This window comes from Streptococcus sp. 5905 (assembly GCF_013276505.1).
Classification (GTDB): domain Bacteria; phylum Bacillota; class Bacilli; order Lactobacillales; family Streptococcaceae; genus Streptococcus.
On sequence record NZ_VMLC01000001.1, the window covers coordinates 173,015 to 634,387 of the forward strand.

The 461,373-nt window shown below is 41.2% G+C and carries 459 protein-coding genes, 6 tRNA genes, 8 pseudogenes, 1 riboswitch and 1 other annotated feature (2 of these 475 only partly in view); of the genes and pseudogenes, 390 read left to right on the forward strand and 83 right to left on the reverse strand.

Going from position 1 to position 461,373, the window contains the following annotated elements; translation table 11 throughout:
* Positions 1 to 572 carry the 5' portion of a TVP38/TMEM64 family protein gene (locus tag HT680_RS00805; protein ID WP_061417446.1) on the reverse strand. It extends 46 nt beyond the left edge of the window, so 572 of the gene's 618 nt are visible here — the first part of the coding sequence; its start codon is at positions 570 to 572; the stop codon falls past the left edge of the window.
* Between the two features lie 135 nt (positions 573 to 707).
* Here HT680_RS00805 and HT680_RS00810 point away from each other — a divergent pair, with 135 nt between their 5' ends.
* The 23 genes from HT680_RS00810 (at position 708) to dtd (ending at position 30,641) form a co-directional block, all read left to right on the forward strand.
* Complete coding sequence (locus HT680_RS00810) at positions 708 to 3,341, forward strand: DEAD/DEAH box helicase family protein (RefSeq protein ID WP_173257521.1); 2,634 nt, start codon at positions 708 to 710, stop codon at positions 3,339 to 3,341.
* 426 nt (positions 3,342 to 3,767) lie between these two features.
* A complete protein-coding gene (locus HT680_RS00815) occupies positions 3,768 to 4,529 on the forward strand; it encodes a DUF6261 family protein (RefSeq protein ID WP_173257523.1) in 762 nt (253 codons plus the stop codon).
* Positions 4,530 to 4,635: 106 nt separating this feature from the next.
* A complete protein-coding gene (locus tag HT680_RS00820) occupies positions 4,636 to 6,480 on the forward strand; it encodes a P-loop NTPase fold protein (protein ID WP_173257526.1) in 1,845 nt (614 codons plus the stop codon).
* Positions 6,481 to 6,658: 178 nt separating this feature from the next.
* A complete protein-coding gene (locus HT680_RS00825) occupies positions 6,659 to 8,230 on the forward strand; it encodes a type I restriction-modification system subunit M (RefSeq protein ID WP_173257528.1) in 1,572 nt (523 codons plus the stop codon).
* Positions 8,220 to 9,227 (forward strand): virulence RhuM family protein, encoded by a 1,008-nt coding sequence (locus HT680_RS00830; protein WP_173257530.1) that lies wholly within the window; start codon positions 8,220 to 8,222, stop codon positions 9,225 to 9,227. Before HT680_RS00825 ends, HT680_RS00830 begins: the two co-directional genes overlap by 11 nt.
* Positions 9,227 to 10,468, forward strand: a complete 1,242-nt coding sequence (locus HT680_RS00835; RefSeq protein WP_173257532.1) for a restriction endonuclease subunit S — start codon at positions 9,227 to 9,229, stop codon at positions 10,466 to 10,468. Before HT680_RS00830 ends, HT680_RS00835 begins: the two co-directional genes overlap by 1 nt.
* 109 nt (positions 10,469 to 10,577) lie before the next feature.
* Positions 10,578 to 11,051, forward strand: coding sequence for a restriction endonuclease subunit S (locus HT680_RS00840; protein WP_345890210.1), 474 nt, complete (start codon positions 10,578 to 10,580; stop codon positions 11,049 to 11,051).
* Positions 11,052 to 11,107: 56 nt separating this feature from the next.
* Positions 11,108 to 14,152, forward strand: a complete 3,045-nt coding sequence (locus HT680_RS00845) for a type I restriction endonuclease subunit R (protein ID WP_173257536.1) — start codon at positions 11,108 to 11,110, stop codon at positions 14,150 to 14,152.
* A gap of 124 nt (positions 14,153 to 14,276) precedes the next feature.
* Positions 14,277 to 14,681, forward strand: coding sequence for a YbgA family protein (locus tag HT680_RS00850; RefSeq protein ID WP_173257538.1), 405 nt, complete (start codon positions 14,277 to 14,279; stop codon positions 14,679 to 14,681).
* Positions 14,665 to 15,027 carry a TIGR02328 family protein gene (locus HT680_RS00855; protein WP_173257540.1) on the forward strand — a complete coding sequence of 121 codons (363 nt, stop codon included), beginning with the start codon at positions 14,665 to 14,667 and terminating at the stop codon, positions 15,025 to 15,027. Before HT680_RS00850 ends, HT680_RS00855 begins: the two co-directional genes overlap by 17 nt.
* A 243-nt stretch (positions 15,028 to 15,270) precedes the next feature.
* On the forward strand, positions 15,271 to 17,520 hold the full coding sequence (gene metE / locus HT680_RS00860) for a 5-methyltetrahydropteroyltriglutamate--homocysteine S-methyltransferase (RefSeq protein ID WP_173257542.1): 2,250 nt from the start codon (positions 15,271 to 15,273) through the stop codon (positions 17,518 to 17,520).
* 92 nt (positions 17,521 to 17,612) lie between these two features.
* Positions 17,613 to 18,479: a methylenetetrahydrofolate reductase [NAD(P)H] gene (gene metF / locus HT680_RS00865; protein ID WP_173257544.1), complete on the forward strand. Its 867-nt coding sequence runs from the start codon at positions 17,613 to 17,615 to the stop codon at positions 18,477 to 18,479.
* Between the two features lie 460 nt (positions 18,480 to 18,939).
* Positions 18,940 to 21,153: a polyribonucleotide nucleotidyltransferase gene (pnp, locus tag HT680_RS00870; protein WP_173257546.1), complete on the forward strand. Its 2,214-nt coding sequence runs from the start codon at positions 18,940 to 18,942 to the stop codon at positions 21,151 to 21,153.
* Between the two features lie 15 nt (positions 21,154 to 21,168).
* Positions 21,169 to 21,786, forward strand: coding sequence for a serine O-acetyltransferase (gene cysE, locus HT680_RS00875; protein ID WP_173257548.1), 618 nt, complete (start codon positions 21,169 to 21,171; stop codon positions 21,784 to 21,786).
* An 11-nt stretch (positions 21,787 to 21,797) separates the two neighbouring features.
* Positions 21,798 to 22,664, forward strand: coding sequence for a GNAT family N-acetyltransferase (locus HT680_RS00880; protein ID WP_173257550.1), 867 nt, complete (start codon positions 21,798 to 21,800; stop codon positions 22,662 to 22,664).
* 4 nt (positions 22,665 to 22,668) lie between these two features.
* Positions 22,669 to 23,433 carry a nucleoside phosphorylase gene (locus HT680_RS00885; RefSeq protein WP_173258618.1) on the forward strand — a complete coding sequence of 255 codons (765 nt, stop codon included), beginning with the start codon at positions 22,669 to 22,671 and terminating at the stop codon, positions 23,431 to 23,433.
* Positions 23,434 to 23,441: 8 nt separating this feature from the next.
* The gene (locus HT680_RS00890) at positions 23,442 to 23,963 is read left to right on the forward strand and encodes a dihydrofolate reductase family protein (protein ID WP_048777338.1); all 522 of its coding nucleotides are present in this window, start codon (positions 23,442 to 23,444) and stop codon (positions 23,961 to 23,963) included.
* 17 nt (positions 23,964 to 23,980) lie between these two features.
* Entirely contained in the window at positions 23,981 to 25,324 is a 1,344-nt protein-coding gene (gene cysS / locus HT680_RS00895; RefSeq protein WP_173257552.1) for a cysteine--tRNA ligase, read from the forward strand.
* Complete coding sequence (locus tag HT680_RS00900) at positions 25,317 to 25,703, forward strand: Mini-ribonuclease 3 (RefSeq protein ID WP_084946389.1); 387 nt, start codon at positions 25,317 to 25,319, stop codon at positions 25,701 to 25,703. The genes cysS and HT680_RS00900 overlap by 8 nt, the downstream gene beginning before the upstream one ends.
* A gap of 3 nt (positions 25,704 to 25,706) precedes the next feature.
* Positions 25,707 to 26,576, forward strand: a complete 870-nt coding sequence (locus HT680_RS00905) for a PucR family transcriptional regulator (protein WP_173257554.1) — start codon at positions 25,707 to 25,709, stop codon at positions 26,574 to 26,576.
* Between the two features lie 113 nt (positions 26,577 to 26,689).
* Positions 26,690 to 27,820, forward strand: coding sequence for a sn-glycerol-3-phosphate ABC transporter ATP-binding protein UgpC (gene ugpC / locus HT680_RS00910; RefSeq protein WP_000229937.1), 1,131 nt, complete (start codon positions 26,690 to 26,692; stop codon positions 27,818 to 27,820).
* 143 nt (positions 27,821 to 27,963) lie between these two features.
* Positions 27,964 to 30,180 (forward strand): bifunctional (p)ppGpp synthetase/guanosine-3',5'-bis(diphosphate) 3'-pyrophosphohydrolase, encoded by a 2,217-nt coding sequence (locus HT680_RS00915; protein WP_173257556.1) that lies wholly within the window; start codon positions 27,964 to 27,966, stop codon positions 30,178 to 30,180.
* A gap of 17 nt (positions 30,181 to 30,197) precedes the next feature.
* On the forward strand, positions 30,198 to 30,641 hold the full coding sequence (gene dtd / locus HT680_RS00920) for a D-aminoacyl-tRNA deacylase (protein WP_173257558.1): 444 nt from the start codon (positions 30,198 to 30,200) through the stop codon (positions 30,639 to 30,641).
* Between the two features lie 30 nt (positions 30,642 to 30,671).
* On the opposite strand, the gene HT680_RS00925 is transcribed toward dtd, so the two are convergent.
* The 6 genes from HT680_RS00925 to HT680_RS00950 form a co-directional block, all read right to left on the reverse strand.
* A complete protein-coding gene (locus tag HT680_RS00925) occupies positions 30,672 to 31,085 on the reverse strand; it encodes a hypothetical protein (RefSeq protein ID WP_173257560.1) in 414 nt (137 codons plus the stop codon).
* A gap of 107 nt (positions 31,086 to 31,192) precedes the next feature.
* On the reverse strand, positions 31,193 to 31,843 hold the full coding sequence (locus HT680_RS00930; RefSeq protein ID WP_125394774.1) for a metal-dependent transcriptional regulator: 651 nt from the start codon (positions 31,841 to 31,843) through the stop codon (positions 31,193 to 31,195).
* An 83-nt stretch (positions 31,844 to 31,926) separates the two neighbouring features.
* On the reverse strand, positions 31,927 to 32,421 hold the full coding sequence (tpx, locus tag HT680_RS00935) for a thiol peroxidase (RefSeq protein ID WP_000206539.1): 495 nt from the start codon (positions 32,419 to 32,421) through the stop codon (positions 31,927 to 31,929).
* Between the two features lie 123 nt (positions 32,422 to 32,544).
* On the reverse strand, positions 32,545 to 33,477 hold the full coding sequence (locus HT680_RS00940) for a metal ABC transporter substrate-binding protein (RefSeq protein WP_173257562.1): 933 nt from the start codon (positions 33,475 to 33,477) through the stop codon (positions 32,545 to 32,547).
* A 26-nt stretch (positions 33,478 to 33,503) separates the two neighbouring features.
* Positions 33,504 to 34,352 carry a metal ABC transporter permease gene (locus HT680_RS00945; protein ID WP_173257564.1) on the reverse strand — a complete coding sequence of 283 codons (849 nt, stop codon included), beginning with the start codon at positions 34,350 to 34,352 and terminating at the stop codon, positions 33,504 to 33,506.
* Positions 34,349 to 35,071, reverse strand: coding sequence for a metal ABC transporter ATP-binding protein (locus HT680_RS00950; RefSeq protein ID WP_173257566.1), 723 nt, complete (start codon positions 35,069 to 35,071; stop codon positions 34,349 to 34,351). The genes HT680_RS00945 and HT680_RS00950 overlap by 4 nt, the downstream gene beginning before the upstream one ends.
* Before the next feature lie 179 nt (positions 35,072 to 35,250).
* Here HT680_RS00950 and HT680_RS00955 point away from each other — a divergent pair, with 179 nt between their 5' ends.
* The gene (locus HT680_RS00955) at positions 35,251 to 37,143 is read left to right on the forward strand and encodes a M13 family metallopeptidase (protein WP_173257568.1); all 1,893 of its coding nucleotides are present in this window, start codon (positions 35,251 to 35,253) and stop codon (positions 37,141 to 37,143) included.
* Between the two features lie 38 nt (positions 37,144 to 37,181).
* Here HT680_RS00955 and HT680_RS00960 read toward each other — a convergent pair whose 3' ends face one another.
* The 4 genes from HT680_RS00960 to HT680_RS00975 all read right to left on the reverse strand — a co-directional run bounded on the left by HT680_RS00960 (position 37,182) and on the right by HT680_RS00975 (position 40,512).
* Positions 37,182 to 37,811, reverse strand: coding sequence for an MBL fold metallo-hydrolase (locus HT680_RS00960; protein WP_000862866.1), 630 nt, complete (start codon positions 37,809 to 37,811; stop codon positions 37,182 to 37,184).
* Between the two features lie 63 nt (positions 37,812 to 37,874).
* Positions 37,875 to 38,969, reverse strand: a complete 1,095-nt coding sequence (locus tag HT680_RS00965) for a DUF2974 domain-containing protein (protein ID WP_173257570.1) — start codon at positions 38,967 to 38,969, stop codon at positions 37,875 to 37,877.
* Between the two features lie 111 nt (positions 38,970 to 39,080).
* Complete coding sequence (locus HT680_RS00970) at positions 39,081 to 39,857, reverse strand: ferredoxin reductase (RefSeq protein WP_173257572.1); 777 nt, start codon at positions 39,855 to 39,857, stop codon at positions 39,081 to 39,083.
* An 85-nt stretch (positions 39,858 to 39,942) separates the two neighbouring features.
* Positions 39,943 to 40,512 carry a TetR/AcrR family transcriptional regulator gene (locus HT680_RS00975; protein ID WP_345890215.1) on the reverse strand — a complete coding sequence of 190 codons (570 nt, stop codon included), beginning with the start codon at positions 40,510 to 40,512 and terminating at the stop codon, positions 39,943 to 39,945.
* A gap of 321 nt (positions 40,513 to 40,833) precedes the next feature.
* On the opposite strand from HT680_RS00975, the gene HT680_RS00980 reads away from it, so the two are divergent.
* The gene (locus HT680_RS00980) at positions 40,834 to 41,511 is read left to right on the forward strand and encodes a response regulator transcription factor (protein WP_173257576.1); all 678 of its coding nucleotides are present in this window, start codon (positions 40,834 to 40,836) and stop codon (positions 41,509 to 41,511) included.
* Positions 41,504 to 42,478 (forward strand): sensor histidine kinase, encoded by a 975-nt coding sequence (locus HT680_RS00985; protein WP_173257578.1) that lies wholly within the window; start codon positions 41,504 to 41,506, stop codon positions 42,476 to 42,478. The genes HT680_RS00980 and HT680_RS00985 overlap by 8 nt, the downstream gene beginning before the upstream one ends.
* Positions 42,479 to 42,525: 47 nt before the next feature.
* Here HT680_RS00985 and thrS read toward each other — a convergent pair whose 3' ends face one another.
* The 4 genes and pseudogenes from thrS to HT680_RS01000 form a co-directional block, all read right to left on the reverse strand.
* Positions 42,526 to 44,469, reverse strand: coding sequence for a threonine--tRNA ligase (gene thrS / locus HT680_RS00990; protein WP_173257580.1), 1,944 nt, complete (start codon positions 44,467 to 44,469; stop codon positions 42,526 to 42,528).
* Positions 44,462 to 45,106 carry an AAA family ATPase gene (locus HT680_RS00995; protein ID WP_173257582.1) on the reverse strand — a complete coding sequence of 215 codons (645 nt, stop codon included), beginning with the start codon at positions 45,104 to 45,106 and terminating at the stop codon, positions 44,462 to 44,464. Before HT680_RS00995 ends, thrS begins: the two co-directional genes overlap by 8 nt.
* Positions 45,103 to 45,290, reverse strand: a pseudogene (locus HT680_RS09265) (hypothetical protein). Before HT680_RS09265 ends, HT680_RS00995 begins: the two are co-directional and overlap by 4 nt.
* A gap of 73 nt (positions 45,291 to 45,363) precedes the next feature.
* Positions 45,364 to 45,738, reverse strand: coding sequence for a hypothetical protein (locus HT680_RS01000; RefSeq protein ID WP_061452873.1), 375 nt, complete (start codon positions 45,736 to 45,738; stop codon positions 45,364 to 45,366).
* Positions 45,739 to 45,934: 196 nt separating this feature from the next.
* On the opposite strand from HT680_RS01000, the gene HT680_RS01005 reads away from it, so the two are divergent.
* From HT680_RS01005 to HT680_RS01015, 3 genes are all read left to right on the forward strand, one after another.
* Positions 45,935 to 46,777 (forward strand): metallophosphoesterase family protein, encoded by an 843-nt coding sequence (locus tag HT680_RS01005; RefSeq protein WP_173257584.1) that lies wholly within the window; start codon positions 45,935 to 45,937, stop codon positions 46,775 to 46,777.
* Between the two features lie 56 nt (positions 46,778 to 46,833).
* On the forward strand, positions 46,834 to 47,271 hold the full coding sequence (locus HT680_RS01010) for an Rrf2 family transcriptional regulator (RefSeq protein ID WP_173257586.1): 438 nt from the start codon (positions 46,834 to 46,836) through the stop codon (positions 47,269 to 47,271).
* Between the two features lie 67 nt (positions 47,272 to 47,338).
* Positions 47,339 to 48,361: a YdcF family protein gene (locus HT680_RS01015; RefSeq protein ID WP_173257588.1), complete on the forward strand. Its 1,023-nt coding sequence runs from the start codon at positions 47,339 to 47,341 to the stop codon at positions 48,359 to 48,361.
* A 286-nt stretch (positions 48,362 to 48,647) separates the two neighbouring features.
* On the opposite strand, the gene HT680_RS01020 is transcribed toward HT680_RS01015, so the two are convergent.
* From HT680_RS01020 to HT680_RS01040, 4 genes are all read right to left on the reverse strand, one after another.
* Positions 48,648 to 49,430: a DUF4037 domain-containing protein gene (locus tag HT680_RS01020; protein ID WP_173257590.1), complete on the reverse strand. Its 783-nt coding sequence runs from the start codon at positions 49,428 to 49,430 to the stop codon at positions 48,648 to 48,650.
* 20 nt (positions 49,431 to 49,450) lie between these two features.
* Positions 49,451 to 49,846: a VOC family protein gene (locus HT680_RS01025; protein ID WP_084949145.1), complete on the reverse strand. Its 396-nt coding sequence runs from the start codon at positions 49,844 to 49,846 to the stop codon at positions 49,451 to 49,453.
* Between the two features lie 656 nt (positions 49,847 to 50,502).
* The gene (locus HT680_RS01035) at positions 50,503 to 51,651 is read right to left on the reverse strand and encodes an MFS transporter (protein ID WP_173257592.1); all 1,149 of its coding nucleotides are present in this window, start codon (positions 51,649 to 51,651) and stop codon (positions 50,503 to 50,505) included.
* 13 nt (positions 51,652 to 51,664) lie between these two features.
* Positions 51,665 to 52,648: an ROK family protein gene (locus HT680_RS01040; RefSeq protein WP_188110732.1), complete on the reverse strand. Its 984-nt coding sequence runs from the start codon at positions 52,646 to 52,648 to the stop codon at positions 51,665 to 51,667.
* Positions 52,649 to 52,965: 317 nt separating this feature from the next.
* Between HT680_RS01040 and HT680_RS01045 the strand changes: the two genes are divergently transcribed.
* The 10 genes and pseudogenes from HT680_RS01045 (at position 52,966) to HT680_RS01090 (ending at position 58,921) form a co-directional block, all read left to right on the forward strand.
* On the forward strand, positions 52,966 to 53,178 hold the full coding sequence (locus HT680_RS01045; protein ID WP_173257596.1) for an AbrB/MazE/SpoVT family DNA-binding domain-containing protein: 213 nt from the start codon (positions 52,966 to 52,968) through the stop codon (positions 53,176 to 53,178).
* Between the two features lies 1 nt (position 53,179).
* Positions 53,180 to 53,914: an ABC transporter ATP-binding protein gene (locus HT680_RS01050; RefSeq protein WP_205380467.1), complete on the forward strand. Its 735-nt coding sequence runs from the start codon at positions 53,180 to 53,182 to the stop codon at positions 53,912 to 53,914.
* A complete protein-coding gene (locus HT680_RS01055) occupies positions 53,914 to 54,564 on the forward strand; it encodes an ABC-2 transporter permease (protein ID WP_173257600.1) in 651 nt (216 codons plus the stop codon). Before HT680_RS01050 ends, HT680_RS01055 begins: the two co-directional genes overlap by 1 nt.
* 157 nt (positions 54,565 to 54,721) lie before the next feature.
* A complete protein-coding gene (locus HT680_RS01060) occupies positions 54,722 to 55,354 on the forward strand; it encodes a GyrI-like domain-containing protein (RefSeq protein ID WP_173257602.1) in 633 nt (210 codons plus the stop codon).
* 11 nt (positions 55,355 to 55,365) lie between these two features.
* A complete protein-coding gene (locus tag HT680_RS01065) occupies positions 55,366 to 55,893 on the forward strand; it encodes a PadR family transcriptional regulator (RefSeq protein WP_173257604.1) in 528 nt (175 codons plus the stop codon).
* A gap of 30 nt (positions 55,894 to 55,923) precedes the next feature.
* Positions 55,924 to 56,112: pseudogene (locus tag HT680_RS01070) on the forward strand (BtrH N-terminal domain-containing protein); the annotation flags it as partial.
* A 61-nt stretch (positions 56,113 to 56,173) separates the two neighbouring features.
* Positions 56,174 to 56,611, forward strand: a complete 438-nt coding sequence (locus HT680_RS01075; RefSeq protein WP_173257606.1) for a hypothetical protein — start codon at positions 56,174 to 56,176, stop codon at positions 56,609 to 56,611.
* 8 nt (positions 56,612 to 56,619) lie between these two features.
* Positions 56,620 to 57,234, forward strand: a complete 615-nt coding sequence (locus HT680_RS01080) for an alpha/beta hydrolase (protein ID WP_173257608.1) — start codon at positions 56,620 to 56,622, stop codon at positions 57,232 to 57,234.
* A 39-nt stretch (positions 57,235 to 57,273) separates the two neighbouring features.
* Complete coding sequence (locus HT680_RS01085; protein WP_173257610.1) at positions 57,274 to 58,056, forward strand: AAC(3) family N-acetyltransferase; 783 nt, start codon at positions 57,274 to 57,276, stop codon at positions 58,054 to 58,056.
* 115 nt (positions 58,057 to 58,171) lie between these two features.
* The gene (locus tag HT680_RS01090) at positions 58,172 to 58,921 is read left to right on the forward strand and encodes a class I SAM-dependent methyltransferase (protein ID WP_173257612.1); all 750 of its coding nucleotides are present in this window, start codon (positions 58,172 to 58,174) and stop codon (positions 58,919 to 58,921) included.
* A 123-nt stretch (positions 58,922 to 59,044) separates the two neighbouring features.
* Here HT680_RS01090 and HT680_RS01095 read toward each other — a convergent pair whose 3' ends face one another.
* Genes HT680_RS01095 through HT680_RS01110 form a run of 4 tightly spaced genes read right to left on the reverse strand, consistent with a single transcriptional unit; the run spans position 59,045 to position 61,967 of the window.
* Positions 59,045 to 59,704, reverse strand: coding sequence for an amino acid ABC transporter permease (locus HT680_RS01095; RefSeq protein WP_084875688.1), 660 nt, complete (start codon positions 59,702 to 59,704; stop codon positions 59,045 to 59,047).
* A gap of 9 nt (positions 59,705 to 59,713) precedes the next feature.
* Complete coding sequence (locus HT680_RS01100) at positions 59,714 to 60,391, reverse strand: amino acid ABC transporter permease (RefSeq protein WP_173257614.1); 678 nt, start codon at positions 60,389 to 60,391, stop codon at positions 59,714 to 59,716.
* Positions 60,392 to 60,403: 12 nt separating this feature from the next.
* Positions 60,404 to 61,198 (reverse strand): transporter substrate-binding domain-containing protein, encoded by a 795-nt coding sequence (locus HT680_RS01105; protein WP_173257616.1) that lies wholly within the window; start codon positions 61,196 to 61,198, stop codon positions 60,404 to 60,406.
* Between the two features lie 10 nt (positions 61,199 to 61,208).
* Positions 61,209 to 61,967, reverse strand: coding sequence for an amino acid ABC transporter ATP-binding protein (locus tag HT680_RS01110; RefSeq protein ID WP_173257618.1), 759 nt, complete (start codon positions 61,965 to 61,967; stop codon positions 61,209 to 61,211).
* A 177-nt stretch (positions 61,968 to 62,144) separates the two neighbouring features.
* Here HT680_RS01110 and recJ point away from each other — a divergent pair, with 177 nt between their 5' ends.
* From recJ to HT680_RS01280, 34 genes are all read left to right on the forward strand, one after another.
* Positions 62,145 to 64,367, forward strand: coding sequence for a single-stranded-DNA-specific exonuclease RecJ (gene recJ, locus HT680_RS01115; RefSeq protein ID WP_173258620.1), 2,223 nt, complete (start codon positions 62,145 to 62,147; stop codon positions 64,365 to 64,367).
* Positions 64,368 to 64,540: 173 nt separating this feature from the next.
* Positions 64,541 to 66,202, forward strand: coding sequence for a ribonuclease J (locus HT680_RS01120; protein WP_173257621.1), 1,662 nt, complete (start codon positions 64,541 to 64,543; stop codon positions 66,200 to 66,202).
* Positions 66,203 to 66,270: 68 nt separating this feature from the next.
* Positions 66,271 to 67,050 carry an alpha/beta hydrolase family protein gene (locus tag HT680_RS01125; protein WP_173257623.1) on the forward strand — a complete coding sequence of 260 codons (780 nt, stop codon included), beginning with the start codon at positions 66,271 to 66,273 and terminating at the stop codon, positions 67,048 to 67,050.
* A 115-nt stretch (positions 67,051 to 67,165) separates the two neighbouring features.
* Complete coding sequence (locus HT680_RS01130; protein ID WP_000286590.1) at positions 67,166 to 68,389, forward strand: aminoacyltransferase; 1,224 nt, start codon at positions 67,166 to 67,168, stop codon at positions 68,387 to 68,389.
* 4 nt (positions 68,390 to 68,393) lie between these two features.
* The gene (locus HT680_RS01135; RefSeq protein ID WP_173257625.1) at positions 68,394 to 69,626 is read left to right on the forward strand and encodes an aminoacyltransferase; all 1,233 of its coding nucleotides are present in this window, start codon (positions 68,394 to 68,396) and stop codon (positions 69,624 to 69,626) included.
* A 119-nt stretch (positions 69,627 to 69,745) separates the two neighbouring features.
* A complete protein-coding gene (locus HT680_RS01140; RefSeq protein WP_173257627.1) occupies positions 69,746 to 70,447 on the forward strand; it encodes a M57 family metalloprotease in 702 nt (233 codons plus the stop codon).
* A 101-nt stretch (positions 70,448 to 70,548) separates the two neighbouring features.
* Positions 70,549 to 72,396, forward strand: a complete 1,848-nt coding sequence (gene uvrC, locus HT680_RS01145) for an excinuclease ABC subunit UvrC (protein ID WP_173257629.1) — start codon at positions 70,549 to 70,551, stop codon at positions 72,394 to 72,396.
* Positions 72,386 to 73,231: a metallophosphoesterase family protein gene (locus HT680_RS01150; RefSeq protein ID WP_173257630.1), complete on the forward strand. Its 846-nt coding sequence runs from the start codon at positions 72,386 to 72,388 to the stop codon at positions 73,229 to 73,231. The genes uvrC and HT680_RS01150 overlap by 11 nt, the downstream gene beginning before the upstream one ends.
* 152 nt (positions 73,232 to 73,383) lie before the next feature.
* The gene (locus tag HT680_RS01155; protein WP_000720915.1) at positions 73,384 to 73,905 is read left to right on the forward strand and encodes a hypothetical protein; all 522 of its coding nucleotides are present in this window, start codon (positions 73,384 to 73,386) and stop codon (positions 73,903 to 73,905) included.
* Positions 73,906 to 74,090: 185 nt separating this feature from the next.
* On the forward strand, positions 74,091 to 74,696 hold the full coding sequence (locus HT680_RS01160; RefSeq protein ID WP_173257632.1) for a nitroreductase family protein: 606 nt from the start codon (positions 74,091 to 74,093) through the stop codon (positions 74,694 to 74,696).
* A gap of 12 nt (positions 74,697 to 74,708) precedes the next feature.
* Positions 74,709 to 76,109, forward strand: a complete 1,401-nt coding sequence (pepV, locus tag HT680_RS01165) for a dipeptidase PepV (protein WP_173257634.1) — start codon at positions 74,709 to 74,711, stop codon at positions 76,107 to 76,109.
* Between the two features lie 53 nt (positions 76,110 to 76,162).
* Positions 76,163 to 76,747 carry a uracil-DNA glycosylase family protein gene (locus HT680_RS01170; RefSeq protein ID WP_173257636.1) on the forward strand — a complete coding sequence of 195 codons (585 nt, stop codon included), beginning with the start codon at positions 76,163 to 76,165 and terminating at the stop codon, positions 76,745 to 76,747.
* A gap of 12 nt (positions 76,748 to 76,759) precedes the next feature.
* Entirely contained in the window at positions 76,760 to 77,251 is a 492-nt protein-coding gene (locus HT680_RS01175; protein ID WP_173257638.1) for a prolyl-tRNA synthetase associated domain-containing protein, read from the forward strand.
* A 20-nt stretch (positions 77,252 to 77,271) separates the two neighbouring features.
* A complete protein-coding gene (locus HT680_RS01180) occupies positions 77,272 to 77,559 on the forward strand; it encodes a rhodanese-like domain-containing protein (RefSeq protein WP_173257640.1) in 288 nt (95 codons plus the stop codon).
* A gap of 170 nt (positions 77,560 to 77,729) precedes the next feature.
* A complete protein-coding gene (gene brnQ / locus HT680_RS01185; RefSeq protein ID WP_173257642.1) occupies positions 77,730 to 79,055 on the forward strand; it encodes a branched-chain amino acid transport system II carrier protein in 1,326 nt (441 codons plus the stop codon).
* Between the two features lie 100 nt (positions 79,056 to 79,155).
* The gene (locus HT680_RS01190; RefSeq protein ID WP_173257644.1) at positions 79,156 to 80,193 is read left to right on the forward strand and encodes a M42 family metallopeptidase; all 1,038 of its coding nucleotides are present in this window, start codon (positions 79,156 to 79,158) and stop codon (positions 80,191 to 80,193) included.
* A 1-nt stretch (position 80,194) separates the two neighbouring features.
* Positions 80,195 to 80,656: an HIT family protein gene (locus tag HT680_RS01195; protein WP_173257646.1), complete on the forward strand. Its 462-nt coding sequence runs from the start codon at positions 80,195 to 80,197 to the stop codon at positions 80,654 to 80,656.
* 15 nt (positions 80,657 to 80,671) lie between these two features.
* Entirely contained in the window at positions 80,672 to 81,388 is a 717-nt protein-coding gene (ldcB, locus tag HT680_RS01200; protein WP_173257648.1) for an LD-carboxypeptidase LdcB/DacB, read from the forward strand.
* A gap of 122 nt (positions 81,389 to 81,510) precedes the next feature.
* A complete protein-coding gene (rplK, locus tag HT680_RS01205) occupies positions 81,511 to 81,936 on the forward strand; it encodes a 50S ribosomal protein L11 (RefSeq protein ID WP_173257650.1) in 426 nt (141 codons plus the stop codon).
* 96 nt (positions 81,937 to 82,032) lie between these two features.
* Positions 82,033 to 82,722: a 50S ribosomal protein L1 gene (rplA, locus tag HT680_RS01210; protein WP_001085675.1), complete on the forward strand. Its 690-nt coding sequence runs from the start codon at positions 82,033 to 82,035 to the stop codon at positions 82,720 to 82,722.
* Between the two features lie 73 nt (positions 82,723 to 82,795).
* Entirely contained in the window at positions 82,796 to 83,233 is a 438-nt protein-coding gene (locus tag HT680_RS01215) for a GNAT family N-acetyltransferase (RefSeq protein WP_173257652.1), read from the forward strand.
* 118 nt (positions 83,234 to 83,351) lie between these two features.
* Positions 83,352 to 83,864, forward strand: coding sequence for an adenine phosphoribosyltransferase (locus HT680_RS01220; protein WP_173257654.1), 513 nt, complete (start codon positions 83,352 to 83,354; stop codon positions 83,862 to 83,864).
* Between the two features lie 186 nt (positions 83,865 to 84,050).
* Positions 84,051 to 84,995 (forward strand): homoserine O-succinyltransferase, encoded by a 945-nt coding sequence (metA, locus tag HT680_RS01225; protein WP_173257656.1) that lies wholly within the window; start codon positions 84,051 to 84,053, stop codon positions 84,993 to 84,995.
* An 8-nt stretch (positions 84,996 to 85,003) separates the two neighbouring features.
* Entirely contained in the window at positions 85,004 to 85,681 is a 678-nt protein-coding gene (locus tag HT680_RS01230) for a DnaD domain-containing protein (RefSeq protein ID WP_173257658.1), read from the forward strand.
* A gap of 96 nt (positions 85,682 to 85,777) precedes the next feature.
* Entirely contained in the window at positions 85,778 to 86,536 is a 759-nt protein-coding gene (tpiA, locus tag HT680_RS01235) for a triose-phosphate isomerase (RefSeq protein ID WP_042901359.1), read from the forward strand.
* Positions 86,537 to 86,713: 177 nt separating this feature from the next.
* A complete protein-coding gene (locus HT680_RS01240) occupies positions 86,714 to 88,450 on the forward strand; it encodes an ABC transporter ATP-binding protein (RefSeq protein WP_173257660.1) in 1,737 nt (578 codons plus the stop codon).
* A gap of 8 nt (positions 88,451 to 88,458) precedes the next feature.
* Complete coding sequence (locus tag HT680_RS01245) at positions 88,459 to 90,240, forward strand: ABC transporter ATP-binding protein (protein ID WP_173257662.1); 1,782 nt, start codon at positions 88,459 to 88,461, stop codon at positions 90,238 to 90,240.
* A 150-nt stretch (positions 90,241 to 90,390) separates the two neighbouring features.
* Positions 90,391 to 90,909, forward strand: coding sequence for a Dps family protein (locus HT680_RS01250; RefSeq protein WP_096407969.1), 519 nt, complete (start codon positions 90,391 to 90,393; stop codon positions 90,907 to 90,909).
* A gap of 211 nt (positions 90,910 to 91,120) precedes the next feature.
* Positions 91,121 to 91,459: a zinc ribbon domain-containing protein YjdM gene (locus tag HT680_RS01255; protein ID WP_173257664.1), complete on the forward strand. Its 339-nt coding sequence runs from the start codon at positions 91,121 to 91,123 to the stop codon at positions 91,457 to 91,459.
* Between the two features lie 2 nt (positions 91,460 to 91,461).
* Positions 91,462 to 92,085: a Pr6Pr family membrane protein gene (locus tag HT680_RS01260; protein ID WP_173257667.1), complete on the forward strand. Its 624-nt coding sequence runs from the start codon at positions 91,462 to 91,464 to the stop codon at positions 92,083 to 92,085.
* Between the two features lie 112 nt (positions 92,086 to 92,197).
* Positions 92,198 to 93,349, forward strand: a complete 1,152-nt coding sequence (locus HT680_RS01265; protein WP_173257669.1) for an MFS transporter — start codon at positions 92,198 to 92,200, stop codon at positions 93,347 to 93,349.
* A gap of 96 nt (positions 93,350 to 93,445) precedes the next feature.
* On the forward strand, positions 93,446 to 94,195 hold the full coding sequence (truA, locus tag HT680_RS01270; RefSeq protein ID WP_084975808.1) for a tRNA pseudouridine(38-40) synthase TruA: 750 nt from the start codon (positions 93,446 to 93,448) through the stop codon (positions 94,193 to 94,195).
* Positions 94,185 to 94,958 (forward strand): bifunctional hydroxymethylpyrimidine kinase/phosphomethylpyrimidine kinase, encoded by a 774-nt coding sequence (locus tag HT680_RS01275; protein ID WP_173257671.1) that lies wholly within the window; start codon positions 94,185 to 94,187, stop codon positions 94,956 to 94,958. Before truA ends, HT680_RS01275 begins: the two co-directional genes overlap by 11 nt.
* Positions 94,936 to 95,397, forward strand: coding sequence for an ECF transporter S component (locus HT680_RS01280; RefSeq protein WP_084975810.1), 462 nt, complete (start codon positions 94,936 to 94,938; stop codon positions 95,395 to 95,397). Before HT680_RS01275 ends, HT680_RS01280 begins: the two co-directional genes overlap by 23 nt.
* Positions 95,398 to 95,499: 102 nt before the next feature.
* Here HT680_RS01280 and HT680_RS01285 read toward each other — a convergent pair whose 3' ends face one another.
* The 5 genes from HT680_RS01285 to HT680_RS01305 all read right to left on the reverse strand — a co-directional run bounded on the left by HT680_RS01285 (position 95,500) and on the right by HT680_RS01305 (position 101,808).
* Positions 95,500 to 96,582, reverse strand: coding sequence for a Xaa-Pro peptidase family protein (locus HT680_RS01285; protein ID WP_000040946.1), 1,083 nt, complete (start codon positions 96,580 to 96,582; stop codon positions 95,500 to 95,502).
* A gap of 128 nt (positions 96,583 to 96,710) precedes the next feature.
* A complete protein-coding gene (gatD, locus tag HT680_RS01290; protein ID WP_173257673.1) occupies positions 96,711 to 97,493 on the reverse strand; it encodes a lipid II isoglutaminyl synthase subunit GatD in 783 nt (260 codons plus the stop codon).
* A complete protein-coding gene (gene murT, locus HT680_RS01295) occupies positions 97,493 to 98,836 on the reverse strand; it encodes a lipid II isoglutaminyl synthase subunit MurT (protein ID WP_173257675.1) in 1,344 nt (447 codons plus the stop codon). The genes gatD and murT overlap by 1 nt, the downstream gene beginning before the upstream one ends.
* A gap of 296 nt (positions 98,837 to 99,132) precedes the next feature.
* Positions 99,133 to 99,888: a hypothetical protein gene (locus tag HT680_RS01300; protein ID WP_173257677.1), complete on the reverse strand. Its 756-nt coding sequence runs from the start codon at positions 99,886 to 99,888 to the stop codon at positions 99,133 to 99,135.
* 603 nt (positions 99,889 to 100,491) lie between these two features.
* Entirely contained in the window at positions 100,492 to 101,808 is a 1,317-nt protein-coding gene (locus HT680_RS01305; protein ID WP_173257679.1) for an FAD-containing oxidoreductase, read from the reverse strand.
* A gap of 348 nt (positions 101,809 to 102,156) precedes the next feature.
* Between HT680_RS01305 and HT680_RS01310 the strand changes: the two genes are divergently transcribed.
* The 22 genes and pseudogenes from HT680_RS01310 to HT680_RS01400 all read left to right on the forward strand — a co-directional run bounded on the left by HT680_RS01310 (position 102,157) and on the right by HT680_RS01400 (position 120,792).
* Positions 102,157 to 103,734, forward strand: a complete 1,578-nt coding sequence (locus HT680_RS01310) for a DEAD/DEAH box helicase (RefSeq protein ID WP_173257681.1) — start codon at positions 102,157 to 102,159, stop codon at positions 103,732 to 103,734.
* Positions 103,735 to 104,014: 280 nt separating this feature from the next.
* A complete protein-coding gene (gene codY / locus HT680_RS01315; protein ID WP_004243007.1) occupies positions 104,015 to 104,803 on the forward strand; it encodes a GTP-sensing pleiotropic transcriptional regulator CodY in 789 nt (262 codons plus the stop codon).
* A complete protein-coding gene (locus HT680_RS01320; protein WP_173257683.1) occupies positions 104,803 to 105,378 on the forward strand; it encodes an isochorismatase family cysteine hydrolase in 576 nt (191 codons plus the stop codon). Before codY ends, HT680_RS01320 begins: the two co-directional genes overlap by 1 nt.
* Positions 105,379 to 105,457: 79 nt before the next feature.
* Positions 105,458 to 105,543, forward strand: a tRNA-Leu gene (locus HT680_RS01325).
* A 268-nt stretch (positions 105,544 to 105,811) separates the two neighbouring features.
* On the forward strand, positions 105,812 to 107,089 hold the full coding sequence (locus tag HT680_RS01330) for an ABC transporter permease (RefSeq protein ID WP_173257685.1): 1,278 nt from the start codon (positions 105,812 to 105,814) through the stop codon (positions 107,087 to 107,089).
* Positions 107,090 to 107,216: 127 nt separating this feature from the next.
* On the forward strand, positions 107,217 to 107,864 hold the full coding sequence (gene vex2 / locus HT680_RS01335) for an ABC transporter ATP-binding subunit Vex2 (RefSeq protein ID WP_061417316.1): 648 nt from the start codon (positions 107,217 to 107,219) through the stop codon (positions 107,862 to 107,864).
* A 45-nt stretch (positions 107,865 to 107,909) separates the two neighbouring features.
* Complete coding sequence (gene vex3, locus HT680_RS01340; protein ID WP_000903005.1) at positions 107,910 to 109,289, forward strand: ABC transporter permease subunit Vex3; 1,380 nt, start codon at positions 107,910 to 107,912, stop codon at positions 109,287 to 109,289.
* Between the two features lie 142 nt (positions 109,290 to 109,431).
* Positions 109,432 to 110,088 (forward strand): response regulator transcription factor VncR, encoded by a 657-nt coding sequence (vncR, locus tag HT680_RS01345; protein ID WP_173257687.1) that lies wholly within the window; start codon positions 109,432 to 109,434, stop codon positions 110,086 to 110,088.
* The gene (gene vncS / locus HT680_RS01350; RefSeq protein ID WP_173257689.1) at positions 110,085 to 111,413 is read left to right on the forward strand and encodes a sensor histidine kinase VncS; all 1,329 of its coding nucleotides are present in this window, start codon (positions 110,085 to 110,087) and stop codon (positions 111,411 to 111,413) included. Before vncR ends, vncS begins: the two co-directional genes overlap by 4 nt.
* 139 nt (positions 111,414 to 111,552) lie before the next feature.
* Positions 111,553 to 112,434 carry a class II fructose-bisphosphate aldolase gene (locus tag HT680_RS01355; protein ID WP_001019005.1) on the forward strand — a complete coding sequence of 294 codons (882 nt, stop codon included), beginning with the start codon at positions 111,553 to 111,555 and terminating at the stop codon, positions 112,432 to 112,434.
* A gap of 899 nt (positions 112,435 to 113,333) precedes the next feature.
* Positions 113,334 to 113,639, forward strand: coding sequence for a helix-turn-helix transcriptional regulator (locus HT680_RS01360; protein ID WP_084857093.1), 306 nt, complete (start codon positions 113,334 to 113,336; stop codon positions 113,637 to 113,639).
* On the forward strand, positions 113,632 to 113,763 hold the full coding sequence (locus HT680_RS09220; protein WP_275690348.1) for a hypothetical protein: 132 nt from the start codon (positions 113,632 to 113,634) through the stop codon (positions 113,761 to 113,763). The genes HT680_RS01360 and HT680_RS09220 overlap by 8 nt, the downstream gene beginning before the upstream one ends.
* A 434-nt stretch (positions 113,764 to 114,197) precedes the next feature.
* Positions 114,198 to 114,821: a hypothetical protein gene (locus HT680_RS01365; RefSeq protein ID WP_173257691.1), complete on the forward strand. Its 624-nt coding sequence runs from the start codon at positions 114,198 to 114,200 to the stop codon at positions 114,819 to 114,821.
* Complete coding sequence (locus tag HT680_RS01370; RefSeq protein WP_173257693.1) at positions 114,814 to 115,392, forward strand: hypothetical protein; 579 nt, start codon at positions 114,814 to 114,816, stop codon at positions 115,390 to 115,392. The genes HT680_RS01365 and HT680_RS01370 overlap by 8 nt, the downstream gene beginning before the upstream one ends.
* 9 nt (positions 115,393 to 115,401) lie before the next feature.
* Positions 115,402 to 116,832 (forward strand): beta-carotene 15,15'-monooxygenase, encoded by a 1,431-nt coding sequence (locus HT680_RS01375; RefSeq protein ID WP_173257695.1) that lies wholly within the window; start codon positions 115,402 to 115,404, stop codon positions 116,830 to 116,832.
* A 189-nt stretch (positions 116,833 to 117,021) separates the two neighbouring features.
* Entirely contained in the window at positions 117,022 to 117,435 is a 414-nt protein-coding gene (locus HT680_RS09075; protein ID WP_240146439.1) for a hypothetical protein, read from the forward strand.
* A 6-nt stretch (positions 117,436 to 117,441) separates the two neighbouring features.
* Positions 117,442 to 117,542 (forward strand): annotated as a pseudogene (locus tag HT680_RS09225) (N-acetylmuramoyl-L-alanine amidase family protein); the annotation flags it as partial.
* Positions 117,541 to 117,723 carry a hypothetical protein gene (locus HT680_RS09085; RefSeq protein ID WP_240146440.1) on the forward strand — a complete coding sequence of 61 codons (183 nt, stop codon included), beginning with the start codon at positions 117,541 to 117,543 and terminating at the stop codon, positions 117,721 to 117,723. The pseudogene HT680_RS09225 and the gene HT680_RS09085, both read left to right, overlap by 2 nt.
* Before the next feature lie 295 nt (positions 117,724 to 118,018).
* A complete protein-coding gene (locus HT680_RS01385; protein ID WP_173257697.1) occupies positions 118,019 to 119,011 on the forward strand; it encodes an ATP-binding cassette domain-containing protein in 993 nt (330 codons plus the stop codon).
* Between the two features lies 1 nt (position 119,012).
* The gene (locus tag HT680_RS01390; RefSeq protein WP_173257699.1) at positions 119,013 to 119,831 is read left to right on the forward strand and encodes an ABC-2 family transporter protein; all 819 of its coding nucleotides are present in this window, start codon (positions 119,013 to 119,015) and stop codon (positions 119,829 to 119,831) included.
* Position 119,832: 1 nt separating this feature from the next.
* On the forward strand, positions 119,833 to 120,618 hold the full coding sequence (locus HT680_RS01395; protein WP_173257701.1) for an ABC transporter permease: 786 nt from the start codon (positions 119,833 to 119,835) through the stop codon (positions 120,616 to 120,618).
* A gap of 101 nt (positions 120,619 to 120,719) precedes the next feature.
* A tRNA-Thr gene (locus HT680_RS01400) sits at positions 120,720 to 120,792 on the forward strand.
* 83 nt (positions 120,793 to 120,875) lie between these two features.
* Here HT680_RS01400 and HT680_RS09270 read toward each other — a convergent pair.
* Positions 120,876 to 121,222 (reverse strand): annotated as a pseudogene (locus tag HT680_RS09270) (tyrosine-type recombinase/integrase); the annotation flags it as partial.
* A gap of 1,168 nt (positions 121,223 to 122,390) precedes the next feature.
* On the opposite strand from HT680_RS09270, the gene HT680_RS01410 reads away from it, so the two are divergent.
* The 5 genes and pseudogenes from HT680_RS01410 (at position 122,391) to HT680_RS01430 (ending at position 133,419) form a co-directional block, all read left to right on the forward strand.
* Positions 122,391 to 130,877, forward strand: a complete 8,487-nt coding sequence (locus HT680_RS01410) for a leucine-rich repeat protein (protein WP_173257703.1) — start codon at positions 122,391 to 122,393, stop codon at positions 130,875 to 130,877.
* Between the two features lie 1,039 nt (positions 130,878 to 131,916).
* Positions 131,917 to 132,105, forward strand: a complete 189-nt coding sequence (locus HT680_RS01415) for a type II toxin-antitoxin system HicA family toxin (RefSeq protein WP_001131504.1) — start codon at positions 131,917 to 131,919, stop codon at positions 132,103 to 132,105.
* 40 nt (positions 132,106 to 132,145) lie between these two features.
* Positions 132,146 to 132,523 carry a type II toxin-antitoxin system HicB family antitoxin gene (locus tag HT680_RS01420; protein ID WP_000921490.1) on the forward strand — a complete coding sequence of 126 codons (378 nt, stop codon included), beginning with the start codon at positions 132,146 to 132,148 and terminating at the stop codon, positions 132,521 to 132,523.
* A gap of 100 nt (positions 132,524 to 132,623) precedes the next feature.
* A pseudogene (locus HT680_RS09095) lies at positions 132,624 to 133,057 on the forward strand (type II toxin-antitoxin system RelB/DinJ family antitoxin).
* Between the two features lie 44 nt (positions 133,058 to 133,101).
* Positions 133,102 to 133,419, forward strand: coding sequence for a hypothetical protein (locus HT680_RS01430; RefSeq protein ID WP_173257705.1), 318 nt, complete (start codon positions 133,102 to 133,104; stop codon positions 133,417 to 133,419).
* Between the two features lie 31 nt (positions 133,420 to 133,450).
* On the opposite strand, the gene HT680_RS01435 is transcribed toward HT680_RS01430, so the two are convergent.
* Positions 133,451 to 135,250, reverse strand: coding sequence for an N-acetylmuramoyl-L-alanine amidase (locus HT680_RS01435; RefSeq protein WP_173257708.1), 1,800 nt, complete (start codon positions 135,248 to 135,250; stop codon positions 133,451 to 133,453).
* A gap of 57 nt (positions 135,251 to 135,307) precedes the next feature.
* A complete protein-coding gene (locus HT680_RS01440; protein WP_001222584.1) occupies positions 135,308 to 136,216 on the reverse strand; it encodes a LysR family transcriptional regulator in 909 nt (302 codons plus the stop codon).
* Positions 136,217 to 136,318: 102 nt separating this feature from the next.
* Between HT680_RS01440 and HT680_RS01445 the strand changes: the two genes are divergently transcribed.
* From HT680_RS01445 to HT680_RS01455, 3 genes are all read left to right on the forward strand, one after another.
* Positions 136,319 to 136,552: a YqgQ family protein gene (locus HT680_RS01445; protein ID WP_173258623.1), complete on the forward strand. Its 234-nt coding sequence runs from the start codon at positions 136,319 to 136,321 to the stop codon at positions 136,550 to 136,552.
* Complete coding sequence (locus HT680_RS01450) at positions 136,549 to 136,929, forward strand: rhodanese-like domain-containing protein (RefSeq protein WP_173257710.1); 381 nt, start codon at positions 136,549 to 136,551, stop codon at positions 136,927 to 136,929. Before HT680_RS01445 ends, HT680_RS01450 begins: the two co-directional genes overlap by 4 nt.
* Before the next feature lie 71 nt (positions 136,930 to 137,000).
* Positions 137,001 to 137,228, forward strand: a complete 228-nt coding sequence (locus tag HT680_RS01455) for a DUF4190 domain-containing protein (RefSeq protein WP_173257712.1) — start codon at positions 137,001 to 137,003, stop codon at positions 137,226 to 137,228.
* Between the two features lie 40 nt (positions 137,229 to 137,268).
* Here HT680_RS01455 and HT680_RS01460 read toward each other — a convergent pair whose 3' ends face one another.
* Positions 137,269 to 137,994, reverse strand: coding sequence for a 16S rRNA pseudouridine(516) synthase (locus tag HT680_RS01460; protein ID WP_173257714.1), 726 nt, complete (start codon positions 137,992 to 137,994; stop codon positions 137,269 to 137,271).
* Between the two features lie 158 nt (positions 137,995 to 138,152).
* Here HT680_RS01460 and typA point away from each other — a divergent pair, with 158 nt between their 5' ends.
* Positions 138,153 to 139,994 carry a translational GTPase TypA gene (gene typA, locus HT680_RS01465; protein ID WP_173257716.1) on the forward strand — a complete coding sequence of 614 codons (1,842 nt, stop codon included), beginning with the start codon at positions 138,153 to 138,155 and terminating at the stop codon, positions 139,992 to 139,994.
* 19 nt (positions 139,995 to 140,013) lie between these two features.
* Positions 140,014 to 140,268: a DUF3165 family protein gene (locus HT680_RS01470; protein WP_000262659.1), complete on the forward strand. Its 255-nt coding sequence runs from the start codon at positions 140,014 to 140,016 to the stop codon at positions 140,266 to 140,268.
* 320 nt (positions 140,269 to 140,588) lie between these two features.
* Here the strand turns inward: HT680_RS01470 and HT680_RS01475 are convergent, their stop codons facing one another.
* The 4 genes from HT680_RS01475 to HT680_RS01490 all read right to left on the reverse strand — a co-directional run bounded on the left by HT680_RS01475 (position 140,589) and on the right by HT680_RS01490 (position 144,006).
* Positions 140,589 to 141,851, reverse strand: a complete 1,263-nt coding sequence (locus HT680_RS01475) for a nucleobase:cation symporter-2 family protein (protein WP_173257718.1) — start codon at positions 141,849 to 141,851, stop codon at positions 140,589 to 140,591.
* Positions 141,851 to 142,432: a xanthine phosphoribosyltransferase gene (locus HT680_RS01480; protein WP_173257720.1), complete on the reverse strand. Its 582-nt coding sequence runs from the start codon at positions 142,430 to 142,432 to the stop codon at positions 141,851 to 141,853. The genes HT680_RS01475 and HT680_RS01480 overlap by 1 nt, the downstream gene beginning before the upstream one ends.
* A 120-nt stretch (positions 142,433 to 142,552) precedes the next feature.
* Positions 142,553 to 142,648: riboswitch (purine riboswitch) on the reverse strand.
* Positions 142,649 to 142,780: 132 nt separating this feature from the next.
* Positions 142,781 to 143,167 carry a VOC family protein gene (locus HT680_RS01485; RefSeq protein ID WP_173257722.1) on the reverse strand — a complete coding sequence of 129 codons (387 nt, stop codon included), beginning with the start codon at positions 143,165 to 143,167 and terminating at the stop codon, positions 142,781 to 142,783.
* An 11-nt stretch (positions 143,168 to 143,178) separates the two neighbouring features.
* Positions 143,179 to 144,006 (reverse strand): exodeoxyribonuclease III, encoded by an 828-nt coding sequence (locus HT680_RS01490; RefSeq protein WP_173257724.1) that lies wholly within the window; start codon positions 144,004 to 144,006, stop codon positions 143,179 to 143,181.
* Between the two features lie 133 nt (positions 144,007 to 144,139).
* Here HT680_RS01490 and HT680_RS01495 point away from each other — a divergent pair, with 133 nt between their 5' ends.
* The 14 genes from HT680_RS01495 to trpA all read left to right on the forward strand — a co-directional run bounded on the left by HT680_RS01495 (position 144,140) and on the right by trpA (position 158,880).
* Positions 144,140 to 144,595, forward strand: a complete 456-nt coding sequence (locus HT680_RS01495; RefSeq protein WP_173257726.1) for a DUF3290 family protein — start codon at positions 144,140 to 144,142, stop codon at positions 144,593 to 144,595.
* A complete protein-coding gene (locus HT680_RS01500; protein ID WP_000174434.1) occupies positions 144,592 to 145,227 on the forward strand; it encodes a DUF421 domain-containing protein in 636 nt (211 codons plus the stop codon). Before HT680_RS01495 ends, HT680_RS01500 begins: the two co-directional genes overlap by 4 nt.
* Positions 145,228 to 145,281: 54 nt before the next feature.
* Positions 145,282 to 147,027, forward strand: a complete 1,746-nt coding sequence (locus HT680_RS01505; RefSeq protein WP_173257728.1) for an ABC transporter transmembrane domain-containing protein — start codon at positions 145,282 to 145,284, stop codon at positions 147,025 to 147,027.
* On the forward strand, positions 147,017 to 148,759 hold the full coding sequence (locus HT680_RS01510; protein WP_173257730.1) for an ABC transporter ATP-binding protein: 1,743 nt from the start codon (positions 147,017 to 147,019) through the stop codon (positions 148,757 to 148,759). The genes HT680_RS01505 and HT680_RS01510 overlap by 11 nt, the downstream gene beginning before the upstream one ends.
* A 104-nt stretch (positions 148,760 to 148,863) precedes the next feature.
* The gene (locus tag HT680_RS01515) at positions 148,864 to 149,556 is read left to right on the forward strand and encodes a sugar transferase (RefSeq protein WP_084911476.1); all 693 of its coding nucleotides are present in this window, start codon (positions 148,864 to 148,866) and stop codon (positions 149,554 to 149,556) included.
* A 42-nt stretch (positions 149,557 to 149,598) separates the two neighbouring features.
* Positions 149,599 to 150,828, forward strand: coding sequence for a DegT/DnrJ/EryC1/StrS aminotransferase family protein (locus tag HT680_RS01520; RefSeq protein ID WP_173257733.1), 1,230 nt, complete (start codon positions 149,599 to 149,601; stop codon positions 150,826 to 150,828).
* 320 nt (positions 150,829 to 151,148) lie between these two features.
* Positions 151,149 to 152,327: a tryptophan synthase subunit beta gene (gene trpB, locus HT680_RS01525; protein WP_173257735.1), complete on the forward strand. Its 1,179-nt coding sequence runs from the start codon at positions 151,149 to 151,151 to the stop codon at positions 152,325 to 152,327.
* Between the two features lie 293 nt (positions 152,328 to 152,620).
* Positions 152,621 to 153,982 carry an anthranilate synthase component I gene (gene trpE / locus HT680_RS01530; protein ID WP_173257737.1) on the forward strand — a complete coding sequence of 454 codons (1,362 nt, stop codon included), beginning with the start codon at positions 152,621 to 152,623 and terminating at the stop codon, positions 153,980 to 153,982.
* A complete protein-coding gene (locus HT680_RS01535) occupies positions 153,979 to 154,545 on the forward strand; it encodes an aminodeoxychorismate/anthranilate synthase component II (RefSeq protein WP_138100691.1) in 567 nt (188 codons plus the stop codon). Before trpE ends, HT680_RS01535 begins: the two co-directional genes overlap by 4 nt.
* Before the next feature lie 10 nt (positions 154,546 to 154,555).
* Positions 154,556 to 155,560 (forward strand): anthranilate phosphoribosyltransferase, encoded by a 1,005-nt coding sequence (trpD, locus tag HT680_RS01540; RefSeq protein WP_138100690.1) that lies wholly within the window; start codon positions 154,556 to 154,558, stop codon positions 155,558 to 155,560.
* Positions 155,557 to 156,324: an indole-3-glycerol phosphate synthase TrpC gene (gene trpC, locus HT680_RS01545; protein WP_138100689.1), complete on the forward strand. Its 768-nt coding sequence runs from the start codon at positions 155,557 to 155,559 to the stop codon at positions 156,322 to 156,324. Before trpD ends, trpC begins: the two co-directional genes overlap by 4 nt.
* Positions 156,311 to 156,910, forward strand: coding sequence for a phosphoribosylanthranilate isomerase (locus HT680_RS01550; protein ID WP_173257739.1), 600 nt, complete (start codon positions 156,311 to 156,313; stop codon positions 156,908 to 156,910). Before trpC ends, HT680_RS01550 begins: the two co-directional genes overlap by 14 nt.
* Positions 156,888 to 158,111 (forward strand): tryptophan synthase subunit beta, encoded by a 1,224-nt coding sequence (trpB, locus tag HT680_RS01555; RefSeq protein WP_173257741.1) that lies wholly within the window; start codon positions 156,888 to 156,890, stop codon positions 158,109 to 158,111. Before HT680_RS01550 ends, trpB (HT680_RS01555) begins: the two co-directional genes overlap by 23 nt.
* Positions 158,104 to 158,880, forward strand: coding sequence for a tryptophan synthase subunit alpha (gene trpA, locus HT680_RS01560; RefSeq protein ID WP_173257743.1), 777 nt, complete (start codon positions 158,104 to 158,106; stop codon positions 158,878 to 158,880). The genes trpB (HT680_RS01555) and trpA overlap by 8 nt, the downstream gene beginning before the upstream one ends.
* On the opposite strand, the gene HT680_RS01565 is transcribed toward trpA, so the two are convergent.
* Entirely contained in the window at positions 158,852 to 159,511 is a 660-nt protein-coding gene (locus HT680_RS01565) for an A24 family peptidase (RefSeq protein WP_173257745.1), read from the reverse strand. The genes trpA and HT680_RS01565 overlap by 29 nt on opposite strands.
* Before the next feature lie 69 nt (positions 159,512 to 159,580).
* Here HT680_RS01565 and HT680_RS01570 point away from each other — a divergent pair, with 69 nt between their 5' ends.
* Positions 159,581 to 160,036, forward strand: a complete 456-nt coding sequence (locus HT680_RS01570) for a GNAT family N-acetyltransferase (RefSeq protein WP_173257748.1) — start codon at positions 159,581 to 159,583, stop codon at positions 160,034 to 160,036.
* A 48-nt stretch (positions 160,037 to 160,084) separates the two neighbouring features.
* Here HT680_RS01570 and HT680_RS01575 read toward each other — a convergent pair whose 3' ends face one another.
* Positions 160,085 to 161,230, reverse strand: a complete 1,146-nt coding sequence (locus tag HT680_RS01575) for a low temperature requirement protein A (RefSeq protein WP_173257749.1) — start codon at positions 161,228 to 161,230, stop codon at positions 160,085 to 160,087.
* A gap of 803 nt (positions 161,231 to 162,033) precedes the next feature.
* On the opposite strand from HT680_RS01575, the gene HT680_RS01580 reads away from it, so the two are divergent.
* Positions 162,034 to 163,323 (forward strand): DUF308 domain-containing protein, encoded by a 1,290-nt coding sequence (locus tag HT680_RS01580; RefSeq protein ID WP_173257751.1) that lies wholly within the window; start codon positions 162,034 to 162,036, stop codon positions 163,321 to 163,323.
* A gap of 9 nt (positions 163,324 to 163,332) precedes the next feature.
* A complete protein-coding gene (locus HT680_RS01585) occupies positions 163,333 to 164,421 on the forward strand; it encodes an AI-2E family transporter (protein WP_173257753.1) in 1,089 nt (362 codons plus the stop codon).
* Positions 164,422 to 164,561: 140 nt separating this feature from the next.
* On the opposite strand, the gene HT680_RS01590 is transcribed toward HT680_RS01585, so the two are convergent.
* From HT680_RS01590 to HT680_RS01605, 4 genes are all read right to left on the reverse strand, one after another.
* A tRNA-Lys gene (locus tag HT680_RS01590) sits at positions 164,562 to 164,634 on the reverse strand.
* 62 nt (positions 164,635 to 164,696) lie between these two features.
* On the reverse strand, positions 164,697 to 165,212 hold the full coding sequence (locus HT680_RS01595; RefSeq protein ID WP_000672739.1) for a DUF308 domain-containing protein: 516 nt from the start codon (positions 165,210 to 165,212) through the stop codon (positions 164,697 to 164,699).
* A 354-nt stretch (positions 165,213 to 165,566) separates the two neighbouring features.
* Positions 165,567 to 165,639 (reverse strand) — tRNA-Lys (locus HT680_RS01600).
* A 263-nt stretch (positions 165,640 to 165,902) separates the two neighbouring features.
* Positions 165,903 to 167,174, reverse strand: a complete 1,272-nt coding sequence (locus HT680_RS01605) for a replication-associated recombination protein A (protein ID WP_033684837.1) — start codon at positions 167,172 to 167,174, stop codon at positions 165,903 to 165,905.
* A gap of 115 nt (positions 167,175 to 167,289) precedes the next feature.
* On the opposite strand from HT680_RS01605, the gene HT680_RS01610 reads away from it, so the two are divergent.
* Genes HT680_RS01610 through pepF form a run of 6 tightly spaced genes read left to right on the forward strand, consistent with a single transcriptional unit; the run spans position 167,290 to position 172,611 of the window.
* The gene (locus tag HT680_RS01610; RefSeq protein ID WP_000257121.1) at positions 167,290 to 167,760 is read left to right on the forward strand and encodes a DUF3013 family protein; all 471 of its coding nucleotides are present in this window, start codon (positions 167,290 to 167,292) and stop codon (positions 167,758 to 167,760) included.
* Positions 167,761 to 167,769: 9 nt separating this feature from the next.
* Complete coding sequence (locus HT680_RS01615; protein ID WP_173257755.1) at positions 167,770 to 168,198, forward strand: NUDIX hydrolase; 429 nt, start codon at positions 167,770 to 167,772, stop codon at positions 168,196 to 168,198.
* Positions 168,199 to 169,098: a GIY-YIG nuclease family protein gene (locus HT680_RS01620; RefSeq protein WP_173257757.1), complete on the forward strand. Its 900-nt coding sequence runs from the start codon at positions 168,199 to 168,201 to the stop codon at positions 169,096 to 169,098.
* Positions 169,099 to 169,108: 10 nt separating this feature from the next.
* Positions 169,109 to 170,059 carry a 50S ribosomal protein L11 methyltransferase gene (prmA, locus tag HT680_RS01625; protein WP_173257759.1) on the forward strand — a complete coding sequence of 317 codons (951 nt, stop codon included), beginning with the start codon at positions 169,109 to 169,111 and terminating at the stop codon, positions 170,057 to 170,059.
* A 1-nt stretch (position 170,060) separates the two neighbouring features.
* Positions 170,061 to 170,804, forward strand: a complete 744-nt coding sequence (locus HT680_RS01630; protein WP_173257761.1) for a 16S rRNA (uracil(1498)-N(3))-methyltransferase — start codon at positions 170,061 to 170,063, stop codon at positions 170,802 to 170,804.
* A gap of 10 nt (positions 170,805 to 170,814) precedes the next feature.
* Complete coding sequence (pepF, locus tag HT680_RS01635; RefSeq protein ID WP_173257763.1) at positions 170,815 to 172,611, forward strand: oligoendopeptidase F; 1,797 nt, start codon at positions 170,815 to 170,817, stop codon at positions 172,609 to 172,611.
* 168 nt (positions 172,612 to 172,779) lie between these two features.
* On the opposite strand, the gene HT680_RS01640 is transcribed toward pepF, so the two are convergent.
* On the reverse strand, positions 172,780 to 173,169 hold the full coding sequence (locus tag HT680_RS01640) for a nuclear transport factor 2 family protein (protein ID WP_173257765.1): 390 nt from the start codon (positions 173,167 to 173,169) through the stop codon (positions 172,780 to 172,782).
* Positions 173,170 to 173,319: 150 nt separating this feature from the next.
* On the opposite strand from HT680_RS01640, the gene HT680_RS01645 reads away from it, so the two are divergent.
* Together HT680_RS01645 and HT680_RS01650 are read left to right on the forward strand one after the other, a co-directional pair.
* Complete coding sequence (locus tag HT680_RS01645) at positions 173,320 to 173,667, forward strand: helix-turn-helix domain-containing protein (RefSeq protein ID WP_125848464.1); 348 nt, start codon at positions 173,320 to 173,322, stop codon at positions 173,665 to 173,667.
* Between the two features lie 145 nt (positions 173,668 to 173,812).
* Positions 173,813 to 174,481 carry an aquaporin gene (locus HT680_RS01650; protein WP_173257767.1) on the forward strand — a complete coding sequence of 223 codons (669 nt, stop codon included), beginning with the start codon at positions 173,813 to 173,815 and terminating at the stop codon, positions 174,479 to 174,481.
* Between the two features lie 254 nt (positions 174,482 to 174,735).
* Here the strand turns inward: HT680_RS01650 and queF are convergent, their stop codons facing one another.
* The 7 genes from queF to HT680_RS01685 form a co-directional block, all read right to left on the reverse strand.
* Entirely contained in the window at positions 174,736 to 175,227 is a 492-nt protein-coding gene (gene queF / locus HT680_RS01655; RefSeq protein ID WP_000082582.1) for a preQ(1) synthase, read from the reverse strand.
* A 17-nt stretch (positions 175,228 to 175,244) separates the two neighbouring features.
* Positions 175,245 to 175,961: a 7-carboxy-7-deazaguanine synthase QueE gene (queE, locus tag HT680_RS01660; RefSeq protein ID WP_173257769.1), complete on the reverse strand. Its 717-nt coding sequence runs from the start codon at positions 175,959 to 175,961 to the stop codon at positions 175,245 to 175,247.
* A complete protein-coding gene (gene queD / locus HT680_RS01665) occupies positions 175,954 to 176,397 on the reverse strand; it encodes a 6-carboxytetrahydropterin synthase QueD (protein ID WP_173257771.1) in 444 nt (147 codons plus the stop codon). Before queD ends, queE begins: the two co-directional genes overlap by 8 nt.
* Positions 176,397 to 177,050 (reverse strand): 7-cyano-7-deazaguanine synthase QueC, encoded by a 654-nt coding sequence (gene queC / locus HT680_RS01670; RefSeq protein WP_173257773.1) that lies wholly within the window; start codon positions 177,048 to 177,050, stop codon positions 176,397 to 176,399. The genes queD and queC overlap by 1 nt, the downstream gene beginning before the upstream one ends.
* 203 nt (positions 177,051 to 177,253) lie before the next feature.
* Positions 177,254 to 177,568: a thioredoxin gene (trxA, locus tag HT680_RS01675; protein ID WP_001029581.1), complete on the reverse strand. Its 315-nt coding sequence runs from the start codon at positions 177,566 to 177,568 to the stop codon at positions 177,254 to 177,256.
* A gap of 15 nt (positions 177,569 to 177,583) precedes the next feature.
* The gene (locus HT680_RS01680; RefSeq protein WP_000570261.1) at positions 177,584 to 177,805 is read right to left on the reverse strand and encodes a DUF4649 family protein; all 222 of its coding nucleotides are present in this window, start codon (positions 177,803 to 177,805) and stop codon (positions 177,584 to 177,586) included.
* Between the two features lie 96 nt (positions 177,806 to 177,901).
* Positions 177,902 to 178,282: a MarR family transcriptional regulator gene (locus tag HT680_RS01685; protein ID WP_143989374.1), complete on the reverse strand. Its 381-nt coding sequence runs from the start codon at positions 178,280 to 178,282 to the stop codon at positions 177,902 to 177,904.
* 196 nt (positions 178,283 to 178,478) lie between these two features.
* On the opposite strand from HT680_RS01685, the gene HT680_RS01690 reads away from it, so the two are divergent.
* Together HT680_RS01690 and HT680_RS01695 are read left to right on the forward strand one after the other, a co-directional pair.
* Complete coding sequence (locus tag HT680_RS01690) at positions 178,479 to 178,853, forward strand: CidA/LrgA family protein (protein WP_000781325.1); 375 nt, start codon at positions 178,479 to 178,481, stop codon at positions 178,851 to 178,853.
* A complete protein-coding gene (locus HT680_RS01695; protein ID WP_001288937.1) occupies positions 178,850 to 179,545 on the forward strand; it encodes an LrgB family protein in 696 nt (231 codons plus the stop codon). Before HT680_RS01690 ends, HT680_RS01695 begins: the two co-directional genes overlap by 4 nt.
* Positions 179,546 to 179,576: 31 nt before the next feature.
* On the opposite strand, the gene HT680_RS01700 is transcribed toward HT680_RS01695, so the two are convergent.
* The 3 genes from HT680_RS01700 to HT680_RS01710 are packed head-to-tail and all read right to left on the reverse strand — an operon-like array spanning position 179,577 to position 181,392.
* The gene (locus tag HT680_RS01700; protein ID WP_173257775.1) at positions 179,577 to 180,311 is read right to left on the reverse strand and encodes a hypothetical protein; all 735 of its coding nucleotides are present in this window, start codon (positions 180,309 to 180,311) and stop codon (positions 179,577 to 179,579) included.
* A gap of 15 nt (positions 180,312 to 180,326) precedes the next feature.
* Positions 180,327 to 181,022 (reverse strand): ABC transporter ATP-binding protein, encoded by a 696-nt coding sequence (locus tag HT680_RS01705; RefSeq protein ID WP_084946298.1) that lies wholly within the window; start codon positions 181,020 to 181,022, stop codon positions 180,327 to 180,329.
* 4 nt (positions 181,023 to 181,026) lie between these two features.
* Positions 181,027 to 181,392 carry a GntR family transcriptional regulator gene (locus HT680_RS01710; protein WP_000119121.1) on the reverse strand — a complete coding sequence of 122 codons (366 nt, stop codon included), beginning with the start codon at positions 181,390 to 181,392 and terminating at the stop codon, positions 181,027 to 181,029.
* A 139-nt stretch (positions 181,393 to 181,531) separates the two neighbouring features.
* On the opposite strand from HT680_RS01710, the gene nrdR reads away from it, so the two are divergent.
* From nrdR to HT680_RS01830, 25 genes are all read left to right on the forward strand, one after another.
* Positions 181,532 to 182,005 (forward strand): transcriptional regulator NrdR, encoded by a 474-nt coding sequence (gene nrdR / locus HT680_RS01715; protein ID WP_001203677.1) that lies wholly within the window; start codon positions 181,532 to 181,534, stop codon positions 182,003 to 182,005.
* The gene (locus HT680_RS01720; protein WP_173257777.1) at positions 182,006 to 183,169 is read left to right on the forward strand and encodes a DnaD domain protein; all 1,164 of its coding nucleotides are present in this window, start codon (positions 182,006 to 182,008) and stop codon (positions 183,167 to 183,169) included. It abuts the gene before it with no gap.
* On the forward strand, positions 183,170 to 184,066 hold the full coding sequence (gene dnaI, locus HT680_RS01725) for a primosomal protein DnaI (protein ID WP_173257778.1): 897 nt from the start codon (positions 183,170 to 183,172) through the stop codon (positions 184,064 to 184,066).
* On the forward strand, positions 184,063 to 184,776 hold the full coding sequence (locus HT680_RS01730; RefSeq protein ID WP_173257780.1) for an NADPH-dependent oxidoreductase: 714 nt from the start codon (positions 184,063 to 184,065) through the stop codon (positions 184,774 to 184,776). The genes dnaI and HT680_RS01730 overlap by 4 nt, the downstream gene beginning before the upstream one ends.
* A gap of 13 nt (positions 184,777 to 184,789) precedes the next feature.
* A complete protein-coding gene (gene der, locus HT680_RS01735; protein WP_001207684.1) occupies positions 184,790 to 186,100 on the forward strand; it encodes a ribosome biogenesis GTPase Der in 1,311 nt (436 codons plus the stop codon).
* A 228-nt stretch (positions 186,101 to 186,328) separates the two neighbouring features.
* On the forward strand, positions 186,329 to 187,177 hold the full coding sequence (locus tag HT680_RS01740; RefSeq protein WP_173257782.1) for a TPM domain-containing protein: 849 nt from the start codon (positions 186,329 to 186,331) through the stop codon (positions 187,175 to 187,177).
* A 163-nt stretch (positions 187,178 to 187,340) separates the two neighbouring features.
* Positions 187,341 to 187,937 (forward strand): LemA family protein, encoded by a 597-nt coding sequence (locus HT680_RS01745; RefSeq protein ID WP_173257785.1) that lies wholly within the window; start codon positions 187,341 to 187,343, stop codon positions 187,935 to 187,937.
* Between the two features lie 123 nt (positions 187,938 to 188,060).
* The gene (locus HT680_RS09100) at positions 188,061 to 188,399 is read left to right on the forward strand and encodes a hypothetical protein (protein ID WP_240146441.1); all 339 of its coding nucleotides are present in this window, start codon (positions 188,061 to 188,063) and stop codon (positions 188,397 to 188,399) included.
* Between the two features lie 18 nt (positions 188,400 to 188,417).
* Positions 188,418 to 188,708: a hypothetical protein gene (locus HT680_RS01750; RefSeq protein ID WP_084926121.1), complete on the forward strand. Its 291-nt coding sequence runs from the start codon at positions 188,418 to 188,420 to the stop codon at positions 188,706 to 188,708.
* A 160-nt stretch (positions 188,709 to 188,868) separates the two neighbouring features.
* Positions 188,869 to 191,382 carry a preprotein translocase subunit SecA gene (secA, locus tag HT680_RS01755; RefSeq protein ID WP_173257787.1) on the forward strand — a complete coding sequence of 838 codons (2,514 nt, stop codon included), beginning with the start codon at positions 188,869 to 188,871 and terminating at the stop codon, positions 191,380 to 191,382.
* A 79-nt stretch (positions 191,383 to 191,461) separates the two neighbouring features.
* Positions 191,462 to 192,493 carry a 3-deoxy-7-phosphoheptulonate synthase gene (locus tag HT680_RS01760; RefSeq protein WP_173257789.1) on the forward strand — a complete coding sequence of 344 codons (1,032 nt, stop codon included), beginning with the start codon at positions 191,462 to 191,464 and terminating at the stop codon, positions 192,491 to 192,493.
* 1 nt (position 192,494) lies between these two features.
* Positions 192,495 to 193,526: a 3-deoxy-7-phosphoheptulonate synthase gene (locus HT680_RS01765; RefSeq protein ID WP_000864026.1), complete on the forward strand. Its 1,032-nt coding sequence runs from the start codon at positions 192,495 to 192,497 to the stop codon at positions 193,524 to 193,526.
* Between the two features lie 44 nt (positions 193,527 to 193,570).
* On the forward strand, positions 193,571 to 193,933 hold the full coding sequence (gene acpS / locus HT680_RS01770; RefSeq protein WP_173258625.1) for a holo-ACP synthase: 363 nt from the start codon (positions 193,571 to 193,573) through the stop codon (positions 193,931 to 193,933).
* Positions 193,923 to 195,026 carry an alanine racemase gene (gene alr / locus HT680_RS01775; RefSeq protein ID WP_173257791.1) on the forward strand — a complete coding sequence of 368 codons (1,104 nt, stop codon included), beginning with the start codon at positions 193,923 to 193,925 and terminating at the stop codon, positions 195,024 to 195,026. Before acpS ends, alr begins: the two co-directional genes overlap by 11 nt.
* Positions 195,017 to 197,062: an ATP-dependent DNA helicase RecG gene (recG, locus tag HT680_RS01780; protein ID WP_345890216.1), complete on the forward strand. Its 2,046-nt coding sequence runs from the start codon at positions 195,017 to 195,019 to the stop codon at positions 197,060 to 197,062. Before alr ends, recG begins: the two co-directional genes overlap by 10 nt.
* Positions 197,063 to 197,379: 317 nt before the next feature.
* Positions 197,380 to 198,363 (forward strand): acetylxylan esterase, encoded by a 984-nt coding sequence (locus tag HT680_RS01785; RefSeq protein WP_173257795.1) that lies wholly within the window; start codon positions 197,380 to 197,382, stop codon positions 198,361 to 198,363.
* 328 nt (positions 198,364 to 198,691) lie between these two features.
* Positions 198,692 to 202,060, forward strand: a complete 3,369-nt coding sequence (locus HT680_RS01790; protein WP_173257797.1) for an SIALI-17 repeat-containing surface protein — start codon at positions 198,692 to 198,694, stop codon at positions 202,058 to 202,060.
* Between the two features lie 245 nt (positions 202,061 to 202,305).
* Positions 202,306 to 203,004: an N-acetylmannosamine-6-phosphate 2-epimerase gene (locus HT680_RS01795; RefSeq protein ID WP_001135659.1), complete on the forward strand. Its 699-nt coding sequence runs from the start codon at positions 202,306 to 202,308 to the stop codon at positions 203,002 to 203,004.
* A 114-nt stretch (positions 203,005 to 203,118) separates the two neighbouring features.
* Positions 203,119 to 204,447, forward strand: coding sequence for an ABC transporter substrate-binding protein (locus HT680_RS01800; RefSeq protein ID WP_000672109.1), 1,329 nt, complete (start codon positions 203,119 to 203,121; stop codon positions 204,445 to 204,447).
* 218 nt (positions 204,448 to 204,665) lie between these two features.
* On the forward strand, positions 204,666 to 205,532 hold the full coding sequence (locus HT680_RS01805) for a sugar ABC transporter permease (protein WP_001209417.1): 867 nt from the start codon (positions 204,666 to 204,668) through the stop codon (positions 205,530 to 205,532).
* A gap of 15 nt (positions 205,533 to 205,547) precedes the next feature.
* Positions 205,548 to 206,387: a carbohydrate ABC transporter permease gene (locus tag HT680_RS01810; protein WP_001183243.1), complete on the forward strand. Its 840-nt coding sequence runs from the start codon at positions 205,548 to 205,550 to the stop codon at positions 206,385 to 206,387.
* 445 nt (positions 206,388 to 206,832) lie between these two features.
* Positions 206,833 to 207,285, forward strand: a complete 453-nt coding sequence (locus tag HT680_RS01815; RefSeq protein ID WP_173257799.1) for a YhcH/YjgK/YiaL family protein — start codon at positions 206,833 to 206,835, stop codon at positions 207,283 to 207,285.
* A gap of 20 nt (positions 207,286 to 207,305) precedes the next feature.
* The gene (locus tag HT680_RS01820) at positions 207,306 to 207,950 is read left to right on the forward strand and encodes a YesL family protein (protein WP_173257801.1); all 645 of its coding nucleotides are present in this window, start codon (positions 207,306 to 207,308) and stop codon (positions 207,948 to 207,950) included.
* 171 nt (positions 207,951 to 208,121) lie between these two features.
* Positions 208,122 to 209,039 (forward strand): dihydrodipicolinate synthase family protein, encoded by a 918-nt coding sequence (locus HT680_RS01825; protein ID WP_173257803.1) that lies wholly within the window; start codon positions 208,122 to 208,124, stop codon positions 209,037 to 209,039.
* Between the two features lie 17 nt (positions 209,040 to 209,056).
* Positions 209,057 to 209,941: an ROK family protein gene (locus HT680_RS01830; protein ID WP_173257805.1), complete on the forward strand. Its 885-nt coding sequence runs from the start codon at positions 209,057 to 209,059 to the stop codon at positions 209,939 to 209,941.
* A 15-nt stretch (positions 209,942 to 209,956) separates the two neighbouring features.
* Here HT680_RS01830 and HT680_RS01835 read toward each other — a convergent pair whose 3' ends face one another.
* A complete protein-coding gene (locus tag HT680_RS01835) occupies positions 209,957 to 210,808 on the reverse strand; it encodes a MurR/RpiR family transcriptional regulator (protein ID WP_173257807.1) in 852 nt (283 codons plus the stop codon).
* 256 nt (positions 210,809 to 211,064) lie between these two features.
* On the opposite strand from HT680_RS01835, the gene pbp2b reads away from it, so the two are divergent.
* The 23 genes from pbp2b (at position 211,065) to HT680_RS01950 (ending at position 236,463) form a co-directional block, all read left to right on the forward strand.
* On the forward strand, positions 211,065 to 213,107 hold the full coding sequence (pbp2b, locus tag HT680_RS01840; RefSeq protein ID WP_173257809.1) for a penicillin-binding protein PBP2B: 2,043 nt from the start codon (positions 211,065 to 211,067) through the stop codon (positions 213,105 to 213,107).
* A 10-nt stretch (positions 213,108 to 213,117) separates the two neighbouring features.
* The gene (gene recR / locus HT680_RS01845) at positions 213,118 to 213,714 is read left to right on the forward strand and encodes a recombination mediator RecR (RefSeq protein WP_000966754.1); all 597 of its coding nucleotides are present in this window, start codon (positions 213,118 to 213,120) and stop codon (positions 213,712 to 213,714) included.
* A gap of 173 nt (positions 213,715 to 213,887) precedes the next feature.
* Complete coding sequence (locus HT680_RS01850) at positions 213,888 to 214,931, forward strand: D-alanine--D-alanine ligase (RefSeq protein WP_173257810.1); 1,044 nt, start codon at positions 213,888 to 213,890, stop codon at positions 214,929 to 214,931.
* Positions 214,932 to 215,015: 84 nt separating this feature from the next.
* Positions 215,016 to 216,389 (forward strand): UDP-N-acetylmuramoyl-tripeptide--D-alanyl-D-alanine ligase, encoded by a 1,374-nt coding sequence (murF, locus tag HT680_RS01855; protein WP_173257812.1) that lies wholly within the window; start codon positions 215,016 to 215,018, stop codon positions 216,387 to 216,389.
* Positions 216,376 to 216,987, forward strand: a complete 612-nt coding sequence (locus HT680_RS01860) for an NUDIX hydrolase (protein ID WP_173257814.1) — start codon at positions 216,376 to 216,378, stop codon at positions 216,985 to 216,987. The genes murF and HT680_RS01860 overlap by 14 nt, the downstream gene beginning before the upstream one ends.
* Before the next feature lie 196 nt (positions 216,988 to 217,183).
* A complete protein-coding gene (locus HT680_RS01865) occupies positions 217,184 to 217,888 on the forward strand; it encodes a TIGR02206 family membrane protein (protein WP_173257816.1) in 705 nt (234 codons plus the stop codon).
* Between the two features lie 235 nt (positions 217,889 to 218,123).
* The gene (gene ftsA / locus HT680_RS01870) at positions 218,124 to 219,500 is read left to right on the forward strand and encodes a cell division protein FtsA (RefSeq protein ID WP_000196334.1); all 1,377 of its coding nucleotides are present in this window, start codon (positions 218,124 to 218,126) and stop codon (positions 219,498 to 219,500) included.
* A gap of 16 nt (positions 219,501 to 219,516) precedes the next feature.
* Positions 219,517 to 220,773: a cell division protein FtsZ gene (gene ftsZ / locus HT680_RS01875; protein ID WP_004243484.1), complete on the forward strand. Its 1,257-nt coding sequence runs from the start codon at positions 219,517 to 219,519 to the stop codon at positions 220,771 to 220,773.
* A 3-nt stretch (positions 220,774 to 220,776) separates the two neighbouring features.
* A complete protein-coding gene (locus tag HT680_RS01880; protein WP_173257818.1) occupies positions 220,777 to 221,448 on the forward strand; it encodes a YggS family pyridoxal phosphate-dependent enzyme in 672 nt (223 codons plus the stop codon).
* A 9-nt stretch (positions 221,449 to 221,457) separates the two neighbouring features.
* Positions 221,458 to 221,991 carry a cell division protein SepF gene (locus HT680_RS01885; RefSeq protein ID WP_000053360.1) on the forward strand — a complete coding sequence of 178 codons (534 nt, stop codon included), beginning with the start codon at positions 221,458 to 221,460 and terminating at the stop codon, positions 221,989 to 221,991.
* Positions 221,991 to 222,251, forward strand: a complete 261-nt coding sequence (locus HT680_RS01890; protein WP_000576497.1) for a YggT family protein — start codon at positions 221,991 to 221,993, stop codon at positions 222,249 to 222,251. The genes HT680_RS01885 and HT680_RS01890 overlap by 1 nt, the downstream gene beginning before the upstream one ends.
* Positions 222,248 to 223,039, forward strand: coding sequence for an RNA-binding protein (locus HT680_RS01895; RefSeq protein WP_173257820.1), 792 nt, complete (start codon positions 222,248 to 222,250; stop codon positions 223,037 to 223,039). The genes HT680_RS01890 and HT680_RS01895 overlap by 4 nt, the downstream gene beginning before the upstream one ends.
* Positions 223,040 to 223,047: 8 nt before the next feature.
* Entirely contained in the window at positions 223,048 to 223,932 is an 885-nt protein-coding gene (locus HT680_RS01900; protein WP_038805548.1) for a DivIVA domain-containing protein, read from the forward strand.
* A 254-nt stretch (positions 223,933 to 224,186) separates the two neighbouring features.
* Positions 224,187 to 226,979: an isoleucine--tRNA ligase gene (gene ileS, locus HT680_RS01905; protein ID WP_173257822.1), complete on the forward strand. Its 2,793-nt coding sequence runs from the start codon at positions 224,187 to 224,189 to the stop codon at positions 226,977 to 226,979.
* A gap of 327 nt (positions 226,980 to 227,306) precedes the next feature.
* Entirely contained in the window at positions 227,307 to 227,687 is a 381-nt protein-coding gene (locus HT680_RS01910; RefSeq protein ID WP_173257824.1) for a hypothetical protein, read from the forward strand.
* Positions 227,688 to 227,875: 188 nt separating this feature from the next.
* Complete coding sequence (locus tag HT680_RS01915) at positions 227,876 to 228,568, forward strand: phosphoglycerate mutase (protein WP_000240126.1); 693 nt, start codon at positions 227,876 to 227,878, stop codon at positions 228,566 to 228,568.
* Between the two features lie 123 nt (positions 228,569 to 228,691).
* Entirely contained in the window at positions 228,692 to 229,393 is a 702-nt protein-coding gene (locus HT680_RS01920) for an ABC transporter ATP-binding protein (RefSeq protein WP_173257826.1), read from the forward strand.
* Positions 229,389 to 232,094: an FtsX-like permease family protein gene (locus tag HT680_RS01925; RefSeq protein ID WP_173258627.1), complete on the forward strand. Its 2,706-nt coding sequence runs from the start codon at positions 229,389 to 229,391 to the stop codon at positions 232,092 to 232,094. The genes HT680_RS01920 and HT680_RS01925 overlap by 5 nt, the downstream gene beginning before the upstream one ends.
* 144 nt (positions 232,095 to 232,238) lie before the next feature.
* Positions 232,239 to 232,508: a 30S ribosomal protein S15 gene (rpsO, locus tag HT680_RS01930; protein ID WP_001018251.1), complete on the forward strand. Its 270-nt coding sequence runs from the start codon at positions 232,239 to 232,241 to the stop codon at positions 232,506 to 232,508.
* Positions 232,509 to 232,956: 448 nt separating this feature from the next.
* Positions 232,957 to 234,003 carry an iron ABC transporter permease gene (locus HT680_RS01935; protein ID WP_173257828.1) on the forward strand — a complete coding sequence of 349 codons (1,047 nt, stop codon included), beginning with the start codon at positions 232,957 to 232,959 and terminating at the stop codon, positions 234,001 to 234,003.
* A 1-nt stretch (position 234,004) separates the two neighbouring features.
* Positions 234,005 to 234,760, forward strand: a complete 756-nt coding sequence (locus HT680_RS01940) for an ABC transporter ATP-binding protein (protein ID WP_173257830.1) — start codon at positions 234,005 to 234,007, stop codon at positions 234,758 to 234,760.
* 19 nt (positions 234,761 to 234,779) lie between these two features.
* Positions 234,780 to 235,790, forward strand: a complete 1,011-nt coding sequence (locus tag HT680_RS01945; protein ID WP_173257833.1) for an ABC transporter substrate-binding protein — start codon at positions 234,780 to 234,782, stop codon at positions 235,788 to 235,790.
* On the forward strand, positions 235,771 to 236,463 hold the full coding sequence (locus HT680_RS01950) for an alpha/beta hydrolase-fold protein (protein WP_173257835.1): 693 nt from the start codon (positions 235,771 to 235,773) through the stop codon (positions 236,461 to 236,463). Before HT680_RS01945 ends, HT680_RS01950 begins: the two co-directional genes overlap by 20 nt.
* 42 nt (positions 236,464 to 236,505) lie before the next feature.
* Here HT680_RS01950 and HT680_RS01955 read toward each other — a convergent pair whose 3' ends face one another.
* Positions 236,506 to 237,255: a 1-acyl-sn-glycerol-3-phosphate acyltransferase gene (locus HT680_RS01955; protein ID WP_173257837.1), complete on the reverse strand. Its 750-nt coding sequence runs from the start codon at positions 237,253 to 237,255 to the stop codon at positions 236,506 to 236,508.
* A 132-nt stretch (positions 237,256 to 237,387) separates the two neighbouring features.
* Here HT680_RS01955 and HT680_RS01960 point away from each other — a divergent pair, with 132 nt between their 5' ends.
* The 6 genes from HT680_RS01960 to HT680_RS01985 all read left to right on the forward strand — a co-directional run bounded on the left by HT680_RS01960 (position 237,388) and on the right by HT680_RS01985 (position 244,495).
* The gene (locus HT680_RS01960; protein WP_173257839.1) at positions 237,388 to 239,724 is read left to right on the forward strand and encodes a cation-translocating P-type ATPase; all 2,337 of its coding nucleotides are present in this window, start codon (positions 237,388 to 237,390) and stop codon (positions 239,722 to 239,724) included.
* A 100-nt stretch (positions 239,725 to 239,824) separates the two neighbouring features.
* Positions 239,825 to 240,502: a tRNA (adenine(22)-N(1))-methyltransferase TrmK gene (locus tag HT680_RS01965; RefSeq protein WP_173257841.1), complete on the forward strand. Its 678-nt coding sequence runs from the start codon at positions 239,825 to 239,827 to the stop codon at positions 240,500 to 240,502.
* Positions 240,489 to 241,286: a Nif3-like dinuclear metal center hexameric protein gene (locus HT680_RS01970; protein WP_173257844.1), complete on the forward strand. Its 798-nt coding sequence runs from the start codon at positions 240,489 to 240,491 to the stop codon at positions 241,284 to 241,286. The genes HT680_RS01965 and HT680_RS01970 overlap by 14 nt, the downstream gene beginning before the upstream one ends.
* Positions 241,287 to 241,302: 16 nt before the next feature.
* The gene (locus tag HT680_RS01975; RefSeq protein ID WP_173257846.1) at positions 241,303 to 242,406 is read left to right on the forward strand and encodes an FAD-dependent oxidoreductase; all 1,104 of its coding nucleotides are present in this window, start codon (positions 241,303 to 241,305) and stop codon (positions 242,404 to 242,406) included.
* A gap of 102 nt (positions 242,407 to 242,508) precedes the next feature.
* Entirely contained in the window at positions 242,509 to 243,528 is a 1,020-nt protein-coding gene (galE, locus tag HT680_RS01980) for a UDP-glucose 4-epimerase GalE (protein WP_173257848.1), read from the forward strand.
* Position 243,529: 1 nt separating this feature from the next.
* Positions 243,530 to 244,495 (forward strand): glycosyltransferase family 2 protein, encoded by a 966-nt coding sequence (locus tag HT680_RS01985; protein WP_173257850.1) that lies wholly within the window; start codon positions 243,530 to 243,532, stop codon positions 244,493 to 244,495.
* Between the two features lie 82 nt (positions 244,496 to 244,577).
* On the opposite strand, the gene HT680_RS01990 is transcribed toward HT680_RS01985, so the two are convergent.
* Positions 244,578 to 244,781 carry a ferredoxin gene (locus HT680_RS01990; RefSeq protein WP_080566872.1) on the reverse strand — a complete coding sequence of 68 codons (204 nt, stop codon included), beginning with the start codon at positions 244,779 to 244,781 and terminating at the stop codon, positions 244,578 to 244,580.
* A gap of 45 nt (positions 244,782 to 244,826) precedes the next feature.
* Here HT680_RS01990 and HT680_RS01995 point away from each other — a divergent pair, with 45 nt between their 5' ends.
* The 10 genes from HT680_RS01995 to whiA all read left to right on the forward strand — a co-directional run bounded on the left by HT680_RS01995 (position 244,827) and on the right by whiA (position 251,874).
* Positions 244,827 to 245,321 (forward strand): SAG1386/EF1546 family surface-associated protein, encoded by a 495-nt coding sequence (locus HT680_RS01995; protein WP_173257852.1) that lies wholly within the window; start codon positions 244,827 to 244,829, stop codon positions 245,319 to 245,321.
* 9 nt (positions 245,322 to 245,330) lie between these two features.
* Positions 245,331 to 246,005, forward strand: a complete 675-nt coding sequence (gene cmk, locus HT680_RS02000; RefSeq protein ID WP_173257853.1) for a (d)CMP kinase — start codon at positions 245,331 to 245,333, stop codon at positions 246,003 to 246,005.
* Positions 246,006 to 246,123: 118 nt separating this feature from the next.
* A complete protein-coding gene (locus HT680_RS02005) occupies positions 246,124 to 246,630 on the forward strand; it encodes a dihydrofolate reductase (RefSeq protein ID WP_173257856.1) in 507 nt (168 codons plus the stop codon).
* Positions 246,630 to 246,800 carry a hypothetical protein gene (locus tag HT680_RS02010; protein WP_000442252.1) on the forward strand — a complete coding sequence of 57 codons (171 nt, stop codon included), beginning with the start codon at positions 246,630 to 246,632 and terminating at the stop codon, positions 246,798 to 246,800. The genes HT680_RS02005 and HT680_RS02010 overlap by 1 nt, the downstream gene beginning before the upstream one ends.
* A 31-nt stretch (positions 246,801 to 246,831) precedes the next feature.
* Entirely contained in the window at positions 246,832 to 248,064 is a 1,233-nt protein-coding gene (gene clpX, locus HT680_RS02015) for an ATP-dependent Clp protease ATP-binding subunit ClpX (RefSeq protein WP_002874765.1), read from the forward strand.
* A gap of 8 nt (positions 248,065 to 248,072) precedes the next feature.
* Positions 248,073 to 248,660, forward strand: a complete 588-nt coding sequence (yihA, locus tag HT680_RS02020) for a ribosome biogenesis GTP-binding protein YihA/YsxC (protein WP_000422595.1) — start codon at positions 248,073 to 248,075, stop codon at positions 248,658 to 248,660.
* 9 nt (positions 248,661 to 248,669) lie between these two features.
* The gene (locus HT680_RS02025) at positions 248,670 to 249,050 is read left to right on the forward strand and encodes a RidA family protein (RefSeq protein WP_001140420.1); all 381 of its coding nucleotides are present in this window, start codon (positions 248,670 to 248,672) and stop codon (positions 249,048 to 249,050) included.
* A gap of 51 nt (positions 249,051 to 249,101) precedes the next feature.
* Positions 249,102 to 249,992: an RNase adapter RapZ gene (gene rapZ, locus HT680_RS02030; RefSeq protein ID WP_000163039.1), complete on the forward strand. Its 891-nt coding sequence runs from the start codon at positions 249,102 to 249,104 to the stop codon at positions 249,990 to 249,992.
* The gene (locus HT680_RS02035) at positions 249,989 to 250,966 is read left to right on the forward strand and encodes a YvcK family protein (RefSeq protein WP_001231058.1); all 978 of its coding nucleotides are present in this window, start codon (positions 249,989 to 249,991) and stop codon (positions 250,964 to 250,966) included. The genes rapZ and HT680_RS02035 overlap by 4 nt, the downstream gene beginning before the upstream one ends.
* The gene (gene whiA / locus HT680_RS02040; RefSeq protein WP_173257858.1) at positions 250,963 to 251,874 is read left to right on the forward strand and encodes a DNA-binding protein WhiA; all 912 of its coding nucleotides are present in this window, start codon (positions 250,963 to 250,965) and stop codon (positions 251,872 to 251,874) included. Before HT680_RS02035 ends, whiA begins: the two co-directional genes overlap by 4 nt.
* A gap of 32 nt (positions 251,875 to 251,906) precedes the next feature.
* Here the strand turns inward: whiA and HT680_RS02045 are convergent, their stop codons facing one another.
* Positions 251,907 to 252,875 (reverse strand): NAD(P)/FAD-dependent oxidoreductase, encoded by a 969-nt coding sequence (locus HT680_RS02045; protein WP_173257861.1) that lies wholly within the window; start codon positions 252,873 to 252,875, stop codon positions 251,907 to 251,909.
* 136 nt (positions 252,876 to 253,011) lie between these two features.
* On the opposite strand from HT680_RS02045, the gene cdaA reads away from it, so the two are divergent.
* The 8 genes from cdaA (at position 253,012) to HT680_RS02085 (ending at position 261,414) form a co-directional block, all read left to right on the forward strand.
* A complete protein-coding gene (cdaA, locus tag HT680_RS02050) occupies positions 253,012 to 253,869 on the forward strand; it encodes a diadenylate cyclase CdaA (RefSeq protein ID WP_132973843.1) in 858 nt (285 codons plus the stop codon).
* Positions 253,856 to 254,638 (forward strand): CdaR family protein, encoded by a 783-nt coding sequence (locus HT680_RS02055; RefSeq protein WP_173257863.1) that lies wholly within the window; start codon positions 253,856 to 253,858, stop codon positions 254,636 to 254,638. Before cdaA ends, HT680_RS02055 begins: the two co-directional genes overlap by 14 nt.
* 28 nt (positions 254,639 to 254,666) lie before the next feature.
* Positions 254,667 to 256,019: a phosphoglucosamine mutase gene (gene glmM / locus HT680_RS02060; protein WP_173257865.1), complete on the forward strand. Its 1,353-nt coding sequence runs from the start codon at positions 254,667 to 254,669 to the stop codon at positions 256,017 to 256,019.
* Between the two features lie 73 nt (positions 256,020 to 256,092).
* Positions 256,093 to 256,467 (forward strand): DUF1149 family protein, encoded by a 375-nt coding sequence (locus tag HT680_RS02065; protein WP_173257867.1) that lies wholly within the window; start codon positions 256,093 to 256,095, stop codon positions 256,465 to 256,467.
* 2 nt (positions 256,468 to 256,469) lie between these two features.
* On the forward strand, positions 256,470 to 257,318 hold the full coding sequence (locus HT680_RS02070; RefSeq protein ID WP_173257869.1) for a DegV family protein: 849 nt from the start codon (positions 256,470 to 256,472) through the stop codon (positions 257,316 to 257,318).
* Between the two features lie 264 nt (positions 257,319 to 257,582).
* On the forward strand, positions 257,583 to 258,350 hold the full coding sequence (gene dapB / locus HT680_RS02075; RefSeq protein ID WP_173257872.1) for a 4-hydroxy-tetrahydrodipicolinate reductase: 768 nt from the start codon (positions 257,583 to 257,585) through the stop codon (positions 258,348 to 258,350).
* On the forward strand, positions 258,347 to 259,546 hold the full coding sequence (locus HT680_RS02080) for a CCA tRNA nucleotidyltransferase (protein ID WP_173257874.1): 1,200 nt from the start codon (positions 258,347 to 258,349) through the stop codon (positions 259,544 to 259,546). The genes dapB and HT680_RS02080 overlap by 4 nt, the downstream gene beginning before the upstream one ends.
* Complete coding sequence (locus HT680_RS02085) at positions 259,543 to 261,414, forward strand: ABC-F family ATP-binding cassette domain-containing protein (RefSeq protein WP_173257876.1); 1,872 nt, start codon at positions 259,543 to 259,545, stop codon at positions 261,412 to 261,414. The genes HT680_RS02080 and HT680_RS02085 overlap by 4 nt, the downstream gene beginning before the upstream one ends.
* A gap of 37 nt (positions 261,415 to 261,451) precedes the next feature.
* Here HT680_RS02085 and HT680_RS02090 read toward each other — a convergent pair whose 3' ends face one another.
* Positions 261,452 to 262,639: a cation diffusion facilitator family transporter gene (locus HT680_RS02090; protein ID WP_173257878.1), complete on the reverse strand. Its 1,188-nt coding sequence runs from the start codon at positions 262,637 to 262,639 to the stop codon at positions 261,452 to 261,454.
* A 307-nt stretch (positions 262,640 to 262,946) separates the two neighbouring features.
* On the opposite strand from HT680_RS02090, the gene HT680_RS02095 reads away from it, so the two are divergent.
* The 5 genes from HT680_RS02095 to yaaA all read left to right on the forward strand — a co-directional run bounded on the left by HT680_RS02095 (position 262,947) and on the right by yaaA (position 268,791).
* Positions 262,947 to 265,643 carry a cation-translocating P-type ATPase gene (locus HT680_RS02095; protein WP_173257880.1) on the forward strand — a complete coding sequence of 899 codons (2,697 nt, stop codon included), beginning with the start codon at positions 262,947 to 262,949 and terminating at the stop codon, positions 265,641 to 265,643.
* Between the two features lie 104 nt (positions 265,644 to 265,747).
* Entirely contained in the window at positions 265,748 to 266,158 is a 411-nt protein-coding gene (locus HT680_RS02100) for a peptide deformylase (protein WP_173257882.1), read from the forward strand.
* An 11-nt stretch (positions 266,159 to 266,169) separates the two neighbouring features.
* Positions 266,170 to 267,765, forward strand: coding sequence for a hypothetical protein (locus HT680_RS02105; protein ID WP_173257884.1), 1,596 nt, complete (start codon positions 266,170 to 266,172; stop codon positions 267,763 to 267,765).
* 86 nt (positions 267,766 to 267,851) lie between these two features.
* The gene (locus HT680_RS02110) at positions 267,852 to 267,983 is read left to right on the forward strand and encodes a DUF3953 domain-containing protein (RefSeq protein WP_240146444.1); all 132 of its coding nucleotides are present in this window, start codon (positions 267,852 to 267,854) and stop codon (positions 267,981 to 267,983) included.
* Between the two features lie 79 nt (positions 267,984 to 268,062).
* A complete protein-coding gene (gene yaaA / locus HT680_RS02115; protein WP_173257886.1) occupies positions 268,063 to 268,791 on the forward strand; it encodes a peroxide stress protein YaaA in 729 nt (242 codons plus the stop codon).
* Positions 268,792 to 268,822: 31 nt separating this feature from the next.
* Here the strand turns inward: yaaA and HT680_RS02120 are convergent, their stop codons facing one another.
* Entirely contained in the window at positions 268,823 to 269,371 is a 549-nt protein-coding gene (locus HT680_RS02120; protein WP_061417136.1) for an NADPH-dependent FMN reductase, read from the reverse strand.
* A 91-nt stretch (positions 269,372 to 269,462) separates the two neighbouring features.
* Positions 269,463 to 269,909, reverse strand: coding sequence for a MarR family transcriptional regulator (locus HT680_RS02125; RefSeq protein WP_000809184.1), 447 nt, complete (start codon positions 269,907 to 269,909; stop codon positions 269,463 to 269,465).
* Positions 269,910 to 270,027: 118 nt separating this feature from the next.
* On the opposite strand from HT680_RS02125, the gene HT680_RS02130 reads away from it, so the two are divergent.
* The 16 genes from HT680_RS02130 to HT680_RS02205 all read left to right on the forward strand — a co-directional run bounded on the left by HT680_RS02130 (position 270,028) and on the right by HT680_RS02205 (position 281,855).
* A complete protein-coding gene (locus tag HT680_RS02130; protein WP_057489463.1) occupies positions 270,028 to 270,504 on the forward strand; it encodes a DUF5590 domain-containing protein in 477 nt (158 codons plus the stop codon).
* A 9-nt stretch (positions 270,505 to 270,513) separates the two neighbouring features.
* A complete protein-coding gene (locus HT680_RS02135; protein WP_173257888.1) occupies positions 270,514 to 271,692 on the forward strand; it encodes a pyridoxal phosphate-dependent aminotransferase in 1,179 nt (392 codons plus the stop codon).
* A gap of 149 nt (positions 271,693 to 271,841) precedes the next feature.
* Positions 271,842 to 273,188, forward strand: coding sequence for an asparagine--tRNA ligase (gene asnS / locus HT680_RS02140; RefSeq protein WP_173258633.1), 1,347 nt, complete (start codon positions 271,842 to 271,844; stop codon positions 273,186 to 273,188).
* 134 nt (positions 273,189 to 273,322) lie between these two features.
* Positions 273,323 to 274,531 (forward strand): MFS transporter, encoded by a 1,209-nt coding sequence (locus HT680_RS02145; protein ID WP_173257890.1) that lies wholly within the window; start codon positions 273,323 to 273,325, stop codon positions 274,529 to 274,531.
* Between the two features lie 131 nt (positions 274,532 to 274,662).
* Positions 274,663 to 274,953, forward strand: a complete 291-nt coding sequence (gene rpsF, locus HT680_RS02150) for a 30S ribosomal protein S6 (RefSeq protein ID WP_001151782.1) — start codon at positions 274,663 to 274,665, stop codon at positions 274,951 to 274,953.
* A gap of 11 nt (positions 274,954 to 274,964) precedes the next feature.
* On the forward strand, positions 274,965 to 275,435 hold the full coding sequence (ssbA, locus tag HT680_RS02155; RefSeq protein ID WP_000609594.1) for a single-stranded DNA-binding protein SsbA: 471 nt from the start codon (positions 274,965 to 274,967) through the stop codon (positions 275,433 to 275,435).
* 31 nt (positions 275,436 to 275,466) lie between these two features.
* On the forward strand, positions 275,467 to 275,706 hold the full coding sequence (rpsR, locus tag HT680_RS02160) for a 30S ribosomal protein S18 (protein WP_000068664.1): 240 nt from the start codon (positions 275,467 to 275,469) through the stop codon (positions 275,704 to 275,706).
* 213 nt (positions 275,707 to 275,919) lie between these two features.
* A complete protein-coding gene (locus HT680_RS02165; protein ID WP_173257892.1) occupies positions 275,920 to 276,402 on the forward strand; it encodes a GNAT family N-acetyltransferase in 483 nt (160 codons plus the stop codon).
* A gap of 82 nt (positions 276,403 to 276,484) precedes the next feature.
* Complete coding sequence (locus tag HT680_RS02170) at positions 276,485 to 277,885, forward strand: Cof-type HAD-IIB family hydrolase (protein ID WP_173257894.1); 1,401 nt, start codon at positions 276,485 to 276,487, stop codon at positions 277,883 to 277,885.
* A 1-nt stretch (position 277,886) separates the two neighbouring features.
* Entirely contained in the window at positions 277,887 to 278,246 is a 360-nt protein-coding gene (locus HT680_RS02175; RefSeq protein WP_038805977.1) for a S1 RNA-binding domain-containing protein, read from the forward strand.
* Between the two features lie 33 nt (positions 278,247 to 278,279).
* A complete protein-coding gene (locus tag HT680_RS02180; RefSeq protein ID WP_173257896.1) occupies positions 278,280 to 279,026 on the forward strand; it encodes a tRNA1(Val) (adenine(37)-N6)-methyltransferase in 747 nt (248 codons plus the stop codon).
* Complete coding sequence (locus HT680_RS02185; RefSeq protein WP_173257897.1) at positions 279,016 to 279,300, forward strand: GIY-YIG nuclease family protein; 285 nt, start codon at positions 279,016 to 279,018, stop codon at positions 279,298 to 279,300. Before HT680_RS02180 ends, HT680_RS02185 begins: the two co-directional genes overlap by 11 nt.
* A gap of 85 nt (positions 279,301 to 279,385) precedes the next feature.
* Complete coding sequence (locus HT680_RS02190; protein ID WP_173257899.1) at positions 279,386 to 280,321, forward strand: manganese-dependent inorganic pyrophosphatase; 936 nt, start codon at positions 279,386 to 279,388, stop codon at positions 280,319 to 280,321.
* 85 nt (positions 280,322 to 280,406) lie between these two features.
* Complete coding sequence (locus tag HT680_RS02195; protein ID WP_173257901.1) at positions 280,407 to 280,919, forward strand: YiiX/YebB-like N1pC/P60 family cysteine hydrolase; 513 nt, start codon at positions 280,407 to 280,409, stop codon at positions 280,917 to 280,919.
* Complete coding sequence (locus tag HT680_RS02200; RefSeq protein WP_173257903.1) at positions 280,903 to 281,553, forward strand: DUF1803 domain-containing protein; 651 nt, start codon at positions 280,903 to 280,905, stop codon at positions 281,551 to 281,553. The genes HT680_RS02195 and HT680_RS02200 overlap by 17 nt, the downstream gene beginning before the upstream one ends.
* Before the next feature lie 101 nt (positions 281,554 to 281,654).
* Positions 281,655 to 281,855, forward strand: coding sequence for a CsbD family protein (locus HT680_RS02205; RefSeq protein ID WP_000051179.1), 201 nt, complete (start codon positions 281,655 to 281,657; stop codon positions 281,853 to 281,855).
* Positions 281,856 to 281,886: 31 nt separating this feature from the next.
* On the opposite strand, the gene HT680_RS02210 is transcribed toward HT680_RS02205, so the two are convergent.
* Positions 281,887 to 283,332: a UDP-N-acetylmuramoyl-L-alanyl-D-glutamate--L-lysine ligase gene (locus HT680_RS02210; RefSeq protein ID WP_173257905.1), complete on the reverse strand. Its 1,446-nt coding sequence runs from the start codon at positions 283,330 to 283,332 to the stop codon at positions 281,887 to 281,889.
* A 105-nt stretch (positions 283,333 to 283,437) separates the two neighbouring features.
* Here HT680_RS02210 and HT680_RS02215 point away from each other — a divergent pair, with 105 nt between their 5' ends.
* Positions 283,438 to 285,060, forward strand: coding sequence for a polysaccharide biosynthesis protein (locus HT680_RS02215; protein ID WP_173257907.1), 1,623 nt, complete (start codon positions 283,438 to 283,440; stop codon positions 285,058 to 285,060).
* A gap of 109 nt (positions 285,061 to 285,169) precedes the next feature.
* Here the strand turns inward: HT680_RS02215 and HT680_RS02220 are convergent, their stop codons facing one another.
* Complete coding sequence (locus tag HT680_RS02220; RefSeq protein ID WP_025168386.1) at positions 285,170 to 285,535, reverse strand: DUF3397 domain-containing protein; 366 nt, start codon at positions 285,533 to 285,535, stop codon at positions 285,170 to 285,172.
* A gap of 91 nt (positions 285,536 to 285,626) precedes the next feature.
* Here HT680_RS02220 and HT680_RS02225 point away from each other — a divergent pair, with 91 nt between their 5' ends.
* The 7 genes from HT680_RS02225 (at position 285,627) to HT680_RS02255 (ending at position 291,619) form a co-directional block, all read left to right on the forward strand.
* On the forward strand, positions 285,627 to 286,583 hold the full coding sequence (locus HT680_RS02225) for a TIGR01212 family radical SAM protein (protein WP_173257909.1): 957 nt from the start codon (positions 285,627 to 285,629) through the stop codon (positions 286,581 to 286,583).
* Complete coding sequence (locus tag HT680_RS02230; protein ID WP_173257911.1) at positions 286,567 to 287,124, forward strand: class I SAM-dependent methyltransferase; 558 nt, start codon at positions 286,567 to 286,569, stop codon at positions 287,122 to 287,124. Before HT680_RS02225 ends, HT680_RS02230 begins: the two co-directional genes overlap by 17 nt.
* Positions 287,117 to 287,371 carry a hypothetical protein gene (locus HT680_RS02235; protein ID WP_000361095.1) on the forward strand — a complete coding sequence of 85 codons (255 nt, stop codon included), beginning with the start codon at positions 287,117 to 287,119 and terminating at the stop codon, positions 287,369 to 287,371. The genes HT680_RS02230 and HT680_RS02235 overlap by 8 nt, the downstream gene beginning before the upstream one ends.
* Positions 287,372 to 287,382: 11 nt before the next feature.
* Positions 287,383 to 289,437 carry a cation:proton antiporter gene (locus tag HT680_RS02240; RefSeq protein ID WP_173257913.1) on the forward strand — a complete coding sequence of 685 codons (2,055 nt, stop codon included), beginning with the start codon at positions 287,383 to 287,385 and terminating at the stop codon, positions 289,435 to 289,437.
* A 35-nt stretch (positions 289,438 to 289,472) separates the two neighbouring features.
* Positions 289,473 to 290,357, forward strand: coding sequence for a YihY/virulence factor BrkB family protein (locus HT680_RS02245; protein ID WP_173257915.1), 885 nt, complete (start codon positions 289,473 to 289,475; stop codon positions 290,355 to 290,357).
* Positions 290,358 to 290,445: 88 nt separating this feature from the next.
* On the forward strand, positions 290,446 to 290,898 hold the full coding sequence (locus tag HT680_RS02250) for a MarR family transcriptional regulator (RefSeq protein WP_084945908.1): 453 nt from the start codon (positions 290,446 to 290,448) through the stop codon (positions 290,896 to 290,898).
* Between the two features lie 13 nt (positions 290,899 to 290,911).
* Positions 290,912 to 291,619 (forward strand): phenylalanine--tRNA ligase beta subunit-related protein, encoded by a 708-nt coding sequence (locus HT680_RS02255; RefSeq protein ID WP_131200300.1) that lies wholly within the window; start codon positions 290,912 to 290,914, stop codon positions 291,617 to 291,619.
* A 61-nt stretch (positions 291,620 to 291,680) separates the two neighbouring features.
* Here the strand turns inward: HT680_RS02255 and queA are convergent, their stop codons facing one another.
* Positions 291,681 to 292,709, reverse strand: coding sequence for a tRNA preQ1(34) S-adenosylmethionine ribosyltransferase-isomerase QueA (gene queA / locus HT680_RS02260; RefSeq protein ID WP_173257917.1), 1,029 nt, complete (start codon positions 292,707 to 292,709; stop codon positions 291,681 to 291,683).
* A gap of 145 nt (positions 292,710 to 292,854) precedes the next feature.
* Here queA and HT680_RS02265 point away from each other — a divergent pair, with 145 nt between their 5' ends.
* Positions 292,855 to 293,562, forward strand: a complete 708-nt coding sequence (locus HT680_RS02265; RefSeq protein WP_173257920.1) for a glucosamine-6-phosphate deaminase — start codon at positions 292,855 to 292,857, stop codon at positions 293,560 to 293,562.
* 179 nt (positions 293,563 to 293,741) lie between these two features.
* On the opposite strand, the gene HT680_RS02270 is transcribed toward HT680_RS02265, so the two are convergent.
* Entirely contained in the window at positions 293,742 to 294,341 is a 600-nt protein-coding gene (locus tag HT680_RS02270) for a rhomboid family intramembrane serine protease (protein ID WP_173257922.1), read from the reverse strand.
* A 201-nt stretch (positions 294,342 to 294,542) separates the two neighbouring features.
* Between HT680_RS02270 and rpsU the strand changes: the two genes are divergently transcribed.
* From rpsU to HT680_RS02370, 20 genes are all read left to right on the forward strand, one after another.
* Positions 294,543 to 294,719 carry a 30S ribosomal protein S21 gene (gene rpsU / locus HT680_RS02275; RefSeq protein WP_000048054.1) on the forward strand — a complete coding sequence of 59 codons (177 nt, stop codon included), beginning with the start codon at positions 294,543 to 294,545 and terminating at the stop codon, positions 294,717 to 294,719.
* A gap of 130 nt (positions 294,720 to 294,849) precedes the next feature.
* Complete coding sequence (gene hprK, locus HT680_RS02280) at positions 294,850 to 295,785, forward strand: HPr(Ser) kinase/phosphatase (protein WP_038805477.1); 936 nt, start codon at positions 294,850 to 294,852, stop codon at positions 295,783 to 295,785.
* Complete coding sequence (gene lgt, locus HT680_RS02285) at positions 295,778 to 296,566, forward strand: prolipoprotein diacylglyceryl transferase (protein ID WP_173257924.1); 789 nt, start codon at positions 295,778 to 295,780, stop codon at positions 296,564 to 296,566. Before hprK ends, lgt begins: the two co-directional genes overlap by 8 nt.
* A complete protein-coding gene (locus tag HT680_RS02290) occupies positions 296,567 to 296,950 on the forward strand; it encodes a DUF948 domain-containing protein (protein WP_000895027.1) in 384 nt (127 codons plus the stop codon).
* Between the two features lie 15 nt (positions 296,951 to 296,965).
* Positions 296,966 to 297,364, forward strand: coding sequence for a YtxH domain-containing protein (locus HT680_RS02295; RefSeq protein WP_173257926.1), 399 nt, complete (start codon positions 296,966 to 296,968; stop codon positions 297,362 to 297,364).
* A 73-nt stretch (positions 297,365 to 297,437) separates the two neighbouring features.
* A complete protein-coding gene (hemW, locus tag HT680_RS02300) occupies positions 297,438 to 298,568 on the forward strand; it encodes a radical SAM family heme chaperone HemW (RefSeq protein WP_173257929.1) in 1,131 nt (376 codons plus the stop codon).
* A 4-nt stretch (positions 298,569 to 298,572) separates the two neighbouring features.
* Positions 298,573 to 299,310, forward strand: a complete 738-nt coding sequence (locus tag HT680_RS02305) for an acyl-[acyl-carrier-protein] thioesterase (RefSeq protein WP_173257931.1) — start codon at positions 298,573 to 298,575, stop codon at positions 299,308 to 299,310.
* Positions 299,311 to 299,320: 10 nt separating this feature from the next.
* Entirely contained in the window at positions 299,321 to 300,094 is a 774-nt protein-coding gene (locus HT680_RS02310; protein WP_173257934.1) for a TIGR01457 family HAD-type hydrolase, read from the forward strand.
* Positions 300,084 to 300,710 carry a TIGR01906 family membrane protein gene (locus HT680_RS02315; RefSeq protein WP_173257936.1) on the forward strand — a complete coding sequence of 209 codons (627 nt, stop codon included), beginning with the start codon at positions 300,084 to 300,086 and terminating at the stop codon, positions 300,708 to 300,710. The genes HT680_RS02310 and HT680_RS02315 overlap by 11 nt, the downstream gene beginning before the upstream one ends.
* A gap of 196 nt (positions 300,711 to 300,906) precedes the next feature.
* Positions 300,907 to 301,308: a Spx/MgsR family RNA polymerase-binding regulatory protein gene (locus tag HT680_RS02320; protein ID WP_004246303.1), complete on the forward strand. Its 402-nt coding sequence runs from the start codon at positions 300,907 to 300,909 to the stop codon at positions 301,306 to 301,308.
* Complete coding sequence (locus HT680_RS02325; RefSeq protein WP_001041968.1) at positions 301,309 to 301,587, forward strand: UPF0223 family protein; 279 nt, start codon at positions 301,309 to 301,311, stop codon at positions 301,585 to 301,587.
* The gene (locus HT680_RS02330; protein ID WP_173257938.1) at positions 301,577 to 302,350 is read left to right on the forward strand and encodes an inositol monophosphatase family protein; all 774 of its coding nucleotides are present in this window, start codon (positions 301,577 to 301,579) and stop codon (positions 302,348 to 302,350) included. The genes HT680_RS02325 and HT680_RS02330 overlap by 11 nt, the downstream gene beginning before the upstream one ends.
* The gene (locus tag HT680_RS02335) at positions 302,351 to 303,655 is read left to right on the forward strand and encodes an RsmF rRNA methyltransferase first C-terminal domain-containing protein (protein WP_173257940.1); all 1,305 of its coding nucleotides are present in this window, start codon (positions 302,351 to 302,353) and stop codon (positions 303,653 to 303,655) included.
* Between the two features lie 213 nt (positions 303,656 to 303,868).
* Positions 303,869 to 304,747 (forward strand): phosphate ABC transporter substrate-binding protein PstS family protein, encoded by an 879-nt coding sequence (locus HT680_RS02340; RefSeq protein ID WP_173257942.1) that lies wholly within the window; start codon positions 303,869 to 303,871, stop codon positions 304,745 to 304,747.
* Positions 304,747 to 305,664, forward strand: coding sequence for a phosphate ABC transporter permease subunit PstC (pstC, locus tag HT680_RS02345; RefSeq protein ID WP_001070951.1), 918 nt, complete (start codon positions 304,747 to 304,749; stop codon positions 305,662 to 305,664). The genes HT680_RS02340 and pstC overlap by 1 nt, the downstream gene beginning before the upstream one ends.
* Complete coding sequence (pstA, locus tag HT680_RS02350) at positions 305,654 to 306,538, forward strand: phosphate ABC transporter permease PstA (RefSeq protein WP_000543055.1); 885 nt, start codon at positions 305,654 to 305,656, stop codon at positions 306,536 to 306,538. The genes pstC and pstA overlap by 11 nt, the downstream gene beginning before the upstream one ends.
* Positions 306,539 to 306,548: 10 nt before the next feature.
* Positions 306,549 to 307,352, forward strand: coding sequence for a phosphate ABC transporter ATP-binding protein PstB (gene pstB / locus HT680_RS02355; protein ID WP_000049851.1), 804 nt, complete (start codon positions 306,549 to 306,551; stop codon positions 307,350 to 307,352).
* A gap of 12 nt (positions 307,353 to 307,364) precedes the next feature.
* Entirely contained in the window at positions 307,365 to 308,123 is a 759-nt protein-coding gene (gene pstB, locus HT680_RS02360) for a phosphate ABC transporter ATP-binding protein PstB (RefSeq protein ID WP_125453401.1), read from the forward strand.
* Between the two features lie 11 nt (positions 308,124 to 308,134).
* Positions 308,135 to 308,788, forward strand: coding sequence for a phosphate signaling complex protein PhoU (gene phoU / locus HT680_RS02365; protein WP_125449458.1), 654 nt, complete (start codon positions 308,135 to 308,137; stop codon positions 308,786 to 308,788).
* Positions 308,789 to 308,946: 158 nt separating this feature from the next.
* The gene (locus tag HT680_RS02370) at positions 308,947 to 309,762 is read left to right on the forward strand and encodes an ABC transporter substrate-binding protein (RefSeq protein ID WP_173257944.1); all 816 of its coding nucleotides are present in this window, start codon (positions 308,947 to 308,949) and stop codon (positions 309,760 to 309,762) included.
* A gap of 21 nt (positions 309,763 to 309,783) precedes the next feature.
* On the opposite strand, the gene HT680_RS02375 is transcribed toward HT680_RS02370, so the two are convergent.
* Positions 309,784 to 311,055: a PLP-dependent aminotransferase family protein gene (locus HT680_RS02375; RefSeq protein ID WP_173257946.1), complete on the reverse strand. Its 1,272-nt coding sequence runs from the start codon at positions 311,053 to 311,055 to the stop codon at positions 309,784 to 309,786.
* Between the two features lie 145 nt (positions 311,056 to 311,200).
* Here HT680_RS02375 and budA point away from each other — a divergent pair, with 145 nt between their 5' ends.
* The 4 genes from budA to HT680_RS02395 all read left to right on the forward strand — a co-directional run bounded on the left by budA (position 311,201) and on the right by HT680_RS02395 (position 314,854).
* A complete protein-coding gene (gene budA, locus HT680_RS02380) occupies positions 311,201 to 311,932 on the forward strand; it encodes an acetolactate decarboxylase (RefSeq protein ID WP_173257948.1) in 732 nt (243 codons plus the stop codon).
* 9 nt (positions 311,933 to 311,941) lie between these two features.
* Positions 311,942 to 312,694, forward strand: coding sequence for a YhfC family glutamic-type intramembrane protease (locus tag HT680_RS02385; protein WP_000215868.1), 753 nt, complete (start codon positions 311,942 to 311,944; stop codon positions 312,692 to 312,694).
* Positions 312,695 to 313,065: 371 nt separating this feature from the next.
* A complete protein-coding gene (locus tag HT680_RS02390) occupies positions 313,066 to 313,878 on the forward strand; it encodes an HAD family hydrolase (RefSeq protein WP_000153221.1) in 813 nt (270 codons plus the stop codon).
* Positions 313,879 to 313,921: 43 nt separating this feature from the next.
* Positions 313,922 to 314,854: a LacI family DNA-binding transcriptional regulator gene (locus HT680_RS02395; protein ID WP_173257950.1), complete on the forward strand. Its 933-nt coding sequence runs from the start codon at positions 313,922 to 313,924 to the stop codon at positions 314,852 to 314,854.
* A 24-nt stretch (positions 314,855 to 314,878) separates the two neighbouring features.
* On the opposite strand, the gene HT680_RS02400 is transcribed toward HT680_RS02395, so the two are convergent.
* Positions 314,879 to 316,087, reverse strand: a complete 1,209-nt coding sequence (locus HT680_RS02400) for a hypothetical protein (protein ID WP_000750388.1) — start codon at positions 316,085 to 316,087, stop codon at positions 314,879 to 314,881.
* Positions 316,088 to 316,186: 99 nt separating this feature from the next.
* Between HT680_RS02400 and HT680_RS02405 the strand changes: the two genes are divergently transcribed.
* From HT680_RS02405 to alaS, 9 genes and pseudogenes are all read left to right on the forward strand, one after another.
* On the forward strand, positions 316,187 to 316,780 hold the full coding sequence (locus HT680_RS02405; protein WP_240146445.1) for an AraC family ligand binding domain-containing protein: 594 nt from the start codon (positions 316,187 to 316,189) through the stop codon (positions 316,778 to 316,780).
* A gap of 15 nt (positions 316,781 to 316,795) precedes the next feature.
* A pseudogene (locus HT680_RS09105) lies at positions 316,796 to 317,008 on the forward strand (AraC family transcriptional regulator); the annotation flags it as partial.
* Positions 317,009 to 317,277: 269 nt separating this feature from the next.
* On the forward strand, positions 317,278 to 318,183 hold the full coding sequence (murB, locus tag HT680_RS02410; protein WP_173257952.1) for a UDP-N-acetylmuramate dehydrogenase: 906 nt from the start codon (positions 317,278 to 317,280) through the stop codon (positions 318,181 to 318,183).
* 158 nt (positions 318,184 to 318,341) lie between these two features.
* A complete protein-coding gene (locus HT680_RS02415) occupies positions 318,342 to 319,499 on the forward strand; it encodes an ABC transporter ATP-binding protein (protein WP_000742901.1) in 1,158 nt (385 codons plus the stop codon).
* Positions 319,480 to 320,286: an ABC transporter permease gene (locus HT680_RS02420; RefSeq protein ID WP_000754115.1), complete on the forward strand. Its 807-nt coding sequence runs from the start codon at positions 319,480 to 319,482 to the stop codon at positions 320,284 to 320,286. Before HT680_RS02415 ends, HT680_RS02420 begins: the two co-directional genes overlap by 20 nt.
* Positions 320,283 to 321,056 (forward strand): ABC transporter permease, encoded by a 774-nt coding sequence (locus HT680_RS02425; RefSeq protein WP_000712719.1) that lies wholly within the window; start codon positions 320,283 to 320,285, stop codon positions 321,054 to 321,056. Before HT680_RS02420 ends, HT680_RS02425 begins: the two co-directional genes overlap by 4 nt.
* Positions 321,053 to 322,123: an ABC transporter substrate-binding protein gene (locus HT680_RS02430; RefSeq protein WP_173257954.1), complete on the forward strand. Its 1,071-nt coding sequence runs from the start codon at positions 321,053 to 321,055 to the stop codon at positions 322,121 to 322,123. The genes HT680_RS02425 and HT680_RS02430 overlap by 4 nt, the downstream gene beginning before the upstream one ends.
* 257 nt (positions 322,124 to 322,380) lie before the next feature.
* Entirely contained in the window at positions 322,381 to 322,866 is a 486-nt protein-coding gene (locus HT680_RS02435; protein ID WP_000847086.1) for an LURP-one-related family protein, read from the forward strand.
* A gap of 21 nt (positions 322,867 to 322,887) precedes the next feature.
* Positions 322,888 to 325,506 carry an alanine--tRNA ligase gene (gene alaS / locus HT680_RS02440; protein ID WP_173257956.1) on the forward strand — a complete coding sequence of 873 codons (2,619 nt, stop codon included), beginning with the start codon at positions 322,888 to 322,890 and terminating at the stop codon, positions 325,504 to 325,506.
* Between the two features lie 87 nt (positions 325,507 to 325,593).
* On the opposite strand, the gene HT680_RS02445 is transcribed toward alaS, so the two are convergent.
* On the reverse strand, positions 325,594 to 327,042 hold the full coding sequence (locus tag HT680_RS02445; RefSeq protein WP_173257958.1) for an alpha-amylase: 1,449 nt from the start codon (positions 327,040 to 327,042) through the stop codon (positions 325,594 to 325,596).
* A gap of 272 nt (positions 327,043 to 327,314) precedes the next feature.
* On the opposite strand from HT680_RS02445, the gene HT680_RS02450 reads away from it, so the two are divergent.
* The 16 genes from HT680_RS02450 to HT680_RS02525 all read left to right on the forward strand — a co-directional run bounded on the left by HT680_RS02450 (position 327,315) and on the right by HT680_RS02525 (position 345,244).
* Entirely contained in the window at positions 327,315 to 328,478 is a 1,164-nt protein-coding gene (locus HT680_RS02450; protein ID WP_173257960.1) for a class I SAM-dependent rRNA methyltransferase, read from the forward strand.
* Positions 328,475 to 329,152 (forward strand): type I 3-dehydroquinate dehydratase, encoded by a 678-nt coding sequence (gene aroD, locus HT680_RS02455; protein ID WP_173257962.1) that lies wholly within the window; start codon positions 328,475 to 328,477, stop codon positions 329,150 to 329,152. Before HT680_RS02450 ends, aroD begins: the two co-directional genes overlap by 4 nt.
* Positions 329,142 to 329,996, forward strand: coding sequence for a shikimate dehydrogenase (locus HT680_RS02460; protein ID WP_173257964.1), 855 nt, complete (start codon positions 329,142 to 329,144; stop codon positions 329,994 to 329,996). The genes aroD and HT680_RS02460 overlap by 11 nt, the downstream gene beginning before the upstream one ends.
* Positions 329,997 to 330,012: 16 nt before the next feature.
* Positions 330,013 to 331,080 (forward strand): 3-dehydroquinate synthase, encoded by a 1,068-nt coding sequence (gene aroB, locus HT680_RS02465; protein ID WP_173257966.1) that lies wholly within the window; start codon positions 330,013 to 330,015, stop codon positions 331,078 to 331,080.
* A gap of 9 nt (positions 331,081 to 331,089) precedes the next feature.
* Positions 331,090 to 332,256 (forward strand): chorismate synthase, encoded by a 1,167-nt coding sequence (gene aroC, locus HT680_RS02470; protein ID WP_173257968.1) that lies wholly within the window; start codon positions 331,090 to 331,092, stop codon positions 332,254 to 332,256.
* Positions 332,257 to 332,265: 9 nt separating this feature from the next.
* Positions 332,266 to 333,369, forward strand: coding sequence for a prephenate dehydrogenase (locus HT680_RS02475; protein ID WP_173257970.1), 1,104 nt, complete (start codon positions 332,266 to 332,268; stop codon positions 333,367 to 333,369).
* A 10-nt stretch (positions 333,370 to 333,379) separates the two neighbouring features.
* Positions 333,380 to 333,718: a YlbF/YmcA family competence regulator gene (locus HT680_RS02480; RefSeq protein ID WP_000065971.1), complete on the forward strand. Its 339-nt coding sequence runs from the start codon at positions 333,380 to 333,382 to the stop codon at positions 333,716 to 333,718.
* Between the two features lie 90 nt (positions 333,719 to 333,808).
* Positions 333,809 to 335,092 (forward strand): 3-phosphoshikimate 1-carboxyvinyltransferase, encoded by a 1,284-nt coding sequence (gene aroA, locus HT680_RS02485; protein WP_173257972.1) that lies wholly within the window; start codon positions 333,809 to 333,811, stop codon positions 335,090 to 335,092.
* Positions 335,085 to 335,561, forward strand: a complete 477-nt coding sequence (locus tag HT680_RS02490; protein ID WP_173257974.1) for a shikimate kinase — start codon at positions 335,085 to 335,087, stop codon at positions 335,559 to 335,561. Before aroA ends, HT680_RS02490 begins: the two co-directional genes overlap by 8 nt.
* The gene (gene pheA, locus HT680_RS02495) at positions 335,558 to 336,406 is read left to right on the forward strand and encodes a prephenate dehydratase (RefSeq protein ID WP_173257977.1); all 849 of its coding nucleotides are present in this window, start codon (positions 335,558 to 335,560) and stop codon (positions 336,404 to 336,406) included. The genes HT680_RS02490 and pheA overlap by 4 nt, the downstream gene beginning before the upstream one ends.
* Complete coding sequence (locus HT680_RS02500; protein WP_173257979.1) at positions 336,403 to 337,683, forward strand: LCP family protein; 1,281 nt, start codon at positions 336,403 to 336,405, stop codon at positions 337,681 to 337,683. The genes pheA and HT680_RS02500 overlap by 4 nt, the downstream gene beginning before the upstream one ends.
* Positions 337,684 to 337,829: 146 nt before the next feature.
* On the forward strand, positions 337,830 to 338,666 hold the full coding sequence (locus tag HT680_RS02505) for a phosphorylcholine transferase LicD (RefSeq protein WP_173257981.1): 837 nt from the start codon (positions 337,830 to 337,832) through the stop codon (positions 338,664 to 338,666).
* Entirely contained in the window at positions 338,663 to 339,631 is a 969-nt protein-coding gene (locus tag HT680_RS02510; RefSeq protein ID WP_173257984.1) for a glycosyltransferase family 2 protein, read from the forward strand. The genes HT680_RS02505 and HT680_RS02510 overlap by 4 nt, the downstream gene beginning before the upstream one ends.
* 21 nt (positions 339,632 to 339,652) lie before the next feature.
* Complete coding sequence (locus HT680_RS02515) at positions 339,653 to 341,812, forward strand: LicD family protein (protein ID WP_173257987.1); 2,160 nt, start codon at positions 339,653 to 339,655, stop codon at positions 341,810 to 341,812.
* Between the two features lie 57 nt (positions 341,813 to 341,869).
* Entirely contained in the window at positions 341,870 to 342,682 is an 813-nt protein-coding gene (locus HT680_RS02520) for a LicD family protein (protein ID WP_173257989.1), read from the forward strand.
* Positions 342,683 to 342,718: 36 nt separating this feature from the next.
* Positions 342,719 to 345,244, forward strand: coding sequence for an MBL fold metallo-hydrolase (locus HT680_RS02525; protein WP_173257992.1), 2,526 nt, complete (start codon positions 342,719 to 342,721; stop codon positions 345,242 to 345,244).
* Positions 345,245 to 345,293: 49 nt separating this feature from the next.
* On the opposite strand, the gene HT680_RS02530 is transcribed toward HT680_RS02525, so the two are convergent.
* Positions 345,294 to 346,772: an oligosaccharide flippase family protein gene (locus tag HT680_RS02530; protein WP_061417070.1), complete on the reverse strand. Its 1,479-nt coding sequence runs from the start codon at positions 346,770 to 346,772 to the stop codon at positions 345,294 to 345,296.
* 122 nt (positions 346,773 to 346,894) lie between these two features.
* On the opposite strand from HT680_RS02530, the gene mecA reads away from it, so the two are divergent.
* The 10 genes from mecA to HT680_RS02580 all read left to right on the forward strand — a co-directional run bounded on the left by mecA (position 346,895) and on the right by HT680_RS02580 (position 357,989).
* Positions 346,895 to 347,635 carry an adaptor protein MecA gene (gene mecA / locus HT680_RS02535; RefSeq protein WP_173257994.1) on the forward strand — a complete coding sequence of 247 codons (741 nt, stop codon included), beginning with the start codon at positions 346,895 to 346,897 and terminating at the stop codon, positions 347,633 to 347,635.
* Positions 347,636 to 347,782: 147 nt separating this feature from the next.
* Positions 347,783 to 349,069: a homoserine dehydrogenase gene (locus HT680_RS02540; RefSeq protein ID WP_173257996.1), complete on the forward strand. Its 1,287-nt coding sequence runs from the start codon at positions 347,783 to 347,785 to the stop codon at positions 349,067 to 349,069.
* A gap of 1 nt (position 349,070) precedes the next feature.
* Positions 349,071 to 349,940: a homoserine kinase gene (thrB, locus tag HT680_RS02545; RefSeq protein WP_173257998.1), complete on the forward strand. Its 870-nt coding sequence runs from the start codon at positions 349,071 to 349,073 to the stop codon at positions 349,938 to 349,940.
* A gap of 99 nt (positions 349,941 to 350,039) precedes the next feature.
* Positions 350,040 to 350,978, forward strand: a complete 939-nt coding sequence (gene msrB, locus HT680_RS02550; RefSeq protein ID WP_173258000.1) for a peptide-methionine (R)-S-oxide reductase MsrB — start codon at positions 350,040 to 350,042, stop codon at positions 350,976 to 350,978.
* 59 nt (positions 350,979 to 351,037) lie between these two features.
* A complete protein-coding gene (locus HT680_RS02555) occupies positions 351,038 to 352,762 on the forward strand; it encodes an ABC transporter ATP-binding protein (protein ID WP_173258002.1) in 1,725 nt (574 codons plus the stop codon).
* Position 352,763: 1 nt separating this feature from the next.
* Positions 352,764 to 354,512: an ABC transporter ATP-binding protein gene (locus HT680_RS02560; RefSeq protein ID WP_173258005.1), complete on the forward strand. Its 1,749-nt coding sequence runs from the start codon at positions 352,764 to 352,766 to the stop codon at positions 354,510 to 354,512.
* Between the two features lie 97 nt (positions 354,513 to 354,609).
* Positions 354,610 to 355,869: a TRZ/ATZ family protein gene (locus HT680_RS02565; RefSeq protein WP_173258007.1), complete on the forward strand. Its 1,260-nt coding sequence runs from the start codon at positions 354,610 to 354,612 to the stop codon at positions 355,867 to 355,869.
* 62 nt (positions 355,870 to 355,931) lie between these two features.
* Positions 355,932 to 356,067 (forward strand) — a sequence feature (ribosomal protein L10 leader region).
* A gap of 38 nt (positions 356,068 to 356,105) precedes the next feature.
* Positions 356,106 to 356,606 carry a 50S ribosomal protein L10 gene (gene rplJ / locus HT680_RS02570; RefSeq protein ID WP_125848708.1) on the forward strand — a complete coding sequence of 167 codons (501 nt, stop codon included), beginning with the start codon at positions 356,106 to 356,108 and terminating at the stop codon, positions 356,604 to 356,606.
* Between the two features lie 75 nt (positions 356,607 to 356,681).
* Positions 356,682 to 357,050, forward strand: a complete 369-nt coding sequence (gene rplL, locus HT680_RS02575) for a 50S ribosomal protein L7/L12 (protein ID WP_001196964.1) — start codon at positions 356,682 to 356,684, stop codon at positions 357,048 to 357,050.
* A 372-nt stretch (positions 357,051 to 357,422) separates the two neighbouring features.
* Positions 357,423 to 357,989: a hypothetical protein gene (locus HT680_RS02580; protein ID WP_000443020.1), complete on the forward strand. Its 567-nt coding sequence runs from the start codon at positions 357,423 to 357,425 to the stop codon at positions 357,987 to 357,989.
* Between the two features lie 21 nt (positions 357,990 to 358,010).
* Here HT680_RS02580 and HT680_RS02585 read toward each other — a convergent pair.
* A pseudogene (locus tag HT680_RS02585) lies at positions 358,011 to 358,331 on the reverse strand (NADP-specific glutamate dehydrogenase); the annotation flags it as partial.
* Here HT680_RS02585 and HT680_RS02590 point away from each other — a divergent pair.
* The 4 genes and pseudogenes from HT680_RS02590 to HT680_RS02605 all read left to right on the forward strand — a co-directional run.
* A pseudogene (locus HT680_RS02590) lies at positions 358,312 to 359,124 on the forward strand (DUF2268 domain-containing protein); the annotation flags it as partial. The pseudogenes HT680_RS02585 and HT680_RS02590 sit on opposite strands and share 20 nt — an antisense overlap.
* Positions 359,125 to 359,186: 62 nt before the next feature.
* Positions 359,187 to 359,555, forward strand: a complete 369-nt coding sequence (locus HT680_RS02595) for an EXLDI protein (RefSeq protein ID WP_084976376.1) — start codon at positions 359,187 to 359,189, stop codon at positions 359,553 to 359,555.
* 213 nt (positions 359,556 to 359,768) lie between these two features.
* Positions 359,769 to 360,773, forward strand: coding sequence for an NADP-dependent oxidoreductase (locus tag HT680_RS02600; protein WP_173258012.1), 1,005 nt, complete (start codon positions 359,769 to 359,771; stop codon positions 360,771 to 360,773).
* Between the two features lie 16 nt (positions 360,774 to 360,789).
* Entirely contained in the window at positions 360,790 to 361,434 is a 645-nt protein-coding gene (locus tag HT680_RS02605) for a TetR/AcrR family transcriptional regulator (RefSeq protein ID WP_173258014.1), read from the forward strand.
* Positions 361,435 to 361,456: 22 nt separating this feature from the next.
* Here the strand turns inward: HT680_RS02605 and HT680_RS09110 are convergent, their stop codons facing one another.
* The 3 genes from HT680_RS09110 to gdhA are packed head-to-tail and all read right to left on the reverse strand — an operon-like array spanning position 361,457 to position 363,503.
* Positions 361,457 to 361,639, reverse strand: a complete 183-nt coding sequence (locus HT680_RS09110) for a hypothetical protein (RefSeq protein WP_240146446.1) — start codon at positions 361,637 to 361,639, stop codon at positions 361,457 to 361,459.
* The gene (locus tag HT680_RS02615) at positions 361,640 to 362,125 is read right to left on the reverse strand and encodes a GNAT family N-acetyltransferase (RefSeq protein ID WP_173258635.1); all 486 of its coding nucleotides are present in this window, start codon (positions 362,123 to 362,125) and stop codon (positions 361,640 to 361,642) included.
* A gap of 31 nt (positions 362,126 to 362,156) precedes the next feature.
* Positions 362,157 to 363,503 carry an NADP-specific glutamate dehydrogenase gene (gene gdhA, locus HT680_RS02620; RefSeq protein ID WP_173258017.1) on the reverse strand — a complete coding sequence of 449 codons (1,347 nt, stop codon included), beginning with the start codon at positions 363,501 to 363,503 and terminating at the stop codon, positions 362,157 to 362,159.
* 228 nt (positions 363,504 to 363,731) lie between these two features.
* Here gdhA and HT680_RS02625 point away from each other — a divergent pair, with 228 nt between their 5' ends.
* From HT680_RS02625 to HT680_RS02655, 7 genes are all read left to right on the forward strand, one after another.
* Positions 363,732 to 364,667, forward strand: coding sequence for a dihydroorotate oxidase (locus HT680_RS02625; RefSeq protein WP_173258019.1), 936 nt, complete (start codon positions 363,732 to 363,734; stop codon positions 364,665 to 364,667).
* A 32-nt stretch (positions 364,668 to 364,699) separates the two neighbouring features.
* Entirely contained in the window at positions 364,700 to 365,737 is a 1,038-nt protein-coding gene (gene holA, locus HT680_RS02630) for a DNA polymerase III subunit delta (RefSeq protein WP_173258021.1), read from the forward strand.
* A 69-nt stretch (positions 365,738 to 365,806) separates the two neighbouring features.
* Positions 365,807 to 366,412 (forward strand): superoxide dismutase SodA, encoded by a 606-nt coding sequence (gene sodA / locus HT680_RS02635; RefSeq protein WP_000974728.1) that lies wholly within the window; start codon positions 365,807 to 365,809, stop codon positions 366,410 to 366,412.
* Positions 366,413 to 366,567: 155 nt separating this feature from the next.
* Positions 366,568 to 367,098 (forward strand): YutD family protein, encoded by a 531-nt coding sequence (locus HT680_RS02640; RefSeq protein WP_173258023.1) that lies wholly within the window; start codon positions 366,568 to 366,570, stop codon positions 367,096 to 367,098.
* 20 nt (positions 367,099 to 367,118) lie between these two features.
* On the forward strand, positions 367,119 to 368,204 hold the full coding sequence (gene rlmN / locus HT680_RS02645; RefSeq protein ID WP_173258025.1) for a 23S rRNA (adenine(2503)-C(2))-methyltransferase RlmN: 1,086 nt from the start codon (positions 367,119 to 367,121) through the stop codon (positions 368,202 to 368,204).
* A gap of 1 nt (position 368,205) precedes the next feature.
* Complete coding sequence (locus HT680_RS02650; RefSeq protein ID WP_173258027.1) at positions 368,206 to 368,685, forward strand: VanZ family protein; 480 nt, start codon at positions 368,206 to 368,208, stop codon at positions 368,683 to 368,685.
* Position 368,686: 1 nt separating this feature from the next.
* Positions 368,687 to 370,228, forward strand: coding sequence for an ABC-F family ATP-binding cassette domain-containing protein (locus HT680_RS02655; RefSeq protein ID WP_173258029.1), 1,542 nt, complete (start codon positions 368,687 to 368,689; stop codon positions 370,226 to 370,228).
* Between the two features lie 42 nt (positions 370,229 to 370,270).
* Here the strand turns inward: HT680_RS02655 and HT680_RS02660 are convergent, their stop codons facing one another.
* A complete protein-coding gene (locus HT680_RS02660) occupies positions 370,271 to 370,510 on the reverse strand; it encodes a zinc-ribbon domain-containing protein (RefSeq protein ID WP_000600214.1) in 240 nt (79 codons plus the stop codon).
* 27 nt (positions 370,511 to 370,537) lie between these two features.
* A complete protein-coding gene (locus HT680_RS02665) occupies positions 370,538 to 371,344 on the reverse strand; it encodes a peptidylprolyl isomerase (RefSeq protein ID WP_173258031.1) in 807 nt (268 codons plus the stop codon).
* Positions 371,345 to 371,533: 189 nt separating this feature from the next.
* On the opposite strand from HT680_RS02665, the gene rpsP reads away from it, so the two are divergent.
* From rpsP to HT680_RS02705, 8 genes are all read left to right on the forward strand, one after another.
* Positions 371,534 to 371,806, forward strand: coding sequence for a 30S ribosomal protein S16 (gene rpsP, locus HT680_RS02670; RefSeq protein ID WP_049520696.1), 273 nt, complete (start codon positions 371,534 to 371,536; stop codon positions 371,804 to 371,806).
* 19 nt (positions 371,807 to 371,825) lie between these two features.
* On the forward strand, positions 371,826 to 372,065 hold the full coding sequence (gene kphA, locus HT680_RS02675; RefSeq protein WP_000379617.1) for an RNA-binding protein KphA: 240 nt from the start codon (positions 371,826 to 371,828) through the stop codon (positions 372,063 to 372,065).
* A gap of 43 nt (positions 372,066 to 372,108) precedes the next feature.
* Positions 372,109 to 372,444 carry a MazG nucleotide pyrophosphohydrolase domain-containing protein gene (locus tag HT680_RS02680; protein ID WP_173258033.1) on the forward strand — a complete coding sequence of 112 codons (336 nt, stop codon included), beginning with the start codon at positions 372,109 to 372,111 and terminating at the stop codon, positions 372,442 to 372,444.
* A 339-nt stretch (positions 372,445 to 372,783) separates the two neighbouring features.
* On the forward strand, positions 372,784 to 373,686 hold the full coding sequence (locus tag HT680_RS02685) for a DMT family transporter (protein ID WP_173258034.1): 903 nt from the start codon (positions 372,784 to 372,786) through the stop codon (positions 373,684 to 373,686).
* Positions 373,687 to 373,835: 149 nt separating this feature from the next.
* Positions 373,836 to 374,693, forward strand: a complete 858-nt coding sequence (locus HT680_RS02690) for an alpha/beta hydrolase (RefSeq protein WP_173258036.1) — start codon at positions 373,836 to 373,838, stop codon at positions 374,691 to 374,693.
* Between the two features lie 75 nt (positions 374,694 to 374,768).
* Entirely contained in the window at positions 374,769 to 375,287 is a 519-nt protein-coding gene (gene rimM / locus HT680_RS02695; protein WP_173258038.1) for a ribosome maturation factor RimM, read from the forward strand.
* On the forward strand, positions 375,277 to 375,996 hold the full coding sequence (trmD, locus tag HT680_RS02700) for a tRNA (guanosine(37)-N1)-methyltransferase TrmD (RefSeq protein ID WP_173258637.1): 720 nt from the start codon (positions 375,277 to 375,279) through the stop codon (positions 375,994 to 375,996). The genes rimM and trmD overlap by 11 nt, the downstream gene beginning before the upstream one ends.
* Positions 375,997 to 376,007: 11 nt before the next feature.
* Entirely contained in the window at positions 376,008 to 376,346 is a 339-nt protein-coding gene (locus HT680_RS02705; RefSeq protein ID WP_001196053.1) for an ATP cone domain-containing protein, read from the forward strand.
* Between the two features lie 25 nt (positions 376,347 to 376,371).
* On the opposite strand, the gene HT680_RS02710 is transcribed toward HT680_RS02705, so the two are convergent.
* A complete protein-coding gene (locus tag HT680_RS02710) occupies positions 376,372 to 376,692 on the reverse strand; it encodes a hypothetical protein (protein ID WP_173258040.1) in 321 nt (106 codons plus the stop codon).
* A gap of 102 nt (positions 376,693 to 376,794) precedes the next feature.
* Here HT680_RS02710 and HT680_RS02715 point away from each other — a divergent pair, with 102 nt between their 5' ends.
* Complete coding sequence (locus HT680_RS02715) at positions 376,795 to 377,013, forward strand: YdbC family protein (protein WP_000807436.1); 219 nt, start codon at positions 376,795 to 376,797, stop codon at positions 377,011 to 377,013.
* Positions 377,014 to 377,050: 37 nt separating this feature from the next.
* Here HT680_RS02715 and HT680_RS02720 read toward each other — a convergent pair whose 3' ends face one another.
* Positions 377,051 to 377,587, reverse strand: coding sequence for a biotin transporter BioY (locus HT680_RS02720; protein WP_125415235.1), 537 nt, complete (start codon positions 377,585 to 377,587; stop codon positions 377,051 to 377,053).
* Positions 377,588 to 377,731: 144 nt separating this feature from the next.
* Entirely contained in the window at positions 377,732 to 379,078 is a 1,347-nt protein-coding gene (gene gor / locus HT680_RS02725) for a glutathione-disulfide reductase (RefSeq protein WP_061417022.1), read from the reverse strand.
* A 267-nt stretch (positions 379,079 to 379,345) separates the two neighbouring features.
* On the opposite strand from gor, the gene HT680_RS02730 reads away from it, so the two are divergent.
* From HT680_RS02730 to metG, 4 genes are all read left to right on the forward strand, one after another.
* Positions 379,346 to 380,500 (forward strand): efflux RND transporter periplasmic adaptor subunit, encoded by a 1,155-nt coding sequence (locus HT680_RS02730; RefSeq protein ID WP_173258042.1) that lies wholly within the window; start codon positions 379,346 to 379,348, stop codon positions 380,498 to 380,500.
* Positions 380,484 to 381,185: an ABC transporter ATP-binding protein gene (locus tag HT680_RS02735; RefSeq protein WP_000811477.1), complete on the forward strand. Its 702-nt coding sequence runs from the start codon at positions 380,484 to 380,486 to the stop codon at positions 381,183 to 381,185. The genes HT680_RS02730 and HT680_RS02735 overlap by 17 nt, the downstream gene beginning before the upstream one ends.
* Before the next feature lies 1 nt (position 381,186).
* Entirely contained in the window at positions 381,187 to 382,443 is a 1,257-nt protein-coding gene (locus HT680_RS02740; protein WP_173258044.1) for an ABC transporter permease, read from the forward strand.
* Between the two features lie 123 nt (positions 382,444 to 382,566).
* Entirely contained in the window at positions 382,567 to 384,564 is a 1,998-nt protein-coding gene (gene metG / locus HT680_RS02745) for a methionine--tRNA ligase (protein ID WP_173258045.1), read from the forward strand.
* A 16-nt stretch (positions 384,565 to 384,580) separates the two neighbouring features.
* On the opposite strand, the gene HT680_RS02750 is transcribed toward metG, so the two are convergent.
* The 3 genes from HT680_RS02750 to coaA form a co-directional block, all read right to left on the reverse strand.
* Entirely contained in the window at positions 384,581 to 385,114 is a 534-nt protein-coding gene (locus HT680_RS02750) for a DNA topology modulation protein (protein WP_173258047.1), read from the reverse strand.
* 52 nt (positions 385,115 to 385,166) lie between these two features.
* The gene (gene rpsT / locus HT680_RS02755) at positions 385,167 to 385,403 is read right to left on the reverse strand and encodes a 30S ribosomal protein S20 (RefSeq protein WP_001274000.1); all 237 of its coding nucleotides are present in this window, start codon (positions 385,401 to 385,403) and stop codon (positions 385,167 to 385,169) included.
* Positions 385,404 to 385,470: 67 nt separating this feature from the next.
* The gene (gene coaA, locus HT680_RS02760) at positions 385,471 to 386,391 is read right to left on the reverse strand and encodes a type I pantothenate kinase (protein ID WP_173258049.1); all 921 of its coding nucleotides are present in this window, start codon (positions 386,389 to 386,391) and stop codon (positions 385,471 to 385,473) included.
* A 234-nt stretch (positions 386,392 to 386,625) separates the two neighbouring features.
* Between coaA and HT680_RS02765 the strand changes: the two genes are divergently transcribed.
* The 12 genes from HT680_RS02765 to HT680_RS02820 all read left to right on the forward strand — a co-directional run bounded on the left by HT680_RS02765 (position 386,626) and on the right by HT680_RS02820 (position 397,692).
* Positions 386,626 to 387,216, forward strand: a complete 591-nt coding sequence (locus tag HT680_RS02765) for a class I SAM-dependent methyltransferase (RefSeq protein WP_345890211.1) — start codon at positions 386,626 to 386,628, stop codon at positions 387,214 to 387,216.
* Positions 387,213 to 388,490: a pyrimidine-nucleoside phosphorylase gene (locus HT680_RS02770; protein ID WP_173258051.1), complete on the forward strand. Its 1,278-nt coding sequence runs from the start codon at positions 387,213 to 387,215 to the stop codon at positions 388,488 to 388,490. The genes HT680_RS02765 and HT680_RS02770 overlap by 4 nt, the downstream gene beginning before the upstream one ends.
* Before the next feature lie 19 nt (positions 388,491 to 388,509).
* Complete coding sequence (gene deoC / locus HT680_RS02775; RefSeq protein WP_173258053.1) at positions 388,510 to 389,172, forward strand: deoxyribose-phosphate aldolase; 663 nt, start codon at positions 388,510 to 388,512, stop codon at positions 389,170 to 389,172.
* A complete protein-coding gene (locus tag HT680_RS02780; protein ID WP_000246113.1) occupies positions 389,159 to 389,548 on the forward strand; it encodes a cytidine deaminase in 390 nt (129 codons plus the stop codon). The genes deoC and HT680_RS02780 overlap by 14 nt, the downstream gene beginning before the upstream one ends.
* Before the next feature lie 90 nt (positions 389,549 to 389,638).
* Positions 389,639 to 390,691: a BMP family protein gene (locus HT680_RS02785; protein ID WP_173258055.1), complete on the forward strand. Its 1,053-nt coding sequence runs from the start codon at positions 389,639 to 389,641 to the stop codon at positions 390,689 to 390,691.
* A 136-nt stretch (positions 390,692 to 390,827) separates the two neighbouring features.
* Positions 390,828 to 392,363, forward strand: coding sequence for an ABC transporter ATP-binding protein (locus HT680_RS02790; RefSeq protein WP_173258057.1), 1,536 nt, complete (start codon positions 390,828 to 390,830; stop codon positions 392,361 to 392,363).
* A complete protein-coding gene (locus tag HT680_RS02795) occupies positions 392,356 to 393,414 on the forward strand; it encodes an ABC transporter permease (RefSeq protein ID WP_173258059.1) in 1,059 nt (352 codons plus the stop codon). Before HT680_RS02790 ends, HT680_RS02795 begins: the two co-directional genes overlap by 8 nt.
* A 2-nt stretch (positions 393,415 to 393,416) precedes the next feature.
* Entirely contained in the window at positions 393,417 to 394,373 is a 957-nt protein-coding gene (locus HT680_RS02800; protein ID WP_009730274.1) for an ABC transporter permease, read from the forward strand.
* A 183-nt stretch (positions 394,374 to 394,556) separates the two neighbouring features.
* The gene (locus HT680_RS02805; protein WP_000377447.1) at positions 394,557 to 395,309 is read left to right on the forward strand and encodes a hypothetical protein; all 753 of its coding nucleotides are present in this window, start codon (positions 394,557 to 394,559) and stop codon (positions 395,307 to 395,309) included.
* Complete coding sequence (locus HT680_RS02810; RefSeq protein WP_001217744.1) at positions 395,310 to 395,849, forward strand: hypothetical protein; 540 nt, start codon at positions 395,310 to 395,312, stop codon at positions 395,847 to 395,849.
* Positions 395,850 to 395,858: 9 nt separating this feature from the next.
* Complete coding sequence (locus tag HT680_RS02815; RefSeq protein WP_173258061.1) at positions 395,859 to 396,035, forward strand: hypothetical protein; 177 nt, start codon at positions 395,859 to 395,861, stop codon at positions 396,033 to 396,035.
* A 73-nt stretch (positions 396,036 to 396,108) separates the two neighbouring features.
* Positions 396,109 to 397,692 carry a DUF4767 domain-containing protein gene (locus HT680_RS02820; RefSeq protein WP_125844256.1) on the forward strand — a complete coding sequence of 528 codons (1,584 nt, stop codon included), beginning with the start codon at positions 396,109 to 396,111 and terminating at the stop codon, positions 397,690 to 397,692.
* A 120-nt stretch (positions 397,693 to 397,812) separates the two neighbouring features.
* Here the strand turns inward: HT680_RS02820 and plsY are convergent, their stop codons facing one another.
* Positions 397,813 to 398,454: a glycerol-3-phosphate 1-O-acyltransferase PlsY gene (gene plsY / locus HT680_RS02825; protein ID WP_004246593.1), complete on the reverse strand. Its 642-nt coding sequence runs from the start codon at positions 398,452 to 398,454 to the stop codon at positions 397,813 to 397,815.
* A gap of 135 nt (positions 398,455 to 398,589) precedes the next feature.
* Here plsY and parE point away from each other — a divergent pair, with 135 nt between their 5' ends.
* From parE to HT680_RS02920, 19 genes are all read left to right on the forward strand, one after another.
* Complete coding sequence (parE, locus tag HT680_RS02830; protein ID WP_173258063.1) at positions 398,590 to 400,539, forward strand: DNA topoisomerase IV subunit B; 1,950 nt, start codon at positions 398,590 to 398,592, stop codon at positions 400,537 to 400,539.
* A gap of 12 nt (positions 400,540 to 400,551) precedes the next feature.
* The gene (locus tag HT680_RS02835) at positions 400,552 to 401,700 is read left to right on the forward strand and encodes a hypothetical protein (protein ID WP_173258065.1); all 1,149 of its coding nucleotides are present in this window, start codon (positions 400,552 to 400,554) and stop codon (positions 401,698 to 401,700) included.
* Positions 401,701 to 401,756: 56 nt separating this feature from the next.
* Entirely contained in the window at positions 401,757 to 402,590 is an 834-nt protein-coding gene (locus HT680_RS02840; protein WP_173258067.1) for an aminoglycoside 6-adenylyltransferase, read from the forward strand.
* Complete coding sequence (locus HT680_RS02845; RefSeq protein ID WP_060553537.1) at positions 402,571 to 403,305, forward strand: type II CAAX endopeptidase family protein; 735 nt, start codon at positions 402,571 to 402,573, stop codon at positions 403,303 to 403,305. Before HT680_RS02840 ends, HT680_RS02845 begins: the two co-directional genes overlap by 20 nt.
* Before the next feature lie 52 nt (positions 403,306 to 403,357).
* On the forward strand, positions 403,358 to 405,838 hold the full coding sequence (parC, locus tag HT680_RS02850) for a DNA topoisomerase IV subunit A (protein WP_173258069.1): 2,481 nt from the start codon (positions 403,358 to 403,360) through the stop codon (positions 405,836 to 405,838).
* A gap of 115 nt (positions 405,839 to 405,953) precedes the next feature.
* Positions 405,954 to 406,991 carry a branched-chain amino acid aminotransferase gene (locus HT680_RS02855; RefSeq protein WP_345890217.1) on the forward strand — a complete coding sequence of 346 codons (1,038 nt, stop codon included), beginning with the start codon at positions 405,954 to 405,956 and terminating at the stop codon, positions 406,989 to 406,991.
* A gap of 111 nt (positions 406,992 to 407,102) precedes the next feature.
* On the forward strand, positions 407,103 to 407,333 hold the full coding sequence (locus HT680_RS02860) for a DUF2969 domain-containing protein (protein WP_000037107.1): 231 nt from the start codon (positions 407,103 to 407,105) through the stop codon (positions 407,331 to 407,333).
* Positions 407,334 to 407,382: 49 nt separating this feature from the next.
* Positions 407,383 to 407,463, forward strand: a tRNA-Tyr gene (locus tag HT680_RS02865).
* 9 nt (positions 407,464 to 407,472) lie between these two features.
* A tRNA-Gln gene (locus HT680_RS02870) sits at positions 407,473 to 407,544 on the forward strand.
* A 163-nt stretch (positions 407,545 to 407,707) separates the two neighbouring features.
* Positions 407,708 to 408,910, forward strand: a complete 1,203-nt coding sequence (gene rpsA, locus HT680_RS02875) for a 30S ribosomal protein S1 (protein ID WP_001001617.1) — start codon at positions 407,708 to 407,710, stop codon at positions 408,908 to 408,910.
* 82 nt (positions 408,911 to 408,992) lie between these two features.
* On the forward strand, positions 408,993 to 409,490 hold the full coding sequence (locus HT680_RS02880; protein ID WP_173258071.1) for a GAF domain-containing protein: 498 nt from the start codon (positions 408,993 to 408,995) through the stop codon (positions 409,488 to 409,490).
* The gene (gene dnaX / locus HT680_RS02885; protein WP_173258074.1) at positions 409,490 to 411,148 is read left to right on the forward strand and encodes a DNA polymerase III subunit gamma/tau; all 1,659 of its coding nucleotides are present in this window, start codon (positions 409,490 to 409,492) and stop codon (positions 411,146 to 411,148) included. The genes HT680_RS02880 and dnaX overlap by 1 nt, the downstream gene beginning before the upstream one ends.
* A 27-nt stretch (positions 411,149 to 411,175) precedes the next feature.
* Positions 411,176 to 411,370, forward strand: coding sequence for a DUF3272 domain-containing protein (locus HT680_RS02890; protein WP_173258076.1), 195 nt, complete (start codon positions 411,176 to 411,178; stop codon positions 411,368 to 411,370).
* Positions 411,371 to 411,520: 150 nt separating this feature from the next.
* Positions 411,521 to 412,291 carry a Fe-S cluster assembly ATPase SufC gene (sufC, locus tag HT680_RS02895; protein ID WP_000114489.1) on the forward strand — a complete coding sequence of 257 codons (771 nt, stop codon included), beginning with the start codon at positions 411,521 to 411,523 and terminating at the stop codon, positions 412,289 to 412,291.
* Between the two features lie 27 nt (positions 412,292 to 412,318).
* Entirely contained in the window at positions 412,319 to 413,581 is a 1,263-nt protein-coding gene (sufD, locus tag HT680_RS02900; protein WP_173258078.1) for a Fe-S cluster assembly protein SufD, read from the forward strand.
* A gap of 10 nt (positions 413,582 to 413,591) precedes the next feature.
* On the forward strand, positions 413,592 to 414,818 hold the full coding sequence (locus HT680_RS02905; protein ID WP_173258080.1) for a cysteine desulfurase: 1,227 nt from the start codon (positions 413,592 to 413,594) through the stop codon (positions 414,816 to 414,818).
* Complete coding sequence (sufU, locus tag HT680_RS02910; protein WP_173258082.1) at positions 414,805 to 415,245, forward strand: Fe-S cluster assembly sulfur transfer protein SufU; 441 nt, start codon at positions 414,805 to 414,807, stop codon at positions 415,243 to 415,245. The genes HT680_RS02905 and sufU overlap by 14 nt, the downstream gene beginning before the upstream one ends.
* Positions 415,246 to 415,303: 58 nt before the next feature.
* The gene (sufB, locus tag HT680_RS02915; protein WP_173258084.1) at positions 415,304 to 416,716 is read left to right on the forward strand and encodes a Fe-S cluster assembly protein SufB; all 1,413 of its coding nucleotides are present in this window, start codon (positions 415,304 to 415,306) and stop codon (positions 416,714 to 416,716) included.
* A gap of 126 nt (positions 416,717 to 416,842) precedes the next feature.
* Positions 416,843 to 418,240: an amino acid permease gene (locus tag HT680_RS02920; protein WP_173258086.1), complete on the forward strand. Its 1,398-nt coding sequence runs from the start codon at positions 416,843 to 416,845 to the stop codon at positions 418,238 to 418,240.
* Between the two features lie 22 nt (positions 418,241 to 418,262).
* Here HT680_RS02920 and HT680_RS02925 read toward each other — a convergent pair whose 3' ends face one another.
* The gene (locus HT680_RS02925; RefSeq protein WP_173258088.1) at positions 418,263 to 419,111 is read right to left on the reverse strand and encodes a YitT family protein; all 849 of its coding nucleotides are present in this window, start codon (positions 419,109 to 419,111) and stop codon (positions 418,263 to 418,265) included.
* A gap of 143 nt (positions 419,112 to 419,254) precedes the next feature.
* On the opposite strand from HT680_RS02925, the gene HT680_RS02930 reads away from it, so the two are divergent.
* Positions 419,255 to 420,091, forward strand: a complete 837-nt coding sequence (locus HT680_RS02930) for a DegV family protein (protein ID WP_173258090.1) — start codon at positions 419,255 to 419,257, stop codon at positions 420,089 to 420,091.
* Between the two features lie 107 nt (positions 420,092 to 420,198).
* Positions 420,199 to 420,474, forward strand: coding sequence for an HU family DNA-binding protein (locus tag HT680_RS02935; RefSeq protein ID WP_001284636.1), 276 nt, complete (start codon positions 420,199 to 420,201; stop codon positions 420,472 to 420,474).
* Positions 420,475 to 420,605: 131 nt separating this feature from the next.
* Here HT680_RS02935 and HT680_RS02940 read toward each other — a convergent pair whose 3' ends face one another.
* Positions 420,606 to 421,592, reverse strand: a complete 987-nt coding sequence (locus tag HT680_RS02940; protein ID WP_000204722.1) for an L-lactate dehydrogenase — start codon at positions 421,590 to 421,592, stop codon at positions 420,606 to 420,608.
* Positions 421,593 to 421,785: 193 nt separating this feature from the next.
* On the opposite strand from HT680_RS02940, the gene gyrA reads away from it, so the two are divergent.
* The 40 genes from gyrA to HT680_RS03140 all read left to right on the forward strand — a co-directional run.
* Complete coding sequence (gene gyrA, locus HT680_RS02945) at positions 421,786 to 424,254, forward strand: DNA gyrase subunit A (protein WP_173258092.1); 2,469 nt, start codon at positions 421,786 to 421,788, stop codon at positions 424,252 to 424,254.
* The gene (locus HT680_RS02950) at positions 424,254 to 425,000 is read left to right on the forward strand and encodes a class A sortase (protein WP_173258094.1); all 747 of its coding nucleotides are present in this window, start codon (positions 424,254 to 424,256) and stop codon (positions 424,998 to 425,000) included. The genes gyrA and HT680_RS02950 overlap by 1 nt, the downstream gene beginning before the upstream one ends.
* A 73-nt stretch (positions 425,001 to 425,073) precedes the next feature.
* On the forward strand, positions 425,074 to 425,490 hold the full coding sequence (locus tag HT680_RS02955) for a hypothetical protein (protein WP_173258096.1): 417 nt from the start codon (positions 425,074 to 425,076) through the stop codon (positions 425,488 to 425,490).
* A 26-nt stretch (positions 425,491 to 425,516) separates the two neighbouring features.
* The gene (locus HT680_RS02960) at positions 425,517 to 426,146 is read left to right on the forward strand and encodes a hypothetical protein (protein WP_173258098.1); all 630 of its coding nucleotides are present in this window, start codon (positions 425,517 to 425,519) and stop codon (positions 426,144 to 426,146) included.
* Between the two features lie 131 nt (positions 426,147 to 426,277).
* On the forward strand, positions 426,278 to 426,481 hold the full coding sequence (locus HT680_RS02965; RefSeq protein WP_173258100.1) for a hypothetical protein: 204 nt from the start codon (positions 426,278 to 426,280) through the stop codon (positions 426,479 to 426,481).
* Between the two features lie 37 nt (positions 426,482 to 426,518).
* A complete protein-coding gene (locus HT680_RS02970; RefSeq protein WP_173258102.1) occupies positions 426,519 to 426,860 on the forward strand; it encodes a hypothetical protein in 342 nt (113 codons plus the stop codon).
* A gap of 122 nt (positions 426,861 to 426,982) precedes the next feature.
* Positions 426,983 to 427,330 (forward strand): hypothetical protein, encoded by a 348-nt coding sequence (locus tag HT680_RS02975; RefSeq protein WP_173258104.1) that lies wholly within the window; start codon positions 426,983 to 426,985, stop codon positions 427,328 to 427,330.
* Positions 427,331 to 427,455: 125 nt separating this feature from the next.
* Entirely contained in the window at positions 427,456 to 428,253 is a 798-nt protein-coding gene (locus HT680_RS02980; RefSeq protein WP_173258107.1) for a formate/nitrite transporter family protein, read from the forward strand.
* A 150-nt stretch (positions 428,254 to 428,403) separates the two neighbouring features.
* Entirely contained in the window at positions 428,404 to 429,684 is a 1,281-nt protein-coding gene (locus HT680_RS02985; protein ID WP_000196319.1) for an O-acetylhomoserine aminocarboxypropyltransferase/cysteine synthase family protein, read from the forward strand.
* 95 nt (positions 429,685 to 429,779) lie between these two features.
* The gene (locus HT680_RS02990) at positions 429,780 to 431,054 is read left to right on the forward strand and encodes a DUF2130 domain-containing protein (RefSeq protein ID WP_173258109.1); all 1,275 of its coding nucleotides are present in this window, start codon (positions 429,780 to 429,782) and stop codon (positions 431,052 to 431,054) included.
* A 25-nt stretch (positions 431,055 to 431,079) separates the two neighbouring features.
* Entirely contained in the window at positions 431,080 to 431,907 is an 828-nt protein-coding gene (locus HT680_RS02995) for a hypothetical protein (protein ID WP_240146447.1), read from the forward strand.
* 218 nt (positions 431,908 to 432,125) lie between these two features.
* On the forward strand, positions 432,126 to 432,965 hold the full coding sequence (locus HT680_RS03000; RefSeq protein WP_240146448.1) for a hypothetical protein: 840 nt from the start codon (positions 432,126 to 432,128) through the stop codon (positions 432,963 to 432,965).
* Positions 432,966 to 432,974: 9 nt separating this feature from the next.
* Entirely contained in the window at positions 432,975 to 433,775 is an 801-nt protein-coding gene (locus tag HT680_RS03005; protein WP_173258113.1) for a hypothetical protein, read from the forward strand.
* A gap of 73 nt (positions 433,776 to 433,848) precedes the next feature.
* Positions 433,849 to 434,727, forward strand: a complete 879-nt coding sequence (truB, locus tag HT680_RS03010; protein ID WP_173258115.1) for a tRNA pseudouridine(55) synthase TruB — start codon at positions 433,849 to 433,851, stop codon at positions 434,725 to 434,727.
* A 114-nt stretch (positions 434,728 to 434,841) separates the two neighbouring features.
* A complete protein-coding gene (gene udk, locus HT680_RS03015) occupies positions 434,842 to 435,480 on the forward strand; it encodes a uridine kinase (protein WP_173258117.1) in 639 nt (212 codons plus the stop codon).
* 128 nt (positions 435,481 to 435,608) lie between these two features.
* Entirely contained in the window at positions 435,609 to 436,949 is a 1,341-nt protein-coding gene (gene xseA, locus HT680_RS03020) for an exodeoxyribonuclease VII large subunit (RefSeq protein WP_173258119.1), read from the forward strand.
* Complete coding sequence (locus HT680_RS03025; protein ID WP_000043226.1) at positions 436,927 to 437,139, forward strand: exodeoxyribonuclease VII small subunit; 213 nt, start codon at positions 436,927 to 436,929, stop codon at positions 437,137 to 437,139. Before xseA ends, HT680_RS03025 begins: the two co-directional genes overlap by 23 nt.
* The gene (locus tag HT680_RS03030) at positions 437,136 to 438,011 is read left to right on the forward strand and encodes a polyprenyl synthetase family protein (RefSeq protein WP_173258121.1); all 876 of its coding nucleotides are present in this window, start codon (positions 437,136 to 437,138) and stop codon (positions 438,009 to 438,011) included. Before HT680_RS03025 ends, HT680_RS03030 begins: the two co-directional genes overlap by 4 nt.
* On the forward strand, positions 438,004 to 438,819 hold the full coding sequence (locus tag HT680_RS03035) for a TlyA family RNA methyltransferase (RefSeq protein WP_173258123.1): 816 nt from the start codon (positions 438,004 to 438,006) through the stop codon (positions 438,817 to 438,819). The genes HT680_RS03030 and HT680_RS03035 overlap by 8 nt, the downstream gene beginning before the upstream one ends.
* The gene (locus tag HT680_RS03040) at positions 438,812 to 439,243 is read left to right on the forward strand and encodes an arginine repressor (protein WP_001034389.1); all 432 of its coding nucleotides are present in this window, start codon (positions 438,812 to 438,814) and stop codon (positions 439,241 to 439,243) included. The genes HT680_RS03035 and HT680_RS03040 overlap by 8 nt, the downstream gene beginning before the upstream one ends.
* Positions 439,244 to 439,249: 6 nt before the next feature.
* Positions 439,250 to 440,917 (forward strand): DNA repair protein RecN, encoded by a 1,668-nt coding sequence (gene recN, locus HT680_RS03045; RefSeq protein ID WP_173258125.1) that lies wholly within the window; start codon positions 439,250 to 439,252, stop codon positions 440,915 to 440,917.
* Complete coding sequence (locus tag HT680_RS03050) at positions 440,918 to 441,646, forward strand: metallophosphoesterase family protein (protein ID WP_173258127.1); 729 nt, start codon at positions 440,918 to 440,920, stop codon at positions 441,644 to 441,646. It abuts the gene before it with no gap.
* Between the two features lie 78 nt (positions 441,647 to 441,724).
* On the forward strand, positions 441,725 to 443,548 hold the full coding sequence (lepA, locus tag HT680_RS03055) for a translation elongation factor 4 (RefSeq protein WP_173258129.1): 1,824 nt from the start codon (positions 441,725 to 441,727) through the stop codon (positions 443,546 to 443,548).
* A gap of 144 nt (positions 443,549 to 443,692) precedes the next feature.
* Positions 443,693 to 444,316, forward strand: coding sequence for a hypothetical protein (locus tag HT680_RS03060; RefSeq protein WP_173258131.1), 624 nt, complete (start codon positions 443,693 to 443,695; stop codon positions 444,314 to 444,316).
* Between the two features lie 80 nt (positions 444,317 to 444,396).
* Complete coding sequence (gene dprA / locus HT680_RS03065; protein ID WP_049536571.1) at positions 444,397 to 445,245, forward strand: DNA-processing protein DprA; 849 nt, start codon at positions 444,397 to 444,399, stop codon at positions 445,243 to 445,245.
* Positions 445,246 to 445,362: 117 nt separating this feature from the next.
* On the forward strand, positions 445,363 to 447,450 hold the full coding sequence (gene topA / locus HT680_RS03070; protein WP_173258134.1) for a type I DNA topoisomerase: 2,088 nt from the start codon (positions 445,363 to 445,365) through the stop codon (positions 447,448 to 447,450).
* A gap of 106 nt (positions 447,451 to 447,556) precedes the next feature.
* Complete coding sequence (locus HT680_RS03075) at positions 447,557 to 447,916, forward strand: YbaN family protein (protein ID WP_131200204.1); 360 nt, start codon at positions 447,557 to 447,559, stop codon at positions 447,914 to 447,916.
* A 92-nt stretch (positions 447,917 to 448,008) separates the two neighbouring features.
* Positions 448,009 to 448,641, forward strand: coding sequence for a copper homeostasis protein CutC (locus HT680_RS03080; protein ID WP_173258136.1), 633 nt, complete (start codon positions 448,009 to 448,011; stop codon positions 448,639 to 448,641).
* 43 nt (positions 448,642 to 448,684) lie between these two features.
* Complete coding sequence (locus tag HT680_RS03085) at positions 448,685 to 449,341, forward strand: MmcQ/YjbR family DNA-binding protein (RefSeq protein ID WP_173258138.1); 657 nt, start codon at positions 448,685 to 448,687, stop codon at positions 449,339 to 449,341.
* A 314-nt stretch (positions 449,342 to 449,655) separates the two neighbouring features.
* Entirely contained in the window at positions 449,656 to 451,218 is a 1,563-nt protein-coding gene (locus HT680_RS03090; RefSeq protein ID WP_173258141.1) for a 2-isopropylmalate synthase, read from the forward strand.
* An 11-nt stretch (positions 451,219 to 451,229) separates the two neighbouring features.
* Complete coding sequence (gene leuB / locus HT680_RS03095; RefSeq protein ID WP_173258143.1) at positions 451,230 to 452,267, forward strand: 3-isopropylmalate dehydrogenase; 1,038 nt, start codon at positions 451,230 to 451,232, stop codon at positions 452,265 to 452,267.
* Positions 452,264 to 452,533 carry a DUF1294 domain-containing protein gene (locus HT680_RS03100; protein WP_173258145.1) on the forward strand — a complete coding sequence of 90 codons (270 nt, stop codon included), beginning with the start codon at positions 452,264 to 452,266 and terminating at the stop codon, positions 452,531 to 452,533. Before leuB ends, HT680_RS03100 begins: the two co-directional genes overlap by 4 nt.
* 3 nt (positions 452,534 to 452,536) lie before the next feature.
* Complete coding sequence (gene leuC, locus HT680_RS03105; protein ID WP_173258147.1) at positions 452,537 to 453,919, forward strand: 3-isopropylmalate dehydratase large subunit; 1,383 nt, start codon at positions 452,537 to 452,539, stop codon at positions 453,917 to 453,919.
* A gap of 9 nt (positions 453,920 to 453,928) precedes the next feature.
* Positions 453,929 to 454,522 (forward strand): 3-isopropylmalate dehydratase small subunit, encoded by a 594-nt coding sequence (gene leuD / locus HT680_RS03110; RefSeq protein ID WP_173258149.1) that lies wholly within the window; start codon positions 453,929 to 453,931, stop codon positions 454,520 to 454,522.
* 27 nt (positions 454,523 to 454,549) lie between these two features.
* Positions 454,550 to 455,329, forward strand: a complete 780-nt coding sequence (locus HT680_RS03115; protein WP_173258151.1) for a Sua5/YciO/YrdC/YwlC family protein — start codon at positions 454,550 to 454,552, stop codon at positions 455,327 to 455,329.
* 718 nt (positions 455,330 to 456,047) lie between these two features.
* A complete protein-coding gene (locus HT680_RS03120; RefSeq protein ID WP_173258154.1) occupies positions 456,048 to 457,364 on the forward strand; it encodes an SPFH domain-containing protein in 1,317 nt (438 codons plus the stop codon).
* Positions 457,365 to 457,412: 48 nt separating this feature from the next.
* The gene (locus HT680_RS03125) at positions 457,413 to 458,498 is read left to right on the forward strand and encodes a hypothetical protein (protein WP_173258156.1); all 1,086 of its coding nucleotides are present in this window, start codon (positions 457,413 to 457,415) and stop codon (positions 458,496 to 458,498) included.
* Between the two features lie 10 nt (positions 458,499 to 458,508).
* Positions 458,509 to 459,672, forward strand: coding sequence for a TPM domain-containing protein (locus HT680_RS03130; protein ID WP_173258158.1), 1,164 nt, complete (start codon positions 458,509 to 458,511; stop codon positions 459,670 to 459,672).
* A gap of 64 nt (positions 459,673 to 459,736) precedes the next feature.
* Entirely contained in the window at positions 459,737 to 460,459 is a 723-nt protein-coding gene (locus HT680_RS03135) for a hypothetical protein (RefSeq protein ID WP_173258160.1), read from the forward strand.
* A gap of 276 nt (positions 460,460 to 460,735) precedes the next feature.
* Positions 460,736 to 461,373, forward strand: partial view of a GMP reductase gene (locus HT680_RS03140; protein ID WP_000931163.1) — the 5' portion only. 349 nt of this gene lie beyond the right edge of the window; only the first 638 of its 987 coding nucleotides appear in the window; its start codon is at positions 460,736 to 460,738; its stop codon lies beyond the right edge, outside the window.

Consider the following 461,373-nt stretch of genomic DNA (forward strand, 5'->3'; position numbering starts at 1 on the left):
GTGTAAACCACTAGGGTAAAGGGCTTGGTCAGAATGATGATAATCATATAGCGTTTGAAGGTCATCTTGGTGAGGGCAGCCAGCATACAGAGAAAGTCAGCTGGACTGACAGGCCAGATCATCATAAAGATAAAGAACCGCTCGAAACGATTGCCCTTATCTAGCCAACCGATGTACTTGTCATAGGTGCGCTTGCTGACGACGGACTGGACAAAGGCAGCCCCATAGAGACGGACGAGGTAAAAGATAATGGCACAGCCAATCACGATGCCGATATAGTTATAGATGGTTCCGATGATGTGGCCGTAAATAAAGACCCCAGCCACTGAGGTCAAAGCTCCCGGAATGATCGGAACAACAGTTTGTAGGATTTGTAAAAAGATAAAGAGTGGTGGCCCCCAAAGCCCAGCTTGCTGAATAAAGTCTGATAGGGTTTCCTTTGACTGTAAAACACCCGCCTGATAGGCCCAAATACAGAAAATCAAGGTGCCGACTCCCCCGACGATAGACGAAATATTGATGACTTGCTGTAGAAGGGGAGAAACAGCTTTCATTTGCTTATGCTGTGACATAGAAACTCCTTATAGATAGTATGGTTCTACTATACCATATTTTTCTTATAAAGACTAATTTGATTCCTTATCTTGCTTTTTATATAAGTGTGGTACAATTAAAGGAGTAAGTCAAGAGATATAACGGTGAAAGAAATGTTAGATTTAAAATTTAAAGGAAGATGGAGAAAGTACCAAAAGGAAGTCTTAGATCGTTTTCAGAACTATCAAACAGATGGGCATGTTCACCTAGTGGCGGCACCAGGGTCCGGCAAGACCACCATTGGTATCGAGCTGATCGCTCGTTTTGGCAACCCAGCCCTTGTCTTGGTTCCGACTGTCACCATTCGTGAACAATGGGTAGATAGGATCCAAACAGCCTTTTTAGAGAACGAACAGAAGATTTCAGATCTCGTTTCCCAAAACTTAAAGGAGATGAAAGCATTAACGATTGTGACCTATCAGGCTTTTCATAGCGCTATGAACCAATTGCAATCACAAGAAGATGGAGAAGCAGAGGATTTTGTGGGGTTTGATTTGCTTGCAAGTCTAAGAGCTCAGAAAGTTGCTACTCTTTGCTTGGACGAATGCCACCACCTGCGCAATGAATGGTGGAAAAGTCTGGAAACCTTTCGCAAGCAGTATGGACAGTTGCAAGTCGTCTCCCTGACAGCAACACCACCTTATGACAGCGAGCCTGAACTCTGGGAACGCTATATCCGTATGTGTGGGGAAATCGACCAAGAAATCACGGTACCTGAACTAGTCAAGGAAGACACTCTCTGCCCTCATCAGGATTTTGTTTATATCTGTTCACCAACAGCTGAAGAGTCGGAACGTCTCAAACGGTTTGAGGAGACTAAGTGGGACTATATTCATCACCTTATAGTCGATCCTGATTTTCAAACATTTGTAGCAGGGGCTAAGGTTCTCAAAGGGGATATTTCATCTGATTTGCTCTTAGAAGATCCCAAGTATTTTTCTGCTATGTTGATTTATATGCATTATCAGGGGTTAACGATTCCTCCCTCTTTACAAAATTTACTGGGAACCCAGAAGCTTCCAGCATTGACCTCCTACTGGTTGGAGACGCTGTTGCAGAGCATACTCTATCAGACACCAGATTGGTATGAGGATCCAGATGGATATAGGAAAAAGTTAGAGGCTGAGTTGAAGGCGCGTGGGTTGGTGGAAAAACGTCAGGTTTATCTGGTTAAGTCTAAGGCTTCTGACCAGCTTTTAACCCAATCTCTGGGGAAGTTGTCTGCCATTGCCGATATCTTTTTGACGGAGTATGAGAGTCTAGGTCAGGAACTGAGACAGTTAGTATTAGCTGACTATATTCGCAAGGATTTTGCCACCTATCTGGGAGATGATCAGGCGACCATTTCTCAGTTGGGGGTTCTCCCTTATTTTGAAAGCATTCGTCGAAAAGCTCAGGAGCAAGAGATACCTGTGTCTTTGGCTGTCTTGTCAGGTAGTGTCGTTATTTTGCCTACCGATGTGGCAGCAGAGTTGAAGGAACTCTTGCCTCAGGTTCCTCTTAGTTTCTCATCTATTGGTCACTTGGATCCAAAAGATTATGTGCAGGTTGGTTTTCCAAGCTCAGCTAAGGGTATTGTAGCGGCGGTGACGGAGCTTTTTCAACGCGGTCGGATCCAAATCCTAGTTGGAACCAAATCTCTCCTCGGAGAGGGTTGGGATGCCCCTTGTGTCAATTCCCTAGTCCTTGGAAGTTTTGTGGGGAGCTTTATGCTGAGTAATCAGATGCGGGGGCGAGCTATTCGTATCTGGCCGGGACATCCAGAAAAGACCAGTAACATCTGGCATCTGGTAGCCGTTCAAGCGCAAGCGCTCATCACTCTTCCTGGTGAGGAGCCAAGACCAGAGAGCAATCAGGATCTGCAGACCTTGTCGCGACGGATGGAGCATTTCCTTGGCTTGACCTATAAACAGGAGAGTATTGAGACTGGTTTGGATCGTTTGGATTTTCCAAAGCCCCCTTTTAAGAAAAAGCAAATCAGTGAGTACAATGAGCGAGTTAAGAGTCTCTCCAAGGATCGAGCAGGCTTGAGACAAAAATGGCAGGATGCTCTTGTCGTAGCGGATCAGTTCGAGATAGTTACAGAAGTCGCAACCCAAAAACAGAAGATTCCAGTCATGCTCCAGTTTGATGCATTAAAATGGGTTCGCATGTCATTGCTCTTGTTGGCAGTGGATTTGTTGGTTTTGCTATTTAGACTGAGACTGAACGGTGTTTGGTGGCTTACGGTAGCCTGTCTCCTCTTTTTGGCCTTTGCATCTTGGCGCTACCTCTCCTATAAGAGTCCTTATAAACGCTTGCAGTCTCTGGGCGAGCAGATCCGAAAGGCTCTGCTAGATTTGGGGCATCTAACGGACGATCAATCCCGTGTTCAGGTAGAGGAGGACAAGGAAAATTATATGGTTTTTGCCTATCTCAAGGGAGGAAGCATGAGGGACAAGGAGCTGTTTGCGCAGACTGTGGGAGAGTTCTTTGCTCCAGTGGACAACCAGCGCTATCTCTTGAAGGCAGAGAAAGTCCGACAAGGTCAGTCACCTTACTATGCCATGCCTAGTCTTTTTGACAAACGCAAAGAAGAAGCACAGAAATTCCTCGACTTTCTGACGCCGACTATCGGACGTTATCACCTCGTCTACACACGAACAGAGGCCGGACGGAAAATCCTTCTCGAAGCTCGTATCAAAGCTCTCTCTAACAAAAACGACCGTATCTTGACTAAGAAGAAGGTTAAAAGCCAGTTGGAGTAGGGTAGGTAGCTATTCGAAGTTTCGAAGATATGAATTTACTAAAGTTTATATGCATTCTAAACTTAGAATGACAAGAAATACATAAATTTAAGAGCATTCTAAGCTTCGGATAGTCTAGCTGAGAAAGTTTTGAGGTCTTAGAACTTTCGAATAGTCGTCTTTCCTAAAGTTTAGATGTATTCTAAAGCTAGAAAAGTTAAAATCTAAAAATAGTAAGGTCTCTATCTGACAGACGGATGTGTGTCTAGTCAGATAGGGATTTTTTGTTTTGGAAATAAAAGATTTGCCCTGAGAAGTACATTTTAGATGGAAATATTGACAGTTCAGAGGAAGGGGGACAAATCTTTTAAAGTAACTGTTAGAATGGATTTATAAATTTAAGGGAAAACTCCTTTTTGAAATAATGAAAAAAGAAAGGTTATCATTATGACAAAAATATTCACTATCCGTCCACTAAGCTATACTAACTTTACCAACCGTGAGTTTGAAAGTCTCATGGTAGACACGGGTCAACTACTAGAAGTTTTTGCCAAGGCACATAAGGACGAGCCTATGTATAGCAAGCACCTTGATTCCTTTAAGAGTAAGCTAGCAGACTTCCAAGCCCAACTTGCTACAGTGGAAAAGAAAGAGGCGACTAACCTGACCGAAGTCGATCGCAATCGTGACAGTGCTCTAGTTGGTCTCTTTACCCTTCATCGAGGATTTGCTAAGATCAAGGAGGTCAAACTCAAAGAAGCCCATGAGACATTGAAACCAGTCTTTGCTAAGTACAAGGATATCACCAAGCACAGCAATGATGTGGAAACGGCAGAAATCAAGAGTTTGCTCAAAACCCTCAGCGAAGAACCCTATCACACGGCAGTGACCAGTCTAGGACTGACACCTATGCTGACGGCGGTGATCAGTGCGCAGGAGGAGTATGATCAAGTGGAGAGTAAGGCGCGTGCTCACAAGTCTGCCAAGGAAGTTGGCAAGACCAGACAAGTCCGTACTGAACTAACCAGTATCTACGACCTCTTTATGCGCTATACCGCAGCCAGTGCAGAAGCCTATCCTGAGAAGGAACACCTGACCAAACTCCTCAAGGATCTGAATACAATCCGAGATAGCAAGCGCCGATTGACTGGTTCGAACAAGAAGGATAAGAAAGTAAAATCAGAAGAAACTACACAAGTAGCAGGATAAGAATAACCCCTTAGAAGCAGATTTCTAAGGGGATTTTTGTTGGATTCGTGGTATAATTTTAGGGAAAGTATAAGGTTATAAAATATTTTTTTTAGAAAGAGATACTATGGATGATAGATTCATTACATTAAAGCACATTGATACCTTCGTTGCAGCTAAAAATGTCGCTAAATTACTTGAAGAAAATAAAACTTATTTCTTAAATGGGAACTGGGGTTCTGGAAAAACAGAATTTCTAGTTGAAGTTGGTAGGAATACTAGTAAAAAATTAGTTACGATAGACTTTTGGAGATTAAGCGATAACCGCTCAACGATTGAGATTGTTTTTTCGAAATTACACCCGTTGGTATATAGCTTTTTAAGGATTTTCATAGTTTTATGTGTCGCAGTTTCTATCTTAATGACTAATGTAGTTGATTTGGGTTTAAGCTCTTTTTTTGAATCTTTTTGTGTTAAATTAATTATTGGGAGTATTGTTTTATTAGTAGCAATCTATCAATTTTTTAAAATCCAATCAGATGGTTTTTACAGTTGTTTACTAACTTCTAAATGTCTGTCATTATCTCGGAAAGTATTAGTTATTGATGATTTTGATCGAATGTCTAACAAACAACAAGAGGAGAGTTATAAAATTTTTAGCTTGCTTAATGGCAAACTTCCAATTGTTTTTGTTGGAGATATTGAGAAAGTGCATCTTAACGAAGATAATTTCCTCTCAAAAATTATTGATAGACGGATAGAACTACCATTTTCTCTTCACCCTTCAAACATTTGGCAAGATTATTTTGAGTTGTTAAGTAAAAAACTTAATACGAGCTTGTCAGATGAGTTTTGGAGAAGGTTTAGCTTTGAAAATAGAAACTTGCGAGATAGAAATCATTTTAATGACTATGTCAATCAAGAATTCTTTTCAAGGGGTAAATTAGGACATGTTCAGGAGGAACAGCAACTTTGGATTATCTATACCTACCTTTTTTATCCTGAATTATATAAACAATTATTAAAGGCTGAAGAAATAAAAGTCAAGGATGATGAAAAAACTAGTTTTGGAGGGGTGTTCAAGTTTGGACGAAGCATACAAGAAATACTGTCCGACATTCAACAATCAGATCCTAACCGATATCCACCAAACTATAAAATGAATAGCTCGGCCTATTTTCTTTATGAAGAATCTCTAAATCGTACAAAAGAGGAATTGGATACATTACTTGAGACAGATAGTGAGGAATTATCAAGAGAACTAAGAGAGGGGAATCATAAGACTGATTTTTATCAATATCTTTCAAGTGAATATAAATCTTTTTCTGAACATCAGAAAGCTAAATTACTACGTATTACTATACAGGAATCTCTGAAATTTTATAATAGTCCTGCAATGGACTATATTGTTGGAGAAAAGTTAAATGAAGAAATTCCCCGATATGAGAGGAATAGTCCTTTAAGTGAAGAAATAATAGGTAGAATTGTGAATTTCTGGGAAACTATTCTGAGAAAAGAAGGTTTGGATCAATCTGAAATCCTTTATTTTATGGAAAAACATAGAGTACTTACCTTCTATGATTTGGGGCTTCACTATTCAAACTTAGAAATTAATAATGGAAATTTCTCTAAGCTAAGACGAAAAGATTATTTCCTCCTGACCTATCTTAGTTCAATTGAAAAATTTAATGAATTTGAAATTTGGGATAGAAGTATCTGGGATGCCATGGAGCAGTTTGGAGGCAGAGAGTTCTTAGTATTTTGGGAAATTCAGGGAATTCTTTCAAATGGATTGGGTTATTACTGTTTTGATGTTGTTCCTAGAAACAAAAAATATTTTCTTATGATGGATGAAAATCAAGATAAAATGAAAAAGAATAGGTCTGTCATTGAAAAGATTCAGCCGCAACTTGAGGAATTAGAAGCTAAAGGATTTACATTCGAGGAGAAAATAGATAGGGAATACTGGTAGGTAATCTATGAGTTTTAAAGGATAATTGGTTAGTATGTTCTCCTTTTAGTAATATCCTTCATGCTTGTACCCTTTTTCCGTGTTAAATTTCGCTCCCACTCGTCCTCCCTAGGTCAAGTGGTTTTTCTTGAAATATGATAAAATAGAAAAGATAATACATTAATTAAGGGAAGTAAAAATGGCAAGTAAAGAAAATGCAGAACGCAAGGAGCTGCATCGTAAAATTTGGGCGATTGCAGACGATGTGCGTGGGGCTGTAGACGGTTGGGATTTTAAGCAATATATCCTAGGTATCCTTTTCTATCGCTTTATTTCAGAGCATATGGCAGACTATTTTGACCGTGCTGAGCATGAAGCTGGCGACTTAGAATTCCGTTATGCTGAATTGAGTGACCAAGAGGCTGAGCAAGATTTCAAACCAGGGACAGTTGAAGATAAGGGATTCTTTATCCTTCCTAGTCAACTATTTGAAAATGTAGTTAAGGATGCTTCACAAAACGAAAATTTAAACGAAGAATTGGCCAATATCTTTCAGGCTATTGAGAAGTCAGCGATTGGCTTTAAATCAGAGGACGATATCAAAGGCTTGTTTGATAACTTAGATACACGAAGTAACATCCTTGGTGGAAGTGTTCCAGAAAAAAATAAACGCCTATCTGATATCCTCAATGGTATCAATAGCATTAACTTTGGCAACTTTCAGGACAATGATATTGATGCTTTTGGGGATGCTTATGAGTTCTTGATTTCTAACTATGCTAGTAATGCAGGAAAAAGCGGGGGTGAATTTTTCACACCACAGACAGTCTCTAAATTACTAGCTCGACTAGTCATGGTCGGCAAGGATAAGATTAACAAGGTCTATGACCCAACTTGTGGGTCGGGTTCACTCTTGTTACAGATGAAAAAACAATATGAAGAACATATTCTAGAGGATGGTTTCTTTGGTCAAGAAATCAACATGACCAACTATAACTTGGCTCGTATGAATATGTTCTTGCACAATATCAACTACAATAACTTTGACATTAAGCGAGGAGACACCCTTTTAAATCCTCAGCATTTAGAAGAAAAGCCATTTGATGCTATCGTTTCTAACCCTCCGTATTCTGTCAAATGGGTGGGAGATGGAGACCCAACGCTGATAAACGATGACCGTTTTGCGCCAGCAGGGAAACTAGCTCCTAAGTCAAAAGCTGACTTTGCCTTTATCATGCATAGTCTCAACCACTTGTCTAATAAAGGTCGGGCAGCTATTGTTTGTTTCCCAGGCATTTTCTATCGTGGAGGTGCTGAAAAGACCATTCGTCAGTATCTGGTAGATAACAACTTTGTTGAAGCAGTCATTGCCCTTCCAGACAATCTCTTCTTTGGAACCTCTATCGCAACTACGATTTTAGTTCTGGCGAAGAATAAACTAGAGAACAAAACCCTCTTTATCGATGCGAGTAAAGAATTCAAAAAAGAGACCAATAACAATATTTTGACAGATAGCAATATTGAGCACATTGTTGAATTGTTCACCAATTATCAAAGTGTAGACTATAAAGCAACTCTTGTTGATAATGAAGTGATTGGTTCAGAGCAGGATTACAACCTCTCTGTCTCAACCTATGTCGAACAAGAAGATACTCGTGAGAAGATTGATATTGATGTGCTCAATAAAGAAATCGCTGAGACTGTGACAAAGATTGACCACTTGCGTGCAGAGATAGATAAGATTGTCGAGGAACTTAGCTATGGCAAATGATGTGATTCTCTATAGAACAGCAGATGATGGCAAGTCCGCTATTGAGCTTCACTTGGATAATGGAACGGTCTGGCTGACCCAACAAGAACTAGCTGAGCTCTTTCAAACTTCCAAGCAAAACATTAGTAAACATATCAAGGCAATATTTGAGGATGGTGAATTAGATGAAACAGTGGTTGTCAACTATCAGTTGACAACCACTCGTCACGGTGCAATAGCTGGAAAAACTCAGTCAAAAAAAGTCGCCTTTTATAATCTGGATATGATTTTGGCGATTGGCTACCGTGTGCGCTCCCCTCGTGGAATCCAGTTTAGGCACTATGCTTCGACAGTCTTGAAAGAGTATCTGATTAAGGGCTTCGCTATGGATGATGAGCGCTTGAAAAACTTGGGTGGAGGCTCTTACTTTAAAGAACTCTTGGAAAGAATCCGAGACATTCGCTCAAGTGAAAAAGTCTTTTACCGTCAGGTTTTAGATCTTTTCGCTACATCTAGTGACTACAATGCAAACTCACCAGAGGCAAAGAAATTCTTTGCGACGGTTCAAAACAAGATGCATTATGCTATTCACCACAATACTGCGAGTGAACTCATCTACAATCGTGTTGATAGTGAAAAGGAGTTTATGGGCTTGACCACTTTTAAGGGCGACCTCCCTACTCTATCTGAAGCAAAAGTTGCCAAGAACTATCTGACAGAGAAGGAACTCCGTGGGCTTAATCAGCTTGTATCAGGATATCTAGACTTTGCTGAAAGACAGGCAGAGCGAGAAGAAGTCATGACCATGGCTGACTGGGTGGCTCACGTAGATCGTATCCTTCAGGCTACTGGGGAAGACTTGCTAGCTAACAGTGGTTCTATCTCTCGTGAACAGATGGAGCATAAGGTGGATAAGGAATATAAGAGCTATCAAACCAAGACCCTTAGTCAAGTTGAAAAAGATTACCTCAAGGAAATCAAAAGCATTGAAAATCTAGCCAAGGAAGGAGGTAAGTGATGAACATCCTAGAAGAAATCCAAAACTGTTCCGTTGAGTGGAAGGAGTTGGGGGAAGTGTGTGAAATTGTCAGAGGAAATGGGTTACAGAAAAAAGATTTTTTAGATGAAGGCATACCTTGTATTCATTATGGACAAATATATACATATTACAGTAGTTACGTATATAAAACGAAATCATTTATCTCTTTTTCTTTATCTGAAAAGTTGAAAAAAGCACAAACTGGCGATATTATTGTAGCGACAACTAGTGAAAATATAGAAGATGTGGGAAAATCTATTGTTTGGTTAGGAGATGGTGATGTATGCATTGGAGGTCATTCTTGTATAATGAAAACGAGAGAAAATTCAAAGTATATAAACTATTATATGCAATCTACTTTCTTTCAAAAACAGAAAGAAAAGCAAGTTATTGGCACTAAAGTTATAGAGCTTTATCCTAAAAATCTATCAAAAATTAAAATCCCAATTCCTCCTCTAGAAATTCAAGAAAAAATCGTGCAAATACTTGACAAAATGACTGAGTATGTTACAGAATTGACCTCAGAATTGACCTCAGAATTGACCTCACGTAAAAAGCAATATTCTTATTATCGAGATAAACTTTTATCTTTTGAGGATGAGGTTTATCAGGTTGAGTGGAAGACTCTAGAGGAAGTAGCTAAATTTAATTATGGCTATACTGATAAAGCGAAAGATACTGGAGATGTTAGATTTATTCGAATCACTGATATTGATGAAAATGGCTATCTCAAGTCGAATGATAAAAAATATATTGCTTTAAGCGAAGAATCTAGAAACTATCTAGTAAAATATGGTGACTTGTTGATGGCTAGAACGGGTGCTACTTATGGAAAAACGCTATTTATTGATACAGATGAAGCTAGCGCGTATGCCTCTTTTTTAATTAAGATTACTCCATCAGAGGAGTTGAATTCAAGATACTATTGGCATTTTTCAAAGAGTGAATTGTATTGGAAACAGGCTAATAATTTAGTTTCAAAGGCTGGCCAGCCTCAGTTTAATGCGAATAGTCTGAAAAATGTAAAAATCCCAGTCCCTTCCCTCGAAATTCAATCTCGCATTGTTCAAGTTCTAGATAACTTTGATACGGTTTGTCATGACCTCAATATCGGACTTCCCAAGGAGATTGAACTTCGTCAAAAACAGTACGAATATTTCCGAGAAAAACTCTTGACATTCGTCGCCGAAGGCGAGTACACTGAGAGTAGAGTAGAGTAGAGTAGAGGAGTGGGACAACTCTGCAATTATCAAACTTTTACAGTGGGTATTTGGTCCAATTCGAGTGAAGTTGGGACAAGTTGTCAATTTACAACGCGGGAAACGTCTTGTGAGACAACAATTAGCTACTACAGGAAATTTTCCAGTTTATCAAAACAGTTTGACGCCCTTAGGATATTATACCGAATCAAACAGAGTGAAAAATACTAGCTTTGTAATTTGTGCAGGTGCGGCTGGTGAAATTGGGTATAGCGCTATGGACTTTTGGGCAGCAGATGATGTCTACACATTAGAGACGTCAGATAATATTTCTGATAAATTTATGTACTATGTCTTGGTAAGTAAGCAAGATAGACTCAAATCGCAAGTTCGAAAGGCAAGTATTCCGAGATTATCTAAGGATGCTATTGATAAAATTACTTTTTACTTACCATCCCTTACAGAACAAGAAAGAATCGTCTCTACCCTTGACAATTTCAATACTTTAACCAACTCTCTTTCTGAGGGCCTTCCAAAAGAAATCAAACTAAGACAGAAACAGTATGAATACTGGAGAGAACAATTATTAAACTTTACTAGATAAATTCTTTAATCATTTTGAGATAGAATCTCAATTAAAACAAAAAAAGGAAGCATGCAATGGTTGATTATTCAAAAGTACATGAAGTAATTGCGGAAACAAATGAAGGGATTCTCTTGGCTGAGTATCAACCAGAGTATCGCACGGATAGAGAGTATCAGTCAGAGGCAGACTTGGAAAATCAGTTAATTTCTGATTTGGTACATCATCTTAACTACGAACGCTTGGATATCCACACACCTACCGAACTCTTAGCAAATGCCAAAGTTCAAATAGAAAAACTCAATAAGGTAACATTTACGAATGCTGAGTGGAATCGCTTTGTAGTGGAATATCTGGATTGTCCCAATGAAGGATTAGTTGAAAAAACTCGAAAAATCCAAGAAAATCATATCTATGACTTTGTTTTTGATGATGGACGGATTAAAAATATTTTTATCCTTGATAAGAAAAATATTCACAACAACAGCATGCAGGTTATCAATCAAGTGACCCAGGTGGGTAGCCATACTAACCGTTATGATGTGACCATCCTAGTAAACGGCCTTCCCTTAGTTCAGATTGAATTAAAGAGACGAGGGGTTAGTCTTAAAGAAGCTTTTGAACAAATTCATAGATATAGTAAGGAAAGTTTCAATAGTGAAAATTCTTTATACAAATATATTCAGATTTTTGTGATTTCCAATGGCACTTATACACGCTACTTTGCAAATACGACAGCTCAAAATAAAAATCATTATGAGTTCACCTGTGAATGGGCAGACCGTAAAAATAAAACAATTCATGACCTTGAAGACTTTACCGTTACCTTTTTGAGCAAACGAGTTCTTTTAGAAGTTTTAACCAAGTATTGTGTTTTTGACTCTGATAATACCTTGCTCATCATGCGTCCTTATCAGATAGCAGCTACTGAGAGTATCATACGCAAGATTAATTCATCTAATGAGATGAAGAACTTTGGCACTATCAATGCCTGTGGCTATATCTGGCATACGACGGGTTCAGGGAAAACCTTGACCAGCTTTAAAACCGCTCGTTTGGCAACAGAGTTGGACTATATTGATAAAGTGATTTTTGTGGTGGATAGAAAAGACCTTGACTATCAAACCATGAAGGAATATCAAAAATTCCAATCAAATTCAGTCAATGGTAGTAACAATACAAAAGAACTCCAACGAAGTATTGAAGAGAATGATGATCGAATTGTTGTCACAACCATTCAAAAGTTAAACAAATTTATAACAGCAAATCCAAATCATGAAATCTATGGTAAAAAATGCGTTTTGATTTTTGATGAGTGTCATCGTTCCCAGTTTGGGAAGGCGCAAAAGCGTATTAAAAAATCCTTTAAACAGTATGCCTTATTTGGATTTACAGGGACTCCAATATTCCCAGAAAATAGCTTGACGGGAGAAACAACGCAAGAGGTTTTTGGCGAACAACTTCATAACTACGTCATCACAGATGCTATTCGAGATAAAAAAGTGTTGAAGTTCAAGGTTGACTACAACTATATCAAGCCTGAAATCAATAAATATAGAGAAGCAGAAAAGGCAGTCGGTCAAGAGCTCGATGAGAAGAAACTCAAAAAGATGGAGAAGGAACTCCTTTTGCATCCTGAACGGATTGGAACCATCACAGAGTATCTGTTGAGAGTTTATAATGATAAGACGCATCGAAATCAACACTATACTCATAAGCAAAAACAACTGTCTGGATTTAATGCCATGTTAGCGGTACAAAGTATTGAAGCTGCTAAACTATACTACGATGAACTCCAGCAACAACAAGCAGCTTTACCAGAAGCTAAACGCTTAAAAGTTGCAACCATCTTTAGCTTTGCCCCTAACGAAGAACAGTCTGCTTATGGGGAAATTCAAGACGAAGAGCTAGACCCTCAAGATACAGCTATGCCTCTATCTTCTAAAGAGTTTCTGGAAAAAGCGATTGATGACTATAATCACATGTTCAAGACTAACTTCTCAACTGATGGGAAAGAGTTTCAAAATTACTATCGTGACCTTTCTAAGAGAGTTAAGTCTAAAGAAGTGGATTTGCTGATTGTAGTAGGGATGTTCTTGACTGGATTTGATGCTCCAACCATGAATACTCTCTTTGTCGATAAGAATCTACGTTATCATGGTTTGATTCAGGCATTCTCGAGAACCAATCGAATTTTTAACAAGGTGAAACCTTTTGGGAATATTGTTTGTTTCCGTGATTTAGAAAAGGCTACGCAAGAAGCTATTAAAACTTTTGGGGATACCAACAAACTTGAAATCATCTTAGAAAAAAGCTTTAGCGAATACATGGATGGTTTTGTCGATCAAGTAACGGGTATCGAGGTCAAAGGCTATACAGCGGTCTGTCAGGAAATTCTGGAAAGATTCCCGAATCCGCAAGAAATTGAAACCGAGCATGATAAAAAGGAGTTTGTTAAGTTATTTGGTGAGTTGTTGAAGCTTGATAATGTCCTTCGAAATTATGACGAATTCCAAGAAATTGACAAACCTATTTCTGAAGGTTATCTTCAGGATTTAAGAAGTGCCTATGTGGAAATTCGAGATGAATTCTTAAACCTTAAAAACTATGAAAAGACCAAAGATATAGATGTTGACCTTTCAGATGTTGAGTTTGAAATTGAACTCTTAAAAACAGATGAGATCAACCTAGACTATATTCTGGCATTGATTGTTGAAAAATCGAAGAACTCTGAGTCTAAGGAAGCAATGAAAGCTGAAGTTAGTCGTGTGATTCGTTCTAGTATCGATATTCGTGCCAAAGAAGAGTTGGTTATTGGATTTATCAATGACACTGATTTGCAAAAATTGAAAGACCATGATGGGATTATCAATGCTTTCTACGAATATGGTAAGGAGCGCAAGAAAATTGCGATTTACAACCTAGCTGAGTCTGAGAAGCTTGTAGCTGATTATCAATTATTCATCGACAAATCAATTCAACGAGGTTATGCTGAAAATAGTGGAACTGATTTGGATTCGATTATTCCACCAACTTCTCGTAGACAAGGAGCGCGTGAACGGAAAAAGCAAGAAGTTTTACGTAAGATTCAGTTGTTGGTAGAAACTTATTCAGGTATTTAAGGATTTGTCGAACAAGGTCTGTTAGAAAAATCAGGCTCTACAAAAGACACTATTAATTCGCTCATTTTTAAGATACAACTTTGTTTCCATATTTCCTGGAAACGGATAGAAAACAAGGAGAAAGATGGAACAAACTAACCAAAAATCCCAATGCCAACAACTCTGGGCTAGAAATAAATACCTCGTTTTGAGCCATTCCAGCAATATTTACAATGAGATTCGCCAATACTTGAAGAATGAAGTGGTGGAGGTCAGCCATGTTCAAAACCTCATTGACCGTGCTTGCCAGATTCCGGAACACAGGGGTCAGGTTTGCAATGCCTTTCAGCATATTTGGGGCTATTTTAAAAAGAAAGCGACTGATGCTGAGCGCAAAGACTATATGCTCTTGCTGGATCGCTACCGCTTTGGTCAAGCTTCTAAGCAAGATTTGATTGCTAAGACTCGAGACTTGCTGGATCGCTATCCAAATACCTACTTGCAACATTCGACTTTACTGAAAGGAGACTCCCATGAGACTTTGGCATGAGGCTTTGATTTCACAACTTCCCCGTCCTCAGCTTTTGGGGCAACATCGAGAATGTTGCGCCCTGCGTGGCAATGGCTGGGGGAGAAAGCATGCGACGGTGGACTATGTCTTTACCCACTCGCCCTATCGTCTCTATGCCTATCATCGCTTGATCATGGAGGAGATGGCTGGCCGTGGCTACAATGTCAGTCCAGAGTGGCTGGACAAGAACTACCGAGGTAAGACCTGCCCTCCTTATCAAGACTTAGTAGAGGAAAAGCTGAAAAGTCCTATCTATAGTGAGCATGATGCTACCTACTATGAGGAGTGTCTGGCAAATCTCCGAGAGAAGGGGATAAACCTATAGTCTTTTCTAATAACAAGCCATAGTCACTTATAAGAATCATCAATAGCTCGTTTGAGCATTTCAACTAAAAGACAACATAAAACAAGCTATACAAAGGATTTGAGACATTTGTTTCAAGTCTTTTTCTTTTGTCCAAAAGAGTGATATAGTTTCAAACTATATCAAATCCTAATTTTTTACAATTATACAGGCGCTTTCTTTTCTGTTAAGATAGTTTCAACAAGAAATTTTGGAGGACACATCATGTCAACTACGATCATCGGTTTCCCTCGTTTGGGTGAATTCCGCGAATTAAAATTTACAACTGAAAAATATTTTAGAAAAGAAATCTCAGAAGAAGAACTGCTTGCAGCAGCAAAAGACTTGCGTGCAAAACACTGGAACATCGTCAAAGAAAAAGGCATCACTGAAATCCCATCAAACGACTTTTCTCACTATGACAACTTCCTAGATGCAGCTTTCCTCTTCAACGTGGTACCTGCTTCCGTTCAAAACTTGGACTTGTCTGACCTTGAGCGCTACTTTGCTTTGGGACGTGGTTACCAAGGAGAAAAAGGGGACGTTCGTGCCCTTCCGATGAAGAAATGGTTTAACACCAACTACCACTACATCGTGCCTAAATTTGAAAAAGACACTCAAGTAAAATTGGCTGGTCACAAGATCTTTGATGAATTCCAAGAAGCCAAAGAACTTGGATTGAAAACTCGTCCTGTTCTTGTAGGTCCATTCACTTTCCTTCAATTGTCAGACTTTGAAGAAGGCGTGAAAGCAGAAGACTTCGTAGACAGCTTTGTGGCTGCTTACCAAGAAGTTTTTTCAAAATTGGCTGAACTTGGTGCAACTCGTATCCAACTCGACGAAGCGGCTCTTGTTAAAGACTTGACAGCTGAAGAAAAAGCTCTCTTCTTGAACCTCTACAACAAACTTTTGGCTGACAAAAAAGGTCTTGAAGTCTTGCTTCAAACTTACTTCGGTGATGTTCGTGATGTCTACTCTGACCTTGTAAACTTGCCAGTTGATGCGATTGGTTTGGACTTCGTTGAAGGTAAGAAAACTCTTGAATTGGTTAAAGGTGGCTTCCCAGCTGACAAGACTCTTTATGCAGGTATTGTCAATGGTAAGAACATCTGGCGTAACAACTACGAAAAGAGCTTGGCTGTTCTTGAGCAAATCCCAGCTGAAAACATCGTATTGACAAGCTCATGCTCACTTCTTCATGTGCCATTTACAACTGCTAACGAAGAATTTGAACCAGCAATCTTGAACCACTTTGCCTTTGCGGTTGAAAAATTGGAAGAACTTCGTGACTTGGATGCTATCCGCAATGGTCAAGGTGCAGAAGCTCTTGCAGCTAACAAAGAACTCTTTGCGACTGAACGTGTGGGTGAAAATGCTGAACTCCGTGCGCGTATCGCTGGATTGACAGACGCTGACTACACTCGTTTGCCAGCTTTTGCAGAACGTGAAGCCATCCAAGAAGAAGCCTTTAAACTTCCAGCCCTTCCAACAACAACAATCGGTTCATTCCCTCAAACTAAGGAAGTCCGTGCGAAACGCTTGGCCTTCCGTAAGGGTGAGTTGTCACAAGAAGAATACGATGCCTTTCTTGCTGAAACCATCGACGAATGGATCAAATGGCAAGAAGAAGTTGGGTTTGACGTGCTGGTACACGGTGAGTTTGAGCGTAACGACATGGTTGAGTACTTCGGCCAAAACTTGTCAGGTTACCTCTTCTCTAAGAATGGTTGGGTACAATCATACGGTATGCGTGGAGTGAAACCACCAATCATCTGGGGTGATGTGACTCGTCTCAACCCAATCACTGTGAAATGGTCTAGCTACGCACAAAGCCGTACTGACAAACCTGTTAAAGGTATGTTGACTGGACCTGTTACCATCCTCAACTGGTCATTCCCGCGTGAAGACATCTCTATCAAGGATTCTACTCTTCAAATCGCCCTTGCTATCAAGGATGAAGTTCTTGACCTTGAAGCTGCTGGTGTGAAAATCATCCAAATCGACGAGGCTGCTCTTCGTGAGAAATTGCCACTCCGTCGTAGCGACTGGTACGAAGATTACCTTGACTGGGCAATTCCTGCCTTCCGCTTGGTACACTCAACAGTAGCGCCAGATACGCAAATCCACACACATATGTGTTACTCAGAATTTACAGATATCATCCCAGCTATTGACAACATGGACGCGGACGTTATTTCCTTTGAAGCCAGCCGTTCAAACCTTGAAATCTTGGACGAACTCAAAGCGAAAAACTTCCAAACAGAAGTGGGACCTGGGGTTTACGATATCCACTCACCTCGTGTGCCAAATGAAGGCGAAATCGACCACACCATCGAAGCTATCCTTGCTAAAGTACCAAGCAAGAAAGTTTGGATCAACCCTGACTGTGGTTTGAAAACACGTGGTATCCCAGAAACAAAAGAAAGCTTGATCCGCCTTGTCGAAGCAGCAAAAGCTGCGCGTGAGAAATTGTAAGATAACATTTCTCTCTTGACATTGGCTGTTCAAGGAACTGCTTGGCCCTAGCTGCTCAGCAATCATGAAATCAAAAGAAAAGGATAATGACTATGTCACGCCAAACGCCGTCACTTTCATTTGAAGTGTTCCCTCCAAACCCAGCTGTGGGTAATGATAAAATTATTTCAGCCTTGCAGGATATGCGGGAGCTGACACCGCACTTTATCAGTGTGACCGCCAGCAATAATAAATTTAATATCAAGGAAACAACGGTTCGTTTGGCTGACTTTATCCAGAATGACTTGGCGATTCCCACTATTGCCCACTTGCCAGCTATCTATCTGACCAAGGACAAAGTTGCTGAAACCATTGCGGACTTGGACAAGGTTGGGGTGCGAAAAATCTTGGCTCTACGTGGGGATATTATCCCTGATGTGGAACCACAAAAGGATTTTAGCTACGCAACGGATTTGATTGAGTTCATCAAGGAACAAGCGCCGCATTTTGATATTGTAGGAGCTTGCTATCCAGAGGGGCATCCTGACTCGCCAACCCAGATCTCGGATATCCAAAATCTTAAGAAGAAAGTAGATGCAGGCTGTTCAAGCCTCGTAACGCAACTTTTCTTTGACAATGAGCGCTTCTATGATTTCCAAGATAAGTGTACCTTGGCAGGGATTGATGTTCCTATTCATGCAGGGATTATGCCTATTCTTAACCGTAACCAAGCGCTTCGTCTCTTGAAGACTTGTGAGAATATCCATCTTCCACGCAAATTCAAATCCATCTTAGACAAGTATGAGCATGACCCTGAGTCGCTCAGAGCAGCAGGACTTGCCTATGCAGTGGACCAAATCGTGGACTTGGTAACCCAGGATGTCGCAGGTGTGCATCTCTACACCATGAACAATGCTGAAACAGCAAAATACATCCACCAAGCAACCCATGCCTTGTTTAACCATCAGTCTTTAGGGTAATCGATTCTTTTAGCACTGAGACGACAGCTTGTCATTTACTTGCTTTTAAATGAAAAATGACAGTTGCGAGAGCCAAAGAATTCGCTAAATAAAATAAACAACAAACCATTCCTCTTTTCATGGGGGAATGGTTCCTTTTTAATAGAAAAGCCCGCACTTTTTAAGAAAAATATGATAAAATAGACTCTGTACGTACTTGATACAAAGATGAGGGTATAAAAAGATTTTTAGCAATTTAAATCTAACAAAAATAGACAGATGCTAGAGAATATTATTCTTAGATATTTCAAAGTATCTAGATAGTTGAACACGGGCTAAATCCCTAGTGAAAAAGATAGATTTCCTGGTGTGCATCGCACACTGCGCCAATCTCCTATTTTCATACGGGATTCTTTACGCCCTTTGTATCCTGATTTTTGTAGGCAAGGCGTATAATTTCATCAATCCAAAGGGGATTTTAATGACAAAACAAGTATTTCAAACGACTTTTGCGGGTCGTGAGTTGGTTGTAGAGACTGGTCAGGTTGCCAAGCAAGCAAATGGCTCTGTTGTCGTGCGTTACGGTGAGTCAACTGTCTTGACTGCAGCCGTTATGTCTAAGAAGATGGCAACTGGGGATTTCTTCCCACTCCAAGTCAACTACGAAGAAAAAATGTATGCGGCTGGGAAGTTTCCTGGTGGCTTTATGAAACGTGAAGGACGTCCTTCAACTGATGCGACCTTGACAGCGCGTTTGATTGACCGTCCGATCCGTCCAATGTTTGCGGAAGGTTTCCGTAATGAAGTCCAAGTGATCAACACCGTGCTTTCTTATGATGAAGATGCCTCTGCTCCAATGGCAGCAATGTTTGGTTCATCTTTAGCGCTTTCTATTTCAGATATTCCATTTGACGGACCAATTGCTGGTGTACAAGTGGGTTATGTAGATGGTCAAATCATCATCAACCCAAGTCAAGAACAAGCAGAGCAATCGCTTCTTGAATTGACAGTAGCTGGTACCAAGCACGCTATCAACATGGTTGAGTCTGGTGCCAAAGAATTGTCAGAAGAAATCATGTTGGAAGCCCTTCTGAAAGGACACGAAGCTGTTAAAGAATTGATTGCCTTCCAAGAAGAAATTGTTGCGGCAGTCGGTAAAGAAAAAGCAGAAGTAGAATTGCTTCATGTGGACGCTGAATTACATGCTGAAATCATCGCAGCCTACAACAGCGACCTCCAAAAAGCGGTTCAAGTAGAAGAAAAATTGGCTCGTGAAGCTGCAACTCAAGCAGTCAAAGACCAAGTGACTGCTGTGTATGAAGAAAAATATGCAGACCACGAAGAATTTGACCGTATCATGCGTGATGTGGCTGAAATCTTGGAACAAATGGAACACGCTGAAGTGCGCCGTTTGATCACAGAAGATAAGGTTCGTCCTGACGGTCGTAAGGTTGATGAAATCCGTCCTTTGGATGCGGTTGTTGACTTTCTTCCTCGTGTGCACGGTTCTGGTCTCTTCACTCGTGGTCAAACTCAAGCCCTTTCTGTCTTGACCTTGGCCCCAATGGGTGAAACTCAAATCATTGATGGTTTGGATCCAGAGTACAAGAAACGCTTTATGCACCACTATAACTTCCCACAATACTCTGTAGGGGAAACAGGTCGTTACGGTGCGCCTGGCCGTCGTGAAATCGGTCACGGTGCTCTCGGTGAGCGTGCTCTTGCTCAAGTCTTGCCAAGTTTGGAAGAATTCCCATACGCAATCCGCTTGGTAGCAGAAGTCTTGGAATCAAATGGTTCATCATCTCAAGCATCTATCTGTGCAGGAACTCTTGCCCTTATGGCTGGTGGTGTGCCAATCAAGGCGCCAGTAGCAGGGATTGCCATGGGTCTGATTTCAGATGGTAACAACTACACAGTATTGACAGATATCCAAGGATTGGAAGACCACTTTGGAGATATGGACTTTAAGGTTGCAGGTACTCGTGACGGGATTACAGCCCTTCAAATGGATATCAAGATCCAAGGGATTACTGCAGAAATCTTGACTGAAGCTCTTGCCCAAGCCAAGAAAGCGCGTTTTGAAATCCTTGATGTGATTGAAGCAACCATCCCAGAAGTTCGTCCAGAATTGGCTCCAACTGCACCGAAAATTGATACCATCAAGATTGATGTGGACAAGATTAAGATTGTCATCGGTAAAGGTGGAGAAACTATCGACAAGATTATCGCTGAAACAGGCGTTAAGATTGATATCGACGAAGAAGGTAATGTTTCTATCTACTCTAGCGACCAAGATGCCATTAACCGTACCAAAGAAATCATCGCTGGCTTGGTTCGTGAAGCGAAAGTGGATGAAGTTTACCATGCTAAGGTTGTTCGTATCGAGAAATTCGGTGCCTTTGTCAACCTCTTTGATAAGACAGATGCACTTGTGCACATTTCTGAAATGGCTTGGACTCGTACCAACCGTGTCGAGGACTTGGTAGCTATCGGTGATGAAGTCGACGTTAAGGTTATCAAGATTGATGAAAAAGGCCGTATCGATGCCTCTATGAAAGCTCTTCTTCCTCGTCCACCAAAACCTGAGCATGATGAAAAAGGTGAAAAGTCTGAGCGTCCTCACCGCCCACGTCATCACAAGGACCACAAACCTAAGAAAGAATTTACAGAAATACCAAAAGATTCAGAATAAGAAAAGGAGAAATGTATGGGATGGTGGCGCGAAACCATTGATATTGTAAAAGAAAATGATCCAGCGGCACGCAACAGTTTGGAAGTTTTGCTGACTTATCCAGGTGTCAAGGCCTTAGCTGCCCACCGTCTCTCGCATTTTCTCTGGAAGCGCGGCTTCAAACTCCTGGCTCGAATGCACAGTCAGTTTTGGCGCTTTTGGACCCAGATTGAGATTCATCCGGGTGCCCAGATAGACTCAGGTGTCTTTATCGACCATGGTTCTGGCTTGGTGATTGGAGAGACAGCGATTGTTGAGAAGGGAGTTCTTCTCTATCATGGAGTGACTCTCGGTGGGACAGGGAAAGACTGTGGCAAACGCCATCCGACCGTTCGTAAGGGAGCTCTCATATCGGCTCATGCCCAAGTTATCGGACCGGTGGAAATCGGCGAAAATGCCAAAGTCGGTGCTGCTGCAGTAGTCGTGGCAGACGTACCTAGTGATGTGACTGTAGTTGGAATTCCGGCTAAGATCGTCCGAGTTCATGGACAGAAGGATGAGCCAACGATTCATGAAGTTGAAGAAAAACGAGAGTACTACGTCAATAAACTCGAGCATGCTAAAGATGCCAGTCACAGATCGTCGGGGTTGTAGAGGATACCTATATGATTCAAGCAAGAAATAAGTTGAGCCAAGAAGAGTTATTTGAAGCGAAAAAACTAATTGACTGTTGCCAAGCCTATGATGGAACTTATCGTGATCCCTATCTTTCTAACATGCTTAATTTTGACCCAAACATGCCCGCCTTTTTCCTTTATTATGAAAAAGGCGAACTTGTTGGTCTATTAACTGTCTATGCTGATGACCAAGATGTGGAAGTGACGATACTGGTTCATCCAAATCATCGCCGTCAGGGAATTGCGCGTGCTTTGTTTACGAGTTTTGAGAAAGAAACGGCTTCTTTCCCTATTCGTTCAGTTACTTTTCAGACAGAACGTATTTTTCTAGAGCGTCATCCTGATTTTGTTAGCAACTGGGGATTGGTCGAGGATGAAGATACAGAAACCTGGTTAGGTAAGGATAGAAGACCTTATCCGTTAGCAAATGTTTCCAATCTTGAAGTTTTGTTAGCAGATAGTTCGTATCAGGATCAAATTAGTCAGTTGAAATTTCAGGCATTTTCAGAGGACCATGAGTCTAGAGAGATTGTAGATAGATATGTCGCTGAAGCTCTGAAAGATCCAGAAAGTCGCCTATATATTTTATTAAAAGACGGTCAGGTTATTGGGACTTGCACGGTAGATTTATCGACTAATACGAATTACTTCTACGGTTTAGCAATATCAGAACTTGAACGTGGGAAAGGCTATGGAAGCTACTTAGCAAAATCCCTTGTCAACCAATTGATTGAGCAAAATGATAAGGAATTTCAGATTGCAGTGGAAGATAGCAATGTAGGTGCCAAGCATTTGTATGAAAAAATTGGCTTTGTCAAACAGACTCAGGTGGTTTATCTGAATGAGAAAGAATAGAAAAATGCTATTAGAAGAATTCGAAAATGTACCTGCTGTTATCGAACCAACTGATCGAAGTATTCGTGGTGGTGGAGAAATCTGTGAGACGATTATTTTGTCTTTTAATGGAGAAATCGTTGAACGAGTAAGGCAGTTTGAAGATGTTTATGAAGGTGGCTATCTAACCAATCTAAATGGCAGACTTCCATGGTATATCTATGAAAAAGATGGGAGTAAGGTAGCAGTTGCTATAGCTACGATTGGAGCCCCGATGGTTGTTGGACTCTTAGAAGAACTCAAAGCAAGAGGATTTAAGAACTTTATTGTTTTAGGTTCTTGCGGAGTTCTGGATCAATCTATTCAGGCAGATAAGATTATCCTACCAAGTTCAGCTCTACGTGATGAAGGTACAAGTTACCATTACGCTCCTGCAAGTGATGAGATAGCTTATGACGAAACTTTGCTCTTAACCATGGAAGAAGCTTTGAACAAATCTTGCATTGAGCATATTCGAACAAAGGCTTGGACCACAGATGCCTTTTATCGGGAAACGCCTGATAAGGTCAAGCGTCGCTTAGCTGCTGGGGCTCAAGTGGTGGACATGGAAGCTTCAGCTATCATGGCTTGGAGTCAATTCCGCAAGAGCAAGGTCTATCAATTCTTCTACACAGCTGACTATGTGGATCATCATAACCGAATCTGGGATGCCCGCCATGAAGAGCGGACAGCTGATGCCATGACTTTTTTCACTATCGCTTTGACAATATCAAAGGAACTAGAAAGGTAACTACAAGAATGGCAGTATATTTTTACGGCTGTATCACCATGGATGGCTACTTGGCAGACAGCCAGCACAGGATAGACTGGCTGCATCAGCTTGGTTCTGTAGAGGATACAGGCTATGATGACTTTTACAGGCAAATGGATATCACCATCATGGGCAAGCGGACCTTTGAGGAAATCCAAGATTTGCAAGATGTAGAAAGTTTTTATCAAGCTACGGAAAACTATGTCTTTACGCATGATAGGCACCTGCCTGTCAGCAATTACCAGCCAGTAGCTGGGGATGTGGTGGACTTTGTTCACCAGATTGATAAAGGCAAAAATGTCTTTGTGATTGGTGGTAATTCCTTGGTAAGACCGCTCTTGGATGCGGATCTTTTCGACCACCTCATTATTCAGATAGCGCCCCTTATCCTAGGAAAGGGGGTTCCCCTCTTTACCCAAGAGGAAGGGCAGCGCTTTTACCAACTGGATAGCCTCAGACAATTTGGCCCTTTTGCAGAGCTGGTTTTCAGCCGAAAAAGTCAGAAATAGAGAAGGGAGTGGACCGCATGATTAAAATTTACGACACCATGACCCGCAGCCTACGTGAATTTGTGCCCATTGAAGAGGGCAAGGTTCGCATGTATGTCTGTGGGCCAACCGTCTACAACTATATCCACGTTGGGAATGCTCGTTCAACGGTAGCCTTTGATACCATTCGTCGCTACTTTGAATATCGTGGCTATGAGGTTGCCTATATTTCCAATTTCACGGATGTAGATGATAAGATTATCAATCGCGCCAAGGAAGAAGGAATCACGCCTCAAGAGGTTGCGGACAAGTACATTGCTGCCTTTCGTGAAGACGTGACGGCCTTAGGCGTCAAACCTGCTACTCGCCATCCGCGTGTAGTGGAGTTTATGGCGGACATTATCCGTTTTGTGGAAGACTTGATTGAGAAAGGCTATGCTTATGAGAGTCAAGGGGATGTTTACTTCCGTGTAGAAAAATCACATAACTATGCTAAATTGGCCAATAAAACCTTAGAAGATTTGGAGCTAGGTGCTTCAGGTCGTACCGATGAAGAAACGGATCGTAAGGAAAATCCTGTAGACTTTGCCCTTTGGAAAGCTGCCAAACTAGGCGAGATTTCTTGGGACAGTCCTTGGGGACCTGGTCGTCCGGGCTGGCATATCGAGTGTTCGGTCATGTCGACAGAGATTTTGGGCGATACCATTGATATTCACGGTGGTGGAGCCGATCTTGAATTTCCTCACCATACCAATGAAATTGTCCAGTCAGAAGCCAAAACAGGCAAGACTTTTGCTAACTACTGGATGCACAATGGCTTTGTCAATATAGACAATGTCAAGATGTCTAAATCCTTGGGCAACTTTATTACCGTGCATGATGCTCTTAAGACCATTGATGGTCAAGTACTTCGCTTCTTCTTTGCGACTCAGCATTACCGTAAGCCTATCAACTTTACGGAAAAAGCAGTGCGAGACGCCGAGACCAATCTTAAGTATCTAAAGAACACTTATGAGCAACCATTTACAGGAACGGTGGATACCCAAGAATTACAAGCTTTTAAAGATAAGTTTGTGGCGGCTATGGATGAGGATTTCAACTCTGCCAACGGTATCACAGTTGTCTTTGAAATGGCCAAATGGATCAACTCTGGCAACTATGATGCAAGTGTTAAGAAAGCTCTTGCAGATATGTTGGAAGTCTTTGGGATTGTCTTTGTAGAGGAAGTTTTGGATGCAGATATTGAAGCCTTAATCCAAAAACGTCAAGAAGCGCGTGCTAATCGTGACTTTGCGACAGCAGACCAAATCCGTGACCAATTGGCTGCTCAAGGAATTAAACTACTGGATACAAAAGATGGAGTGAGGTGGACACGTGATTGATGTCAATCTCATTAACGGGATTGCGCTAGCTTTTGAGGGAGATGCGGTTTATTCCATGTATATCCGTCGCCATCTCATCCTCAAAGGCATGACCAAACCCAACAAGCTCCACCAAGAGGCGACCAAGTATGTCTCAGCCAAGGCTCAGGCTTGCTTGATTGCCCTCATGTTGGAGGAGCAAGTCTTGACGGATAAAGAAGAAGAAATCTACAAACGAGGTCGCAATACCAATAGCCACACAAAGGCTAAAAATGCTGATGTGGTGACCTATCGCATGTCTACAGGTTTTGAAGCAGTGATGGGCTATCTCCATCTGACTGAAAATGTGGAGCGTCTAGAGACCCTAATTTCTTGGTGCATCCAAAAAGTGGAGGGCTAGGATATGATTGCAAAGGAATTACAAGACTGGTTTCCTGAGGCTCAGATTTCAGATCAGCCAGTAGAGAAACCAGGCTATCTTACTCTCCCTTTAGCTTCTCAGCAGTGGATTTTACTGGAGGAAGCTGGGCTCAGCGAGCGTGAAAAGCAGTTGGTTGCCCTTTTGACCCAGCAGGAGCACGCTCGTTCGCTCAATCCTTGGTATCTCTATCTGATTGAGGGGAAGGGGCAGGCGCCGCAAACATTTAAAAAAATTCAGCTGGTTTATTGCCATCTTTCCTATTTCCAACAGGAAAATCTATCCTCTTGGCTAGATATGATGCGGACTCTCTTTCCAAACTGCCAGACAGTGCTACAGGTCGGTGCTCAGGATTATGTATTTGTGCTTCAACAAGATAAGTACACCTCTGTTCGCTCAATCTTATCTGATACGATTGAAGCGGTTGAGTATGACTTTGGTCTTCGTCTATCTATCATGTTGGGGCAGGTTTGGTCTCAGACTGGGTATCAGGCTCTGTCAGATTTAATCCAAGCGGAGCGGGACTTGTTTAAGACTTGGTGGCGTCAAGGTCATCAAGGTGTTCATACCTTTTCACAACTCTATCTTTGGAGTATGGGGGAAAGACTTGTGGACCTGAAGGTAATCAAGGAATGCCTGCACCAGATGATTTTGGATCAAGACCAGGTTCAGGAAATTATCCTTTCTCTCTGGGAAAATAGTGCTGTCCTAACTAAAACAGCCCAGCAACTCTATCTACATCGCAATTCTCTCCAATACAAGATTGACAAATGGGAAGAATTGACAGGGCTTCAGTTGAAGGAATTGACCGACCTGACCTTGTGTTATCAGTTGATTTTACCAGATATTCTTTAAAGTTTTGTGCAAGTTGCACAGAACTTTTTTATTTTTTTGGTCACCTTGCCATAGAAATGTAAAGCGTTTTCATCTATAATGAAACTATCAAAATACAAAAGGAGTTCACCTCAATGGTAGAATTAAATCTTAAAAACATCTACAAAAAATATCCAAACAGCGAACACTACTCAGTTGAAGACTTCAACTTGGACATCAAAGATAAAGAATTTATCGTTTTCGTAGGTCCTTCTGGATGTGGTAAATCAACAACTCTTCGTATGATTGCTGGTCTTGAAGACATCACAGAAGGTACTGCATCTATCGATGGCGTGGTTGTCAACGACGTAGCTCCAAAAGACCGTGATATCGCCATGGTTTTCCAAAACTACGCTCTTTACCCACACATGACTGTATATGACAACATGGCTTTCGGTTTGAAATTGCGTAAATACAGCAAGGAAGATATCGACAAACGTGTGCAAGAAGCAGCAGCAATCCTTGGTTTGAAAGAATTTTTGGATCGTAAACCTGCTGACCTCTCAGGTGGTCAACGTCAACGTGTTGCCATGGGTCGTGCCATCGTCCGTGATGCAAAAGTATTCTTGATGGACGAACCTTTGTCAAACTTGGATGCCAAACTTCGTGTATCTATGCGTGCTGAAATTGCGAAGATTCACCGTCGTATCGGTGCTACAACTATCTACGTAACTCACGACCAAACAGAAGCGATGACTCTTGCAGACCGTATCGTTATCATGTCAGCAACTAAGAACCCAGCTGGTACAGGTACTATCGGACGTGTAGAACAAATCGGTACACCTCAAGAAGTTTACAAAAACCCAGTTAACAAATTTGTAGCAGGATTCATCGGAAGCCCAGCTATGAACTTCATCAATGTGAAATTAGAAGGCAACGAAATTGTTTCTGACGGTTTCCGCTTGAAAGTTCCAGAAGGCGCTTTGAAAGTTCTTCGTGAAAAAGGCTACGAAGGAAAAGAATTGATCTTCGGTATTCGTCCAGAAGATGTGAATGCAGAACCTGCTTTCCTTGAAACATTCCCAGAATCAGTTGTCAAAGCTACTATTTCAGTATCAGAATTGCTTGGTTCAGAATCTCACCTTTACTGCCAAGTTGGTAAAGATGAATTTGTTGCAAAAGTGGATGCTCGTGACTACTTGCAAACAGGTGCAACAGTTGAACTTGGATTTGACTTGAACAAAGCACACTTCTTCGACGTAGAAACTGAAAAAACAGTTTACTAAGATAAATAAAATAACAAAGCACTGCAGAGTCTCTCTTGCAGTGTTTTTCTTTTAATTGCTTAGGCTAGGCATGAAAACAGGCTTTTCTAGTTTTAATATTCTTAAAAAAGTGATAAAATGGTAGGAAGAATTGGAGAGAATAGATGCCGAAAGAAGTGAATTTGACGGGCGATGAGGTTGTCGCTTTAACGCAAAAATATTTATCGAAGGAAGATGTTGCTTTTGTACATAAAGCCTTGGTTTACGCAGTTGAATGCCATAGTGGGCAATACCGTAAATCTGGCGAGCCCTATATTATTCATCCCATTCAGGTGGCAGGGATTTTAGCCAAACTCAAGCTAGATGCCGTGACAGTTGCCTGTGGTTTTTTGCATGACGTGGTGGAGGATACGGATGCGACACTGGATGATTTAGAGCAAGAGTTTGGTCATGATGTTCGTATCATTGTTGATGGAGTGACTAAGCTTGGTAAGGTCGAGTACAAATCGATCGAGGAGCAATTAGCGGAAAATCACCGCAAGATGCTTATGGCCATGTCTGAGGATATCCGCGTTATCTTGGTTAAACTGTCTGACCGCTTGCATAACATGAGAACGCTTAACCACCTACGAAAAGACAAGCAGGAACGCATTTCCAGAGAAACCATGGAAATCTATGCACCACTTGCTCATCGTCTAGGGATTTCCAGCGTCAAGTGGGAGTTAGAAGACTTGTCCTTCCGCTATCTCAATCCAACTGAGTTTTACAAGATCACTCACATGATGAAGGAAAAACGCAGAGAGCGTGAGGCTTTGGTTGATGAAGTCGTGACAAAGTTAGAGGAGTACACTTCCGAACGCAATCTAAAAGGGAAAATCTATGGTCGTCCCAAGCATATCTACTCTATCTATCGCAAGATGCAGGATAAGAAGAAACGCTTTGAGGAAATCTATGACCTGATTGCCATCCGCTGTATTTTAGAGACTCATAGTGATGTCTATGCCATGCTTGGCTATGTGCATGAGCTGTGGAAACCGATGCCAGGGCGCTTCAAAGACTATATCGCCAATCGTAAGGCTAATGGTTACCAGTCTATCCATACGACTGTTTATGGACCAAAAGGGCCGATTGAATTCCAGATTCGGACCAAGGAAATGCACGAGGTGGCTGAGTACGGGGTAGCGGCTCACTGGGCATATAAGAAAGGAATCAAGGGTCAGGTCAACAGCAAAGAATCAGCTATCGGGATGAACTGGATCAAGGAAATGATTGAGTTGCAAGACCAGGCTGATGATGCCAAGGAATTTGTGGAGTCTGTTAAGGAAAACTACCTAGCTGAGGAGATTTATGTCTTTACTCCAGATGGGGCTGTACGTTCCCTCCCAAAAGATTCTGGCCCCATTGACTTTGCCTATGAAATTCATACCAAAGTCGGTGAAAAAGCAACTGGTGCTAAGGTCAATGGCCGCATGGTTCCTCTGACAACCAAGCTCAAAACTGGGGACCAGGTCGAAATTGTCACCAACCCTAACTCATTTGGGCCGAGTCGTGACTGGCTCAACATGGTTAAGACTAGCAAGGCACGCAACAAGATTCGTCAGTTCTTTAAAAACCAAGATAAGGAATTGTCTGTTAACAAGGGCCGTGAAATGCTGATAGCTCAGTTCCAAGAAAACGGCTATGTAGCCAATAAATTCATGGACAAGCGTCACATGGACCAAGTCCTTCAAAAGACTAGCTACAAGACAGAAGAGTCTCTCTTTGCGGCCATTGGTTTTGGAGAAATCGGGGCCATTACAGTTTTTAATCGTCTGACTGAAAAGGAACGCCGTGAGGAAGAGCGTGCCAAGGCCAAGGCGGAAGCAGAAGAACTTGTTAAAGGTGGCGAGGTTAAGGTTGAAAACAAAGAAACCCTCAAGGTCAAGCATGAGGGTGGTGTGGTGATTGAAGGTGCCTCAGGACTCCTCGTTCGGATTGCCAAGTGTTGCAATCCGGTTCCGGGTGACGATATTGTCGGCTACATCACCAAGGGCCGTGGTGTGGCCATTCACCGCGTGGACTGTATGAACCTTCGCGCCCAAGAAAACTACGAGCAACGTCTCCTTGATGTGGAATGGGAAGACCAGTACTCAAGCAAGGAATATATTGCTCACATCGATATCTACGGCCTCAATCGGACAGGTCTCTTAAATGATGTTCTGCAGGTTCTTTCCAACACAACTAAGAATATCTCAACCGTTAACGCTCAACCAACCAAGGATATGAAATTTGCCAATATCCATGTGTCTTTTGGAATTTCAAACCTTTCTACGCTGACAACGGTCGTTGACAAAATCAAGAGTGTGCCAGAGGTTTACTCAGTCAAACGAACCAACGGCTAATTAATAGAAAGGCGCTTATGAAAATCATCATTCAACGGGTTAAAAAAGCCCAAGTGAGTATCGAAGGTCAGGTTCAGGGGAAAATCAATCAGGGTCTCTTATTGTTGGTCGGTGTAGGCCCAGAGGACCAAGAGGAAGATCTGGATTATGCTGTGAGAAAACTGGTCAACATGCGGATTTTTTCAGATGCAGAAGGCAAGATGAATCTGTCTGTCAAGGATATTGAAGGGGAAATTCTTTCTATTTCTCAGTTTACCCTCTTTGCAGATACTAAGAAGGGGAATCGTCCAGCTTTTACAGGAGCAGCCAAGCCTGATATGGCAGCTAACTTCTATAACGCTTTCAATCAGAAGCTAGCTCAGGAAGTGCACGTTCAGACAGGCATCTTTGGAGCAGATATGCAGGTTGAGCTGGTCAATGACGGACCAGTCACCATTATCCTTGATACTAAAAATAGATAAGAAAACCAAGCCAGTCGGCTTGGTTTTTGTTTATAGACACTCCCAGAAAGAGATATGTTTGTCGTAAAAGTCTGGATAGTTTTCTCTTATGTGGCTAGCCATTATATAATAAAAAGTAGAATGACAAGAAGTAACGATTGGCATAAGAGAGGAAAATCGCTGATAACTGGTGAAGACTAAAAGGATCAATAACAGAAGATCAACTGAGAGAATCCCTAAGTAGTAGAGGCGAATTTTTTTGTTAATCTGAGGATAAATCTCAGCGAATTGATGTTTGAGTCGGTTGACTAAGCGAAATAGCAGTAGTCCCTGAGCAAGGAGGAAAATAAAGCCAGAGAGTAGCATCCACTTTACAGAGGGATCGGTTTTGGAGATAAAAATTGCTAATAGTAGCAAATCGCTGAGTGCAATAGCTGCAAAATGGATTCTAAAGAGCTTTTTCATAGGAAGACCTCCCTCTTTTATCTAGCTTCATTCTACACCAAAAGAATGGGACTTACAACTAAAATAATAAAAAATCCCTGAAAGAAGTTTCTTTCAGGAATAAGGGGTTAGTTGATTTTTTCGACATAGAGTTGTTTGGCGATATCGATGCTAACTTGGAGGTCTTCACCTTTGTTGACCAGTGTAAAAGTATTGGAAAAATTATCAAACTGTTTGACTTGGAGTTGGTCACCGATATGAATTTCATGCTTTTCTAAGTATTTGAGTAGATCAAAGCTATCATGAACCCGAGTCAGGAGATAGGTTCCAGCCTCTTTAGTATCTGCTAGAGGTAGGTTGTTGATCTCAACCAAGAGTTCTCCTTTAGCAGGAATAGTTCCACCGTGGGGACAGGTTTGAGGGAAGCCAAGCAGTTTATCCAATCTCTCCACAAAGAGGTCAGAGACAGTGTGCTCTAGGACCTCAGCTTCCTCGTGGATTTGATCGCTGGTATAGTCTAGATGGTGAACTAGAAAGACTTCAATCAACCGGTGTTTGCGATAGAGCTCGGAGACTAGTTTGAGCCCAATATCTGTCAATAGATAGCCGTTCTCCTTGTCCTTGAGAATGAGATTTTCACTTTTCATGCGTTTGATCATCTCTGTTACGGCAGGTGGAGAGACCTGCATACGGGCAGCAATTTCTTTATTGGTGATTTTTTGCATTTCCGTACCGATTTCATAAATACATTTTAGGTAGTCTTCTTTATTTGGCGTCATTCGTTCCCTCTTGTCTTTTCTCTCCATCTAGTATATCAAAAAAAGCTAGATTTCTCTAGCCTTCTGCCATAATGGCTTTGATTTTAGTCCAGTTCTTTCACTGCAGCAATGGCAGCTTCAAAGTCTGGTTCCGTGTTAATGTTGTCAACGTATTCCACATAACGGATGACATTGTCAGTATCGAGAACAAAGACAGCACGTGCAAGGAGATGCCATTCGTTGATCAAGAGGGCATAATCGCGCCCGAAAGAATGGTCGAAGTAGTCTGAGAGCATGATGGCATTGTCAAGGCCTTCAGCCCCACACCAGCGTCCTTGGGCAAATGGTAGGTCCATAGAAACAGTAAGAACGACGGTATTGTCGAGGTTAGCCAGTTCTTGGTTGAATCGACGTGTTTGCGTTGAGCAGATACCAGTATCGATAGAAGGGACAACACTCAAGACTTTTTTCTTTCCATCAAAGTCAGCTAGCGTTTTTTTAGAGAGATCGGTTGTCGTAAGAGAAAAGTCAAGTGCCTTGTCTCCGACTTGCAGTTGTTTACCTGTGAAGGTTACAGGATTTCCGAGAAAAGTGGTCATAAACTACTCCATTCTTTTTTCTTTTATTCTACCGAGAATTGTCAGATTTTTCCAATGATTTGACTGGAAAGTGAAAACAAAAAAAAAACGCCAGTTCATGTGAGAACGACGTTTTTTAATGGATTATTTTGACAAACCTTCAGCAATCTTGTCAAGGTTGTATTTCATCATGTTGTAGTAGCTGTCGCCTTCTTTACCTTCTTCAGCGATTGAGTCAGTAAAGATTTGTGCGTAGATTGGGATATTTGTGTCTTGTGAAACAGTCTTCATTGGACGGTCATCGACACTTGACTCAACAAAGAGAGATGGAACTTTTGTTTGGCGAAGTTTTTCAACCAAGGTCTTGATTTGTTCAGGAGTACCTTCTTCTTCCGTGTTGATTTCCCAGATGTAGGCACTTGGGACACCGTAGGCTTTAGAGAAGTATTTGAAGCATCCTTCGCTGGTTACGATGAGTTTCTTTTCAGCAGGGATATTGTTAAATTTCTCTTTGGCTTCCTTGTCCAGTTTGTCTAGTTTCTCAGTATAGTCTTTGAGATTTTTTTCGTAGAATTCCTTGTTGCTAGGGTCCTTAGCAATCAGCTGTTTAGCGATATTTTTAGCATAAATCATCCCATTTTCAAGGTTGAGCCAAGCGTGTGGGTCTTCTTTGCCTTTCTCGTTTTGGCCTTCAAGGTAGATAACCTCAACGCCTTCGCTGACTGCAAAGTAGTCTTTGTTTTCAGTTTTCTTGGCATTTTCGACCAATTTTGTAAACCAAGCATTGCCACCAGTTTCAAGGTTGATACCGTTATAGAAAATCAAATCAGCTTGAGAAGTTTTCTTAACGTCTTCAGGAAGTGGTTCGTATTCGTGTGGATCTTGACCAACAGGAACGATACTGTGAAGATCAATCTTGTCACCAGCGATATTCTTGGTAATATCAGCGATGATTGAGTTAGTCGCTACAACTTTTAGTTTTTGGTTTGTAGATGCTGTATCTTTTTTCCCGCTAGCACAGGCAGCTAATCCAATGATAGAAAGAAAAAGAACAAGCAAAGTACCTAATTTTTTCATTAGATTCCTCCAGAAGGGTTTCCCCGTTATTTAATGATTTTTTTGTTTTTCAGTTTCAAGTATCGTTGCTTAGGAGAGATAAAGAAACTGATTAGAAAGAAGCTGGCGGATGTGAGCACGATGCTGGATCCTGCTGCGAGATTGAAACTATAGCCGATAAAGAGCCCTACAACAGAAGCCAGAGCTCCTAGGCCTGAGGAAAGAAAAATCATGCTCTTTAGGCTATTAGCATAAAGGTAAGCCGTCGCAGCTGGGGTGATCAACATGGCCACGATAAGAATGGTTCCAACACTTTGCATGGCAGTGACTGACACAAGGGTCAAGAGCACCATGAGCAGATAGTGGTAGAAATTAACGGGCATTCCCATGGCTTTAGCCAGGAGCTCGTCAAAGGATGTAATCAATAGTTGTTTAAAGAAAATCCCGATAATCAAGAGAATCAATGCCCCCATACTAATGGTAACCCACATGTCCGTATCTTGGACAGCGAGGATATTCCCAAAAAGGATATGGAAGAGGTCTGTAGAACTCTTGGCAACACTAATCAAGATGACACCTAGGGCTAAGAAAGATGAAAAGGTAATACCAATGGCAGTATCACTCTTGATGATAGAGTTTCCCTTGATGTAGGTAATGATGATGGAAGCCATCAAACCAAAGATGATCGCTCCAATAAAGAAATCAATTCCCAGGATAAAGGAAAGGGCTACGCCAGGCAAAACTGCGTGAGAGATGGCATCTCCCATGAGAGACATACCACGTAGGATGATAAAACATCCCACAGCTCCAGCAACGACTCCGATGACAATAGCTGTGATCAAGGCGTTTTGTAGGAAATGGAAATTTTGCAATCCATCGATAAATTCTGCTATCATAGGTCACCTCCATTGAAAAAGAGTTTGCTACCGTAGGCCTTCTTAAGATTGGCCTCGGTAAAGGTTTCTTCGGTCGGACCAAGGTCTATTAATTCTCGATTGAGAAGCAAAACTTGGTCGAAATAATGGGGGACTTTACTGAGGTCATGATGGACGATGAGAACTGTTTTACCAGCTTTTTTAAGGTCTCTCAGCGTATTCATGATAATCTCTTCACTGATCGAGTCAATCCCGGCAAAAGGCTCATCTAGAAAGATGTAGTCAGCTTCCTGCACTAAGCAACGGGCAATCAAAACACGTTGGAATTGTCCTCCTGAGAGCTGGCTGATTTGGCGATCAGCATAGTCTGAGAGTCCAACGATTTCAAGTGCATCTGCCACTTTTTTCCAGTGGCTGGCTTTTAAGGTGTGAAAGAGCGGTATGGATGGATAGAGTCCTAGAGAGACACATTCCTTGACCTTGATAGGGAAATTGTAGTCGATATGGATTTTTTGTTCGACATAGGCAACTCGATGTAAAGATTTCTTGACTTCTTTGTCGTCGAGAAAGGCCTGACCTTCATGTGGGATAATTCCCAACATACCTTTTAATAAAGTTGATTTTCCAGCACCATTTGGACCAATAATTCCGGTAATAGTTGGTCCGTGGAGCACTAGTGAGATATCCTTTAGTGCCAGCGTTTCTTTGTAGGAGACGCTGAGGTGTTCAATACGTATCATAACAAATTCCTCCCTCCCGTATTTAATATACATTAAAAAAAAAATTAAGTCAAGTTAATTTTTAAAAAATTTAAAATAATAACTGAAAAATGAAGAAAAAAGAGAGACCATTTTTAATTGCATTCCCAAGTGTTTTTTGCTAAGCTAGGAATAAGTGAAAATATGAAAGCGAGAACAAGATGACACGTTATCAAGACGATTTTTATGATGCAATCAATGGCGAATGGGAAAAAACAGCTGTGATTCCAGCTGATAAATCACGAACAGGTGGTTTTATTGACCTTGACGAGGAAATTGAAGAGTTGATGCTGGCGACTACAGACAAGTGGTTGGCAGGTGAAGAAGTCCCAGAGGATGCCATCCTAGCCAACTTTGTTAAGTACCATCGCATGGTACGTGATTTTGATAAGAGAGAAGCAGATGGAATCAAGCCTGTCCTTCCTCTACTTAAGGAATACCAAGACTTGGAGAGCTTCGCAGATTTTACCAGCAAACTGGCAGCGTTTGAACTAGCTGGTAAGCCAAACTTCCTCCCATTTGGCGTATCACCAGACTTTATGGATGCCAGAACCAATGTTCTCTGGGCCAGTGCACCAGGGACTATCTTGCCAGATACGACTTACTACGCTGAAGACCATCCTCAGCGTGAGGAACTCTTGACTCTTTGGAAGGAAAGTACTGCGAATCTTCTCAAAGCCTATGATTTTTCAGATGAGGAAATCGCGGACTTACTAGAGAAACGATTGGAATTGGACCGTCGCATTGCGGCTGTGGTGCTTTCTAACGAAGAAAGTTCAGAATATGCCAAACTCTACCACCCATATTCTTATGAAGATTTCAAGAAATTTGCTCCTGCACTCCCTTTGGATGATTTCTTCCAAAAGGTGATTGGACAAACGCCAGACAAGGTTATCGTAGATGAGGAACGTTTCTGGCAAGCAGCAGATCAATTTTATAGTGAAGAAGCGTGGCCTCTACTTAAAGCAACCTTGATTTTGGGTGTGGTCAATCTCTCAACAAGCTATCTGACAGATGAGATTCGTGTCTTGTCAGGTGCTTATGGTCGTGCACTTTCAGGTGTTCCAGAAGCTCAGGACAAAGTCAAGGCAGCTTATCACTTGGCCCAAGGTCCTTTCAAGCAAGCTCTTGGTCTCTGGTATGCGCATGAAAAATTCTCTCCAGAAGCTAAGGCAGACGTAGAGAAAAAAGTAGCGACCATGATTGATGTTTATAAGGAACGCTTGGCTAAGAACGACTGGCTCACACCTGAAACGCGAGATAAGGCCATTGTCAAACTCAATGTCATCAAGCCTTATATCGGTTATCCAGAGGAATTGCCAGAACGCTACAAGGACAAGGTAGTGGACGAAATTGCCAGTCTCTTTGAGAATGCCCTAGCCTTTGCGCGTGTGGAAATCAAGCACAGTTGGAGCAAGTGGAACCAACCGGTTGACTACAAGGAGTGGGGTATGCCAGCTCATATGGTCAATGCCTACTACAATCCTCAGAAGAACTTGATTGTCTTCCCAGCAGCCATTCTACAGGCTCCATTCTATGACTTGCATCAGTCGTCTTCTGCCAACTACGGTGGTATTGGTGCTGTTATTGCTCACGAGATTTCTCATGCCTTTGACACAAATGGCGCGTCCTTTGATGAAAATGGTAGTCTTAAGGATTGGTGGACAGAAAGCGACTATGCTGCCTTTAAAGAAAAAACGCAGAAAGTTATCGACCAGTTTGATGGACAAGAATCTTACGGCGCAACGATCAACGGAAAACTAACTGTATCAGAAAATGTTGCCGACTTGGGAGGAATTGCTGCAGCCCTTGAAGCTGCCAAGAGAGAGCCGGACTTCTCAGCCGAAGAATTCTTCCACAACTTTGCTCGCATCTGGCGCATGAAAGGTCGTCCAGAGTTGATGAAACTCATGGCTAGTGTTGACGTGCACGCGCCAGCTAAACTCCGTGTCAACATCCAAGTACCAAACTTCAATGACTTCTTTACAACTTATGATGTCAAAGAAGGCGACGGTATGTGGCGTTCACCAGAGGATCGTGTGATTATTTGGTAAGACTAAAACCAAGGATAGCATCCTTGGTTTTTTGCTTGCTAGAAAAAGGGATTAAAAGTCTTTTCGTGAGCGATAGTCGTAGCTGGACCATGCCCGGGATAGACATCGTAGTTAGGAAGAGTGAAGAGTTGCGTCTGAATGCTATGGAGAAGTTGTTCCGTACTACCTGTAGGAAGGTCTGTCCGTCCGATGGTTTCTCGGAATAGAGCATCTCCGGTCAAGACTAGATGAGCATCAGGAAAGACGATAGAAACGCCGCCGATAGAGTGCCCTGGGGTTGGTAGAACTGTAAAACGAAATTCCTTAAGCTGGTATTCTTCATGAAAGGCAAAGGTGTGTTCTGCTGGTTTTGCGACCACATCTGCCATATCGTCGTGACGAGGGAGACCAGAGAGATTATCTACAGGTGTATAAAGCCAGCTAGCTTCACTCTCTGCTACATAAACTGGAGGATTTCCAAAAGTCTCACGAACCAAGTCTAGACTCATAATATGGTCGTAGTGGGTGTGTGTCAGGAGAATCGCGCAGACTGGTTTGTTGATTTTTTCAATAGTCTTGCGAATAGCTTCCCAATGGCTACCTGGGTCAACCACAATCAGGTGTTGGTCTCCTTCCAGATAATAAGTGTTTTCATAAGCAACGGGATTCACGGTTTTATGGACTTTCATAAATCTTCCTCTCTCAAAGAATGTACTAAACTAAGTATAGCATAGAAGAGGATACTTAGGGTATCAAAAAGTCTTTTTCGTGCTTTGACGATTTTTCCAAGCTTGATAGCGGGTGTCAATCAAGAGTTGGGTTAAGCGCCCCATGGTTTCTCTTTCTTCGGGAGTGAGGGATTGAGCTTGTACAAAGAGTTGATGAATGTGTTCAATGGCATTGAAGGAAGAAAGATCGTTGATAGAGGAGATGCCTGCATCAAGAATGATTCCAAAAAAGAGGTCGAAGTAGAGCTGCAGTTCCGTATCAGGGACTGTCTCCACCCATTCCTTGAAGGTAGTATCGACTTGCTGGCTGTCACTATTTGTCTCATCCAGTTGGACAAAGTGTTTGTCTTCAACCTGCCAACTAAAGGTGTCGTGCTGGGCAAGACCACCTAGGGCAGTGCTTCGAACGACGATTTTTTTATCAGGAATTTCCAGCATCATCCCGATGATAGAACCTTGTGGGACAAATACTTTCGTTCTTTCCATCATGTTTTGATAGCCTGGCATTTCGGTCAGTTCCTTGTGAAGCCCAGGCGCATCAAAAGTATAGACAGCGACAATGTTTTTTTGTAAAAGGGAATCAAGGTGACTGGCAGCATAGACGGCTAGATTGCCCCCTTTTGAGTGCCCAGCCAGAATAACCTTTTGGTTGGGATGTTGGGCAAAAAAGTCCTGTAAATACTGGAGCGCGTGTTTTTGAGCTGGGATTTCCTTCATATAGGTCATATGGAAATCTTCTTTCCAACCAATGATGCTGTCATCCGTTCCGCGAAAAACAAGCAAATAGGTATCGAGACTGATACGATAAGTCATGGCTGCAAACTGTTTTTGCAATTCAGGGTCAATATCATTGATAAAATCTGAGAGCTTGCAATTTTTAAATCGTTTGTGTTGAGCGAGCTGATCCAATAACTGGAGGCGGTTTTTGCTGGTCAACATCGTCGTTTCTCTAGGGATTTGAGGTGCAAGATTTATGAGGCGCTGGGGTTCTTGGGTGACTACATCATCAAAAGCAAGGTAGGTTAATTCGGTCAAGGCAAGAACATCTAACTCATTCACGGGGAGGTCATAAAAGGAATCGTATGCTACATCATTCAAGTAGTCAAAAATATTGGCCATAAAAGCTCCTTTCTCTATGTTTATCCTATCACATTTACATAGAATTAGCTAGTAGGCTTGTTCGAATGACCTAGTAGGGTTTGATTCAGATACATAGAAGACAGGCTGCTCCTATTTCAAACCTCTAAACGAGCTTACTTGAATATTTTTGCTATCAATCCCATTTTCCTTTAAAAAATTCTTCATCTCATTTACATCATCAGGCTGGCCGGTGATGAGATAGCTGGCTTGATTGCCGTATTTATCAATAGCATTTTTTAAAAATTCTTGACTTTGAGAAAGTTCATCGCTAGTTTTATAAGTAAAATTCGATGTTTTCTGAGCCAGTTCTTTCATTTCTTTATCAAAAATAGTAACTCCTTTGTCATAATGGTTGAGAATAATTGGAGCTTTACCAGCCCATTCTTTGACAAGAGGGCGTAGAGCAGAAATGCCGACATCAGATGCAAAGCAAACTAGTGGCTGATTCGTATCTTTAACGGTCAAAGAGGAATCCAGCCAACTCATCTCAATCTCACTGCCAGCCGGTAAATGTGTCAAGGTTTCCTTAAAGAGGCTACCACTATTATGAGTTAAAATGAGGATTTCATCTTCATCAGGTGTGGAGACAATGGTTAGCCATCGACTGGTCTGCTCACCCTTAGCTTCGTTTTTCCTAGAAGCGGACGAGGTATCAGGGAGTGTGAACTTAGCATAAGCTCCAGCTTTCCAGACTTGATGACTCGGCTTTGTGATATGAATTAAATACAGATCTTCGGTGGGATTTTCGATGGATTTTATCGATAATGTTTGACTTCGTCCAAGATAGGCGATGGCACCCCAAGTTAGAAGGGCTAGTAATCCAAGTGTTGATAGAATGATAATAAACATTTTTTTACCTCTTTTCATTTTTTATGACTCCTATTCTTAATTTTGTGAATGAACTAGAAAATAATTCATTCATGTCTTTTCAAAAAATAAAGAAATCCATTCTTTATTTTAGAACTCCTTTTATGAAGTTGGTTGCAAGTATTTCAACAGTTTTGCTAATATCTGGAAAATCTTTTTCCGTGATATGCATATCCATGTAGTAAAACAGGTTGTAAACTTGTAAGATATCTTGAATCTTTTCTGGCGAGTACCCTTCAGCCTGCATACGATTTGTAAAAGTTTTAACTAGAAACTGATGAAATGGATTTGCGACTTTGCCTTCTTCCGAGGAATAGTAGCTGTGCAACTCATCTGCGATGGCAGGATTGTACCATTCTGCAAGAATTTTATTGGAAGAAACGAGAGTTCTGGACTGAGCAAAGAGTTGACCAATGAGGTCGGTCATGTCAATTTCCCAATCCAGTTCTTCGATCATAGCTTGGCGAACACGGTTGTTTTCATCTATGTAGATGTCTAGAAAAATAGCTTCTTTACTTTCGTAATAGTTATAAAAAGAGCCAACTGCCACCCCAGCTTGCCTAGCAATTTCTGAAATTCCTGTCGCCTTGTAACCCTTTTTCGAAAAAACCTCATAGGCCGCTGTCTTTAAAGCTTGTTTTTTGTTCAATCTGATTTAACCTCCTTTATTTAATGAATGAATAAATTGATTTGTTCATTCACATTCTAACAAATCATGGCTAGCTTGTCAATAAGAAGGCTAAACCTATTAAATAAGTGAAAGAAACGCTAACTAAATGAGCACAAAAAGGAAAATATAGGATAAGGCTGGAACTATAATTAAAAATAAGGTATGATATCAGTGGGAATGTTCCCTATTTAGCATCTGTTTTCTGATCTGAATTTGGGAAATAGGCTGCTAAACAGTATGAGATACTGATCCGTAAATCTGATATGAAGGGTTTTGATACTTTGAGAAATAGCAAAGGAGGAGCGCATGCACAAGATTTTACTAGTAGAAGATGACCAAGTTATTCGGCAACAAGTGGGGAAACTGCTCTCAGAATGGGGCTTTGAGGTTATTTTGGTGGAGGACTTTATGGAAGTTTTGACTCTCTTTGTTCAGTCAGAGCCTCATTTGGTCCTTATGGATATTGGCCTGCCACTCTTTAATGGCTACCACTGGTGCCAGGAGATTCGTAAGATTTCTCAGGTACCTATCATGTTTCTGTCTTCGAGAGATCAAGCGATGGATATCGTCATGGCAATCAATATGGGGGCAGATGACTTTGTGACCAAGCCTTTTGACCAGCAGGTGCTCCTTGCCAAGGTTCAGGGCTTGTTGCGCCGTTCCTATGAATTTGGGCGGGATGAAAGTCTGCTGGAGTATGCGGGTGTGATCCTCAATACAAAGTCTATGGACCTGCACTATCAGGGGGAAGTTCTGAGTTTGACCAAGAATGAATTTCAAATTTTGCGGGTCTTGTTTGAACATGCTGGCAATATCGTGGCGCGTGATGACTTGATGCGGGAACTCTGGAATAGCGACTTTTTCATCGATGACAATACCTTGTCTGTCAATGTTGCTCGCTTGCGTAAAAAGTTGGAGGAGCAAGGTTTAGTAGGCTTTATCGAAACCAAGAAAGGGATAGGATACGGACTGAAACATGCTTGATTGGAAATCATTTTGTCTAGCCTATCTGCGTTCTCGCAGTCGCGTTTTTACCTATATTTTTTCATTAGGCTTTCTCGTCCTTCTCTTTCAGTTTTTATTTGCTAGTCTAGGAACTTATTTTCTTTATTTCTTTCTGCTCAGTAGTTTTTTGACCTTCTTATTTTTGGCTTGGGATATTTTTGCAGAAGCTCAGGTTTACCGGCAGGAAGTACTCTATGCTGAGCGAGACCCCAAGTCTCCTCTAGAATGTGCGCTAGCAGAAAAGCTCGAAGAGCGTGAATCTGAATTGTATCAAAAGAAGTCTGAGGCTCAGAGCAAGCTGACGGATTTGCTGGATTACTACACCTTGTGGGTTCATCAGATCAAGACCCCCATTGTGGCTAGTCGACTTTTAGTGGCAGAAGTCTCTGATCGGGAGGTCAAGCAGCAACTGGAACAGGAAATCTTCAAGATTGACTCCTATACCAATCTGGTGTTGCAGTATCTTCGTTTGGAAAGCTTCCACGATGACTTGGTATTTGAAAAGGTTCAAGTGGAGGACTTGGTCAAGGAAGTGGTTCGTAAGTATGCCCTTTTCTTTATCCAAAAAGGACTGACGCTCAATCTCCATGACCTTGACAAAATTATCGTGACTGATAGGAAGTGGTTGTTGGTCGTCATTGAACAAATCCTTTCAAATAGCCTTAAATACACCAAAGATGGTGGGTTAGAGATTTATATGGAAGGTCAGGAGCTCTGTATCAAAGATACGGGAATCGGGATTAAAAACAGCGATGTTCTCCGAGTCTTTGAACGTGGCTTTTCAGGCTACAATGGTCGTCTAACCCAGCAATCATCTGGACTGGGCCTCTACCTATCTAAGAAAATTTCTGAAGAACTGGGTCACCAGATTCGTATCGAGTCTGAGGTTGGAAAAGGAACGACAGTAAGGATTAAATTCGCTGAAATGAAGCTCGTTATTGAGTAAAAATAAATGAGAAAAAGCCTCCGATTGGAGGCTTTTGTGCTAGGTTTTTATTTTTCAACGCGTGATTTATTTGCAATGTCAGCAAGGATAGCTTGGACAAAGTCATCAACTGAGACAGTTTGTGTTTCTTTTTGTCCATAGCGACGAACATTGACAGTTCCGTCTTCCATTTCCTTGTCGCCAACGATTAATTGGTAAGGAATCTTGCTGGTTTGTGAAGCACGGATCTTGAATTGCATTTTTTCATTGCGCTCATCTACGTCTGCACGGACACCATGGTCACGGAGTTTCTTAGCCACTTCCCAAGCGTAATCCACATGTTTTTCGTTAGAAACTGGGATAAGGGTTACTTGGTGTGGTGCAAGCCATGTTGGGAAGGCACCCTTGTAGTTCTCAATCAAGATAGCTGTAAAGCGTTCCATAGTTGAGATAACCCCACGGTGGATCATAACTGGACGGTGTTCTTCACCATCAGCCCCGATGTATTTAAGGTCAAAGCGTTCTGGAAGCAAGAAGTCAAGCTGGATAGTAGAGAGGGTTTCTTCTTTTCCAAGGGCAGTCTTAACCTGAATATCGAGTTTCGGACCGTAGAAGGCTGCTTCCCCTTCAGCTTCAAAGTAGTCCACGCCCATTTCATCAAGAGCTGCACGAAGCATGGTTTGAGCATTTTCCCACATCTCATCGTTGTCAAAGTACTTGTGAGTATCTTGAGGGTCACGAAGAGAGAGACGGAAGCGGTATTCAGTCAAGTTGAAGTCTTCATAAACATCGATAATCAACTGAAGGGCACGTTGGAATTCTTCTTGGATTTGTTCTGGAGTAACAAAGAGGTGACCGTCGTTGAGTGACATTTCACGTACACGTTGAAGACCAGTTAGGGAACCAGATTTTTCGTAACGGTGCATCATACCGATTTCAGCGATACGGATTGGCAATTCACGGTATGAGTGAACATGGTGTTTGAAGACTTGGATGTGGTGTGGGCAGTTCATTGGACGAAGGACAAATTCTTCCCCGTCACCCATATCCATGGTTGGGAACATGTCTTCTTGGTAATGATCCCAGTGACCAGAAGTCTTGTAAAGTTCAACAGAAGCAAGTGGTGGAGTGTAGACGTGTTGGTAGCCAGAAGCCAACTCCTTGTCGACAATGTAGCGTTCCAATTCACGACGGATAGTCGCACCATTTGGCAACCAGAATGGCAGTCCTTGACCAACTTCTTGTGAAATCATGAAGAGGTCAAGCTCTTTACCAAGTTTGCGGTGGTCACGTTCTTTGGCTTCTTCACGCATTTGAAGGTAGTTCTTCAAGTCTTTCTTGTCAAACCAAGCTGTTCCGTAGATCCGTTGCATCATAGCATTGTCGCTATTTCCACGCCAGTAAGCACCAGCTACATGGAGAAGGTGGAAGATTTGGATGCGACCTGTTGACGGAACGTGTGGGCCACGGCAAAGGTCCACGTATTCACCCTGACGGTAGATAGTCAATCCACCTTCGTCTTCAGAGTGTTCTTCAATCAATTCCAACTTGTAAGGATCGTTCTTGAAGATCTCACGTGCCTCGTCTTTAGTAACTTCTTCGCGGATTGATGGGAAGTTTTCTTTGACGATTTTTTGCATTTCTTCTTCGATACGAGGAAGATCTTCGTTGGAGATTTGACCAGCTTGATTATCCGTATCGTAGTAGAAGCCATCCTCAATCGCTGGACCAACCCCCAAGTGAATATCTGGGAAAAGACGACGAGCTGCTTGGGCGAACAAGTGGGCAGCTGAGTGACGCAAGATTGGAAGAGCATCTTCGTGATCAGGTGTCACGATTTCGATGGCACCATCTTCAGTGATAGCACGAGTCGTGTCGATGAGTTTGCCGTTGAATTTACCAGCCAAAGCTTTTTTAGCTAGGGAATTGCTGATAGATTGAGCAATTTCAAAAGTTGTAACGCCAGATTCGAATTCACGAACAGCGCCATCTGGGAAAGTAATCTTAATCATGGTTTTCTCCTTTAATATTTATTCTATTTTTGTTGGACAATTTTAAGAGCCGAGCAACTTCTTCCACAGTCTGATTTTCTGATTGACTGCCATCTGTTACGAGGCTAGGATAGCCTAATTTCATTGCTTCCTTACGAACCATTTGGGCAAAAAGAATGTCTCGTTGCATCCAGTTTTCAAAAGCTTGCTCAGGATTGGTTGTTCCCTCTAAAACATAAGGAACCCATTCTCTCTGTTTATAGTGCTTTTTCTGAAAATCAGCTGTCGGAGTCAAGCATAGATAGGAAGATGTTGGACATTCAAGCTTCTCTACTAAGTGAGGCAAAAGTCCTGCTCCCTCCACCAAGAGAGGTCTATCTTGATTTTTTATCAAGTAAGATTTCACATAAGGAAAAATCTCTTCATAAAAGCGCCATTCTTCATCTGCCATCTCTTCTGGATTTCTCATCCAGATTTGTTCTGGATTTCTATCCTGCCTAAGAAGGCAAATCGGCTGCGAGTCTGCACTTGCTTGACTCATCATCTCGTCTACCAAATCATCCAATTTGATATGAAGTAGCTGATACTGTCTAGCAAGAAGTGAAGCAATTGTTGACTTTCCACTGCAAGGCGATCCGCCAATCATATAAAGCATCATTCTTCCTCCTTCTGACAAAATAAAAACGACATCCTCGAAAGGACGTCGTAACGTGGTTCCACCTTCATTTATGCAAGTCAAAAAGACCTACACCTCTGATTGGCTCTAACGTGGCCACCGTTTTATGTTTTCATAAAAGTCAGTAGAGTAGTATCAGTTTAGGCTCTCTATGCGTTTCCAGCAACCACGCACTCTCTAGTAGAAAGGGACTAAGTGACTTGTCTCTATGCATTATTATAGCATGATTGCGAGATTTTTCAAGGATTTTGTGAAAGTTTTTTATTTTTTCCGTGCTGGAGCATATATTTAATACCTGAACCTGAAGCCATACCAAGTAGGGCAAAGAGTTCATAAGCTAGGAAATAAACGAGAATGAATTCATTGAAAGTGATGATGGTAAAGCAATAGAGAAGAGCAATACCGAGCAGCCACCACAGTGAGAATTGGAAACGGTAGCTATAAAGAAGGGACACGATGAAGGTTGCCAAAGGTGAAAAGAGGATGATGTTGTAAATGTAAAGCCCTTTCAGCGTATAAGGGTCAGATATCAGCAGCAAAAGCAACTCATAGAGGGGCCAGTAAAAGAAGAAAATGACAAGGCAGTATGGAATATACTTAAGATATTTCCGCATGGCAATAGTCCTCCAATCTGCAAAAATAGAGAGATGTTGAAGATCACATGATCCTAAATGAAGGGGAGCTCTCACCTATATTATAGCACGATTTGGAAGCTCTTACAAATTAATCAGGTAAGTAGTGATAGTGATTTTTTGCAGTGTTTTCTGCTATAATACTAACAGAAGAAGTAAGAGGAAATGAGGAGAAAGAATGACGAAAATAGCAGTTCTTTCAGACATACATGGGAATACAAGCGCCTTGGAAGCTGTACTGGCTGATGCAAAAGCGGAAACGGTAGATGAGTACTGGCTTTTGGGGGATATCCTTATGCCTGGAACAGGACGTAGAAGGATTTTGGACCTCTTGGCTGATTTGCCCATCACAGTAAGAGTTCTTGGAAATTGGGAGGATAGTCTCTGGAGTGGTTTGCATCGCAAGCTAGATCTAACAAAAGCTAGTCATCGCTATCTCCTACGCCAATGCCAGTATATCTTAGAAGAGATTAGCCCTGAAGAAATCGAAGACCTCCACAATCAACCCATGCAAGTTCATCGTCAGTTTGGTGATTTGACAGTGGGAATCACTCACCATCTCCCTGATAAAAACTGGGGTAGGGAGTTGATTCACACGGGCAAACAAGAAGATTTTGATAGATTGGTGACGGAACCGCATGCCTCTATCGCAGTATATGGCCATATCCACCAACAGTTGCTTCGTTATGGAAGTTATGGACAGTTGATTCTTAATCCAGGGTCCATTGGACAACCCTTCTTTTTAGATGCGGGATTACGTAAGGACCTACGGGCCCAGTATATGATCTTAGAGTTTGATGAAGCAGGTTTGTCTGATGTTGATTTTCGTCGAGTGGATTATGATGTAGAAGCCGAATTGCAGTTGGCCAAAGATTTAAAGCTCCCCTATTTCCAGGTCTACTATGAAAGTTTGGTAAATGGGATTCACCACACTCATAACCATGAGCTTTTGTATGAAATTGCTCAAGAACAAGGACATGATGCTGAGTTAGATGCGTGGTTGGATGGTGGTAATAATTGACATTACAACGTAAAAGGGTATAATGGGTATCAGATAGTATGTGAAAGGAGAAAAAGATGCAAATTTCAAGCCGATTTACCATTGCGACTCATATGTTGATCATCATTGCCATCAAGAGTCAAGAGAGCAAGGTAACCAGTGATTTTCTCGCGGCCAGTGTTGGGGTCAATCCGGTCATTATTCGCAAAACCTTGTCCCAACTCAAAAAAGCTGAACTGATATCAGTTGCGCGTGGGACGGGCGGTACCGAGATTCTCAAAGACTTACAAGATATTAGTCTTTTTGATGTTTATCAGGCAGTCGAATGTTTAGGAAAATCTGGTAAACTCTTTAGTTTCCATGACAATCCCAACCCCAACTGTCCAGTAGGGGCCAATATTCATGAAGTTTTAGATCAAAAATTGCTAGATATCCAAGAAGCGATGGAAAACCAGCTTCGTCAGACGAGTCTGGCTCAGGTTGTGGCAGATGCAGAAGCAAGAATAGTAAAATAAGAGGGCTAGGCTCCTCTTTTTCTATTGCCACAATTATGGTACAATGTAGTCATCAAAGGAGGAGACTATGTACTTTATTACAGGATTTTTCGTCCTACTTTTTTTGATTTCATTTTTTAGGGACAATCGCAGTCTCTGGAATCCAGCTCTCTTGCTTTTATCTCTGCTCTTTTCTTACCTGTCTATTGCCAATCTTTTTTACGAAGCTGGGCAAGAAGAAGTGCACATGATTTTCTTTGCAGGGATTTTTCTCCTGCTGCCTCTTTTAGTTTTTCTAAGTGGCTTTTTCCTTATTTATAATGGATTTGTGTTATTGAAAAAAGAAGGGAAATCCAAGGCAAATTATTTGTCTCTGGGACTAGGGTGTGTGATTCTGTTCTTTTTTGTGATCATGGCAATTCGAGTGAGCGATACCAATGGCTTGTTCTACACCAATCATCTAGTGAATATTTTCTTTTTCTTTCTGATCTACTCGTATTTGATTTTCGGCTTTGCCTTTGCAGGATTTCTACTTTATTCTATTCTGTATCTTTTTATTCCTAAGAAAAAACATTATGATTTTATTATTATTCACGGTGCAGGCTTATTGAATGGAGAAAAAGTAACTCCCTTACTTAAGAACCGTATTGACAAAGCCGTAGAGGCTTATCGTCAGTCGTCCAATCCCAACGTTAAACTCATTGCCAGTGGAGGTCAAGGTGGGGACGAGAAAATTTCTGAAGCTCAGGCAATTTGTAATTATTTGCTGGAAGAGACGGATGTTCCGAGAGAAGCCATTCTCCTAGAGGAAGACTCAACGACGACTTATGAGAATCTTCTCTTCTCAAAAGAAATAGGAGAGAGGCTGGTGACCAGTCCACGTTTTCTCTTTGTGACCAATGATTACCATGTTTTTCGTACCAGTACCTATGCTCGCCGTATTGGGATGAAGGGAGATGGTCTTGGTTGCCGTACAGCCGCCTACTATATCCCATCGGCCTTTATTAGAGAATATATTGCTCTATGTGTGAAGATGAGATGGCTTTTTATCGCCTTCTATACTTTATTAATTTTAGCTCTGATTTTCTCCTATAGAGGTGTTCTATGGTAATATGTAAAATTCATATTGTAATTCTTGTTAGAATCTCTAAAAAATCTTGTAGTAATCCTAAGGGCAAAATTGTCACTAGTAATGAAAGAGCAGGGTAAGTGATTGTTAGTGCGGTTTTTGTAACGACTTCATGATTGCTCGTCAATCAATTGAACAATTTCTAACCTAGTTGCAGATTTTCAGAGAGAGTCAAAAATAGGCAACTGAATATGAGTAGACTAGAATTTTACAGTCAACGACAAATAAAAATGTGAACAGCAACAGAGGTTCACATTTTCTTTTTGATCTATGGCAAAATGGCCTTTAGTTGGTTCAGGATGGTTTGTAAGGTCACGACCGCTTGTTCTCCTTGTTGCGGTTGGTAGAGTAGTTGGAAATACTTGCGAATAGTTTCTTCAAATTGCTTAGGGAGGAGTGTACAATTGGTCTTTGCGTACTCCAACATTCGTTTTTCACCAGGATGGGTTTGCTCATTGAGCGCAAATAACAAGTCAAAGTAGGAAGCAAAAAACTCACTCGTACGATGATTCATACTGAGAAGATCTTGGCGTTTGATAGCTTTTTCTATTTGGTGAGAGAAGGCAGGCATGGCTTGTTCTAGCAAAAGGAGTTGCCTTTCAATAATTTGCTTTTTGAGTTCCTGTGGATAGGGAATCTGGTAGGTTTTTTGGAGCGAAGCATAGTGTCCATTCGGGTCGTATAGGATCTTGCTGTGGAGTAGATTGTGCCACATACAGGTTGTATAAGAGTTTTGGGCTTGGTGCTGAAAAACAGTTGAGTTTAGTTCTTGTTCAAACGACTCCAGCGAACGATAAATCAACTCGATTTGGATACCGTTGTTTAGTACACAGTCGTCCTCTAATTCCCAAAACTGGTTTCCAATTTCCATATAGGAGCAATAGTTGCTAAGAATGATTTGACGAGTTTTTTCGTCAATAGGTGAGTTAAGATAGACATAGACATCATAGTCAGAATTTTGATCATAGTCTTGTCCTGCACGAGAACCACCAAGAGCGATAGCTTCTACTTGCTCCAGCTGAGAAAATTCTTTGCAAAGTTCTTGAATCATTACTTTTCTCCTTTTTTATTTTACGATTTTAAATGTGTTGTTAATTCCAGTAAATTACCTTCGGGATCAGATACAACTGCTTCATAGTACCCATCACCAGTTGTTCTTGGACCGGATTGAATAGAAAAACCATCTTCTTCAAAGCGTTTTGCAAATGTATCAACATCCACTTTGTCTCCTACAGCAATAGCTAAATGGTAAAATCCAAAACTATTTTTATTCTTTTCTACAATATCTGGGCGATGACAAAGTTCTAAACGTGCACCATTTTCAAAATTCAAAAAGTAAGATGAGAATTCCGTTTTAGGATTATAATATTTTTTCGTTGCAACGGCATTAAAGTATTTCTCATAAAAAGATTTCATTTTTTCTAAGTCATTTACCCAAACACCTACGTGTTCAATAGAGATTGTCATTGTGTTATCCTTTCTTGTTAAGTTATAGCTATCTTTGATAAAATATCAAACGATAAGGTAAAATGGAATAAAGAGTGAAGTCAATACATCCGAAGTGCTTTTTTCAATTTTTCCCTTTGTAGAAAATATGTTCTATCGAGTATCTTCTTTGAGCCATAAAAAGCAAAGAAATCACGATAATGTCCACGACAATAAAATCTTAAAGGGAACTAGTGCTTGTTCAAGAGTATAGTGGTATTTCCCGTCAGATTGATAATCCTTTTCCTAGATACTAGCAGATACCACCAATGCTATTTTTTTATCTTCTAATTAATCTCCTCCATTTTTACCAAAGAATCAACTACAAATTAATACAGCGTCTATCCATTTTTTTAATAACAACGGACTAGAAGAATCAAATATAGGAGATTGAAAAACTAAGTTTTGATGTGATTCAACTAATGTTTACTCTCTTTATATAATTCGTGAATTGTATATTCTTCTGGAGATTTTCTTATTCCAAGATCTATTGATAATTGAATGTTCCATTTATATTTTCCATTAATTATTGACATGGTATAGCCAAAACCACTTTTTCTAGGTGAAATACCTATTTTTCCACCGATTCATAAGCTAATTGACTGTTAAAAAGTTCTTATCAATATTTTTCTACACTATTAATTATTTTCAGCCCACTCATGCATGATAAACATCAAGAATAGAAAGAACAAAAGATAGAACGGATAAACTGAAATATTGGTGACATCACTTAGGGTTCCAAAAAGCTTTGGCATAAAGGCGGAACCGATATAGGCAGAAGCCATCTGAATGCCGATTAAACTCTGACTATTTTCCCTTCCAAAACGCTCTGGAGTAGAATGGATAATGCTTGGATAAATCGGTGCACAACCAAGGCCGATAGTAGCAAGTCCTATTAAGGCAATTGTATAATGAAAGCTAAAGGTAAGGAGAATCAGACCTATGAAAATTACAATGAACCCTAAGCGAATCATATTTTTATCTTCAAGTTTTTCTGCAATAAAACCAGAAATTGCTCTGCCACCAGTGATTCCTATGTAAAATATTGAAGCGAAGGATGTTGCCGTTTCTGCCGGAATATCTTTGACCACATTCAACCAACTAGCTGCCCAAAGTCCGGTCGTCTGTTCAAGAGCGCAGTATCCAAAAAAACAAAGCAAAATTTGAGGGGCACCTTGAAGTTTTAAGGCTTGGGAAATTGAAAGAATATCTCTATTATCTTCTAAGTTCATCCCTTGTTCTTTTGCAGTCCATAAGGGTAAAGAAATAAATATAATAGTTGTTAATATAACCTGTATGATTCCAATGATTCTGTAACCGACAGGCCAGTCGTAACCACTTGCCAAAATCATTCCCATGATATAAGGACCGATAGAAGCCCCCATCCCCCACATACAATGTAGCCAAGATAGATGCTTAGAAGAAAAATGCAATGCTACATAGTTATTCAGTGCGCTATCAACTGCTCCTGCACCAAGACCATAGGGGATAGCCCATAGGCACAGCTGCCAATATTCTTGACAAAAAGAAAAACCAAATAAGGATAAAGCAGTTAGCCCTACCGAAACTGCTGTCACTCTAGCTGTAGAAAATTTATGAATTACTCTATCTGCATTTAAAGAAGAAATTATTGTACAAACAGAAATAATCAGAAAGATGGAGCCTGCCCCGGTAATAGTTGAATTTAAGCTACGATACATATTTGGCCAAGCGCTTCCTAAAATAGCATCAGGTAAACCTAAACTAATAAAGGCCAGGTAGATAACCGCTAACAACAACGAAATCATTTAGTTCTCCTTGTTAGATTGCTCTTCTTTTGATTTCTAGAATCTTGTTTTTTCCAATTGATTGAACTCCGTTCAGTATGAACGGGTCTATCTCAGTCAATCTTTCAAGGATTGGTTGGAATTCTTTAGGAAGACAGGTGTCAGAAATTTTTATATTTTCTTGTAAAGATGGACAATAATATGCAATAGCATCTGGAGCAATGACTGATGTTAATGCTGTTATCTGATTTAACAAAAGAAATGTGAAGTCATTTGAACGTGATTGGCGATCTGCAGGTTTATGTCCATTCATGAGATAGCCGACTTCCCCTGCAAAACCATTTCTTCCACGATGCAATCTTTTATTGATGATAATACCAGAACCGGCAAAATCTGTATCTGGCTGATAGAGAAGGGCCAATGTTCTAAATTCTGGGTGAATACTACAATAACCAAGAGAAGCAACATTAACATCATTCTCTAAAACAATGGGGATCGTTGTAAGGGATGAAAGTGACGTTAGAAGATTTTTTTGATTGATCTGTTCAAAATCAGAATAGATAATTTCTCCTTGTTCTCCAATAATACCAGGAAAGCTAAGCACTAATACCTGAATCAGTGGATCACTAGTAATTAGTTTTTTTACTACATTGCGAATTTCATCTAATGTCCCTGTGGAACTTACTAAAATTTGTTCATAAACTGAATGGCCTCCCAGATTAAATGAGTTTGCACGTATTCTGTATTGAGAAAAGATGTGACTAAGAATAATAGTTCCAATATGGATATGATCTTCTCTTAATTGATACAATTTTGACTTTCTACCACCAGTTGAACAGGCATTCCCTACAAATTCAATTTCTTCACTATTCTCTAATATTTGTAAGATATTGGTAGTTCCCGCCAGAGAAATTCCTGTTTGACTGGATAACTGATTCTTGGTCCATGTTCCTCCTTGATAAAAACAGGATCGTACTTTGTGAATATTTTCTTGCTTTAAATCAATTATTTTTGCCAATTCTCTACCTTTCGACACGTTTTGTCAAAAGTATTGTAGCATATTATATTTTTGTTTGCAATAAGATATTTTTAAAAATCTTAGTTTCGTTTTCCTAATTTTAGGAGTGGTCTTCTCTTGTAGGAAAGGATAATGCTGTTTTTGATTCATGGCATCAATGTGCTTATGAAATTTTTTCATTCTTAGTTTTGGGATGAGTGGTACAGATTTTTACGAGCATTTTATTATGATGGCAACTGGATGTAGTCTGCACTTGTATTATTTAGGACAAGTGGTATAATTAGTTATACAAATCATACTTAAAGGAGGTGGTGGTTGTGAAAGCACCAAAAGGTAAATATGCTTGGACAGCTACAGTTGGAGAAAAAGGTCAGATAGTAATACCAAAACAGGCGCGCGATGTTTTTAATATCAAACCGGGTGATACGATTCTGCTTCTTGGTGATGAAAAGCGTGGAATTGCCATACCGCCGAAGGGAGCCTTTGCTCACTTGATGGAAATTGCTTTTGAAGAGAAGGTGGATGAATAAAATGAAGTATGTTTTAGAGGTAAATGATATTGCAAAAAAATATTCGTCTTTTGAACTAAAATCGATTAGCTTTCAGATTAAGGCCGGTGAGGTTATGGGATTTATCGGCAGGAATGGAGCAGGTAAGACTACAACACTTAAATCCATTATCAATCTTGTCCACCCTGATGCAGGGAATGTCCGTATTCTTGGAATGGATTATCTGGATAATGAAGATGAAATCAAACAACAAATTGGTTACGCGGTAGGGGGAACCAATTATTATAAAAGAAAAAAATTAAAGGATATTGTCGCCATTACTCGTATTTTTTATGATAACTGGGATGATGAATCGTATCGTCATTATCTTGACGCATTTAAACTTGATGAAAATAAGAAAATTATGGAACTGTCTGAGGGGATGAAAGTAAAATTCTACCTTACTTTAGCTCTTTCTCATCAGGCTAGGCTTTTGATTTTGGATGAGCCAACAAGCGGCCTTGACCCAGTATCCAGAGATGAGATGAATGAGATTTTCCGAAAACTCGCTGAAAAAGGTGTGGCAATCTTGTTTTCTACTCATATTACTAGTGATTTGGAGAAATGTGCAGATACGATTACTTACATCAAAAATGGAGAATTGCTTTTATCGACCAATAAAGAAGACTTTATTCGCCATTTCACAGGGGAAATAGGTGGTGCGCCAACACTGGAAGACATTATGGTGCATATCGAAAGAGAAGAGGTGAATTTGTGATGAGAAAACTTCTCTATAAAGAAATGAGATTGTCAGCAAATCCTTTGAGTTATTGGTTTATAACTTTTTCAGCTATGACGATGATTCCAAGGTATCCTATTCTTGTAGGTTCCTTTTTTATCTGTCTGGGTATATTTTATACCTACCAGCAGGTTCGGGAATGCGATGATATTACCTACACGGTCATGTTGCCGGTCAGGAAACAGGATGTGGTGACAGCTAAGTATCTATTTGTACTGCTCATCGAATTAGTGGCATTTGTCTTATGCGCAGTGCTAACGATTATTAGGATGAAAATATTGGGGGATGCCGCACCGTATGTGACAAATCAGTTGATGAATGCAAATGTGGCTTATCTTGGCTATTTATTAGCTATATTCGCATCCTTTAATGGTATTTTTTTAGCAGGATTTTTTAAGACAGCTTATAAGATTGGGAAGCCTTTTATCCTATTCTGCGCAGTCGCAACTGTCATAATATTCATGAGAGAGATATTACACCATATTCCTGGATTAGAAAGCCTAAATGATCCTGCAAATTTAAGCATACCACAGGTTGTGATATTGCTGATTGGTATTGTTATGTTCAAGTTATGTACCTGGTTTTCTTATCAAAAAGCAGTCAAGGATTTCGAAAAACTTGATTTATGATCGTTAGGGGAATTATGAATTAGATAATCTGTGAAATGTCTGAGTGTTAATCATTTTCGGTTGGCACATGAATTACTTATTTTTACTTTTTTGACAAAATTATATTCTAGCGGTAGAATATATAAAGAAAAATAAATATCAGAAGAGGAAGTTGCTAATGGTTTTTGACTTTAAGAAAGAATTTAAGGAGTTTTATCCAACTAAGACAAATCCGATGATTGTTAAGATTCCCAAAATGAATTTTTTAGCAGTTCGAGGTAAAGGAAATCCTAATGAAGAAGGTGGCGAGTATAAGCAAGCCATTAACTTACTTTACCCACTTGCCTATACTATCAAAATGAGTAAAAATACAGATTACCGAATGAATGGCTACTTTGATTTTGTTGTACCACCATTAGAAGGTTTTTGGTGGCAGGAAGGTATTAAAGGTGTTGATTATGAACGTAAAAGCGATTTTCAATTTATCTCTCTCCTTCGTCTGCCGGATTTCGTAAGTAAAGAAAATTTTGACTGGGCTATCCATCAAGCGAAAACTAAGAGAAAAATGGATTTTTCCAACGTGGAATACTTTACTTATGATGAAGGTCTATGTGTTCAATGTTTGCATGTCGGCTCTTATAATGATGAGCCTATAACAGTTGAACGAATGCATGCTTATATGGAAAATGAAGGCTATCAACTGGATATTACAGATGAACGTATGCACCATGAAATCTATATCAGCGATTTTCGTAAAACAGAGCCTGCCAAACTGAAAACTATTCTCAGACATCCGATTAAAAAGAAATAGGGAGAATAAAAATGGTTATCAAGACATCCTTAACAGAGGAGTTAATCCTCGGTATATTGGCAGAGCAACCGCATCATGGCTATCAGATTGAAAAACTTATTGTTGATAGAGGCATGAGAAAATGGACAGACGTAGGTTTTTCTTCAATTTATTATGTACTTGAAAAATTGGAAAAGAAAGGTCTGGCAAAGAGTGTACCGGCAAAGGGAAAAGATAAAAAAGAGTACAGCATTACAAAGCTGGGGTTAACAATTTTAATTGAAAAAACACGTCAGCGATTAGTAGAACGACAGCCTGCGAACTCACATTTTATGACTGCATTGGCAAATAGTCAGAATATGTCCTCTAAAGAATTATTGCAGGCTCTTACGGAACGAAAATATATTTTGGAAAAGGATTTGCAAGTCTTGAAGAATCAACAAGCAGGAGGACATTGCCTGCCAAGGTCTGCCGAACAGTTATTCAGTTTGGGTTTAACCATGCTCCAAGCAGAGCTAAATTGGTTAGAGTCTGAAATTCAAACTTTACAATCACAGTGAAATCCAAAAAATTTTCAGAGGAGATGGTATATGAAATTGGATATAAAACCGTTCATAGGACAGCATTGTGAATCTACCGCAACAGGAACTCTCTTGAATCAGCTTGGTGTTGAATTAAGTGAGTCGATGTTATTTGGTTTGGGAGAAGGTCTGGAATTTACTCTTTGGAATATGAAATCCATGAATATGCCGTTTATAGGTGGGAGAATTAAATCTGATTTAGAGATATTTTAATAATTGATAATTACAGATTAAAATTTGGAGAGGACGTGAGATTACAATGTGTAAAGAATGTTATGTTGATCAAAGTAGAGTGATGCCACTTTTAAATCCCTTGGAATGCTTAGAAAATCATACACAATATATTTGCGGAACTTGTGGTCGGTGTATTTGTATCGAGTACGATCCAAATCGTGGATTGCAACGGTGGAATTTTCCGTTTAAGTCATTAGAAATTGCAAAGCTATATTTAAGAACTGCCGATTACACAGAAAAAAAGCCATGTGGTATTTATGAATTAAAAAGTGAGAATGGTAGAATTTCTTATAAAATTTTTGCTAGCAATGAAGATTTGAAATTATATCTAAAAAAGAATAAAGGAAAAACTTGTGAAAAAATGGGGCCTGTTTTTTCAGTTGAAGAATATCAGGAATTTCCCAATACACAGGTGAGAAGATTGACCTCTGGTGAAATACAAAAATATATGTCAGAAAGATAAAAAAGATTATGGAAGTGATTCGGTGGAAAACCTTAGTTATCTATATACATGGTAAGGGTGGAAGTATAGAGGAGACAAATCATTATCAATCTATTTTTAGAGAAAGTGACGTCATCGGTTTTAACTATAAATCACAAACTCCTTGGGATGCGGAGATAGAATTTCCAATGTTATATGATAGGTGTGCTAAATCGTATGATTCTGTTATTTTAATTGCAAATAGCATCGGTGCTTATTTTGCAATGCTATCTTTGGCTGAAAAGAATATTTCTCAGGCCTTATTTATTTCCCCTATTGTAGATATGGAGAAACTGATAATGGATATGATGAAGTGGTTAAATATTACAGAAGATGAGTTAAAAAGTAAGAAAGAGGTTGAAACAGAATTTGGTGAGACATTGTCTTGGGAGTATTTATCTTATGTGAAAAATCATCCCATTAGGTGGAATGTTCCCACTTCTATTTTATATGGTGAAAAAGATAATTTAACTTTTCAAGAAACCATAACGAAGTTTGCAGAGCAAATTGGAGCAACTCTTACAATCATGAAGAATGGAGAGCATTGGTTTCATACAGATGAGCAATTAAAATTTTTAGACACATGGGTTAAAAAATCAACTTAATAAATTCGTATTAATTTTTGATAACAAGAGGTAAAAATTATGAAAACAATATATAAAGAAGATATCGTACAGGGGTTAACAGAACTTGGCCTGAAACAAGGGGATATTGTCATTGTCCATACATCTTTAAAAAGTATGGGCTATGTATGTGGCGGAGCACAGGCTGTGATAGAAGCTCTAATTGAAGTCGTTACTTCTGAAGGTACCATTGTGATGCCGACACAGTCATGGAAAAATCTAGATCCGAAAACAGGTGTGCACTGGAATGCAGAGGAGTCAGACTGGGATAAAATTAGAGAGAATTGGCCAGCATATGATAAACAGATAACGCCAACAAATACGATGGGAGCTGTTGCAGAAATGTTCCGTCAATGGCCGGGGAGCATCAGAACAGATCATCCAGCAAGATCAATTTGTGCATGGGGAAAACATGCTGAATATATTACAGCGGAACATACTCTTTCAAATATATTTGGTGAGGGTTCACCTATCGCAAAACTCTATGAACTTGACGCAAAAGTACTGTTGTTAGGGGTTGGATATGATAAAAACACTTCCATACACTTAGCGGATGTCCGTGCAGAGTACCCTGGGAAACATGACTGTGTTGAGCATAGTGCCATACTTCAAGATGGTGTTCGGATATGGAAAGCGTATAACACCTTATTTGTTGATGGAGAAGATTTTGAGGACATAGGAATCGCCTTTGAGGAAAAGGGTCTTGCAAAGATAGGAAAAATCGGCAATGCTGATTCTAGATTGATGCAACAACGTGAACTAGTAGATTTTGCTGTCTCTTGGATTGAAAAACATCGTAGATGAACTGAATTTTAACTATTGTAAAGAAATCAATAGACACTAGCTAAACTTTAGTAGAAATAGGTTGATAACTCCCAGTTTATCAGATAAACTTAGGATTCATAAAAGGAAATAACTGATGAAATCATATCAAGATATAAATAAAGAAACTATTGATAGATGGGTTGAAGAAGGTTGGGAATGGAGTAAGCCGATTTCACATGATGAGTATATTAGCGCAAAAAACGGAGATTGGAATATTTTTCTTACTCCGACGGTTCCTGTTCCACATGAGTGGTTAGGAAATTTAAATGGAAAGAAAATCTTAGGTTTAGCATCGGGTGGTGGGCAGCAAATGCCTATATTTAACGCATTAGGTGCAGACTGCACTGTGCTTGATAATTCTCCAAAGCAAATAGAAAGTGAATTTTTAATTGCTGAAAGAGAAGGCTATACTATTAAAGCGATTGAAGGCGATATGACAAAAGCTTTGCCTTTTGAGGATGAAGCCTTTGATATAGTATTTCATCCGGTTTCCAACTGTTATGTTGAAGATGTGCAGCCCATTTTTAATGAGGCGTATAGGGTTCTGAAAAAGGGTGGAATTTTTCTGGCAGGATTAAACAATGAAATAAATTACATTGTAGATAATGAAGAAAAAGAAATTATTTGGAAAATGCCTTTTAATCCATTAAAAGATAAAGCAGCCAAAGATTTTATGATAAAAGAAAATGCTGGCATGCAATTCTCTCACAATATGACAGAGCAAATAGGCGGACAGTTAAAGGCGGGGTTCACTTTACTTGACATATATGAAGATACAAATGGTTTTGGTAGACTGCATGAACTGAATATTAAAACATATATTGCAACAAAATCAGTTAAATGATAGAGTTAGATTATAGTAAAATTGAGCGAAAATGAGTTAAGATTGACCAGTATATGCAAGAATGTATCTCTAATCATGAAAACAAAAAAATGTGAACGAAAAATAGACGTTCACATTTCTTTTTTATTCTGCAGCTTGTTGCCAACGTTTGGCTAGCATGCGGGATAGACTTGAAATTGCTAGGTTAAAGCTGAAGTAGATGAGGGCAATCAGGATGTAAAGGCTAAAGACCTGCTCTGGTTCGAAATAGCGTCCCATGAGAATTTGGCTGGCGCCAAAGAGTTCTTGTAGGGCGATAACCGAGTAGAGGAGACTGGTATCCTTAATCACGGTTACAAACTGAGAAATGATAGCTGGCAGCATTTTACGGATCGCTTGTGGGAGAATGATATGGTAGAGTATTTGCACAGAGGTAAATCCTTGCGACATTCCTGCTTCGTATTGTCCCTTGTCTACGGCATTGAGACCACCACGGATAATCTCAGCCAAGGCTGCTGATGTAAAGAGGGTGAAGGCGGTAATACCAGCTGGTGTGGACTTCATCTTGAACACCAAAAAGATGGTAAAAATCCAGAGTAGGTTGGGAACATTGCGCACAAACTCGATATAAATGCTGGAGATGATCCGTAAGACAGGATTTTTCCCATTTCTCATGACGGCTAGCACTGTTCCGATAAGGGTCGAGAGGACGATAGCAATTAGAGAAATGTAGAGGGTTAAGCCGAATCCTTTAAAGATAAAGACTAGGTTATCTGGGGTCAAAACTTCTAAAATAGATTCCATAGTAACCTCCTAAAGTGAATAAGCTTTTTTGTTGGCTTGCTCCATCTTGCGACCAAATTGGGCGACAGGGAAGCAAAGGGCAAAGTAGAGTAGAGCAGCACCTAGAAATGCTGGGATGTAATTTCCGTTAAGAGCTGACCAAGACTTGGTCACAAACATCAAGTCCACTCCAGAGATGATAGCAACCGTTGAGGTATTCTTGATGAGGTTAACGATTTGGTTGGTCAAAGGAGGGAGGATGATACGGATGGCCTGAGGCAAGATAATCAAGCGCATGGCACTGATATAGGTGAAACCTTGTGATAAGGCCGCTTCCATCTGACCACTAGGAATAGACTGAATCCCTGAACGAATAACCTCAGCGATATAGGCACCGTGATAGAGTCCGACGCAGAGAACAGCTGTCCAATAAATCGGAATCATGATAGTGTGCTCACTGATAAGAGGCAAACCATAAAAGACGATGACAAACTGTACCAAGAGGGGGGTGTTTTGGTAAAATTCGACAAAGATACGAGCCAAAATTCTTAAAATTTGATGTTTGCTAGTTGATAGGACTCCAAAGATGATTCCTAAGACCATAGCTAGGATAAAGGATCCAATCGCTAGGGCAAGGGTGAAGAGGAAACCATTGAAAAATTGTCCAAAATCCTGAAAATAGGCTGTCCAAGATGATAAATCTGTCATGGGGTGTCCTCCTTAATCTGCTGTGTGGCTAGATGGTTTGAGCTTGTAACGGTCATAGAGTTTCTGCAAACTACCATCCTTGCTCCATTTTGTGACCAAGGTATCAAGATAGTCGTTTAGCTCGGTGTTTGATTTCTTGGTGACGATACCGTAGTCAGATGGCTTGAAACTATCATCTAGTAGCTCTGTGCGTTTGCTGGTGTAGCCAGACAGGATAGAACGGTCCACGGAAAAGGCATCAATACGATGGGCATGAAGGGAAGTAATCAATTCTGGGTAGGAACCAAGTTCGACGAATTTAAAGGTCAGACCTTTCTTTTTTGCTAGTTCAGTAATCAGGCGTTGAGTAATGGAGCCTTGGGCAACTCCGATCGTTTTACCGTTTAGGTCTTCAATGCTTTTGATGTTGGCAGATTTATTGACCAAAAAGCCAGAAGCATCCGTATAGTAGGGACTGGTGAAGTTGTATAGTTTTTTACGCTCGTCTGTGATGGTGAAGGTCGCGATATCCATATCGACCTGTTCATTGTCTAGAAGGGGGCCACGGGTTTGAGCGGTAACAGGAACGTAGCGAACCTTGACCTTGAGTTCATCCGCAATCATTTTTGCTAAGTCGGTTTCGATACCGGAATAAGTCCCTGTCTTAGGGTCCTTGTAGCCGAAATTGGGAACGTCTTGTTTGACACCGACAACCAGCTCGCCTCTTTTTTGAATGTCTGCGACGCTGGTATCAGCCTGGACTGGTTTGGCAGCAGCAAGGCTGAAAAGGCTAATCAATAATGCTGATAAAAAGAGTTTCTTTTTCATATGCTCCTCCTTATTTGACTTTGTCACTTTCGTGGTTGATAATTTTGCTGAGGAATTGTTTGGCACGAGGTTCGCTTGGATTGTCGAAAAAGTCATCGACATCTGTCGTATCCACCAAAACTTCTCCGTCAGCCATAAAGATAATGCGGTCCGCAACCTCTCGAGCAAATCCCATTTCGTGGGTAACGATGATCATGTTCATCCCATCATGCGCCAGTTTTTGCATAACTGCTAGAACATCTCCAATGGTTTCAGGGTCAAGAGCAGATGTTGGCTCATCGAAGAGGAGGAGCTCCGGATGCATAGCGAGACCACGAGCGATGGCGATCCGCTGTTTTTGACCACCAGAAAGCATGGCTGGATAGGAATCTTTCTTGTCCCACATATTTACAAATTCCAGATATTTTTGGGCTGTTTTTTCAGCTTCTTTTTTATCAATTCCTAAAACTTTTATGGGTGCAAGTGTTACGTTTTCTAACACTGTTTTGTGTGGATAAAGGTTAAAATGTTGAAAAACCATGCCGACTTCCTTACGAAGAGGAACTAAATCTTTCTGGCTAGCACCTGCTACTTGGTGTCCATTGACTAGGAGATTTCCTTTGTCAACAGCCTCTAAACCATTGATCGTACGGATAAGAGTGGACTTTCCAGAACCAGAAGGTCCAAGCAGGACAACGACTTGTCCTTTTTCAAAACGGAGATTGATGTCGCGGAGTGCGTGGTAGTCTCCGTAATATTTTTCGACGTGTTTAAATTCTACTAAAGCCATGAGAGATCTCCTTTGTGTTAGATTTTATAACATGATTCTACAACAAAAGAATGTTCTTGTCAAATCATATCTGAAAAAAATTCACTAAAATTTTATAAAAAAGCAATCTGGATAGAGAAAATGCCTAAATCATGTTATAATGAAACGATAGAATTCTTAGAAAGAGTGGATGTTTTTTTGATAACTCCTACTTATGAATGGCAGTTTGCCCCGCAGGTTGAAGATGCGGATTTTACAAAGATAGCCAAGAAGGCTGGACTGGGTCCTGAGGTGGCTCGGTTATTATTTGAAAGAGGGATTCAGGATGAGGAAAGTCTCAAGAAATTTTTAGAACCTTCTTTAGAGGACTTACATGACCCCTATATGCTCCATGATATGGATAAGGCAGTGGAACGGATTCGTCAGGCCATTGAAGAAGGGGAAAACATTCTCATCTATGGAGACTACGATGCGGATGGTATGACTTCAGCTTCGATTGTGAAGGAAAGCTTGGAACAGCTTGGCGCCGAGTGCCGAGTTTACCTACCCAATCGTTTTACCGATGGCTATGGTCCCAATGCCAGTGTTTATAAATACTTTATCGAGCAAGAGGGAATTTCCTTGATTGTGACAGTGGACAATGGGGTTGCAGGTCATGAAGCCATTGAATTGGCTCAGGCTATGGGAGCGGATGTCATTGTGACCGACCACCATTCCATGCCGGAAACCTTGCCAGATGCCTATGCGATTGTTCACCCTGAGCATCCAGATGCGGACTATCCCTTCAAATATTTGGCCGGATGCGGAGTGGCTTTCAAGCTGGCTTGCGCCCTTTTAGAAGAAGTGCAAGTGGAATTGCTTGATTTGGTCGCTATCGGTACCATTGCAGATATGGTGAGCCTGACAGATGAAAACCGTATCTTGGTTCAATATGGTCTGGAAATGTTGGGACATACCCAGCGCATCGGTCTGCAAGAAATGCTAGACATGGCTGGGATTTCTGCGAATGAAGTGACAGAAGAAACGGTTGGCTTTCAGATTGCCCCTCGTTTAAATGCCTTGGGGCGCTTGGATGATCCCAACCCTGCCATTGATTTGCTGACTGGATTTGACGACGAGGAAGCTCATGAGATTGCCCTCATGATTCACCAGAAAAACGAAGAGCGCAAGGAAATCGTTCAGTCAATCTATGAAGAAGCTAAGACCATGGTGGATCCTGAGAAGAAGGTCCAGGTTTTGGTCAAGGAAGGCTGGAATCCTGGAGTTCTAGGTATCGTGGCTGGTCGTTTGCTGGAAGAATTGGGGCAGACAGTCATCGTTCTTAATATAGAAGATGGTCGTGCCAAGGGCAGTGCTCGCAGTGTGGAAGCGGTCGATATTTTTGAAGCTCTGGATCCCCATCGAGATCTCTTCATCGCATTCGGTGGCCATGCTGGTGCAGCAGGAATGACGCTGGAAGTGGAGAAACTTTCAGATTTATCTCAGATTTTGGAAGACTATATCCGTGAAAAAGGCGCAGATGCTAGTGGTAAGAATAAGTTAAATCTAGATGAAGAGCTAGATTTGGAGAATCTTAGTTTAGAAACGGTTAAAAGCTTTGAACGCTTGGCGCCTTTTGGAATGGACAATCAGAAACCTGTCTTTTATATCAAGGATTTTCATGTCGAAAGTGCTCGTACCATGGGAGCAGGCAATGCCCACCTCAAACTAAAAATTTCCAAGGGTGAGGCAAGTTTTGAAGTGGTGGCCTTTGGACAAGGTAGATGGGCGACAGAGTTTGCTCAAACAAAAAATCTTGAATTGGCAGTCACCCTGTCTGTCAATCAATGGAATGGCCAAACAGCCCTCCAGTTGATGATGGTAGATGCGCGTGTGGAGGGGGTTCAACTCTTTAATATTCGTGGGAAGAATGCAGCCTTGCCGGAGGGAGTTCCAGTCTTGGATTTCTCTGGAGAGGTGCCAAAATTGGTGAATAGTGAGGCGGTTGTCGTAAAAACCGTTCCTGAGGATATTACCCTGCTGAAGACCATTTTTCAAGAACAGGATTTCTCAGCTGTCTATTTCAAAAATGATATTGAGAAAGCCTATTATCTGACAGGTTATGGAACTAGAGAACAGTTTGCTAAATTGTACAAGACCATTTACCAGTTCCCGGAATTTGATATTCGTTATAAGTTGAAAGATTTAGCTGCTTATCTCAATATCCAACAAATCTTGCTGGTCAAGATGATTCAAGTATTTGAAGAGCTGGACTTTGTGACGATCAAAGATGGTGTCATGACAGTCAATAAAGAAGCGCCGAAAAGGGAAATTAGTGAAAGTCAGATTTACCAAAATCTCAAACAAACTGTAAAAAATCAAGAAATGATGGCGCTGGGTACGGTGCAAGAAATGTATGATTTTTTGATGGAAGAAAACTAGAAGATAGGAAAGAGTTGGGCAACCAGCTCTTTTTTGAAAACAAATCTTCATTTTGAAAATCATCAAAAAAATGGTATAATGGTAGGAAAAGATTCGGCTGAAAGTTTTAGAACTTTTAGAATAAGAGGGTAAACTTACCCTATAATCAAGATGAATTAAGTTTCGGAGGGAAAATGAGTAATATTAGTTTAACAACACTAGGTGGTGTACGAGAAAATGGGAAAAATATGTACATCGCCGAAATCGATGGTTCTATTTTTGTTTTGGATGCGGGGCTTAAATACCCTGAAAATGAACAACTTGGGGTTGATGTCGTCATTCCCAATATGGACTACCTTTTTGAAAATAGCGACCGTATCGCAGGGGTCTTCTTGACCCACGGGCATGCGGATGCCATTGGTGCTCTGCCTTACCTTTTGGCAGAAGCGAAGGTGCCTGTGTTTGGCTCTGAGTTGACTATCGAGTTGGCAAAACTCTTTGTCAAAGGAAATGATACGGTTAAGAAATTCAATGACTTCCATGTGATTGATGAGGATACAGAAATTGACTTTGGAGGAACTGTAGTTTCCTTCTTCCGTACAACTCACTCCATCCCGGAAAGTTTGGGAGTTGTCTTGAAAACTCCAAAAGGTAGTATTGTTTACACAGGTGACTTCAAGTTTGACCAGACGGCTAGTAAATCCTATGCGACGGATTTTGCCCGTTTGGCAGAAATCGGTCGTGAGGGTGTCTTGGCGCTCCTCAGTGATTCTGCGAATGCAGACAGCAATATCCAGGTGGCGAGCGAGAGTGAAGTTGGAGAGGAAATTACCCAGACCATTGCGGACTGGGAAGGTCGTATCATCGTTGCGGCAGTTGCCAGCAACCTCTCTCGTATCCAGCAGGTTTTTGATGCTGCTGCGGATACAGGCCGTCGAGTTGTTCTGACTGGTTTTGATGTTGAAAATATTGTCCGAACAGCGATTCGTCTCAAAAAATTATCTCTAGCTAATGAAAGTCTCTTGATTAAACCAAAAGAAATGTCTCGTTTTGAAGACCATGAGTTGATTATCCTTGAGACGGGCCGTATGGGTGAACCTATCAATGGACTTCGTAAGATGTCCATTGGTCGCCACCGCTATGTGGAAATCAAAGATGGGGACTTGGTCTATATCGTAACGACTCCATCTATCGCCAAAGAAGCCGTCATGGCGCGTGTTGAAAACATGATCTACCAAGCTGGTGGTGTAGTGAAACTCATTACTCAAAGCTTGCGAGTATCCGGACACGGGAATGCGCGTGATTTGCAGTTGATGATCAATCTTTTGCAACCAAAATACCTCTTCCCTATCCAAGGGGAGTACCGTGAGTTGGATGCGCATGCCAAGGCTGCTATGGCAGTTGGGATGTTGCCAGAGCGCATTTTCATCCCTAAAAAGGGAACGACCATGTCTTACGAACACGGAGACTTTGTCCCAGCTGGAGCAGTTTCTGCAGGTGATGTCTTGATTGATGGAAATGCCATCGGGGATGTTGGAAATGTGGTCCTTCGTGACCGTAAGGTCTTGTCAGAGGATGGAATCTTTATCGTGGCGATCACTGTCAACCGTCGTGAGAAGAAAATTGTGGCTAAGGCCCGTGTTCACACGCGTGGATTTGTTTATCTCAAGAAGAGTCGCGATATTCTTCGTGAAAGTTCAGAATTGATTAACCAAACGGTAGAAGAGTATCTTCAAGGTGATGATTTTGACTGGGCAGAGCTCAAAGGCAAGGTTCGTGACAATTTGACCAAGTACCTCTTTGATCAAACCAAGCGTCGCCCAGCAATCTTGCCAGTCGTGATGGAAGCCAAATAATAAGCAGTATACCTACAGAAAAAGTCGAAATTCGGCTTTTTCTTATAGAATAGTAAAAGGAGACAACCATGGCAGTTATGAATATTGAGTATTACTCTGAAGTTTTGGATATGGAGTGGGGCGTTACCGTACTCTATCCAGATGCCAGTCGGGTAACTGAACCAGATTGTAAAGATATTCCTGTCCTTTATCTTTTGCACGGAATGTCCGGAAATCAGAATAGCTGGCTCAAGCGGACCAATGTCGAGCGATTGTTGCGAGGCACCAATCTCATTGTTATCATGCCCAATACTAGCAATGGCTGGTACACAGATACCCAGTATGGTTTTGACTACTTTACTGCTCTAGCAGAAGAGTTACCTCAGGTTATGAAACGTTTCTTCCCAAATATGACCAGCAAGCGAGAAAAGACCTTCATTGCAGGTCTCTCTATGGGTGGCTATGGTTCCTTCAAGCTAGCTCTCGCAACCGATCGTTTTTCTCATTCGGCTAGTTTTTCTGGTGCACTCAGTTTTCAAGAATTTTCTCCTGAAAGTCAGGATTTGGGCTCTCTTGCCTACTGGCGAGGAGTTTTTGGAGAAATCAAAGACTGGACAGCTAGCCCTTATTCACTTGAGAGTCTGGCTAAAAAATCGGATAAAAAGACCAAACTTTGGGCTTGGTGTGGCGAACAAGACTATCTCTACTCTGCCAATAATCTCGCAGTGAAAAACCTCAAAAAGCTTGGTTTTGAGGTGACCTATAGTCATAGTCCGGGTAAGCACGAGTGGTACTACTGGGAAAAACAATTGGAGCGTTTTTTGGCTACTTTACCAATTGACTTTGTTTTGGAAGAGCGTTTAAGTTGATTTTATTAATACTAGTGAGGTGACAGAGCAAGGGACCCAATTATTTTTTCTTTATTTTTTTTCAAAAAAATAGTAAAATAAAGCTAATATTTATCGTAAAAAGAATGGAAAGTAAATGTATCGTTATCAAGTTGATATTCCTGATGAAGAACACGATGAGTTTGTTAGACAGAGTCCTTTAGTGAATATATTGCAAAGTAGCGCTTGGGCGAGTGTGAAAAGTGAATGGGAAAATGAAAAAGTTGGCTTTTACAAGGATGATAAATTGGTAGGTGTGTCCAGTTTGCTTTATAGATCCTTGCCCTTTGGCTTCACGATGTGCTATATTGCTAGGGGACCCATTATAGATTATACTAACAGGGCTTTGGTGGAGTTTGTATTTGCTTCACTTAGAGATATTGCAAAAAGAAAACGTGCCTTATTTATCAAAATTGATCCGACTCTTTGTTTAAGTAAAACAGTTCTTAATAAACAAGACTCAGATTATTCAGAAACATTAGTAACACTTCAATACCTCAGAGAGTTGGGTTTTATTTGGTCTGGTAAAACAACTGGGATGGCTGATACTATTCAGCCTCGTATTCAGGCGAAAATATATAAGGAAAATTTTGGTGAAGATAAACTTTCGAAGTCAACAAAACAAGCTATTCGAACAGCACAGAATAAGGGGATCAAGGTTCAGTTTGGCGGAATAGAATTGCTGGATTCTTTTTCTCTTTTGATGAAGAAAACAGAAGCACGTAAAAATATTTCCTTAAGGAATGAAGCTTATTACAGAAATTTATTGTTAACTTTTCAAAATCATGCCTATATCACACTTTCAACTCTTGATTTATCTGAGCGTTTGCAAGAATTAGAAGAACAGTGGACTCAGAATCAGATTTTTATTCAATCTTTAGTAAATACAGCTAAGTCTTCAAAATTTCAAACTAGATTGAAAGAAAAAGAACGTTTAGACGAGGAAATTACGTTTTTGAAAAAACATATTTCTGCAGGTGTTTTGATTGCTCCCTTAGCAGCGACTTTGACTCTAGAATTTGGCCAGACCTCTGTCAATCTATATGCAGGTATGGATGAAGAATTTAAACGCTATAATGCGCCAATTTTAACTTGGTATCAGACGGCTCATCATGCTTTCGAGCGTGGCTCTCTATGGCAAAATCTTGGAGGAATTGAGCACGCTAGAGATGGTGGCCTTTATCGGTTTAAATCAAATTTTAATCCCACCATTGAAGAATACTTTGGTGAGTTCACACTGCCTACTCACCCCCTATATCCTGTAATTAGTCTTGTCTTTGATCTGCGTAAAAAATTAAGAAAAAAATATCATAGAAAGTAAGTATATGACACTGACCACACTCACTAAAGAAGAGTTTCAACATTATTCGGAAACGGTTCCTTGTCGTTCCTTTATGCAGTCTGTCCAGATGGGAGATTTGCTAGAAAAAAGGGAAGCTAAAGTAACTTACCTTTCTTTGAAACAGGAAGGAGAAATTCAGGTTGCGGCTCTAGTTTATTGCTTGCCGATGCTAGGTGGATTTCATATGGAAATCAATTCGGGCCCAATCTATACTAAAAACGAGTTTCTTTCGGAATTTTATCTTGCTTTAAAGGAATATGCAAGGCAAAATGGTGTATTGGAGTTGGTTGTAAAACCTTACGAAATCTATCAGAAATTTGATAGCGATGGAAATCCAAGTACAGAAGAAAAGGTGGACTCTATTTCGGTTTTGACAGATCTTGGTTACCAATATGATGGTCTGCAGACGGGTTATCCGGCTGGGGAACCAAATTGGTTCTATTGTAAAGATTTGTCTGAATTGAATGAAGAGAATTTGATTCAAAGTTTTAGCAAAAAGGGGAAACAATTAGTCAAAAAATCTCAGACTTTTGGTATTCAGCTGAAAAAGTTGAAACGCGAGGAACTTCCGATTTTTAAAGATATAACAAAAGAAACCTCTGAACGTAGAGAATATAGTGATAAAAGTTTAGAATATTATGAGCATTTTTATGATTCTTTTGGAGAGTGCGCTGAGTTTATGATTGCGATACTCAATTTTTCAGAGTATTTAACAAATTTAATAAACAGGCAAAGTCAATTAATAAAACAAAAGGATGCGCTATTATCTTTGCTTGAGAAGTATCCAGATTCAGCACAAAAGAAAAAAGAGTTAAGGGAACTATCTCGACAATTGGAAACCTTTGATGTTCGTAAGGCAGAGGCATGTAAATTGATTGAGAAATATGGTCATCAGGATATGGTTTTGGCTGGTAGTCTATTTGTCTATATGCCTCAAGAAACGACTTATCTTTTTAGTGGTTCTTATACGGAGTTCAATAAATTCTATGCACCTGCTCTTCTTCAAGAATATGTGATGGTGGAAAGTATCAGGCGTGGTATTTCTAAGTATAATTTTTTAGGTATTCAGGGGATTTTTGATGGCAGTGATGGCGTATTACGCTTTAAACAAAATTTTAATGGCTATATTGTGCGTAAGCCTGGAACATTTCGTTATTATCCATCTCCATTGAAATATAAGTGTATTCAATTGTTAAAGAAATTATTAAGACGTTGAGTTTGAAGAGTCAGTGTTTAGGTTTCTTTCAGCTTTCTTCAGTAAAATAGAGAATCTATCTTGATCAAGGAGAATGTGATTTCAAGATAGGTTCTTATTTTTATGAAAGGTGGGGGGTTATGTTCTGGATTATTCGATTATTGTTCCGATTTCTGTTGGGAATTTGGCGTTTCTTCTGGCGTCTGGTTTGGACTGTGGTCATTCTACTGCTCATTGCCTTTGGAGTGGTTTGGTATCTGGCAGGTGATTTTCATTCTGCGGTCAATCAGGTTGAAAAAATGAGCAAGATTGGTCAAGATGGCTGGAGTCAATGGAAGGAGACGGGAACGCTGGAAGTCTTGTCTCAGACAGACAGTCACCAACATGCAGAAGGCAGGTGGGCTCAGGCCTCAGCTCGCATCTATATTGAACCTCAAATGGATGAGACCTTCCAAGGTGCCTATGCAGAAGCTATAAAAAACTGGAATCAAACAGGAGCCTTTACCTTTGAGGTGGTTGCGGATCCTAGCCAGGCAGATATTGTGGCAAGTGAGATGAATGATGGATCGACAGCTGTAGCCGGTCAAGCTGAGAGTCAAACCAATTTGTTGACCAATCAATTTATATCTGTAACGGTTCGCCTGAATCACTATTATCTATCCAATCCAAACTATGGTTATTCTTATGACCGGATCGTGCACACGGCGGAGCACGAGCTGGGGCATGCCATCGGTTTGGATCATACCAACGAAACTTCTGTCATGCAGCCAGCAGGTTCTTACTATGGAATTCAGCCTCGGGATGTGAAAGCTGTTCAAGAACTCTATACCAGTAGCGACTAGATGAAGTCGGTACAATCTAAAATAAAATCAAGGCTCCTCCATCAAGCGATTGGTGGGGCTTTTTGTTCGTCCTGTTACAGCCTTTTTGCTATAATGGAACTATGAATAACTTGATCAAATCAAAACTGGAGCTCTTGCCGACCAGCCCTGGTTGTTACATTCACAAGGATAAAAATGGCACCATTATCTATGTAGGAAAGGCTAAAAATCTGCGCAATCGCGTGCGGTCCTATTTCCGTGGGAGTCACGATACCAAGACGGAGGCTCTGGTGTCTGAGATTGTGGATTTTGAATTTATCGTTACTGAGTCCAATATTGAGGCACTTCTCCTAGAAATCAACCTCATCAAGGAAAATAAGCCCAAGTACAATATCATGCTCAAGGATGATAAGTCCTATCCTTTTATCAAAATTACCAATGAGCGCTATCCTCGATTGATTATCACCCGTCAGGTCAAAAAGGACGGAGGTCTTTATTTTGGCCCTTATCCAGATGTGGGGGCAGCCAATGAAATCAAGCGACTTCTAGATAGGATTTTCCCTTTTCGAAAATGTACCAACCCGCCCTCTAAGGTCTGTTTTTACTACCATATCGGCCAGTGTGTGGCCCATACCATCTGTAAAAAAGATGAGGCCTATTTCAAGTCCATGGCTCAGGAGGTTTCTGATTTCCTAAAAGGGCAGGATGACAAAATTATCGATGACCTTAAGGGTAAGATGGCAAAGGCAGCTCAAAGTATGGAGTTTGAACGTGCGGCGGAATACCGTGACCTGATTCAGGCCATTGGAACACTTCGGACCAAGCAACGGGTTATGGCAAAGGATCTCCAAAATCGGGATGTCTTTGGTTACTATGTGGATAAGGGCTGGATGTGTGTTCAGGTTTTCTTTGTCCGTCAGGGCAAGCTCATCGAGCGCGATGTCAACCTCTTCCCTTACTACAATGATCCGGATGAGGATTTTTTGACCTACGTGGGACAATTTTATCAAGAAAAATCTCATCTGGTTCCCAATGAGGTACTGATTCCGCAGGATATCGATGAAGAAGCAGTCAAGGCTTTGGTGGATACCAAGATTCTCAAACCTCAGCGTGGTGAGAAAAAACAACTGGTCAATTTAGCTATAAAGAATGCCCGTGTTAGTCTGGAGCAGAAGTTCAATCTGCTAGAAAAATCTGTCGAAAAGACCCAAGGAGCTATTGAAAATCTGGGACGCTTGCTTCAAATTCCGACTCCGGTTCGTATCGAGTCCTTTGATAACTCTAATATCATGGGAACCAGCCCTGTTTCAGCTATGGTGGTCTTTGTCAATGGGAAACCGAGTAAAAAAGACTACCGTAAGTACAAGATAAAAACAGTTGTGGGTCCAGACGATTATGCTAGTATGAGAGAAGTCATTCGCAGACGCTATGGCCGAGTTCAACGTGATGGTTTAACCCCTCCAGATTTGATTGTCATTGATGGGGGACAAGGTCAAGTCAATATTGCCAAGCAGGTCATTCAAGAAGAGCTAGGTTTGGATATCCCAATTGCAGGTCTGCAAAAGAATGATAAGCACCAAACCCATGAACTGCTCTTCGGAGATCCGCTGGAAGTAGTAGAGTTGTCTCGCAATTCTCAGGAATTTTTCCTCCTCCAACGCATCCAAGATGAGGTACACCGCTTTGCTATCACTTTCCACCGCCAACTGCGCTCCAAAAATTCTTTTTCATCTCAACTGGATGGAATTGATGGTCTAGGTCCTAAACGCAAGCAGAATCTTATGAAGCATTTCAAGTCTCTCACTAAAATTAAGGAAGCCAGTGTGGATGAGATTGTCGAAGTTGGGGTGCCAAGAGCAGTCGCAGAAGATGTGAAAACCAAGTTGAACCCGCAGGAAGAAGTGGAGTTGGCTCAAGTGGCGGAAGAACAAGTATATTACCAAACGGAAGGAGACCATTATGAACAATAAAATCGCAATTTTATCAGATATTCATGGCAATGCAACTGCACTAGAAGCAGTTATTGCAGATGCTAAAAATCAAGGAGCCAGTGAATATTGGCTTCTGGGAGATATTTTTCTTCCTGGTCCAGGTGCAAATGATCTGGTCGCTCTGCTAAAAGACCTTCCTATCACAGCCAGTGTTCGAGGCAATTGGGATGATTGTGTCCTTGAGGCTTTAGATGGGCAATATGGCTTAGAAGACCCACAGGAAGTCCAGCTCTTGCGTATGACCCAGTTTTTAATGGAGCGAATGGATCCTGAAACGATTGTCTGGCTACGAAGCTTACCTTTGCTAGAAAAGAAAGAAGTTGATGGACTGCGCTTTTCTCTTTCTCATAATTTGCCTGATAAGAACTATGGTGGTGACTTGTTGGTTGACAATGATACGGAGAAATTTGACCAACTCCTAGATGAGGAAACGGATGTGGCAGTCTACGGTCATGTCCACAAGCAGTTGCTTCGTTATGGTAGTCAAGGGCAACAAATTATCAACCCTGGTTCGATTGGCATGCCCTATTTTGATTGGGAAGCGTTAAAAAATCACCGTGCTCAGTATGCCGTGATAGAAGTGGAAGATGGGGAATTGGTAAATATCCTGTTTCGTAAAGTCGCTTATGACTATGAAGCGGAGTTAGAATTGGCCAAGTCCAAGGGTCTTCCCTTTATCGAAATGTATGAAGAGCTACGTCGAGATGACAACTATCGGGGGCACAATCTAGAACTCTTAGCTAGTTTAATTGAAAAGCATGGGTATATAGAGGATGTAAAGAATTATTTTGATTTCTTGCAAAGTGAGAAATAAAGCGGGCAGCCCTTAATTTGAAGTGAGGTTTGTAGTCGAATCGCTTAGAAAAGAGTCAGACGATAAGGAAGAAAAGACAGCTTAGCTAAAGTTTGACATTGAAATTATTTTGTTATACAATGAACTTAATTCTTAATAAAAAGGAGAACATTATGAAGAAAATTATTACAGCCAGTATGGCTCTTTTATCTGTTGTTGTTTTAGCAGCATGTTCAGGGAAAACAACGTCTGACTCTTCGACTAAGACTTCAAGCTCTGTAGAGAAAACTTCTTCAGAGGCTTCATCAACAACGTCTAGTTCAAAGACAGAAAATAATGAGGTTGTTTTGATCACCGATGAAGAAATTGACAATGCTAAAACTGTTGGAGATGTGAAGAAAGTCTTTGGCAAATTAGTCGACAATTATAAAAAGCATGCAGTTGAAATTGGGGAGAAAATTCCAGAGAGTGGAAAAGAAGCATATAACGCCCAAGTTGAACCAGCGCTTAAGTCTATGGAGACTGTAAGAGAGTCATTTAACGAAAGCCTTTCAAGTATTGGTTCTGATGATACAGTAGTGCCAGAACAAACTCGTACTCTATTTGTTCAACAGTTGAAAACTGGACGTGACACAATGAAGAAAGCGCTGGAAGCGGCTTATAAAGCAATTGCTCCATACACATCTGGTCAATAATATAAGAAAGTAGGTGTTCGATCGCCTGCTTTTTGATTGCTTCAAATCTAAAGCTATACCTACTTAAAGAGCTCCAAATTAATAGCAGAGAGTTTGAAAGAAGTACTAACTCTATGAAAAATCCCTGCAAGCTCTTTCAAAATATGGTAGAATGGAAGCAGTAGAATTAGAAAAGGAAATCGATTATGAAATTTCTTGAATTAAATAAAAAACGTCATGCGACTAAGCATTTCACTGACAAGCCAGTGGATCCAAAAGATGTGCGTACGGCTATCGAAATCGCAACCTTGGCACCAAGCGCTCACAACAGCCAGCCTTGGAAATTTGTGGTGGTACGTGAGAAAAATGCTGAATTGGCAAAGTTGGCTTACGGTTCCAACTTTGAACAGGTATCATCAGCGCCTGTAACTATTGCCTTGTTTACAGACACAGATTTGGCTAAACGTGCTCGTAAGATTGCCCGAGTTGGTGGTGCAAAGAATTTCTCAGAAGAGCAACTTCAATACTTTATGAAGAATTTGCCTGCTGAATATGCACGTTACAATGAGCAACAGATTAGTGACTACCTAGCCCTTAATGCAGGTATTGTAGCCATGAACTTGGTTCTCGCTCTAACAGACCAAGGAATTGGTTCCAACATTATCCTTGGTTTTGACAAATCAAAAGCCAACGAAGTTTTGGACATTGAAGATCGTTTCCGTCCAGAACTCTTGATTACAGTGGGTTATACAGACGAAAAATTGGAACCAAGCTACCGCTTACCAGTAGATGAAATCATCGAGAAAAGATAGAAAGAAGAAAAAATGACAGCAATTGATTTTACAGCAGAAGTAGAAAAACGCAAAGAAGACCTCTTGGCTGACTTGTTCAGCCTTTTGGAAATCAACTCAGAACGTGATGACAGCAAGGCGGACGCTCAGCATCCATTTGGACCTGGTCCAGTAAGAGCCTTGGAAAAATTCCTTGAAATCGCAGATCGTGATGGCTACCCAACTAAGAATGTCGACAACTACGCAGGACATTTTGAGTTTGGTGAAGGAGAAGAAGTTCTCGGAATCTTTGCTCACATGGACGTGGTGCCAGCTGGTAGCGGTTGGGACACTGATCCATACACACCAACCGTCAAGGACGGTCGCCTCTACGCGCGTGGAGCTTCAGATGACAAGGGGCCTACAACAGCTTGCTATTATGGTTTGAAAATCATCAAAGAATTGGGACTTCCAACTTCTAAGAAAGTTCGTTTTATTGTGGGAACTGATGAAGAATCAGGTTGGGCAGACATGGACTACTATTTTGACCATGTAGGATTAGCGAAACCAGACTTCGGCTTTTCTCCAGATGCTGAATTCCCAATCATCAATGGTGAAAAAGGAAACATCACTGAATATCTTCACTTTGCAGGTGAAAATGCAGGCGCTGCCCGTCTTCACAGCTTCACAGGTGGATTGCGTGAAAATATGGTACCTGAATCAGCAACAGCAGTTGTTTCAGGCGACCTGGCTGACTTGCAAGCTAAATTAGATGCCTTTGTTGCAGAACACAAACTCAGAGGAGAAATTCAAGAAGAAAACGGTCAGTACAAGGTGACTGTGATTGGTAAATCAGCCCATGGTGCTATGCCTGCTTCTGGTGTCAACGGAGCGACTTACCTCGCCTTATTCCTCAGTCAGTTTGACTTTGCAGGATCTGCAAAAGACTATCTTGACATTGCTGGAAAAATTCTTTTGAACGACCATGAGGGTGAAAATCTCAAGGTTGCTCATGTGGATGAAAAGATGGGTGCCCTTTCTATGAATGCGGGTGTCTTCCGCTTCGATGAAACAAATGCTGACAATACCATTGCCCTCAACTTCCGTTATCCAAAAGGAACAAGTCCAGAACAAATCAAGTCAATCCTTGAGACCTTGCCAGTTGCTTCTGTTAGCCTTTCTGAACACGGTCACACCCCTCACTATGTGCCAATGGAAGACCCACTTGTGCAAACTTTGTTGAATGTCTATGAAAAACAAACTGGACTTCAAGGTCATGAACAAGTCATCGGGGGTGGTACCTTCGGTCGCTTGTTAGAACGTGGGGTTGCCTACGGTGCTATGTTCCCGGACTCAATCGATACTATGCACCAAGCCAATGAATTTATCGCCTTGGACGATCTCTTCCGAGCAGCAGCAATTTATGCAGAAGCTATTTATGAATTGATCAAATAAAACGATAGAAGTCTGAGATTTTATGCTTGGACTTCTTTTTGGAGGGAAAACAGATGTCTCAAATCGAAAGAATCAAGCAAGCCATTATGACGGATCCACAGAATACCAGCTATACAGAACGCGGAATCGAACCTCTCTTTGCGGCGCCAAAAACTGCTCGCATCAATATTGTCGGTCAAGCTCCGGGGTTTAAAACGCAAGAAGCTGGGATTTATTGGAAGGATAAGAGTGGTGATCGCTTGCGGGACTGGCTAGGTGTAGATGAAGATACCTTTTACAGTTCGGGCTTGTTTGCAGTTATTCCCATGGACTTTTATTTCCCAGGACATGGAAAATCAGGCGACCTTCCACCCCGTAAAGGCTTTGCCGAAAAATGGCACCCACAACTCCTCAAGGAATGTCCCAATATTGAATTGACCCTTTTGATTGGTCAGTATGCCCAAGCCTACTATTTACATGAGAAAATTAGTGGCAAGGTAACAGAGCGGGTAAAACACTACAAAGACTATCTACCAGAATTTTTCCCCCTAGTTCACCCTTCTCCTCGTAATCAAATCTGGATGGCTAAGAATCCTTGGTTTGAATCAGAAGTGGTGCCAGATTTGAAAGCATTGGTACAAAAGATTATTCATCAATAAAGGAGAAAAACTATGGATGCCTATCAACAAGTAGCTAATACCTTGCAAGAGTTGGGAATCACCTTTGATGTGGTGGAGCACCCGCCTGTATTTACGACGGAGCAGGCAGATAGCTATATTGAAGGAATGGAAGGAGTCCGGACTAAGTCCATGTTTTTGACCAATAGGAAGAAAACCCAGTACTATCTGCTCATCATGGGTGACAAGAAACGATTGGATATGGATGACTTTAAAGTTCAAGTGGGAGCCAATCGGATTCGCATGGCCTCATTGGACTCCTTGGCTGAGAAAATGAACCTACCAGCAGGAACGGTATCACCTTTTGGTTTGTTAAATAATGAAGAAAAAGATATTCTAGTTTATTTTGATAAGGACATTGTATCGGAGGATATCATGACTTTCCATCCCAATACTAATGAAAAGACCATCTTTATTAAAACCCAAGACTTGTTCCGATTTTTAGAGGCTATTGACTTTAGCTATGAAATATTAACATTTCCATAACAAATTTTATAGGAGAAATCATGAAAGAAATTCCATTTTCGAGTTTTTACCAAGCTTATCAGAAAGAAAACTTACACGTTCTAGATGTTCGTGAGCAGGAGGAGTATGATGCCCTTCACTTAGAAGGAGTCCAGCTTCTTCCTCTTTCTGAGTTAGCGGATCGCTACCAAGAGTTGGAACTTGACCAACTCTATTATGTCATCTGTAAGTCGGGCATTCGTTCAGCTTGTGCTTGCCAGTTCTTAGAGGAGCATGGATGCAAGGTTATCAATGTCCAAGGTGGCATGACGGCCTTTGAAAATCTTTAAAATTTTGCATTTCTCTTACTTGGTGTGGACTAGGTAGGAGAAAGTTGTTTTTAGATAATTCTTATTTTTGAAAATATTGAAAACATTCAATGATTAATTTTGGATACTTTTTTCAGAGTCTTAATCATGGTATACTAGGTCAGTATTTTAGAAATATGAAGGAGATTTTTATGGCTAAAAAAGGTGCCCTAACAGGCTTGCTCCTGTTTGGAATATTTTTTGGTGCGGGAAACTTGATTTTTCCGCCTTCTCTAGGTGCACTATCTGGAGAACAGTTTCTTCCTGCCATCGCAGGTTTTGTATTTTCGGGTGTCGGGATTGCTGTCCTAACGCTCATCATCGGAACGCTAAACCCTAAAGGATACATTCACGAGATTTCTAAGAAAATCTCACCTTGGTTTGCGACGCTTTATCTTGCAGTCCTCTATCTATCGATTGGTCCCTTCTTTGCTATTCCGCGTACAGCTACAACAGCTTATGAAGTTGGGATTAGCCCCCTCTTGTCTGAAGCAAATAAAGGTCTAGGATTGATTATCTTTACTGTGCTGTATTTTGCAGCAGCCTATCTGATTTCACTCAACCCTTCAAAGATTTTGGATCGAATCGGACGTGTTTTAACGCCAGTCTTTGCGATTTTGATTGTTATCTTAGTTGTTCTAGGAGCTTTCAAATACGGTGGAACTAGTCCTCAAGTAGCTTCAGCAGCCTATCAATCTTCTGCTTTTGGGACAGGTTTCCTAGAAGGCTATAACACCTTGGATGCCCTAGCCTCAGTGGCCTTCAGTGTAATCGCTGTTCAAACCTTGAAACAACTTGGCTTCTCCAGTAAGAAAGAATACATTTCAACCATTTGGGTGGTTGGTATCGTTGTAGCTCTTGCCTTTAGCGCTCTCTATATTGGTCTAGGATTCCTTGGAAATCATTTCCCAGTACCAGCAGAAGCGATGAAGGGTGGAACACCAGGTGTTTATATCTTGTCGCAAGCAACTCAGGAAATCTTTGGTTCGACAGCTCAACTCTTCCTTGCTGTTATGGTAACTGTAACCTGCTTCACAACGACAGTTGGCTTGATTGTGTCTACAGCTGAGTTCTTTAATGGACGTTTCCCACAAATCAGCTACAAGGTCTATGCAACTGCCTTTACCTTGATTGGATTTGCTATTGCAAATCTTGGTCTTGATGCAATCATTAAGTATTCAGTTCCAGTACTGGTAATCTTGTACCCAATCACCATCGCGATTGTGATGATTGTGATTGTTAATAAGTTTGTCGCCCTATCAAAACCAGGCATGCAGTTAACCATTGGGCTTGTTACAGCTATTGCTCTTGCAAGTGTCCTTGGAAGTTCCTTTAAGATTGAATTTCTAGCAAACCTTGTGAATGCTTTACCTTTTGCAACTGCCTCTCTACCATGGTTAGTGCCAGCAATTATCGGAATCTTGCTTTCATTGGTTCTACCAAACAAGCAAGAGAGTGATGTTTTTGAGATGGAATAAAAAATAGAAATCACTTTTGTAAGTCAACTTTACAGGAGTGATTTTTCTTTTTTCCTCTCTACTGAAATATGCTATAATAGGTAGCAAAAGAGGTGAAGAAATGAATCAAACAATAAACTATATCAAAGAATTAACCGCTATTGCATCTCCGACAGGTTTTACTCGTGAGATTTCAGACTATCTAGTCCATACTTTAGAGAAACTTGGTTACCAGCCTGTTCGCACAGCCAAGGGTGGTATCAATGTTACTATTAAAGGTCAAAATGATGAGCAACAACGTTATGTGACTGCCCATGTGGATACGCTTGGTGCCATTGTACGTGCTATCAAACCTGACGGTCGTCTCAAATTGGACCGTATCGGTGGTTTTCCTTGGAACATGATTGAGGGAGAAAACTGTACAGTCCATGTTTCTAGCACAGGTAAAAAGGTATCTGGAACCATCCTCATCCACCAGACTTCTTGCCATGTCTACAAAGATGCAGGAACTGCTGAACGCACTCAGGACAATATGGAAGTGCGTTTGGATGAAAAAGTGACCAATGAAAAAGAAACCCGTGCCTTAGGCATCGAGGTTGGTGACTTCATCAGCTTTGACCCACGAACTGTTGTGACAGAGACTGGTTTCATCAAGTCTCGCCATTTGGACGACAAAGTCAGCGCAGCGATTTTGCTCAATCTTCTTCGTGTTTATAAGGAAGAGGGAATTGAGTTGCCAGTAACAACTCATTTTGCTTTTTCAGTCTTTGAAGAGGTGGGCCACGGTGCCAACTCCAATATTCCAGCTCAGGTAGTGGAATATCTAGCTGTGGATATGGGGGCTATGGGCGATGACCAGCAGACAGACGAATATACAGTATCTATCTGTGTCAAGGACGCTTCAGGTCCCTATCACTATGACTTCCGTCAACATTTAGTGGCTTTGGCAAAGGAGCAAGATATTCCATTTAAGCTTGACATTTATCCATTTTACGGTTCGGATGCTTCCGCAGCTATGTCAGCAGGTGCAGAGGTAAAGCATGCCCTCCTTGGAGCTGGTATTGAATCCAGTCACTCTTACGAACGAACACACATTGATTCGGTCGTGGCGACTGAGCGTATGGTCGATGCCTATCTCAAGAGTGCATTGGTAGACTAATATGTGCTTGATTTGTCAAAGAATTGAATGGATAAAGGCAGGGAAAAATCCCTACTTTGTAAAAGAACTAGAAACAGGCTATGTTGTCATTGGAGACCATCAATACTTTAAGGGCTATACCTTATTTCTAGCAAAGGAGCATGTCACAGAACTCCATCAGATGGAGACTTCTAAAAAACTTCGTTTTCTAGAGGAAATGAGTTTGGTCCAAGAAGCTGTTGCCAAAGCGTTTAAAGCTGAAAAGATGAACATCGAACTTTTAGGAAATGGAGATGCCCACGCCCACTGGCACCTCTTTCCAAGACGATCAGGTGATATGAGGGGGCATGGATTGAATGGCCGTGGTCCAGTCTGGTGGGTACCCTGGGAAGAAATGGCGGCAGAAGATTGCCAAGTGAAATCCCCTGAGTTGGAACAAATGATTAAAGCCTTATCCGATGAATTAGAGAAGCACATGGTCTAAGAGAGGAAGCAAAAAATGAAAAAAAGATATATCGTTTTATCCGGTTTGCTAGCAGTAACTCTAGCAGCATGTTCTCAAGAAAAACTTAAAAATGAAGAAAATACTCAAAAAACGGAACAAACTAGCCAATCTGAAGGGACTGTAGGAAGCAAATCTCAAGCTTCTAGTCAGAAGAAGGCAGAAGTTGTGAATAAGGGAGACCACTATAGTATACAAGGAAAATACGATGAAATCGTCGTAGCTAATAAGCACTATCCTTTGTCAAAAGACTACAATCCAGGAGAAAATCCAACAGCCAAGGCAGAGTTGGTCAAACTTATTACAGCAATGCAAGCAGCTGGCTACCCAATCAGCGATCATTACAGTGGTTTTAGAAGTTATGAAACTCAAACCAAACTTTATCAAGACTATGTGAATCAAGATGGTAAGGAAGCAGCAGATCGCTACTCAGCTCGCCCTGGATACAGTGAACACCAAACAGGTCTTGCTTTTGATTTGATTGGGACTAATGGAGAATTGGTAACAGAAGAAAAAGCAGCTCAATGGCTCTTGGATCATGCAGCTGACTATGGCTTTGTCGTTCGCTATCTCAAAGGCAAGGAAAAAGAGACTGGCTACATGGCAGAAGAATGGCATCTTCGTTACGTTGGAAAAGAAGCCCAAGAAATTGCTACAAGTGGCCTCAGTTTGGAAGAATACTATGGCTTTGAAGGCGGAGATTACGTCGATTAAAAAAGTAATTTTTCTCTTGCATTTTTAGATAAATAGTGTATAATGGAAAGGTATGTGTAAAGCATACTTGTGGGAGGTAAAAATCTCTAATTACCGCCAAAACCACAAAGGAGGATTTAAAAATGGCTAAAAAAGTCGAAAAACTTGTAAAATTGCAAATCCCTGCTGGTAAAGCTACACCAGCTCCACCAGTTGGACCTGCTCTTGGTCAAGCTGGTATCAACATCATGGGATTCACAAAAGAGTTCAACGCTCGTACAGTTGACCAAGCTGGTATGATCATTCCAGTTGTTATCTCAGTATACGAAGACAAATCATTTACTTTCGTTACAAAAACACCACCAGCTGCTGTTCTTTTGAAAAAAGCTGCAGGTGTTGAAAAAGGATCAGGTACACCTAACAAAACTAAAGTTGCTACAGTTACTCGTGCACAAGTACAAGAAATTGCAGAAACTAAGATGCCAGATTTGAACGCAGCAAACATTGAGTCTGCAATGCGTATGATCGAAGGTACTGCTCGTTCTATGGGATTCACTGTTGTTGACTAATCAATAACACCCCAATATAACCCGCAAGACTTCATCATTTCGAGAAGTGACGTGGGAGATGAAAATCGATTGAACCACTTACAAGGAGAATAGAAAATGGCTAAAAAAAGCAAACAACTTCGTGCTGCACTTGAGAAAATCGACAGCACAAAAGCGTACAGCGTAGAAGAAGCTGTAGCACTTGCAAAAGAAACTAACTTTGCAAAATTTGACGCAACTGTAGAAGTTGCATACAACTTGAACATCGACGTTAAAAAAGCTGACCAACAAATCCGTGGCGCAATGGTATTGCCAAACGGTACTGGTAAAACTTCACGCGTTCTTGTTTTCGCACGTGGTGCAAAAGCTGAAGAAGCAAAAGCTGCTGGTGCAGACTTCGTTGGTGAAGATGACCTTGTTGCAAAAATCAACGACGGTTGGTTGGACTTCGACGTAGTTATCGCTACACCTGACATGATGGCTCTTGTTGGACGTCTTGGACGTGTCCTTGGACCACGTAACTTGATGCCAAACCCTAAAACTGGTACTGTAACAATGGATGTTGCTAAAGCAGTTGAAGAGTCTAAAGGTGGTAAAATCACTTACCGTGCTGACCGTGCAGGTAACGTTCAAGCAATCATCGGTAAAGTATCATTTGAAGCTGAAAAATTGGTTGAAAACTTTAAAGCTTTCAACGAAACAATCCAAAAAGCAAAACCAGCTACAGCTAAAGGAACTTACGTAACAAACTTGACAATCACAACTACTCAAGGTGTTGGTATCAAGGTTGATGTGAACTCACTTTAATCAACTAAAATCTCTGGCTTCGGTCAGAGTTTTTTTATTCAAATCTATCAACAAAGGATTGGAGGAAATAAAATTGTTGAGAGAAGCTGTACAGGAGGATTTATTTGAGTTATTAAATCTCTACCTGTCCTTACATGAGAAAGAAATCCCAGAAGATAGTCTTCATTTGCAGCAAGTATGGAGTGAGATGATTTCTGACCAGCGCCATCATGTTATCGTGAAGGAGGTGGAAGGAAGAATAGTCTCCTCCTGTATTTGTGTCATCATTCCCAACTTGACAAGAGGTGTGAGACCCTATGCTTTGATAGAAAATGTGGTGACCCGAGAAGAAGATAGAGGGAAAGGGTATGCAAGCGCTTGTCTTGAATATGCTAAACAAATAGCTAAAGAGAGAAATTGTTATAAGATGATGCTCCTGACAGGTTCTAAAAATGCAAGCACTCAGAATTTTTATAAGGGAGCTGGTTATAATAGTGAAGATAAAACAGCCTATATTCAATGGTTGGATTAAAGCTTGAATCTTAAATCAGCAAGACGAAATCTTGGATTAGCAAATAAAAATCTTCTATTTCTTCTTTCACAGAAAATATGGTATAATAGAGAGTAAAAACTTTGAAAGAAAGAAAAAGATGAATTTAAAAGATTATATCGCAACGATTGAAAATTATCCTAAGGAAGGCATCACCTTCCGTGATATCAGCCCTTTGATGGCAGATGGAAATGCTTATAGCTACGCTGTTCGTGAAATTGTTCAGTATGCAACTGATAAGAAGATCGACATGATCGTGGGTCCAGAGGCTCGTGGATTTATTGTCGGCTGTCCCGTTGCTTTTGAGTTGGGGATTGGCTTTGCACCTGTTCGTAAACCAGGGAAATTGCCACGTGAAGTCATTTCTGCTGACTATGAGAAAGAGTACGGTATTGATACCTTGACCATGCACGCGGATGCGATCAAGCCAGGTCAACGCGTTCTCATCGTAGATGATCTTCTGGCAACAGGTGGAACTGTCAAGGCAACGATTGAGATGATTGAAAGACTTGGTGGAGTTGTAGCTGGTTGTGCTTTCTTAATTGAGCTTGATGAGCTTAAAGGCCGTGAAAAAATCGGAGATTACGATTACAAGGTACTTATACATTATTAATGAAAAACAGTCCTTGGGGCTGTTTTCTCTTCATCTGCTATATAAATTAACTATAGCTAGTTAGAGAAAAACTATAATTGAAAACTATATCTTCATACAGTATAATAAAGGGAAGAAGTATTTGGAGGTTTTTACTTTCAAACAGACAACATCATTCCCGAAATAGAGAACTGTTAGGAGGGTATTATGCCGATTCGGATTGAAAAAAAATTACCAGCTGTTGAGATTTTAAGGACAGAAAATATCTTTGTCATGGACGATCAACGAGCTGCTCATCAGGATATTCGCCCCTTGAAGATTTTGATTCTAAATCTTATGCCCCAAAAGATTGTGACAGAAACGCAGCTCTTACGGCATTTGGCCAATACGCCCCTACAGTTAGATATTGATTTCTTGTATATGGAGACGCATCGTTCAAAGACGACTCGTGCCGAACATATGGAGACCTTCTATAAGACCTTCCCAGAGGTTAAGGATGACTTTTTTGATGGGATGATCATCACAGGAGCTCCGGTGGAGCACTTGCCTTTTGAGGAGGTGGACTACTGGGAGGAGTTTAAGCAGGTCATCGAATGGTCCAAGACACATGTTTTTTCTACCCTGCATATCTGTTGGGGTGCCCAAGCAGGTCTTTATGCTCGCTATGGAGTTGAAAAGCATCAGATGGCTCAGAAATTGTCAGGCATTTACCCGCAGGATACCTTGAAAGAGGGCCATCTTCTCTTTCGTGGTTTTGATGATAGCTATGTAGCTCCCCATTCTCGTCATACAGAAATCTATAAGGAGGAAATTTTAGGAAAAACCAATCTGGAAATCCTCTCTGAGGGAGAACAAGTCGGCGTTTCTATTTTAGCCAGTCGGGATCTTCGTGAAATTTATAGTTTTGGTCATTTAGAATATGACCGTGATACTCTAGCAAAAGAGTATTTTCGTGATTGTGAGGCAGGACTTAATCCTCACATTCCAGAAAATTACTTCAAAAATGATGATGTGAATGAGACACCGTGTCTCTGTTGGTCTTCTTCAGCTGCTCTCTTTTTCAGTAACTGGGTTAACTATGCAGTTTATCAAGAAACCCCTTTTGACTGGAGAAAGGTAGAGGATGATGCGGCTGCATTTGGATATTTATAAGAGGAATTATGACATATTTTGACGCTTTCAAATCAGGGAACTTGGTTTTGCCAAGTGCCCTGCTCTTGCATTTTAAGGAACTCTTTCCTTCCAGTGATGATTTTCTCGTCTGGCAATTTTTTTATCTACAAAACACATCAGCTTTGGATGAGCTGTCGCCAAGCCAGATTGCTGAAATTATTGGTAAAGAGCTAGCAGATGTCAACCAATCCATTTCAAATTTGACTGAAAATGGGCTACTACAATATCGAACGATTGAACTAAATGGGGAAATTGAGCTTATTTTTGATGCTAGTTTGGCTTTTGAACGCTTGGATAACTTGTTGGACAGTCAGACTCCAGCTACAACTGCCCCAAACCCGCAAAATCAATTGAAGGATCTGGTTGAGACTTTTCAGCAGGAATTGGGACGCTTGCTAACGCCATTTGAAATCGAAGATCTTTTCAAGACTGTCAAAGAAGACGGAGTTAAGGCGGATTTGATCAAGGAAGCTCTCCGAGAGGCTGTTCTAAATGGCAAACCAAACTGGAAATATATTCAGGCCATCCTTCGGAATTGGCGCCATGAAGGCATTCAGTCTGTGGCTCAGGTAGAGGCCAAACGAGCAGAGCGAGAAGCTAACAATCCTAAACAAGTGCAAGCTTCGGCTGATTTCCTCGATGCTATGAATTTGTGGCAAGAGTAGCCGCTCGGAAAATCTTGTAAATTAGAGTAAGATTTGCAAGCTCCTTATAAATATGATAGAATAATAGTGAATAAAATGAAAAAAGAGGTATGTGAAATGTCACGTAAACCATTTATCGCTGGTAACTGGAAAATGAACAAAAATCCAGAAGAAGCAAAAGCATTCGTTGAAGCCGTGGCCTCAAAACTTCCTTCATCAGATCTTGTTGAAGCCGGTATCGCAGCTCCTGCGCTTGATTTGACAACTGTTCTTGTTGCTGCTAAAGGTTCAAACCTTAAAGTTGCTGCTCAAAACTGCTACTTTGAAAATGCAGGTGCTTTCACTGGTGAAACTAGCCCACAAGTTTTGAAAGAAATCGGTACTGACTACGTTGTTATCGGTCACTCAGAACGCCGTGACTACTTCCATGAAACTGACGAAGATATCAACAAAAAAGCAAAAGCGATCTTTGCAAATGGTATGCTTCCAATCATCTGTTGTGGTGAGTCACTTGAAACTTACGAAGCTGGTAAAGCTGCTGAATTCGTAGGTGCTCAAGTATCTGCTGCTTTGGCTGGATTGACTGCTGAACAAGTTGCTGCATCAGTTATCGCTTACGAGCCAATCTGGGCTATCGGTACTGGTAAATCAGCTTCACAAGACGACGCACAAAAAATGTGTAAAGTTGTTCGTGACGTTGTAGCAGCCGACTTTGGTCAAGAAGTTGCGGACAAAGTTCGTGTTCAATACGGTGGTTCTGTTAAACCTGAAAACGTTGCTTCATACATGGCTTGCCCAGACGTTGACGGAGCCCTTGTTGGTGGTGCGTCACTTGAAGCTGAAAGCTTCTTGGCATTGCTTGATTTTGTAAAATAATCTAGCTTATTCCAGACAGACAGTCAAAAGTACCAGGTGACTTTGACTGCCTGTCTTGTTTTTACTTGGAGTATTCTTGTGAAAAGGAATTTTTCCGACTAGGAAAGTTCCTTAGGGAAGGAAAGGCGTGCGGATGCGCGCTCTTTTCTGTATTAAAAAGTTATGAAAGGAGGAGTTATGCTCTATATTTGGTCTTATTTGAAAAAATATCCCAAGTGGTTATTCTTGGATTTCTTTGGCGCGGTTTTCTTTGTTATCGTCAATCTTGGACTGCCAACTGTTCTGGCTCGGATGATTGATGAAGGTGTGAATAAAGGGAATGAACAGCAATTGTATGCTTGGGCTGCAATTATGCTAGTGATTATCCTATGTGGAACCTTGGGGCGTATAGTCTTAGCCTACGCTGCTAGTAAGCTAACGACCAATATGGTCAAGGATATGAGGGATGATCTCTATGCCAAATTACAAGAGTATTCTCATCATGAATATGAAAAGATTGGAGTGTCTTCACTGGTTACTCGCATTACCAGTGATGCCTTTATTCTCATGCAGTTTGCAGAACAGACCTTAAAACTGGGTGTCATCACCCCCATGATGATGCTGTCTAGTATCTTAATGATCTTCCTGACCAGTCCGTCATTAGCCTGGATAGTGGCCTTTGCAGTACCTTTCTTAGCCGTGGTGGTCATTTATGTAGCGGTCAAGACTCGACCTCTGTCAGAGAAGCAGCAGGCTACATTAGACAAGATCAATCAATATGTCAGGGAAAATCTGATGGGACTCCGTGTCATTCGTGCCTTTGCCCGTGAGGAGTTTCAAGAGGAACGTTTTGCAGGACAAAATGCAGTCTATGCAGCTAATTCCAATCGTCTGTTTAAACTAACTGGTCTGACAGAACCCTTGTTTGTTCAGATTATCATTGCCATGATTGTAGCTATTGTCTGGTTCGCTCTGGACCCTATCAAACAAGGTTCTCTGCAAATTGGGGACCTGGTAGCCTTTATCGAATATAGTTTCCACGCTCTCTTGTCCTTCCTTTTCCTATCCAATCTCTTCACCATGTACCCTCGTACAGCCGTTTCGAGTGAACGTTTGAAAGAAGTCATGGATATGCCGATTTCTATTGATCCAAATGAAGGAGGCGTCAGAGAGACGGCAACCCATGGCTATTTGGAATTTGAAAATGTCACCTTTGCCTATCCTGGTGAGACGGAAAATCCTGTTTTGCATAACATTTCGTTCAGCGCTAAACCGGGTGAAACCATTGCCTTTATCGGATCGACCGGATCGGGCAAGTCCTCTCTTGTGCAATTGATTCCTCGCTTTTACGATGTCACACTTGGAAAAATCAAAGTAGATGGTGTTGATGTGAGGGATTACCGCCTCAAGTCTCTCCGTCAAAAGATTGGTTTTATCCCGCAGAAGGCCTTGCTCTTTACAGGAACTATCGCTGAAAATATCCGCTATGGGAAGGAAGATGCTAGTCACAAAGACCTACATCAGGCAGCGGATGTGGCGCAAGCCAAAGATTTTATCGAAAGCCGAGAAGAAGGCTTTGCGACTCATCTAGCTGAAGGCGGAAGCAACCTTTCTGGAGGACAGAAACAACGTCTCTCAATTGCCCGAGCGGTTATAAAGAATCCTGATATCTATATTTTTGACGATTCCTTCTCAGCTCTGGACTATCGTACGGATGCTATTTTACGCCGTCGTCTCAAGGAAGTAACACAGAATGCTACGGTTTTAATCGTCGCTCAACGTGTCGGAACCATCATGGATGCGGATCAGATTATCGTTCTTGATAAGGGAGAAATCGTGGGTCGCGGTCGGCATGAGGAATTAATGGAAACCAATGATATCTATCGTGAGATTGCTGAGTCGCAGTTGAAAAATGTATCTCTCACAGAAGAATAGGAGGAAATATGAAAACACAATCTAGTTTGGCTCGTTTGTGGAGCTATTTGAAAGCCTACCGTTTTTCTGTCTTTTTTGCAGTCTTTCTAAAAGTTTTAAGCGTAATCATGAGTGTCTTGGAGCCTTTTGTATTGGGGCTAGCCATTACGGAGTTGACAAAGAATCTCTTAGATATGGCTAAGGGCCTTTCAGGTGCTAGTATCAATACTGGCTACATCGGAACGGTTTTAATCATTTACCTCTTTAGAGGTCTCTTGTATGAACTTGGTTCTTATTATTCCAACTATTTCATGACCAATGCGGTCCAGTCCATGACCCAAGATCTGCGAAATGAAATGACTGAAAAGCTCAATCGTATCCCAGTATCTTTCTTTGACAAACACCAATTTGGTGATTTGTTGGGGCGCTTTACCAGTGACGTTGAGACAGTGTCTAACGCTCTTCAACAGTCTTTCCTTCAAATTGTCAATGCTGTTTTGACGATTGTCCTCGTGATGGGAATGGTTTTATACTTGAACTTCCAACTAGCTATAGTGGTGATTCTATCCATTCCAGTGACTTATTTCGGTGCCAGAAGTATCCTGAAACGTTCTCAGCCTTATTTTAAAGAGCAGGCAGCTATTTTAGGTCGGATGAATGGCTATGTGCAGGAAAATCTCACAGGTTTTAATGTTTTGAAACTCTATGGTCGTGAGGAAACTTCTCATAAAGAATTTTCTAAGATTACAGATGACCTCCAACGTGTTGGTTTTAAAGCCAGTTTTATCTCTGGACTCATGATGCCAGCCCTTCATGCTGTATCGGATTTGACCTATCTGATTGTTGCGGTTCTTGGTGGTTTGCAAGTGATTGCGGGTCGTTTGACAGTGGGGAATATGCAGGCCTTTGTTCAGTACGTTTGGCAGGTCAGTCAGCCTATCCAAAACATCACACAACTTGCGGGTCAAATGCAAAGTGCCAAGTCTTCGTTAGACCGTATCTTCGACATCTTGGATGAGACAGAGGAAGTCAAGGGAGAAGAACTTGAAATCCTTGAACCCTTAACAGGTCAGGTGACCTTCAAGCAGGTTGACTTCCAGTATGTTGAAAACAAACCATTGATACGAGACTTTAATCTGGAAGTTCAACCGGGAGAGATGGTGGCGATTGTTGGCCCTACTGGAGCTGGTAAGACGACCTTAATCAATCTGCTTATGCGCTTTTACGATGTCACAGCAGGCGCAATCTTGGTTGACGGGCAGGATATTCGCCAGTTGTCACGTCAAGACTATCGCCGTCAGTTTGGGATGGTCTTGCAGGATGCTTGGCTATATGAAGGGACGATCAAAGAAAACCTACGTTTTGGAAATCTCGATGCCAGTGATGAGGATATTGTAGAGGCTGCCAAAGCGGCAAATGTAGACCACTTTATCCGAACTCTTCCTGGTGGTTACAACATGGAGATGAACCAAGAGTCAAGTAATATTTCCCTCGGACAAAAACAACTCTTGACCATCGCGCGTGCTCTCCTAGCCAATCCTAAAATTCTTATTCTGGATGAAGCGACTTCCTCTGTTGACACCCGTTTGGAACTCTTGATTCAAAAAGCTATGAAACGCTTGATGAAGGGAAGAACCAGCTTTGTCATCGCCCACCGTCTCTCTACCATTCAAGAAGCAGACAAGATTCTCGTTCTTAAGGATGGACAGATTATTGAGCAGGGAAATCATGAAAGCTTGCTCCAAGAAAAAGGCTTTTATTATGACTTGTACCAAAGCCAATTTTCGGGTAAATCTGATCAAGTCAGTTAATCAAAACTGTCTAGACTATTCTTAAATTATCAGTCTATTAAAACTTTTCTCAGATAGTACACTTTCCTTGCTATCGTTTTCTGGTAGTAGTATACTTATATTGTAACCACTAAGAAGATGGTTACAAAAAAATGAAAAGAGGTAAGAAATATGGTTGAATTGAAAAAAGAAGCAGTAAAAGATGTAACAACATTATCTAAAACAGCGCCAGTAGCATTGGCAAAAACAAAGGAAGTATTGAACCAAGCAGTAGCGGACTTGTATGTGGCTCACGTTGCCCTTCACCAAGTTCACTGGTATATGCGTGGTCGTGGCTTCCTCGTATGGCATCCAAAAATGGATGAATATATGGACAGTCTTGATGGTTATCTTGACGAAATCAGTGAACGTTTGATCACCCTTGGTGGCAAACCTTATTCAACTTTGACAGAATTCCTTCAACACAGTGAAATCGAAGAAGAAGAAGGAGAATTCCGTAACGTTGAAGAAAGCTTGGAACGTGTTCTAGCTATTTATCGCTACCTCATCACTCTTTTCCAAAAAGCTTTGGATGTAACTGATGAAGAAGGTGATGATGTTACAAACGATATCTTTGTTGGGGCTAAGGCTGAACTTGAGAAAACAGTTTGGATGCTTACAGCAGAACTTGGACAAGCTCCTGGTCTGTAAGATATAGTTGCTACCCCTTTTATCATGAGGTGCTTGATAAGTACCCATGACCAATCATCTTTTAAAAGTCATGTAACTGTAAAAAGGTGCATGACTTTTTTATTTGCTAGCCCTTAGGAATCATTGTCAAATGTAGGATTTTACGGTATAATAGTTGCTGTTCGAGAAATTTTGATTGTCAAAAAATAGTGAAATGTTATAAGGAGAACCCATGAACAACTTACCAAATTGCCCAAAATGTAATTCAGAATATGTCTACGAAGATGGAAATCTCTTGGTATGCCCAGAGTGTGCCTATGAGTGGAATCCTGCAGAAGTTGCAGAAGTAGAAGAAGGTGTTGTTGCTATCGATGCCAATGGAAACAAATTGGCTGACGGAGATACTGTAACCCTTATCAAGGATTTGAAAGTAAAAGGGGTGCCTAAGGATTTGAAACAAGGAACTCGTGTTAAAAATATCCGTATTGTAGAAGGTGACCACAACATCGACTGTAAGATTGATGGTTTTGGAGCTATGAAACTCAAATCAGAATTTGTTAAGAAAATCTAGCCATGAAACTGAATTATAAATTTATCTTTTATAGTCGTGTGCTCTTGTTCTTAGCGGCATTTACAGGAGTTTATTTGGAGATTACCAAGCACGGTGGTTTTGGTATGCTCCTTTACTACACTGTGTTGTCTAATCTTTTGGTAACGATTTTCACGGGCTATCTGCTCCGTGTGATGAGCCGTTCAGGTGAAAATTGGCAAAGTTCGACCCTGCTTCGTCTCAAGGGTGGCGTTACCATGAGTATCATGATTACCTGTGTGATTTACCATTTTATGCTTGCTCCGATCGCGACAGACTTTTACCGTGTGGAAAATTTCCTTTGCCACTATATCGTTCCACTCTGGTTTTTAGCCGACACCCTCTTCTTTGATAAACAGGGTCAATACAAGATCTGGGATCCAGTCTTGTGGACCGTCTTGCCCTTGGTTTATATGATTTTTGCCTTGTTTAACGGTCTGGTCTTAAAACTCAATATTCCGAATTCCAAGGACAATCCCTTCCCTTATTTCTTTTTAAATGTGAATAAGGGTTGGGACGTGGTTATCAAATGGTGTTTGATCATTTTTGCGGCGTATATGGTTGCAGGCTTTATCTTCTATCTGATCAAGCAAATCAAGCGAAAATAGTCTTCCTATAAGGGAAATTAGGACGAAGTCTCTAGTTCAATCGGGCTCCTTCTTTTCTTGCCCTCTTCCTTTTAAAAGGATCACCAGTGAGAAATATACAGAAAGAAAATTCATGAAACAATTTTTAGAACGGGCTAGTATTTTGGCCCTCTCCCTCGTTTTGATTACCTCCTTTTCCATCTCGAGTGCCTTACCAGCCATGTTTGACTACTATCAAGGCTACCCCAAAGAACAAATCGAGCTCCTAGTCAGTCTCCCTTCTTTTGGGATTATGATTATGCTAGTCTTAAACGGGGTGCTAGAGCGTTTGTTTCCTGAACGTCTTCAGATTAGTCTGGGACTTCTCATCCTCTCTATCGGTGGAACAGCTCCCTTCTGGTATCAGGATTATAACTTTGTCTTTGCTATGCGGATTTTATTTGGCTTGGGTGTTGGAATGATCAATGCCAAGGCCATTTCTATCATCAGCGAACGCTATCATGGAAAGACACGGATCCAGATGTTGGGTCTTCGCGGATCAGCAGAAGTTGTCGGGGCGTCGATTTTGACTCTAGTGGTAGGTCAACTCTTATCCTTGGGATGGACAGTGACCTTCTTGGCCTACAGTGCGGGATTTTTAGTATTGATTCTTTATCTGCTCTTTGTCCCTTATGGGAAAGAAAAGAAAGAAACAAAGAAAAAAGAGGCCGAAATGACTCGTTTGACAGGACAGATGAAAGGCTTAATTTTTCTATTGGCTGTCGAAGCAGCAGTTGTTGTCTGCACCAACACAGCTATCACCATTCGTATTCCTAGTCTGATGGTGGAAAGAGGTCTAGGAGATGCCCAGTTATCGAGTTTGGTTTTAAGTATCATGCAGTTGATTGGGATTGTGGCTGGCGTGAGTTTTTCTTTCTTGATTTCTCTCTTTAAAGAAAGGTTGCTCCTTTGGTCAGGTATCACCTTTGGATTGGGACAGATTGTGATTGCCTTGTCTCCGTCATTGGGTGTGATGGTAGTTGGAAGTATTGTGGCAGGTTTTGCCTACAGCGTAGCCTTGACCACTGTCTTTCAGCTTCTTTCTGAAAGAATCCCAGCTAACCTCCTTAATCAGGCAACGTCTTTTGCAGTGTTAGGATGTAGCTTTGGGGCCTTTACGACACCATTCGTCCTGGGAGCTATCGGCATGGTCACTCAAAACGGGATGCTGGTTTTCACCATTCTAGGATGCTGGTTAATAGTGACTTCCGTATTTGTCATGTTTTCTCTTCGAAAGAAAGCTTAGGATTGATTTCCTAAGTTTTTCTTTTTCATTTTTGTCCCCAGACAATTATTGTTTTTTAAACTTGTTTGTACTATTATTTCCTGATAAAATAGACACATGACAAGATATAAAGCAATCATTTCTTATGACGGCTATGCATTTGCTGGTTTTCAGCGCCAGCCTCATGCGCGGAGCGTTCAAGAGGAAATCGAAAAAACCTTAACGAGACTCAATAAGGGGCAAGCCATCGCTGTTCACGGTGCTGGTAGGACGGATAGTGGGGTCCATGCTTTGGGACAGGTGATTCATTTTGATCTGCCCTATCAGATGGATGAGGAAAAACTCCGTTTTGCTCTGGATACCCAGTCTCCAGAAGATATCGATGTGATTTCAATTGAGCTTGTGGAAGATGATTTTCATTGCCGTTATGCAAAACATAGCAAGACCTATGAGTTTATCGTGGATAGAGGGCGTCCCAAAAATCCTATGCGCCGTCACTATGCCACTCACTTTCCCTATCCCCTCGATGTGGAATGCATGCAGATGGCAATCAAAAAGCTAGAGGGAACCCATGATTTCACCGGTTTTACAGCCTCTGGGACTAGTGTAGAGGACAAGGTTCGGACCATTACAGAAGCGAGTTTAACAGTCGATGAGACAGGGCAGTTTTTGACCTTTACATTTTCTGGAAATGGCTTCTTGTATAAGCAGATTCGCAATATGGTGGGGACGCTGCTCAAAATTGGAAATAACCGAATGCCAGTTGAGCAGATTGACTTGATTTTGGAGAAGAAGGACAGGCAGTTTGCAGGTCCCACTGCGGCACCGAATGGCTTGTATTTAAAGGAGATTCGTTATGAGGAATAATCGTATTTTAGCCCTTTCTGGGAATGATATTTTTAGTGGTGGTGGTTTATCAGCCGATCTTGCTACCTATACCTTGAACGGCTTGCATGGTTTTGTAGCAGTGACTTGTTTGACGGCCTTGACAGAAAAGGGATTTGAAGTCTTTCCAACAGATGACGCCATTTTTCAACATGAATTAGATAGTTTGCGTGACGTGGATTTTGCGGGAATCAAGATTGGTCTTCTCCCTACTGTCAGTGTGGCTGAGAAAGCCTTGGACTTTATCAAGCAACGTCTGGGAGTTCCTGTGGTATTGGACCCCGTTTTGGTCTGCAAGGAAACGCATGATGTGGCTGTCAGTGAACTCTGTCAAGAGTTGATTCGCTTTTTCCCTCGTGTCAGTGTGATTACACCAAATCTTCCTGAAGCAGAATTGTTAGCTGATCAAGAGATTAAAACCTTGGAAGATATGAAAGTTGCAGCGCAGAAATTGCATGAATTAGGAGCGCCAGCAGTTATTATCAAGGGGGGCAATCGCCTTAGTCAGGACAAAGCTGTAGATGTCTTTTATGATGGACAAACTTTCACTGTTCTAGAAAACCCAGTCATTCAAGGCCAAAATGCTGGTGCAGGTTGTACCTTTGCCTCAAGCATCGCCAGTCGCTTGGTTAAAGGGGATGAACTTTTACCAGCAGTAGAGAGTTCTAAAGCTTTCGTTTACCGTGCTATTGCACAAGCAGATCAATATGGAGTAAGACAATATGAAGCAAACAAAAACAACTAAAATCGCCCTTGTATCTCTATTAACCGCCCTTTCTGTGGTTCTAGGTTATTTCTTGAAAATTCCAACGCCAACAGGCATTCTAACTCTCTTAGATGCGGGTGTCTTCTTTGCAGCCTTTTACTTTGGCAGTAAAGAGGGGGCTGTCGTTGGAGGACTAGCAGGTTTCTTGATTGATCTCTTATCAGGCTATCCACAGTGGATGTTCTTTAGCTTGGTCAACCATGGCTTGCAGGGATTTTTCGCAGGATTTAAAGGAAAAACTCAGTGGCTAGGCCTTATCTTAGCAACGATTGCCATGGTAGGGGGCTACGCCTTGGGTTCAACTTTGATGAATGGCTGGGCAGCAGCCCTACCAGAAATCCTACCAAACTTCCTGCAAAATATCGTGGGAATGGTTGTAGGGTTTGTGCTTAGTCAGAGTATTAAGAAAATTAAGTAAAGCGGCTGGAGAAAAGTTTTAAAAATCAGAAAAACGCATAATATCAGGTGTTGAAAAACCTTGATATTATGCGTTTTATTGTGGGAAGATTTTCGAAGAATATTAATCAAAATAAAGCAAGTCTTTGCTGGTGCTTGTAAAGAGGTCAAAGCCATCCTTGGTAACAACACCACAGTCTTCGATACGAACGCCGACTTTACCAGGGATATAGATACCTGGTTCAACAGAGAAGCACATGCCTTCTTCGATGACCATGTCGTTTCCTTCCATGATAGATGGGAATTCGTGGACATCCATACCGATACCGTGACCGAGACGGTGGTTGAAGTACTCACCGTAACCAGCTTTTTCGATGACTTCACGGGCAGCGCGGTCTACTTCATGAGCAGTCACACCAGGTTTGATAAAGTCAAGGGCAGCTTGTTGGGCTTCAAGGGTCAAGTTGTAAATATCTTTCTTGAATTGGTCTGGTTTTCCGACAGCGACTGTACGAGTCATATCTGATGCGTAGCCATTGACCATAACACCCAGGTCAAAGAGGAGAAGGGCATCTTTTTCGACCTTGTTTGCACCAGGAATTCCGTGTGGATTTGCAGCATTGTCACCAGTCAAGACCATGGTATCAAAACTCATTTCATAGCCTTCACGTTTTAAGGAGAAGTCGATTTGGGCGATGATATCTGTCTCTGTTTTATCAAGAGAGATATTATCAAAACCAACTTTTACAGCTTTATCAGCATAGAGACCTGCAACCATCATTTTTTGGACTTCATCAGCTGATTTGATGAGGCGCATGCGTTGGATACGAGGAGTGAGGTTTTCAAACTCAGCAGTTTCAAAGACCGTTTTCAAACCATGATACTTGGTTAAGATGAGGTTGTCAAACTCAACAGCGACACGTTTGAAGTCGTGCTGAGGCAAAGCGTTTTTGATTTTTTGCCAAGGATTTTCAGAATCCACATAGCCCACAACTGGGAAGGAAACGGTGCTACTTGCACGTTCTACTTCAAGGGCTGGAACAAAGAGGAGAGGCTCCTGATCCGCTAGGACAAAAAGGAACATTTGGCGTTCATGAGGCTCACTGTAAAAGCCAGTGAGGTAATTGATAGTGACGGGGTCAGATACGACAGCGACGTCTAGTTTTTCTGATTCAAGATATGTTACGATTTGTTGTAATTTAGACATATGCTACCTTCTTTCTACCCCTCTATTTTGGCAAAAAATGAGAGAAAATGCAAGGGAGAAGGGTAAAAGAGCAAGCAAAAAAGAACTCCGACAAGATAGCGGAGTTCTTTGATATGATTTTCCTTGGTTTAAGAAAAGTCAGCCTTGCTTTTCACATCACTATATTCTTCAGCGATTTCTTGGCTGAGAATATCCTCATAGGCAGGGAGTTGGATATCCTGACCGTATTTCTTCTTGAGCGCAGTAGTGACCAGGCGATAAGCTAGATTGGCATTACGAGAGAGGATAGGTCCGTGGAAGTAGGAACCAAAGACATTCTTATAGTGAACCCCTTCGCCGACCTTTTCTTCGTTGTTTCCATTTCCGTAAATAACTTGGCCGAGTGGCTTTTGATCATCCGAGAGGAAGGTGCGCCCTTGGTGATTTTCAAATCCATAGTAGGTTTCATCGAAATCTTCATTGTGAATCTTGATGTCACCGATAAAGCGATTATTGGTCTGGTTGAGGGTATAGTGGCCCATGACCCCTAGACCTTCGATGCGCTTGCCTGAAGCCTCCACATAATATTGACCTAAAAGTTGGAAACCACCGCAGATAGCTAGAACGACACCGTTGTTTTGGATATAGTTGTCAATGCTCTCTTTTTTAGCAGGAAGGTCTCCAGCGATAATACTCTGTTCAAAGTCTTGTCCCCCACCGAAAAAGGCGATATCGTAGTGGTTTTCGTCAAAGTCATCGTGGAGAGAAACGATGTCAACCGTCACATGAGCTCCCAGTTTTTCAGCCACATACTTGAGCATGAGGATGTTTCCATTGTCCCCATAGGTATTCATGAGATTTCCGTAGAGGTGGGCGATGTTGAGCTGATAAGGGTAATTGCCAGTTTTTGAGGAAAGTGAAGTATAAACCATTAGTTCATCTCCTTTCTAACAATCTGACGACTAGCCAGCAGTTCGCGGAATTCCAGCATAGCAGTATAGGTTGCTAGGATATAGGCATGCTTACAATCTTGGTTCTCAATGGTCTTGAGAACTTGCTCCAGATTACTTGTTTCAGTGATTTTCTCAGCTGGGTATCCTGTCACCCGTAGACGGCGAGCGATTTCAGAATGACGAACACCGCCTGCGTTGATTTCAGGAATGTCCATGTCAGTGATTTGTTCAAAGTCCGCATCCCAGATCCAGCTAGTGTCAATTCCGTCTGCATAGTTGGCATTGAGAAGGACAGATAGGCTAAATGGATAAGGTGCTAGTTTGATCATTTCGATAGCTTGGGTTGCACCGACTGGATTCTTGATGAGGACAAGGGTACATTCCTTATCACCGATATGGAAGGTTTCTTGGCGTCCAAAGACAGCGCGACTCTTGTCAAATCCCTGCTTAATCCGTTGTGAATTTGCACCGAGGAAGCGGGCAATGGCAACCGCAGCAAGGGCATTGTAGATGTTGTAAAGTCCACCGATTTGGATTCCGTATTCTTGTCCGTCAATGACAAAACGAGAGCGATTGTTGGTCAACTCAACCAAGTCTGTCAGACGGTAGTCCAAGTCGGGTCGTTTGCAACCACAATTTTCACAGATATAGGCTCCCAAGTTGGCATAAGTATTGAGTTCATATTTCAGAATACTTTGACAGTCGGGGCAGAGAATACCTTCGGTATTGTAGTGAGCTAGTTTGGCTGGTCCTTTTTCCAAGTCAAAACCAAAATACTGTACAGGATTTGGAATTGCTGGTTTGTAGAAAAGTGGACTGTCACCATTGAGGAGAACAGTAGCCGTAGGCACCTTACGAATGGCATCCAAAATCATGTTATAAGTTGTGTAAATCTCACCGTAGCGGTCCATCTGGTCACGGAAAATGTTAGTGATGACAAAAAGGCTAGGGTGGATGTAGTCACAGATACGAGATAGACTGGCCTCGTCAATTTCGAGGACAGCAATATTTTTCCCAGTTTTTGAAGATTTTGCAGTCAAGAAGGTTGTCGTAATCCCTGTAATCATGTTGGCACCGCTCGGGTTAGTAAGAACCTGACCATAGACTTCTTTTAAAATGCCGACAGTCAGGGCAGTTGTCAGGGTTTTTCCATTGGTTCCAGTAACCACGACAATCTCGTAGTTTTTGGCTAGATTTTGTAAAATATCTTTATCGAATTGAAGGGCGAGTTTTCCAGGTAGCGTACTTCCACGGCCAAGATGGCTCAAGATGAAGTGAGATGAACGCCCAGCTAGGAGGCCCAAAGTAGTTTTTAATTTCATGTTTCTATTATATCATACTGCGCCCAGCAGTCCAATAACTAAAGTAACCTCTAAGATCAACTAAAGAAGTAACCTTAGAAGTGCTTTTTAGGTTCTGATTAAACCAAACCAATCAAATACAATATCTTTGGATTTGATAACTTTGGCAACTTTAAGAAATAAATCTTTCTCACTCTGAACATAAGAAAGGAGAGGACATCGATTATCCTCTACAGGTTTTAAAATTTCATTAATCTACTATAGCTGACAAAGATACCTAACTTTTGGGATTTAGATCATTTTTTGGGAAGTCTCTTTTATAATAAATTACGAATTTTTTCTTTTATAAATGCGTTAAGAGGATAGTGTTTATCAAGATATTCTAGGAGTGCCTGAGCAGATTCAGAAATTCGTTCGTAACCTTGCAAAAAGTAGGGTAATTGTTTGGCTTCATTTGGATAACCTTTTTCAAATCGTCTGTTGCTGTTAAAAATATCTATAAAATTAGATTTAGAAGTTTTTTCCAAATTGATTAGTTCAGTCCAGAGCTTGACAGATCTGTTTTGGATGAAATCATAAGCAGCCAATTTTTCCCCTCGTTGATAGCGACCTAGTCCTATATATAGATTGCATAAAATTTCTCCCAACAGCCATTCACGGTCTCTATTTTCTTTTGATGGCAATCTTTGTGGCTGGCAGATTGTTTCATCAAAACCGACCTCCTTCCAGACAATCTTGCCTTCAGCGAAGGGAATGTTTACTAGTTCATGAGCTTCAAAGACAGCAAATTCACAAAAAACATCATCTTCAAATAGAACTTTATGTCCGTCCACTGTATTTTGGTAGTGAAATGCAATTGGTTCTAGATTACTTAACCAAGTTAGATCCTGTATATAGGCCTGCTTGTAGCCATCTTTTACAATAACAAAAAAATCCAAATCTGAGTATTGATCCAATCGGTCTCTTTCTACTCCGCAAGAACCAAGTGCCAGCAAAGCTAGTGCTTGTCTAGAATCTTTTAGAGACTGACCAATATCATCTAGTCTTTGTAACAGTAATTCTGTTTTATTCATAATCGTTACCTCGTTATTTCTTGTTTACAGACATTATATAGTTAATGTTTTCGAAAGTCAATTTCATCCCATACCAAATATATACTAATGTAATATGGGATTTCTTTCGATATTTTTTACAATGATAAGGTTTAAACATTTTGCAGAGTATTGCTCATATTATCAAGAATGAAGAAATTTGAAGTATCCTTTAATTGATTAGAAAGTGATTCTTATCTTTAAAAAGATTAAATAATTTGGAAAATATTTAAGAAGAAAAAATATATCGACTTAGCCATCAATTGGCAAACGGTAAAACCTTTCCACAAACGATGAGAATACACATACGACCCGCGCAAAGAGTGGATAATTTACTAATTAGGCATGAAACAATCATTGCAAAATATATTTTTTAAATTACCCATAAAACGATGAGCTGAAGCGAGTTATTCAAAGTCATATGTATTGCTGATATTTGAAAGAGTGACCTGAGACTCAATATATAATTAGGACTGCTAAGTAAAGTTTGGACATTATATCATAAAAGAGGGAAAAGATAGATTTGAGATTTCGCAGAAACAAAAACAGCCCGATGAGGGCTGTGAGATACCAAGAAGTCTCAACTTAAATCGCAAACAAGTCATTCAAATTCTCAGCCAAGGTTGGGTGAGTGAAGATTTGTTTTGTAAAGTAAGTGTAAGGGATTTTGTTGTCCATAGCAACAGTGATGATGTTGATGATCTCTTGTGAACCTTCTGAGAAGATAGTTGCACCAAGAATCTCTTTAGTTTCAGTATTGACAACCGCTTTGAAAGCTCCGCGAAGGTCGCCATTTACGTGACCACGAGGCATTGCAGCAACAGGGATTTCCTTCACGGCGTATGGAAGTTTCAAATCAGCTGCTTGGCTTTCAGTCAAGCCAACTTGTGAAAGTGCAGGTGTGATGAACATAGTGTTTGGCACATTGAGACGGTCTTCAAGTGTGTAGCTGCCATCTCCAGCAAGGTAGCTGTAGACAACACGGAAGTCATCAAGTGAAATGTAGGTAAATTGAGGTCCACCGTTGACATCTCCAACTGCAAAGACACCAGGAACGTTTGTTTGACAGTGTTTGTCGACCTTGATAGCACCACGCTCAGTTAGTTCAATATCCGTATTTTCAAGTTGAAGTGGTTCTACGTTTGGCTTACGTCCAGTTGCGTAGAGAAGGGCATCGAAGCGGTAAGTTTCGTTTTCAGTTACGACAAGGACTTGGTCACCGTCGTTTTTGATTTCAGTAGTACGGATGTTTTGAAGCAATTCAATGCCGTCTTCTTCCATGTATTGTTTAGCAAGAGCTGCGATGGAAGGTTCTGCTCGAGGTAGGAAAGTATCCAAGGCATCTAGGACTGTAACCTTGCTACCAAGTTTGTTGTAAAGGCCAGCAAATTCAAGACCGATATTTCCACCACCAAGGACACCGAGTTTTTCAGGCAATTTGTCCAAGTTTTGGATACCTGTTGAGTCAAAGACATTCTTACTTGTAGTAAGTCCAGGGATTGGCAAGACGTTTGAAACAGCACCAGTGTTGATAACGATAGTTTCAGCAGTCAGTTCTTGTTTTTCATCACCAGCTTGGATTTCGATGACTTTGTTTGAAAGGAAGTGTGCTTCCGCATCAAAGATATCCACACCTGTACCCGCAACAGTAGCATAGTTTTTACCATTGAGGCGACTAGTGATGGTATTTTTGGTAGCAATGACTTCTTCAAAAGACAAGTCCTTCTCAGCAGCAACTAGCAAGGTTTTAGTTGGGATACATCCGATGTTGATACAAGTTCCACCGTACATAGCTTTGCTACGTTCAACTAGGGCAACTTTTTTGCCAGCTGAAGCCAATTTACCAGCTAGTGTCTTCCCAGCTTTACCAAATCCAATAACGATCAAATCATATGTTAACATTTATAGTCCTCCTATTCGAATTTCATTCTAGCACAAGAAAAAAACTTTTGCACAATTCTGCTACGGGAAATGAAGTGAGCTTGAAATGCTCCCTTCAAATTCTTTGATAAACAACTTTCATGCCACTTTACTGCTAGAAAATCGTTTACATGATTTTCCTAATGGATTCTACTATCTTTTGCCTCGCTCTTGTGTTATACTAGATAGGTTGCAAAGAAACTCGTACTTTTCTTTCGTGGAAAAGAAGCAACACGGTATCTCGTTTTGAAGAAGATACGTCATGAAAAGAAAAGTATAAACTAAAGCCCTATAGGGTGGCTTCGCACCACCTTTAGAAAGAAGAATAACGTGAAATTTAATGAATTTAACTTGTCTGCTGAATTGCTAGCAGAGATTGAAAAAGCTGGATTTGTAGAAGCCAGTCCTATCCAAGAACAAACCATTCCATTGGCTCTCGAAGGAAAAGACGTTATCGGTCAAGCTCAGACTGGTACAGGGAAAACCGCAGCCTTTGGCTTGCCAACCCTTGAAAAAATCCGTACAGAAGAAGCAACCATCCAAGCCTTGGTCATCGCTCCAACTCGTGAACTCGCTGTTCAAAGTCAAGAAGAATTGTTCCGCTTTGGCCGTAGCAAGGGAGTGAAAGTTCGTTCAGTTTACGGTGGTTCAAGTATTGAGAAACAAATCAAGGCCCTTAAATCGGGTGCCCACATCGTGGTCGGAACACCAGGCCGTCTCTTGGACTTGATTAAACGCAAGGCCTTGAAATTACAAGACATTGAAACTCTTATCCTTGACGAAGCGGATGAAATGCTCAACATGGGCTTCCTTGAAGACATCGAAGCCATTATCTCTCGTGTTCCTGCAAATCGTCAAACCTTGCTCTTTTCAGCAACCATGCCAGATGCTATTAAACGTATCGGTGTTCAGTTTATGAAAGACCCTGAACATGTCAAGATTGCTGCCAAGGAATTGACAACAGAACTGGTGGACCAGTACTATATCCGTGTCAAGGAACAAGAAAAATTTGACACCATGACCCGTCTCATGGATGTTGAACAACCAGAGCTTGCTATTGTATTTGGTCGTACCAAACGCCGTGTGGATGAATTGACTCGTGGTCTTAAAATCCGTGGCTTCCGTGCAGAAGGGATTCATGGAGATTTGGACCAAAATAAACGTCTCCGCGTCCTTCGTGATTTTAAAAATGGGAACCTTGATGTTCTAGTTGCGACGGACGTAGCAGCGCGTGGTTTGGATATTTCAGGTGTGACCCATGTCTACAACTACGATATTCCACAAGATCCTGAAAGTTATGTTCACCGTATCGGTCGTACAGGTCGTGCTGGTAAGTCAGGTCAGTCTATTACTTTCGTAGCACCAAATGAAATGGGTTATCTCCAAATCATCGAAAACTTGACTAAGAAACGTATGAAAGGTCTCAAACCTGCTAGTGCAGACGAAGCCTTCCAAGCTAAAAAGCAAGTCGCCCTCAAGAAAATCGAACGCGATTTTGCGGATGAAACTATTCGTGGTAACTTTGAGAAATTTGCTAAAGATGCTCGTAAGTTAGCTGCCGAATTTAGTCCAGAAGAACTGGCTATGTATATCTTGAGCCTGACAGTCCAAGATCCAGACAGCCTTCCTGAAGTGGAGATTGCGCGTGAAAAACCACTGCCATTTAAACCATCAGGTAATGGCTTTGGTGGCAAAGCTAAGGGAGGTCGAGGAGGCCGTCGTGGAGACGACCGTCGAGACCGTGATCGCCGTGGCAATGGTCGTCGTGATGAGTTCAAGAAAGGTAGTCGTGGAAACGACCGTTTTGATAAAGACAAACGTTACCGTAATAAAGACAATAAAAAACCTCGCAACACTTCAAGCGAAAAGAAAACAGGATTTGTTATTCGTAACAAGGGCGATAAATAAGAAAAAGCGATTCAAAATGAATCGCTTTTTTATATAAGGAGACCGATAGTAAAAGAAGATGTATAAAAGTAAAGGAAAGGTGAGATGGGAAGGGGAACTTTAATCCATCTTCTTATAATATTATTATATAAAAATTAAAACGGAATGTCAATAAAAAATTGCTATTTTTATAAAATATTTTTGCTTTTAAAAATTGCAATTCAATAAGCAATTTTCAGATAATTATTGAAATTTCAGGTTCTTTATGTTATAATGATAGCGATTAAATGCGAGGTGAAAAATGGCACATTTATTAGAAAAAACAAGAAAAATTACATCAATTTTAAAACGCTCTGAAGAGCAAATGCAGGATGAACTTCCATACAATGCCATTACACGTCAACTAGCAGACATTATTGATTGCAATGCCTGTATTGTCAATAGCAAGGGACGACTTTTGGGCTATTTTATGCGCTATAAAACTAATACCGATCGCGTAGAGCAGTTTTTCCAAACCAAGACGTTCCCAGATGACTATGTACAAGGGGCAAATATGATCTATGATACGGAAGCCAATCTTCCTATTGAACATGATTTGACCATTTTCCCTGTAGAGAGTCGTGCAGATTTTCCAGATGGTTTGACAACCATTGCTCCCATTCATGTATCAGGGATTCGCCTAGGTTCCTTGATTATTTGGCGCAATGATAAGAAATTTGAAGATGAGGATTTGATTCTTGTTGAGATTGCGAGTACAGTGGTAGGGATTCAACTCTTGAACTTCCAACGTGAAGAAGATGAGAAAAATATCCGTCGCCGTACTGCTGTAACTATGGCAGTCAATACCCTCTCCTACTCAGAACTTCGTGCTGTTTCAGCTATTTTATCTGAGCTAAATGGAAATGAAGGACAATTGACTGCATCTGTCATTGCAGACCGTATCGGTATCACGCGCTCAGTGATCGTCAATGCTCTCCGTAAGCTAGAGTCGGCAGGAATTATTGAAAGCCGTTCACTAGGAATGAAAGGAACCTATCTCAAGGTATTGATTTCAGATATCTTTGAGGAAGTGAAAAAGAGGGACTACTAATGGCAAAGGCTTTAATCTCAATTGACTATACAGAGGATTTTGTAGCAGATCAGGGAAAATTGACAGCAGGTGCTCCTGCTCAAGCCATTTCTGAGGCGATTGCTCAGGTGACTAGACTGGCTTTTGATCGTGGAGACTATGTTTTCTTCACCATTGATGCTCATGAGGATGGAGATGATTTTCATCCTGAGAGTAAACTTTTCCCACCTCACAACATCATTGGAACTAGTGGTCGCAACCTTTATGGCCCCCTAGCTGACTTTTATGCTGAGCATGAGGCGGATAGTCGCGTCTTTTGGATGGACAAGCGTCACTATTCAGCATTTTCAGGAACGGATCTTGATATTCGTTTGCGGGAACGTCGGGTTGATACTGTTATTTTAACAGGTGTTTTGACGGATATTTGTGTTCTTCATACGGCTATTGATGCTTATAATCTAGGTTATCAAATCGAGATTGTCAAGCCTGCGGTTGCCTCTATCTGGCCAGAAAATCATCAGTTTGCTCTTGGACATTTTAAGAATACTCTGGGAGCCAAATTGTTGGATGAAAATTTGGCTGAAATTAAAGAATGATTCCCTTGGAAAAATGAAAAAAATCTGAAAAAGTGTTGACAAAGATTTTGAAAGTTGATATACTAGTAAAGTAATCGACGCGGGGATGGCGGAATTGGCAGACGCGCAGGACTAAGGATCCTGTGACCGCTTTAGGTCGTGAGGGTTCAAGTCCCTCTCTCCGCATAGGGTAAGAGTTAGCTTTGGCTAGCTCTTTTTGTTTTTCCAAAGAAGGCTAGAGGTACAGTTCGACTATCGGAAGAACTTGGCATCAAGAACTATCATTTATGGCATGGAATCGATTTTTGATTGGTAAAACGTGTTCTAATATGAGGAAAGTTAGCAGTTGCTAGCTTTCTTCATTTTTTCAAAAAATAAATCAAAAAGTTTTTTCGATTTCATAAACATTTCATATTTGGATTTTATAATAGTCTTACAAATATGGAGGTGACAAATGAATCCAATCCAAAGAGCTTGGGCTTATGTCAGCAGAAAACGACTGAGAAGTTTTATTTTATTTATGATTTTATTGGTCCTATTGGCCGGAATTTCAGCCTGTTTGACTCTGATGAAGTCCAACAAAACAGTAGAAAGCAATCTGTACAAATCTCTCAATACCTCTTTTTCTATTAAGAAGATAGAGAACGGTCAGACCTTCAAGTTATCGGACCTAGCATCTGTGAGCAAGATTAAGGGACTGGAAAATGTCTCTCCTGAACTTGAGACGGTCGCAAAACTGAAAGACAAGGAAGCAGTGAGTGGTGAGCAGAGCGTAGAACGTGATGACTTGTCAGCTGCGGACAAGAACTTGGTTAGCTTAACGGCTCTTGAGGATTCATCCAAGGATGTTACCTTTACTAGTTCGGCTTTCAATCTAAAAGAAGGCCGACACCTTCAAAAAGGGGATTCCAAGAAAATCCTGATCCACGAAGAGTTGGCTAAGAAGAACGGTCTTTCGCTTCATGACAAGATTCGCTTGGATGTTGGTCAGTCCGAAGCTGGGAAAGGGCAAACAGTTGAGTTTGAAATTGTCGGCATCTTTTCTGGTAAAAAACAAGAGAAATTCACAGGCTTGTCTTCTGACTTCAGTGAAAACCAAGTCTTTACAGACTATGAAAGTAGCCAAACTCTTCTGGGAAATAGTGAACCGCAAGTCAGTGCAGCGCGCTTCTATGTGGAAAATCCTAAGGAAATGGACGGACTCATGAAGCAGGTGGAAAACTTGGCTTTAGAAAGTCAAGGTTACCAAGTTGAGAAGGAAAACAAGGCCTTTGAACAAATCAAAGACTCAGTTGCAACCTTCCAAACCTTCCTAACCATCTTCCTTTATGGGATGTTGATAGCTGGAGCTGGAGCCTTAATTTTGGTCTTGTCTCTCTGGTTGAGAGAAAGAGTCTACGAAGTGGGAATTTTACTCGCACTTGGAAAAGGCAAGAGCTCGATCTTTCTACAGTTCTGTTTAGAGGTGATGTTGGTATCTCTTGGAGCTTTGCTTCCAGCATTTGTTGCAGGAAACGCCATCACATCCTATCTACTCCAAACTGTACTAGCAAGTGGAGATCAGGCAACCTTACAGGACACGCTGGCCAAAGCAAGCAGTCTATCAACTAGTCTCCTATCCTTTGCAGAATCCTATGTCTTTCTGCTACTGATTAGTTGCTTGTCTGTAGCCCTTTGTTTCCTATTCTTATTTAGAAAATCACCTAAGGAAATTTTATCATCTATTAGTTAATACTCTTCGAAAATCAAATTCAAACCGCGTCAGCTTTATCTGCAACCTCAAAGCTGTGCTTTGAGCAACCTGCAGCTAGCTTCCTAGTTTGCTCTTTGATTTTCATTGAGTATAAGAAGGAGAAATCATGACTTTATTACAATTGCAAGATGTTACCTACCGTTATAAGAACACTGCTGAGGCAGTTTTATATCAGATCAAGTATAATTTTGAACCCGGGAAATTTTATAGTATCATTGGTGAGTCAGGAGCAGGAAAATCCACTCTCTTGTCTCTGCTTGCTGGTCTAGATAGTCCTGTCGAAGGATCAATCCTCTTTGAAGGAAATGATATTCGCGAAAAAGGCTATTCTTACCATCGCATGCACCATATTTCTCTGGTCTTTCAAAATTATAATTTGATTGATTACCTTTCTCCACTGGAAAATATCCGCTTGGTCAACAAAAAGGCAAGCAAGGATACACTTCTAGAGCTTGGTTTGGATGAAAGTCAGATCAAGCGGAATGTTCTCCAGTTATCAGGTGGTCAACAACAACGTGTTGCCATCGCTCGCAGTTTGGTATCAGAAGCTCCAGTTATTCTAGCTGATGAGCCAACAGGAAATCTGGACCCTAAAACTGCTGGAGATATTATCGAACTGCTCAAATCACTTGCCGAGAAAACAGGTAAATGTGTCATCGTTGTTACGCACAGTAAAGAAGTGGCACAAGCGTCAGATATTACACTTGAATTGAAGGACAAGAAACTGACTGAAACTCGCAATACTACAAAATAAGATGAGCTTGTTTTGATAGAATTATTAAATCTAGAAAGGGAACCTATGTTACACAACGCATTTGCCTATGTTACAAGGAAGTTTTTCAAATCGATTGTTATCTTCCTGATTATTCTCCTCATGGCGAGCTTGAGTTTGGTCGGCTTGTCGATCAAGGGAGCTACTGCCAAGGCTTCTCAGGAGACCTTTAAAAATATCACCAATAGTTTCTCCATGCAAATCAATCGTCGCGTCAATCAAGGAACGCCACGTGGTTCTGGGAATATCAAGGGTGAGGATATCAAAAAAATCACCGAAAACAAAGCCATTGAGTCTTATGTTAAGCGTATCAACGCTATCGGAGATTTGACTGGATATGAACTCATCGAAACGCCAGAAACCAAGAAAAATCTCACTGCAGACCGTGCCAAACGGTTTGGCAGCAGTTTGATGATTACAGGTGTCAATGACTCCTCTAAAGAAGATAAGTTTGTCTCTGGCTCATATAAGCTGGTTGAAGGTGAGCACCTAACCAACGACGACAAGGACAAGATTCTCATGCACAAGGACTTGGCAGCTAAACACGGTTGGAAAGTCGGAGATAAGGTCAAACTAGACTCCAATATCTACGATGCAGACAATGAAAAAGGTGCCAAGGAAACAGTCGAAGTTACAATCAAGGGACTCTTTGATGGGCACAATAAGTCTGCAGTAACCTACTCACAAGAACTCTATGAAAACACAGCTATCACAGACATTCACACTGCTGCAAAACTTTATGGATACACAGAAGATACAGCTATTTATGGGGACGCAACCTTCTTTGTAACAGCAGACAAGAACTTGGATGACGTCATGAAAGAGTTGAATGGTATCAGTGGTATCAACTGGAAGAGCTACACACTTGTGAAGAGCTCCTCTAACTACCCAGCTCTTGAGCAATCCATTTCTGGTATGTACAAGATGGCCAACCTCCTCTTCTGGGGTAGCTTGAGCTTCTCAGTCCTTCTCCTTGCCCTCTTGCTCAGTCTTTGGATTAACGCTCGCCGCAAGGAAGTGGGAATCCTCCTCTCTATCGGTCTCAAGCAGGCAAGTATCTTGGGGCAATTTATCACCGAATCGATCCTGATTGCCATCCCTGCTCTCGTTTCTGCTTACTTCCTAGCCAACTACACAGCTCGTGCCATCGGAAATACTGTTCTTGCCAATGTCACTTCAGGTGTTGCCAAGCAAGCCAGCAAGGCTGCTCAAGCCTCTAATCTTGGTGGTGGTGCAGAAGTAGACGGCTTTAGCAAGACCTTGTCGAGCTTAGACATTTCCATTCAGACATCAGACTTTATCATCGTCTTTGTCCTTGCCTTGGTTCTGGTGGTTCTCGTTATGGCGCTTGCCTCAAGCAATCTCCTTAGAAAACAACCAAAAGAACTCTTGCTGGATAGCGAATAAAAAACTTGCTACCTATTCTCCCCTAAATGGGGTATAATATAGGTAGCGTTTTTATCTGCTTCGTCTTGATAAGGCTTCTTCCTATCAGGGGGAAACTGAGATAATTTAAAAGAAATTTAAAGGAATGTGAAACGTTTTTTCTATGAAAATTTTAATTGTAGAAGATGAAGAGATGATCCGTGAGGGGATTAGTGACTATTTGACGGATTGTGGTTATGAGACCATTGAATCAGCAGACGGACAAGAAGCCTTGGAGCAATTTTCCAGCTATGAAGTAGCCCTGGTTTTACTGGATATCCAGATGCCCAAGCTCAATGGTTTAGAAGTCCTAGCTGAGATTCGTAAGACCAGTCAGGTTCCTGTCTTGATGCTGACCGCCTTTCAGGATGAGGAATACAAGATGAGTGCTTTTGCTTCTCTGGCAGATGGCTATCTGGAAAAACCCTTTTCTCTCTCCCTTTTAAAAGTAAGGGTGGACGCGATTTTCAAGCGCTACTACGATACAGGACGAATCTTCTCCTATAAGGATACCAAGGTGGACTTTGAAAGCTATAGTGCAAGCTTAGCAGGAGAAGAAGTGGCCATTAATGCCAAGGAGTTGGAAATTCTGGGCTATCTGGTGAAAAATGAAGGCCGGGCCTTGACTCGTTCTCAGATTATCGATGCTGTCTGGAAGGCGACAGATGAGGTCCCCTTTGACCGTGTTATTGATGTCTATATCAAGGAACTGCGGAAAAAGCTAGACTTGGATTGCATCCTCACTGTGCGCAATGTTGGTTATAAATTGGAGCGAAAATGAAACGAACAGGTTTATTTACAAAGATTTTTATCTATACCTTCTCGATTTTTAGTGTTCTGGTTATTTGTCTTCATTTAGCCATTTATTTTCTCTTTCCCTCGACTTATCTGAGCCACCGTCAGGAAACCATTGGCCAGAAAGCGACAGCCATTGCCCAGTCCCTAGAAGGAAAGGATAGGCAAAGTATCGAGCAAGTATTAGACTTGTATTCCCAGACTAGTGATATCAAGGGGGCCGTCAAGGGAGAGATGACTGAGGACAAGTTAGAAGTCAAGGACAACCTTCCCTTGGACACGGACCGTCAAACTACTTCCCTCTTTATCGAGGAGCGTGAGGTGAAAACGCAAGATGGTGGGACTATGACTCTCCAGTTTCTGTCTTCCATGGATTTGCAAAAAGAAGCAGAGCAGATTAGTCTCCAATTTCTTCCCTATACCTTGTTGGCATCCTTTCTGATTTCCCTCTTGGTGGCCTACATTTATGCTCGGACCATTGTTGCCCCGATTTTGGAAATCAAGCGGGTGACCCGTCGGATGATGGACCTAGATGCTCAAGTGCGATTACGTGTGGATTCCAAGGATGAGATAGGTGATCTCAAGGAACAAATCAATAGCCTTTACCAGCATCTTTTGACAGTTATTGCGGACTTGCATGACAAGAATGAAGCTATTCTCCAGCTGGAAAAGATGAAGGTTGAGTTCCTACGAGGGGCTTCTCATGAACTGAAAACGCCACTGGCTAGTTTGAAAATCCTAATCGAAAATATGAAAGAAAACATTGGTCGTTATAAGGATAGAGACCACTATCTGGGAGTTGCCTTGGGGATTGTGGATGACCTCAGTCACCACGTTCTCCAGATATTGTCTCTTTCTTCTGTACAGGAATTGCGAGACGAGAAAGAAGAGGTTGACCTCCTTCAGATGACGCAAAGTCTGGTCAAGGATTATACTTTACTCGCCAAGGAGAAAGAACTTCAGATAGACATTATCCTAACTTATCAGCAGGCTTACATAAACCCATCTGTTATGAAACTGATATTATCGAATCTCATCAGCAATGCTATCAAGCACTCCACTCTAGGTGGCTTGGTTCGTATCGGCGAGAGAGAAGGAGAACTCTTTATCGAGAATAGCTGTAGTCCTGAAGAACAAGAGAAATTGGCCCAGTCTTTTTCTGAAAATGCTAGTCGCAAGGCCAAGGGTTCGGGGATGGGACTCTTTGTGGTCAAAAGTTTATTAGAACATGAGAAATTACCTTATCATTTTGAGATGCAAGATGATCGCTTGACCTTCTTCATACGTTATCCCAAAGTCACTCAGGGCTAAGGGTAAGAAAGGGGTTACATTGATTGGATTGGAAGAAATTCAATCTAAAGTATGGGAAAAACTAGCTTTTTTTATCAAAAAGTGATAAAATGAACAATGTAAATGGGATGTCCCAAAAAATATATAGGAGGCCTGACAAATGGCAATCGTTTCAGCAGAAAAATTTGTCCAAGCAGCTCGTGACAACGGTTATGCAGTTGGTGGATTTAACACAAACAACCTTGAGTGGACTCAAGCTATCTTGCGTGCAGCAGAAGCTAAAAAAGCTCCAGTTTTGATCCAAACTTCAATGGGTGCTGCTAAATACATGGGTGGTTACAAAGTTGCTCGCAACTTGATCGCTAACCTTGTTGAGTCAATGGGTATCACTGTACCAGTAGCTATCCACCTTGACCACGGTCACTACGAAGATGCACTTGAGTGTATTCAAGTTGGTTACACTTCAGTCATGTTTGACGGTTCACACCTTCCAGTTGAAGAAAACCTTGAAAAAGCTCGTAAAGTTGTAGAATTTGCTCACGCAAATGGTGTGTCAGTAGAAGCTGAAGTTGGAACTATCGGTGGTGAAGAAGACGGAATCATCGGTGATGGTGAATTGGCTCCAATCGAAGATGCTAAAGCAATGGTTGCAACTGGTATCGACTTCTTGGCAGCTGGTATCGGTAACATCCACGGTCCATACCCTGCAAACTGGAAAGGTCTTCACCTTGACCACTTGCAAAAATTGACTGAAGCTGTACCAGGATTCCCAATCGTATTGCACGGTGGTTCAGGTATCCCTGATGACCAAATCCAAGCAGCTATCAAACTTGGTGTTGCAAAAGTTAACGTTAACACTGAATGCCAAATCGCATTCGCTAACGCAACTCGTAAATTTGCTCGTGACTACGAAGCAAACGAAGCAGAATACGACAAGAAGAAACTCTTCGACCCACGTAAATTCTTGGCTGACGGTGTAAAAGCTATCCAAGCATCAGTTGAAGAACGTATCGACGTATTCGGTTCAGAAGGTAAAGCTTAATCTAGCTGAACAATACAAATCAGAAACCTGCCCATGAGGGTGGGTTTTTTGGTTGGGAAAAATAAAATAAATGATATAGATTTTGTATTATGCCTTTGATATAGTTAATTTAGCTTAGAGGTAAATATCATGTTTTTTTAATACATTTCCGTTTTTATTATGATGCACTATGTAGTTTTAAAACTTTATAAAGTTACTAGATAGCTAGTTTTAGTGTATTAGAATTATTGGGGTTGAGGTTAGAGATGAAAGATAATACCGTGAGTTTTTTTCAGTATTTTTTATTGCTTGAATAACAGTATTAAGCGAATGTCTTAATTCTCTATATATTTTTCTTAGACTCTGCTTATCAGTATCAAATAATACTGTTAAACGGTCAATACTGATATAAATTGCTTTGTCTAGATTTGATAAATTTGCTTCACTCTGGTACTTGCGTAAAGTTTGAATTTTGTATTGCACAATATACACCTCCTTTATTATTAAATTTGTTAGTTGCCTTTAGTCAGGACAAAATTTTGCTCGAGACTCATTATTCTGGCTCTAGCTCTTGGTGTATCTTTTTGCTGGCTGTTAGAATCGCCAGTTTATTGTCAAAGCTAGTAGAGCTGCAGCCATTGGGAGATTTCCCTCCGGGAACTCCCTCGTCTTTGTCTCCTAGCTTTGACAGTAATTAACGAAAACTTTATCATAAGCTAAACATTGATTATCATAGACTTTATATAACCATTTTGGTATAATTAATGTGATTTTATAATAAAGCTTCAAAATAGCTTAGTAGAGCTTTATTAGCTTGCAATTATACTATTAAGTACACGGCAATATATTACCATTTAGTTATAAATATAATACTATCCTTTTGGTTATAAGTCAATAAAAAAGTAAAGGAAAGCTTAAATATGCTAAAAGATAATTTGAAAAAAGAAAGGCTTAAAAATGGGTTAACTCAAGCTCAAGTTGCAGAAAGATTAGGGGTATCACAAGCTCAATATGCCAGGTGGGAAAATGGGGGAAGAAATCCTAAGTACGAAACAATCCAAAAACTAGCTGATATTTTTAATACCACAACGGAAGCATTAAATGGAAGATATGACGGAGTTGAAGTAATTGTGAGATTGCTTAGAGAATATGATTTGACAGATGAAGATAAAAACGAAATATATAATATGGTAGAGCAATACCTTAAGGAGAGAAAATATGAGTAGTGTTTATGATAAATATGTGCGTCCGGTTATAAATTTTTTAGTTCTCGCATTTGCTAAACTATTTGTTGATATTGTAGTCATCACAGCTACTGGTTGGGAATATACTAATTTAATTTTTTTTTGAGGCATTTTTTGCTTCTTGTTGTTTGTGTTTTAAATATATAAAACAAAGTAAAAAACAACAAGAAGAGGTAGGATTAAATACCCAATTTAATTTTTCATTTTTTAAAAATACTCATTATAAAATTTATAAATCACGATATATCAGGTTTTTAAAAGATAATAAACTCGTGTTGGTATTTTTATTTCTGTCTAATGGAAATTTGTTATCTATCGTTGAAAACGTAAATAAAGAATTTCTTCCTATGATTAGCAAAATAGAATTTAAGAATGAAAATTTACAAAATAATTTATTCGATTTTCTATTGTATGTGAACTATCATGAAGTTCTTGTTAACTTCTTGTTCAGTTGTTATTTTTGCCTGATTGTATGGATTTTTATTAACCAAATTGATTTTCAATTATTTGAAACAGAATCATTAAAAAAAGGGAGAGAGAATGACAAAAAGTCAATTAATTCGAGATATCGCTGGAAATAATATTAGTTTAGAAAATGCACTGTTAAGATTAAAAATAATTACATACTCACTAAATAATTTAAGTTTGCAAAAATGGATTGAAAATGAGTTAAGAGGATATAAGATAGATGATGAAATTCCTCAGTATAGGAAAGGTATTGCGTATAATATAAGATATTCAGGGATAAATGGAAATTTTACAGTTAAGTCAGTACCACTGTCAGAATCATTTTTTACAGATGAAATAAAAAAAATTTTAAGAGAACGGAAAATTACTAATGGTATAGGTACGATTGAACGTAATTTATCAATTAAAATGAGCTATGACCTAATTGAATTTGCCCCAATGGTTTATAGTGCAAGTAAAGGTGGTATTCAGTGTTATACATTAGAACAAGTAGTAAATAAAGCTAGTTTGGAGAATATCTTAAGTAATGTGAAAATAAAGTTGATAGACATATTGCTAGATTTAGAATCGACGTTTGGTGAACTAGACCAGTTAGATATTGATGTGAAATGTATTAGTAGTGAGGAACTACAAACAGTAAATGAAACATTGTTAGATAAAATTTATTATGATGGGAAAAGAGAAAACAATGAGTGAGTTCTTAAGTTACTTTTTGAATAATTCGACGTTATTAGGTGCATTTATTTCAATAATATCTTCATCTATTACTCTGCTTATACAAGCATATATTAAGAAGCATTTGATGGAACAAGGGGAAACCAATATTTACTATAAAACAGTTTACAATAAAATGACATCAAATCCTTGGGGGTTTTATAAAGAAAATGATGTACTATATTTTGATCTACCACTATGGATTGAAATTCATAATACAAAAGGAACTAGACAGATTGTGAGAAATCTAAATTTATCTTTATATTCGGCTGGAAAATTTGTTTCTAAAACAAAACAGTCAACGCATTCTGGGAGAACTGTTTTGGGAGATAATGGCTCATATTCATTCTTAGTTGATGCAGGAGAAATAAAAAGATATGACTTGGAATTCATTATAGAAGGGAAAGATATAGACTTTCATGACTTTGATGAAGTTAGATTATCTTATTTTGATACAAATGATAAGTATAAAGAATATAAAATATTTGAAATTAAAGATTCATGGAAACAGTCTAATTATAAAATAAGTGATGATTGGGAAAAGTTACAGTAGGAGAAGAATATGGATTTTGAAAAAAATAATTGGTTTCAAATAATAAGAAATAGAATATTAAGAATGAGTGATGGTAATATTTTAAAACAAGATTTAATATCGGGATTAATGATATTAACTATAATTGCCTATATGGGTGGTACTATAAATTTTCTTTGGGAAATATTTTTGGGAGATATTATTAAATTTTTTATTTCGAATATTCTTGTGCTAGCTAGAAATGCGGAATCTATTCTAAATTATTTTTTAGGTAAGTGCTCTTGGATTGTTATTGATGGATTTACTGATTTTAAATTTAAGAGTTTTTCAGATTTAGGGAATATTTTGGGAGAATTACTTGTCAGATTACTTATTTCTCTTATTCCACTTTGGATTTCTGGTAAGTTGTTTAATCGAGAAAGTTTTAGGAACCAGATTATTAGCAGTATTTTAATGATTATTTCTTCAGTAATTCTTTTCGGGGAATACAAATTTACAATATCTATTGGGGTGCTTATTATTGCAATCACATTAACACAATTTGGAAAGGGTAATATATATAGGTTTTTATGTAATTTACTTCTATATGTAAGACCATTCACAGTTTCGCAAGATAATGAACACTCAGACACAATCATGGATACGATAAAAAATTTTGTCCAGGTTTTTTCATGTTTTGTGATTCCCTTTATATTTTCTATCTTGTTTAACCTTCCATTTGCAATCTGTTTTTTATTAGTAATTGTTTTAATAATGAGATTCGGTATACAATTTCAAACAAACAATCCGCGTATAGAAACTCTAATTAAAGCTGTTGTCTACATTTTAGTTTTTGTCACCGTGTTGTATTCTAGTGAACAAATAAAGGATATGACAAGTGTTTTTACAGTATTATTTGCAATATACTTCGCAGTTGATAGATTGTTTAGTTTATACGATGAAATACTGACAGTAGTAAAAAAAGATGAAATTAATTATTATCTGTATTTTGATAATTCATTTGAACTTTTAGAGCAAAAATATTTACCAAATGAATTTTTAATTGGTACAATATCTGAAATAGATGAAATAAAATTACTTGGTCAATTGATAATAAGAACAGAACTTGGTATGAAAGATAGTTTTGAAAAATTATTACGTCTAATCGAAGAAAAAAGAGAAAGAGAATATGAAGATTATCGATTATTGATACTATCACTTGAATATAAAATGCAGAAAAAAGAAAATGAAAAACTTACAATAACAAATTTTATTGAAAACAATTTGAAAGATGTTATATTGTTTGACAACCAAAAGGTACTTCCCATTGAATTTTTAGTTCTCTACGGTGAGGGACTAAGAGTACAAAAGGAGTATGATTTAGCTATTCAATATTTAAAATTTTCAAAGTTTTATAGTTCGTATTATTATATAGAAAGCTATAATGAATGTATAAAAAATATAGATAAAGCACAAAATTAATTTTTTAAATATAAGAATCTTAATTTAGTTAAGTTCATGGTAGCTTTCTGGTAGTTAAAGAAACAAAAAAGACTATTTTTTTCTATGTTTACATAAAAAGAATGTTGATTTATCAGCATTCTTTTTTATTTCAAATGTATTCACAGAATTATTTATAGGGGGGCAAAATTGATATCCAAAGGAGGTAATTTGACCTCGATTAAATTTGATGCAATTGCTGGACCAATAGGAGCATTAGCGGGTGCGATTATAGGAGGAATTGCGGGAGGGATTGGAGTAAAAGCAATTGCGGATCAATTTATAGAAGACGATCGTGTGGAAATGTTTGCTCAATTAAAAGAAGAATTTATTGATCTTGTGATGGTAATTTCTTTATCTCAGGAAGAATTTAATAAAATTCAAGAAGCTGTGTTTAATGAACATTTAGAAGATTTATTAAAAAATATGTTCCAGAAAAAAGAGAACAGTCGAAATTTTGCTAAAGAATTTGTTGAGGAAAAAATTAAGTCTGTCATAAAAGATAGAAAGCGGGTCGAGTTGAAGGAAATTATTGAGGCTGTCCAAGTAATAAATGATGTTCAAGACTCATCGGAATCAGGATAGAATCAAAATAATGGTGCTTGGTACTATCTAAGTGATGATGGCGTCCTAGTAACTGGTTGGTTAAAATACAATGATGCCGGGTATTACTTGAAAGATAATGGAACTATGACGACAGGTTGGATTCAAGATTCAGGAAAATGGTATTCTTTAAAAGAAGACGGAACAATGGTAACTGGTTGGTATCAAATTGGCGAAAAATGGTATTATTCATATTCATCAGGAGAACTCGCAGTTAGCACTATCATAGACGGGTATAGAGTTAATGAAAATGGGGAATGTATTGATTAAATTGAATATTTGAGGTAAAATCACTTTTAATACAACCTGCCCTTTTGGCAGGTTTTTTGGTGTTTTAAAGAAATTATCAAACCAGAATTTTTGATTCAAAAATATTATTTTAAGAGAGAAATCTCTAATTTCATAATCTATAGGCAAACGCTTGCATTCTAGTTTTTATTGGACTATAATAGGTTGGTATAAAGCCTTCTGTAAGAATAACAATTAGAAAGTTTAGAAAGTAAGGACTTAGAATATTTGTAGTCAAAAATACAATGTTGCTATTCCTTGCAATAGGGAGATAGATATGGCAATGATAGAAGTGGAACATCTTCAGAAAAATTTTGTGAAGACAGTAAAGGAGCCAGGCTTGAAGGGGGCTTTGCGCTCCTTTATTCATCCCGAAAAGCAGACCTTTGAAGCAGTCAAGGATTTGACCTTTGAGGTGCCCAAGGGGCAGATTCTAGGCTTTATCGGCGCAAATGGAGCTGGGAAGTCGACAACCATCAAAATGCTGACAGGGATTTTGAAACCGACATCTGGTTTTTGTCGGATTAACGGCAAGATTCCGCAGGACAATCGCCAAGACTATGTCAAGGATATTGGGGTTGTCTTTGGACAACGCACCCAGCTATGGTGGGATTTGGCACTGCAAGAGACCTACACGGTTTTGCAAGAGATATACGATGTGCCGGACTCGCTCTTTCATAAGCGCATGGATTTTTTAAATGAAGTCTTGGATTTGAAGGAATTTATCAAGGACCCCGTGCGGACTCTTTCACTGGGGCAACGGATGCGGGCAGATATAGCTGCTTCCTTGCTCCACAATCCCAAGGTTCTCTTTTTAGATGAGCCGACCATTGGTTTGGATGTTTCGGTCAAGGACAACATTCGTCGCGCCATTACCCAGATCAATCAAGAGGAAGAAACAACCATCCTCTTGACCACTCACGACTTGAGTGATATTGAGCAACTCTGTGATCGGATTTTCATGATTGACAAGGGGCAGGAGATTTTTGATGGAACGGTTAGTCAGCTCAAGGAAACCTTTGGCAAGATGAAGACACTTTCCTTTGAACTGGTGCCAGGTCAAAGTCATCTCCTTTCTCACTATGAAGGCCTGCCTGATATGACCATTGATAGACAAGGAAATAGCCTTAATATTGAATTCGATAGTTCCCGCTACCAGTCGGCTGATATTATCAAGCAAACCCTGTCTGATTTTGAAATCCGTGATTTGAAGATGGTGGACACGGATATTGAGGATATTATCCGTCGCTTCTACCGAAAGGAGCTCTAAGATGGTCAAATTGTGGAGACGTTATAAACCCTTTATCAATGCAGGGATTCAGGAGTTGATTACCTATCGAGTCAACTTTATTCTCTATCGGATTGGCGATGTCATGGGGGCTTTTGTGGCTTTCTATCTCTGGAAGGCAGTCTTTGATTCCTCGCAGGAGTCTTTGATTCAGGGCTTCAGTATGGCAGATATCACTCTCTACATCATCATGAGTTTTGTGACCAATCTTTTGACTAGGTCTGATAGTTCCTTTATGATTGGGGAGGAGGTCAAGGATGGATCCATTATCATGCGCTTGTTGAGACCAGTGCATTTTGCGGCCTCTTATCTCTTCACCGAGCTTGGCTCCAAGTGGTTGATTTTTATCTCTGTTGGACTGCCATTTTTAAGTGTTATTGTCTTGATGAAAATCCTTTCTGGACAAGGTATTGTAGAAGTGCTGGGATCAACTGTCCTTTATCTCTTTAGCTTAACGCTGGCCTATCTGATTAACTTTTTCTTTAATATCTGCTTTGGATTTTCAGCCTTTGTGTTTAAAAATCTATGGGGTTCCAATCTACTTAAGACTTCCATAGTGGCCTTTATGTCTGGAAGTTTGATACCCTTGGCTTTCTTTCCCAAAGTGGTTTCAGATATTCTCTCCTTCTTGCCTTTTTCATCTTTGATCTACACTCCAGTCATGATCATTGTTGGGAAATACGATGCCAGTCAGATTCTTCAGGCGCTTTTGCTCCAGTTTTTCTGGCTCTTAGTGATGCTGGGCTTGTCTCAGTTGATTTGGAAGCGAGTCCAGTCATTCATCACCATTCAGGGAGGTTAGTATGAAAAAATATCAACGCATGCATCTGATTTTTATCAGACAATACATCAAGCAAATCATGGAATATAAGGTTGATTTTGTGGTTGGTGTGCTTGGAGTTTTTCTGACCCAAGGCTTGAACCTCTTGTTTCTCAACGTCATCTTTCAACACATCCCCTCGCTAGAAGGCTGGACCTTTCAAGAGATTGCCTTTATCTATGGATTTTCCTTGATTCCCAAGGGACTGGATCATCTCTTTTTTGACAATCTCTGGGCACTGGGGCAGCGCTTGGTGCGAAAGGGAGAGTTTGACAAATACCTGACTCGTCCTATCAATCCTCTCTTTCACATCCTAGTTGAGACCTTTCAGATTGATGCCTTGGGCGAACTTTTGGTCGGTGGCATTTTATTAGCGACAACGGTGTCTAGCATTGCTTGGACTCTTCCCAAATTCCTGCTTTTCCTAGTTTGTATTCCCTTTGCGACCTTGATTTATACTTCCTTGAAAATCGCGACTGCCAGCATCGCTTTTTGGACCAAGCAGTCAGGTGCTATGATTTACATTTTTTATATGTTTAATGACTTTGCTAAGTACCCGATTTCCATTTACAATTCAGCTCTTCGTTGGTTGATTAGCTTTATCGTGCCTTTTGCTTTTACGGCCTACTATCCTGCCAGCTATTTCTTGCAGGACAAGGATGTCTTCTTTAATATCGGTGGTTTGATTCTGATTTCTCTTGTCTTCTTTGTCATTTCTTTGAAACTATGGGATAAGGGCTTGGATGCCTACGAAAGTGCGGGTTCGTAAGAGGGAAGAAACTCAAAGCCTTGTCTCAAGACAAGCTTTTTCTAATGGAGATAAAAATTTCTTGACATCTACTCTCAGAGTGCTATACTAAAAGGGTAATCGCCGATTTAGCTCAGTTGGTAGAGCAACGCACTCGTAACGCGTAGGTCACAGGTTCAAGCCCTGCAATCGGCATCAAATAATGCAATTAAAAGCCTGCTGTGACGGGCTTTTTTTGATATTAAATTACTTTTTGTACCAAAATTTGTACCAAAAAATTATAAAAGTTTTCTAACCTTATCAAATTCATTTTTTATTTTCTTTTGTAATGTATGACCATATACTTCAACCAACATAGAAATATTTTTATGTCCCAAGTTTTTAGCAATCATTCCTAAATCAATTTGGTTATGCCATAGATAACTACCGTAAGTATGTCGTGCCCCTTTTGTGGTAATAATTGGTGAGATATCTAGTCTCTAATTAGAAACTTTCTTAGTTCCTTATTGACAGTGGCATTGTTTGGGATATCTTGTACATATCTATAATGTTGAAAAATGAAAGTGGTAATATTGATAATTCTAAGTTCATTATTCAGTCATACTCGCTCTTGTTTTAATATCTTCGGGCTATATTTTTTAAAGTACGTAAGTTTATACTTTCTCCTCATAAGGTAATTTCATGACGAAACACTCCAAAAGTTAAAATTATGTGTCTAATTTTGCTATGCGCTTCACTTATGGTTGCAGACTAATAGAAGTGATGAAAGTAATATTTATTATTCCTATAATCTAAAGTTTTCGGCAAATTCTTGATATTACCTAAAAATGGCACTTAATATAGTCGTATGTGACTAATGTTTCAGGCAATTATATTCTTAAAGACGAAATAAGCTACATAAGATGGATAATATCACGAAATGTGTTTTCTGAAAACATATTTTCACAGAATAGTTTATTATAGTTTGTAGGATTATGCTAAAATAATAAAGAGGTTTAAATTATAAGATTATTTTAGACAGAATAGTGTGATTTGGGAACACTTGATATAGAATTTAATAGCTCTAAGATTTTTCGAAATTTGATTGTTTCTATTTGTAATCAGTTCAAGATAGGAAGTAGCTATAGTCAAATGCTTCATAATCTTAATGAAAGAAAAATAAGACCAAGTATATTTCAATAGAACATGTTGTGATCGTCATTCTTCTATATTTGTATTGTTTAATTTGATCTAACCTCTTTTTCACTACTAGAGAAATCCCTTATTTTGCTTTAGTATTAACAGTGACTGTGAGAGGTCATGGTCATATTTTCAGCAAAAATTCTTTTATGGATAAATTTAGCTTGTATAAAAGAATCAGTAGTACCTCATTAAAGACCTCATATCTTTATGATGTAAAGTTTATGATAACATTAGGGGCTAGCTTTTCTGTTTGTTGAATCAATGTACTATTGATTTTATACAAGGTAATAAAATTTTTTTGTTGCCAACTTATGTAACTAAGTTTACGGACGTGATAAATATTTATTAGTATGTAGTAATTTTTACCAAGATTTTTGTGAATTTTACAACTATATTTTGCGGTTGTGTAAATGGGAATATAATTTCCTAAAACAATTACAGTAGAGATTCTTATCTCACAAATAATTTCAATCATATGCTCATATAGTACAGATTTGGCCGATTTTAAGAAGGAAGTATTCGGATAGATTTTACAAAGAAAAAATCTTTTTTGTAATAAAAATATTGTCAAAAAATTATAAATTTATTAATTCATTATAGGAGGAATATCAATGAAGGAAGTTTTAAAACTTAGAAAACGTCGGACGGGTCAATGGATAACTATTGCTGGTGCAGTGTTAGTTGGTACTAGCATGCTATTTGGAAATTCAGTTGTGTTTGCGGATGAGACTCCAACTCCTTCGACAGCTATTACAGAAAACAGTCCAATAGCTGAAATAGCAGAAACAGAGTTTAACGAAGGTGTGTTACCTTATTCTAGTGAGAACTCTTCTGATGCAAAAAGAGAAGTATCGTCGTTTGAGAAGGTTACAGATATTGAAAAAGGTCAAAAAAAATCGCCAGTATCTGAACATGAAATCCTAGTTACTGGTAAGTCATCAACATCAGAAAGCGTTACTGCTCAAATCGCTAATAAAAATGCCCCTGAAGATGTGTCTTTACCAGAGGTGGCGTCTGATAGAGCTTTAGAACGTTCAATTGGTGATGATAGAGCACCTGTTCTAACTGGTTCTGAAGACAGTAAGATAGGTGAAACAGTTGAGGAAGAAAATAGAAAGCGCTTAGATTATTTTAAAGAGTTAAATGCCAGTGGTGCCTCACGTATTGAAATTCCAGAAGGGATGACTGTCATTGATAATGATGCTTTTAAAAATAATACGAAACTAAAGGAAGTAATTTTACCTAGTACCTTAAAAAGAATAGGATCATCAGCTTTTGAAGGAACATCGCTTTCTAAAGTAGAATTACCTTCTGGATTAACTTATATCGGTGATAATGCTTTTGCTAATAACAAGGCGTTAACAGAAGTAGCCATACCTAAGTCTGTTATAAGCGCTTACGGAGCCTTTTCAGGAGATGAAAATCTTAAAAAAGTTAGTTTTGAGGAGGGCACTGTTGAAATTTCAGATGGTATTCTTAGTAATACCGGTTTAGAAGAGCTCAATTTACCCTCTAGTGTAAAAATAATTGGAAGATATGCTTTTGCTAATAACAAGGCGTTAACAAAAATTAATCTATCAGATGGAGTTACCACAATTAAAGAAGGAGCTTTTTCAGGAGATAGTAGGTTATCAGACATTCAGCTCCCTAAAAATTTGATGGAAATTTCGAATGACGTTTTTTCTGGCACAACAAGTCTTACTAATATTGATTTGCCAGAGAGTGTAACGCATATTGGTGCAGCAGCTTTTTATCAGTCAGGTTTGACATCTATTGTATTACCTAAACATCTGACTGAAATAGGAAGTAGAGCTTTTAGTGGAACCCATTTATCTGAAATTTATCTACCAGAAAAATTATACTATTTAGACGGATATGCATTTTCTGGAATTTCTACATTAAAAAAAGTTACTGTAACCTCTGATATTCATCAAAAATGGGAATATTGGGCTAGCCCCTTTGATTCCAGTCCGCTAACAACGGTTGTTATTGAGGAAGGGGTTACAAGATTACCTTCTATAATCTTTTATAATCAACAAGGACTTAGTAGTATCAATTTACCATCAACTTTGAAAGAAATTGGTGATTCTGCTTTTGAAAAGACAAGTCTGAAGACAGTTCTTTTACCATCAAGTGTAGAGAATCTTGGAGCTTTTGCATTTGCACATATTGAAACATTGACTTCGGCTACGATAGGTAGTAATTTAATTGAAGGTAAATATGCTTTTAGTGGGAGCAAAAATTTAGAGTCAATAAACTTTAAATCAGGTACTAGAAAAATTGTTGATGGATTGCTTGAAAATACAGGTATTACTAGCTTTGTTATACCAGAAGGAGTTGAAGAAATCGGATCTAATGCTTTTTCAAATAATAAACAATTATCAACAATTACCTTACCATCTACCCTTAAAACTATTGGAGAAGGAGCGTTTTCAAGTACTGGTCTAAAAGAGATTGTAATTCCTGCTTCGATGAAAAAAATTCCAAATGGTATTTTGCAAAATACTCAAATTGAAAGACTCGTTTTGTCAGAAGGTGTGGAAGAAATTGGTGATTATGCTTTTGAAAACAATCAACATTTAAAATCTGTTTTACTTCCAAGTACTCTAAAGAAAATTGGAATTGGATCTTTCCGTAATACAGGGCTAAAAGAAGTGGTCCTTCCTACTGGTTTAGAAGAGATAGGTGAAAAGGCATTTTCGTATAATAATTTATCTGAAGTAATTTTGCCTGCTCATTTAAAAAAATTAGGTGATGAAGCTTTCTCAAATAATCACTTAAAAGAAGTAGCTCTTCCAAGTCAATTAGAAGTTCTCGGGACTGCATTTATAAATAATTCTGAATTGAGCAAGATAACTTTTTCAGAAGGTTTGAAAGAGCTTAAGGGATACTCTGATGGGTATCAAAACCGAAGTGCATTTGATGGAACAGCTATCAAATCATTGGTCCTTCCTAAAAGTCTTGAGAAAATTGGAGATGCGACATTTTATAAAATGAGTATCCTAGATGATATTTCTATACCTGAAAATGTTACCAGTATAGGCCATTATGCATTTTACCAGACTGGTTTGACTTCTATTGATTTACCAGATAATCTCAAAACAATCGATCGTTATGCTTTTACTGGTACGAAACTAAAAAAAGTTATTCTTCCCAATAAAGTAGAAAGTATTGGAAGTGGTGCATTTAGTATTGAATCACTGGAGTCAGTGTATATTCCGAAATCCCTCAAAAGTGAAGGCAGTTACGTTATGACCTCTACAATTTATAGTCACTTTTGGGATGTTCCATATTACAGTAACAGTAGTATTTTCTCTGGAGCTAAAAATTTAAAAACAGTGACCTTTGAAGATGGGATTTCTGAAATTATTGGTGGTTTATTTAGAGAAACAGGTATAAAAACTCTTAGTTTACCAAGCAGTATTATAAAAATTGGAAAGGAAGCTTTTGCTTATTCTGATTTGGAAACAATTACCTTACCTCCATCATTATCTGAAATTAGAGAATTTGCTTTTGCGTACACAAAGCTTAAAGAGATTAAGATTCCAGACAGTGTTGAGAGGATTGGTTACGGAGCCTTTGCTTCTGCTGAAAATCTTACTAAAGTCACTTTACCTGCAAATTTGAAAGAAATTTCAAGCAAAATTTTCTATAAAACAAACATTTCTAAAATCACTATTCCTGAATCAGTCACAAGAATTGGCGGTATTGCTTTTGCTGATACTCCTTTGAAGAGTATTACATTACCAAGTAACTTAATAACAGTTGGACAAAACGCTTTTTCAGGCACACAACTGACAACAGTTACTCTGCCTTCTAAATTACAGACATTAAAAGAAGGAGCTTTTGGTGAAATCTCCACCCTAGTTTCTGTGAATATTCCATTGAGTCTTGAAAGTGGATATGAAGCTTTTTCAAATAGCAAGAAACTTGAAAAAGTGATTTTGGAAGATGGTCGTGAAACTATTCCATCGGGTCTTTTGAAAAACATTGGGATTAAAACGTTTACTCTTCCATCTACCATTAAAAAAATTGAATATTCAGCTTTTTCTCAGAATGAATATTTAACTGATATTGTATTAAACGATGGATTGGAATCTATTGGTGAGAGTGCATTTGCTTATTCTGGCTTGAAGCAAGTCAAACTACCTGATAGTTTGAATTATTTAGGTAGGCATGCTTTTGAGAATAATTATTCACTAACAGGCGTTATCCTATCTAAGCGATTGGAAACTATTTCTGAAAATGCTTTTGCTAACACTGGGTTGATTAATCTAGAAATTCCAAGTAATATCAAGGAAATTAATTCTGGCGCTTTTTATAATACTAATTTGTCTGTTCTAACCTTGTCGGAAGGGCTTCAACGAATTGACTCATCAGCTTTTGTTGGCAATCAGTTGAAGTTAATAGACTTACCAGCTTCTTTAAAATATTTAGGAAGTTCTGCGTTTGGGAATAGTAGCAAACTTAGAGTTGTAAAAATCAAGTCAAATATAAATATTGATAACTATTATAATTATAGCACTATCTCACCGTTTTCTTACGAAAATTACTATAATGATGAAATATCGAAAGAAAAGCCAGCGAGTATATTTGTTAGCTTTGAGGGTGATGTTAGTAAAGTATCGGACTATCTTTTTAAGGGTGTGACACCTGTAAAAACAGTGTCATTTAAAGATAATATTAATCTTACAGAAATAGGAAATCATGCTTTTGATGGAACAAGTCTGACGTTCTTAACTTTACCAGATACGGTTGAAAAACTAGGAGAGTTTGCCTTTGGAAATATTAAAACCTTAGACAGTGTTAATATTCCTAAAAAAATAATAACAGCAGATAGAGCCTTCGATGGTAGTAAGAGATTGAATGAACTGCGGAATAAATTTCAGGATATCCGCATACCAGACGGTATGTTTGAAAATACGGGTTTAACGACATTTATCGTACCTTCTGGAATTAAGGAAATTGGGAAATATGCTTTCTTAAATAATAAGCGTACAGATAAAAATGTTGAAACGTTTGGTTATGGAAACTCTCTAGAAGGGTTTAAAGATGTTATTTTACCTAATGGTTTAACTAAAATTGATTCACGTGCTTTTGAATCAACGGAGATAGAGTATCTTGATATTCCAGATACTGTCAGTGAAATCGGAGATGGAGCTTTTCGATTTAACTCTAATATTAAGAGTATCAAGCTACCATCTGAGTTGAAAGCTTTAAATGGTTATCTTTTTGAAGGTAACAAAAACATGAATCAACTTATTATCCCAGATAAGGTTGAAAGCATTGATACAAATGCCTTTGTTAATATGGAAGGCTTGGAAAATGTTTATATTCCTGCAAGTGTTACAAAAATTGGTGAGAAACTGATTGCAAACAAGGATAAGGTAACATTTCATGTTGTATCAGGTTCTTATGCTGAAACTTATTTAAAAGCCAATGGATTTAAGACAGTAGAAGCAGGAGATGAGTATAAACATTATAATGATAGTATAGTGACAAAAGCTATTTTACGAACTACATCTCAGAATTTAAAATTGTCAGGAAATCTCTCACTTCGTTTAGAATACGAATTAAATACTGCTGAGCGTAAGATTTCAGATGCTGAGATTATTATCACTTTACCTGATGATAAGGTAAGCTTTGATTCAAAAAATCCCATTTTTAAGGATGGTAGAATTTCAGGAACAAACAAAAATGTTTTAACATTGAAGGGGATAGAATTGTCAAAAGGAACTTTTGACTTTAATGTTAAAACGACAGTTGAAGAACTAGCTTATTTAGATATTGTTGCACAAGTTCGTTACAAGGAAAACGGTATTCAAAGAGCTGAGCTTCTAGGGCACGTTAATGAAGAAATCCCTTATTTGACAGTGAATGTTAATGATTATATTTCTTCTAATTCACTAACAGTTTTTGGAAGGACCAAGCCAAATACCAAAGTGAAATTCTATGTCAATCATGCGTATGAAAACATTCCAGAAACAACTTCTAAAGAGGATGGTAGTTATAGAATAGTATTGCCAATAAATGTTTCTCAATTCTCAAGTGACTACAATTCTTCAAATCCAATTTATTTAAAAGTTATCTCGGAAATTTCACCAGATAGTTACCTCTCTAAAGAAAAAACAATTTTTTATAGATCTTCCGCTCCACGTCTAAAATCATTCATTATGAAACATCATGGACAATCCTTCAATTTAGTTGATGGTAAGGCGAATAATAATGTAATTTTCCGACCTGGAGAAAAATTTGAGTTTGAACTTGAGTTGGAAAATGATAAAAATGTTTCTGGAGTTTCTATAAAAACATCACGAGATAATAAAGATGCGTTTGTATATTTAAGGAGAGAATCTAATTCTCATTTGTTTAAATATGAAGGTTTTTTTAAGGGAGCTGGTATTGGGGATGATTTCATTCCAAAAGATTTTGTCATCAAAGTTGAAACAGTGACCAACCGAGATAGTGATGGAGATGGTCTGATTGATTCGGACAAAGTTAAAGAGACGGACAAGTTTGTAATTAGTGAAGATAATCCTGTAATTGCTGATACAAATAATGATAATTGGGATGTATCGGATAGAGATTTGTTGATATTTTCGGGTTTGGCTTATCTATCTCCAAAAGGATTAGAAGAATTGTTGCCTAAAAATGGAGAAACGGGACTATCATATTTTAACTTTGATTCGTTGAACGGAGACAAAAAACCGAGCTATCAATTCTATGATTTAGATCTTACATATACGGATAAGAGACTATTCTCTAATTGGATATTTGTTAAACAACTGCAAAATGCTTTTAAGGAACCTGAGATAGCAGGAGATGATAAATTTGTTGGCGACTATCATTCCACAGTGTCATACTTTATTGATAAAAATAAAAAGAATATCATTGTTGCTTTTAGGGGAAGTGAAGAAGTAAATGAAGCCTTTCCGGGGAATAAACTTGTTCCTAATGCAAGAAATCCTCAAGAAAGAGCAGCAAAGTACCAGATTAGGAAAATCATTGAAGAAATCAAGTTAAATTATCCTCACTTTGAAAATATTTATATCACAGGCCACTCATTGGGAGGATATCAAGCAGCTAATGCTGGAGACTGGATTTTAGAGGATGATAACTTAGCTGATATTGAAGATAAATTACGAAGAGTTGTTAATTTTAATGGTCCAGGTTTTAATAATAGGCAAGATAGTCTTGATAGAGCGACAACGAAAGGCAAGATGTTTACACGTTATTTGGTTGATAAAATAGACTTTATCAATGGTGCTGCAACAATAGGGCAGATGCCAAATGATGTTAAAGTACCGTTCAAAAAAACTATTCATAATTCAGATGTTGAAGTACATAATTTAACATCATTCTTCTATACCTTAGATCGAGGTTATCGTTCTTCCAAATCACGTTTTATAGATAGGGGTAATCATTCTTCAATTACTGACCTTGTTGAAGTTAAAGACTATCTCTTAACTCTTCCAGAATCGCTAAACTACGTTATTGATCCATCTGGTACAGTTATCAATAGTGTAACAAGTAAAACTCTATCTGGTGTCCAAGTGACAGTTTACTTTAAGGATTCTGATGGCAAGGAAAAAGTCTGGAATGCTGATGACTATTCTCAACTTAACCCAGTTTTAACAAACGTGAATGGTGAGTATGCTTGGGATGTTCCTGAGGGCCTTTGGAAAGTCAAGGTTTCTAAAGAGGGATATGCCTCAGCAGAGTCTGCTTGGCTTCCTGTTGCGCCTGTTCAGACTGGTATTGACTTTAAATTAGTACCTAAGACCTATACCCTCGCTTTTAACTTAGGGGGTGGTAGTGTTACTCATGATTTGCCTTCTACATATCAAACTGATGTTGAAGTTTCTTTGGAAAGTCCAACTCGTAATGGCTATACTTTTGAAGGATGGTATGATAACCCACACTTTATAGGGGAAAAGATTGACAATACCCTCTTTAATTCAGTTGGAAATAAAACGCTATGGGCTAAGTGGGTGGAAGCCAAACAAGTTAAAACCCGCCAAGAAACTCGTGTCCTCACAACTGATAAAATTGAGTATCTTGATGATCCAAGTCTTGATACAGGTAAGATTCGAGAAGTTGCTGCCGTGAACGGACAAGTTGTGGTTGAGATCACTGAGATTTATGTTGATGGCAAATTGCAGTCAAGAACTGAGAAGGATGTTTTGCGAGTTGAACCACAAACTAAGAAGATTTATCGAGGTACTAAAGTGGTCGCTAAAGTTCCAGATGTTGCCCCGATTGAAAATGATAACCCAGAGGCTAATATTGAAATCAAAGTTCGCCAAGAAACTCGTGTCCTCACAACTGATAAAATTGAGTATCTTGATGATCCAAGTCTTGATACAGGTAAGATTCGAGAAGTTGTTGCTGTGAACGGACAAGTTGTGGTTGAGATCACTGAGATTTATGTTGATGGCAAATTGCAGTCAAGAACTGAGAAGGATGTTTTGCGAGTTGAACCACAATCTAAGAAGATTTATCGAGGTACTAAAGTGGTCGCTAAAGTTCCAGATGTTGCCCCAATTGAAAATGATAAACCCGAGGCTAATATTGAAATCAAAGTTCGCCAAGAAACTCGTGTCCTCACAACTGATAAAATTGAGTATCTTGATGATCCAAGTCTTGATACAGGTAAGATTCGAGAAGTTGCTGCCGTGAACGGACAAGTTGTGGTTGAGATCACTGAGATTTATGTTGATGGCAAATTGCAGTCAAGAACTGAGAAGGATGTTTTGCGAGTTGAACCACAATCTAAGAAGATTTATCGAGGTACTAAAGTTATAACAGATATCTCAAGTGTCATACCAGTTGAGGAGAAAAAAATTGAGAATAATTTTGAAACTACAAATCATCACGAAATTTCTATGTTGATAAAGAAGAAGTTAGAGACAATAGAAGTGAATCAATCATTTACAGATCCTCTCTCTCAAAAGCAGACGACGGTACTAGCTAAGGATTATTTACCAAAAACAAGTAGTCAATATGGGTACAGTTGGGAGTTGACAGGTATTATTGCTTTAGCAATGGCGAATCTAGGAATAAGTTTAAAGAAGAGAAAGGACAATATTCAAAACTAACCAAAACAAATTTCTCAAAGGTATTTCTATAAATTTTAGTTTAATGGTTAAATAATTAAATAATGAAGTATTGATTATGGTTATTTGGCATAGTTGTCAAATATAAGGTGTGATGAATAGCTAACACCTTAAAAGAACCAGGTTTGGAAAGCTCTGGAAAAAGCTGTCCCGATACTCGAAATATAAATCAAAACGAGGAATTAATTCTATTTTGGAAGTTTTTCCTCGTTTCTTTTTTCAAATTATAGTTGATTAGAGTCATACTTTGATTCATTTTGACTAAGAAGATGCTAGCGGTTACTTATAATTCAATATTGAAAGTCCTGAGGATATAGCATTCCCACAAGATCTAACTTCCCATTTTAATTTGTGTTCAAATACTCTATACCAGTTATAGTAGATTTACTTAGTACAAACTTTTTGATTGAAAAAGCTTTTGATACCTATTTCTATATCCCAAAGCAAAATATAATTTTGTTTGGCAAGCGGAGGAATATCCTGTTTTATATGGGCGTTCTCTTTTTATGGGTGACATATCAGTTTATTGAAAGAGTATTATTAGTACATCAATTGTATAGATTTGTAATTCCCTTGGTTTTAGCTAAAGTAATCTAAAATATATAAAGTGAAACTAGGCCTTACGAAGAAACCCTATTTGTACCAAATTGAATTTTATTTGTAATTTTATTTTGTTAAAATTCCTTTAAATTCATCAAGCTATTATTTAATTTGTTTTACTGAAATAACTAGAATTCTTGCAATCGGCATTTTGGGAAATGTAAAGAAAAGCAAAGGATATTCAAAGTGTTAGTTTAAAGGCAATCATCACAAGTTAGCTTTTTAAAATAGGTTAGTATTTTGAACTCTTTGACCAAAGTGTGACCAAAATTTGACCAAAAAAGTTAATGAATATAGAATAAAGTGGATCAGGAAACTGGTCTATTTTATTTTGTAGTTATTGAGAAAAGTAGTCTGTTTTAGTTTGACAAATATACACATAATGCGTATAATAGTAGGTGTAAGGAGGTAACAATAATATATGCCACTTACAGGTAAAGAAATGGTGAAACTAGCTCTTGAGAATGGATGGGTTGAAGTTCGTCAAAGGGGAAGTCATCATCATTTTAAGAAAGAGGGTTTTTCTTATCTTGTCACGATTCCAGTTCATGGAAATGAAGATTTAGGAAGAGGATTGGAAAGAAAGATTCTCAAAGATTTAGGATTGTAAGTCTTACATTCCTAAGTCTTTTCATATCGGAGGTAGTAGAATGTTAAAAACGTATCCAGCTATTTTTCATAAAGAAGGAACAGGATATTGGGTAGAATTTCCAGAATTTGGTGGTGGTACAGAAGGAAAAAATATCGAGGAAGCGATGAAAAATGCTCGTGAAATGCTTGAAAATGTTTTAGCTTCTTATATCGATGAAGGGATGGCGCTGCCTACTCCAAGTGATATTTTAAAGATTGAAGTTTCAGATGGTTTTGTGTCAATGATTCAAGTAGATCCTGCACCTTTTGTGAGAAGTAATAAGGCGATTAGGAAGAATGTGACCGTTCCTGAATGGTTAGTTCGTCTTGCTGATCGAGAAAAGATTAACTATTCAGAAGTTTTGGCGCAAGCGCTAGAGAAGAAGTTGCAAGTTTAAATTTAAAGTCTGTGTTTACTAGGGAATAAATTTGTTATGCATTGGTAAAAGTAATACAATAGATATACAAAATAAATTAAGGGGAAATGCCATGTCATAAATTGCTGTTAGGGTAGATGATGAATTAAAAAAGAAGCAACTGCCCTTTTTAATGAGTTAGGCTTGGACATGACAACTGCTGTGAAGTTGTTTTTGAAGCAAAGTGTGTTGACGAGAAGTATTCCGTTTGAGTTAAAACTTGATTCAGATTATGAAATTGAGTTAGAAGATGGTGATTATATTCGTACAAGAAATATAGATGAATATAATGAAGTTACTCAGAAGGCTTTTAAAGAGAGTATTAGTAAATATAAAAATGAGGGGATAACAAAAAGCCCTGCAATCGGCAAAATCAAGAAGTCCATTAGGGCTTCTTTTTCTTTTATTACTACTATTCAACCACTTAGACAGAGATATAGACCAGATAGACAAAAAGGCTTGTTCTTGAAAAAATCCTCTGCTATAATGATTTTTGTAAAGGGCGTGAAGTGTTAATGTCAGACAATTCAGGTTCCTAAAAAAGAAAATGGAGACAAAAAATGAAAAAATTATTGGGACTTGTATTTTTAGTAGCAGCAGCGCTAGTATTGTATTTTGGCTATGTTGGATGGCCAAGTTTGGATGTCAACCTCTGGTCATTGATTCCAGTAGGTTTGTTCCTCTATTTCACTCTAGAAAACTTTTTGAAAAAAGACTACAAGGCTAGTCTGATGTGCTTGATTATTGCCTTTATCATTGCAAATGCCATTTTGGATCTTTTGCCAATTTCAAGTGGTTTGGTGATTGGAGCCGGTGTGCTAGCTTGTGTAGGACTTGGTTACCTCTTTCCTGATAAAGATAAAAAAGAAGACAAGTAGAAAAGTCTCGAGGTTTCTCGAGACTTTGTTTTTATTTACCAGCGTAGTATTTTTGGATGCCTTTCACAATACCTGCGACTAGTCTATCTTGGTATCGATCATCACGAATCCGTTGATTTTCAGTGAAATTATCCATATAACCAAGTTCTAGGAGGACGGCCGGTTTGGCAGTTTCGCGTAGTACGGCAAAGCTACTTTCCAATAAGCCAGCATCCTTGGCTCCTGTTTCTGCTAGGAGAGAGGAGTGGATAGCAGCAGCGAGGCGCTTGCTTTCGCTCATACGATCAGGATGGTTGTGCCAGTATTTATTAATCTTACTTGGATAGTCAGGTTCATCGCTATAGGAGTAGGTTTGAATACCGCTCGCTTTTGAGTGAATGTTTCCAGTAGCATTGAAATGGATACTGATAAAGATATCAGAGTTGGTTTTATTTACCATTCTTGAACGCTCAGTCTTAAAATCAACATCGATATCACTGTCACGTGATGTGAGGACTTTGTAGCCTAGTTCTTCTAACTTAGCGCGAAGTTTACGGTAGATTTGCATGTTGAGATCTTTTTCAGCTACATTGTAGTAAAAGGCACCTGAATCTCGACCACCATGCCCAGGATCTAGGAAAATGGTATTGCTGTATTGACCTTTTACAAATCCACCTTCTGTTGAAACTTCAGAAATCCATTGACCGTATTTTTGGAACAAATGTTCCTTGCCGTCGATCTTATAGGTCCCTGATACATAATGTCCGCTATCGTCCAAATAGTAACGAGCCTTGTAATAGTCGTCATAAATCCACTCATTCTTGGCCATATAGCCACCAGACTTGAGATAGTAAGCTCCAATCCATTCACGAGCCGCATAGGTTCCATTCGCTTTTAGATAGAACCAACTGTTGTAGGCCTTGTCAAAGATCCACTCTTTTTCAGCCATGGCTCCACTAGATTTTAGGTAATAGCTTCCTTTCCATTTATTGGAAAGCATGACACCATTTTGTTCAAAAGCATACCAAGTTCCCTTGATTTTCTCCCATTTGTCTTGGCTGTATTTCCCATATTCATTAGCGTAATACCAATTTTCATTGATTCTCACCCAGGAGTTTTCCGCCATAGCCCCGCTACTGCCGAGCAGGTAAGCACCAACGGTCGTTTTGCTGAGCATCACGCCGTTTTTGTCAAAATAATACCATGAACCATTAATTTTCTCCCATTTGTCTTGCGAGATTCTGCCAGATGGTGTGACATAATACCAATTTTGGTCAACCTTTACCCAGCCATTCTCCGCCATAGCCCCACTTTTAGTAAGGAGATAACCATCAACGATTGTCTGACTAAGCATGACGCCATCTTTGTCAAAGTAGTACCAAACTCCTCCGATTTTTTTCCATTTTTGTTGGATGATTTTTCCAGACTCACTGACGTAGTACCATTTACCCTCAAGAGCTACCCAGCCATTTTCTACCATGACCCCGTCTTTATTGAGAACATAGCCATCAAAGATGGTATCACTGAGTCGATTTCCCTCCTGGTCAAAATAGTACCACTTATCTTGAATTTTTTTCCATTTGAGGACAGGCTGATTGTTTTCATAGAAATGCCACTGTTTGTTTTCTTCTTGCCATCCTTCTTTTTTAGGGGCTTCTTCTTTTACCTTGTCTTTTGGAAGTGTTGTAGTCTCCTCTTCATTTTTAATTGAAAGATCTTTCTTATCTTCCTTAGAGTTGCTTTGCTCGGTGGTAGCAGGAGGATTAGCATTGTTTTCTTCCGCATAGATAGGTGCCTGTGTCAATCCTGCTATTGAAAGGACAACAGCACTTGCCAATATAAACTTTTTCAACGATATTCTCCAATCATTATTTTCTAAGAAATATTATAAAATATGTCTGATGGTTTATCAATTATCAAACTGAACTTCTTCTAGTAGATACTCGATAAAGCGTTCGCCCATCTTAGATAGGCTGGTTTTTTCATGCTGGATATAGACTAGTTCAATCGGATCGTCAATGTCCAGCGGGATGGAAACGATATTGTCTCCGTTGAGATTGCTGTTCAAAATCCCTGTTGCAATGGTGTAACCATCCAAACCAATCAAGAGGTTAAAGAGGGTAGCGCGGTCACTGACTACGATGGATTTCTTGTGGTGCTCTTGTGAAAGAATCTCTTCTGAAAAGTAGAAGGAGTTGTGCGTCCCCTGATCATAACTCAGATAAGGAAAGTCCTCCAAATCAGCCAGTTTGACCTTGTCTTTTTTAGCCAGAGGGTTGGTCTTGCTGACAAAGATATGGGGTTGAGCGGTAAAGAGGTGGTGGGCTAGCAGGTGATTGTCATCTAGCATTTTCGTTAAAACATCGCGGTTGTAGCTGTTTAAAAAGAGGACACCGACCTCGCTACGGAAGTTCTTGACGTCATCGATAATCTCCCAAGTGCGAGTTTCACGTAGGAAAAGCTCGTATTTTTCCATATCGCTTTTCTTGAGCAGGGAGACAAAGGCATTGACCACAAAGGCGTAGTGTTGAGACGACACGCTAAAGAGTTCGCGGTGGGCGACAGGATTTTTATAGCGTTCCTCCAGAAGCTGGGTTTGCTCGACAACTTGACGGGCATAGGAGAGAAACTCCATCCCATCACGAGTCAAGGTAATGCCCTTGGGATTGCGGATAAAGATTTCAATGCCCATTTCATTTTCCAAGTCTCGAACGGCATTTGAAAGACTGGGTTGGGTGATAAAGAGTTGCTTGGCTGCCTCATTCATAGAGCCAGTTTCGACGATTTTGATAATATAGTGTAGTTGTTGAATTCTCATGTTTTTATTGTACCACACTTGGTGAAGAATGGGCAATGAAGACGAAGAAAATAGAGGGAAAGAGCCGGTCCAGTATTGAAAAAAAGTCTAAAATCTGTTAGAATGAAAGCTATGAAAACATTCTATGATGTGCAGCAATTTCTCAAACAGTTTGGCATTATTGTTTACATGGGGAAGCGCTTGTATGATATTGAACTGATGAAGCTCGAACTCTCTCGGATCTATGATGCCGGTCTGATGGACAAGCTCGACTATCTAGAGGCGGAAGCTGTTCTTCGCAGAGAGCACAAGATAGAATTAGACTACTTAGAGAAAAATGGAGATAAGAACTTATGACAATTTGGGTTTTGTGGGGAATCGTATTAGCGATGGCGGCATGGATGGGGTATAACTACCTTCGTATTCGTCGTGCGGCTAAGATTGTGGATAATGCAGAATTTGAAGCCTTGATTCGGAAAGGGCAATTGATTGATGTCCGTGAACCAGCAGAATTTCACAGAAAACATATCCTCGGAGCTCGCAATATTCCTTCAAATCAGTTGAAGTCAAGCCTTGTAGCCCTTCGCAAGGATAAACCTGTCCTTCTCTACGAAAACCAACGTGGACAACGAGTGACCAATGCAGCACTCTATCTGAAAAAACAAGGTTTCTCTGAGATTTATATCCTTTCTTATGGATTGGATTCTTGGAACGGGAAGGTCAAGACTAGCTAAGGTCAAGGAAAAAGTTGATAAAGTCGGTCTCGTATACTAAGTTAATAATCATTTTAAGGAATTTTTAGAAAATGCAAGAAAAGAAGAAAAACCCGCTTTTAGTGGGTATCCTATCTATCATTCTTAGTTTGTTATTTCCGTTGGGAGGTATTGGTTTAGGTATCACTGGTGTATTGTTTGCGAATGAACTTCAAAAAGAATCTGGCTTAGACTTTAAAACAGAGAGAATTGTATCTATTGTAGGTATTGTTCTTTCTGCTCTTAACTGGATTATTGGAATTTTCTTACACATGAATTAAAGAAGATTGAAAAAAGCTTTAAACATAAAGCTTTTTTCTTTTATCCACTTTTCTCTAAATAGTTTTTAATGATTTCCAATTCCTCTGGATTCAAGGGACGGTATTGCCCTTCTGCTAGTTCTGGGTCTAATGTAAAATCGCCGAACTGGACGCGTTTTAGGGCAGTCACCTTGACACCAACTGAGAGAAACATTTTTTTAACCTGATGAAACTTGCCCTCAGAGATAGTGATGGAGGCCCGGCTCTCTGTTGGGCTTGCGTCTAGAATTTCAAGCTGAGCTGGTTTACAAGTGGTCCCGTCTAAAAAGACAATCCCATCTTTGAATTTTTGGATATGGTCTGACGTGAGCGGTCCGTTTACTACCACTTGATAGGATTTATCGACATGGTACTGGGGATGAAGGAGCTGGAAGCCAAGAGGTCCATTGTCTGTCAAAAGGAGCAGTCCCGTCGTATCGCGGTCTAATCTGCCAACAGCATAGAGCTGGTCAGACTGGATGTCAGGTGGGAGTAGATCCATGACGGTTGGAAGTTTCTTATCCTTGCTAGCTGTAACGACTCCGTTTGGCTTATGAAGCATGAGGTAGTTGTGCTCATATCCTTGGATTTGTCGGCCTTGAAAGACTAATTTCTGCAACCCAGTGTCGACATTTTGAGCGAGTGAGCTGGCTGGACAATCATCTACTAAGATTTCTTTTTTTAATAGAGCCTGTTTCATAGCCTTGCGACTGACCTTTTCTTGGGCTAATAATCTATCTAAACGCATACCAGCCTATCTTATCATAAGTCTCTGACTTTGAAAAGAGTTGCCTTGACTAGAAAAGCAGAGTGAAAACATTTACACTTAGCTGAACTGTGATTTTTGAATGAGACTGTGGTATAATTGTTCAGTTAGAAATAAAAATTTAAATATTAGAGGAAATCATGACAAAATTAAGAGAAGATATCCGTAACATTGCGATTATCGCCCACGTTGACCACGGTAAAACAACCCTCGTTGATGAATTGTTGAAACAATCTTCAACATTGGATGCTCGTACAGAGTTGGCAGAGCGCGCTATGGACTCAAACGATATCGAAAAAGAGCGTGGAATTACCATCCTTGCGAAAAATACAGCCGTTGCTTACAACGGAACTCGTATCAATATCATGGACACACCAGGACACGCGGACTTCGGTGGAGAAGTTGAGCGTATCATGAAAATGGTTGACGGTGTTGTTTTGGTCGTAGATGCCTACGAAGGAACCATGCCACAAACTCGTTTCGTATTGAAAAAAGCCTTGGAACAAGACCTTGTCCCAATCGTGGTTGTCAACAAAATCGACAAACCATCAGCTCGTCCAGCAGAAGTAGTGGATGAAGTTTTGGAACTCTTCATCGAGCTTGGTGCAGATGACGACCAGCTTGATTTCCCAGTTGTTTATGCTTCAGCTATCAACGGAACTTCTTCACTTTCTGACGATCCTGCTGATCAAGAAAAAACAATGGCACCAATCTTTGATACCATCATTGACCATATTCCAGCTCCAGTCGACAATTCAGATGAGCCTTTGCAGTTCCAAGTGTCACTTTTGGACTACAATGACTTCGTAGGTCGTATCGGTATCGGACGTGTCTTCCGTGGTAGTGTGAAAGTTGGAGACCAAGTTACCCTTTCTAAACTAGATGGTACAACGAAGAACTTCCGTGTTACAAAACTTTTCGGTTTCTTTGGTTTGGAACGTCGTGAAATCCAAGAAGCTAAAGCAGGTGACTTGATTGCCGTTTCTGGTATGGAAGACATCTTTGTCGGTGAAACCATTACTCCGACAGACGCAGTTGAAGCTCTTCCAATCCTACACATCGATGAGCCAACTCTTCAAATGACTTTCTTGGTCAACAACTCACCATTTGCTGGTAAGGAAGGTAAATGGGTGACTTCTCGTAAGGTGGAAGAACGCTTGCAGGCCGAATTGCAAACAGACGTTTCCCTTCGTGTTGACCCAACGGACTCACCAGATAAATGGACTGTTTCAGGTCGTGGAGAATTGCACTTGTCAATCCTGATCGAAACCATGCGTCGTGAGGGTTATGAGCTTCAAGTATCTCGTCCAGAAGTTATCGTAAAAGAGATTGATGGTGTTAAATGTGAGCCATTTGAACGTGTTCAAATCGATACTCCAGAAGAATACCAAGGTTCTGTTATCCAAAGCCTTTCTGAACGTAAGGGTGAAATGTTGGATATGATTTCAACTGGTAATGGTCAAACTCGTTTGGTCTTCCTTGTTCCAGCGCGTGGTTTGATCGGTTACTCAACTGAGTTCTTGTCAATGACTCGTGGTTACGGTATTATGAACCATACCTTTGACCAATACTTGCCATTGATTCCAGGTGAAATTGGTGGTCGTCACCGTGGTGCCCTTGTTTCCATTGACGCTGGTAAGGCTACAACTTACTCAATCATGTCTATCGAAGAACGTGGTACGATCTTTGTCAACCCAGGTACTGAGGTTTACGAAGGAATGATCATTGGTGAAAACTCTCGTGAAAACGACTTGACAGTTAACATCACTAAGGCGAAACAAATGACCAACGTCCGTTCAGCTACTAAGGACCAAACAGCTGTTATCAAGACTCCTCGTATCTTGACACTTGAAGAGTCTCTTGAGTTCTTGAACGACGATGAGTACATGGAAGTAACGCCTGAGTCTATCCGTTTGCGTAAGCAAATCCTCAACAAGGCAGAGCGCGAGAAAGCCAACAAAAAGAAAAAATCAGCTGAATAAGAGCTAGAAAGAGATAAAGATGGTTTATTTAATCATAGGAATCCTCTTATTACTACTCTATGTATTTGCGACACCCCAAAGTATCAAAGGAACAGTCAACATCGTTATCTTGGTCTTTGTAGTTGTTGCACTCTTGATTTTGCTGATGTTGTCCATCTTGCAAATCTTCCAATTACCGACAGAATTCTTTGTCACAATCGCCATGCTGGCTCTAGCCTACTTTAGCTTGAGAGACATTACGCTCATGCCTGTAAAAAAGGGTAAAAGAAGATAATAGAAGAGGCTGGGTAATGACTCAATTTGAGGAGAAAATCTAGAAAATTTTTCCCTGATAAAACGCATAATATCAAGGTTTTTGAATGCCTGATATTATGCGTTTTTATGATTTTTAAAACTTTTTGAGCGACCTATTAGAAAGTGGATACTCTTACAATTATTTTGGAAATAATTTAATTTCTGATTTAACGTATATTTTTTCAGAAGGGCTATTATTCCAATTTTTTCAAGGGTAGTCTTAATTTGGACCGAAAGAAAAAGATTGAAGAAATCGTCCAAAATGAACTTTTCTTCAATCTGGAGGTTCGCACCTCTTTTTTATTTCTTCTTATGATTTAATACTGCATTGAGGACAATGGCGAGTAGGCTGGCTACGACGATTCCGTTTGAGAAGAACATTTGGAAGGCTGTTGGCATGCTGACAAAGAGATTGCTATTGTTGAGTCCGACACCTGCAGCAATGGATACAGCTGCGATAAGGAAGTTGTGTTCATTGTTAGCAAAGTCAACACGGGCGAGGATTTGCATCCCTTGAAGGGAAACAAAACCAAACATCACCAGCATAGCACCACCAAGGACAGGACTTGGAATGATTTGGGCAAGGGCACCAAACTTAGGTAGGAGTCCAAGGAGGACTAGGAAACCAGCTGCGTAGTAGATTGGTAGGCGAGTCTTGATACCTGACAATTTAACCAAGCCAACGTTTTGTGAAAATCCTGTGTAAGGGAAGGTGTTAAAGATTCCTCCGAGAAGTACAGCCAAACCTTCTGCGCGGTAACCGTTGCGAAGGCGCGTGCTGTCGATTGGGTCATTGGTGATATCAGACAAGGCTAGGTAAACACCAGTGGACTCAACCATAGACACCGTTGCAATGATACACATCATGACAATAGAGGAGATTTCAAAGGTTGGCATTCCAAAGTAGAGGGGAGTTGGGACATGGACTAGTGGTGCTGCCGCAACAGGAGAGAAGTCCACCAAGCCCATAGTAGCAGCAATGGCAGTCCCAACGACCAACCCAATCAAAATGGAGATGGACTTGATAAATCCTTTAGTAAAGATGTTAATCAAGAGGATAATTAGAACAGTGATAGCTGCAAGTAAGAGACTTTGACCAGTTGGCTCTGGAACATTATTTCCCATATTTCCAATAGCGACAGGAATCAGGGTCAATCCAATCGTGGTAATGACAGATCCTGTTACGATAGATGGGAAGAGATTGGCTACTTTTGAGAAAATGCCTGAAATCAGAACCACATAAATCCCTGAAACGATAAGGGCACCAAACATAGCTCCGCTACCGTGGCTTTGTCCAATCATAATCAAAGGAGCGACGGATTGGAAGGCAACTCCAAGAACGACTGGTAGTCCGACACCAAAGTATTTGTTGAGTTGGAGTTGGAGGAAGGTGGCCACCCCACACATGAAGATATCTGTGGAGATTAGGTAAGTCAACTGCTCAGCTGAATAGCCAAGAGCTGTCGCAATCATGATGGGAACTAGGATAGAACCTGAGTACATGGCTAGTAAGTGCTGCAAGCCAAGAACGGCTGCTTGCGAGTGTTTTTCTTGTTTTTGCATTAGAGATCTGCCTCCTTAAATACGACCTGACTATTTTCAAAACGATCCAAGCGAGCCAGTGATAGGACAGGGTAGCCTGCTTTTTCAAGCAAATCACGACCATCTTGGAAGGATTTTTCAATCACGATACCAATCGCTTCGACTTTTGCTCCAGCTTGTTCGATGATTTGAATTAAGCCTTTGGCAGCTTGTCCATTGGCAAGGAAATCATCGATAATCAAGACCTTGTCCTCTGGTGAGAGGAATTTTCCAGCGATAGAAACGGTGCTGGTCACCTGCTTGGTAAAGGAGTAGACTTCAGCAGTTAGGATGCCTTCGTTCATGGTGATGTTTTTAGCTTTCTTGGCGAAAATCATGGGAACGTTTAAGGCTTCAGCTGTAAAAACGGCTGGGGCAATGCCCGATGCTTCAATGGTCACGACCTTGGTAATGCCAGCAGAAGCGAATTTGTCCGCAAATACCTTACCAATTTCCCGCATCAAGCTAAAGTCAACTTGGTGGGTTAAAAAGGAATCCACCTTGAGGATGTTGTCCCCCAAGATATGCCCATCCTGAAGGATGCGCTCTTCTAATAATTTCATAAGACCTCCTAAAGTCTAAAAGATGCTTCATTTGCTTGTTTAGAGTTTCTAGCAAGAAATAGAAAAAGGACCTACCTAATCCCCTAAGTAAGTCCCCAAAATAGGCATGGACAAAACCATACCTTCAGCTGACATACTCATTGTTAGGTGTTCCGGCACCTTGTAGAAACGTCGTGCCAATTCACGACATAAACAAGTAAAATGGTACTATAATAAAACGTCCAAGCGTTAATGTTATTATTTTACACTAAATAACTTTAGAAATCAAATATTTTGTTGACGTTTAGATGAAAAAAGCGAACAAACAGAAACCTACAAGACGATACAGTATTGTAGGTTTCGAATATTCTACTCGCTAAATCTTAAAAAATAACCATCAGGATCCAAAATCGCAAATTCATGAGGGTAAATAAAGCTATCTCCCACTCGAAATTCTCTTTTGGTCAGCGGACGATGGATAGGATAGTCAGCTTCCAGCAGTTTTTGGTGGAGCTGAGGGACATCTTCAATGCCAAAGGAAATATTGGCACCGCGCCCGAAAGGATAGGTTAGTTGGGCTAATTCTTCTGTGCTGCCTTCTTCTAGCATAAGTTGGCAGTCTTCAAGCGAGAGGAAGAGAAATTTCTCCTCTGGACGCTCGTATTCGACAGAAAATCCCAGCAAGTCGCAGTAGAAGTGGCGTGACTTTTCGAGGTCAGATACTACAAATTCAGGAATGACAGCTTGATAGTCCATTAGCTTTCTCCTTAGAGCTCAATCTCCATGACAATGGGTGTGTGGTCTTGGCGCGCACCTGAGTCAATCATGTCAGACTTGGTCACCTTGTCAGCCACGCGGTTGCTGGTCAGCCAGTAGTCGATTCTCCAGCCTGTATTGTTGATTTTAGAAGTCTTGCTACGTTGTGCCCACCAAGTGTAACGCTCTGGGATATCGCCGTGAATATGGCGGAAGGTGTCCGTAAATCCAGTTGCCAAGAGGTTGGTAAATCCAGCACGTTCCTCATCTGTAAATCCTGGTGAACGACGATTGCTGGCAGGATTTGCAAGGTCGATTTCCTTGTGGGCTACGTTGTAGTCTCCAGTCGCAAGGACTGGTTTTTCTTTGTTTAGTTGAGCCAAATACTCAGCGTATTTGACATCCCATACTTGGCGTTCTTCCAAGCGTTTGAGACCGTCTCCAGCGTTTGGTGTGTATACTTGGGTCACGAAAAATTCTTCAAATTCCAAGGTGATGATGCGGCCTTCCAAGTCCATGGTAGAAGGAGCGCCGATTTCTGGGAAGCTAATCGTTGGCGTGAGTCCTTTTTTATAAAGGAACATGGTTCCAGCGTAGCCTTTGCGAGCAGGTTCTTGAGAGGAACGCCAAGTGTTTTCATAACCTGGGAAGAGTTCTTCTAAAATTTCCAAGTGTTTTTTTGTAGGCCCTTTTGCAGAAAGCTTGGTTTCCTGAATAGCGATAATATCAGCATTTTCGGCTACCAAGGTTTGTAGGACTTCTTGGGATAATTTGGCACGAGCTGAGTCGCTCGTTAGGGCTGCATTGAGGGAATCGATATTCCATGAGATGAGTTTCATAAAGTTACCTTTTTCATTCAGATTACAGACTATATTATACCAAAAAAAGGCGCATTTCCCCAACGTATGGTTTGAAAAATCACCCTCTTTCGTTTATAATTAAGAATGATTTTATGAAAGGGAGTGAAAATAGATGAAATTCTACTCTTATGAATATGTACTCAGCCAAATCGGTCAGCAAAATGGTATCATGGTTGGCTTTGGGATTGTTCTATTAGCTGTGACAGGTTTTTTTGCTTTTAAGGCATACCATGATAAAAAGGGGACCAAATTTCGTGAGTTGGTCATGATTTCAGCTTTGACCTTGCTAGCTCTGCTTTTGGTCAGCATCACGACTTATCAAAACAATCAAGTTTCTAACAATAAATTTCAAACTTCACTTCATTTCATCGAGGTTGTTTCCAAAGATTTGGGAGTAGACAAGTCAGAAGTCTATGTTAATACTTCCACAAACACAGATGGAGCACTTCTTAAGGTAGGAGATCGTTATTATCGTGCCCTGAACGGCAGTGAGCCAGACAAGTACCTATTAGAGAAAGTCGAATTGTATAAAACAGATGCAATTGAACTGGTGGAGGTGAACAAATGACACTCAATTATATTGAAATTTTAATTAAACTAGCCTTGGGTCTCTTTTCTCTGGTTTTTGTAATCAATGTGACAGGGAAGGGCAACCTAGCGCCTAACTCAGCAATAGATCAAATTCAGAACTATGTACTTGGGGGTATCATCGGCGGGGTGATTTACAATAGCGCCATCAGTATCCTTCAGTATGCAGTTATCCTGATTATGTGGACCATTCTGGTCTTGACTCTCAAATGGCTGAATAATAATGTTCACTTTGTGAAACGTTTGATTGATGGGAAGCCAACCCTGCTCATAAAAAATGGGAAGATTGATCCAGAAGCCTGCCGTTCGGTGGGTTTATCTGCAGCGGACGTAGCACTTAAGCTTCGTAGCCAGGGAATTTTCCAAATGAAACAAGTCAAACGCGCTATGCAGGAGCAAAACGGTCAACTCATCGTAGTCCAAATGGGAGATGAGAATCCCAAGTATCCTGTTGTCACAGACGGTGTGATCCAAGTCGAAATTTTGGAGACCATTGGTCGGAGCGAAGAATGGCTGCTTGATAACCTCAGTAAACAAGGGTATGACAATGTGGCCAATATCTTTATTGCTGAGTATGACAAGGGTGTCGTCTCAGTAGTAACCTATGAATAAGAAAAACCTGAGGTTTCTGCCTCAGGTTTCCATTTGCAATCAGAAAGGGATTTTATGTCCATTATTCAAAAACTCTGGTGGTTTTTCAAGTTAGAAAAGCGCCGTTATCTAGTCGGGATTGTGGCCTTGGTCTTAGTTTCCGTCCTCAATCTCATTCCACCTATGGTCATGGGACGGGTGATTGATGCCATCACTGGGGGACAATTAACCCAGCAGGACCTCCTTCTTAATCTATTTTATCTACTGCTGGCAGCCTTTGGGATGTACTATCTGCGCTATGTTTGGCGCATGTATATCCTTGGAACTTCCTATCGTTTGGGGCAGATTATGCGGTCTCGCTTGTTTGAGCATTTTACTAAAATGTCGCCAGCCTTTTATCAAACATATCGGACAGGGGACCTTATGGCACACGCCACCAATGATATTAATGCCCTAACTCGTCTCGCGGGTGGCGGAGTCATGTCAGCAGTGGATGCCTCTATCACGGCTTTGGTGACTTTGCTGACCATGCTCTTTAGCATTTCTTGGCAGATGACTCTGGTTGCCATTCTTCCCTTGCCTTTCATGGCTTATGCGACCAGTCGTCTAGGGAGAAAGACCCACAAGGCTTTTGGCGAATCACAAGCTGCTTTCTCTGAACTCAATAACAAGGTGCAGGAGTCTGTATCAGGTATCAAAGTAACCAAGTCTTTCGGTTATCAGGCGGATGAGCTGGAGTCCTTTCAGGAAGTCAATGAATTGACCTTCCAAAAGAACCTGCAAACCATGAAATACGATAGTCTCTTCGATCCCATGGTTCTCTTGTTTGTTGGCTCGTCCTATGTCTTAACTCTTTTGGTCGGTTCCTTGATGGTTCAGGAGGGGCAGATTACGGTTGGGAATCTGGTCACCTTTATCAGCTACTTGGATATGCTAGTTTGGCCTCTTATGGCTATCGGTTTCCTCTTTAATATTACTCAGCGAGGCAAGGTATCTTACCAGCGGATTGAGGATCTTTTATCTCAGGAATCACCTGTACAAGACCCTGAGTTTCCTCTGGATGGTATTGAAAATGGGCGCTTGGAGTACGCCATTGACAGCTTTGCCTTTGAAAATGAGGAGACACTGACGGATATTCACTTTAGTCTGGAAAAAGGGCGAACCTTGGGCTTGGTCGGACAGACAGGCTCTGGGAAAACATCCTTAATCAAGCTTCTCTTGCGAGAATACGATGTGGATAAGGGAGCCATTTACCTAAACAGTCATGATATTCGGGATTATCGTCTGACAGACCTACGCAGTCTCATGGGCTATGTCCCTCAGGATCAGTTTCTCTTTGCGACCTCTATCTTAGACAATATCCGCTTCGGCAATCCGAACTTGCCCCTTTCAGCAGTTGAGGAAGCGACCAAGCTAGCTCAAGTTTACCAAGATATTGTAGACATGCCTCAGGGCTTTGATACGTTGATCGGTGAAAAAGGAGTCAGTCTTTCAGGTGGTCAAAAGCAACGTCTGGCCATGAGTCGGGCTATGATTTTAGACCCTGATATCTTGATTTTAGATGATTCCTTGTCAGCCGTGGATGCCAAGACAGAGTATGCGATTATCGACAATCTCAAGGAGACGCGCAAGGACAAGACAACCATTATCACGGCTCATCGCCTCAGTGCTGTTGTCCATGCAGATTTGATTTTAGTCCTGCAAAATGGACAGATTATCGAGCGAGGCACGCACGATGACCTGCTAGCCTTGGATGGCTGGTATGCCCAAACCTACCAGTCTCAGCAGTTGGAAATGAAAGGAGAAGAAGATGCAGAATAAGCAAGAACAATGGGGTGTATTGAAGCGCTTGATGTCCTATCTCAAGCCCTATGGCCTCCTGACTTTTTTGGCACTCAGTTTTCTCCTCGCGACGACGGTCATTAAAAGTGTCATTCCCCTTGTGGCTTCCTACTTTATCGACCAGTACCTCAGCAATCTAAACCATCTTGCTGTTACCGTTTTGCTGGCCTACTACGGTCTTTATGTCCTTCAAACTCTGGTTCAGTATGTTGGCAATCTTCTCTTTGCGCGGGTGTCCTACAGTATTGTCAGAGATATTCGTCGCGATGCCTTTGCCAATATGGAGAAACTGGGTATGTCTTATTTTGACAAGACGCCAGCTGGTTCCATCGTTTCTCGTTTGACAAATGATACCGAGACCATCAGTGATATGTTTTCGGGGATTTTATCCAGCTTTATTTCAGCAGTTTTCATCTTTCTGACAACTCTGTATACCATGTTGGTGCTGGATTTTCGTTTGACAGCTTTAGTCTTGCTCTTCCTCCCCTTGATTTTCCTTTTGGTCAATCTCTACCGAAAAAAGTCAGTGAAAATCATCGAGAAAACCAGAAGTCTCTTGTCGGATATCAATAGTAAGCTGGCAGAGAATATCGAGGGAATTAGGATTATCCAGGCCTTTAATCAAGAGAAGCGCCTGCAGGCGGAATTTGATGAGATTAATCAAGAACACTTGGTCTATGCCAACCGTTCTGTAGCCTTGGATGCCCTCTTTTTGAGACCTGCCATGAGTTTGTTGAAACTTCTAGGCTACGCTGTTTTGATGGCCTATTTTGGCTACCGTGGGCTTTATCTAGGAATAACAGCCGGAACCATGTATGCTTTTATCCAGTACATCAACCGCCTCTTTGATCCCTTGATTGAGGTGACGCAAAACTTTTCAACCCTTCAAACGTCCATGATATCTGCAGGCCGTGTTTTTGCCTTGATTGATGAGAGGATCTATGAGCCTCTTCAAGAAGATGGGCAGGCTAAAGTCAAAGAGGGCAATATCCGTTTTGAACATGTGTGTTTCTCATATGACGGCAAACACCAGATTCTGGATGATATTTCCTTTTCTGTTAACAAGGGCGAAACCATTGCCTTTGTAGGTCATACAGGTTCGGGGAAATCTTCGATTATCAATGTCCTCATGCGTTTTTATGAATTTCAGTCAGGCCGAGTTCTCTTGGATGGTGTGGATATTAGGGACTACAGTCAGGAAGAGCTGAGAAAGAATATCGGTCTAGTCTTGCAAGATCCCTTCCTCTATCATGGGACTATCAAGTCCAATATCGCCATGTACCAAGATCTTAGTGATGAAGAGGTACAGGCTGCGGCTGCCTTTGTGGATGCAGATTCCTTTATTCAGGACCTTCCGCAGGGTTATGATGCGCTTGTGTCTGAGCGTGGTTCGAGCTTCTCTACTGGTCAGCGCCAGCTTCTTGCTTTTGCCAGAACAGTCGCCAGTCAGCCTAAAATCTTGATTTTGGATGAAGCGACAGCCAATATTGACTCTGAAACAGAAAGTTTGGTTCAAGATTCTCTAGCTAAGATGAGACAGGGGCGGACAACCATTGCCATCGCTCATCGTCTTTCAACTATTCAAGATGCCAACTGTATCTACGTTTTGGACAAGGGGCGCATCATCGAGAGTGGCACCCATGAGGAACTCTTGGCCTTAGGAGGAACCTATCACAAGATGTATAGCTTGCAGGCTGGAGCCATGTCCTAAAGAAGAATTCCTCTAAATCACAGATTTCTTGCACCGCCTTTTCTATTTTGTGGTATAATGAAAAATGTTGACAAATAGTATAATAAAAACAAAGGAGAAACAGCATGCTGAAATGGGAAGACTTGCCCGTGGAAATGCAATCAAGCGAGGTTGAGTCTTACTACCAGCTTGTCTCTAAAAGGAAGGGTTCGCTGATTTTCAAGCGTTGCCTGGATTGGGTTCTGGCCTTGTTTTTGCTAATTTTGACTTCTCCCATCTTTCTTATCTTGAGCATTTGGATCAAGTTGGATAGCAAGGGACCTGTCATTTACAAGCAAGAGCGCGTGACCCAGTACAACCGTCCGTTCAAGATTTGGAAGTTCCGTACTATGGTAACGGATGCGGATAAAAAAGGAAGTCTGGTGACTTCTGCTAACGATAGCCGCATTACCAAGGTTGGAAATTTCATCCGCCGTGTGCGCTTGGACGAACTGCCTCAGCTGGTCAATGTCCTTAAAGGCGAGATGTCCTTTGTTGGGACAAGACCTGAGGTGCCACGCTACACCGAGCAGTATAGCCCTGAAATGATGGCGACCTTGCTCTTGCCAGCAGGGATTACCTCTCCAGCCAGTATCAACTACAAGGATGAGGACACCATCATCAGTCAAATGACGGAGAAAGGTCTGTCGGTTGACCAGGCCTATGTCGAACATGTCCTTCCTGAAAAGATGCGCTATAACCTCGCCTATCTCCGAGAGTTTAGTTTCCTTGGAGACATCAAAATCATGTTTCAAACCGTGTTTGAGGTACTAAAATAAAGTAGTCATGAGAAAATGAGTACAGATAAAAGGAGCAAATCAATGCCAAATTACAATATTCCATTTTCACCGCCCGATATTACAGAAGCAGAAATTGCTGAAGTAGCGGATACCCTACGTTCTGGTTGGATCACAACAGGTCCTAAGACAAAAGAACTGGAGCGTCGCTTGTCCCAATACACACAGACACCTAAGACTGTCTGCCTCAACTCTGCGACAGCCGCTCTTGAGTTGATTTTACGTGTTTTGGAAGTGGGACCTGGAGATGAAGTCATTGTTCCAGCCATGACCTATACAGCTTCATGTAGTGTCATCACTCACGTGGGAGCGACACCTGTCATGGTGGATATTCAAGCAGATACGTTTGAGATGGACTATGACCTTCTTGAGCAAGCCATCACTGAAAAGACTAAGGTGATCATCCCAGTAGACCTTGCAGGGATTGTTTGTGACTATGACCGTTTGTTCCAAGTTGTGGAGAAAAAACGTGATCTCTTTACAGCTGCTAGCAAGTGGCAAAAGGCCTTTAACCGTATTGTGATTGTCTCTGATAGTGCCCATGCTTTGGGATCTACTTATAAAGGGCAACCAGCTGGTTCTATCGCTGACTTTACTTCCTTCTCATTCCATGCCGTTAAGAACTTTACAACTGCTGAAGGTGGAAGCGCCACTTGGAAAGCCAATCCAGCTATTGACGATGAAGAGATGTATAAGGAATTCCAAATTCTTTCCCTTCATGGTCAAACCAAAGACGCTCTTGCCAAGATGCAACTAGGCTCATGGGAATACGATATCGTTACACCAGCCTACAAGTGCAACATGACGGATATCATGGCTTCGATTGGTTTGGTACAATTGGATCGTTACCCAGCTTTGCTACAACGTCGTAAGGACATCGTGGACCGCTACGATCGAGGTTTTGCAGGTTCTCGCATCCGTCCATTGGCACACAAGACTGATACTGTTGAATCTTCACGCCACCTCTATATCACCCATGTAGAAGGAGCAAGTTTAGAAGAACGTAATCTTATCATCCAAGAATTGGCCAAAGCAGGAATTGCAAGCAATGTTCACTACAAACCACTTCCTCTTTTGACAGCCTATAAGAATCTTGGTTTTGATATGGCTGATTATCCAAGAGCCTATGACTTCTTTGAAAATGAAATTACGCTCCCTCTTCACACTAAATTAAGCGATGAAGAAGTAGACTATATCATTGAAACTTTGGTAAGAATTTCTGAAGAAATTGTCGGTTCAGTAAAAAAATCTTGACAAAGATAGAACAATAACATATAATAATCTCAATAAATCAGAAAAGTAGTTATTTTTGATCTTCAGGGAGCCTGTGGTGATTGTGAACAGGTGGTTGAAAGTAGTGAAAGTGGGCTGATTTAAAAAATGAATTTGAAACAATGAAAATTCGGTGCGCACACCTTACAGTGCAACTTGTTGTTAGACAAGGCAGAGATGTAAAGGGGGATAGTCCCTTTATAATTGAGGTGGCACCGCGTTACCAACGCCCTCACACAGATTGTTTTCTGTGTGTGGGCTTTTTTCATATCTTAAAATCAATACAGAAAGAGGAAAATTTTATGACAACTAAAGGTTATTTTGGACAATTTGGTGGTAGTTTTGTACCAGAGCCAATTCAGGCTTTGTTGGATGAGTTGGAAGTGACATTTGACAAGTACAAGGATGATCCAGAGTTTTTGGCAGAATTTCGCCATTACTTGAAGGATTATTCAGGTCGCGAAACACCACTCTATTTTGCGGAAAGTTTAACAGATCACTTAGGTGGGGCTAAGATTTATCTCAAGCGCGAGGACCTTAATCACCTTGGTTCTCACAAGCTCAACAATGTTTTAGGACAAATTCTTCTTGCCAAACGTATGGGCAAAAAACGAGTGATTGCAGAAACAGGAGCTGGTCAGCACGGTGTTGCGACAGCAGCAGCTGCAGCTAAGTTTGGTATGGCCTGTGATGTTTATATGGGGGCAGAGGATGTGGAACGTCAACGTCTTAATGTTTTCCGTATGGAGATGATGGGAGCGACCGTTCACGCAGTTGAAACAGGGACACGAACTCTTAAGGATGCGGTCGATGCAGCCTTTGGAGCATGGATGAATGACCTTGAAGCCTTCTACGTTTTGGGATCTGCTGTAGGACCTCATCCTTATCCTACCATTGTTCATGAATTCCAAAAGGTCATCAGTGAAGAATCTCGCCGTCAAATCTTGGAAAAAGAAGGCCGGTTAACAGACTACGTCATTGCCTGTGTAGGTGGTGGTTCTAATGCCATCGGTGCTTTTTCACAGTATGTGGCTGATGAAGAAGTCAAATTGGTTGGGGTCGAAGCTGCCGGTCACGGACTTGACACAGACAAGCACGCAGCCACTATGACAAAAGGTAGTGTCGGAATTGTCGACGGTATGAAGACCTATGCAGTCTTTAAGGAAGATGGAGAGCTGGCGCCAGTTTACTCTATCTCAGCTGGTTTGGACTATCCAGGGGTTGGCCCAGAACACGCCTACTTTAAAGATTCAGGTCGCGTGGAATACGTAGCAGCGACAGACGAAGAAGCTGTACAAGCCTTGCTCCTTCTCAGCAAGACAGAAGGAATTATCCCAGCGATCGAAAGTTCGCACGCCATCGCAGAAGCGATCAAACGTGCACCGAAACTAAGTAAAGATGAGATTATCATCATCAATGTCTCTGGTCGTGGAGACAAGGACGTAGCTGCGATTGCAGACTACCTAGATGCTAAAAACTGACAGATGGAAAAATTACAGTCTTTTCTCTCACAGAGAGCTTGTGGTTGCTGGAAACAAGCAGAGAAAGCTGTAAGGTTGGGTCCATCTGAAACGAGAGAAGAAAACATAATTCTCAAGGGAGTGCCCTTTATTGCACAGCCTGTTATAGGAAAGTTCTGAGACAGGAATGAGAGATAGGAACAATCCTATAATTGAGGTGGCACCGCGAATTTCGTCCTCACGCAAGTTATTTTGCGTGGGGATTTTTTATACAGTCGCCACGAACTAGAATTAGAATCGAAAGGGAAATTACAATGGAACGAATCATTCATGGAGATGTTTTATCGCCAATCTTGGCTTATATGCGCCTAAAGGGGCAACACAAGGTTATTTTAGAAAGTATTCCGAGAGACAAGGAAAAAGCTCGTTTTTCTATCCTAGCCTATAATCCTGTTTTTGAGATTCAGTTTGAAAATGGAGTTCTTTATCAAAATGGGCAAGTGATTGATCGTGATCCCTTGGATTTCCTTTATGAAGTGACTCATAAGAGCCAGCACCATTCAGACCTACCTTTTGGTGGAGGAGCTATTGGTTTTGTTGGTTACGATATGATTTCGCTTTATGAAGAAATTGGTCAAATCCCTGAGGATGCAATTGGGACTCCAGACATGCATTTCTTCGTCTATGAGAGCTACATGGTCTTTGACCACAAGAAGGAAAAAATCCATGTCATCGAGGATGCTCTCTATAGTGAGCGCGGTCAAGAAGACTTGGAAAAAGCCTTGAATCAAGTGCTTGAGGAATTACGCATCCCTGCTCCAAATGAATTTGAAGATTTGGATTTATCTCCGCTGGACTTCAAACCGCACATTGCTCCTCAGAAGTTTGAGGAAATGGTGGAAAGGGTTCGTGACTTGATTCGTAATGGTGATATGTTCCAATGCGTGCTCAGTCAACGTTTCTCAGCAGAGATTACTGGAAATCCATTTGACTTCTACAGAAATCTCCGCGTGACCAATCCATCTAATTACCTCTATTTCTATGATTTTGGGGATTATCAAATCATCGGTGCCAGTCCAGAAAGTTTGGTTTCTGTCAAAAATGGCATCGTGACAACCAATCCGATTGCAGGGACGCGACCAAGAGGGGCCACGGATGAAGAAGACAAGGTTATGGCGACAGACCTCCTCTCAGATGAGAAGGAAACGGCAGAACATCGGATGTTGGTAGACTTGGGACGTAACGATATTGGCCGCATCTCTGAAACGGCAAGTGTCCAAGTCACCAAGTATATGGAAGTGGAGTTCTTCCGCTATGTCATGCATTTGACCAGCGTGGTCAAAGGGCGTTTGCTTCCAGAACTTACTGCCATGGATGCCTTGAAATCAACACTTCCTGCTGGAACCGTTTCTGGAGCACCAAAGATTCGGGCTATGAGACGCATCTATGAACTGGAAACGGAAAAACGGGGCGTGTACGCAGGAGCAATCGGCTACTTGTCTGCGACGGGTGATATGGATTTGGCTATTGCCATCCGAACCATGATTCTTAAAAATCAAAGAGCCTATGTACAGGCTGGGGCAGGGATTGTCTACGACTCCATCGCCCAAAACGAATACCAAGAAACCATTAACAAAGCAAAATCTATGACTAGAATTGGAGAACTAAGACCATGATTTTATTGATTGACAACTATGATTCTTTTACCTATAACTTGGCCCAATACATTGGGAATTTCGCAGAAGTTCAGGTCTTGAGAAATGACGATCCCAAGTTGTATGAAGAAGCTGAAAAAGCAGATGGTCTGGTCTTTTCTCCTGGTCCCGGTTGGCCAGTTGATGCTGGTAAGATGGAGGACATGATTCGTGACTTTGCTGGCAAGAAGCCAATTCTTGGGATTTGTTTGGGTCATCAAGCTATCGCAGAAGTTTTTGGCGGTAAACTAGGTTTGGCTCCCAAAGTCATGCATGGGAAACAGAGCCATATCAACTTTGAAGCGCCATCTGTTCTGTATCAAGGAATCGAGGATGGTCATCCGGTCATGCGTTACCACAGTATCTTGATTGAAGAAATGCCTGAAGACTTTGAAGTGACAGCTCGTTCGACTGATGACCAAGCCATCATGGGTATTCAACACAAAAACCTACCAATTTATGGTTTCCAGTACCATCCAGAGAGTATAGGAACGCCAGATGGCTTGTCTTCTATTCGGAATTTTATCGATAGGGTTGTAAAGTGAGGTTGTCTATATGAAAGAGATTATTGAAAAATTAGCAAAATTTGAAAATTTATCAGGTGTGGAAATGACGGATGTCATCGAACGTATCGTAACTGGACGTGTAACAGAAGCGCAGATTGCTTCTCTCCTCTTGGCCCTTAAGATGAAGGGAGAAACACCTGAAGAACGTACAGCTATTGCCCAAGTCATGAGAGGACATGCCCAACACATTCCAACTGAAATTCATGATGCTATGGACAACTGTGGTACAGGTGGAGATAAGTCTTTCAGTTTTAACATTTCCACAACTGCAGCCTTTGTCTTGGCTGGTGGTGGTATTCACATGGCCAAACACGGTAACCGCTCGATTTCTTCTAAATCTGGTTCGGCAGACGTCCTTCAAACCTTGGGAATCAACCTAGACCTCAAACCAGCTGAACTAGGTAAGGTCTTTGATAAAACTGGAATCGTCTTTCTCTTTGCCAAAAATATGCACCCAGCCATGAAATACATCATGCCAGCTCGTTTGGAATTAGGAATTCCAACTATCATGAACTTGACTGGTCCCCTGATTCATCCAATGGCCTTGGAAACACAGCTTCTTGGGATTAGTCGTCCAGAACTTCTAGAAAGTACAGCTCAGGTTTTGAAAAATATGGGTCGCAAACGTGCCATTGTGGTTGCTGGACCAGAAGGACTGGATGAAGCTGGTTTGAATGGAACAACCAATATTGCTCTTCTTGAAAATGGCGAAATCACCTTGTCAAGCTTCACTCCAGAGGATTTGGGAATGGAACGCATTGCAATTGAGGACATTCGAGGAGGAAACGCTCAGGAAAATGCAGAAATTTTGCTCAGCGTTCTGAAAAACGAACCAAGCCCATTCTTGGAAACTACAGTTTTAAATGCTGGTCTTGGTTTCTATGCTAATGGTAAGGTAGCTAGTATCAAGGAAGGAGTTGCCTTGGCCCGTCAAGTGATTGTCAGTGGCAAGGCCCTTGAAAAACTTAGACTGTTACAGGAGTACCAAAAATGAGTCAGGAGTTTTTAGCACGAATCTTGGAGCAGAAGGCGCGTGAGGTCGAGCAGATGGAGCTGGAGCAAATCCAACCCTTGCGCCAGACCTATCGATTAGCAACATTTTTGAAGAATCATCAGGAACGCTTGCAGGTGATTGCAGAAGTCAAGAAAGCTAGCCCTAGTCTGGGAGATATCAATCTCGATGTAGATATTGTGCAACAGGCCCAGACTTATGAAGCAAACGGCGCAGTGATGATTTCGATTTTGACAGATGAGGTTTTCTTTAAAGGGCATTTGGATTATCTGCGGGAGATTTCCAGTCAGGTAAACATTCCGACGCTCAACAAGGACTTTATCATCGATGAAAAGCAAATCGTCCGTGCTCGCAATGCTGGTGCGACAGTTATCTTGCTCATCGTGGCTGCCTTGTCAGAAAAACGTCTCAAGGAACTTTATGACTATGCGACAGAGCTTGGTCTGGAAGTCTTGGTGGAAACTCATAATCTTGCTGAACTGGAAGTTGCTCACCGCCTTGGAGCTCAAATTATCGGTGTTAACAATCGCAATTTGACAACCTTTGAAGTCGACTTGCAGACCAGTGTAGACTTGGCACAATACTTCAAGGATGATTGCTTGTACATTTCTGAATCTGCTATTTTCACAGGGCAGGATGCGGAACGAGTAGCACCATACTTTAACGGAATTTTAGTTGGGACAGCTCTCATGCAGGCAGAAGATATAGCCCAGAGAATCAAGGAGTTACAGATTGACAAAGGTTAAAATTTGCGGATTATCAACCAAAGAAGCGGTGGAAACAGCTGTGTCAGCAGGAGCAGACTACATCGGTTTTGTCTTCGCACCTAGTAAGAGACAGGTGACCTTAGAACAGGCTGCTGAGCTGGCAAAGACTACTCCTGCTACTGTTAAAAAGGTTGGTGTATTTGTTTCACCAAGTCGAGCTCAACTGCTAGAAGCGATTGAAAAAGTTGGCTTGGACTTGATTCAAGTTCATGGTCAGGTAGGGAATGATTTGTTTGAGGATTTGCCTTGTGCCAGCATTCAGGCGGTGCAGGTGGATGGAGATGGTCATGTCCCCAATTCTCGGGCAGACTATCTACTCTTTGATGCCCCTGTGGCAGGGAGTGGCCAGACCTTTGACTGGGGTCAACTAGATACGACGGGACTAGCTCAGCCCTTCTTTATCGCAGGTGGGCTTAATGAAGATAATGTAGTAAAAGCAATTCAACATTTTACTCCCTATGCAGTAGATGTATCAAGTGGAGTGGAGACGGATGGACAAAAAGATCATGAAAAGATTAGAAGATTTATAGAGAGGGTAAAGCATGGCATATCAAGAACCAAATAAAGATGGATTTTATGGAAAATTCGGCGGACGTTTTGTCCCAGAAACATTGATGACAGCAGTTTTGGAGCTGGAGAAGGCTTATCGTGAAAGTCAGGCAGACCCAAGTTTCCAAGAGGAATTAAACCAACTTTTGCGCCAGTATGTAGGACGTGAAACTCCCCTTTACTACGCAAAAAACTTGACCCAGCATATTGGTGGAGCCAAGATTTACCTCAAACGGGAAGACCTCAACCATACAGGGGCTCACAAGATTAACAATGCCTTGGGACAAGTTCTTCTGGCTAAACGCATGGGCAAAAAGAAAATTATCGCTGAAACAGGTGCTGGTCAGCACGGTGTGGCAACTGCAACAGCTGCAGCCCTCTTTAACATGGAATGTACCATCTACATGGGTGAGGAAGATGTTAAACGCCAAGCCCTCAATGTGTTCCGTATGGAGCTTTTGGGAGCCAAGGTCGAGGCGGTGACAGATGGTTCGCGCGTGCTTAAGGATGCGGTCAATGCAGCCCTTCGTTCATGGGTGGCAAATATCGATGATACCCACTATATCCTAGGTTCTGCCTTGGGGCCTCATCCTTTCCCAGAAATCGTTCGTGACTTCCAAAGTGTTATCGGTCGAGAAGCTAAACAACAGTACCGCGACTTGACAGGACAAGATCTGCCAGATGCCCTAGTAGCCTGTGTTGGTGGTGGTTCTAATGCCATCGGGCTCTTCCATCCCTTTGTAGAAGATGAGTCTGTAGCTATGTATGGAGCTGAAGCAGCAGGACTTGGTGTGGATACAGAGCACCACGCAGCTACCTTGACCAAGGGTCGTCCAGGTGTCCTTCATGGTTCCCTTATGGATGTACTCCAAGATGCTCATGGCCAAATTCTTGAAACCTTTTCTATCTCAGCAGGTTTGGACTATCCTGGTATCGGTCCAGAACATTCCCACTACCACGATATCAAACGTGCCAGCTATGTTCCTGTGACAGACGAGGAAGCCTTGGAAGGATTCCAACTCTTGTCTCGTGTGGAAGGGATTATCCCAGCCTTGGAATCTAGCCATGCTATCGCCTTTGCGGTGAAATTAGCCAAAGAACTTGGACCAGACAAGTCCATGATTGTCTGTCTATCAGGTCGTGGCGACAAGGATGTAGTTCAAGTTAAAGACCGCTTGGAAGCAGAAGTAGCAAAGAAGGGAGAAGCTCATGCCTAAGACATTAACAGAAAAATTGAAAGCTATTAAAGCAACTGGAAAAGGAATTTTCGTTCCCTATATCATGGCTGGAGACCATGAGAAAGGTTTGGATGGACTAGGAGAAACAATCCACTTTTTAGAAGATTTGGGTGTCTCTGCAATTGAAGTGGGCATTCCCTTTTCAGATCCTGTTGCAGATGGGCCTGTTATCGAAGAAGCAGGTTTGCGCAGTCTAGCCCACGGGACTTCTACCCAGGCTTTGGTTGAAACCTTGAAAACCATTCAAACAGAGGTTCCACTGGTCATCATGACCTACTTCAACCCCCTCTTTCAGTACGGTGTTGAGAAATTTGTCAAAGATTTGGCAGATACAGCAGTTAAGGGTTTGATTATCCCAGACCTGCCTCATGAACATGCTAACTTTGTAGAACCATTTTTGGCAGACACAGACATCGCCTTGATTCCCCTAGTTAGTTTGACAACAGGACTTGAGCGTCAAAAAGAGTTGATTGCAGGGGCAGAAGGCTTCGTCTATGCCGTTGCCATTAATGGGGTGACAGGGAAGTCAGGCAATTACCGTGCAGACTTGGACAAGCACTTGGCACAATTGCATCAAGTAGCTGACATCCCAGTCTTGACAGGTTTTGGTGTTTCTAGTCAAGCTGATGTAGAACGTTTCAATGCAGTGTCAGATGGCGTTATCGTCGGTTCAAAAATCGTAAAAGCTCTCCACCAAGGAGAGCCAATTGAGGACTTTATCAAACAAGCAGTAGCTTACCAAAAATAATCATGCAAGCAGCAAGTAAGAGGAAAGGCACGAAAGGAAGTCTTTCCTTTTTCTTTTTCAGGAGAAAGGCTAGAATTCCTGTTGCAGAAGCGAACTGAATCAAGATGAGTAGTTCGGTCACACTAAAGACGAGAGCACAAGAAGCCAGAAAGAGAAAATCCCCTGCACCCATGCGAATATCGATAAAATGCGCCAAAATTCCAAGGGCAAGAAAGAAGACCATGACCAGATTCCAACCACAGAAAGCCAGGATGATTAGGTGAAAAGTCAGCCAGACCAGTAGGGGATATTCCTGATGGCGAAAGTCGTAGATACCCAAGGTCAAGCCAGCAGTGATGAGGATGACTTGTCCTATGGAAATACAGCCCCAAGACCAAGCCAGAAAGACAAGCCCTAAGCCGAGTTCAAAGAGAGCATACCAGAATGGATAGCGAATCTTGCAGTAGCGACAGCGAAAGCGATTGAAGACCTGCGAAAGGATAGGAATCAAATCTAGCGGACGCAAGCGAGTCTGACAGGAATTGCAGTGGCTAGCTGGTCGAATAATGGATTGGTCAGGGAAACGGTCAATGACCAAACCTAGAAAGGAAGCGAGAATGTTCCCGACAAGAAAAAAATAAAGATCAATCATACTTATCTATTCGTAAAAAATAGAAGAAGTAGTATAATAAAGAAACATAGATAAGATGGTGAGGCAAAGATGATAATTCGTTTTGAAGAAAAGGTGAGTACAGAAAACGCTCAGCTCGTATGCCAATGGTCCAACTTCCTTGGCAAATCCTTTCAAGAACAATGGATGGGAACAATGATTCCTTTTCCCTTGACAATTCAAGTTTTGCAAGATTTGGAAGGAATCTTTTCAATCTTTGAAGGACAAGAGTTTGTGGGGCTTATCCAGAAAATCAGGCAAGAAGACAGCAATCTTCATATTGGAAGATTTTTTATCAACCCCCAGAAACAGGGGCAAGGCTTAGGTAGCCAGGCTTTAAGGAAATTTGTTAGTTTGGTCTTTGAAAATGAAGACATAGATACTATTTCTTTAAATGTCTTCGAAGCAAATCAAGCAGCCCAGCATCTCTATCAAAAAGAAGGATTTGAAATCGTTCAAATAGTTGAAGCACCTGTACGAAAATACCTTATGAAAAAGTTTAGATAGAAAGCAAAAAGGCCTTGAAGTCAAGGCTTTTTTTATGTTATAAACTCATTAAAACAACTCCCAGTAAGGTGTGGAATGTTTTTTAGTCTGTGTCATATAAAAATAAATAGAATGAATAGCTATAGCTAGAGCTAAAATGGTTGTAATACTTACTACTATTATAGGATTAGAAGCAAAGATTAAAGAGAGAATCAAGGCAGCCAGATAGAGTGTAGCTTGGACACAGTAGTAACTTTTCGAATAGCGAAGATAGTGTTTGTTATGGGGCCCATTTACTAGGACAGCAGCTTGAAAGAGGCCAAATCCGATATAAGAGAAGCTGGTTGCAAAGAGACGATTAGCTTCAGGATTCAGAAGAAAACTCATCGATACAGTCATCATCATAAGCCCAATGAAAATAGGATAGTGACTGTAAATTAGAAATAGCCCCTTTTGATTAGATTTTTCATCAATAGCATGGTCGAATTGACCAAAATAAAACAAGAACAGAGAAATCATAATAATGAAATAAAGAACCGAATAAATCGAGAAATTCTCGATTGTAAAGAAGTTAGCTAGCTCCGTAATCATCTCTCCAAACATAATAATGACAAGAAGGGAGATGCGCTCGATTAAATGGGGGAGATTTACCTGGTAATGCTTATCTTTATTAAGCAAGATACTTGGCATAATAAATGTTAGCAGAATACTAACAAATAAGATATAGACTCTAAGGTAAATAGGAAGAAGAGCTGTTAGATAGACTCCTAAACTTCCTAGACCTGTTATCCATAGAAAACCTTTGATACTTTCCCGATTAGCATCATCGGTTGATTTTCTAAAAAATTCAACCAAATATTGAAAAAATAAGGTAAGGGTTAATGTACCAATAGCCCAACAGAGATAATGAAAATATTGTTGCCAATCAGGTCCAATCATATTGGCTATAAAGAGTAAAATTCCCATTTTGATAAACATGATTACTATGTTAAATAAAGAGTTCTTTCCATAGCGATTGGTATAATCGGTTTGAATCATCCAGGAATCGATGAGAAACAAAGTAGCAATGAGAAAATCAAGGAAAGAATTCCAAGTCAAAATACCGTTATGAAGATGGTCAATTAAAGTAGTTACTTTTGAAATTGCAAAAACAAAAACTAAGTCATAAAAAAGTTCTGAAAATTCTACACGTTTATGTTTAATAAGAGTTGTCATCTTAAGACCTTTCTATTTTAGAAGTACAATTTATTATAACAGAAAATGGTAAAAAAAAAAAAGGAGATGCTTAAATAACTTCATGTGACGCGAATGAACTGCGCCACAAAAGTTAGGTTTTTTCTGTCTAACTTTTGGGGTGCAGTTCAGAAGGGGTGTTTTTTCTATCGTTTTTTAGTGCTAAGACTACACAAAAAAGCCTTGATTCCAAGGCTTTTTCCTGTTGATTTAGATGCCCCCTACAGGGATTTGGAAAGGACTTTCATATTGAGAGCAATTAAAAATATTGAAATATAAGTGATTTTAGGTATTTTCAATGTCATGATTTAAAAATGGGACAAAAGTGGGGCAAAAACCATACAGATTCTAAACTGTATGGTTCTTTTTTTATCTAACCAAGAAAGGTTAAAACTTATTAAAACACATGCAATCAACTGTTGAAAACTTTTTAGTCCGTGTAATATAAAAACAAGTAAAAAGTTGAACTATAGGGAATATTGTGTCATAATAGGTAATAGATGAATAATTAATAGATTGGAAATAATGCTTTCTTACCTTAACAAGTTGAATTGGTTATACATTTTTTCGTCGCAATTGTGTCTATCTCTCGAGTTTAGCTAGTTTTTATAAGCTCTGGTTTCTAATCAATATAACAAATTTTAGAAGTGCATAAGACAAGATGGTGACATTATTACAGTCATTTCTAGTCACCATATGTTGCTGGCACAGGCTGTTTGTAGTGTTGGCTATTTACTAGTCAGTTTAATCGGAGTGTTTAATTTTTATTGTTGAAAGGTTTTTATATGGCGAAAATTCTATCTTTAGGTCTGACAGGTAAGAAATTACTTGCTCAGGGGTTCTTGTTTGTTCTGCTAGGTCTCATCTTGATGGTCACGGGGACTTGGTTGCCAGTAACAGTTATTCGCCTGGTTCTGTTTTTAGCTTGGATAGCAACGGTCGTAGATTTAGTATTACGTATTTTAAAAAAAAGTCAGTCAACGGACACCTTGGGAGTTGCGCTGGTTAAATTGTTAGTGCTGGGATATTTGCTAGGTTCTAATCTTGCGACTGATATACCGATTTATGTTCTGGCTCTTGTGATTGGAGTTTATCAGATTTTTCATGCTAGTATTAACCTTGTCACCTATGTTCTCTACCGCAAAAACAAAATTCGACCTCGTTTTCGTCTCTTACTAGATGGACTCGTACTAGTTTTTCTTGGTGGGACTAGTCTTTTGTCCTCTACAGGAAATTCTGTCTTTCAACTCTTTGTATTAGGGGCTTATTTTTTCCTTTATGGTGTGTCCAATATCCGTGATGGTTTCTTGTTTGAGGAGGAAATTGGGAAAAACCATCTCAAACGTCGTGTAAGAATGAGCTTACCTATTGTCCTAGCCGCTCTCATCCCTGCAAGTACTTTAGCAAAAATCAACAAATTCATGCAGGAAAATGCTGATGAGAGAGAGGATATCCATCTTGGAATGGTGAAGTCTGGTAAGACAGCGGAGCTTGAAATTTTTGTTCATACAGCTGAGACCTCTCTGTTTTCGGCAATTGGTCATGTGGATATCTGCTATCAAGGCCGTGTTATTTCTTATGGCAACTATGATCCGTCTTCTGAGACCTTATTTGGCATGGTAGGAGATGGTGTCTTATATTTCTGTGATCGTGACAAGTACATTGACCTATGTAAACGTGAGAGTCAAAAAACGCTATTTGGTTACGGAATAGATTTGACACCGGAAATGGAAGAAGCGGTTCAGGAAAAATTAGCTGAATTAAAACAACTAACGATTCCTTGGGAGCCAAGCGCAGATAAAATTAAAACGGAAGATGGTAAGGAAGACTACACCTACGCTTATAAAATCAGACATGAGACAGATGGGGAACTTTATAAATTTATCAAATCTAAGTTTAAATCCTACTTTGTCTTATCTACAAACTGTGTGCTCTTGGCTGATACCATAGTCGGTCAGGCTGGCACCGATATCCTCTCACCCAAAGGATTTATCGCTCCAGGAACTTACCAAGCCTACCTTAATCGAGAGTTTGAAAAACCAAATAGTATAGTCGTATCTAAACATGTTTATTAAGGAGAATTTATGAACTTAGTAAAAAAATACACCCCGTTAATACTTTTTATAGGGCTGGTTGCTCTTGTAATTCTGAATGCATCGAGCTTTATATCAGGAGCAATCTCTCTCTTTGATGTAATATCAACCTTGATTTATGGTGCTGTTATTGCTTTTGTGCTTAATGTTCCTATGAAAAAAATTGAACAGTACTTAGTTAAATTGAAGGTAAAGGCAGAGTTGCGTCGTCCGATTGCCATGGTACTTGTTTTCCTAGCTCTTATCTTAATCGTGATTGCTCTTTTGGTTTTGGTGCTGCCAACCCTAGCTCAGACTATTAGTCAGCTGGGAACAGTCCTTTCAACAGTCCTTACTCAACTTGGGAAATTGCTAGGCAGCTCGGAATTTGTAACCAAAGACATGTTGTCAACTATCGTATCAGGCATACAGGGACAATCTAGTTCTATTAGCCAAGCTTTGATAGGTTTTTTATCAGGTCTGACTAGTAATATCGGCAATATTTTTTCAAGTTTGATGAATGCCTTTTTGATTATAGTCTTCACCTTTTTATTTTTATCCAGTAAGGAACATTTGGCAGCGATGACGAGTCGACTTCTAAAAGTTTTTCTTCCAGAGAAGGTGGTGATAAAGTTGACTTACATTGGACAAGTAGCACTAGAGACTTATGACCAATTTTTGATGAGTCAGCTGATTGAAGCAGTTATCATAGGAGTTATGATAGCGGTTGGTTACAGCATGTTTGGGATACCCTATGGAGTAATGACAGGTATCTTTGCAGGAGTGCTATCGTTCATTCCTTATGTAGGGCCTATGATTGCTTGTGTTGTGGGAGCGATTTTTATCTTCACAGTGAGTCCTACTCAAGCCTTACTTTCTCTTCTTCTATATCAAGTTATACAGCTGATTGAAGGAAACCTTATTTATCCAAAAGTTGTAGGTCAGTCTATTGGTTTGCCAGCTCTTTTCACACTTGCAGCAGCTAGTATCGGAGGGAATCTTTTCGGACTGCTTGGAATGATATTCTTTACACCGATATTTGCTGTTATCTATCGATTGATTAAGGAATTTGTCGTTGCAAAGGAAAATCAGGTAGATTAAGAAAAACTAAATTTAATAAGATATACTGAGAAGAGAGTGAGAGATTCTCTTCTCTTTTATTTTTAAATACTTTTCTACAAAAAGCTATTAGACGTTAAAAAAAGCCTTGGTTTCAAGGCTTATTTCTGTTGATTTAGATGTGCCCCCTGCAGGGCTCGAACCTGCGCCCCATAGCTTAAGAGTCTACTGCTCTACCAACTGAGCTAAGGAGGCAACAGAAAAAGCTGAGAATGTAACTTCCCAGCTATTTTAATATGCCCAAAATGGCAGCTAGATTATTTACGAAAGGCATCAAGGATATAGGTGAAACCAACAATTAAAAATGCAAAGGCAACGACATAAACGACAAAGACACTTGTAGCTACTGGATTGAACAAAATCACTAGACCTAGTAAAAATGCAAGCAACGCTATCCACATGATATGGTTGCCAATAATAGGGAAAATCAATCCCAGACGATTGCCTTTAAAGAAAGCTATAATGGCTTCTACAATTAACCAAATTCCTAAAATAGTTGGAATGACAACTGGTAGCGTCACAAAGCCATAGGCAACGAGGTAAAGAGCTAAGAGAAGATTAACAATCCCTTGGAAAAGATGAGCTGGTGAGCGAAGCTCTTTTGGTACAGAGAAATAGCCTAAAATAGCTGCTATAGAAGAAACCAGTAAACCAAATGCAATCCACCAGCTGTAAGCAACAAGATTAGCTACTGGGTTTGTAAATAGGAAAAGTCCTAAAAGGACAAAAACAACTCCTGCAAGGAATAGCAGTAAACGATTAGAAAATTTCATTTCAATACCCCCTATATAGTATGGTATAGTTTGATAATAAAAATATTATACACCTTTTTAGAGGAAATGTCAATAAACAAAATGGAAAATTTGGAAGTTTCAGTCTGATTTATGAAAAGAAAATCAGTTTTTATTATTTTGAAAATAAAAAGAGAAGATAAAATTTGTCTTCTCTACATGAAAATATTGTATGGCATCAAAGCAAAAGTAACTGGCTTTACACTATTTGTAAAGATGTAATTTGATTCAAAAAGAAAAGATAGATTTAAAATGTGGGACAAATGATGGGGTAAATCAGTTATAGACAAGCAAAAAAAGCCTTGATTTACAAGGCTTTTTCCTGTTGTATTTAGATGCCCCCTACAGGGATCGAACCTGTGACCCACGGATTAAGAGTCCGCTGCTCTGCCAGCTGAGCTAAGGAGGCAAAGAAAAAGCTGTATTGGTGCCGAAACTTCACGGTTTGTATTGAACCCGCGCAATTAAGCAGGTGGGCAACTCGCTCTAACTGAAGCTGTTTCCGTGTGAGACGGCCTACATGCTGTTAGAAGACTTTTGTTTCCCTAATAATACAAAAAATAGTCGGTCAACACTTAAGTGTGAAGTCGTACACCACAGCGTTTCTATGTTTATATGATACCACTTTTTCAAAAAAAATCAAGAGGAAAGTGCAATTTTTTGAAAAGGATTTCAGATTTTTCGCAAACGGTCGATAGCTTCCTTTCTTTGAGCCAAAGCCCGTTCATATTTACCAGTATCTTCTGCTTGGAAATAGTGATGATTACGGATTTTTTCTGGTAGATAGTCTTGCTTGACCCAATTTCCAGGATAGTTGTGTGGATAGAGATAGTCTTGGGCATTCCCCAGTTCCTTGCTTCCACTGTAGTGCCCATCACGCAGGTGTCGCGGAATAGGCAAGTGCCCTGATGTTTTGAGGTCGGCAAGCGCCTTATCCATAGCTACATAGGCTGAGTTGGATTTTGGAGAAAGGGCCAAATCAATCACGACATTGGCAATGAGAATGCGGGCTTCTGGGAAACCAATCCTTTGTGCAGCATCCAGAGCAGTCACGGTGTGAATCTGAGCTTCAGGATTGGCCAAACCGATATCTTCATAAGCGATAACAGTCAAACGACGAGCGAGACTTGGCAAATCACCAGCCTCAATCAAGCGGGCAGCATAGTGAAGACTAGCATCCACATCTGAGCCACGGATAGACTTTTGCAGGGCTGAGAGAACATCATAGTGGCCATCTCCGTCCTTATCCATGGTAATGTAGCTCCGCTGCAGGCTATTTTCCATGATGTCTAGGGTGATATGGCGAATGCCCTTGTCATTCTCAGGGGTAGAAAGAACTGCCAAATCCAGTGAGTTGAAGGCAGAGCGAAGGTCTCCGTTTGTAGAGGTAGCAATGAAATCCAGCGCATCCTCATCTAGTTCTACTGGAAAATCAAAACCACGCTCAGGGTTACTTAGAGCTATCTGCAGGGCCTCTTTGACGTCTTGGTTAGACAGAGGTTCCAACTCAAAAATTTGAACACGGCTACGAATGGCAGGAGTGACAGAGAAGAAAGGATTTTCAGTCGTAGCGCCAATCATGATGACCAGTCCACTTTCCAAGAGTGGAAGAAGAAAGTCTTGCTTGGTCTTGTCAAGACGATGGATTTCGTCTAGTAATAGGACGAGGCCACCAGAAAATTTCGCCTCTTCGGCGATTTCTTGCAGTCGTTTTTTACTATCAACTGTCGCATTGAAAGTTCGAAAGGCATACTTGGTCGTCCCTGCGATGGCAGAGGCAATACTGGTCTTGCCGATTCCCGGAGGTCCATATAGAATCATGGAAGACAGGCGGTTGGCTTCCACCATGCGACGGATGATTTTTCCTTGTCCGACCAGATGCTCCTGGCCGATGACCTGGTCGATGGTTTTAGGGCGCATGCGAAGCGCGAGATTGTCTGGCATAGCAGTCCTTTCTAACGTGGATTTTCTGATGTATATGTGGTAAGATGGTAGTATCTATTTTAGCACATTTCCGAGTAATCGGGGCGATTAAAGAGTCGCATAGAAAGAGGACAAAATGGCAACATATGGATTTTTAGATGTTTTAGAGGAAGAGTTGGAGAAGAATTTTCCCTTTGACTTTGAGATTAGTTGGGACAAGCGCAACCACGCGGTTGAAGTGAGTTTTCTGTTGGAAGCGCAAAATGCTGCAGGTGTGGAGATGGTGGATGAAGACGGAGAGGTTTCGTCAGACGATATCCTCTTTGAGGAAGCGGTACTCTTTTACAATCCTGCCAAGTCAACCGTCAATGAAGAAGACTATCTGACTGTCATCCCTTACCTGCCTAAAAAAGGTTTTTCACGTGAGTTTTTAGCTTATTTTGCCCTTTTCCTTAAAGATACTGCCGAGGTTGGGCTGGATGCCCTCATGGACTTTTTGGAAGACCCAGAAGCAGAAGAGTTCGTCATGGAATGGAACCAAGAAGTCTTTGAAGAAGGAAAAGCAGGCTTGGAAGAAGGAGAGTTTTATCCTTATCCGAGATATTAGGAGTCTAACATGGAAATAGAAATTTCTGATTTTACAGGTTGCAAAATTGCCCTCTTTTGTGATGATAAAATTTTAACTATCTTGCGGGATGATAAGTCAAACATTCCATACCCTAATACCTGGGAATTGCCAGGTGGCGGACGAGAGGGTGATGAAAGTCCCTTTGAGTGCGTGGCGCGTGAAGTTTACGAAGAACTAGGAATTCATCTGACTGAGGATTGTCTGCTTTGGAGTAAGGTTTATCCCAGTATGCTTTTTGAGGGGAAAGAGTCGGTCTTTCTAGTTGGCAAGTTAACGCAGGAACAGTTTGACAAGATCACCTTTGGCGATGAAGGACAGGGCTATAAACTGATGAGCATTGAGGAGTTTCTTGGCTCAGATAAGGTTGTGCCTCAGTTGCAGGATAGGGTGAGGGATTATATTAAGGAAGTAAGATAGATGTCAAATCGTAGTAAAAATATCAACATGTTTCTTATGGATGGTAAAGTGACTGGAAAAATCAAGTGTACTTTGTCAAATTGGACAGGGGTGATTTATAAAATTCCTCGTATTCAATTGGCTGATTTAAAATCTCGTGACGAAATGAAGCAAAGTGGGATTTATTTCCTATTTGGACGTGATGAGGATAAGCAAAAGGATGTTACCTACATCGGGCAGGCAACGAATCGCAAGAATGGAGAGGGAGTCCTTTTTCGTGTGCAGGAACATACTCGTGATAATCACGCAGATTATTTTAATGATGTCATTATTTTGACGACGCAGAATAATTCCTTTGGTCCGACAGAAATTAGCTATCTGGAAAATAAATTTACTCAGCTAGCTAAAGAATCTGGGCGATATATTGTGAAAAACGGGAATGAGCCAAATTCTGGGAATGTAACGGAAGAGAAGCAATCAGAGTTGGACGAGGTTGTTGAAAACACCTTGATGATTGTAGGAACCTTAGGATATCGAGTGTTCGTTCCTATGACAAAGATATCGGAGAAAGACTTATCTAATGATCAGTTAACTTATTTATACTTAAAACGAAAATCTAAGAAATCTAATAAAGTAATAGAAGCATGTTGTGAACGTACTTCGGAAGGTTTTGTAGTTTTGGAGGGCAGTCAAATAGAGTTGATAGATTCCAACGTAATCCCATCTAGTCTACAAAAACTTCGTAAAGAATTAATTGATACAAATGTAATCAAAGATGGCATTTTACAGGAGAAACAACTTTTCTCTAGTCCTTCTTATGCAGCAGCTTTTGTTATAGGAATGAATACCAATGGACGAATGGACTGGAAAGATAAAAACGGTAAGACCTTAAAAGAATTAGAAGAAATGATGGGTTGTTAAGGAGAATAAAATGGAAACATGGCAAGAGTTAAAAGTTACAGTCAAGCGTGAGGGAGAGGAGTTGGTTTCCAATCTCTTGATTGAGCTAGGTGCTCAAGGTGTTGCGATCGAAGACAGCATGGACTATGTGGGAAATGTGGATCGCTTCGGTGAGATCTTCCCAGAGGTTGAGCAACAAGAAGAAATCGTAGTGACCGCCTACTATCCTGATACGGTTGATGTAGCAGTGGTTGAGGCAGATTTGCAGGCTCATTTAGCAGAATTGACAGACTTTATGGATCTAGGAGAGGTCAAGATGGGCACGACTGCCTTGGCTGAGGAAGACTGGGCTGACAACTGGAAGAAATACTATGAACCAGCTCGCATTACTCATGACTTGACCATTGTGCCGTCTTGGACGGACTATGAGGCGACTGCGGGAGAAAAGATTATCAAACTGGATCCTGGTATGGCCTTTGGGACTGGAACGCATCCAACGACCAAGATGAGCCTTTTTGCCTTGGAGCAGGTTCTTCGTGGTGGTGAAACGGTTTTAGATGTGGGAACTGGTTCAGGTGTCCTCTCCATTGCTAGCTCTCTTCTGGGTGCCAAGGAAATTTTCGCTTACGACCTGGATGATGTGGCGGTTCGGGTGGCTCAAGAAAATATTGAGCTCAACACTGGCATGGAAAACATCCACGTTGCTGCTGGAGATTTGCTCAAGGGTGTGGAGATTGAAGCAGATGTCATCGTGGCTAATATCTTAGCGGATATTCTCATTCATCTGACAGAGGATGCTTATCGCTTGGTCAAGGATGAAGGCTACCTCATCATGAGTGGCATTATCAAGGACAAGTGGGACATGGTGCGCGAGTCGGCTGAGTCAGCTGGATTTTTCCTTGAAACCCACATGATTCAAGGGGAGTGGAATGCCTGTGTCTTTAAGAAGACCAAGGATATTTCAGGTGTGATTGGAGGCTAGCATGCAACAGTATTTTGTCAAGGGTAATGCTACCTCGCCAGTCACCATTGAGGACAAGGAAACCAGCAAGCATATGTTTCAGGTCATGCGCTTGAAGGAAGATGATCAGGTAACCTTGGTCTTTGATGATGGGATTAAGCATTTGGCGCGCGTGCTAGATGTGGAAGCTCGTCAGTTTGAATTGCTCGAAGAATTAGCTGACAATGTGGAACTGCCAATCCAAGTGACTATCGCATCAGGCTTTCCCAAGGGAGATAAGCTGGAATTTATCACTCAAAAAGTGACAGAACTGGGTGCTAGCCAAATCTGGGCCTTTCCTGCTGACTGGTCGGTCGCCAAGTGGGATGGTAAGAAATTGGGCAAGAAAGTCGAAAAACTAGAAAAAATCGCCCTTGGAGCGGCAGAACAAAGCAAGCGTAATATCGTTCCAAGTATTCAACTTTTTGAGAAAAAAGCAGACTTTCTAGCACAACTAGACCAGTTCGACTCTATCGTAGTGGCCTATGAAGAGTCGGCCAAAGAAGGAGAAGCCGCTGCGCTTCTACAAGCAGTTGCTAGTCTTGAAAAGGGAGCCAAATTGCTCTTTATCTTTGGTCCAGAAGGGGGTCTTTCACCTGCAGAAATTGAGTCTTTTGAAGCTAAAGGAGCCGTCTTGGCAGGTCTTGGACCTCGCATTCTAAGAGCAGAAACAGCCCCACTTTATGCTTTATCAGCCCTTAGTGTATTATTAGAATTAGAGAAATAAGAGGAAGAAAATGGAACAAAAACACCGTTCAGAATTTCCTGAAAAGGAACTTTGGGATTTAACTGCCCTATACCAAGACCGTGAGGATTTCTTGCGTGCAATCGAGAAAACGCGTGAAGACATCAATCAATTTAGCCGTGACTACAAGGGTAATCTTCACACTTTTGAAGATTTTGAGAAGGCCTTTGCAGAATTGGAGCAAATCTATATCCAGATGAGCCATATCGGCAATTACGGCTTTATGCCTCAGACGACAGACTATAGCAATGAAGATTTTGCTAATATCGCCCAAGCTGGGATGGAATTTGAGACAGACGCTAGTGTAGCTTTGACTTTCTTTGATGATGCCTTGGTGGAAGCTGATGAGGAAGTCTTGGATCATTTGGGTGAATTGCCGCATTTGACGGCAGCCATTCGTCAGGCCAAAATCAAAAAAGCCCACTACCTAGGGGCAGACGTGGAGAAGGTCTTGACCAATCTTGGTGAAGTTTTCTACAGTCCACAGGATATTTACACCAAGATGCGAGCTGGGGACTTTGAAATGGCTGACTTTGAAGCCCATGGCAAGACTTATAAAAACAGCTTTGTGACTTATGAGAATTTCTACCAAAATCACGAGGACGCTGAGATTCGTGAGAAATCTTTCCGTTCCTTCTCAGAGGGACTTCGTAAGCACCAAAATACAGCTGCAGCTGTCTATCTAGCCCAAGTCAAGTCTGAAAAACTCTTGGCAGATATGAAGGGCTACGACTCAGTCTTTGATTATCTTCTGGCTGAGCAAGAAGTGGACCGTGCCATGTTTGACCGTCAGATTGACCTCATTATGCAAGAATTTGCGCCAGTCGCTCAGAGATACCTCAAGCATGTTGCCAAGGTGAATGGTCTTGAAAAGATGACCTTTGCAGACTGGAAATTGGACTTGGACAGCGCCCTCAATCCTGAAGTGACTATTGACGATGCCTATGATTTGGTTATGAAGTCAGTCGCACCATTGGGTCAAGAATACACTCAAGAAATTGCCCGTTACCAAGAAGAGCGCTGGGTAGACTTTGCTGCTAATAGTGGCAAGGAGTCTGGTGGTTATGCGGCGGATCCATATCGCGTGCACCCTTATGTCCTCATGAGCTGGACAGGCCGTTTGAGCGATGTCTATACCTTGATTCATGAAATCGGGCATTCTGGTCAATTTATCTTTTCAGACAATCACCAAAGTTACTTCAATGCCCACATGTCGACCTACTACGTCGAAGCGCCATCAACCTTTAATGAATTGCTTTTAAGTGATTACTTAGAGCACCAGTCTGACGACCCGCGTCAAAAACGTTTTGCCCTTGCCCACCGCTTGACAGACACCTACTTCCATAATTTCATCACCCACCTCTTGGAAGCAGCCTTCCAGCGTAAGGTTTATACACTGATTGAAGAAGGGGAGACCTTTGGGGCAAGCAAACTCAACAGCATTATGAAGGAAGTTTTGACAGATTTCTGGGGAGATGCTATTGAAATTGACGACGATGCGGCCTTGACTTGGATGCGACAAGCTCACTATTACATGGGCTTGTATAGTTATACCTACTCAGCTGGACTAGTCATCTCGACTGCAGGTTACCTTAATCTGAAACATTCAGAAACTGGAGCTGAAGACTGGCTCAATCTCCTTAAATCAGGTGGTAGCAAGACACCGCTTGAGTCAGCCATGATTATCGGAGCCGATATCTCAACGGACAAACCACTCCGTGATACCATCCAATTCTTGTCTGATACAGTTGATCAGATTATCGCCTACAGTGCTGAGTTGGGAGAGTAAATTAAAAGAGTCTGGGACAAAAGTCTAACCTTAAATATAAAAAGCGAACAAAACGAGTTATCTGACACTCGGAATACTGTCTTGTTCGCTTTTTTTCTAATCTATCGATTTTAAAAATTTATAATAAAGAATTCCTAAAATCAAAATTTTTTGTCCTGGCCTCTTAAATTATCCCCAAAAGCTATCTTCTTCAGCTTGATCTGAAGAGAAGAGCCAAACTTCTTTGATTTTTCCGTCTTCAATACGGAAGAGGTCAATCCCGTTCATATTGAGTTCAGTACCATCAGCACGTGTTCCGATAAAAGTAACATTAGCTGCGATTAAATCCTTATTGTCAGAAACCCAATTTGTTATCACCTTAAAGGTTCCATTAGTTTTCTCAGCAAATGTAGCTAGGTGAGTTCCTAGCTTGTCCTTACCAACAACTAAACCAGATATACTATGATTACCAGGTTGATGCCAGACAATATCGTCTGCCATCGTTTCAAAGACACCAGGAAAGTCACCAGCAATTAAAGCTTGGTTATAAGCATTGAAAATTTCTAAGTTTGTTGACATATCTATTCTCCATTTCTTTTTTATGGTATAATTGTAACAGTTAAAATCAAAAAAACAAGTAGACACTTTTTCGATAGCTAGTATCAAAAGTAGTACTATTATTGATACTAAAAGATAAATTTTTTTAAAAAAATAGAAAGAAGATATTTTATGCCAAATAAAGTGAGTGAGTATGGTATTTGTCCATTTGCGACAACGCAGAGGGTTTTAACGGGGAAATGGGCACTGGTAATCATTTATCAGTTGAGTACGGGTACTAAACGATTTAAAGAATTACAGAGATTATTGCCTGGGATTACTCAAACTATTTTGACCCGTCATCTCCGTCAATTAGAAAAGGATAAGATTGTTCAACGAAAGGTCTATGCCGAAGTTCCACCACGAGTTGAGTACAGCTTAACCGAAATGGGGCAGGAATTCAGAGTTGTTTTAGATGCTGTCGAGAAATGGGGTCTGGATTATATTAAGTTGCTAAATGCTAATGAGATAGGCAACTGATAATTCCCATAGAGGGAATGTATTTTTTATCGAATCCCTCAATTAAAAGACAGTAAGGCAAACCAGTAAATTTCCAATCAATTTTCTTGAAACCCTTTCCTTCTTTTGATAGACTAATACATAGTTTGAAAAAAGGAGACTTATCATGAAAAAATTTGTTGCTGAATTAATCGGTACATTTATGCTTGTGTTCATCGGAACAGGAGCTGTTGTTTTTGGAAATGGTGTTGAAGGTCTTGGGCACCTTGGGATTGCTCTTGCTTTTGGTTTGGCCATCGTAGTTGCAGCTTTCTCAATCGGAACTGTTTCAGGTGCTCACTTGAATCCAGCTGTTTCGATCGCTATGTTTGTAAACAAACGTTTGTCATCTTCAGAGCTTGTAAACTACATCCTTGGACAAGTAGTTGGAGCTTTCCTTGCGTCAGCTGCAGTATTCTTCCTCTTGTCTAACTCAGGCATGTCAACTGCTAGTCTTGGTGAAAATGCCTTGGCAAACGGTGTCACTGTCTTTGGTGGTTTCTTGTTTGAAGTCATCGCAACCTTCTTGTTTGTCCTAGTTATCATGACTGTAACATCAGCAAGCAAGGGCAATGGTGCGATTGCTGGTTTGGTCATTGGTTTGTCCTTGATGGCAATGATCCTTGTGGGATTGAACATTACTGGACTTTCAGTTAACCCAGCTCGTAGCTTGGCACCAGCTGTCTTGGTTGGTGGCGCAGCTCTTCAACAAGTTTGGATTTTCATCCTTGCTCCAATCGTTGGTGGTGTACTTGCAGCTCTTGTTGCTAAAAACTTCCTTGGAACAGAAGAATAATTGAAATTCAAAAAGCCTTGCTCCTCATCTTGAGGAACAGGGCTTTTTCGTATCTGTTTATACTCAATGAAAATCAAAGAGCCAACTAGGAAACTAGCCGCAGGTTGCTCAAAGCACTGCTTTGAGGTTGTAGATAGAACTGACGAAGTCAGCTAAAAACATGGTTTTGAGGTTGTAGATGAAACTGACGAAGTCAGTAACCATGCATACGGCAAGGCGACGTTGACGCGGGTTGAAGAGATTTTCGAAGAGTATTAGCGGTTGTCAATTTTCTCTGGATAAAGGTCGTGTTGGAAGAGGCGTTGTTCTGCCAAGCCTTCATACTTGGTTCCAGGCCTACCGTAGTTGTAGTAAGGGTCGATTGAAATACCACCGCGCGGAGTGAATTTTCCCCAGACCTCTAAATAGCGAGGGTCTAGCAAGTTGACCAAGTCTTTCCCGATGGTGTTGATACAGTTTTCATGAAAATCTCCATGATTTCGGTAGCTAAAGAGGTAGAGTTTGAGGGATTTTGACTCGACGCAGAGCTTGTCAGGAATGTAGGAAATATAAATCGTCGCAAAGTCTGGCTGAGCAGTGATTGGGCAGAGGGAAGTAAATTCAGGGCAGTTGAATTTGATGAAATAGTCATTTTCCACATGACGATTGTCAAAGGATTCGAGGACTTCTGGTTGATAGTCAAAAATGTAGTTGGTCTCTTTGTTGCCTAGTAGGCTTAAGTTTTTCATTTCTTCTTGTTGTGACATGATTTTTTCTTTCTAATTTAAACACCACGTTGGTTATCGTAGAGGAGGGTATGGAGTTGAGGGAGGACGCGGACATTGCCCCAGCTATCGTCAGCAGCGACGTGTTCCCAGAGTTCTTTGAGGCGGTCCAGTTGGTCTTGGACAATATTGCCCGTAGCCTTGGGCTCAGGGTTTCCTGCTGATAAGAAAAGAACATCTGGTTGGTAGCGCTCTTGAATGCCTTTGGCAAAGGCCAAATCGGCATCATCAAAGACAGGGATTTTAAAGGTGACTTTGTCAGGGTCCAGTTGGGAAACGATGAAATCCAAGGTCTCGAAGTTGACCTCCATCTTGGAGGAAGGAGGTTTGGGGCTAAGAGTGACCTGGTCAATATCTTTTAACCAATTTTGCCAGCGGGAGCCTTGGGTCTCAACAGCCAGAGTGACACCGCGTTCCTTGAGTTTGGTGACGAGTTGAGCCATGTTGGCTGCTAGGATAGCAGGATTTCCGCCAGATAGGGTAACGTAGTCGTAGCTTCCCAGTTTATCCAACTCAGCAATGACCTCGTCAGCTGTCATACGAGTAGGTTTTTCAGAACCATCCCAAGTAAAGGCAGAGTCGCACCAGTCGCAGTGGTAGTCGCAACCTGCAGTACGGACAAACATAGTTTTCTGCCCAATAGCACGACCTTCACCTTGAAAGGTTGGGCCGAAAATTTCCAGAACTGGTAGTTTGAGGACACGTTCCCTAGTCATCTAACCACTCCCGTCTAAACTCTGCAAAGGCAGTCGGAGTCTCATAGAGACGAACGTATTCCAAACAGAGACCGCGTTCGTCTGGCAACTCTTGACTCATGGTTTGGAAAATCCAGTAAACCATATTTTCAGCAGTCGTGTTCATATAAGGCAGGGTTTCATTGAGATAGCGATGATCCAAGTGGGGTTCTAAGTAGTTCTTGTAGATAGCTTTGATGTCTCCGAAATCGTAGGTCATGCCACGTTCATCTAAAAATCCACTGACAGCAATCTGCAGATGGTAGGTGTGGCCGTGCAGGGATTTGCATTTTCCCTCATAGTGAAAGAGGTGGTGGGCAGCGTCGAAAGTAAATTCTTTTGATACCAAGGTTCTGTGAGGATTGTAGACAAGAGATTCCCCAGTTTCCTGTTTGATTTCTTTGGGAGCAAAAAACATTAGCCCTCTCCTTTCTGTGAGAGATAAACATCAAGGCCATGCTGACGTAGGTGGCAGGCTGGGCAATCTCCACAGCCACTTCCAATAATTCCGTTGTAGCAGGTCAAGGTCTTTTCACGAACATAGTCAAAGGCACCGAGTTGGTCGGCTAAGTCCCAAGTTTCAGCCTTGTCCAGCCACATGAGAGGTGTTTGGATAACAAAGTCGTAATCCATGGCAAGGTTGAGAGTAACATTAAGGGATTTGACAAAGACATCTCGACAATCAGGGTAGCCTGAGAAGTCTGTCTCGCAGACACCTGTGACGATGTCTTTAATGCCTCGTTGCTTAGCAAGAACTGCCGCAAAGGACAGAAAGAGGTGGTTGCGACCGTCAACAAAGGTATTGGGAATCTCTCCCTCTTTTTGCTCGATTTCCAGATCAGAAGTCAAGGCATTTTCAGTGATTTGTCCCAGTAGAGACATATCCAAGATGTGATGACGAATGCCTTGTTCCTTAGCGATTTCTCTAGCAACTTGAATTTCGAGATGATGACGTTGGCCGTAGGCAAAGGTGACAGCTTCGACTGTTTTATAGTGTTCTTTAGCCCAAAAGAGGCAGGTTGTGGAATCTTGACCGCCACTAAAGACGACCAAGGCTGATTGACGTTTCATAGTACTCCTTCCAAAATGGGAAATGTTCAGAGCACGCAAAAAGCTCCCTTGAGGGGAGCTAAAAAATACCAAGTAGAGGTTTTTTTTAGCGATGGCATGTCCCAAACATCGTAATATTCTACCTACAGTCTAGCATATTTTTTGAAAAATGGCAAAGGGCAAGAAAAAAGAGACCAAATGAATCCACTTGGTCTCTCGTGTGATTAACTTAATTCAGCAACGATGGCCTTGATTTGTTCTGCTGTGTGAACACCTGCGACTTGTTTAACCACTTGGCCGTCTTTTTTGAAGAGAAGGGTTGGGATAGACATGATTCCAAAAGCACGAGCTGTGTTTGGATTTTCATCAACGTCCATTTTAACGATTTTCAAGACATCTTCTGAAAGTTCTTCAGACAATTTATCCAAGATCGGACCTTGCATGCGACATGGACCACACCAAGTTGCCCAGAAATCGACCAAGACCAAACCGTCTTTTGTTTCTTGTTCAAATGTTGCATCTGTAATTGCTTTTGCCATTGTATTTCTCCTTTTTTAGTTATATTGGCTTAAATCTTGTTTCATGAGATAGAAGAAGACATCTCCATAAGTCCCATGGTAGTCCAAATCATGACCATTGTAAGTTAATTTTTGGACAGTGTAGTAATCCGCGACGCCGATAAGGCAGGCTTGTTGAGAACGTTCAAATTCTTCATAAGATTCGAAAGTCATAGTTCTCTCTTGTTTGCTGGCGTCTAGGTAGGTAATTTCGATCATATAAAACTCCTTTATTCGATCTTGACTTTATTGTACTCCTTGAACAGAGGAATGTCAAGAAAAATGATTGCGCACGCAACTTTTTTAAAAATCGGATTAAGAAATGAAGTCAAGACTGGTTTCCAGTCTTTCTTCGACAGCTTTTTGCAGGTAGGCTAGAGTTGTTTGTCCTTCGTCAGTCAGACAGATAAAACTAGCTCGTCTATCCTGATCGCAACATCTGCGACTAAGCAAACCACAGTTTTTCTCTTCTAGTCGAGCCACCATTCGAGAAACAGCGCTCGGGCTGAGATGGAGTTTATCTGGCAGGTCAATCTGCCGTAAGGATTTTTCATCAGCTAGGTCCAGATAGTAGAGCAGATAAAACTCTTTCAAAGTCAGCCTTTGTTCACTCTGCTGGGCAATGGTTTCTTCTAACAAGGCTTCTATTTCCTTTTGACGGCGATTGTAGTCAAACCACTTTTCCAAATAGGTCATTGCTTTCTCCTTTCTTTTCAAAGTAAAAATCACAAAGTCATTACTGATTGTCTTTGTAACACAAGATGATTGCGCATGCAATGATTATACTACTTTTAACTAATCCTTGCAAGAAAGAAAAATTTCGGTATTTCCTTGAAATTTTCTGAAAAAAGAGTAAACTGGTATGCAAGAATTCTATTTCAAGGAGTTTGAGATGAAGTTATATGTTCAATTAATGATTCTCTTTGTGATTTCTCTTATTGGTGAAGGGATTTCCAGTTTCTTTCATCTGCCTATCCCAGGCAGTATTATCGGTTTGATTATTCTTTTTCTAGCCCTGCAATTCAAGTGGCTGAGGACCAGACATGTCAATATGGTCGGAAATTTCTTGCTGGCCAATATGACCATTCTCTTTTTGCCACCAGCAGTGGGAATCATGGAAAAGTTTGATGTGATTGCCCCCTATCTCTTGCCCATTGTCTTGATTGTCTTTTTTGCGGCTGTCATCAACATTATCCTCATCGCCCTAGTGGTTCAGTTCATCAAGAGACGGTTTGAAGGAGATTATGAGAAAGGAGATGCCAAATGAGCGAATTTGTATCCAATCCTCTGTTTGGGATTGCATTGTCTATCCTAGCTTATCTAGTGGGGATGTTGATTTACAGACGTTTTCCCCATCCATTGACGACGCCTTTGCTTTTGTCAGCTATTTTCATTATCATCTTTCTAAAGGTGACGGGTATTTCTTACCAAGATTACTACCAAGGTGGGGTTTATCTGAATAACTTGATAGTCCCATCAACAGTGGCTCTAGGGATTCCGCTTTATAAGAGTTTTCACTTGATGAAGCACCATGCTCGGAGTATTCTCTTTGGTAGTCTGCTAGCAGTAGTTGTCAATACTAGCTTCACTGCCATAGTGGCGAAAATCTTTGGCATGGACTTTTTCCTAGCCATTTCTCTCTTTCCCAAGTCAGTGACAACCGCCATGGCAGTGGGGATTACAGAAAAATTGCAGGGTTTGACGACTGTGACCTTGGTCGTCGTAGTGGCAACTGGGATTTTAACTAGTGTTATTGGACCAACCCTTTTAAAGTGGTTGAAAATTGATGATCCAGTGGCTGTAGGTCTTTCCCTTGGAGGGACAGGTCATGCTGTCGGAACGGGAACGGCCTTTCGATACGGCTCTGTAGCAGGCGCCATGGGTGGCTTGGCTATCGGTGTCACCGGTATTCTCTACGTCTTTGTCAGTCCCATTGTAGCCAGTTTGATATTGAGTTAAAGAAAAACCCAGCTTTCTAGCTGGGCATTTTTTATTGCAAGTTAACCTTATTTTTCAAGATATAGTAGGTTCCGAGGTAGTAGATAATTGCTAGAATGAAATCTTTGAGGATATCAACGCTAATTAGGAGGTTAAAATCATAATCCATTCGGAAGAAGATAGAAATATAGCCAATCACGATGTTAATCACGATATAGGCTAAAATTCCCATAGCGGTACGATACTCGTTAAATAGTTGACCAATTGAGATGCAAAGGTAAATAGATAAAATCCAAGTAATTGAACCCACCAGAAGAGAGAGGGCATAGAGCCAACCGTAGCCGAGATAAGGAGAGATAAATCGATAGAGGAGTGGCAAATCTTTCACTACAGGGGTGAGTGAGAAGATAATAATGATACTCAAGATAAATATAATATAGCTTATGATTGACCAAATGAGAGCACCCAGTAATTTGGCGGTGATGATTTGGTGTTCAGAGACGGGCAGAGTCAATGTCAGATAGCCCTGACGATCGTAGACACTTCCCTTGAAGCGTCGAACGATTAGAAAGATCGTCGCGATCCAGAGAGTAACGCTGAGCCCCCCAAAAACTAAGATCAGAAAACCTAACAGATAGTAGGGCTCATTACCATAGCTAGTGTAGGTCTGACTAATACCAGAAATGGATGCACCAATCAAAACCGAAATTGCAAGCACAGCACCGTAGAGAGCTAGATACCATTTGTTAACATTTTTAAATTCATAACGAACTAAATTCCAAAACATAATAATCTCCTTTGTCTAAGCCTTGAACTCCTGGCGGAAGAGCTGGTCAATCGACTCACCTGACTCATAACGAATATCATCAACATTTCCTTGACGGACGACTTTTCCGTTATTTAGGAAGATGATTTCGTCCAAGATCGGCTCAATATCTGAAATCAAGTGGGTAGAAATCAAAACAGTTGAAGTTGGTGAGTAGTTGTTGATGATGGTATTGAGGATATAATCACGGGCAGCCGGATCCACACCACCAATCGGTTCGTCGAGCACGTAGAGACGAGCTTCACGGCTCATAACGAGGATGAGCTGAACCTTTTCCTTGTTCCCTTTTGACAATTTCTTGAGACGACTGTTTTCATCAATGCCAAGATCTGCTAAAAGATGCTGAGCCCGCTCAAGATTGAAATCTTGGTAGAAAGTTTTAAAGTAGGTCAGTGCTTCTTTGATTTTCATCTGTTCATTCAGATAAGTCGTGTCTGGTAGATAAGAGACAATGGCTTTGGTAGCAGGACTTGGGTCCATGTTGTTAATGAGGACACGACCTTGGTCTGGTTGGAGAAGTCCGTTGATCAGCTTGATCAAGGTTGTTTTTCCAGATCCGTTTGGACCGAGAAGCCCGACGATTTTTCCAGCGGGAATCTCAAGGGAAACATTGTTAAGGGCTGCTGTAGCCCCATAGGATTTGGATACATTTTCAAATGCTAGTAATGTCATAATTTTACACTCCTTTGATGTATTCGCTAAGCACACTTGGCAGTTCTTCTTTTTGATACCCGAATTGAAGCATGCCCGTTACAAAGTTTTTCAGTTGCTCCTCAGAAAGCTGTTTGCGGGACTGAACGATGAGATCTAAGTCCTCAGTGACAAAACGACCAGTAGTCCGCTTGCTATAAACGAAGCCCTCGCGCTCAAGATCAGACAAGGCGCGCTGAATTGTGTTGGGATTGACCCCAGCCTCGCTCGCTAGTTCCCTTACGGTTGGGAGCTGTTGGTTGGGTTCCAGTTCATGGGAAACAATCTGTAATTTGATTTTTTCCATAATCTGCAAATAAATGGGTTTTGTATTATCAAATGACCAGGACATCATAGTCTCCTTTCTTTTTCTTTATTGTTCTAATTAAATAATACAATAAAACAAAAAACTTGTCAAGTAAAAATAAGAATTGTTTTGGGAATTGCTCAAAAAATGGTATAATGAAAAGAAAACGACAAGGAGGAGAAGCATGCGTTGTCCAAAATGTGGGGCTACCAAGTCTAGTGTTGTTGATAGCCGTCAAGCCGAAGAAGGAAATACCATCCGTCGAAGACGTGAGTGCGACGAGTGTCAGCATCGTTTTACAACCTATGAACGAGTTGAAGAACGAACGCTGGTTGTCGTCAAAAAAGACGGTACACGAGAACAGTTTTCAAGAGATAAAATCTTTAATGGGATTATCCGCTCAGCCCAGAAGCGCCCTGTTTCGAGTGATGAAATCAACATGGTGGTCAATCGCATCGAGCAAAAACTCCGTAGTCGCAGTGAGAACGAGATTCAAAGTGAATACATTGGAGCCTTAGTCATGGAAGAATTGGCAGAGCTTGATGAGATTACCTATGTTCGTTTTGCCAGTGTTTACCGTAGCTTTAAGGATGTGAGTGAGTTGGAGAGTCTGCTCCAGCAGATCACCCAATCCTCAAAAAAGAAAAAGGAAAAATAGATGAAACCAAATGACCGTTTTTCTTTTCTAAAGAATAATCGGGTGTCGCAAGATACCTCTTCCCTGGTGCAGTGCTACCTCCCGATTATCGGTCAGGAGGCGCTGAGCCTCTATCTATATGCCGTTACCTTTTGGGATGGAGGTCAAAAAGAACACCTTTTTGCCAACATTCTTAATCATTTGGATTTCGGGATGAATACGCTCCTCCAGTCTTTTAAAATCTTATCTGCTGTGGACTTGTTGACTCTTTATCAGAAGGGGGAAGTATATGAATTGCAGCTTCATTTTCCCCTTTCAAGTCAGGAATTTTTAAGTCATTCTGTCTATAGTAGACTTTTGGAGAGAAAGATTGGGGATACAGCTGTTTCTGCTATGAAACAGGCTCCAAGTGAGGGAGAAGAACTTTCTGTTTCTTTGAGTCAAGTCTTTCCAACCCTGACCGAAGAAGTGACCCCAAGCGAGTCTAAAAGCAAGTTAAAAAATGATTTTGATTTGGAATATTTTCAGCGCCTGATGGCTCGAGATGGTTTGCGTTTTGAAAACGAGCAGGCGGATGTTTTGGAATTGTTTGCCATCGCAGATGAAAAAAAATGGACCTGGTTTGAAACCTATCAATTAGCCAAGGCGACAGCTGTAGCTCAGGTTATTTCAGTCAAACGCATGCGTGAAAAGATTGCGCAAAAGCAGGTTTCTTCTGACTTTAGCCCCAAAGAAATGACCATTATCAAGGAAGCCAAAACCAAAACTCCCCTACAATTTTTAGCGGAAATCAAGCAAACTCGTAAGGGGAACATCACCCAGAGCGAACGGGAACTTCTTCACCAGATGGCATCTTTAGGCTTGTTGGACGAAGTCATCAATATCGTCTTACTTTTAACCTTTAACAAGGTTGATTCGGCCAATGTCAATGAAAAATATGCTATGAAAGTCGCAAACGACTATGCCTATCGCAAGATTCGGACAGCAGAGGAAGCCGTGCTTCGGATTCGAGAACGTCAGCAAAAAGGGCAAGAAGACCAGAAAAATAAGGCTAGTTCAACGAAGACAAATGTTCCTAAGTGGAGTAATCCAGAATACAAGAATCAAACCAGTGAGGAAACTCGTCTGGAATTAGAACGTAAAAAACAAGAAATGTTAGCCCGATTAGAAGAAGGAGGAGACTAGATGGAAAGTGTTGGTGACGTTATTAAACGTCAGTCAAGTCGTTTTCAGTATCAGGAACTAGTCCAGCAGATTATGAAGGACCCAGATGTAGCGGCTTTTATCCAGAAAGAATCCCTCAGCCCAGAGGAGTTAAATCGTAGCATCTCCAAGTTCAACCAATATATCACAGAACGGGACAAGTTTCTTCGCGGGGATGCGGACTATATAGCGCGTGGCTACAAGCCTATCTTGGTCATGAATCACGGTTATGCGGATGTATCTTATGAAGAAACACCGGAACTAATCGCGGCTGAAAAAGAGGCAGCTATAAAGAATCGTCTCAAGTTGATCAATCTACCAGCAAGTCTCAAGAAAGCGAAGTTGGCTCAGATTGACCTAGATGACTTAGGTCGTTTGCCGATTTTTGAGAGACTCTATGCCTTTGTAGACCTTTACCCAAGCATCCGAAAAGGCCTCTATCTGTACGGAGATTTTGGTGTTGGTAAGAGTTTCATGATGGCGGCTTTGGCTCACGACTTATCTGAAAAACGTGGTGCTTCAACAACCATTCTCCACTATCCAAGTTTTGTCATTGATGTGAAAAATGCTATCGGTGAAGGAACTGTGAAGACCTTGGTGGATGAGATCAAGTTAGCAGAGGTCTTGGTCTTGGATGATATTGGTGCAGAACAGTCTACCCCTTGGGTGCGTGATGAGATTCTCCAAGTTATTCTCCAGTATCGCATGCAGGAAGATTTGCCGACCTTTTTTACTTCCAACTTTAATTTCCAAGATTTGGAAAAACATTTTGCCAAAGGAAAGAATGGAAATGACGAGACTTGGGAAGCTAGACGGGTTATGGAACGAATCCGTTATTTAGCAGAGGAAACAAGACTAGAAGGAGAAAATCGCCGATGACAGAAACCATTAAACTGATGAAAGCTCATACTTCAGTTCGTCGCTTTAAGGAGCAAGAAATTCCTCAAGCAGACTTGGACGAGATTTTAACTGCTGGACAAATGGCGTCATCTTGGAAAAATTTCCAATCCTACTCTGTGATTCTTGTACGCAGTCAGGAGAAGAAAGATGCTCTTTATGAATTGGTTCCGCAGGAAGCCATTCGTCAGTCAGCAGCCTTTTTGCTCTTTGTTGGTGACTTGAATCGAGCTGAAAAGGGAGCAAGCCTTCATACAGATACTTTCCAACCTCAAGGGGCAGAAGGTCTCCTCATCACCTCGGTAGATGCGGCTCTTGCTGGTCAAAATACCCTGCTTGCGGCTGAGAGTCTGGGATATGGTGGTGTGATTATCGGTTTGGTCCGTTACAAGTCGGAAGAAGTGGCAGAGCTTTTTAACCTGCCTGACTATACCTACCCAGTTTTTGGGATTGCCCTTGGCGTGCCAAACCAACAACATGATGTCAAACCAAGACTGCCTTTGAACCAAGTAGTTTTTGAAGAAGAATACCAAGAACAGCCAGTTGAAGCGATTTTGGACTATGACAAAGTTCAGGCAGACTATGCTGGTGCGCGTGCGACAACCTCTTGGAGTCAGCGTTTGGCAGAGCAGTTCGGTCAAGCCGAACCTCGTTCAACTCGGAAGAATCTAGAACAGAAAAAGTTATTGTAGAAAGTGAGAAAACATGGCCTTACCAACTATTGCCATTGTGGGACGTCCCAATGTTGGGAAATCAACCCTATTTAATCGGATCGCTGGTGAGCGGATCTCAATCGTAGAAGATGTCGAGGGTGTGACACGTGACCGTATCTATGCAACGGGTGAGTGGCTCAATCGTTCCTTTAGTATGATTGATACTGGAGGGATTGACGACGTCGATGCTCCCTTTATGGAGCAAATCAAGCACCAGGCAGAAATTGCTATGGAAGAAGCCGATGTCATCGTCTTTGTGGTGTCTGGGAAAGAAGGAATTACGGATGCAGATGAGTACGTAGCTCGTAAACTTTATAAGACCCATAAACCTGTTATCCTTGCCGTTAACAAGGTTGACAACCCTGAGATGCGAAATGATATCTTTGATTTCTATGCGCTAGGCTTGGGTGAACCGCTGCCAATTTCGTCTGTCCACGGTATTGGTACAGGGGATGTGTTAGACGCCATCGTCGAAAATCTACCACACGAAGTCGAAGAAGAAAATCCAGACGTGATTAAATTTAGCTTGATTGGCCGTCCTAACGTTGGAAAATCTAGCTTGATCAACGCTATTTTGGGAGAAGACCGCGTGATTGCCAGTCCAGTAGCTGGAACAACGCGTGATGCCATTGATACCCACTTTACAGATGCGGATGGCCAAGAGTTTACCATGATTGATACAGCTGGTATGCGTAAGTCTGGTAAAGTCTATGAAAATACGGAGAAATATTCTGTCATGCGAGCTATGCGTGCCATTGATCGTTCTGACGTGGTCTTGATGGTCCTCAATGCCGAAGAAGGTATTCGTGAGTACGACAAGCGTATCGCAGGTTTTGCCCACGAAGCAGGTAAAGGGATGATCATCGTGGTCAACAAGTGGGATACTCTTGAGAAAGACAACCACACCATGAAAAAATGGGAAGAAGATATCCGTGAGCAGTTTCAATACCTGCCTTACGCACCGATTGTCTTTGTATCCGCGCTTACCAAGCAACGTCTCCATAAATTGCCTGAGATGATCAAGCAAATCAGTGAAAGTCAAAATACCCGTATCCCATCAGCTGTCTTGAACGATGTCATCATGGATGCCATTGCTATCAATCCAACACCGACAGACAAAGGAAAACGCCTCAAGATTTTCTACGCAACCCAAGTGGCAACCAAGCCACCAACCTTTGTCATCTTTGTCAACGAAGAAGAACTCATGCACTTCTCTTACCTGCGTTTCTTGGAAAATCAAATCCGCAAGGCCTTTGTCTTTGAGGGAACACCGATTCACTTGATTGCAAGAAAACGCAAGTAAACCTTGCTTGTTTTCCTATAAAAATAAATTGAAAGAAGACTGTGAGGTCTTCTTTTTTCTATCTAAAAGGGAAGAAAAGAAGCTATCAAATTGGAGGAGAAATCTGTCATTAAAATTCAATCATTTTCCTAGCTTTTGTAATCTATTTGTAATGAAAATGCACTTTCTTTGTAAAAATCAAAATGCTATAATTCCTTAAATCAATTTTCCTTTATCAGGGAGGTTATTATGAAAAGAATCAGATTATTAAAAAATAGTTTGTTGGTTCGCTTGCTTGGATTGTTGATGGTCTTTCTCTTCTTGTCAGCATTCACAGCACCTGAAAAACCTGAGTATGGGATTTATGACCCGGATCATTATCTAACCGAGGAGACAATCAGACTGATTCGAGGCTTGAACAAGGTAAATAGTCAAAAAACAGAAAAATTCCAAATAGGCGTTTACGTTGTGAAAAGCCTAGATGGAGAAACAATCGAAACAGTCGCCAATGAAACAGCTAGAGCTTGGAAGATTGGCTACTCGGGAGATAACCATGGTGCCTTGGTCGTCGTAGCAGTCCAAGATAGAAAATCACGGATTGAAACCAGTAATAATGTGGCCAGTAAGATCACAGACTATCAGACTCACAGGTTCTTGACAACAGCACGCCCTTATTTTCAAAAGGGAGACTATAATAATGGAGTTCTCTCAATAGTAAATAATCTCAACTACATATTCTATAGTGGCTCGAGTACGACTTCTTCAAGTTCTAAAAGTAGTTACGACTATGCTACTAATCCTAGTCGCTTAAGAGAAATTGAAAAGTATGCTGATGAGAGGAGTTCTTCGAGACGGAATCGAAAAAGTAGCTTCGATGACGGAGTCCTCGGATTTGGAGTTCTCATTTACTTCATCGTGATGATTATCGTATTTATATCTGGAGGTCGTGGTGGTTCTCGTCGCGATGATTCTAGCGGTGGCTGGTGGGGCGGTGACTCATCAGACTCAGGTTCCTCTTGGTCTGACTCAGGCTCCGACTCATCTGGTGGCTGGGACGGCGGTGGCTTCGATGGTGGCGGTTCGTCTGATGACTGGTGAGTGATTGTTTATAGAATACAAACTGATTTTTCCATACAGTAAGGTGACTCCCTTTGCAACAGTTCACTCCTTAATTAAAAATAAAAACAAAGTTTGGGAAATTGATTTAAAATCTGAGTATTTTCTCAGAAAAGTTGATAAAAGAAAGTGTTAAGGTTTTGATATGAAACAAAATAAAGTAATTCTCTCAATAGTAGCGATTTTCTTTGGACTACTAGTTCTGGGAAGTTGTTCCGCAGTGGCAACCTATAATGGTCTGGTTGGTGAACAGACTAAGGTGGAGCAGGCTCAGGCCGATGTATCGACAGCCCTCCAACGTCGTTCGGACTTGATTGGTAACTTGGTGGAGTCCGTTAAAGGACAAATGAATCATGAAACCGAAGTCTTTACCAAGATTGCTGATGCTAGAGCTAAAATCGGTAGTAGCTCAGTAACTTCGGAAGAAAACCAAAAGGCTCAGGGAGAATTGAGCTCTGCTCTTTCCCGCTTGATTTCTTTGACGGAGAATTATCCAGAACTCAAGAGCAATCAAAATGTTGAGCAACTAATGGTCGAACTTTCAGGAAGTGAAAATCGTATCTTTGTAGCACGCAAGGATTATAATAAAGTCGCAGCCGAGTACAATCAAAAGTTGAGAAGTTTTCCAACCGTGCTTTTTGCGAATATGATGAACTTTAAAGAAGCTGAAACCTTTAAAGAAACAGAAGAAGCCAAGACAGTTCCTAAGGTCGATTTTGGAACATCTTCATCAAGTCAATAAAGTGAATCAACCTATGAATAGAGGGATTTCTCTAGCATGACTAGTGATTTCAAACTCAAGCCTGGAAAGTGTTTTCCAGGTTTTTTTGGTATAATAAAATAAAAAGAAATCTTGGAGAAAGCTATGCTGGAAAGACTTCTGCAACTAGTGGTTTTGTCACCTTACTTTTATTTTTTTCATTGGATTGAGAAGGCGGACAAAGATAGTAAATATTTCGCGTTTTTCTATTACTCTTACTGGATTTATCTCCCTTTGTGGGCTTTGTTCAGTATCGCTTTTACAATTTTTTCATTCTTAATTTTCAATATTGTCTTGAAAAATCCTGCTGATTTAACAATTTGGGTGATATGGATTCTTTTAGTCTTTTTGTCTCTTGTGAATGACTGGAAAATATATGCCTGTCTAAAGAGAATGTTCAAGCTGAAACAAGAGAACAAAACGAGGACATTCATCAATAGCTAAAGTTTATAGGAGGTTCCGATGTTCAAAATAAAGCAGTTTATTCATCAATACTACAAAACCTACATTCTTACGATTTGCTTGTTATGGCTGCTGGTCTTTTGTCTTCCATGGGATTTGCAAATAGGAGGAGTTTCGATTTATTTCTTCATCATGAAAAAACTCTTTGTCGTCTTTGGTGTATTGGCAATCTTTTTCTCAGTACTGACTAAAAGGATAAGTCTCTTCCTCTTTGGAGTGCTATTTTGCATGGCCTTCTGGATCAATCTCTTCCTGATTTTTGGAATTTTGCCAGCTCTGCTTGGCAATTAAATTTTTGTGTGAAATGTAGTCCATAAAAAACCAAGAGGCTGACCTAGAAGTCAGCCTCTTTTCCCTGTTTAAACGCGGATTCTTTCTTGAAAATTAAGAGTAAATGTGCTAGAATTAAAAGAACATTCTAAAATATTCAGAATCTAAAGTAAGGAAAATAATGGCTAATATTTTAAAAACGATTATCGAAAATGATAAAGGAGAACTTCGTCGTCTGGAAAAGATGGCAGACAAGGTTCTCAAATATGAAGATCAGATGGCAGCCTTGACGGATGACCAGCTAAAAGCAAAAACAGATGAATTTAAGGAACGTTACAACAAGGGTGAATCGCTGGATTCATTGCTCTATGAGGCTTTTGCGGTAGTACGTGAAGCTGCCAAGCGTGTTCTTGGACTTTTCCCATATAAAGTGCAGGTCATGGGTGGGATTGTCCTCCACCATGGAGATGTGCCAGAAATGCGTACTGGTGAAGGGAAAACCTTGACTGCGACCATGCCTGTATACCTCAATGCCCTTGCAGGTGAAGGGGTTCACGTAGTAACGGTCAACGAGTATCTAACCGAACGTGATGCGACTGAGATGGGTGAATTGTACTCATGGCTTGGTTTATCAGTAGGGATCAACTTGGCTGCGAAGTCACCAATGGAGAAGAAAGAAGCCTATCTCTGTGATATTACCTATTCGACTAACTCAGAAATTGGTTTCGACTACCTTCGTGACAACATGGTTGTTCGGGCAGAGAACATGGTACAGCGTCCGCTCAACTATGCCTTGGTCGATGAGGTTGACTCGATCTTGATTGATGAGGCTCGTACTCCTTTAATCGTTTCAGGGGGCAATGCTGTGGAAACTAGTCAGCTGTATCATATGGCGGATCACTTTGTCAAATCTTTGGACAAAGATGACTATATCATTGACATCCAGTCTAAGACTATTGGTTTGTCTGATTCAGGGATTGACAAGGCTGAAGGCTACTTCAAGTTAGAAAATCTCTACGATATTGAAAATGTAGCTCTTACTCACTTTATCGATAATGCTCTTCGTGCCAACTACATCATGATTCTCGATATTGACTATGTGGTCAGCGAAGAGCAGGAAATCCTGATTGTCGATCAATTTACAGGTCGTACCATGGAAGGTCGTCGTTATTCTGACGGCTTGCACCAGGCGATTGAAGCCAAGGAAGGTGTGCCAATCCAAGATGAAACCAAGACTTCAGCTTCTATTACCTACCAAAACCTCTTCCGTATGTATAAGAAATTGGCAGGTATGACGGGTACTGGTAAAACAGAAGAAGAAGAATTCCGCGAAATCTACAACATTCGTGTCATCCCAATCCCAACCAACCGTCCAATCCAACGTATCGACCACTCAGACCTTCTCTATGCAAGTCTTGATGCAAAATTCAAGGCTGTAGTTGAAGATGTGAAGGCACGTTATCAAAAAGGTCAGCCAGTCTTGGTAGGTACGGTTGCCGTTGAAACCAGTGATTTTCTTTCTAAGAAATTGGTCGAAGCAGGTGTTCCTCACGAAGTCTTGAATGCGAAAAACCACTACAGAGAAGCGCAAATCATCATGAATGCTGGTCAACGTGGTGCAGTTACCATCGCTACCAATATGGCCGGTCGTGGTACTGACATCAAGCTTGGTGAAGGGGTTCGTGAACTTGGTGGACTTTGCGTCATTGGTACAGAACGCCACGAAAGTCGCCGTATTGATAATCAGCTTCGTGGACGTTCAGGACGTCAAGGAGACCCAGGTGAGTCACAATTCTACTTGTCTCTTGAAGATGATTTGATGAAACGTTTCGGTTCAGAACGTTTGAAAGGTATCTTTGAACGTCTCAATATGTCTGATGAAGCCATTGAATCTCGCATGTTAACGCGTCAGGTTGAAGCGGCTCAAAAACGTGTCGAAGGAAACAACTATGATACCCGTAAACAAGTCCTTCAATACGATGATGTCATGCGTGAACAACGTGAGATCATCTATGCACAACGTTATGATGTCATTACTGCCGACCGTGATTTGGCACCAGAAATCCATGCTATGATTCGTCGTACCATTGGACGTATCGTAGATGCACATGCTCGTTCAAAAGAAGATGAAAAACTAGAAGCAATCTTGAACTTTGCTAAGTACAACTTACTTCCAGAAGATTCAATCAGCCGTTCAGATCTTGCAGGTCTATCAGATCAAGCCATCAAAGATGAACTGTATCAACGTGCATTGAAGGTTTATGATAGCCAAGTTGCTAAACTTCGTGATGAAGATGCAGTGAAAGAATTCCAAAAGGTTCTGATTCTACGTGTTGTAGACAACAAGTGGACAGACCATATCGATGCTCTTGACCAGTTGCGAAATGCTGTCGGTCTTCGTGGATATGCCCAAAACAACCCTGTTGTAGAATATCAAGCAGAAGGTTTCCGCATGTTTAACGACATGATTGGATCGATTGAATTCGATGTGACTCGCTTGATGATGAAGGCACAAATCCATGAACAAGAACGTCCACAGACTGAACACAATATCAGTACAACTGCGACTCGTAATATCGCAGCGCAGCAGACTCATCTTCCAGCAGATGTGGACTTGAGCCAAATCGGACGAAATGACCAATGTCCATGTGGATCTGGTAAGAAATTCAAGAATTGTCATGGTAAGAGACAATAATATGAGATAAGATACAGGCGGATACCTGGTGAAAATACATTTTTACTTGGTGTCCGTTTGCTTTATAAGGAGATGAATCATGGTATTTACAGCTAAAAGTCCTAAAATTAACATTGAAGAAGTTCGTGCCTTGTCTAAATTAGAAGGAGCAGCTCTTGCAAGAAAAAACCAACGTGATCAGGAATTGGAAGCCATTATCCGTGGGGAAGACAAGCGTATCCTCTTGGTAATTGGACCATGTTCATCTGATAACGAAGAGGCGGTTCTCGAGTATGCCAAGCGTCTATCTACTTTGCAAGAAGAGGTCAAAGACCGTATTTTTATGGTCATGCGTGTCTATACAGCTAAACCTCGTACCAATGGAGATGGCTATAAGGGCTTGATTCATCAACCAAATGCGACAGAAGCTCCTAGCTTGATCAATGGAATCAAGGCTGTTCGTCAGCTACACTATCGTGTGATTACGGAGACAGGTATGACAACAGCTGATGAGATGCTTTATCCTGAAAATCTTCCGCTAGTGGATGATTTGATTTCTTATATGGCTGTTGGAGCTCGTTCTGTAGAGGATCAACAGCACCGTTTTGTAGCGAGTGGAGCAGACTTTTCGACAGGATTTAAAAATCCAACATCTGGGAATCTCAATGTTATGTTTAACGGGATTTACGCAGCGCAAAATAAACAGAGTTTCCTTTTCCTCGGTAAAGAGGTGGAAACAACAGGGAATCCATTGTCCCACGCCATTCTTCGTGGTGCCTTGAATGAATATGGGAAAAATATTCCCAACTACTACTATGACAATTTGATGGATACCATTGGTCAGTATGAAAAGATGGGCTTGGAAAATCCCTTTATCATCATCGATACCAATCATGACAATTCAGGCAAGCAGTACATGGATCAAATCCGTATCGTTCGTCAGACCTTGATTAACCGTGACTGGAATGAGAAGATCAAGAAATATGTTCGTGGTTTTATGATTGAGTCCTATCTAGAAGATGGACGTCAAAATGAGCCAGAAGTCTTTGGTAAGTCCATTACAGATCCATGTCTAGGATGGGACAACACAGAAGCACTTGTTCGCGAAATCTACCAAACACTAGGAGAATAAGATGGCATTTATCGAAAAAGGTCAAGAAATAGATATTGAAGCAATCAAGGCTGCGACTCAGTTGTCAGGTGAAGCCTTGCGAAAAAAAGAAGCCCGTGATCGAGAGTTGGCAGCCATTATCTCAGGTGAGGACGACCGAATTCTTTTGGTGATGGGGCCTTGTTCTTCAGACAATGAAGAAGCAGTACTCGAATATGCTCGTCGCTTAGCAGACTTGCAGAAAAAAGTTGCGGATAAAATCTTTATCGTGATGCGTGTCTATACGGCTAAACCTCGTACTAATGGAGATGGCTATAAAGGCATGATTCATCAACCAAATACCAGCGAAGCGCCTAGTCTCATCAATGGTTTGCAGGCTGTTCGTCAGCTGCACTACCGAGTGATTACCGAAACTGGATTGACAACAGCTGATGAGATGCTTTATCCGTCAAATCTCGTTTTGGTTGATGACCTGGTCAGCTACCATGCTGTAGGGGCTCGTTCGGTAGAAGACCAAGAACACCGCTTTGTAGCCTCTGGGATTGATGCTCCAGTTGGGATGAAAAATCCAACATCTGGGAACCTTGGGGTCATGTTTAATGCCATCTATGCGGCTCAAAACAAGCAAACCTTCCTTTACCACGGTCAAGAAGTAGAAACTTCAGGAAATCCCTTGGCCCACGTTATCCTTCGTGGTGCCATGAACGAATATGGTAAAAATGAACCCAATTTCTACTATGAAACCCTCTTAAATGCCATCAATCGCTATGAGACTATGGGGCTTGAAAATCCCTTCATTATCATCGATACCAATCATGACAATTCGGGCAAGCAGTATATGGAACAAATTCGCATTGTTCGTCAAGCCTTGCTGAATCGTGATTGGAATGAAAAGATTAAAAAGACGGTTCGAGGCTTTATGATCGAATCTTACCTAGCAGACGGTCGCCAAAATCAACCAGAGGTCTTTGGTTGCTCTATAACCGACCCTTGTCTAGGCTGGGAGAATACAGTAGCCTTGGTAGAAGAAATTTATACTACCTTAACAAAATAAGTGAAAAGGATGGAGTTGGGGGAATCTCAGCTCCTTTTATGAGTATGATAGTTGGACACGGAATTGACATCGAAGAATTGGCTTCGATAGAAAACGCAATTACACGACGTGAGGGCTTTGCTAAGCGCGTGCTGACTGCTAAAGAGATGGAACGCTTTACCAGTCTCAAAGGGCGCAGGCAGATCGAATACTTGGCAGGTCGTTGGTCGGCTAAGGAGGCCTTTTCCAAGGCTATGGGAACTGGTATTGGCAAACTGACCTTTCAGGATTTGGAAGTCCTGAACAATGAACGCGGGGCTCCCTATTTTAGTCAGTCACCATTTTCAGGAAAGATTTGGCTGTCGATCAGCCATACAGATCAGTTTGTGACAGCCAGTGTCATTTTGGAGGAAAATCATGAAAGCTAGTCCGCATAGACCAACCAAGGCTCTCATTCAGCTGGGAGCTATTCGAAAAAATATCCAGCAAATGGGGGCTCATATCCCTGAAGGAACGCTCAAGTGGGCAGTGGTCAAGGCCAATGCTTATGGTCATGGAGCTGTTGCCGTTGCGATGGCGATTCAGGGTGATGTCGATGGTTTTTGTGTTTCCAATATTGATGAAGCTATCGAGTTGCGTCAAGCAGGTATAAACAAGAAAATTCTCATCTTAGGAGTTTCTGAAATCGAAGCTGTTGCTCTAGCTAAAGAATACGACATCACCTTGACTGTGGCTGGACTGGAGTGGATTCAAGCTCTCTTATCTAGGGAGACAGATCTAGCAGGCTTATCGGTTCACCTTAAGATTGACTCAGGAATGGGAAGGATTGGTTTTAGAGAGGCCGGTGAGGCTGATCAGGCTCATGCCTTGCTCCAACAACACGGTGCTCGTGTTGAGGGGATTTTTACCCACTTTGCGACTGCAGATGAGGAATCAGATACCTACTTTAATCAGCAGTTAGAATGCTTTAAAGCTATTTTGGCAAGTATGAAGGAAGTTCCAGAGCTGGTTCATGCCAGCAACTCAGCAACGACACTCTGGCATGCAGAGACTATTTTTAACGCAGTTCGTATGGGAGATTCCATGTATGGTCTCAATCCAAGTGGAGAGGTTCTGAACTTGCCTTATGACTTGACTCCAGCCTTGACCTTGGAGTCTGCTCTGGTTCATGTCAAGACAGTTCCAGCTGGAGCTTGCATGGGCTATGGAGCCACCTATCAGGCGGATAGCGAGCAAGTCATCGCGACCGTGCCAATCGGCTATGCGGATGGTTGGACACGAGATATGCAAAATTTCACTGTCTTGGTAGATGGACAAGCTTGCCCAATCGTCGGACGAGTATCTATGGATCAAATCACTATTCGGCTGCCTAAGGTTTACCCGTTGGGAACCAAAGTCACCCTTATTGGCTCTAATGAGGACAAGGAAATCACAGCAACTCAGGTAGCGACCTACCGTGGAACCATTAACTATGAGGTGGTTTGTCTCCTCAGCGACCGCATTCCGAGAGAATATTATTAAAGAAAAGAAAGGAGTGGAGCATGAATCTACATCAACCCTTGCATGTCTTGCCTGGTGTGGGACCAAAGTCAGCCGAGAAATACGCTAAACTAGGAATTGAAAACTTGCAAGACCTCTTGCTCTACTTTCCTTTCCGTTATGAAGATTTCAAGACCAAGCAGGTGCTAGATCTGGAAGATGGCGAAAAGGCTGTTCTGTCTGGTCAGGTAGTGACTCCTGCTAGTGTCCAGTATTATGGCTTTAAGCGCAATCGCCTGCGTTTTAGCCTCAAGCAGGGAGAAGTCGTTTTTGCGGTGAATTTTTTTAACCAACCCTACTTAGCTGATAAGATAGAGTTGGGAGCAACCCTTGCTGTTTTTGGAAAATGGGACCGTGCTAAGGCTAGTTTGACTGGGATGAAGGTCCTGGCTCAGGTGGAAGATGACCTCCAACCTGTTTATCGACTGGCTCAAGGAATCAGTCAGGCCAGTCTGGTCAAGGTCATTAAGACAGCCTTTGATCAGGGGTTGGACCTCTTGATTGAGGAAAATCTTCCCCAGTCTTTACTGGACAAATACAAACTCATGTCCCGTTGTCAGGCTGTTCGCGCTATGCATTTTCCTAAGGATTTGGCAGAATACAAGCAGGCCCTTCGTCGGATCAAATTTGAGGAACTCTTTTATTTCCAAATGCAATTGCAGACGCTCAAGTCTGAAAACAGAGTTCAGGGAAGCGGTCTAGTTCTGAACTGGTCTCAGGAAAAAGTGACAGTCATTAAAGAAAATCTGCCTTTTGCCCTGACTCAAGCTCAGGAAAAGAGTCTGCAGGAGATTTTGACCGACATGAAGTCCGACCACCACATGAATCGTCTCCTACAAGGGGATGTGGGGAGCGGAAAAACAGTCGTCGCTGGCTTGGCCATGTTTGCGGCGGTGACGGCTGGCTACCAGGCTGCTCTCATGGTGCCAACAGAAATTCTTGCGGAGCAACACTTTGACAGTCTACACAGCCTCTTTCCAGACTTGAAACTCGCTCTCTTGACAGGTTCCTTAAAAGCTGCAGAAAAGAGAGCAGTCTTGGAGACCATTGCCAAGGGTGAGGCTGATTTGATTATCGGGACTCATGCTTTGATACAAGATGGGGTGGATTATGCTCATCTTGGTTTGATTATCATCGATGAGCAGCATCGTTTTGGTGTGGGGCAAAGGCGTATTCTGCGAGAAAAAGGAGATAATCCTGACGTTCTCATGATGACAGCGACACCGATTCCTCGGACGCTGGCTATCACAGCCTTTGGTGATATGGATGTTTCCATTATTGACCAGATGCCAGCAGGACGAAAACCTATTGTGACGCGCTGGATCAAGCATGAGCAACTGCCTCAGGTTTTGACTTGGCTGGAAGGGGAAATTCAAAAGGGTTCCCAAGCCTATGTCATCTCTCCCTTGATCGAAGAATCAGAAGCTCTGGATCTGAAAAATGCCATTGCCTTATCAGAAGAGTTGACGGCTCATTTTGCAGGCAAGGCAGAGGTGGCTCTTCTACATGGTAAGATGAAGAGTGATGAAAAAGACCAGATCATGCAGGAGTTCAAGGAGCGAAAAACAGATATTCTGGTTTCAACGACGGTTATCGAGGTCGGGGTCGATGTTCCCAATGCGACAGTTATGATTATCATGGATGCCGACCGGTTCGGTCTCAGCCAGCTTCACCAGCTCAGAGGTCGTGTGGGTCGGGGGGACAAACAGTCCTATGCTATTCTCGTTGCGAATCCCAAGACGGACTCTGGGAAGGACCGCATGCGGATCATGACAGAAACGACTAATGGATTTGTCCTTGCGGAGGAAGATTTGAAAATGCGGGGTTCAGGTGAGATTTTTGGAACCAGACAGTCAGGACTTCCAGAGTTCCAAGTGGCGGATATTATCGAAGATTTTCCGATTTTAGAAGAAGCCAGAAAGGTTGCCAGCTACATTAGTTCTATAGAAGGTTGGCGAGAGGATCCAGAATGGCGCATGATTGCTCTCCACCTAGAGAAGAGAGAACATCTGGATTAAGCCTTTTCTAAGAAATCTATAAGCTAGCTTTTAGGTTTGGGGTTTATACTAGAGTCATCAAAAAGAAACGAGGACTCTCACATGACTATTAAAGTAACCTACCAAAAGAAATTCCAAACCGTCAAACTAGAGAAAGGAGCTAGCACCTATTGATACACAGAGACCGGAAACGCTCTCTTTATTTTTAAAACTACTTTCAGACGATAGGTTTGAGGAAAGAGAATCTAAAATCACTTTCTATTTAGCATTCTTTCTTGCATTGCTTTCCTAGATATGCTAGAGTTATGATAGCGATTACAAAATCAAAGGAGCATGCTATGAAAAATCCAGCTTTGTTAGAAGAAATCAAGACCTATCTAGGACGGGATGAGATTCCAGAAGATTTTGATGCTTTCTGGGATGAGGAATTAAAAAAAGTTTCCACTCTTCCAGCCTACCAGTTGGAGGAAAGAGATTTCCACATTCCCCGAGTCAAGTGCTTTGAGCTCACTTTTGAGGGAACTAATGAAGGCAAGGTCTATGCACGCGTCGTCCTTCCAAAGACTGAGGGAAAAGTTCCCCTAATTTTCCATTTCCATGGCTATATGGGACGTGGCTGGGATTGGGCTGACATGCTGGCCTATACTGTGGCTGGTTACGGTGTTGTTTCCATGGACGTTCGAGGCCAGTCGGGCTATTCGCAAGACGGCTTGCGTTCTCCTCTTGGAAATACTGTGAAGGGGCATATCATCCGTGGTGCTGTGGAAGGTCGTGAGCATCTCTTTTATAAGGATGTTTATCTGGATATTTACCAGTTGGTTGAAATTGTTGCCAGTCTGCCTCAGGTAGATGAGGAAAGACTTTCTAGCTATGGTGCTTCACAAGGAGGAGCTTTAGCGTTGGTTGCAGCAGCGCTCAATCCTCGCATTCAGCAAACAGTTGCCATCTATCCCTTCTTGTCAGACTTTAGACGAGTGCTTGAGATTGGCAATACCAGTGAAGCCTATGATGAACTCTTCCGATATTTCAAGTTTCACGATCCCTTCCATGAAACAGAGGAGGAAATCATGGCGACTCTTGCCTATATCGATGTGAAAAATCTTGCCCATCGTATTAAAGGTGAGGTCAAGATGATTACGGGCTTGGATGACGATGTTTGCTATCCCATTACCCAGTTTGCAATTTACAACCGTCTGACCTGTGATAAGGCTTATCGAATCATGCCTGAGTATGCCCACGAAGCCATGAATGTCTTTATTAATGACCAAGTCTACAACTGGCTCTGTGGTAGTGAGATTCCTTTCTCCTATGTAAAAAAATAAGTTTAAGAGAGCCTTGAGCTCCCTTTTTATTTTCCAAAATCGAAAAGTACTTTCAGGAAACTTGAAATATTAAAATAGTTTTAAAAGTAGAATCTATTCTATATCAATTTAGCTATAAAGTTCAAAGTTTATTGTGTAATAAGGGAAAGACATTGTGCGAAAGGAGGAAAATTTCCGATGTTTGGTCAGAGAGTAAGAGCAGTGGACGTTTGAAGAATGGGAGGTCTCATTCAGTCGGTTACTTTCTTTTTACTTGTTTAGTTGGAGGAACTAAAAATTTTAAGAAAAAAAGAAAGCGCTTTATTTTGTGGAAAATGAAAGGACAAATATGAATTACAAATCTTTAGATCGGAAACAGCGATACGGAATTCGAAAATTTGCAGTTGGAACAGCTTCTGTACTAATTGGTACAGTTGTATTTGGAGTTTCTACAGTTTTAGCCCAAGAACAGGGAAATGTAGTAGCGCCAAGTACTGAAAATGTGGAAAAAGGCAAAGACCAATCATCAGAAGAGGCGCCTAAAGAAGCTCTAGTAGCAAATGCATCTGATGCTGATAAGAATGTAGCTGGGACTGAACTTAATCAAGATAAGCTCAAGAAGCAGGTAGAAGAAAAGACAGAAAATGCAACGGAAACAACTTTAAAAGAAGAGGAAGAATCAGCCGATGAGAATGCTATTCCTCGTGATTATTATTCAAGGGATCTACAAAATGCTAATCCTGTCCTTGAAAAAGAAGATGTTGAAACCAATGCAGCAAATGGTCAGAGAGTTGATTTATCAAGTGAACTAGATAAACTAAAGCAACTAAAAAATGCTACAGTTCACATGGAGTTCAAACCAGATGCATCAGCTCCACGTTTTTACAATCTCTTCTCTGTATCCAGTGACACCAAGGAAAATGAGTACTTTACTATGTCGGTCCTTGATAATACAGCTCTTATTGAAGGGCGTGGCGCTAACGGGGAACAGTTCTATGATAAGTATACAGATGCTCCTTTGAAAGTTCGCCCAGGACAATGGAATTCCGTGACTTTTACTGTCGAACAACCGACAGCGGAGTTACCTCATGGTCGAGTTCGTCTCTATGTGAACGGTGTTTTATCTCGAACAAGTCTAAAATCTGGGAACTTCATCAAAGATATGCCAGATGTTAATCAAGCTCAACTTGGAGCAACCAAACGGGGCAAGAAAACAGTTTGGTCCTCAAATCTACAAGTTCGAAACCTAACCGTTTATGATCGTGCTTTAAGCCCAGATGAAGTTCAAACACGGAGTCAATTATTTGAAAGAGGTGAATTGGAACAGAAACTTCCTGAGGGGGCAAAAGTTACTGATAAAGAAGACGTCTTTGAAGGTGGTAGGAACAATCAACCAAATAAAGATGGTATCAAGAGTTATCGTATCCCAGCTCTTCTCAAGACTGATAAAGGAACGCTGATTGCTGGAACGGATGAAAGACGTTTGCACCATTCTGACTGGGGAGATATTGGGATGGTTGTTCGTCGTAGCTCAGATAATGGAAAAACATGGGGAGACCGAATCGTAATCTCAAATCCTCGTGACAATGAGCACGCTAAACATGCAGATTGGCCATCTCCAGTCAATATTGATATGGCCTTGGTACAAGACCCTGAAACAAAGAGAATTTTTGCAATTTATGACATGTTCCTTGAGAGTAAGGCAGTATTTTCATTGCCGGGGCAAGCTCCGAAAGCTTATGAACAAGTGGGAGATAAAGTTTATCAAGTTTTATATAAGCAAGGAGAATCAGGTCGCTATACGATTCGAGAAAACGGAGAGGTTTTCGACCCTCAAAATAGAAAGACAGATTATCGCGTCGTCGTTGACCCTAAAAAACCAGCCTACAGCGATAAGGGGGATTTGTATAAAGGGAATGAGCTAATCGGGAATATTTATTTTGAGTATAGCGAGAAGAATATTTTTAGAGTTTCCAATACCAACTACCTATGGATGTCCTACAGTGATGACGATGGGAAGACTTGGTCTGCACCAAAAGATATTACACATGGGATTCGGAAAGATTGGATGCACTTCCTAGGAACTGGACCTGGTACGGGGATTGCCTTGCGTACAGGACCTCATAAGGGAAGACTGGTGATTCCAGTTTATACAACAAACAACGTTTCCTACCTAAGTGGTTCTCAATCATCTCGTGTAATTTATTCAGATGATCATGGTGAAACATGGCAAGCAGGTGAAGCAGTTAATGATAACCGTCCAGTAGGCAACCAAACCATTCACTCTTCAACCATGAATAATCCAGGCGCCCAAAATACGGAGTCAACTGTTGTTCAGTTGAATAATGGGGATCTCAAGCTCTTTATGCGTGGGTTGACTGGTGATCTTCAGGTTGCGACCAGTCATGATGGAGGAGCAACGTGGGATAAGGAAATCAAACGTTATCCTCAAGTAAAAGACGTTTATGTTCAAATGTCCGCTATTCACACCATGCATGAAGGAAAGGAATACATTCTACTCAGCAATGCTGGTGGTCCTGGACGCAACAATGGTTTGGTTCACCTGGCTCGTGTTGAGGAGAATGGTGAGTTGACATGGCTGAAACACAATCCTATACAAAGTGGTAAGTTTGCTTACAACTCACTCCAAGATCTCGGAAATGGCGAATATGGTTTGCTTTATGAGCATGCGGATGGCAATCAAAACGATTATACTTTATCCTATAAGAAATTCAACTGGGATTTCTTGACCAAGGATTGGATTTCTCCTAAAGAAGCAAAAGTGAAATATGCGATTGAAAAATGGCCAGGCATCCTTGCTATGGAGTTTGATTCAGAAGTATTGGTCAACAAGGCACCAACCCTTCAATTGGCAAACGGTAAAACAGCACGCTTCATGACCCAGTATGACACAAAAACCCTCCTATTTACGGTGGATTCAGAGGATATGGGTCAAAAAGTTACAGGTCTGGCAGAAGGTGCTATTGAAAGTATGCATAATTTACCAGTCTCTGTAGCGGGGACTAAGCTTTCGAATGGAATGAACGGAAGTGAAGCTGCTGTTCATGAAGTGCCAGAATATACAGGTCCATTAGGGACAGCAGGCGAAGAGCCAGCTCCGACAGTAGAGAAGCCAGAATATACAGGCCCACTAGGGACAGCGGGCGAAGAGTCAGCTCCAACAGTAGAGAAACCAGAGTACACAGGCCCACTAGGGACAGCGGGCGAAGAGTCAGCTCCAACAGTAGAGAAACCAGAATATACAGGCCCACTAGGGACAGCGGGCGAAGAGTCAGCTCCAACAGTAGAGAAACCAGAGTACACAGGCCCACTAGGGACAGCGGGCGAAGAGCCAGCTCCAACAGTAGAGAAGCCAGAGTACACAGGCCCACTAGGGACAGCGGGCGAAGAGTCAGCTCCAACAGTAGAGAAACCAGAGTACACAGGCGGAGTTAATGCTGTTGAAGCCGCAGTCCATGAAGTACCAGAGTACAAAGGTGGTGTGAATGGCGCTGAGGCAGCTGTGCATGAAATCGCAGAATACAAGGAAATTGATTCGCTTGTAACTCTTGCTGCAGAAGATTATACTTACAAAGCCCCTCTTGCTCAGCAGACACTTCCTGATACAGGGAACAAGGAGAGTGGCCTCCTTGCCTCACTAGGATTAGCAGCTTTCTTCCTTAGCTTGTTTGCAATGGGGAAAAAGAGAGAAAAGTAAGAGAATAATTATAATCATTTGGCTTTGTAAAAATAGAAGGAGATAGCAGGTTTTTCAGTCTGCTATCTTTTTCTTTCGGCTCAAGGTGTGCTAATAAGAAATTCTAAGATGTCTGAAACTACTTTCAGGATAGTCTGTTCTATAAAATAGTTTTGAAACTGAAATCTATTCCACTACAAACTATTGAAAGCGCTTAACAAATGATATATAATAAGCCCATAAGAACAAGAAAGGGAGGAAAGAGGATGCCACAGATTAGCAAAGAAGCCTTGATTGAACAAATCAAAGATGGAATCATTGTCTCTTGTCAGGCACTTCCTCATGAACCGCTTTATACAGAAGCGGGAGGGGTTATCCCCTTGCTAGTCAAAGCGGCTGAGCAAGGTGGAGCAGTCGGTATCCGAGCAAACAGTGTTCGCGATATCAAGGAGATTAAGGAGGTTACGAAACTCCCGATTATCGGGATTATCAAACGTGACTATCCGCCACAGGAGCCTTTCATTACAGCTACGATGAGAGAAGTTGATGAACTGGCTGAACTAGACATTGAGGTCATTGCTCTGGATTGTACCAAACGTGAACGTTACGATGGTTTGGAAATTCAGGACTTTATCCGACAAGTCAAAGAAAAATATCCGCATCAACTCTTGATGGCTGATACCAGTACTTTTGAAGAAGGAATTGCAGCAGTTGAAGCAGGTGTTGATTTTGTTGGAACAACTCTATCAGGTTATACTTCTTATAGTCCGAAAGTAGATGGTCCAGACTTTGAACTGATCAAAAAACTCTGCGATGCCGGTGTGGATGTCATAGCTGAAGGAAAAATTCATACACCAGAACAAGCCAAACAAATTCTTGAATATGGGGTACGAGGCATTGTTGTCGGTGGAGCTATTACTAGACCAAAAGAGATCACGGAACGCTTTGTTGCCGGTCTTAAATAATACAATCTCAAAACAGAGGAGAGTGGTCGATGCGTCGGATGAAATGAAAACGTATACAAACAGAAGCTTACTCACTATCCAATATGGACATGCTTAACAATTAGGAGAATACAAATGAAATTTAGAAAACTAGCTTGTACAGTACTTGCAGGTGCTGCGATTCTTGGCCTTGCTGCTTGTGGTAACTCTGGTGGAAGTAAAGATGCTGGAAAATCAGGAAGCGATAGCGGAAAAACAGAAATTACTTGGTGGGCATTCCCAGTCTTCACACAAGAAAAAACTGGTGACGGTGTTGGGACTTATGAAAAATCAATCATCGAAGCTTTTGAAAAAGCAAATCCAGATGTAAAAGTGAAATTGGAAACTATCGACTTCAAGTCAGGTCCTGAAAAGATCACAACAGCTATCGAAGCAGGAACAGCGCCAGACGTACTCTTTGACGCACCAGGACGTATCATCCAATACGGTAAAAATGGTAAGTTGGCTGAGTTGAACGACCTCTTCACAGACGAATTCGTCAAAGATGTGAACAATGAAAACATCGTACAAGCAAGTAAGGCTGGAGACAAAGCTTACATGTATCCAATCAGTTCAGCTCCATTCTACATGGCTATGAACAAGAAAATGTTGGAAGATGCTGGAGTTGCAAATCTTGTAAAAGAAGGTTGGACAACTGATGACTTTGAAAAAGTTTTGAAAGCGCTTAAAGATAAAGGATATACACCAGGTTCATTGTTCAGTTCTGGTCAAGGGGGAGACCAAGGAACACGTGCCTTCATCGCAAACCTTTATGGCGGTTCTGTAACAGACAAAGATGTAACAAAATATACAACTGACGATCCTAAATTCGTCAAAGGTCTTGAAAAAGCTGCTAGCTGGATCAAAGACGGTTTGTTGAACAATGGTTCACAATTTGACGGTGGGGCAGATATCCAAAACTTTGCCAACGGTCAAACTTCATACACAATCCTTTGGGCACCAGCTCAAAACGGTATCCAAGCGAAACTCTTGGAAGCAAGTAAGGTAGATGTGGTAGAAGTACCATTCCCATCAGACTCTGGTAAACCATCTCTTGAATACCTTGTAAACGGATTTGCAGTATTTAACAACAAAGACGACAAGAAAGTCGCAGCAGCTAAGAAATTCGTTCAATTCATCGCAGATGACAAAGAATGGGGTCCTAAAGACGTAGTTCGTACAGGTGCCTTCCCAGTTCGTACATCATTTGGCAAACTTTATGATGACAAACGTATGGAAACAATCAGCAGCTGGACTAAATACTACTCACCATACTACAACACTATCGATGGATTTGCTGAAATGAGAACACTTTGGTTCCCAATGTTGCAATCTGTATCAAATGGTGACGAAAAACCAGCAGATGCTTTGAAAGCCTTCACTGAAAAAGCTAACGAAACAATCAAAAAAGCTACAAAACAATAAGCACTAAGTCAGATTGATTCCCCCTTTTCCCTGTGCACTATGGTGTAAGAAAAGGGGGACTTTTGTTTGAAATGGTAGGAACTGTCACGAAATTAAAATGAAGTTCTTACATAAGCGAATCTTAAAAAATTTCATTTTGGTTTTAAAACAGTTCAAGAAAATCAAAAACTATTCTATTTGAAAGAGAGGTGCCGACTGTGAAAGTCAATAAAATTCGCATGCGGGAAACAGTGATTTCCTATGCTTTCTTAGCACCAGTATTGTTCTTCTTTGTGATCTTTGTCTTGGCTCCTATGATTATGGGATTCATTACAAGTTTCTTTAACTACTCCATGACCAGCTTTGAGTTTGTTGGCTTGGATAACTACATTCGCATGTTTAAAGACCCTGTCTTTACCAAGTCTTTGATCAATACTGTTATCCTAGTTATTGGATCAGTACCGATTGTGGTTCTCTTCTCGCTCTTTGTAGCATCTCAAACCTATCATCAAAATGCCATTGCCCGTTCTTTCTATCGTTTCGTCTTCTTCCTACCGGTTGTAACAGGTAGTGTTGCCGTAACGGTTGTATGGAAATGGATCTATGACCCACTATCAGGGATTCTAAACTTTGTTCTTAAGTCAAGTCATATCATCAGCCAAAACATTTCTTGGTTGGGTGATAAAAACTGGGCTTTGCTAGCGATTATGATCATCCTTTTGACAACATCTGTTGGTCAGCCGATTATCCTTTATATCGCTGCTATGGGAAATATTGACAATTCACTTGTTGAAGCAGCGCGTGTTGACGGTGCGACTGAGTTTCAAGTGTTCTGGAAGATCAAATGGCCTAGCCTCCTTCCAACAACTCTTTACATCGCGATCATCACAACCATCAACTCATTCCAATGTTTCGCCTTGATTCAGCTCTTGACTTCTGGTGGTCCAAACTATTCAACAAGTACACTTATGTACTATCTTTACGAAAAAGCCTTCCAATTGACAGAGTACGGCTATGCCAATACTATTGGTGTCTTCTTGGCAGTGATGATTGCCATTGTCAGCTTTGCTCAATTCAAGATCCTCGGAAACGACGTAGAATACTAAGGAAAGGAGACAGTTATGCAACCTACACAAAAGAAACCCTTAACAGCTTTCACTGTTATTTCAACGATTATCTTGCTCTTGTTGACCGTACTGTTCATCTTTCCATTCTACTGGATCTTGACAGGGGCCTTCAAATCACAGCCTGATACCATTATGATTCCACCACAGTGGTTCCCTAAAATGCCAACCATGGAAAACTTCCAACAACTCATGGTGCAAAACCCTGCTATGCAGTGGATGTGGAACTCTGTATTTATCTCACTGGTAACCATGTTCCTAGTGTGTGCAACCTCTTCTCTAGCAGGTTATGTCTTGGCTAAAAAACGTTTCTATGGTCAACGCATCCTCTTTGCAGTCTTTATCGCTGCCATGGCACTTCCAAAACAAGTTGTCCTTGTACCATTGGTACGTATTGTCAACTTCATGGGAATTCACGATACTCTCTGGGCAGTTATCTTGCCTTTGATCGGATGGCCATTTGGGGTCTTCCTGATGAAACAATTCAGCGAAAATATCCCGACAGAATTGCTTGAATCAGCTAAAATCGACGGTTGTGGTGAGATTCGTACCTTCTGGAGCGTAGCCTTCCCTATCGTGAAACCAGGATTTGCAGCCCTTGCAATCTTTACCTTCATCAATACTTGGAACGACTACTTCATGCAGTTGGTTATGTTGACTTCACGTCAAAACTTGACTATCTCACTCGGGGTTGCGACCATGCAGGCCGAAATGGCAACCAACTATGGTTTGATCATGGCGGGTGCAGCTCTTGCAGCCGTACCAATCGTAACCGTCTTCCTTGTCTTCCAAAAATCCTTCACTCAAGGGATCACTATGGGAGCGGTCAAAGGTTAAGACCTTGCGAAAATCGAATTCAAACCACGTCAGCATCACCTTGCCATACTTAAGTTTTGCCAGCGGTTAGCTTCCTAGTTTGTTCTTCGATTTTCATTGAGTATAAGAGAATATATAGTTATAAGTGTCTACAAAATGGAGAGTATGCAGTTACTTCGTGAAGTTTTGTCAGACACTTATAAACTTAAGAATGAACTCTTTTCATGATACTAGTTAGAGTAGGTTCGTTTTATGGTGGCTATTTTCCGCTTTAGTGGTATCTAAGATAAGAATCTTACGCTTATCTTAGACGGAATTTTTGAGACTGACGATGAAGGAGTGAAAGGCTCAAAAATTAGGAATGAAATTCCGAAGGAATTTGCTTCCGTCCGCACTATTACAGGGAAATAGAGGAAGGATGAATTGGAACTGAAAACTAGTAACTATCAGAAACGAAGGAAACAGTATGATTTTTGACGATTTGAAAAACATCGCCTTTTACAAGGGAATCCATCCCAATCTAGACAAGGCTATCGACTATCTCTATCAGCACCGTAAGGATTCTTTCGAACTCGGTAAGTATGAGATTGACGGGGATAAGGTCTTTCTAGTTGTTCAGGAAAATGTCCTCAATCAAGCTGAAAATGATCAATTTGAGCACCATAAGAACTATGCAGACTTGCATTTGCTGGTAGAAGGACATGAATATTCGGGCTACGGTTCACGTATCAAAGACGAAGCAGTAGCATTCGACGAAGCGAGCGACATTGGCTTTGTCCATTGTCATGAAAAATACCCACTCTTGTTGGGCTATCACAATTTTGCGATTTTCTTCCCAGGAGAACCACACCAGCCAAATGGCTACGCAGGTATGGAAGAAAAAGTTCGCAAGTATCTCTTTAAAATTTTGATTGATTAAAAGAATCAGGAGGAGCAAACATGGCACAAAAAGGAGTGAGCCTTATCAAGGCAGCATTTGATACAGATAATTTTCTCATGCGTTTCAGTGAGAAGGTCTTGGATATTGTCACAGTCAATCTTCTTTTTGTCGTCTCTTGTTTGCCCATCGTGACGATTGGAGTGGCGAAAATCAGCCTCTATGAGACTATGTTCGAGATTAAGAGAAGCAGACGGGTGCCAGTTTTCAGAACTTATCTGAGAGCTTTCAAGCAAAATCTGAAACTGGGTCTTCAGTTAGGTTTGCTGGAGTTGGGCATTGTTTTGTTGAGTCTTTTAGATCTCTATCTCTTCTGGGGACAGACAGCTTTGCCTTTTCAGATTGTGAAAGCTATTTGTTTAGGGATTCTCATCTTCCTCACTCTCGTGATGCTGGCTAGTTATCCCATTGCTGCACGCTATGATTTGGCTTGGAAAGAAGTGTTGCAAAAAGGGCTTATCTTGGCAAGTTTTAACTTTCCATGGTTCTTCCTCATGTTAGCCATTCTCTTTCTCATTGTGATGGTTCTTTATCTATCCGCCTTCACTCTCCTTTTGGGTGGGTCAGCCTTTATCCTCTTTGGTTTTGGTTTGCTAGTCTTTCTCCAAGCAGGTTTGATGGAGAAAATCTTCGCCAAATACCAGTAGGATGGCTTGTTCCTGAAACTACTTTCAATCGTTACAGTTTCTAAAATACAAGTAGAAACTAAAATCTAAGTGTATACAAGATATTGAAAGCGATTTTCACAAGGTGTATACTAAACTTGTAAAAAATAGAACTGCTCTCAGCAGAAAAAAAGAAATCTTAGGAGAAAATCTATGTCAGATTTGAAAAAATACGAAGGTGTCATTCCAGCCTTCTACGCATGTTATGATGATCAAGGAGAAGTCAGTCCAGAGCGTACGCGTGCCTTGGTTCAATACTTCATTGATAAGGGAGTTCAAGGTCTTTATGTCAATGGTTCTTCTGGTGAATGTATCTACCAAAGTGTAGAGGACCGCAAGTTGATTTTGGAAGAAGTCATGGCAGTTGCCAAAGGTAAATTGACCATCATCGCTCACGTAGCTTGCAACAATACCAAAGATAGTATGGAGCTTGCTCGCCACGCGGAAAGCTTGAGTGTAGATGCCATTGCAACAATTCCACCGATTTACTTCCGCTTGCCAGAATACTCAGTTGCCAAATACTGGAACGATATCAGTTCTGCAGCTCCAAACACAGACTACGTGATTTATAACATTCCTCAATTGGCAGGGGTTGCTTTGACTCCAAGTCTATACACAGAAATGTTGAAAAATCCTCGTGTTATCGGTGTTAAGAACTCTTCTATGCCAGTTCAAGATATCCAAACCTTTGTCAGCCTTGGTGGAGAAGACCACATCGTATTCAATGGTCCAGATGAACAGTTCCTAGGTGGTCGCCTCATGGGTGCTAAAGCTGGTATCGGTGGTACTTATGGTGCGATGCCAGAACTCTTCTTGAAACTCAATGAGTTGATTGCTGACAAAGACTTGGAAACAGCGCGTGAATTGCAGTATGCGATCAATGCGATCATTGGTAAATTGACTGCTGCACATGGAAATATGTACGGTGTGATCAAAGAAGTCTTGAAAATCAATGAAGGACTGAACATTGGTTCTGTTCGTTCACCATTGACGCCAGTGACAGAAGAAGATCGTCCAGTTGTAGAAGCAGCAGCTCAATTAATTCGTGAAACCAAGGAGCGCTTCCTCTAATCCATAAGGAGGTATTTATGACACACTACGTTGCAATTGATATTGGTGGAACCAACATCAAATATGGTTTGATTGACCAAGTAGGCCAACTTGTTGAATCGCATGAAATGCCAACAGAGGCGCATAAGGGCGGTCCTCATATCTTACAAAAGACCAAAGATATCGTAGCTAGCTATTTAGAAAAAGGCCCAGTAGCAGGTGTTGCCATTTCTTCTGCAGGAATGGTGGATCCCGAAAAAGGTGAGATTTTCTATGCCGGCCCGCAAATCCCTAACTATGCAGGAACCCAGTTCAAGAAGGAAATCGAGACTAGTTTTGCGATTTCTTGCGAAATTGAAAATGATGTCAACTGTGCGGGTCTTGCTGAGGCAGTATCTGGTTCTGGAAAGGGAGCGAGTGTGACACTCTGCTTGACCATTGGAACAGGTATCGGTGGTTGCTTGATTATGGGTGGGAAGGTCTTCCATGGATTTAGCAATTCAGCCTGCGAAGTCGGTTATATGCATATGCAGGATGGAGCTTTCCAAGATCTCGCTTCTACGACAGCCTTGGTGGAGTATGTAGCAGCAGCTCACGGAGATCCAGTTGACCAGTGGAATGGCAGACGCATTTTCAAGGAAGCTACTGAAGGAAACAAGATCTGTATGGCTGGCATTGACCGCATGGTAGACTATCTAGGAAAAGGTCTGGCAAATATTTGCTATGTGGCCAATCCAGAAGTGGTCATTCTTGGTGGTGGTATCATGGGGCAAGAGGCTATCCTCAAGCCGAAGATCCGAACAGCCTTGAAGGCGGCCTTGGTGCCAAGCCTAGCTGAAAAAACACGATTAGAATTTGCCCATCACCAAAATACAGCAGGGATGCTCGGTGCATATTACCATTTCAAGACAAAACAATCCTAGTTTGGTTGAGCCAAACTAGGATTTTCTAACGCGTTTTTGTCTACGATAGCCGTTGAGTTTTTTATTTTCCCAATAGCTGTTAAAGATTTTTTCCTTGCTATCTCGATTGATTTCTAAAAAGTAGGCATAAATCAAATCTATTAAAATGAGCATAGGGAGCTGAGCGGAAATACGCTGGATGTAAGAAGATTGACTATGGCTTGCGACAAGGACTGTTTCGGTATAAGCCTGACTATTTTTGTTTGGAGCGCTGGTAAAGAGAATGGTCTTAGCCCCCATTTCCATGGCATCCAACAAGCTATCTAGGACGGATTGGGTAGTGCCAGATAGGGAAAAGCCAAGCACCAAACAATTTTCATCCATGATACTGGTCGTCCATGCAAAGCCATCCTGATCGGTCAAAGCTTCACAGACAACACCTAGACGCATAAAACGAAGTTTCATCTCACGGGCAATCAGACCAGAACTTCCCGTTCCAAAAAAGTAAACTCGTTCAGCGTCATCGATTAATTGGGCAACTCGTTCCAGTTGTTCTTCGTCAATTAAATCCTGTGTTTGTTCCCGTAGGTTGCTGTAGCTTCGTAAAACACGTTTGGTCAAAGGACTGTGTTGGTGCGAATGGGTGTCCTGTTTATTGGCCTGGTGTTGGTATTGAAAAACAAATTCTCGGTAGCCTGTAAAACCACATTTTTTTGCAAAACGGGTAAGAGCAGCTTGGGAAACATGCAGTTTTTGAGTAACCTGTTGCGATGATAGATCATCCACAATCGTATCTACCTGCAAGAAATAACGAGCGATTTCCTGTTCTAACTCTGTTAATTCTTCAAAATGAAGATCAATAATAGTTGCGATATCCTGCTTTTTCATGGAGCTCCTTTTCATGAGTCAAACTCTTAAAAGTTGACGATTGCCAGCTTATTAACATCATTATATCATAGAAGTTAGGATAACCAAATAAAAAGGCATTTTCGATTAAAAGTCAAAAAATGCTTCGACTTTTCCAAGAGTTTCTCCGTAAAATATGGTACAATGAAAAGTACCGAGCTTCACCCGTTTGCTCTATTATTTTAGCTGAAAATGAAGGTGAAAATCGGGAATTTTTCTAGAAAAGAGTCTTAGTTGTATGAGAAAATTCAATAGCCATTCGATTCCGATTCGGCTTAATTTACTGTTTGCGATAGTTATCCTGCTGTTTATGACCATTATCGGTCGATTGTTATACATGCAGGTACTGAATAAAGATTTCTATGAAGCAAAGTTGGCATCAGCCAGCCAGACTAGGGTGACAACCAGTTCAGCTCGAGGGCAGATTTATGATGCAACAGGGAAACCCTTGGTAGAAAACACACTCAAGCAAGTTGTTTCTTTCACACGAAACAATAAGATGACGGCGGCAGAGTTGAAGGAGACGGCTAAAAAACTGCTGACTTATGTAAATGTAACCTCCCCTGATCTGACAGATCGACAGATTGCAGACTATTACTTGGCGGACCAGGACGTTTACAAAAAAACAGTCGAATCCTTGCCAAGCGATAAACGTCTGGATTCAGATGGGAACCGTTTATCGGAAGCGACGCTCTACAATAATGCGGTTGAAAGCATAGACGTGAGTCAACTCAATTATACAGATGACCAGAAAAAGGAAATCTATCTCTTTAGTCAGCTCAATGCAGTTGAAAATTTTGCGACGGGCACCATTTCAACAGATGCCTTGGACGATACTCAGGTCGCTCTTGTGGCTTCTGCATCCAAGGAATTACCGGGCATTAGCATTTCAACCTCATGGGACCGAAAAGTACTAGACACTTCTCTATCTTCTATCGTCGGTAGCGTTTCAAATGAAAAGTCAGGACTTCCAGCTGAGGAAGTTGACGCTTATCTCAAGAAAGGATACTCTCTCAATGACCGAGTGGGAACTTCTTATCTTGAAAAGCAATATGAAGATGTCCTCCAAGGTAAACGCTCTGTCAAAGAAGTACATCTCGACAAACATGGAAACATGGAAAGTGTGGAAAATGTCGAGGAAGGAAGCAAAGGAAACAACATCAAATTAACGATTGACCTCGCTTTCCAAAATGGAGTGGATGACCTACTCAAGAGCTACTTTAACTCCGAGTTGGGTAATGGTGGTGCCAAATATTCGGAAGGAGTCTACGCAGTCGCTCTCAATCCTAAAACAGGTGCAGTATTAGCTATGTCTGGTATCAAGCATGATGTCCAATCAGGGAAATTGAGCTCAGACTCCCTAGGGACAGTTACCAACGTTTTTGTACCAGGGTCTGTCGTTAAGGCAGCAACCATCAGCTCTGGCTGGGAAAATGGAGTTTTGTCAGGCAATCAAACCTTGACAGACCAGCCGATTGTTTTCCAAGGTTCAGCTCCTATCAATTCATGGTACACCTTGTCCTATGGCTCCTTCCCTATTACAGCTGTTGAGGCTTTGGAATACTCATCCAATACCTACATGGTGCAAACAGCTTTGGGAATTATGGGACAGACCTATAAACCCAATATGATGGTAGCAACGAGTCAATTAGATACAGCTATGGGCAAATTGCGGTCAACCTTTGGGGAATATGGACTCGGAGCTTCAACGGGAATTGATCTTCCAGATGAATCAACAGGATTTATACCAAAAGAATTTGATTTGGCCAACTATCTAAATAATGCTTTTGGTCAGTTTGATAACTACACACCTATGCAGTTAGCCCAGTATGTTGCAACCATTGCAAACAATGGCGTACGTTTGGCTCCTCACATCGTTGAAGGCGTTTATGAAAACAATGACCAAGGTGGCTTAGGCAGTCTGGTTCAAGAAACAGCCACCAAGGAAATGAACAAGGTTAATATTTCAGAAGCAGATATGGCTATCTTGCAACAAGGTTTCTATCAAGTTTCGCATGGAACGAGCGCTCTGACAACTGGTCGTGCCTTCTCAAATGGTGCAGCCGTTTCCATCAGTGGAAAGACAGGTACAGCCGAAAGTTACGTTAATGGTGGTCAAAAAGCCAACAATACGAATGCAGTTGCCTATGCACCAACCGAAAATCCCCAAATCGCGGTTGCAGTCGTCTTTCCTCATAACACTAATCTTACAAATGGTGTCGGACCTTCGATTGCACGCGATATTATCAATCTTTATCACCAACACCATCCAATGAATTAGAAAGGAACTTATGCTGTATCCAACACCTATTGCCAAGCTGATTGATAGCTATTCAAAGTTACCAGGTATCGGGATTAAAACGGCTACCCGCCTAGCCTTCTATACCATTGGAATGTCTGATGACGATGTCAATGAATTTGCCAAAAATCTCCTGTCTGCTAAGCGGGAGTTGACCTATTGTTCCATCTGTGGTCGCTTGACTGACGATGATCCTTGCTCTATCTGTACAGATCCAACTCGTGACCAGACAACCATCTTGGTGCTAGAAGATAGTCGCGATGTGGCTGCAATGGAAAATATCCAAGAATACCACGGACTCTATCATGTCTTGCATGGCCTCATTTCTCCTATGAATGGCATCAGCCCAGACGATATCAATCTCAAGAGTCTCATGACTCGTCTCATGGATAGTGAGGTTTCAGAGGTTATCGTTGCGACCAATGCGACGGCTGATGGGGAAGCGACCTCTATGTACCTCTCTCGTCTCCTCAAGCCAGCTGGTATCAAGGTTACTCGTTTAGCACGAGGCCTAGCTGTGGGAGCAGATATCGAGTATGCGGACGAAGTTACACTCTTACGAGCCATTGAAAATCGAACAGAGTTGTAGGAGTAAACAAATTTACGAACTCAATTCATTTATACAAGAACGGGGAGACCGAGTTTGTCGTTATCGGTCTCTTTTTATATTTCTTTACTATCAGTACCATGTTCAAGTTTCAAAAAAGAAGCAAATATGATATACTAAGGTGCGAGTATTCTATTAGAAAATAGGACAGTAATATGAAACAAACAATTATTCTTTTATACGGTGGACGTAGTGCGGAACGTGAAGTCTCTGTACTATCAGCTGAGAGTGTCATGCGTGCGGTCAATTACGATCGTTTCACAGTCAAGACTTTCTTCATCAGTCAGTCAGGTGACTTTATCAAAACGCAAGAATTTAGCCAGACTCCAGGTCAAGAGGATCGTCTCATGACCAATGCGACTATTGACTGGGACAAGAAAATCGCGCCAAGTGCCATCTACGAAGAAGGTGCTGTGGTCTTTCCAGTTCTTCACGGTCCAATGGGAGAAGATGGTTCAGTTCAAGGATTCTTGGAAGTTTTGAAAATGCCTTATGTCGGTTGCAATATCTTGTCATCAAGCCTTGCCATGGACAAAATTACGACTAAGCGTGTTTTAGAATCTGTAGGGATTGCTCAAGTTCCTTATGTGGCCATCGTCGAAGGTGATGATGTGACTTCTAAAATCGCTGAAGTTGAAGAAAAATTGACTTATCCAGTCTTCACGAAACCGTCAAATATGGGTTCAAGTGTCGGTATTTCTAAGTCTGAAAACCAAGAAGAACTCCGTCAAGCCTTGGAACTCGCCTTCCAATATGACAGCCGTGTCTTGGTAGAGCAAGGAGTGAATGCCCGTGAAATCGAGGTTGGTCTCTTGGGGAACTACGATGTTAAGAGCACGCTTCCTGGTGAAGTGGTCAAGGACGTTGCTTTCTACGACTACGATGCCAAATATATCGATAACAAGATTACCATGGACATCCCAGCCAAGATTAGTGATGATGTAGTAGCTGTCATGCGTCAAAATGCTGAAACCGCCTTCCGTGCGATCGGTGGACTCGGTCTATCTCGTTGCGATTTTTTCTATACAGATAAGGGAGAGATTTTCCTAAACGAGCTCAATACCATGCCAGGTTTTACGCAGTGGTCTATGTATCCACTACTATGGGACAATATGGGAATCAGCTACCCAGAACTAATCGAGCGTTTGGTTGACCTTGCCAAGGAAAGCTTTAACAAGCGCGAAGCGCATTTGCTATAAAAATGAAAGAGAGGGTAGAAGCCGGAACCGTCACTGTAAGGTGAGTCGAGTTCTTGGACTTCAACCCTTTTTAAAGGAGTAGAAATGAAATTAACAATCCATGAAGTTGCCCAAACTGTTGGAGCTAAAAATGATGTTAGCCTTTTTGCGGATGCTCAGTTAGAAAAAGCTGAGTTTGACAGTCGTTTGATTGGGACGGGAGATTTGTTTGTGCCACTTAAAGGTGCGCGCGATGGTCATGACTTTATCGAAACCGCTTTTGAAAATGGTGCAACAGTAACCTTGTCTGAGAAAGAGGTTGCAAATCATCCCTATATTTTAGTAGACGATGTGTTGACTGCCTTTCAAACCCTTGCAGCCTACTATCTTGAAAAAATGGCAGTTGATGTCTTTGCGGTCACAGGTTCAAATGGCAAGACAACGACCAAGGATATGCTGGCGCATTTACTGTCAACAACCTACAAAACCTACAAAACACAAGGCAACTACAATAACGAGATTGGACTTCCCTACACAGTTCTCCATATGCCTGAGGGGACAGAAAAGTTGGTCTTGGAGATGGGGCAGGATCACTTGGGGGATATCCATTTCTTGTCTGAATTGGCTCATCCAAAGACAGCCATCGTGACCTTGGTTGGAGAAGCCCATTTGGCCTTTTTCAAAGACCGTTCGGAGATTGCTAAGGGAAAAATGCAAATTGCAGATGGCATGGTTTCGGGTTCCTTGCTCTTGGCACCAGCCGACCCGATTGTAGAGGACTACTTGCCAACTGATAAAAAGGTAGTCCGTTTTGGGCAAGGAGCAGAGTTAGAAATCAGAGACTTGGTTGAGCGCAAGGACAGTCTGACCTTTAAAGCTAATTTCTTGGAAAAAGCTCTTGACTTGCCGGTAACTGGTAAGTACAATGCCACCAATGCTATGATTGCTGCTTATGTGGCTCTCCAAGAAGGAGTTTCAGAGGAGCAGATTCGTCAGGCTTTCCAAAATCTTGAATTGACTCGTAACCGTACTGAGTGGAAGAAAGCAGCCAATGGTGCAGACATCCTGTCAGATGTTTACAATGCTAATCCAACTGCTATGAAGTTGATTTTGGAGACATTCTCTGCCATCCCAGCCAACAAAGGAGGTAAGAAAATTGCGGTCTTGGCAGACATGAAGGAACTTGGTGACCAATCTGTTCAGCTCCATAACCAGATGATTTTGAGCCTTTCCCCAGATGTGCTTGATACGGTTATTTTCTACGGGGAAGATATTGCTGAATTGGCCCAACTTGCCAGTCAAATGTTCCCAATCGGTCATGTATTCTACTTTAAGAAAACTGCGAGCGAAGATCAATTTGAAGACCTTGTCAAGCAAGTCAAGGAAAGCCTCGGTGCCAATGACCAAATCTTGCTTAAAGGCTCTAACTCCATGAATCTAGCCAAGTTGGTAGAAAGTTTAGAAAATGAATGCAAGTGATTTTACCAAGTATCTGCAAAGAATGCTAGCCATTACGGATACTGGATTAACCTTCACAAAAGATCCTTTTGACTGTGAGCGCTACGAGGATTTGCGTGAGATCTTATCTGATATTTTGAGAGAAACTACAGAACTAAAGCAAGAGGAAGTAACAGAGCTCCTGAGACCAACTGGTGCTTACGCAACTCCTCTGATGGACGTCCGTGCTTGGATTGTTGAGGATGAAAAAGTCTGTTTAGTTAGAGGAAAAGGGGAGGATAGTTGGGCTTTGCCAGGTGGATTTGGTGAAGTCGGTTATTCTCCAACCGAAAATATTCTTAAGGAAATTGAAGAAGAAACTGGTTTTACGGCAAAAACAGAAAGGTTACTTGCAGTTTTTGATACCAATCGTTTCCAACTTCAGAGTAAACAATATGCAAAGTTTGTCTTTGAATGCCAACTTCTTGACGGACAATTTCAAGAGAATCAAGAAATTGCTGACCTTCAATTTTTTGCCATTGATCAACTGCCAGCCTTGTCTGAAAAACGCATCACCAAGGAGCAGATGGAGATTCTTTGGCAGGTTTATAAAGGACAAAGAGACCAATATATTGATTAGGTTATGCTAGAGAAGTCTGCAAATCAAAAAAGGGTGTTTGTAAGATGCATTTCTGCGATACAAATGATATAATAGGTTGCGAATTTAAGACGCAAGTGTTCTATGCATGGCATGGAATTAAGCTTTTTCAAAAAAAATTTAAAAGCTAGAATAGTGAGCTTTCTACTACTCTGGCTAGATGAACGAGGAATAGAATATGAATTTGTGGGAACAATTATTTACCACACAGATATCAGAACCGCCCCAGTTTGAACTCCGCTGGTATATTGGTTTGTTATGTTTACTGGCTCTTACTTTCTATCTTTCTTATCGTTACCGTGACAAGGTGGCTTACCAGCGCTTTATTCAGATCCTTCAGTCTCTTCAACTGATTGTTCTGTATAGCTGGTATTGGGGGAATCAAATGCCCTTATCAGAAAGTTTGCCCTTCTATCATTGCCGTATCGCCATGTTTGTTATGCTCTTGATTCCAGGGACTTCCAAGTACAAACAATACTTTGCACTTTTAGGAACCTTTGGAGCAACTGCAGCTCTGGCTTACCCACTCTTTGACCCTTATCCGTTTCCGCATGTGACCATCCTGTCCTTTATCATCGGGCACGTGGCACTTTTGGGGAATGCGCTCCTATACTTGTTTAAGAATTATGAAGCTTCCCTGCTCAATTTGAAAAATGTGACAGTGATTACATTTTCTCTAAATGCCTTGATAGGAGTTGTCAATTTGGTTGTAGGTGGAGATTATGGGTTTTTAAATAAACCACCACTAGTGGGGAATCACGGACTATTGGCGAATTACCTCATCGTGTCCAGTGTGTTGGTAGCAGCTATCAGCTTGACTGCAAAAGTACTAGAGGTCTTTTTGCAACAAAGAGCAGAAAAAATGATTCAAGAGAAAGCTTAAAAAGGCCTTCTCTTTTTTGATTAAATATGCAAAATATAGCTGTAAGGATATAAAAATAATGATTGCTCCTGAGAAAAATTGTTTAAAAGACTTTTACAAAAAACCTAGAGGAAATTTATGAAAAACTAAGCACGATTGGATTTTTTGTGTTATAATATTTTGTGAATAGCTGTGTCTCGTCACAGTTATTGAAAATAGAAGTGAGAAACTTGGAAGACAGAGAGGACGCAATGTAATGACTAGAGATGGTTTTTTTACAGGCTTAGATATCGGAACTAGCTCCATCAAAGTGCTGGTTGCCGAACATAGAGATGGTGAAGTAAATGTAATTGGCGTTAGCAATGCCAAGAGTAAAGGTGTCAAAGACGGGATTATCGTTGATATTGAGGCTGCTGCTTCAGCAATTAAATCCGCAATTTCCCAGGCAGAAGAGAAGGCAGGAATTTCAATCAAGTCAGTCAATGTTGGTTTACCAGCAAATCTCTTGCAGGTTGAACCAACTCAAGGAATGATTCCTGTAACATCAGATACAAAAGAAATTACAGATCAAGACGTAGAGAATGTTGTCAAATCAGCTTTGACAAAGAGCATGACGCCTGATCGTGAAGTGATTACTTTCATTCCAGAAGAATTTATCGTAGATGGTTTCCAAGGTATTCGTGACCCTCGTGGCATGATGGGGGTGCGTTTGGAAATGCGTGGCTTACTTTACACAGGACCTCGTACCATTCTTCATAACCTTCGTAAAACCGTGGAGCGTGTGGGAATTCATGTTGACAACGTCATCATCTCACCATTAGCGATTGTAAATTCAGTTCTCAACGAGGGAGAACGTGAGTTTGGTGCGACAGTGATTGATATGGGTGGTGGACAAACTACAGTTGCAACCATTCGCAATCAAGAATTGCAATTTACAAATATCTACCAAGAAGGTGGAGAATATGTCACTAAAGACATTTCCAAAGTCTTAAAAACTTCCCAAAAAATCGCAGAAAGTTTGAAACTCAACTATGGTGAAGCTTATGTTCCACTAGCAAGTAACGAGACTTTCCAAGTTGAAGTCATTGGTGAAGTAGAGCCCGTTGAAGTGACAGAAAGTTACTTGGCAGAAATTATCTCAGCACGTATCAAACATATTTTTGATCAAATTAAACAGGAGTTAGACAGAAGACACTTGTTGGATCTACCAGGTGGTATCGTTCTGATCGGCGGGAATGCGATTTTACCAGGAGTCGTCGAATTGGCGCAAGAAGTGTTTGGTGTTCGAGTGAAACTCTATGTGCCAAATCAAGTGGGAATTCGCAACCCTGCTTTTGCACATGTAATCAGCTTGTCTGAGTTTGCAGGTAAATTGACAGAAGTGAATCTTCTGGCTCAAAAAGCAGTCAGAGGAGATGAATTCCTTCGCCAAAAACCAATTAATTTTGGTGTTTCAAATCAGAGTGTGACACCAATTATACAATCAACTCCAGTGCAACCAGCTACTGCAGCAACTGAAATCACACCTGACAGTGGCCTTGCTCCAAGAGACGAATTCCAAGCAAGTTCTCAAGATAAACCGAAATTAACAGACCGTTTCCGTAGCTTGATCGGAAGCATGTTTGATGAATAAAAGAGGAAAAGAAATTATGACATTTTCATTTGATACAGCAGCTGCTCAAGGTGCAGTTATTAAAGTAATTGGTGTCGGTGGAGGCGGTGGTAATGCTATTAACCGCATGATCGACGAAGGTGTTTCAGGCGTAGAATTCATTGCGGCGAACACGGATGTACAAGCCTTAAGCAGTACAAAAGCTGAAACAGTTATCCAACTCGGACCAAAGTTGACTCGTGGTTTGGGTGCTGGAGGTCGACCTGAGGTTGGTCGTAAGGCTGCTGAAGAAAGCGAAGAAGCATTGACAGCAGCAATTAGCGGGGCAGACATGGTCTTTATCACTGCTGGTATGGGTGGTGGATCTGGTACAGGAGCTGCCCCAGTGATAGCGCGTATTGCTAAAGATCTTGGTGCCCTTACAGTTGGTGTTGTGACACGTCCTTTCGGATTTGAAGGAAGCAAACGTGGTCAGTACGCTGTAGAAGGAATCAACGAACTTCGCGAACATGTTGATACTTTGTTGATTATTTCAAACAACAATTTGCTTGAAATTGTTGACAAGAAGACACCGCTTCTTGAAGCTCTTAGCGAAGCAGATAACGTCCTTCGCCAAGGTGTTCAAGGGATTACAGACTTGATTACCAACCCAGGTTTGATCAACCTTGACTTTGCCGATGTGAAAACTGTCATGGCAAACAAAGGGAATGCCCTTATGGGTATCGGTATTGGCAGTGGAGAAGAGCGTGTCGTTGAAGCAGCTCGTAAAGCGATTTACTCACCACTTCTTGAAACAACCATTGACGGTGCTGAAGATGTCATTGTCAACGTTACTGGTGGTCTTGATTTGACCTTGATTGAAGCAGAAGAAGCTTCTGAAATCGTCAATCAAGCAGCAGGCCAAGGTGTAAACATCTGGCTTGGAACATCAATTGACGAAAGCATGAAGGATGAAATCCGTGTTACTGTTGTAGCGACTGGTGTTCGTCAAGAACGTGTAGAAAAAGTTGTTGGTTCCCCAGTAAAACAAGCGGCTCGTCGTGAAGCCTCAAGACAACCGCACCCTCAAAATTTTGATCGTCATTTTGACCTAGAAGATACAGCAGAATTACCAAAACAAAGCCAACGACGCTTTGAAACAAGTCAATCTTCTGCTTTTGGTGATTGGGACTTGCGCCGTGAATCAATCGTTCGTCAAACTGATTCAGTCGTATCACCTGTAGAACGTTTCGAAGCACCGACTTATCAGGACGAAGATGAGTTGGACACACCTCCATTCTTCAAGAATCGTTAATCAATGGATTTGAAAAAAAATACAGAGTTCGTTTTTCAGCAGGTCGCTGAAGCTAGCCGAGAAGCCAATCGTGATCCAGCTTCTGTTTCAATTATTGCAGTGACGAAATATGTGGACGTAAAAACAACGGAAGCCCTGCTTCCCCTGGGTGTTCATCATATTGGTGAAAATCGTGTTGATAAATTTTTAGAAAAATATCAGACGTTAAAAGAATTCCCTGTCACTTGGCATTTGATTGGAACGCTACAAAGACGGAAGGTCAAAGAAGTAATCCCTTTTGTGGATTACTTTCATGCTTTAGATTCCTTAAAATTGGCGCAGGAGATTCAAAAGAGGACAGATCATGTTATCAAGTGTTTCCTACAGGTCAATATTTCAGGAGAGGAAAGCAAGCACGGTTTTTCAAAAGAAGAATTACTAGAACTTTTGCCGGACTTGGCTCAGCTAGATCAGATTGAGTATGTTGGTTTGATGACCATGGCTCCTTTTGAGGCAGATTCTGATGAATTGAAACAAATTTTCAAGAAAACTCAGGAACTGCAAGCAGAAATTAGAGAAAAACAAATTCCTAATATGCCGATGACAGAGTTGAGCATGGGGATGAGTCGTGACTATAAGGAAGCGATCCAATTTGGTTCGACCTTTGTTCGAATTGGCACAGCATTTTTTAAATAGGAGAGGTCTATGTCTTTAAAAGATAGATTTGATAAATTTATAGATTATTTTACAGAAGATGGGGAAGAAACAACTGCGACTTATCAACCTCAGGATGAGCAGATGATTGCTTCATCGAGTTCAGCTTCTAAAGAACTGCCAGCGCAGTTTCAATCAACCACTTCAAAAGATGCCAACATCACTCGCTTACATGCTCGCCAACAAGAATTGGCTATGCAAAGCCATCGTACAGATGAAAAAGTGACGATTGATGTTCGTTATCCTAGAAAATATGAGGATGCAACAGAGATTGTGGATTTATTGGCTGGAAATGAAAGTATCTTGATTGACTTCCAGTACATGACAGAGGTTCAGGCTCGTCGTTGTCTAGACTATCTGGACGGTGCCCGTCATGTTTTGGCAGGTAATCTGAAAAAAGTTGCGAGTACAATGTATTTGTTGACACCAGTCAATGTGGTTGTGAATATTGAAGATATCAAGTTGCCTGATGATTCTCAAAGTGCAGAATTTGGTTTTGATATTAAACGAAGTAGAGCGAAATAATGATTTTTCTAATTCGTCTGATCCAAAATGCAGTGAATATCTATTCCCTGCTTTTGTTAATCTATGCACTCCTCTCTTGGTTTCCAAATTCTTACGGTAGTTCACTAGAACGTTTACTGGAAAAGCTTATTAGACCGATTGTTGATCCACTTCGCCGTTTACCTTTACAATTTGGAGGTTTGGATTTATCCATTTGGCTGGCAATCTTAATCGTCCGTTTTTTGGGTGACAGCTTGATTCGTTTCTTGTTGATACTATGATGACAAATAAAGCGATTTACCAGCACTTTTCCCTTGATGATGCTCCCTTTATTGATAAGGGATTAGAGTGGATCAAGCGGGTGGAAGATACTTATACTCCGGTCCTCACTGCTTTTGTCAACCCGCATCAGGAACAGATACTGAGGATTTTGGCTGGGACCTATGGACTGGGCTGTGTGAGTAGCGGAGAATACATCCATACAGAATTTGTCCGTGTCCTTCTGTATCCAGACTATTTCAGTCCGACACTGTCAGATTTTGAAATGGCATTGTTAGAGATCCGTTATCCAAGTAGGTTTGAACAGCTAACACATGCAAAGATTTTGGGGACAATCATCAATCAACTAGGAATTGATCGTAAGCTCTTTGGTGATATCTTGGTAGATGAAAAGAGAGCACAGATTTTTGTCAATCGTGATTTTATCCTTCTGTTTCAGGACGGGATACAAAAGATTGCCAGACTACCTGTGTCGCTGGAGGAATGTCCTTTCACCGATAAAATCATATCTGAGATCAATTATCAAGAACAAGAGATTTTGATTTCCAGTTTTCGTTTGGATGCCCTCTTATCAAGTGCCTTGAAATTATCCAGAAAGCAGGCTGGTCAACTGATAGAGAAAAAATCTGTTCAGGTAAACTACCACCCCATTGAAAAATTAGATTATCTAGTAGCTGTAGGGGATTTGATTAGTGTGAGAAAGTTTGGTCGTCTGAAGATTGTCAAAGAAAATGGGCAAACTAAAAGGGATAAGATAAAACTGACTATCCAATTATTATTAAGTAAGTGAGGAAAAGTATGCCAATTACATCATTAGAAATTAAAGATAAAACCTTTTCTACGAAATTCAGAGGGTTTGATCCAGAAGAAGTAGATGAATTTCTTGATATTGTTGTTCGTGATTACGAGGACTTAGTTCGCAATAATCACGAAATGGAAAGACACATTAGAAGTTTAGAAGAGCGCTTATCTTACTTTGATGAGATGAAGGATTCGTTGAGCCAGTCTGTTTTGATTGCTCAAGATACGGCTGAACGTGTAAAGCAAGCTGCTCAAGAGCGCTCAAACAATATTATTCAACAGGCTGAGCAAGATGCCCAGCGCCTCCTTGAAGAGGCAAAATACAAGGCTAATGAAATCCTACGTCAGGCAACAGATAATGCTAAGAAAGTAGCTGTTGAGACAGAGGAATTGAAAAACAAAAGCCGTGTATTTCATCAACGTCTCAAATCTACGATTGAGAGCCAGTTGGCAATTGTCGAATCTTCAGATTGGGAAGATATTCTTCGTCCGACTGCGACTTATCTCCAAACAAGTGATGAAGCCTTCAAGGAAGTCGTAGGTGAGGTCTTGGGAGAAGCTGTTCCTTCGCAACCAGAAGAAGAGCCGATTGATGTGACTCGCCAATTTTCACCTGAAGAAATGGCTGAGTTACAAGCCCGCATCGAAGCAGGTAACAAAGAATTAGCTGAGTTTGAAGCTCAGCAGGCTAACAGTCAAGCGGAAAGTCATGTGTTAGACATCAATACGGTTGTAGAAGAGATACAGTCTCATTCAGTTGAACCACAACATGAGGATTCAGAAATGATGACAGAGTATTTCTCAGTATCGCCATCAGCAACTGGAACTGCTTCTTCAACTACTAGACATGAAGCACAACAAGAATCCGTTACAATATTATAAGAAATAAATGTGAGAACAAGATCTGACTAACTATATTTTCAGCGAGTAGGAGACGGTGTGAGTCCTGCAATCCCTAGTGGTGAGATTATCCTCTCAAGTAATCCAGTCTGAAAGTAGTAAGATTGAACGTTCCCCACGTTACGGGAAAAGAGGAAAAGAGACTTTGTCTTTTTTCGAACAAAGGTGGTACCACGATTTTCGTCCTTTTTAGCGATTCGTGGTTTTTAATTTGTCTATATAATAAAGGAGATATAATGAAACTCAAAGATACCCTAAATCTTGGAAAAACTGAATTTCCAATGCGTGCTGGACTTCCTACTAAAGAACCACTATGGCAAAAAGAGTGGGACGAAGCGAAACTTTACCAACGTCGTCAAGAATTGAACCAAGGAAAACCGCATTTCACCTTGCATGATGGCCCTCCCTATGCCAACGGAAATATCCACGTTGGGCACGCCATGAACAAGATTTCTAAAGATATTATTGTTCGTTCGAAATCGATGTCAGGATTTTATGCGCCTTACATCCCAGGTTGGGATACTCATGGTCTGCCAATCGAGCAAGTTTTGGCAAAACAAGGTGTCAAACGCAAAGAAATGGACCTGGTTGAGTACTTGAAACTTTGCCGTGATTACGCTCTTTCCCAAGTAGATAAACAACGTGAAGACTTTAAACGTTTGGGTGTTTCTGGTGACTGGGAAAATCCTTATGTGACTTTGACTCCAGACTATGAAGCAGCTCAAATCCGTGTCTTCGGTGAAATGGCTAAGAAAGGCTATATCTACCGTGGTGCCAAGCCAGTTTACTGGTCATGGTCATCTGAGTCAGCTCTTGCTGAAGCGGAAATTGAATACCATGACTTGGTTTCAACTTCCCTTTACTATGCTAACCGCGTCAAAGACGGAAAAGGTGTCCTAGATACAGACACTTATATTGTCGTATGGACCACTACACCATTTACTATCACAGCTTCTCGTGGATTGACAGTTGGAGCAGATATTGATTATGTATTGGTACAACCAGCTGGCGAAGATCGTAAATTTGTGGTTGCTTCAGAATTGTTGAATAGTCTTTCTGAGAAATTTGGTTGGGCTGATGTTCAAGTCTTGGCGACCTACCGTGGTCAAGAATTGAACCAAATCGTGACAGCTCACCCTTGGGATACTACTGTAGATGAGTTGGTAATCCTTGGTGACCACGTTACGACTGACTCTGGTACAGGTATCGTCCATACAGCCCCTGGTTTTGGTGAGGATGACTATAATGTCGGTGTTGCAAATGGTCTTGAAGTTGCTGTAACAGTTAACGAACGCGGTATTATGATGGCCAATGCTGGCTCTGACTTTGAAGGTCAATTCTATGACAAGGTTGTACCAACTGTTATCGAAAAACTGGGTGATCTTCTTCTTGCTCGAGAAGAAATTTCTCACTCGTATCCATTTGACTGGCGTACGAAAAAACCAATCATCTGGCGTGCAGTGCCACAATGGTTTGCTTCTGTATCAAAATTCCGCCAAGAAATCTTGGACGAAATTGAAAAAGTGAAGTTCCACTCAGAATGGGGTAAAGTGCGTCTTTACAACATGATTCGTGACCGTGGTGACTGGGTAATCTCTCGTCAACGTGCTTGGGGAGTTCCCCTTCCTATCTTCTATGCTGAAGACGGAACGCCAATTATGACAGCTGAAACGATTGAACACGTGGCTCAACTCTTTGAGGAACATGGTTCTATCATCTGGTGGGAACGTGATGCAAAGGATCTCTTGCCAGAAGGATTTACACATCCAGGTTCACCAAATGGCGAGTTCAAAAAAGAAACGGACATCATGGACGTTTGGTTTGACTCGGGTTCATCATGGAATGGAGTAGTGGTTAACCGTCCAGAACTTAAATATCCAGCTGATCTTTACCTTGAAGGTTCTGACCAATACCGCGGTTGGTTCAACTCATCCCTCATCACATCTGTTGCCAACCATGGTGTAGCGCCATACAAACAAATCTTATCACAAGGATTTGCCCTTGACGGTAAAGGTGAGAAGATGTCTAAATCTCTTGGGAATACCATTGCTCCAAGCGATGTTGAAAAACAATTTGGTGCGGAAATCTTGCGTCTCTGGGTAACAAGTGTTGACTCAAGCAACGACGTACGTATCTCTATGGATATCTTGAGCCAAGTCTCTGAAACTTATCGTAAAATCCGTAACACTCTTCGTTTCTTGATTGCTAACACTTCTGACTTTAACCCAGCTCAGGACGCAGTCGCTTACGATGAACTACGTTCCGTTGATAAGTACATGACCATCCGCTTTAACCAACTTGTGAAAACGATTCGTGATGCTTATGCAAACTTTGAATTCTTAACCATCTACAAGGCCTTGGTGAACTTTATCAACGTTGACTTGTCTGCCTTCTACCTTGACTTTGCCAAAGATGTTGTCTACATTGAAGGTGCCAAATCACTCGAACGCCGTCAAATGCAGACTGTCTTCTATGACATCCTTGTCAAAATCACCAAACTCTTGACACCAATCCTTCCTCACACTGCGGAAGAAATCTGGTCATATCTTGAGTTTGAAGCTGAAGAATTCGTTCAATTGTCAGAATTGCCAGAAGCTCAAACCTTTGCCAACCAAGAAGAGATCTTGGATACCTGGGCGGCCTTCATGGACTTCCGCGGACAAGCTCAAAAAGCCTTGGAAGAAGCTCGTAATGCCAAAGTTATTGGTAAATCGCTCGAAGCACACTTGACAGTTTATCCAAATGAAGTGGTGAAAACTCTGCTTGGAGCAGTGGACAGCAATGTAGCTCAACTTTTGATCGTGTCAGAATTAACCATCGCAGAAGGTGCAGCTCCAGAAGGTGCAGTAAGTTTTGAAGATGTTGCCTTTACAGTTGAACGCGCTGCAGGTGAAGTTTGTGACCGTTGCCGTCGTATCGATCCGACTACTGCAGACCGTAGCTACCATGCAGTCATCTGTGACCACTGTGCAAGCATCGTAGAAGAAAATTTTGCGGAAGCAGTCGCAGAAGGATTTGAAACGAAATAATCAGAAAGAGACTGAGAAAGGTCGCTAAAATCATAAAAACGCATAATATCAAGAGTTCAAGTGCTTTGATATTATGCGTTTTATCATGGGAAAATTTACTAGTCCATTTCCTAAAATGAAGTTCTTTCTAGCCTGTCCGTGTAGATAATTAACATAATCAACTATTCAATTTTCTCATAATTTTATATTTCTACTAATTATAAAGAGACTATAGAACTTAAAATTATTTTTTGAAAATCAATATTTATTATAAAATTTTATAAGATTGTTTAATTTTTATTGAAATTATGATAGAATAATACCTATAAAAATTTTAAGGAGATTATTATGAAAACAAATACACTTGCTCGTGTTAACGCTATTTTTGGTCTTGTTTCAGGAATTGTATTGCTTTTAGCGCCAGTCATCATGTTTATGATGGCTGTTGGAGCTGCTGCAGCGACTGAAGACGCAGATGTAACACTTGGAACATTGACAGGGATTTCAATTATTTTGTTATTGGTTAAAATTGCTGTTTTGGTATTGGGAATTGTTGCTATTGTTTATTATAAAGATGATGAACGTGTTACGAATGCACCTTCTGTTTTGCTCATTGTAGGTGGTGCGGTCGGTTTGATTCCACTTTTGGGATGGGTAGGTGGAATTCTAACCATTATTGGTGGTTCACTCTACTTTGGAACATTGAAAAAATTTGTAATTGAAGAGTAGTAGTTTTTTAATTATTTAGGAGAGACTGCTTCATTTTCTGTTGAGAACAATTATGATAATATAATAAAGAGAAGGCTGAGAAGCTCTTCTCTTTTTCGTTGATTTTCACTAGCTTTTTTGTGAAAAATTGTGTAAAATGGAATAGATAAACGAGGACAACCTCGAAAAATAAAAGGAGAATCCATCTAATGGTAAAATTGGTTTTTGCTCGCCACGGTGAGTCTGAATGGAACAAAGCTAACCTTTTCACTGGTTGGGCTGATGTTGATTTGTCTGAAAAAGGAACACAACAAGCGATTGACGCTGGTAAATTGATCAAAGAAGCTGGTATCGAATTTGACCAAGCTTACACTTCAGTATTGAAACGTGCGATCAAAACAACAAACTTGGCGCTTGAAGCAGCTGACCAACTTTGGGTTCCAGTTGAAAAATCATGGCGCTTGAACGAACGTCACTATGGTGGTTTGACTGGTAAAAACAAGGCTGAAGCAGCTGAGCAATTTGGTGATGAGCAAGTTCACATCTGGCGTCGTTCATACGATGTATTGCCTCCAAACATGGATCGTGATGATGAGCACTCAGCGCACACTGACCGTCGTTACGCTTCACTTGACGACTCAGTTATCCCAGATGCTGAAAACTTGAAAGTGACTTTGGAACGTGCCCTTCCATTCTGGGAAGACAAAATCGCTCCAGCACTTAAAGATGGTAAAAACGTATTCGTAGGAGCTCACGGTAACTCAATCCGTGCCCTTGTAAAACACATCAAACGCTTGTCAGATGACGAAATCATGGACGTGGAAATCCCTAACTTCCCACCATTGGTATTCGAATTTGACGAAAAATTGAACGTAGTTTCTGAATACTATCTTGGAAAATAATCTATAAACAGAAAGCTTAGGAACTCCTAGGCTTTTTTGTTTTTGCTTCTAGTTTCCAACTAGTTGAAAAAGCGTTATAATGATAGTAAAGAGTGACTTAATTGTAAGAAAGAGAGAAGGACGATGGCTTATATTGAAATGAAACACAGCTACAAGCGTTACAAGGTTGGGGATACGGAGATTGTGGCTAATCGCGATGTGAATTTTGAAATTGAAAAGGGGGAGCTGGTCATTATCCTTGGTGCTTCAGGTGCTGGAAAATCAACCGTTCTCAATCTTTTAGGAGGTATGGATACCAATGATGAGGGGGAGATTTGGATTGATGGTGCCAATATTGCCAACTATAGTTCGCACCAACGAACAAACTATCGTCGTGAAGATGTGGGCTTTGTTTTTCAGTTTTACAATCTGGTCTCCAATCTGACAGCCAAGGAAAACGTAGAGTTGGCCTCAGAAATTGTAGCTGATGCCTTGGATCCAGAGCAAGTGCTCAAAGATGTGGGGCTAGGTCATCGCCTCAATAACTTTCCAGCCCAGCTTTCTGGAGGAGAGCAACAGCGGGTATCTATTGCACGCGCGGTAGCTAAAAATCCTAAAATCCTCCTTTGTGATGAACCGACAGGTGCCTTGGATTACCAGACGGGGAAGCAAGTCTTGAAAATTCTCCAAGACATGTCTCGTCAAAAAGGATCAACAGTGATTATCGTGACCCACAATAGCGCGCTAGCTCCTATTGCAGATCGGGTGATTCACATGCGTGATGCTACGGTTAAGAGCGTAACAATCAATGAGCGTCCACAGGATATTGATACATTGGAGTATTAGCATGAAAAAAACATATCGAAAAGACTTGCTCCAGTCGGTGACTGCTTCCAAGGGGCGCTTTGTTTCTATCTTGACCTTGATGATGCTGGGTTCTCTAGCCCTAGTAGGTCTCAAGGTGGCCAGTCCAAACATGGAACGTACGGCAGAAGATTATCTCCGTAAAGCCAATACTCTGGATCTGGCCGTGATAGCAGATTATGGCTTGGACAAAGAAGACCAAGATGAACTAAAGACACTTCAAAGAGTAAGTGTTGAGTTTGGCTATATGGCAGATCTAACCGTTGAAAATAGTGAAGAAGCGGTTCGACTTTATTCCAAACCAGAGAGCATTTCAACCTTCCAAGTGACAGAAGGGCGACTGCCAGAGGCTGATGGGGAAATTACCTTGGCTGATTTCTGGAAAGACCGCTATCAGATTGGTCAGACCATTACCTTTACTAAGAAAGAAGAAAAGTCCGTCCTAAAATCCCAAACTTTCACAATTACTGGATTTGTTCAGTCGGGTGAAATTCTTTCTAAAGAAGATTTAGGTGGAGCTAGTAGTGGAAATGGAAGCTTGGCTGGCTATGGAGTGATTTTACCCAGTCAGTTTGACTCAGATGTCTATAGTATCGCGCGTGTGCGCTATGACGATTTAAAAAATCTGGATGCTTTTTCATCAGACTATAAGACCAAACGATCCCAACATCAGGAAGAGTTGCAAGACTTGCTGGCCGATAATGGTCAAAAAAGATTGGCAAGTATCAAAGTAAATGGGCAAAAGAGCCTGGAAGAGGGCAAAGAACAGCTCCAAACTGCTGAAAGCAACCTTGAAAATGGCAAGAGTCAGTTAGAGAAGGCTGAAAGTCGCTTGAAAACGCAAGAAGAACAAGTGACCGCTTTACCAGAACCGCAAAAGAGTACAGCCAAGGAGCAATTGACAAAAGCTAAGGAAGAACTGGCGACAAAAAAAGAAAAGCTGGCTCAGACAGAGAGTGATCTATCTAAGGAAAAAGAGAAGCTAGAGCAGCGACAGAAAGAACTTGATGAACTGGCAGAGCCGAAATACCACGTATACAATCGCGAAACCATACTAGGTGGACAAGGTTACCTCATGTACAGCAATGCATCATCAAGCGTTCGTTCGGTCGGAAATATCTTTCCAGTGGTGCTTTATATGGTTGCTGCGATGGTGACCTTTACAACGATGACTCGCTTTGTGGATGAAGAACGCACCAATGCTGGTATTTTCAAGGTCTTGGGTTACCGAAATCGAGATATAGTTGCCAAGTTTGTCCTTTATGGTTTTCTTGCAGGAACTATGGGAACCATTATAGGAACGCTTCTAGGACATTATCTCCTTGCAGGCGTGATTTCGGATGTTATAACAGCTGGGATGGTCGTTGGGAAAAGTCAGGAGTATTTCTATTGGTCTTATAGTCTTATTGCCCTAGCTTTAAGTTGGGTATCCAGCGTTTTGCCGGCTTATCTGGTAGCGCGAAGAGAATTGCACGATGAAGCAGCCCAGCTCTTACTTCCCAAACCTCCCGTTAAAGGATCAAATATTTTGCTGGAACGCTTGAGCTTTATTTGGAGTCGTCTGAGCTTCACTCATAAGGTCACGGCGCGGAATATTTTTCGTTATAAACAACGAATGTTGATGACCATTTTTGGAGTTGCAGGTTCGGTTGCTCTCTTATTTGCAGGTCTTGGCATTCAGTCATCTGTGGGACGAGTTTCCGAGCGTCAATTTGAACAAATCCAGCAATACCAGATGATTGTAGTGGAAAAGAGCAGTGCGAGTGAGCAAGAAAAAGCAGATTTAGAAAGCGCCTTGCAGGCTGAATCTATCCATGCTTATCAAAAGATTTACTCTAAATCCATTGAAAAAGATTTCAAAGGAAAAGCAGGACTTCAGACTATTACCATGATGGTTACGAGTGGAGAAGACTTCAAGCCCTTTATCACATTAGAAGAAAAGGGGCAAGAGGTGCAGGTTACCGATGGAGCGGTCGTGAGTCAAAAATTAGCCCAACTAGCAGGTGTTACGATTGGGGATAAGCTGGAGCTTGATGGAAAAGAAATCAGGGTCGCGGCTATTTCTGAAAATTATGTTGGACACTATGTTTATCTCAACCGAGCGACATACGAACAAGTCTATGGCACCAGTCCGCAAGACAATACCTACCTAGTAAAATTAAAAGATCCAACACCTTCCAATACGGAGAAAGAAGCAGCTATCTTCATGGAAAAAGCTGCTGTTTCAGGGGTGGTCCAAAATGCGACGGCCATCCATCTCTTTGAATCCGTGGCTAGTTCGCTCAATAAAACCATGGCAATCCTTGTCCTTGTTTCCGTCTTGCTAGCTATTGTTATTCTTTACAATCTCACCAATATCAATGTGGCAGAACGTATCCGTGAACTTTCCACTATTAAGGTTCTCGGTTTCCATAATAAAGAAGTGACCCTCTATATCTACCGTGAGACCATGGTGCTATCCCTTGTGGGGATTGCTCTCGGTTTGGTAGCTGGCCACTATTTACATCAATTTTTGATTCAAATGATTTCACCTGCCGCCATACTTTTTTATCCACAAGTCAGCTGGGAAGTCTATGCGCTTCCAATCGTCGCAGTGATTGTGATTTTGGCTTTACTGGGCGTCTTTGTCAATTACCACTTAAGAAAAGTGGATATGCTTGAAGCCCTGAAATCAGTAGAGTAATTCACGGTTTTAAACAGTAAATCAGTTGACAAAGTCCCTGCTTCTTGGTAGAATAAGAACTGTCGTAAAGACAAATAACTTCTTCTTGGTTACAGGCATGCCAACCTGTCACTCGGATGAAGCCAAATAAAAAGGAGAAACATCATGGCAATCTCAAAAGAGAAAAAAAATGAAATCATCGCACAATATGCACGTCACGAAGGTGATACAGGTTCAGTAGAGGTTCAAGTTGCTGTCCTTACTTGGGAAATCAACCACCTTAACGAACACATCAAACAACACAAAAAAGACCACGCTACTTACCGTGGATTGATGAAGAAAATCGGTCGCCGTCGTAACTTGCTTGCATACTTGCGTAAGAACGACGTTAACCGTTACCGTGAGTTGATCAACTCTCTAGGACTTCGTCGCTAATCTTGCGTCTAAAACGTTTCTATACTTCGTTGCCTTCGCCTCGATGTACCATCAGTACAATCTTCGGCTTGTCGCCTAGTCTATAAACGTTTTATCCAGCAAGAATAAAGCTCTCTGATTTCAGAGGGCTTTTTATGTTGTTACCATACCTCAATATACTCAAGTATAATCTTCGCCTCTTCGCCTAGTTTATAAACGGTTTATCCAGCAAGAATTATGATGCTCAGGGCGCCAAAAATCCGTATGAAAATAGGGAAAGGACACAGTGTTCGATGAACACAAGGAGTTTCATCTTTTTCACTAGGATTTTATCCCGAGCTCAAATCAGCTCTCTGATCTCAGAGGGCTTTTTCTATATATGTCTCTATCCTTGTTCATCGAGTAGAAATATGGTATACTTTTCATGAGAATTTTCTAAATTTTTAAGATTCTATCAAAGGAGGTTTGCATGCTTTCCAAATTTTCTGGAAGCCGAAGGGACCTGCAATTTGTGTTACTTTTAGGTATTTTGCTAAGTGTTTTAGGAATTTCGCTCTTTCTAGCAGTTTCTATGGGATCTGTTGCGATTGATCTAGGAGATACCTATCGGATTATTTTGAGCAGGTTGGGTTTTCCTCTTGAGATAGGAGAGGTTTCCAAGTCCACTCTTGCCATTGTATGGAACATGAGATTCCCCCGAGTATTGTTAGGCTTGATAGTAGGGGCTGGTCTTTCCATGTGTGGTAGCGTGATGCAGTCTACAGTGAACAATCCCATCGCTGAGCCCTATGTCTTAGGCATCTCTGCGGGTGCAACTCTGGGTGCAACCTTGAGCATCATTCTTGGCTTAAAAGTGATGATTAGCCTTGGAGCTTTTTTAGGAGCTATTTTGGCAACCATTGCTGTCCTCATCATTGCCTCTATGCAGGGAAGGATGACGACTTCTAGTCTGATCTTATCAGGAACAGTGGTCAATGCTCTTTTTCTGGCATTTTCCAACTTTATTATCTCAGTTGGTGCTAACGCTGACAGTGTGATGACCATTAAGTTTTGGACCATGGGCTCGCTTGCTGGGACTAACTGGTCTGACTTAGTCCTGCCAACTATAGTAGTTGGAATGGCCTTTCTATTTTTCTCTACTCAGTATCGTGTTTTCAATGCGATGATGATGGGAGATGAGGCTGCTTTAACTTTGGGTATTCCCTTACGCTTTTATTGGTATCTTTATGTGACCATGGTGGCTGTTCTGACAGCAGTCTTAGTAGCAACTTGTGGGATTATTGGATTTGTTGGTCTAATTACTCCTCACTTAGCTCGAGGCTTAGTAGGAACGAATTACAGGAGGCTTTTTCCCATTGCGACCTTACTGGGTGCCCTCTTTGTCGTCTGGGCAGATGTACTTTCTCGTGTCATCATTCCAAATGCCGAGCTGCCTATTGGTATTTTCACAGCCTTAGTAGGTGCTCCCTTCTTTATCTACATTGTTGGAGGTAGGCGAAGGGAGGTGAGGATCTGATATGGATTTGATTTGTCAAGATATACACTTTGGACTAGGAGGGAAAAAAATCCTAAAAGGAGTTTCTCTTAAGGTTGAGGGGCATCAATTTCACACGATACTAGGACCAAATGGAAGTGGAAAAACCAGCCTGCTTAAACTCCTCTATCGTCAGGAAAAGGCGGACAAAGGCTTGATAAGCTTAGATGGAAAGCCACTGGAGCATTGGTCACTCAAAGAAACAGCCAAGCAAATGGCAGTTGTCACCCAGTTTAATCAATTGCAGTTTGATTGTACAGTTGAGGAAATCGTCTTGCTGGGAAGAACTCCCCACCTCTCTTTTTTACAGAAGGAAAAGGAAAGGGATTATGCCCTCGTTCAAGATGCTCTCGTCAAGGTGGATATGCTTGAGAAGAAAACTCGTCTCTACTCGTCTCTTTCAGGTGGAGAAAAGCAGCGAGTCTTATTAGCACGCGCCTTGGCGCAAGAACCGACTCTCTTGCTCCTGGATGAACCTACCAATCACCTGGATATCAAGTACCAGTTAGACTTGTTGGCCATTGTAAAGAATCTCAAGGTCAATGTTCTAGCTGTCCTGCATGATATTCAACTTGCTTGTCGCTATTCGGATTATCTCTATCTGATGAAGGAGGGGGAAATCCTTTACCAAGGTACTCCAAAGGAGACCATCACCCCTGAGTCATTGCAAACTGTATATGGAGTTCAAAGTCAGGTGACTTGGACTGAGGATCAGCAAGCTATGATTCACTATTTATAAAAATGAAAAGGAAAACAAGATGAAAAAAACACTAAGCATTTTACTCGTAACAGTAGCTACCCTAACCATGGTAGCTTGTGGTAATACTACTACAGAAAAAGCTACCACACATTCTAGCACAGAAATAAGTCAAAAGGCCAGCACAGAGACGACTTATCCACTCACGGTCAAGACTTATGACGCTAAAGGAAATGAAGTCGAACAAGTCTTTGACAAGGCACCTGAAAAAGTTATCACCAACAATCTTTCAACCACTGAAATCTTATTGGAGTTAGGCTTGAAGGATAAAATTGCTGGTATGCTCAACCCGGACAATGCTGTGACGGACAAATACAAGGATGCGATTGCGACTATTCCTCAAATTGGCGATAAAAAAACAGTCTCACAAGAGACAGTCCTTTCTTATGAGCCAGATGCGGTGATGGGTCGAAACATGATGTTTTCTGAAAAATCCTTGGGGACAGTTAGCACTTGGAATGAAAACAAAATCCCAGTTTATACACAAAAAGCTTCTCTCTCAACGATTCAGCAAGACTTGGGGAATATTGTAGAAGATGTCAAAAATCTTGGAATGATTTTCAATGTTCAGGACAAGGCCAATGAATACGCAGCCCAGTTACAAGCTAAAATTGACGCTGTTAAGAAAGCAACCCCAGCAAGCCAAGGTGAAAAGAAAAAGGCTTTGATTATGGTTGCTTATAATGACGAAACCTTCGGTGCTTACAAGTCTGCTTTGCAAGAAAGCTTGTTGAATCAACTTGGTTATACCAACGTTGCAACGGGAACATCAGGCTTGACCTTGGAAAATCTCGTGTCAATGGATCCTGAGTTGATTATCTATGTAACTAGCGACCGCAATAAAAAATTGGATGCCAACGCAGTAGAGTTGATGAAGAAAAATGCTGTTTTGGAAAACGTTCCTGCAATTAAGAATCAAAAAATCATGACCATTTCCTACGATGAGTTAATGGACTATGGTCCAGCAGTGATTGATTCCCTTGAGAAAATCAATGACTTTATCAATAAATAATGAGTTTGATTGGGAAGGGATCCAAGTCCAAATCAGCCTTCCTTCAACCTATGATCCCAACCAAACCTATCCAGCTATTCTCTTTAATGATGGAAACTTGGATTTCCTATCTTCCCTTTCAGAATCTGTGATTTTAGTTGGTTTGACCTCTAAACATCGCCTAGATGACTACACTCCATGGAAGGCATCTGCTCTGAGAGATGGGGCTCCAGATTTTGGCGGTCAGGCAACTGCCTATCATAGTCATTTATTTGGAGGTCTTTTAGATAAGTTGCAGTCGCTTTATCGCCTGGACAAAAATCGCCTTGCTTATGGAGGTTATTCACTAGGTGGTTTGGCGGCTGTATACAGTCTTTTCCATTTTGACAAGGTCTCCTGTATCTTCTCTATCTGCGGTTCCTTTTGGTATCCTAATTTTGCGACTTATTGCAAGGAAGAAAAGGTGAAAAATTTGGACTGTTTACTGTATTTACAGAATGGTCAAACAGAAGGAGCCCATCATACCAATCGCTTGGCTCAAGCACCAGTCTATGCTGAGCAGATCCATACCAGTCTTCAGCAACGCTATCCGACTGGTCAGTTTGTCTTTGATCCTTATGGGCATCATGAGCAAGTTGCTGAGCGATTTTTAGCCTTTTCCAGCTGGTTGACCCAAAAATGGAAAATCAAATAAAAGAATTATCCCTTGGCTTTTGCCAAGGGATAATTGTATTTTTTAACCAAGTTTCTCTCTCTTCTTATCTGGATTCCAGATAAAGCTTGCGATAAAGCTAAAGATAATCGTTAGGATACCAACAACCACAGCAAGGATGAGGGCTGGGATGCGGACAAACCACCAGAGTGGGTTTGGTTTTTTATCATTGTGCCATTGCTTGGTTTCTTCGTCCAAACGTTGGAATTCAGCTTGGATGCGGTCTGCAACCATTTCGATTCCTTCATCATTCATTTTCTTGATATCTGAGATATCGATTGGATTTCCAAAGTTCATATCGACACGTTCACGGCTAACCAAGCCTTTCAAGGTCATAGGACCTGTGTAGGTAACCGGCATGATACGGACTTTGGCCATCTTGGCAATCAGGGCTACGCCACCCTTGACATCGTTTGAGTGACGGCTCCCACTTGGAAACATGATGAGAGAGCGGTCGCTTTTTTTGAGGACATTGATAGGGTATTTGATAGCAGAGGCGCTAGGATTTTCCCGGTCGATAGGAAAGGCCCCACACATACGGATCCACCAGCCAAATATGCGGTTGTTAAACAGCTCTTTTTTGGCCATAAAGATGAACTGTTTTGGTTTGGTCGCAAAGGCCATGTAAACTGGATCCCACCAAGTACGATGAGGAGCGACGAGGATATAGTTTTCATCTTGACTAGGGATTTTATCAGTATTGTGATAGTGGGCATTGCCATTGATGGACCACAAGATCAGCATGACTAGTCCACGCAAATAAGTATAAAACATGAGATCTCCTTCGATTGTATTGCTTTTATTATTATACCTTATCAAAAGACTACTGGCAAACTTTTTCAGTTATCAGCCAACAGTTTTAGATGGGATTAGAATTCTTTTAAAAAAAATGATATGATAGAGTTTATGGATAAAAATAAGATTATAGGATTAACCCAAAGAGAAGTCAAGGAAAGACAGGCTCAAGGTTTGGTCAATGACTTTACCGCTTCAGCCAGTACCAGTACTTGGCAAATCATCAAACGAAATGTTTTTACACTTTTTAACGCATTAAACTTTGTTATTGCCCTAGCGCTTGCCTTTGTACAGGCTTGGAGCAATTTGGTTTTCTTTGCCGTTATTTGCTTTAACGCTTTTTCTGGGATTGTGACTGAGCTGCGAGCCAAACACATGGTGGACAAGCTCAATCTCATGACCAAGGAAAAGGTCAAAACCATTCGTGATGGTCAAGAAGTTGCTCTCAATCCAGAAGAGTTGGTTCTAGGAGATGTCATTCGTTTGTCTGCTGGGGAGCAGATTCCTAGTGATGCCTTGGTTCTAGAAGGTTTTGCGGAAGTTAATGAAGCCATGTTGACGGGTGAGAGTGATTTGGTGCAAAAAGAAGTGGATGCTCTGCTTTTATCAGGAAGTTTCCTAGCCAGTGGCGCAGTTTTGGCTCAAGTTCACCATGTCGGGGCAGACAACTATGCTTCCAAACTCATGCTGGAAGCTAAGACAGTGAAACCGATCAATTCCCGTATCATGAAATCGCTAGACAAGCTAGCTGGTTTTACTGGGAAGATTATCATTCCCTTTGGTCTAGCTCTCCTGCTAGAAGCCTTGATGTTAAAAGGCCTACCCCTCAAGTCATCCGTTGTAAATTCGTCAACAGCCCTTTTAGGGATGTTGCCTAAGGGAATTGCCCTTTTGACCATTACTTCACTCTTGACTGCGGTGATTAAGCTGGGCTTGAAAAAGGTTTTGGTGCAGGAGATGTACTCTGTCGAGACCTTGGCGCGCGTGGATATGCTCTGTCTGGACAAAACGGGGACCATCACCCAAGGAAAGATGCAGGTGGAGGCGGTTCTTCCTCTGACGGAAACTTATGGTGAAGAGACTATTGCCAGCATTTTGACCAGCTATATCGCTCATAGTGAGGATAAAAATCCAACAGCCCAAGCCATTCGCCAGCGTTTCCAAGGACAGGTTGCCTATCCTATGCTTTCGAATCTTCCCTTCTCAAGCGACCGCAAGTGGGGGGCTATGGAATTGGAAGGCTTGGGGACAGTTTTCTTAGGTGCGCCTGAGATGTTGTTGGACTCTGAAGTCCCGGAAGCCAGAGAGGCCTTGGAGAGAGGATCACGTGTCTTGGTCTTGGCACTCAGTCAGGAGAAACTAGACCACCACAAATCACAGAAACCATCTGATATTCAGGCTCTGGCCTTGCTGGAGATTTTGGATCCTATTCGAGAAGGAGCAGCTGAGACGCTGGACTATCTCCGTTCTCAAGAAGTGGGACTCAAGATTATCTCTGGTGACAATCCCGTTACAGTGTCCAGTATTGCCCAAAAGGCTGGCTTTGTAGACTATCACAGCTATGTAGATTGCTCAAAAATCACAGATGAGGAATTGGTTGTCATGGCTGAAGAGACAGCTATTTTCGGGCGTGTTTCCCCTCATCAAAAGAAACTCATCATCCAAACGCTGAAAAAAGCGGGTCATACAACGGCTATGACAGGGGACGGGGTCAATGATATCCTGGCCCTTCGTGAGGCGGATTGTTCTATCGTGATGGCTGAGGGGGATCCTGCGACTCGTCAAATTGCCAATCTAGTTCTTTTGAACTCAGACTTTAATGATGTTCCTGAGATTCTCTTTGAAGGTCGTCGTGTGGTTAATAACATCGCCCATATCGCACCGATTTTCTTGATTAAGACGATTTATTCCTTCTTGCTCGCGGTGATTTGTATTGCTAGTGTTTTACTAGGGCGGTCTGAGTGGATCTTGATTTTCCCTTTCATTCCGATCCAGATTACCATGATTGACCAATTCGTGGAAGGTTTCCCGCCATTCGTTCTGACTTTTGAGCGAAATATCAAGCCTGTTGAACCAAACTTCCTCAGAAAAGCTATGCTTCGTGCCCTACCAAGCGCTCTCATGGTCGTGTTCAGCGTTCTTTTTGTCAAAATCTTTGGGGCTAGCCAAGGTTGGTCAGAGGTAGAAATCTCAACCCTACTCTATTATCTCTTAGGCTCTATCGGTTTCTTATCCGTATTTAGAGCCTGCATGCCATTCACCCTCTGGCGAGTCCTCTTGATTGTCTGGTCAGTAGGAGGCTTCCTAGCCACAGCTCTTTTCCCAATGATCCAAAAGTTGCTTGAAATTTCGACCTTAACTGAACAAACATTCCCTGTTTACCTTGTCATGATGCTGGTCTTTACCGTGATATTTATCTTAACCAGTCGTTATCAAGCTAGAAAATAAAGAAAGGCTGCAATCTGTGGATTGCGGTTTTTTTAAGGATAAGATAGACCAAGGAAATATGGTATAATAAAGCAAACAGATTTTTGGAAAGTGAGAGAAGATGATTTCGAAGAGATTAGAATTGGTGGCGTCCTTTGTTCCCCAAGGGTCCATTTTACTAGATGTGGGGAGTGACCATGCTTATCTGCCGATTGACTTGGTTGAAAGGGGACAGATCAAAAGCGCCATTGCAGGGGAAGTGGTGGAAGGTCCCTACCAGTCTGCGGTCAAAAATGTTGAAAGTCACGGTCTAAAGGAGAAAATCCAAGTTCGTTTAGCCAATGGCTTGGCAGCATTTGAGGAGGTAGACCAAGTCTCTGTTATCACCATTGCTGGTATGGGAGGCCGTTTGATTGCTACCATATTAGAAGAAGGCTTGGAAAAACTTGCTAATGTAGAGCGTTTAATCCTTCAGCCCAATAATCGTGAAGACGACTTGCGTATCTGGTTGCAAGACCACGGTTTCCAAATTGTGGATGAAAGCATTCTAGAAGAAGCTGGTAAGTTTTATGAGATTTTGGTGGTGGAAGCAGGACAAATGAAGCTATCAGCCAGTGATGTTCGCTTTGGACCTTTCTTGTCCAAAGAAGTCAGTCCAGTTTTTGTCCAAAAATGGCAAAAAGAAGCTACTAAGTTAGAATTTGCCCTCAGTCAAATCCCAGAAAAAAATCTGGAGGAACGTCAAGTTCTAGTAGATAAAATTCAAGCCATCAAGGAGGTGCTCCATGCTAGCAAGTGAAGTTATTAACGCGTATGAAGGCTTCTGCCCTCAGGAATTTTCTATGGAGGGAGACAGTCGTGGCCTGCAAATCGGCACTTTGGACAAGGATATTCAAAGAGTCATGGTTGCCCTCGATATTCGTGAAGAGACGGTGGCAGAGGCCATTGAAAAGGGTGTGGACCTGATTATCGTCAAGCACGCGCCGATTTTCCGTCCTATCAAGGACTTGGTAGCTAGTCGTCCGCAAAATCAGATTTACATTGATTTGATTAAGCATGACATTGCAGTTTATGTCAGCCATACCAATATTGATATTGTTGAGAACGGGCTAAATGATTGGTTCTGCCAGATGCTAGGTATTGAGCAAACGACCTATCTGCAGGAAACAGGTCCAGAACGTGGAATTGGACGTATTGGAACCATTCAGCCTCAGACATTTGGAGAATTTGCCAGTCATGTCAAGCAAGTCTTTGACCTAGATAGCCTTCGAATGGTGCATTATCAAGAGAGTGATTTGCAGAAGCCTATTTCAAGAGTAGCCATCTGTGGTGGCAGTGGTCAGTCTTTCTATAAGGATGCTTTGGCAAAGGGGGCAGATGTCTACATCACTGGCGATATCTACTACCACACTGCTCAGGATTTGCTGTCTGATGGCCTGCTGGCACTGGATCCTGGACATTATATCGAAGTGCTTTTTGTGGAAAAAATCGCATCACTCCTTACTCAATGGAAAGCAGAATGTGGCTGGACAATTGATATCTTGCCTAGTCAGGCATCGACCAATCCTTTCCACCATATCTAGTTAGAAGGTGAAGACAATGAAAAAAGTTGCCATTATTGGAGCAGGGATTGTGGGGGCAACAGCTGCCTACTACCTCGCGAAAGAAAGCGACCTAGAGATAACTGTTTTTGACCATGGTCAAGGTCAGGCAACCAAGGCAGCAGCAGGAATTATCAGTCCTTGGTTTTCAAAACGCCGCAATAAAGCTTGGTATAAGATGGCGCGCTTGGGAGCTGACTTTTATGTAGATTTGTTGGGTGATTTAGAAAAGTCTGGTCAGGAAATTGACTTTTACCAGCGTTCGGGAGTTTTTCTCTTGAAAAAGGATGAATCCAAGTTGGAAGAACTCTATGAACTAGCTTTGAAACGCAGGGAAGAATCTCCTTTAATAGGCCAGTTAGCCATTCTAGCTCAAGCGTCTGCAAATGAATTATTCCCTAGCTTGCAGGGATTTGACCACCTGCTCTATGCTTCTGGTGGGGCACGGGTGGATGGCCAGCTCTTAGTGACTCGTTTGCTAGAAACCAGTCAGGTTAAGCTGGTCAAAGAAAAAGTGAGTCTGACACCTTTATCATCAGGATATCAGATTGGTGAAGAGGTATTTGATCAGGTTATTTTGGCTACTGGAGCTTGGTTGAAGGACATTTTGGAGCCTTTAGGATATGAGGTAGATGTTCGTCCTCAAAAGGGGCAACTCCGAGACTATCAGATTTCTCAAGACATGGAATCCTACCCTGTTGTCATGCCTGAAGGAGAGTGGGATTTGATACCTTTTGCAGGCGGGAAATTGTCCTTAGGCGCTACCCATGAAAATGACATGGGATTTGACTTGACAGTGGATGAAAGCTTGCTCCAACAAATGGAAGAAGCAGCCTTGCCTCACTATCCAGCCTTGGCAGAAGCAAAATCATCAGGTGAGCGTGTAGGAATCCGTGCCTATACTCGTGATTTCTCACCTTTCTTTGGACAGGTACCTGGTTTAGCAGGTGTCTATGCGGCTAGTGGACTTGGTTCATCAGGCCTCACAACGGGTCCGATCATCGGTTACCATCTAGCCCAGCTGGTCCAAGACAAGGAATTGACCTTGGATCCAGTAAACTACCCAATTGAAAACTATGTCAAACGGGTAAAAAGTGAATAAAATTTTACTGAAATTTTAGCAGGTAGTTTAGGATGGCAAATGACATTCCCTATCAAAAATGATAAAATAAGAAAAAAATAATCCGAGAATCGAGGAAAAAAGATGCAAGAAAAGATTTTGGTAACGGGCGGTGCTGGTTTTATCGGAACCCACACTGTGATTGAGTTGATCCAAGCAGGTCATCAGGTTGTTGTGGTGGATAATCTTGTCAACAGCAACCGTAAAAGTATAGAAGTCGTTGAAAGAATCACAGGAGTTGAGATTCCTTTTTATGAGGCAGATATCCGTGACACAGATACACTCAGAGATATTTTCAAGCAGGAAGAACCGACTGGTGTGATTCACTTTGCTGGTTTGAAGGCTGTTGGCGAATCAACCCGTATCCCTCTTGCCTACTATGATAACAATATCGCAGGAACTGTCAGCCTTTTGAAAGCTATGGAAGAAAATAATTGTAAGAACATCATCTTCAGTTCTTCGGCGACAGTTTACGGAGATCCTCACACTGTTCCAATCTTGGAAGATTTCCCACTTTCAGTGACCAATCCTTACGGTCGTACTAAGCTCATGCTAGAGGAAATTTTGACGGATATCTACAAGGCAGACTCAGAATGGAATGTGGTCTTGCTTCGTTACTTTAATCCAATCGGAGCGCATGAAAGTGGAGACTTGGGAGAAAATCCTAACGGAATTCCAAACAATCTCTTGCCTTATGTTTCACAAGTAGCAGTTGGCAAACTAGAGCAAGTGCAAGTATTTGGAGATGATTACGATACTGAAGATGGAACCGGGGTTCGTGACTATATCCACGTTGTAGACCTAGCCAAAGGTCACGTTGCAGCTCTTAAAAAACTCCAAAAAGGTTCAGGTCTTAATATTTATAACCTTGGAACAGGCAAAGGTTACTCTGTTCTTGAAATTATCCAAAACATGGAAAAAGCGGTGGGACGTCCTATTCCTTACCGCATCGTAGAACGTCGCCCAGGTGATATCGCTGCCTGCTACTCAGACCCAGCAAAAGCCAAAGCCGAACTTGGATGGGAAGCAGAACTCGATATTACTCAAATGTGTGAAGACGCATGGCGTTGGCAAAGCAAGCATCCAAATGGATTTGAAGACTAAGATGATGATTTCAATCATTGTCCCATGTCTAAACGAAGAGGAAGTACTTCCTCTTTTTTATCAGTCTGTTGAAGCACTCCTTCCAGAATTGGGGGCAGAGATCGAGTATGTCTTTGTGGATGATGGTTCAAGCGATGGCACTTTGGAGCTTTTGAAGGCCTATCGGGTGCAAAATCCTGCGGTACATTATATTTCTTTCTCACGAAATTTTGGGAAAGAAGCAGCTCTGTATGCAGGCTTGCAGCATGCAACTGGAGACTTGGTGGTCGTGATGGATGCAGACCTCCAGGATCCTCCTAGTATGCTAATTGAGATGAAAGCCTTACTAGACCAAAATGCAGACTTGGACTGTGTTGGGACACGGAGAACTAGTCGGGAGGGAGAACCCTTCTTTCGCAGTTTTTGTGCTGACATCTTTTACCGCCTCATGCAAAAAATCAGTCCAGTGGCTCTGCCCTCAGGTGTCCGTGATTTTCGCATGATGAGACGGTCTGTGGTAGATGCTATTTTAACACTGACCGAATCCAATCGTTTTTCTAAAGGACTCTTTGCCTGGGTGGGTTTTCGAACGCACTATCTCGACTATCCAAATGTCGAAAGACAGGCTGGCAAGACCAGTTGGAGTTTTAGACAGCTCTTTTTCTACTCAATTGAAGGGGTTCTCAATTTTTCAGATTTTCCCTTGATTATAGCCTTTGTAGCGGGACTTCTATCTTGTTTTATTTCTTTTATGATGACTGTTTTTGTGGTTTTTCGGACTCTTATCTTGGGGAATCCGACATCTGGCTGGACCTCTCTGATGGCTGTCATTCTCTTTCTTGGGGGGATTCAACTCCTGACCATTGGGATTTTGGGAAAATATATCAGTAAGATCTATATGGAAACCAAAAAAAGACCACTCTATCTCGTCAAAGAAAAAAGTGATCTTTCTATTTTTGAAGGAAAAAATAACCGGAAAAGACTATAATTTTACCTTGAAATATGCTAAACTAGTAGATGAAGGGATTAAAGTGATAAAAAGAATCTACAAAATCAATCTCCCTTTTAAACTATGATGGATCTTTGAGAAGTGCACGTGTAGGGCACTGTTTGATAGCCTCCAGAACATCGCTGGTCTCAGCGATTTCTCTTTGCAGTTCATCAGGATCATCATAAAAGCGAACGATTCCATTATCATGGTAATCAAAGAGTTCAGAGTAGGTCTGGCAAAGCCCACAGGCGATGCACCGTTCAGGTATAAGTGTGAGTTTCATATTTATATTGTAATAAGAAAGTTTAAAAAATACAAGGAGTAAGGTATGGAAAAAGAACCGTGGCAAGAAGATATTTATGACAACAGAGAAGAAGAATCAAGATCAGAGCGTCGTCGCCGTAAACAAAAAGGAAAAGGTGTTGTTGCCAATCGTGTCTTGACCATTCTAGCTAGCCTCTTCTTTGTAATCGTTGTAGCGATGGTTGTCATATTGATTTACCTTTCTACTGGAGGAAGTAACCGCACGGCAGCCTTGAAGGATTTTTATGATTCTTCAGCTCCATCGTCAACCTCTAAAGTGGAAGAGTCTTCTTCCTCTACTAGTAAAGCTCAAGAAACGAAAGAATCAACTCCTTCAGAAAGTAGTTCTGAAGAACACACAGATGGAGAAGGAACGCTTACTGTGCAACCTGGAGAAGGAGAAGCAGCTCTCGCTCAGCGTGCAGGGATTTCCATTGCCCAGCTAGAAGCTCTGAATCCTTCTCATATGTCATCAGGAACCTGGTTTGCTAACCCTGGTGATGTGATTAAGACAAGATAGGAGTCGGAAATGAAGACAATTCAAATTGCTATTGATGGTCCTGCTTCCAGTGGTAAGAGTACGGTCGCAAAGATTATTGCTAAGGATTTTGGTTACACTTATCTTGACACAGGTGCCATGTATCGTGCTGCGACTTACATAGCACTCAAGCACCAGTTGGATGCAGGAAATGTAGACCAACTTCTTGAGCTTCTTAACCAACACCCTATTAGTTTTGGTCGTTCAGAAACAGGTGAGCAACTTGTCTTTGTAGGGGATGTTGATATTACTCATCCGATCCGTGAAAATGAAGTGACCAACAAGGTTTCAAGCATTGCTGCCATTCCTGAGGTGCGTGAGAAACTGGTTTCGCTCCAGCAAGAGATTGCTCAGCAAGGTGGTATTGTCATGGATGGGCGTGATATCGGGACAGTTGTTTTACCACAAGCTGAACTCAAGATTTTCCTAGTGGCTTCTGTTGAAGAAAGAGCAGAGCGTCGTTACAAGGAAAATATTGCCAAAGGGATTGAGACTGACTTGGAAACGCTGAAAGAAGAGATTGCTGCACGTGACTACAAGGACAGTCATCGTGAAACCTCGCCTCTCAAGCAGGCTGAGGATGCAGTTTACCTTGACACAACTGGACTAAGTATCCAAGAAGTGGTCGAAAAAATTGAATTTGAAGCAAAAAAATATATGTCCTAGGGACGAGAGGAGCAGGCTAAATGAAGCCTGCTCCTTTTCTCTCTTTTGCGCGCGTTTCAAAACAGTCTTTTTGGGAGAATTTTGATAAAATAGTAATATCAATAAAAAGGACGGAAGCATGACAAAGAAAATCATAGCCATTTGGGCCCAAGATGAAAAAGGGGTGATTGGAAAGGAAAATCGTCTCCCATGGCATTTGCCAGCAGAGTTGCAACATTTTAAGGAAACAACTTTAAATCATGCTATACTGATGGGACGAGTGACCTTTGATGGTATGGGACGTCGTCTGCTTCCAAAACGGCAAACCCTGATTTTAACGCGCAATAGCGAAGAAGTCATAGATGGGGCGCTCGTATTTCAAAATGTGGAGTCTGTTTTAGCGTGGTATCAGAGTCAGGAAAAAAATCTCTATATCCTTGGCGGAAAACAGATTTTTCAGGCTTTTGAGCCTTATTTAGATGAAATCATCGTGACACAGATTCATGCTCAGGTGGAGGGAGATACCTATTTCCCTGAGGAGTTTGATTTGTCTCATTTTGAGACAGTTGCAAGCAAATCTTACACCCGAGATGAGAAAAACGACTATGATTTTACAATCGAATACCGAGATAGAAAGGAAGTCTAATGGAGCGCAGTATATTTGGATTTTTTACAGCTTTTTTGTGTGTGATCTGTATTTTGACTGGAGCACAGGCTTTTCGTAAGAAGCGCTATGGACTGTCTGCCTTACTCTGGTTGAATGCTTTTACCAATCTGGTCAACAGTGTCCACGCTTTTTATATGACCTTATTTTAGATAGAATGATAAATTAGAATGGAAGGAAATCATGCCTACAAATAGGAAAAATGATATGATGGTTTATTGCTCATTTTGTGGCAAGAGCCAAGAAGAAGTAAAGAAAATAATCGCTGGGAACAACGCCTTTATCTGTAATGAATGTGTGGAGTTGGCCCAGGAAATCATTCGGGAGGAGTTGGCCGAGGAAGTCTTGGCAGACTTGTCTGAAGTACCAAAACCAATCGAACTCCTCAATATCCTAAATCACTATGTGATTGGTCAAGATCGTGCCAAACGTGCCTTGGCAGTGGCTGTATACAATCACTATAAACGCATCAATTTCCACGATACGCGTGAAGAGTCAGAAGATGTGGATTTGCAAAAGTCAAATATCCTGATGATTGGCCCAACTGGTTCAGGGAAAACTTTCTTGGCTCAGACTTTGGCAAAGAGCTTGAACGTGCCTTTCGCTATTGCAGATGCGACAGCTCTGACTGAGGCGGGGTATGTGGGTGAGGACGTTGAAAACATCCTCCTCAAACTCTTGCAGGCTGCTGACTTTAACATCGAACGTGCAGAGCGTGGGATTATCTACGTGGATGAAATTGACAAGATTGCCAAGAAGAGCGAGAACGTGTCTATCACACGTGACGTTTCGGGTGAAGGAGTGCAACAAGCCCTTCTCAAGATTATCGAGGGAACTGTTGCTAGCGTGCCACCTCAAGGTGGACGCAAACATCCACAACAAGAGATGATTCAGGTGGATACCAAGAATATCCTCTTCATCGTAGGTGGTGCTTTTGATGGCATCGAAGAAATCGTTAAACAACGTCTGGGAGAAAAAGTCATCGGCTTTGGACAAAACAACAAAGCGATTGACGAAAACAGCTCTTACATGCAAGAAATCATCGCAGAAGACATTCAAAAATTCGGTATTATCCCTGAGTTGATTGGACGCTTACCTGTCTTTGCAGCTCTTGAGCAATTGACGGTCGATGACTTGGTTCGCATCTTGAAAGAGCCAAGAAATGCCTTGGTCAAACAATACCAAACCTTGCTTTCTTATGATGATGTTGAGTTGGAATTTGACGACGAAGCTCTTCAGGAAATCGCCAATAAGGCTATTGAACGCAAAACTGGTGCGCGTGGTCTTCGCTCAATCATCGAAGAAACCATGCTAGATGTTATGTTTGAAGTGCCAAGTCAAGAAAATGTGAAATTGGTCCGCATCACAAAAGAAGCTGTCGATGGAACGGAAAAACCCATTCTAGAAACAGCCTAGAGGTGACTATGGAACTTAATACACACAATGCTGAAATCCTGCTCAGTGCGGCAAACAAGTCCCACTATCCGCAGGATGACCTGCCAGAGATTGCCCTTGCAGGGCGTTCAAATGTCGGTAAATCTAGCTTTATCAACACCATGCTCAACCGCAAGAATCTTGCCCGTACATCAGGGAAACCTGGGAAGACCCAGTTACTCAACTTCTTCAACATTGATGACAAGATGCGTTTTGTGGATGTACCAGGTTATGGCTATGCCCGCGTTTCTAAAAAGGAACGTGAAAAATGGGGGCGCATGATTGAGGAGTATTTGACCACTCGGGAAAATCTCCGTGCCGTCGTCAGTTTGGTGGATCTCCGCCACGACCCGTCAGCAGATGATGTGCAGATGTACGAATTTCTCAAGTATTATGAGATTCCAGTTATCATCGTTGCGACCAAGGCAGACAAGATTCCTCGTGGTAAGTGGAACAAGCACGAATCAGCAATCAAAAAGAAATTAAACTTTGACCCAAGTGACGACTTCATCCTCTTTTCATCTGTCAGCAAGGCAGGGATGGATCAGGCTTGGGATGCAATATTAGAAAAATTGTGAGAGAAAGAAATGGCAAAAACAATTCATACAGACAAAGCTCCAAAAGCAATCGGACCTTATGTTCAAGGAAAAATCGTTGGCAATCTTTTGTTTGCTAGCGGTCAAGTTCCCCTATCGCCTGAAACTGGGGAAATTGTAGGAGAAACTATACAAGAACAGACAGAACAAGTCTTGAAAAATATCGGTGCTATTTTGGCTGAAGCAGGAACAGACTTTGACCATGTTGTCAAAACAACTTGCTTCTTGAGCGATATGAATGACTTTGTTCCTTTTAACGAGGTTTACCAAACGGCCTTTAAAGAGGAATTTCCAGCTCGTTCAGCTGTAGAGGTTGCACGTCTTCCTCGTGATGTAAAAGTCGAAATTGAAGTAATCGCAGAGATTGGATAAGCTAGTTGAAGTTTGGCTCTGCCAAACTTTTTTTGATATAAGGAGAGATAGATGACAAAGAAACAACTTCACCTGGTAATTGTGACAGGGATGAGTGGCGCAGGGAAAACGGTAGCCATTCAGTCCTTCGAGGATTTGGGATATTTCACTATTGACAATATGCCACCAGCCCTCTTGCCAAAGTTTTTGCAGTTGGTAGAGACCAAGGATGATGACCATAAGTTAGCCCTAGTGGTGGATATGCGGAGCCGTTCTTTCTTCTCAGAGATTCAGGCAGTTTTGGATGAATTGGAAAACCAAGATGATTTGGACTTCAAAATCCTCTTTTTAGATGCAGCAGATAAGGAATTGGTGGCACGCTATAAGGAAACTAGAAGAAGTCACCCTCTAGCAGCAGATGGTCGAATTTTAGATGGCATCAAGCTGGAACGTGAACTCTTAGCACCTTTGAAAAATATGAGTCAAAATGTAGTGGATACAACAGAACTCACTCCGCGTGAACTTCGTAAAACCATTGCTGAGCAATTTTCAGACCAAGAACAAGCTCAGTCTTTCCGTATAGAAGTCATGTCTTTTGGATTCAAGTATGGTATCCCTATTGATGCAGACTTGGTTTTTGATGTCCGTTTCTTGCCAAATCCATACTACCTCCCTGAACTCCGTAATCAGACAGGTGAGGATCAAGCAGTTTATGACTATGTGATGAATCATGAAGAGTCTGAAAGTTTTTATCAGCACTTACTCGCCTTGATTGAGCCCATTTTGCCAAGTTACAAAAAAGAAGGAAAGTCTGTTTTAACCATTGCAGTAGGATGTACAGGTGGACAACACCGTAGTGTTGCTTTTGCAAAACGAATCGCTGAGGACCTTGCTAAAAACTGGCCTGTCAATGAAAGCCATCGTGACAAAGACAGAAGAAAGGAAACGGTAAACCGTTCATGAGAAAACCAAAGATAACGGTAATTGGTGGAGGAACTGGTATCCCCGTCATTTTGAAAAGCTTGCGAGAAAAGGATGTTGATATCGCAGCTATCGTAACGGTAGCTGATGATGGTGGCTCTTCTGGTGAACTAAGAAAGAATATCCAACAGCTGACACCACCAGGTGATCTTCGCAATGTTCTGGTAGCCATGTCGGATATGCCTAAATTTTACGAGAAGGTTTTTCAGTACCGTTTCTCTGAAGAGGCTGGTGCTTTTGCGGGCCATCCACTGGGGAATATCATCATAGCAGGGCTCTCTGAAATGCAAGGGTCTACCTACAATGCTATGCAATTACTCAGTAAGTTCTTTCACACAACAGGAAAGATCTACCCCTCAAGCGATCAGCCTTTGACACTGCATGCAGTCTTTAAAGACGGTTCTGAGGTGGCAGGTGAGAGCCACATTGCAGATCATCCAGGCATGATTGACCATGTCTATGTGACCAATACCTTGGATGATGAAACACCCCAAGCCAGCCGTCGAGTAGTCAATACCATTCTCGAGAGTGATATGATCGTCTTGGGGCCTGGTTCCCTCTTTACATCGATTTTGCCCAATATTGTTATTGAGGAGATTGGGCAGGCTCTCTTAGAGACCAAGGCGGAGATAGCCTATGTCTGCAATATCATGACCCAGCGTGGGGAAACAGAGCACTTTTCAGACAGTGACCACGTGGAAGTTCTCCACCGTCATCTAGGGCGTCCCTTCATTGATACGGTTCTGGTGAATATCGAGAAGGTTCCTAGAGAATACATGGATACCAACCGATTTGATGAGTATTTGGTTCAGGTAGAGCATGATTTTGCTGGTCTTTGCAAGCAGGTTCCTCGTGTGATTTCATCCAACTTCCTTCGTTTGGAAAATGGAGGAGCCTTCCATGATGGCGATTTGATTGTAGACGAATTGATGCGGATTATACAGGTGAGAAAATGAGTTTTACAGTTGCAGTAAAAGAGGAAATTCTTGGTCAACATCATCTCAGTCGTCATGAGCTGTCGGCAATTATCAAGATGTCTGGCAGTATCGGTCTCTCGACTTCAGGCCTGACCTTGTCCGTCGTGACCGAAAATGCCAAGTTGGCTCGGCACCTTTATGAGTCCTTTCTCCATTTTTATGATATCAAGTCAGAGATTCGTCACCATCAGAGAAGCAATCTTCGTAAGAACCGTGTCTATACGGTCTATACTGATGAGAGAGTGCAGGAACTTTTAGCTGATTTGCGGCTTGCGGATTCCTTCTTTGGTTTGGAGACAGGCATCAATCCTGATATTTTAGCAGATGAAGAAGCTGGACGTGCATACTTATGTGGGGCCTTTCTGGCAAATGGTAGCATCCGAGATCCGGAGTCTGGTAAGTACCAGTTGGAGATTAGTTCCGTTTATCTAGACCATGCCCAAGGATTGGCTTCTCTCCTCCAGCAGTTTTTGCTGGATGCCAAGGTCATTGAGCGCAAGAAAGGTGCAGTTACCTATCTCCAGCGTGCAGAAGACATCATGGATTTTTTGATCGTGATTGGGGCCATGCAGGCGCGTGATAATTTTGAGCGCGTCAAGATTTTGCGTGAAACCCGTAATGATCTCAATCGAGCTAATAATGCCGAGACAGCTAATATCGCTCGAACGGTTTCTGCCAGCATGAAAACTATCAACAATATCAGTAAAATCAAAGATAGAATGGGTTTGGAAAATTTACCCGTGGATTTGCAAGAGGTGGCACGGTTGCGGATTCAGCATCCAGACTACTCTATCCAGCAGTTGGCAGATAGTCTGAGTAATCCCTTGACCAAAAGTGGTGTCAATCACAGACTCAGAAAAATAAACAAGATCGCAGATGAGCTATAAAACCACGGATTATTCTATCCGTGGTTCTTTTCTTATAAACTGGTCGAGTGTTTGGGTTGAACTTTTTGTTCTGGGTCAATGTAGTTAATGGCATTGTTAACAGCTGTTGGAGCTTCACCCAGTCCTGTAGCGATCAAATCAATCTTACCTTCATAGTAGCAGCAGTCCCCAATGGCGTAGATACCTGCTTGACTGGATTCTTGCTTGCTATTGACGATAATTTTGTGACGGTTGAGGTCCAGACCCCAATTTTTAAGATTGCCGACAGATGATTTGAAACCATAGTTGACAAAGAGGTGGTCTACATCAATAGTTTCAGTTTCATCTGATTTGACTTTTGTGATTTCTAGTTTGTCAAGGGTCTTTCCATCTCCAAGAAGTTGGTTAGGAATGAACGGTGTCTTGATGGTCACAGATGATTCTTGCAAGGCTTGTACACTGTGTTCTAAGGCGCGGAAATTATCTCTGCGGTGAACAAGGGTAGTTGGGGCAATTTTTTCAAAAGCCAGAGCCCAGTCCACTGCTGAGTCCCCACCACCGAGAATGGTTACTTTCTTGCCAGCATATTGCTGAATGTTGGAAACGTGGTAGTGGATGTTTTCATAGTTCTCAACCCCCTCTAATTCAAGCGGTCGTGGTTTAAAGGCGCCACCACCCATAGCAATGATGACTGTTTTAGTCAGGTGGCTTCCTTTGTTGGTGGTGATGGTAAATCCTTCATCTTGTTTTTCAATCTCAAGAACGGTTTCGTTGAGGTGAACAGGTGTTTCAAAGCCGTTTAGCTGCTCAATCAAGCGATTGGTAAGCTCCTCTCCAGTTAAGTTTGGAAAACCTGGCACGTCAAGGATTTGCTTTTCAGGGTAGAGGATGGCTGGTTGACCACCGAGCTGGGGAAGGGAGTCGATGATTTGGACTTTGGCTTGGCGTAGGTGGGCGTAAAAGGCAGCAAAGAGGCCGACGGGACCGCCACCTACAATGGTAATATCATAGAGTTGAGACATGATTTCTCCTTCGTTTTTTCTAGTCAGTTTATTTTATCATATTTTTAATCAAATTAAAATGAAGTGGGATAGGGAAAAAATTGTTAGAAAATGGTATAATAGAACGGAACGTGTTTTGATAGGGAGGGAACTAGGGATGAATTTTCAGCAATTTTCCAACTTGCAATACTGGACGAGTTTGTTTTCAAGCCCTTGGAGTATCGTCATCAATCTGATTGATATTCTGATTGTGACTTATATTTTGTATCATTTTACAAAGGCCATTGCAGGTACTAAAATCATGATCTTGGTGCGGGGAGTTTTGGTCTTCATTCTAGCTCAAATTCTGTCCAATATGATTGGTTTAACGACCATTTCTTGGTTGATCAATCAGATCATCACCTACGGAGTCATTGCAGCGGTGGTCATCTTTTCACCAGAGATTCGGACGGGTCTAGAGCGGTTGGGCCGGGCAACGGATTTCTTTTCCAATGCTCCGATTAGTGCAGAGGAGCAGATGATTCGTGCCTTTGTCAAATCAGTCGAATACATGAGTCCGCGTAAGATTGGGGCGCTTGTAGCAGTTCAGCGTGTGAGAACCTTGCAGGAATACATCTCGACGGGGATTCCTCTAGATGCCAAGATTTCAGCTGAATTGCTCATCAATATTTTTATTCCCAACACTCCCTTACACGACGGAGCGGTCATTATCCGAGAAGATCGAATTGCCGTCACTTCAGCCTATCTGCCACTAACTGAAAATACAGAGATTTCCAAAGAGTTTGGAACACGCCACAGGGCGGCGATTGGTTTGTCGGAAGTATCAGATGCTCTTACCTTTGTGGTTTCGGAGGAAACAGGTGGAATCTCAATCACCTATAATGGAGTCTTTAAGCACGATTTGACCTTGGAAGAGTTTGAATCTGAATTGAGAAGAATCCTGCTTCCAACATCAGAGGAAAAACATGGTCTGAAAGAGCGCTTGCTAGGAGGATTGAAACATGAGAAAAAATAGTCTATACATCATTTCTTCCTTCTTTTTCGCCTGCATTCTCTTTATCTATGCGACTTCTACAAACTATCAGAATAATAATAGTGCCAGACAGGTGCGGACGGAAACCTATACTAATACAGTACTCAATGTACCAATTGATATCCACTATGACAGTGAACAGTACTTTATTAGTGGCTTCACGTCAGAAGTAACGGTTTTCTTGACAGGTTCCAATCGAGTTGCTTTGGCAAGCGAAATGCAGGAAAGTACGCGCAAATTCAAGGTGACAGCTGACTTGACAAATGCTGGTGTTGGAACAATAGAAGTTCCTCTAAACATAGAAAATCTACCAAGTGGTTTGACCGCTGTTGCGACACCACAAAAGATAACAGTGAAGGTCGGTAAAAAAGCAAAACGAGACAATGTAATCGTTGTGCCGGAGATTGATCCTAGCCAGATTGATTCTCGTGTGAAAATCGATACAGTTACTGTGTCAGATGAAAGAGTAACGGTTATTAGTGATGAAGAGACTCTCTCTAGAGTAGATCGTGTCATTGCCATCTTGCCTACAAGTGAACGGATAACAGGTAACTACTCGGCCTCTGTTCCACTACAAGCAGTTGATAAAAATGGAAATGTTTTGCCAAGTGTCATTATGCCATTTGATACGACTATGAAAATTACAACAAAAACAGCAGCGTCTAGTTCGAGTAACTCGTCAACAAGTTCCTCAGAGGGAAGTTCGTCTTCAACGAGTTCAGAAACGAAATCAGATTCGTCTAAACAATAATAAATAATAGAAAAGGATGATAAATAAAATGGGTAAATATTTTGGGACCGATGGAGTCCGTGGAGAAGCAAACGTAGAACTGACGCCAGAATTGGCCTTTAAACTGGGACGTTTTGGTGGATATGTTCTTAGCCAACACGAAACAGAAGCCCCTAAAGTCTTTGTAGGACGTGATACACGTATATCAGGAGAAATGTTAGAATCTGCCTTGGTGGCAGGTCTCCTCTCTGTAGGGATTCACGTCTACAAACTCGGTGTCCTTGCAACACCAGCAGTAGCATACTTGGTCAAAACTGAGGGAGCAAGTGCAGGTGTCATGATTTCCGCTAGCCACAACCCAGCCCTTGATAATGGAATTAAATTCTTTGGTGGGGATGGCTTCAAACTTGATGATGAAAAAGAAGCAGAAATAGAAGCCTTGCTGGATGCTACAGAAGACACCCTTCCTCGTCCAAGTGCCGAAGGCTTGGGAACCTTAGTGGACTATCCAGAAGGTTTACGTAAGTATGAAGGCTACCTTGTTTCAACTGGAGCTCCTCTTGAGGGAATGAAAGTGGCCTTGGACACAGCAAACGGTGCAGCGTCTACAAGTGCCCGTCAGATTTTCGCTGATCTTGGTGCTCAGTTGACAGTTATCGGTGAGACACCAGATGGTCTTAATATCAACTTGAATGTGGGTTCTACACACCCAGAAGCCCTTCAAGGAGTGGTCAAAGAAAGTGGGTCAGCTATCGGTTTGGCCTTTGACGGAGACAGTGACCGTTTGATTGCTGTTGATGAAAATGGCGACATCGTTGATGGTGATAAGATCATGTATATCATCGGGAAATACCTTTCTGAAAAAGGCCAGTTAGCCCAAAATACTATCGTAACAACCGTTATGTCTAACCTTGGTTTCCATAAGGCCTTGGACAGCGTAGGCATTAATAAGGCAGTCACTGCAGTTGGTGACCGCTATGTCGTCGAAGAAATGAGAAAATCAGGCTACAATCTTGGTGGTGAACAGTCTGGTCACGTTATCTTAATGGATTATAATACAACAGGTGATGGTCAATTATCAGCTGTTCAATTGACTAAAATCATGAAAGAAACAGGCAAGAGCTTGTCTCAACTAGCATCAGAAGTGACGATTTACCCACAAAAACTGGTTAATATCCGAGTGGAAAATGCCATGAAAGAAAAAGCCATGGAAGTACCAGCCATCAAGACAATTATCGAAAAGATGGAAGAAGAGATGGCAGGGAACGGCCGTATCCTTGTCCGCCCGAGTGGAACAGAACCCCTCTTGCGTGTCATGGCAGAGGCACCTACAACAGAAGAAGTGAACTACTATGTAGATACGATTGCGGATGTAGTTCGAGCTGAAATCGGTATTGACTAAAGCCTAGAAAACTAGATGAAAAGATAAAAATGTGGTACAATTGCATAGTAAATTGTAGCAATGGGAGAGAAAAATGAATCTTAAACGAGAACAAGAATTTGTTAGCCAGTATCACTTTGATGCTCGTAACTTTGAATGGGAAAATGAAAATGGAACCCCTGAAACTAAGGTAGATGTGAACTTTCAGTTGCTCCAACATGACCAAGAAAACCAAGTAACTTCGCTAGTCGTTATCTTGAGTTTCATGATTGTCTTTGACAAATTTGTCATCAGCGGAACAATTTCTCAAGTTAACCATGTGGAAGGTCGTATTGTCAACGAACCAAGCGAATTTAACCAAGAAGAAGTTGAAAACTTGGCACGTCCATGCTTGAACATGCTCAACCGTTTGACGTATGAAGTAACAGAAATCGCCTTGGATCTTCCAGGGATCAATTTGGAGTTTTAGTCATGAAATTAGCTGTCATTACAGATTCTTCAGCCTATTTAGAGGAGAAGACGCAGCAAAGAGAGAATCTATTTGTCTTGGATATTCCTGTTAATATTGATGGAGAGGAGTATGTAGAAGGTGTCAATCTGACTGCTGAGGAATTTTATCAAAAAATGGCTCAGTCTGCAGAATTGCCTAAGACTAGTCAGCCAAGTATTGCCAAATTGTATGAGATTCTAAGTTCCTTGAAAGATGAGGGGTATACCCATGTCCTGGGACTCTTTCTTTCGTCAGGAATCTCAGGTTTTTATCAGAATATCCAATACATGGTAGACGAGTATGATGGTTTGACCATTGCTTTTCCTGATACCCATATCACAAGCTCTCCTCTAGGATTTATGGTGGAAAGTGCCTTTGAATGGGCAGAACAAGGCGACGATTTTGCTCAGATTCAGGAAAAATTAGCTCTTCAAATTGCTGATAACTCAGCCTTTATCATAGTAGATGACCTCGATCACTTGGTTAAGGGAGGTCGTCTGTCAAATGGTGCGGCTGTTTTGGGGAACCTTCTCAGTATCAAGCCCATTCTTTACTTTAATGACCAAGGTGTAATTGAAGTTTACGAAAAAGTTCGTACGGAAAAGAAGGCAACTAAACGTTTGGTGGAAATCATCAAAGAGTTGACAAAAGATGGGGATTACCGTATTACAGTCATTCATGGTAACGCTCCTCAAAAGGCGGCAGATTTGCGCCAGCTTTTGATGGAGAGTGGTGTGACTGCTGAAATTCCAATTGAAACCTTTGGTAGTGTCATTGGGACCCACCTTGGAGAAGGTAGCATCGCCTTGAGCTATACGCCAGTTGTCTAGATTGTTCTGGCAGGATTTGTATCTTAGAAATTGAACACGGACTACCTGCCTCTTGAAAAAAGATGCCTGTCTTGCCTTTCGTGGAAAGTCAGCGCCATTCCCTATTTTTCATGGGCAGCTAACGTCCTTTGTATCTTGATAATTGAACATGCCTGGAACACTGTGTGAAAAAGATAGTTCTTCCAAGGAGTAGACACTCCTTGATCAGACCTCCTATTTTCACTTTGTGTTCTTGCAGGCTTTGTATCTTGAATAGGAGTAGAGATGAGTATTCGAGTGATTATTGCTGGGTTTAAGGGAAAGATGGGTCAGGCCGCTTGTCAGATGGTCTTGGCTGATCCTGACTTGGACTTGGTGGCAGTGTTGGATCCTTTTGAGTTTGAATCAGAATGGCAGGGGGTTCCTGTATTCAATGATAAGGCTGCCTTGGCTGGTTTTGAAGCTCATGTCTGGGTAGACTTTACAACACCAGCTGTTGCCTACGAAAATACACGCTTTGCTCTTGAAAACGGCTTTGCTCCTGTCGTAGGAACAACAGGCTTCACTAGTGAAGAAATTACAGAATTAAAAGAATTTTCCCGTGAGAAAGATTTGGGTGGCTTGATTGCCCCTAACTTTGCCTTGGGTGCTGTCTTGCTCATGCAATTTGCAAGGCAGGCTGCCAAATATTTCCCAAATGTGGAGATTATCGAGCTTCATCATGACAAGAAAAAGGATGCTCCGAGTGGAACAGCCATTAAAACAGCTGAGTTGATGGCAGAAGTTCGGGAGTCTATCCAGCAAGGTGCGCCCGATGAGGAAGAACTCATTGCAGGAGCTCGTGGTGCTAATTTTGATGGCATGCGCATCCATTCAGTTCGTCTACCAGGCTTGGTAGCTCATCAGGAAATTATCTTCGGCAATCAGGGAGAAGGATTGACCCTTCGTCATGACTCCTATGATCGCAGCTCCTTCATGACAGGGGTGAATTTGGGAATCAAAGAAGTTGTCAAGCGTCATGAGCTTGTCTATGGATTAGAACACTTATTATGAGATTAACACAAATGCCTTCTGAATTTCAGAAGGCTTTACCAGTATTAGAAAAAATTAAAGAAGCAGGTTTTGAAGCCTATTTTGTTGGGGGTTCCGTCAGAGATGCCCTCCTCAATCGTCCCATCCATGACGTGGATATTGCGACCTCTTCCTATCCGGAAGAGACTAAGCAGATTTTTCCGCGAACAGCCGATATCGGAATCGAGCATGGAACCGTCTTGGTTTTAGATGGTGACGAGGAGTATGAAGTAACAACCTTTCGGACAGAAGATGTCTATGTAGACTATCGCAGACCCAGTGCGGTTTCCTTTGTACGTTCGCTAGAAGAAGATCTCAAGCGACGTGATTTCACAGTTAATGCCTTTGCCTTGGACGAAACAGGCGAAATTATTGATTTGTTCCATGGTTTAGAAGATTTGAAAAATCAAGTCTTGCGAGCAGTTGGAGTGGCTAGTGAGCGTTTTAACGAGGATGCTTTGCGCATTATGCGTGGTTTTCGTTTTCAGGCCAGTCTTGGTTTTGAACTTGAGCGAGAAACATTTGAAGCGATGAAATCCTTGACTCCGCTCTTGGAGAAGATTTCTGTGGAACGTACCTTTGTTGAATTTGATAAACTCTTGCTGGCACCTTTTTGGCGAGTTGGTCTGTCTTCCATGATTGAGAGTCGAGCTTATGACTATCTTCCAGATATGGCAGGAAGCCAGGACAAGCTCAACAGACTGTTTGATTTGGAGAGTGATTTCACTTTTGAATCTTCCGAACAAGCCTGGGCAGCTCTCTTGTGGGCTTTGGAGATTAGAGATGCACAGCCATTTTTAAAAGATTGGAAGACCTCACGTCAATTTGCCAAGCAGGTTCAGGATTTGCTGAGCATTTTGATGCTTCGTGAGAAGGGAGAATTGAGCAAGCGCGATTGTTACCACTTTGATTTGGATTCCCTTCTACAAGCTGAAAGTCTTCGTCAGGCCCAAGGAAAAGAAGTCAATCCGCAAGCTATCACAGAAACCTACCAGAGTTTGACCATTCACGATAAGAAAGAAATCCAGATTAACGGTGGTATTTTAATCAAGGAATACGGTTACCAGCCTGGTCCAGATTTGGGAGAGATTTTAACAGAGATTGAGTATGCCATTGTCGATGGAGAGTTGGAAAATGATCGTCAAGCAATCCATGCTTATCTGAGGGAGAAAAAATGAGTGATTTTATCGTTGAAAAACTAAGCAAATCCGTTGGTGACAAGACCGTTTTTAAGGATGTTTCTTTTATCATCCATGATTTAGATAGAATCAGTCTGATTGGTGTCAACGGAACGGGTAAGACCACCCTTTTAGATGTTCTATCAGGTGTTTCTGGTTTTGATGGCGATGTTAGTCCCTTTTCAGCTAAGAATGACTACAAGATTGCCTATTTGACACAGGATCCTGATTTTGATGATAACAGGACGGTCTTGGATACGGTTCTCTCCAGCGACCTCAAGGAAATCCAGTTGATTCGTGAGTATGAGTTAATCATGCTCAACTACAGTGAGGACAAGCAGGCTCGTTTGGAACGGGTCATGGCAGAGATGGATTCTCTCCAAGCCTGGGAAATTGAAAGCCAGGTCAAGACGGTCCTCAGCAAGCTGGGTATTCAGGACTTATCGACTCCAGTTGGTGAATTGTCAGGTGGTCTAAGAAGACGGGTTCAGTTGGCGCAAGTTCTCCTAGGAAACCACGACCTCTTGCTTCTGGACGAGCCGACTAACCATTTGGATATTGCGACCATTGAGTGGCTGACCCTCTTTTTGAAAAATTCTAAGAAGACAGTTCTCTTTATCACCCACGATCGTTATTTCCTAGATGCACTATCAACGCGGATTTTCGAGTTGGACCGAGCAGGCTTGACCGAGTATCAGGGAAATTATCAGGACTATGTTCGCCTTAAGGCTGAACAAGATGAGCGTGACGCTGCCCTTCTCCACAAAAAAGAACAACTTTATAAGCAAGAACTGACCTGGATGCGCAGACAACCGCAGGCGCGTGCGACCAAGCAACAAGCCCGTATCAATCGTTTCCACGACTTGAAAAAGGAAGTTTCAGGCGGCGTTGCTGAGACAGACTTGACCATGAACTTTGAAACCAGTCGGATTGGGAAAAAAGTCATCGAGTTTAAGGATGTTTCCTTCGCTTATGAGAACAAGCCCATTTTACAAGATTTCAACCTCTTGGTGCAGGCCAAAGACCGCATTGGAATCGTTGGGGACAATGGTGTTGGGAAGTCAACTCTTCTCAATCTCATTGCAGGAAGTCTTGAGCCGACTGAAGGTCAAGTTATCATTGGTGAGACGGTTCGCATCGCCTATTTCTCTCAACAAATCGAAGGCTTAGACGAGAGCAAGCGCGTTATCAATTACCTGCAGGAAGTGGCAGAAGAGGTCAAGACCAGTGGTGGTTCTACGACTTCCATCGCTGAGTTGCTAGAGCAGTTCCTCTTCCCACGTTCGACGCATGGAACCTTGATTGAGAAATTGTCAGGCGGAGAGAAAAAACGCCTTTATCTTCTCAAATTGCTCTTGGAAAAACCAAATGTTCTTCTTTTGGACGAGCCGACCAATGATTTGGATATTGCGACTTTGACAGTTTTGGAGAATTTCTTGCAGGGCTTTGCGGGTCCTGTTTTAACAGTCAGCCACGATCGCTATTTCCTTGATAAGGTAGCGACCAAGATTCTTGCCTTTGAGGATGGGAATATTCGTCCATTCTTTGGTCATTACACTGACTATCTGGATGAAAAAGCCTTTGAAGCAGAAGCGACCAGTCAAGTTCAAAAGGCTGACAAGGAAAAGGTTGTCAAAGTCCGTGAAGAAAAGAAACGGATGACCTACCAAGAAAAGCAGGAGTGGGCAAGCATTGAAGGCGATATTGAAGACTTGGAAAATCGTATCGCTACTATTGAAGAGGAGATGCAGGCAAATGGCTCTGATTTTGGTAAACTTGCAACACTTCAGAAAGAGCTCGATGAAAAAAACGAAGAACTTCTTGAAAAATACGAACGCTATGAATATTTAAGTGATTTTGATAGCTAGAAGAATAGAGAAATCCCGTCTCATGGACAGGATTTCTCTATTCTTCTTTTTTGGTTTCTTGATGAAAGATATTTTGCCAGGTTTCGTGGCGACGCCAGATACTGGTATGGACGATACCATCTAACTCATAGCAAATGAGCTTGGTTTTTTGACTAATAGAAGTAATTTGAATATCCTTGATTGTAGTAGATGGTTCTTTTGCAACTTTGTAGGCGCCCTTGTCCATCTGCTCTCCATCTTGACGGATATAGAGAAAGTCCTCAGCAAGGAGTTCTTCTAGCTGATTCCCCTGGTCAATCAATTGCTCGCGCATGAGTAGTTTTTTATAGACATTGTCCAAAATTTCGTCTTCAGGTATAGGAGCAGGTTCGATATGGACATCAGTATCAAATACTCCAAATCGTTCTTCTAGCATAGACTCAACCTGATCTGCAATTTCGTGACTTTCATAGACTGATAGATCAGGATTCATCTCCAGCGTGATATCAAGGTAGATATTGCTACCGTAGGTACGCCCTCTTTGGGACTTAACCTTACTAATCTTTGGAATCTCCATGATGGCCTTTTGATAATCTTCCAGCAGACGGTCGTCAAAACCATCTGAAAGACTGAAGGAAGACTCGATAAAGATATCATAGGCTGTCTTTAAGATAAAGAAAGTGATGATGATAGCAACCAGTTTATCCACGATTGGATAATTGAAACTGCTGGCTAGGATGGCAATGGAAGTCCCCAGCGAAGTGACAGCATCGGAAAGATTGTCTTTTGCCGCCGCTTTGAGAGCCTTGGATTTGGATTTCTTACTGAGACGAGTATTATAGAGATAAACGGCGAACATGACTGCCGCTGATAAGACTCCTAGACTTGCACCCAGAGGGTCAATAACCGTCTGTTCCCGACTGAGAATTTTTTGAATGGTATCCCGAAGAACATCAAAGCCAACGTAGAACATGATGATGGAAGTAATCAAACTAGCCAAATCTTCAATCTTCCAGTGACCGAAACGATGGTCACGGTCTGCGGGCTGGCGAGCCATCCGAATACCGATCAGAAGAGCAACATTTCCGATAATATCTGATACGTTGTTGAAACCATCCGCTACCAAACTGGAAGAATGTAGGAGGTGGCCAGTCGCTAACTTTGCCGCAGACAAGAGGAGGTAGGTCGAAATGCTGATAATGGCTCCACGTTCTGCCAATTTGAGATTTGACATGGATTGGTTCATCGGGCTTCCTTTTCAGTATAAATAATATTCTTTCATTATACTGGTTTTTGCGGGAAAATTCAAATTTAGTCCTCCTTCATCGGATTTTAATTCTTGAAAATTGTTCAAATTTTGATATAATAGTACTACTCAAGGGAGTAGCTGGCAGAAACCTGTGATAGTGTCGTCATTCCGAATTTTATACTGCAAAGTATTCTTTCCGGCGCTATCTTAAACAGCGAGACTTGTTATGATTAACAGGTCTCTTTTTGTTTGTCATAAAACCAAAAGAGACATTGTTTTGCACACAAAGTCAAGGAGGAGACACATGTCAAAAGAACAAAAACGCCAAGCGTTTTATACTCAAAGTCCTGAAGAGGTCTTGAAGTCGGTTGAAGCAACTGAGCAAGGCCTTTCGTCAAGCGAAGCGCAGAAACGCCTAGCTGAATATGGGCGCAATGAACTGGAAGAGGGTGAGAAAAAATCTCTCTTGGTTAAATTCATCGAACAGTTTAAGGATTTGATGATTATTATTTTGGTGGCTGCAGCCATCTTGTCTGTCATAACTTCTGGTGGGGAAGATATCGCAGATGCCATCATTATCCTAGCTGTTGTTATCATCAACGCAGCCTTCGGTGTTTACCAAGAAGGAAAAGCAGAAGAAGCTATCGAAGCCCTCAAGTCGATGTCTAGTCCAGCTGCTCGCGTTATCCGTGATGGGCATATGGCTGAGATTGATTCCAAAGAATTGGTGCCAGGTGATATCGTTGCTCTTGAAGCAGGTGACGTAGTACCAGCAGACCTACGTTTGCTAGAAGCCAACTCTCTTAAAATCGAAGAAGCAGCATTGACAGGTGAGTCTGTTCCAGTTGAAAAAGATTTGACTGTAGAACTCGCTACCGATGCTGGTATTGGTGACCGTGTCAATATGGCCTTCCAAAACTCAAACGTGACTTATGGTCGTGGTCTTGGTGTTGTTGTCAATACAGGTATGTACACTGAAGTTGGTCATATCGCTGGCATGCTCCAAGATGCGGATGAGACGGATACACCACTCAAACAAAATTTGAACAACCTTTCTAAGGTCTTGACCTATGCAATTTTGGTCATTGCCCTTGTTACTTTTGTAGTTGGAGTCTTCATTCAGGGCAAAGATCCACTCGGTGAGTTGATGACCTCTGTTGCGCTTGCTGTTGCAGCCATCCCAGAAGGCCTTCCTGCTATCGTGACCATCGTTCTTGCCCTTGGTACTCAAGTTTTGGCAAAACGAAACTCTATCGTTCGTAAGTTGCCAGCAGTAGAAACACTTGGTTCAACTGAGATCATCGCTTCTGATAAGACTGGTACACTTACTATGAACAAGATGACCGTCGAAAAAGTCTTCTATGATGCAGTTCTACATGATTCAGCTGATGACATTGAACTTGGTCTTGACATGCCTCTTCTTCGTTCAGTTGTTTTGGCTAATGATACTAAGATTGATGCAGAAGGAAACCTAATCGGGGATCCAACCGAAACAGCCTTCATCCAGTATGCCTTGGACAAGGGCTATGATGTTAAAGGATTTTTAGAGAAATATCCTCGAGTAGCTGAATTGCCATTTGACTCGGATCGTAAACTCATGTCAACAGTTCATCCATTGCCAGATGGAAAATTCCTAGTGGCAGTCAAGGGAGCTCCTGACCAACTCTTGAAACGTTGTGTTTCTCGTGATAAAGCTGGAGATGTCGCTCCGATTGATAATCAAGTCAATGACTTAATTCACACAAACAACTCTGAAATGGCTCACCAAGCCTTGCGTGTTCTTGCAGGTGCTTATAAGATTATTGATAGCATTCCAGAAAACTTGACTTCTGAAGAACTGGAAAACAGCTTGATTTTTACTGGTTTGATTGGGATGATTGACCCTGAACGTGCCGAAGCAGCAGAAGCGGTTCGTGTCGCTAAGGAAGCAGGAATCCGTCCAATTATGATCACTGGTGACCACCAAGACACAGCGGAAGCCATTGCTAAACGTTTGGGAATCATCGATGAAAATGACTCAGAAGACCATGTCTTGACTGGTGCTGAGCTCAACGAACTTTCAGATGAAGAATTTGAAAAAGTCGTTGGTCAATACTCTGTTTATGCGCGTGTATCTCCAGAACACAAGGTTCGTATCGTGAAAGCTTGGCAAAACCAAGGTAAGGTCGTTGCCATGACAGGTGACGGTGTCAATGATGCGCCAGCTCTGAAAACAGCTGATATCGGTATCGGTATGGGGATCACTGGTACAGAGGTTTCTAAGGGTGCATCTGACATGATTCTTGCGGATGATAACTTTGCGACCATTATCGTCGCAGTTGAAGAAGGACGTAAGGTCTTCTCAAACATTCAAAAGACCATCCAGTACCTGCTTTCTGCAAATACTGCTGAAGTATTAACCATCTTCCTAGCGACCCTCTTTGGATGGGACGTTTTGCAACCAGTTCATCTTTTGTGGATCAACTTGGTAACCGATACCTTCCCAGCTATCGCTCTTGGTGTTGAACCAGCTGAACCTGGTGTTATGACCCACAAACCACGTGGACGTAAGTCAAGCTTCTTCTCAGGTGGGGTCTTGAGTTCTATCATCTATCAAGGTGTACTCCAAGGGGCACTCGTCTTGACCGTTTATGGTCTTGCTCTTGCCTATCCGGTCCATGTAGGAGACAACCAAGCCATTCACGCAGATGCTCTTACCATGGCCTTTGCAACACTCGGTTTGATTCAGCTCTTCCATGCCTACAACGTTAAGTCTGTTTACCAATCCATCTTGACAGTTGGACCATTCAAGTCTAAGACCTTCAACTGGTCTATCTTGGTATCCTTCATTCTTCTTATGGCAACCATCGTCGTAGAACCACTTGAAGGTATCTTCCACGTAACCAAACTAGACTTATCACAGTGGGGAATTGTTATGGCTGGCAGCTTCTCAATGATTCTTATCGTAGAAATCGTTAAGTTTGTTCAACGTAAACTTGGTCTTGATAAGAACGCGATTTAAAAAGAAAGTCATCTTCGGATGGCTTTTTTCGCATTTGAGGGAAAGGACTAGAAGTTGCCCCCTTTTATGCTATAATAAAGTAAAGTAGCAAGGAGCGTAAGAGAATGGAAAAGAAAATTGTCCGAGACGTCTTATTCTTGTCGCAGGTCTCGAAACCTGCAAGTCAGGAAGATCTTTATCTGGCTAAGGATTTGCAGGATACCCTGCTGGCCAATCGCGAGACCTGTGTCGGTCTGGCAGCCAATATGATTGGGGAGCAGAAGCGCGTGATTATCTTTAATCTTGGACTGGTTCCTATGGTCATGTTTAACCCCGTTCTTTTGTCTTTTGAGGGAGCTTACGAGACGGAGGAAGGTTGTTTATCCTTGACAGGAGTGAGACCAACGACTCGTTATGAAACGATTACGGTATCCTATCGCGATAGCAAGTGGCAGGAGCAGACCATTACGCTGACAGGTTTTCCAGCTCAGATCTGCCAGCATGAACTGGATCATTTGGAAGGACGAATTATTTAGGAGGAACTCAGATGAAACGTATACTCTTTGAACTTGTTTTTATCGCAATGACCTGGTATATCTTTTTACCACCCTTCAATCTTACCAGTTGGGAATTTATCTTTTTCCTATGTGGGCATCTGGTGGTGATGGGTATTTTGTTTAGTTTCCGAAAGGATACCAATCTCCTCAAGACGGTTCACGTACGTCATGGCAAGGTTGCCAACGAACTTAATCTAGAAGGGCTTCATTTTAATAAATTAGGTGGAGGATTGTTGCTGGCTGCAGGCCTTATCTTTGCCCTTGCTGGTCTGGTAAGCCTAGTTACCTCTAGCTTTTTCCAGGCTAAAAACTATGCCAATGTGGTGTCTATCACAGAAAAAGACTTTAAAGACTTTCCTAAGAGTGATACCAGTAAGGTTCCAATCCTAGATCGGAGCACTGCAGAAAAGATTGGTGACCGTTACCTGGGCTCTCTGACGGATAAGGTATCCCAGTACGTGGCGGCAGATACTTATACCCAGCTGACAGTTGATGGCAAACCTTATCGGGTGACACCTTTGGAGTATGCTGATCCCATCAAATGGTTCAACAATCAAGCCAAGGGAATTGGCGAGTATATCAAGGTTGATATGGTGACAGGAAATGCGGAATTAGTAGATTTGAAAACACCGATGAAGTATTCGGACTCCGAGTATTTTAACCGTGACGTCAAACGTCATCTTCGAATCAAGTATCCGACCAAGATTTTTAAAACGCCCTCCTTTGAGGTGGATGATGAAGGTAATCCTTTCTATGTAGCAACCGTTTATCAAAAACAGTTTGGTCTTGGAGTACCTCGCCCTTCATCTGTTATTATCTTGGATGCTACTAATGGAGAAACCAAGGAATATAGCTTGGATGAAGTGCCAGAATGGGTGGACCGTGTCTATCCGGCCGAAGAAACCATCCAGCAAATAAACTACAACGGCAAGTACAAAGACGGTTTCTGGAATGCCTTGATTTCTAAAAAAAATGTTACCCAAACGACAGAGGGCTATAACTATCTTTCTATCGGAAATGACATTTATCTCTACACGGGGATAACTTCAGCAAATGCTGACGAAAGTAATTTAGGTTTTATCCTTGAAAACATGCGAACTGGTGAAATCACCAAGTACAATCTAGCATCAGCAACCGAAGAATCTGCCCGTGCTTCCGCAGAAGGAGCAGTACAAGAGAAAGCCTACAAGGCTACATTCCCTATTCTTGTCAATCTCAATGACAAGCCTCTCTATATCATGGGCTTGAAGGACAATGCAGGTCTGGTCAAGGAGTATGCTTTGGTCGATGCAGTGGAGTACCAAAACGTCATCGTAGCAGCTACGGTAGATGAACTCCTCAGCAAGTATGCCAATAAAAACGACCTCGAGCTGGATAATGAAACGGTAGAAAGTATCAAGGGAGTGATTTCAGACCTTAAATCAGCTGTTATTAAGGGGGATACCGTCTACTTCTTTAAAGTTGATGGCAAGATTTATAAGGTCAAGGCTTCCGTGTCAGACGACCTCCCTTACCTTGAAAATGGCCAATCCTTCGAAGGTCAAGTTGGAAAAGATAATTATCTCAAGACCTTTAAAGTACAATAATACTCTTCGAAAATCAAATTCAAACTACGTCAGCGTCGCCTTGCCGTACTCAAGTACTGCCTGCGGCTAGCTTCCTAGTTTGCTCTTTGATTTTCATTGAGTATAAAAATAGGTTTTCTCAGTTCAAGGAGAAAAAAGATAAATTCTTATCTATCTTAACAAGCTTAGCTGGCACAGCCCTTGTTCTCATGGCTATCTGGTTAGGATGGCCAAAATAAACAGAGAAACCTCGGTTTATACCGAGGTTTCTCAGATGAAATTCTTGGTCGTGGTTGAAAAATATGCTACACTAACAATATGAAAATTTTAATCCCAACAGCCAAAGAAATGAACACAGACCTTCCTATGATTGAAGCGCTCTCTTTGAGGAAAGAAAGCCAGGCAGTCCTTGACTCACTGGCGCACTACTCAGTCAGTGAATTAAAAAGTTTTTATAAGGTATCTGCCGAGAAAGCAGAAGAAGAGCACGCTCATATTCAAGCTCTAAAAGATCACAGGGCTAAGAACTATCCAGCCTTGAAGCTCTTTGACGGTCTCATGTATCGCCACATCAAACGAGATGGGTTAGCCGAGGCTGAACAAACCTATCTTGAAAATCATGTCCTGATTACCTCGGCTTTATACGGTGTTGTTCCTGCCTTGTCGCCCATGGCTCCTCATCGTCTGGACTTCTTGATGAAGTTAAAAGTTGCTGGTAAGACTTTAAAGAGTCATTGGAAGTCGCCCTACGATGAGGCGCTACAGGATGAGGACTTGATATTTTCACTCCTATCATCAGAGTTTGAAACTGTATTTTCGAAGGAAATCAGAGAAAAGATGGTGACCTTCAAATTTATGGAGGACAAGGGTGTTCAGCTGAAGATTCACTCAACCATTTCAAAAAAAGCCCGTGGCGCCTTTTTGACCGCCTTGATAGAGGGGCAAGTCCAAACAGTCGAACAAGCTCGTAAGCTCAGCTTCGCCGGTTTTGACTACCGACCTGATTTATCAAGTGACTTAGAACTCGTCTTTGTGAAACAAGGATAAAACCAGCTCATTCGAGCTGGTTTTTGCTGGATTAGTTGATGGCTGCAAGAAGGTTGTCAGCTTGTTTGGCAAGTGATGAAGCAGTTGTTTCTTCTAACACCAATTTTCCGTCAGCCCAAGCAGAGTCATTGACACGAGCAGCTGTAAAGTCACCAACGACTTGTGTACGGATAAATGGCAAGAGGTCTTTGTAAATAGCAAAGAGTTGATCGTGACCGGCATTGGCTACAGATGAGACAGTAACAAACTTGTCTTGGAGGGCAGAAGCACCACGTGTATCAGACAAGTCAATGGCGCGAGAGAGCCAGTCAAGCAAGTTTTTCACTGTTCCAGGGATAGAGAAGTTGTATACTGGAGAGAAGATCCAGATGGCATCAGCAGCAAGAACTGCTTCACGAGCAGCAGCTACAGCTGGATGAGTTGGAACTTCCAAATCTTGGCTGAAGAGAGGAACAGCTGAGTAATCAAGATAGCTAACTTCTACTTTACCAGCAAGTACTTTTTCAGCTTCGAGGGCCATTTGGTGGTTGAAAGAACCTTGGCGTAGTGAACCGACGATAAATAATACTTTTTTAGACATGATGTGTCTCCTTTTGTTTAAAATTTAAAGAGCGAACTCTTTTGTTACCATCTATGTTACAACAAATGATACTAATTAGCAATAATTTTGCTCACAAATGTTTAAATTTTTTTAAAATCCGGATTAAGTCTTCCTTTTCGCCATCTTCCAAGATGCTGAGTGCTTCTACGATAGAATCGATATGATCAGGAAGAACCTCTTCGATTTTTCTGCGTCCTGCAGGTGTTAATTTCAGGAAAAAGGAGCGACGATCTTTTGGGTCACAAGTTCTAGAAATCCACCCATCTCGAACCATATTTCGAATGACAACAGTCATGTTTCCAGAAGTGGCTAGCATTTTTTCAATCAAATCCTGAATGCGTAGTTCCCCCTTGCTGTAGAGGGTTTCCAAAACTGAAAATTGAGTGGGTGTTAGCCCGTGTTCTTTGGCAGCCTTGGCTTCATATGGTTTAAAAGTTCGTATGGCCTTATTGAGGACGATAGCTGTTTTTAAATCTAATTGATTATCGGAAATTTTCTCTTTTAAATGTTGTTTCATAAGGCTATTTTATCAATAATGAGAGAGAAAAACAAGAACTTCTATTTTATAGGAAAAGAATCTTAGAATGTTCCTGTCTTCACTTGTAATAAAGGAGGAGAGATGGTAAAATAGACGAGTGAAACTAAGACAGAAAAAAGCAAAAAACAAGCTACTTTTACAGTATGGAATCGGCATTGCTCTGGTACTGCTAGTCATGACCACTTCCTTCCTTTATCTGATATCACTCAGCATGAAACCCTATCAAGATGCTAGAGTTGAGGGAGAAAAACTAGCCAAGCAGTATGCAGAATTGGAAAAGGCGGATCAGGTTGATTTTTACAATGGACTAGAAGGCTATTACAGCGTTCTGGGACATAATAAAAAGCAAGAGGCCATTGCCGTATTGATTGAAAAGAATGACCACAAGATTTATGTTTATCAGCTTGATAAGGGGATTTCTCAAGACAAGGCAGCGACGATTTCGAGGGAAAAAGGAGCTAGTGATATTGATAAGATCACCTTTGGTCGTTATCAGGATAAGCCGATTTGGGAAGTTAAGTCAGGAAACCAGTACTATCTGGTCGACTTTGAAACAGGAGCAGTGATCCAATAAGGAGGACATATGAAACTATCCAAGCGTGTACTAGAAATGGAAGAAAGCGTCACTCTAGCTAGTGATGCAAGAGCCAAAGCATTAAAAGCTCAAGGAAGGGATGTTCTTTTCTTAACCTTGGGACAGCCTGATTTTCATACTCCTGAAAACATTCAGGATGCAGCGGTAGAAGCGATTCGAGATGGACGAGCTTCCTTCTATACAGTTGCTTCAGGCCTACCAGAGTTAAAAGCAGCGGTTAATACCTATTTTGAACGCTACTATGGGTATTCCGTAGCGGCTAACGAGGTTACCTTTGCCACTGGTGCCAAGTTCTCTCTCTACACCTTCTTTATGGCTGTGGTCAATCCAGGTGATGAGGTCATCATCCCTACACCATACTGGGTCAGCTATGGAGACCAGGTCAAGATGGCAGAAGGTGTGCCAGTCTTTGTTCAGGCCAAGGAAGACAATCACTTTAAAGTAACAGTAGAGCAGCTAGAAGCAGCCCGAACAGATAAGACCAAGGTCTTGGTTCTCAATTCACCATCGAATCCGACCGGTATGATTTACTCTCGTGAGGAACTCTTGGCTATCGGAAATTGGGCTGTTGAACATGGTGTCCTTATCCTAGCAGATGATATTTATGGTCGTTTGGTTTATAACGGGAACGAATTTGTTCCAATCTCTAGTTTGTCAGCAGCCATTCGCAAGCAAACCATCGTGATTAACGGTGTATCTAAGGCCTATGCCATGACTGGTTGGCGGGTAGGTTATGCTGTGGGAAATCCTGAAATTATCGCTGCTATGAGCAAACTAACAGGACAAACAACCTCAAATCTGACTGCCGTATCGCAATATGCTACCATTGAAGCGCTGACTGGACCGCAAGACTCTGTTGAAACCATGCGGCAAGCCTTTGAAGAACGTTTGAATACTATTTACCCTCTCTTGTGCCAAGTACCAGGATTTGAAGTTGTCAAGCCCCAAGGAGCCTTCTATCTCTTTCCAAATGTTAAAAAAGCGATGGAGATGAAGGGTTATACCGATGTGACAGAGTTTACAACGGCTATTCTCGAAGAAGTCGGCCTTGCCTTGATTACAGGAGCTGGATTTGGAGCACCAGAAAATGTTCGTCTCAGCTATGCCACAGACTTGGATACATTAAAAGAAGCTATTCGTCGTTTGCACCAGTTTATGGAAAAATAAAACTTAGAATCTTCGCCTTTTTAGCGAAGATTTTTTGTAACGAAAATCTCGCGATTTTTCTCTAGTAGAACCTAGCTATCGCAGTCTATTTATGGTAAAATAGTGGGTAATGATGTCTTCGGACAAGTTAAACGAAAAAAGGAAGATAGATTATGACAAAACGTGTAACAATTATCGATGTAAAAGACTACGTTGGTCAAGAAGTGACCATCGGAGCCTGGGTTGCCAACAAATCAGGAAAAGGGAAAATTGCCTTCTTGCAATTGCGTGATGGAACAGCCTTCTTCCAAGGTGTAGCATTTAAACCAAACTTTATTGAAAAGTTCGGTGAGGAAGTGGGTCTAGAGAAGTTTGATACGATTAAACGCTTGAGCCAAGAAACGTCTGTTTATGTGACAGGGATTGTCAAAGAAGACGAACGTTCTAAGTTTGGCTATGAGTTGGATATTACAGACATCGAAGTGATCGGTGAATCTCAAGACTACCCAATCACACCAAAAGAACACGGAACAGACTTTTTGATGGACAACCGTCACTTGTGGCTCCGCTCTCGTAAGCAAGTAGCGGTTATGCAAATCCGTAACGCTATTATCTATGCAACTTATGAGTTTTTCGACAAGAACGGCTTCATGAAATTTGATAGCCCTATTCTTTCAGGAAATGCGGCAGAAGATTCAACTGAACTCTTTGAAACAGACTACTTTGGAACACCAGCCTACTTGAGCCAATCAGGTCAGCTTTACCTAGAAGCAGGTGCTATGGCTCTTGGTCGTGTCTTTGACTTTGGTCCAGTATTCCGTGCTGAAAAATCAAAAACGCGCCGTCACTTGACTGAGTTCTGGATGATGGACGCAGAGTACTCTTACTTGACACACGATGAGTCACTTGACTTGCAAGAAGCTTATGTAAAAGCTCTTCTTCAAGGTGTTCTAGATCGTGCGCCTCAAGCCTTGGAAACCTTGGAACGTGATACAGAGCTCTTGAAGCGCTACATTTCAGAGCCATTTAAACGCATCACTTACGATCAAGCCATTGACCTCTTGCAAGAACATGAAAATGATGAAGATGCTGACTACGAGCATTTGGAACATGGAGATGACTTTGGTTCACCACATGAAACATGGATTTCAAACCACTTTGGTGTACCAACCTTCGTTATCAACTACCCAGCAGCTATCAAGGCCTTCTACATGAAACCAGTTCCTGGCAATCCAGAGCGCGTGCTTTGTGCAGACTTGCTGGCACCGGAAGGCTATGGAGAAATCATCGGTGGTTCTATGCGTGAGGAAGACTATGATGCCCTTGTTTCCAAGATGGAAGAACTTGGTATGGATCGTACAGAGTACGAATTCTACCTTGACCTTCGTAAATACGGTACAGTACCACATGGTGGATTTGGTATCGGTATCGAGCGTATGGTAACTTTCGCAGCAGGAACAAAACACATCCGTGAAGCCATTCCATTCCCACGTATGTTACACCGTATCAAACCGTAAACTAAATCAAAACGCCGTAATAGGCGTTTTTTCAAAACACCATAATACTTGAAGGAAGAGGTGAAGGACATGTAAAGTAAAGCTTAACAAGTGACAAACACAAAGATACAAATACACTTGTTAAAGGAGAAACTATGTTTAAACGAAATTACCGGAAGAATATCGGTCTCATGGCTGGTGTGGAATTTTTTGCCTTTCTGGGCATTACCAGCTTTTGGATTCTATTTCTCAGTCAAAACGGGATGTCGCTTTGGCAGATTGGCTTATTGGAAAGTATTTTTCATGCCACCAGTGTCATCTGTGAAATTCCCTCTGGAATGTTAGCTGACCGCTATTCCTATAAAACCAATCTGTATTTAAGTCGAATAGCTGGGATTGCGTCGTCTATTCTCATGTTACTAGGACAAGGTAATTTTTGGATTTATGCACTTGCTATGGTGGTGAGTGCCTTGTCTTATAATTTTGATTCGGGGACGAGTGCAGCCATGGTTTATGATTCAGCCGTGGAGGCTGGATTAAAAGAGCGCTACTTATCTATCTCAAGTTTTATGTCAGGAGTCGCAGAAGGAACTCGGTCTTTAGGGACGGTTTTAGCAGGATTTTTTGTCCATGGTCAATTGCACTTGACCTACTATATCATGATTGCTACTTCGATTATCGTTCTTTTTCTAACTTGGATGCTAAAAGAGCCTAGTGTTAAAGCGCAAAAATCTGAGCGCTTGACGATGAAAAAAATAATCTGGACTGTCAAAGAAGAGTTGCAGAGAAATCCCAGTCTTTTTGGTTGGATGATTCTGTCCCAAATCATCGGAACACTGATGTGTATGTTTTATTTTTACTATCAAAATCAACTGCCTGACCTAGAAGGGTGGCAGATTTCGATGGTCATGCTGATGGGCAGTGCTTTGAACATCTGGGCAGTTTATCTAGCAAGTAAGATTGGAAAGAGGTATTCAGCCTTAAAACTCTTTCCAATTCTTGTCCTCTTGACGGGAGGAACTTATTTGCTGTCCTACTTTGGTACGCCATTGATTTATATTTTGGTTTATTTGATTAGTAACGCCTTATATGCTCTCTTTCAACCGATTTTTGACAACGATTTACAAAAGCGACTCCCAAGTGAGGTACGGGCAACCATGCTAAGTGTTTACTCTATGATGTTCAGCCTGAGTATGATCGTCATTTTTCCTCTGACGGGGTGGTTGATTGACTATCTAGGATTTGTAGTAGCCTTCCTTTACTTAGGATTCGTTTTAGTACTAGCCAGCTTTTTGCTATTTTTAAATTTGAAAGAGATGGCCGGATCTGTAGAACTGAAAGAGAATGTTATTTCTAAGCAATAGACTTTTTTTCACTTTTATCTTTTTTCTCTTGCAATCTACTAGCTTTTCTAGTATAATAGTTAATTGTGAGCAAACCTCACTTACCCCTTGCAAAGACTTGGGGTCATTAGACCAAAAGGAGGAACATATCAATGGCTAAATACGAAATTCTTTATATCATTCGTCCAAACATTGAAGAAGAAGCGAAAAACGCTTTGGTAGCACGTTTTGACTCTATCTTGACTGACAACGGTGCAACTGTTGTTGAATCAAAATCATGGGAAAAACGTCGTCTTGCATACGAAATCCAAGATTTCCGTGAAGGACTTTACCACATCGTTAACGTTGAAGCAAACGACGACGCAGCTCTTAAAGAGTTTGACCGTCTTTCAAAAATCAACGCTGACATTCTTCGTCACATGATCGTCAAACTTGACGCGTAAGAAGGTAAATTATGATTAACAATGTTGTACTTGTAGGGCGTATGACACGCGATGCTGAGTTGCGTTATACCCCATCAAATGTAGCAGTTGCGACTTTTACTCTTGCAGTAAACCGTACATTCAAGAGTCAAAACGGCGAACGTGAGGCTGATTTTATCAATGTCGTTATGTGGCGCCAACAGGCTGAAAATCTTGCTAACTGGGCTAAAAAAGGCTCTCTTATCGGGATCACTGGTCGTATCCAGACTCGTAGTTACGATAACCAGCAAGGACAACGTGTCTACGTAACAGAAGTCGTGGCTGACAATTTCCAAATGTTGGAAAGCCGTAGCGTGCGTGAAGGACATACAGGTGGGGCTTATTCTGCACCAACTGCTAGTTATACAGCACCTACACAATCAGTACCTGACTTTTCACGTGATGAAAATCCATTTGGAGCAACCAATCCTTTGGATATTTCAGATGATGATTTACCATTCTAATGGACAATTAAAACTATAAAGGAGAAAAAACATGGCTCAACAACGTCGTGGCGGATTCAAACGCCGTAAAAAAGTTGATTACATCGCAGCAAACAAAATTGAATATGTTGATTACAAAGATACTGAGCTTCTTAGCCGTTTCGTTTCAGAACGTGGGAAAATCCTTCCACGTCGTGTAACAGGAACTTCAGCTAAAAACCAACGTAAAGTAACAACAGCTATCAAACGCGCTCGCGTAATGGCTTTGATGCCTTTCGTAAACGAAGATTAAAGAAAAAAAAGACCCCAACGGGTCTTTTTTTCAGGTCCCCCGGACCTCTTTTTTCAGACTTTTACAGGACTCCGTTCGAAACGTCTACTTTTTGACCTAGTAAGATTCTTTTGTCTTACTAGGTTTTTTCTTTTAATCTTTGTTGTCGTGCTATAATGGTAGGAGAAAGCTTTAAAGGAGCATCTTATGTAGGGAAATGCTATTATTAGAAAAATGATTGAATCGGATATCCAACACCTGTCCCAAGGTTTTATCAATCAAGGTTGGCCCGGTAGAGAGGAAATTTTGGCTAGATATTTTCTGGAACAGAAAAGCAAGGAGAGAGAAGTCTTAGTTGCAGAGGTTGAGGGTGCTTTAGCGGGGTATATCACAATTTTGCCCTGTGCTAAGCAAGGTCCGTTCGCAGAAATCCATCCAGAACTTTCAGATTTCAATGTCTTTGAGCCTTTTCAAAATCAAGGAATTGGAAACCTCTTGATGGAAGAAGCTGAAAATCAAGTTAAGCTCATATCGGATAAGGTGACCCTTGGTGTTGGGCTCCATTCAGGGTATGGACCTGCCCAGAGATTGTACATCAAACGAGGCTATATTCCTGATGGTTCAGGCGTTTGGTATCGAAATCAGCCGTTGGAAATGAATGCGACTATTCAAAATAATGATGATTTAGTTCTGTACCTATCCAAGAAGTTCGAATAAGAGATAGTGAATTTCTTTGAAGATAGGGGATTTCTTTACTTTATGGTATAATGGAAAGAGTTAGATTGAAAGAGGTAGAGAGATGGATGCAAAATTAAAATACAAGGCAAAGAAGATTAAAATCGTCTTTTTTGATATTGATGATACCCTGCGTGCGTCAAAGACAGGTTTTATTCCAGCTACGATTCCTACTGTCTTTAAGCAGTTGCGAGAGAAAGGGATTTTAACAGGTATCGCCTCTGGGCGTGGTATTTTCGGTGTTGTTCCAGAGATTCAAGATCTCAAGCCAGACTTTTTTGTAACCTTGAATGGTGCCTATATAGAAGATAAAAAAGGAAATGTCATTTATCAAAATCAGATTAAGAGGCCAGATGTTGAGGATTATATCTCTTGGACCAAGCGAGAAGGGATTGAGTACGGCTTGGTTGGCAGTCATGACGCCAAACTCTCCACTCGGACAGAAATGATCAGTGAGGCGATTGATCCGATTTATCCAAACTTGGATGTGGATCCTGACTTCCATGAAAAAGTAGATATTTATCAGATGTGGACCTTTGAAGATAAAGGAGATGCCTTGCGCTTGCCAGAATCTTTATCGGATAAACTTCGCATGGTCCGTTGGCATGAACATTCATCTGATGTGGTACCAATTGCAGGCTCAAAGGCTGCTGGTGTGGCAAAGGTTGTAGAACACCTAGGATTGAAACCAGAGAACGTCATGGTCTTCGGAGATGGTCTCAATGACTTGGAACTCTTTGATTATGCAGGAATTAGCATTGCCATGGGAGTTTCCCATGAAAAAATCAAAGAAAAAGCAGATTATATTACAAAAACAGTAGAAGAAGATGGCATTTTTGATGCCTTAGAAGGATTTGGTATGGTAGAAAAAGAATTGCATTTCCCACAAGTAGACATTGAAACAGTAGAAGGTCCGTTGGCGACTATTAAGACAAATCACGGAGACTTGCGTATCAAGCTCTTCCCTGAACATGCTCCTAAAACAGTAGCAAACTTTGTCGCTCTTTCAAAAGATGGTTACTATGATGGTGTGATTTTCCACCGCATTATCAAGGACTTTATGATTCAAGGTGGAGACCCAACTGGTACTGGTATGGGGGGAGAGTCCATTTATGGACAAGCTTTTGAAGATGAATTTTCTGAAGAACTTTATAATATCCGTGGTGCCCTTTCTATGGCCAATGCTGGTCCAAATACCAATGGAAGCCAGTTCTTTATCGTGCAAAACCACCACTTGCCATACTCTAAGAAAGAGATTGCACGTGGTGGTTGGCCAGAACCAATCGCTGAGATTTATGCAGAGCAAGGCGGAACTCCTCACCTTGACCGTCGTCACACTGTTTTTGGGCAATTGGTCGATGCAAAATCTTTTGCAGTCTTGGATGCCATTGCAGCTGTTGAAACTGGTGCTATGGACAAGCCAGTTGAAGATGTAGTAATTGAAACGATTGAAATTGAGGACTAATATGAAAATTGGTGATAAGCTAAAGGGGCGTATTACAGGAATTCAGCCCTATGGTGCCTTTGTTGAGTTAGAGACAGGGGTGATTGGGCTGATTCATATTTCAGAGATTCGGACAGGATTCATCGAAAATATCTATGAAGTTTTGAAAATTGGTGAAGAAGTGCAGGTTCAGGTTGTTGATTTAGACGAATTTTCAGGTAAAGCTAGTCTATCTATTCGCACTCTGGAGGAAGAAAAACATCAATTGCCAAGACGGAGACGTTTTTCAAATGATCGTATCAAGCATGGTTTTGCACCACTTGGGCGAATGATGCCAATCTGGACAAAGGAAGCCCTCAACAATCTGAGAGAGAAAAACTAGTTTATTAGATTTCGTATTTTTAAAAATCAATATATGGAAGAACAATTATTAAAACCAGGAGAGCGCATCAACCAGCTCTTTTCGACAGATATCAAGATCATTCAAAATAGAGAAGTATTTAGCTATTCGGTGGATAGTGTTCTCTTGTCACGCTTTCCTCGCTTCCCTAAAAATGGCTTAATAGTGGATTTTTGTGCTGGAAATGGTGCAGTGGGACTTTTTGCAAGTAGTCGTACCAAGGCAAAAATTCTCTCTGTAGAAATTCAGGAGCGTTTGGCGGATATGGCAGAGCGTTCGGTTCAGTTGAATGGTTTGGAAGAGCAGATGCGGGTCATCTGCGATGATTTGAAAAATATGCCTGCCCACATTCAGGGAAGTAAGGTGGATATGATTTTGTGCAATCCGCCTTATTTTAAGGTGGATCCGCATTCCAATCTCAACGAGAGTGAACACTACCTTCTGGCCAGACACGAAATTGCGACTAACTTAGAAGAAATCTGTCGCAGTGCTCAGAGTATTCTCAAGTCTAATGGTCGTTTGGTCATGGTTCATCGTCCAGATCGGCTCTTGGATATCCTAGACATGCTTCAACGCCACAATTTGGCACCCAAGCGCCTGCAATTTGTCTATCCTAAACGACAGAAGGAGGCCAATATGCTCTTAATCGAAGCTATCAAGGATGGATCGACAAGTGGTTTCAAGGTCCTGCCACCACTCATTGTTCACAATGAGGATGGTTCCTACACGCCAGAAATTCAAGAGATTTACTATGGATTATAAGGCCTATATGTATGTGGTGGAGTGTTGTGACGGTTCTTACTATACGGGCTATACAACGGATGTGAAAAAACGCCTTGCCGTTCATAATAGTGGTAAGGGAGCCAAGTATACCCGAGCTCGCTTGCCAGTTAAACTCATCTATGTAGAGGGTTTTGCTGGCAAGGAAGAAGCCATGTCAGCAGAGGCTCTTCTCAAACGAAAGAAAAGACCACAGAAAGAACGATTTTTATCCGAAAATCAAGAGAAAAATCTAGTCAATCGTATTGATATCTAATGAGGAGTCCTTTGACTCCTCTTACTTTTGTCAAAAGAGGAAAAAAATGCTAAAATAAGATGAATAAATTTAAAGAGGTATTATCATGTCTAAGATTCTAGTATTTGGTCACCAAAATCCAGACTCAGATGCCATCGGGTCATCTGTAGCCTTTGCTTACCTTGCAAAAGAAGCTTATGGATTGGACACAGAAGCAGTAGCTCTCGGTACTCCAAATGAAGAAACAGCCTTTGTTTTGAACTATTTTGGTGTAGAAGCACCACGTGTTATCACATCTGCTAAAGCAGAAGGTGCAGAGCAAGTTATCTTAACTGACCACAATGAATTCCAACAGTCAGTGTCAGATATCGCTGAAGTAGAAGTTTACGGTGTTGTAGACCACCATCGTGTGGCTAACTTTGAGACTGCAAGCCCACTCTACATGCGTTTGGAACCAGTTGGATCAGCTTCATCTATTGTTTACCGCATGTTTAAAGAACATGGTGTGGCAGTTCCTAAAGACATTGCAGGTTTGATGCTTTCAGGTTTGATTTCAGATACCCTTCTTTTGAAATCACCAACAACACACCCATCTGATAAAGTCATTGCTCCTGAGTTGGCAGAATTAGCTGGTGTCAACTTGGAAGAGTACGGTCTCGCGATGCTGAAGGCTGGTACAAACTTGGCTAGCAAATCTGCTGAAGAATTGATTGATATCGATGCTAAGACTTTTGAACTCAACGGAAATAAGGTTCGTGTTGCCCAAGTCAATACTGTTGATATCGCTGAAGTCTTGGAACGCCAAGCTGAAATCGAAGCAGCAATGCAAGCGGCTAATGTGGCAAACGGCTACTCTGACTTTGTCTTGATGATTACTGATATTGTGAACTCAAACTCAGAAATTTTGGCTCTTGGATCAAACATGGACAAGGTTGAAGCTGCCTTCAACTTTAAACTTGAAAACAACCATGCCTTCCTTCCAGGTGCCGTTTCACGTAAGAAACAAGTGGTGCCACAGTTGACTGAAAGCTTTAATGGCTAATAGCCTGAGTGATAATTGAAATGAGGAAACGTTAGTTTCCTTATAGCTAAAGGAGTCTCGGCTCCTTTTTTTCTAGGAGAGAAAGATGTTAGAAAATGGCGATTTGATTTTTGTGAAGGACCTTTCAGATATGGGGCAGGCCATCCAGGCTTCTACTGGGAACTATAGTCATGTAGCCATCTTTTTGGACGGTTTGATCTACCATGCTAGTGGGCAAGCAGGTGTCATTTGTCAAGAACCAGCTGAATTTTTTGAACCGACTCATCTCTATGACCTTTATGTCTATCCAGAGATGGAAGCTGACTTGGTAAAGGAAAGAGCCAGCAAACATTTAGGTGCACCCTATAACGCCTCTTTTTATCCAGATGGGGCTGGCTTTTACTGCTCCCAGTACATCGCTGAAATCCTACCGATTTTTGAAAGCGTACCGATGAAATTTGGTGATGGGGAGCAGGAGATTAGTGATTTTTGGAGGGAATATTACAGGAAACTCGAACTTCCTGTGCCTCTGAATCAACCAGGGACCAATCCTAGTCAACTAGCAGCCTCTTCTCTTTTAGAATGTAAAGAAAGGAATCTTCATGATTCAGATTTTTAATCCATCTCGTTTGACTCGACAGCCATTTTTTATAGATTTGGTTGACTATCTGGACCAGCATGATGATGTGATTCTACGAGAAATCAAGGCTCAGTTTCCAGATGTGGCAGTTGATAAACTCATGGAAGAGTATATAAAGGCAGGTTTGATCCTAAGGGAAAACAAACGTTATTCACTCATTCTCCCTTTTCTAGAATCGATAGACAGTCTGGCTCTTGACCAAGAAATTTTTGCCAGAGAGGACAGTCCAGTCTATCAAGCCTTGCTAGAGAAGACTTTTGAGACAGAATTGCGCAATCAGACCAATGCAGCCATTTTAGTCGAATCTACGGATTTTGCAAGAGAAAAAATGACCCTGTCGAATTATTTCTACAAGGTCAAGAATCAATATCCTTTGACAGAAAAACAGCAGGAACTCTATGCTATTTTAGGGGATGTCAATCCTGAGTATGCTCTCAAGTATATGACGACTTTTTTACTGAAGTTTCTCAAAAAAGACCAGCTGATGCAGAAACGGCGTGATATCTTTGTTGAGAGTCTAGTCGTCTTGGGCTATATAGTGCAAAACGAAGAAGGGAAGTATGAGTTGGCTGTTGAGTTTGACAAGGAACGATTGACTTTCTATTTACCTTAATTGCTTCATTTTGAGCAGATTATTTGACTTTGCTAAAGAATAAGCATAAACTGAATGTAAGCGATAACGTTTATCGTATTAAAAGCAAAGGAGACAGAGATATGTCACTTGAAAATAAATTGGATCAAGCAACTGGTGCTATCAAAGAAGGATTTGGTAAAGTTACTGGCGATAGCAAGACAGAAGCAGAAGGTACTGTAGAAAAAACAGTTGCCAAAGCAAAAGAAGTTGTTGAAGATGCTAAAGGTGCTGTAGAAGGTGCCGTTGAAGGTCTTAAAAATTCATTTAAGAAAGAAGACTAAAAAAATCAAGGGAATGTTTCCCTTGATTTTTTTATAGATAACGTTCTGCGATAGCTGCGTCTCCAGGATAGTCTTCTTTCTTTCCTTGGATGATCTGGTAGCAATCAGCTCCCTTACCAGCAATAATCACAGCATCGAGTTCTTGATTTGTGATGGCCATCGCCGCCTTGATGGCTTGTTCGCGATCGGCAATCTTTTCAACAGGATGGCTGATATAGCTACTGATCTCATCTGCAATCGCCATTGGATCTTCATAGTTGGGATCATCAGCGGTGAGAAAGACTTGAATCTCAGGATGTTGATTGAGAAGGATTCCAAAGTCTTTGCGACGACTTTCACCCTTGTTTCCAGTCGAACCGAGAACCAGAGCAATCTTTCCGGTTTGATGGGTTTCAACAACAGAAATAAGTTTTTTCAGACTGTCACCATTGTGGGCGTAGTCGATGAAGACCTTGGCACCATTTTTTTGAGTGAGAACTTCCATACGTCCAGGAACTCGGGTCGCAGCGATTCCTTTTTTGATGTCCTCTAGACTGGCACCTAGACGAAGGCAGGCAAGTCCTGCAGCAACGGCGTTTTCTTGGTTAAAGTGGCCGATCAGTTGGATGTCATAATCTCCTGCAAGCTTACCAGTAGCAGAAAAGCTAAAGGCTTTGGGGTTCTCGATTTGGTTACTTGACTGGCTACCATAGATATCATGCTCTTGATTTTCAACTTGTTCTTTTAGCACAGAGAAGTGGTCCATGTCGCTGTTAATGACAACTGCTCGGCTATTTTCCATCAAGAGACGCTTGTGGTAGAAGTAATCCTCAAAACTAGGATGCTCAATCGGACCGATATGGTCAGGACTGATATTGAGAAACACTCCTACATCGAAAGTTAGGCCGTAGACTCGCTTAACCAAGTAGGCTTGACTGGAGACTTCCATGATGAGATGGGTTCTTCCGTTATGAACAGCCTGAGCCATCATATCAAAGAGATCGATACTTTCAGGAGTTGTGAGGGCAGATTTAAAGAAGGTTTTGCCATCTAAGGTTGTATTCATGGTTGACAGCATAGCTGGGTGATACCCTTTAGCCAAGATGTTATAGGCAAAATAGGCCGCTGTTGTCTTTCCTTTTGTTCCTGTGAAGGCGAGAATTTTGAGTTTTTCTTGTGGGTTACCATAAAATTCCATGGCAATCAAACTCATGGCTTTCTTAATGTCGTTCACGACAATAACAGGAATACCGACTTCGTAGTCCTTTTCTGCGACATACCAAGCTAAGCCTTGACTTATAGAAGAAAGGAGATATTCTTTTTTAAAGGCAGCACCTTTTGCAAAAAAAAGAGTCCCTTCTTTTACTTTTCTGCTGTCGTAACTGATGCTATCAAAAACAACTTCACTGTAGTTGTAGTGGTAATGTCCTTGATCAATAATCTCGCGGAAGAGACCATCTTTCTTTAATATATCTAATATGGTTTCAATCTTTATCATACTTTCTATTGTAAACCGAAAGTCTGAATTTTACAAGTAACAAGGAAAAGTTTATAATGGAAGATGAGGAAAATTTCCTAGTTATCAAAATTGAATGAGGAAGCTATGTCTAACGAAAACAATCACCAGCAAGCCCAGATGTTGCGAGGGACTGCTTGGCTAACAGCTAGTAACTTTATTAGTCGCCTCCTTGGTGCTATCTATATTATTCCCTGGTATATTTGGATGGGGACTTATGCCGCCAAGGCAAATGGTCTCTTTACCATGGGTTATAATATTTACGCCTGGTTCTTGCTGATTTCGACAGCGGGTATCCCGGTTGCGGTCGCCAAACAAGTGGCTAAGTACAATACCATGCGAGAAGAAGAGCATAGCTTTGCCTTGATTCGGAGTTTTCTAGGCTTTATGACGGGCTTGGGACTATTCTTTGCCTTGGTCTTGCATCTCTTTTCTCCCTGGTTAGCAGATTTGTCAGGTGTGGGGAAAGACCTGATTCCCATCATGCAGAGTTTGGCTTGGGCGGTCTTGATTTTCCCATCTATGAGTGTCATCCGGGGCTTCTTCCAAGGAATGAACAATCTGAAACCCTATGCTATGAGTCAAATCGCTGAGCAGGTGATCCGTGTTATCTGGATGTTGATGGCAACCTTCTTCATTATGAAGATGGGTTCTGGTGATTACTTATCAGCGGTTACTCAGTCTACCTTTGCTGCCTTTGTGGGAATGGTGGCTAGTTTTGCAGTCTTGATTTATTTTCTTTCCAAGGAGGGACTGCTCCAAAAGGTATTTGAAACACGGGATAAGATCAATAGCAAGCGACTCTTGGTTGATACCATCAAGGAAGCCATTCCCTTTATCCTGACAGGATCAGCCATCCAGCTCTTCCAGATTTTAGACCAGATGACCTTCATCAATAGCATGACCTGGTTTACCAACTATAGCAATGAAGACTTGGTTGTTATGTTTTCTTATTTCTCAGCCAATCCTAATAAAATCACCATGATTTTGATCTCTGTTGGTGTCTCGATTGGAAGTGTCGGCTTGCCACTTTTGACGGAAAATTATGTCAAAGGTGATTTGAGAGCCGCTGCTCGCCTAGTTCAAGATAGTATGACCATGCTCTTTATGTTTCTCTTACCAGCAACAGTTGGAGTCGTCATGGTAGGGGAGCCTCTCTATACAGTTTTTTATGGCAAGCCAGATAGTCTGGCCATGGGCTTGTTTGTCTTTGCGGTTTTACAGTCTACTATTTTAGGTTTGTACATGGTCTTGTCACCCATGCTTCAGGCCATGTTCCGCAATCGCAAGGCAGTTCTTTACTTTGTCTATGGATCAATTGCTAAGTTAGTCTTGCAGTTACCAGCTATTGCCATTTTCCACAGCTACGGTCCCTTGATCTCAACGACTATCGGTCTCATCATTCCAAATGTTTTGATGTACCGAGATATTTGCAGGGTAACAGGTGCACGTCGTAAGATTATCTTGAAACGAACTATCTTGATTACTATTTTGACCCTTGTCATGTTTATCTTGGTTGGTTTCCTACAGTGGATTTTAGGATTTTTCTTCCAACCAACGGGACGCTTCTGGAGTTTCTTTTATGTAGCCCTCATCGGAGGTCTCGGGGGAGGGCTTTATGGTTTAATGAGTCTTGGAACTCACCTATTGGATAAGATTATTGGTAAACCTCAAGCAGACCGCCTACGAGCAAAATTTAAACGATCTTAACAAAATAGATTTATAACTAAAAGAAAAGCTAGCTCCTTGTTAAGTGTCTGGGTTAGCTGACACTTAATTTCCATAAATTAAAATCCCTAGAATCAGTTGTTCTAGGGATTTATTGGGGTGTGAGCATCATTAATTCTACAATCATAGCGATATAGAGGACTAAGGTTAGGAGAAAACCTGCTCTCCAGAAGAATTTGATAAATTTAGGGTAATAAAAACTTCGTTTTTTGAGTAGGAAAAAGACAACTAGGAGGATTGCTAGGAGAGAAAGTGCAACACCAAGTCGTGGCAGAAAGTTGTGGGTAAAGGCTTTTGCAGTGATAAGATAATACTCGAATACCAAAAGTGGAAAAGCTAAATCCGCAAAATTCAGTCCTAGTTTTTTCAGTTTAAAAAGTTTTGTTACAATGATGGAGACCACGAGGGTTAATACCAACAATAAAGTAGCTGCTATTTTCATTAAAATCATACCCATATTGTATCATAAAAAATCATTAAAGGAAACGAGAAACAAGGGAATCTGTAGGAAAGTCAGGCTTTTGAGATTGTAGGTGTTTTTTGTTATAATGAAAGTTATGAAATCCTATAATACCTTGAATGATTATTATCGAAAACTTTTTGGAGAAAAAACTTTCAAAGTTCCGATTGATGCGGGGTTTGACTGTCCAAATCGCGATGGAACTGTGGCACATGGGGGCTGTACCTTTTGTACAGTTTCAGGTTCTGGAGATGCTATTGTAGCACCGGATGCCCCTATCCGTGAGCAATTTTATAAGGAAATCGACTTTATGCATCGCAAATGGCCAGATGTTAAAAAGTATCTGGTTTATTTTCAAAACTTTACCAATACCCATGAAAAGGTGGAAGTGATTCGGGAACGTTATGAACAAGCCATCAACGAACCGGGTGTGGTGGGAATCAATATCGGAACACGCCCAGACTGCCTACCAGACGAAACCATTGAATATTTGGCTGAGTTATCGGAGCGCATGCATGTGACAGTAGAATTGGGCTTACAGACCACTTATGAAACAACCTCTGACCTGATTAACCGTGCTCATTCTTATGAATTGTATGTTGAAACAGTAAGACGCTTGAGGAAATATCCCAAGATTGAGATTGTTTCCCATTTGATTAATGGTTTGCCCGGTGAGACTCATGAGATGATGGTCGAAAATGTCCGCCGCTGCGTCACGGATAATGATATTCAAGGAATTAAGCTGCACTTGCTCCATCTCATGACCAATACGCGTATGCAGCGAGATTACCACGAAGGGCGCTTGCAACTGATGAGTCAGGACGAGTATGTCAAGGTTATCTGTGACCAGTTGGAAATCATTCCCAAGAATATCGTCATCCATCGAATCACGGGAGATGCGCCTAGAGATATGTTGATAGGTCCCATGTGGAGCCTCAATAAATGGGAAGTGCTAAATGCTATTGAAACTGAAATGAGACGTCGTGGAAGTGTGCAAGGATGCAAGGCTGTAAAACAGGAGTTTAAAAATGAAAAGACCACTTGAGATGGCGCATGATTTTTTGGCTGAAGTTGTGACAAAAGAGGATATCGTTGTGGATGCGACCATGGGCAATGGTCATGATACGCTTTTTTTAGCCAAGCTAGCCAAGCAAGTCTATGCATTTGATATACAGAAACAAGCTTTAGATAAAACCCAAGAGCGTTTGGATCAGGCTGGAATGACAAATGCCCAGTTAATCTTGCAAGGTCATGAGACACTAGACCAGTTTGTGACAGAGGCTAAGGCAGGGATTTTTAATCTGGGTTATCTGCCTTCTGCTGACAAATCCGTCATCACACAACCTCAGACTACTATCGAAGCTTTAGAAAAGCTGTGTCATTTGCTTGTCAAAGGGGGACGGATTGCTATCATGATCTACTATGGCCATGAAGGAGGAGACACCGAGAGGGATGCTGTGTTGGATTTTGTTAGCCAGTTGAACCAACAAGAGTATACAGCTACCATTTATCGGACACTCAACCAAGTTAACAATCCACCGTTTTTAGTTATGATTGAAAAATTAGAAAGGTATAGACATGGATAAACAATACCTTCGTGAGAAGCTTGAGGCAATGCGCCAAAATTTTGTTGAGTCAACGCATCACGAGAGAGCAGTCGGGGTGCTCGACGAAGCACATATGAGCAAGAAAATGCTCAAAATCAAGAAAAAGTTAGTGGCTCTTGAAATGGAACGGTGCCAGAAAAAAATAGAGCACAAAGACTGTTCCAAGATTGATCAGAAAATCCAAGAGCAGAAGGAGATGTTTGAATTTTGTTGTAAAAAAGACTAAGGAGGGTCTAGATGACACTACTAATTTACCTGATTCTATTTTTATTTGTCTTAATCATTTCAACTACGACCAATAAACTTCTCCCTTTTTTACCCCTTCCTCTGGTGCAAATCCTTTTGGGGATTGGGATTGGCTTATTTGTTCCCGATACGGACTTTCATCTCAATACAGAGCTGTTTCTGGCCGTGGTTATTGGCCCCTTACTTTTCCGGGAGGCAGAAGAAGCGGATATTACGTCCATTTTGAAGCACTGGCGGATCGTCGTCTTTCTGATTTTTCCTGTGATTTTTATCTCGACCTTAAGCTTAGGAGGTATGGCTCACTTCCTTTGGATGACTCTTCCTTTAGCTGCCTGTTTAGCAGTTGGAGCGGCACTTGGGCCAACAGATTTGGTTGCCTTTGCATCTCTTTCTGAACGTTTTCGTTTTCCTAAACGGGTTTCCAATATCCTAAAAGGGGAAGGGCTCTTAAATGATGCTTCTGGTTTGGTTGCCTTTCAGATGGCTCTGGCTGCTTGGACAACAGGAACTTTTTCTCTCAGCCAAGCTGGAACTTCCCTAGCACTTTCTATTCTTGGTGGTTTTGTAGTCGGTTTTGTGACGGCTATGGTCAATCGTTTCTTGCATACCTTTTTACTGAGTGTGCGAGCGATAGATATAGCCAGTGAACTATTGCTAGAGCTAAGTTTGCCACTCATGACCTTTTTTATCGCAGAAGAGTTTCATGTTTCAGGGATTATCGCAGTAGTGGTTGCAGGTATTTTGAAGGCCAGTCGCTTTAAGAAAATTACGCTCCTTGAGGCCCAGGTAGACACTGTGACGGAGACCGTCTGGCACACCGTGACCTTTATGCTAAATGGATCAGTCTTTGTTATCTTGGGAATGGAATTAGAATTGATTGCAGAGCCAATTTTGTCTAATTCTCTCTACAATCCCCTTCTTTTACTGCTTTCAGTTGTCGTTCTGACCTTCTTGCTTTTTGTGATCCGCTTTGTCATGATTGCTGGTTTTTACTTTGTGAGGACGCGTCGACTCAAGAAAAAAATTCATAAGTACATGAAAGATATGCTTCTTTTGACCTTCTCTGGTGTCAAAGGGACAGTATCTATCGCGACCATTCTCCTCATACCTAGTAATCTCGAGCAGGAGTATCCCCTCTTACTTTTCCTTGTAGCGGGTGTCACGCTATTAAGCTTTCTAACAGGTCTTGTAGTTCTTCCCCACCTTTCCGAGGAGCAAGAAGAAACCAAGGATTACCTCATGCACATTGCGATTTTAAATGAGGTCACAGGAGAGTTAGAAAAAGAATTGGAAGGGCATAAGAACAAACTCCCCCTTTATGCGGCTATTGATAATTATCACGGTCGAATTGAAAACCTAATCCTTAGTCAAGAAAATAAAAGCGCCCAAGAGGACTGGGAGGCTTTAAAACTCCTCATCTTGAGTATCGAAAGCGATGGTTTGGAGCAGGCTTACGAGGAAGGGAAAATCGGTGAGCGTGGTTATCAAGTTTACCAACGCTATCTGAAAAATATGGAACAGAGTATTAATCGCAAGGTGGCTTCCCGCCTGACATATTACTTCCTTGTGTCGCTCCGTATCTTGCGCTTTGTCCTGCATGAATTGCTGACCTTTGGTCAGACCTTCCGTAGTTGGAATGACAAGGAGCAACGTCGCCTTCGAGCTATTGACTATGATCAAATATCTGAACTCTATCTGGAGAATACGGAGTTGATTATCGAAAGTTTGGAAAACCTAAAAGGAATCTACAAGAGTAGTCTGATTAGTTTTATGCAGGAGTCTCGCTTGCGTGAAACGGCCATTATCGGAAGTGGTGCCTTTGTCGAACGTGTTATCAATCGTATTAAACCAAACAATATCGATGAAATGCTAAGAGGTTACTATCTAGAACGTAAGTTAATCTTTGAATACGAAGAGAAGAAATTGATTACGACCAAGTATGCCAAGAAATTACGACAAAATGTCAACAATCTTGAGAATTATTCTTTAAAAGAAGCCGCAAATACCCTACCCTATGATATGATGGAATTAGTCAGAAGAAATTAGTTTAGAAAATCAACTTGTATTAGGAGGATTGCAACATGAAAAAGTGGTGGAAAGAGCTGATGGAACGGCCCATGTTGAAAGCTTTTTTACATTTTTATCAAGCTTCCGATAGTGAACTGACCAGTGTTGCGGTTGCCTACTATTGGTTGGTTTCAATCTTCCCCTTGCTGATGATAGTGGTCAATATCTTGCCCTATTTTCAAATTCCGATTTCAAATTTTTTGCTCACCATCAAGGAATTTGTACCGGATACAGTCTATGATGTGGTCGCAAAGATTGCCCGAGAAGTCCTGACTCAACCATCGACTGGTTTGCTGAGTTTTGCAGTCTTGTCTGCCCTTTGGACCTTCTCGAAATCGATGGATTTCCTCCAAAAAGCTTTTAATAAGGCCTATGGAGTGGCTAAGAGCCGAGGAATTATCTCCCATCAACTGATGAGTTTACTCGTCAGCTTTGGCTTGCAAATTCTTTTTGCCCTAGCCTTATTTTTAAGTATGTTTGGGCGTATGTTGCTCAACCTGCTCAAAACTTACTGGCAATCAGACAGTCCTTTCTTTGATTACCTACAGGACTTTACAGGCCCTTTGATTTATGCCTTGCTCTTTGCCATCTTGGTCATGCTCTACTATTTCCTTCCAAATGTCAGAGTCCCTCGTATTCGCTACGTTTTTCCTGGTAGTATCTTTGTTTTGCTGACTCTTGTCTTTCTTTTGAATATCTTTTCTGTCTATTTCAATAACTATGTCAACCATCTAGTTGATGTCCGATTTTTCAGCTCCATTATCGTGGTGGTGATGATGTTCTGGTTTATTCTCATTGCAAAGATTTTGATTATTGGAGCAGTTATCAATGCCAGTGTACAGAGTTTGAAAGATCCAAAGTTTCGTGATAACACATTCTTTTTAAAAAATGAAGAATAAAAAAAGACGCTTTGAAAACAAAGTGTCTTTTATTGCATTTGCAACAAAAATGTGCTATTCTATCATCATAGATGCGAGAGGAGGAAACATGTCGTTATTACGCGAAATCGGAGTTATAGCCCGTGCCCTAGATTCTATTGCTAATATTGAGTTTCGTGATATTGAACTAGCTCGTGGGCAATATCTTTATTTAGTACGAATCAAGGAGAATCCAGGAATCATTCAAGAAGCCTTGTCGGATTTACTGAAGGTTGACCGTTCGACAGTTGCTCGTTCAGTAAAAAAACTGGAAGAAAAGGGATTAATAAAACAAGGAATGACCAGTACAAATCGGAAAAATAAAGAGTGGTTTGTCACTGAAAAAGGAGAGGCACTTTATCCTTTTATCCTTGCTGAACATCACTATTCAGAGAATTCTGCCCTAAAAGGATTTTCTAGGGAAGAGGCCAGAGAACTGGAGAGCCTACTAATTCGGGTTAGAAAAAATATTACAAGTGATTGGGATATGGTCAAAAAAGGCCAGAAAAGAAATTATTTATAATAAGAGGTGAAAGATGAAAGTTATCGTTGAAAATGAATTTTGGAGCTTGTTTCCAGAAGCACAGATTAGCGTTTTAGTAGTAAAGGGATTAGATAATACAGTTGATGAAAGCAAGGATCCCTATTTCAAAACCTTGCTAGATAAGGGAGCTAAACGAGCTGAGGATTTCATTTCGGATGAGAATTTTACTCAGAATGATGTCATTCAAGAATGGCGTCAGGCTTTCAGCAAGTTCAAAACGAAAAAGGGAGCACGCTCTTCTATAGAAGCTCTGCTTAAAAGGGTCAGTCAGGGAAGAGAGTTTAATCCCATCAATCCCTTAGTAGACATCTATAATAGTGTCTCTCTATCTTATGCTGTTCCCTGTGGTGGCGAAGATGTGAACAAGATTGTAGGCAATCTTCATCTTGGTCAGGCCAAGGGAGGAGAACCTTTCTTTCCACTAGGAGCTGAAAACGATGCTCCTGCACTTCCAGAAGAGCTGATCTATTATGATGATGAAGGAGCGGTTTGTCGCTGTCTCAACTGGAGAGAGGCGCAGAGAACCATGCTGACAGAAGCGACAAAAGATGCTGTCTTAGTGATTGAAGCGATTAATGCAGAACAGGCAAGACGTGCTCGGGCTGCCATGGAAGAATTACAGGACTTGGTAAAGGACTACTTTGGTGTTCAAGGCAAACTGGTTCATCTAACTTCTGAGTTCCCAGAAATTACACTTTAAACAGAAATAGCCCTGTCATCTCTTAGGAATAAAATTTCCTAAAGAAATGACGGAGCTATTTTTAATAGATAAACATGGCATCACCGAAACTGAAGAAACGGTAGCGTTCTTGAATAGCGTGGTGGTAAGCATCTAAGACTAATTCACGGCCTGCAAAGGCAGAAACCAACATGACCAGAGTTGATTTGGGTAGATGGAAGTTGGTTGAGAAGGCATCGACAACCTTCCACTCGTAACCAGGCTTGATAAAGATATTGGTCCAGCCAGAATCTGCTTGGATTTGCCCATCAAACTTGGAACCGATGGTTTCCAGTGTGCGGATCGAAGTAGTTCCAACAGCGATAACACGACCTCCATTTTCCTTGACAGAGCGAAGGGTGGCTGCGGCTTCATCAGAAAGTTGGTAGAACTCTGAGTGCATTTCGTGTTCGTCCAGATTGTCAACAGAAACGGGTCTAAAGGTTCCTAAACCAACGTGGAGCGTTAAATAAACCAAATGGACACCCTTGGCTTGGATTTCTGCTAGCAGTTCTTTAGTAAAGTGGAGACCAGCAGTCGGTGCTGCAGCAGAACCACTTTCTTTAGCGTAGACCGTTTGATACCGTTCACGGTCATCTAGTTTTTCATGGATATAAGGCGGTAATGGCATTTCACCTAGACTTTCCAAAACTTCTAGGAAAATTCCTTGGTATTCAAAGCGGACAATGCGGCCGCCGTGGGTCAATTCCTCCGTAACGACAGCGCTAAGGCGACCATCACCAAAGCTGACGCGAGTACCGACCTTGAGGCGTTTGGCAGGTTTAGCGAGAACCTCCCACGCATCTCCAGCAGTATTTTTGAGTAGGAGAAGCTCCACATGACCTCCAGTTTTTTCCTTTTGACCATAGAGACGGGCAGGGAGAACACGGGTGTCGTTCATAACGAGGGCATCACCAGGTTCCAGCATATCGATAATGGAGTGGAAGTGCTTATCCTGCATTTCTCCTGTCTCGCGATTAACGATAAGGAGTTTGGAGGCATCTCGTTTTTCAAGGGGCGTTTGGGCAATCAAATCCTCAGGCAAGTGGAAATCAAAATCAGCTGTATTCATTTTTCATTATTCTTTCTAAGTTCTAATCTTATCCATTATAACATGTTTCAAGTTTAGACGCTCTTTTTTTAGAAATTAAATCGTTTTCACTTGACAAAAATTGGTCTATACCATATAATAAATATAGAAACATGGAGGATATAAAATGAAAGTTATAAAAGTTGAGAATCAAGTCGAAGGTGGAAAAGTTGCTTTTGAGATTTTGAAGGAAAAATTGGCCAATGGTGCTCAAACATTAGGACTTGCGACAGGAAGCAGTCCGCTTGAGTTTTACAAGGAAATCGTGGAGAGTGACCTTGATTTTTCAAATCTAACCAGTGTAAACCTCGATGAGTATGTAGGGCTTGATGGGGACAATCCACAGTCTTATCGTTACTTCATGCAGGAAAACTTGTTCAACAAAAAACCATTTAAAGAAAGTTTCTTGCCACGTGGTGTTAAGGATAATGCTGAAGAAGAAGTAGAAAGCTACAATCAAATTTTGGCTGACCATCCTGTTGATTTGCAAATCTTGGGAATTGGTCGCAATGGACACATCGGATTTAATGAGCCTGGCACTCCATTTGACAGTCAAACGCATCTAGTGGAACTTGACCAGTCTACTATCGAAGCCAATGCTCGCTTCTTTGACAAGATTGAAGACGTCCCAACTCAAGCCATTTCAATGGGAATTAAAAACATCTTGGATGCCAAGTCAATTATTCTCTTTGCTTACGGTGAGTCAAAAGCAGAAGCCATTGCTGGAACAGTATCTGGCCCAGTGACTGAGAACCTCCCAGCAAGCAGCCTACAAAACCACCCTGATGTGACTATTATCGCAGATGCTGAAGCGCTCAGCTTGCTTGAAAAGTAAAATGACAAGAACCACTTGCTCTTTGGAGTGAGTGGCTTTTTACTTCAAATGTTCACTATCCTGCTAAAAGAAATTTTTTTGTAAATCACCGTAACAGTTGTCGATATTTCATATAAAAAGGCATCCAATAGAAAATTCTTAAATGTCTGTAAACTTTGATATAATCGTATTGACTATTCTTATGATGCTATACGATTTTTATTAAGACAGTTGTTGATGCTGGAAACCATGATATAACTGGCAATTCCTGACATGTGAAGAAAGGTCGAAATCCAGCCTGTTATATTTGGTAGAAGCATTGTGAGAGATAGAACGATTAAAAGGATATAAAATAGTTTTAATCCTAAATTGAAATTCTTCCATATACCAAACATACTCATCACCCCACCCATTACAAAAGCATAGCCAATAGCAGAGATACCCGATGCCTGAATTTCTTGATTCTGTGTTAATATATGGAATACAATCGAAGATATTACCATAGAAGTAATAAAAACTAAAAATACATATTTTGATCCCCTTTTATACTCCAATAGCCCACCAAAAGGAAGTAACATTAAAGTATTTAAAACTAAATGAAACCATATAAACCATATTGGTGCTTCTTTACTTCCATGCATAAATGTACCACTAAAGTATTGCCAACAATAAATTGGCTTTGAATGAAATGCAAATAAGTCATACATTACACTTCCCCAAAAGGTAGTAAGAATTCCTAGCAATAAACAAATTACAACTAAAATACTTACTACAGGGTAAATTTTTATGATTCTTTTCATGTTATAGATTCACTTCTAAATAATACTAATTTTTGCTAATCAATATGTGCCACTATTATATCATTTCCATCTATAAATGTTAATCAATTTTAACAAGATTAAAATTGAAGATAATATAAGTTTATGGCAGTTTTCCTCTTGACAATTATTCATTTTGCGTGTAAAATAGAATAGATCTTGAACTTGAAGGGAGTGAAAAAAATGTCTAAAACAGTAGTACGTAAGAATGAATCTCTTGACGATGCACTTCGTCGTTTCAAACGTGCGGTTACTAAAGCTGGTACTCTTCAAGAAACACGCAAACGTGAATTCTATGAAAAACCTTCTGTAAAACGTAAACGTAAATCAGAAGCAGCTCGTAAACGTAAAAAATTCTAATTAGAAATGAAAGACTAGAGCAATCTAGTCTTTTTATTTCTAAATAAATACTGTAAATCCTGCAAAAAAAGGAAACTTCCAACTACAATTTGATATAATAGTAGGGAGAACTCGATTGAAGGAGGAAATTATGTCGGTTTTAGTAAGAGAAGTAATTGAAAAGCTCAGACTAGATATTGTCTATGGTGAAGGCGAATTGCTTGAAAAGGAAATCAATACTGCGGACATTATGAGACCAGGTCTTGAAATGACGGGCTATTTTGATTACTATACTCCAGAACGGATTCAACTGTTAGGGATGAAGGAGTGGTCCTATTTGGTCGCTATGCCTGCCCATAATCGTTATCAAGTTCTGAAGAAAATGTTTTTACCTGAAACACCTGCTGTCATCGTTGCTCGTGGCTTGGTAGTGCCAGAAGAAATGTTGAAAGCTGCTAGAGAATGTAAGATTGCGATTTTAACCAGTCGAACATCAACCAGTCGTTTATCTGGAGAGTTATCTAGCTACCTTGATTCCCGTTTGGCTGAACGTACGAGCGTGCATGGTGTCTTGATGGATATCTATGGCATGGGTGTCTTGATCCAAGGGGATAGTGGTATCGGTAAGAGCGAGACGGGTCTTGAGCTTGTGAAACGTGGACACCGTTTGGTAGCAGATGACCGTGTGGATATCTTTGCCAAGGATGAAATGACCCTTTGGGGAGAGCCCGCTGAAATTTTGAAGCATTTACTTGAGATTCGTGGAGTGGGTATTATTGACGTGATGAGTCTCTACGGAGCAAGTGCTGTAAAAGATTCTTCACAAGTCCAGTTGGCTGTTTACTTGGAAAATTATGATACCCATAAGACCTTTGACCGTCTAGGAAACAATGCCGAAGAACTAGAAGTTTCTGGAGTAACGATTCCACGTATCCGCATCCCAGTAAAAACAGGACGCAATATCTCTGTTGTTATTGAGGCGGCAGCCATGAACTATCGCGCTAAAGAAATGGGATTTGATGCGACGCGTTTATTTGAAGAACGCTTGACTAATCTCATCTCCAAAAATGAGGTGAAAGATGATTAATCCAGTTGCATTTGAAATCGGTCCTTTTTCCATTCGTTGGTATGCTTTGTGTATTGTGGCTGGCTTGGTCTTGGCTGTCTACCTTGCCATGAAAGAAGCTCCTAAAAAGAAAATTCTATCAGATGATATTTTGGATTTTATCCTGATTGCTTTTCCAGTTGCGATTTTAGGTGCCAGACTTTACTATGTGCTCTTCCGCTTAGATTACTATCTGCAAAATCCAGGTGAAATCATTGCCATCTGGAATGGTGGTTTGGCCATTTATGGAGGTTTGATAGCAGGGGCTATTGTCCTTTATATCTTTGCAGATAGAAAGCTGATTAATACTTGGGATTTCTTAGATATTGCAGCACCGAGCGTCATGGTTGCCCAGAGTTTAGGACGCTGGGGAAACTTCTTTAACCAAGAAGCCTACGGTGCAGCAGTGGATAATCTGGATTATTTGCCAGGCTTTATCCGTGACCAGATGTACATTGAGGGTAGCTACCGTCAGCCGACCTTCTTATATGAGTCGGTTTGGAATCTGATTGGTTTTGCTTTGATTTTGATTTTTAGACGAAAATTAAAGGGAATCAGACGTGGTCATATCACTGCTTTCTACTTGATTTGGTATGGCTTTGGTCGTATGATCATCGAAGGCATGCGGACGGATAGTCTCATGTTCTTTGGTTTGCGAGTTTCTCAATGGTTATCAGTTATCCTTATCGGACTTGGTATTTTTATCATACTTTATCAAAATCGAAAGAAAGCCCCTTTCTATCATACAGAGGAGGAAAAATAAATGTTAGAAGTTGCATATATTCTTGTTGCGATTGCTTTGATTGTCTGTTTAGTCTATTTGACAATCACGATTCAAAAAGCAGGTCGTATGATTGATGAGACAGAGAAAACCATCAAAACATTGAGCTCAGATGTGAACGTTACCTTGCATCAGACCAATGAATTGTTGGCTAAGGTCAATGTGTTGGCAGATGATATCAATATCAAAGTTGCGACGATTGATCCACTCTTTACAGCTGTGGCGGACTTGTCAGAGTCAGTATCTGATCTCAACCAACATGCACGTGTCTTAGGCAAAAAAGCTTCATCAGCTGGTTCAAAGACCATTAAAACAGGTGCAAGCTTGTCAGCTCTTCGTTTCGCAAGTAAATTTTTCAAAAAATAAAAAAGGAGAAATCTTATGGGAAAACTATCCTCTATCCTTTTAGGAACGGTTTCAGGTGCAGCTCTTGCCTTGTTCTTAACCAGTGACAAGGGCAAGCAAGTTTGCAGTCAAGCTCAGGATTTTCTGGATGATTTGAGAGAAGATCCAGAATACGCTAGAGAGCAGGTTTGTGAGAAACTAACTGAAGTGAAGGAACAGGCAAGGGACTTTGTGCTGAAAACAAAGGAACAAGTAGAATCTGGTGAAATCACTTTTGACAGTGTCCTTGACCAAGCCAAAACCTGTGCACGACAAGCGACAGAAGCGTCAAAAGAAACCTTTAACAATCTCAAGGAGCAATGGCAAGAACAGTCAGTAACTCCAGATGTTGCTGAAGACCAAGAAGAAATCATCATCGATATTACTGAAGTATAAAGTATCACCATCTCTGGTTTTTGGAGATGGTGATTTTTATCTGGAAGCCTGTCTTTATGGTATAATAAATACTATGCAGAAAAAACCAACGTCCGCCTACGTGCATATTCCCTTTTGCACACAGATTTGTTATTATTGTGACTTTTCAAAAGTTTTTATCAAGAATCAACCAGTAGATAGTTATCTGGAGCATCTGCTAGAAGAGTTTCGTTCTTATGATATCCAAAAGTTGTCAACTCTCTACATTGGAGGTGGGACGCCAACGGCTTTGTCAGCTCCGCAATTAGAAGTGCTCTTGGAAGGCTTGACTAAAAATCTAGACTTGTCTGTCTTGGAAGAGTTGACCATTGAGGCCAACCCAGGCGACTTGGATGCGGATAAGATTGCGGTTTTGAAACAGTCGCCAGTCAATCGTGTTTCCTTGGGTGTGCAGACTTTTGATGACAAAATGCTGAAAAAGATTGGGCGCAGTCATTTAGAAAAGGATATTTATGAGAATATCGACCGTCTCAAACTGGCTGGTTTTGACAATATCTCCATTGATCTAATCTATGCTCTTCCAGGTCAAACTATGGCTCAGGTCAAGGACAATGTAGCTAAGGCTATCTCGCTTGATATTCCTCATATGAGCCTTTATAGCTTGATTTTGGAGAATCATACGGTCTTTATGAACCGCATGCGACGTGGGAAGTTGCCTCTACCCAAGGAAGAGCTAGAAGCGGAGATGTTTGAGTACATCATTGCAGAACTGGAGCGAGCTGGTTTTGAGCATTATGAGATTTCAAATTTCTCTAAACCCGGATTTGAAAGTCGCCACAATCTCATGTACTGGGATAATGCCGAGTATTATGGTATCGGTGCGGGTGCTTCAGGTTATGTGGATGGAGTTCGTTATAAAAACCACGGTCCTATCCGCCACTATCTCAATGCAGTAGAGGAAGGAAATGCTCGAATTACAGAAGAACACCTAAGTCAAAGGGAGCAGATGGAAGAAGAAATGTTCCTAGGCCTCCGGAAAAAATCTGGGGTTTCCATGGCGCGATTTGAGGAAAAATTTAGACGATCCTTTGATGGACTTTATGGCGAAATCATCAGAGACTTGGTTCAACAAGGTCTCATGAAAATCGACGGTGATCGTGTCCGAATGACAAAGAGGGGTCTCTTCTTGGGAGACACTGTAGCAGAACGATTTATTTTGGAGTAGAACAATGGGCTTAACTTATCAAATGAAAATGAAAATTCCTTTTGATATGGCGGACATGAACGGTCATATCAAACTTCCAGATGTGATTTTGCTGTCCTTGCAAGTATCAGGTATGCAGTCAATTGAGCTGGGAGTTAGCGACAAGGATATGTTAGAACGTTACAATTTAGTCTGGATTATTACAGACTATGCGATTGACGTGGTTCGCTTGCCTCGCTTTGCTGAGGAAATTACGATTGAAACAGAAGCATTGACTTACAATCGTCTTTTTTGCTACCGCTGTTTCACTATCTATGATGAAGCAGGTCAAGAAATCATTCGCATGGTAGCAACCTTTGTTCTTATGGACAGGGACAGTCGTAAAGTTCATGCTGTAGAACCGGAAATTGTTGCTCCTTACCAGTCTGAGTTTGATAAAAAACTCATCCGTGGGCCAAAGTATACAAATCTAGAAAACCCGTTCAGTAAAGACTACCATGTTCGTTTTTACGACTTGGATATGAATGGTCATGTCAATAATAGCAAATATCTGGATTGGATTTTTGAGGTCATGGGAGCAGACTTTTTGACCAAGTATATTCCCCAAAAAATCAATCTCAAATATGTCAAAGAAGTGCGACCGGGTGGCATGATTGCTTCAGCTTATGAACTCAAGGGACTAGAAAGCAAGCATGAGATTATCAGTAATGGCGAGATTAATGCCCAAGCTATGATTACATGGCAAGAAATTAAAGGCAATTAGAAAGGACGATATGGCTTATAAAGGTTATTTAATTGATTTAGACGGAACCATTTACAAGGGGAAAGACCGAATTCCCGCGGGTGAGGCTTTTGTGCATGAATTGCAAAAGCGAGAAATTCCCTATCTCTTTGTGACTAATAATACAACTCGAACTCTTGAGAGTGTCCAAGAGATGTTGGCTCAGAATTTTAATATTAATACCCCTCTATCAACTGTCTACACGGCAACTCTGGCAACCATTGACTATATGAATGACTTGGGACTGGAAAAGACAGTCTATGTCATCGGTGAAGCAGGGCTCAAAGATGCCATTCAGGCGGCTGGTTATGTCGAAGATAAGCAAAATCCTGCCTATGTGGTAGTTGGACTGGACTGGCAAGTCGACTATGAAAAATTTGCGACGGCTACACTAGCTATCCAAAAGGGTGCCCACTTTATCGGAACCAATCCAGACCTCAATATTCCAACAGAGCGTGGTCTCTTGCCAGGTGCTGGTTCACTGATAACCCTTCTTGAAGTGGCAACTCGAGTAAAACCGGTTTATATTGGGAAACCAAATACTATCATTATGGACAAGGCAGTTGAGCACTTGGGCTTGAAACGAGAAGAATTGCTCATGGTGGGGGATAACTACCTGACAGATATCCGAGCAGGGATTGACAATGGCATTCCAACGCTCTTGGTGACGACAGGTTTTACCAAGGCAGAAGAAGTGGCGGACTTGCCAATCGCCCCAACTCATGTGCTTTCTAGCCTTGCGGAGTGGGATTTTGATGAAAACTAAACTGACCTTTTGGGGAAGTATGCTCTTCTTCCTCTCCCTTTCTATTCTCTTAACCATTTATCTGGCTTGGATTTTCTATCCCATGGAGATTGAGTGGCTAAACTTAGCGAATCGAGTCTATCTAAAACCAGAAACCATTCTGTATAACTTTCATATCTTGATGAATTACCTGACCAATCCTTTTAGTCAGGTCTTAGAGATGCCGGATTTTCGTTCTTCAGCGGCAGGCCTGCACCACTTTGCGGTGGTGAAGAACCTCTTTCATTTGGTTCAGTTAGTGGCTGTGGTAACACTGCCAAGTTTCTATTTCTTTGTTAAAAAGATTGTAAAAAAGGGTTTTCTACCCCTATATCGTAAAAGTATCCTGACTCTATTAGTCTTGCCTTTGGTCATCGGGCTTCTGGGAGTGTTGATTGGTTTTGAGCAATTCTTTACTCTTTTTCATCAGATTCTCTTTGTGGGAGATGATACCTGGCTTTTTGATCCAGCAAAGGACCCAGTTATTTGGATTTTACCAGAGACCTTCTTCCTCCATGCATTCCTTCTCTTCTTTGGCCTCTATGAGAGCTTCTTTGTCTTCCTTTATTTGAAAAGTCGTAATCCCAAACTATTCTAGTATTTTGCATAGATAAAATAGAAACGAATTTAGAAATTCTGATGAGGGGTGAATTAATCTAATCAGAATAGAGGTATTCGTTCGCATACAGTCTATTTTTCTAGAAAAAATAGGCTTTTTTCTAGAAATTGCTAGTCAAGCGCTTTATTTTTTTGTATAATAAGAATAGCAAAGTATAGATAAAGAAGAGAAAAGCATGATTACACTATTTTTATCACCGAGCTGTACATCATGTCGTAAGGCAAAGGCCTGGTTAGAGACGCATAAAGTTCCTTTTGAGGAGCACAATATTATGACCAGTCCTTTAACAAGAAAAGAATTGCAACACATTCTTTCCTTGACCGAAAATGGTACTGATGACATCATTTCAACTCGTTCAAAAATTTTCCAAAAATTGGATATTGATGTAGAGAGTATTTCGGTATCGGAGTTGCTTCAGTTGATTGAGCAATATCCTAGTCTTTTGCGTCGCCCAATTATTATTGATACCAAACGCATGCAGATCGGTTTTAATGAAGATGAGATTCGTGCTTTTCTCCCTCGTAGTTACCGTAAACAAGAACTAAAAGAAGCAACATTGAGAGCTGGTATTGGATAGATGAACAAACAGTATAGTTACCCACTAGATTTGTCGTGGAGCACTGAAGAACTTGCTTCAGTGCTTTCTTTTTTTAATGATGTTGAAGCTGCCTATGAAGACAAGGTAGAAGCAAAAAAACTGCTAGAGTCTTACAAGGAATTTAAGTCTGTCGTTCCGAGCAAAAGTGAAGAAAAACGCCTAGGCCGCGAATTTGAGACGGCTAGCGGTTATTCCTTCTATCATGCAGTTCAATTAGCAAAAGAAAAAAGAGAAGGGAAGATTTCTCTTGGAAACTAAATTTGAATTTGCCAAACAGATTGTGCAGGAAGCTGCTGAGTATATTTTGGCCCACATGCAAGAAGATTTGCAGGTCGAGCGAAAGTCTTCCCCTACAGACTTGGTGACGCGTTTGGATAAGGAAGTTCAGGATCTCTTAATTCAGAGAATTTTAGCATCTTATCCAGAAGACTTGATTTGTGCAGAAGAGGGCTGTTTGCGTGCTGCGGTCGGTCAAGGTTCCGTTTGGGTGATTGATCCCATTGACGGTACCAATAACTTTGTCGCCCAGCAGGAAGATTTTGCTGTTATGTTGGCTTATTTTGAGAATGGGGTTGGCAAATTTGGTATCATTTATGATGTCATGAAAGGGGATTGTTATCATGGTGGAGGTGCCTTTCCTCCTTGTCGTAATAATGAGTTCTTACCAACTTTTAAAAAGAAACCTCTTCAAGAATTTTTAGTTGCCGGTAACTCAGGTATGTTTGAAACCAATGAGTGGGGCTTGGCTGATTTGGGCCGAGCAGCGTTGGGAGTCCGTGTCTATGGTAGTGCGGCCATTAGTTTTGCCAAGGTTTTATCAGGTCGTCTGCTGACTTATATCACCTATTTGCAACCTTGGGATTACGCTGCTGCAAGTATCCTAGGGGAAAGTCTGGGTTATCGCCTTCTTACGGTATCGGGTGAGCCCGCTGATTTTCAAACGCGTCAGCCGGTCATGATGGTGCCAATCGAGATGCAAGATGAGATTCAGTCCTATATTTATGAAAGGAAAGAAAACTAAATGCAATTTCCAGAAGGATTTGTTGAAAAATATGAAGCGATACTAGAAGATGAGGCAAGAGATTTTCTTGCCTCTTTTAAACAAGAAGCAGTTTCGGCTTTTCGAGTCAATCCCTTAAAAGAAAGTCAGCTATCGTTTGCTGATGCCATTCCCCATACACCTTGGGGGCACTATGGAAAAGTTTCTGGGAAGTCACCAGAGCATGTGACAGGTTTCGTTTATTCGCAAGAGCCTGCAGCCCAAATGGTGGCCCAGGTAGCTCAACCAAGCTCTGGTATGAAGGTCTTGGACTTGGCGGCAGCACCGGGTGGAAAATCCACTCAACTAGCAGCTTATCTGGCTAATCAAGGAGTCCTTGTCTCCAACGAAATTTCAAGCAAGCGTGCTAAAATTTTAGTGGAAAATATGGAGCGATTTGGAGCGACAAATGTTGTCGTGACCAATGAATCTGCTGACCGCTTAGCCAAGGTCTTTAAAGGTTATTTTGATGTGATTGTCCTTGATGCACCTTGCTCGGGTGAAGGGATGTTCCGTAAACAACCAGATGCCATGGACTATTGGAGTACCGATTATCCTAGCCAATGTGCCAGTCTCCAAAGAGAAATTTTAGAAGATGCAGTGACCATGCTTGCAGAAGGTGGCCGTTTGGTCTATTCGACCTGTACTTGGGCACCTGAGGAAAATGAAGAAATCGTCCACTGGTTGCTGGATACCTATGATTTTGAACTGCTTCCAGTCGAGCATGTGAATGGCATGGTAGCAGGAATTGATCTTCCTGAAACGGCTCGGATGTATCCTCATCATTTCAAGGGAGAAGGCCAGTTTGTTGCCCACCTGCAGTTTAAGGGACAAAATCCAGCACCTAAATTCAAGGCTAGCAAGAGCAATCTCAGTCGTGAGCAACTGGCTTTGTGGCAAGAATTTGCCCAAAAACACTTGCGGGTCAATCTAGCTGGTATCTTACAAACTTTTGGAGACCAACTCTATCTCTTGCCAGAGAGGCTACCTGATCTAGGGAAACTCAAAATTGCCCGAAATGGACTTCATCTGGGTACTTTTAAGAAGAAACGCTTCGAACCAAGCTTTGCTCTGGGATTAGCCTTAAAACCAAGTCAAGTTTTGCAAACAGTCGAAATCAAGGATGAGAATTTTGTAAAATATGTGGCTGGGGAGACAGTTCAGCTAGCTGAAAGTCTATCAAATGGATGGTATCAAGTCCTTGTTCATGGAAACGGATTAGGCTTTGCCAAGGTAACGGGAAATGTTTTGAAAAATTATTATCCAAAAGGGCTTAGATTCAAGTGAAAAAGCTAGTCAAAGAATCTATTCTATGTTATATTGGAAGTATGAGTTTTTTCTGATAGTCTTTCATTTTTACTTATATTATATGATGAACTGACTGCTCCTCAATGGGGCTTCCAGTCTATAAATCGTAAACCAAATCTTATCATCACTGATTGATATGATAGGAACAGAAAGAAATCAGAGCATTCATCATTATGTTCAAGGAGAAAAACAGTGAAAAAAAGAAAAAAGCTCGTCCTATCTCTTGCGACTCTTTTGATGGCAGGTTCTCTAGCAGGATGTGCTAGCTGGATTGATCGTGGAGAATCCATGACAGCCGTTGGTTCAACTGCTCTTCAGCCTCTTGTCGAAGCAGCAGCAGATGAATTCGGTTCTAGAAACATCGGAAAAACAGTCAATGTTCAAGGTGGTGGATCGGGTACAGGACTATCCCAAGTCCAGTCTGGAGCAGTTGACATCGGGAACTCTGACGTCTTTGCAGAGGAAAAAGAAGGAATCGATGCTTCGGCTCTAGTAGACCACAAGGTTGCAGTGGCTGGACTTGCAGTGATTGTAAACAAGGAAGTGGATGTTGAAAATCTGACAACCGAGCAACTTCGCAAAATCTTTACAGGTGAAGTGACCAACTGGAAAGAAGTTGGGGGCAAAGATCTGGCAATTTCAATCATCAATCGAGCAGCAAGTTCTGGTTCACGAGCAACCTTTGACAATGTCGTAATGAATGGTCAGGCTGCAATGCAGAGTCAAGAACAGGATTCCAATGGAATGGTCAAGTCAATTGTTTCGCAAACTCCAGGAGCCATTTCTTATCTTGCCTTTGCCTATGTGGATGACTCGGTCAAGACCATGAAGCTCAATGGCTATGAGCCTACGTCTGAAAATGTAACGACCAACAACTGGCCTTTGTGGTCTTATGAACATATGTACACACTTGGTCAGCCAAATGAGTTAGCTGCTGAATTCCTGAATTTCGTCCTCTCAGACGAAGCCCAAAATGGGATTGTTAAGGGCATGGGCTATATTTCCATCAATGAAATGAAAGTCCAAAAGGATGCTTCAGGTACCGTTACAGCAGTAGAAGGAGGTCAATAATGAATCAAGAAGAACTTTCAAAAAAATTACTCTCTCCTTCAAAGAACTCTCGACTTGAGAAGTTTGGTAAAGGTTTGACCTTCACTTGCCTTTCTTTGATTGTTATCATTGTGGCGATGATTTTGATTTTTGTAGCCCAAAAAGGCTTATCAACTTTCTTTGTCAATGGGGTCAACATCTTTGATTTCCTCTTTGGACAAACTTGGAATCCTTCAGGGAAACAATTTGGTGCCCTTCCGATGATTTTGGGTTCCTTTATTGTGACGATTTTATCTGCCCTGATTGCAACACCCTTCGCTATCGGAGCTGCAGTCTTTATGACAGAAGTATCACCAAAGGGTGCAAAGATTTTGCAACCAGCCATTGAACTCCTCGTCGGTATTCCTTCAGTCGTCTATGGATTTATCGGTTTGCAAGTTGTGGTGCCTTTTGTTCGTAGCGTTTTTGGTGGAACTGGTTTTGGGATCTTGTCAGGGATTTTCGTTCTTTTTGTCATGATCCTACCAACTGTAACCTTTATGACAACAGACAGTTTGCGCGCTGTGCCTCGTCATTACCGTGAAGCTAGTTTAGCTATGGGAGCCACTCGTTGGCAAACCATCTGGCGTGTGACCTTGAAAGCAGCACGTTCAGGTATTTTCACAGCAGTGGTCTTTGGGATGGCGCGTGCCTTCGGTGAAGCCCTTGCTATTCAGATGGTTGTCGGAAACTCAGCAGTTATCCCAACCTCGTTAACAACACCAGCTGCGACTTTGACATCTGTATTGACTATGGGTATCGGAAATACCGTCATGGGAACGGTTGATAATAACGTTCTCTGGTCACTGGCCTTAGTCTTGCTCTTGATGAGTTTGGCCTTTAACAGTGTGATTAAATTGATTACGAAAGAAAGAGGAAAGAAAAACTATGCACGCTAAGAAATTAGATAAACTTGCAACAGCTGTCCTCTATACCATCGCGGGTATCATCGTGACCATTCTGGCATCTTTGATTCTCTATATCTTGGTGAGAGGGTTACCGCACATCTCTTGGTCCTTCTTGACTGGGAAATCCTCCTCTTATCAAGCAGGTGGGGGTATCGGGATTCAGCTCTACAATTCCTTCTTCCTTTTGGTCATTACCTTGATCATTTCTGTTCCCCTGTCTATGGGAGCTGGCGTTTTCCTCGCTGAGTATGCCAAAAAAGGACCTGTGACCAATTTTATTCGTACCTGTATTGAGATTTTGTCTTCTCTACCATCAGTTGTTGTGGGTCTCTTTGGTTACTTGATCTTTGTCGTCCAGTTTGAGTATGGATTTTCAATCATTTCAGGTGCCTTGGCCTTGACGGTCTTTAACCTTCCTCAGATGACTCGAAATGTTGAGGACAGTTTAAAACACGTTCACCATACACAACGTGAGGCTGGTCTGGCCCTAGGAATTTCTCGTTGGGAGACTGTAGTCCATGTCGTCATTCCAGAAGCTCTTCCAGGTATCGTAACGGGTGTTGTCTTGGCATCTGGCCGTATCTTTGGTGAGGCCGCCGCTCTTATCTATACGGCAGGACAATCCGCTCCAGCCCTTGACTGGTCTAACTGGAACATCCTTAGTGTTACCAGTCCTATCTCAATCTTCCGTCAAGCAGAAACCTTGGCTGTCCACATCTGGAAAGTCAATAGCGAAGGAACCATTCCTGATGCGACCATTGTATCTGCTGGTTCTGCCGCCGTGCTCCTCATCTTTATCTTGATTTTTAACTTTGGAGCACGCAAACTCGGAAGCTATTTACACAAGAAATTAACCGCTGCCTAAAGGAGAAGCCATGTCAAAATATAACTGGGATGAAAAGCATATCATCACCTTTCCTGAAGAAAAAGTGGCCCTCTCTACCAAGGATTTACATGTTTACTATGGTAAAAATGAATCCATCAAGGGCATCGATATGCAATTTGAAAAAAATAAAATTACGGCCTTGATTGGTCCTTCTGGATCTGGGAAATCTACTTATCTTCGCAGTCTCAATCGGATGAATGATACCATTGATATTGCCAAGGTCACAGGCCAAATCCTCTACAGAGGGATTGACGTTAATCGTCCAGAAATCAATGTCTATGAGATGCGCAAGCATATCGGAATGGTCTTTCAACGTCCAAATCCATTTGCTAAGTCTATTTACCGCAACATCACTTTTGCTCATGAACGTGCAGGTGTTAAGGATAAGAAAGTACTTGATGAAATTGTAGAAACCTCTCTAAGACAGGCTGCACTTTGGGATCAGGTCAAAGACGACCTCCACAAATCAGCCTTGATGCTTTCTGGTGGTCAGCAACAACGTCTCTGTATCGCTCGCGCCATCTCTGTCAAGCCAGATATCCTCTTGATGGATGAGCCTGCTTCAGCCTTGGATCCGATTGCGACAGCCCAGCTGGAAGAAACCATGTTGGAATTGAAGAAGGACTTTACCATCATCATCGTTACCCACAGTATGCAACAGGCTGCGCGTGCAAGTGACTACACTGGATTTTTCTACTTGGGTGATTTGATTGAGTATGATAAGACATCCAATATTTTCCAAAATGCTAAGTTACAGTCTACCAATGACTATGTAACGGGACACTTTGGTTAGAAAGGAAGCAGTATGACAGAACCGATTTTGCAGGTTAAAGACCTGTCCGTTTATTATAATAAAAAGAAGGCTTTGAATAGTGTTTCCCTTTCTTTCCAACCTAAGGAAATAACAGCTTTGATTGGTCCTTCTGGATCAGGAAAGTCCACTCTTCTCAAAGCCATCAACCGCATGGGCGATCTAAATCCTGAGGTGACAACAACTGGAACAGTGATTTATAATGGCCACAATATCTACAGTCCACGTACCGATACGGTTGAATTGCGTAAGGAAATTGGTATGGTCTTTCAACAGCCCAATCCCTTCCCTATGTCTATCTACGAAAATGTTGTCTATGGGCTACGTATCAATGGGGTTAAGGACAAGCAAGTTCTGGATGAAGCGGTTGAAAAAGCCTTGCAACGTGCTTCTATCTGGGATGAAGTAAAGGATCGTTTGCATGATTCGGCCATTGGTCTCTCAGGTGGACAACAGCAACGTGTCTGTGTTGCCCGTGTTTTGGCGACCAGTCCGAAAATCATCCTCTTGGACGAACCAACTTCAGCCTTGGATCCTATCTCGGCTGGTAAGATTGAAGAAACCTTGTATGGTCTAAAAGACAAATACACCATGCTCTTGGTAACGCGTTCCATGCAGCAGGCTTCTCGTATCTCTGATAAGACGGGATTTTTCTTAGATGGGGATTTGATTGAGTTTAATGATACGAAGAAGATGTTTCTTTCCCCTCAACACAAGGAAACAGAAGATTATATTACAGGAAAATTTGGATAAGGAGTTGAATGATGTTACGATCTCAATTTGAAGAAGATTTGGAGAAATTGCACAACCAGTTCTACGCTATGGGACAAGAAGTGCTCTCGCAGATCAATCGTACAGTACGTGCCTTTGTCACTCATGACCGTGATTTGGCAAAAGAAGTCATCGAAGACGATGCAGAAGTAAATGAATATGAAGTGAAGTTGGAAAAGAAATCATTTGAAATGATTGCCCTTCAACAACCTGTTTCGCAAGACCTTCGTACCGTCTTGACCGTTCTCAAGGCCGTATCAGACTTGGAACGCATGGGAGATCATGCAGTGTCTATCGCTGAGGCGACCATTCGTATGAAAGGAGAGCAACGTATCCCTGCTGTTGAAGAAGAAATCAAAAAGATGGGACGCGACGTGAAAAACTTCGTCGAAGCAGCTCTAGATCTCTATCTCAACGGTTCTGTGGATCAAGCCTACGAAGTAGCAGCGATGGATGAAAAAATCAACCATTACTTTGATAGTATCCGAGATTTGGCTACAGAAGAAATTAGGAAAAATCCTGAAGCCATCGTTACAGGCCGTGATTACTTCCAGGTTATTTCTTTTTTGGAACGTATCGGAGACTACGCAAAAAATATCTGTGAATGGGTTGTTTACTTTGAAACAGGTAAAATCGTCGAACTATAAGAAATGGATTAAATATTCACTAAAAAGGCTAATCAACTCAGATTAGTCTTTATTTTTGAATAAAAAGGAAATTTTTTGAAATGAAAATTCTGAAAATGTTGACAAGTATTTTCAAATTGGTTATAATTATTCAGAAATAACAGAAAGGTCGTTTATTTATGAAATTTAAAAAATGGATGTTAGTTGTATGTAGCATGCTTGCCAGCATGGTTTTGGTAGCTTGCCAATCAAGTACGGATAGTTCTCAGTCTGCTGTGGAGGCTATCAAACAAAAAGGCAAGCTAGTCGTTGCGACCAGCCCAGACTATGCACCATTTGAATTCCAATCCTTGGTAGATGGTAAAAACCAAGTGGTTGGTGCAGATATTGATATGGCTCAAGCGATTGCGGATGAACTTGGAGTTAAACTTGAAATCTCTAGCATGAGTTTTGACAATGTCTTGACCAGTCTTCAAACTGGAAAGGCTGACTTAGCTATTGCTGGTATTAGTGCTACAGATGAGAGAAAGGAAGTCTTTGACTTTTCAATCCCTTACTATGAAAACAAAATGAGCTTCTTGGTTAGAAAAGCCGATTTAGACAAATACAAGGATCTTACAAGCCTCGCAAGTGCCAATATCGCAGCTCAAAAGGGAACTGTACCAGAAACCATGGTCAAGGAACAATTGCCAAATGCCCAGTTGACATCTTTGACCAATATGGGGGAAGCAGTCAATGAGTTGCAGGCTGGAAAAGTGGATGCTGTTCATATGGATGAACCAATTGCTCTTAGTTACGCAGGTAAAATCTCAGACCTTGTCGTTGCGACAGCTACTTTGACGATGAAAGATGGTGAAGCCAATGCCATTGCCATCAAGAAGAATCAATCAGACTTGAAAGCAGTAGTAGATAAGGTTATCCAAAAACTGAAAGATGAAGGAACTTATCAAACCTATCTAGAAAAAGCAGCGAAACTAACAGAAGTTGAACAATAAAAAAGAAAGCAGAGTTGGAGTTTAATCCAATTCTGCTTTTATGTATTGTAATAGTGCTTCTAAATTTTCGAGAGAGACTTTGGCAAACTGATAAGGACAGGCTTCCAAATAAGCCTCTTCAAAGAAGTCTAGTTTGAGTGAACTATGCTTTAAACTGGCAATTTTAGGATAGTTTCTCAAATCAAGGAGAAGCCCATCATGTAGAGGATAGTTGGGTAAGGGACAGGTATTTTTTTCAAGTACTTCCTTTATCCGAGTCTGATAGTTCTCTTGAAGGGTCAGTCGAGCCAGTCGATTTTTTTCAAATAACTGGCTATCGATGTAAAGAGAGAGAGCCTTTTGCATGATGAGATTGCTGTCATAGTCTAGGATATTTTTGTAAGAAACAAAGGCCTCTTTTAGGGCATTTGGGAGAATGAGAGCTGTGATCCGAAGGGCTGGAAAGAGGCTGGTTGAGAAGGACTTGATATAAATGACCCGATCCTCGGTATCCAGATAGTGGAAGGTCTGTCCTTTTTTAGGGTCTAGGTCTCCTAGATAGTCATCCTCGACGATGTAAACACCATACTGGTTTGCTAGATCCAGAATAGCCCTCTTTTCCTGATCAGAATAGGAATGGCCAAGAGGATAGTGGAAGCGAGGAATGGTATAGAAAAACTTGATTTTTCCAGATTTGAACTGTTCTTCTAGTTCTTCAAGGTCAATGCCATCAATACGGCGTTCAATGGTCTGGTAGGCCAGCTCCTGAGCGACCAAGAGGCGATTCATTCGGTGGTAAGTCGGCTGTTCGACCAAAATCTCAGCTCCCTCGCTCGGAAAGTTAATCTGAGAAAGGATAAAGAGAGCTTGTTGGGTGCCAGATGTTAGAACCAGTTGGTCGGGTTTGCAGTAGAGGGCTTGGTTGAAAAGAAGTTGATGGACAGATTGTCTCAGTTCCTCAAGGCCTTCTTGGTTGTCATAGTAGTTGAAGAGGTAGTTTTCTCGGCCTATCAGGGTTTCGTTGACACAGAGTCGGAAGTCGTCATAGGCACTGGCATGTTCGTCAGTGACTTCGATTTCCAAGTCCTGATGCTGGCCCTGTTCTAGAACATAGTAGCCACTTTGGGGTTTGGCATAGAGGTATTGTTCATGGCGTAATTCCAGTAGGGCTCGTTGGACAGTGTCCTTGCTACAGTGGAAGTCTTGGCTCAGTTGACGGATAGAGGGAAGTCGGCTACCTGTTGGAAATTTTCCTGATTCGATACCTTTTTTGAGAAAGGAAACGACTGCTTGGTATTTACTTTCTTTCTTCATTCCAGACCTCCGTTGATTTTGTTACATTGTACCTTTTTTTTGCCTCCTTTGCAATGGGAAAAGTATTTCTCCCTTTCACAACTAGGAGCAAATGTGGTATACTTAGAAAGTATGATGATTCATTGAAAAGAAGATAAGAAAGAGAATGGATAGAAAAGTGCAGGAACCGGTAAAATTATTTCAATACAATACTCTAGGTGCCCTTATGGCTGGTCTCTATGGCGGAACCATGACAGTAGGAGAATTGCTGGAACATGGTGACCTCGGCTTGGGAACCTTGGATTCGATTGATGGGGAGTTGATTGTCCTTGATGGCAAGGCTTATCAAGCCAAAGGGTCAGGGGAGCAACCTGAAATTGTAGAAGTCGCTCCTGATGCCCTTATCCCATATGCAGCAGTGGTCCCCCATCAGGCAGAAGTGATTTTCCGCCAGCGCTTTGAGATGACGGATAAGGAATTAGAAAAGCGGATTGAGTCCTACTATGATGGGGAAAATCTCTTTCGCTCCATCAAGATTCATGGGGAATTCGCCCACATGCACGTACGGATGATTCCCAAATCCACACCTGATACCAAGTTTGCTGATGTGGCAACTCACCAACCTGAATATAGCCGTGAAAATATTTCAGGAACCATTGTTGGATTTTGGACACCAGAGATTTTCCATGGGGTCAGCGTGGCGGGCTACCATCTGCATTTTATCTCAGATGATTTGACTTTTGGTGGGCATGTGATGGACTTTGTTATCAAAGAAGGAATGATTGAGGTTGGGGCAGTCGACCAGTTGGACCAACGTTTTCCAGTCCAAGATCGCCAGTATTTATTTGCTAAATTTAACATTGACGAGATGAAGAAAGATATTGATAAGTCAGAATAGGAGAAAAAGATGACAGTACATATTATCCTTACTATGATTGCTTTGCTTCTCATTCTAGTAGGTGGGACTTGGTACGCCAAAAAACAGTTTAAAATCTCTCTTGCAGTGATGGGCTTGGGAGCAATCGCATTTTTTGTTTCTTCTCAAGTGTTAGAGAAGATTGTTCACCTTCTGATACTCCATCCGCAAAAAGACGGAACCATTCCGCTCATGAATGAGCAACCTTTCCTATATGTTCTTTATGCGATTGCCATGGCTGCCCTCTTTGAGGAAACTGCCCGCCTCGTCTTTTTTAAATGGTTGGAGAAAAAGAGAAGTCTAGAAGAGAAAGACGCTTTGGCTTACGGCTTGGGACATGGAGGTTTGGAGTTGCTCTATCTCGGGATGGGAAGCTTAATCAGTTTGTTGATCCTCTTTTCACTCATCCAGTCTTCAAACACTGATGTAGCCAATCTCCTTCCAAAGGCTACCCTCGAAACGGTTCAGTCTCTATCGATATGGCAGGTTTATTTATTAGGAGTTGAGCGTGTGCTTGCCCTAGTTCTCCAAATCGGTCTTTCCATCTGGGTTTACCAAAGTGTTAGCCAAAAGAAATGGATCTACCTAGTTGCTGCTTATTGTTTGCATGCCTTGTTTGACTTGGCTCCAGCCTTATCTCAAGTGGGATGGATTGCAAATCCGCTTCTAGTTGAGTTTATTCTTCTCGTAGAACTTTTAGTCTTTATCTGGCTAACCAAATCTACATTTTGGAAAAAATCATAGAAAGAGGGGTGACCTCTTTTTATTGTTCTCTCTTAACTCTGTTTTTGTCTATTTCTTACTATTTACCACCCGTTGTATTATCTGGAAGACAAGCCTATCTTTCTGTTTAACACCTATTTACCAAGGGACAGTCAGCTTTTCAAGAAATGAGAAACTTGTTTGATAAAATCTTTCAATTAAGCCAAGGAGATGCCGTTATCAAGCAAACCCACATCAACTCTGTCTATGTTCGAAAATAATTTAAAAATTTTTTTATTTTTCTCTTGACATGGAACGCGTTCCAGAATGTACAATGGTATCAAAGGTTGGGAATGCGCATTTAAACCGACCTATCACACGCTAGCGGACAAAGAAGAAAAGAGGACAACATTATGACCATCAAACGTATTTTTTCGGATATGGACGGCACCCTTCTCAATTCTGAGGGCCGCGTTTCTAGCGAGAATAGCAAGGCTATCCGCGATGCTCAGATTCCGCTGACTCTGGTTTCTGCTCGAGCTCCAATGGAAATGAGAGAGGCTATCGAAGCACTTCAGCTGACTGGCCCTCAAGTAGGTTTTAACGGTGGTTTGATTTATCAGATTGTGGATGGAAAGGTCAAGCCCCTTCATATAGATATTCTCCCTAGAAAGACAGCACAAACTATCTTACAGGCAGTGCGCCAGCATTTTCCACAAATTAGCGTCAGCTATTATGATATGACGAACTGGTATTGTGATAGAATAGATGAAGGGATTCGTCTAGAGTTCAACATCACGCGCCAGGCACCAACGCTTACAAACGAGGCTAATTTTCTAGCTGCCAAGGACAATACCTTCAAGATAATGATGATTACCTTAGATAATGACGATTTATTGGCACTGGAGAAATACTTGCAAGCCCTAGACTTGGGCGAGGTCAGCATTCTCCGATCTGGTCAATATCATCTAGAAATTACCAGCAAAACTGCTAAAAAATCAAAAGGTATTGCTTATATTCTCAAAAAAGAAGGTTTAGATAAGAACCAGACCGCTGCCTTTGGTGATGGGCACAACGATATCCCAATGTTTGAGATGGTGGGCCATCCAATCGTAATGGGCAATGCCTTTCCTGACATCAAAGAGCTAGCTTATAAGGTAACACGCAGCAATGATGAACATGGTGTCGGCTACGGCATCCGTAAATATCTCAAAAAAATCCATTAATCACGTGTTTGGAGGGTGTCAATCCTCCTATAGAAAGCAAACAATGACAAATATTCGAAAAATTGCCAAACTGACTGGTTACTCAGTTTCTAGCGTGTCACGCGTCATCAACAACCATCCCCATGTATCCGAGGAGGCTCGTCAGAAAATCCTGCAAGTCATGGAGGAACTGGACTACCGCCCCAACATTCTAGCTCAGGAGTTAAGTTCGGGTTCGACTCGTCGGGTCGGTGTAGTTATTCCCCACACGACCCTGCACCCTTATTTTAGTCAGTTACTTAACGGGCTCTTGGATGCGGCTATGGATCATAACTATACCTTGCTCATTCTACCTTCTCGTTATGATATAGACTTGGAAAAATATTATCTGGAGCAGCTTCGAGGAAGAGCCTTTGACAGTCTTATTTTCACCTCTCGCAGTGTGGACATAGAAACCATTGCTTCCTACGCTAAGTATGGCAATATTGTCTGCTGTGAAGAAGTGCAGAACCCCAATCTGAGTAGCGTTTATGTGAGCCGCACCCATGCCTGTAAGACAGCCTTCAACTGGATTAAAGACCAGGGAAAAAGTAAAATTGCTCTGCTATTTACCCGAAAAGACCTAAAAAGTTCCACCTACCGTCTCACTATGGAAGCCTACAAGGAAGTTTTTGGTGAAAAAACAGAACCTCTGATTTTGGATGGTATTTCCACGGGAGAGGATGCTTATGAGCAAGGGGATAGCCTACTAGAGCAAGATTTAGACTGTATTTTCAGCAACGGAGATGATGTGGCAACTGGTGTAGTTCGCTATTATCAGGAGAAAAATCTTGAATTACCTTTGCTGATTGGCCAAGAAAGGCAACTGACAGGAGAGGTGCTGGGGATTCCTACCATTGATAACAAATCCTACCAACTCGGTCAGGAAAGTTTCAAACAAGCTCTCTCTGACGAAAAACGAACCATTATCCTACAATCGGAGTTTATCATACGATGATAAAATAGGCTCAAGCGGCAATCGTCACTTGAGACCTGTTTTTCTTTTATACAGCATCCGTAAACAAACCAGGATGCAGATGCTTAGGCAGGCAATCAAGACCAGACGATACGGATCCAGCCCTGAACTGGAACTAGCTAGGTGCACCAAGTTACCAGAGAGATAAAAGACAAGTACGCTAACAAGATAGGCAATCCCCTGATAAATATTCCAAATTGTAAAGGGGCTAGGACTTGCTGCTTGGTGTTTGACTAGAGAAATGTAGAGTCCCCATAGAGCTCCCACAGCCCCATTTAATAACCCCCAACCTATGCTCCAAAAGATTGTATAGGATACAGCATCGTGGGGAAGAAAGAAGATCAAAAGAATCTCGCATCCCGTTACTACCAGTAAGATTGTGAAAAACGTAGAACGTCTTTTTTCAAAGCAAGGACCTGCAAGAGCAAAGGCTAGGACGTTCCCCAGCAAACTCATACTCGAATATAGAGAAACGAGGTTGGCGGAGAGGTGCAATACCTGTACCATATAGAGGACATTCATTGTTAAGGTCACATATAAAATCAAACTATCCAAAAGTAGGATACGGACATGGTGCCAGAGCTGTTTTTTCAAAACCTGCCAATCCATCCGCCTTGTTACTTGATGATTTTGAAACAAGCTATAGTCTGTTTGTAACTGTTTCAAAAGGATAAACTGCATGAACAGACTAGCAAGAGCAATCACCAGTAACCAACGATAATGAAGTGCAGTCAACTCTTTTCCGATGAAAAAGGAAATAAGAAGGGTATAAAAGCTCGTGACCAGCTGAAACAAACCTAAGTAACTGAGAAATTTTGCGCGGACTTTCTCTTCTGTTAATAATAATATTAAGGGATTCCAAGCCAGACCAAAGCCCAACTCCACGGCTATCTGATATAGAATCAGAAAAAGAGCATAGATAGAAAAAGTCACACTTTCGTAGGGAATCACTACTAATATCCCTAGCAAACACAGCTTAGACAGTATACTCCACCGCATCAGGTCAAGGAGATTTTTCCTTCGCATCAGATAAGACAAGGGAATGCGGACAAGGGCTATAATCGGTAGCATTGTGATAAGCCAGCTATTTTGCAAATCACTAAAACTTAAAATCTGACTCATAAAAAGAATCATGAAGTCACCTGTTATGGTGATGGAAACAATTTGATTACTGAGGTTGAGCCCTACCATACTAGATTGATACGATTTTTTCATTTGTTCTCCTTTCTTGCCTCATTATAAACCAGAGTTTGTCCCTTTTCTAGGAGTTCATGATGAAGAAATATGCACTTATGTTGCAAGGAGGAAGTATTTATGAAACTATGGCACTATTTTAAAGAAACATCTAAGGAATTTTACCTTGAAGAATGTGGGATTGATGATTATTCTAGCTTTCCGTTTTATGACTATACTGTTTTTCAGGATTTTGTCATCCACTGGATTTGTGAGGGGAAAGGGTATCTGCAAGTTGATGGGCAGACTTACTCTTTGGAGAAAAATGATGGTTTTATCCTAAGAAAAGGCCAAAAAGTGCGTTATTGGGCAAATCAAGAAGATCCTTGGACAAGCTACTGGCTGGGATTTTCTGGAGACAAATTAAGCGACTATCTCCAAAACACACAAGTTTTTTATGAGTCTGTTTGCCATTTCGATAGTTATTTTCAAAGCAGGGAAATTATTCAAGATATATGTCACAAAACTGCAGAAAGTAGGCAAAAAGAAAGCTGGTACCAGATGCAAATTTATACCTTCCTTTACTACCTGCAGGAAGAATTTCCAGCAGAAATACCTCTGAATGTCACTCAACACCCTGTTGAAAAAGCTGCGCAAATTTTGCTACATCAGTACCAACAAGACATCTCCATTCAAGACTTGGCATCCCAGGTCGGACTCAGTCGTAGCACCTAGTTTCGTCAGTTTAAGAAACTTTACCATAAATCTCCTCAGCAATTTCTCCTTGAAACACGCCTGCTAAAGGCAAGAACACTTTTAACTGACACTGATCTATCTATAAAAGAAATTACCTTGGAAGTCGGCTATCAGGATCAGCTAGTCTTTTCAAAAGCTTTTAAGCATTTTTTCTCTGTGAGTCCTAAATTTTATCGCCAAAGCTGGAAAAATCCTCCATCCAACTAGCATCCATCTCAGCATTTGCTATAGAAGGGTCTTATTGATTGCTTCAAGTGTAGATAGATTCAATATAAAAAAATTTTTTAAAACAGCATCCTGAAAGTTAGATGTCATTCAACTAACTTTCGGGGTGTTTTTCTATTGCCTCCCATTCACGTCAACATCTGAATCCATCATTTGAAAAACATGAGTTGAATTATCAATAGTAATTTTGAGGTCGTCAAATGTCTCTAAAAATGGTATAATGGAATGAATTTTGAAAAAGGATGAGTGACATGTCAGTAAAAGAAAAAATACTTGAAATCCTAGAAGGAATCGATATTCGTTTTAAGGAACCTTTGAAGACCTATACCTATACCAAGGTTGGAGGTCGAGCGGATTATCTGGTTTTGCCACGCAATCGCTATGAGATGGCCCGTGTCGTCCAATTTGCCAATCAAGAGAATATTCCTTGGATGGTGCTAGGGAATGCCAGCAACATCATCGTTCGTGAAGGTGGAATCCGTGGTTTTGTTATCTTGTGCGATAAGCTTAATAACGTCTCAGTTGATGGTTACACTATTGAAGCAGAAGCTGGTGCTAATTTGATTGAAACGACACGTATTGCCCTTCGTCATAGTTTAACTGGTTTTGAGTTTGCTTGTGGCATCCCTGGAAGCATCGGTGGAGCAGTCTTTATGAATGCAGGTGCCTATGGAGGTGAGATTGCTCATATCTTGCAGTCTTGTCAAATTTTGACCAAGGAAGGGGAAATCGAGACCTTATCTGCCAAGGATTTGGCTTTTGGTTACCGCCATTCAGCTGTTCAAGATTCTGGAGCTGTTGTGTTGTCAGCTAAATTTGCCCTGGCTCCAGGGAATCATCAGGTTATCAAGCAAGAAATGGACCGCTTGACGCACCTACGTGAACTCAAACAACCATTAGAATACCCATCATGTGGTTCAGTCTTTAAGCGTCCAGTGGGGCATTTTGCAGGTCAGTTGATTTCAGAAGCTGGCTTGAAAGGCTATCGTATCGGTGGTGTTGAAGTATCTGAAAAGCATGCCGGTTTCATGATCAATGTTGCTGACGGTACGGCCAAAGACTACGAGGACTTGATCCAATCTGTTATTGAAAAGGTCAAGGAACATTCAGGTGTCACCCTTGAGAGAGAAGTTCGAATCTTGGGTGAGAAGGAGTAAGGTTTCGCCAGAATAGCTGCTGCTATGTCAATGGAAAGGGGGTGAAAGCCTATCGGTAGCGAAGATGTATGCAGGTGGTTTTACTCCCTGCAAGAGGTAGTAGCGGCCTGACAGAGCCCTGATCTGTTAATTTATGAAAAAGAAGGAATTTATGCCAATTGAAAAAACCAATTATTGAATTCAAAAACGTCTCTAAAGTTTTTGAAGACAGCAACACCAAGGTTCTCAAAGACATTAACTTTGAGTTGGAAGAAGGAAAGTTCTATACCCTACTAGGCGCATCAGGTTCGGGGAAATCAACCATTCTGAATATCATTGCAGGTTTACTGGATGCGACGACAGGGGATATTTTACTGGATGGGGTGCGGATCAATGATATCCCAACCAACAAGCGAGACGTTCATACCGTCTTTCAATCCTATGCCTTATTTCCACATATGAATGTGTTTGAAAATGTTGCCTTTCCACTCCGCTTGCGTAAAATCGACAAGAAAGAAATCGAACAACGCGTAGCGGAAGTTCTCAAGATGGTTCAGTTGGAAGGGTATGAAAAACGTTCCATCCGTAAACTCTCTGGAGGACAACGTCAGCGTGTAGCCATTGCCCGTGCCATTATCAACCAACCTCGTGTGGTTTTGTTGGATGAGCCCTTGTCAGCGCTGGACTTGAAATTGCGAACAGACATGCAGTACGAACTGCGTGAATTGCAACAACGATTGGGGATTACCTTTGTCTTTGTCACTCACGATCAGGAAGAAGCTCTCGCCATGAGTGACTGGATTTTTGTTATGAACGATGGCGAGATTGTCCAGTCGGGAACGCCTGTGGATATCTACGATGAACCGATTAACCACTTTGTTGCCACCTTTATCGGCGAGTCCAACATCTTGCCAGGAACCATGATTGAGGACTACTTGGTCGAGTTCAATGGCAAACGCTTTGAAGCGGTTGATGGAGGGATGAAGCCAAATGAACCTGTTGAGGTTGTCATTCGTCCAGAGGACTTGCGCATTACCCTTCCTGAAGAAGGCAAGCTCCAAGTCAAGGTTGATACCCAGCTTTTCCGTGGAGTTCACTATGAGATCATCGCCTATGACGAACTCGGAAATGAATGGATGATTCACTCGACTCGTAAGGCCATTGTGGGTGAGGAAATTGGTCTGGACTTTGAACCAGAAGATATCCACATCATGCGTCTCAACGAAACCGAAGAAGAATTCGATGCTCGTATCGAGGAGTACGTAGAAATCGAAGAGCAAGAAGCAGGTCTGATTAACGCGATCGAGGAGGAAAGAGATGAAGAAAACAACCTCTAAACTCTTTGTAGTGCCCTACATGCTTTGGATTGCCCTCTTTGTTCTCGCACCCTTGGTCTTGATTTTTGGACAATCCTTTTTCAACATTGAAGGGCAGTTTAGTTTAGAAAATTATAAATCCTACTTTGCGTCACAAAACTTGACCTATCTCAAAATGAGCTTCAACTCTGTGCTTTATGCAGGAATTGTGACCTTGGTAACACTGCTCATCAGTTATCCGACAGCCCTCTTTTTGACCCGTCTTAAGCACCGTCAACTCTGGCTCATGCTGATTATCCTACCGACATGGATTAACCTGCTCCTTAAGGCCTATGCCTTTATCGGGATTTTTGGTCAAAATGGCTCTATTAACCAATTCTTGGAATTCATCGGAATCGGTTCGCAACAGTTGCTCTTTACGGATTTCTCCTTTATTTTTGTCGCAAGCTACATCGAGCTTCCATTTATGATTTTGCCAATCTTCAATGTCTTGGATGATATGGATAACAATCTTATCAATGCCAGCTATGATCTCGGTGCAACCAAGTGGGAAACCTTCCGCCATGTCATCTTCCCTCTATCTATGAATGGTGTGCGAAGTGGGGTTCAGTCTGTCTTTATCCCCAGCTTGAGCCTCTTCATGCTGACACGTTTGATTGGTGGAAATCGTGTCATCACCTTGGGGACAGCCATTGAGCAGAACTTCCTGACCAATGACAACTACGGTATGGGTTCAACCATCGGTGTGATTCTTATCCTGACCATGTTTCTCACCATGTGGGTGACCAAGGAAAGGAGAGAACGATGAAAAAATTTGCCAATCTCTACCTAGCCTTTGTTTTTATCATCCTATATTTGCCAATTTTTTACTTGATTGGCTATGCCTTTAATGCTGGTGATGATATGAACAGCTTTACTGGTTTTAGCTTGAGCCATTTTAAAACCATGTTTGGTGACGGTCGTCTCATGTTGATCCTCACCCAAACCTTCTTCTTGGCCTTTCTATCAGCCTTGATTGCGACAGTGATTGGAACTTTTGGAGCCATCTACATCTATCAGTCTCGTAAGAAATACCAAGAAGCCTTTCTATCACTTAATAATATCCTCATGGTTGCTCCTGATGTTATGATTGGTGCCAGCTTCTTGATTCTCTTTACACAGCTTAAGTTTTCACTTGGTTTTCTGACAGTTCTTTCCAGTCACGTGGCCTTCTCCATCCCAATTGTGGTCTTGATGGTCTTGCCTCGTCTCAAGGAAATGAACGGAGATATGATCCACGCGGCTTATGACCTTGGTGCCAGCCAGTTTCAGATGTTCAAGGAAATTATGTTGCCATATCTAACACCGTCTATCATCGCAGGTTATTTCATGGCCTTTACCTATTCGCTGGATGACTTTGCCGTGACCTTCTTTGTAACGGGAAATGGCTTTTCAACCCTGTCAGTCGAGATTTACTCTCGCGCTCGCAAGGGGATTTCGTTAGAGATCAATGCCCTGTCTGCACTCGTCTTTCTCTTTAGTATTATCCTAGTTGTAGGTTATTACTTTATCTCACGTGAGAAGGAGGAGCAAGCATGAAAAAACTCTATTCATTTTTAGCAGGAATTGCAGCCATTATCCTCGTTTTGTGGGGAATTTCTCATCATCTAGATAGTAAAATCAACAGTCGAGATAGTCAAAAACTGGTTATCTACAACTGGGGGGACTACATTGATCCCGAACTCTTGGAGCAATTCACCGAAGAAACAGGGATCCAAGTCCAGTACGAAACCTTTGACTCTAACGAAGCCATGTACACGAAAATCAAGCAAGGGGGAACAACTTACGATATTGCCATTCCAAGTGAGTACATGATCAACAAGATGAAGGACGAGGACCTCTTGGTTCCACTTGATTATTCAAAAATTGAAGGAATCGAAAATATCGGACCAGAGTTCCTTAACCAGTCTTTTGATCCGGGCAATAAATTCTCCATTCCTTATTTCTGGGGTACCTTGGGAATTGTCTACAATGAAACCATGGTAGATGAGGCTCCTGAGCATTGGGATGATCTCTGGAAGCCAGAGTATAAGGATTCCATTATGCTCTTTGATGGGGCGCGTGAAGTACTGGGACTCGGGCTTAACTCGCTCGGTTACAGCCTCAACTCAAAGGATCCTCAGCAGTTGGAGGAAACGGTAGACAAACTCTACAAACTGACTCCAAATATCAAGGCCATTGTGGCGGACGAGATGAAAGGTTACATGATTCAGAACAATGCTGCTATTGGGGTGACCTTCTCTGGGGAAGCCAGCCAGATGTTGGAGAAAAATCCTAACCTCAAGTATGTCGTTCCGACTGAGGCCAGCAATCTCTGGTTTGATAACATGGTCATTCCAAAAACCGTGAAAAACCAAGATGCAGCTTATGCCTTTATCAATTTTATGTTGAAACCTGAAAATGCTCTGAAAAATGCGGAGTATGTGGGCTATGCAACACCAAATCTATCAGCTAAAGAAATGCTCCCAGAGGAGACCAAAGAAGACAAGTCTTTCTATCCAGACGCTGATACAATGAAACACCTAGAAGTTTATGAAAAGTTTGACCATAAATGGACAGGAAAATACAGCGACCTCTTCTTACAATTTAAGATGTATCGGAAGTAGGAGTGATGGTTTATTGTCGGTTTTTCCAGTTGACGCAGACTTAAAAAAACGATATAATAAGAAAGTTGAGAATTGATTTTCAGTTGTCTTAGCCCAGAGAAATGGCGGTGCTGCGAGCCATCTAAGATAGGAAGTCATGCTACTCAATCTAACAATTGCATAAGAATAAGAGAATGACAAGTTCATTGAATGAAGGTGGTACCGCGGTTTTTCGCCCTTCGTGATGTGAGCTTGTCTTTTGATTTTTGGAGGTGTTTATGAAGACATTTCTCGTGAAACAAAAGTTTCGTCTTGGGGGCGAACGCTTCGATATCAAGGATGATAGAGGAGTAGTGAACTATCAGGTGGAGGGCTCTTTCTTTCAAATTCCTAAGACCTTTACCATCTATGACGCCTATGGTGAACAAGTTAGTGAGATTAGTAAAGAATTTTTCACCTTACTTCCTCGCTTTACTATTCAGCTACGAAACGGTTCAAATTTCGTTATTCGTAAGAAGTTGACCTTTTGGCGGGATAAGTATGAGTTTGATAATCTGGGACTTCGTATCGAGGGCAATATCTGGGATTTAAATTTCAAATTGCTAGATGATCGTGATCAGCTTGTCGCCGAGATTCGGAAAGAGATTTTCCATTTGACCTCAACTTACACCGTAACCGTCTATGAAGACTCTTATGCAGACCTGGTCATTTCCCTCTGTGTCGCGATTGACTATGTGGAGATGCTGGAAAGCCAATCAAATTAAACAAGTAAATAAGGAGATATTATGAAACAACTATCTAGTGCACAAGTACGCCAAATGTGGCTTGATTTCTGGGCGACCAAAGGTCACTCAGTAGAACCATCAGTGAGCTTGGTTCCTGTAAATGACCCAACTCTTTTGTGGATCAACTCTGGGGTAGCAACCCTTAAGAAATATTTTGACGGGACGATTATCCCTGAAAATCCGCGTATTACCAATGCGCAAAAAGCCATCCGTACCAACGACATCGAAAATGTCGGAAAAACGGCTCGCCACCATACCATGTTTGAAATGTTGGGGAACTTCTCTATCGGTGATTACTTCCGTGACGAAGCCATCACTTGGGCCTATGAACTCTTGACAAGCCCTGAGTGGTTTGACTTCCCAGCTGAAAAACTCTACATGACTTACTATCCAGATGATAAAGATTCTTACAACCGCTGGATTGAAGTAGGGGTGGATCCAAGCCACTTGATCCCAATCGAAGACAATTTCTGGGAAATCGGTGCTGGACCTTCTGGACCAGATACTGAGATCTTCTTTGACCGTGGAGAAGCCTTTGATCCAGAAAATATCGGTGTTCGTTTGCTTGCAGAAGATATCGAAAACGATCGTTACATCGAAATCTGGAACATTGTATTGTCACAATTTAACGCCGACCCTGCTGTTCCTCGTAGTGAGTACAAGGAATTGCCACACAAGAATATTGATACGGGTGCTGGTTTGGAGCGTTTGGTGGCAGTTATCCAAGGGGCTAAGACCAACTTTGAAACAGACCTCTTCATGCCAATCATTCGTGAAGTGGAGAAATTGTCTGGCAAGGTCTACGACCAAGATGGTGATAACATGAGCTTCAAGGTCATTGCTGACCACATCCGTTCTCTTTCATTTGCCATCGGGGATGGTGCCCTTCCAGGAAATGAAGGTCGTGGCTATGTCCTTCGTCGTCTCCTTCGTCGTGCTTCTATGCACGGTCAAAAATTGGGCATCAACGAGCCTTTCCTTTACAAACTCGTTCCAACTGTTGGAAAAATCATGGAAAGCTACTACCCAGAAGTGCTTGAAAAACGTGACTTTATTGAGAAAATCGTGAAGAGCGAGGAAGAGTCATTTGCACGTACCCTTCATTCAGGTCAACACTTTGCTGAAACGATTGTGGCTGATTTGAAAGAAAAAGGTCAATCAGTGATTACTGGGCAGGATGTCTTTAAACTATACGATACGTACGGATTCCCAGTGGAATTGACAGAAGAAATCGCTGAAGAAGCTGGTATGACTGTCGACCGTGAAGGATTTGAAGCAGCCATGAAAGAGCAGCAAGAACGTGCGCGTGCGTCAGCTGTCAAAGGCGGCTCAATGGGAATGCAAAACGAAACCCTTCAAAACATTACAGTGGAAAGTCACTTTAACTACAATGCCAGTCAATTGTCTTCTAAATTGGTCGCTATCGTAGCGGACAATGCTGAAGTAGAAGCTGTTTCAGAAGGGACTGCCTCTCTTATTTTTGCAGAGACACCATTCTACGCTGAAATGGGTGGACAGGTTGCAGACCACGGACAAATCTTGAATGCTGCAGGAAACCTTGTTGCCACTGTGACAGATGTTCAAAAAGCACCAAATGGACAAGCTCTTCATACTGTTGAAGTTCTTGCACCACTTGCTTTGAACCAAGAATACACATTGGCCATCGACAGCAATCGTCGTCACCGTGTCATGAAAAACCACACGGCAACTCACTTGCTCCATGCCGCCCTTCACAATATCCTTGGCCACCATGCGACACAAGCAGGATCTCTGAACGAAGTAGAATTCCTTCGCTTTGACTTCACGCATTTCCAAGCCGTAACTCCTGAAGAATTGCGTGCGATTGAACAGCAAGTCAACGAAAAAATCTGGGAAGCAATTGCTGTAGAAACTGTTGAGACAGATATTGACACTGCTAAAGAAATGGGAGCTATGGCCCTCTTTGGTGAGAAATACGGTAAAGAAGTTCGTGTTGTGACCATTGGTGACTACTCTATCGAGCTCTGTGGTGGTACCCACGTTGGCAACACTTCTGAAATTGGTCTCTTCAAGATTGTCAAAGAAGAAGGAATCGGATCAGGAACTCGCCGTATCTTGGCAGTGACTGGTAAAGAAGCCTTTGAAGCCTACCGTGAACAAGAAGACGCTTTGAAAGCAGTAGCAGCAACCTTGAAAGCACCTCAACTCAAGGAAGTACCTCACAAGGTGGAAGGACTTCAAGAGCAACTTCGCCAACTTCAAAAAGAAAATGCAGAATTGAAGGAAAAAGCCGCAGCAGCAGCCGCAGGTGATGTATTCAAGGATGTGAAGGAAGTTAACGGCCACAGCTTTATCGCTAGCCAAGTTTCTGTATCAGATGCAGGTGCCCTTCGTACCTTTGCGGATAACTGGAAACAAAAAGACTACTCTGACTTGCTTGTCCTAGTTGCCGCTATCGGTGACAAGGTCAATATCCTTGTTGCAAGCAAGACCAAAGACATTCACGCGGGTAACTTGGTTAAAGAATTGGCTCCAATCGTCGATGGACGTGGTGGTGGTAAACCAGACATGGCCATGGCAGGAGGAAGCAACCAAGCGAAAATCCAAGAACTCTTGGATGCAGTAGCAGGTAAATTGTAATCAAGCAAAGATCTATCCATTTGGGTAGGTCTTTTTGTGCATACAAAAAAGCCAAATCCGGTTGGATTTGACTTGTAACTGATAGGTTTATTTTGTTGCCCAGACACTGACGGATCTAGCTGAGACCGGAAATTCTCCATAACCGTCAGCATTGATTGTAACTTGTGCTGGATGATTTTCAAGGAGGTCAATAAAGGTTTGGTCAGCCCATTCTTGCCCGACAAACATAGATTTGCTGTTTTCTTGGTCATTTGAGATGAGGACAGCGATTGGAGATTGATGTTCAGCACCTGAACGTACCCATCCGATACAGTTGGCATCGTCAAAGTAGTTTGTTTGCTCTCCATAGGCCAAGTTTTTTCGGATGGCTAGGAGACGGTCAAGAACTTCTCTGAAATCTTGTTGTGCATATCGCCCTGAAATACCGTAATAGTCTCCGTAAAAGACACACGGAAGCCCATCTTGGCGTAATAGAATAAGGGCATAGGCTGCTGGCTTGAACCATTCTTCAACAGTAGACTCAAGGGCTTGACCTCTTTGGGTATCGTGGTTGTCAACGAAGGTTACAGCCTTATCAGGCTTGAGTTCAACCAAGCTATCGGTAAAAATAGTACGAAGGTCGTAACTTGCTCCAGCATTACTAGCTTCAAAGAGATTCTGGTGGAGGCGAACATCGACAAGGTCAAAACGTTCTTCTGTTTTCTCGAGATAGTCTAGATTGGCTTCTTTATCTGGATTCCAAAATTCCCCAAAAACGTAGAAATCCTGACCATATTTTTCTTTCATATCACGGATGAAATTGCCCATAAAGAAGGAGTCGATGTGTTTAACGGCATCCAAGCGGAATCCCGCCACACCAGTCGTTTCCATGAACCAGTCAGCCCAGTCATAGATGTTTTGGATGACTTCAGGGTGCTTAAAGTCTAGGTCGGCATACATAAGATAGTCGTAGTTACCGTTTTCGTTATCAACCAATTCCTCGTTGGCCCAGCCCTTGTTGTCCCCCTGGATCAGGTAAATGCCAGACTTACGGCGTTTGGCATCGTAGTCTGTACCTGTGAAGTGGTACCAGTGCCAGTGGAAGTCATTGTAGGTGTCTTGGCGACCATCGAAGGTGAAGTGGGTCCATCCGTTGATAGTAAAGGGCTCACTTAGTTGAACTGTACGGTCCTCAGGGTCCACTTCAATAACCTGAAAGGCTTCCATGTGATCAGCGGCAGCCTTGTGATTGAGCACCACATCGGCCATAGGTTGGATTCCATGCTCCTTGAGAGTCTGAATCGTTTGAAGGTAGTCTTCTTTAAACCCATACTTGGTGCGGACAGTCCCTTTTTGGTTAAATTCACCTAGGTCAAAAAGATCGTAAACACCATAGCCTACATCTTTTTCGTTGGTTGCCTTGAAGGCAGGTGGCATCCAGACATGGCTGATACCAAGGTTTGCTAGGTGTTGAGCATCTTCAGCCAGACGCGTCCAGTGTTGTCCGTCGTGGGGCAGATACCACTCAAAGTATTGCATAAGTGTCTGATTTTGCATTGTTTTTCCTCTTGCTTATCAATGTTGTGTTTTATTCTACCATAAAGTTTAGAACTAGGCAAACGTTTGCGCAAGATTCTATACTCATTTCTGAAATTGTCTATTTTTAGAGATTACTCGCCCTCCTTCTATTGCAAGGGAAAGGATGTTTTGGTGAAAAAGTAAATTGAGTAAACTTTTTTTAACAAAAATGACACTCAGTAAACTAAAGTACAAATGGTTAAACGGTTTCTTTTTTGAGAATTGTCACAAAATTTGCTATAATAGTAGCTATGAATAGAATTAGGGTCAGCAGACGTGTTGAAAAAAAGCTAGCTAAGGGTCTAGTTCTTTTGGAAGCAAGTGATTTAAGAGATATTGATCTGACGGATCAGGCAGTAGAAGTTCTTAGTCAAGATGGAAAGTTTTTAGGGAGCGCCTATCTTTCTCAGCAGAACAAGGGAATCGGCTGGTTCATCAGCAAGGAAAAGGTTCGTTTCAATCAAGCCTTTTTTGAAATTCTGTTTCGTAAGGCCAAGGAAGCTAGAAAGCCTTATTATCAAGATGACTTGACTACTGCCTTTCGCCTTTTTAACCAAGAGGGGGATGGTTTTGGTGGTCTGACTATTGATCTCTATGGAGATTATGCTGTCTTTTCGTGGTACAACTCCTTTGTTTACCAGATTCGTGAGCTGATAGTAAAGGCTTTTAAGGAAGTTTTTTCTGACGTCTTGGGGGCCTATGAGAAGATTCGTTTTAAAGGTCTAGACTACGAGTCTGCCTATGTTTATGGTGAGGAAGCGCCAGATTACTTTACTGTTCTTGAGAATGGGGTACTCTATCAAGTCTTTATGAATGATGGCTTGATGACAGGGATTTTCCTAGACCAGCATGAGGTTCGTGGGAGTCTGGTTGACGGTCTAGCCATGGGCAAATCCTTGCTCAATATGTTTTCCTATACGGCTGCTTTTTCTGTTGCTGCAGCCATGGGAGGTGCGAGTGAGACGACTTCTGTCGACTTGGCCAAACGGTCCAGAGAGTTGTCAGAAGCCCATTTTCAGGCAAATGGACTCAGCCTAGACAATCATCGCTTTATCGTTATGGATGTCTTTGAATACTTTAAGTATGCCAAGCGAAAAGGTTTGACCTACGATGTGATTGTCCTTGATCCGCCGAGCTTTGCCCGCAATAAAAAACAAACATTCTCTGTAGCTAAGGACTATCACAAGTTGATTTCCCAGAGTCTAGAGATTTTAAATCCGGGAGGCATTATCATTGCCAGTACCAATGCTGCCAATGTTTCCCGCCAGAAATTTACAGAACAAATTGATAAAGGTTTTGCAGGAAGAAGGTATCAGGTCTTGAACCAATACGGACTTCCAGCAGACTTTGCCTATAATAAAAAAGATGAAAGCAGTAATTACCTCAAGGTGATTAGTATGAAGGTTAGTAGATGAAATTAGTCGTTTCAGTAATGCCAAGAAGTTTAGAGGAAGCTCAAGAACTGGATGCCACAAGGTATGAAGATGCCGATATCATCGAATGGCGTGCGGACTTTCTTGCAAAGGACGCTATTTTACAGGTAGCACCTGCTATCTTTGAAAAATTTGCAGGACGCGAACTGGTCTTTACCCTTCGGACTCGCGCTGAGGGAGGAGAAATTGAACTTTCCTCAGAAGAGTATGTTCAAATCATCAAGGAAGTGACCCAACTCTACCAACCAGACTATGTGGATTTTGAGTATTTTAGCCACAAGGATGTTTTTGAGGAGATGTTGGATTTTCCAAATCTGGTCTTGAGTTATCACAATTTCCAAGAAACACCTGAAAACATGATGGAAATCTTGTCTGAATTGACCAGCTTTACTCCAAAAGTAGTGAAGGTATCGGTAATGGCAAATACAGCTCAGGATGTTTTGGATCTGATGAACTATACGCGAGGTTTCAAGACACTCAATCCTGAGCAAGAGTACGTGACTATTTCCATGGGGAAAATTGGCAAGGTTTCTCGTATCACTTCAGATGTAACAGGTTCCAGCTGGTCTTTTGCTAGTATGGATGCAGTCAGTGCGCCGGGTCAGATTTCCCTATCAAGTATGAAAAAAATCAGGGAGATTTTGGATGAGGCTTGATGGCTATACACGTATGGCAGCTGTTGTTGCAAATCCCATCAAACACTCTATTTCACCCTTCATCCATAATAAGGCCTTTGAGGCGACAGCTACCAATGGTGTCTATGTAGCTTGGGAGATTGAAGCGGGTGATCTGGCAGAAACAATCGCCAATATTCGCCGTTATCAGATGTTTGGCATCAACCTGTCCATGCCTTACAAGGAGCAAGTGATTCCTTATCTGGATGAGTTGAGTGATGAGGCTCGTTTGATTGGGGCGGTCAACACAGTTGTTAATCAAGACGGAACGTTAATTGGATATAATACAGATGGCAAGGGATTTTTTAAGAGCTTGCCTTCTTTTGCAATCTCGGATAAGAAAATGACCATTCTGGGAGCAGGTGGTGCGGCTAAGTCCATTTTGGCTCAGGCTATTTTGGATGGCGCCAGTCAGATTTCAGTCTTTGTTCGTTCAGTTTCCATGGAAAAAACAAGACCTTATCTGGACAAGTTACAGAAGCAAACAGGCTTTAAAGTGGACTTGTATGCTTTAGAAGATGTTTCTAAACTGCAAGCAAGGATTGCCGAGTCGGACTTATTAGTCAATGCTACTAGTGTTGGGATGGATGGCCAGTCGTTCCCAGTTCCAGAAAGCATCAATTTACCAGAGAATCTCTTGGTTGCAGATATCATTTACCAACCCTTTGAGACGCCATTTTTGAAATGGGCTAGAAGTCAGGGCAATCCAGCTGTCAATGGTCTGGGGATGTTGCTCTATCAAGCTGCTGAAGCCTTTCAACTGTGGACAGACAAGGAAATGCCGACAGATCAGATTTGGCAGTCCTTAACAGAAAAATACCAATAAAAAAGGAGACCCTACTATGAAAATCAGAATCGATATTCCGCATCATCCTTATGATATTCAGATTGAAAAAGGTTGTCTGGCCCAGGCTGGTCAATGGTTGCGAGAACTTTGGCAACCACAAAAAGTAGTCATTGTGACAGATAACCATGTAGCTTCTCTCTATGCAGAGAAGGTCAAGCTCAGCCTAGAAGATACTGGTTTTCAGGTAGCCGTTTTTGATTTCTTAGAAGGCGAAGAAAGAAAGAATTTAACAACTGTTCAGAAAGTCTATAAATTCCTAGTCAAGCAAGGACTGACTCGTAGCGATGGGATTGTGGCTCTTGGCGGTGGTGTTGTTGGGGACCTGGCTGGTTTCGTAGCCTCTACCTATATGCGGGGCATTCACTTTGTTCAGATACCGACCAGTCTGACAGCTCAGGTTGATTCTTCTATCGGTGGTAAGACAGGCGTTAACACTCCATTTGCTAAGAATATGGTGGGGACTTTTGCCCAACCAGATGGGGTTCTGATTGACCCGCTTGTCCTTGAAACACTCGGAAAAAGAGAGTTGATTGAAGGGATGGGTGAGGTTATCAAGTACGGCTTGATTGAGGATCCAAAACTGTGGGCTCTCTTGACGGAGCTAGATGGTTCTGTAGAGAGCATTCTGGAACATGCAGAGACTTTGATTGAACATTCTTGTCAGGTGAAGCGCAAGATGGTGGTTGAGGATGAGTTGGACAATGGTGTTCGCCTTTACCTAAATTTTGGGCACACTATTGGTCATGCTATCGAAGCGACTGCCGGTTATGGCAAGGTTATGCATGGTGAGGCTGTGGCCATGGGAATGGTGCAGATTTCCAAGGTTGCTGAGAAAAAAGGCCTTATGCCAGAAGGAATGACCCAATCTATCAAAGATATGTGCCAGAAGTTTGGTTTGCCTGTTGAGTACGAAAACTGGGATGTAGACAACCTTTATCAAGCTCTTACTCATGACAAGAAGGCGCGTGGGAATACCTTGAAATTGGTCTTGGTACCAGAGCTTGGTTCAGCGACCATTCACCCAGTTTCTCTGGAAGAGATGAAAGACTACTTGGTAAAATAAGGAGAACGTATGAGATATTTAACTGCAGGAGAATCACACGGCCCCCGTTTGACGGCTATTATTGAAGGAATTCCAGCGGGCCTTCCTTTAACAGTAGAGGACATCAATGAGGATCTGAAACGTCGTCAGGGTGGCTACGGTCGTGGTGGTCGTATGAAGATTGAGAGTGACCAGGTTGTCTTTACTTCGGGCGTTCGCCACGGGAAAACGACAGGTGCTCCCATTACCATGGATGTTATCAATAAAGACCACCAAAAATGGTTGGATATCATGTCTGCTGAGGACATTGAAGACCGCCTTAAAAGTAAGCGAAAAATCACCCATCCACGTCCAGGTCATGCCGATTTAGTTGGGGGGATCAAGTACCGTTTTGATGATTTGCGAAATTCTTTGGAGCGCTCATCAGCTCGTGAAACCACCATGCGAGTTGCAGTAGGAGCAGTAGCTAAACGCCTCTTGGCTGAGCTGGATATGGAGATTGCTAATCATGTCGTAGTCTTTGGTGGCAAGGAAATCGATGTACCTGAAAATCTGACAGTGGCTGAAATCAAGCAACGAGCTGCCCAGTCTGAAGTTTCTATTGTCAACCAAGAACGAGAACAAGAAATCAAGGACTATATTGACCAAATCAAGCGTGACGGTGATACCATCGGTGGGGTTGTGGAGACAGTCGTCGGAGGTGTTCCAGTTGGTCTCGGTTCCTATGTCCAATGGGACAGAAAATTGGATGCGCGATTGGCCCAAGCAGTTGTCTCTATCAATGCCTTTAAAGGGGTGGAATTTGGTCTTGGATTTGAAGCTGGTTACCGCAAAGGAAGTCAAGTTATGGACGAAATTCTCTGGTCTAAAGAAGATGGTTATACTCGCCGTACCAATAATCTAGGTGGTTTCGAAGGTGGTATGACCAATGGGCAACCCATCGTTGTTCGTGGTGTTATGAAACCCATTCCTACTCTTTATAAACCATTGATGAGTGTGGATATCGAGACGCATGAACCTTACAAGGCAACTGTGGAGAGAAGTGATCCGACCGCCCTTCCAGCAGCTGGGGTAGTCATGGAAGCTGTTGTGGCAACGGTTCTGGCGCAAGAAATCCTTGAAAAATTCTCATCAGATAATCTTGAGGAATTAAAAGAAGCGGTAGCTAAACACCGAGACTATACAAAGAACTATTAAGGAGTCCTTATGGCAAAAACAATCTATATCGCAGGTCTCGGTTTGATTGGTGCTTCGATGGCACTCGGTATCAAGCGCGATCATCCTGATTATGAAATTTTAGGTTATAATCGCAGTCAGGCTTCGAGAGATATTGCCTTGAAAAAAGGCATGATAGACCGTGCGACGGATGATTTTGCCAGTTTCGCTCCCCTAGCAGATGTCATCATCCTGACCTTGCCAATCAAACAGACCATTGCTTTTATTAAGGAGCTGGCAGATTTAGATTTGAAAGAAGGCGTCATTATCTCGGATGCCGGTTCGACCAAGTCAGACATTGTGGATGCGGCGGAGCAGTATTTGGCTGGCAAGATGGTTCGCTTTGTCGGGGCTCATCCTATGGCTGGTAGCCACAAAACAGGGGCTGCCTCTGCGGATGTCAATCTCTTTGAAAATGCCTACTATATCTTTACACCTTCGAGCCTGACAAGTCCTGACACACTTGAGGAGATGAAAGATCTGCTTTCAGGTCTTCATGCTCGTTTTATCGAGATTGATGCCAAGGAGCATGATCGAGTTACTTCTCAGATTAGCCATTTTCCTCATATTCTGGCTTCCAGCCTTATGGAGCAGACGGCAGTTTATGCTCAAGAACATGAGATGGCAAGGTGCTTTGCGGCGGGTGGTTTTCGAGATATGACTCGCATTGCGGAAAGCGAGCCAGGTATGTGGACTTCTATTCTCTTGTCCAATCGTGAGACTATTCTAGATCGAATTGCGGATTTCAAGGAGCGCCTAGATGAGGTTGGACAAGCCATCAGCAAGGGAGATGAAGAGCAGATCTGGAACTTTTTCAACCAAGCCCGTGAGCAACGTCAGGCCATGGAAATCCATAAGCGTGGTGGTGTGGATAGCTCTTACGACCTTTATGTCGACGTTCCTGATGAAGAGGATGTCATCTTGCGAATTTTGGAATTGCTACGTGGAACTTCCTTGGTTAACATCCACATCAACGAGGAAAACCGTGAGGATATTCACGGGATTCTACAAATTTCCTTTAAAAATGCTCAAGATTTAGAACGAGCCGAGCGCTTAATTACAGAAAATACAGACTACACAGTCGTCATCAAATAAGGAGAAAATCATGTCAAATATTTACGATAGTGCAAATGAACTCAGTCGCGGATTACGCGAATTACCAGAATACAAGGCGGTTAAGGCAGCAAAAGATGCCATCCAAGCTGATGAACAAGCTAGCAAGATTTTTGCAGACTATATCGCCTTCCAGCAAGAAATCCAAGTCATGGCGCAGACTGGACAAATGCCAGACGCCTCTTTCCAAGAAAAGATGCAGTCTTTCAGTAAGCAAATCCAAGAGAACGCTCTTTTGTCAGATTTCTTTGCCAAACAGCAACAATTATCTATTTACCTTTCAGACATTGAAAAAATTGTCTTTGAACCTGTTTCAGAATTATTGAAATAGTATTTTATCTGTATAAAAGCCAGAAATTTCAGGAATTTCTGGCTTTTTTGTGATAAAATAAGAAAAAGTATTGCAAGTATGAGGTCAACTATGAAACTAAAAACAAACATTCGCCACTTACATGGCAATATCCGGGTTCCAGGTGACAAGTCTATCAGCCACCGTTCGATTATTTTTGGAAGTTTGGCTGAGGGCGAGACCAAGGTTTATGATATTTTGCGTGGCGAGGACGTGCTTTCGACTATTCAAGTTTTTCGTGACCTTGGTGTTGAGATTGAGGATAAAGACGGGGTTATTACCATTCAAGGTGTGGGTATGGATGGCTTAAAAGCTCCGCAAAATGCCCTTGATATGGGAAATTCTGGCACCTCGATTCGCCTGATTTCAGGTGTCCTTGCTGGTGCAGACTTCGAAGTAGAGATGTTTGGAGATGATAGTCTTTCCAAACGCCCTATGGATCGTGTGACCCTTCCACTGAAAAAAATGGGCGTTAGCATTTCAGGGCAAACCGAGCGAGACCTGCCTCCTCTTCGCCTAAAAGGGACGAAAAATTTAAGACCGATTCATTATGAGTTGCCAATCGCCTCTGCGCAAGTCAAGTCTGCCTTGATATTTGCAGCCTTGCAGGCTCAGGGGGAGTCCGTTATTATCGAGAAAGAATGTACTCGTAACCACACCGAAGATATGCTTCAGCAATTTGGTGGTCATTTAAGTGTGGATGGCAAGAAAATTACAGTCCAAGGACCACAAAAACTGTTAGGACAAGAGGTGATCGTTCCAGGTGATATTTCCAGTGCAGCCTTTTGGTTGGTCGCAGGTTTGATTGTTCCAAACTCTCGTGTAGTGCTGCAGAATGTGGGCATCAATGAAACGCGTACAGGTATTATTGACGTCATTCGCGCTATGGGTGGGAAATTGGAAATGACAGAAATCAATCCAATCGCTAAATCTGCAACCCTGACTGTTGAGTCTTCAGACCTGGAAGGAACAGAGATTGGTGGAGCCTTGATTCCACGTTTGATTGATGAATTGCCTATTATTGCCCTTCTAGCGACACAAGCGCAAGGTGTAACGGTCATTAAGGATGCTGAAGAACTCAAGGTCAAGGAAACCGATCGCATTCAGGTGGTGGCAGATGCCTTAAATAGCATGGGGGCGGATATCACTCCTACAGCAGACGGGATGATTATCAAAGGGAAATCAAGACTTCATGGCGCTAGAGTTAATACGTTTGGTGACCATCGAATCGGAATGATGACGGCCATTGCAGCTCTCTTGGTTGCAGATGGAGAAGTAGAGCTTGACCGTGCAGAAGCCATCAATACTAGCTATCCTAGCTTTTTCGATGATTTGGAGACCTTGATCCATGGCTAAGGTCTTACTCGGATTTATGGGGGCTGGCAAGTCGACAATCGCTAGAGGCTTGGACCCAGACTACATCGATATGGATGCCTTAATTGAGGAACGTTTGGGCATGTCCATTGCAAATTCTTTCGCTGAAAATGGAGAAGAAGCCTTTCGTCAGGTGGAGTCAGAAGTTCTAGCTGATTTACTAAAAACGGACCGAGTTGTGTCAACTGGCGGAGGAGTTGTTATTTCTCAGCGAAATCGTGACTTGCTCAAGACCAATCCTGATAACATCTACCTAAAAGCAGATTTTGAAACTCTCTACCAACGTATCGCAGCTGATAAGGGCAATCAGCGCCCGCTCTTTCTTAACAAAAGCAAGAAAGAATTAGCCAGTATTTTCCAAGAAAGACAGACTTGGTATGAGGAAGTAGCCAGTCGGGTTCTGGATGTGACCAAGCTAAGCCCAGAGGAAATTATAGAGGAACTGAGATGAAAATTGCCTATCTAGGTCCCAAGGGATCTTTTTCGCATCATGTTGTGCAGACAGCCTTTCCCAAAGAGGAATTGCAGGCTTTTGCCAATATCACAGATGTTATCAAGGCTTATGAGCAAGGCTTGGTGGATTATTCTGTGGTGCCAGTTGAAAATTCTATCGAAGGTAGTGTTCATGAAAGCTTGGATTATCTTTTTCACCAGGCTCGCATCCAAGCAGTTGCAGAAATAGTACAACCCATTCATCAGCAACTGATGACAGTTCCTGGTCAGTCAAAAATTGAGAAAATCTTTTCCCACCCTCAAGCTCTGGCTCAAGGAAAGAAATTCATAGATGAGCATTACCCAGAAGCCCAGCTTGAAGTAACGGCAAGCACAGCCTATGCAGCCCGCTTCATTGCTGAACACCCAGACCAGCCTTTTGCAGCTATTGCCCCTAGAAACTCAGCTGCCGAGTATGGTTTGGAGTTGATAGCAGAAGATATCCAAGAAATGGAAGCCAATTTCACTCGTTTTTGGGTTTTAGGGTCCGAGATTCCCACTATCCCTCTACAATCACAAAATGAAAAAATGAGTCTAGCCTTAACCTTACCGGACAATCTTCCCGGTGCCCTCTACAAGGCTCTTTCAACCTTTGCTTGGAGAGGGATTGACTTAACCAAGATTGAAAGTCGCCCCCTTAAAACAGCCTTGGGAGAATATTTTTTCATTATTGATGTGGATTATAGTGCCAAAGAGCTGGTTCATTTTGCCAGACAAGAACTCGAAACAATTGGGATCCAGTACAAGATATTGGGAACCTACCCTATTTTCACCATTAGAGATTTAGGAAAGGAGAGCCTATGAGCAAAGAAAGCCCTTTAAGTCATCATGAGCAGTTACGCTATGACTACCTTTTTAAGAATATTCATTACCTAAATGACAGAGAAAAGAGAGAATTTGACTATTTAAAAAGAAAAATGGACGGTGGATTTCCCTCTAATGAAGTTGAAAGGGAAAAAAATCTAGGGAAGGACATTGGGATTCCACAGTATTCCAATCAAAGTCGCTCGAATAGACATCAGAAAATTCCCTCTCTTCCAAAAGTGAAAAAGAAGAAACCAAGAAGATTTTTTAAACGAGTTCTAATTTGGCTTTTACTGTTGGTAACCTGTGTGGCTGCGGGCATGATTATTATGTTCCTTCGAGGTTTCCAGTCGGCAACTACTAGCAATAAGCCAGCTGATGCAAAAGCGGCACAAGTAGAGGTCTTTAATGGTCAAGATACCAAAGACGGGGTGAATATCCTAATCATGGGGACAGATGGCCGTATTGGTCAAAATAGTGCAGAAACTCGCACAGACACGATTATGGTATTGAATGTTAGTGGTTCGGATAAGAAAATCAAGCTAGTCAGCTTCATGCGTGACAACCTAGTCTATATTGATGGCTACAGCCAGATTGTGAATGGCAAGAAACAAACAGATAATAAACTAAATGTTGCCTATGAACTCGGGGAACAAGAAGGGCGAAAAGGGGCAGAAATGGTCCGCAAGGTTCTAAAAGACAACTTTGATTTGGACATTAAGTACTATGCTCTGGTAGATTTCCAAGCGTTTGCAACTGCTATTGATACGCTATTTCCTGATGGGGTGACTATAGACGCTAAGTTTTCAACGTTAAATGGTCAGCCTCTGACAGAAGCCACAGTTGGAGATGACCTACATGCAACAGAAACGGAATCACCAACTCAAACTATTAAAGTTGGGAAACAGCAGATGAATGGCTCGACCTTGCTCAATTACGCTCGCTTCCGTGATGATGATGAAGGAGACTATGGTCGTACCAAACGTCAGCAGCAGGTCATGTCAGCTGTTCTTGAGCAAATCAAAGATCCAACCAAACTCTTTACAGGATCAGAGGCACTTGGAAAGGTCTTTGGAATGACCTCAACCAATCTACCTTATACCTTCCTGCTGACTAATGGTTTGTCAGTTATCGAAGGCGCACAGAACGGTATTGAAAGATTGACAGTGCCAGAACTTGGCGATTGGGTAGATGCTTATGATGTCTACGGAGGACAAGGTCTACTTGTCGACCAAAACAAATACCGGGCTAAACTCGCCCAAATGGGAATGAGATAAGAGGTAAATAAATGAAAATCAAAGCTTCATTCACCAGTAAAAATGGTGGATTGGCTTTGATTTTTTACGGTATCTGATGGATTTTTAAGACTTTTTTATGGTATAATAAAACGATATAACTCGTTATTGGACAGAAGAGGAGAGACATGAGTGATTTGAAAGCGATTCAGGCTCGTAGTCTGGAAATGGCTGAATATTTCGTCGCGTTTTGTAAAGAACATAATTTGTTGTGCTATCTCTGTGGTGGTGGGGCTATTGGTGCCCTTCGTAATAAGGGCTTCATTCCTTGGGATGATGACTTAGATTTTTTCATGCCTCGCAAGGACTATGAAAAGTTGGCAGAACTATGGCCTCGTTATGCAAATGAGCGCTATTTCTTATCAAAAAGTAACAAGGAGTTTGTCGATCGAAACCTCTTTATTACCATTCGTGATAAGGAAACGACCTGTATCAAGCCTTATCAGAAGGATTTGGATTTGCCACATGGTTTGGCTTTGGACGTTTTGCCTTTAGATTATTATCCTAAAAATCCAGCTGAGCGTAAGAAACAGGTTCGTTGGGCCTTGATTTATTCACTATTTTGCGCCCAAACTATCCCAGAAAAGCATGGTGCCATCATGAAATGGGGAAGTCGTATCTTACTCGGTTTGACTCCCAAATCTCTACGTTATCGCATTTGGAAAAAAGCTGAAAAAGAAATGACCAAGTATGGTCTGACTGAGAGCGATGGAATCACGGAATTATGCTCAGGTCCTGGCTACATGAGAAACAAGTACCCGATCGCATCTTTTGAAGACAATCTTTTCTTGCCATTTGAAGGAACTGAGATGCCCATTCCAGTCGGCTATGATGCCTATCTCAGCACTGCTTTTGGGGATTATATGACACCGCCACCAGCGGACAAGCAAGTACCGCATCATGATGCTGTCATAGCTGATATGGATAAGTCTTATACAGAATACAAGGGAGAATATGGGGCATGATGGAAGAAAAAATTAGCGTCATTGTTCCAGTCTATAATGTAGAAGCCTATCTGGAACGATGTGTGGAGTCAATTCTTCATCAAACTTATACCAATTTTGAACTAATTCTGATCAATGATGGCTCTACCGATTCCAGCGGAATGATCTGTGAGAATTTAGCCTCTCGGCATGAGAATATCAAGGTCTATCATCTAGAAAATGCTGGAGTCTCAAATGCTAGAAATACGGGAATCAAGCTGGCGACGGGTGCTTGGATCACCTTTATTGATAGCGATGATTTCGTTACTAAAGATTATCTAGCTACTTTAGCTAGTGCAGTTGAGGGGGAAAATATAGGCTTTGTAATTGCTCCTCTGCACCATATCAAAAACGGCATTGTGACAGACTTACCTCCACATTCTGGAAAAACAGAACTCTGGTCAACAGAAGAAACCATGAAGGAACTACTGATGACCACCAGAACGTCATTTTTTCCAGTCGCAAAACTGTTTAAGAGAGACCTGCTTGTGGATGAAAAGTTTAATACAAATTATCACCTAGCTGAAGATGCTCTATTTTTAACTGAATTGCTACTAAAGACAAGATGCAGTTGCGTATTTATTGACAAACCTGTTTATTTTTATGACCATCGTGAGGGAAGTGCAACAACATCTGTTAATCAGCATGTGTTTGACACGATAGAAGTTTATCAGCAAATAATTGCTCAAGTTTCACAAGCTTTTCCTGATTTAAAACCTGAATTAAAAAATAGAGAATGTTGGTCGTACGTCACAGTTTACGATAAAATTATCTTTACTTCATCTGAACAGTACCAAAAGGAGAAAGCTGAGTTGAGGACTTGGATTGTTCGGCATCGACGCGAAATATGGAAGGATGCTTATTTCACTACTTTTCGCAAGGTAGCGATCCTTTCACTTGTCATTTCTCCATGGCTATATAAGAAAATTGTTGGATTAAAAAACTAATATCATGAGAAGGAGTTGAAAATGAATTTTTCAAAATTGGATGAATACTTTGAAAAATCAAAACTATGGATTGCATATCTATTTGTTTTCATTTCGATTTTAAGTATGAGTTCACTGGTTTATAAGGTAGCAAATCCCCTCTACAAGGGATTATCAGCGATTGTAGTGTTTTATATTTGCTATACCTTATTGTTTAAGTGGAAAGAAATCACAGTAGATCGTAAATTTCTATCCTTATTTGGACTCCTATCTGGAAGCCACCTACTGTCGGCAGTATTCAATCGCTCTGGACATTTGATTGGAAATGTGATTGAAATCCTTTTCATGGTAACCTATGTTTTATTATTTACCATGTTACAATCAGGGCAACTTAAAAAATTATTTGACTGGATTGCATATACGGTTCAAATTGTATCTTTTTCTTCAGCAATTTTTGCGTTTGGTTTATTAGTAAGTAGAGTCCTTATCCTATTTAAAATTGGCGAGCAATCTTATTATTATGGTGTCATGAATGGACGTCTGTGGGGAATTGTCAATCCTAATGCTAGTGCGATATTTTCATATATTAGCATTATTTTGGCCATGTATTTGATCCATAAAGGAAGTAAATATTCTGTTTATCTTAAACTGAACAATGTGATTCAATTAGTTTACTTCGCTACAATGCAAAGTCGGGGAGCCTTACTTTCTTTACTTCTCATGATTGGACTCTATAGTTTCTTTGCTACTAGAGGAAGTATCGTTAAACGATTCCTCACTTTTATAGTTGCTGGTTTGCTTATTACTGCAACCAACATTGGATTAAGCTATGCAACCTCAATCTATATCGCATCTGAAACTGCGACTGTTTTTGACTTAAACAAAGGACAGTCCTACGCTGAGACAGATTCGTCTGTTACCAAGAAGAACGGTGAACTCCATCTAATTGAAACAACACCAAGTGGTAGAACCTATATCTGGAAAAATGCCATCAAGATGGGAAGTGCCAAACCAATTTTTGGTTATGGTGTACGGAATGTTCCAGATTACTATACAGAATATTTCAGTAAATTTGAGATTCAAAACTCCCTTATTGGTGGGAATTTCCATAATATTTTTGTAACCATATTTGTCAGTTCGGGAGTTCTAGGCTTGGTATCCTTCCTTCTTATATTGGGTTATGTCATCAAGCGCTTTTTAACGTATTTGATTGTTTCCAAGAAAAATACTGATAAATTGATTATGATACTTTTCTTTGGTATCTTTTTTGGTCAATTATTTGAAAGTCAGATTATGTATTCAACCAACTTTATCAATATCATCTTTTGGTTGGCAATCGGTTATGGACTAGTGGTTTGCAAACGGGATGAAGGAGTTTGGTATCAAGAAGTAACAGATGTCAGTGAAATTCAACAGATGGAACTTGGAATCATGGAGTACATTCACGAGGTTTGTCAGAAAATTGGTGTCAAGTATTTCTTAGCATACGGAAGTCTAATTGGTGCGGTTCGCCATCAAGGATTTATTCCTTGGGATGATGACATGGATATCTGTATGTTACGAGAAGATTATGAAAAGTTGCAAGACTACCTTATCGCTAACCCTGATGAACGTTACGAGGTCATGTCTTATAAAAATAATCTCAACTATGTCTATCCTTTTATGAAAGTGCAGGATAACCATACCTACTTGCTAGAAGAAGATGTACGAATTGATTCCAATATGGGAATTTATGTGGATATTTTCCCTGTAGATGGTTATGAAGATGATGCAGATTTTAAAAACAAGATGACGAAACTCATAAAGAAACGTCAATTGAGTTGTTACACTTTTAAAGGAATTACTAATACAAAAAGTCTACTAAATTCTTTAATTCGTTATATTTCTGTTGTCATTTTCTATTTCACAAATACGAATAAGTATGTTGAGCAAATTGATGAGCTTGCTAAAACTAGAGCAGTTGCTGACTACGAGCAAGTTGACTATTTGATTTACAAGGATATGAATAAGCCAGTTTGGAAACGTGAGTGGTTAGAACAAGTGATTGTGGGAACGTTTGAAGGTAAGGAATTTATGATTCCAAAACACTACCATGAAATTTTGACCTCGGACTATGGAGATTACATGCAATTGCCCCCTCTTGAACAGAGAGTATCTCACCATGATTTCAAACTGTGGAAAATCACTAAAAGTTCTAAGTAAGCAAATCGCAGTTAAAAATCGTTTAAAAAATTAGTCAAAATTAGGAGAATAAAACGTATGTCTGAGAGAGTTTTAAGTCTTGAAGAAATAAAACAAGTGGAGTTGGATATTTTAAAGTATCTACATGAACTATGTGAAAAGCATCAGATTAAATATTTTATTGATTTTGGAACCTTACTAGGAGCTGTCCGCCATAAAGGATTTATCCCTTGGGATGATGATACAGATATTTCCTTAGCGCGAGATGAATTTGAAAAGCTTTATAAGGTTTTAAAAAATGAGAATCATCCCTATTACAAATTGATTTCATTTAGAGAAACAAAAGGCTATCCGTACAGTTATATGCGTGTCCATGATATTCGAACACGTAGAGATGCCAATCTTCTGGACCCGACAGTCGTATTGGGAACTTGCGTTGACATTTTTCCATATGATGGTGTCGTGACGGAGGAAAGTGATTGTAAGAAAATGAAGCTCTACAAACATTTCATCCGCCTTTCTTCTCTGAATTTCAAAGGAATTAAATTAGAAAATGGGGGGATAAAAAATCTGCCTCGCTATATTGGGTCAGCTATTTTTCGCTTAAGTTCTCCACAAACTTGGAATCAAAAATTAGAGAACCTTGCTTTGAAATATAGTATAAATCAAGCTACAGATCTTACCTGTACGATATTTGATCCAAGTTTTCCAGAGGGAATCAAAAAAGAATGGCTCTATGATCTGGTTGATATGCCATACGAAAACATCGTAGTGAAGGTTCCGAGAAAATATCATGAAATTCTTGTCTACGAATTTGGAGCAGACTATATGACTCCACCACCTGTTGAACAGCAGGTTCCAGGAACTGATAAGAATTATTGGATTGATTAGTAAGAGATTGTTTTCATCGAGAAAGGAGTGTTCAAGATGAAGAATAAAAGATTAGTTAAATTAGTCAGTTATGGTTTACTTGCTTTCCTTTGTGTGTTGATTGGTTTATCACAACAAGTTAATGCAGACACTATTACTGCTGGTTCAGGCAATCGTATCCATTTCATAAATACTAAAGCAAAATCTGGGAGTGATGCTATCCTTCTGGAAAGCAATGGTCATTATGCCTTGATTGATATGGGGGAAGATTATGACTTTCCTGATGGGAGTGATCCACGCTATCCAAGTCGTTGGGGAATTTCCATGAGAAATTATCAAGTCTTGGAAGACCGTTTGATTCGCCATCTTGATCAGATTGGTGTTAAAAAATTAGATTTTATTATAGGAACTCATGTCCATAGTGACCATATTGGTGGAGCGGACGAAATACTCAATCGATATCAAGTCGGTAAGTTTTATTTGAAAAAATATTCAGATGATCGGATCACAGCAAACTGGGGACTCTGGGATAATCTTTTTAATTACGATAATGCTTTGAGAGCCGCACAAAAACGAGGGGTTACTCTTATTCAGAATATTACAGACGAGGATAGTCACTTTAAATTAGGTGATATGGATATCCAACTCTATAATTATAAAAATGAATATGATGCTGATGGTAACCTGAAAAAAGTTCGAGATGATAACTCAAACTCAATCGTTTCAGTGGTGACTGTGGCAGGAAAGAGAATCTACCTTGGTGGAGATTTGGATAATGCCGAAGGAGCGGAAGATAAGTTAGGTCCAGTTATCGGCAAGGTTGATATGATGAAATGGAATCATCATTATGATGCGACAATTTCAAATACGATTAATTTTCTTGAAAACCTATCACCAAAGATGATTATTCAAACAACTGGTGGTGATATTAATGTTGCTTCAACCAGAGAATATCTCCAAAAGAAAAATATTCAAGTTCTCAGAGCTTCTAGTCAAACTCAGGATGCAACTGTTTTTGATATTAGTGATAGCGGATTTGCTAATGTTTCTAATCTCTTCCCTGACATCCCTGTAGTTGACGAAAAATGGTATCAAGAAGGTGGCTACTGGAAATATCGTTTAGCAGATGGAGAAATGGCTATCGGTTGGAAAGAGATTGGCGGAGCCACTTACTTCTTTAATGGAAAAGGGCAAATGCAAGCAGGACGCTGGCTTCACCTTAATGATGATTGGGGAGAAAATGCTAAGGGGAATGATTACTATCTCAACTCAAATGGTAAAATGCAAACAGGCGGTTGGTTCAAGCTGGATGGTCATTGGTATTATATCCAATCAAATGGTGCTAGACGATTTAGCGAGCTCTCTGAAATTGGAGGGAAGAAATATCTCTTTGCAGCAGATGGAAAGATGCTAACAGGAAATCAAGTCTTTAATGGCAAGAAGATGTTCTTTACAGACAGTGGTGCACTCCAAACAGCAGGTAAGCCTTCAACTTGGCAAAAGATTGACTCAGATTGGTATTTCTATGATGAGGATGGGCTACGGACTATCGGTAAAAAGAATATCAATGGAAGCACATATTACTTTAATCAAGAAGGTGTCATGCAAACAGGCTGGGCCTTTGTTGATGGTCACTGGGACTATTTTGCAAGTTCTGGAGCTATGAAAACTGGTTGGATCAAGGATCAGGATACTTGGTATTATCTGGACAAAGATGGCATCATGCTCACTGGAAAACAAGATATAAATGGTACTCGTTACTACTTGAACGCTAGTGGTGCCATGCAAACAGGCTGGAAATGGCTAGAGAACAATTGGTATTACTATGCGAACTCAGGAGCTATGAAAACAGGCTGGATTAAGGATAATGAGAAATGGTATTATCTAAATCAAGATGGTATTATGCAGACTGGGAAACAAGAAATCAACGGTACGCGTTACTATTTGAATACCAGCGGTGCCATGCAAACAGGCTGGCAGTGGCTTGATAAACACTGGCATTACTACGCTGACTCAGGAGCTATGAAAACTGGTTGGTTGAAGGATCAAGGAACATGGTATTATCTTGAAGATCAGGAAGGTATCATGCTGGTCGGTTTCCAACAAGTAGATGGTAAGCAGTATTACTTTAGTGCATCAGGAGCTATGCAAACAGGCTGGAAATGGTTTGATAATCATTATCGTTACTTTGAAGGAAGTGGAGCTATGAAGACAGGTTGGATAAAGGATAAAGGAATCTGGTATTATCTCAATCCTGAAGATGGCATCATGCTAGTTGGTCTTCACAAAATCAATGGCGACCATTATTACTTTGATGAATCAGGAGCTATGCAGACCGGTTGGAAACGAATTGACGGTAATTGGTACTATTTCCAAACAGATGGCTCTTTGTTGAAAAATGCCACCACACCGGATGGTTATAAGGTAAACGAGGAAGGCATTTGGAGACAGGCTGTTGCTGCTGTCAATGGTGAAGCAGATCAGTCAGAGAAGAAGCAAGAAGCTAGTTCCTCTATTGCTGAACAGCCAAAACAAGATTCAAATCTAGAAGCCAATACTTCTGACAAGAAAGAAAAAGAATAAATAAGAAACACCCTACTGATAAACGCTCGTTTATCAGTAGGGTGTTCTTTTAGTTTCTTTTGATCTTAGCTAGTACTAGGTTCAGTGCATAGTGTAATGTTTTGTCTTTGGCGATAAAAAGCGTCAAGAGATAGTAGATTCCACAAGTAGCTATGGTAGAGAGAACCATGAGGATCATGTTGAGGTTCACCGTATAGGAACTGATTTGGAAAATCATCTTGAAAATATAGAAGATCGGAATAAATCCAAGGGATATGAGACCATAACGTGTTAAGGTCACAAAGATTTCTTTTAAATTGATTAGTTGGTGTTTCCTAATAAAATGAATTTCTAAGAGAACAACGATGGCTTCTGCAATAATGGTCGTAGCAATATAATACTCAGGGGCAAAAATATTATTGATATACAAGATACAGTTGAAGAGGAGATTTGCTCCACCACCAGCAAAGTAGAAAGCAGTCAAGCGGTTCTCGTGGTCATTGATAAAGATAATTTGCTTACCAAGAATCAATTCAATAGCCCAGATAATGGTTCGAAAGGCGAAGACGCTGGTCACGATACCTGCCTCAAGATACTTTTCAGAAGAGTAGATAACCGTTGCGTACTTTCCCAAAATCATAATCCCAAAACTAGTTGGAATCATGAGAAAATAGAATAATGATGCCGCTTGATTTACAAGATAATTATAAGAATTGTAATCCTTTTTCCCAAGGTAGTAGCCGAGACGTGGAATGCTGACACTGATAGCTCCACTTAAGACACCAGCAATCAGCATGACGATGCTATAGGCAATTGTATAATAAGAAATATAATTTTCATCTGGTCCCTTGGTGATAAACATTCTATCTAGCAAGGTATAAAGCATATTGGCATTTGCCAAGAGAAGCATAGTAAAGAGTGGTTTAGAAGCCTTAGCTAACTCGATGAAACCAATTTTGACAAAGGAGACTTCTCTTTTGATCCAAAGAAAACTAAGGAGGTAGTTGAGGATAGTTGTCGCAGTCATGACGATAGCGTAGGGAACAATATCATCAGCAGTTTTGACAAAGGCAAAGATAGCGACCAGCATGGTAATTCGAATAATCAATGTCTTGTAAAGGATAAAGGCATAGTTTTCATAAGCCTCGTTCATCCATTCGATATTGAGAAATTGGAAGAGTGCTTGAGCTCCTAGGATGTAGTAGAGAACTTTCAGATTCTCAATGCTGGTGTCAAAGAAGATAAAGAGGAAGTAGATACCAGTCGTCAGGAGAGAAGTGAAAACCGAGATATAAAACAACTTAGAAAAGACATAGTTGATTTTATTCTTATCGTCCTTAACCTTACTGATAGCACGAATCCCGTAGTTGTAAATCCCAAAGGCAGCTAGTGGAATAACAAAGCTAGCCCAGGTATTGGCGGTATTGAAATAACCGTAGTTGGATTTGCTGAGGATCCGCGTCAGATAAGGGTTGGTTATCAGCGGAAAAACGATATTGAGAATATTGACCAGCAAGCTGGCCAAGGCGTTTACTTTTATATTTTTCATTGAACTTTCTTTCTTAAATCTTAAATCATATCTAGTATTATATCACATTCCAGCTTCATTCTTTTGATAAAATCGTAAAAATCTAGTATAATAGATAGACTGAAAGTAAGAGGTTACTAGATATGAAGATGAAACAAATTAGTGATACAACACTGAAAATCACGATGACTTTAGATGATTTGATGGACCGAGGAATGGAGATTGCAGACTTTCTTGTTCCTCAGGAAAAAACCGAAGAGTTTTTCTATGCTATTTTAGATGAACTGGAAATGCCAGACAATTTCTTGGACAGTGGCATGCTGAGTTTCCGTGTGACGCCAAAACCTGATAAGGTGGATGTCTTTGTGACCAAGTCCAAGATTGACCAGAATCTGGATTTTGAAGATTTGGCGGATTTACCAGACATGGAAGAATTGGCCCAAATGTCACCAGATGAATTTCTCAAAACCTTGGAAAAGAGTATTGCAGATAAAACCAAGGACGATATTGAGGCCATCCAATCTCTAGAGCAGGCCGAAGCAAAGGAAGAAGAGCAAGAGCAGGCGAACAAGGAGACTGAGAGTAAGAAAGAACCTTATATATACTATATCCTGCGCTTTTCAAGCCTTGCTGACTTGGTTGCTTTTGCAAAGACGGTTAACTATCAGATGGAAACATCTGAACTCTATAAGATGAATGGGCACTACTATTTGACAATCTTAGTCGATGTGGAAAATCATCCAAGTCCATATCCAGCCTGGCTCTTGGCTCGTATGCGTGAATTTGCAGACGACAGTGACATCAGTCGCTCAGTCTTGCAAGAGTATGGGCAAATCTTGATCAATCACGATGCAGTTCTTAATCTGCAAAAGATTCGTTCATAATTTTTAAAATCAATTTTCATTTATCAGGAAAGACGAATCTTGGGATTCGTTTTTTCTTTTCTAGACCGAAATAGTGATTTACTATAATAGGAATTTTCATAAAATTCTGTTATAATGGCTATATCAGAAAATTTCTAGGAGACAAACATGACAGTTAAAATTGCTTTACTTGGATTTGGTACCGTTGCAAGTGGCGTGCCTTTCCTCCTAAAGGAAAATGGAGAAAAAATCGTTCAGTCAGCTCATTCAGAGATTGAAGTAGCCAAGGTATTGGTCAAGGATGAAGATGAAAAGAACCGCTTGCTTGCAGCAGGAAATGACTTTAACTTTGTAACCAATGTAGATGATATTTTAGCAGACAAGGACATTACAATCGTAGTGGAATTGATGGGGCGTATCGAACCAGCTAAGACATTTATCACTCGTGCCTTAGAAGCTGGGAAACACGTTGTTACTGCTAACAAGGACCTTTTGGCTGTACATGGCGCAGAATTGTTAGAAATCGCTAAAGATCATAATGTAGCACTTTACTATGAAGCAGCAGTAGCTGGTGGGATTCCAATTCTTCGTACTTTGGCAAATTCGTTGGCTTCTGACAAAATTACGCGCGTTCTTGGCGTTGTTAATGGAACTTCCAACTTCATGATGACCAAGATGGTGGAAGAAGGCTGGTCTTACGATGATGCTCTGGCTGAAGCTCAAAGACTTGGATTTGCAGAAAGCGACCCTACAAATGACGTTGATGGGATTGATGCAGCCTACAAGATGGTGATTTTGAGCCAGTTTGCTTTTGGGATGAAGGTTGCTTTTGACGATGTAGCCCACAAGGGAATCCGTAACATCACACCAGAAGACGTAGCTGTAGCCCAAGACTTGGGCTATGTAGTGAAATTGGTTGGTTCTATCGAGGAAACTCCTTCAGGTATTGCTGCAGAAGTGACTCCAACCTTCCTACCTAAAGCACATCCACTTGCCAGTGTGAATGGGGTAATGAACGCTGTTTTTGTAGAATCTATCGGTATCGGTGAGTCTATGTATTACGGACCAGGTGCGGGTCAAAAACCAACTGCAACAAGTGTTGTAGCAGATATTGTCCGTATCGTTCGTCGCTTGAATGATGGTACTATTGGTAAAGACTTCAACGAATATAGCCGTGAATTGGTCTTGGCTAATCCTGAAGATGTTAAAGCAAACTACTATTTCTCAATCTTGGCTCCAGACTCAAAAGGTCAGGTCTTGAAATTGGCTGAAATCTTTAATGCTCAAGATATTTCCTTCAAGCAAATCCTCCAAGATGGCAAAGAGGGTGACAAGGCGCGTGTAGTGATTATCACTCATAAGATTAATAAAGCACAACTTGAGAATGTTTCAGCTGAGTTGACCAAAGCTTCAGCATTTGACCTCTTGAATACCTTCAAGGTGTTAGGAGAATAGGATGAAGATTATTGTACCTGCAACCAGTGCCAATATCGGGCCAGGTTTTGATTCGGTCGGTGTAGCTGTAACCAAGTATCTTCAAATTGAGGTCTGTGAAGAACGAGATGAGTGGTTGATTGAACACCAGATTGGCAAATGGATTCCACATGACGAGCGTAATCTCTTGCTTAAAATTGCCTTGCAAATTGCGCCAGACTTACAACCGAGACGCTTGAAAATGACCAGTGAAGTTCCCCTAGCGCGTGGTTTGGGTTCTTCCAGCTCTGTTATTGTTGCTGGGATTGAACTAGCTAACCAGCTGGGCAAGCTCAACTTATCTGACCACGACAAATTGCAGCTGGCTACTAAGATTGAAGGGCATCCTGACAATGTGGCTCCAGCTATCTATGGAAATCTTGTTATTGCGAGTTCTGTTGAAGGGAAAGTCTCTGCTATTGTGGCAGACTTCCCGGTGTGTGATTTCCTAGCTTACATTCCAAACTATGAATTACGCACTCGAGACAGCCGTGGTGTCCTGCCTAAAAAATTGTCCTACAAGGAAGCCGTTGCAGCTAGTTCTATCGCCAATGTGGCCGTTTCAGCCTTGTTGGCAGGAGACATGGTGACTGCTGGTCAAGCGATTGAGGGAGACCTCTTCCACGAGCGCTATCGTCAAAGTCTGGTCCGTGAATTTGCGACGATTAAGCAAGTAGCCAAAGAGAATGGTGCCTATGCAACCTATCTCTCTGGTGCCGGACCAACAGTTATGGTCTTGGCTTCTCATGACAAGATGCCGAAGATTAAGGCAGAATTGCAAAAGCAGTCTTTCAAAGGCAAACTTCATGATTTGAAAGTTGATACGCAAGGTGTCCGTGTCGAAACAAAGTAAAGAAATAGAAGATAGGATGGGGAAAGTCTCGACTAGAGGGCTTCCTATCCTTTTTTTGAAAAGAAGTCTAGTTAAAAACTTGATAAAGGAGAAATAAAGATGGCAGAAATTTATCTAGCAGGTGGTTGTTTTTGGGGGCTAGAAGAGTATTTTTCACGTATTTCTGGAGTGCTAGCAACTAGTGTTGGTTACGCTAATGGGCAAGTTGAAACGACCAATTATCAGCTACTTAAGGAAACAGACCATGCAGAAACGGTTCAAGTGATTTATGATGAGAAAGTAGTGTCACTCAGAGAGATTTTGCTCTATTATTTCCGTGTTATTGATCCCTTGTCTATTAACCAGCAGGGGAATGACCGTGGTCGCCAATATCGAACGGGAATCTATTATCAGGATGAAGCAGACTTGCCAGTTATCTACACAGTGGTTCAGGAGCAGGAGCGTATGCTTGGTCGAAAGATTGCAGTAGAAGTGGAGAAACTTCGCCACTACATTTTGGCTGAAGACTACCATCAAGACTATCTCAAGAAAAATCCTTCTGGTTACTGTCATATCGATGTGACGGATGCTGAGAAGCCCTTGATTGACGCCTCTAACTATGAAAAGCCTAGTCAAGAGGTGTTAAGGAAAAGTTTATCTGAAGAGTCTTACCGTGTTACACAAGAAGCTGCTACAGAGGCGCCATTTACCAATGCCTATGACCAAACCTTTGAAGAAGGGATTTATGTAGACATCACGACGGGTGAACCACTTTTTTTTGCAAAGGATAAGTTTGCCTCAGGTTGTGGTTGGCCAAGTTTTAGCCGTCCGATTTCTAAGGAATTGATTCACTATTACAAGGATTTGAGCCATGGAATGGAGCGAATCGAGGTTCGTTCTCGGTCAGGAAATGCTCACTTGGGTCATGTCTTTACAGATGGACCTCAGGAGTTAGGTGGCTTGCGTTACTGTATTAATTCTGCCTCCTTGCGCTTTGTATCCAAGGATGAGATGGAAAAAGCAGGATATGGCTATCTATTACCTTACTTAAACAAATAAAACGGAGAGGGTGGGGCTTCCCACTTTCTTCATTTCCAGAATAAGAATAGAAGGGATCTATGAAACACTTACTATCTTACTTCAAACCCTATATCAAAGAATCCATTTTAGCCCCCTTGTTCAAGCTGCTAGAAGCTGTTTTTGAACTCTTGGTTCCCATGGTGATTGCTGAGATTGTTGACCAATCCTTGCCCCAGAGAAATCAAGGACACCTCTGGATGCAGATTGGCCTGCTCCTTATCTTTGCAGTGATTGGTGTTTTAGTGGCCCTGGTAGCCCAGTTTTACTCAGCCAAGGCTGCGGTTGGGTTTGCCAAGGAATTGACAGATGATCTTTATCGTCATATTCTTTCCCTACCCAAGGATAGCAGAGACCGTTTGACGACCTCTAGTCTGGTGACTCGCTTGACTTCGGATACTTACCAGATACAGACTGGTATCAATCAATTCCTGCGCCTCTTTTTGCGAGCGCCTATTATCGTTTTTGGAGCTATCTTTATGGCCTATCGCATCTCAGCTGAGCTGACTTTTTGGTTTTTAGTTATGGTTGTCATTTTGACGATTGTCATTGTCGGCCTCTCTCGACTGGTCAATCCTCTTTACAGCAATCTCAGAAAAAAAACGGACCAATTGGTTCAGGAAACGCGCCAGCAATTGCAAGGGATGCGAGTTATTCGTGCTTTTGGTCAGGAAAAACGAGAGTTACAAATTTTTCAAACTCTTAACCAAGTTTATGCTAGATTGCAAGAAAAAACAGGCTTCTGGTCTAGTTTATTAACACCTCTGACCTATCTGATTGTTAATGGGACTCTTCTCGTCATCATCTGGCAGGGCTATATTTCTATTCAGGAAGGCTTGCTCAGTCAAGGTGCCCTGATTGCCCTCATCAACTACCTCTTGCAAATCTTGGTGGAATTGGTTAAGCTCGCCATGCTGATAAATTCTCTTAATCAATCCTATATCTCAGCCAAGCGAATCGAGGAAGTCTTTGCCGAGGCTCCCGAAGATATCCATTCAGAATTAGAACAAAAGAAAGTTATCAGCGATAAAGTTTTACAAGTCCAAGAATTGACCTTTACCTATCCTGATGCAGCCCAGCCTTCTCTGAGAGACATTTCCTTTAATATGAAGCAAGGGCAAATCCTTGGTATCATCGGAGGAACTGGTTCAGGTAAATCAAGCTTGGTGCAAGTCTTACTTGGACTTTATCCAGCAGACCAGGGGAGCATTGACCTTTATCGAAATGGACGTAGTCCTCGTAATCTTGAGCAGTGGCGGTCTTGGATTGCCTATGTGCCTCAAAAAGTCGAACTCTTTAAGGGAACTATTCGTTCTAACTTGACTTTAGGTTTCAATCAAGAAGTATCTGATCAAGAACTCTGGCAGGCCTTGGAGATTGCGCAAGCTAAGGATTTTGTCAGTGAAAAGGAAGGACTTTTGGATGCCCTAGTTGAGGCAGGAGGGCGAAATTTCTCAGGCGGACAAAAACAAAGGCTGTCTATCGCACGAGCAGTCTTACGCCAAGCTCCATTTCTCATCCTAGATGATGCGACCTCGGCACTGGACACCATTACCGAGTCCAAGCTCTTGAAAGCTATCCGAGAAAATTTGTCAAACACGAGCTTAATCTTGATTTCTCAACGGACTTCGACACTTCAGATGGCTGACCAGATTCTCCTCTTGGAAAAAGGGGAGCTCCTAGCTATTGGCAATCACGATGACTTGATGAAAACTAGCCAAGTCTATCGCGAAATCAATGCATCTCAACATGGAAAGGAGGACTAGCATGAAACGACAAACTGCAAACCAGACACTCAAACGTTTGGCCATAGATTTAGCAAGCCATCCCTTCCTCCTTTTCCTTGCCTTTCTAGGAACTATTGCCCAAGTTGGCTTATCAATTTACCTACCTATTCTGATTGGACAGGTCATTGACCAAGTCCTGGTGTCTGGTTCATCACCAGTTTTTTGGCAGATTTTCATCCAGATGATCATGGTAGTCATAGGAAATACACTGGTACAATGGGCCAATCCTCTCCTCTATAATCGCCTAATCTTCTCTTATACCAGAGACTTGCGAGAGAGAATCATTCATAAGCTCCATTGTTTACCGATTGCTTTTGTGGATCGGCAGGGCAGTGGAGAGATGGTTAGTCGTGTGACCACAGACATAGAACAGCTGGCAGCTGGCTTGACCATGATTTTTAACCAATTTTTCATTGGCGTTTTGATGATTTTGGTTAGTATTCTAGCCATGCTTCAAATTCATCTCCTCATGACCCTCTTGGTCTTGCTGTTGACGCCACTGTCTATGGTGATTTCACGCTTTATTGCTAAACGCTCCTATCATCTCTTCCAGAAACAAACAGAGACGAGGGGGATTCAGACTCAGTTGATTGAAGAGTCTCTTAGCCAGCAGACTATTATCCAGTCCTTTAATGCTCAGACAGAGTTTATCCAAAGACTGCACGAGGCGAATGCCAACTACGCAGGCTATTCTCAGTCAGCCATCTTTTATTCTTCAACGGTCAATCCTTCGACTCGCTTTGTCAATGCGCTGATTTATGCGCTTTTAGCTGGAGTGGGAGCTTATCGTATTATGATGGGATCCACCTTGACCATCGGGCGTTTAGTGACCTTTTTGAACTATGTTCAGCAGTACACTAAGCCCTTTAACGATATTTCTTCTGTTCTAGCCGAATTGCAAAGTGCTCTCGCTTGCGCAGAGCGTGTCTATGCGGTCTTAGAAAGTACTGAGGTTGCTGAAACAGGTAAGGAAATCTTGACCAGTGACCAAGTTAAGGGAGCCATTTCCTTTAAGCATGTTTCTTTTGGCTACAATCCTGAAAGGATCTTGATTAAGGATTTGTCTATCGATATCCCAGCTGGTAGCAAGGTAGCCATCGTTGGTCCGACAGGTGCTGGTAAGTCAACTCTTATCAATCTCCTCATGCGTTTTTATCCTATTAACTCGGGAGATATCTTGCTGGACGGTCGTTCCATTTACAACTATACCCGAGCATCATTGAGACAACAGTTTGGCATGGTACTCCAAGAAACCTGGCTCAAGCAAGGAACCGTTCATGACAATATTGCCTTTGGAAATCCTGATGCCAGTCGGGAGCAGGTGATTGCTGCTGCAAAGGCAGCCAATGCAGACTTTTTCATCCAACAGTTGCCACAGGGGTACGATACCAAGTTGGAAAATGCAGGAGAATCCCTCTCTGTTGGGCAAGCTCAGCTCTTGACCATCGCTCGAGTCTTTCTAGCTATACCAAAGATTCTTATCTTAGACGAGGCGACTTCCTCCATCGATACGCGGACAGAAGTGCTAGTTCAGGATGCCTTTGCCAAACTCATGAAGGGGCGCACAAGCTTTATCATTGCTCATCGTTTGTCAACCATTCAGGATGCGGATTTGATTCTTGTCTTGGTGGATGGCGATATCGTGGAGCATGGAAATCATCAAGACCTCATGACAAGAAAGGGCAAGTATTACCAAATGCAAAAAGCTTCAGCTTTTAGCTCTGAATAATCCATTCTATTTTGCAATATTATGGAAAAAAAGTTGCCTTCGGGTGACTTTTTTGTTAAAATAGCTAGAAAAATCACGGTCTTAGAAGGAGAAAACAATGAAAGTCTATCAGCATGTAAATATCGTGACTTGTGACAAAGATTTCCATGTTTATTTGGATGGTATCTTGGCTGTTAAGGACTCTCAAATCGTCTATGTCGGTCAAGAGAAGCCAGATATTTTAGAGCAAGCTGAGCAGATTATAGACTATCAGGGAGCCTGGATCATGCCTGGTTTGGTTAATTGCCATACCCATTCTGCTATGACAGGCTTGCGAGGGATCCGAGATGATAGCAATCTTCATGAATGGCTCAAGGACTATATCTGGCCAGCAGAAGCTGAGTTTACTCCCGACATGACTACCAAGGCAGTCAAAGAAGCTCTGACAGAAATGCTCCAGTCAGGGACAACAACCTTCAACGATATGTATAATCCCAATGGTGTGGATATTGAGAGAATTTATCAGGCAGTCAAGGCATCTAAGATGCGTTGTTATTTCTCACCGACCCTTTTTTCTTCAGAGGCAGAAACAACTGCTGAGACCATAAGCAGAACACGTGCCATCATAGAGGAAATTTTAGGATATGAAAATCCAAATTTCAAGGTTATGGTAGCCCCACATTCACCATACAGTTGTAGTAGAGATTTACTGGAAGAAAGCTTAGAAGTGGCAAAAGAGCTGGATATTCCCATCCATATCCATGTAGCGGAGACCAAGGAGGAATCAGGAATTATCCTGAAACGATACGGCAAACGCCCCCTCGCCTTTCTAGAAGAACTGGGTTACTTAGATCATTCCTCTGTCTTTGCTCATGGGATCGAACTAAACGAGCGAGAAATTGAACGCTTGGCGACTTCTCAAGTGGCTATCGCCCACAATCCTATCAGTAATCTAAAACTGGCCTCAGGAATCGCTCCAATCATCCAACTCCAAAAAGCAGGAGTAGCAGTCGGAATTGCGACAGACTCGGTTGCTTCCAATAACAATCTAGACATGTTTGAGGAAGGACGGACTGCAGCCCTTCTTCAGAAAATGAAGAGTGGAGATGCCAGCCAATTCCCTATCGAGACAGCCCTTAAGGCACTGACAATCGAAGGGGCTAAGGTTCTAGCAATGGAAAATCAGATAGGAAGCCTAGAAGTTGGCAAGCAGGCAGATTTTCTCGTGATTCAACCACAAGGAAAAATCCATCTTCAACCAGAGGAAAATATGTTATCTCACCTCGTTTATGCGGTCAAATCCAGTGATGTTGACGATGTCTATATTGCAGGACAGCAGGTTGTTAAGCAAGGCAAAGTTTTGACGGTAGAGATTTAAAAAAATTTCAAAAAAAGTTTGCAAAAATCTTGCATTCTTTTTTTGTCTATGCTATACTTATATACGGTTTGAAAAAACTGCCTAAGACAGTAGGGGAGCTCGACTCATAAATATCCTACCGAGGACAAAACGTATCATGTAAAAAGAAGCGTATTGTACTTTCGTGTCTAGGTTTGGGCGCGTTTTTCTTTTGGGAAAATTCCCCAAGCAAAATAATTACGGAGGTGAACACACTAATGAGTGAAGCAATTATTGCTAAAAAAGCGGAACTAGTTGACGTAGTAGCTGAAAAAATGAAAGCTGCTGCATCTATCGTCGTTGTAGACGCTCGTGGTTTGACAGTTGAGCAAGATACAGTTCTTCGTCGTGAGCTTCGTGGAAGCGAAGTTGAGTATAAAGTCATTAAAAACTCAATCTTGCGTCGTGCAGCTGAAAAAGCTGGTCTTGAAGATCTTGCATCAGTATTTGTTGGACCATCTGCAGTAGCATTTTCTAACGAAGATGTTATCGCACCAGCGAAAATCTTGAACGATTTTGCTAAAAACGCTGAAGCACTTGAAATCAAAGGTGGTGCAATCGAAGGCGCTGTCGCATCTAAAGAAGAAATCGTTGCTCTTGCAACTCTTCCAAACCGCGAAGGACTTCTTTCTATGCTCCTTTCTGTACTTCAAGCGCCAGTGCGCAACGTTGCTCTTGCAGTCAAAGCGGTTGCAGACAGCAAAGAAGACGCAGCTTAATCTTAAGCTACGCAGCGTAGCCTAGCTACGAAAAAAACTATTATAAAATTAAAAACTTATTTGGAGGAAATAACAATGGCATTGAACATTGAAAACATTATTGCTGAAATTAAAGAAGCTTCAATCCTTGAATTGAACGACCTTGTAAAAGCTATCGAAGAAGAATTTGGTGTAACTGCAGCTGCTCCTGTAGCTGTTGCTGCAGCTGGTGCTGCTGACGCTGGTGCTGCTAAAGACTCATTTGACGTTGAGTTGACAGCTGCTGGTGACAAAAAAGTTGGTGTTATCAAAGTTGTACGTGAAATCACTGGTCTTGGACTTAAAGAAGCTAAAGAACTTGTTGATGGTGCACCAGGTGTCATCAAAGAAGGCGTTCCAACTGCAGAAGCAGAAGAAATCAAAGCTAAATTGGAAGAAGCTGGAGCTTCAGTTACTCTTAAATAATAGAGAAACTACATTAGTAGCTTAAAAACATGATTAAACCGCTATTCTTAGGATTAGCGGTTTTTCTTTATAATTGAAAAGAGAAAATTTATAAAGTGTCTCCAGTTGTTCCATAAGATTTTCATCATAAAGTTCTGGAGTTTGATTAGAGAATCATGTCAATCAAACTCCAGCGCTCGATAAAGCGAAGATGTATTTGTGGAAGGAGATTATGTTTGCTAAGGTATTTTTTGCAGAAATAGTGGTACAATATCCTTAGAATAGTTCAAAATTTATCTTGGCTAGGGGAAAGGGAGATTGAACTCCCTGATGCATCCGTCTTAGTATGGGATTAATGTTCTATAAAAAGGAAATGTTATAAAGGTGATATTGATGGAAAGATATGAATTTACAGCGACAACAGCAAAATCAGATATAATAATTGGTATCCTTTTTCCCATGTTCCTCATGCTTCCTGTATTGGGAATACAGTTGGCTATATTCTATTTAAAACTGAATGATTTTTTTAAATCACAACCTCTTTTTCTTTATACGATAGTATTAGTGTTTTTTGGTATTAGTTTTCTTTTAATTAAAAAAATACAAGGTAGTCTAGTGAAGAATTTTGTCGTAGAATTATCTGGAAGAAATATTAGGATTTGGTGTAATGGAAAGGAGATTGTATCAGGAGAAGTTATTTTCTGTAGGATAAAAAATAAGGAGCCTAAACTGGGGGCGAGAGCCTTAAATGTAGACATAGACACCAAGGGAGATAATATTAAATTTCGAGTTCGGTCTAAGGAATATGAAAATTTATCATCTTCTACTTGGAATCCTCTCGGGACAAGCAAACCCTCTGATGTAGAAACGTTATTATCTTTGGGCAAAAAAATAAAAAATGCTATGGAAGAAGAAGTTTTGATAGAAGATGAAGCTTCAAAAAAACCTCGATCGTTTTGATTGAGGTTTTTAGCATATTTCTTAAACAATACCTTGGGCAATCATAGCGTTTGCTACGTTTTCAAAGGAAGCGATATTTGCTCCTGCAAGGTAGTCAGTACCAAGTCCGTATGTTTCAGCAGTTGTTTTAGCTGTGTTGAAGATGTTTGTCATGATGTCTTTGAGGCGGCCGTCAACTTCTTCACGTGTCCATGAAAGGCGAAGGCTGTTTTGGCTCATTTCAAGTGCTGATACAGCTACACCACCAGCGTTGGCAGCTTTGGCAGGTCCATAAAGGATTCTGTTTTCCTTGTAGACTTTAATCGCATCAAGGTCGCTAGGCATGTTGGCACCTTCTGATACGAAATACCAAACTCAACATATTCCTCTGAAAGCCAAGTATCCCGGAGGATTTGATGCTTTGTTCCTACTTGGTTTTATGAATCAGCTACCCGGAACTCTCTCAGAAAAGGATAGACCAGCTATCGACGCTCTGAGCTCTGATCAACTCTGGCAGGACTGCCAGGAAACCATCAAGAGGAGTATCGGTCTTTTTGAGCAAGCTGGCTATGATTTAGAGGTTGAGGATTACCATTTTACTATTTTATTGGGCAAACCTGAAAAGGCCATGTTACAGCTCAATAAGAGTTATAGCGGAGATGGTGGAATTCCAGGTTACCTCATGCTTAGTCTGCTACCGAATGACTATACTTTGCCACGTGTGCAAGCGGCGCTGGCCCACGAGTGCAATCATAATGTCCGCTTCCAATTTATCAAATGGAACCAGCAGACGACACTAGCAGACTGGGTAGTCAGTGAAGGATTGGCAGAGTCTTTTGCTGCTGAGCTCTATGGCAAAGATCTCATTGGGCCTTGGGTCACTTCAACCAGTCCAGAGCAGTTAGAAGAGATTAAGCCCATCATCTCAAGTCAGCTTCAGCTAACAGGGATGGCGGAAATGGCTCCTTATCTATACGGTGATGAAATCGCGAAGATACAGGGTCAAATTCCGGTTGGTATGCCCTATGCTGCAGGCTATGCTTATGGCTATCATCTGATACAAGCCTATCTGAAAATGACTGGCAAAACTATTATTGAAGCAACTGTGACACCAACGGAACAGATTTTAGATGCGACTAAAGACTTTTGGAAATGACACTTTTGCTTGAAAATCTGCCAGATTCTGATATAATGAAAGTAATTTTTGGAGGTGACTATATGCACTATAAAAGAGTTGAATTAAAAGTCACAAATCAAGGTATCCATGAGCGAAAGATCTTTCAAGGTGTTAAGATTTTCAGTCGTAGCAAGTTGTCCAAAGATCAGAAAAGTATTCTAACACAGAAGCTGTACTTGACACCGAAGCAAAATATTGTTTACTATCAACGGAAAGATATCAATTATGACCAGAACTGGCATCATCATAAGGACTATTATGAACTAACTTTTGGCCATATAGATAGAGAGACTGTTTTTAAGGTTTGTCAAGATTTTGACGAACTAAGTCCTTTTCTGGAAAATGAGCTGCTTGAGAAGCTAAAAGAAAAGCAGTCAACAGGCAAATTTTTTGAAAAATTAGATATATAAAAATCCGGCTGCTTTTATAAGCAGTCGGATTTCTTTGAGTTATAGTTTGATAATTTTTCATAAGGGAAAATAGATCTATTTTTATCATGAACAGCTAACTTAGTTAGAAGTTTTGGAAACAGTATAGTTGACATCTATGGGGAATAAGCATATAATCAAGAAAAGTGATTGAGTGCTCACTCAATTTTGTAGATGTGTAAAGGAGTTCATACAATGGTTGTTCAAGCAATACAATATAGTCGTTTCGGTGATGAAGAAGTGTTAGATTTAGTGAACATTAAATCTGATGTTTTGAAAGAGAATCAAGTTAGGGTAGAAGTTCATGCTGTTGGTTTAAATCCTATTGATTATAAGACTTTTGAAGGTGCAAAGCCACTCCGATTTCTATCTTTTATGACAAAACTAAGGAAGCCAAGTCGTTGGTTTGAGTCAAAATCATCTCTTTTTCCAAGAGGTGTTGGTCGGGATTTTGCTGGAGTTATCACAGAAGTTGGTGAAGGAGTAAGTCGGTTTGCAGTAGGTGATAAGGTTTTTGGAACAATGATCAGTGACCCTGGATTGGGAACCAAGAGGGGAGCTTTGGCAACAGAAATTTGTGTCAATGAATCAGAAATTGTGTTGAAGCCAGAGATGATTGATATGAACCATGCAGCTACTATGGGTGTAGCCTCTCTAACTGTGGGTGGGGCTTTTAGAAGAATCGGTTTAAATTCAAGAGATACTGTTGTTATTTCAGCCGCAGCAGGAGGTATTGGAAGTATTGCAGTACAGTATGCAGTTGCTAAGGGGGCGACAGTGATCGGAATAGCAAGTAAGAAAAATGCAGAGTATCTGAAGTCTTTAGGTGCCATACCAGTAAGTTACGAAGAGAATATCAAGAAGGCTCTTCTATCAGCTAGTACAACGCCTATTACAAAATTTTTGGATTGCTATGGAAGGGATTATGTTAAATTGGCTTTCAGTTTAGGATTGAAGGGAACGGATATTGGAACGCTAGTACCTTCACCATATGTTATGATAAGAGGAGCCCAGTTCACAGGACCAAGACATTCCACATATGATGATTTAAACACTCTAGCAGAAATGGTCTCAGAAGGGAAGGTTTGGCTGAATATTGATCAGGTTTATGATTTTTCTCTAAAGTCAGTTAGAGAGGCATATCGTAGCCTGAAGTCGGGACACACTCGAGGTAAGAAAGTTGTAAAAGTAAGAGGGTAGTAGGGAGGTGCTAGTAATGGAAAGTTTAGAACAAAAGTATGCCCAGACATTAGAAAATAGCAATTTGAGTTTAAAACAACGTCAAGTACTGTTATCAAGTTTAAAGTTATTTTCAGAAATTGGCTTTGAAAATACAACAGCCAGCCTTATTGCTAAGGAGGCTGGAGTTTCAGAAGGGACAGTTTTTAGTTACTTTAAAACTAAGGAAGGCATCTTAGAAGCTATTCTGTCAACTTTTCTCGAACAGGTTATTCCAGAAGTGATTGCTGATTTTTCTGAGAAGAAATTTACAGAAAACCAAGAGTCTTTTCCACTATTTTTAAGAAGTATTGTTCGAGATAGACTAGTTTTCATTCAGGAGAATCAAATGCAAGTTAAAATTCTCTTGAACCGTTCTTTTATTGATGGAACGATTTCTGACCAGTTAGGGAATGTTATTGTTCACTCTATCATTAGGCCAATTAGTCCAGTCCTGAATCAGTTTAAAGAAAATGGTGTTATCCGAGATTGGTCAAATGAAAGAATCGTTCGCTATATTTTGGCTTTGAGTCTTTCTTATGCTCTTCCAATGATGTTGAATGATAATGAGGACCTAGACATAGATGAAGCAGTAAATGAAATAGTTGAATGCCTGTCTTTTGCCTTAGTAGAAGTAAAGTGAATGTTGATTTTTAAGCTTACTATTAGAAATAGTGGGCTTTTTTAAAACCAATATAAAAATCCCCAATCAGAGTGATTGGGGATTGAAAAATAAATTGGAACAATACCTTTACTATCATAGCCTTGGCTACATTGTTAAAAGTTGTTTTAGCTGTGTTGTGGTTCTTGGTCATGATGTCTTCGAGTCGACCAGAGTATACTGCCATCTATTCATCTGATAAAAGGGATTTTATCATCCAGATATTCATAGCTGGGTGGCCAGCGGCGTTAGAAAGTGGTTGTTGCAGTGATGTGAAACCGTAGTGTTGATAGATGGCCACAGCCGTAGCCAGTTCAGTAGAGGTTTCTAGATAAAGCTGTTCATAACCTGCTAGGCAGGCTTCATGGAATATCCGCTTTATCAATCTGCTGGAATAACCTTTGCCACGGCTATTTTTAGTGACATACAGTTTTTGTAATTCAGCAATCTTATCGGACACTGGTGCAAAGCCACCACAGCCAACCAGCTGTCCTTCATCTTCCAGAACAAAGTAAGCTGACCTCTCTTGCTGTTGATAATAGTCGGCCAAATGATCTAGATGAGAATCAAAGTAGACAGTTCCTGGTTTGTCAAGCCCGAATTCTTCTAGGCTAGCTCGAATGAGTTGCGCTACAGCTGGATTGTCTCTTACTTCCATTGGCCGTAAGTTCATCATTTGTTCTCCGATAGGATGTATCGACTAATTAAACAATACCTTGTGCAATCATAGCGTTGGCTACGTTTTCGAAGGCAGCGATATTTGCTCCTGCAAGGTAGTCAGTACCAAGTCCGTATGTTTCAGCAGTTGTTTTAGCTGTGTTGAAGATGTTTGTCATGATGTCTTTGAGACGTCCATTAATTTCTTCACGAGTCCATGAGAGACGAAGACTGTTTTGGCTCATTTCAAGGGCTGAAACGGCTACACCACCAGCGTTGGCAGCTTTGGCAGGTCCGTAAAGGATTCCGTTTTCTTTGTAGACTTTAATCGCATCAAGGTCACTAGGCATATTAGCACCTTCTGATACGCAGATAACTCCTTGAGCCACCAAACGTTTAGCTGCTTCGCCGTTGATTTCGTTTTGAGTCGCACATGGAAGAGCGATATCGTAGTTACCAGCGTAAGTCCATACAGAACCTTCATGGTAAGTAGCAGTTGCTTTCTCAGCTGCGTACTCAGTCAAACGAGCACGGCGTTTTTCTTTAACATCAACCAAAAGATCGAAGTCAATACCATTTTCGTCGATGACATAACCGTTTGAGTCAGATACAGAGATGACAGTAGCGCCAAGTTCAGTCGCTTTTTGAAGAGCGTATTGAGCTACATTACCAGAACCTGAAATAACCACTTTCTTACCAGCAAAGCTGTTATCATTAGCTTTGAGCATTTCTTCAGTATAGTAAACCAAACCGTAACCAGTTGCTTCTGGACGAATCAAGCTACCACCGAACCCAAGAGGTTTACCAGTCAAGACACCCGCATCAAATTGGTTAAGACGTTTGTATTGTCCGTAAAGGTAACCAATTTCACGTCCACCAACACCGATATCACCAGCAGGTACGTCAAGAGATGGTCCGATGTATTTTTGCAATTCTGTCATAAAGCTTTGGCAGAAGCGCATCACTTCAGCGTCAGTCTTTCCTTTAGGATCGAAGTCTGATCCACCTTTACCTCCACCGATTGGAAGTCCAGTCAAAACGTTTTTAAAGATTTGTTCGAAGCCGAGGAATTTCAAGATTCCTTGGTTTACAGTTGGGTGGAAACGAAGTCCGCCTTTATATGGTCCAACAGCTGAGTTGAATTGAACACGGTAACCACGGTTCACTTGGACTTTTCCATCACGGTCAACCCAAGGAACACGGAAAGAAATTACGCGCTCAGGCTCAGTGATACGTGCCAAGATGTTTTCTTCGATATACTCAGGATGTTTTTCAAATACAGGTTCCAAAGTGCTGAAGAATTCTTCAACCGCCTGGAGAAATTCAGCCTCATGCCCGTTACGAGCTTTCACAGTTGCAAACACGCTTTGGATATAGTCTTTAGCAGATGTCATATCGTTCTCCTTTTGTTGTTATATTTTATTACATGAGCCATTATAGCAGAATTTTTTTTGAGTGTAAAGAAAAAAAACAGAAATTTTCTAAAAATTCTTTCAATTTACAGTAAACTATTTTTCTGATAGTAAAAAACGAACGTTTTCTGTTGAGATAAGTTTCTCAAAGAGAAAATCTTAAAGTATGGTATAATATTAGAAATAAAAGGAATCTGGAGGATTAGAATCATGGTATCAACAAAAACACAAATAGATGGCTTTGAGTTTGATAATTGCTTGATGAATGCAGCGGGTGTGGCTTGTATGACGATAGAAGAGCTTGAAGGAGTCAAAAACTCAGCGGCAGGTACTTTTGTTACGAAGACTGCGACCTTGGACTTTCGGCAGGGAAATCCTGAACCACGTTATCAGGATGTTCCACTTGGTTCTATCAACTCCATGGGCTTACCAAATAATGGCTTAGACTACTATCTGGACTATCTTTTGGACTTACAGGAAAAAGAGCCAAACCGAACTTTCTTCCTATCTTTAGTTGGCATGTCTCCAGAAGAAACACATGCTATCTTGAAAAAAGTTCAAGAGAGTGAATTCAAAGGACTGACAGAGCTTAATCTCTCTTGTCCAAACGTTCCAGGAAAACCTCAGATTGCCTATGATTTTGAGACAACAGACCGTATCTTGGCAGAAGTATTTACCTACTTTACCAAACCTCTTGGAATCAAATTGCCACCTTATTTTGATATTGTTCACTTTGACCAAGCGGCAGCTATTTTCAACAAATATCCGCTCAAGTTTGTCAATTGTGTTAATTCTATCGGGAATGGCCTTTATATCGAAGATGAGTCTGTCGTTATTCGCCCTAAAAATGGCTTCGGTGGGATTGGTGGAGAGTATATCAAACCGATAGCTCTTGCCAATGTACATGCCTTCTACCAACGTCTCAATCCGCAAATCCAAATCATTGGAACGGGTGGCGTTCTGACGGGTCGTGATGCCTTTGAACACATCCTTTGCGGTGCGAGTATGGTGCAAGTTGGAACAACGCTCCACAAAGAAGGTGTCGGTGCTTTTGAACGCATTACCAATGAACTAAAAGAAATCATGGTGGAAAAAGGGTATGAGAGATTAGAGGATTTCCGTGGGAAATTGCGCTATATTGGTTAAAGTTACTAAAAAATCAGAAGAAAGGAGAGAAGATGCTAGCCATAGAAGACAGTCAGAAGTTGACTTTATCAAATTTATCTAGCCTGAGCCTATTTACAGGGACAGACCAGGGTCAGTTTGAAGTTATGAAGAGTCAAGTGTTGAAACAGATTGGTTATGATCCAGCTGATCTCAACTTTACTTACTTTGATATGAAAGAAGTAGCCTATAAAGACTTAGAGTTGGAGTTGGTCAGTCTCCCTTTCTTTGCGGATGAAAAAATCGTGATATTAGACCATTTTGTCGATATCACAACAGCCAAGAAACGCTTTTTAACAGATGATGAGCTCAAGTCGTTTGAAGAATACCTTGATAACCCTTCGCCAACAACAAAATTATTGATTTTTTCTGAAGGAAAGTTGGATAGCAAAAGACGGCTGGTCAAATTGCTTAAGCGCGATGCCAAACTCTTTGATGCTATTGAACCCAAGGAACAAGAACTGCGCCAGTATTTCCAAAAATGGAGTCAGACACAAGGTCTGCAGTTTGCAGAAAAGTCTTTTGAAAATCTACTAATCAAGTCTGGTTTTCAATTTAGTGAAATCCAGAAAAATCTCCTTTTTTTACAGTCTTATAAGTCAGATGGTGTGATTGAGGAGAAGGACATTGTCGAGGCTATTCCAAAGACCCTGCAGGACAATATTTTTGATTTGACTCAGCTTATCTTGGGTAAAAAGATCGACCAGGCGCGTGACTTGGTTAGAGATTTGACATTGCAAGGGGAGGATGAGATCAAGCTCATAGCTGTCATGTTAGGACAGTTTCGAACCTTTACCCAAGTGAAGATTTTATCAGAAGCTGGTCAGACGGAATCGCAGATTGCAAGCAGTCTGGGGACTTACTTGGGGCGCAATCCTAATCCTTATCAAATCAAGTTCGCACTCAGAGATTCGAGAGGGATTTCTTTGAGTTTTCTCAAGCGAGCGATTTCTTATTTGATTGAAACAGACTACCAGATTAAGACAGGTGTCTATGAAAAAGGGTACCTGTTTGAAAAGGTACTCTTGCAGATTGCGACAGAGGCGAATTGAGCAAAAAACTTGAAAAAAGTGAATGTTTGCGTTATCATTTTCATATAGAAAGAAAAAGAGGTATTACAGATGGCTATTATCTTACCAGACCTTCCATACGCATATGACGCTTTGGAACCTTACATCGATGCAGAAACAATGCACTTGCACCATGACAAGCACCATCAAACCTACGTTAACAATGCCAATGCAGCTCTTGAAAAACACCCTGAAATCGGTGAAGACCTTGAAGCTTTGCTTGCTGATGTAGATTCTATCCCAGCTGATATCCGCCAAGCGCTTATCAACAACGGTGGTGGACACTTGAACCACGCTCTTTTCTGGGAATTGATGACTCCTGAGAAAACAGCTCCATCAGCAGAACTTGCAGCAGCAATCGACGCAACATTTGGTTCATTTGAAGAGTTCCAAGCAGCCTTTACAGCAGCAGCTACAACTCGCTTCGGTTCTGGATGGGCATGGTTGGTTGTCAACAAAGAAGGGAAACTTGAAGTAACTTCAACAGCAAACCAAGACACACCAATCTCAGAAGGTAAAAAACCAATCTTGGGCTTGGACGTTTGGGAACATGCTTACTACGTGAAATACCGCAATGTACGTCCTGACTACATCAAAGCTTTCTTCTCAGTGATTAACTGGAACAAAGTAGATGAGCTTTACGCAGCAGCAAAATAAAAAAATAGGAAGGGAAGAGTCATTCTTCTCTTTTTTGTTTTATATGGCAGAAGTCTGACAAAATCGTCAGACTTTTTTCATTTTTATGAGAAACGTGCTAACTGCTAGAAATTATGGTAAAATAGAGTGTTAAGTAATCGTGGGAAAGGAAGACTATGCGTAAAGAAATTGCACCTGAATTATACAACTATAACAAGTTTCCTGGCCCAGAATTTCAAGTAAATGGGGAAAAGGTTGAGACTGAAGGGATTGCTTTTACCTTGGTTGAAAATATCAAGGATGCCTTCGATGTGACCGTCTTTAATCAGCGCTTCTCAGAAGTGTTGACCAAGTTTGATTATGTCGTGGGGGATTGGAGCAATGAACAGCTCCGTCTACGCGGTTTTTACAAAGACGATCGAACAGAGGAAAAAAATGAAAAGATTAGTCGCTTACAGGACTATCTTTTAGAGTACTGTAGTTATGGTTGTGCCTATTTCGTTCTAGAAAATCAAGCACCGAAACGGGCTTCATTTGATAAAAAAATGCGTAAAAAGGATGAGGAAAACCTTCCTAGAAGAGGCAAGAAACCTTCGCAAAACAAGAGAAAACCAAATGCGGATAAGCGAAATAGACGTCGTCATAAGGACCAAAAGTCTCAGAAAGAGGACAAGGGTCAGCGCCATTTTGTCATTCGTCAGAAATAGATAGAGAATAAGGAGAAGAGATGAAACCGTCTATTTATAGTTTAACACGTCAAACCATGCAAGAATGGGTATTAGAACAAGGAGAAAAGAAATTCCGAACAGATCAAATCTGGGAATGGCTTTACCGTAAACGTGTGCAGTCATTTGAAGAAATGACCAACCTTTCCAAGGATTTGATTGCTAAGCTCAATGACCAGTTTGTGGTCAATCCTTTGAAACAACGGATTGTACAAGAGTCAGCTGACGGTACTGTTAAGTATCTTTTCGAGTTGCCAGATGGCATGTTGATTGAGACAGTACTCATGCGTCAACACTATGGTTTGTCAGTCTGTGTGACCACTCAGGTTGGCTGTAATATCGGTTGTACCTTCTGTGCATCAGGCTTGATCAAGAAGCAACGTGACCTCAATAACGGGGAAATCGTAGCGCAGATTATGCTAGTTCAGAAATACTTTGATGAACGTGGTCAGGATGAACGTGTCAGCCATATCGTTGTCATGGGAATTGGTGAGCCATTTGATAACTACAACAATGTTTTGAATTTTGTCCGTACCATCAATGATGACAAGGGGATGGCAATTGGTGCTCGTCACATAACTGTTTCTACCTCAGGTTTGGCCCATAAAATTCGTGACTTTGCTAATGAAGGAGTTCAGGTCAATCTTGCCGTTTCTCTTCACGCACCCAATAATGAATTGCGCTCAAGCATCATGAAGATTAACCGTGCCTTTCCGATTGAAAAGCTTTTCGCAGCTATTGAGTACTATATCGAAACAACCAATCGCCGTGTGACCTTTGAATACATCATGCTCAATGAAGTCAACGACGGTGTTGAACAAGCCTTGGAGTTGGCTGAATTGCTCAAGAACATCAAGAAATTATCTTATGTAAACTTGATTCCCTATAACCCAGTTAGTGAACATGACCAATATAGCCGTAGTCCTAAAGAGCGCGTGATGGCCTTCTATGATACCCTCAAGAAAAAAGGGATTAACTGTGTCGTTCGGCAAGAACATGGTACAGATATTGATGCAGCTTGTGGACAATTGCGCTCCAATACAATGAAACGTGACCGCCAGAAGGCAGTCGCAGCGGTAAATCCATAAAATGACTAAAAAAAGAGAATTAATCTTAAGATTGGGAGTGGCTGTTTACAGCCTATGCATTGTCTATTTTTGCTTCACTCCCCAGCCTCAACTTCCTACAGGAGTGGAAACTCCAGGTATTCAAACTTTTGGACGCCTGGTTTTTCTTTTAACTCCCTTAAACTCCCTTTGGAATCTGGGTGAAGTGACCAGTTTGGGACAAGTCCTTTGGATCTTTTTGCAGAACATTTTAAATGTCTTCTTGCTTTTCCCACTAGTCTTTCAACTGATTTATCTCTGTCCAAATTTACGGCAAACAAAAAAAATCATCCTTCTCAGTTTTCTACTGAGTCTAGGAATTGAGTGTACGCAACTAGTTTTAGATTTTTTATTCGACTTTAATCGGGTCTTTGAGATTGATGATTTGTGGACCAATACCCTGGGAGGCTATCTGGCTTGGGTCCTCTATAAAGGACTGCATAAAAACAAGATAAGGAATTAGAATGAGTATTTTAGAAGTTAAAAATTTGAGTCACGGTTTTGGTGATCGTGCAATTTTTGAAGATGTGTCCTTCCGTCTCCTCAAGGGTGAACACATCGGCTTAGTCGGTGCCAATGGTGAAGGGAAATCAACCTTTATGAGCATCGTGACTGGTAAGATGTTGCCAGATGAAGGAAAGGTTGAGTGGTCCAAATATGTGACTGCTGGCTATCTGGATCAGCATGCTGTGCTAAAGGAAGGCCAAACTGTGCGTGATGTCTTGCGGACAGCCTTTGATGAGCTATTTAAAGCAGAAGCTCGTATCAATGACCTCTATATGGAGATGGCGGAAGACGGAGCAGATATCGATGCGCTAATGGAAGAAGTTGGCGAACTCCAAGACCGTCTGGAGAGTCGTAATTTCTATACCTTGGATGCTAAGATTGATGAAGTGGCGCGTGCTCTCGGTGTCATGGACTATGGCATGGATACGGATGTAACGTCTTTGTCAGGTGGACAAAGAACCAAGGTGCTTTTGGCTAAACTCCTCCTTGAAAAACCAGATATTTTGTTGCTTGACGAGCCAACCAACTACTTGGATGCTGAACACATTGACTGGCTCAAGCGTTATCTCCAAAACTATGAGAATGCCTTTGTCCTTATTTCACATGATATCCCATTCCTCAACGACGTTATCAATATCGTCTATCATGTGGAAAATCAACAGCTGACGCGTTATTCTGGTGACTACTACCAGTTCCAAGAAGTCTATGCCATGAAGAAATCTCAGCTAGAGGCTGCTTACGAACGTCAGCAGAAAGAGATAGCTGACCTCAAGGACTTTGTCGCTCGAAACAAAGCGCGTGTCGCAACGCGTAATATGGCCATGTCCCGTCAAAAGAAACTCGACAAGATGGATATTATCGAACTCCAAAGTGAGAAACCAAAGCCTTCCTTTGATTTCAAACCAGCTCGTACGCCAGGGCGCTTTATCTTCCAAGCCAAGGACTTGGAGATTGGCTATGATCGTCCTCTGACCAAACCCTTAAATCTTACTTTTGAACGCAATCAAAAGGTTGCCATTATTGGGGCCAATGGTATTGGGAAAACAACTCTCTTGAAGTCTCTCTTGGGCATTATTTCGCCAATCGCTGGGGAAGTCGAACGCGGTGACTACCTAGAACTTGGTTATTTTGAGCAAGAAGTAGAAGGTGGCAATCGTCAAACACCACTAGAGGCTGTCTGGAATGCCTTTCCTGCCCTTAATCAAGCAGAAGTCCGTGCAGCCCTTGCTCGTTGTGGTTTGACGACCAAGCACATCGAAAGTCAAATTCAAGTCTTATCAGGTGGGGAACAAGCTAAGGTGCGTTTCTGTCTCTTGATGAACCGTGAAAATAACGTTTTGGTACTTGACGAGCCGACCAACCACCTAGATGTGGATGCCAAGGATGAACTCAAACGTGCTCTGAAAGAGTATAAGGGTTCAATCCTCATGGTTTGTCACGAACCAGACTTCTATGAAGGCTGGATGGACCAAATCTGGGACTTTAACAAGCTAACTTAAAAGCAGTAAAAAAGCCAAATCGAAATGACTTGGCTTTTTTGACTAGTAATTTAAATAGTTTTCAACTTCAGATTTCTCAATTTCTTTACCGTAGTGGCAAATCGGACAAGAAACGAAGTAACTTTTACCATAAGGAAAAAGTGGAATCCAGTAAAGGGTGAACTTGCGCCCAGTTTCTACGATCTCCCAAGTGTCGACATTGTTACAATGACCACATTCGATCGCAGTTTGCGTATGTCCCAAATCTTTTTGATATCCTTTAGAACCCCAAAATAGAATCATGTCGTTGTCTCCTTATCTGTTGATGGCTTATTTTTTGCTGAAATCGTAGTCTTTCACTACTTCGATACTATCAATGGTGATAGCAGTTGTTGGTTTGTCTTTCTCATCTTTTTCAGCCTTGGCAATCTTGTCGACAACATTCATGCCATCGATGACTTGACCAAAGACAGGATGTTTGCCGTCTAGACTTGGATTTCCACCTTCTTTATAGGCTTCAATGATTTTCTTTGGATACTTGCTTGTAGGGAGTTTAGCTGAAATATCTGTCGAGTTTTGGTTGATGAAAAACTGACTACCGTTGGTATTTGGTTGACCAGTGTTAGCCATAGCAAGAGCTCCGCGGATATTGTATAGGTAAGGAGAGATTTCATTTTTAAAACCAGTTCCCTTGTCCTTTGTTTTATCCTTATCATGCCAGATAGATTGGCCACCTGTACCATCTCCTTTAGGATCTCCAGTTTGGACCATAAATCCATCGATGACACGGTGGAAGGTGATGCCGTTATAATAGCCTTCCTTAGCGTGAGTAAGGAAGTTTTCAACCGCAAGAGGTGCTAGTTTTGGAAAGAGTTTGATGCGGATATCACCTTGATTTGTGTGTAAAATAACCTCGGCTTCATCTTCAGCAACTTCTTTAGAAAGTTGAGGGAAGTTAGCATTTTCATTGGTCAAAGCGTCATTCAAATCTTTGGCGGCCTGAGCAGCTGCTTTAGAACTTTCTTCAGCAGAGATACTAGAGTCGACATAGTCATCACCACGGAGACCACGTTGGATACTAGTACATCCAGCAAGAGCTATAGTTGATACTAAAAGAAGAGTTGCTAGTTTTTTCATTGTTTTCCTCTCAAAAATTCATTTCTATCATTGTACCTTAAAAGGAGGGGGATTTCAAATGTTTAAAAAAATTTACAACTCTGTCAAGTTTTTTTCTTGACACCTGCCAGAAATCTGCTATAATAGAACATGTGCTAAATAGCTTAGCTATTTCACCGAAATAAAAAAATAAGAAAAGAGACTTTAAAAATGGCAGTTAAAATCCGTTTGACTCGTATGGGTTCTAAGAAAAAACCTTTCTACCGTATTAACGTAGCAGACTCACGTTCACCACGTGACGGACGTTTCATCGAAACAGTTGGAACTTACAACCCCCTTGTTGCTGAAAACCAAGTAACTTTGAAGGAAGATCGCATTCTTGCATGGTTGGCTGATGGAGCTCAACCTTCAGATACAGTTCGCAACATCCTTTCAAAAGAAGGCGTATTGAAAAAATTCCACGATTCTAAATTCTCAAAATAAGTTTAAAGTAGGTTGACAGATGGATACGATTGAAAATCTCATTATTGCGATTGTGAAACCTTTGATTTCACAACCTGATGCCTTAACTATCAAGATTGAAGACACACCAGAGTTTTTGGAGTATCACTTGGATCTTGACCAAAGCGATGTCGGTCGTGTTATCGGTCGTAAGGGTCGCACTATCTCAGCGATAAGAACGATTGTCTACTCTGTCCCAACTGAAGACAAAAAAGTAAGAATCGTTATCGATGAAAAATAAAGAAAGCGGGACAGATGTCTCGCTTTTTTGTGAGGAGGAGAAGATGAAGGATCTAACGTTTAGACAATTACAAGCTTACTTACTCGAACATTACCAGCAATCTCGAACTGAGGAAGGCCTCTTTATCAAGCTAGTGGAGGAAGTCGGAGAAGTAGCTGAGGTCTTGAATGGGCGCTCTGGTCGAAAAGAGGGTGTTCAGGACTCAAACGAGGAACTTGCCAAAGAACTAGCTGATATTATTCACTACACTGTTGCAATTGCGGTCATCAACGATATTGACCTAACCAAAACCATCTTTGACAAAGATAAGAAGGCTGCCATTAAGTATCAGCATGAACGAGATTTGGAAGGATTTTTGGAAAACCTCCAAGAAAACTAGGAGTAATCTCTTTTCACTGATATGAAAGATTTTCCTAGCATACGCTTGCTTTTATAGAGAAAGCAATGAAATAGGCAGTTTATGCTATCAAAGTAAGGAATCTTTAAGAGGTAGACAAGCTAGAACTTGTGAGACAAGAACGAGAAAAGCAGACCAGTCTTGCTGAGTCTTTTTTAGACAAGGAAAAAGAATTTATCACCTTGAAAGAGTGATAGGAGGAATAAAATACCAATCCTAGAAATAGCATCTAGGATTTTACTATGCTAAAATGGAAAGACAGTCTCAAAAATTCTAGTCAATCAATCTTGAGACTGGCTAATTTAAAGGGAGTAACAATCTATGAACGAGAAAACAAAAGCATACCTAGCAGCTTTATCCTTTTCAGCCATCATTGGTTTTTCTTTTTTATTTACTAAGATTGCTTTGGGCTATGCCAGTCCTCTTACAAACTTGGCACATCGCTATACAATCGCTGCTTTGGTATTGGTCATCCTTCATCAAACAAAACTTATCAATGTGAGTTTAAGTAGAAAAGATATTCTTTCTATTCTGCCTATGAGTCTTTTCTATCCACTTCTCTTCTTTATTTTCCAATCCTTTGCTTTACAGTATATATCGTCTTCTGAAGCGGGAATTTTACAAGCACTTGTCCCGATTTTTACTCTCCTTTTGGCATCGGTCTTTCTCAAGGAAAAGACAAGTTTGTTGCAAAAGTTCTTTTTAATTTTATCTGTAGCAGGAGTAGTTTTCATCTTCCTTAGCAAAGGAGCAAACTTTAGCACGGAAACTGCTAGCTTGGGCTTTCTCTTGATGTTGGGATCTGTTCTCGCCAATGCGATAAACAATATCCTCAGCAAGGCTAAAGGAGGTCGCTATCGGGCCGTGGATATGACAGCTGTTGTGATATTTGTTGGCTTCGTCACCTTTAATATGCTGAGTCTGACCACGCACTATCTAGAGGGGAACATATTAGCTTACTTTGCACCACTTGGACAGGTGTCCTATCTGCTTTCCATCCTCTATTTGGGAATACTAGCCTCTATCGTGACTGGTAGTCTTTCTATCTATGCTATCGTTCGCCTCGGGGCATCAACCGTCAGTGTCTTTGGCAATCTTGGAACAGTTTTGACCATTCTAGCTGGAGCTCTTATCCTCCACGAACCAATTTATAGTTACCATGTGATTGGAGCAACTTTGATTATTGCTGGAATCTTAGGCATGAATCTGATGAGAAAAAAGTAAAGATTGCTTAGCAGTCTTTTTCTTTATCTATATTGTACAGAAAATTCAAAATTTTTAATGAAACTAAGTTTAGAAAACGATGATTTTAATATAGAGTGATAAAATAGATAAAAAGAATGATATTAGGATAAAGAGGAGCGAATGTAAAAATGAAGCCAAATGATATAGCTGAAGCTATTGCTTTTTATAACAGAAAACCCAAGATGTTGAAACGCCACCTTATAGCAGTCTTAGATTGTGATTTGGTTGTTTATCATCGTCCTGGAAACGCAAGTAAAGGGCATATTATTTTTTATCATGGAGCTTGTGGACGTAGTCAGATGTGGGCCCACCAGTATGATGCTTTTGATGGATTTGACCTTTACTTTGTAAATGTTAGAGGGCAGGGTGAATCACCTATGAAAGTTGGGCTACCCGACTTAGAAGGCGCTATTCAAGATGTAGATGCCATTTTGTCCTATTTTAAGCTGGATAAGGTGATATTGGTTGGTCACTCTTGGGGAGGAAATCCACTTCAAGAGTATACCTATCGCCATCCAGAAAGAGTCCTAGCCTTGGTCATGGTAGATAGTTGGGGACAGCATCGATACTTATCAGAGAAAGAAAGAGGTCGAATCAAATATAGTTCTCTTATGTACAAAACGATTCCTTGGAAGGTGATTGCTGATAAAAATTCAAAAATGTGTACTGATAACCCTATCACAAGAGAATTGGTCAAGACGGCCATTATAGAAACTGGGCGAGATGTTTTCTTGAACCTTGGAATCACAGGTTTCTTGGCAGTCCATGAGATAGAAGGATATAAAGGAAATCCTCCCATGCTATTAGTAAGAGGAGAAAATGATTTCCCCAAACACCTAAAAATAATCTATGATGGGATCATTGCTTTAAATCCCAATGCGCGTCAAGTAACGATTTCAGACAGCAAACACCAACCGATGAATGATCACCCTAAAGAGTTTAATCAGATAGTTGGTGAATTTTTTGAAGAAGTAGTAGCTCCGTAAGATGAGATTTATCCAACTTGTGAAAATCCTTGGAACGTGATAAAATAAAGGATAGAAATAGATACAGGAGACAAGATGAACTACTTTAATGTTGGGAAAATCGTCAATACGCAGGGGCTGCAGGGTGAGATGCGTGTCTTGTCTGTGACGGATTTTGCCGAGGAACGGTTTAAAAAAGGGGCAGAGCTGGCTTTGTTTGATGAAAAAGATCAGTTTGTCCAAACAGTGACCATTGCTAGCCACCGTAAGCATAAGAATTTTGACATTATCAAATTCAAAGAAATGTACCATATCAATGCGATTGAAAAGTACAAGGGTTATAGTCTCAAGGTCGCTGAGGAAGATTTGAATGACCTAGACGATGGGGAATTCTACTATCACGAGATTATCGGTTTGGAAGTTTACGAGGGAGACAACTTGATAGGAACTATCAAGGAAATCCTGCAACCAGGTGCCAACGATGTCTGGGTGGTCAAGCGAAAAGGTAAGCGTGATCTGCTTCTACCTTACATACCCCCAGTAGTTCTCAATGTTGATATTCCAAACAAACGGGTTGATGTGGACATCTTAGAAGGGCTAGATGATGAAGATTGATATTTTAACCCTCTTTCCTGAGATGTTTTCTCCATTGGAACACTCGATTGTTGGAAAGGCTCGAGAAAAAGGGCTCTTGGAAATCCAGTATCATAATTTCAGAGAATACGCTGAAAAAGCCCGCCATGTAGATGATGAGCCCTACGGAGGCGGTCAGGGGATGTTGCTCCGAGCCCAACCCATTTTCGATGCCTTTGATGCTATTGAAAAGAAAAATCCCCGTGTCATCCTGCTTGATCCTGCTGGGAAACAGTTCGATCAAGCTTATGCTGAGGATTTGGCCCAGGAAGATGAGCTAATCTTTATCTGCGGACACTACGAGGGTTATGATGAGCGCATCAAGACCTTGGTAACCGATGAAATTTCCCTGGGAGATTATGTCTTGACTGGTGGTGAATTGGCGGCTATGACTATGATTGATGCGACTGTTCGCTTGATTCCGGAAGTGATTGGCAAGGAGTCTAGTCACCAGGACGATAGTTTTTCTTCGGGATTGCTCGAATATCCCCAATACACACGTCCTTATGACTATCGAGGCATGGTGGTTCCAGATGTGCTTATGAGTGGGCACCATGAGAAGATTCGTCAGTGGCGACTTTATGAGAGTTTAAAGAAAACCTACCAGCGCAGACCAGATTTGCTAGAAAACTATCAACTAACAGCAGAAGAAGAAAAAATGCTAGCTGAAATCAAAGAAAACAAAGAATAAAGGAGAACCCTATGCAAGTAATCAAACGTAATGGAGAAGTTGCAGACTTTGATCCAGATAAAATCTACCAAGCTGTTTTAAAAGCGGCTCAGACTGTTTATGTTTTGACAGATGATTTGCGTCAAAACCTAGCTCAAGTCACTAAAAAAGTAGTCTTGGACTTGGAAGAAGCAAAAGTGGAACGTGCGACCATTAGTATGATCCAATCAATGGTTGAAAATCGTTTGTTGGGGGCAGGATATATCACCATCGCAGAACACTACATTTCTTATCGCTTGCAACGTGATTTGGAGAGAAGCGGTTACGGAGACCATATCGCAGTTCACCTGCATTTTGAACAAATTCGTTAAGAAAAAGAGTGGGATGAAAAGCATCTCACTCTTTCTTAAATCTATTTTTCTGAGCTGTTTGTACAGTTGAAGGGACGAAACGAAGTCTTTTGATATCAGTGATTCGGATGATACGTGTCACATTTTTTGTAAAATTTTTGACAATAATCTGTTGACGACTGGTATCATATTTGACGATATCACCAGTGAAGCTTGTTTCAGCTAGTATGACATGAACAGCAGTTTTTTTCTGGATGGCTTGTTCAATTGTGGCAATGAGGGAGTCGTTTTCAGAATAATCTCGTTCATCCTGTCCACTGAGAAAGTCTTGTATCTTATCTAAGACATGCTTGAATGTATATCTCATAGGCTTCTCCCCTCTTATATAACCATATTATATAAAATTTTCCTAAAATCTACAAGATTTTACGAATAGACTAGAGAAAGCATATCACATAAAGGAGTTAAAATGGCAGAATTTACATTTGAAATCGAAGAACACTTACTGACCTTGTCTGAAAATGAAAAAGGATGGACAAAAGAACTAAACCGAGTCAGCTTTAATGGCGCTCCAGCTAAGTTTGATATTCGAACTTGGAGCCCTGATCATACCAAGATGGGAAAAGGAATCACCCTTACAAATGAAGAATTTCAGGTAATGGTGGATGCTTTTAAAGGAAATCAATAAAAGGATATTGAGTTTTTGACTCAGTATCCTTTTTGGGTTAAATTGAGAAGTATGCTTGTCCCCTAAGTCGTTGTAATAGTGGACGACTAATGAAACTGATCGCTATGATCTTACCAAGATCAGGAAGGATAAAAGGAAGGACACCAACAGCGAGTGCCTTATCAAATGACATACCAGCAAGGAAGTGGAGGCTGAGAATACCTCCGACAAAGACGAGGGAATCACCCAAGAGGTTGGCTAGGAAAATGCGGATATAGCCACTGTTCTGATGGATGAGATAAGAGGTAAGTCCTGCATAGACAAGGTCGAACCAAAGATAGCCTGAACTTGGACCGACTAAAACGTGAAACCCAGCTCCTCCCCCTGCAAAGACAGGTAAACCAATGGCACCCAGCAGGAGGTAGAGAGCTACAGAAAGGACAGCTTCTCTAGGTCTAAAAACAGTAGCAATCAGACCGATCGCAAAGTTTTGCAGAGTGAAAGGTACAGGACCGATAGGGAGACTGATTTGTGCCAATACGGCGATGAGAGCAGCACCGATAGCAGGGATAGCATAGATATGAGCTTTTTTCAAAACTGTTAACCTCTTTTTAAAATTATAGTAACTATTATACTAATTCAGAGAGAAAAGTCAACCTGTTTTTGAATTAAGGGTAACATTTTTTGTAACAGCCGATTTTGCAAGTAAAAAGAGACCTCAAGAGGTCTCTTGCGATAATTAGCGCATGGTCACAAATTCTTCTGAAGCGGTTGGGTGGATAGCTACTGTAGCATCAAAGTCCGCCTTTGTTGCTCCCATCTTGATAGCAACAGCGAATCCTTGAATCATCTCATCCACTCCGTAACCAAGTCCGTGTAGGCCAACAACTTTTTCGTCATCACCTGTGGTGATGAGTTTGAAGCGAGACTCTTGACGATGGCTTGTAACGGCAGAGTACATGGATGCAAAGCTTGACTTGTAGACTTTGATGTTATCTTGGCCGTATTCTTTGATAGCTTGATCTTCAGTCAAACCGACTGTTCCGATTGCTGGGTGTGAGAAGACAACAGTAGGGATAGTCGTGTAGTCCATCTTGGCATTTGTTTTTCCATTAAAGAGGCGTTCAGATAAGGTACGTCCTGCCTTGATGGCTACTGGGGTCAGTTCCTTCTCACCAGTAACGTCTCCAAGGGCGTAGATACCATCTACAACTGTATTTTGATACTCATCCACTTGGATAAATCCACGTTGGTTGAGTGTGACGCCAGCTTTTTCTAGCTCAAGACCATCTACATTTGGACGGCGACCAGTAGCCCAGATAACTTGGCTGGCAGTGTGACTAGAACCGTCTTCAAAATGAATCGTTATGCCTTGCTCAGTTTCTTTGAGCTTGACGGGTACCTTATGCGTGTGCAAAGGCAGGCCTGTTTTTTCCATTTCGTTGACGAGACCTTCCACGATGTAGCTGTCAAAACCACGCAAGGGACGATCGCGACGCACAAACAAATCCGTTTTTACTCCGAGAGCGTGGAGAACGCCTGCTAATTCAACGGCGATATAGCCAGCACCTAGAATAGCAACGGATTCAGGAAGTTGTTCCCAAGCAAAGACATCGTCTGAACTACCACCGAGTTCAGCTCCAGGAATAGTTGGGATGCTTGGACGAGCGCCAGTCGCAATCACGATATGCTTGGCACGAATCAATTCACCATTGACGCTGACGGTGTTAGCATCAACAAAATGAGCACGACCTTCAATCAAATCAACCCCATTGCGCTTGAAACTTCCATCATAAGATGAGCGAGCACGGTCGATGTAGGCTTCACGGTTTTGGCTAAGTTTTGCAAAATCAAATTGAACATCTGAACTTGTAAAACCATAGTCAGGGCCGTAGTGGTGGAAGCTTTCAGCGATTTGCGCTCCATACCACATGATTTTCTTAGGAACACAGCCAACGTTGACACAAGTTCCACCTAATTTTTTCTCTTCGATAACAGCTGCTTTAGCGCCGTGTTCACCAGCTCGGTTCATAGTGGCGATACCGCCACTCCCTCCACCGATAGCGATGATATCATATTCTCTCATAGAAAACTCCTTATAGTTTTGATAGTCATATTCTATCGTTTTTACTATTTGAATGCAAAAATCTGCTACGCTCTAAAGAAATAGCAGAAATCACTTGCTAAATATAGAAATAAGGTGTATGATGTTACTAGTACAATTCTGCATAAATCAAATGGAAACAAGGCATGTTTCCTGAATTGTTCTCTTTTCTCTCTGAACAATCATTGTTTAGAGTAGGTAAATTTGCTATAATAGTCTTTGTATTGAAAATAAAATAGGAGTTTTGTGATGAAGGGGAATAAGAAAACTAAAAAATGGCAACTATACACAGCTATTGGTGCTGCAAGTATTATTATAACCAGTGCAGTGGGTATTTTGCTATTTAGACAGCCCTCTCAGGCTACCGGTAAGGATGACACATCGCATCTTGTAGTCGCAAAGGAAGGAACAGTTGCCTCCTCTGTTCTCTTATCTGGTACCGTCACCGCAAAAAATGAACAATATGTTTATTTGGATGCAAGTAAGGGTGAGGTGGATGAAATCTTGGTTTCTGTTGGAGATAAGGTTGACAAAGGACAAGCGCTCGTAAAATACAACAGCACAGAAGCGCAGTCTGCTTATGATGCAGCTAACCGTGCCATAGCCAAGGCTGATCGTCGTATCAATGACTTGAAGGAATCACGAAACAACACTCTAGCTGATTCGGAAGAATATGATGATGGAACGCAGGGTTCTTCTGTCTCTTCCATTGATTCTCAAATTAGTGATGCTCGTGATAGTCGTGCTGATGCAGAGGCGCAACTTAAAAAGGCGCAGGCCCAATTGGACGCAACAAAGGTTCTGAGTACGCTAGAAGGTACAGTTGTAGAAGTTAATCGCAATGTATCGAAGTCCACAACTGCTGCAAATCAAGTGATGGTTCATGTAGTAAGTAACGACAATCTACAAGTCAAGGGAGAACTTTCCGAGTACAATCTTGCCAACCTTTCTGTTGGCCAAGAAGTGGCCTTCTCTTCTAAAGTTTACCAAGATAAAACTTGGACAGGGAAGATCAGCTTTATTTCAGCTTACCCTAAAAATAGTGGAGAAGGAACGAATGCTATAACTGGGGGGAATACTGGTTCTAAATATCCTTATACGATTGAAGTGACGAGTGAGATTGGTGATTTGAGACCAGGTTTCACCGTTAGTGTTGAGGTTAAAAGTGACAAGAAATCAATCCTCGTACCCTTAACCAGTGTCATTACTGAAGACGGGAAAAACTATGTTTGGGTGGTTGACGAAGAGAATAAGGCTAAGAAAATCGAAGTTAGCCTAGGAAATGCTGACGCAGAAAACCAAGAGATCACATCTGGTTTGACAGACGGAACCAAAGTCATCAGTAATCCAACGACTTCCTTGGAAGAAGGAAAAGAGGTGAAGGCTGATGAAACAACTAATTAGTCTAAAAAACATCTGCCGGAGCTATCGAAATGGTGAACAGGAACTGCAGGTCTTGAAAAATATTAATTTGGAGATTGGCGAAGGGGAATTTGTTGCCATTATGGGACCATCTGGTTCGGGTAAATCTACTCTGATGAATACCATCGGAATGCTGGACACTCCAACTAGCGGCGAATACTATCTAGAAGGTCAAGAAGTGGCCCGTCTAGGTGAAAAGCAGTTGGCACAGGTACGTAACCAACAAATTGGCTTTGTCTTTCAACAGTTCTTTCTTTTGTCAAAGATGGATGCCGTTCAAAATGTTGAGTTACCCTTGATTTATGCAGGAGTTCCAGCTGCCCAACGTCGCAAGTTGGCAGAGGAATATCTGAGTAAAGTAGAGTTGACTGATCGTATTCATCACCTTCCTTCAGAGTTGTCTGGCGGTCAAAAACAACGGGTGGCCATTGCGCGTGCTCTTGTTAACGATCCCTCAATCATCCTAGCTGATGAACCGACAGGTGCCTTGGATACGAAAACAGGAAGTCAAATCATGGAACTCTTGGTTGAGTTAAATGAAGAAGGCAAGACTATTATTATGGTAACGCACGAGCCCGAAATTGCAGCCTATGCAAAACGCCAGATTGTAATCCGTGATGGAGTTATTTCATCTGATAGCGCTCGTTTGGAAGGAAAGGAGAACTAAGATGCAAAATCTGAAATTTGCCTTTTCATCTATTATGGCACACAAGATGCGCTCCTTTTTGACCATGATTGGCATTATCATCGGAGTCTCTTCAGTAGTTGTCATTATGGCTTTGGGGGACTCTATGTCTCGTCAGGTCAATAAAAATATGACAAAATCTCAGAAAAATATTCAGGTGTTTTTCTCACCAATTAAAAGTAAGGACGGTTCTTTTACACAAAAGCAATCTGCACTGACACTATCTGGTAAAGAAGATGTTCACGTAGAACCACCTAAAACACAGGAATCGTGGGTTAGGGAAGCTGCCAAACTAAAAGGTGTAGATGGCTATTATGTGACTAATAGTACAAATGTTACTTTGACCTATAAGGATAAAAAGGTAGAGAGAGCAAGTCTGACAGGTGGAAATATTACTTATATGTCTGCTGTAGAAAATAAAATTATTGCAGGTAGGGATCTGAGAGAACAAGACTACCGAGATTTTGCAAGTGTGATTTTGCTAGATGAAGAACTCGCTAAAAGTCTTTTTGACTCGCCTCAGGCAGCACTCAATCAAATCATTTCAGCCAATGGATATAGCTATCGTGTGATTGGTGTTTACTCTAGTCCTGCTGTTAAAAGTGCTAAGATGTTTGGTGTAGGTGGCTTACCGATTACAACCAATGCTTCTGTAGCAGCTAATTTTAATGTAGAGGAAATTTCTAATATTGTCTTTCGTGTGAATGATACGAGTCTAACTCCGACTTTGGGGCCAGAACTCGCACGCAAGATGACGGAAATTGCAGGAGTACAGCAGGGAGAATATCAGGTTGTAGACGAAACCGCCGCTTTTGCAGAGGTTCAGCAAATCTTTGGTTTTATGACCGCTATTATTAGTGCTATCGCAGGAATCTCTCTCTTTGTGGGAGGGACTGGAGTTATGAATATTATGCTGGTTTCTGTAACGGAGCGTACTCGTGAGATTGGTCTTCGTAAAGCATTGGGAGCTACACGGGCTAATATCTTGGTACAGTTTTTGATTGAGTCCATGATTTTGACCTTGCTAGGTGGAGTCATCGGCCTAATAAGTGCAGCGGGCTTGACCATGCTAGCAGGCGCTTTGTTAAAAAATATGATGGAAGGAATAGAAATTGGTGTCTCGCTACCGATTGCTCTCTTTAGCTTGGCTGTGTCAGCCAGTGTTGGGATGATCTTTGGTGTCTTACCAGCCAATAAAGCGTCTAAGCTTGATCCAATTGAAGCCCTTCGCTATGAATAAGATAAACAAGATGGACACTTGTCTGTCTTGTTTTTGTATGGATTTTCCTATCGAAAATCGCTAAAAATATGATATAATGAAGTGTTAGAAAAACAGGTTTCATTTGCCTGGAAAGGAAAAATTATGTCTGAAAAGAATTTTTATATTACAACACCGATTTACTATCCATCTGGTAAACTTCATATCGGTTCTGCTTACACAACCATCGCCTGTGATGTCCTAGCACGTTACAAACGCCTTATGGGCTACGATGTCTTTTATCTGACAGGTCTTGACGAGCATGGTCAAAAGATCCAACAGAAAGCGGAAGAAGCTGGTATTACACCACAAGCTTATGTTGATGGCATGGCGGTTGGTGTCAAAGAACTCTGGAAATTACTCGATATCTCATACGATAAATTCATCCGTACAACTGATGATTACCATGAAAAAGTAGTGGCTCAGGTCTTTGAACGCTTGCTTGCTCAAGATGATATCTACTTGGGTGAATACTCTGGCTGGTATTCAGTCTCAGATGAAGAATTCTTTACAGAAAGCCAGCTTGCGGAAGTTTTCCGTGATGAAGCTGGAAATGTGACGGGTGGTATCGCTCCATCAGGCCACGAGGTCGAATGGGTTTCTGAAGAATCTTATTTCCTTCGCCTCAGCAAATACCAAGAACGCTTGGTTGAATTTTTCAAATCTCACCCTGACTTCATCACTCCAGATGGTCGTCTTAATGAAATGCTACGTAACTTCATCGAACCAGGTTTGGAAGACTTGGCCGTATCTCGGACAACCTTTACTTGGGGCGTGCCAGTACCATCAAATCCAAAACACGTTGTCTACGTTTGGATTGATGCCCTTCTCAACTATGCGACTGCTCTTGGTTACGGTCAAGACGATCATGTTAACTACGACAAGTTCTGGAATGGAACGGTCTTCCACATGGTAGGGAAAGACATCCTTCGTTTCCACTCCATCTACTGGCCAATCCTTCTCATGATGTTGGATATGAAGTTGCCTGACCGCTTGATTGCCCATGGTTGGTTTGTCATGAAAGACGGTAAGATGTCTAAGTCTAAAGGAAATGTCGTTTACCCTGAAATGCTAGTAGAGCGTTATGGACTGGACCCACTTCGTTACTACCTCATGCGTAGCCTTCCAGTTGGTTCAGATGGAACCTTCACTCCAGAAGACTATGTAGGCCGTATTAACTATGAATTAGCCAATGACCTAGGAAACCTCCTCAACCGTACGGTTTCCATGATTAACAAGTACTTTGATGGACAAATCCCTGCCTATGTAGAAGGTGTGACAGAATTTGACCATGCTCTTGCTCAAGTAGCTACTGAATCAATTGCTGATTACCATACACACATGGATGCAGTTGACTACCCACGTGCTCTAGAAGCAGTTTGGACGCTTATCTCACGTACCAACAAATACATCGATGAGACAGCTCCATGGGTCTTGGCTAAGGATGAAGCACTTCGTGACCAATTGGCAAGTGTCATGAGTCACTTGGCAGCTAGCCTTCGTGTCGTAGCACACTTGATTGAGCCATTTATGATGGAAACCAGTCGCGCAGTCTTGACTCAGCTTGGTCTCGCAGAAGTTACTAGTCTTGAGAACTTGAGCTTGGGGAATTTTCCTGAGGGTGTAACAGTAGTAGCCAAAGGAACTCCAATCTTCCCACGTCTGGATATGGAAGAAGAAATCGCCTATATCAAGGAACAAATGGAAGGCAACAAACCAGCAGTCGAAAAAGAATGGAATCCAGATGAAGTCGAACTCAAACTAAACAAGGAAGAAATCAAGTTTGAAGACTTCGACAAGGTTGAAATCCGTGTCGCAGAAGTCAAAGAAGTTTCTAAAGTGGAAGGTTCTGATAAGTTGCTTCAATTCCGTTTGGATGCTGGTGATGGTGAAGACCGTCAAATCCTCTCAGGAATTGCAAAATACTATCCAAATGAACAAGAATTGGTCGGCAAGAAGGTCCAAATCGTTGCCAACCTTAAACCACGTAAGATGATGAAAAAATATGTCAGTCAAGGAATGATCCTCTCAGCTGAACATGATGGCAAATTAACCCTTCTCACAGTTGAACCGGCTGTACCAAACGGAAGTGTGATTGGATAAAAGCAAAAAACCAACGTTAGGCACGTTGGTTTTTCTTGTTATGTGCGAGATTTTCTAAGAAGTAGTCCATCTCCTTTTGCGACCTGAGAACAATTACTTTCTCTGGATAGCTTTCTTGAATCTGCTGATAACGTTCCTTAGCGGATTTGCTCCGTCCATCCCAGAGAATCCATCTGATAAAGTCCCAGTCAAAGCGTTCAGGACAGCCTGCAGCCATACTTTCTCTGACCTTGCCGCGATATGTGAGATAACGTTTGAAGGCTCGAAAGAGACAAGACAATGGGGAAAAGTTGAGAAAGATGATTTGGTCAGCTTCCTGCATTCTTTCTTCATAGCAACACCAAGAGTAGTTGCCATCAATGACCCAAGTTTCATGCTTTGTGAGAAAGTTTTTCATCTCGGTCAACATCCATTCGCGGTCACTATCTTGCCAACCAGGTTGAAATTGGAGTGTATCCATATGTAGTCTAGGGATGGAGTAGTAGTGAGACAACTTTTCAGCTAGAGTTGACTTGCCAGCTCCAGAATATCCAATAATTGCGATTTTCATTTTCTACCTTTTCTTATTAGAGGACAAAAAAACAGCCTCTATGGACTGTTTCTTATTTAGCAAGTTTAGCTGAAAGACGAGCTTTATCGCGGCTTGCTTTGTTTTTATGAATCAAACCTTTAGTTTCTGCTTTGTCGATAGCTGAGCTAGCAGCACGGAAAAGTTCTTCAGAAGGGTTTGCTTCGAAAGCTTTGATAGCAGTACGCATAGCTGATTTTTGAGCTGAGTTTTTTTCGTTTTGTTTAACGTTCAATTCAGCGCGTTTGATAGCTGATTTAATGTTTGCCAATGTTCTTACCTCCATATTTACTAACTATACCATTATATCTGAAAACTTAGGTTTTGACAAGGGGAAATTATTTTTTTAGGTAAATTTCATCGATTTCGTGATTTTTAGTCTTGTGGAGAATGACCTCGGCGCGATTCCTTGTCGGTTCGATATAGTTTTGTAGATTTGTAAGGTTGATAGTAGTCCATACTTGATGGGCAAAAGATTCTACTTCTTCCATTGGCATTTGAGTAAAACGGTGGTAGTAGCTTTCAGGATCATTCTGGGCAAAGCTGAGGAGCTTCAAAAAGCGGTCTAAATACCAGCTTTCAATGTCCTCGACAGCAGCATCCACGTAGATGGAGAAATCAAAGAAATCAGTGATGTAAAGGCGCTCATTTTGAGGATTTTGAAAGACATTAATGCCTTCAACGATGACAAAATCCGCAGCCTTAACGCGTTGTTTCTCCCCAGGGACGATGTCATACACTTCATGAGAATAGACAGGAATATCGACATCTTGCCCATTTTTTAGGCGGTCAAGAAAATTCAGCAAGGCTTCCATGTCATAACTCTCTGGAAAACCTTTGCGATTTAAGATACCTTTCTCAATTAAAGTTTGGTTGGGATAGAGAAAACCGTCAGTTGTCACCAATTCTACAGTAGCATCCGGGAGAGTACGTGATAGAAGAATCTGAAGTAAGCGACTAGTGGTCGATTTCCCCACAGCAACACTACCCGAAACCCCAATAATAAAAGGTTGGGGCTTGCTATCTCTTTGAAGAAAGATTTCTTTTGAGAAAGACAAATCTTCTTTGGCTTTTTTATAGATATGGATAAGGTGAACCAGTGGCAGATAGATGTCTGTCACATCTTGTAGGCTGATTTCGTCGTTAAAACTCTTGATGGAGTCCAGTTCTTCTTCCGTCAAGGGAGGAGTTGTTTTGCGATGCAAGGACTGCCAGGTTTTACGGCTGATTTTCTCAAAATGTAAAAATTCGTTGGTCATAATTTTTCCTCGTTCGATATCTTAGTATATCATATTTCGTAGTCAAAGAGAGAATGAAATTCGATATTTATCATTCTGATTCTTGAAAGTTGCTATAAGTTGCCTCTAACAGGGAAAAATAGAGTGAAAAATACAAAGATCATTTAATTATTATCATAACAGATTTAGTTTGTTTGTTGAATTTCAGCTTTGTAAACGATTTAACATTTCACTAAAATATGGTAAAATAGTTTCATGAGTAAAATGTATTATGCAGAAAATCCTGACGCTGCTCACGACATTCATGAGTTGAGAGTGGAGCTGTTGGGACAAAAAATGACCTTTTTGACGGATGCGGGTGTTTTTAGCAAGAAAATGGTCGACTTTGGGAGTCAGCTTTTATTGAAGTGTCTAGAGGTTAACAAAGGAGAGACGGTCCTTGATGTAGGCTGTGGATATGGTCCCTTAGGGCTTTCTTTGGTCAAGGCTTATGGAGTTCAGGCAACCATGGTCGATATCAATAATCGTGCTCTAGACTTAGCGCGACAAAATGCTGAACGTAATAAAGTTGAAGCGACGATTTTCCAATCCAACATTTATGAGCAAGTTGAAGGGGAATTTGACCATGTTATTTCCAATCCGCCGATTCGAGCGGGTAAACAAGTTGTTCATGAGATTATCGAAAAGAGCAGGGATTTTCTAGAAGACGGTGGTGACTTAACGATTGTCATTCAGAAAAAACAGGGGGCTCCTAGTGCTAAAGCTAAGATGGAAGACGTTTTTGGAAATTGTGAAATCGTAAAGAAAGACAAGGGATACTATATCCTTAGAAGTGTGAAAGAATGAGAGCAGTTGATTTAATCCAAAAAAAACGAGATGGTCAAGAACTGACCTCAAGTGAGATTAAGTGGTTGGTAGAAGGCTATGTTGCTGGAACTGTTCCAGATTATCAAATGTCTGCTTTTGCTATGGCTGTTTATTTTAAAGGAATGACCACACGTGAGATTTCTGACCTGACGATGAATATGGTCAAGACAGGTCAAGAGTTTGACTTGTCAGCCATAGAGGGTATCAAAGTAGATAAACACTCGACAGGTGGTGTTGGTGATAAGGTGACCTTGATTTTAGCTCCTTTAGTAGCCAGCTTTGGTGTGCCGGTTGCAAAAATGAGTGGTCGTGGACTAGGACACACTGGCGGGACCTTAGATAAGTTAGAAGCGATCAAGGGCTACCAAGTGGAGCGTAGTCAAGAGGATTTCATCAAACAGGTTCAAGATATTGGTGTATCTGTCATTGGCCAGTCTGACCAGCTGGTTAAAGCAGATAAACTTCTCTATGCGCTTCGTGATGTGACAGCGACTGTCGACACCATTCCTTTGATTGCTAGTTCTGTCATGAGTAAGAAAATCGCTGCTGGAGCAGATGCCATTTTGCTAGACGTGACTGTCGGTGAGGGTGCCTTTATGAAGACTGTTGAGGAGGCGCGCGAATTGGCTCAAACCATGGTTGATCTGGGTAAGGCTGTTGGAAGAAAGACAGTAGCAGTCATTACCGATATGAGTCAACCCTTGGGACGAGCCATTGGTAATCGTCTCGAAATCCTTGAGGCAATCGAGATTCTTCAAGGAAAAGGCCGAGAAGATATTAGCCATTTTATCTGCGAGCTAGCTCAGATTATGCTTGGGTTGGCTGATGTTGAGAAAACGATTGAGGAAATTCGTCAACACCTGGAAAATGGCCAAGCACTGGCTAAGTTTGAAGAAATGGTAGCAGCACAAGGCGGCGATTTAGAAGATCTCTATCGCCCCGTCAAAGTTGCCCATGTGGTGGAAATTCCAGCTCAAGATACAGGTGTTATTTCAGCTCTTCCTGCAATGGAATTTGGACTCTATGCCATGAGACTAGGAGCTGGTCGTGCAGTCAAGTCTGATGACTTGGACTATGAAACAGGGATTGTTTTTGAAAAGAAAGTTGGAGATTCCGTTCAAAAGGGTGAAATTGTTGCAAAAGTTTATACAAATGGAAAAATTTCTTCTGAACTAGTTACAGAATTTCAAAAATATGTTAAAATAAATGATGGAGTGCAAAGTTTACGAGAAATTATAGAAATTATCTCATAAAACCAGGGAGAATCCGAATATGAAGTTGAATAAATATATCGATCATACGCTTTTGAAGCAAGATGCGAGTCAAGAACAAATTGATCGTTTGCTATCTGAAGCGCGTGAGTATGACTTTGCCAGCGTTTGTGTTAATCCCACATGGGTGAAACATGCGAAAAAAGGGCTTGAAGACTCAGATGTAAAGGTTTGTACAGTAGTAGGTTTTCCTTTGGGAGCAACAACTTCAGCTGTGAAAGCTTTTGAAACAAAAGAAGCTGTCGAAAACGGTGCAGATGAGATTGATATGGTTATCAATGTCGGTGCCCTCAAATCAGGCAATCTGGATTTAGTTGAATCGGACATCCGTGCTGTCGTAGAGGCAAGTGGTGACAAGCTGGTGAAAGTCATTATCGAAGCTTGCTTGTTGACAGACGATGAAAAGGTTGTGGCCTGCCAATTATCCCAGAAAGCGGGAGCTGACTTTGTTAAAACATCTACTGGCTTTTCAATTGGTGGTGCTACGGTAGCAGATGTTAAATTAATGCGTGAAACAGTCGGACCAGATATGGGAGTTAAGGCTGCTGGTGGAGCTCGCTCATATGCAGACGCTCTTGCCTTTGTGGAAGCAGGCGCTACTCGTATTGGAACATCTGCTGGCGTTGCGATTTTAAAAGGAGAATTGGCAGATGGCGACTACTGAGTTGATTGAATTAGCAATTGAAACCAGCAAACAAGCCTATGTACCCTATTCTCACTTTCCCATCGGAGCTGTTTTAGTAGCCAAGGATGGTAGCGTATATACAGGTGTGAACATCGAGAATGCTAGTTATCCCTTAACTAATTGTGGAGAGCGTACCGCTATTTTCAAAGCAGTTTCGGAGGGACAACGGGAGTTTTCAGAGTTGATTGTCTACGGACAGACTGAAAAACCCATCTCGCCATGTGGTGCTTGTCGTCAGGTCATGGTTGAGTTTTTTGAACAAGATCTAAAAGTGACCTTAGTCGCTAAAGATAAATCGACGGTCGAGATGACGGTCGGGGAGTTACTTCCATACTCATTTACAGACTTAAATTAGTCTGAGCTACTCTTCGAGTGGCTGTGGTCTACGTGACCAAACGATCTATACTTGCAACATCGTTGCACATCTTATTTAGGAGGTTCAGTAATGAACAAGAAACAATGGCTAGGCCTTGGTCTAGTTGCAGTGGCAGCAGTTGGACTTGCTGCATGTGGTAACCGCTCTTCTCGTAACGCAGCTTCATCTTCTGATGTGAAGACAAAAGCAGCAATCGTAACAGATACTGGTGGTGTTGATGACAAATCATTCAACCAATCAGCTTGGGAAGGTTTGCAAGACTGGGGGAAAGAACACAACCTTTCTAAAGATAACGGTTACACTTACTTCCAATCAACAAGTGAAGCAGACTATGCGAACCACTTGCAACAAGCGGCTGGAAGTTACAACCTGATCTTCGGTGTTGGTTTTGCACTTCACAATGCAGTTGAAGAGGCAGCAAAAGACCACTCTGACTTAAACTATGTCTTGATTGATGATGTGATCAAAGATCAAAAGAATGTTGCAAGTGTTACTTTCGCGGATAACGAAGCAGCTTACCTTGCAGGTGTTGCAGCCGCTAAAACAACTAAGACAAAACAAATCGGTTTTGTAGGTGGTATGGAATCTGAAGTTATCTCACGTTTTGAAGCTGGTTTCAAAGCAGGTGTTGCATCAGTTGACTCATCTATCAAAGTACAAGTAGACTACGCTGGTTCATTCGGTGACGCTGCTAAAGGTAAAACAATCGCTGCTGCACAATACGCTGCAGGTGCTGACGTTGTATACCAAGTAGCAGGTGGTACTGGAGCAGGTGTCTTCTCTGAAGCGAAATCACTCAACGAAAGCCGTCCTGAAAATGAAAAAGTTTGGGTTATCGGTGTTGACCGTGACCAAGTGGAAGAAGGTAAATACACTTCTAAAGATGGTAAGGAATCAAACTTTGTTCTTGCTTCAACTTTGAAACAAGTTGGTACAACTGTAAAAGATATTGCTAACAAAACTGAAAAAGGTGAATTCCCTGGTGGACAAGTTATTGTCTACTCATTGAAAGATAAAGGGGTTGACTTGGCAGTAACAAATCTTTCTGAAGAAGGTAAAAAAGCTGTTGAGGACGCAAAAGCTAAGATCCTTGACGGAAGTATTAAAGTTCCTGAAAAATAATGGATAAAAGTCATTTCTTAGGAAGCGGCCATCGGTCGCTTCTTTAAGAATTGAGGCAATTTTTGTCTCAATAGAGCTTGTTAATGTGATTAGCAGGTTTTATTGAAATAAAATAAACCTCTGAAAGGAAGAGCATATGGCACACGAAAATGTCATTGAGATGCGGGATATTACCAAGGTGTTTGGTGAATTTGTAGCAAACGACAAAATCAACTTGCAACTGCGAAAAGGTGAAATCCATGCACTTTTAGGAGAAAACGGAGCTGGGAAATCAACTCTGATGAACATGCTAGCGGGGCTTCTTGAACCAACTAGTGGTGAGATTGCGGTGAATGGTCAGGTTGTAAAACTAGACTCACCATCTAAAGCTGCTAGTTTGGGAATCGGAATGGTTCACCAACACTTTATGTTGGTTGAAGCTTTTACAGTAGCTGAAAATATCATTTTGGGGAGTGAAGTCACCAAAAATGGAGTGCTAGACATAGCAGGTGCTACCAAAGAAATCAAGGCTCTTTCTGAACGTTATGGTCTAGCAGTGGATCCTGCTGCTAAAGTGGCGGATATTTCCGTTGGTGCTCAACAACGTGTAGAAATCTTGAAAACACTCTATCGTGGTGCTGATATCCTTATCTTTGACGAACCTACAGCGGTATTAACTCCTTCAGAGATTGATGAGTTGATGGCAATCATGAAAAACCTTGTCAAAGAAGGGAAGTCCATCATTTTGATTACCCATAAACTGGATGAAATCCGTGCAGTGTCTGATCGTGTTACGGTTATCCGTCGTGGGAAATCAATCCAGACGGTTGAAATCGCAGGCGCAACAAATGCGGACTTGGCGGAAATGATGGTTGGACGTTCGGTATCCTTTAAGACAGCCAAACAAGCAGCCCAGCCAAAAGATGTAGTCTTGTCTATCAAAGACCTAGTTGTCAATGAAAACCGTGGTGTACCAGCTGTGAAGAACCTTTCTTTGGATGTTTGTGCTGGTGAAATTGTTGGGATCGCAGGAATTGATGGCAACGGCCAGTCAGAACTCATCCAAGCCATCACAGGTCTTCGCAAGGTTGAGTCTGGTAGCATCGATCTAAAAGGTAAATCGATTACGGGTCTGCATCCTCGAAAAATTACTGAGATGAGTGTAGGCCATGTTCCAGAAGACCGTCATCGCGATGGTTTGATTTTGGATATGATGATTTCAGAAAATATCGCTCTTCAAACCTACTATAAAGAACCACTCAGTAAGAATGGTATTTTGAACTATGCCAATATCACTTCACATGCAAAGCAATTAATGGAAGAATTTGACGTCCGTGCGGCAAGCGAATTTGTTCCAGCAGCAGCTCTTTCAGGAGGAAATCAACAAAAAGCTATTATCGCTCGTGAGATTGATCGTGATCCTGATCTCCTTATCGTCAGCCAGCCAACTCGTGGTTTGGATGTCGGTGCCATTGAATATATCCACAAACGTTTGATTGAAGAACGTGATAACGGGAAGGCTGTCCTTGTTGTCAGCTTTGAATTGGATGAGATTTTAAATGTCTCAGACCGAATTGCTGTTATTCATGATGGTAAGATTCAAGGTATTGTATCGCCAGAAACGACTAACAAACAAGAACTTGGTGTCTTGATGGCAGGTGGAAACTTGGGAAAGGAGAAGAGTGATGTCTAAAAAATTACAACAAATTTCGGTTCCCTTGATTTCCGTATTCTTAGGAATCTTGCTCGGAGCCATTGTCATGTGGATCTTCGGCTACGATGCTATCTGGGGTTATGAGGAGCTGTTTTATACAGCTTTTGGTAGCCTTCGTGGGATTGGAGAAATTTTCCGTGCCATGGGACCTCTAGTCTTGATTGGTCTTGGTTTTGCTGTTGCTAGTCGGGCAGGTTTCTTCAACGTTGGACTTCCTGGTCAAGCGCTAGCGGGATGGATTCTCAGCGGTTGGTTTGCCTTGTCGCATCCAGACATGCCACGTCCAATGTTGATTTTAGCGACTGTAGTGATTGCTCTGATCGCAGGTGGAATTGTTGGTGCGATTCCAGGTATTCTCAGAGCTTATCTCGGTACGTCAGAGGTTATCGTAACCATTATGATGAACTACATTGTATTGTATGTAGGGAACGCCTTTATTCATTCTTTCCCGAAAGACTTTATGCAAAGTACAGACTCAACGATTCGTGTGAGTGCCAATGCTAGTTACCAGACACCATGGTTATCTGAGTTGACTGGCAATTCTCGGATGAATATCGGTATCTTCTTTGCTATCATTGCTGTTGGTGTGATTTGGTTCTTGCTTAAGAAAACGACTCTCGGTTTTGAAATTCGTGCAGTTGGTCTCAATTCCCATGCTTCAGAGTACGCTGGTATTTCAGCAAAACGTACAATCATCCTATCAATGATCATCTCTGGTGCATTAGCTGGTCTCGGTGGAGCGGTCGAAGGTCTAGGAACCTTCCAAAACGTTTACGTTCAGGGTTCATCATTAGCTATCGGATTTAACGGGATGGCAGTTAGTTTGCTTGCTGGAAATTCACCAATTGGAATCCTCTTTGCAGCCTTCTTATTTGGTGTTCTGCAAGTTGGTGCGCCAGGTATGAACGCTGCGCAAGTTCCGTCTGAGCTTGTTAGCATTGTAACAGCGTCTATTATCTTCTTTGTCAGCGTTCACTACATTATCGAACGCTTTGTCAAACCTAAAAAACAAGTTAAAGGAGGTAAGTAAGGATGTCTATTACAACATTACTCACCCTCTTGGTCTCTTCTATGCTGATTTACTCAGCACCACTTATTTTTACGAGTATCGGGGGAGTTTTCTCTGAACGTGGTGGTGTCGTTAACGTCGGTCTTGAAGGAATTATGGTTATGGGAGCCTTTTCTGGGGTTGTCTTTAACCTTGAGTTTGCAGAACAACTTGGAGCAGCGACACCTTGGATTTCCTTGTTAGTTGCTGGTATCGTGGGAGCTATTTTCTCCCTCATCCATGCCGTCGCTACAGTTCATTTCCGTGCGGACCATGTTGTCAGTGGTACAGTATTGAACTTGATGGCTCCTGCCTTAGCAGTTTTCTTGGTTAAAGTTCTTTATAACAAAGGGCAAACGGATAACTTAAGCCAGACTTTTGGACGTTTTGATTTCCCAGTTTTGGCTGATATCCCTGTGATTGGAGATATCTTCTTCAAGTCAACAAGTTTGCTAGGTTATATCGCGATTGCCTTCTCATTCTTTGCATGGTTTATTCTCTTTAAGACACGCTTTGGTCTTCGCCTTCGCTCTGTCGGTGAACACCCTCAGGCAGCGGATACCTTGGGGATCAATGTCTACAAGATGCGATATCTTGGGGTTATCATTTCAGGTTTCCTTGGGGGAATTGGGGGAGCTATCTACGCCCAATCAATCTCAGTCAACTTCTCAGTGACAACCATTGTAGGACCTGGATTTATCGCTCTTGCTGCAATGATCTTTGGTAAATGGAACCCAATCGGTGCTATGCTTTCAAGTCTCTTCTTCGGACTCTCTCAAAGTTTGGCAGTTATCGGTTCTCAATTGCCTTTCCTACAAGGAGTGCCAGCGGTTTACCTTCAAATCGCCCCTTATGTCTTGACCATCCTTGTCTTGGCAGCCTTCTTTGGAAAAGCAGTTGCACCTAAAGCAGACGGTATCAACTACATCAAGTCAAAATAAAGTTGTTATTGTGTACTTAACAAGATTTAATGTGAATTTTACTGATGATCAGTGTAGTATAATTGAACAATAATTTTGTATAGCTTGTTAGACAAAATTATTGTTTTTTGTACTATCAAATATAGATTAATTGAAGGATTTTGTAAGATCATCAATTCTATTAGTAGTTTTAGGAGAAATTTTGTGGATAGTAAAGATTGGTTAGAATATTTTGAAGCAATAAATGGACGTAAGCCCAGTTCCCAAGAATTTTTAGAAGCAAAAGAAAGTGGCTTGATAGGTGCTCCTTCCTTTATGAAAAAAACAGAGGAGGTAACTGAACAGAAAATAACCACAGTGATGAAAGAAGAATATTTAGAAAACTTCCCTCAAAGATTTAAGAAAAATGACGCTTCTAAGTCATCGTTGGATACCACTTCTAAAAATGAGATGGGAACCCTCAATGAAAGATTGATTTCTAGACAAATGAGCACAAATGGAACTAACTTTTATGATAGATTATTGAATGTACAAGCGTTCAAGGATAAGATTGATGTTTCAGCTGATCCCAATAATGGTATTTTTCATCAAATTTTACCATTCCTTAATGGGAAACATAAAGTGTTATTAACGCTAATAGTAGTGGGGTATCTGGCTTTTTTATTCTGTGGTTTTAGACCCCTTGGCAAGATTTCTTATGCTTCAAATCTTTATGAAGTGGGGAGTATTTTTATTCCCAAAAAGTACACTACGGGCTATGGAGGCTATTCATTTTTCAATGCAGATAAGGAAATTGACAGACAGATGAATGGTTCTTTAGCAAGATTTCGTTATAGATTTATCACACCGATGATTATTTCTGTAGTGGTGATGGGAGTTTCAACATATCTACTACGAAATGATCAAGAGTTTCAAACATATATTTTTAATTACTATCGACAAAAGAAGGTAAAATAAATGAGAATTGAAACATTTTTAGGAATAGTTTTAACTGTGCTCATACCAATTGCAGTTGTAGAATATGGTTTAAAGCCAGCAGAATTGATGTTAGAGGATGATTTGATCAATAAGGGAGTTATTAAAAAGAGAGACACAAAATTATTTACACGTCAAGTTCATATATTTTACTCTAAAAAGATTAGAAATCTTAATGGAGTAGCACATTTGTTACAAGAAAATCCAATTTCAGTTCCTAAATTACCAACTAAAATTTTTCAGTTTCTTGGTGAAGTACAGCAGACTTTTTATCCCGATAAAATTATTTTTACCATGGAATTTTTAAAAAGAAGGATTATCTTTGTTTTAGAATATTTAGGTGAGGAAAATGGAGAGTTCGTCTATCAATTTACTCTTAAGAATCTAAGAAATCGTTCATTTAGAGAAATTGTCTTTATCTATAATGTTATCTTAACTCGAATTGAAAATTATTTGAAATCGCTAGATGATTCTATTGAAGTTAAACGTAAAGTGGTTGAATATAGGACCACAGTAAAATAGGAGAAAAAAATGGAAGTTTTGTTTATATTTCTATTTATTGCAATTGTTTTTGCGATTTACTATGGCAACAGTATTCTTCAAATTGGAATATATAAGCTTATAAATAATGTTAAAGATAAACTTGAAAATACTGTTGCTGAACAGAAGGAAAAACAAGGACAGACTGATAAACGTGAAAAATTGTAACTGAAAAATTAGATTTAATAAAGTTAATTTTGAATGAAATCATTGTATATAATTAAAATTGAAAGGGGAATAAATGAAAAGAGCAGATTGGATAGAATATTTTGAATTAATTAATGATCGAAAACCCACCCCAGAGGAATATTTTTCAGCAAAAGCTGCTGGTGAATTTGTAGAGGATACTGGGTCAGGTGAAGAGGAAATCAAATCAGAAGTAAAAGAGGTCTTGCAGACGGATGAGATTTCTGATGAGATAGCAGGTGAAGAAGAGAATGACCAATTTTGTGAAGAATATGATGAGTCTGTTGTTACTGCTAATCCAATACAAACACCTTTTGTAGTGGATCAACGAGGTCGAGACATTAGTTTTGGAAAGGCAATTGTCGATTTTTTTAGAGGATACTGGGATTTCAAAGGATACACCTCGAGAAGCGGGTATTGGTATATGGTTCTTTTTAATCTTTTATTATTGATTATATCAACCGTTCTTCCTATAAGTATCTTTAATCCACGGTATCTTTTAAACCCGTTTTATTTAATAACAGGAGGTTTCTTATATTTCTTGTTTTGGCTTTCGGCTCTTATCCCATGGGTTGCTATAAATGTGCGTCGTCTTCGAGATGTAGGTTTTAAAGGTTCTGGCATCTTTTTGTTGTATGTAGCTGAGTGCGTGCCTTTTTTAAATATCCTAATTGCATTATTCCTTTTGTTTAGCGTTTGTCAAAGAGCAGATTATTTTACTAAGGAATATGATAGTATTTTTTTTAGGAATCTCAATCAAAAAGAACCATTACCAGACACATCACTACCGGAAAGAAAATCGATTGGTGGATGGATTGGAGTTCTCTTCATATTTCTATCATTTATAGGGTTGATGGCTCCCATATCTAATTACGGGAGTTCTCATCATGGTAATACTCAAAATTGGAATAACCCGGGAACTACCAGTCAGTCAAGTAATTTTACTGAAAAAGATAGCAGCAGTACGAGTTCAGAAATTTATCAGGTAGACCTATCTGATTATGAGATTAAAATTCACCTGTCTGGTGAATCTGGATCAGGCGTTGCTAGAACAGAGGTTTTAAAAATACCTCAAGTTTCCTTTAATGATCAGGAAGTTCAAAATTTTTTAGAGAATCCAACCATCAAACTCTCAAAAAGTTCAGGTTTATCAAATGGAGATACGATTGAAGTTAAGTTGATTCTAGATAAAGATAAGGCTAAGAGACTGGGGATATCCATAATAGGAAGTTACCATAAATATTATACTGTTTCTAAATTAGAACTCTCTAACTCTGCGAATAGCAGAAATTCTCCCACAAGTAATTACTGGAATGAAGGGAAGGCCAAAAAACTAGCAAACTATATGATTGAGTTTGGGAAAAATATGAATCAACCAAACTATAGGCAAATTCCTTTAAGCACTAACCTTTATTGGACAAATGGGGATAAAGTTTCATCTGATTATCAAATTGTAGATGCATATGAATATTGGTTTTCAAGCGGTACGAAGGTACATAGATACTTCTTCGCAATCAATTTAGATGGTACTCCAAAAGTGTTATATTCTCAAGATACAAATGGAGAACACTATAATGTTTCTGAGACCAACAATACAGATCTTAGAACTTCATTTGCTTCAATTGTCAATGGTGATTAAAGAATGAAATTCTGTAAATGACTTTATTCCTTGATTACCTAATGTGAAAAAGCGAACAAGTGATANNTATCACTTGTTCGCTTTTTTATCTGTAGTTATATTTTTATTTCAAACTCTTTTCTATCTGTTACGTTTCTGTCGTGTTAGGTTCAATCCCCATGGGACGAGATTTTCAGTTTTATTTTTGATACGTGTGATATTATCCTTGTGACGAATGATAATCAAGCTAGCGAGTGCTAGGATAATCAAAATGAAGAGAGGGTCATAGCTGTTCAGGATAAATCCAAATAGTGGAAATAGGAGAACTCCGATAACGGCTGCGATAGAAGCGGTAACGCTAGATAGTGAAATCATACTACCTAGATAGAGGCTTCCAAAGAATACAATCGCTAGATAGAGACAAAAAACAGGCGCAAATCCGAAAATCACTCCAGCGCTAGTTGCGACAGCCTTGCCCCCCTTAAATCCGGCAAAGATAGGGAAAGTATGTCCGATCACAGCCAAAAGTCCAAATACAAGAGGTGATACACCTTGAAGGTGGAAAAGGATTGGAAGTAGAGTGGCCAAGGTTCCTTTAAAGAAGTCAATCACAAAGGTTGCCATACCCGCTTTCTTACCTAAAATTCGGAAAGTATTGGTTGTTCCGGTGTTTCCAGAACCATGTTCACGCAGATTTGTTTGAAAGAAAATTTGTCCAATCCATAGACCAGACGGAATCGAACCTAGCAAATAAGCTAGAATTAATAATACAAATGTCATCATAGACCTATTATACCATGAAATGCTGTGGAAAGTCAGAGAATATCTTGTGAAATTGTGACGGCTGAATGGGAAAAATTTTGCAAAATCCCTAGAAAACCTGTAAAATAGAAAAGATGAACAAATAGGAGGTTCCTTGTGTCAAAAAAGGAAATCAATATTAATAACTACAATGATGATGCCATTCAGGTGCTAGAAGGGTTGGATGCGGTCCGTAAACGTCCGGGGATGTATATCGGATCGACTGACGGTGCTGGTCTCCATCATCTGGTCTGGGAAATCGTGGACAATGCAGTCGATGAAGCCTTGTCTGGATTTGGTGATCGCATTGATGTCACCATCAATAAAGACGGCAGTCTAACCGTTCAAGACCATGGTCGAGGGATGCCGACTGGGATGCACGCCATGGGAATTCCAACTGTTGAAGTTATCTTTACCATTCTCCACGCAGGAGGGAAATTCGGTCAAGGGGGTTATAAGACATCTGGAGGTCTCCACGGGGTGGGTTCTTCCGTTGTTAATGCCCTATCAAGTTGGCTAGAAGTGGAAATTACCCGTGATGGAACGGTTTATAAACAACGTTTTGAAAATGGTGGAAAACCCGTTACAACCTTGAAGAAAATTGGTACAGCACCTAAGTCTAAGACAGGTACCAAAGTCACTTTCATGCCTGACGTGACGATTTTTTCTACGACTGACTTCAAGTACAATACCATTTCAGAAAGACTCAATGAGTCAGCCTTTCTCTTAAAAAATGTTACCTTGTCTTTGACAGATAAGCGAACAGATGAAGCAATCGAATTCCATTATGAGAACGGGGTACAAGACTTTGTTTCTTACCTCAATGAAGACAAGGAAACCTTGACGCCAGTCCTATACTTTGAAGGCGAAGACAATGGTTTCCAAGTGGAAGTTGCCCTCCAGTACAATGATGGATTTTCAGATAACATTCTATCCTTTGTCAATAACGTTCGTACGAAAGATGGTGGAACGCATGAGACAGGACTTAAGTCTGCCATTACTAAGGTCATGAATGACTACGCGCGTAAGACAGGACTTCTCAAGGAAAAAGATAAAAATCTTGAAGGTTCAGATTATCGCGAGGGACTAGCAGCCGTTCTTTCTATTCTAGTTCCGGAAGAACACCTCCAGTTTGAAGGTCAGACCAAGGATAAACTAGGGAGTCCTCTGGCTCGTCCAGTTGTGGATGGGATTGTGGCTGATAAGTTGACCTTCTTTCTTATGGAAAATGGTGAACTGGCTTCCAATCTCATCCGCAAGGCTATTAAGGCGCGTGATGCCCGTGAAGCGGCTCGCAAAGCGCGTGATGAGAGCCGAAATGGTAAGAAAAATAAAAAAGATAAGGGCTTGCTGTCTGGAAAATTGACCCCAGCCCAGTCTAAAAACCCTGCCAAGAATGAACTCTACCTGGTTGAGGGGGACTCTGCCGGCGGTTCTGCCAAGCAAGGTCGTGACCGTAAGTTCCAGGCTATCTTGCCTCTTCGAGGTAAGGTCATTAATACAGCCAAGGCCAAGATGGCGGATATCCTCAAAAATGAAGAAATCAATACCATGATTTATACCATCGGAGCGGGTGTCGGAGCAGACTTCTCTATTGAAGATGCCAACTATGACAAGATTATTATCATGACCGATGCGGATACAGATGGTGCCCATATCCAGACCTTGCTTTTGACATTTTTCTACCGTTATATGCGCCCGCTAGTTGAGGCAGGACATGTCTATATCGCCCTTCCGCCTCTTTACAAGATGTCAAAAGGCAAAGGCAAGAAAGAAGAAGTGGCCTATGCTTGGACGGACGGAGAGCTAGAAGAACTCCGTAAACAATTCGGTAAAGGCGCTACTCTCCAACGCTACAAGGGTCTTGGTGAGATGAATGCGGACCAACTCTGGGAGACGACTATGAATCCTGAAACCCGTACCCTCATCCGTGTTACGATCGAAGACCTAGCACGCGCTGAACGTCGCGTCAATGTCCTCATGGGAGACAAGGTCGAACCACGCCGCAAGTGGATTGAAGATAATGTCAAGTTTACGCTTGAGGAGAGTGGGGAGATGGTGTTTTAGGGAGGAAAATGGATGTCTAATAAAAAGAGTCAAAAAGTTAAGATTCCAAGAAAGGTGAAAGAAAATTTAAAAAACGATATCAGTAATGTTGAAAATACAAAAATTGAATTACCTCAATTACCGCAGCCATTTCTAATCAGACAAGAAGAACAGAATAAACCTTGGTATAAAAATACATCAATTATTATTTCATTGGTTTCGCTTGTAATTACAGCCCTCATGAGTTATCAAACTATTGATAACAATCTAAAAAATCAAGAGAATAATCGTCAAACTCAGGAAAATAATAAAAAAAATTTAGAAAGAAATAGCTATTTAGACACTACAAATTTTAATATCGTCCAAAATTTATGGCAGGATAATCCAAGCTATACATTATATAATGAATCACAAAAACCATTATCTAACCCACCACAACCATCTTATTTTATGTATATACCTGCGAAATTATATTATATTTTAAAGGATAAAAGTAGAGTATCAACACTTATTCTTTTACCTATTTCATATGAAAATGTTATAAGTCAAACTAGCACAGGTAAAACAATTGATGAAATTGAGACGTCAGTACTATCAAAAAATTTTTATGGTAAACACGGAGAGAGAGATGTTAGAAGAAAAATTTATGGAAAGCCTTTGGAAGATGATATAGCATTTGAACTTCGAGTATATCCTTTCCTAGCCATTGTTTCTCACATTCAGTATACTTATAAAGATAGTCCTCAGAATTTACAAGATGTTAAATTTTTAACAACCCCTTGGGGGAAAGAGATTCTTAGTGATGATAGATATGAAGATTTAAAGGAATACACAAAGAATATAACTCATTTTCCTGAAAATGAAATGGTAATTAATGGCGATGAAAATATTTATGATCACACATTTAATTATCTAGATAAGGAATTTAGTAGACTACTGTTAAATAGAGGAAGTGAATTGTCCGAAGAAGATAAGCAAAGATTTTATGTACTTTCAGGTGTTAAATGGAATATAGATGATTTAAACAAAAATAAAACATTTAATATTGAGGAGGAAATGAAAAAATATAAATCTTTCAAGGAATTTCAACAAAAAATGCAAAATGAATATAATTTTAATGGGTTGAGCTCCTACTTATCTAATAAAGTTGTTTTTGCTAAAGATCCTCTTTATCCTGATTAATGATTTGTTATTTTTTAAAAGAAAAAATCATCTTAAAGAACTAAAGGGAGCAATACATGAGAACAGAAACAGAAATGCTTGATGTGATTTCACAGACAGCCCAAACTTTACAAGTTGAGGCTGTGGCTCTATCTGGTTCACGAACTGATACAAAAGCACCAAAAGACGAGTTTCAGGATTACGACGTGGTCTATGTCGTGGACGACTTAGATAATCTGACGAGTGACCTTTCTTGGTTAGACCAGTTTGGCACTCGTATCATTGAGCAGCATAATGTCCTAGGCAACCGTCGACTTTATCTGATGCTATTTGAAGATGGAAATCGGATTGATTTGACCCTCTGTCCTACGGAATATATTCAAGAGTGGGTGGATAGTGAAGCTGATTATACAGTTTTGAAAGATGAGAAAGGCTTGTTTGTGCCCTATTCTCCAAATCCTCAACGTTACTGGACGAATCCAGCTAGAGCGATTGATTTTGAAAAAGCCTGCAATGAATTTTGGTGGGTGTCAGCCTATGTGGTTAAGGGTATTCATCGCAATCAACTTCTCTATGCGACTGACCATCTCTATGGTATTTGCCAACAAGAATTGCTCAAGCTTTTAGCTTGGCAAGTGGCAGCAGATAAGGGAACGGTCGATGTTGGCAAGAACTACAAATACCTCTTTAGCTACTGGCCGGCTGAGAAAGAGAAGGAATTCTCAAATCTGCTTGATTTCTCAAGCAGTGATAAAATCACTCAGTCTTTGTTTGCTACGATGCAACTTTTCCACCAAGAGGCTCAGTCCCTTGCTCAAAAAATGGGATTTGACTACGATAAAGAAGTAGCTGAGAAGATGATTCAGTATGCTGAGGAGAGACTCGAAACAAATGAAACATTTACAAAATAATAAGATAACAAAATTTTTACTGATTAGTTTTCTCATTTCTTGGGGATTTGGTTGGGGATTGCTCGCTTTTCTGACGCAAATGAGCCTCTTAAGTCTAACAAGTCCACTAGGAGTTTTTCTCCATTTACTAGGAGGTTTCGGTCCAACCATTGCAGCCATTTCTTGTTTGCCTCAAAAATCCATTAAAAGCATAGTCTCTTTTATCTTAGGGGACTCAAAGAAATATATTTTGTTATTTCTTTTACTAATTTTCGTGCAGACAGGTGTCATTGCTTTCTCATCTAAGGAGCTTAATCCGGCTTTTCCACTAGGAAATTTGTTTGTTGTTTTTTTGAGTGCAGTCTGTGTTTATGGTGGCGAAGAAGAATTGGGATGGCGAGGCATCTTGCAACCAACTTTGGAAACTAGATTCTCCTTTTGGATTTCCGGTTTGATAACAGGTTGTATTTGGGCAATATGGCATGTACCTTTATGGTTTGTGATTGGAAGTTCCCAAAGTAGGATGCCTTTTATATTATTCAGTCTATTTGCAATTTATCTCAGTATTCTTCTAGCAGCTGTTTTCAAAAAGACTAAGTCGATCCTTTATTGCGCCATTTTTCACGGCCTAATTAATACCCTACTTAGCTTATTTGTTATTAAAATTAATCTTTTATTCATTCTAGGATTAGTAGGATTGCTCTTCTTTTCTCACTACCTACAAAGAAACAGTTAAATTTATAAAATATAGATTTACTTTACAATAAAACACTAAAAAGAGAATTATTATGTCTAACATTCAAAACATGTCCCTTGAGGACATCATGGGAGAGCGCTTTGGTCGCTACTCCAAGTACATCATTCAAGACCGGGCTTTGCCAGACATTAGAGATGGCTTGAAGCCGGTTCAGCGCCGTATTCTTTATTCGATGAATAAGGATGGCAATACCTTTGACAAGAGCTACCGTAAGTCTGCCAAGTCTGTCGGGAACATCATGGGAAATTTCCACCCACACGGTGACAGTTCTATTTATGATGCCATGGTTCGTATGTCTCAGGATTGGAAAAATCGTGAGATTCTAGTCGAAATGCACGGTAACAACGGTTCTATGGACGGGGACCCACCTGCGGCTATGCGTTATACTGAAGCACGTTTGTCTGAAATTGCTGGGTACCTTCTTCAGGATATTGAGAAAAAGACAGTTCCTTTTGCTTGGAACTTTGATGATACCGAGAAAGAACCCACTGTCTTACCAGCAGCCTTTCCAAACCTCTTGGTGAATGGATCGACTGGTATTTCGGCTGGTTATGCCACAGACATTCCTCCGCATAATTTAGCTGAGGTCATTGATGCGACTGTTTACATGATTGATCACCCAACAGCCAAGGTGGACAAGCTGATGGAATTCTTGCCTGGACCAGATTTCCCGACAGGAGGGATTATTCAGGGTCGTGACGAAATCAAGAAGGCCTATGAAACTGGGAGAGGGCGCGTGGTTGTTCGATCTAAGACGGAGATTGAAAGGCTAAAAGGTGGTAAGGAACAAATCGTTATCACTGAGATTCCTTATGAAATCAATAAAGCCAATCTCGTCAAGAAAATCGATGATGTTCGTGTCAATAACAAGGTGGCTGGTATTGCTGAGGTTCGTGATGAGTCTGACCGTGACGGTCTTCGTATCGCTATTGAGCTCAAGAAAGACGCGAATACCGAGCTCGTACTCAACTATCTCTTCAAATACACCGACTTGCAAATCAATTACAACTTTAACATGGTGGCGATTGACAATTTCACGCCTCGTCAGGTTGGAATTGTTCCAATATTATCTAGCTATATCGCCCACCGTCGTGAAGTGATTTTGGCGCGTTCCCACTTTGACAAGGAAAAGGCTGAGAAACGTCTCCATATCGTCGAAGGTCTGATTCGCGTGATTTCGATTTTGGACGAAGTCATTGCCCTTATCCGAGCTTCTGAGAACAAGGCTGACGCCAAGGAAAACCTCAAGGTCAGCTATGATTTTACAGAAGAGCAGGCTGAGGCTATTGTAACCTTGCAACTTTACCGTTTGACCAATACAGACGTGGTTGTCTTGCAAGAAGAAGAAGCAGAACTTCGTGAAAAGATTGCCATGCTTGCTGCTATCATCGGTGATGAACGGACTATGTACAATCTCATGAAGAAAGAACTCCGTGAGGTCAAAAAGAAATTTGCGACACCACGTTTGAGTACTTTAGAAGACACTGCGAAAGCAATCGAGATTGACACAGCTAGTTTGATCGCCGAGGAAGATACTTACGTCAGCGTGACTAAGGCAGGTTATATCAAGCGTACCAGCCCACGTTCCTTTGCGGCATCCACTCTGGAAGAAATTGGCAAGCGTGATGATGATCGTCTGATCTTTGTACAAGTTGCCAAGACTACTCAGCACCTCTTGATGTTCACGACTCTTGGAAATGTCATTTATCGACCAATCCATGAGTTAGCAGATATTCGCTGGAAGGACATCGGAGAGCACTTGAGTCAGACCCTTACAAACTTTGAAACTAACGAAGAAATCCTCTATGCAGAAATAGTGGATCAGTTTGATGATGCGACAACCTACTTTGCAGCGACTCGCCTTGGTCAAATCAAGCGTGTAGAACGCAAAGAATTCTCTCCATGGAGAACTTATAAGTCTAAATCTGTCAAGTACGCTAAACTCAAAGACGAGACAGACCAAATTGTAGCAGTGACTCCGATTAGACTTGATGATGTTCTCTTGATTAGTCAAAACGGTTATGCTCTTCGTTTCAATATCGAAGAGGTTCCGGTTGTTGGTGCCAAGGCTGCAGGTGTCAAGGCTATGAACCTGAAAGCAGATGATGCGCTTCAGGCAGCCTTTATCTGTAACACCTCATCCTTCTACCTCTTGACCCAACGTGGAAGCTTGAAACGTGTCTCTTGTGAGGAAATTCCAGCGACCGGCCGTGCCAAACGAGGCCTACAAGTCTTGCGTGAGTTGAAAAACAAACCGCACCGTGTCTTCTTGGCTGGAGCAGTTGCAGAGCAAGGTTTCGTTGGAGACCTTTTTAGTGCAGAAGTAGAAGAAAACGACCAAACGTTACTTGTCCAATCGAACAAGGGAACAATCTATGAGAGTCGCTTGCAAGACCTCAACTTGTCAGAACGTACTAGCAACGGAAGCTTTATCTCAGATACGATTTCAGATGAGGAAGTTTTCGATGCTTACCTCAAAGAAGTCTTTAAAGAGGATAAAACAAATTCGTAAAAAGAATCAGTCCAAGGGGCTGATTTCTTTATGTTGAAAAAATTTTCAGAAAATTACAAATAATACTTGAAATTTTACTAGAAAAGTGTAGAATAGAACACATAGTTTGAATAGTATAAAGGAGAAACACATGACAGTTGCAATTGATTGGGAAAATCTTGGATTTTCTTATATGAAATTACCTTATCGTTATATCGCTCATTATAAAAATGGTCAATGGGATCAAGGAGAATTGACAGAGGATGCAACCTTGCATATTTCAGAGTCTTCTCCAAGCCTCCATTATGGACAGCAAGCATTTGAGGGATTGAAAGCCTATCGTACGAAGGATGGCAGTGTTCAACTGTTCCGTCCTGACGAAAATGCTAAGCGTCTGCAACGTACTTGTGACCGTCTTTTGATGCCACAAGTTCCGACAGAAATGTTTGTAGAAGCTTGTAAAGCAGTTGTGCGCGCAAATGAAGAATACGTCCCACCATATGGAACAGGTGGAACCCTTTATCTTCGTCCACTTTTGATTGGTGTTGGGGATATTATCGGGGTAAAACCTGCAGAAGAGTATATTTTCACCATTTTTGCTATGCCAGTTGGTAACTACTTTAAAGGTGGATTGGTTCCAACTAATTTCTTGATTCAGGATGAATACGACCGTGCAGCTCCAAATGGTACTGGAGCGGCCAAGGTAGGTGGAAACTATGCTGCTAGTCTCCTTCCAGGTAAAATGGCCAAGTCTCGCAACTTTTCTGACGTTATCTACCTAGACCCATCTACACATACAAAGATTGAAGAAGTCGGATCAGCCAACTTCTTTGGAATCACGGCAGACAATGAATTTGTTACGCCATTGAGTCCGTCAATCTTGCCATCCATTACCAAGTACTCTTTGCTTTACTTGGCAGAACACCGATTGGGCTTGACACCGATTGAAGGCGATGTTCCAATTGATAATCTGGATCGTTTTGTAGAGGCAGGTGCCTGTGGTACAGCAGCGGTTATTTCGCCAATTGGAGGTATCCAACATGGCGATGATTTCCATGTTTTCTATAGTGAAACAGAAGTAGGTCCTGTTACACGGAAACTCTATGATGAATTGACTGGCATCCAATTTGGTGATGTAGAAGCGCCTGAAGGATGGATTGTCAAAGTGGACTAAAAGATATGAAGTAAAGAAGAACTCCATAGCAGTTGTAACGCTGAAATGGAGTTTTTTCTTGCTAGTTTGAGCTTTTTCTTGTACAATAGAAAAAGTGAAAAGAGGTACAGTATGAGTAAAAAAGATAAGAAAATTGAAATCCAATTAACAGATGCAAAAGTGACTGTTGGAAAAGATAGTTATGAAGGTTACGTTTTGACGATTGGAAAAAAGGTCATTGGCGAAATTGCCGAATTAGACAGTCAATTTGCCATCATAAAGAATGGAAATGTCGATAGTTTTTATAAAAAACTTGAAAAAGCTGTGGAAATTTTGATTGAAAACTATAATTTAACAAAATAATGCTTGTTTTTTTGAAAATTTCATGATATAATAGTTTTCGTTAAGCATTGGAGAGATAGCGAAGAGGCTAAACGCGGCGGACTGTAAATCCGCTCCTTCGGGTTCGGGGGTTCGAATCCCTCTCTCTCCATCTCATCATTGGGGTATAGCCAAGCGGTAAGGCAAGGGACTTTGACTCCCTCATGCGTTGGTTCGAATCCAGCTACCCCAGTTCTTAGGTAATAAATTCAAGATAAAAAGAAAAATATCTTAGGGTATTTTATTTTTATATTGAAAGACGTGAACAATACGAACATGTTCTTGCGGGTGCTTAGGAAAAAAATTATAAGTATGTCAAGTTTTGGAAAAGACTTGATTGTTGGAGGATTTTTTAGATGAACGAATTTGAAGATTTGCTAAATAGCGTTAGCCAAGTTGAGCCTGGTGATGTTGTTAGTGCTGAAGTATTGACAGTTGATGCGACTCAAGCTAACGTTGCAATCTCTGGGACTGGTGTTGAAGGTGTCTTGACTCTTCGCGAATTGACAAACGATCGCGATGCAGATATCAATGACTTTGTGAAAGTAGGAGAAGTATTGGATGTTCTTGTACTTCGTCAAGTAGTTGGTAAAGATACTGATACAGTTACATACCTTGTATCTAAAAAACGCCTTGAAGCTCGCAAAGCATGGGACAAACTTGTAGGACGCGAAGAAGAAGTTGTTACTGTTAAAGGAACTCGTGCCGTTAAAGGTGGACTTTCAGTAGAATTTGAAGGTGTTCGTGGATTTATCCCAGCTTCAATGTTGGATACTCGTTTCGTACGTAACACTGAGCGTTTCGTAGGTCAAGAATTTGATGCTAAAATCAAAGAAGTTGATCCTAAAGAAAACCGCTTCATCCTTTCACGTCGTGAAGTTGTTGAAGCAGCTACTGCAGCAGCTCGTGCTGAAGTATTCGGTAAATTGGCTGTTGGTGATGTAGTAACTGGTAAAGTTGCTCGTATCACAAGCTTCGGTGCTTTTATCGACCTTGGTGGTGTTGACGGATTGGTTCACTTGACTGAATTGTCACACGAACGTAACGTTTCACCTAAATCAGTTGTAACTGTTGGTGAAGAAATCGAAGTGAAGATCCTTGATCTTAACGAAGAAGAAGGACGCGTATCACTTTCACTTAAAGCAACAACACCTGGACCTTGGGATGGCGTTGAGCAAAAATTGGCTAAAGGTGATGTAGTAGAAGGAACAGTTAAACGTTTGACTGACTTCGGTGCATTTGTTGAAGTATTGCCAGGTATCGATGGACTTGTTCACGTATCACAAATTTCACACAAACGTATCGAAAATCCAAAAGAAGCTCTTACTGTTGGTCAAGAAGTTACTGTTAAAGTCCTTGATGTTAACGCTGACGCAGAACGTGTATCACTTTCTATCAAAGCTCTTGAAGAACGTCCAGCTCAAGAAGAAGGACAAAAAGAAGAGAAACGCGCTGCTCGTCCACGCCGTCCAAAACGTCAAGAAAAACGTGATTTCGAACTTCCAGAAACACAAACAGGATTCTCAATGGCTGACTTGTTCGGTGATATCGAACTTTAATCAAATTGATAATCGCAAAATCCTTTGTTTAAAACAAGGGATTTTTCTTTTGTCTCTTTCTCATTTTTGATATAATAGTTCTATGTTAGATTCAGAAAAACAATCACGTTATCAAATGTTAAATGAGGAACTCTCTTATTTACTAGAAGGTGAGACCAATGTTCTTGCCAATCTTTCAAATGCTAGTGCCCTCCTAAAATCTCGCTTCCCCAATACAGTATTTTCAGGTTTTTATCTGTTTGATGGAAGTGAATTGGTTTTAGGTCCTTTTCAGGGTGGAGTTTCTTGCATTCGCATCCCACTTGGAAAAGGCGTGTGTGGAGAAGCTGCTGAGTTTCAGGAGACTGTTTTAGTTGGCGATGTGAGCACCTATCCAAACTACATTGCTTGTGATGGTCATGCCAAGAGTGAAATCGTAGTCCCCATGCTTAAGAATGGAAGATTAGTTGGAGTCTTAGACCTAGATTCTTCTCTGATTGATGATTACAATGCTATTGATCGTGATTACTTGGAACAATTTGTCGCTATTTTGCTTGAGAAGACAGAATGGAACTTTACAATGTTTGAGGAGAAAGCCTAATGTATCAAGCACTTTATCGAAAATATAGAAGCCAGACCTTTTCACAACTAGTAGGTCAAGAAGTTGTGGCTAAAACCCTAAAACAAGCGGTTGAGCAGGAAAAGATTAGTCACGCTTATCTTTTCTCAGGTCCTCGTGGAACTGGGAAAACTAGCGTTGCAAAGATTTTTGCCAAGGCTATGAACTGTCCAAACCAAGTAGACGGAGAACCATGTAATAACTGTTATATCTGTCAGGCAGTGACAGAAGGTAGCCTAGAAGATGTTATCGAAATGGATGCGGCTTCGAATAATGGAGTCGATGAAATTCGTGAAATTCGTGATAAATCGACCTATGCTCCTAGCTTGGCTCGTTATAAGGTCTACATTATCGACGAGGTTCATATGCTGTCTACGGGAGCCTTTAATGCGCTTTTGAAGACCCTTGAAGAACCAACTCAGAATGTTGTCTTTATTTTGGCAACCACTGAATTGCATAAGATTCCAGCAACTATTTTATCGCGTGTTCAACGTTTTGAGTTTAAATCGATTCGAACGCAAGATATTAAGGAGCATATCCAAGCTATTTTGTCAAAAGAGAATATCAGTTCTGAACCAGAGGCTGTGGAGATCATTGCTAGACGGGCTGAAGGTGGGATGCGGGATGCCTTGTCTATTTTGGATCAAGCCTTGAGTTTGACGCAAGGGAATGCTTTAACGACAGCTATTTCGGAGGAGATTACAGGCACCATTAGTCTATCAGCTCTAGATGACTATGTGGCCGCCTTGGCCCAACAGGATGTTCCAAAAGCGCTTGATTCTTTGAATCTTTTGTTTGAAAATGGCAAAAGCATGACTCGGTTTGTGACGGATCTCTTGCAGTATTTGCGTGATCTACTGGTTGTTCAGACTGGTGGCGAAAATACTCATCATAGTCCAGTTTTTATGGATAATCTAGCTCTTTCCCAGGAAAGCCTTTTTGAAATGATTCGTCTAGCGACAGTGAGTTTAGCAGATATGAAGGCTAGCTTGCAACCTAAGATTTACGCTGAGATGATGACCATTCGTTTAGCGGAAATCAAGCCTGAATCTGCGGTTTCAGGAGCTGTTGAAAGTGAAATTTCTGCACTAAGACAGGAAGTCGCCCGTCTCAAACAAGAACTTGCCAATGTGGGCACGGCTCCTAAACAAGTTGCGCCAGTTCCTAGTCGTCCAGCCACTTCCAAAACAGTCTATCGAGTGGATCGCAACAAAGTTCAGTCTATCCTGCAAGAAGCTGTCGAAAATCCTGATTTGGCACGACAAAACTTGATTCGCCTCCAGAATGCATGGGGAGAAGTGATTGAAAGTTTAGCTGGACCTGATAAGGCCCTTCTCGTAGGTTCTCAACCAGTTGCGGCCAATGAACACCATGCTATTTTAGCCTTTGAGTCTAATTTCAATGCTGGTCAAACCATGAAACGGGATAACCTCAATACCATGTTCGGCAATATTCTCAGCCAAGCCGCTGGATTTTCACCTGAGATTCTGGCTATTTCCCTAGAGGAATGGAAAGAGGTTCGAGCAGCATTTTCAGCTAAAAACAAGTCTTCTCAAGCCGAGCAAGAGGTAGAAGAAGAGAGCCTGATTCCAGAAGGATTTGAATTTCTGGCTGATAAAGTTATGGTCGAAGAAGACTAAAAATGAATTTCATGATACAATAATCTTATGAATAGACAACAATTTATCATAATAGCATTATTCACGGCTGCTGAAACTTATTTTTTCAATGAAGCCTGGATGACTGGTCGCTACGTTATGGCAGCGTTTTGGGCCATTCTACTCTTTCGAAATTTTAGGTTAAGTTATGTAATGGGAAAAATCGTAGACGCTATTGATCAACACTTAAACCGCAAGGATTAGACCCCAGCTTCTAGACAAAATCAAAGCCTTTTAGGCTTTTTTTTGTTATACTAGTAGAGTATATTTATTGACCTTTTGTCCTATTTTTTAGGGATTGTAAGCAATTTCCTAAAGTATTGAGCAAAATGTTTGAAAAAGAAAGGAACTATCATGTCAGTATTAGAGATCAAAGATCTTCATGTTGAGATTGAAGGAAAAGAAATTTTAAAAGGAGTCAATTTGACTCTGAAAACAGGAGAAATCGCAGCCATTATGGGACCAAATGGTACTGGTAAGTCGACTCTTTCGGCTGCCATTATGGGAAATCCCAACTATGAAGTCACCAAAGGTGAGGTCTTGTTTGATGGCGTAAACATCCTTGAGTTGGAAGTGGACGAGCGTGCGCGTATGGGACTTTTCCTTGCCATGCAATACCCGTCTGAAATTCCAGGGATTACCAATGCTGAGTTTCTTCGTGCAGCCATGAATGCTGGAAAAGAAGATGATGAAAAGATTTCAGTTCGTGAATTCATCACTAAACTAGACGAGAAAATGGAATTGCTCAACATGAAAGAAGAAATGGCAGAGCGTTACCTCAACGAAGGCTTCTCTGGTGGTGAGAAAAAACGTAATGAAATTCTTCAACTCTTGATGTTGGAGCCAACATTTGCCCTTTTGGATGAAATTGACTCAGGTCTTGATATTGATGCCCTTAAAGTTGTATCGAAAGGTGTCAATGCCATGCGTGGTGAAGGCTTCGGTGCCATGATTATCACTCACTACCAACGTCTCTTGAACTACATCACACCAGACGTAGTACACGTGATGATGGAAGGTCGTGTTGTCCTTTCTGGCGGTCCAGAATTGGCTGCCCGTTTGGAACGTGAAGGATACGCAAAATTAGCTGAAGAACTTGGCTATGACTACAAGGAAGAATTGTAATTCCCTCGTATCTTTTAGGAGAAGTAAATGACTAAAGAAACTATTAAACTTTTTTCAGAAATGCACGCTGAACCAAGCTGGTTGTCCGACCTCCGTCAAAAAGCTTTTGATAAGATTGAGAGTTTGGAATTACCAGTTATCGAGCGTGTGAAATTTCATCGTTGGAATCTGGGAGATGGGACCATTACAGAAAGCGGACCATCAGCAAATGTTCCTGACTTCACAGCTTTAGACAATCACTTGAAATTGGTTCAAGTAGGCACCCAAACTGTTTTTGAACAAATTCCAGTAGAATTGGCTGAACAAGGGGTAGTCTTTACAGACTTCCACTCAGCTTTAGAAGAAATTCCAGAGCTCGTAGAAGAATTCTTCATGTCATCTGTTAAATATGACGATGACAAATTAGCAGCTTACCACACGGCTTACTTTAATAGTGGTGCTGTTCTCTATATTCCTGATAATGTTGAGATTGCAGAGCCAATCGAAGGAATTTTCTACCAAGACAGCGATAGTGATGTACCATTTAACAAGCATATCCTTATTATCGCTGGTAAAAACAGCAAGATTAGTTATCTGGAGCGTTTAGAGTCACGTGGTGAGAGTAGTGCTAAAGCAACTGCCAATATCACAGTGGAAGTCATTGCTCGTTCAGGTGCGCAAGTGAAGTTTGCAGCGATTGACCGTCTTGGTGAGAATGTCACTGCCTACATTAGCCGTCGTGGTAAGTTGGGCAATGATGCAAGTATTGACTGGGCGATTGGTGTCATGAATGAAGGAAATGTCGTTGCTGACTTTGATAGCGACTTGCTTGGAAATGGTAGCCATGCAGACCTTAAGGTTGTTGCTCTTTCAAGTGGTCGTCAGGTGCAAGGGATTGACACTCGCGTAACCAACTATGGTTGCAACTCAATCGGAAATATCCTGCAACATGGAGTTATTCTTGAGAAAGCAACTTTGACCTTCAACGGTATCGGTCACATCATCAAGGGAGCTAAAGGAGCAGATGCCCAACAAGAAAGTCGAGTTCTTATGCTTTCAGACCAGGCGCGTTCAGATGCCAACCCAATTCTTTTGATTGATGAAAATGATGTTACTGCAGGTCACGCGGCGTCTATCGGTCAGGTAGATCCAGAAGACATGTACTACCTTATGAGCCGTGGCTTGGACAAGGCAACTGCAGAACGTTTGGTTGTTCGTGGTTTCCTTGGATCCGTTATCGTAGAGATTCCAGTCAAGGAAGTTCGTGACGAAATGATTGCAACTATCGAAGAAAAATTGTCAAAACGCTAAGGGGAAGGCTATGTTAGATGTAGAAGCGATTCGCAAGGATTTTCCAATTTTAGACCAGATTGTCAACGATGAACCTCTGGTCTATCTGGACAATGCTGCGACGACACAAAAACCACTAGCAGTTCTGGAAACAATCAACCGCTACTATGAGCAGGACAATGCCAATGTTCACCGTGGTGTCCATACCTTGGCGGAACGGGCGACAGCTTCCTATGAAGCTGCTCGTGAAACCATTCGTAAGTTTATCAACGCAGGTTCGACAAAGGAAGTTCTCTTCACCAGAGGAACGACAACCAGTCTTAACTGGGTGGCACGCTTTGCTGAGGAAATCCTGACTGAGGGAGATCAAGTTTTGATTTCTGTCATGGAGCACCATTCCAACATCATTCCATGGCAGGAAGCCTGTCGCAAGACTGGGGCAGAGCTTGTCTATGTTTATCTCAAGAACGGAGCTCTGGATATGGATGACTTGCGAGCTAAATTGACTGATAAGGTTAAATTTGTCTCCCTAGCTCACGCCTCCAATGTTCTTGGTGTGGTCAATCCAATCAAGGAAATCACGCAAATGGCCCACCAAGTTGGAGCCATCATGGTAGTGGATGGTGCTCAATCTACGCCTCATATGAAGATTGATGTTCAGGACTTGGATGTGGACTTCTTTGCCTTTTCGGGTCACAAGATGGCTGGCCCGACTGGTATCGGTGTGCTTTATGGTAAAGAAAAGTATCTTGAGCAAATGTCACCAGTTGAATTTGGTGGTGAGATGATTGATTTCGTCTATGAGCAATCTGCTAGTTGGAAGGAATTGCCTTGGAAATTTGAGGCTGGGACACCCAATATGGCAGGAGCTATTGGACTTGCAGCTGCAGTGGATTATCTAGAAAAGATTGGTATGGATGCCATTGAAGCTCATGAACAAGAACTGATTGCATACGTCTTTCCAAAATTGCAGGCCATTGAAGGTTTGACTATTTATGGTTCGCAGGATTTGGCTCAACGTTCAGGTGTTATTGCCTTTAACCTAGGTGATCTTCATCCCCATGACCTAGCTACAGCACTGGATTATGAAGGAGTGGCTGTTCGCGCTGGTCATCATTGCGCCCAACCTTTGCTCCAATATTTGGAAGTCCCAGCAACAGCTCGTGCAAGTTTTTATATCTACAATACTAAGGCGGATTGTGACAAACTAGTCGATGCCTTACAAAAGACAAAGGAGTTTTTCAATGGCACTTTCTAAACTAGATAGCCTTTATATGGCAGTGGTGGCAGACCATTCGAAAAATCCACATCACCAAGGGAAGCTGGAAGATGCTGAGCAAATCAGCCTCAATAATCCAACCTGTGGGGATGTCATCAACCTCTCTGTCAAGTTTGACACAGAGGACCGTTTGGAAGATATTGCTTTTCTAAATTCAGGATGCACGATTTCAACTGCTTCTGCTAGTATGATGACAGATGCCGTTTTAGGGAAGACCAAGCAAGAAATTTTAGAACTTGCGACCATTTTTTCTGAAATGGTTCAAGGACAAAAAGATGAGCGTCAAGACCGACTTGGCGATGCAGCCTTCTTATCAGGTGTTGCCAAATTCCCTCAAAGAATAAAGTGTGCAACCCTAGCTTGGAACGCTCTTAAGAAGACAATTGAAAATCAAGATAACAGATAAGACAAGTTTCTTTTGTCTTATAAATCAGTAGAAAATGAAGAATGAAAGAAAGGATATTATGGCTGAAGAAAGAGTAGAACCAAAACCAATTGACCTTGGTGAATATAAATTTGGTTTCCATGATGATGTAGAGCCTGTCCTATCGACAGGAAAAGGACTCAACGAAGGTGTTATTCGTGAATTATCTGCTGCCAAGGGTGAGCCTGAGTGGATGTTGGAGTTCCGTTTGAAGTCTTATGAAACCTTCAAGAAAATGCCTATGCAAACTTGGGGAGTGGACTTGTCAGAGATTGACTTTGATGATTTGATCTACTACCAAAAACCATCTGACAAACCAGCCCGTTCTTGGGATGAAGTTCCTGAAAAAATCAAAGAAACCTTTGAACGTATCGGGATTCCTGAAGCTGAGCGTGCCTATCTAGCTGGAGCTTCTGCCCAGTACGAATCAGAAGTGGTATACCACAACATGAAGGAAGAGTTTGAGAAGTTAGGAATTATCTTTACAGATACGGATTCTGCCCTCAAGGAATACCCAGACTTGTTTAAACAGTACTTTGCGAAGTTGGTCCCGCCGACTGATAATAAGTTGGCAGCCCTTAACTCAGCAGTATGGTCAGGTGGAACCTTTATCTACGTACCAAAAGGTGTCAAGGTAGATATCCCACTTCAAACCTACTTCCGTATCAATAACGAAAATACAGGTCAGTTCGAACGTACCTTGATTATCGTTGACGAGGGAGCAAGTGTTCACTACGTAGAAGGTTGTACAGCGCCAACTTACTCAAGTAACAGCTTGCACGCAGCCATTGTAGAAATCTTTGCTTTGGATGGAGCTTATATGCGTTATACGACTATTCAAAACTGGTCTGATAACGTCTATAACCTAGTAACAAAACGTGCCAAAGCTTTGAAAGATGCGACAGTTGAGTGGATTGATGGTAACTTGGGTGCCAAAACAACCATGAAATATCCATCTGTTTATCTAGATGGAGAAGGGGCGCGTGGTACTATGCTCTCTATCGCCTTTGCTAATGCAGGGCAACACCAAGACACGGGTGCTAAGATGATCCACAATGCTCCACATACCAGCTCATCTATCGTGTCTAAATCCATCGCTAAAGGCGGAGGAAAGGTGGACTACCGTGGACAAGTAACCTTTAACAAGAACTCTAAGAAATCTGTTTCTCACATTGAGTGTGATACCATTATCATGGATGACTTGTCAGCGTCAGATACTATTCCATTTAATGAAATTCACAACTCGCAAGTTGCTTTGGAACACGAAGCCAAGGTATCTAAGATTTCAGAGGAACAACTCTATTACCTCATGAGCCGTGGTTTGTCAGAATCTGAGGCAACCGAGATGATTGTCATGGGATTTGTCGAACCCTTCACAAAAGAACTTCCAATGGAATACGCAGTTGAGCTGAATCGCTTGATTAGCTATGAGATGGAAGGGTCTGTTGGGTAAGAATATGCAAGTTCTGAACAGGAAGTCTTCCTGTTCAGAATTTTTTTCAAAAATGGACCTAATAAATATTCACAAAAATGCTTTTATGTGGTAAAATAAAACAATTACATTTAGTGGAGATGAAGTATGAATATTTTTAGAACCAAGGATGTTAGTCTGAGACAGACAGAGATGCATCGCCATTTGAAATTGTGGGATTTGATTCTATTAGGGATCGGTGCCATGGTAGGGACGGGGATTTTCACCATTACAGGAACAGCAGCGGCTACCCTAGCTGGTCCATCACTAGTGGTTTCCATCGTGATTTCTGCCCTGTGTGTTTCTCTATCAGCCTTATTTTTTGCAGAATTTGCCTCTCGTGTTCCTGCAACTGGTGGCGCGTATAGCTATCTCTATGCGATTTTAGGAGAATTACCAGCATGGATTGCTGGCTGGTTGACCATCATGGAATTTATGACAGCTGTTTCAGGTGTGGCGTCTGGTTGGGCAGCTTACTTTAAGGGTTTGCTCAGTAATTATGGTATCTCCATGCCTCAAGCCTTGAATGGAACTTTTAACCCTGAACAGGGAACCTATATCGATCTTCTGCCTATTTTAGTACTGACATTGGTAACGGGATTGGTTTTGTTAAATTCCAAGGCAGCCTTACGCTTTAATTCGCTTCTAGTGGTCTTGAAATTCTCTGCTCTTGCCTTATTTATCCTAGTTGGCATTTGGTATATCAAACCTGAAAACTGGTCGAATTTTGCTCCTTTTGGTTTTGGTCAGCTTTATGGAGGAAGTACTGGGATTATGGCAGGAGCCTCTTTGATGTTCTTTGGTTTTCTCGGTTTTGAGTCGATTTCCATGGCAGTTGATGAAATTCAAAGTCCGCAAAAAAATATTCCTCGCGGAATTGTGCTTTCTCTGACAATCGTCACCATTCTCTATGCCTTGGTAACAATAGTATTGACTGGGATTGTTCACTATAGCCAACTCAATGTGGATGATGCAGTGGCCTTTTCATTGCGTAGTATCGGAATTGGCTGGGCAGCCAACTATGTTTCACTGGTAGCTATTCTAACCCTGATAACCGTATGTATTTCCATGACCTACGCTCTTTCTCGAATGGTTTACAGCTTAGCACGTGATGGTCTATTACCTCGAAGTTTTAAACAGCTAAGTAAAACTAGCCGGGTTCCAAAGAATGCGACCATCTTAACAGGAGTTGCTTCAGCCATTGCAGCAGGAGTCTTTCCGCTAGCCAGTATCGCTGCTTTTTTAAATATCTGTACACTAGCCTATCTAATTCTACTTGCCTACGGTATTATCAAGCTCAGAAAGGATAAGGGCATGCCAAAAGAAGGAGAATTCAAAACTCCTTTAGTGCCGCTTTTGCCGATCCTTTCCATCCTTATCTGTGTTTCCTTTATGCTTCAGTATACCAAGGAAACATGGATTGCCTTTGGACTTGCTTTGTTGGTTGGACTAGTGATTTACTTTACTTATGGCTATCGTCACTCTACACTTTCTGAAGAAAAATAAAAGCTGGGAATTCCCAGCTTTTTTAATCTTTTACATAAGTAAATCCCTCACCCAGAATTTCATGAGCCTCAGTGATGGTGATAAAGGCTTGAGGATCGATTTGGTGAATCATATCCTTCATTTTAACGATTTCATTTCGACCGACGATACAGTAGATAATTTTTAAATCCTTTTTGCTGTAGTAGCCTTGACCAGATATAAAGGTTACGCCACGTCCGAGTTCATCGTTAATTTTCTCGGCTAACTGATCTGGAAATTGAGTTATAATCATAAATCCTTTACCAGCATAACCTCCTTCACCGATCAGGTCGATAACACGAGCGATGATAAAGTCAAATAAGAGAGTATAAGTCACTAGGCGCAAATCTTGGAAGATAATCAAAATCAACATTAGAATAATGAAATCAAGCGAGAAAAGCAATTTTCCAATTGAAATATTGGTGTATTTGTTGAGGATGCGAGCAACAATATCTGATCCACCTGTTGTACCACCAGCATTAAAGATGATTCCCAAACCAACTCCCAGTAAAACACCAGAAACTAAAGAGACGATAATGAGATCGCCTTGCAAGTCAAATTGTAAAGGAATTCGTTCAAAGACAGCAAGCCAGACAGAGAGGGAGATAGTTCCCAAGAGACTGGAGTAGAGAGTCTTAGAACCAAATATTTTCCAGGCTAGGATAAATAAAGGAATATTTATCAAGAGGTTCATCAATGAGACTGGAATTTTAAAGAGATAGAAGGTAATCAATGTGATACCAGTTGCTCCGCCTTCAAACAAATGGTGAGGAACTACAAAATAGGTAAGACCAAAGGCATAAATAGCTGCCCCAAGTATGATAGTAATAATAGGCTGAACTTTTCGGATCATGACTTTCCCTCGCTTTTCTATAGATAGATTATACCAAAATTCCAAGCTTTTTCATTGGATTCATCATGATTTTTTAACAATTTTTTGATATAATAAAAGTGATAAATCCCTATCTTATTGAGAAGAATAGAAAGATTGAAGATATGACACAAGTAAAAATTGTAACTGATTCCTCTGTTACTATTGAACCAGAAGTAGTTAAAGAATTAAATATCACCGTTGTTCCTTTATCTGTGATGATTGATGGTACCCTTTATTCTGATGCAGATTTGAAAGAAGGGGAATTCCTGCATCTTATGCAAGAGAGTAAAAATCTGCCTAAAACCAGTCAGCCTCCAGTGGGAGTATTTGCTGAAGTTTTTGAAGAACTAGGTGAAGACGGCAGTCAGATACTCGCTATTCACATGTCCCATGCCTTGTCTGGAACTGTTGAAGCTGCTCGCCAAGGGGCAAGTCTCTCAACTGCTGATGTGACCGTTATTGATAGTTCTTTTACAGATCAGGCGATGAAGTTTCAAGTTGTTGAAGCAGCTAAACTTGCCCAAGAAGGCAAAGATTTAGAAACTATCTTGGCACATGTGGAAGATGTGAAAAACCATACCGAACTTTATATCGGTGTTTCGACTTTGGAAAATTTAGTCAAAGGTGGTCGTATTGGGCGTGTGACAGGCTTGATCAGTTCTCTGTTGAATATTCGTGTCGTTATGCAAATGAAGGAGCATGAACTGCAACCTATTGTAAAGGGGCGCGGTGCTAAGACATTTAAAAAATGGCTTGACGAGTTGGCCGAGACCCTTTCTCATAAATCCGTTGCAGAAATTGGAATTTCCTACGCTGGTACCAATGAATGGGCCAATGAGATGAAGAATGTTTTACAAACTTATGTCGAAAAACCAATCTCAGTACTGGAAACGGGCTCTATTATTCAGACGCATACGGGCGAAAATGCATGGGCTATCTTAGTTCGATATCATTCCTAAAAAAATAGAGAAAAATCGTTAGAAATAGCGTTTTTGACTTGACCTGTGGGCGATTTTAGGATATGATTATATTTGTTAATTAGAAATTATTTGGAGGAATTATTAACATGGCAAACAAACAAGATTTGATCGCTAAAGTAGCAGAAGCTACAGAATTGACTAAGAAAGATTCAGCAGCTGCAGTTGACGCTGTATTCGCAGCAGTAACTGAATACCTTGCAGCTGGTGAAAAGGTTCAATTGATTGGTTTCGGTAACTTTGAAGTTCGTGAGCGTGCTGCACGTAAAGGTCGCAACCCACAAACTGGTAAAGAAATCAAAATCGCAGCTTCTAAAGTTCCAGCATTCAAAGCTGGTAAAGCTCTTAAAGACGCTGTTAAATAATTTGAGTTTAAAAAGCCTATTGCATCAAGCTTTCTAGCTTGGTCAGTAGGCTTTTTTGTTTTGGAAAATATGATTTTATCGTTCTGTGCAAAAAGAAAAAGGCTCCCATGAAATGAGAACCTTCTTTGTAATTAGTTTTTAGAAGCTGCTTGGAACTCAGGGTTTTTCCATGCTTCATCAATAATTGCTTGCAATTCTTTTGCAGATGCTTGCATTTTTTGTGTTTCAGCGTCGTTCAATGGGATGTTTACTGGACGAACGATACCGTGTGCACCAACAACAGCTGGTTGACCGATAAAGACGTTTTTAACACCGTATTGACCTTCTTGGAAGACTGAAAGTGGAAGTACTGCATTTTCGTCATCAAGAATTGCTTTTGTGATACGAGCAAGTGCTACTGCGATACCGTAGTATGTAGCTCCTTTTTTGTTAATGATTGTGTATGCAGCGTCACGAACACCTTCGAACAATTCAATCAATTCAGCTTCTTGAACGTTTTGAGTATCTTTAAGGAATTCTTCAAGGTTTACACCAGCGATGTTGGCATGTGACCAAACCGCAAACTCAGAATCTCCGTGTTCACCCATGATGTAGGCGTGAACGGAACGAGCATCAACATCTAATTTTTCAGCAAGTGCTTGACGGAAACGTGCTGAGTCAAGTGAAGTACCTGAACCGATAACACGTTCTTTAGGGAATCCAGAGAATTTCCAAGTTGAGTAAGTCAAAACGTCAACTGGGTTAGCCGCAACAAGGAAGATACCATCAAAACCTGATTCAACAACCTGTGTTACGATTGATTTGTTGATAGCCAAGTTTTTACCTACAAGGTCAAGACGAGTTTCACCTGGCTTTTGAGGAGCACCTGCAGTGATAACAACAAGGTCAGCGTCTGCACAGTCAGAGTATTGAGCAGCGTAGATTTTTTTAGGTGAAGTGAAGGCAAGGGCATGGCTAAGGTCAAGCGCATCACCAACAGCTTTTTCGTGTAATTGTGGAATTTCGATAATTCCAAGCTCTTGTGCAATTCCTTGGTTAACAAGTGCGAAAGCGTAAGATGAACCTACGGCACCGTCACCAACAAGGATCACTTTTTTGTGTTGTTTAGTTGAAGTCATTATCTAAACATCTCCTTCATTTTTTTTAGGGAATTCCCCAGACACTTTAATTCTATCACTTTTAAAAAACTTTGTCACGGATATTCTATTCGGTTATTGATGTAAACGTTTTAGTAGTTTCAGAAGCCTGAAATAAAGGACATTTTATGGTATAATATATCTAATTACTAATAGTGAAATGAGGCATTTATTAATGCAGGATAAAAATTTAGTGAATGTCAATCTGACAAAGGAGATGAAGACCAGCTTTATCGATTACGCCATGAGTGTTATCGTAGCGCGTGCTCTTCCTGATGTTCGAGATGGCTTGAAGCCTGTTCACCGCCGTATTCTTTACGGAATGAATGAATTAGGTGTTACTCCAGATAAACCCCATAAAAAATCAGCCCGTATTACAGGGGATGTTATGGGTAAATACCACCCGCACGGAGACTCATCTATTTATGAAGCCATGGTCCGTATGGCCCAGTGGTGGAGCTATCGTTACATGCTTGTGGATGGGCATGGAAACTTTGGTTCTATGGACGGGGACGGTGCTGCCGCTCAACGTTACACTGAGGCTCGTATGAGCAAGATTGCTCTTGAAATGCTTCGTGATATCAATAAAAACACCGTTGATTTCGTAGATAACTACGATGCTAACGAACGTGAACCCTTGGTCTTGCCAGCTCGTTTTCCAAACCTTTTGGTCAATGGGGCAACTGGTATCGCTGTTGGGATGGCTACCAATATTCCACCTCACAACTTGGGTGAAACCATTGATGCTGTGAAGCTCGTCATGGACAATCCAGATGTGACGACTAAGGACTTGATGGAAGTCTTGCCTGGTCCAGATTTTCCAACTGGTGCTCTTGTCATGGGGAAAGCAGGTATTCATAAGGCTTACGAAACTGGTAAAGGATCGATTGTTCTTCGTTCTCGTACAGAGATTGAAACTACTAAGACGGGTCGCGAACGGATTGTTGTAACGGAATTTCCTTACATGGTCAATAAAACTAAGGTGCATGAACATATTGTTCGCTTGGTTCAGGAAAAACGTCTTGAGGGCATTACAGCCGTACGTGATGAGTCCAACCGTGAAGGGGTTCGCTTTGTGATAGAGGTCAAGCGCGACGCATCTGCCAACGTTATCCTTAACAATCTCTTCAAGATGACCCAGATGCAAACCAATTTTGGTTTCAACATGTTGGCGATTCAAAATGGTGTGCCGAAGATCTTGTCCCTTCGTCAAATCTTGGATGCTTATATCGAGCACCAAAAAGAAGTGGTTGTTCGCCGTACCCGTTTTGACAAGGAAAAAGCAGAAGCGCGTGCGCACATCTTAGAAGGTCTTTTAATCGCGCTAGACCATATCGACGAAGTGATTCGTATTATCCGTGCTAGTGAAACGGATGCGGAAGCCCAAGTCGAATTGATGAGCAAGTTCAAACTTTCTGAGCGTCAAAGTCAGGCTATCCTTGATATGCGTCTCCGTCGTTTGACAGGATTGGAACGCGATAAGATTCAGTCTGAATATGATGAATTGATTGCCTTGATTGCAGATTTGGCTGATATTCTTGCCAAACCAGAGCGCGTGGCGCAAATCATCAAAGACGAATTGGACGAAGTCAAACGCAAGTTTGATGACAAACGTCGTACCGAGTTGATGGTCGGAGAGGTCTTGACCCTTGAAGATGAAGATTTGATTGAAGAGTCGGATGTCTTGATTACCCTTTCTAACAAGGGCTACATTAAACGTTTGGACCAAGGTGAGTTCACTGCTCAAAAACGAGGTGGTCGTGGTGTCCAAGGTACGGGAGTTAAGGATGATGACTTTGTGCGTGAGTTGGTTTCAACCAGCACCCATGATCATTTGCTCTTCTTTACCAATAAAGGACGCGTCTATCGCCTTAAAGGTTATGAAATCCCTGAATATGGTCGTACCGCTAAAGGCTTGCCAGTTGTCAATCTTTTGAAGTTGGACGAAGGTGAGAGCATTCAGACCATCATCAACGTTGAGTCTGAACGTAGCGATGACGCCTATCTCTTCTTTACAACTCGTCACGGTATTGTGAAGAGAACCAGTGTCAAAGAGTTTGCTAATATTCGTCAAAATGGACTTAAAGCCTTGAATCTCAAGGATGAGGATGAGTTGATCAATGTTCTATTGACAGAAGAAGACACAGATATTATCATTGGTACCAAGTTTGGTTATGCTGTTCGCTTTAATCAGTCGGCTGTTCGTGGCATGAGCCGTGTCGCGACAGGTGTTCGAGGAGTCAATCTTCGTGAAGGGGACACAGTAGTTGGAGCTAGTGTCATTACAGACCAGGACGAAGTCCTTATCATCACTGAAAAAGGTTATGGTAAGCGTACCCTTGCTACTGAATATCCAACTAAAGGCCGCGGTGGTAAAGGGATGAAGACAGCCAATGTTGCTGAGAAGAATGGTCCTCTTGCAGGTCTCCTCACTGTTAAAGGGGATGAAGACTTGATGATTATCACAGATACAGGTGTCATGATTCGAACCAATGTTGCCAATATTTCACAAACAGGACGCTCAACCATGGGAGTTAAGGTGATGCGTCTAGACCAAGATGCCAAGATTGTGACCTTCACAACGGTTGCTGCAGCAGAAAAAGAAGAAGTTGGGACTGAAATTGAAACAGAAGGTGAAGCATAATGTCTCGTAAAAAAACGAAAAATAAGAAGAGTAACCGTAAAAATATACTAATCAATATTTTAGCTGGATTTTTAATTCTTCTATCCCTTGCCTTGATTTTTAATGCTCAAATTCGTGACATCTTTATGGTTTGGAATACCAATAAATACCAAGTCAGTCAGGTGACTAAGGAAAAGATTGAAGAGAATAAAGAGACAGAGGGAAATTTCGATTTTGATTCTGTCAAATCCATCTCATCAGAAGCGGTGTTAGCTGCCCAGTGGGATGCTCAGCAACTTCCAGTCATCGGAGGGATTGCCATTCCTGAAGTAGAGATCAACCTGCCTATTTTTAAAGGTTTGGATAATGTAAACTTGTTCTACGGGGCAGGGACCATGAAAGCAAATCAGAAAATGGGAGAAGGCAACTATTCACTAGCCAGCCACCATATCTTTACTGCTGAAAATGCGAGTCAGATGCTCTTTTCGCCTTTGGTCAATGCCAAGGCGGGGATGAAAATTTATCTGACTGATAAAGATAAAGTATACACCTATGAGATTCGTGAAGTGAAGCACGTAACCCCCGATCGGGTAGATGAAATCGAGGATCGTGAAGGAGTTAAGGAGATTACGCTGGTAACTTGTGTGGACTATAATGCGACAGAGCGGATTATTGTTAAAGGTGATTTTAAAGAAGTTAAAGCTTATTCTGAAACATCTGATGATATCCTAAGCGCCTTTAATAAGCCATATAAACAACGTTATTAACCTCAAAAACCAGTGAATTGTATTTTTCACTGGTTTTTGTCAAATAGAACCGTCGGTCAAAGGAGAATAATGCATGTTCGAATATCTTTTTTTTGGAATGAAAACGATGTGGGAAAGTCCTGTTTTTAGTTTTGCCTTTTACTTATTAGCCTCTATTCTTTTACTAATCTTTTGGCGACGTTTTATAATTGTCCGTCGTAGTGGTGGTGATTTTTTTGCCCCGTTTCACATTGCCAATGGGAGATTTTATATTCACAATGCTTTTGTATTTGTGAAGAGAATCATTCCGCTGAATAACATCAAAATGATTGAAGTCAAATATATTCGAAGTGTCAAATTGAATGGGGCAAGATATCATTTGTGTATCGAAAGAAAAGATGGAAAAACTGTCAGTTTTTTCTTCGGACAATCAAAACAGAATGATCTCCTTGTGAAGAATCTAAAGAATGAAACTAAAAACTACCATATTAGAATTGTAATAGATGGATAAGTGTTTAGCTTAAGAAAGGAATGATCATGGATAAGCTACAAGAAGTCAGAGAAAATGAACAGTTAAGGACCTTACTGATGACTGAATGTGATATTTATTTTTATGACAAGATAAGTGAAGTTCAGTTTTCAGGGAACAATGAGGAATACTCTCTTGCCTGTAAGGCATTTGCTCAAGACGGTAGTGGGGGAGAATATGTTTTTCTCGAAGATAACAGCATAGGCTTTATCGGAAGTGAGGGGCAAGTGGGGAGAGTAGCAGAAAGCCTGGATGACTTACTGACATTCCTACTTCATGCAGGTTGTATTTCGGATTTTAGTTGTCGGCATCTTTATCAGAACACAGACTTATTGAAAGCATTTTGTAGGGGCTATGTGTCTAAAATACGAGAAAGCTATCAGGTTAAGCAGGAAAATTGGGATCAGATACGAGGAAATATGGCTCAAAAACTATCACTTGATTTCAATCCTGAAAAACTAGAAAAAGTAGCCATGGCATTTTATCAAGCGGCGACAAGGGAGCCTGTCTTTTCCTGTAAGTATATAGACGGTGAAGAAGAGTATACCTGCAATTCAGTCTTGTCGGACATTGTGGGCTTGTGGACGACAGAACTTGTAGGCATGAGTAGAGAAGAAATCGAAAACTATAAAATTTGATAATGTATGATGCTTGCAAGATGCTCATTCAACTTTAATGGTATCTTTTCAATGTGAGAGAAATCTGGTCAGTAAGTTGAAAGATTTATCGTAAGTAACCGAAGGATGCCTGGCATAAGAGAGGATAGATAATGAGTCAGTTAAGAGAAAAGTCTTTAGTTAGGCTCAAAGAAGACATAACAAGTAGTTTTCCATTTGACAAGGACCTTCCTATGATATACTTGGGAGAAATTGCCAATATGGCTGGACACGGAATCTTCATAGGAAAATCGGGGAAGTCTTATTTTGGATATCATATTTCACATTTTAGAGAACTAAGTGAAGATGAGATATAGGACTTTCGCAGTAGGAAAAATAGATGAGGAGTTGAGAATGAGTAATCAGATTGATTTAGTACTTCCGAACCTATACGCAGAATTCTTGAGCAAAATCGACAAAGCAGGAGAGTTGGTAATAGAGAATACAGGCATCACCTTATACTCAAGACTAGATTTGCTAGAAAGAAACTCCACCTACCAAATAGAAGAGTGGGAACCAGATTTTTTCCTGATTGGGCAAGATGGGGATGTCGCTTTTTTTATAAAGAAAGATTCTGACGACACTATTTATATGAATGATTTGGGGGCATTAGGTTCACTGGAAATGAAACCCATATCTTTGAATATTTTCGAGTTTGTGCAACAAGCGAGTGAACATTATGATGATATCTTCTAATCATTGCAAGTGTTGTTATTTTGTCGTACGCGTGTGTGGAAGACATTTTTATGAAATCATTTGAACATTTTGATTAATGTTACTAAATTTTTAGTAAATGATAATGATTTGGAGAGTGAACAATGAATTTTGATGAGAGTTTACAGCAATACATTTATGAGCATGAGGGAGTGACCTTTGTTTGGGACGAAGAGCCTGATTGTGACTTTATAGATAAAGTTGAACTGTTATCAAAAAATTATCAGGAAAATCTCAATAGAATTATCAACTTCATGCTAGCTGATCTTAAGGAAATGTATGGAGAAGTCAGCGAGGAAGATGTGAAGAACAAGCTGGGGAAACCTATCATTGACTACAATCAAGGAACAGTTAGTTATTGTGAGCAAACCTTCGATGACTGGCACCTATTTGAGTTTGAATTTTGGGATGATCAATTTGAAACATTGAAATGTTTTTCTGTTAATGGGTAAAGGAGAGATTTATGGAATTCCCCCAATGCCTTGATTTTCTTTGTAGAAAACGTATACAAGAAAGGCTTTTCAAAATGCGTGCTTTATGTTATAATATTCACAAATAAAAGTTTTAGGAGTTTTTTATGGTCTCTTCAGAATTTATCTCAAAGATTGAATTTGCTTGCAAGAAGAAAGAAAGTCTTTATAGTCAAAGCAAATTCAAGTATGCGATTCGTTCCATGTTTGCAGGTGCCTTTCTTACATTTAGTACGGCTGCAGGTGCAGTTGGTGCTGACTTGATTAATAAAATCGCACCCGGTAGTGGACGATTCCTCTTCCCATTCGTTTTTGCTTGGGGATTGGCCTACATTGTTTTCTTGAATGCTGAGTTGGTAACTTCAAATATGATGTTTTTGACAGCTGGTAGTTTCTTGAAAAAAATCTCTTGGAGAAAAACAGCTGAGATTTTACTTTACTGTACCTTGTTCAACCTCATCGGAGCTTTGATAGCAGGTTGGGGCTTTGCCCATTCAGCAGCCTACGCAAATCTGACACATGACAGCTTCATTTCAGGGGTTGTTGAGATGAAATTAGGTCGTTCAAATGAACTCGTCTTGCTTGAAGGGATTCTAGCAAACGTCTTTGTAAACATTGCTATTCTTTCCTTTGTTTTGGTCAAAGACGGTGGCGCCAAACTTTGGCTTGTCTTATCAGCAATTTATATGTTTGTATTCTTAACAAACGAACACATTGCTGCGAACTTTGCTTCTTTTGCGATTGTTAAGTTCAGTGTTGCAGCTGATTCAATTGCTAACTTTGACATACCTAATATTCTTCGTCACTGGGGTGTAACCTTTATTGGGAACTTCATTGGGGGCGGTCTCTTAATGGGCTTGCCATACGCCTTCCTCAATAAAAACGAAGATACTTATGTAGATTAAAGAAATGAGCACGAGTGAATCGTGCTTTTTTGTTTGATGTGTAAGACTAGTCATAGTTGTTTCTTATATCAAAATATAGAAAAACGGTATTGGAAAAGGCTAGCCCAAGATGATACAATATCCCTAATGAAGCTATTTGGAGGTCGTCATATGACTCGTGATTTTAAATTTGAAACTCTACAATTACATGCTGGGCAAGTAGTTGATCCAGCGACTAAGTCTCGTGCAGTACCGATTTATCAAACAACATCCTTCGTTTTTGATGACACGCAGGAAGGTGCAGATCTGTTTGCCTTGAGAAAACCAGGGAATATCTATACCCGTATCACAAATCCTACAACAGCAGCCTTTGAGGAAAGAATCGCTGCTCTTGAAGGTGGTGTTGGAGCACTAGCGACAGCATCAGGTATGGCAGCTGTAACCTATACTATTTTGGCGCTTGCTCATGCAGGTGACCATGTAGTGGCAGCGTCCACTATTTATGGTGGGACCTTCAACCTCTTGAAGGAAACCCTTCCTCGTTATGGGATTACAACAACCTTTGTCGATGTGGATAATTTGGAAGAAGTGGAAGCAGCTATCAATGACAATACCAAGCTTGTCTTGATTGAAACCTTGGGGAATCCCTTGATTAACATTCCTGACTTGGAAAAATTGGCTGAGATTGCGCATAAACACCAGATTCCTCTCGTTTCGGACAATACTTTTGCCACACCGTATTTGATTAACGTCTTCTCTCACGGTGTAGATATTGCCATTCACTCAGCAACTAAGTTTATCGGTGGACATGGTACGACTATTGGAGGAGTGATTGTCGATAGTGGTCGTTTTGACTGGGCAGCTTCAGGGAAATTCCCTCAATTTGTTGAGGAAGACCCAAGTTACCATAACTTGAGCTATACTCGTGATGTGGGTGCAGCAGCTTTTATTATCGCTGTTCGTGTTCAATTGCTTCGTGATACAGGAGCAGCCTTGTCACCATTTAATGCCTTTCTCTTGCTCCAAGGACTTGAAACTCTCTCTCTTCGTGTGGAACGCCATGTGCAAAATGCAGAGAAAATTGTTGATTTCCTTGTCAACCATCCTAAGGTAGAGAAGGTAAATTATCCAAAACTAGCTGACAGTCCATATCATGCCTTGGCTGAGAAATATTTGCCAAAAGGTGTGGGTTCAATCTTTACCTTCCATGTTAAAGGTGGAGAGGCAGAAGCTCGCAAGGTCATTGATAATTTGGAAATCTTTTCTGACCTTGCAAACGTAGCAGATGCTAAATCGCTTGTTGTCCATCCTGCGACAACCACTCACGGTCAGTTGTCAGAAAAAGATCTAGAAGCAGCAGGTGTCACACCCAACCAAATCCGCTTGTCTATCGGTCTTGAAAATGTAGAGGATTTGATTGAAGATTTGCGCTTGGCCTTGGAAAAAATTTAAAGAAAAAGAAGATAGACAGTGGGTTTCGACTCACTGTTTTTGATTTTCCCTCAGGCATGATATAATGGTTACAGAAGTCTAGAAAGAGGAACGATATGAACGAAATCAAATGTCCCAACTGTGGGGAAGTCTTTACAGTAAATGAAAGTCAGTATGCCGAACTTTTATCCCAAGTGAGAACTGCCGAGTTTGATAAGGAATTACACGATCGGATGAAGCAGGAGCTGGCCTTGGCTGAGCAAAAGGCTATGAATGAGCAACAGTCTAAACTAGCTCAAAAAGACCAAGAAATCGCGCAATTACAAAGTCAAATCCAAAACTTTGATACAGAGAAAGAACTGGCTAAGAAAGAGGTTGAACAGACAAGTCATGAGGCCTTATTAGCAAAGGACAAGGAAGTGCAGGCCTTGGAAAACCAACTGGCTACCTTGCGTTTGGAGCATGAAAATCAGCTGCAAAAGACCCTTTCTGACCTTGAAAAAGAACGTGATCAGGTTAAAAATCAGCTCCTCTTGCAAGAAAAAGAAAATGAATTATCTTTGGCTTCTGTTAAGCAGAATTACGAAGCCCAGCTCAAGGCAGCCAGTGAACAAGTTGAGTTTTATAAGAATTTCAAAGCTCAACAATCTACAAAAGCGATTGGGGAAAGTTTGGAACAGTATGCAGAGAGTGAATTTAACAAGGTTCGTAGTTTTGCCTTTCCAAATGCCTACTTTGAGAAGGATAATAAGGTCTCTGCGCGTGGGTCTAAAGGGGACTTTATCTTCCGTGATTTTGATGAAAATGGGCTAGATTTCATCTCCATCATGTTTGAGATGAAAAATGAAGCCGATGGAACTGAGAAGAAGCATAAGAATGCTGATTTCTACAAAGAGTTGGATAAGGACCGTCGGGAGAAGAACTGTGAGTATGCAGTTTTGGTAAGTATGCTTGAGGCTGACAATGATTACTTCAATACTGGAATTGTTGACGTCAGCCACGAGTATGAGAAAATGTACGTCGTCCGTCCCCAGTTCTTTATCCAGTTGATTGGGCTTTTGCGAAATGCTGCGCTCAATTCTCTTAAATACAAGCAAGAGCTAGCCTTGGTTCGGGAGCAGAATATCGATATTACCCATTTTGAGGAAGATTTGGATGCCTTCAAAGTAGCCTTTGCCAAGAACTACAACTCAGCTTCGACCAACTTTAGTAAAGCAATCGATGAAATCGATAAGGCTATTAAGCGTATGGAAGAGGTCAAGAAGTTCCTTACTACATCTGAAAACCAACTCCGCCTCGCTAATAACAAATTGGAAGATGTTTCAGTTAAAAAATTGACCCGAAAAAACCCAACTATGAAAGCGAAGTTCGAAGCGCTGAAGGGGGAGTAGTATTACCTTAGAAACAGGAATTTATATGAAAAGAGCTATAGAAATTATTAGAACATGGTCAGCTGATAAAATAGAATTAATTTTTCTTAAAATTATATTTAAATATTTGCTGTATTTTTTAGTGTTTTCAACAGTAATGGTTTATGTCTATATTTTTAACCATTCATCGACCACTTACACAAAGGTATTAACAATATTTCTTGTCCTTCTTATATTGTTTATTCTTCTATCTAAACTATTACTTGATAAGGCTTTAATTGATATTTTATTTGAAGATATCAATTTAACAAAGTATCAAGAAATAGTTGCTAGAGCTGAGAAAAATTCTTTATATAGGAATGTTCAGATTCTTCCAAAATATTTGGCAAATGCAAGAGTATCCTTTTATAGAGGACACTTCCAAGATAGTTTAGAATTGCTGAATAAAATAAAAAATAGTAATCTAAAAAAATCCAAAAATCTGTACTATGTATTTAATATCAAGTATTATAGCATTCTAAACTCGGTTCATTTGAATGATTGTTTAGAATTGAGAGAATTGATGATAGAAATTGAAGTACTAACAAGCAATGTTCAATCGCAAATTTTAAAATATCAGGAAGAAATTTTGAGTTTAAAGGCTATTGTTGATATCTATTGTAATAAAATATCAAACGACTATTTCGACACTGCGGAACCAGAAAATAGATTAGCTCGAATCATGTTCTCTTATTATGGAGCACTCAACGCTCAATTAAAAGGAGATGAAACTCGTGCTCGTAGTTTGTTTGAAAGCATAGCCCATGAAAATCCAGAGCTTTTCTATGTTCAGAAAGCGAAGAAATATTTAGAAAAAACTGATATAAGTTCGTAACTTGCGTTACTTATGTTGAAGTACACAAACAGGATAATAAGACTATTCAACAGTTAAAACTACTAATGAGACGGGATTGTGGAAGGTATATCATGGAGAACAGGTATTAAAATCGGAGAAAGAAGTTGTTGCTATCGCTTTTGGCTTTGGAGTCTTGATAGCGATTCTAGTAATTGTGAGCGCCTTTTTATATTTAAGTTCTACAATGGAGGATAATGATGAAAGAAATATTAAATAACTATTCGTTGAAAATATCTGGATTTGAAATTCCAAAATTATATAATTTGACAAAAATAGTATACATTTGTTTATTTCCTATAGTTTTTCTAGCATTTATAGGCATGGTTGTTGAATTATTTAAAGGTGGGGAAATGAATTTTATGAAATTCATTACTTATACGGTAGTATGTTTTGGGTTTGAGACACTGCTTTCATTAAATAATAAACTGGTTAAATTAGCTGTAGATAATATCTTTTTGACGGATATTAATTTCGACAAGCACATAAGTTATTATCGTTATGTGGCTGAACACTCAGTCAAGTCTCAACAACTGTTTAATAATGCAAATTGTTTACTAGCTATTGCCCAAGCGTCATATTACCAAGGAAAGTTTGAAGAAACACTTGATAATTTGGAACGAATAAATTTTGAGGATAAAAATTTTAATAAGAAATTTGAGATCCAATTATCCATAGCTTACTTTAAGATTCTTTCTCTAATCCATGCTGATAAAACAGAAGAAATTTCGAACCAAATCGATATGTTAGCTACATTAAAAGTTCGAACAAATTCTCAGGTTACTAGGCAGACGAATGCAATAAACATAATACAAGCTATAGAGGATCTTGTTTTAAATAAAATATCAAACGACTACTTCGACACTGCCGAACCAGAAAATAAGTTAGCTCGAATCATGTTTTCTTATTATGGAGCTCTCAATGCCCAATTAAAAGGAGATGAAGCTCGTGCCCGTAGTTTGTTTGAAAGCATTGCTCATGAAAATCCAGAGCTTTTCTATGTTAAGGAAGCGAAGAAATATTTAGAATTAGTGAAATGAGAGTAATATATGAAATTAATTGAAAAAATAGTAAGTAGGGCGACAGAAAACACTCTTTTACAAATAGAGACTGTTATTCTAATTAGTTCAGCTGTAGCACTAGCTATTGGAGCAGTAGGAGTTTTTTTAGAACACCAACCTGAAACAAAAAGGTGGGGGTTAATACTTGCTTTACTGATGTTGTTTGTAGCTATCTGGAGTTTATATCTACGTTTTGTCCTAAACAAAGTTATTTATCTAATGTTAAACGATGCTATTAATCTTAAGCTCTATGTAGACATGTTCAGGGTTCAATCAGAAAAGTCTATTAAGCCCTTTAGGGCAACATATCGTGAGTATTACCAATTTATCCAAGGTCAAGTGGCTTATCTAAAAGGAGATTTTCAATCTGCCAAGGAAAATATGTCCAAGTATAATTTGAAAAAAATTTGGGGTAGATTAAGAGACTATACATTTTTAATATCAACCTATGAACTATTAAAAGTTTCCATCCATCTTCAAGATGCGCAAGATATTGCTTTCTTTGAGGAACAATTGTCCAAGGCGCCAGATTCGAAAGATGGGAAAGCTAAACTAATCGCCCAAACTCAAGCCATAAAAGATATTGTGTTTAATCAAGAAGTGAATGACTACTTCGATACCACAGAACCCGAAAATAAGTTAGCTCGAATCATGTTTTCGTATTACGGAGCTCTCAATGCCCAATTAAAAGGAGACGAAGCTCGTACTCGTAGTTTGTTTGAAAGCATAGCCCATGAAAATCCAGAGCTTTTCTATGTACAGGAAGCTAGGAAGTATTTAGAAAAATGAGCTGATATAGTTTTAAAATCTGTCTAAGATAGAATATGTTGATGTAAAGTGAAAAGGGAATTAGAAAGCAAAAATGAACGGTATTATTAACTTAAAAAAAGAAGTGGGGATGACCTCGCATGATGCGGTTTTTAAACTGCGTAAGATTTTGGGAACCAAGAAAATTGGACATGGTGGGACCTTGGATCCGGATGTAGTGGGTGTTTTGCCGATTGCGGTTGGCAAGGCGACTCGCATGGTCGAGTTCATGCAGGATGAGGGCAAGGTATATGAGGGGGAGATTACTCTCGGTTATTCAACGACAACTGAGGATGCTAGTGGGGAAGTGGTCGCAGAGAGCCCTGTTTTGTCGCCCTTGGATGAAAAGCTTGTCGATGAAGCAATCGCTAGTTTGACTGGGCCTATTACCCAGATTCCGCCTATGTACTCAGCGGTCAAGGTCAATGGTCGTAAGCTCTATGAGTATGCGCGTGCTGAGCAGGAAGTGGAGCGTCCAGAACGTCGGGTGACTATTTATCAATTTGAACGAACAAGTCCGATTTCTTATGAGGGCGAACTTGCACGTTTTACCTTTCGTGTGAAATGTAGTAAGGGGACTTACATCCGTACCTTGTCAGTTGACTTGGGAGAGAAGCTTGGTTATGCGGCCCATATGTCTCACCTAACACGTACTAGTGCAGCTGGTTTGCAGTTAGAAGATGCCTTGACTTTGGACGAAATTGCCGAAAAAGTGGAGGCTGGTCAGCTGGACTTTCTCCACCCTTTAGAGATTGGAACGGGGGATCTTGTCAAAGTTTTCCTAAGTCCAGAAGAGGCTACAGAAGTGCGCTTTGGTCGTTTTATCGAGCTTGATCAGTCGGATAAGGAATTGGCTGCCTTTGAAGGGGATAAATTGCTAGCTATTCTAGAAAAACGGGACAATTTCTACAAACCAAGAAAGGTTTTTAGCTAGTCTAACTGGGTGTAAGTATTAGAATTGTGTTACCCATAATCTATCCAAAATCAGACTATAAATTTTGCAAAAAATGTGATAGAATAGACGACGGATAAAAAAACGGAGGATAGCATGCAAAATAGACCAATCATTATCGGAGTGACAGGTGGTTCTGGTGGTGGTAAGACCAGTGTTTCAAGAGCCATTTTATCTCACTTTCCTGATGAAAAGATTTCCATGATTGAGCATGATTCATACTACAAGGATCAGTCTCACTTGACTTTTGAAGAGCGTGTCAAAACCAACTATGACCATCCATTTGCCTTTGATACAGATTTGATGATCGAGCAGATTAAGGAATTGTTGGCAGGGCGTCCAGTAGACATTCCGACTTATGACTATACAGCGCATACACGGAGCAGCAAGACCTATCGTCAGGATCCTCAAGATGTCTTTATCGTTGAGGGGATTTTGGTCTTGGAGGACAAGCGCTTGCGTGATTTGATGGATATCAAGATTTTTGTGGATACAGATGATGATGTGCGCATTATTCGTCGTATCAAGCGTGATATGGAAGAGCGCGGCCGTAGTTTAGATAGCGTTATTGATCAGTACTTGGGTGTGGTCAAACCTATGTACCACCAGTTCATTGAGCCGACCAAGCGTTATGCCGATATCGTCATTCCTGAGGGAGTCAGCAATACCGTTGCTATCGACCTTTTGACCACCAAAATTGCAAAGATTTTGGAAGAAGCACGAAACAGCAAATAATCAGATGAGGAGGCCATGCCTCCTTTTTCTATTTTTCCTTTAGTTTCAGTAGGAAAAAGGTGATTTTTAAGCATGTTTTTGGTATAATAATACCCATGGAAAAGCAAGAAAATGAATAGTAGGTGGAGATGGAAAAGTATTTATCGGTAACAACTTTGACCAAGTATCTGAAAATGAAATTCGATAAAGACCCATACTTGGAACGGGTCTATTTAACTGGTCAAGTTTCCAACTTTCGTAAACGACCTACTCACCAATATTTCTCCCTAAAAGATGACCGAGCAGTCATTCAAGCGACCATCTGGTCAGGGATTTATCAGAAATTAGGCTTCGACCTCGAAGAAGGAATGAAGATCAATGTGATTGGGCGAGTTCAGGTTTATGAACCGAGCGGGAGCTACTCTATCATCATTGAAAAGGCAGAGCCTGATGGGGTCGGGGCACTTGCGATGCAGTTTGAACAACTCAAGAAAAAACTGACGGAAGAAGGTCTGTTTCAAGAGAGATTCAAGCAACCTCTTCCCCAGTTTGCTAAGCGAATCGGTGTGGTGACTAGTCGTAGTGGAGCTGTTATTCGAGATATTATCACGACCGTTAGTAGGCGCTTTCCTGGTGTTGACATCCTTCTCTATCCGACCAAGGTGCAAGGTGAAGGAGCAGCAGAAGAAATTGCTCGAAATATTTCGTGTGCCAATCAACGGGACGATTTGGATTTGCTCATTATTGGTCGTGGTGGTGGTTCGATCGAGGATCTCTGGGCCTTTAACGAAGAAATTGTGGTACGGGCTATTTTTGAATCTCGTTTGCCAGTTATCTCCAGTGTTGGGCATGAGACGGATGTGACCTTGGCAGACTTTGTAGCCGATCGTCGTGCTGCGACGCCAACAGCTGCTGCTGAATTAGCAACACCCGTGACCAAGTTGGATGTATTGGCTCATTTGCAAAATCAGGAAAAACGGATGGCAACAGCAGTTCAGAATGTCCTGTCAAGAAAAAAAGAAGCTCTGAAAAAATGCAGTCAGTCAGTCATCTTTAGACAGCCAGAGCGCTTGTATGACGGCTATTTGCAACGGTTGGATCAACTGCAACTGCGATTAAAACAAAGTTTGCGAACACGGGTTTCCGATAGCAACCAGCTAGTCCAAGCAAGGACGCATCGACTGGTGCAATTATCACCTGTTACCAAAATCCAACGCTATCAGGACCGACTTGGTCAGTTGGACAAGCTCCTACGCAGCCAGATGGCACTGGTTTATGATGCTAAGGTTGCTGAGGTCAAGCGTCTTTCAGAAGCCTTGCTGATGCTGGATACCAGTCGAATCGTGGCTCGTGGCTATGCTATTGTCAAAAAAGAGGAGTCAGTAGTTGATTCAGTCGAGAGTTTGAAGAAAAAAGACCAAGTAACGCTTTTAATGCGAGATGGTCAAGTAGAATTAGAGGTTAAAGATGTCAAAACAAAAGAAATTTGAGGAAAATCTAGCAGAACTGGAGACCATTGTCCAAAGTTTAGAAAATGGTGAAATCGCTCTGGAAGATGCGATTGCTGCCTTTCAAAAAGGCATGGTCTTGTCAAAAGAGCTCCAAGCGACGCTAGACAAGGCTGAAAAGACCTTGGTCAAGGTCATGCAAGAAGACGGAACAGAAAGTGATTTTGAATGAAGAAGCAAGAAAAATTAGCTCTTGTTGAGTCGGTTTTGGAAGATTTTTATGGAGATCAGCAGTTTGCTTCTAGTTTACGAGAGTCTGTTCTCTATTCCATTCATGCTGGTGGCAAGCGTATTCGTCCTTTTCTCTTGCTAGAAGTTCTGGAAGCCTTGCAAGTCGCTATTAAACCAGCTCACGCGCAGGTGGCTGCGGCCTTGGAAATGATTCATACAGGGAGTCTGATTCACGATGACCTTCCTGCTATGGATGATGATGATTACCGTCGGGGACGTTTGACCAACCATAAGAAATTTGGCGAAGCTATGGCGATTTTGGCAGGAGATGCCTTGTTCCTAGATCCTTATGCCTTAATAGCGCAGGCAGATTTGCCAAGTCAGATCAAGGTGGACTTGATTGCCAACTTATCCCTCGCATCAGGGAGTCTGGGCATGGTGGCAGGGCAGGTTTTAGATATGGAGGGCGAACACCAGCACTTGTCTTTGGACGAACTTCAGACCATTCATGCTAATAAAACTGGAAAATTACTAGCCTATCCTTTCCAAGCAGCTGCTATCATAGCAGAATTAGCACCAGACATCCAAGCAAAATTGAAAACTGTGGGTGAATTGATTGGGCTTGCCTTTCAAGTCAGAGATGATGTGCTGGATGTGACTGCTAGTTTTGAGGAAATCGGCAAGACTCCGCAAAAGGATTTACAGGCAGAAAAGTCGACCTACCCAGCCTTGTTGGGCTTGGAAGAGGCCATTTCCTTTTGTAACCAAACTCTGGATCAAGCCGAGGCTAAATTAGAAGAAATCGCCCAGCAAGTCAGCTTTGAAACAGCGGCGATTGTGAAAGTAGTAGAAAGTTTGAGAATCAATGGCTAAGGAAAGAGTGGATGTACTAGCTTATAAACAGGGCTTGTTTGAAACGCGAGAACAGGCCAAGCGCGGTGTCATGGCTGGTCTGGTTGTGGCTGTGCTTAATGGGGAGCGCTTTGACAAACCAGGAGAGAAAATTCCAGATGATACTGAGCTAAAACTCAAGGGTGAAAAACTCAAGTATGTCAGTCGTGGTGGTTTGAAACTGGAAAAGGCCTTGCAGGTCTTTGATTTGTCAGTGGATGGGGAAACGACGATTGATATTGGGGCCTCTACTGGAGGATTTACTGACGTCATGTTGCAGAATGGTGCCGTGCTTGTCTATGCAGTCGATGTTGGTACCAATCAGTTGGCTTGGAAATTACGCCAAGATCCACGGGTTGTCAGTATGGAGCAGTTTAATTTCCGCTATGCTGAAAAGACTGACTTTGAGCAGGAACCAAGTTTTGCCAGTATTGATGTGAGTTTCATTTCCCTTAGTCTGATCTTACCAGCCTTGCATCGTGTGTTGGCTGAACAAGGTCAGGTGGTAGCACTTGTCAAACCCCAGTTTGAAGCAGGTCGTGAGCAGATTGGGAAGAATGGAATCATTCGCGATGCCAAGGTCCATCAACATGTCCTTGAATCTGTCACTGCTATGGCAGTTGAACAAGGTTTTTCAGTGCTTGGATTAGACTATTCACCAATCCAAGGTGGACATGGAAACATCGAATTTCTGGCATATTTGAAAAAGGAAGAGGGAGCAAGTAATCAAGTTGCCCCTGAAATAGAAAAAGTTGTAGAGAGAGCACATAGAGAATTTAAAGATGAATAAAAAAGAGAGACTTGAAAAAATTAGAAGATTTGTTACGGATTATCAAATCGGAACACAGGAAGAAATCGTTGAGCATTTGAAGGAAGCAGGTATTTCAGCTACTCAAGCGACGGTGTCACGAGATATTAAGGAACTGGGTATTGTAAAAATTCCCTTGAAGAATAATAAATACATCTATGAATTGCCAAAAACAATTGTAAGAAGTTTGCAGTTGGCTGAGAATAACATAGTAGGTTCTGAGCGCATGGGCAATATGATCAATCTGGATGTCATTCCTGGGAATACTGCCTTTGTCAAGAGTCAGCTGATGAATACTTTCTCAGAGAGAATTTTCAACTGTCTGGCAGACGACAACTCAATTTTGATTATCTTGAGAAATGAAGAAGACGCCAAGGAAATGTTTGAACAAGTAAAAAATTGGTAGGTTTATATGTTACTTGAAATTTCGATAAAAAACTTTGCCATTATAGAGGCGATTTCACTCAATTTTGAAAAAGGCATGACAGTCTTAACTGGTGAAACAGGTGCTGGAAAATCGATCATCATCGATGCCATGAACATGATGTTAGGAGCTAGAGCGACTACAGATGTTATTCGTCATGGTGCTCCCAAGGCTGAGATTGAAGGACTTTTTTCTGTTGAGAATAGCCGTTCTTTACAAGAACTCTTTGAAGAGCAAGGGTTGGAGTTGGGGGATGAGATTATCATCCGTCGTGAAATTCTGCAAAATGGTCGTAGTATCAGCCGTGTGAATGGTCAGATGGTTAATCTGTCGGTTTTGCGTGCTATTGGGCAACATCTGGTGGATATTCATGGTCAGCATGACCAAGAAGAGTTAATGCGTCCGCAACTTCATATCCAGATGCTGGATGAATTTGGTGAAGCAGCATTTTTGGAGCTTAAACAAGCCTATCAAACAAGCTTTGACACCTACCGCAAAATGCGTAAACAAGTTCTTGAAGTCAAGAAAAATCAGCAGGAACATAAGGCTCGTATTGAGATGTTGGAATTTCAAATGGCAGAGATTGAGGCTGCAAACTTGCAGGCTGGTGAAGACTTATCTCTCAACCAAGAACGAGATAAACTCCTCAATCATAAAAATATTGCGGATACGCTAACCAATGCCTATACCATGTTGGACAATGAGGAATTCTCCAGTCTTGCTAATGTCCGTTCAGCAATGAATGATATGGAAAGTGTCGAAGAATATGACCCTGAATACCGTGAAATTTCAAGTTCTCTGTCAGAGACCTACTATGTTTTAGAAGATATTACAAAGCGTTTGGAAGATATTATTGAGGACTTGGATTTTGATGGCAATCGCCTTATGCAGGTTGAGAATCGCTTAGATCTTCTGAATACTATTACCCGTAAATACGGCGGGACTGTGGACGATGTCCTGCTTTATTTTGCCAAGATTACGGATGAGTACAATCTCTTGACAGGGAATAACCTTTCTTCCGAAGATATGGAAGCAGAGCTCAAAAAATTGGAAGTCGATCTTGTCGATTTGGCAGGTCAGCTTGCATCTGCTCGCCATGATTTGGCTCAGCAGCTTGAAGCTGAGATTAAGCAGGAATTGCAAGATCTCTATATGGAGAAGGCACAGTTCCAGGTTCGCTTTAGTAAGAGTAAATTCAGTCGTGAAGGAAATGAAGCAGTTGAGTTTTACATTTCTACCAACCCGGGTGAGGACTTTAAACCCTTGGTCAAAGTTGCATCTGGTGGGGAATTATCCCGTCTCATGTTGGCTATCAAGTCTGCCTTTTCTCGCAAAGAAGGTAAGACCAGTATTGTCTTTGATGAGGTAGATACTGGAGTCTCAGGTCGTGTGGCCCAAGCCATTGCTCAAAAGATTCATAAGATTGGTCAGCATGGTCAGGTTTTGGCTATTTCTCACTTACCACAAGTGATTGCCATCGCGGATTATCAATTCTTTATTGAGAAGATTAGTGATGAGCACTCAACGGTGTCGACGGTTCGCCTCTTGACTTTAGAAGAGCGAGTAGAGGAAGTAGCTAAGATGTTGGCTGGGGAGAATGTAACAGAGGCGGCCCTTACTCAAGCCAGAGAATTATTGCAAACGAGGGAGAAATAAATGACAGACTATTATGTAATTGGAGACGTTCACGGAAAAGCAGGGATGCTAGAAGACCTGCTCAAAACCTGGGATGGTCAAACTCAGTTGCTCTTTCTGGGGGATTTGATTGACCGAGGTGAAGACAGTCGTCGTGTCCTAGAAATGGTCAAAGACTTGGTCGACAATCATGGAGCTATCTGTCTATCAGGAAACCACGAGTATATGTTTCTGACTTGGCTCGATGACCCAAAAGAAAGCTATGACCATTATCGTCGCAATGGTGGAGATACAACCATTAACTCAATCCTAGGTCGCCCCTTGGATGCACCAGTTGATGGCGTAGAAGATGCCAAGCGTGTTGCGACTGAAGCGGCAGACTTGGTCGAATTTATTCGTCAAATGCCATTTGTAGTAGAGACAGACAAGTATATCTTTGTTCACGCAGGTATTGATTTAACTTTGGATGATTGGCATGAAACTACAGATTATAAAAAAGTCTGGCTCAGAAAACCATTCCACGAAGCTGAAAATCATACTGGAAAAACTATTGTCTTTGGGCATACACCAGTCTATGGTCTACTAGATCAGAAACCAGGTACTGCTGAGCTTTGGATAACAGAAGATGGCAAGATTGGCATGGATGGAGGAGCTGTCTATGGTGGTGTCCTTCATGGAATCGTCTTTACAGACCAAGGAATGACAGAACACCACTTTATCGAAAATGATGGCTTTATCGCCGAAGATTAGTACTCCTAGCAGGGTATGGTCTTGTCAAAATATTAAAAACAATTTATAATAAATAGATACCCTGAAAGGAAGAGCATCATGAATTTAGAAGAATTAAAGAAACGACAGGAGAAGATCCGTAACTTCTCTATTATCGCCCATATTGACCATGGTAAGTCAACGCTTGCGGACCGCATTTTGGAAAAGACGGAGACGGTTTCTAGTCGTGAAATGCAAGCACAGCTTCTGGATAGTATGGATCTTGAGCGTGAACGTGGGATTACCATTAAGTTGAATGCCATTGAGCTGAATTATACTGCAAAAGATGGGGAAACTTATATTTTTCACTTGATTGACACGCCAGGGCACGTGGACTTTACCTATGAAGTGTCGCGTTCGCTAGCAGCCTGTGAAGGAGCGATTTTGGTGGTTGATGCGGCCCAAGGGATTGAGGCGCAAACTCTTGCCAACGTTTATCTAGCCTTGGACAATGATTTGGAAATCTTGCCAGTCATTAACAAGATTGACCTACCAGCAGCGGATCCAGAGCGCGTACGCACAGAGATTGAGGATGTCATCGGACTGGATGCCAGCGAGGCCGTATTAGCTTCAGCCAAAGCTGGTATTGGTATTGAAGAGATTCTTGAGCAAATCGTAGAGAAAGTTCCTGCACCAACTGGGGATGTAACGGCGCCACTCAAGGCCTTGATTTTCGACTCGGTCTATGATGCTTACCGCGGGGTTATTCTCCAAGTTCGTGTTATGGACGGAGTGGTTAAACCTGGTGATAAGATTCAACTCATGAGCAATAGCAAGACCTTTGATGTCACTGAGGTCGGAATTTTCACACCGAAAGCAGTCGGGCGTGATTTCCTAGCGACTGGTGACGTTGGTTATATTGCGGCTTCCATCAAGACGGTTCAAGACACTCGTGTTGGTGATACAGTGACCCTAGCAAGCAATCCTGCAGCAGAACCACTAGACGGCTACAAGCAAATGAATCCTATGGTCTTTGCAGGTCTTTATCCAATCGAGTCAAACAAGTACAATGACCTTCGTGAAGCCCTAGAAAAATTGCAACTTAACGATGCCAGCCTGCAGTTTGAACCAGAAACATCTAAGGCGCTTGGATTTGGTTTCCGTTGTGGATTCCTGGGCTTGCTGCACATGGACGTTATTCAGGAGCGTTTAGAGCGTGAGTTTAACATCGACCTCATCATGACAGCTCCGTCAGTTATCTATAAGGTTAACCAAACTGACGGTGAGTCTATGGATGTGTCTAACCCCTCTGAATTTCCAGACCCAACTAAGATCGCGACCATTGAAGAACCTTATGTTAAAGCGCAAATCATGGTACCACAGGAGTTTGTTGGTGCAGTAATGGAATTGGCTCAACGTAAGCGTGGTGACTTTGTGACCATGGACTATATTGATGACAATCGTGTGAATGTTATCTATCAAATTCCGCTTGCTGAAATCGTCTTTGACTTCTTTGATAAGCTCAAGTCTTCAACGCGTGGTTATGCAAGTTTTGACTATGAATTGTCAGAGTATCGTCCGTCTAAGCTAGTCAAAATGGATATCCTTCTCAATGGTGATAAGGTCGATGCCCTCAGCTTTATCGTTCATAAGGACTTTGCCTACGAACGTGGAAAACTCATCGTTGATAAGCTCAAGAAAATCATCCCCCGTCAACAGTTTGAGGTGCCAATTCAGGCAGCTATTGGACACAAGATTGTGGCTCGTACTGATATCAAGGCCCTTCGTAAAAATGTACTTGCCAAGTGTTACGGTGGTGACGTTTCTCGTAAACGCAAACTCCTTGAAAAACAAAAAGCTGGTAAGAAACGCATGAAAGCTATCGGATCAGTAGAAGTACCACAAGAAGCCTTCCTCAGCGTCTTGAGCATGGATGAAGAATAGAATTATAAAATAAAACTCTTGAAGATTTTTCAAGAGTTTTTGCTTTAAATGTGAGCTATAAAATCGTAAACTAACTGAATCGATTAGGTTAGAATTTGACAGAAGTCCTTATTTTTCTTATAATGCAGATGGAAAGGTGGTAGGATGAAAAAATTATTAATTTTAGGTACTATAGTTACTGCTAGTGTTTTTCTAGCTTCATGCTCTAATAAATCGCAAACAGCAACCGAAGAAAGTTCGTCTGCAGTTGTTAGTTCTTCTAGAAGTCAGGAAACGAGTAGCTCTAGCTCTGCTGTTTCTGAAGCGAAAAAGGAAGAGACTCAAATCATCGGCTCGAATGAATATGGTTTTGTCAAGGTACCCAAGTCATGGGTTCGATTTCATGAAGTAGAAGGTGGAAATGATATACAGTATAGTGATGGAACAGATATCAACATTGTTACGCTGAATACCTTCAAGGCTGAGCAGTTTAATATCAGCGAGGAAGAATATGCTAAACTGGATATTGTGACTGTCTCATCTAGTATTTTAACTTCCAAAGAACAAAGCTCTGATTTCAGTAAGGTTTGGGGCTCCAAATCGACCATTGGAGGCTATGAAGCCTATGTTGTCAATGCAATTGCTAAATCAGGGAAATACCTCGTTACCTGGGTTTTCCGATCAAATGATGGTAAAATCCGCTATGTTTCACTTGAAGGGGAGGGGGAAACTTTAAAAACAATCTTACCGATGGTTGAAAGTAGCTGGTCAACTACTAAATCTGAATAAATGAAAAAAGAAGATTCTTGGTCTTCTTTTTATTTTTTTTACGAATAGATAGATGAGTAGCAAAAGAAACGGAGTTGCTTATGAAGATTACAAACTATGAGATTTACAAATTAAGAAAAGCAGGGCTGACTAATCAACAGATTTTAACTGTCCTTGAATATGACGAAACTGTAGATCAAGAACTTTTATTAGGAGATATTGCAGAAATCTCTGGTTGCAGAAATCCCGCTGTCTTTATGGAACGCTATTTCCAGATAGATGATGCGCAGTTGGAGAAGGAGTTTCAGAAATTTCCATCCTTTTCTATTCTTGATGACTGTTATCCTTGGGATCTGAGTGAGATTTATGATGCTCCAGCGCTCTTGTTTTATAAGGGAAATCTAGACTTGCTGAAGTTTCCAAAGGTTGCTGTTGTAGGGAGCCGTTCATGTTCTAGTCAGGGAGCAAAGTCGGTTCAGAGAGTCATTCAAGGTTTGGAAAACGAGTTAATTGTGGTCAGTGGTTTGGCTAAAGGGATTGATACGGCTGCCCATATGGCTGCACTCCAGAATGGAGGAAAAACCATTGCTGTGATTGGAACAGGATTGGATGTGTTTTATCCTAAAGCCAATAAACGTTTGCAGGAGTATATTGGCAATGACCATCTGGTTCTCAGTGAATATGGACCTGGCGAGCAACCTCTGAAATTTCATTTTCCAGCTCGAAATCGTATCATAGCAGGACTGTGTCGTGGGGTTATTGTAGCAGAGGCAAGAATGCGTTCAGGCAGTCTCATCACCTGTGAGCGTGCTATGGAGGAAGGGCGCGATGTCTTTGCCATTCCAGGGAACATTTTAGATGGCCATTCAGATGGCTGTCACCACCTAATCCAAGAGGGAGCAAAACTGGTCACCAGTGGTCAAGATGTGCTGGCTGAGTTTGAATTTTAAGGAAAAATTTGTTCACTCAGATAAACTTTTCTTCTATATATAGGAGTTAAGTCTTGACAGCTATAGAAAAATGGTTTACACTTTATAAAGTTTATTACTTTGAAAAGGTGTGATAGTGTGGCTACGGCAACAAAGAAGAAAAAATCAACAGTTAAAAAAAATCTAGTCATCGTGGAGTCGCCTGCCAAGGCGAAAACGATTGAGAAATATTTAGGCAGAAACTACAAGGTTCTAGCCAGTGTCGGGCATATCCGTGATTTGAAAAAATCCAGTATGTCAGTCGACATTGAAAATAACTATGAACCGCAGTATATCAATATCCGAGGAAAAGGTCCTCTCATCAATGACTTGAAAAAAGAAGCCAAAAAGGCCAATAAAGTCTTTCTAGCGAGTGACCCGGACCGTGAAGGAGAAGCGATTTCCTGGCATTTGGCTCACATTCTCAACTTGGATGAGAATGATGCCAACCGTGTGGTCTTCAATGAAATCACCAAGGATGCAGTCAAAAATGCTTTTAAAGAACCACGCAAGATTGACATGGACTTGGTCGACGCCCAACAAGCTCGTCGTGTCTTAGACCGCTTGGTAGGGTATTCGATTTCACCAATTTTGTGGAAAAAGGTCAAGAAGGGCTTATCAGCAGGACGCGTGCAGTCGGTTGCCCTTAAGCTCATCATTGACCGTGAAAATGAAATCAATGCCTTTCAACCAGAAGAATACTGGACAATTGATGGTGTCTTTAAAAAGGGAACCAAGCAATTTCAGGCTTCATTCTATGGTATGAATGGCAAAAAGATGAAATTGACCACCAATGAAGAAGTCAAAGAAGTCTTGTCCCATTTGACTAGTAAAGATTTCACAGTAGACCAGGTAGATAAGAAAGAACGCAAACGCAATGCGCCCCTACCTTATACGACTTCAACTATGCAAATGGATGCTGCTAATAAAATTAATTTCCGTACTCGAAAGACCATGATGGTGGCTCAACAGCTCTATGAAGGGATCAATATCGGATCGGGCGTACAAGGTTTGATTACCTATATGCGTACAGACTCGACTCGTATCAGTCCTGTGGCTCAGAATGAAGCGGCAAGCTACATTAACGACCGTTTTGGTAGCAAGTATTCCAAGCATGGTAGCAAGGTCAAGAATGCCTCAGGTGCTCAGGATGCCCACGAAGCCATTCGTCCATCTAGTGTCTTTAACACACCTGAAAGCATCGCTAAGTACTTGGACAAAGACCAGCTTAAGCTCTATACCCTTATCTGGAACCGTTTTGTGGCTAGCCAGATGACAGCTGCTATCTTTGATACCATGGCTGTTAAGCTTTCTCAAAATGGGGTTCAGTTTGCAGCGAATGGAAGCCAAGTTAAGTTTGATGGTTATCTTGCTATCTACAATGACTCTGACAAGAACAAAATGTTGCCAGATATGGCTGTTGGAGATGTGGTCAAGCAGGTCAATAGCAAGCCAGAACAACATTTCACCCAACCACCTGCTCGCTATTCAGAAGCGACCCTTATTAAGACCTTGGAAGAAAATGGAGTTGGACGTCCGTCAACCTATGCTCCGACTATAGAAACCATCCAGAAACGATACTACGTACGTCTGGTAGCTAAACGCTTTGAACCGACAGAACTGGGAGAAATTGTCAATAAACTCATTGTTGAATATTTCCCAGATATCGTAAACGTGACCTTCACAGCTGAGATGGAAGGAAAACTGGATGATGTTGAAGTTGGAAAAGAGCAGTGGCAACGTGTCATTGATGAATTTTATAAACCATTCTCTAAAGAAGTAGCCAAGGCTGAATCCGAAATGGAAAAAATCCAGATCAAGGATGAGCCAGCTGGATTTGACTGTGAAGTTTGTGGTAGTCCGATGGTGATTAAGCTCGGTCGTTTTGGTAAATTCTATGCTTGTAGTAATTTCCCAGACTGCCGTCACACACAAGCAATTGTCAAAGAGATTGGTGTCGAGTGTCCAAGCTGTCATCAAGGACAAATCATCGAACGCAAAACCAAGCGCAATCGTATCTTCTATGGTTGCAATCGCTATCCAGAATGTGAGTTTACTTCCTGGGACAAACCAATTGGCCGTGACTGTCCAAAATGCGGACACTTCCTTGTGGAGAAAAAAGTCCGTGGTGGTGGCAAGCAGGTTGTATGTAGTAATGGTGACTACGAAGAGGAAAAGATTAAATAAAATGAAGAGTCCTGAAAATGAATTTCAGGCTCTTTTTACTTGAAGCTTGACAAATTTCCTCATTGTATGCGAAACTAGAGGAAGAGTAATTTATCTAGGAGAAGTTATGCGCATTATTTATTTCTGTATTGGTTTTATTTCTTTGGCTCTAGCTCTTGTAGGTGTTGTCCTGCCACTCTTACCAACAACTCCCTTTCTTTTGCTGTCTATCGCTTGCTTTTCAAAATCCTCTAAGCGTTTTGAAGACTGGCTTTATCATACAAAGCTTTATCAGACCTATGTAGCTGATTTTCGGGAAACCAAGTCCATAGCGCGTGAACGCAAGAAAAAAATCATCGTATCTATCTATATCTTGATGGGAATTTCTATTTATTTTGCCCCTCTTTTACCAGTCAAAATCGGTCTGGGAGCCTTGACTGTCTTTATCACCTACTATCTCTTTAAAGTAATTCCTGATAAGGATTAGTTTTTGAAATTTGATATTTCCTTTGATAAAAATGAAAGCATATTCAAATAATATGATATAATAAATTTAAAGAAAACATCAAGGAGAATCAAATGATTTACGAATTTTGTGCTGAAAATGTGACCTTGCTTGAAAAAGCCATGCAGGCTGGAGCTCGTCGAATCGAACTCTGTGATAATTTAGCAGTTGGCGGGACAACACCAAGCTATGGAGTAACCAAGGCAGCTGTTGAATTAGCAGCTAACTACGATACGACCATCATGACCATGATTCGTCCACGTGGCGGCGATTTTGTCTATACTGATCTTGAAATAGCAATTATGCTGGAAGACATTCGTTTGACTGCGCAGGCTGGAAGTCAAGGGGTTGTATTTGGGGCTTTAACTGCTGATAAAAAGTTGGATAAGGCTAATCTTGAGAAGCTGATTGCCGCATCAAAAGTAATGGAAATTGTATTCCACATGGCCTTTGATGAATTGAGTGATGAAGACCAGTTAGAAGCCATTGACTGGCTCAGCCAAGCCGGTGTCACCCGTATCTTAACTCGTGCTGGTGTGTCTGGAGACTCGCTAGAAAAACGTTTTACTCATTATCACAGAATTTTGGAACATGCAGCTGGTAAAATTGAAATTCTACCAGGTGGGGGGATTGACTTGGACAACCGTCAAACCTTTATCGAACAGTTGGGAGTGACACAATTGCATGGAACTAAGGTTGTCTTTTAAAAAATAGAAAGGGACTGCTAGCTTTTGGTAGCAGTTTTCACTTATGTTTGAAATTTTTAAATCCTATCAGTTTAATAAAGAAAAAGCCCATGCCTATGGTTTTGTAGAAAATGAGGAAGTCTGGACTTACAGTTGCCAGATTTTTCAGGGTGACTTTTTCATGACAGTCTCTATCACTACTGATGATGTGAGTTTTCAGGTCTTTGATCAGGAAACGGGTGACCTCTATCCTCAAGTACATATGGAAAGTATGAGGGGAAGTTTTGTCGGAAGTGTCCGTGAGGCTTGTTTGGAGATTCTTTACCAGATTCGGAAGGCTTGTTTTGATGTGCAAGATTTTATCTGCCCTCAGACTAAGCGTATCATGACTAAAGTTCAAGAAAAGTATGGTAATCAGTTGGAGTATCTGTGGGAAAAGTCTCCTGATACAGCTGTATTGCGCCATGAAGGCAATCAAAAGTGGTATGCTGTTGTGATGAGAATCCCATGGGATAAGCTGGAAAAGGGCAGAGAAGGGCTAGTCGAAGCAGTCAACCTCAAACACGACCAAGTAGCTGACTTGCTTTCACAAAAGGGCATTTATCCAGCTTTTCATATGAACAAACGCTACTGGATTAGTATGGCACTTGATGATACTTTGTCAGATGAAATGGTACTGGAATTGATAGAAAGAAGTTGGAACTTAACCGTGAAAAAATAAGGAAATCCACTTGAGTTTTCAAATACTTTTAATTAGCAAAATATTCTTTACTGAAGAAATTTTCAGAAAATATTGGATTTTTTCTTGACAAGAGATTTTTCCTATGCTAAAATACTAAACAAGATATCAAACGAAGGAGAAAGTCAAACATGAAAACAGCTAAGTTTAATCAATTTGCTTTGTTGTTGAGGTACTCGGGCTAGTGCAGAAGCATTAGTCCTGTTTGGCTTACCAAGCGGGAGTAAATCAACATCTCGCTTGGGTTCCCGAGCGAGATGTTTTTTTAAAACCACATTTGGAAAAGGGGAAATCTTATGCGAACAGTTGAATTTCTAGATACTAGCCTTCGGGATGGAGAGCAGACACCAGGTGTTAACTTTTCAATCAAGGAAAAGGTTGCCATCGCAAGACAGCTGGAGAAATGGGGCATTTCAGCCATCGAAGCTGGTTTTCCGGCAGCGAGTCCAGATTCATTTTTGGCAGTTCAGGAAATTGCTAAAGTCTTGAAAAAAACTGCTGTGACTGGTTTGGCCCGCTCTGTCAAGTCTGATATTGATGCTTGTTACGAAGCCCTCAAGGACGCCAAGTATCCACAGGTTCATGTTTTTATCGCTACCAGTCCGATTCACCGCAAGTATAAGCTAAATAAGAGCAAGGAAGAGATTTTAGAAGCTATTAAGGAGCATGTTTCTTACGCACGTTCTAGGTTTGAAATCGTCGAATTCTCTCCTGAAGATGCAACTAGAACAGAGTTGGATTTCCTCTTACAAGTCGTTCAAACAGCAGTAGATGCAGGTGCGTCTTATATCAATATCCCTGACACTGTTGGATTCACGACGCCAGAAGAGTACGGAGCTATTTTCAAATACTTGATTGAAAATGTCAAGACGGATCGTCAGATTATCTATTCACCTCACTGTCATGATGACCTCGGAATGGCAGTGGCTAACAGCCTTTCTGCTGTCAAGAATGGTGCAGGACGTGTCGAAGGAACTATCAATGGTATTGGGGAGCGAGCTGGAAATGCTGCTTTGGAAGAAATAGCAGTGGCTCTCAATATTCGCCAAGATTACTACCAAGCAGAAACAAGTATTGTCCTAAACGAGACCATCAATACTTCTGAAATGGTTTCACGCTTCTCAGGTATACCAGTTCCTAAAAATAAAGCGGTGGTTGGTGGTAATGCCTTTTCTCATGAATCGGGCATTCACCAAGATGGAGTCCTTAAAAATCCTCTCACTTATGAGATCATCACACCTGAATTGGTCGGTGTCAAGAGTAATAGTCTTCCGCTTGGAAAATTGTCTGGTCGCCATGCCTTTGTTGAAAAACTAAGAGAACTGGCCCTAGATTTTACAGAAGAGGATATCAAACCACTCTTTGCTAAGTTCAAGGCACTAGCGGACAAGAAACAAGAAATCACAGATGCAGATATTCGAGCTCTGGTAGCTGGAACCATGGTTGAAAACCCAGAAGGCTTCCACTTTGATGATTTACAACTTCAAACTCATGCGGATAATGACATCGAAGCGCTCGTTAGTCTAGCAAATATGGATGGTGAGAAAGTCGAATTTAATGCGACAGGACAAGGTTCTGTTGAAGCGATCTTTAACGCTATCGATAAGTTCTTTAACCAATCTGTCCGCTTGGTATCCTATACCATTGATGCGGTAACGGATGGAATTGATGCCCAAGCTCGTGTCTTGGTTACTGTTGAAAACAGAGATACAGAAACCATCTTTAACGCAGCAGGTCTTGACTTCGATGTATTGAAGGCTTCGGCTATTGCTTATATCAATGCTAATACCTTTGTTCAAAAAGAGAATGCTGGTGAGATGGGGCGTAGCGTTTCCTACCGAGACATGCCTAGTGTGTAAAGGAGAAGGCTATGACAAAGAAAATAGTAGCTTTAGCAGGAGATGGAATCGGTCCAGAAATTATGGAAGCTGGTTTAGCGGTTCTGGAAGCTTTAGCCGAAAAAACCAACTTTGACTATGTGATAGACAGGCGCCCCTTTGGAGGTGCAGGTATTGATGCTGCGGGGCATCCCTTACCTGATGAAACCCTCAAGGCATGTAGAGAAGCAGATGCTATTCTCCTAGCGGCTATCGGTAGTCCCCAGTATGATGGGACAGCGATTCGGCCTGAACAAGGACTGCTGGCTCTTCGGAAGGAACTCAATCTCTATGCCAATATTCGGCCTGTAAAAATCTTTGACAGTCTCAAGCATTTGTCACCTCTCAAACCCGAACGAATTGCTGGTGTAGACTTTGTCGTTGTGCGTGAGTTGACAGGTGGTATTTACTTTGGGGATCATATCCTTGAAGAGCGCAAAGCACGTGATATCAACGACTATAGCTACGAAGAAGTAGAGCGGATTATTCGCAAGTCCTTTGAAATTGCAAGAAATCGGAGAAAAATCGTTACTAGTATCGATAAGCAAAATGTTCTAGCGACATCAAAACTCTGGCGAAGAGTGGCTGAGGAAGTTGCGCAGGATTTCCCAGATGTTAGCTTGGAACACCAGTTGGTGGACTCAGCTGCTATGCTTATGATTACCAATCCTGCTAAGTTTGATGTCATTGTGACGGAGAATCTTTTCGGAGATATCTTATCTGATGAATCAAGCGTTCTATCAGGCACACTTGGCGTCATGCCATCAGCCAGTCATTCTGAAAAGGGGCCAAGTCTTTATGAGCCTATTCATGGTTCAGCGCCTGATATTGCAGGTCAAGGAATTGCCAATCCTATTTCCATGATTTTATCAGTAGCCATGATGCTGAGAGATAGTTTTGGACGTTATGAGGAAGCAGAGCGTATCGAGCATGCTGTGGAGGCAAGTCTGGCAGCTGGTGTTTTAACAAGAGATATTGGAGGACAGGCTTTGACTAAGGAAATGACAGAAGCCATCATTGAAAGATTATGAAGATAAATGAAGGAATCACGCTTGCCCTCTTGATTTGGAATTTGCTGATTTTCTTGATTTATGGCATTGACAAATCCAAGGCAAGAAGAGGTGCTTGGCGCATCCCAGAGAAAATCTTACTCATTTTAGCCTTTACTTGTGGTGGTTTTGGTGCCTGGTTGGCAGGAATCACATTTCACCATAAAACTAGAAAATGGTACTTTAAAACAGTTTGGTTTCTCGGGATGGTAACCACACTAGTAGCCTTATATTTTATTTGGAGGTAATGGATGGCAGGAAAATCGATTTTTGATAAATTATGGGACCGTCATGTCATCACAGGAGAAGAAGGACAGCCTCAACTCATGTATGTAGATCAACACTATATTCATGAAGTGACCAGTCCCCAAGCTTTTCAAGGATTACGAGACGCAGGTCGCAGATTGAGACGGCCAGACTTGACATTTGGAACCTTTGACCACAATGTACCAACGGTCAATATATACGATATTCGAGATGTGATTTCTAAGGCCCAAATTGATAAGCTAGCTGAAAATGTTGAGGAATTTGGGATTGAACATGCTGCCCACGGTTCTGAAAAGCAGGGTATTGTTCACATGGTTGGTCCAGAGACAGGACGGACCCAACCAGGAAAATTCATCGTCTGTGGAGACAGCCACACAGCTACTCACGGAGCTTTCGGAGCTATTGCCTTTGGGATTGGGACCAGTGAGGTCGAGCATGTCTTTGCTACCCAGACACTCTGGCAAGTTAAACCCAAGAAAATGCTGGTAGAATTCACTGGTGTTCCTCAAAAAGGAGTTTATTCTAAGGATTACATTCTCGCCTTAATTGCCAAGTATGGCGTTGCTTGTGGTGTAGGATATGTGGTGGAATATCGTGGGCAAGCGATTGATGCACTGACCATGGAAGAGAGAATGACTATCTGCAATATGTCCATCGAGTTTGGTTCTAAGATGGGAATTATGAATCCAGATCAGACTACCTATGACTATCTTAAGGGCAGAGAGTGTGTTCCAAAAGATTTTGAGGAAGCTGTTACAGACTGGAAGACGCTTGTTAGTGACGAGGATGCTGTTTATGATAAGGTTATTCAGATGGATGTCTCAGGCTTGGCTCCTATGGTGACCTGGGGAACCAATCCAGCTATGGGCGTTGACTTTGACAGTAGTTTTCCAGAAATTAAGGATATGAACGATGAACGTGCTTATCATTACATGGACTTGGAGCCTGGTCAAAAGCCAGCGGATATTGAGCTAGGCTATATTTTTATCGGGTCTTGTACCAATGCTCGGCTCAGTGACTTGCAACTGGCTGCGCGATTTGTCAAAGGGAAGAAAATAGCTCCCAACTTAACGGCTATCGTGGTTCCAGGCTCTCGTCCTGTCAAACGAGCTGCGGAGAAGTTGGGCTTGGATAAGGTCTTCTTAGATGCTGGCTTTGAATGGAGAGACCCAGGTTGTTCTATGTGCCTAGGGATGAATCCTGACAAGGTCCCTGATGGTGTCCACTGTGCCTCAACCAGCAACCGCAACTTTGAAGACAGACAAGGCTTTGGTGCTAAGACCCATCTCTGCAGTCCAGCCATGGCAGCTGCGGCAGCTATTGCAGGGTGCTTCGTAGATGTTCGGCAAATGCCAGAGGCCCAGTAAGGAGAGGATATGGAGAAATTTACAGTTTATACGGGAACGACCGTTCCTCTCATGAATGATAACATCGACACTGACCAAATACTCCCCAAGCAGTTTCTCAAGTTAATTGATAAAAAAGGCTTTGGTAAGTACCTCATGTATGCTTGGCGTTATCTGGACGATAACTACACTGAAGATCCAGACTTTGTCTTTAACCGACCTGAATATCGCAAAGCCAGTATTCTCATTTCAGGGGATAACTTTGGTGCAGGATCTTCAAGGGAACACGCAGCTTGGGCTCTAGCCGACTATGGTTTTAAGGTCGTGATTGCAGGCTCTTTCGGTGACATTCATTACAATAATGAACTCAATAATGGCATGTTGCCCATTGTTCAGCCTAGAGAGGTGAGAGAGAAACTAGCCCAGCTCAAACCAAGTGATCAGGTAACTGTGGACTTGGAACAACAAAAAATCATCTCACCAGTTGGAAAATTCACTTTCGAAATAGATAGCGAGTGGAAACATAAGCTTTTAAATGGTTTGGATGATATCGGTATTACTTTGCAGTATGAAGACTTGATAGCTGCCTATGAAAAACAACGCCCAGCCTACTGGCAGGATTAGAAAAAATAGAAAAGGAAATATAGAACTATGACAAAACACATTCAATGGAACGGAACACTTTCACAAGAAGGCTATGACATTTTAAAAGGTGAGGGCGGGTGCATTGTATGCCCTACAAAAGTTGGTTACATTATCATGACTAGCGACAAGGCAGGTCTTGAACGCAAATTTGAAGCTAAAGAACGTAACCGTAACAAACCAGGTGTTGTACTTTGTGGTAGCATGGACGAGCTACGCGCTTTAGCACAACTCAACCCAGAAATTGAAGCCTTCTACCAAAAACATTGGGATGAAGACATTCTCCTCGGTTGTATCCTTCCTTGGAAACCAGAAGCTTTTGAAAAACTCAAAGCTTATGGGGATGGTCGTGAAGAGCTCATGACCGACGTGCGTGGTACTAGCTGTTTTGTCATCAAATTTGGGAAAGCTGGTGAACAATTGGCTGCCAAGCTTTGGGAAGAAGGTAAGATGGTCTACGCCTCATCAGCAAACCCATCTGGTAAAGGAAACCGAGGTAAGGTGGAAGGTATCGGAGAACGTATCGAAGAAGCAGTGGATCTTGTCATCGAAGCAGACGACTATGTGGCATCCATCCAACCTGACAAAACAATTGAAACGCGCTACGAGCAAGGTGTGATGGTCTCTATGGTCGATAAAGACGGCAAACTCATCCCAGAACAAGGAGGAGCACGTTCAACTTCACCAGCACCAGTCGTGATCCGTAAAGGACTTGATATTGATAAAATCATGATGCACCTGTCAGATACCTTTAATTCATGGGACTACCGTCAGGGTGAATATTATTAAGCTGAGTAGACCCTAAACAGCTATCATTTCACATATTTTTATATATAGTGATTTCTAAGAATTAATTAGACACAATGAAAACAATCGTCTAAAAATTTTAAAAATTCAGTATAAAACATGCAAAATCCTAGAAAAAAAGGTAAAATAAAGATAGAAATTGATAACGATTACATTTTGAAGTGAGTTTGAAGTAAGGTAGTTTATTAGTGGGATTTATCATTAGGAGACCCTGATTTATACAGATTACCGTTCGCTTAATGTAACTTATAATATATAAAAACTAAGTGGCATTTGAGTGCTTAAAAGTTCAAGATACTGTTTAAGAGGTTTTACGAATAGTTTGTCTACTGAAAACAAGCTGATAGAACCTCACCATCATCATATAAATATTAGAATTATCCATTTAACGTCGTTCTTTTGCTTTCTACACTCTCCATGTTAGCTTGCTGAGAGTTGTAGCTGATGACAGCTAGAATTATACTGTAAGTGGCCCATTTAGACTCCCTTCGCATGTTTTGCTACTTGCAGTCGGGGTCTAAGTGGGCTTTTTTGAGTTATAATTGATTAGTTGTCAACAATATTTTTAATAGTTGATATGCCTAGAATCGCTCATACCAGTAATCACAATGAATGGGAGGTGGAAAGGATTATTTAAATAGAAAGGCGGTAGGCAAGTGAGTTATTAATGACTCACTGATAAAAAGAAAAGAGGCGCATTATGGGACTTATTAGAGCAGGTGCAGGAGCTGTAGGTGGTTTATTAGCCGATCAATGGAAAGAATTTTTCTATTGTGAGTCTATGGACAAATCTGTCATGGTTGTCAAAGGCCAAAAGAGGGTATCTGGACGTTCATCCAATACCAAGGGCAGTGACAATATTATTTCCAATGGTTCAGGTATTGCAGTGGCTGATGGTCAGTGTATGATGATTGTTGAGCAAGGTAAGGTTGTAGAAGTTTGTGCCGAACCAGGTGAGTTCACTTATGATACCTCCAGTGAACCAAGTATTTTTACAGGAAATCTTGGAAATTCTATCAAGGATACTTTCAAACAAATTGGGAAACGTTTCACTTACGGTGGCGATACTGGCAAAGATCAGCGTGTGTATTATTTTAATACAAAAGAATTAATTGATAATAAATTCGGTACACCGAACCCAATTCCATTTCGTGTGGTAGATTCTAAGATTGATTTAGACCTTGACGTTTCTGTTCGATGCTCAGGGGTTTATTCTTATAAGATCGTTGACCCGCTTTTGTTTTATACAAATGTTTGTGGAAATGTTGAAAGAGAGTATTTGCGTGAAGAAATTGACTCACAGTTGAAAACTGAATTTATCAGCGCCTTGCAACCTTCATTTGCTAAGTTATCTGATATGGAATTGAGACCGAATCAAATTGTCAGTCACAATACAGAATTAGAAAATGCCCTCAATGAAACTCTCTCAGAAAAATGGGGTCAACTTCGTGGTCTTAAAGTCATTAGCATTGCACTCGGTTCTGTTACTCTCCCAGAAGAAGATGCCGAAATGATTAAGCAGGCTCAACGTACTGCTATTATGAAAGATCCGACTATGGCAGCCGCAACCTTAGTTGGTGCACAGGCAGATGCTATGAAGGCAGCCGCAAGCAATGAAGCAGGAGCTATGACTGGCTTTATGGGCTTTGGCATGGCAGCCAATGCAGGCGGTGGCATGAATGCACAAAATCTCTTTGCTATGGGACAAGAACAGGCTGCTAACCAAGCACAAACAGAAAATCAAGCACCACCAAGCACTCCGAATATCAATAAGTGGATCTGTCCAAATGGCCATGAGGCTATGGGGAAGTTCTGCCCAGAGTGTGGCAGTCCGAAACCAGTGGACAATAGCTGGACTTGTTCATGTGGCACAGTAAATACAGGTAAATTCTGTTCAAATTGTGGCAGTCCAAAACCGATAGTTCATCAGGCAAAACATTGTAGTAACTGTGGTTGGAAAGTTCCAGATTCTAGCCAGGCACCAAAATTCTGTCCTGAATGCGGGTCAACGTTTTAGAACAAGACAACTCTAGATTGGCTTAGTGTCGGGAGAGGAGATGATGACATGGCTGATAATTTAGAATACAAATGTCCTTGTTGTGGTGGTGCTTTAGCCTTTGATACGAAAATCCAAAAAATGAAGTGCCCTTATTGTGACTCTGAGTACGAAATGGAGAGTCTCAAGCACATGGACGAGCATTTGGATGAAGCCCAGTCTGTTTCAGAGCCATCTCTAGCAACGGATTCTGCTACAGAATGGCAAGAGGATGATGAACAGCTGAACGTCTTTATTTGCAATTCCTGTGGTGGACAATTGATTGCTGATGAAAATACTGCTGCAACAACTTGCCCTTATTGTGATAATCCAGTTGTTCTCAAGGAACGTCTGGTAGGTGATTTGAAACCAGAGTTGGTTATTCCGTTTAAACTGGATAAAAAAGCTGCCAGAGAAGCGCTTAACAAGCACCTTCTTGGCAAGCGTTTATTGCCAAAAATTTTTAAGGATCAGAACCATATTGATGAAGTAAAGGGTGTTTACGTGCCATTTTGGCTATTTAATACAGAAGCGGATGCGGATATTAAGTACAAAGCAACTAGGATAACGACTTGGAGTGACAAAGATTACAATTACACCCAAACTGAATTTTACTCTGTCCTTCGTTCTGGTCAGTTAGCCTTTTCTCATCTACCTGTTGACGGTTCTAAAAGTATGGACAATACCTTGATGGAATCCATTGAACCTTTTGATGTTTCAAAAGCAGTTGACTTTCAAACAGCCTATTTAGCAGGTTATTTGGCCGAGCGTTATGATGTGACGGCAGAAGAAAGTATCACCCACGCTAATAAACGGGCTAAAAGGAGTACTGAAGATAGATTTGCGGAAACAGTTAAAGGCTTTACAATGGTAACTCCAGAAAGTAGCCATGTTGAGTTTAAAAATAGCAAAACCAAGTATGTCCTTTATCCAGTCTGGTTGTTAAACACAACTTGGAATAATGAAAAGTACGTTTTTGCTATGAATGGTCAAACAGGAAAATTTGTAGGCAATCTTCCCTTGGATAAACGAGTCTACTGGCGCTATTTTATGACGATTGCAATACTTACTTTTATTGTTTGCTATGGCATCGTTTGGTTGATTTATCTAATGTAAGGAGGAAGATATGATGAAAAAACTACTGTCATTCCTTCTTGCGGTTTTTCTCGCTTTTACCTTGATTGGGATTGTGTCAGCTGACATGTCAAGTCAAACTTTAATTTATGATGAGGCCGGCCTCCTATCATCCAATGAGAAAAGCAAACTAGAAGAAGAAGCACAAGCTATTTACAAAGAGCATCAGTTCAAATCTTATCTGCTCATTGCTGACTCTTATGATGATGTAACTCAATATACAACGGATTTCTTCAAGAGAGGGAAGGAAGATGCTATTCTTCTGATAATAGGGAAGTCTAAAGATTATAGAACTATCTGCTACAAGGGAAAAGCAAAAGAGCTTCTGGGAGATTTTTGGGATACCTTTATCAAAGGAGTTTATCATAGCAATAGTAGTTGGTATGACAGTGCCCACCGTAGTTTGACTGCTATTGCTGCTAAGTTTGGACCCCTGAAGCGTCTCGTGGATGAAGCGGATTTACTGAGTGATGTAGAAGAAAAAGATTTATTAAGTAAACTTGATGAGATTAGTGAGCGGCAGAAATGTGACCTTGTTATTGTGACTGTCAAGGATCTGGGAGGGAAGACACCAGAAGCCTTTGCAGATGATTATTTTGACTATAATGGTTATGGTCAGGGTGAGGACTATAGTGGTTTATTGTTATTGTTAAGTATGAAGGAACGGGATTGGCATATCACCACAACAGGTTATGCGATTCGAGCATTTACAGATGCAGGTTTAGAATATATGTCTGATCGGTTCGTTCCGAAACTAAGTAACGGAGAATATGAGCAAGCATTTAGCAGTTTTGCAGAACTGAGCGATAAGTTCTTAACGCAGGCTAAGACAGATAAACCTTATGACAAAGGGAATCTTCCTAAGGAACCTTTAAGTTGGATATGGGTGCCCCTATCTCTAGGTGTAGGTCTTGTCACAGCCTTTGTAGTTGTTTCAAGTATGGCTAGCCAACTCAAAAGTGTGGAGCCAGATGTGGCAGCGACAAATTATATTGTAGAAAATAGTCTCACTGTCACTCAAGCAGAAGAAAAGTTTCTATATAAAACGGTTGATAAGGTGGCGCGTCCCAAAGAGAGTAAATCTTTTTCTGGAGGTAGCAGTACTCATACATCTTCATCAGGAAGAACTCACGGTGGTGCAGGAGGCAAGTTTTGATTAGAATAGACGAGTGAATGAGATAGACTTTCAAATCTATTTTAGGAGAAGGGAAGGTTTCAAAATGAAAAAATTATTTAGCTTGATATTGGCACTTCTGTTACTTATCACGCTTGGAGCTTGTGGAAAATCAGGTGGAAGAGCGGACGATGCCTTAGTGGGCAAATACGTAGCTGTTAGTGGAACGGCCATGGGAGTAACGCTATCTGGTGATGATATGGCTGGCTTCAAACTCGAATTGATGAGTGGAGGCAAGGCGAAACTAAACGTAGAAGGAACAACTGCAGAAGGTAAATGGAAAAATGATGATAACACGTTAACTCTTACTATTGAAAATACTGATATGGTTGGCAAACTTGGTAAGGATACGATTACATTTGAAAGTATCTTGAAAGAGCTTGTCGGAACTTCAATGGATGTGAAACTTGCAAAAGAAGGAACAGATGCAGCGAAACCTGAGAACTTCTTGCCAGAAGAAGAGAGAGCTCTATTAGGAGACTGGGTAGGCGCGTCTGTAGCGGATGTAATGGATGCAGACGCATCTGGAGAAATAGCACCAGATTCCTTGAAGGCAACTTTAAAGGCAGATCATACTTCTACAATTACCTATAAAGGAGAAGTAATTGCCACTCCTAAATGGAGTTATGTGACGGGTACCATTATATTTGAAGGTAAGGTTGCTGGAAATGCGAGTCTATACAGTGAACAAAAAGATGGGGTCTTTAAAATAACTTATAGCGGAGACAAGTATTATACCTTTACAATGAAATCATCTAAAGGAGATTAGAATAATAAATGGGCTAAATCAGTGCGGTGATGGTATGGAACTGTCATCGCACTTTTGGATTGGCTAAGGTAGTTATCAGCTATAATTTACGAATCTAATAATTTTTAGTGATTTTCAGAAGATTTTGATTGTGATAAAAACGAACGTTTACAGAAGGTTTTTTAAAAAAATTGACAAAAACTGTACTTTGGTTTATAATAAGTCAAGGAAACGTCGGAAAAGACGTAGTGATGCGAAGGCATAGGTAGGTCATTACAAAAGAAACGAGACATCGATATGTTAAATGAATTTCCAATTTTTGATTACGAAGATATTCAGTTGATCCCTAATAAATGTGTCATTAAAAGCCGTGCAGAAGCGGATACAAGTGTCACGCTTGGAAATCATACGTTTAAACTACCTGTTGTACCAGCAAATATGCAGACGATTTTGGATGAGAACGTAGCAGAGCAACTTGCTAAAGGTGGGTACTTTTACATTATGCACCGTTTTGATGAAGCGGGGCGCATTCCCTTTATCAAACGCATGCACGATCAAGGGCTCATTGCATCCATTTCTGTCGGTGTCAAGGATTACGAGTATGACTTTGTTAGCCAGCTCAAGGCTGATGCTCCGGAATATATCACGATTGATATTGCCCATGGTCATGCGGATAGCGTGATTTCTATGATTCAACACATCAAGAAAGAGTTGCCAGATACTTTTGTCATTGCTGGAAATGTGGGAACGCCAGAAGCTGTGCGTGAATTGGAAAATGCTGGTGCCGATGCTACTAAGGTTGGCATTGGTCCTGGTAAGGTTTGTATCACCAAGGTCAAGACTGGTTTTGGGACAGGCGGTTGGCAGTTGGCTGCCCTACGCTGGTGTGCAAAGGCTGCGCGTAAGCCGATCATCGCTGATGGTGGAATTCGTAC

Bases quoted from the DNA above. Each gene is read 5' to 3' on its own strand.
- HT680_RS00810 (WP_173257521.1), top strand. From the start codon at position 708: ATGTTAGATTTAAAATTTAAAGGAAGATGGAGAAAGTACCAAAAGGAA.
- HT680_RS00815 (WP_173257523.1), top strand. From the start codon at position 3,768: ATGACAAAAATATTCACTATCCGTCCACTAAGCTATACTAACTTTACC.
- HT680_RS00820 (WP_173257526.1), top strand. From the start codon at position 4,636: ATGGATGATAGATTCATTACATTAAAGCACATTGATACCTTCGTTGCA.
- HT680_RS00825 (WP_173257528.1), top strand. From the start codon at position 6,659: ATGGCAAGTAAAGAAAATGCAGAACGCAAGGAGCTGCATCGTAAAATT.
- HT680_RS00830 (WP_173257530.1), top strand. From the start codon at position 8,220: ATGGCAAATGATGTGATTCTCTATAGAACAGCAGATGATGGCAAGTCC.
- HT680_RS00835 (WP_173257532.1), top strand. From the start codon at position 9,227: ATGAACATCCTAGAAGAAATCCAAAACTGTTCCGTTGAGTGGAAGGAG.
- HT680_RS00845 (WP_173257536.1), top strand. From the start codon at position 11,108: ATGGTTGATTATTCAAAAGTACATGAAGTAATTGCGGAAACAAATGAA.
- HT680_RS00850 (WP_173257538.1), top strand. From the start codon at position 14,277: ATGGAACAAACTAACCAAAAATCCCAATGCCAACAACTCTGGGCTAGA.
- HT680_RS00855 (WP_173257540.1), top strand. From the start codon at position 14,665: ATGAGACTTTGGCATGAGGCTTTGATTTCACAACTTCCCCGTCCTCAG.
- metE (WP_173257542.1), top strand. From the start codon at position 15,271: ATGTCAACTACGATCATCGGTTTCCCTCGTTTGGGTGAATTCCGCGAA.
- metF (WP_173257544.1), top strand. From the start codon at position 17,613: ATGTCACGCCAAACGCCGTCACTTTCATTTGAAGTGTTCCCTCCAAAC.
- pnp (WP_173257546.1), top strand. From the start codon at position 18,940: ATGACAAAACAAGTATTTCAAACGACTTTTGCGGGTCGTGAGTTGGTT.
- cysE (WP_173257548.1), top strand. From the start codon at position 21,169: ATGGGATGGTGGCGCGAAACCATTGATATTGTAAAAGAAAATGATCCA.
- HT680_RS00880 (WP_173257550.1), top strand. From the start codon at position 21,798: ATGATTCAAGCAAGAAATAAGTTGAGCCAAGAAGAGTTATTTGAAGCG.
- HT680_RS00885 (WP_173258618.1), top strand. From the start codon at position 22,669: ATGCTATTAGAAGAATTCGAAAATGTACCTGCTGTTATCGAACCAACT.
- HT680_RS00890 (WP_048777338.1), top strand. From the start codon at position 23,442: ATGGCAGTATATTTTTACGGCTGTATCACCATGGATGGCTACTTGGCA.
- cysS (WP_173257552.1), top strand. From the start codon at position 23,981: ATGATTAAAATTTACGACACCATGACCCGCAGCCTACGTGAATTTGTG.
- HT680_RS00905 (WP_173257554.1), top strand. From the start codon at position 25,707: ATGATTGCAAAGGAATTACAAGACTGGTTTCCTGAGGCTCAGATTTCA.
- ugpC (WP_000229937.1), top strand. From the start codon at position 26,690: ATGGTAGAATTAAATCTTAAAAACATCTACAAAAAATATCCAAACAGC.
- HT680_RS00915 (WP_173257556.1), top strand. From the start codon at position 27,964: ATGCCGAAAGAAGTGAATTTGACGGGCGATGAGGTTGTCGCTTTAACG.
- dtd (WP_173257558.1), top strand. From the start codon at position 30,198: ATGAAAATCATCATTCAACGGGTTAAAAAAGCCCAAGTGAGTATCGAA.
- HT680_RS00925 (WP_173257560.1), bottom strand. From the start codon at position 31,085: ATGAAAAAGCTCTTTAGAATCCATTTTGCAGCTATTGCACTCAGCGAT.
- HT680_RS00930 (WP_125394774.1), bottom strand. From the start codon at position 31,843: ATGACGCCAAATAAAGAAGACTACCTAAAATGTATTTATGAAATCGGT.
- tpx (WP_000206539.1), bottom strand. From the start codon at position 32,421: ATGACCACTTTTCTCGGAAATCCTGTAACCTTCACAGGTAAACAACTG.
- HT680_RS00940 (WP_173257562.1), bottom strand. From the start codon at position 33,477: ATGAAAAAATTAGGTACTTTGCTTGTTCTTTTTCTTTCTATCATTGGA.
- HT680_RS00945 (WP_173257564.1), bottom strand. From the start codon at position 34,352: ATGATAGCAGAATTTATCGATGGATTGCAAAATTTCCATTTCCTACAA.
- HT680_RS00950 (WP_173257566.1), bottom strand. From the start codon at position 35,071: ATGATACGTATTGAACACCTCAGCGTCTCCTACAAAGAAACGCTGGCA.
- HT680_RS00955 (WP_173257568.1), top strand. From the start codon at position 35,251: ATGACACGTTATCAAGACGATTTTTATGATGCAATCAATGGCGAATGG.
- HT680_RS00960 (WP_000862866.1), bottom strand. From the start codon at position 37,811: ATGAAAGTCCATAAAACCGTGAATCCCGTTGCTTATGAAAACACTTAT.
- HT680_RS00965 (WP_173257570.1), bottom strand. From the start codon at position 38,969: ATGGCCAATATTTTTGACTACTTGAATGATGTAGCATACGATTCCTTT.
- HT680_RS00970 (WP_173257572.1), bottom strand. From the start codon at position 39,857: ATGAAAAGAGGTAAAAAAATGTTTATTATCATTCTATCAACACTTGGA.
- HT680_RS00980 (WP_173257576.1), top strand. From the start codon at position 40,834: ATGCACAAGATTTTACTAGTAGAAGATGACCAAGTTATTCGGCAACAA.
- HT680_RS00985 (WP_173257578.1), top strand. From the start codon at position 41,504: ATGCTTGATTGGAAATCATTTTGTCTAGCCTATCTGCGTTCTCGCAGT.
- thrS (WP_173257580.1), bottom strand. From the start codon at position 44,469: ATGATTAAGATTACTTTCCCAGATGGCGCTGTTCGTGAATTCGAATCT.
- HT680_RS00995 (WP_173257582.1), bottom strand. From the start codon at position 45,106: ATGATGCTTTATATGATTGGCGGATCGCCTTGCAGTGGAAAGTCAACA.
- HT680_RS01000 (WP_061452873.1), bottom strand. From the start codon at position 45,738: ATGCGGAAATATCTTAAGTATATTCCATACTGCCTTGTCATTTTCTTC.
- HT680_RS01005 (WP_173257584.1), top strand. From the start codon at position 45,935: ATGACGAAAATAGCAGTTCTTTCAGACATACATGGGAATACAAGCGCC.
- HT680_RS01010 (WP_173257586.1), top strand. From the start codon at position 46,834: ATGCAAATTTCAAGCCGATTTACCATTGCGACTCATATGTTGATCATC.
- HT680_RS01015 (WP_173257588.1), top strand. From the start codon at position 47,339: ATGTACTTTATTACAGGATTTTTCGTCCTACTTTTTTTGATTTCATTT.
- HT680_RS01020 (WP_173257590.1), bottom strand. From the start codon at position 49,430: ATGATTCAAGAACTTTGCAAAGAATTTTCTCAGCTGGAGCAAGTAGAA.
- HT680_RS01025 (WP_084949145.1), bottom strand. From the start codon at position 49,846: ATGACAATCTCTATTGAACACGTAGGTGTTTGGGTAAATGACTTAGAA.
- HT680_RS01035 (WP_173257592.1), bottom strand. From the start codon at position 51,651: ATGATTTCGTTGTTGTTAGCGGTTATCTACCTGGCCTTTATTAGTTTA.
- HT680_RS01050 (WP_205380467.1), top strand. From the start codon at position 53,180: ATGAAGTATGTTTTAGAGGTAAATGATATTGCAAAAAAATATTCGTCT.
- HT680_RS01055 (WP_173257600.1), top strand. From the start codon at position 53,914: ATGAGAAAACTTCTCTATAAAGAAATGAGATTGTCAGCAAATCCTTTG.
- HT680_RS01060 (WP_173257602.1), top strand. From the start codon at position 54,722: ATGGTTTTTGACTTTAAGAAAGAATTTAAGGAGTTTTATCCAACTAAG.
- HT680_RS01065 (WP_173257604.1), top strand. From the start codon at position 55,366: ATGGTTATCAAGACATCCTTAACAGAGGAGTTAATCCTCGGTATATTG.
- HT680_RS01075 (WP_173257606.1), top strand. From the start codon at position 56,174: ATGTGTAAAGAATGTTATGTTGATCAAAGTAGAGTGATGCCACTTTTA.
- HT680_RS01080 (WP_173257608.1), top strand. From the start codon at position 56,620: ATGGAAGTGATTCGGTGGAAAACCTTAGTTATCTATATACATGGTAAG.
- HT680_RS01085 (WP_173257610.1), top strand. From the start codon at position 57,274: ATGAAAACAATATATAAAGAAGATATCGTACAGGGGTTAACAGAACTT.
- HT680_RS01090 (WP_173257612.1), top strand. From the start codon at position 58,172: ATGAAATCATATCAAGATATAAATAAAGAAACTATTGATAGATGGGTT.
- HT680_RS01095 (WP_084875688.1), bottom strand. From the start codon at position 59,704: ATGGAATCTATTTTAGAAGTTTTGACCCCAGATAACCTAGTCTTTATC.
- HT680_RS01100 (WP_173257614.1), bottom strand. From the start codon at position 60,391: ATGACAGATTTATCATCTTGGACAGCCTATTTTCAGGATTTTGGACAA.
- HT680_RS01105 (WP_173257616.1), bottom strand. From the start codon at position 61,198: ATGAAAAAGAAACTCTTTTTATCAGCATTATTGATTAGCCTTTTCAGC.
- HT680_RS01110 (WP_173257618.1), bottom strand. From the start codon at position 61,967: ATGGCTTTAGTAGAATTTAAACACGTCGAAAAATATTACGGAGACTAC.
- HT680_RS01120 (WP_173257621.1), top strand. From the start codon at position 64,541: ATGAGTAATATTAGTTTAACAACACTAGGTGGTGTACGAGAAAATGGG.
- HT680_RS01125 (WP_173257623.1), top strand. From the start codon at position 66,271: ATGGCAGTTATGAATATTGAGTATTACTCTGAAGTTTTGGATATGGAG.
- HT680_RS01130 (WP_000286590.1), top strand. From the start codon at position 67,166: ATGTATCGTTATCAAGTTGATATTCCTGATGAAGAACACGATGAGTTT.
- HT680_RS01135 (WP_173257625.1), top strand. From the start codon at position 68,394: ATGACACTGACCACACTCACTAAAGAAGAGTTTCAACATTATTCGGAA.
- HT680_RS01140 (WP_173257627.1), top strand. From the start codon at position 69,746: ATGTTCTGGATTATTCGATTATTGTTCCGATTTCTGTTGGGAATTTGG.
- uvrC (WP_173257629.1), top strand. From the start codon at position 70,549: ATGAATAACTTGATCAAATCAAAACTGGAGCTCTTGCCGACCAGCCCT.
- HT680_RS01150 (WP_173257630.1), top strand. From the start codon at position 72,386: ATGAACAATAAAATCGCAATTTTATCAGATATTCATGGCAATGCAACT.
- HT680_RS01155 (WP_000720915.1), top strand. From the start codon at position 73,384: ATGAAGAAAATTATTACAGCCAGTATGGCTCTTTTATCTGTTGTTGTT.
- HT680_RS01160 (WP_173257632.1), top strand. From the start codon at position 74,091: ATGAAATTTCTTGAATTAAATAAAAAACGTCATGCGACTAAGCATTTC.
- pepV (WP_173257634.1), top strand. From the start codon at position 74,709: ATGACAGCAATTGATTTTACAGCAGAAGTAGAAAAACGCAAAGAAGAC.
- HT680_RS01170 (WP_173257636.1), top strand. From the start codon at position 76,163: ATGTCTCAAATCGAAAGAATCAAGCAAGCCATTATGACGGATCCACAG.
- HT680_RS01175 (WP_173257638.1), top strand. From the start codon at position 76,760: ATGGATGCCTATCAACAAGTAGCTAATACCTTGCAAGAGTTGGGAATC.
- HT680_RS01180 (WP_173257640.1), top strand. From the start codon at position 77,272: ATGAAAGAAATTCCATTTTCGAGTTTTTACCAAGCTTATCAGAAAGAA.
- brnQ (WP_173257642.1), top strand. From the start codon at position 77,730: ATGGCTAAAAAAGGTGCCCTAACAGGCTTGCTCCTGTTTGGAATATTT.
- HT680_RS01190 (WP_173257644.1), top strand. From the start codon at position 79,156: ATGAATCAAACAATAAACTATATCAAAGAATTAACCGCTATTGCATCT.
- HT680_RS01195 (WP_173257646.1), top strand. From the start codon at position 80,195: ATGTGCTTGATTTGTCAAAGAATTGAATGGATAAAGGCAGGGAAAAAT.
- ldcB (WP_173257648.1), top strand. From the start codon at position 80,672: ATGAAAAAAAGATATATCGTTTTATCCGGTTTGCTAGCAGTAACTCTA.
- rplK (WP_173257650.1), top strand. From the start codon at position 81,511: ATGGCTAAAAAAGTCGAAAAACTTGTAAAATTGCAAATCCCTGCTGGT.
- rplA (WP_001085675.1), top strand. From the start codon at position 82,033: ATGGCTAAAAAAAGCAAACAACTTCGTGCTGCACTTGAGAAAATCGAC.
- HT680_RS01220 (WP_173257654.1), top strand. From the start codon at position 83,352: ATGAATTTAAAAGATTATATCGCAACGATTGAAAATTATCCTAAGGAA.
- metA (WP_173257656.1), top strand. From the start codon at position 84,051: ATGCCGATTCGGATTGAAAAAAAATTACCAGCTGTTGAGATTTTAAGG.
- HT680_RS01230 (WP_173257658.1), top strand. From the start codon at position 85,004: ATGACATATTTTGACGCTTTCAAATCAGGGAACTTGGTTTTGCCAAGT.
- tpiA (WP_042901359.1), top strand. From the start codon at position 85,778: ATGTCACGTAAACCATTTATCGCTGGTAACTGGAAAATGAACAAAAAT.
- HT680_RS01240 (WP_173257660.1), top strand. From the start codon at position 86,714: ATGCTCTATATTTGGTCTTATTTGAAAAAATATCCCAAGTGGTTATTC.
- HT680_RS01245 (WP_173257662.1), top strand. From the start codon at position 88,459: ATGAAAACACAATCTAGTTTGGCTCGTTTGTGGAGCTATTTGAAAGCC.
- HT680_RS01250 (WP_096407969.1), top strand. From the start codon at position 90,391: ATGGTTGAATTGAAAAAAGAAGCAGTAAAAGATGTAACAACATTATCT.
- HT680_RS01255 (WP_173257664.1), top strand. From the start codon at position 91,121: ATGAACAACTTACCAAATTGCCCAAAATGTAATTCAGAATATGTCTAC.
- HT680_RS01260 (WP_173257667.1), top strand. From the start codon at position 91,462: ATGAAACTGAATTATAAATTTATCTTTTATAGTCGTGTGCTCTTGTTC.
- HT680_RS01265 (WP_173257669.1), top strand. From the start codon at position 92,198: ATGAAACAATTTTTAGAACGGGCTAGTATTTTGGCCCTCTCCCTCGTT.
- truA (WP_084975808.1), top strand. From the start codon at position 93,446: ATGACAAGATATAAAGCAATCATTTCTTATGACGGCTATGCATTTGCT.
- HT680_RS01275 (WP_173257671.1), top strand. From the start codon at position 94,185: ATGAGGAATAATCGTATTTTAGCCCTTTCTGGGAATGATATTTTTAGT.
- HT680_RS01280 (WP_084975810.1), top strand. From the start codon at position 94,936: ATGAAGCAAACAAAAACAACTAAAATCGCCCTTGTATCTCTATTAACC.
- HT680_RS01285 (WP_000040946.1), bottom strand. From the start codon at position 96,582: ATGTCTAAATTACAACAAATCGTAACATATCTTGAATCAGAAAAACTA.
- gatD (WP_173257673.1), bottom strand. From the start codon at position 97,493: ATGGTTTATACTTCACTTTCCTCAAAAACTGGCAATTACCCTTATCAG.
- murT (WP_173257675.1), bottom strand. From the start codon at position 98,836: ATGAAATTAAAAACTACTTTGGGCCTCCTAGCTGGGCGTTCATCTCAC.
- HT680_RS01300 (WP_173257677.1), bottom strand. From the start codon at position 99,888: ATGAATAAAACAGAATTACTGTTACAAAGACTAGATGATATTGGTCAG.
- HT680_RS01305 (WP_173257679.1), bottom strand. From the start codon at position 101,808: ATGTTAACATATGATTTGATCGTTATTGGATTTGGTAAAGCTGGGAAG.
- codY (WP_004243007.1), top strand. From the start codon at position 104,015: ATGGCACATTTATTAGAAAAAACAAGAAAAATTACATCAATTTTAAAA.
- HT680_RS01320 (WP_173257683.1), top strand. From the start codon at position 104,803: ATGGCAAAGGCTTTAATCTCAATTGACTATACAGAGGATTTTGTAGCA.
- HT680_RS01330 (WP_173257685.1), top strand. From the start codon at position 105,812: ATGAATCCAATCCAAAGAGCTTGGGCTTATGTCAGCAGAAAACGACTG.
- vex2 (WP_061417316.1), top strand. From the start codon at position 107,217: ATGACTTTATTACAATTGCAAGATGTTACCTACCGTTATAAGAACACT.
- vex3 (WP_000903005.1), top strand. From the start codon at position 107,910: ATGTTACACAACGCATTTGCCTATGTTACAAGGAAGTTTTTCAAATCG.
- vncR (WP_173257687.1), top strand. From the start codon at position 109,432: ATGAAAATTTTAATTGTAGAAGATGAAGAGATGATCCGTGAGGGGATT.
- vncS (WP_173257689.1), top strand. From the start codon at position 110,085: ATGAAACGAACAGGTTTATTTACAAAGATTTTTATCTATACCTTCTCG.
- HT680_RS01355 (WP_001019005.1), top strand. From the start codon at position 111,553: ATGGCAATCGTTTCAGCAGAAAAATTTGTCCAAGCAGCTCGTGACAAC.
- HT680_RS01360 (WP_084857093.1), top strand. From the start codon at position 113,334: ATGCTAAAAGATAATTTGAAAAAAGAAAGGCTTAAAAATGGGTTAACT.
- HT680_RS09220 (WP_275690348.1), top strand. From the start codon at position 113,632: ATGAGTAGTGTTTATGATAAATATGTGCGTCCGGTTATAAATTTTTTA.
- HT680_RS01365 (WP_173257691.1), top strand. From the start codon at position 114,198: ATGACAAAAAGTCAATTAATTCGAGATATCGCTGGAAATAATATTAGT.
- HT680_RS01370 (WP_173257693.1), top strand. From the start codon at position 114,814: ATGAGTGAGTTCTTAAGTTACTTTTTGAATAATTCGACGTTATTAGGT.
- HT680_RS01375 (WP_173257695.1), top strand. From the start codon at position 115,402: ATGGATTTTGAAAAAAATAATTGGTTTCAAATAATAAGAAATAGAATA.
- HT680_RS09085 (WP_240146440.1), top strand. From the start codon at position 117,541: ATGACGACAGGTTGGATTCAAGATTCAGGAAAATGGTATTCTTTAAAA.
- HT680_RS01385 (WP_173257697.1), top strand. From the start codon at position 118,019: ATGGCAATGATAGAAGTGGAACATCTTCAGAAAAATTTTGTGAAGACA.
- HT680_RS01390 (WP_173257699.1), top strand. From the start codon at position 119,013: ATGGTCAAATTGTGGAGACGTTATAAACCCTTTATCAATGCAGGGATT.
- HT680_RS01395 (WP_173257701.1), top strand. From the start codon at position 119,833: ATGAAAAAATATCAACGCATGCATCTGATTTTTATCAGACAATACATC.
- HT680_RS01410 (WP_173257703.1), top strand. From the start codon at position 122,391: ATGAAGGAAGTTTTAAAACTTAGAAAACGTCGGACGGGTCAATGGATA.
- HT680_RS01415 (WP_001131504.1), top strand. From the start codon at position 131,917: ATGCCACTTACAGGTAAAGAAATGGTGAAACTAGCTCTTGAGAATGGA.
- HT680_RS01420 (WP_000921490.1), top strand. From the start codon at position 132,146: ATGTTAAAAACGTATCCAGCTATTTTTCATAAAGAAGGAACAGGATAT.
- HT680_RS01430 (WP_173257705.1), top strand. From the start codon at position 133,102: ATGAAAAAATTATTGGGACTTGTATTTTTAGTAGCAGCAGCGCTAGTA.
- HT680_RS01440 (WP_001222584.1), bottom strand. From the start codon at position 136,216: ATGAGAATTCAACAACTACACTATATTATCAAAATCGTCGAAACTGGC.
- HT680_RS01445 (WP_173258623.1), top strand. From the start codon at position 136,319: ATGAAAGCTATGAAAACATTCTATGATGTGCAGCAATTTCTCAAACAG.
- HT680_RS01450 (WP_173257710.1), top strand. From the start codon at position 136,549: ATGACAATTTGGGTTTTGTGGGGAATCGTATTAGCGATGGCGGCATGG.
- HT680_RS01455 (WP_173257712.1), top strand. From the start codon at position 137,001: ATGCAAGAAAAGAAGAAAAACCCGCTTTTAGTGGGTATCCTATCTATC.
- HT680_RS01460 (WP_173257714.1), bottom strand. From the start codon at position 137,994: ATGCGTTTAGATAGATTATTAGCCCAAGAAAAGGTCAGTCGCAAGGCT.
- typA (WP_173257716.1), top strand. From the start codon at position 138,153: ATGACAAAATTAAGAGAAGATATCCGTAACATTGCGATTATCGCCCAC.
- HT680_RS01470 (WP_000262659.1), top strand. From the start codon at position 140,014: ATGGTTTATTTAATCATAGGAATCCTCTTATTACTACTCTATGTATTT.
- HT680_RS01475 (WP_173257718.1), bottom strand. From the start codon at position 141,851: ATGCAAAAACAAGAAAAACACTCGCAAGCAGCCGTTCTTGGCTTGCAG.
- HT680_RS01480 (WP_173257720.1), bottom strand. From the start codon at position 142,432: ATGAAATTATTAGAAGAGCGCATCCTTCAGGATGGGCATATCTTGGGG.
- HT680_RS01485 (WP_173257722.1), bottom strand. From the start codon at position 143,167: ATGGACTATCAAGCTGTCATTCCTGAATTTGTAGTATCTGACCTCGAA.
- HT680_RS01490 (WP_173257724.1), bottom strand. From the start codon at position 144,006: ATGAAACTCATCTCATGGAATATCGATTCCCTCAATGCAGCCCTAACG.
- HT680_RS01495 (WP_173257726.1), top strand. From the start codon at position 144,140: ATGAAATTCTACTCTTATGAATATGTACTCAGCCAAATCGGTCAGCAA.
- HT680_RS01500 (WP_000174434.1), top strand. From the start codon at position 144,592: ATGACACTCAATTATATTGAAATTTTAATTAAACTAGCCTTGGGTCTC.
- HT680_RS01505 (WP_173257728.1), top strand. From the start codon at position 145,282: ATGTCCATTATTCAAAAACTCTGGTGGTTTTTCAAGTTAGAAAAGCGC.
- HT680_RS01510 (WP_173257730.1), top strand. From the start codon at position 147,017: ATGCAGAATAAGCAAGAACAATGGGGTGTATTGAAGCGCTTGATGTCC.
- HT680_RS01515 (WP_084911476.1), top strand. From the start codon at position 148,864: ATGCTGAAATGGGAAGACTTGCCCGTGGAAATGCAATCAAGCGAGGTT.
- HT680_RS01520 (WP_173257733.1), top strand. From the start codon at position 149,599: ATGCCAAATTACAATATTCCATTTTCACCGCCCGATATTACAGAAGCA.
- trpB (WP_173257735.1), top strand. From the start codon at position 151,149: ATGACAACTAAAGGTTATTTTGGACAATTTGGTGGTAGTTTTGTACCA.
- trpE (WP_173257737.1), top strand. From the start codon at position 152,621: ATGGAACGAATCATTCATGGAGATGTTTTATCGCCAATCTTGGCTTAT.
- HT680_RS01535 (WP_138100691.1), top strand. From the start codon at position 153,979: ATGATTTTATTGATTGACAACTATGATTCTTTTACCTATAACTTGGCC.
- trpD (WP_138100690.1), top strand. From the start codon at position 154,556: ATGAAAGAGATTATTGAAAAATTAGCAAAATTTGAAAATTTATCAGGT.
- trpC (WP_138100689.1), top strand. From the start codon at position 155,557: ATGAGTCAGGAGTTTTTAGCACGAATCTTGGAGCAGAAGGCGCGTGAG.
- trpB (WP_173257741.1), top strand. From the start codon at position 156,888: ATGGCATATCAAGAACCAAATAAAGATGGATTTTATGGAAAATTCGGC.
- trpA (WP_173257743.1), top strand. From the start codon at position 158,104: ATGCCTAAGACATTAACAGAAAAATTGAAAGCTATTAAAGCAACTGGA.
- HT680_RS01565 (WP_173257745.1), bottom strand. From the start codon at position 159,511: ATGATTGATCTTTATTTTTTTCTTGTCGGGAACATTCTCGCTTCCTTT.
- HT680_RS01570 (WP_173257748.1), top strand. From the start codon at position 159,581: ATGATAATTCGTTTTGAAGAAAAGGTGAGTACAGAAAACGCTCAGCTC.
- HT680_RS01575 (WP_173257749.1), bottom strand. From the start codon at position 161,230: ATGACAACTCTTATTAAACATAAACGTGTAGAATTTTCAGAACTTTTT.
- HT680_RS01580 (WP_173257751.1), top strand. From the start codon at position 162,034: ATGGCGAAAATTCTATCTTTAGGTCTGACAGGTAAGAAATTACTTGCT.
- HT680_RS01585 (WP_173257753.1), top strand. From the start codon at position 163,333: ATGAACTTAGTAAAAAAATACACCCCGTTAATACTTTTTATAGGGCTG.
- HT680_RS01595 (WP_000672739.1), bottom strand. From the start codon at position 165,212: ATGAAATTTTCTAATCGTTTACTGCTATTCCTTGCAGGAGTTGTTTTT.
- HT680_RS01605 (WP_033684837.1), bottom strand. From the start codon at position 167,174: ATGCCAGACAATCTCGCGCTTCGCATGCGCCCTAAAACCATCGACCAG.
- HT680_RS01610 (WP_000257121.1), top strand. From the start codon at position 167,290: ATGGCAACATATGGATTTTTAGATGTTTTAGAGGAAGAGTTGGAGAAG.
- HT680_RS01615 (WP_173257755.1), top strand. From the start codon at position 167,770: ATGGAAATAGAAATTTCTGATTTTACAGGTTGCAAAATTGCCCTCTTT.
- HT680_RS01620 (WP_173257757.1), top strand. From the start codon at position 168,199: ATGTCAAATCGTAGTAAAAATATCAACATGTTTCTTATGGATGGTAAA.
- prmA (WP_173257759.1), top strand. From the start codon at position 169,109: ATGGAAACATGGCAAGAGTTAAAAGTTACAGTCAAGCGTGAGGGAGAG.
- HT680_RS01630 (WP_173257761.1), top strand. From the start codon at position 170,061: ATGCAACAGTATTTTGTCAAGGGTAATGCTACCTCGCCAGTCACCATT.
- pepF (WP_173257763.1), top strand. From the start codon at position 170,815: ATGGAACAAAAACACCGTTCAGAATTTCCTGAAAAGGAACTTTGGGAT.
- HT680_RS01640 (WP_173257765.1), bottom strand. From the start codon at position 173,169: ATGTCAACAAACTTAGAAATTTTCAATGCTTATAACCAAGCTTTAATT.
- HT680_RS01645 (WP_125848464.1), top strand. From the start codon at position 173,320: ATGCCAAATAAAGTGAGTGAGTATGGTATTTGTCCATTTGCGACAACG.
- HT680_RS01650 (WP_173257767.1), top strand. From the start codon at position 173,813: ATGAAAAAATTTGTTGCTGAATTAATCGGTACATTTATGCTTGTGTTC.
- queF (WP_000082582.1), bottom strand. From the start codon at position 175,227: ATGTCACAACAAGAAGAAATGAAAAACTTAAGCCTACTAGGCAACAAA.
- queE (WP_173257769.1), bottom strand. From the start codon at position 175,961: ATGACTAGGGAACGTGTCCTCAAACTACCAGTTCTGGAAATTTTCGGC.
- queD (WP_173257771.1), bottom strand. From the start codon at position 176,397: ATGTTTTTTGCTCCCAAAGAAATCAAACAGGAAACTGGGGAATCTCTT.
- queC (WP_173257773.1), bottom strand. From the start codon at position 177,050: ATGAAACGTCAATCAGCCTTGGTCGTCTTTAGTGGCGGTCAAGATTCC.
- trxA (WP_001029581.1), bottom strand. From the start codon at position 177,568: ATGGCAAAAGCAATTACAGATGCAACATTTGAACAAGAAACAAAAGAC.
- HT680_RS01680 (WP_000570261.1), bottom strand. From the start codon at position 177,805: ATGATCGAAATTACCTACCTAGACGCCAGCAAACAAGAGAGAACTATG.
- HT680_RS01685 (WP_143989374.1), bottom strand. From the start codon at position 178,282: ATGACCTATTTGGAAAAGTGGTTTGACTACAATCGCCGTCAAAAGGAA.
- HT680_RS01690 (WP_000781325.1), top strand. From the start codon at position 178,479: ATGAAGTTATATGTTCAATTAATGATTCTCTTTGTGATTTCTCTTATT.
- HT680_RS01695 (WP_001288937.1), top strand. From the start codon at position 178,850: ATGAGCGAATTTGTATCCAATCCTCTGTTTGGGATTGCATTGTCTATC.
- HT680_RS01700 (WP_173257775.1), bottom strand. From the start codon at position 180,311: ATGTTTTGGAATTTAGTTCGTTATGAATTTAAAAATGTTAACAAATGG.
- HT680_RS01705 (WP_084946298.1), bottom strand. From the start codon at position 181,022: ATGACATTACTAGCATTTGAAAATGTATCCAAATCCTATGGGGCTACA.
- HT680_RS01710 (WP_000119121.1), bottom strand. From the start codon at position 181,392: ATGTCCTGGTCATTTGATAATACAAAACCCATTTATTTGCAGATTATG.
- nrdR (WP_001203677.1), top strand. From the start codon at position 181,532: ATGCGTTGTCCAAAATGTGGGGCTACCAAGTCTAGTGTTGTTGATAGC.
- HT680_RS01720 (WP_173257777.1), top strand. From the start codon at position 182,006: ATGAAACCAAATGACCGTTTTTCTTTTCTAAAGAATAATCGGGTGTCG.
- dnaI (WP_173257778.1), top strand. From the start codon at position 183,170: ATGGAAAGTGTTGGTGACGTTATTAAACGTCAGTCAAGTCGTTTTCAG.
- HT680_RS01730 (WP_173257780.1), top strand. From the start codon at position 184,063: ATGACAGAAACCATTAAACTGATGAAAGCTCATACTTCAGTTCGTCGC.
- der (WP_001207684.1), top strand. From the start codon at position 184,790: ATGGCCTTACCAACTATTGCCATTGTGGGACGTCCCAATGTTGGGAAA.
- HT680_RS01740 (WP_173257782.1), top strand. From the start codon at position 186,329: ATGAAAAGAATCAGATTATTAAAAAATAGTTTGTTGGTTCGCTTGCTT.
- HT680_RS01745 (WP_173257785.1), top strand. From the start codon at position 187,341: ATGAAACAAAATAAAGTAATTCTCTCAATAGTAGCGATTTTCTTTGGA.
- HT680_RS09100 (WP_240146441.1), top strand. From the start codon at position 188,061: ATGCTGGAAAGACTTCTGCAACTAGTGGTTTTGTCACCTTACTTTTAT.
- HT680_RS01750 (WP_084926121.1), top strand. From the start codon at position 188,418: ATGTTCAAAATAAAGCAGTTTATTCATCAATACTACAAAACCTACATT.
- secA (WP_173257787.1), top strand. From the start codon at position 188,869: ATGGCTAATATTTTAAAAACGATTATCGAAAATGATAAAGGAGAACTT.
- HT680_RS01760 (WP_173257789.1), top strand. From the start codon at position 191,462: ATGGTATTTACAGCTAAAAGTCCTAAAATTAACATTGAAGAAGTTCGT.
- HT680_RS01765 (WP_000864026.1), top strand. From the start codon at position 192,495: ATGGCATTTATCGAAAAAGGTCAAGAAATAGATATTGAAGCAATCAAG.
- acpS (WP_173258625.1), top strand. From the start codon at position 193,571: ATGATAGTTGGACACGGAATTGACATCGAAGAATTGGCTTCGATAGAA.
- alr (WP_173257791.1), top strand. From the start codon at position 193,923: ATGAAAGCTAGTCCGCATAGACCAACCAAGGCTCTCATTCAGCTGGGA.
- HT680_RS01785 (WP_173257795.1), top strand. From the start codon at position 197,380: ATGAAAAATCCAGCTTTGTTAGAAGAAATCAAGACCTATCTAGGACGG.
- HT680_RS01790 (WP_173257797.1), top strand. From the start codon at position 198,692: ATGAATTACAAATCTTTAGATCGGAAACAGCGATACGGAATTCGAAAA.
- HT680_RS01795 (WP_001135659.1), top strand. From the start codon at position 202,306: ATGCCACAGATTAGCAAAGAAGCCTTGATTGAACAAATCAAAGATGGA.
- HT680_RS01800 (WP_000672109.1), top strand. From the start codon at position 203,119: ATGAAATTTAGAAAACTAGCTTGTACAGTACTTGCAGGTGCTGCGATT.
- HT680_RS01805 (WP_001209417.1), top strand. From the start codon at position 204,666: ATGCGGGAAACAGTGATTTCCTATGCTTTCTTAGCACCAGTATTGTTC.
- HT680_RS01810 (WP_001183243.1), top strand. From the start codon at position 205,548: ATGCAACCTACACAAAAGAAACCCTTAACAGCTTTCACTGTTATTTCA.
- HT680_RS01815 (WP_173257799.1), top strand. From the start codon at position 206,833: ATGATTTTTGACGATTTGAAAAACATCGCCTTTTACAAGGGAATCCAT.
- HT680_RS01820 (WP_173257801.1), top strand. From the start codon at position 207,306: ATGGCACAAAAAGGAGTGAGCCTTATCAAGGCAGCATTTGATACAGAT.
- HT680_RS01825 (WP_173257803.1), top strand. From the start codon at position 208,122: ATGTCAGATTTGAAAAAATACGAAGGTGTCATTCCAGCCTTCTACGCA.
- HT680_RS01830 (WP_173257805.1), top strand. From the start codon at position 209,057: ATGACACACTACGTTGCAATTGATATTGGTGGAACCAACATCAAATAT.
- HT680_RS01835 (WP_173257807.1), bottom strand. From the start codon at position 210,808: ATGAAAAAGCAGGATATCGCAACTATTATTGATCTTCATTTTGAAGAA.
- pbp2b (WP_173257809.1), top strand. From the start codon at position 211,065: ATGAGAAAATTCAATAGCCATTCGATTCCGATTCGGCTTAATTTACTG.
- recR (WP_000966754.1), top strand. From the start codon at position 213,118: ATGCTGTATCCAACACCTATTGCCAAGCTGATTGATAGCTATTCAAAG.
- HT680_RS01850 (WP_173257810.1), top strand. From the start codon at position 213,888: ATGAAACAAACAATTATTCTTTTATACGGTGGACGTAGTGCGGAACGT.
- murF (WP_173257812.1), top strand. From the start codon at position 215,016: ATGAAATTAACAATCCATGAAGTTGCCCAAACTGTTGGAGCTAAAAAT.
- HT680_RS01860 (WP_173257814.1), top strand. From the start codon at position 216,376: ATGAATGCAAGTGATTTTACCAAGTATCTGCAAAGAATGCTAGCCATT.
- HT680_RS01865 (WP_173257816.1), top strand. From the start codon at position 217,184: ATGAATTTGTGGGAACAATTATTTACCACACAGATATCAGAACCGCCC.
- ftsA (WP_000196334.1), top strand. From the start codon at position 218,124: ATGACTAGAGATGGTTTTTTTACAGGCTTAGATATCGGAACTAGCTCC.
- ftsZ (WP_004243484.1), top strand. From the start codon at position 219,517: ATGACATTTTCATTTGATACAGCAGCTGCTCAAGGTGCAGTTATTAAA.
- HT680_RS01880 (WP_173257818.1), top strand. From the start codon at position 220,777: ATGGATTTGAAAAAAAATACAGAGTTCGTTTTTCAGCAGGTCGCTGAA.
- HT680_RS01885 (WP_000053360.1), top strand. From the start codon at position 221,458: ATGTCTTTAAAAGATAGATTTGATAAATTTATAGATTATTTTACAGAA.
- HT680_RS01890 (WP_000576497.1), top strand. From the start codon at position 221,991: ATGATTTTTCTAATTCGTCTGATCCAAAATGCAGTGAATATCTATTCC.
- HT680_RS01895 (WP_173257820.1), top strand. From the start codon at position 222,248: ATGATGACAAATAAAGCGATTTACCAGCACTTTTCCCTTGATGATGCT.
- HT680_RS01900 (WP_038805548.1), top strand. From the start codon at position 223,048: ATGCCAATTACATCATTAGAAATTAAAGATAAAACCTTTTCTACGAAA.
- ileS (WP_173257822.1), top strand. From the start codon at position 224,187: ATGAAACTCAAAGATACCCTAAATCTTGGAAAAACTGAATTTCCAATG.
- HT680_RS01910 (WP_173257824.1), top strand. From the start codon at position 227,307: ATGAAAACAAATACACTTGCTCGTGTTAACGCTATTTTTGGTCTTGTT.
- HT680_RS01915 (WP_000240126.1), top strand. From the start codon at position 227,876: ATGGTAAAATTGGTTTTTGCTCGCCACGGTGAGTCTGAATGGAACAAA.
- HT680_RS01920 (WP_173257826.1), top strand. From the start codon at position 228,692: ATGGCTTATATTGAAATGAAACACAGCTACAAGCGTTACAAGGTTGGG.
- rpsO (WP_001018251.1), top strand. From the start codon at position 232,239: ATGGCAATCTCAAAAGAGAAAAAAAATGAAATCATCGCACAATATGCA.
- HT680_RS01935 (WP_173257828.1), top strand. From the start codon at position 232,957: ATGCTTTCCAAATTTTCTGGAAGCCGAAGGGACCTGCAATTTGTGTTA.
- HT680_RS01940 (WP_173257830.1), top strand. From the start codon at position 234,005: ATGGATTTGATTTGTCAAGATATACACTTTGGACTAGGAGGGAAAAAA.
- HT680_RS01945 (WP_173257833.1), top strand. From the start codon at position 234,780: ATGAAAAAAACACTAAGCATTTTACTCGTAACAGTAGCTACCCTAACC.
- HT680_RS01950 (WP_173257835.1), top strand. From the start codon at position 235,771: ATGACTTTATCAATAAATAATGAGTTTGATTGGGAAGGGATCCAAGTC.
- HT680_RS01955 (WP_173257837.1), bottom strand. From the start codon at position 237,255: ATGTTTTATACTTATTTGCGTGGACTAGTCATGCTGATCTTGTGGTCC.
- HT680_RS01960 (WP_173257839.1), top strand. From the start codon at position 237,388: ATGGATAAAAATAAGATTATAGGATTAACCCAAAGAGAAGTCAAGGAA.
- HT680_RS01965 (WP_173257841.1), top strand. From the start codon at position 239,825: ATGATTTCGAAGAGATTAGAATTGGTGGCGTCCTTTGTTCCCCAAGGG.
- HT680_RS01970 (WP_173257844.1), top strand. From the start codon at position 240,489: ATGCTAGCAAGTGAAGTTATTAACGCGTATGAAGGCTTCTGCCCTCAG.
- HT680_RS01975 (WP_173257846.1), top strand. From the start codon at position 241,303: ATGAAAAAAGTTGCCATTATTGGAGCAGGGATTGTGGGGGCAACAGCT.
- galE (WP_173257848.1), top strand. From the start codon at position 242,509: ATGCAAGAAAAGATTTTGGTAACGGGCGGTGCTGGTTTTATCGGAACC.
- HT680_RS01985 (WP_173257850.1), top strand. From the start codon at position 243,530: ATGATGATTTCAATCATTGTCCCATGTCTAAACGAAGAGGAAGTACTT.
- HT680_RS01990 (WP_080566872.1), bottom strand. From the start codon at position 244,781: ATGAAACTCACACTTATACCTGAACGGTGCATCGCCTGTGGGCTTTGC.
- HT680_RS01995 (WP_173257852.1), top strand. From the start codon at position 244,827: ATGGAAAAAGAACCGTGGCAAGAAGATATTTATGACAACAGAGAAGAA.
- cmk (WP_173257853.1), top strand. From the start codon at position 245,331: ATGAAGACAATTCAAATTGCTATTGATGGTCCTGCTTCCAGTGGTAAG.
- HT680_RS02005 (WP_173257856.1), top strand. From the start codon at position 246,124: ATGACAAAGAAAATCATAGCCATTTGGGCCCAAGATGAAAAAGGGGTG.
- HT680_RS02010 (WP_000442252.1), top strand. From the start codon at position 246,630: ATGGAGCGCAGTATATTTGGATTTTTTACAGCTTTTTTGTGTGTGATC.
- clpX (WP_002874765.1), top strand. From the start codon at position 246,832: ATGCCTACAAATAGGAAAAATGATATGATGGTTTATTGCTCATTTTGT.
- yihA (WP_000422595.1), top strand. From the start codon at position 248,073: ATGGAACTTAATACACACAATGCTGAAATCCTGCTCAGTGCGGCAAAC.
- HT680_RS02025 (WP_001140420.1), top strand. From the start codon at position 248,670: ATGGCAAAAACAATTCATACAGACAAAGCTCCAAAAGCAATCGGACCT.
- rapZ (WP_000163039.1), top strand. From the start codon at position 249,102: ATGACAAAGAAACAACTTCACCTGGTAATTGTGACAGGGATGAGTGGC.
- HT680_RS02035 (WP_001231058.1), top strand. From the start codon at position 249,989: ATGAGAAAACCAAAGATAACGGTAATTGGTGGAGGAACTGGTATCCCC.
- whiA (WP_173257858.1), top strand. From the start codon at position 250,963: ATGAGTTTTACAGTTGCAGTAAAAGAGGAAATTCTTGGTCAACATCAT.
- HT680_RS02045 (WP_173257861.1), bottom strand. From the start codon at position 252,875: ATGTCTCAACTCTATGATATTACCATTGTAGGTGGCGGTCCCGTCGGC.
- cdaA (WP_132973843.1), top strand. From the start codon at position 253,012: ATGAATTTTCAGCAATTTTCCAACTTGCAATACTGGACGAGTTTGTTT.
- HT680_RS02055 (WP_173257863.1), top strand. From the start codon at position 253,856: ATGAGAAAAAATAGTCTATACATCATTTCTTCCTTCTTTTTCGCCTGC.
- glmM (WP_173257865.1), top strand. From the start codon at position 254,667: ATGGGTAAATATTTTGGGACCGATGGAGTCCGTGGAGAAGCAAACGTA.
- HT680_RS02065 (WP_173257867.1), top strand. From the start codon at position 256,093: ATGAATCTTAAACGAGAACAAGAATTTGTTAGCCAGTATCACTTTGAT.
- HT680_RS02070 (WP_173257869.1), top strand. From the start codon at position 256,470: ATGAAATTAGCTGTCATTACAGATTCTTCAGCCTATTTAGAGGAGAAG.
- dapB (WP_173257872.1), top strand. From the start codon at position 257,583: ATGAGTATTCGAGTGATTATTGCTGGGTTTAAGGGAAAGATGGGTCAG.
- HT680_RS02080 (WP_173257874.1), top strand. From the start codon at position 258,347: ATGAGATTAACACAAATGCCTTCTGAATTTCAGAAGGCTTTACCAGTA.
- HT680_RS02085 (WP_173257876.1), top strand. From the start codon at position 259,543: ATGAGTGATTTTATCGTTGAAAAACTAAGCAAATCCGTTGGTGACAAG.
- HT680_RS02090 (WP_173257878.1), bottom strand. From the start codon at position 262,639: ATGAACCAATCCATGTCAAATCTCAAATTGGCAGAACGTGGAGCCATT.
- HT680_RS02095 (WP_173257880.1), top strand. From the start codon at position 262,947: ATGTCAAAAGAACAAAAACGCCAAGCGTTTTATACTCAAAGTCCTGAA.
- HT680_RS02100 (WP_173257882.1), top strand. From the start codon at position 265,748: ATGGAAAAGAAAATTGTCCGAGACGTCTTATTCTTGTCGCAGGTCTCG.
- HT680_RS02105 (WP_173257884.1), top strand. From the start codon at position 266,170: ATGAAACGTATACTCTTTGAACTTGTTTTTATCGCAATGACCTGGTAT.
- yaaA (WP_173257886.1), top strand. From the start codon at position 268,063: ATGAAAATTTTAATCCCAACAGCCAAAGAAATGAACACAGACCTTCCT.
- HT680_RS02120 (WP_061417136.1), bottom strand. From the start codon at position 269,371: ATGTCTAAAAAAGTATTATTTATCGTCGGTTCACTACGCCAAGGTTCT.
- HT680_RS02125 (WP_000809184.1), bottom strand. From the start codon at position 269,909: ATGAAACAACATTTAAAAGAGAAAATTTCCGATAATCAATTAGATTTA.
- HT680_RS02135 (WP_173257888.1), top strand. From the start codon at position 270,514: ATGAAACTATCCAAGCGTGTACTAGAAATGGAAGAAAGCGTCACTCTA.
- HT680_RS02145 (WP_173257890.1), top strand. From the start codon at position 273,323: ATGTTTAAACGAAATTACCGGAAGAATATCGGTCTCATGGCTGGTGTG.
- rpsF (WP_001151782.1), top strand. From the start codon at position 274,663: ATGGCTAAATACGAAATTCTTTATATCATTCGTCCAAACATTGAAGAA.
- ssbA (WP_000609594.1), top strand. From the start codon at position 274,965: ATGATTAACAATGTTGTACTTGTAGGGCGTATGACACGCGATGCTGAG.
- rpsR (WP_000068664.1), top strand. From the start codon at position 275,467: ATGGCTCAACAACGTCGTGGCGGATTCAAACGCCGTAAAAAAGTTGAT.
- HT680_RS02165 (WP_173257892.1), top strand. From the start codon at position 275,920: ATGATTGAATCGGATATCCAACACCTGTCCCAAGGTTTTATCAATCAA.
- HT680_RS02170 (WP_173257894.1), top strand. From the start codon at position 276,485: ATGGATGCAAAATTAAAATACAAGGCAAAGAAGATTAAAATCGTCTTT.
- HT680_RS02175 (WP_038805977.1), top strand. From the start codon at position 277,887: ATGAAAATTGGTGATAAGCTAAAGGGGCGTATTACAGGAATTCAGCCC.
- HT680_RS02180 (WP_173257896.1), top strand. From the start codon at position 278,280: ATGGAAGAACAATTATTAAAACCAGGAGAGCGCATCAACCAGCTCTTT.
- HT680_RS02185 (WP_173257897.1), top strand. From the start codon at position 279,016: ATGGATTATAAGGCCTATATGTATGTGGTGGAGTGTTGTGACGGTTCT.
- HT680_RS02190 (WP_173257899.1), top strand. From the start codon at position 279,386: ATGTCTAAGATTCTAGTATTTGGTCACCAAAATCCAGACTCAGATGCC.
- HT680_RS02195 (WP_173257901.1), top strand. From the start codon at position 280,407: ATGTTAGAAAATGGCGATTTGATTTTTGTGAAGGACCTTTCAGATATG.
- HT680_RS02200 (WP_173257903.1), top strand. From the start codon at position 280,903: ATGATTCAGATTTTTAATCCATCTCGTTTGACTCGACAGCCATTTTTT.
- HT680_RS02205 (WP_000051179.1), top strand. From the start codon at position 281,655: ATGTCACTTGAAAATAAATTGGATCAAGCAACTGGTGCTATCAAAGAA.
- HT680_RS02210 (WP_173257905.1), bottom strand. From the start codon at position 283,332: ATGATAAAGATTGAAACCATATTAGATATATTAAAGAAAGATGGTCTC.
- HT680_RS02215 (WP_173257907.1), top strand. From the start codon at position 283,438: ATGTCTAACGAAAACAATCACCAGCAAGCCCAGATGTTGCGAGGGACT.
- HT680_RS02220 (WP_025168386.1), bottom strand. From the start codon at position 285,535: ATGGGTATGATTTTAATGAAAATAGCAGCTACTTTATTGTTGGTATTA.
- HT680_RS02225 (WP_173257909.1), top strand. From the start codon at position 285,627: ATGAAAGTTATGAAATCCTATAATACCTTGAATGATTATTATCGAAAA.
- HT680_RS02230 (WP_173257911.1), top strand. From the start codon at position 286,567: ATGAAAAGACCACTTGAGATGGCGCATGATTTTTTGGCTGAAGTTGTG.
- HT680_RS02235 (WP_000361095.1), top strand. From the start codon at position 287,117: ATGGATAAACAATACCTTCGTGAGAAGCTTGAGGCAATGCGCCAAAAT.
- HT680_RS02240 (WP_173257913.1), top strand. From the start codon at position 287,383: ATGACACTACTAATTTACCTGATTCTATTTTTATTTGTCTTAATCATT.
- HT680_RS02245 (WP_173257915.1), top strand. From the start codon at position 289,473: ATGAAAAAGTGGTGGAAAGAGCTGATGGAACGGCCCATGTTGAAAGCT.
- HT680_RS02250 (WP_084945908.1), top strand. From the start codon at position 290,446: ATGTCGTTATTACGCGAAATCGGAGTTATAGCCCGTGCCCTAGATTCT.
- HT680_RS02255 (WP_131200300.1), top strand. From the start codon at position 290,912: ATGAAAGTTATCGTTGAAAATGAATTTTGGAGCTTGTTTCCAGAAGCA.
- queA (WP_173257917.1), bottom strand. From the start codon at position 292,709: ATGAATACAGCTGATTTTGATTTCCACTTGCCTGAGGATTTGATTGCC.
- HT680_RS02265 (WP_173257920.1), top strand. From the start codon at position 292,855: ATGAAAGTTATAAAAGTTGAGAATCAAGTCGAAGGTGGAAAAGTTGCT.
- HT680_RS02270 (WP_173257922.1), bottom strand. From the start codon at position 294,341: ATGAAAAGAATCATAAAAATTTACCCTGTAGTAAGTATTTTAGTTGTA.
- rpsU (WP_000048054.1), top strand. From the start codon at position 294,543: ATGTCTAAAACAGTAGTACGTAAGAATGAATCTCTTGACGATGCACTT.
- hprK (WP_038805477.1), top strand. From the start codon at position 294,850: ATGTCGGTTTTAGTAAGAGAAGTAATTGAAAAGCTCAGACTAGATATT.
- lgt (WP_173257924.1), top strand. From the start codon at position 295,778: ATGATTAATCCAGTTGCATTTGAAATCGGTCCTTTTTCCATTCGTTGG.
- HT680_RS02290 (WP_000895027.1), top strand. From the start codon at position 296,567: ATGTTAGAAGTTGCATATATTCTTGTTGCGATTGCTTTGATTGTCTGT.
- HT680_RS02295 (WP_173257926.1), top strand. From the start codon at position 296,966: ATGGGAAAACTATCCTCTATCCTTTTAGGAACGGTTTCAGGTGCAGCT.
- hemW (WP_173257929.1), top strand. From the start codon at position 297,438: ATGCAGAAAAAACCAACGTCCGCCTACGTGCATATTCCCTTTTGCACA.
- HT680_RS02305 (WP_173257931.1), top strand. From the start codon at position 298,573: ATGGGCTTAACTTATCAAATGAAAATGAAAATTCCTTTTGATATGGCG.
- HT680_RS02310 (WP_173257934.1), top strand. From the start codon at position 299,321: ATGGCTTATAAAGGTTATTTAATTGATTTAGACGGAACCATTTACAAG.
- HT680_RS02315 (WP_173257936.1), top strand. From the start codon at position 300,084: ATGAAAACTAAACTGACCTTTTGGGGAAGTATGCTCTTCTTCCTCTCC.
- HT680_RS02320 (WP_004246303.1), top strand. From the start codon at position 300,907: ATGATTACACTATTTTTATCACCGAGCTGTACATCATGTCGTAAGGCA.
- HT680_RS02325 (WP_001041968.1), top strand. From the start codon at position 301,309: ATGAACAAACAGTATAGTTACCCACTAGATTTGTCGTGGAGCACTGAA.
- HT680_RS02335 (WP_173257940.1), top strand. From the start codon at position 302,351: ATGCAATTTCCAGAAGGATTTGTTGAAAAATATGAAGCGATACTAGAA.
- pstC (WP_001070951.1), top strand. From the start codon at position 304,747: ATGAATCAAGAAGAACTTTCAAAAAAATTACTCTCTCCTTCAAAGAAC.
- pstA (WP_000543055.1), top strand. From the start codon at position 305,654: ATGCACGCTAAGAAATTAGATAAACTTGCAACAGCTGTCCTCTATACC.
- pstB (WP_000049851.1), top strand. From the start codon at position 306,549: ATGTCAAAATATAACTGGGATGAAAAGCATATCATCACCTTTCCTGAA.
- pstB (WP_125453401.1), top strand. From the start codon at position 307,365: ATGACAGAACCGATTTTGCAGGTTAAAGACCTGTCCGTTTATTATAAT.
- phoU (WP_125449458.1), top strand. From the start codon at position 308,135: ATGTTACGATCTCAATTTGAAGAAGATTTGGAGAAATTGCACAACCAG.
- HT680_RS02370 (WP_173257944.1), top strand. From the start codon at position 308,947: ATGAAATTTAAAAAATGGATGTTAGTTGTATGTAGCATGCTTGCCAGC.
- HT680_RS02375 (WP_173257946.1), bottom strand. From the start codon at position 311,055: ATGAAGAAAGAAAGTAAATACCAAGCAGTCGTTTCCTTTCTCAAAAAA.
- budA (WP_173257948.1), top strand. From the start codon at position 311,201: ATGGATAGAAAAGTGCAGGAACCGGTAAAATTATTTCAATACAATACT.
- HT680_RS02385 (WP_000215868.1), top strand. From the start codon at position 311,942: ATGACAGTACATATTATCCTTACTATGATTGCTTTGCTTCTCATTCTA.
- HT680_RS02390 (WP_000153221.1), top strand. From the start codon at position 313,066: ATGACCATCAAACGTATTTTTTCGGATATGGACGGCACCCTTCTCAAT.
- HT680_RS02395 (WP_173257950.1), top strand. From the start codon at position 313,922: ATGACAAATATTCGAAAAATTGCCAAACTGACTGGTTACTCAGTTTCT.
- HT680_RS02400 (WP_000750388.1), bottom strand. From the start codon at position 316,087: ATGAAAAAATCGTATCAATCTAGTATGGTAGGGCTCAACCTCAGTAAT.
- HT680_RS02405 (WP_240146445.1), top strand. From the start codon at position 316,187: ATGAAACTATGGCACTATTTTAAAGAAACATCTAAGGAATTTTACCTT.
- murB (WP_173257952.1), top strand. From the start codon at position 317,278: ATGTCAGTAAAAGAAAAAATACTTGAAATCCTAGAAGGAATCGATATT.
- HT680_RS02420 (WP_000754115.1), top strand. From the start codon at position 319,480: ATGAAGAAAACAACCTCTAAACTCTTTGTAGTGCCCTACATGCTTTGG.
- HT680_RS02425 (WP_000712719.1), top strand. From the start codon at position 320,283: ATGAAAAAATTTGCCAATCTCTACCTAGCCTTTGTTTTTATCATCCTA.
- HT680_RS02430 (WP_173257954.1), top strand. From the start codon at position 321,053: ATGAAAAAACTCTATTCATTTTTAGCAGGAATTGCAGCCATTATCCTC.
- HT680_RS02435 (WP_000847086.1), top strand. From the start codon at position 322,381: ATGAAGACATTTCTCGTGAAACAAAAGTTTCGTCTTGGGGGCGAACGC.
- alaS (WP_173257956.1), top strand. From the start codon at position 322,888: ATGAAACAACTATCTAGTGCACAAGTACGCCAAATGTGGCTTGATTTC.
- HT680_RS02445 (WP_173257958.1), bottom strand. From the start codon at position 327,042: ATGCAAAATCAGACACTTATGCAATACTTTGAGTGGTATCTGCCCCAC.
- HT680_RS02450 (WP_173257960.1), top strand. From the start codon at position 327,315: ATGAATAGAATTAGGGTCAGCAGACGTGTTGAAAAAAAGCTAGCTAAG.
- aroD (WP_173257962.1), top strand. From the start codon at position 328,475: ATGAAATTAGTCGTTTCAGTAATGCCAAGAAGTTTAGAGGAAGCTCAA.
- HT680_RS02460 (WP_173257964.1), top strand. From the start codon at position 329,142: ATGAGGCTTGATGGCTATACACGTATGGCAGCTGTTGTTGCAAATCCC.
- aroB (WP_173257966.1), top strand. From the start codon at position 330,013: ATGAAAATCAGAATCGATATTCCGCATCATCCTTATGATATTCAGATT.
- aroC (WP_173257968.1), top strand. From the start codon at position 331,090: ATGAGATATTTAACTGCAGGAGAATCACACGGCCCCCGTTTGACGGCT.
- HT680_RS02475 (WP_173257970.1), top strand. From the start codon at position 332,266: ATGGCAAAAACAATCTATATCGCAGGTCTCGGTTTGATTGGTGCTTCG.
- HT680_RS02480 (WP_000065971.1), top strand. From the start codon at position 333,380: ATGTCAAATATTTACGATAGTGCAAATGAACTCAGTCGCGGATTACGC.
- aroA (WP_173257972.1), top strand. From the start codon at position 333,809: ATGAAACTAAAAACAAACATTCGCCACTTACATGGCAATATCCGGGTT.
- HT680_RS02490 (WP_173257974.1), top strand. From the start codon at position 335,085: ATGGCTAAGGTCTTACTCGGATTTATGGGGGCTGGCAAGTCGACAATC.
- pheA (WP_173257977.1), top strand. From the start codon at position 335,558: ATGAAAATTGCCTATCTAGGTCCCAAGGGATCTTTTTCGCATCATGTT.
- HT680_RS02500 (WP_173257979.1), top strand. From the start codon at position 336,403: ATGAGCAAAGAAAGCCCTTTAAGTCATCATGAGCAGTTACGCTATGAC.
- HT680_RS02505 (WP_173257981.1), top strand. From the start codon at position 337,830: ATGAGTGATTTGAAAGCGATTCAGGCTCGTAGTCTGGAAATGGCTGAA.
- HT680_RS02510 (WP_173257984.1), top strand. From the start codon at position 338,663: ATGATGGAAGAAAAAATTAGCGTCATTGTTCCAGTCTATAATGTAGAA.
- HT680_RS02515 (WP_173257987.1), top strand. From the start codon at position 339,653: ATGAATTTTTCAAAATTGGATGAATACTTTGAAAAATCAAAACTATGG.
- HT680_RS02520 (WP_173257989.1), top strand. From the start codon at position 341,870: ATGTCTGAGAGAGTTTTAAGTCTTGAAGAAATAAAACAAGTGGAGTTG.
- HT680_RS02525 (WP_173257992.1), top strand. From the start codon at position 342,719: ATGAAGAATAAAAGATTAGTTAAATTAGTCAGTTATGGTTTACTTGCT.
- HT680_RS02530 (WP_061417070.1), bottom strand. From the start codon at position 346,772: ATGAAAAATATAAAAGTAAACGCCTTGGCCAGCTTGCTGGTCAATATT.
- mecA (WP_173257994.1), top strand. From the start codon at position 346,895: ATGAAGATGAAACAAATTAGTGATACAACACTGAAAATCACGATGACT.
- HT680_RS02540 (WP_173257996.1), top strand. From the start codon at position 347,783: ATGACAGTTAAAATTGCTTTACTTGGATTTGGTACCGTTGCAAGTGGC.
- thrB (WP_173257998.1), top strand. From the start codon at position 349,071: ATGAAGATTATTGTACCTGCAACCAGTGCCAATATCGGGCCAGGTTTT.
- msrB (WP_173258000.1), top strand. From the start codon at position 350,040: ATGGCAGAAATTTATCTAGCAGGTGGTTGTTTTTGGGGGCTAGAAGAG.
- HT680_RS02555 (WP_173258002.1), top strand. From the start codon at position 351,038: ATGAAACACTTACTATCTTACTTCAAACCCTATATCAAAGAATCCATT.
- HT680_RS02560 (WP_173258005.1), top strand. From the start codon at position 352,764: ATGAAACGACAAACTGCAAACCAGACACTCAAACGTTTGGCCATAGAT.
- HT680_RS02565 (WP_173258007.1), top strand. From the start codon at position 354,610: ATGAAAGTCTATCAGCATGTAAATATCGTGACTTGTGACAAAGATTTC.
- rplJ (WP_125848708.1), top strand. From the start codon at position 356,106: ATGAGTGAAGCAATTATTGCTAAAAAAGCGGAACTAGTTGACGTAGTA.
- rplL (WP_001196964.1), top strand. From the start codon at position 356,682: ATGGCATTGAACATTGAAAACATTATTGCTGAAATTAAAGAAGCTTCA.
- HT680_RS02580 (WP_000443020.1), top strand. From the start codon at position 357,423: ATGGAAAGATATGAATTTACAGCGACAACAGCAAAATCAGATATAATA.
- HT680_RS02595 (WP_084976376.1), top strand. From the start codon at position 359,187: ATGCACTATAAAAGAGTTGAATTAAAAGTCACAAATCAAGGTATCCAT.
- HT680_RS02600 (WP_173258012.1), top strand. From the start codon at position 359,769: ATGGTTGTTCAAGCAATACAATATAGTCGTTTCGGTGATGAAGAAGTG.
- HT680_RS02605 (WP_173258014.1), top strand. From the start codon at position 360,790: ATGGAAAGTTTAGAACAAAAGTATGCCCAGACATTAGAAAATAGCAAT.
- HT680_RS09110 (WP_240146446.1), bottom strand. From the start codon at position 361,639: ATGGCAGTATACTCTGGTCGACTCGAAGACATCATGACCAAGAACCAC.
- HT680_RS02615 (WP_173258635.1), bottom strand. From the start codon at position 362,125: ATGAACTTACGGCCAATGGAAGTAAGAGACAATCCAGCTGTAGCGCAA.
- gdhA (WP_173258017.1), bottom strand. From the start codon at position 363,503: ATGACATCTGCTAAAGACTATATCCAAAGCGTGTTTGCAACTGTGAAA.
- HT680_RS02625 (WP_173258019.1), top strand. From the start codon at position 363,732: ATGGTATCAACAAAAACACAAATAGATGGCTTTGAGTTTGATAATTGC.
- holA (WP_173258021.1), top strand. From the start codon at position 364,700: ATGCTAGCCATAGAAGACAGTCAGAAGTTGACTTTATCAAATTTATCT.
- sodA (WP_000974728.1), top strand. From the start codon at position 365,807: ATGGCTATTATCTTACCAGACCTTCCATACGCATATGACGCTTTGGAA.
- HT680_RS02640 (WP_173258023.1), top strand. From the start codon at position 366,568: ATGCGTAAAGAAATTGCACCTGAATTATACAACTATAACAAGTTTCCT.
- rlmN (WP_173258025.1), top strand. From the start codon at position 367,119: ATGAAACCGTCTATTTATAGTTTAACACGTCAAACCATGCAAGAATGG.
- HT680_RS02650 (WP_173258027.1), top strand. From the start codon at position 368,206: ATGACTAAAAAAAGAGAATTAATCTTAAGATTGGGAGTGGCTGTTTAC.
- HT680_RS02655 (WP_173258029.1), top strand. From the start codon at position 368,687: ATGAGTATTTTAGAAGTTAAAAATTTGAGTCACGGTTTTGGTGATCGT.
- HT680_RS02660 (WP_000600214.1), bottom strand. From the start codon at position 370,510: ATGATTCTATTTTGGGGTTCTAAAGGATATCAAAAAGATTTGGGACAT.
- HT680_RS02665 (WP_173258031.1), bottom strand. From the start codon at position 371,344: ATGAAAAAACTAGCAACTCTTCTTTTAGTATCAACTATAGCTCTTGCT.
- rpsP (WP_049520696.1), top strand. From the start codon at position 371,534: ATGGCAGTTAAAATCCGTTTGACTCGTATGGGTTCTAAGAAAAAACCT.
- kphA (WP_000379617.1), top strand. From the start codon at position 371,826: ATGGATACGATTGAAAATCTCATTATTGCGATTGTGAAACCTTTGATT.
- HT680_RS02680 (WP_173258033.1), top strand. From the start codon at position 372,109: ATGAAGGATCTAACGTTTAGACAATTACAAGCTTACTTACTCGAACAT.
- HT680_RS02685 (WP_173258034.1), top strand. From the start codon at position 372,784: ATGAACGAGAAAACAAAAGCATACCTAGCAGCTTTATCCTTTTCAGCC.
- HT680_RS02690 (WP_173258036.1), top strand. From the start codon at position 373,836: ATGAAGCCAAATGATATAGCTGAAGCTATTGCTTTTTATAACAGAAAA.
- rimM (WP_173258038.1), top strand. From the start codon at position 374,769: ATGAACTACTTTAATGTTGGGAAAATCGTCAATACGCAGGGGCTGCAG.
- trmD (WP_173258637.1), top strand. From the start codon at position 375,277: ATGAAGATTGATATTTTAACCCTCTTTCCTGAGATGTTTTCTCCATTG.
- HT680_RS02705 (WP_001196053.1), top strand. From the start codon at position 376,008: ATGCAAGTAATCAAACGTAATGGAGAAGTTGCAGACTTTGATCCAGAT.
- HT680_RS02710 (WP_173258040.1), bottom strand. From the start codon at position 376,692: ATGAGATATACATTCAAGCATGTCTTAGATAAGATACAAGACTTTCTC.
- HT680_RS02715 (WP_000807436.1), top strand. From the start codon at position 376,795: ATGGCAGAATTTACATTTGAAATCGAAGAACACTTACTGACCTTGTCT.
- gor (WP_061417022.1), bottom strand. From the start codon at position 379,078: ATGAGAGAATATGATATCATCGCTATCGGTGGAGGGAGTGGCGGTATC.
- HT680_RS02730 (WP_173258042.1), top strand. From the start codon at position 379,346: ATGAAGGGGAATAAGAAAACTAAAAAATGGCAACTATACACAGCTATT.
- HT680_RS02735 (WP_000811477.1), top strand. From the start codon at position 380,484: ATGAAACAACTAATTAGTCTAAAAAACATCTGCCGGAGCTATCGAAAT.
- HT680_RS02740 (WP_173258044.1), top strand. From the start codon at position 381,187: ATGCAAAATCTGAAATTTGCCTTTTCATCTATTATGGCACACAAGATG.
- metG (WP_173258045.1), top strand. From the start codon at position 382,567: ATGTCTGAAAAGAATTTTTATATTACAACACCGATTTACTATCCATCT.
- HT680_RS02750 (WP_173258047.1), bottom strand. From the start codon at position 385,114: ATGAAAATCGCAATTATTGGATATTCTGGAGCTGGCAAGTCAACTCTA.
- coaA (WP_173258049.1), bottom strand. From the start codon at position 386,391: ATGACCAACGAATTTTTACATTTTGAGAAAATCAGCCGTAAAACCTGG.
- HT680_RS02765 (WP_345890211.1), top strand. From the start codon at position 386,626: ATGAGTAAAATGTATTATGCAGAAAATCCTGACGCTGCTCACGACATT.
- HT680_RS02770 (WP_173258051.1), top strand. From the start codon at position 387,213: ATGAGAGCAGTTGATTTAATCCAAAAAAAACGAGATGGTCAAGAACTG.
- deoC (WP_173258053.1), top strand. From the start codon at position 388,510: ATGAAGTTGAATAAATATATCGATCATACGCTTTTGAAGCAAGATGCG.
- HT680_RS02780 (WP_000246113.1), top strand. From the start codon at position 389,159: ATGGCGACTACTGAGTTGATTGAATTAGCAATTGAAACCAGCAAACAA.
- HT680_RS02785 (WP_173258055.1), top strand. From the start codon at position 389,639: ATGAACAAGAAACAATGGCTAGGCCTTGGTCTAGTTGCAGTGGCAGCA.
- HT680_RS02790 (WP_173258057.1), top strand. From the start codon at position 390,828: ATGGCACACGAAAATGTCATTGAGATGCGGGATATTACCAAGGTGTTT.
- HT680_RS02795 (WP_173258059.1), top strand. From the start codon at position 392,356: ATGTCTAAAAAATTACAACAAATTTCGGTTCCCTTGATTTCCGTATTC.
- HT680_RS02800 (WP_009730274.1), top strand. From the start codon at position 393,417: ATGTCTATTACAACATTACTCACCCTCTTGGTCTCTTCTATGCTGATT.
- HT680_RS02810 (WP_001217744.1), top strand. From the start codon at position 395,310: ATGAGAATTGAAACATTTTTAGGAATAGTTTTAACTGTGCTCATACCA.
- HT680_RS02815 (WP_173258061.1), top strand. From the start codon at position 395,859: ATGGAAGTTTTGTTTATATTTCTATTTATTGCAATTGTTTTTGCGATT.
- HT680_RS02820 (WP_125844256.1), top strand. From the start codon at position 396,109: ATGAAAAGAGCAGATTGGATAGAATATTTTGAATTAATTAATGATCGA.
- plsY (WP_004246593.1), bottom strand. From the start codon at position 398,454: ATGATGACATTTGTATTATTAATTCTAGCTTATTTGCTAGGTTCGATT.
- HT680_RS02835 (WP_173258065.1), top strand. From the start codon at position 400,552: ATGTCTAATAAAAAGAGTCAAAAAGTTAAGATTCCAAGAAAGGTGAAA.
- HT680_RS02840 (WP_173258067.1), top strand. From the start codon at position 401,757: ATGAGAACAGAAACAGAAATGCTTGATGTGATTTCACAGACAGCCCAA.
- HT680_RS02845 (WP_060553537.1), top strand. From the start codon at position 402,571: ATGAAACATTTACAAAATAATAAGATAACAAAATTTTTACTGATTAGT.
- parC (WP_173258069.1), top strand. From the start codon at position 403,358: ATGTCTAACATTCAAAACATGTCCCTTGAGGACATCATGGGAGAGCGC.
- HT680_RS02860 (WP_000037107.1), top strand. From the start codon at position 407,103: ATGAGTAAAAAAGATAAGAAAATTGAAATCCAATTAACAGATGCAAAA.
- rpsA (WP_001001617.1), top strand. From the start codon at position 407,708: ATGAACGAATTTGAAGATTTGCTAAATAGCGTTAGCCAAGTTGAGCCT.
- HT680_RS02880 (WP_173258071.1), top strand. From the start codon at position 408,993: ATGTTAGATTCAGAAAAACAATCACGTTATCAAATGTTAAATGAGGAA.
- dnaX (WP_173258074.1), top strand. From the start codon at position 409,490: ATGTATCAAGCACTTTATCGAAAATATAGAAGCCAGACCTTTTCACAA.
- HT680_RS02890 (WP_173258076.1), top strand. From the start codon at position 411,176: ATGAATAGACAACAATTTATCATAATAGCATTATTCACGGCTGCTGAA.
- sufC (WP_000114489.1), top strand. From the start codon at position 411,521: ATGTCAGTATTAGAGATCAAAGATCTTCATGTTGAGATTGAAGGAAAA.
- sufD (WP_173258078.1), top strand. From the start codon at position 412,319: ATGACTAAAGAAACTATTAAACTTTTTTCAGAAATGCACGCTGAACCA.
- HT680_RS02905 (WP_173258080.1), top strand. From the start codon at position 413,592: ATGTTAGATGTAGAAGCGATTCGCAAGGATTTTCCAATTTTAGACCAG.
- sufU (WP_173258082.1), top strand. From the start codon at position 414,805: ATGGCACTTTCTAAACTAGATAGCCTTTATATGGCAGTGGTGGCAGAC.
- sufB (WP_173258084.1), top strand. From the start codon at position 415,304: ATGGCTGAAGAAAGAGTAGAACCAAAACCAATTGACCTTGGTGAATAT.
- HT680_RS02920 (WP_173258086.1), top strand. From the start codon at position 416,843: ATGAATATTTTTAGAACCAAGGATGTTAGTCTGAGACAGACAGAGATG.
- HT680_RS02925 (WP_173258088.1), bottom strand. From the start codon at position 419,111: ATGATCCGAAAAGTTCAGCCTATTATTACTATCATACTTGGGGCAGCT.
- HT680_RS02930 (WP_173258090.1), top strand. From the start codon at position 419,255: ATGACACAAGTAAAAATTGTAACTGATTCCTCTGTTACTATTGAACCA.
- HT680_RS02935 (WP_001284636.1), top strand. From the start codon at position 420,199: ATGGCAAACAAACAAGATTTGATCGCTAAAGTAGCAGAAGCTACAGAA.
- HT680_RS02940 (WP_000204722.1), bottom strand. From the start codon at position 421,592: ATGACTTCAACTAAACAACACAAAAAAGTGATCCTTGTTGGTGACGGT.
- gyrA (WP_173258092.1), top strand. From the start codon at position 421,786: ATGCAGGATAAAAATTTAGTGAATGTCAATCTGACAAAGGAGATGAAG.
- HT680_RS02950 (WP_173258094.1), top strand. From the start codon at position 424,254: ATGTCTCGTAAAAAAACGAAAAATAAGAAGAGTAACCGTAAAAATATA.
- HT680_RS02955 (WP_173258096.1), top strand. From the start codon at position 425,074: ATGTTCGAATATCTTTTTTTTGGAATGAAAACGATGTGGGAAAGTCCT.
- HT680_RS02960 (WP_173258098.1), top strand. From the start codon at position 425,517: ATGGATAAGCTACAAGAAGTCAGAGAAAATGAACAGTTAAGGACCTTA.
- HT680_RS02965 (WP_173258100.1), top strand. From the start codon at position 426,278: ATGAGTCAGTTAAGAGAAAAGTCTTTAGTTAGGCTCAAAGAAGACATA.
- HT680_RS02970 (WP_173258102.1), top strand. From the start codon at position 426,519: ATGAGTAATCAGATTGATTTAGTACTTCCGAACCTATACGCAGAATTC.
- HT680_RS02975 (WP_173258104.1), top strand. From the start codon at position 426,983: ATGAATTTTGATGAGAGTTTACAGCAATACATTTATGAGCATGAGGGA.
- HT680_RS02980 (WP_173258107.1), top strand. From the start codon at position 427,456: ATGGTCTCTTCAGAATTTATCTCAAAGATTGAATTTGCTTGCAAGAAG.
- HT680_RS02985 (WP_000196319.1), top strand. From the start codon at position 428,404: ATGACTCGTGATTTTAAATTTGAAACTCTACAATTACATGCTGGGCAA.
- HT680_RS02990 (WP_173258109.1), top strand. From the start codon at position 429,780: ATGAACGAAATCAAATGTCCCAACTGTGGGGAAGTCTTTACAGTAAAT.
- HT680_RS02995 (WP_240146447.1), top strand. From the start codon at position 431,080: ATGAAAAGAGCTATAGAAATTATTAGAACATGGTCAGCTGATAAAATA.
- HT680_RS03000 (WP_240146448.1), top strand. From the start codon at position 432,126: ATGAAAGAAATATTAAATAACTATTCGTTGAAAATATCTGGATTTGAA.
- HT680_RS03005 (WP_173258113.1), top strand. From the start codon at position 432,975: ATGAAATTAATTGAAAAAATAGTAAGTAGGGCGACAGAAAACACTCTT.
- truB (WP_173258115.1), top strand. From the start codon at position 433,849: ATGAACGGTATTATTAACTTAAAAAAAGAAGTGGGGATGACCTCGCAT.
- udk (WP_173258117.1), top strand. From the start codon at position 434,842: ATGCAAAATAGACCAATCATTATCGGAGTGACAGGTGGTTCTGGTGGT.
- xseA (WP_173258119.1), top strand. From the start codon at position 435,609: ATGGAAAAGTATTTATCGGTAACAACTTTGACCAAGTATCTGAAAATG.
- HT680_RS03025 (WP_000043226.1), top strand. From the start codon at position 436,927: ATGTCAAAACAAAAGAAATTTGAGGAAAATCTAGCAGAACTGGAGACC.
- HT680_RS03030 (WP_173258121.1), top strand. From the start codon at position 437,136: ATGAAGAAGCAAGAAAAATTAGCTCTTGTTGAGTCGGTTTTGGAAGAT.
- HT680_RS03035 (WP_173258123.1), top strand. From the start codon at position 438,004: ATGGCTAAGGAAAGAGTGGATGTACTAGCTTATAAACAGGGCTTGTTT.
- HT680_RS03040 (WP_001034389.1), top strand. From the start codon at position 438,812: ATGAATAAAAAAGAGAGACTTGAAAAAATTAGAAGATTTGTTACGGAT.
- recN (WP_173258125.1), top strand. From the start codon at position 439,250: ATGTTACTTGAAATTTCGATAAAAAACTTTGCCATTATAGAGGCGATT.
- HT680_RS03050 (WP_173258127.1), top strand. From the start codon at position 440,918: ATGACAGACTATTATGTAATTGGAGACGTTCACGGAAAAGCAGGGATG.
- lepA (WP_173258129.1), top strand. From the start codon at position 441,725: ATGAATTTAGAAGAATTAAAGAAACGACAGGAGAAGATCCGTAACTTC.
- HT680_RS03060 (WP_173258131.1), top strand. From the start codon at position 443,693: ATGAAAAAATTATTAATTTTAGGTACTATAGTTACTGCTAGTGTTTTT.
- dprA (WP_049536571.1), top strand. From the start codon at position 444,397: ATGAAGATTACAAACTATGAGATTTACAAATTAAGAAAAGCAGGGCTG.
- HT680_RS03075 (WP_131200204.1), top strand. From the start codon at position 447,557: ATGCGCATTATTTATTTCTGTATTGGTTTTATTTCTTTGGCTCTAGCT.
- HT680_RS03080 (WP_173258136.1), top strand. From the start codon at position 448,009: ATGATTTACGAATTTTGTGCTGAAAATGTGACCTTGCTTGAAAAAGCC.
- HT680_RS03085 (WP_173258138.1), top strand. From the start codon at position 448,685: ATGTTTGAAATTTTTAAATCCTATCAGTTTAATAAAGAAAAAGCCCAT.
- HT680_RS03090 (WP_173258141.1), top strand. From the start codon at position 449,656: ATGCGAACAGTTGAATTTCTAGATACTAGCCTTCGGGATGGAGAGCAG.
- leuB (WP_173258143.1), top strand. From the start codon at position 451,230: ATGACAAAGAAAATAGTAGCTTTAGCAGGAGATGGAATCGGTCCAGAA.
- HT680_RS03100 (WP_173258145.1), top strand. From the start codon at position 452,264: ATGAAGATAAATGAAGGAATCACGCTTGCCCTCTTGATTTGGAATTTG.
- leuC (WP_173258147.1), top strand. From the start codon at position 452,537: ATGGCAGGAAAATCGATTTTTGATAAATTATGGGACCGTCATGTCATC.
- leuD (WP_173258149.1), top strand. From the start codon at position 453,929: ATGGAGAAATTTACAGTTTATACGGGAACGACCGTTCCTCTCATGAAT.
- HT680_RS03115 (WP_173258151.1), top strand. From the start codon at position 454,550: ATGACAAAACACATTCAATGGAACGGAACACTTTCACAAGAAGGCTAT.
- HT680_RS03120 (WP_173258154.1), top strand. From the start codon at position 456,048: ATGGGACTTATTAGAGCAGGTGCAGGAGCTGTAGGTGGTTTATTAGCC.
- HT680_RS03125 (WP_173258156.1), top strand. From the start codon at position 457,413: ATGGCTGATAATTTAGAATACAAATGTCCTTGTTGTGGTGGTGCTTTA.
- HT680_RS03130 (WP_173258158.1), top strand. From the start codon at position 458,509: ATGATGAAAAAACTACTGTCATTCCTTCTTGCGGTTTTTCTCGCTTTT.
- HT680_RS03135 (WP_173258160.1), top strand. From the start codon at position 459,737: ATGAAAAAATTATTTAGCTTGATATTGGCACTTCTGTTACTTATCACG.